This is a genomic window from Oryzobacter faecalis, assembly GCF_046764005.1.
Lineage (GTDB): Bacteria > Actinomycetota > Actinomycetes > Actinomycetales > Dermatophilaceae > Oryzobacter > Oryzobacter faecalis.
Genome location: NZ_JBKOFW010000001.1, coordinates 505985 through 834255, shown reverse-complemented (window position 1 = coordinate 834255; position 328271 = coordinate 505985). Strand labels below are relative to the sequence as shown.

At 73.6% G+C, this 328271-nt stretch carries 282 protein-coding genes, 4 tRNA genes, 1 pseudogene and 2 riboswitches (1 of these 289 cut by a window edge); of the genes and pseudogenes, 106 read left to right on the top strand and 181 right to left on the bottom strand.

The genetic code is table 11. The features are described from left to right. Positions 1-365: 365 nt before the first annotated feature. The 12 genes from ACK8HX_RS03870 to ACK8HX_RS03815 form a co-directional block, all read right to left on the bottom strand. Positions 366-2696 carry a RelA/SpoT family protein gene (locus ACK8HX_RS03870; RefSeq protein ID WP_411939323.1) on the bottom strand — a complete coding sequence of 777 codons (2331 nt, stop codon included), beginning with the start codon at positions 2694-2696 and terminating at the stop codon, positions 366-368. A 20-nt stretch (positions 2697-2716) separates the two neighbouring features. Then, the gene (locus ACK8HX_RS03865; protein WP_411939322.1) at positions 2717-3292 is read right to left on the bottom strand and encodes an adenine phosphoribosyltransferase; all 576 of its coding nucleotides are present in this window, start codon (positions 3290-3292) and stop codon (positions 2717-2719) included. 4 nt (positions 3293-3296) lie between these two features. Then, positions 3297-4469: a protein translocase subunit SecF gene (gene secF / locus ACK8HX_RS03860; protein WP_411939321.1), complete on the bottom strand. Its 1173-nt coding sequence runs from the start codon at positions 4467-4469 to the stop codon at positions 3297-3299. Further along, complete coding sequence (gene secD / locus ACK8HX_RS03855) at positions 4466-6298, bottom strand: protein translocase subunit SecD (RefSeq protein ID WP_411939320.1); 1833 nt, start codon at positions 6296-6298, stop codon at positions 4466-4468. The genes secF and secD overlap by 4 nt, the downstream gene beginning before the upstream one ends. Positions 6299-6300: 2 nt before the next feature. Then, the gene (gene yajC / locus ACK8HX_RS03850) at positions 6301-6579 is read right to left on the bottom strand and encodes a preprotein translocase subunit YajC (RefSeq protein ID WP_411939319.1); all 279 of its coding nucleotides are present in this window, start codon (positions 6577-6579) and stop codon (positions 6301-6303) included. 160 nt (positions 6580-6739) lie between these two features. After that, the gene (gene ruvB / locus ACK8HX_RS03845) at positions 6740-7888 is read right to left on the bottom strand and encodes a Holliday junction branch migration DNA helicase RuvB (protein WP_411939318.1); all 1149 of its coding nucleotides are present in this window, start codon (positions 7886-7888) and stop codon (positions 6740-6742) included. Continuing rightward, positions 7885-8493: a Holliday junction branch migration protein RuvA gene (gene ruvA / locus ACK8HX_RS03840; protein ID WP_411939317.1), complete on the bottom strand. Its 609-nt coding sequence runs from the start codon at positions 8491-8493 to the stop codon at positions 7885-7887. Before ruvA ends, ruvB begins: the two co-directional genes overlap by 4 nt. After that, positions 8490-9002 carry a crossover junction endodeoxyribonuclease RuvC gene (ruvC, locus tag ACK8HX_RS03835; protein WP_411939316.1) on the bottom strand — a complete coding sequence of 171 codons (513 nt, stop codon included), beginning with the start codon at positions 9000-9002 and terminating at the stop codon, positions 8490-8492. Before ruvC ends, ruvA begins: the two co-directional genes overlap by 4 nt. A gap of 117 nt (positions 9003-9119) precedes the next feature. Continuing rightward, positions 9120-9707, bottom strand: coding sequence for a class I SAM-dependent methyltransferase (locus tag ACK8HX_RS03830; RefSeq protein WP_411939315.1), 588 nt, complete (start codon positions 9705-9707; stop codon positions 9120-9122). Next, positions 9704-10459: a YebC/PmpR family DNA-binding transcriptional regulator gene (locus ACK8HX_RS03825; RefSeq protein WP_411939314.1), complete on the bottom strand. Its 756-nt coding sequence runs from the start codon at positions 10457-10459 to the stop codon at positions 9704-9706. The genes ACK8HX_RS03830 and ACK8HX_RS03825 overlap by 4 nt, the downstream gene beginning before the upstream one ends. After that, positions 10456-11076 carry a pyridoxal 5'-phosphate synthase glutaminase subunit PdxT gene (pdxT, locus tag ACK8HX_RS03820; protein WP_411939313.1) on the bottom strand — a complete coding sequence of 207 codons (621 nt, stop codon included), beginning with the start codon at positions 11074-11076 and terminating at the stop codon, positions 10456-10458. Before pdxT ends, ACK8HX_RS03825 begins: the two co-directional genes overlap by 4 nt. 132 nt (positions 11077-11208) lie before the next feature. Then, a complete protein-coding gene (locus ACK8HX_RS03815) occupies positions 11209-15045 on the bottom strand; it encodes a CARDB domain-containing protein (RefSeq protein ID WP_411939312.1) in 3837 nt (1278 codons plus the stop codon). 125 nt (positions 15046-15170) lie between these two features. Here ACK8HX_RS03815 and ACK8HX_RS03810 point away from each other — a divergent pair, with 125 nt between their 5' ends. Beyond that, positions 15171-16925, top strand: a complete 1755-nt coding sequence (locus ACK8HX_RS03810) for a helix-turn-helix transcriptional regulator (protein WP_411939311.1) — start codon at positions 15171-15173, stop codon at positions 16923-16925. Positions 16926-16943: 18 nt separating this feature from the next. Here the strand turns inward: ACK8HX_RS03810 and ACK8HX_RS03805 are convergent, their stop codons facing one another. Together ACK8HX_RS03805 and ACK8HX_RS03800 are read right to left on the bottom strand one after the other, a co-directional pair. Continuing rightward, positions 16944-18053, bottom strand: a complete 1110-nt coding sequence (locus ACK8HX_RS03805) for a class I SAM-dependent methyltransferase (RefSeq protein ID WP_411939310.1) — start codon at positions 18051-18053, stop codon at positions 16944-16946. A gap of 105 nt (positions 18054-18158) precedes the next feature. Beyond that, positions 18159-19829 carry a LuxR C-terminal-related transcriptional regulator gene (locus tag ACK8HX_RS03800; protein ID WP_411939309.1) on the bottom strand — a complete coding sequence of 557 codons (1671 nt, stop codon included), beginning with the start codon at positions 19827-19829 and terminating at the stop codon, positions 18159-18161. 68 nt (positions 19830-19897) lie between these two features. Between ACK8HX_RS03800 and kynU the strand changes: the two genes are divergently transcribed. Continuing rightward, complete coding sequence (kynU, locus tag ACK8HX_RS03795) at positions 19898-21136, top strand: kynureninase (RefSeq protein ID WP_411939308.1); 1239 nt, start codon at positions 19898-19900, stop codon at positions 21134-21136. Between the two features lie 24 nt (positions 21137-21160). Here kynU and pdxS read toward each other — a convergent pair whose 3' ends face one another. From pdxS to pgsA, 5 genes are all read right to left on the bottom strand, one after another. After that, on the bottom strand, positions 21161-22063 hold the full coding sequence (pdxS, locus tag ACK8HX_RS03790; protein WP_411939307.1) for a pyridoxal 5'-phosphate synthase lyase subunit PdxS: 903 nt from the start codon (positions 22061-22063) through the stop codon (positions 21161-21163). Positions 22064-22138: 75 nt separating this feature from the next. After that, positions 22139-22726 (bottom strand): hypothetical protein, encoded by a 588-nt coding sequence (locus tag ACK8HX_RS03785; protein ID WP_411939306.1) that lies wholly within the window; start codon positions 22724-22726, stop codon positions 22139-22141. Then, positions 22723-23913, bottom strand: coding sequence for a glycosyltransferase family 4 protein (locus ACK8HX_RS03780; protein ID WP_411939305.1), 1191 nt, complete (start codon positions 23911-23913; stop codon positions 22723-22725). Before ACK8HX_RS03780 ends, ACK8HX_RS03785 begins: the two co-directional genes overlap by 4 nt. Further along, positions 23910-24851 (bottom strand): phosphatidylinositol mannoside acyltransferase, encoded by a 942-nt coding sequence (locus ACK8HX_RS03775; protein WP_411939304.1) that lies wholly within the window; start codon positions 24849-24851, stop codon positions 23910-23912. Before ACK8HX_RS03775 ends, ACK8HX_RS03780 begins: the two co-directional genes overlap by 4 nt. Continuing rightward, positions 24848-25462, bottom strand: coding sequence for a phosphatidylinositol phosphate synthase (pgsA, locus tag ACK8HX_RS03770; protein ID WP_411939303.1), 615 nt, complete (start codon positions 25460-25462; stop codon positions 24848-24850). Before pgsA ends, ACK8HX_RS03775 begins: the two co-directional genes overlap by 4 nt. Positions 25463-25603: 141 nt before the next feature. Here pgsA and ACK8HX_RS03765 point away from each other — a divergent pair, with 141 nt between their 5' ends. Next, positions 25604-27175, top strand: a complete 1572-nt coding sequence (locus tag ACK8HX_RS03765; protein WP_411939302.1) for an HNH endonuclease — start codon at positions 25604-25606, stop codon at positions 27173-27175. 150 nt (positions 27176-27325) lie between these two features. Beyond that, complete coding sequence (locus ACK8HX_RS03760; protein WP_411939301.1) at positions 27326-29422, top strand: elongation factor G; 2097 nt, start codon at positions 27326-27328, stop codon at positions 29420-29422. Positions 29423-29437: 15 nt separating this feature from the next. On the opposite strand, the gene ppk2 is transcribed toward ACK8HX_RS03760, so the two are convergent. The 3 genes from ppk2 to ACK8HX_RS03745 all read right to left on the bottom strand — a co-directional run bounded on the left by ppk2 (position 29438) and on the right by ACK8HX_RS03745 (position 32780). After that, the gene (gene ppk2 / locus ACK8HX_RS03755) at positions 29438-30256 is read right to left on the bottom strand and encodes a polyphosphate kinase 2 (RefSeq protein ID WP_411939300.1); all 819 of its coding nucleotides are present in this window, start codon (positions 30254-30256) and stop codon (positions 29438-29440) included. Positions 30257-30306: 50 nt separating this feature from the next. Beyond that, positions 30307-30879, bottom strand: coding sequence for an HIT family protein (locus tag ACK8HX_RS03750; protein ID WP_411939299.1), 573 nt, complete (start codon positions 30877-30879; stop codon positions 30307-30309). Between the two features lie 92 nt (positions 30880-30971). Beyond that, entirely contained in the window at positions 30972-32780 is a 1809-nt protein-coding gene (locus ACK8HX_RS03745; RefSeq protein ID WP_411939298.1) for a hypothetical protein, read from the bottom strand. 163 nt (positions 32781-32943) lie between these two features. Between ACK8HX_RS03745 and ACK8HX_RS03740 the strand changes: the two genes are divergently transcribed. Further along, positions 32944-33609: a DUF305 domain-containing protein gene (locus ACK8HX_RS03740; RefSeq protein ID WP_411939297.1), complete on the top strand. Its 666-nt coding sequence runs from the start codon at positions 32944-32946 to the stop codon at positions 33607-33609. A 21-nt stretch (positions 33610-33630) separates the two neighbouring features. Here ACK8HX_RS03740 and ACK8HX_RS03735 read toward each other — a convergent pair whose 3' ends face one another. From ACK8HX_RS03735 to ACK8HX_RS03700, 8 genes are all read right to left on the bottom strand, one after another. Next, the gene (locus ACK8HX_RS03735; RefSeq protein ID WP_411939296.1) at positions 33631-34464 is read right to left on the bottom strand and encodes an SDR family NAD(P)-dependent oxidoreductase; all 834 of its coding nucleotides are present in this window, start codon (positions 34462-34464) and stop codon (positions 33631-33633) included. Positions 34465-34474: 10 nt separating this feature from the next. Further along, on the bottom strand, positions 34475-34942 hold the full coding sequence (locus ACK8HX_RS03730; RefSeq protein WP_411939295.1) for a GNAT family N-acetyltransferase: 468 nt from the start codon (positions 34940-34942) through the stop codon (positions 34475-34477). Between the two features lie 443 nt (positions 34943-35385). After that, complete coding sequence (thrS, locus tag ACK8HX_RS03725) at positions 35386-37416, bottom strand: threonine--tRNA ligase (RefSeq protein ID WP_411939346.1); 2031 nt, start codon at positions 37414-37416, stop codon at positions 35386-35388. 115 nt (positions 37417-37531) lie between these two features. Continuing rightward, positions 37532-38539 carry a phosphotransferase enzyme family protein gene (locus ACK8HX_RS03720; RefSeq protein ID WP_411939294.1) on the bottom strand — a complete coding sequence of 336 codons (1008 nt, stop codon included), beginning with the start codon at positions 38537-38539 and terminating at the stop codon, positions 37532-37534. A 58-nt stretch (positions 38540-38597) separates the two neighbouring features. Continuing rightward, entirely contained in the window at positions 38598-39854 is a 1257-nt protein-coding gene (locus tag ACK8HX_RS03715; protein ID WP_411939293.1) for an FUSC family protein, read from the bottom strand. A gap of 53 nt (positions 39855-39907) precedes the next feature. Further along, the gene (locus ACK8HX_RS03710) at positions 39908-40762 is read right to left on the bottom strand and encodes a MaoC family dehydratase (RefSeq protein WP_411939292.1); all 855 of its coding nucleotides are present in this window, start codon (positions 40760-40762) and stop codon (positions 39908-39910) included. Further along, on the bottom strand, positions 40763-42127 hold the full coding sequence (locus ACK8HX_RS03705) for a 3-oxoacyl-ACP reductase (RefSeq protein WP_411939291.1): 1365 nt from the start codon (positions 42125-42127) through the stop codon (positions 40763-40765). A 1-nt stretch (position 42128) separates the two neighbouring features. Next, complete coding sequence (locus tag ACK8HX_RS03700) at positions 42129-43412, bottom strand: acetyl-CoA C-acetyltransferase (protein WP_411939290.1); 1284 nt, start codon at positions 43410-43412, stop codon at positions 42129-42131. Positions 43413-43516: 104 nt separating this feature from the next. Here ACK8HX_RS03700 and ACK8HX_RS03695 point away from each other — a divergent pair, with 104 nt between their 5' ends. Then, positions 43517-44209 carry a TetR/AcrR family transcriptional regulator gene (locus ACK8HX_RS03695; RefSeq protein WP_411939289.1) on the top strand — a complete coding sequence of 231 codons (693 nt, stop codon included), beginning with the start codon at positions 43517-43519 and terminating at the stop codon, positions 44207-44209. Positions 44210-44217: 8 nt separating this feature from the next. Here the strand turns inward: ACK8HX_RS03695 and ACK8HX_RS03690 are convergent, their stop codons facing one another. Genes ACK8HX_RS03690 through ACK8HX_RS03680 form a run of 3 tightly spaced genes read right to left on the bottom strand, consistent with a single transcriptional unit; the run spans position 44218 to position 47232 of the window. After that, the gene (locus tag ACK8HX_RS03690; RefSeq protein WP_411939288.1) at positions 44218-45477 is read right to left on the bottom strand and encodes a class I SAM-dependent methyltransferase; all 1260 of its coding nucleotides are present in this window, start codon (positions 45475-45477) and stop codon (positions 44218-44220) included. Positions 45478-45523: 46 nt separating this feature from the next. Then, entirely contained in the window at positions 45524-46900 is a 1377-nt protein-coding gene (locus tag ACK8HX_RS03685; protein ID WP_411939287.1) for an FAD-binding oxidoreductase, read from the bottom strand. Next, a complete protein-coding gene (locus ACK8HX_RS03680; protein ID WP_411939286.1) occupies positions 46897-47232 on the bottom strand; it encodes a hypothetical protein in 336 nt (111 codons plus the stop codon). The genes ACK8HX_RS03685 and ACK8HX_RS03680 overlap by 4 nt, the downstream gene beginning before the upstream one ends. 266 nt (positions 47233-47498) lie before the next feature. Here ACK8HX_RS03680 and ACK8HX_RS03675 point away from each other — a divergent pair, with 266 nt between their 5' ends. The 6 genes from ACK8HX_RS03675 (at position 47499) to ACK8HX_RS03650 (ending at position 53172) form a co-directional block, all read left to right on the top strand. Next, complete coding sequence (locus ACK8HX_RS03675; protein ID WP_411939285.1) at positions 47499-48089, top strand: peptidoglycan-binding domain-containing protein; 591 nt, start codon at positions 47499-47501, stop codon at positions 48087-48089. Positions 48090-48149: 60 nt separating this feature from the next. After that, complete coding sequence (locus tag ACK8HX_RS03670) at positions 48150-48638, top strand: peptidoglycan-binding domain-containing protein (RefSeq protein ID WP_411939284.1); 489 nt, start codon at positions 48150-48152, stop codon at positions 48636-48638. Positions 48639-48680: 42 nt separating this feature from the next. Continuing rightward, the gene (locus ACK8HX_RS03665) at positions 48681-50531 is read left to right on the top strand and encodes a gluzincin family metallopeptidase (protein WP_411939283.1); all 1851 of its coding nucleotides are present in this window, start codon (positions 48681-48683) and stop codon (positions 50529-50531) included. Continuing rightward, the gene (locus ACK8HX_RS03660) at positions 50524-51762 is read left to right on the top strand and encodes a ComEC/Rec2 family competence protein (protein ID WP_411939282.1); all 1239 of its coding nucleotides are present in this window, start codon (positions 50524-50526) and stop codon (positions 51760-51762) included. The genes ACK8HX_RS03665 and ACK8HX_RS03660 overlap by 8 nt, the downstream gene beginning before the upstream one ends. Before the next feature lie 92 nt (positions 51763-51854). Then, positions 51855-52352, top strand: a complete 498-nt coding sequence (locus ACK8HX_RS03655; RefSeq protein WP_411939281.1) for an RNA polymerase sigma factor — start codon at positions 51855-51857, stop codon at positions 52350-52352. After that, entirely contained in the window at positions 52345-53172 is an 828-nt protein-coding gene (locus ACK8HX_RS03650; protein ID WP_411939280.1) for a hypothetical protein, read from the top strand. The genes ACK8HX_RS03655 and ACK8HX_RS03650 overlap by 8 nt, the downstream gene beginning before the upstream one ends. An 80-nt stretch (positions 53173-53252) precedes the next feature. Here ACK8HX_RS03650 and ACK8HX_RS03645 read toward each other — a convergent pair whose 3' ends face one another. The 4 genes from ACK8HX_RS03645 to ACK8HX_RS03630 all read right to left on the bottom strand — a co-directional run bounded on the left by ACK8HX_RS03645 (position 53253) and on the right by ACK8HX_RS03630 (position 57373). After that, complete coding sequence (locus tag ACK8HX_RS03645) at positions 53253-53927, bottom strand: ArsR/SmtB family transcription factor (protein WP_411939279.1); 675 nt, start codon at positions 53925-53927, stop codon at positions 53253-53255. After that, complete coding sequence (locus tag ACK8HX_RS03640) at positions 53924-55225, bottom strand: MFS transporter (RefSeq protein WP_411939278.1); 1302 nt, start codon at positions 55223-55225, stop codon at positions 53924-53926. Before ACK8HX_RS03640 ends, ACK8HX_RS03645 begins: the two co-directional genes overlap by 4 nt. Then, complete coding sequence (locus tag ACK8HX_RS03635) at positions 55222-56577, bottom strand: MBL fold metallo-hydrolase (protein WP_411939277.1); 1356 nt, start codon at positions 56575-56577, stop codon at positions 55222-55224. Before ACK8HX_RS03635 ends, ACK8HX_RS03640 begins: the two co-directional genes overlap by 4 nt. A gap of 109 nt (positions 56578-56686) precedes the next feature. Beyond that, positions 56687-57373: a hypothetical protein gene (locus ACK8HX_RS03630; protein WP_411939276.1), complete on the bottom strand. Its 687-nt coding sequence runs from the start codon at positions 57371-57373 to the stop codon at positions 56687-56689. A 125-nt stretch (positions 57374-57498) separates the two neighbouring features. Between ACK8HX_RS03630 and ACK8HX_RS03625 the strand changes: the two genes are divergently transcribed. After that, positions 57499-57933 carry a rhodanese-like domain-containing protein gene (locus ACK8HX_RS03625; protein WP_411939275.1) on the top strand — a complete coding sequence of 145 codons (435 nt, stop codon included), beginning with the start codon at positions 57499-57501 and terminating at the stop codon, positions 57931-57933. 53 nt (positions 57934-57986) lie between these two features. Here ACK8HX_RS03625 and ACK8HX_RS03620 read toward each other — a convergent pair. The 5 genes from ACK8HX_RS03620 to ACK8HX_RS03600 form a co-directional block, all read right to left on the bottom strand. After that, a tRNA-Val gene (locus tag ACK8HX_RS03620) sits at positions 57987-58060 on the bottom strand. 60 nt (positions 58061-58120) lie between these two features. Continuing rightward, positions 58121-58570 carry a TIGR02611 family protein gene (locus ACK8HX_RS03615; RefSeq protein ID WP_411939274.1) on the bottom strand — a complete coding sequence of 150 codons (450 nt, stop codon included), beginning with the start codon at positions 58568-58570 and terminating at the stop codon, positions 58121-58123. Then, on the bottom strand, positions 58567-59409 hold the full coding sequence (locus ACK8HX_RS03610; protein WP_411939273.1) for an aminotransferase class IV: 843 nt from the start codon (positions 59407-59409) through the stop codon (positions 58567-58569). Before ACK8HX_RS03610 ends, ACK8HX_RS03615 begins: the two co-directional genes overlap by 4 nt. A gap of 3 nt (positions 59410-59412) precedes the next feature. Beyond that, complete coding sequence (locus ACK8HX_RS03605) at positions 59413-60447, bottom strand: chorismate-binding protein (RefSeq protein WP_411939345.1); 1035 nt, start codon at positions 60445-60447, stop codon at positions 59413-59415. A 109-nt stretch (positions 60448-60556) separates the two neighbouring features. After that, entirely contained in the window at positions 60557-61069 is a 513-nt protein-coding gene (locus ACK8HX_RS03600) for a flavodoxin family protein (protein ID WP_411939272.1), read from the bottom strand. A 229-nt stretch (positions 61070-61298) separates the two neighbouring features. Here ACK8HX_RS03600 and ACK8HX_RS03595 point away from each other — a divergent pair, with 229 nt between their 5' ends. Continuing rightward, the gene (locus tag ACK8HX_RS03595) at positions 61299-61910 is read left to right on the top strand and encodes a hypothetical protein (RefSeq protein ID WP_411939271.1); all 612 of its coding nucleotides are present in this window, start codon (positions 61299-61301) and stop codon (positions 61908-61910) included. A 70-nt stretch (positions 61911-61980) separates the two neighbouring features. On the opposite strand, the gene ACK8HX_RS03590 is transcribed toward ACK8HX_RS03595, so the two are convergent. The 4 genes from ACK8HX_RS03590 to ACK8HX_RS03575 all read right to left on the bottom strand — a co-directional run bounded on the left by ACK8HX_RS03590 (position 61981) and on the right by ACK8HX_RS03575 (position 63487). Beyond that, a tRNA-Val gene (locus tag ACK8HX_RS03590) sits at positions 61981-62054 on the bottom strand. Positions 62055-62083: 29 nt separating this feature from the next. After that, positions 62084-62154 (bottom strand) — tRNA-Cys (locus ACK8HX_RS03585). Positions 62155-62175: 21 nt separating this feature from the next. Then, positions 62176-62248 (bottom strand) — tRNA-Gly (locus ACK8HX_RS03580). Positions 62249-62380: 132 nt separating this feature from the next. Further along, the gene (locus tag ACK8HX_RS03575; RefSeq protein WP_411939270.1) at positions 62381-63487 is read right to left on the bottom strand and encodes a YihY/virulence factor BrkB family protein; all 1107 of its coding nucleotides are present in this window, start codon (positions 63485-63487) and stop codon (positions 62381-62383) included. Between the two features lie 32 nt (positions 63488-63519). Here ACK8HX_RS03575 and ACK8HX_RS03570 point away from each other — a divergent pair, with 32 nt between their 5' ends. Beyond that, a complete protein-coding gene (locus ACK8HX_RS03570; RefSeq protein ID WP_411939269.1) occupies positions 63520-65175 on the top strand; it encodes an acyl-CoA dehydrogenase family protein in 1656 nt (551 codons plus the stop codon). Here the strand turns inward: ACK8HX_RS03570 and ACK8HX_RS03565 are convergent. After that, a complete protein-coding gene (locus ACK8HX_RS03565; RefSeq protein ID WP_411939268.1) occupies positions 65165-66193 on the bottom strand; it encodes a polyphosphate kinase 2 family protein in 1029 nt (342 codons plus the stop codon). The two genes, ACK8HX_RS03570 and ACK8HX_RS03565, sit on opposite strands and share 11 nt — an antisense overlap. Before the next feature lie 77 nt (positions 66194-66270). On the opposite strand from ACK8HX_RS03565, the gene ACK8HX_RS03560 reads away from it, so the two are divergent. Together ACK8HX_RS03560 and ACK8HX_RS03555 are read left to right on the top strand one after the other, a co-directional pair. Then, entirely contained in the window at positions 66271-67017 is a 747-nt protein-coding gene (locus ACK8HX_RS03560) for a dihydrofolate reductase family protein (RefSeq protein WP_411939267.1), read from the top strand. 23 nt (positions 67018-67040) lie between these two features. Next, complete coding sequence (locus tag ACK8HX_RS03555; protein ID WP_411939266.1) at positions 67041-67403, top strand: hypothetical protein; 363 nt, start codon at positions 67041-67043, stop codon at positions 67401-67403. A 42-nt stretch (positions 67404-67445) separates the two neighbouring features. Here the strand turns inward: ACK8HX_RS03555 and ACK8HX_RS03550 are convergent, their stop codons facing one another. Then, complete coding sequence (locus ACK8HX_RS03550) at positions 67446-68627, bottom strand: alpha/beta hydrolase family protein (RefSeq protein ID WP_411939265.1); 1182 nt, start codon at positions 68625-68627, stop codon at positions 67446-67448. After that, positions 68624-70792 carry an ATP-dependent DNA ligase gene (locus ACK8HX_RS03545; RefSeq protein ID WP_411939264.1) on the bottom strand — a complete coding sequence of 723 codons (2169 nt, stop codon included), beginning with the start codon at positions 70790-70792 and terminating at the stop codon, positions 68624-68626. The genes ACK8HX_RS03550 and ACK8HX_RS03545 overlap by 4 nt, the downstream gene beginning before the upstream one ends. Before the next feature lie 90 nt (positions 70793-70882). Here ACK8HX_RS03545 and msrB point away from each other — a divergent pair, with 90 nt between their 5' ends. Beyond that, the gene (msrB, locus tag ACK8HX_RS03540) at positions 70883-71317 is read left to right on the top strand and encodes a peptide-methionine (R)-S-oxide reductase MsrB (RefSeq protein ID WP_411939263.1); all 435 of its coding nucleotides are present in this window, start codon (positions 70883-70885) and stop codon (positions 71315-71317) included. Between the two features lie 4 nt (positions 71318-71321). Here the strand turns inward: msrB and ACK8HX_RS03535 are convergent, their stop codons facing one another. The 6 genes from ACK8HX_RS03535 to hemG are packed head-to-tail and all read right to left on the bottom strand — an operon-like array spanning position 71322 to position 76028. Next, positions 71322-71900, bottom strand: coding sequence for a TIGR03086 family metal-binding protein (locus tag ACK8HX_RS03535; protein ID WP_411939262.1), 579 nt, complete (start codon positions 71898-71900; stop codon positions 71322-71324). Next, on the bottom strand, positions 71897-72379 hold the full coding sequence (locus ACK8HX_RS03530) for an SRPBCC domain-containing protein (RefSeq protein ID WP_411939261.1): 483 nt from the start codon (positions 72377-72379) through the stop codon (positions 71897-71899). The genes ACK8HX_RS03535 and ACK8HX_RS03530 overlap by 4 nt, the downstream gene beginning before the upstream one ends. After that, positions 72376-72771 carry an ArsR/SmtB family transcription factor gene (locus ACK8HX_RS03525; protein ID WP_411939260.1) on the bottom strand — a complete coding sequence of 132 codons (396 nt, stop codon included), beginning with the start codon at positions 72769-72771 and terminating at the stop codon, positions 72376-72378. Before ACK8HX_RS03525 ends, ACK8HX_RS03530 begins: the two co-directional genes overlap by 4 nt. Before the next feature lie 15 nt (positions 72772-72786). Beyond that, positions 72787-73818, bottom strand: coding sequence for a phosphotransferase family protein (locus ACK8HX_RS03520; RefSeq protein WP_411939259.1), 1032 nt, complete (start codon positions 73816-73818; stop codon positions 72787-72789). A gap of 45 nt (positions 73819-73863) precedes the next feature. Further along, the gene (gene hemQ / locus ACK8HX_RS03515) at positions 73864-74589 is read right to left on the bottom strand and encodes a hydrogen peroxide-dependent heme synthase (protein ID WP_411939258.1); all 726 of its coding nucleotides are present in this window, start codon (positions 74587-74589) and stop codon (positions 73864-73866) included. Next, positions 74586-76028 (bottom strand): protoporphyrinogen oxidase, encoded by a 1443-nt coding sequence (gene hemG / locus ACK8HX_RS03510; RefSeq protein WP_411939257.1) that lies wholly within the window; start codon positions 76026-76028, stop codon positions 74586-74588. The genes hemQ and hemG overlap by 4 nt, the downstream gene beginning before the upstream one ends. 207 nt (positions 76029-76235) lie before the next feature. Here hemG and ACK8HX_RS03505 point away from each other — a divergent pair, with 207 nt between their 5' ends. Next, positions 76236-77237, top strand: a complete 1002-nt coding sequence (locus ACK8HX_RS03505) for a DUF4349 domain-containing protein (RefSeq protein WP_411939256.1) — start codon at positions 76236-76238, stop codon at positions 77235-77237. A gap of 2 nt (positions 77238-77239) precedes the next feature. Here ACK8HX_RS03505 and ACK8HX_RS03500 read toward each other — a convergent pair whose 3' ends face one another. The 3 genes from ACK8HX_RS03500 to ACK8HX_RS03490 are packed head-to-tail and all read right to left on the bottom strand — an operon-like array spanning position 77240 to position 79773. After that, positions 77240-77758, bottom strand: coding sequence for a DinB family protein (locus ACK8HX_RS03500; RefSeq protein ID WP_411939255.1), 519 nt, complete (start codon positions 77756-77758; stop codon positions 77240-77242). 50 nt (positions 77759-77808) lie between these two features. After that, complete coding sequence (gene hemE, locus ACK8HX_RS03495) at positions 77809-78894, bottom strand: uroporphyrinogen decarboxylase (protein ID WP_411939254.1); 1086 nt, start codon at positions 78892-78894, stop codon at positions 77809-77811. 54 nt (positions 78895-78948) lie between these two features. Then, on the bottom strand, positions 78949-79773 hold the full coding sequence (locus ACK8HX_RS03490; RefSeq protein WP_411939253.1) for a DMT family transporter: 825 nt from the start codon (positions 79771-79773) through the stop codon (positions 78949-78951). A gap of 112 nt (positions 79774-79885) precedes the next feature. Here ACK8HX_RS03490 and ACK8HX_RS03485 point away from each other — a divergent pair, with 112 nt between their 5' ends. The 7 genes from ACK8HX_RS03485 (at position 79886) to ACK8HX_RS03455 (ending at position 88152) form a co-directional block, all read left to right on the top strand. Next, positions 79886-80470: a DUF3000 domain-containing protein gene (locus ACK8HX_RS03485; protein WP_411939252.1), complete on the top strand. Its 585-nt coding sequence runs from the start codon at positions 79886-79888 to the stop codon at positions 80468-80470. Further along, on the top strand, positions 80471-81706 hold the full coding sequence (locus tag ACK8HX_RS03480; protein ID WP_411939251.1) for an HRDC domain-containing protein: 1236 nt from the start codon (positions 80471-80473) through the stop codon (positions 81704-81706). Between the two features lie 129 nt (positions 81707-81835). Further along, entirely contained in the window at positions 81836-83110 is a 1275-nt protein-coding gene (locus ACK8HX_RS03475) for a thiolase family protein (protein WP_411939250.1), read from the top strand. Positions 83111-83113: 3 nt separating this feature from the next. Beyond that, the gene (locus ACK8HX_RS03470) at positions 83114-85261 is read left to right on the top strand and encodes a 3-hydroxyacyl-CoA dehydrogenase NAD-binding domain-containing protein (RefSeq protein WP_411939249.1); all 2148 of its coding nucleotides are present in this window, start codon (positions 83114-83116) and stop codon (positions 85259-85261) included. Between the two features lie 197 nt (positions 85262-85458). Next, the gene (locus ACK8HX_RS03465) at positions 85459-87000 is read left to right on the top strand and encodes a helix-turn-helix domain-containing protein (protein WP_411939248.1); all 1542 of its coding nucleotides are present in this window, start codon (positions 85459-85461) and stop codon (positions 86998-87000) included. A 68-nt stretch (positions 87001-87068) separates the two neighbouring features. Continuing rightward, the gene (locus ACK8HX_RS03460; protein ID WP_411939247.1) at positions 87069-87332 is read left to right on the top strand and encodes a hypothetical protein; all 264 of its coding nucleotides are present in this window, start codon (positions 87069-87071) and stop codon (positions 87330-87332) included. Between the two features lie 49 nt (positions 87333-87381). Further along, positions 87382-88152 (top strand): DinB family protein, encoded by a 771-nt coding sequence (locus tag ACK8HX_RS03455; protein WP_411939246.1) that lies wholly within the window; start codon positions 87382-87384, stop codon positions 88150-88152. On the opposite strand, the gene ACK8HX_RS03450 is transcribed toward ACK8HX_RS03455, so the two are convergent. The 4 genes from ACK8HX_RS03450 to ACK8HX_RS03435 form a co-directional block, all read right to left on the bottom strand. After that, complete coding sequence (locus tag ACK8HX_RS03450; protein WP_411939245.1) at positions 88149-89138, bottom strand: NAD-dependent epimerase/dehydratase family protein; 990 nt, start codon at positions 89136-89138, stop codon at positions 88149-88151. The genes ACK8HX_RS03455 and ACK8HX_RS03450 overlap by 4 nt on opposite strands. Positions 89139-89217: 79 nt before the next feature. Then, complete coding sequence (locus tag ACK8HX_RS03445; RefSeq protein WP_411939244.1) at positions 89218-89868, bottom strand: class I SAM-dependent methyltransferase; 651 nt, start codon at positions 89866-89868, stop codon at positions 89218-89220. A 7-nt stretch (positions 89869-89875) separates the two neighbouring features. After that, complete coding sequence (gene dxs / locus ACK8HX_RS03440; protein ID WP_411939243.1) at positions 89876-91744, bottom strand: 1-deoxy-D-xylulose-5-phosphate synthase; 1869 nt, start codon at positions 91742-91744, stop codon at positions 89876-89878. A 204-nt stretch (positions 91745-91948) separates the two neighbouring features. Beyond that, the gene (locus ACK8HX_RS03435) at positions 91949-92404 is read right to left on the bottom strand and encodes a hypothetical protein (RefSeq protein WP_411939242.1); all 456 of its coding nucleotides are present in this window, start codon (positions 92402-92404) and stop codon (positions 91949-91951) included. A gap of 172 nt (positions 92405-92576) precedes the next feature. On the opposite strand from ACK8HX_RS03435, the gene ACK8HX_RS03430 reads away from it, so the two are divergent. The 6 genes from ACK8HX_RS03430 to ACK8HX_RS03405 all read left to right on the top strand — a co-directional run bounded on the left by ACK8HX_RS03430 (position 92577) and on the right by ACK8HX_RS03405 (position 100497). Further along, on the top strand, positions 92577-94295 hold the full coding sequence (locus tag ACK8HX_RS03430) for a nitrite/sulfite reductase (RefSeq protein ID WP_411939241.1): 1719 nt from the start codon (positions 92577-92579) through the stop codon (positions 94293-94295). Beyond that, positions 94292-95023 carry a phosphoadenylyl-sulfate reductase gene (locus tag ACK8HX_RS03425; protein ID WP_411939240.1) on the top strand — a complete coding sequence of 244 codons (732 nt, stop codon included), beginning with the start codon at positions 94292-94294 and terminating at the stop codon, positions 95021-95023. The genes ACK8HX_RS03430 and ACK8HX_RS03425 overlap by 4 nt, the downstream gene beginning before the upstream one ends. A 32-nt stretch (positions 95024-95055) precedes the next feature. Beyond that, positions 95056-95997, top strand: coding sequence for a sulfate adenylyltransferase subunit CysD (cysD, locus tag ACK8HX_RS03420; RefSeq protein ID WP_411939239.1), 942 nt, complete (start codon positions 95056-95058; stop codon positions 95995-95997). Then, positions 95997-97277 carry a sulfate adenylyltransferase subunit 1 gene (locus tag ACK8HX_RS03415; protein WP_411939238.1) on the top strand — a complete coding sequence of 427 codons (1281 nt, stop codon included), beginning with the start codon at positions 95997-95999 and terminating at the stop codon, positions 97275-97277. The genes cysD and ACK8HX_RS03415 overlap by 1 nt, the downstream gene beginning before the upstream one ends. A 124-nt stretch (positions 97278-97401) precedes the next feature. Continuing rightward, complete coding sequence (locus tag ACK8HX_RS03410; RefSeq protein ID WP_411939237.1) at positions 97402-99534, top strand: M14 family zinc carboxypeptidase; 2133 nt, start codon at positions 97402-97404, stop codon at positions 99532-99534. Positions 99535-99855: 321 nt separating this feature from the next. Then, positions 99856-100497, top strand: a complete 642-nt coding sequence (locus ACK8HX_RS03405) for a hypothetical protein (RefSeq protein ID WP_411939236.1) — start codon at positions 99856-99858, stop codon at positions 100495-100497. A gap of 53 nt (positions 100498-100550) precedes the next feature. Here the strand turns inward: ACK8HX_RS03405 and ACK8HX_RS03400 are convergent, their stop codons facing one another. Continuing rightward, on the bottom strand, positions 100551-102560 hold the full coding sequence (locus tag ACK8HX_RS03400; RefSeq protein ID WP_411939235.1) for a glycogen debranching N-terminal domain-containing protein: 2010 nt from the start codon (positions 102558-102560) through the stop codon (positions 100551-100553). A 214-nt stretch (positions 102561-102774) separates the two neighbouring features. On the opposite strand from ACK8HX_RS03400, the gene ACK8HX_RS03395 reads away from it, so the two are divergent. From ACK8HX_RS03395 to ACK8HX_RS03380, 4 genes are all read left to right on the top strand, one after another. After that, the gene (locus ACK8HX_RS03395) at positions 102775-103815 is read left to right on the top strand and encodes a LacI family DNA-binding transcriptional regulator (protein WP_411939234.1); all 1041 of its coding nucleotides are present in this window, start codon (positions 102775-102777) and stop codon (positions 103813-103815) included. An 89-nt stretch (positions 103816-103904) separates the two neighbouring features. Continuing rightward, positions 103905-105158: an extracellular solute-binding protein gene (locus tag ACK8HX_RS03390; protein ID WP_411939233.1), complete on the top strand. Its 1254-nt coding sequence runs from the start codon at positions 103905-103907 to the stop codon at positions 105156-105158. After that, the gene (locus ACK8HX_RS03385) at positions 105155-106291 is read left to right on the top strand and encodes a carbohydrate ABC transporter permease (protein ID WP_411939232.1); all 1137 of its coding nucleotides are present in this window, start codon (positions 105155-105157) and stop codon (positions 106289-106291) included. Before ACK8HX_RS03390 ends, ACK8HX_RS03385 begins: the two co-directional genes overlap by 4 nt. Then, positions 106288-107241: a carbohydrate ABC transporter permease gene (locus ACK8HX_RS03380; protein ID WP_411939231.1), complete on the top strand. Its 954-nt coding sequence runs from the start codon at positions 106288-106290 to the stop codon at positions 107239-107241. Before ACK8HX_RS03385 ends, ACK8HX_RS03380 begins: the two co-directional genes overlap by 4 nt. A 182-nt stretch (positions 107242-107423) precedes the next feature. Here the strand turns inward: ACK8HX_RS03380 and ACK8HX_RS03375 are convergent, their stop codons facing one another. From ACK8HX_RS03375 to ACK8HX_RS03350, 6 genes are all read right to left on the bottom strand, one after another. Beyond that, positions 107424-108941: a hypothetical protein gene (locus ACK8HX_RS03375; protein WP_411939230.1), complete on the bottom strand. Its 1518-nt coding sequence runs from the start codon at positions 108939-108941 to the stop codon at positions 107424-107426. A gap of 102 nt (positions 108942-109043) precedes the next feature. Next, on the bottom strand, positions 109044-109865 hold the full coding sequence (locus ACK8HX_RS03370; RefSeq protein ID WP_411939229.1) for a hypothetical protein: 822 nt from the start codon (positions 109863-109865) through the stop codon (positions 109044-109046). 288 nt (positions 109866-110153) lie between these two features. Next, positions 110154-112823 carry an aconitate hydratase AcnA gene (acnA, locus tag ACK8HX_RS03365; protein ID WP_411939228.1) on the bottom strand — a complete coding sequence of 890 codons (2670 nt, stop codon included), beginning with the start codon at positions 112821-112823 and terminating at the stop codon, positions 110154-110156. Between the two features lie 170 nt (positions 112824-112993). Continuing rightward, entirely contained in the window at positions 112994-113839 is an 846-nt protein-coding gene (locus ACK8HX_RS03360) for a hypothetical protein (protein ID WP_411939227.1), read from the bottom strand. Continuing rightward, entirely contained in the window at positions 113836-115152 is a 1317-nt protein-coding gene (locus tag ACK8HX_RS03355; RefSeq protein ID WP_411939226.1) for a class I SAM-dependent RNA methyltransferase, read from the bottom strand. The genes ACK8HX_RS03360 and ACK8HX_RS03355 overlap by 4 nt, the downstream gene beginning before the upstream one ends. Beyond that, positions 115152-117164: an APC family permease gene (locus ACK8HX_RS03350; protein WP_411939225.1), complete on the bottom strand. Its 2013-nt coding sequence runs from the start codon at positions 117162-117164 to the stop codon at positions 115152-115154. The genes ACK8HX_RS03355 and ACK8HX_RS03350 overlap by 1 nt, the downstream gene beginning before the upstream one ends. An 89-nt stretch (positions 117165-117253) precedes the next feature. Between ACK8HX_RS03350 and ACK8HX_RS03345 the strand changes: the two genes are divergently transcribed. After that, on the top strand, positions 117254-117919 hold the full coding sequence (locus ACK8HX_RS03345; RefSeq protein WP_411939224.1) for a potassium channel family protein: 666 nt from the start codon (positions 117254-117256) through the stop codon (positions 117917-117919). A gap of 19 nt (positions 117920-117938) precedes the next feature. Then, positions 117939-118646: a potassium channel family protein gene (locus ACK8HX_RS03340; protein ID WP_411939223.1), complete on the top strand. Its 708-nt coding sequence runs from the start codon at positions 117939-117941 to the stop codon at positions 118644-118646. A 21-nt stretch (positions 118647-118667) separates the two neighbouring features. Here ACK8HX_RS03340 and ACK8HX_RS03335 read toward each other — a convergent pair whose 3' ends face one another. From ACK8HX_RS03335 to ACK8HX_RS03305, 7 genes are all read right to left on the bottom strand, one after another. Continuing rightward, on the bottom strand, positions 118668-119405 hold the full coding sequence (locus ACK8HX_RS03335; RefSeq protein ID WP_411939222.1) for a DUF3159 domain-containing protein: 738 nt from the start codon (positions 119403-119405) through the stop codon (positions 118668-118670). Next, positions 119402-119761, bottom strand: coding sequence for an OB-fold nucleic acid binding domain-containing protein (locus tag ACK8HX_RS03330; protein WP_411939221.1), 360 nt, complete (start codon positions 119759-119761; stop codon positions 119402-119404). Before ACK8HX_RS03330 ends, ACK8HX_RS03335 begins: the two co-directional genes overlap by 4 nt. Beyond that, positions 119761-120516, bottom strand: coding sequence for a DUF3710 domain-containing protein (locus tag ACK8HX_RS03325; RefSeq protein WP_411939220.1), 756 nt, complete (start codon positions 120514-120516; stop codon positions 119761-119763). Before ACK8HX_RS03325 ends, ACK8HX_RS03330 begins: the two co-directional genes overlap by 1 nt. Before the next feature lie 43 nt (positions 120517-120559). Then, on the bottom strand, positions 120560-121030 hold the full coding sequence (gene dut / locus ACK8HX_RS03320; protein WP_411939219.1) for a dUTP diphosphatase: 471 nt from the start codon (positions 121028-121030) through the stop codon (positions 120560-120562). A gap of 20 nt (positions 121031-121050) precedes the next feature. After that, complete coding sequence (locus tag ACK8HX_RS03315) at positions 121051-121350, bottom strand: DUF4193 domain-containing protein (RefSeq protein WP_411939218.1); 300 nt, start codon at positions 121348-121350, stop codon at positions 121051-121053. Between the two features lie 160 nt (positions 121351-121510). Continuing rightward, complete coding sequence (locus ACK8HX_RS03310) at positions 121511-122392, bottom strand: inositol monophosphatase family protein (RefSeq protein ID WP_411939217.1); 882 nt, start codon at positions 122390-122392, stop codon at positions 121511-121513. Continuing rightward, entirely contained in the window at positions 122392-123504 is a 1113-nt protein-coding gene (locus ACK8HX_RS03305; RefSeq protein WP_411939216.1) for a ferrochelatase, read from the bottom strand. The genes ACK8HX_RS03310 and ACK8HX_RS03305 overlap by 1 nt, the downstream gene beginning before the upstream one ends. A gap of 120 nt (positions 123505-123624) precedes the next feature. On the opposite strand from ACK8HX_RS03305, the gene sepH reads away from it, so the two are divergent. Next, positions 123625-124785 (top strand): septation protein SepH, encoded by a 1161-nt coding sequence (gene sepH, locus ACK8HX_RS03300; RefSeq protein ID WP_411939215.1) that lies wholly within the window; start codon positions 123625-123627, stop codon positions 124783-124785. Positions 124786-124810: 25 nt separating this feature from the next. Here sepH and ACK8HX_RS03295 read toward each other — a convergent pair whose 3' ends face one another. The 4 genes from ACK8HX_RS03295 to ACK8HX_RS03280 form a co-directional block, all read right to left on the bottom strand. Beyond that, positions 124811-125488, bottom strand: coding sequence for a thymidine kinase (locus ACK8HX_RS03295; RefSeq protein WP_411939214.1), 678 nt, complete (start codon positions 125486-125488; stop codon positions 124811-124813). Positions 125489-125499: 11 nt separating this feature from the next. After that, a complete protein-coding gene (locus ACK8HX_RS03290; RefSeq protein ID WP_411939213.1) occupies positions 125500-126654 on the bottom strand; it encodes an alkaline phosphatase family protein in 1155 nt (384 codons plus the stop codon). Between the two features lie 2 nt (positions 126655-126656). After that, positions 126657-127247, bottom strand: a complete 591-nt coding sequence (locus ACK8HX_RS03285) for a DUF5998 family protein (RefSeq protein ID WP_411939212.1) — start codon at positions 127245-127247, stop codon at positions 126657-126659. Between the two features lie 97 nt (positions 127248-127344). After that, entirely contained in the window at positions 127345-130011 is a 2667-nt protein-coding gene (locus ACK8HX_RS03280; protein WP_411939211.1) for a bifunctional acetate--CoA ligase family protein/GNAT family N-acetyltransferase, read from the bottom strand. Positions 130012-130074: 63 nt separating this feature from the next. Between ACK8HX_RS03280 and ACK8HX_RS03275 the strand changes: the two genes are divergently transcribed. The 6 genes from ACK8HX_RS03275 (at position 130075) to ACK8HX_RS03250 (ending at position 137934) form a co-directional block, all read left to right on the top strand. Beyond that, entirely contained in the window at positions 130075-130692 is a 618-nt protein-coding gene (locus ACK8HX_RS03275) for a nitroreductase family protein (protein ID WP_411939210.1), read from the top strand. 83 nt (positions 130693-130775) lie between these two features. Next, a complete protein-coding gene (locus tag ACK8HX_RS03270) occupies positions 130776-133217 on the top strand; it encodes a DNA gyrase/topoisomerase IV subunit A (RefSeq protein ID WP_411939209.1) in 2442 nt (813 codons plus the stop codon). A 184-nt stretch (positions 133218-133401) separates the two neighbouring features. Continuing rightward, positions 133402-134778: an ABC transporter substrate-binding protein gene (locus ACK8HX_RS03265; RefSeq protein ID WP_411939208.1), complete on the top strand. Its 1377-nt coding sequence runs from the start codon at positions 133402-133404 to the stop codon at positions 134776-134778. Positions 134779-134907: 129 nt separating this feature from the next. Beyond that, entirely contained in the window at positions 134908-135927 is a 1020-nt protein-coding gene (locus tag ACK8HX_RS03260; protein WP_411939207.1) for a carbohydrate ABC transporter permease, read from the top strand. Positions 135928-135930: 3 nt separating this feature from the next. Next, the gene (locus ACK8HX_RS03255; RefSeq protein WP_411939206.1) at positions 135931-136890 is read left to right on the top strand and encodes a carbohydrate ABC transporter permease; all 960 of its coding nucleotides are present in this window, start codon (positions 135931-135933) and stop codon (positions 136888-136890) included. A 51-nt stretch (positions 136891-136941) separates the two neighbouring features. Next, a complete protein-coding gene (locus tag ACK8HX_RS03250; RefSeq protein ID WP_411939205.1) occupies positions 136942-137934 on the top strand; it encodes a LacI family DNA-binding transcriptional regulator in 993 nt (330 codons plus the stop codon). Between the two features lie 13 nt (positions 137935-137947). Here the strand turns inward: ACK8HX_RS03250 and ACK8HX_RS03245 are convergent, their stop codons facing one another. Together ACK8HX_RS03245 and ACK8HX_RS03240 are read right to left on the bottom strand one after the other, a co-directional pair. Continuing rightward, a complete protein-coding gene (locus tag ACK8HX_RS03245; RefSeq protein WP_411939204.1) occupies positions 137948-139396 on the bottom strand; it encodes an APC family permease in 1449 nt (482 codons plus the stop codon). A 110-nt stretch (positions 139397-139506) separates the two neighbouring features. Continuing rightward, a complete protein-coding gene (locus tag ACK8HX_RS03240; RefSeq protein ID WP_411939203.1) occupies positions 139507-141633 on the bottom strand; it encodes a DNA gyrase/topoisomerase IV subunit B in 2127 nt (708 codons plus the stop codon). A gap of 254 nt (positions 141634-141887) precedes the next feature. Here ACK8HX_RS03240 and ACK8HX_RS03235 point away from each other — a divergent pair, with 254 nt between their 5' ends. Continuing rightward, positions 141888-142106, top strand: a complete 219-nt coding sequence (locus ACK8HX_RS03235) for a DUF7455 domain-containing protein (RefSeq protein WP_411939202.1) — start codon at positions 141888-141890, stop codon at positions 142104-142106. 2 nt (positions 142107-142108) lie between these two features. Further along, the gene (locus ACK8HX_RS03230; protein ID WP_411939201.1) at positions 142109-142603 is read left to right on the top strand and encodes a DUF456 domain-containing protein; all 495 of its coding nucleotides are present in this window, start codon (positions 142109-142111) and stop codon (positions 142601-142603) included. A 30-nt stretch (positions 142604-142633) separates the two neighbouring features. Here ACK8HX_RS03230 and ACK8HX_RS03225 read toward each other — a convergent pair whose 3' ends face one another. The 7 genes from ACK8HX_RS03225 to ACK8HX_RS03195 form a co-directional block, all read right to left on the bottom strand. Then, entirely contained in the window at positions 142634-143029 is a 396-nt protein-coding gene (locus ACK8HX_RS03225) for a DUF3040 domain-containing protein (RefSeq protein WP_411939200.1), read from the bottom strand. 61 nt (positions 143030-143090) lie between these two features. Further along, on the bottom strand, positions 143091-144347 hold the full coding sequence (dinB, locus tag ACK8HX_RS03220) for a DNA polymerase IV (RefSeq protein WP_411939199.1): 1257 nt from the start codon (positions 144345-144347) through the stop codon (positions 143091-143093). 18 nt (positions 144348-144365) lie between these two features. Next, positions 144366-145154 carry a class I SAM-dependent methyltransferase gene (locus ACK8HX_RS03215; RefSeq protein WP_411939198.1) on the bottom strand — a complete coding sequence of 263 codons (789 nt, stop codon included), beginning with the start codon at positions 145152-145154 and terminating at the stop codon, positions 144366-144368. A 42-nt stretch (positions 145155-145196) separates the two neighbouring features. After that, positions 145197-149171 (bottom strand): DNA polymerase III subunit alpha, encoded by a 3975-nt coding sequence (locus tag ACK8HX_RS03210; protein ID WP_411939197.1) that lies wholly within the window; start codon positions 149169-149171, stop codon positions 145197-145199. Positions 149172-149191: 20 nt separating this feature from the next. Further along, positions 149192-149638 (bottom strand): SAV_6107 family HEPN domain-containing protein, encoded by a 447-nt coding sequence (locus ACK8HX_RS03205; RefSeq protein WP_411939196.1) that lies wholly within the window; start codon positions 149636-149638, stop codon positions 149192-149194. A gap of 16 nt (positions 149639-149654) precedes the next feature. After that, positions 149655-150080, bottom strand: coding sequence for a DUF6504 family protein (locus ACK8HX_RS03200; RefSeq protein ID WP_411939195.1), 426 nt, complete (start codon positions 150078-150080; stop codon positions 149655-149657). A 442-nt stretch (positions 150081-150522) separates the two neighbouring features. After that, a complete protein-coding gene (locus ACK8HX_RS03195) occupies positions 150523-151032 on the bottom strand; it encodes an SRPBCC family protein (protein ID WP_411939194.1) in 510 nt (169 codons plus the stop codon). 140 nt (positions 151033-151172) lie between these two features. Between ACK8HX_RS03195 and ACK8HX_RS03190 the strand changes: the two genes are divergently transcribed. Continuing rightward, a complete protein-coding gene (locus ACK8HX_RS03190; protein WP_411939193.1) occupies positions 151173-151697 on the top strand; it encodes a YbaK/EbsC family protein in 525 nt (174 codons plus the stop codon). A 9-nt stretch (positions 151698-151706) separates the two neighbouring features. Here the strand turns inward: ACK8HX_RS03190 and ACK8HX_RS03185 are convergent, their stop codons facing one another. Both ACK8HX_RS03185 and ACK8HX_RS03180 read right to left on the bottom strand, forming a co-directional pair. Continuing rightward, a complete protein-coding gene (locus tag ACK8HX_RS03185; RefSeq protein WP_411939192.1) occupies positions 151707-152999 on the bottom strand; it encodes an MbnB/TglH/ChrH family RiPP precursor modification enzyme in 1293 nt (430 codons plus the stop codon). 1 nt (position 153000) lies between these two features. Then, positions 153001-153246: a hypothetical protein gene (locus ACK8HX_RS03180; RefSeq protein WP_411939191.1), complete on the bottom strand. Its 246-nt coding sequence runs from the start codon at positions 153244-153246 to the stop codon at positions 153001-153003. A gap of 320 nt (positions 153247-153566) precedes the next feature. On the opposite strand from ACK8HX_RS03180, the gene ACK8HX_RS03175 reads away from it, so the two are divergent. Together ACK8HX_RS03175 and ACK8HX_RS03170 are read left to right on the top strand one after the other, a co-directional pair. Further along, positions 153567-154511: an ATP-binding cassette domain-containing protein gene (locus ACK8HX_RS03175; RefSeq protein ID WP_411939190.1), complete on the top strand. Its 945-nt coding sequence runs from the start codon at positions 153567-153569 to the stop codon at positions 154509-154511. Then, a complete protein-coding gene (locus ACK8HX_RS03170; protein WP_411939189.1) occupies positions 154508-155326 on the top strand; it encodes a hypothetical protein in 819 nt (272 codons plus the stop codon). Before ACK8HX_RS03175 ends, ACK8HX_RS03170 begins: the two co-directional genes overlap by 4 nt. Positions 155327-155346: 20 nt before the next feature. Here the strand turns inward: ACK8HX_RS03170 and metF are convergent, their stop codons facing one another. Then, positions 155347-156252 (bottom strand): methylenetetrahydrofolate reductase [NAD(P)H], encoded by a 906-nt coding sequence (gene metF, locus ACK8HX_RS03165; RefSeq protein ID WP_411939188.1) that lies wholly within the window; start codon positions 156250-156252, stop codon positions 155347-155349. A gap of 92 nt (positions 156253-156344) precedes the next feature. Here metF and ACK8HX_RS03160 point away from each other — a divergent pair, with 92 nt between their 5' ends. Further along, positions 156345-157430 (top strand): polyprenyl synthetase family protein, encoded by a 1086-nt coding sequence (locus tag ACK8HX_RS03160; protein WP_411939187.1) that lies wholly within the window; start codon positions 156345-156347, stop codon positions 157428-157430. Between the two features lie 332 nt (positions 157431-157762). Next, positions 157763-160423, top strand: a complete 2661-nt coding sequence (locus tag ACK8HX_RS03155) for a hypothetical protein (protein WP_411939186.1) — start codon at positions 157763-157765, stop codon at positions 160421-160423. On the opposite strand, the gene ACK8HX_RS03150 is transcribed toward ACK8HX_RS03155, so the two are convergent. Continuing rightward, positions 160420-160812 (bottom strand): Rv2175c family DNA-binding protein, encoded by a 393-nt coding sequence (locus tag ACK8HX_RS03150; RefSeq protein ID WP_411939185.1) that lies wholly within the window; start codon positions 160810-160812, stop codon positions 160420-160422. The genes ACK8HX_RS03155 and ACK8HX_RS03150 overlap by 4 nt on opposite strands. A gap of 213 nt (positions 160813-161025) precedes the next feature. Here ACK8HX_RS03150 and ACK8HX_RS03145 point away from each other — a divergent pair, with 213 nt between their 5' ends. The 3 genes from ACK8HX_RS03145 to ACK8HX_RS03135 are packed head-to-tail and all read left to right on the top strand — an operon-like array spanning position 161026 to position 165160. Beyond that, positions 161026-162135, top strand: a complete 1110-nt coding sequence (locus ACK8HX_RS03145; protein ID WP_411939184.1) for a LysM peptidoglycan-binding domain-containing protein — start codon at positions 161026-161028, stop codon at positions 162133-162135. Positions 162136-162186: 51 nt separating this feature from the next. Then, the gene (pknB, locus tag ACK8HX_RS03140; protein ID WP_411939183.1) at positions 162187-164223 is read left to right on the top strand and encodes a Stk1 family PASTA domain-containing Ser/Thr kinase; all 2037 of its coding nucleotides are present in this window, start codon (positions 162187-162189) and stop codon (positions 164221-164223) included. 7 nt (positions 164224-164230) lie between these two features. Next, a complete protein-coding gene (locus tag ACK8HX_RS03135) occupies positions 164231-165160 on the top strand; it encodes a DMT family transporter (RefSeq protein ID WP_411939182.1) in 930 nt (309 codons plus the stop codon). Between the two features lie 136 nt (positions 165161-165296). Here ACK8HX_RS03135 and ACK8HX_RS03130 read toward each other — a convergent pair whose 3' ends face one another. The 5 genes from ACK8HX_RS03130 to ACK8HX_RS03110 form a co-directional block, all read right to left on the bottom strand. Further along, positions 165297-166355: a threonine aldolase family protein gene (locus ACK8HX_RS03130; RefSeq protein WP_411939181.1), complete on the bottom strand. Its 1059-nt coding sequence runs from the start codon at positions 166353-166355 to the stop codon at positions 165297-165299. A gap of 7 nt (positions 166356-166362) precedes the next feature. After that, positions 166363-167715, bottom strand: a complete 1353-nt coding sequence (locus ACK8HX_RS03125) for a class II 3-deoxy-7-phosphoheptulonate synthase (RefSeq protein ID WP_411939180.1) — start codon at positions 167713-167715, stop codon at positions 166363-166365. Positions 167716-167802: 87 nt separating this feature from the next. After that, positions 167803-168540 (bottom strand): response regulator, encoded by a 738-nt coding sequence (locus ACK8HX_RS03120; protein ID WP_411939179.1) that lies wholly within the window; start codon positions 168538-168540, stop codon positions 167803-167805. Then, the gene (macS, locus tag ACK8HX_RS03115) at positions 168537-169721 is read right to left on the bottom strand and encodes a MacS family sensor histidine kinase (RefSeq protein WP_411939178.1); all 1185 of its coding nucleotides are present in this window, start codon (positions 169719-169721) and stop codon (positions 168537-168539) included. The genes ACK8HX_RS03120 and macS overlap by 4 nt, the downstream gene beginning before the upstream one ends. Before the next feature lie 11 nt (positions 169722-169732). Next, positions 169733-170530, bottom strand: a complete 798-nt coding sequence (locus ACK8HX_RS03110) for a lysophospholipid acyltransferase family protein (RefSeq protein WP_411939344.1) — start codon at positions 170528-170530, stop codon at positions 169733-169735. Positions 170531-170645: 115 nt separating this feature from the next. Between ACK8HX_RS03110 and ACK8HX_RS03105 the strand changes: the two genes are divergently transcribed. Next, a complete protein-coding gene (locus ACK8HX_RS03105) occupies positions 170646-171239 on the top strand; it encodes a hypothetical protein (RefSeq protein WP_411939177.1) in 594 nt (197 codons plus the stop codon). Between the two features lie 15 nt (positions 171240-171254). On the opposite strand, the gene ACK8HX_RS03100 is transcribed toward ACK8HX_RS03105, so the two are convergent. From ACK8HX_RS03100 to ACK8HX_RS03075, 6 genes are read right to left on the bottom strand one after another with little or no spacing between them, the layout of a single operon-like run. Then, on the bottom strand, positions 171255-171680 hold the full coding sequence (locus tag ACK8HX_RS03100; protein ID WP_411939176.1) for a nuclear transport factor 2 family protein: 426 nt from the start codon (positions 171678-171680) through the stop codon (positions 171255-171257). A gap of 54 nt (positions 171681-171734) precedes the next feature. Further along, positions 171735-172418 (bottom strand): endonuclease/exonuclease/phosphatase family protein, encoded by a 684-nt coding sequence (locus ACK8HX_RS03095; RefSeq protein ID WP_411939175.1) that lies wholly within the window; start codon positions 172416-172418, stop codon positions 171735-171737. A 14-nt stretch (positions 172419-172432) separates the two neighbouring features. Further along, entirely contained in the window at positions 172433-173413 is a 981-nt protein-coding gene (locus ACK8HX_RS03090; RefSeq protein ID WP_411939174.1) for an ROK family glucokinase, read from the bottom strand. After that, positions 173413-173838, bottom strand: a complete 426-nt coding sequence (locus tag ACK8HX_RS03085; RefSeq protein WP_411939173.1) for a hypothetical protein — start codon at positions 173836-173838, stop codon at positions 173413-173415. The genes ACK8HX_RS03090 and ACK8HX_RS03085 overlap by 1 nt, the downstream gene beginning before the upstream one ends. Continuing rightward, a complete protein-coding gene (locus tag ACK8HX_RS03080; RefSeq protein WP_411939172.1) occupies positions 173828-175042 on the bottom strand; it encodes an ArsA family ATPase in 1215 nt (404 codons plus the stop codon). Before ACK8HX_RS03080 ends, ACK8HX_RS03085 begins: the two co-directional genes overlap by 11 nt. A gap of 8 nt (positions 175043-175050) precedes the next feature. Next, positions 175051-175494 (bottom strand): SRPBCC family protein, encoded by a 444-nt coding sequence (locus tag ACK8HX_RS03075; protein ID WP_411939171.1) that lies wholly within the window; start codon positions 175492-175494, stop codon positions 175051-175053. An 81-nt stretch (positions 175495-175575) separates the two neighbouring features. Between ACK8HX_RS03075 and ACK8HX_RS03070 the strand changes: the two genes are divergently transcribed. Both ACK8HX_RS03070 and ACK8HX_RS03065 read left to right on the top strand, forming a co-directional pair. Continuing rightward, a complete protein-coding gene (locus ACK8HX_RS03070; protein ID WP_411939170.1) occupies positions 175576-177366 on the top strand; it encodes an AMP-dependent synthetase/ligase in 1791 nt (596 codons plus the stop codon). A gap of 88 nt (positions 177367-177454) precedes the next feature. Further along, positions 177455-178762 (top strand): hypothetical protein, encoded by a 1308-nt coding sequence (locus ACK8HX_RS03065; RefSeq protein ID WP_411939169.1) that lies wholly within the window; start codon positions 177455-177457, stop codon positions 178760-178762. Positions 178763-179096: 334 nt separating this feature from the next. On the opposite strand, the gene ACK8HX_RS03060 is transcribed toward ACK8HX_RS03065, so the two are convergent. The 3 genes from ACK8HX_RS03060 to ACK8HX_RS03050 all read right to left on the bottom strand — a co-directional run bounded on the left by ACK8HX_RS03060 (position 179097) and on the right by ACK8HX_RS03050 (position 187198). Continuing rightward, positions 179097-180401 carry a hypothetical protein gene (locus ACK8HX_RS03060; protein WP_411939168.1) on the bottom strand — a complete coding sequence of 435 codons (1305 nt, stop codon included), beginning with the start codon at positions 180399-180401 and terminating at the stop codon, positions 179097-179099. Between the two features lie 79 nt (positions 180402-180480). Further along, positions 180481-180756: a hypothetical protein gene (locus ACK8HX_RS03055; RefSeq protein WP_411939167.1), complete on the bottom strand. Its 276-nt coding sequence runs from the start codon at positions 180754-180756 to the stop codon at positions 180481-180483. Positions 180757-180910: 154 nt separating this feature from the next. Continuing rightward, a complete protein-coding gene (locus ACK8HX_RS03050) occupies positions 180911-187198 on the bottom strand; it encodes an Ig-like domain-containing protein (RefSeq protein WP_411939166.1) in 6288 nt (2095 codons plus the stop codon). 198 nt (positions 187199-187396) lie between these two features. Between ACK8HX_RS03050 and ACK8HX_RS03045 the strand changes: the two genes are divergently transcribed. Both ACK8HX_RS03045 and ACK8HX_RS03040 read left to right on the top strand, forming a co-directional pair. Next, entirely contained in the window at positions 187397-189115 is a 1719-nt protein-coding gene (locus ACK8HX_RS03045; RefSeq protein WP_411939165.1) for a DEDD exonuclease domain-containing protein, read from the top strand. 24 nt (positions 189116-189139) lie between these two features. Next, positions 189140-189421 (top strand): Lrp/AsnC family transcriptional regulator, encoded by a 282-nt coding sequence (locus ACK8HX_RS03040; RefSeq protein WP_411939164.1) that lies wholly within the window; start codon positions 189140-189142, stop codon positions 189419-189421. A 22-nt stretch (positions 189422-189443) separates the two neighbouring features. On the opposite strand, the gene trpD is transcribed toward ACK8HX_RS03040, so the two are convergent. Together trpD and ACK8HX_RS03030 are read right to left on the bottom strand one after the other, a co-directional pair. Continuing rightward, the gene (gene trpD / locus ACK8HX_RS03035; RefSeq protein ID WP_411939163.1) at positions 189444-190517 is read right to left on the bottom strand and encodes an anthranilate phosphoribosyltransferase; all 1074 of its coding nucleotides are present in this window, start codon (positions 190515-190517) and stop codon (positions 189444-189446) included. Positions 190518-190525: 8 nt separating this feature from the next. Then, positions 190526-190978 carry a response regulator transcription factor gene (locus tag ACK8HX_RS03030; RefSeq protein WP_411939162.1) on the bottom strand — a complete coding sequence of 151 codons (453 nt, stop codon included), beginning with the start codon at positions 190976-190978 and terminating at the stop codon, positions 190526-190528. Positions 190979-191131: 153 nt separating this feature from the next. On the opposite strand from ACK8HX_RS03030, the gene ctaE reads away from it, so the two are divergent. The 6 genes from ctaE to ACK8HX_RS03000 are packed head-to-tail and all read left to right on the top strand — an operon-like array spanning position 191132 to position 197374. Next, complete coding sequence (gene ctaE / locus ACK8HX_RS03025) at positions 191132-191809, top strand: aa3-type cytochrome oxidase subunit III (protein WP_411939161.1); 678 nt, start codon at positions 191132-191134, stop codon at positions 191807-191809. A 52-nt stretch (positions 191810-191861) separates the two neighbouring features. Next, on the top strand, positions 191862-192674 hold the full coding sequence (qcrC, locus tag ACK8HX_RS03020; RefSeq protein WP_411939160.1) for a cytochrome bc1 complex diheme cytochrome c subunit: 813 nt from the start codon (positions 191862-191864) through the stop codon (positions 192672-192674). A gap of 46 nt (positions 192675-192720) precedes the next feature. Beyond that, positions 192721-193845 carry a cytochrome bc1 complex Rieske iron-sulfur subunit gene (gene qcrA / locus ACK8HX_RS03015; RefSeq protein WP_411939159.1) on the top strand — a complete coding sequence of 375 codons (1125 nt, stop codon included), beginning with the start codon at positions 192721-192723 and terminating at the stop codon, positions 193843-193845. Beyond that, on the top strand, positions 193845-195593 hold the full coding sequence (gene qcrB / locus ACK8HX_RS03010) for a cytochrome bc1 complex cytochrome b subunit (RefSeq protein WP_411939158.1): 1749 nt from the start codon (positions 193845-193847) through the stop codon (positions 195591-195593). The genes qcrA and qcrB overlap by 1 nt, the downstream gene beginning before the upstream one ends. Before the next feature lie 43 nt (positions 195594-195636). Continuing rightward, positions 195637-197001 (top strand): serine hydrolase domain-containing protein, encoded by a 1365-nt coding sequence (locus ACK8HX_RS03005; RefSeq protein WP_411939157.1) that lies wholly within the window; start codon positions 195637-195639, stop codon positions 196999-197001. A gap of 19 nt (positions 197002-197020) precedes the next feature. Beyond that, positions 197021-197374 (top strand): metallopeptidase family protein, encoded by a 354-nt coding sequence (locus tag ACK8HX_RS03000; protein ID WP_411939156.1) that lies wholly within the window; start codon positions 197021-197023, stop codon positions 197372-197374. 31 nt (positions 197375-197405) lie between these two features. On the opposite strand, the gene ACK8HX_RS02995 is transcribed toward ACK8HX_RS03000, so the two are convergent. From ACK8HX_RS02995 to ctaC, 4 genes are all read right to left on the bottom strand, one after another. Continuing rightward, positions 197406-198065, bottom strand: coding sequence for a polysaccharide deacetylase family protein (locus ACK8HX_RS02995; protein WP_411939155.1), 660 nt, complete (start codon positions 198063-198065; stop codon positions 197406-197408). 100 nt (positions 198066-198165) lie between these two features. Continuing rightward, positions 198166-198579 (bottom strand): cytochrome c oxidase subunit 4, encoded by a 414-nt coding sequence (locus tag ACK8HX_RS02990; RefSeq protein WP_411939154.1) that lies wholly within the window; start codon positions 198577-198579, stop codon positions 198166-198168. A gap of 3 nt (positions 198580-198582) precedes the next feature. Continuing rightward, the gene (gene ctaD / locus ACK8HX_RS02985; protein ID WP_411939343.1) at positions 198583-200331 is read right to left on the bottom strand and encodes an aa3-type cytochrome oxidase subunit I; all 1749 of its coding nucleotides are present in this window, start codon (positions 200329-200331) and stop codon (positions 198583-198585) included. A gap of 26 nt (positions 200332-200357) precedes the next feature. Next, on the bottom strand, positions 200358-201260 hold the full coding sequence (ctaC, locus tag ACK8HX_RS02980) for an aa3-type cytochrome oxidase subunit II (RefSeq protein ID WP_411939153.1): 903 nt from the start codon (positions 201258-201260) through the stop codon (positions 200358-200360). Positions 201261-201355: 95 nt separating this feature from the next. On the opposite strand from ctaC, the gene ACK8HX_RS02975 reads away from it, so the two are divergent. Both ACK8HX_RS02975 and ACK8HX_RS02970 read left to right on the top strand, forming a co-directional pair. After that, positions 201356-202519: an aminotransferase class V-fold PLP-dependent enzyme gene (locus ACK8HX_RS02975; protein ID WP_411939152.1), complete on the top strand. Its 1164-nt coding sequence runs from the start codon at positions 201356-201358 to the stop codon at positions 202517-202519. After that, a complete protein-coding gene (locus ACK8HX_RS02970; protein ID WP_411939151.1) occupies positions 202516-202779 on the top strand; it encodes a sulfurtransferase TusA family protein in 264 nt (87 codons plus the stop codon). Before ACK8HX_RS02975 ends, ACK8HX_RS02970 begins: the two co-directional genes overlap by 4 nt. Here the strand turns inward: ACK8HX_RS02970 and aat are convergent. The 4 genes from aat to ACK8HX_RS02950 all read right to left on the bottom strand — a co-directional run bounded on the left by aat (position 202737) and on the right by ACK8HX_RS02950 (position 206353). After that, positions 202737-203441, bottom strand: a complete 705-nt coding sequence (gene aat, locus ACK8HX_RS02965) for a leucyl/phenylalanyl-tRNA--protein transferase (protein WP_411939150.1) — start codon at positions 203439-203441, stop codon at positions 202737-202739. The two genes, ACK8HX_RS02970 and aat, sit on opposite strands and share 43 nt — an antisense overlap. Before the next feature lie 16 nt (positions 203442-203457). After that, positions 203458-204441, bottom strand: coding sequence for a carbohydrate kinase family protein (locus ACK8HX_RS02960; protein WP_411939149.1), 984 nt, complete (start codon positions 204439-204441; stop codon positions 203458-203460). Positions 204442-204557: 116 nt separating this feature from the next. Then, positions 204558-204932: a HesB/IscA family protein gene (locus ACK8HX_RS02955; protein ID WP_411939148.1), complete on the bottom strand. Its 375-nt coding sequence runs from the start codon at positions 204930-204932 to the stop codon at positions 204558-204560. Positions 204933-205186: 254 nt separating this feature from the next. Continuing rightward, a complete protein-coding gene (locus tag ACK8HX_RS02950; protein WP_411939147.1) occupies positions 205187-206353 on the bottom strand; it encodes a glycerate kinase family protein in 1167 nt (388 codons plus the stop codon). 123 nt (positions 206354-206476) lie between these two features. Here ACK8HX_RS02950 and ACK8HX_RS02945 point away from each other — a divergent pair, with 123 nt between their 5' ends. Then, entirely contained in the window at positions 206477-207004 is a 528-nt protein-coding gene (locus ACK8HX_RS02945) for a DinB family protein (RefSeq protein WP_411939146.1), read from the top strand. Between the two features lie 17 nt (positions 207005-207021). Continuing rightward, positions 207022-208218: a quinolinate synthase NadA gene (nadA, locus tag ACK8HX_RS02940; RefSeq protein ID WP_411939145.1), complete on the top strand. Its 1197-nt coding sequence runs from the start codon at positions 207022-207024 to the stop codon at positions 208216-208218. A gap of 10 nt (positions 208219-208228) precedes the next feature. Here the strand turns inward: nadA and ACK8HX_RS02935 are convergent, their stop codons facing one another. Together ACK8HX_RS02935 and ACK8HX_RS02930 are read right to left on the bottom strand one after the other, a co-directional pair. Continuing rightward, on the bottom strand, positions 208229-209269 hold the full coding sequence (locus ACK8HX_RS02935; RefSeq protein ID WP_411939144.1) for a glutathione S-transferase family protein: 1041 nt from the start codon (positions 209267-209269) through the stop codon (positions 208229-208231). 11 nt (positions 209270-209280) lie between these two features. After that, positions 209281-210582 carry a dipeptidase gene (locus tag ACK8HX_RS02930; RefSeq protein ID WP_411939342.1) on the bottom strand — a complete coding sequence of 434 codons (1302 nt, stop codon included), beginning with the start codon at positions 210580-210582 and terminating at the stop codon, positions 209281-209283. A gap of 146 nt (positions 210583-210728) precedes the next feature. On the opposite strand from ACK8HX_RS02930, the gene ACK8HX_RS02925 reads away from it, so the two are divergent. Then, complete coding sequence (locus tag ACK8HX_RS02925) at positions 210729-211310, top strand: DUF3043 domain-containing protein (protein WP_411939143.1); 582 nt, start codon at positions 210729-210731, stop codon at positions 211308-211310. 13 nt (positions 211311-211323) lie between these two features. Here the strand turns inward: ACK8HX_RS02925 and ACK8HX_RS02920 are convergent, their stop codons facing one another. Both ACK8HX_RS02920 and gcvT read right to left on the bottom strand, forming a co-directional pair. Next, positions 211324-211539: a hypothetical protein gene (locus tag ACK8HX_RS02920; protein ID WP_411939142.1), complete on the bottom strand. Its 216-nt coding sequence runs from the start codon at positions 211537-211539 to the stop codon at positions 211324-211326. Further along, a complete protein-coding gene (gene gcvT / locus ACK8HX_RS02915; RefSeq protein WP_411939141.1) occupies positions 211536-212639 on the bottom strand; it encodes a glycine cleavage system aminomethyltransferase GcvT in 1104 nt (367 codons plus the stop codon). Before gcvT ends, ACK8HX_RS02920 begins: the two co-directional genes overlap by 4 nt. Before the next feature lie 55 nt (positions 212640-212694). Here gcvT and ACK8HX_RS02910 point away from each other — a divergent pair, with 55 nt between their 5' ends. Next, positions 212695-214227, top strand: coding sequence for a leucyl aminopeptidase (locus tag ACK8HX_RS02910; RefSeq protein ID WP_411939140.1), 1533 nt, complete (start codon positions 212695-212697; stop codon positions 214225-214227). Positions 214228-214278: 51 nt separating this feature from the next. Here ACK8HX_RS02910 and ACK8HX_RS02905 read toward each other — a convergent pair whose 3' ends face one another. After that, a complete protein-coding gene (locus ACK8HX_RS02905; protein ID WP_411939139.1) occupies positions 214279-214473 on the bottom strand; it encodes a DUF5302 domain-containing protein in 195 nt (64 codons plus the stop codon). 74 nt (positions 214474-214547) lie between these two features. Beyond that, positions 214548-214871 (bottom strand): hypothetical protein, encoded by a 324-nt coding sequence (locus ACK8HX_RS02900; protein WP_411939138.1) that lies wholly within the window; start codon positions 214869-214871, stop codon positions 214548-214550. Between the two features lie 161 nt (positions 214872-215032). On the opposite strand from ACK8HX_RS02900, the gene lpdA reads away from it, so the two are divergent. The 3 genes from lpdA to ACK8HX_RS02885 are packed head-to-tail and all read left to right on the top strand — an operon-like array spanning position 215033 to position 219291. Continuing rightward, positions 215033-216415: a dihydrolipoyl dehydrogenase gene (lpdA, locus tag ACK8HX_RS02895; protein WP_411939137.1), complete on the top strand. Its 1383-nt coding sequence runs from the start codon at positions 215033-215035 to the stop codon at positions 216413-216415. A gap of 42 nt (positions 216416-216457) precedes the next feature. Next, positions 216458-218380 carry a 2-oxoglutarate dehydrogenase, E2 component, dihydrolipoamide succinyltransferase gene (gene sucB, locus ACK8HX_RS02890; protein WP_411939136.1) on the top strand — a complete coding sequence of 641 codons (1923 nt, stop codon included), beginning with the start codon at positions 216458-216460 and terminating at the stop codon, positions 218378-218380. Between the two features lie 23 nt (positions 218381-218403). Then, positions 218404-219291 (top strand): TIGR01777 family oxidoreductase, encoded by an 888-nt coding sequence (locus ACK8HX_RS02885; RefSeq protein WP_411939135.1) that lies wholly within the window; start codon positions 218404-218406, stop codon positions 219289-219291. A 22-nt stretch (positions 219292-219313) separates the two neighbouring features. Here ACK8HX_RS02885 and ACK8HX_RS02880 read toward each other — a convergent pair whose 3' ends face one another. After that, positions 219314-220912, bottom strand: coding sequence for a serine/threonine protein kinase (locus ACK8HX_RS02880; protein WP_411939134.1), 1599 nt, complete (start codon positions 220910-220912; stop codon positions 219314-219316). A gap of 67 nt (positions 220913-220979) precedes the next feature. On the opposite strand from ACK8HX_RS02880, the gene ACK8HX_RS02875 reads away from it, so the two are divergent. Continuing rightward, positions 220980-221714: a Type 1 glutamine amidotransferase-like domain-containing protein gene (locus ACK8HX_RS02875; protein ID WP_411939133.1), complete on the top strand. Its 735-nt coding sequence runs from the start codon at positions 220980-220982 to the stop codon at positions 221712-221714. 7 nt (positions 221715-221721) lie between these two features. On the opposite strand, the gene ACK8HX_RS02870 is transcribed toward ACK8HX_RS02875, so the two are convergent. Next, positions 221722-222756, bottom strand: coding sequence for a Gfo/Idh/MocA family protein (locus tag ACK8HX_RS02870; RefSeq protein ID WP_411939132.1), 1035 nt, complete (start codon positions 222754-222756; stop codon positions 221722-221724). Between the two features lie 33 nt (positions 222757-222789). On the opposite strand from ACK8HX_RS02870, the gene lipB reads away from it, so the two are divergent. The 4 genes from lipB (at position 222790) to ACK8HX_RS02850 (ending at position 226773) form a co-directional block, all read left to right on the top strand. Further along, on the top strand, positions 222790-223422 hold the full coding sequence (gene lipB, locus ACK8HX_RS02865) for a lipoyl(octanoyl) transferase LipB (RefSeq protein WP_411939131.1): 633 nt from the start codon (positions 222790-222792) through the stop codon (positions 223420-223422). A 27-nt stretch (positions 223423-223449) separates the two neighbouring features. Then, positions 223450-224943 (top strand): hypothetical protein, encoded by a 1494-nt coding sequence (locus ACK8HX_RS02860; RefSeq protein WP_411939130.1) that lies wholly within the window; start codon positions 223450-223452, stop codon positions 224941-224943. Between the two features lie 10 nt (positions 224944-224953). Beyond that, positions 224954-225979, top strand: a complete 1026-nt coding sequence (gene lipA, locus ACK8HX_RS02855) for a lipoyl synthase (protein ID WP_411939129.1) — start codon at positions 224954-224956, stop codon at positions 225977-225979. Positions 225980-226047: 68 nt separating this feature from the next. Then, on the top strand, positions 226048-226773 hold the full coding sequence (locus tag ACK8HX_RS02850) for a DUF4191 domain-containing protein (RefSeq protein WP_411939128.1): 726 nt from the start codon (positions 226048-226050) through the stop codon (positions 226771-226773). Positions 226774-226850: 77 nt separating this feature from the next. Here ACK8HX_RS02850 and ACK8HX_RS02845 read toward each other — a convergent pair whose 3' ends face one another. Further along, positions 226851-227024: a hypothetical protein gene (locus ACK8HX_RS02845; protein WP_411939127.1), complete on the bottom strand. Its 174-nt coding sequence runs from the start codon at positions 227022-227024 to the stop codon at positions 226851-226853. 129 nt (positions 227025-227153) lie between these two features. Continuing rightward, positions 227154-227519: an RDD family protein gene (locus ACK8HX_RS02840; RefSeq protein ID WP_411939126.1), complete on the bottom strand. Its 366-nt coding sequence runs from the start codon at positions 227517-227519 to the stop codon at positions 227154-227156. A gap of 266 nt (positions 227520-227785) precedes the next feature. Between ACK8HX_RS02840 and glnA the strand changes: the two genes are divergently transcribed. Together glnA and ACK8HX_RS02830 are read left to right on the top strand one after the other, a co-directional pair. After that, a complete protein-coding gene (glnA, locus tag ACK8HX_RS02835; RefSeq protein ID WP_411939125.1) occupies positions 227786-229210 on the top strand; it encodes a type I glutamate--ammonia ligase in 1425 nt (474 codons plus the stop codon). Between the two features lie 120 nt (positions 229211-229330). Then, positions 229331-229780 (top strand): pyridoxamine 5'-phosphate oxidase family protein, encoded by a 450-nt coding sequence (locus ACK8HX_RS02830; RefSeq protein WP_411939124.1) that lies wholly within the window; start codon positions 229331-229333, stop codon positions 229778-229780. Positions 229781-229804: 24 nt separating this feature from the next. On the opposite strand, the gene ACK8HX_RS02825 is transcribed toward ACK8HX_RS02830, so the two are convergent. Continuing rightward, positions 229805-230182: a hypothetical protein gene (locus ACK8HX_RS02825; RefSeq protein WP_411939123.1), complete on the bottom strand. Its 378-nt coding sequence runs from the start codon at positions 230180-230182 to the stop codon at positions 229805-229807. A gap of 112 nt (positions 230183-230294) precedes the next feature. Here ACK8HX_RS02825 and ACK8HX_RS02820 point away from each other — a divergent pair. From ACK8HX_RS02820 to ACK8HX_RS02805, 4 genes and pseudogenes are all read left to right on the top strand, one after another. After that, positions 230295-230450 (top strand): annotated as a pseudogene (locus tag ACK8HX_RS02820) (response regulator transcription factor); the annotation flags it as partial. Between the two features lie 50 nt (positions 230451-230500). Then, the gene (locus ACK8HX_RS02815) at positions 230501-231358 is read left to right on the top strand and encodes a sensor histidine kinase (protein WP_411939122.1); all 858 of its coding nucleotides are present in this window, start codon (positions 230501-230503) and stop codon (positions 231356-231358) included. 131 nt (positions 231359-231489) lie between these two features. Beyond that, the gene (locus tag ACK8HX_RS02810) at positions 231490-232419 is read left to right on the top strand and encodes a universal stress protein (RefSeq protein WP_411939121.1); all 930 of its coding nucleotides are present in this window, start codon (positions 231490-231492) and stop codon (positions 232417-232419) included. Positions 232420-232508: 89 nt separating this feature from the next. Next, the gene (locus ACK8HX_RS02805) at positions 232509-234374 is read left to right on the top strand and encodes a phosphoenolpyruvate carboxykinase (GTP) (RefSeq protein WP_411939120.1); all 1866 of its coding nucleotides are present in this window, start codon (positions 232509-232511) and stop codon (positions 234372-234374) included. Positions 234375-234438: 64 nt separating this feature from the next. Here the strand turns inward: ACK8HX_RS02805 and ACK8HX_RS02800 are convergent, their stop codons facing one another. Then, complete coding sequence (locus ACK8HX_RS02800) at positions 234439-235206, bottom strand: helix-turn-helix transcriptional regulator (RefSeq protein WP_411939119.1); 768 nt, start codon at positions 235204-235206, stop codon at positions 234439-234441. 83 nt (positions 235207-235289) lie between these two features. Between ACK8HX_RS02800 and ACK8HX_RS02795 the strand changes: the two genes are divergently transcribed. Beyond that, positions 235290-236522 (top strand): APC family permease, encoded by a 1233-nt coding sequence (locus tag ACK8HX_RS02795; RefSeq protein WP_411939118.1) that lies wholly within the window; start codon positions 235290-235292, stop codon positions 236520-236522. 697 nt (positions 236523-237219) lie between these two features. Here the strand turns inward: ACK8HX_RS02795 and ACK8HX_RS02790 are convergent. Further along, positions 237220-237909, bottom strand: a complete 690-nt coding sequence (locus tag ACK8HX_RS02790) for a hypothetical protein (RefSeq protein WP_411939117.1) — start codon at positions 237907-237909, stop codon at positions 237220-237222. 246 nt (positions 237910-238155) lie between these two features. Between ACK8HX_RS02790 and ACK8HX_RS02785 the strand changes: the two genes are divergently transcribed. The 4 genes from ACK8HX_RS02785 to ACK8HX_RS02770 all read left to right on the top strand — a co-directional run bounded on the left by ACK8HX_RS02785 (position 238156) and on the right by ACK8HX_RS02770 (position 245855). Next, complete coding sequence (locus ACK8HX_RS02785; protein WP_411939116.1) at positions 238156-243522, top strand: CARDB domain-containing protein; 5367 nt, start codon at positions 238156-238158, stop codon at positions 243520-243522. Between the two features lie 86 nt (positions 243523-243608). Further along, a complete protein-coding gene (locus tag ACK8HX_RS02780) occupies positions 243609-244733 on the top strand; it encodes an SGNH/GDSL hydrolase family protein (protein WP_411939115.1) in 1125 nt (374 codons plus the stop codon). Between the two features lie 32 nt (positions 244734-244765). Further along, entirely contained in the window at positions 244766-245164 is a 399-nt protein-coding gene (locus ACK8HX_RS02775; protein ID WP_411939114.1) for a hypothetical protein, read from the top strand. Positions 245165-245228: 64 nt separating this feature from the next. Beyond that, on the top strand, positions 245229-245855 hold the full coding sequence (locus tag ACK8HX_RS02770) for a class II aldolase/adducin family protein (RefSeq protein WP_411939113.1): 627 nt from the start codon (positions 245229-245231) through the stop codon (positions 245853-245855). 31 nt (positions 245856-245886) lie between these two features. Here the strand turns inward: ACK8HX_RS02770 and ACK8HX_RS02765 are convergent, their stop codons facing one another. Genes ACK8HX_RS02765 through mtnA form a run of 3 tightly spaced genes read right to left on the bottom strand, consistent with a single transcriptional unit; the run spans position 245887 to position 248447 of the window. Then, positions 245887-246660, bottom strand: a complete 774-nt coding sequence (locus ACK8HX_RS02765; protein WP_411939112.1) for a hypothetical protein — start codon at positions 246658-246660, stop codon at positions 245887-245889. Next, on the bottom strand, positions 246657-247307 hold the full coding sequence (locus ACK8HX_RS02760) for a SatD family protein (protein WP_411939111.1): 651 nt from the start codon (positions 247305-247307) through the stop codon (positions 246657-246659). The genes ACK8HX_RS02765 and ACK8HX_RS02760 overlap by 4 nt, the downstream gene beginning before the upstream one ends. A 42-nt stretch (positions 247308-247349) precedes the next feature. After that, complete coding sequence (mtnA, locus tag ACK8HX_RS02755; RefSeq protein ID WP_411939110.1) at positions 247350-248447, bottom strand: S-methyl-5-thioribose-1-phosphate isomerase; 1098 nt, start codon at positions 248445-248447, stop codon at positions 247350-247352. Between the two features lie 60 nt (positions 248448-248507). Between mtnA and ACK8HX_RS02750 the strand changes: the two genes are divergently transcribed. Further along, positions 248508-249920, top strand: coding sequence for a metallophosphoesterase (locus ACK8HX_RS02750; RefSeq protein WP_411939109.1), 1413 nt, complete (start codon positions 248508-248510; stop codon positions 249918-249920). 175 nt (positions 249921-250095) lie between these two features. Beyond that, positions 250096-250956 (top strand): universal stress protein, encoded by an 861-nt coding sequence (locus ACK8HX_RS02745; protein WP_411939108.1) that lies wholly within the window; start codon positions 250096-250098, stop codon positions 250954-250956. A gap of 27 nt (positions 250957-250983) precedes the next feature. Here the strand turns inward: ACK8HX_RS02745 and ACK8HX_RS02740 are convergent, their stop codons facing one another. From ACK8HX_RS02740 to mraZ, 24 genes are all read right to left on the bottom strand, one after another. Further along, the gene (locus tag ACK8HX_RS02740; protein WP_411939107.1) at positions 250984-253104 is read right to left on the bottom strand and encodes a S9 family peptidase; all 2121 of its coding nucleotides are present in this window, start codon (positions 253102-253104) and stop codon (positions 250984-250986) included. Between the two features lie 89 nt (positions 253105-253193). Further along, positions 253194-254930, bottom strand: a complete 1737-nt coding sequence (locus tag ACK8HX_RS02735; RefSeq protein WP_411939106.1) for a bifunctional metallophosphatase/5'-nucleotidase — start codon at positions 254928-254930, stop codon at positions 253194-253196. 135 nt (positions 254931-255065) lie between these two features. After that, positions 255066-258689: a DNA polymerase III subunit alpha gene (gene dnaE, locus ACK8HX_RS02730; RefSeq protein ID WP_411939105.1), complete on the bottom strand. Its 3624-nt coding sequence runs from the start codon at positions 258687-258689 to the stop codon at positions 255066-255068. Between the two features lie 191 nt (positions 258690-258880). Next, positions 258881-259804, bottom strand: coding sequence for an RluA family pseudouridine synthase (locus tag ACK8HX_RS02725; protein ID WP_411939104.1), 924 nt, complete (start codon positions 259802-259804; stop codon positions 258881-258883). Beyond that, positions 259797-260315, bottom strand: coding sequence for a signal peptidase II (lspA, locus tag ACK8HX_RS02720; protein ID WP_411939103.1), 519 nt, complete (start codon positions 260313-260315; stop codon positions 259797-259799). Before lspA ends, ACK8HX_RS02725 begins: the two co-directional genes overlap by 8 nt. Positions 260316-260350: 35 nt before the next feature. Continuing rightward, positions 260351-261325, bottom strand: a complete 975-nt coding sequence (locus ACK8HX_RS02715) for a TraR/DksA family transcriptional regulator (protein ID WP_411939102.1) — start codon at positions 261323-261325, stop codon at positions 260351-260353. 169 nt (positions 261326-261494) lie between these two features. Next, positions 261495-262928 carry a DivIVA domain-containing protein gene (locus tag ACK8HX_RS02710; RefSeq protein ID WP_411939101.1) on the bottom strand — a complete coding sequence of 478 codons (1434 nt, stop codon included), beginning with the start codon at positions 262926-262928 and terminating at the stop codon, positions 261495-261497. Positions 262929-263105: 177 nt separating this feature from the next. Beyond that, positions 263106-263393 carry a YggT family protein gene (locus ACK8HX_RS02705; protein WP_411939100.1) on the bottom strand — a complete coding sequence of 96 codons (288 nt, stop codon included), beginning with the start codon at positions 263391-263393 and terminating at the stop codon, positions 263106-263108. A 47-nt stretch (positions 263394-263440) separates the two neighbouring features. Further along, positions 263441-263929: a cell division protein SepF gene (locus ACK8HX_RS02700; protein WP_411939099.1), complete on the bottom strand. Its 489-nt coding sequence runs from the start codon at positions 263927-263929 to the stop codon at positions 263441-263443. A gap of 57 nt (positions 263930-263986) precedes the next feature. After that, positions 263987-264706 (bottom strand): YggS family pyridoxal phosphate-dependent enzyme, encoded by a 720-nt coding sequence (locus ACK8HX_RS02695; protein ID WP_411939098.1) that lies wholly within the window; start codon positions 264704-264706, stop codon positions 263987-263989. After that, positions 264703-265407 (bottom strand): polyphenol oxidase family protein, encoded by a 705-nt coding sequence (locus ACK8HX_RS02690; RefSeq protein WP_411939097.1) that lies wholly within the window; start codon positions 265405-265407, stop codon positions 264703-264705. The genes ACK8HX_RS02695 and ACK8HX_RS02690 overlap by 4 nt, the downstream gene beginning before the upstream one ends. A 189-nt stretch (positions 265408-265596) precedes the next feature. Then, positions 265597-266859, bottom strand: a complete 1263-nt coding sequence (ftsZ, locus tag ACK8HX_RS02685) for a cell division protein FtsZ (RefSeq protein WP_411939096.1) — start codon at positions 266857-266859, stop codon at positions 265597-265599. Positions 266860-267159: 300 nt separating this feature from the next. Continuing rightward, positions 267160-267915, bottom strand: coding sequence for a cell division protein FtsQ/DivIB (locus tag ACK8HX_RS02680; RefSeq protein ID WP_411939095.1), 756 nt, complete (start codon positions 267913-267915; stop codon positions 267160-267162). Then, a complete protein-coding gene (murC, locus tag ACK8HX_RS02675; RefSeq protein ID WP_411939094.1) occupies positions 267912-269375 on the bottom strand; it encodes a UDP-N-acetylmuramate--L-alanine ligase in 1464 nt (487 codons plus the stop codon). The genes ACK8HX_RS02680 and murC overlap by 4 nt, the downstream gene beginning before the upstream one ends. Positions 269376-269378: 3 nt before the next feature. Continuing rightward, positions 269379-270473: an undecaprenyldiphospho-muramoylpentapeptide beta-N-acetylglucosaminyltransferase gene (gene murG, locus ACK8HX_RS02670; protein ID WP_411939093.1), complete on the bottom strand. Its 1095-nt coding sequence runs from the start codon at positions 270471-270473 to the stop codon at positions 269379-269381. Continuing rightward, positions 270470-271729, bottom strand: a complete 1260-nt coding sequence (ftsW, locus tag ACK8HX_RS02665; protein WP_411939092.1) for a putative lipid II flippase FtsW — start codon at positions 271727-271729, stop codon at positions 270470-270472. The genes murG and ftsW overlap by 4 nt, the downstream gene beginning before the upstream one ends. A 3-nt stretch (positions 271730-271732) precedes the next feature. Next, positions 271733-273217, bottom strand: a complete 1485-nt coding sequence (gene murD / locus ACK8HX_RS02660; protein WP_411939091.1) for a UDP-N-acetylmuramoyl-L-alanine--D-glutamate ligase — start codon at positions 273215-273217, stop codon at positions 271733-271735. Then, complete coding sequence (mraY, locus tag ACK8HX_RS02655; protein WP_411939090.1) at positions 273214-274296, bottom strand: phospho-N-acetylmuramoyl-pentapeptide-transferase; 1083 nt, start codon at positions 274294-274296, stop codon at positions 273214-273216. Before mraY ends, murD begins: the two co-directional genes overlap by 4 nt. Beyond that, entirely contained in the window at positions 274293-275702 is a 1410-nt protein-coding gene (locus tag ACK8HX_RS02650) for a UDP-N-acetylmuramoyl-tripeptide--D-alanyl-D-alanine ligase (protein ID WP_411939089.1), read from the bottom strand. Before ACK8HX_RS02650 ends, mraY begins: the two co-directional genes overlap by 4 nt. Continuing rightward, entirely contained in the window at positions 275699-277243 is a 1545-nt protein-coding gene (locus tag ACK8HX_RS02645) for a UDP-N-acetylmuramoyl-L-alanyl-D-glutamate--2,6-diaminopimelate ligase (protein ID WP_411939088.1), read from the bottom strand. The genes ACK8HX_RS02650 and ACK8HX_RS02645 overlap by 4 nt, the downstream gene beginning before the upstream one ends. An 11-nt stretch (positions 277244-277254) precedes the next feature. Next, positions 277255-279435: a peptidoglycan D,D-transpeptidase FtsI family protein gene (locus ACK8HX_RS02640; protein WP_411939087.1), complete on the bottom strand. Its 2181-nt coding sequence runs from the start codon at positions 279433-279435 to the stop codon at positions 277255-277257. 25 nt (positions 279436-279460) lie between these two features. Beyond that, positions 279461-280045: a hypothetical protein gene (locus ACK8HX_RS02635; RefSeq protein ID WP_411939086.1), complete on the bottom strand. Its 585-nt coding sequence runs from the start codon at positions 280043-280045 to the stop codon at positions 279461-279463. After that, the gene (gene rsmH, locus ACK8HX_RS02630) at positions 280042-281022 is read right to left on the bottom strand and encodes a 16S rRNA (cytosine(1402)-N(4))-methyltransferase RsmH (RefSeq protein WP_411939085.1); all 981 of its coding nucleotides are present in this window, start codon (positions 281020-281022) and stop codon (positions 280042-280044) included. Before rsmH ends, ACK8HX_RS02635 begins: the two co-directional genes overlap by 4 nt. 212 nt (positions 281023-281234) lie before the next feature. After that, on the bottom strand, positions 281235-281678 hold the full coding sequence (gene mraZ, locus ACK8HX_RS02625; protein WP_411939084.1) for a division/cell wall cluster transcriptional repressor MraZ: 444 nt from the start codon (positions 281676-281678) through the stop codon (positions 281235-281237). Between the two features lie 336 nt (positions 281679-282014). Here mraZ and ACK8HX_RS02620 point away from each other — a divergent pair, with 336 nt between their 5' ends. From ACK8HX_RS02620 to ACK8HX_RS02605, 4 genes are read left to right on the top strand one after another with little or no spacing between them, the layout of a single operon-like run. After that, positions 282015-283043, top strand: coding sequence for an AAA family ATPase (locus ACK8HX_RS02620; protein ID WP_411939083.1), 1029 nt, complete (start codon positions 282015-282017; stop codon positions 283041-283043). A 3-nt stretch (positions 283044-283046) separates the two neighbouring features. Continuing rightward, positions 283047-284309, top strand: coding sequence for a DUF58 domain-containing protein (locus tag ACK8HX_RS02615; RefSeq protein WP_411939082.1), 1263 nt, complete (start codon positions 283047-283049; stop codon positions 284307-284309). After that, complete coding sequence (locus tag ACK8HX_RS02610; RefSeq protein WP_411939081.1) at positions 284306-286636, top strand: transglutaminase family protein; 2331 nt, start codon at positions 284306-284308, stop codon at positions 286634-286636. Before ACK8HX_RS02615 ends, ACK8HX_RS02610 begins: the two co-directional genes overlap by 4 nt. Positions 286637-286688: 52 nt before the next feature. After that, on the top strand, positions 286689-287639 hold the full coding sequence (locus ACK8HX_RS02605) for a class I SAM-dependent methyltransferase (protein ID WP_411939080.1): 951 nt from the start codon (positions 286689-286691) through the stop codon (positions 287637-287639). Positions 287640-287681: 42 nt separating this feature from the next. On the opposite strand, the gene ACK8HX_RS02600 is transcribed toward ACK8HX_RS02605, so the two are convergent. From ACK8HX_RS02600 to ACK8HX_RS02560, 9 genes are all read right to left on the bottom strand, one after another. Then, a complete protein-coding gene (locus ACK8HX_RS02600) occupies positions 287682-289412 on the bottom strand; it encodes a glycosyltransferase family 61 protein (RefSeq protein WP_411939079.1) in 1731 nt (576 codons plus the stop codon). Further along, positions 289409-291559 carry a hypothetical protein gene (locus tag ACK8HX_RS02595; RefSeq protein ID WP_411939078.1) on the bottom strand — a complete coding sequence of 717 codons (2151 nt, stop codon included), beginning with the start codon at positions 291557-291559 and terminating at the stop codon, positions 289409-289411. The genes ACK8HX_RS02600 and ACK8HX_RS02595 overlap by 4 nt, the downstream gene beginning before the upstream one ends. 17 nt (positions 291560-291576) lie before the next feature. Continuing rightward, positions 291577-295227 carry a bifunctional glycosyltransferase/CDP-glycerol:glycerophosphate glycerophosphotransferase gene (locus ACK8HX_RS02590; RefSeq protein WP_411939077.1) on the bottom strand — a complete coding sequence of 1217 codons (3651 nt, stop codon included), beginning with the start codon at positions 295225-295227 and terminating at the stop codon, positions 291577-291579. Positions 295228-295260: 33 nt separating this feature from the next. Beyond that, a complete protein-coding gene (locus ACK8HX_RS02585) occupies positions 295261-296898 on the bottom strand; it encodes an RNA polymerase sigma factor (RefSeq protein ID WP_411939076.1) in 1638 nt (545 codons plus the stop codon). 260 nt (positions 296899-297158) lie between these two features. Next, positions 297159-297554, bottom strand: coding sequence for a universal stress protein (locus tag ACK8HX_RS02580; RefSeq protein ID WP_411939075.1), 396 nt, complete (start codon positions 297552-297554; stop codon positions 297159-297161). 59 nt (positions 297555-297613) lie between these two features. Then, on the bottom strand, positions 297614-298744 hold the full coding sequence (gene metX, locus ACK8HX_RS02575) for a homoserine O-acetyltransferase MetX (RefSeq protein ID WP_411939074.1): 1131 nt from the start codon (positions 298742-298744) through the stop codon (positions 297614-297616). A 16-nt stretch (positions 298745-298760) separates the two neighbouring features. Further along, positions 298761-298870: riboswitch (SAM riboswitch) on the bottom strand. Positions 298871-298932: 62 nt separating this feature from the next. Next, positions 298933-300000 carry a DUF4192 domain-containing protein gene (locus ACK8HX_RS02570; RefSeq protein ID WP_411939073.1) on the bottom strand — a complete coding sequence of 356 codons (1068 nt, stop codon included), beginning with the start codon at positions 299998-300000 and terminating at the stop codon, positions 298933-298935. A gap of 102 nt (positions 300001-300102) precedes the next feature. Next, complete coding sequence (locus ACK8HX_RS02565) at positions 300103-300489, bottom strand: YkvA family protein (protein ID WP_411939072.1); 387 nt, start codon at positions 300487-300489, stop codon at positions 300103-300105. 95 nt (positions 300490-300584) lie between these two features. Next, the gene (locus ACK8HX_RS02560) at positions 300585-301319 is read right to left on the bottom strand and encodes an EcsC family protein (RefSeq protein ID WP_411939071.1); all 735 of its coding nucleotides are present in this window, start codon (positions 301317-301319) and stop codon (positions 300585-300587) included. 128 nt (positions 301320-301447) lie between these two features. On the opposite strand from ACK8HX_RS02560, the gene ACK8HX_RS02555 reads away from it, so the two are divergent. Continuing rightward, positions 301448-303148 (top strand): DNA polymerase, encoded by a 1701-nt coding sequence (locus ACK8HX_RS02555; protein ID WP_411939070.1) that lies wholly within the window; start codon positions 301448-301450, stop codon positions 303146-303148. Positions 303149-303151: 3 nt separating this feature from the next. Here the strand turns inward: ACK8HX_RS02555 and ACK8HX_RS02550 are convergent, their stop codons facing one another. The 5 genes from ACK8HX_RS02550 to ACK8HX_RS02530 form a co-directional block, all read right to left on the bottom strand. Beyond that, the gene (locus ACK8HX_RS02550; protein WP_411939069.1) at positions 303152-304075 is read right to left on the bottom strand and encodes a proteasome assembly chaperone family protein; all 924 of its coding nucleotides are present in this window, start codon (positions 304073-304075) and stop codon (positions 303152-303154) included. A gap of 87 nt (positions 304076-304162) precedes the next feature. Continuing rightward, on the bottom strand, positions 304163-308008 hold the full coding sequence (gene hrpA / locus ACK8HX_RS02545) for an ATP-dependent RNA helicase HrpA (RefSeq protein ID WP_411939068.1): 3846 nt from the start codon (positions 308006-308008) through the stop codon (positions 304163-304165). Between the two features lie 124 nt (positions 308009-308132). After that, entirely contained in the window at positions 308133-309344 is a 1212-nt protein-coding gene (locus ACK8HX_RS02540) for a hypothetical protein (RefSeq protein ID WP_411939067.1), read from the bottom strand. Further along, entirely contained in the window at positions 309341-309628 is a 288-nt protein-coding gene (locus tag ACK8HX_RS02535) for a hypothetical protein (RefSeq protein WP_411939066.1), read from the bottom strand. Before ACK8HX_RS02535 ends, ACK8HX_RS02540 begins: the two co-directional genes overlap by 4 nt. Positions 309629-309808: 180 nt before the next feature. Next, entirely contained in the window at positions 309809-311191 is a 1383-nt protein-coding gene (locus ACK8HX_RS02530) for a bifunctional o-acetylhomoserine/o-acetylserine sulfhydrylase (protein ID WP_411939065.1), read from the bottom strand. Between the two features lie 80 nt (positions 311192-311271). Further along, a riboswitch (SAM riboswitch) is annotated at positions 311272-311385 on the bottom strand. 153 nt (positions 311386-311538) lie between these two features. Here ACK8HX_RS02530 and mgrA point away from each other — a divergent pair. Together mgrA and ACK8HX_RS02520 are read left to right on the top strand one after the other, a co-directional pair. Then, on the top strand, positions 311539-312585 hold the full coding sequence (gene mgrA, locus ACK8HX_RS02525; RefSeq protein WP_411939064.1) for an L-glyceraldehyde 3-phosphate reductase: 1047 nt from the start codon (positions 311539-311541) through the stop codon (positions 312583-312585). 13 nt (positions 312586-312598) lie between these two features. Continuing rightward, the gene (locus tag ACK8HX_RS02520; protein WP_411939063.1) at positions 312599-313042 is read left to right on the top strand and encodes a nitroreductase family deazaflavin-dependent oxidoreductase; all 444 of its coding nucleotides are present in this window, start codon (positions 312599-312601) and stop codon (positions 313040-313042) included. 110 nt (positions 313043-313152) lie between these two features. Here the strand turns inward: ACK8HX_RS02520 and ACK8HX_RS02515 are convergent, their stop codons facing one another. Next, the gene (locus ACK8HX_RS02515) at positions 313153-313554 is read right to left on the bottom strand and encodes a hypothetical protein (RefSeq protein WP_411939062.1); all 402 of its coding nucleotides are present in this window, start codon (positions 313552-313554) and stop codon (positions 313153-313155) included. Continuing rightward, positions 313547-313909, bottom strand: coding sequence for a hypothetical protein (locus ACK8HX_RS02510; protein ID WP_411939061.1), 363 nt, complete (start codon positions 313907-313909; stop codon positions 313547-313549). Before ACK8HX_RS02510 ends, ACK8HX_RS02515 begins: the two co-directional genes overlap by 8 nt. A gap of 68 nt (positions 313910-313977) precedes the next feature. On the opposite strand from ACK8HX_RS02510, the gene ACK8HX_RS02505 reads away from it, so the two are divergent. Then, entirely contained in the window at positions 313978-314889 is a 912-nt protein-coding gene (locus ACK8HX_RS02505; RefSeq protein ID WP_411939060.1) for an alpha/beta fold hydrolase, read from the top strand. Positions 314890-314912: 23 nt separating this feature from the next. Here the strand turns inward: ACK8HX_RS02505 and rocD are convergent, their stop codons facing one another. From rocD to ACK8HX_RS02470, 7 genes are all read right to left on the bottom strand, one after another. Next, complete coding sequence (rocD, locus tag ACK8HX_RS02500) at positions 314913-316154, bottom strand: ornithine--oxo-acid transaminase (RefSeq protein ID WP_411939059.1); 1242 nt, start codon at positions 316152-316154, stop codon at positions 314913-314915. A gap of 47 nt (positions 316155-316201) precedes the next feature. Next, positions 316202-316594: a hypothetical protein gene (locus tag ACK8HX_RS02495; protein WP_411939058.1), complete on the bottom strand. Its 393-nt coding sequence runs from the start codon at positions 316592-316594 to the stop codon at positions 316202-316204. A gap of 87 nt (positions 316595-316681) precedes the next feature. Further along, positions 316682-317758 carry a patatin-like phospholipase family protein gene (locus ACK8HX_RS02490; RefSeq protein ID WP_411939057.1) on the bottom strand — a complete coding sequence of 359 codons (1077 nt, stop codon included), beginning with the start codon at positions 317756-317758 and terminating at the stop codon, positions 316682-316684. 65 nt (positions 317759-317823) lie between these two features. Further along, a complete protein-coding gene (locus tag ACK8HX_RS02485; RefSeq protein WP_411939056.1) occupies positions 317824-318528 on the bottom strand; it encodes a SprT-like domain-containing protein in 705 nt (234 codons plus the stop codon). 197 nt (positions 318529-318725) lie between these two features. Beyond that, entirely contained in the window at positions 318726-319649 is a 924-nt protein-coding gene (locus ACK8HX_RS02480; protein WP_411939055.1) for a hypothetical protein, read from the bottom strand. A 1-nt stretch (position 319650) separates the two neighbouring features. Then, positions 319651-320256, bottom strand: a complete 606-nt coding sequence (locus ACK8HX_RS02475) for a DUF6318 family protein (protein WP_411939054.1) — start codon at positions 320254-320256, stop codon at positions 319651-319653. Between the two features lie 117 nt (positions 320257-320373). After that, complete coding sequence (locus ACK8HX_RS02470) at positions 320374-320700, bottom strand: winged helix-turn-helix transcriptional regulator (protein WP_411939341.1); 327 nt, start codon at positions 320698-320700, stop codon at positions 320374-320376. Positions 320701-320960: 260 nt separating this feature from the next. Between ACK8HX_RS02470 and ACK8HX_RS02465 the strand changes: the two genes are divergently transcribed. The 5 genes from ACK8HX_RS02465 (at position 320961) to ACK8HX_RS02445 (ending at position 326347) form a co-directional block, all read left to right on the top strand. Beyond that, a complete protein-coding gene (locus ACK8HX_RS02465; RefSeq protein ID WP_411939053.1) occupies positions 320961-321833 on the top strand; it encodes an NmrA family NAD(P)-binding protein in 873 nt (290 codons plus the stop codon). Positions 321834-321924: 91 nt separating this feature from the next. Next, entirely contained in the window at positions 321925-322770 is an 846-nt protein-coding gene (locus ACK8HX_RS02460) for an SDR family oxidoreductase (RefSeq protein ID WP_411939052.1), read from the top strand. 132 nt (positions 322771-322902) lie between these two features. Then, on the top strand, positions 322903-324606 hold the full coding sequence (locus ACK8HX_RS02455; RefSeq protein WP_411939051.1) for a family 14 glycosylhydrolase: 1704 nt from the start codon (positions 322903-322905) through the stop codon (positions 324604-324606). 153 nt (positions 324607-324759) lie between these two features. Then, the gene (locus tag ACK8HX_RS02450; protein ID WP_411939050.1) at positions 324760-325605 is read left to right on the top strand and encodes a hypothetical protein; all 846 of its coding nucleotides are present in this window, start codon (positions 324760-324762) and stop codon (positions 325603-325605) included. 154 nt (positions 325606-325759) lie between these two features. Beyond that, complete coding sequence (locus ACK8HX_RS02445) at positions 325760-326347, top strand: hypothetical protein (protein WP_411939049.1); 588 nt, start codon at positions 325760-325762, stop codon at positions 326345-326347. An 81-nt stretch (positions 326348-326428) separates the two neighbouring features. Here the strand turns inward: ACK8HX_RS02445 and ACK8HX_RS02440 are convergent, their stop codons facing one another. After that, positions 326429-328271: the 3' portion of a glycosyl hydrolase family 28-related protein gene (locus ACK8HX_RS02440; protein WP_411939048.1), read on the bottom strand. The gene runs 89 nt beyond the window's last position; the window shows 1843 of its 1932 coding nt (coding positions 90-1932); the start codon falls outside the window, past its right edge; the stop codon is at positions 326429-326431.

Here is a 328271-nt window from a genome sequence, read left to right as displayed (position 1 = left end):
TTGCCTCCCCACCCGAGGCAAAGCGCGAGACAGGCCCCCCTTGCCTCCCCACCCGAGGCAAAGCGCGAGACAGGCCCCCCTTGCCTCCCCACCCGAGGCAAAGCGCGAGACAGGCCCGCCTCACCTCGCCCCGACACCGAGCACGACGCCCTCCTGCTGTGCTTCCCCACAGGACGCAGCTGCCTCTGCATCCTGAGGGGGTGCAAAGCGTAGTCGTCGTCAGGCGTTCCCGGCGGACCTCCAACCGCCGCGCACGCCTCCCCGGTCAGCCCGTGCGGCCCGTGCGGCTCCTCCCAGTCAGCAGGTGCGCCTCCTCCGAGTCAGCCCGTGGGGCCCTCCGGGTCAGCAGGTGCGGCTCCTGCGGGTCAACCCGTGCGGCCCCCGGTGACGCGGTGCGCGTCGAAGACGCCGTCGACGCGCTGCACGGCTCGCACGACGTGACCGAGGTGCCCCGGGTCGCCCATCTCGAAGGTGAAGTGCAGCTTGGCGACGCGGTCGCGCGACGTCGTGACGGCGGCCGAGAGGATGTTGACGCCGTTGTCGGAGATGACCCGGGTCACGTCGGACAGCAGGCGTGAGCGGTCGAGCGCCTCGACCTGCAGCTGGACGAGGAACATGCTGCCCGAGGTGGGCGCCCACTCGACCTCGATGATCTTCTCGGGCTGCGACAGCAGCGAGGCGCCGTTGGTGCAGTCGCGCCGGTGCACGGACACCCCGTTGCCGCGGGTCACGAACCCGAGGATCTCGTCGCCCGGGACGGGGGTGCAGCAGCGGGCCAGCTTGACCCAGACGTCGGCCATCCCCTTGACGACGACGCCGGGGTCCCCCGACCGCCGCGAGGTGGGCCGTCGGTTCGTGACGGGCGTGGCGGCCTCGGCGATGTCCTCGCTCGCGCCCTCCTCGCCGCCGACGGACGCGACGAGCCGCGAGACGACGTGCTGCGCGGAGACGTGGCCCTCGCCGATCGCCGCGTACAGCGCCTCGATTCCGGGGATCCGCAGCTCCTCGGCGACACCGGTGAGCGACTCGAGCGAGGTGAGCCGCTGCAGCGGGAGCCCCTGCTTGCGCATGACCTTGGCGAGGGAGTCCTTGCCCGCCTCGATCATCTCCTCGCGGCGTTCCTTGGTGAACCAGTGCCGGATCTTGTTCTTCGCGCGGGCCGAGCGCACGAAGGACAGCCAGTCGCGCGAGGGCCCCGCGGAGTCGGCCTTGGAGGTCAGCACCTCGACGACGTCGCCGTTGTCGAGGCGGCTCTCGAGCGGCACGAGGCGGCCGTTGACGCGGGCGCCGATGCAGTGGTGCCCGACCTCGGTGTGCACCGCGTAGGCGAAGTCGACGGGGGTCGACCCGGCGGGCAGGCCGACGAGCTGGCCCTTCGGCGTGAAGACGTAGACCTCGCTGGCGGTGATCTCGAAGCGCAGCGACTCGAGGAACTCGCCGGGGTCGGCGGTCTCCTTCTGCCAGTCGAGGAGCTGGCGCAGCCACGCCATGTCGTTGACCGGCCCGGTCTGGCCGTCGCGCGCCTGCACACCCCCGGGCGGGCCGCCCTTGGCCCCAGGCTCCTCCTTGTACTTCCAGTGCGCGGCGACGCCGTACTCGGCGCGGCGGTGCATCGTGTGCGTGCGGATCTGGATCTCGACCGGCTTGCCGCTGGGCCCGATGACCGTCGTGTGCAGCGACTGGTACATGTTGAACTTCGGCATCGCGATGTAGTCCTTGAACCGCCCCGGCACCGGGTTCCACCGCGCGTGGAGCGCGCCCAGAGCGGCGTAGCAGTCGCGCACGGTCTCGACGAGGACGCGCACGGCGACGAGGTCGTAGATCTGCTCGAAGTCGCGGCCGCCCACGATCATCTTCTGGTACACCGAGTAGTAGTGCTTCGGGCGCCCCGTGACCGTGGCCTTGATCTTCGCGGCGCGCAGGTCGGAGTCGACCTCCTTGCGCACCTCGCCGAGGTACTCCTCACGCGCCGGGGCGCGCTCGGCGACGAGCCGGACGATCTCGTCGTAGACCTTGGGGTAGAGCGCCTGGAAGGAGAGGTCCTCGAGCTCCCACTTGATGGTGTTCATGCCGAGGCGGTGGGCCAGCGGCGCGTAGATCTCGAGGGTCTCCTTGGCCTTGCGCTGGGCGCTCTCCTGCGACACGTACCGCCACGTGCGGGCGTTGTGGAGCCGGTCGGCGAGCTTGATGACGAGGACGCGGATGTCGCGCGCCATCGCCACGACCATCTTGCGCACCGTCTCGGCCTGGGCGGCCTGCCCGTAGGTGACCTTGTCGAGCTTGGTGACGCCGTCGACGAGCATCGCGATCTCGTCACCGAAGTCGCGGCGCAGCGCCTCGAGGCTGTAGGCGGTGTCCTCGACGGTGTCGTGGAGGAGGGCCGCGGCGAGGGTGGTCGGCGTCATGCCGAGCTCGGCGAGGATCGTCGTGACCGCGAGGGGGTGGGTGATGTAGTCGTCGCCCGAGCGGCGCTTCTGCCCCTCGTGGGCCCGCTCGGCGACGGCGTACGCACGCTCGATGATGCCGACGTCGGCCTTCGGGTGGGTGCTGCGCACGACCTGGAGCAGCGGCTCGAGGACGGGGTTCTCCGGCACCCGGTTGCGCCCGACGAGGGCGAGGGCCGCCCGAGCGCGGGCCCGCGACGACACCCCGGCGCCGGTGGCACCGGAGGGCGCTGTCGTCGTGTCCTCCGCCATGGCCGGAGTCTAGTCGTGGGTCAGTCGACGACGTGGAGCGAGCCCACCGTGCGGCCCGCGAGGCGCTCGCGCCCGCCGAGGAAGGCGAGCTCGACGACGCACTCGAAGGCGACGACGTCACCGCCCACCCGCTCGAGGAGGTCCCACGCGGCGACGGCGGTGCCCCCGGTGGCGAGGACGTCGTCGACGAGGAGCACGCGCTCGCCGCCCACGAAGGCGTCGGCGTGGACCTCGATCTCCGCGGAGCCGTACTCGAGCTCGTAGGAGACCGACACGGTCTCGCCGGGCAGCTTGCCCGCCTTGCGGACCGGGACGAACCCGACACCCATCGCGTGGGCGAGGGCCGCCCCGACGACGAACCCGCGCGCCTCCACCCCGGCGACGAGGTCGACCGCGTCGCGGTGGCGCGCGGCCAGGGCCTCGACGACGGCACCGAAGGCCCGCGGGTCGGCGAGGAGCGGGGTGACGTCCTTGAAGACGACGCCCGGCGAGGGGAAGTCCGGCACGTCGCGCAGGCTCGCCGCGACGAGGTCGGAGAGGGTGTCGCGGGCGGGACCGGCGTCGGGTCCCGCGGCGCGGCCGGCGTCGGGCGTCATCAGGTCAGCGCTTGGACTTCGGCGTGCGACGCGGCTGGTTGCGCGGCCCGGACTGGGCGTACTTGTGGACCGCCCGGCCGGTGAGGGTCGAGGAGTCGCCCTCCGCGGCCGCCGGTGCACCGACGCCCACCGGCACGTCATCGCCCTCGGCACCGGCCCGCGGGCCCGCCGACTCGACGGCGGCGTCCTTGGCCCTGCGGGCCTGGTGCCGCTGCGCGCGCTTCTCGAGGTCGACGACGGCCGGCTCGTTGCGGCGCAGCGAGACGAGGATCGGGGTCGCGATGAAGATCGAGGAGTAGGCGCCGATGATGATGCCGACGAAGAGGACGAGGGAGAGGTCGAGGAGCACGCCCGGTCCGAGGAACAGCGCGCCGACGACGAGGACCGCCGCGATGGGCAGCACGCCGATGACGGTGGTGTTGATCGAGCGGACCATCGTCTGGTTGACGGCGAGGTTCGCTGCCTGGGCGAACGTCATCCGGCCGTTGGCGAACGCCTCCGTCGTGTTCTCGCGCACCTTGTCGAAGACGACGACGGTGTCGTAGAGCGAGTAGCCGAGCACGGTGAGGAAGCCGATCATCGTCGCCGGCGAGACCTCGAAGCCCGAGAGCGCGTAGATGCCGACGGTGATGACCATGTCGTGCACGGTCGCGATGAGGGCGGCGGCTGCCATCTTCCAGTTGCGGAAGTAGATGCTGAGGACGAGCGCCACCGCGAGGACGAAGATGACGAGGGCGCGCAGCGCCTGCGAGCTCACCGACTGCCCCCACGACGGGCCGATGAAGGTGCCGCTCACGTTCTGCTCCGGCACCCCGAAGGCGGTCGCGAGCGACTGGCGGACGTCCTGGCTGTCGGCCTCGGAGAGCCGCTCGGTCTGGACGCGGACGGTGTCGTTGCCGACGAGGGTGACGTTGACGCCGCGCTGGTCCTCGGCGGCGCCCACGGCGTCACGAGCGGTCTGCTCGTAGTCGGCGGGCGTGGAGGTGGTGGCGACGCGGAACTCCGAGCCCCCGCGGAACTCGAGACCGAGGTTGAGCCCGTTGAGGACGAGCCCGAGCGCCGCGACGACGATCAGCGCGGCGGAGGCGAGGTAGAAGCGGCGGCGCTTCGCGACGACCGGGACCGAGCGGGCCCCGGTGTAGAGGTCGTTGCCCAGGGCGGCGAAGGAGAAGCTCATGCCGCACCTCCCTTCCCGGCGGTCGCCGGTTCAGCCGTGGTGGTCGCCGCGCCCGGGGCCGTGCTGAACCGGCCGCGCCCGACGTACCGGGTCGCCTTCGCCACACCGAGCCGGCGCGGGTCGAGGCCGGACCAGGAGTGTCCGTCGCGGAAGAACCGCAGCCGCGCGAGCAGGGTGAGCATGGGGTGGGTGAACCAGAAGACGATGAGCAGGTCGATGAGCGTCGTGAGGCCGAGCGTGAACGCGAAGCCGCGGACGCTCGAGCTCGCGAGGACGTAGAGCACGATCGCCGCGAGGAAGTTGACGCCGTCGGCGATGAGGATGGTGCGCTTCGCGCGGTCCCACCCGGTCTGGACGGCGGCCTCCAGGGAGCGTCCGTCGCGCAGCTCGTCCCGGACTCGTTCGAAGTAGACGATGAACGAGTCGGCGGTGAAGCCGATCGCGACGATGAGGCCGGTGACGCCCGCCATGTCGAGGCGGTAGTTGTGCGACCAGCCGAGGATCGTGATCGTCAGGAACGTCAGCGCGGCGGCCGCGACGATCGAGGTCACGGTCACGACGGCCAGCACGCGGTACTGGACGACCGAGTACACGACGACGAGCCCGAGACCGACGAGGCCGGCGATGAGGCCGTAGCGCAGCTGCTCGCTGCCGAGGGTGGGGCTGATGTCGATGCTCGTCTGCTCGACGAAGGACAGCGGCAGCGCGCCGAACTTCAGCTGGTCGGACAGGGCCCGTGCGTCGGCGAGGGTGAAGCCACCGGTGATGCTGGCCCGCCCGTCGAGGATTGCCTCGTTGAACCGCGGTGCGACGATGACGCGCGAGTCGAGCGTGGCGGCGAGCTGGTTCTGCGGCTCCTGGAGGGCCACCATCTCGCGGCTGATGTCGGCGTACTGCCGGGCGCCCTCGGAGTTGAGGCTGAGCGCGATCTCGACCTCGCTCGTCAGGGCACCCTGCTGGTTGGTGCGGTAGCCGGCGGTGGCGTCGCTGATCTTGTCACCGGAGACGGCGACCGGCCCGAGGATGTACTTCGCCGAGCCGTCGTCCTGACAGGTGACGAGCGGCTTGGCGGGGTCGTCGACGATCGCGTCGAGGGCAGCGGTGTCCGAGCAGTCGAGCTCCTCGAACTGGGCCGAGAGCTCGGGCGTGACCCAGGCGAGGTCGGTGGGGCTGCGCGGGGCGGTTCCGTCACCGGAGGCCGAGGGGCTGGGGGACGGCGCGGGCGCGGAGGGGCTGGCGCTGGGTGACGGGCTGGCGGTGCCGGTGGGCGTCGGGGTCGTCGCGAGGGCCTGCGGCACGGCGCTGTTGCTCGTCGGGGAGGCCGAGGGCTGGGCGCTGCTCGCGGTCGTCGGCGTGGCCGAGGGGGACGCGCTGCCCGAGGGCGAGGGGCTCGCCGAGCCGGTCGGGCTGGGGCTGGCGGTCGGCTGGGGCGTCCCGGCCGCGATCGCGAGGACCGGGCGGAACTGGAGCTGGCTGCTGCGGGAGATCGCGTCGCGGACCTCCTGCGTCGGGATCTCCGGGATGCTCACGACGATGTTGCGGTCACCCTGCGTCGTGACCTCGGCGCCCGACACGCCGCCGGCGTCGACGCGCTGGACGATGATGTCGCGGGCCTGGTTGAGCTGCTCGGCGGAGACGGTCTGGCCGGCCGTCGTCTTCGGCTCGAGGATGATCTGGGTGCCGCCCTCGAGGTCGAGGCCGAGCTTGGGGGTCTTCTGCCCGTCGGACCAGATGTTGGCGCCGGCGAGGAGGCCGCCGAGGGCGACGGCCAGCGCGAGGATCGCGAGCAGGCCGCGCCGGGCGACGACCTTGGGTGCGGTGGGCGCCATGGTCAGGCCACCTCGGAGGCGCGCATGCCGATGGCGCGGCGGTCCCAGCGCAGCTGGACCCCGTTGCCGGCGTCGAGGGTCACCGACGAGTCGTCGAGCGCGACGATCGTGCCGTAGAGGCCGGACGTCGTGACCACCTCCTCCCCGACCGCGAGGGAGGCCTGCATGGCCTGGATCTGCTGGGCCCGCCGCCGCTGGGTGAACATCATGAACACCAGGAGCAGGAACGGGAGCGCCAGGATGAGCAGGTAGCCGAGGCCGGAGCCGCTGCCGGAGAACATGGGTGAGTCGGTCCTTCGGGTCTGGGGTGCCCGCGATCGGCAGGCAGTGGTTCGGCCCGGACGCGCCGGGCCGAGAGTGCAGTCTAGGCGAGTCGTTCCGGGGTGACCAACGAAGCGTGCGCGCGTGGCGTGCCCGGGGTGCCCGGTCGTGCGCGCGGCGTCAGCCGGAGAAGCGGCCCGGCCTCCCCGTGTCGTCGCCCTCGTCGGGCCCGAGGGGCAGTGCCTCCTGGAGCGGGGCCGTGCGCGGGGGCTCGATGCCGAGGTGGCGCCACGCCCGCGGGGCCGCCGCCCGCCCGCGCGGGGTGCGGACGATGAAGCCCTCGCGGACGAGGTAGGGCTCGGCCACGGTCTCGACGGTGTCGGACTCCTCCCCCACGGCGACGGCCAGCGTGGACAGACCCACCGGTCCCCCGCCGAAGCGGCGGCACAGGGCCTCGAGGACGGCGCGGTCGAGGCGGTCGAGGCCGGCGTCGTCGACGTCGAAGAGGGCGAGGGCCTCCATCGCCGCCCGGTGGTCGACGTGCCCGTCGCCGTGGACCTGCGCCCAGTCGCGGACCCGGCGCAGCAGGCGGTTCGCGATGCGGGGGGTGCCGCGGGAGCGGCCGGCGATCTCCACGATGCCCGGCTCGTCGGCCTCGACACCGAGCAGGCCGGCCGAGCGGTGCAGGATCGTCACGAGGTCGGCGGTGTCGTAGTAGTCGAGGTGCCCGGTGAACCCGAACCGGTCGCGCAGCGGCGCCGGCAGCAGCCCGGCCCGCGTCGTGGCACCCACGACGGTGAACGGCGGCAGCTCGAGCGGGATGGCGGTGGCGCCCGGCCCCTTGCCGACGACCACGTCGACCCGGAAGTCCTCCATGGCGAGGTAGAGCATCTCCTCGGCCGAGCGGGACATGCGGTGGATCTCGTCGAGGAAGAGCACCTCACCCTCGTCGAGGCTGGACAGGACGGCGGCGAGGTCCCCGGCGTGCTGGATGGCGGGTCCGCTCGTGACCCGGATGGGGCGCTCGAGCTCGGCGGCGACGATCATCGCCAGCGTCGTCTTGCCCAGGCCGGGCGGACCGGAGAGCAGGACGTGGTCGGGTGGGCTGCCGCGCCGGCGAGCGGCCTCGAGGACGAGGCCCAGCTGGTCGCGAACCCGCGGCTGACCGGGGAACTCGGCGAGCCGGCGGGGGCGCAGGGCGGCCTCGACGACCCGCTCGTCGTCGCTGCCCCCGGCGTCGACGACCCGGGCGGTCGCCTCGAACGACCCGTCGTCCTGGCGGTCGTCGGCCTCGTGGACCTCGCTCCCCCAGCCCCGGGCCGCGCTCACGGGCGCAGCTCCCGCAGGGCGAGGCGCAGCAGGGCGGCGATCTCGGCGTCGGCGGGCGCCTGCGCGGCGACCTTCTCGACCGCGTCGCCGGCCTGCTTCGCCGACCAGCCGAGGCCGACGAGGGCCTCCTGCACCTGCCCGCGCCACGGCTCGCTGCCGGGCGTGGGCGCGGGCTGGGTACCCCCGGGCGGGCCCGCACCGCGGACGGCGCCGACCTTGTCGCGCAGCTCGAGGACGAGGCGCTGGGCCGACTTGGCCCCGATACCGGGGATCGTCGTCAGCGCCTTGGCGTCCCCGCTGGAGAGGGCGGCCGCGAGCTGGTCGGGGCCCATGACCGACAGCATCGCCAGGGCGAGCCGCGGACCGACGCCCGACACGGTCTGGACCGTCTCGAACATGTCGCGGTCGGCGGCCGCGCCGAAGCCGTAGAGGGTGAGGGAGTCCTCGCGCACGACGAGGGTCGTGGCGAGCGAGGCCTCGCTCCCCCGGTGGCACGACGCCGCGGTGGCCGGGGTCGTGTGGACGAGCATCCCGACGCCCCCGACCTCGACGACGACGTGGTCGAGCCCGACGTGGGTGACGCGGCCGCGCAGCGAGGCGATCACGCGCGGGCCTGCTTCGCGAGGGCCTCGAGGCGCGCCGTCTGGGCGCCACGCCAGGCGTGGCAGATGGCGAGGGCGAGGGCGTCGGCGGCGTCGGCCGGACGGGGGGCGACCTCGAGCCCGAGGATGCGCGTGACCATCGCGGTCACCTGCGCCTTGTCGGCGCGGCCGGAGCCGGTGACCGCGGCCTTGACCTCGGTCGGCGTGTGGAACACGACGGGGATGCCCCGCTTGGTCGCCGTGAGGAGCGCGACGGCCGTGGCGTGCGCAGTGCTCATGACGTTGGTGACGTTGGAGTCGGCGAAGACCCGCTCGACCGCGACGACGTCGGGCGCGTACCGCGCGAGCCAGCCGTCGACCTCGCGCTCGAGGTACACGAGCCGCTCCCCCGCCTCCCCGTCGCTGGGGGTCCGCACGACGCCGACGGCGACCATCCGGGCCCGGCCCAACCGCCCGTCGACGACGCCGAGGCCGCAGCGGGTGAGGCCGGGGTCGACACCGAGCACGCGCACGAGCTGACCTTCCGTCGGGGCACGCCCGGCGGTGCGGGCGTTAGAACACCTGTTCGGCAGCAACGCTACACAGGTGGCGCGACCCCACCGCGCAGCAACACGCGGGCGCGGTCGTCCTCAGGGACGGGCGAGGAGGAGGTAGCGCTCGTCCTCGACCGAGCGCCCCCACAGCGCGGGGTCCGGCAGGGGCCGGACCTCGACCTCGGAACACACCTGCGAGACGATCTCGGCGCACCGCTGCGCCGTCAGACCCGCACCCGTGGCCCAGCTCCCCTCGACGAGGACGAGCCGCCCTCCCGGGCGCAGCGCGGACACCCAGCGGCGCAGGACCTCGACGGGCTGGGGCAGGGCCCACAGGACGTGGCGGCACAGGACGACGTCGACCGACGCCGTCGCCAGCCCCGGGTCGGCGGCGTCACCGAGGCGGACCGCGGCCGTCGAGCCGGCCAGCTTGGCCCGGGCGAGGTCGACCATCGCCGGGGAGAGGTCGACCGCGTCGACCTCGTACCCCTCGTCGGCGAGGAGGAGGGCGAGGGTCCCCGTCCCGCAGCCGAGGTCGGCGACGTCGGCGGGGGCGGGGGGAAGGACGCCGAGGAGGAGCGCCCGCCACGCGGCGCGGACGCCGGGGTCACGCAGGCCGTGGTCGGGCGCCTCGTCGAACGAGGGGGCCTCGGCGTCCCAGAGGGCGACGACGTCGGAGGTCACTCCGCGTCGAGCTCGGCGAGGACGTCGTCGGGGATGTCGCCGTTGGCGAAGACGTCCTGGACGTCGTCGCTGTCCTCGAGGGCCTCGATGACGCGGATCATCTTCTTGGCGCCGTCGAGGTCGAGGGGGACCTGGAGGTTCGGGACCCACGACGCCTCGGCCGAGTCGTAGTCGACCCCGGCGTCCTGGAGGGCGGTGCGGACGGCGACGAAGTCGGTGGCCTCGGAGACGATCTCCCAGGTGTCACCGTTGTCGTTGACCTCCTCGGCGCCGGCGTCGAGGACGATCTCCAGCAGGTCGTCCTCGGACTTCTCGCCCTTGGGCACGATGACGACGCCCTTGCGGTCGAAGACGTACGAGACCGAGCCGGGGTCGGCGAGCTGGCCACCGTTGCGCGAGAGGGCGGTGCGCACCTCGGCGGCCGCACGGTTGCGGTTGTCGGTGAGGCACTCGATGAGGACCGCCACGCCGCCGGGCGCGTAGCCCTCGTAGGTGATGGTCTCCCAGTCGGACCCGCCGGCGGTCGCGCCGGAGCCGCGCTTGACCGCGTTGTCGATGTTGTTGTTGGGGACCGAGGACTTCTTCGCCTTCTGGATGGCGTCGTAGAGCGTGGGGTTGCCCGCGGGGTCGCCGCCGCCCTGGCGCGCGGCCACCTCGATGTTCTTGATGAGCTTGGCGAACAGCTTGCCGCGCTTGGCGTCGATCGCCGCCTTCTTGTGCTTGGTGGTCGCCCACTTGGAGTGGCCGCTCATGAACGCTCCCTCTGGCTGTGCCTCACGATGTCGACGAACAGGCGGTGGAACCGGTGGTCACCCGTCACCTCCGGGTGGAAGGAGGTGACCAGCAGGTTCCCCTGTCGCGCGGCGACGATCCTACCGGCGGCCGGTCCGTGCTCGACACGCGCCAGCACCTGCACGGCCTCCCCCGCCTCCTCGACCCAGGGCGCCCGGATGAAGACCGCGCGCACCGGCTCGCCGCCGAGCTCGCGGATGTGGAGGTCCTCCTCGAAGGAGTCGACCTGCCGTCCGAAGGCGTTGCGCCGCACCGTCATGTCGACCCCGCCGAGGGTCTGCTGGTCGGGCCGGCCGTCGGCGATGCGGTCGGCGAGGAGGATCATCCCGGCGCACGAGCCGTAGACCGGCAGGCCGCCCGCGATGCGCTCGCGGATCGGCTCCTGGAGCCCGAAGGCGCGCAGCAGCTTGTCGATCGTCGTGGACTCCCCGCCGGGCAGGACGAGGCCGTCGACCGCGGCGACCTCGGCGGGGCGCCGGACCGTGATCGCGTGGGCCCCCGACGCCTCGAGCGCGACGACGTGCTCACGGACGTCGCCCTGGACGGCGAGGACTCCGACGACTGGCTGCTGGTCCACGACGCAGGATCGTACGGACGCCGCCCGCGGCACGCGACGACGCCCGTGCCGACAGAGGTGGTGGTCGTCGGCACGGGCGTCTCGCCCCGGCTCGTCAGGTGGGTCGGGTGACCGGCGTTCCCATGCGTCCGGTCACCACAGCCACACGTCGTCGAGCCACAGGGTGGCACCGGCTGGCAGGGTTGCCGGTGCCCGTGCCGTGAGCACGACGCGGGAGGCGCCGGCAGGGACGGTCACCGTCCCGCTGATCTTGCTCACGGCGCCGTCGATCTTGCTGACGGACTCGTCGATCTTGCTGACGGACTCGTCGATCTTGCTGACGACGAGGTCGACCGAGGCGATCTTCGACACGACCTTCCCGGTGCCGTCGAGGAAGGTGGCCGACAGCCCGGGGACCCCGTTCGCCGCCGACATCGCGACCGCGTACGTCTGGCCCGCCGCGACCTCGACCGGTCCGCTGGCCCAGCTCCCGGGCGTGAGGCCACCGGTGAGGCCGACCGCGTCGGTCCCGTCGGTCGCGTAGGCGCCCGACGTGTCGTACGTGGTCCCACCGGACGCGGTCCAGCCGTCCGGGGCGGTCCCGGCCGAAGAGACCTCGTACGAACCGTTCTCGACCCGGTTGCCCTTGACCGTGACCGTCCGGGTCAGCGTGTTGTCGGTCTCGCTCGACTCGGCGACGGTGTTGCCGGGGTCGACGACGGCCTTGAGGGTGCGGTCCCCCTTGACGGCCCTGGTGTCCCAGACCTTCGTCACCGTCGTCGTGGCGCCGGCGGCGAGGTTCACCGGAGCCGTCGTGCCGAGCGAGGTCGTGCCGTCGAAGAGCTCGACGGTGACCCCGGAGGCCGCCGCGGTGCCCGTGTTGGCGACCGCCACCGACACGGTGGTCTGCTTCCGCTCCGGCTGCGCGGCCGTGAGGGTCGTCGGCTTCAGGTTCGGCTTCGCGGCGGGGCGTCCGTCGCCCTGGGGGTTGACCGTGAAGTAGAAGACCTGGCCGGCCTCGACGAGCTTCGGCGCCGAGGTGTTGGCCGCGGTCTGCGGCACGCCCCGGGCGGCGAGCGCCGCGTTGCGGGCGGCGTACTCGGCGTGGAGGTAGTCACCCTTGCGGAACAGCTCGCCGGCCTGGGTGCGCCACTGCTTCATCCGTCCGAAGTCGGACGTCCAGCCCGAGGAGGGGGTGGTCCGGCCCTCGGCTGCCTCGTCGGCGAGCCGCTGGCGCAGCGCGTCCTGGGCACCGATGAGGTACTCCGCGGTGTGCCCGCGCTGGAGCTGGTCCTGGTCCTCCACCTCGTAGGGGCGGTACGACATCGCGTACGTCGTCGGCGCGGCCGACACGTCGTACATCCAGCCCAGGCCCTGCCAGTAGCACTCCCACTGACCGGCCTGCGGGTGCCCGGCGGGGCAGCGGTCGACACCGTAGGAGCCGTCGTGCGGGTGGCTGAGGCCCAGGTTGTGCGCGGCCTCGTGCTCGATGGTGTAGCTGAACCCGCCGCCGCTGTCCTGGGTCGGGAGCGAGGCGTCGGTCATCGAACGCTTCGAGCCGGGGGCGTCGCCGGGCTGGACGCCCGGGTAGTGCGAGTCGCTGGACTTGAAGCGGTCGTTGACGTTGTTCATGACGCCCCAGGCCTCGCCGTCGGAGGTGCCCACGGCGATGCCGCCGACGATGGCCGGGAGGGCCCAGGTGAGGGTCTTCTCGAAGACGACGTTGATCGCGGGGATCGTGTTGACGCCCTCGACGCGGTCGGCGATGCCGTCGGGGTTGGCGTCGATGAAGTCGCGGAACGACTCGTGCGACACCGCTCCGTCATAGCCGGGGCCGAGGCCGGAACCGGTGGCCTTCGCCTTCTCGAGGGCCTCCTGGACCGCCGTGAGGTCGACCGTCTTGTCGCCGTAGGTGACGTGCTCGTGGTCCCCGTCGTGCAGCGGCTCCGGGACGAGCTTGGTGTCGTCGGAGGTCTGCACGTGGTGCGAGGGCGAGGGCAGGTCCTCGTACTTCGGCGAGGTGTCGAGCACCTCTCCCGTCGGCTGGTTGTTCGTCGGGTCGTAGAGCGGGATCGTCTCGTTCTTGCGACCGACCCAGCGGGCGTACGGGGTCGCCGAGGACAGCCAGCGCAGGGTGTCGTCCTGCTGGGTGCCGCCGCTGACGTCGCCGATCTTGTAGAGCTTGTCCATGTCGGTCCACCAGGTGCCGTAGTAGGGGGCGTTGGTGAGCTGACCGTTGACCCACTGCGGTCGCGAGTAGAAGTCGGTCCAGTTCGACACGGCGAGCCAGTAGGTGTCGCCCCGCGGGATCGGCCGGTAGAGGAAGCCGGCGGTCGAGCGGAAGAAGAGCCCGTAGGCGACGTCGCGGGCGAGGCGCGGCATCATCCGGCAGGGGGTGTTGTTGTTGTACGGCAGGTCCATCCCGGCGACCGGCGTGCCGTCGGTCTTGCAGGTGTCACCGGACTGGCGCCACAGCGGGTCGGAGGCGTACTGCCACACCGGCGGGTCGCCGTGCGGGTAGTCGCTGGACATGCCCAGCCCGCGTCCGGCCCAGGTCGCGGACTCGAAGTCGTTGGGCGCGGCGCCGAGGTCGACGAAGTGGAACCGGTAGCGGCCACCCCAGGTGCGGGCGTAGTCGATGCCGTCCCAGTCCCCGGTGTCCGGGTCGGTGATCCGCCACGAGCCGCCGTCCTCGACGGCCTTCGGCACGATGGCGCCGTCGATGACCTTGTCGGTGCCGTACGTGTGGTACGCGTTCGGGCGGAAGTAGTCCTTGGCGTACTCGGGCGTGAAGGTGTCGAGGAAGAAGTACGACGAGCCCTGGTTCGGGCCCTGCGGCATCCGGTCGAGGTTCAACCCGTTCTTGTCGTAGTACGGGTCGTGGTAGGCGCCCTTGTCGGGGTTGACGACCGAGGGGTTGCTGCAGGCGCCGGTCTCGAGGTTCGTGAAGGCGCACTCCCACCGGGCGTCGTAGCGGGTCTGGAAGATCCAGTCCTCCACCGCGTAGGCGTCGACGAGGTCGGTCTTGGACGGGTCGGTGACCTTGTACGACGCGTCGCCGCCCTTGGCGAGGACCCGGTGCTGGCCGAACGCGGCGTCGTACTTCACCTGGTTGGCGGTCCGCGTGCTGCCCGCCCCGGCGTGGTAGGTCTGGCCCTGCGCCGTGGCGTCCTCCGCCACCTGGAAGAGGGCCTTGGCGTACTCGTCGGAGGCCGCCAGCACGTTGACCTTGTAGTTGTAGGTGATCCCCTGGAAGTACGGGTCGCCGTCGAAGTGGTCCTTGTTCCAGTTGAGCAGACCCGCCCCCACCTGCGTCGTCTCCCCGGACGCGGAGGTCTTCGTCGCGACGGTGGGGCGGTACTTGTCCGGCGTCCACTCCTTGAGCTCGGCCACCTCGGCGGGCGTCGGCTTGCGCCCGACGAAGACGACGTTGAGCGGGTAGTCGACGACGAGCTCGTCCTCGACGGCCTTGCGGCTCTCCGGGTACTTCATCCCCGTCGGGACGGCGGTGCCCTTCAGGGTCGCGGTGCCCGTGTAGGACGACCCGGCGGTGGTGTAGGGCACGACGCGCACGGTGTACCGCCCGGGCTCGAGGGTGCCGAGGTCGACCTTCTCGCTCGTCGTGGCACCCGCGGCGCTGGACCCGATCTGCCGACCCGACGCGTCGTCGACGTACAGGTCGTAGTCCTCGGAGGACGAGGCCCAGGCGATGGCGATCTCGACGCCACCGTCGTGCGAGTCCCAGTAGCCGTCGGGGATCTCGAGGGTGACGGCGTGGGTGTCGCACGTCGTCGCCGTGCAGCTCTCGGGCGTGAGGACGGCGCCGGTGTACGGCCCGCCCGTCCAGCGGACGGTGCTCGTGTCGCCCTCGCCGGGGCGCAGGGTGCTCGTCGCCGGGGTCGAGGCGACGGCCGAGCCGCCGACGGCGAAGGCGCCGAGGACGACGGCGAGCGAGGAGAGGGCGACGGCCCTCGTGGTGATGGAACGCATGGGGATTCCTCCACTCCAGGGCGCGCGGGGGTGTGCGCGTCAGGGATAAGGAAACGCTGAGGCAGGGGGCCAGCGGACCTGTAGGAACTGCCTGTATCCCCGTCACGCCGATCTAGGGTGCTCCCGTGACCGCGACCGTGCCCGCCCTCCGCCCGCCGGCCGCGCGCGCCGAGGGGCGCGCCGAGGGGCGCGCCGCGGGACGGGCCGCCGCGCGTCGCAGGGTCTCGTCGCGGTCCGCCCTGGCCTCCTTCGCCGAGGTGGTCTCCCCCACCCTCCGGCCGACGCTGCGCGACGCCGAGGCCCTCGGGCTGCGCGGTGAGACCCGGGCCGCGCTCGACCTCCTCGTCGCGACCGCGGCCGCCCTGCCCGTGTCGGCCCCGGACGGTGACCGCGTCGCCATCGGCGAGCTCGCGGTCGTCGTCTGCGCCTGGGGCAGCGAGCTCATCGACGCCCACCCGTTCCTCGAGGACCTCGCGGCGCGGGTGCGGTCGTCCGACGCTCGTGGGGCGCTGCTGTTCACCCGGGGTCGCGCCGGGACCGCCGCGGAGACGCCGGAGATCCTCACCCGGGCCCTCGCGGAGTTCCGGCTCGCGGGCGACCTCCGGGGCCAGGCGGTCACCCTCGGCGAGCTGTGCTGGCCGCGCGAGGACGGCCTGAGCGGTGACTACCGCGTCACCGTCGGGCGCGAGGGCCTCGCCCTCGCCCGTCGCACCGCCGACCCGTGGGCCGTGGCCTTCTGCGCCGGCCGCCTCGCCGGCTGCGAGACCTACCTGGACCGGCCGAGCGCCCTGGAGCACTGGCGCGAGGCCGCCGAGGTCCTGCCGTCCAGCCCTGATGCCGTCACCGCCGAGATCGCCAGCCTCAACCAGTTCAACTGGGCCCACACGGCCTACGGCCACGGCGACTACGGGCTCGCCACGCGGGTCGCGCGCGAGGGCAAGCTCCTCGCGCACGGTGCGACGTGGGCGCGCAAGTTCGCGGCCGTCGAGGCGCTCGTCCTCTGGCGCACCGGCGACCACGTCGGCGCGGTCGCCGCGGGACGCGCCGCCCGGTCGGGGCGCCCGCAGATGGCCACCGGCATGGGCGGCATCGTCCTCGGGGCCGTCTCCCTCGAGCGCGAGGGCCGCCCCGAGCCGGGCGTCCTCGACGAGGCCATCGGCCACATCGAGTTCGACGAGCAGATGCTGTGGCTCGCCCTCGCCGTGCGGGCGGAGGTGCGGGTGGCCCGGCGGGAGCCCTCCCCGCTGCGGGACCTGCGCTCGGCCCTCGACCAGGCGGCCCGGATGGGCGTGCACTTCGGGTGGGAGGACCTCGCCCTCGTCATCGCCCGGGAGGACCGCGCGCAGGGCGCCGAGGTGCTGGAGGGAATGGCCGACCTGTGGCCGACGAACCCACGCGGCGCGGCCCTGCGCCTCGCCGTCGAGGGCCTCGTCGCCGGTGGCCACGAGCGGGTCGTCGAGGCCGCCGAGCGGCTCGCCGCACTCCCCGAGCCCGTCACCGCCGGCCGCCTGCTGCACGACGCGGCCGGGCTCGCACCCGACGCCGCCTCGGGGAACGCGTTGCGGCGCCGGGCGATCGACCTGTTCCAGGCCCATGGCGCCGACCGGTCGCTCGCGGCCGTCCTGCGCGACCGCAGCCTGCACCGCGGGGCCGACCTGCCGGCCGTCCCCGCCAGCCAACGGCTCGTGTCGACCGCGGGACTGACGACCCGCGAGCGCGAGGTCGCCACCCTCGCAGCCCAGGGCCTCACGGCGCAGGAGATCGCCGACGAGCTGCACATCTCCATCGGGACCGCGCGGGGGCACGTCCTGCGGGTCAGGGAGAAGTTCGGCGGGGTGCCGAAGCGCAAGCTGGCGCAGCTGCTCGCCGACGGCGCGTGACCCCCGGGGGCCCGACGCTCAGGGCCGGGCCACGACGTAGACGTTGAACGGGTCGTCGGCGAGCTCGTTGACGGTGACGTCACCGAAGCCGGCCGCCCGCACCATCCGTTCGGCGAGCTGGGTGCCCCAGACCGTGCCGAGCCCCTCACCGCCCTGTCCGAGCGACACCGTCATGCAGTGGAAGGTCGAGATCCAGTAGAGGAAGGTGCCCCAGGGCAGCTCGAGGTTGTCCTCGAGCTCGCTCGAGGCCTTGATGTCGACCATGAGGAAGGTGCCGTCGTCGCGCAGCGACCTCCGCACGGCAGCGAGCACGGTGGCGGGGTGGGCCTGGTCGTGGACCGCGTCGAAGGCGGTCACGAGGTCGAAGGCGCCCTCCGGGAGGGTCGCGACGTCGTGGTCCTCGAAGGTGACGTTGGTCAGCCCCCAGGCCGCGGCCTCGGCACGGGCGGCGACGAGCGCGTCCGCGCTGAAGTCGTAGCCGGTGAAGCGGCTCCGCGGGAACGCCCGACCCAGGATGTTGACCGCGTGGCCCCGTCCGCACCCGACGTCGAGGACGTCGATGCCCGCGACCAACCGGTCGACGAGGCCGGTCAGAGGGATGATCGTGTCGACGAGCGAGGCGTCGTTGACGGCGGCGCTCTCCTCGGCCTGCAGCCGGTGGAAGTCGGGGTAGTCCGCGTAGCCGAGCCCTCCGCCGTGCCGGAAGCACTCCACGAGCCGGGGCGCCACCGCGCCGATGGCCCCGAGGTAGCGCATGACCCGGGCGAGGTTGTCGGGGCCGTTGCCCGTGACGAACGGCCGCACCTGCGGGCAGAGGGCGTAGGTGCCGGCGCCCGGGTCGTACTCGACGAGCTCGCCGCAGGCCGCCCCGCCCAGCCACTCGCGCACGTACCGCTCGTCGAGCCCGGCGGCGTCGGCGACCTGCCGGCTCGTCGCGGGGGGAAGGTCGGCGAGGGCCTCGAGGAGACCGGTCTCGTGGCCGAGGCCGATGAGGAGGGCGAGCGCGCCGTCGTCCATGACCTGGAGGAGACGGTCGAGGGTGGGGTTCTCGGCCGCGGCGTCGGCGGTGTCGTCGGGTGCGGGGTCTGTCGTGGTGCCCTGCTGTAGACGGGTCTCGGTGGTGGTCATCGGTGGCTCCTGTCGTCGGCCCGGGCGGTGTGCCCGGCTGCCGTCGACGCTAGGAGCGCGGCCGGGCACCCCTCATCGGGCGGATCGTGCAACCGCGGCGCGCCCTCATGGGGTGTTCGGTGCAGGCGCCAGCGGGGCGGCGTCGATGCCGTGCTCGCGCGCCCACGCGGCCGCGGCCGTGCGGCTCGAGACCCCCGCCTTGGCGTAGACGTTCGCGAGGTGGCGGCTCACGGTCTTCTCGCTGATGACGAGCTCGCGGGCGACGTCGCGGTTGCTCGCGCCCCGGGCGACCCGGCGCAGCACCTCGACCTCGCGCTCGGTCAGCCCACCCGGGGGTCGGTGTGGGGCGAGCCGCGCGACGTCGGGTGCGGCCCCGAGCCGGTCGTAGATCGCGGTGGCCGTGGCCCGTTCGGCCTCGGCGAGGGCGCGGTGGCCGAGGCCGTCGTGGGCCCGGGCGACGAGCTCGTGGACGCGCGCGGTCGCGTACCGGGACCGCTGCGCGCGGTAGACCGCCGCCGCCGTCTCGAGGGGAGCCAGCGCCTCCTGCCAGGCACCGCGGTGGAGCAGCAGCTCGGCGGCCGCGTGGTCGGCCCAGGCGCGCAGCCCGGGCGTGTCGTGCCGGCGGGCGGTCTCGGCGAGCTCGGTGGCGGCGGACTCGGCCAGGGGGACGTCGCCCGCGCGCAGGGCCACCTCGACCGTGGGCAGCAGCAACCGGGCCCGACCGATGTGGCCGCTCTCGCCGAGGGCGGCGCGCAGCAGGGCCAGGGCCTCAGCGGGGCGTCCCTCCGCCTCGGCGAGGAGCGCGGCCCCCGGCTCCGCGCTGACGGAGAGGTCGCGGGCCCGCTCGTAGGCGGCGCGGGCCCCGTCGCGGTCGCCGCTCAGCCGGCGGATGTCGCCGAGCTCGCGGTAGCCCTCCCCCGCGACCCAGCCGTGGGAGCCGACGAGCGCGCGGCTCAGGCCGGACACCTCGCGCTCGACCTCGTCCCACTCCCCCTCGGCCGAGAGCAGCTGGAGCTGGTGGACGCGGGTGACGGCGGCGTAGAGGAACGTGCTGGACAGCGGCGCCGCCCAGCGGTTCATCGTGTCGGTCCAGGCCCGCATCCTCGCGAGGTCGCCGAGCTCGTGGCACAGGTGGATGACGGTGCAGTGGACGTCGCCCGCCCACAACGGCGGCACCGCGCCGGAGAGCACGACGAGCATCGCCTCGTCGAGGTCGCCGAAACCGACCTCGGTGCGACCACCCCACAGCGCCGCGAGGCCCGACAGCGCGAGGGCCATGGCCCGCAGTGCGTCGTCGTCGAACCGCTCGGCGAGGGCGAGCACCTCGGAGGCGCTGCGGGCGGCGGAGTCCTGGTCCCCGGACAGCTCGAGGGCGAAGCTCCCCTCGAGGTAGCGCAGGTAGCCGTGGGTCGGGCCCTCCTCGAGGTCGCGCAGCACCCGGTGCGCCCGGTTGAGCCAGGCCTGCCCGATGACGACGTCACCCTCGAGCGCCCACGACAGCGCGAGCTCGAGCGCGACGGACGCCGCCGCTTCGCTCTCCCCGGCGGCCGCGCGGGCCCGGTAGGCGTCCTCGGCGACCTCGCGCGAGGCGGCCGTGTCGCCCAGCCACCATGTCGCGCGGGCGAGGAGCTCGAGGTCGGGCGCCGCGAGGTCGCCTGCCGCGGAGTGGCCGTCCGCGGCCGCCCCGTCGCGCACGCGCTCGAGCAGCGCGCGGGCCCGGCGCCAGTCACCGGCGGCGAACGCCTCGCGCGCCCGGCCGACCTCGTCGGACCCCATCGGCGCCTCCTGCTGGGAGGGTACGCCCGCACCGCGGACGACGGCAGGGGCACCGGTACGGTCGGGACATGTCGTCAGCGCTGACCGACCGCGCCCGTGAGCTCGACACCCGCCATGCGGGAACCGACCTGCGCGGCCGGTTCCGGCTGCCGCCCGGGGTCGTGTACCTCGACGGCAACTCGCTGGGCGCCCTGCCGGCCGGGGTGGCCGAGGCGGTCGCCGACGTCGTCCACCGGCAGTGGGGCAGCCGGCTCATCGCGAGCTGGAACGAGGCCGGGTGGTGGGACGCCCCGACCCGGGTCGGGGACCGGCTGGGGCGGCTCGTCGGCGCCGCGCCGGGCCAGGTCGTCGTCACCGACTCGACGTCGGTCAACCTCTACAAGGCGGTCGTCGGGGGCGTGCGGCTGCGGCCCGGGCGCCGGGTCGTCCTCACCGACCCCGGGTCGTTCCCGACCGACCTCTACGTCACCGAGGCCGCCGCCCGCGACGCCGGGGTCGTCGTCGAGCGGGTCGAGCCGTCGGCCGCCGTCGCCCGCATCGAGGAGCTCGGCCACGACCTCGCCCTCGCCTCGTACTCCTCGGTCGACTACCGCACGGGTGAGCTCTGGGACCTGCCGGCGCTCACCCGCGCCGCCCACGCGGTCGGGGCGCTCGTGTGCTGGGACCTGTGCCACTCGGCCGGGGTCCTCGAGGTCGGGCTCGACGAGCACGAGGTCGACCTCGCGGTGGGGTGCGGCTACAAGTACCTCAACGGCGGGCCCGGCGCCCCGGCCTACCTCTACGTGGCGCGGCGGCACCTCGACGCGTTCGACCAGCCCCTCGCCGGGTGGAACGGCCACGCGACCCCGTTCGCGATGGCGCCCGACTTCGTCCCCGCGCCCGGCATCGCCCGGGGGCGCGTGGGCACCCCGCCGGTCATCGGGGTCGCGGCGCTCGACGCCGCGCTCGGGGCGTACGACGGGGTGTCCGTCGCCGACGCGCGCGAGCGGTCGCTCTCGCTGACGGGGTTCTTCCTCGAGTGCCTCGACGCGCTCGCCCCGGAGCTGCCGGTGGCGACCCCGCGCGAGGGCCACCGGCGCGGCTCGCAGGTGAGCGTGCGCCACCGCGAGGCCTACGCCGTGGTGCAGGCGCTCATCGCGCGCGGCGTCGTCGGCGACTTCCGCGAACCGGACATCGTGCGGCTCGGGTTCGCGCCGCTGTACCTCACCCACGCCGACGTCCTGCGGGCCGCCGAGCACCTGCGCGCCGTCCTCGACGAGGGCGAGTTCGAGCGCGAGGAGTTCCGGGCGCGGTCCACCGTCACCTGAGGGCGCGGCGGACCGGCCCGTCGCTCACCAGCCGCGCTCGGCCAGGCGGTGCGGCTGCGGGATCTCGTCGACGTTGATGCCGACCATCGCCTCGCCGAGGCCGCGCGAGACCTTGGCGATGACGTCGGGGTCGTCGTGGAAGGTCGTCGCCTGGACGATCGCCTCGGCGCGCTGGGCCGGGTTGCCCGACTTGAAGATGCCGGAGCCGACGAACACGCCCTCGGCGCCGAGCTGCATCATCATCGCCGCGTCGGCCGGGGTGGCGATGCCGCCGGCGGTGAAGAGCACGACCGGCAGCTTCCCGAGCTGGGCGACCTCCTTGACGAGGTCGTACGGCGCCTGGAGCTCCTTGGCCGCGACGTACAGCTCGTCCTCGGGGAGGTTCTGGAGGCGGCGGATCTCCTGGCGGATCCGGCGCATGTGGGTCGTGGCGTTCGAGACGTCGCCGGTGCCGGCCTCGCCCTTGGAGCGGATCATCGCCGCACCCTCGGTGATCCGGCGCAGCGCCTCGCCGAGGTTGGTCGCGCCGCAGACGAAGGGCACGGTGAACTGCCACTTGTCGATGTGGTTCGCGTAGTCGGCCGGGGTGAGGACCTCGGACTCGTCGATGTAGTCGACGCCGAGGCTCTGCAGCACCTGAGCCTCGACGAAGTGGCCGATGCGGGCCTTGGCCATGACGGGGATCGAGACGGCCTCGATGATGCCGTCGATCATGTCGGGGTCGCTCATCCGCGACACGCCACCCTGGGCCCGGATGTCGGCCGGGACCCGCTCGAGGGCCATGACGGCGACGGCGCCGGCGTCCTCGGCGATCCTGGCCTGCTCGGCGGTGACGACGTCCATGATGACCCCGCCCTTGAGCATCTCGGCCATGCCGCGCTTGACGCGGGTCGTGCCGGTGCCCTGGGGGTTCTGCTGCTCGCTCATGGCGCCCAGTGTAGGTCCGCGGCGGGGGCCCTCCGACCCGGGTCCGGCCCGGCCCCGGCGCCCCGCCCAGCGCCCTCAGCGCGACAGCGCGGCGGGAAGCTCGTCGTCGAACTCGACCGGTTCGGGGAGGGCCGCGTGGCCGGCGAGGCGGAAGAGCCGGACGACGCCCTTGGCCCGGACCCGCCGCACCTCACGGGTCGCGTCGTGGTGGAAGCGCCGGGCCAGCTGCACCCGCAGCCCGCTGGCCGCGAGCCGGTCGAGGGCCTCGGCACCGAGGTCGTCGTCGCCGGCCCGGACGGACGCGACGACGTCCTCGGTGAGCGCGGCGCGAAGCGCCTGGCTGAGGTCGCTCTCGACGTGCTCGCGCCCGCCGAAGTGCTGCCCGTCGAGCAGGTCGTCGTCGACCGGCTGCTCCGTGGTCCGCTCGATCGACTCGGTCGCGGCGTCGGCGACGAGGAGCGCGCTCGCCGGCTCGAGGGACCCGCTGTTGGCGAGCTCGAGGGCGGCCTCGGCGCGCCGGACGAGCTGGGCGTCGAGCGCCCACATCGCCCCCTCCACCTTGGCGTGGAGCCGGTCGAGGCGGGCGGCCGAGTACGACAGGTACCAGGCCACCCCGATGAGGACGATGACGAGGAAGGTCGCCACCTGGAGCACGTCGATCACGAGGAACCTCCTCCCGGACCGCCGCGCACGAGGCGGCCCCACAGCCCACGGGGTGCGGTGTCGTCGGGTTCGGCACCGGCCCCCTCGATGACGGTCTCGTACACGGCCATGACCCGCCCAGCGACGACGGACCAGTCGAAGACCCGCGCCCGGTCGCGTCCTGCCGCCGTGAGCGCCTCCCGCCGTCCGGGGTCGTCGAGCAGCCCGGTGACGGCGGCGGCGAGGCCGGCGTGCGACCCGGTCTCGAACAGCACGCCGGTGCGCCCGCCGTCGAGGACGGCGGTGAAGGCCGACAGGTCGGACGCCACGACCGGGGCGCCGGCCGCCATCGCCTCGACGAGGACGATCCCGAAGCTCTCGCCGCCGAGGTGGGGCGCGACGTAGGCGTCGGCCGAGCGCAGCAGGGCGGCCTTGTCCGGCTCGGACACCGCGCCGAGCACCTCGACGGCCGCGGCCGCCCGGGAGTCGGCGACGCGCAGCAGGTCGGCGGCGTCGCCCGGGCCGGCGACGAGGAGGCGGGCCCCGGGGTACCGGTCGAGGACCTCGGGCAGGGCCCGCAGCGCGACGGCGAGGCCCTTGCGCGGCTCGTCGACCCGCCCGAGGAAGGCCAGCGTGGGTCGCTCCGGCGTCCCGGCGAAGCGCTCGTCGACCGACGCCGAGGCGAACCGGTCGACGTGCACCCCGTTGGGGATGACGAACGCCTCCCCCCGCAGGTGGCGGCGCACCGTGGCGCGGGCGTCCTCCGACACCGCGATCCGCCCGCGGATCTTCTCCAGCGACGGGCGCAGCAGCGGGTGGGCCGAGTGCATGGCGCGCGAGCGCGGGGTCGAGGTGTGGAAGGTCGCGACGACGGGTTCTGTGGAGGCCCACAGCGCCATGACCGACGCGGAGGGGGTCACCGGCTCGTGGAGGTGCAGGACGTCGAAGTCGCCGGCCTCGAGCCAGCGGGTGACGCGCGCCGAGGTGACCGGCCCGAACGTCAGCCGGGCGACCGAGCCGTTGTAGCGCACCGGCACCGGGCGGCCGCACGAGGTGAGGTAGGGCGGCAGCACCGCGTCGTCGTCGGCGGGCGCGAGCACCTGCACCTCGTGGCCCTGCGCGAGGAAGTGCTCGGCGAGGTCGCGGACGTGGAACTGCACCCCGCCGGGCACGTCCCAGGCGTAGGGGCAGACCATCCCGATCCTCACGGGCCCACCTCCGAGGTGGCCGGGCGGGCGGGGTCGAGGTCGGCGAGGAAGACCCGCTGGAGCATGTGCCAGTCGGCCGGGTGCTCCAGCACCGCGGCCCCGAGGACGTCGGCGCACTGCTGCGTCATCGCGGTCACCCGCTCGCGGGTCGGTCCCGGCGGGGGGACGTCGACCGCGGGGTGGAAGGTGATGACGATGCCCCACCCGGTGCCGCGCCGCTCGTGGCGGATGGACACGGGGTGCAGGGGGCGGTCCTCGGTGAGCGCGAGGAGCGCCGGGCCGGGAGCCATCCGGGCCGGGTGCCCGCAGAAGTCGACGACGACGCCCTTGGCGGTGAGGTCGCGGTCCGCGAGCAGCGGGATGATGCCGGGCCTCCGGGCCGCCTCGCGCAGCGCCGGGAACGGGTTGACCCCGCCGGTGAGCGGGATGATCGTCATGCCCAGGCCCTCCCGGAAGGCGAGGAACTCCTCGAAGACCTCCTCGGGCTCGAGCCGCTCGGCGACGGTCGTCACGGGCCCCAGGTGCAGCGTGCCCCAGGCGCCGGCGAGGTCCCAGTTGCCGAGGTGCCCGAGGAACGCGACGACCGACCCGCCGCCCTCGATGACCTCGCGGACCGGCCCGTCCCCCTCGGCCCGCACGCGCGCCAGGATGTCGTCGGGTCCGAGGTCTGGCAGGCGGAAGGCCTCGCAGTAGTAGCGCAGGTAGCGGCGCATGCCCTCGCGCACCAGGGCGTCCAGCGAGGGATCGTCGAGGTCGGGGCGGACCCGGGCGTAGTTCGAGCGCATCCGGGCCGCTCCCCCTCGGGCGACGGTGAGGTCGGCGGCCCGGTCGAACAGCGCGTAGGCGACCCGCTCCGGCAGGCGCCGGACGATCCCCCAGCCGGCGCGGTGCGCGGCGAGCGCCAGCGCCTCGGGGCCGGTGCGGCGGGCCGGGCTCACGCCGCGCCCAGCGCCTGCCGGCGCACGGCCAGCATCCGCTGGACGACGGTGACCAGGCTCGCGAGCGCGAGGAGTGCCAGGACGGCTCCGAGGAAGACCGTCGGCAGGTCGAGCAGGCCCGTGAAACCCGTGGCGACGAGGACGACGACGAGCCGGTCGGCGCGCTCGGCGATGCCGACGTCCGCCGTCATCCCGAGCCCCTCGGCCCGCGCCTTGGCGTACGAGACGACGCTGCCGAGGATGAGGCAGGCGAGGGCGAGCGCCGCCATCCAGGCCGCGTCGCCGTCGCCGGCGTACCACAGGACGAGGCCCCCGAAGATTGCGGCGTCGCCGACCCGGTCGAGGGTGGAGTCGAGGTAGGCGCCCCACCGGCCGGACCGGCCGGTCATCCGCGCCATGATCCCGTCGACGGTGTCCGAGAAGACGAACGCCGTGATGACGAGGGTGCCGACGAGGAACTCGCCGCGCGGGTAGAAGGCGAGGGCGCCGACGCAGACGCCGAGCGTGCCGATGACCGTGACGACGTCGGGGCTGATGCCGAGGCGGACGAGCACCCGGGCGACGGGGCTGAGCACCGTGGTGAAGAAGGCGCGCGCGTATCGGTTCAGCATGGTGGCGCCCAGCGTAGTGGGGCCGTTGCGCGCACCCGCGCCGCGACCCGTCGGCGGCGGTCCGGCGGGACGCGGACGAGTTGTCCACAGCGCCCGGAAGCGTCGTTGCTCCATCGTACCTTTGTTCGATATCATGTGGGCATGGTCACCGGGGGGTTGGGTCTGGCGGAGCGTCGCTCCCGGATTCGCGCTGCCCATGAGGCCCTGGACGCGCTGGGCGAGGTCCTGCACGAGGCCGCGGGACCTGAGCTGGCCGAGCTGCTCGGTCAGGTCGACGCGGTGGCCTCGTCGGCGGAGGCGGCCCGGGTGGCGGTCACGCTCGAGGCGCTGGTGCGCGGCGAGGTCCTCGGCGGAGCGACCGGCCGGGTGGGGACAGCCGCTGTGATCGAGTGGCTGCGCGAGCACGCACCCGCGACCCGGCAGGGAACCGCAGCAGCAGCCGCGAAGGTCGCGTTGCTGGCCGCGGGCGGAGACGGGGCTGGGTCCCTGGCCCCGGACGCACCGCTGGTCGACCCGGACACCGCCGAGGGGCGCATCGCCCACGCCGTGCTCGCTGGTGAGATGTCCCCTTCGGTGGGCGTGGCGGCCCTGGGCGAGGTGGAGCGGCTGCGGCCACGACTGCGGCCGGAGGCGCTGCCGAGCGTCGCGGACGGGCTGGTCGAGCTCGGTCGCGGCCACGGTGTCGGGGTGCTGCGCCGGCTGCGGCCGGCGCTGTTGGCGCGGTACGGGATGCCTGGCGAGCTCGACGCGGTGCAGCAGAGGCTCGCAGGGTCGGCGCGGCTGTCCGCGCCGCTGGTCGCGTCCACCGACCTCACCGAGTACCAGCTGCGGATGACACCCGAGCAGGCCGTCGCCCTCGAAGCGGCGATCGGGCCCCTGTCCGCGCCCGCCCCCAACGACGCCACCGGGGCACGCGACCTGCGCCCTGCCGGGCAGCGCCGCGTCGAGGCCCTCACCGAGGTCTGCCGCCGCTCCTCCGGCCTCGACGCCGACACCACCGGCCCCGACGGGACGGGTGGGGCCGCGGCCGCGGTCCACCTCACCATCGCGCTGGACGACCTGGTCGAGGGCACCGGGTGCGGTGAGGTCCTCGGCTCCACCGCCACCGGCACCGTGCTGTCCGTGGAGACCCTGCGCCGGATCTGCTGCGAGGCCGACCTCATCCCCCACGTCCTGGGCACGGCCGGCGAAGTCCTCGACCTCGGCCGCGTCGCCCGCCTGTTCTCCCGCGCCCAACGTCGCGCGCTGGCCCGTCGCGACCGGTGCTGCACCTACCCGGGGTGTGCCGCCCCGGCCGCGTGGACCCGCGCCCATCACGCCCTGCACTGGCTCGACGGCGGGGCCACCGACCTCGACAATGCCGCTCTGCTGTGCGAACGGCACCACCAGGTCGTCCACCGCAGACGCCTGTGGGCCACCGTGCGAGCCAGACCCGACACCCGCGGCCGGTACGTCGTGTGGGACCTCACCGAGGGCTCCTACGACCGACACCTCGAACAGATCGCCCGAGAACGCTCCGCCCACGACCCACCCCCGATCACCCCCACGCGCCTCGCCGAGCTCGCCGCCGCCCTCACCGGCGACGACGACCTCGAGAGCCGCGTCGCCGAGCACGACCTCGCCCTGTGGAACGAGTGGTTCACCGACGCAGCCGGCGAGCAGGACCTCGACGACGCCCGCGCCCCGTGGCGCAAGGAGACCCCCGCCGCCTGAACGGCGCCGCAGGCTGCCATGGCCTCGAGAGGTGCGGGCGTCCACGACGGAACACTCCTTCCGACGGGACGGGCCCCCGCGGCGCACACGACGGCGAGTGACTCCCGACCAGCGCTTGTGCGTGCGCGCCGACAGGGGAAAGGTGGGGGCATGAGCGGCACCGTGGCCCCCACCGTCAGCGACACCACCCGGATCCGCAACGTGGTCCTCGTCGGACCGAGCGGCGCGGGCAAGTCCCGGCTCTTCGACCACGTCGTCGACGCGTGCGTCGCGGGACGCTCGGCACGCGGTCGCACCGAGCCCACGACGGGCCTGCGGGCCGCGACGGTCCGGACCGGAGGGGTGGTGCTCACCCTCCTCGACGCGCCGGGTCACCCCGACTTCGTCGGGGAGGTGCGGGCAGGGCTGAGGGCGGCGGATGCCGCCCTTTTCGTCGTCTCGGCCGCGGACGGCGCCGACGCACAGAGCCGCGCGCTGTGGCACGAGTGCGCGCTCGTCGGGATGCCCCGGGCGGTCGTCATCACCCAGCTCGACGCCCGGGAGGCCGACTTCGAGGCGACGCTCGAGGACTGCCGGGCCCACTACGGCGCCGGGGTCCAGCCCCTCGGGGTCCCGGTCGCGGGGTCCGAGGGCGCGGTGACGTGCATCGCCGACCTCCTCCTCGGCGAGGTGCACGACTACGCGGGAGGAGCGCGCACGGTGCGCCCCGCAGGGCCGGAGCACGCCGAGGTCTTCGACACCCACCGGCCGGGCCTCATCGAGGGGATCATCGAGGAGTCCGAGGACGGCGCCCTCATGGACCGTTACCTCGAGGGCGAGGAGCTCGACTTCGAGACCCTCGAGCGCGACCTGCTCACCGCGGTCGCCCACGGCACGTTCCACCCCGTCCTGCCGGTCTCGGCCGAGAACGGCGCCGGTGTCGGGGTCCTGCTCCACCTCGTCGAGGCCGGCTTCCCGCACCCGGGGCTCCACGCCCTCCCGACGGTCACGGGAACCTCCGGTGGCGCGCCGGTCACGATCACGGCCGATCCCGACGGTCCGCTGGTGGCCGAGGTCGTCCACACCGAGTCCGACGCCTACGTCGGGCACCTCTCCCTCGTGCGGGTGTTCTCCGGGCGGCTGCGCACCGACCGCGCCGTGCACGTCTCCGGGCACCTCGAGCTGCTCGGCGTCCCCACGGGCGAGGGGCACGCGCCCCACGACGAGGACGTCCGCCCCGGAGCCATCGCGGCTCCCCTCGACGGCGAGCTGCAGCCGAAGAACGAGGCCGTGGCGGGCGAGGTCGTCGTCGTGACCAAGCTCGCGACGGCCCAGACCTCGGACACGCTCTCCTCCCCCGACCAGCCCCTGCTCGTCACGCCGTGGGCGCTGCCGGAGGCCCTGCTCCCCGCGGCGGTCGCGGCCGCGACCCGCGCGGACGAGGACCGGATGCCGGTGGCGTTCCGCGAGCTCGCCGCCGAGGACCCGTCACTGCGCATCGAGCACGACGCCGGCACCGGCCAGGTCGTGCTGTGGACCACCGGTCCGGCGCACCTCGACCTCGTCCTCGCGCGGCTGCGCTCGCGGTTCAACGTCGGGGTCGAGCAGGTGCCGGTCAAGGTGGCGATGCGCGAGACCGCGGTGTCGCGCTCGGAGGCCCAGGGCCGTCACGTCAAGCAGTCCGGGGGCCACGGCCAGTTCGCGGTGTGCCACCTCGTCCTCGAGCCGCTCCCCCGCGGCAGCGGCGTCGAGTTCGCCGAGAAGGTCGTCGGCGGCGCGGTGCCGCGCCAGTTCATCGGCAGCGTGGAGAAGGGGGTGCACACGCAGCTGGCCAAGGGCCTGCTCGCGGGGTGGCCCGTCGTCGACGTCAAGGTCACCCTCACCGACGGCAAGGCGCACTCGGTGGACTCCTCGGACATCGCCTTCCAGACCGCGGCGGGGCTCGCCCTGCGCGAGCTCGCGTCGCCCTCGACCCTCTGCCTCCTCGAGCCGGTCGACACGGTCACCGTGACGGTCGACGACGAGTACCTCGGGGCGGTCATGACCGACATCGGCACCCGTCGCGGCCAGATCATCGGCTCGGCCCCCGCCGACGGCGAGCCCGGCCGGTCGGTGCTCGAGGCCGCGGTGCCGCAGCTCGAGCTGCTCGACTACGCGGTCGCGCTGCGCTCGCTCGCGCACGGCACCGGGAGCTTCCACCGCGAGGAGCGCGGCTACGAGCAGCTCCCCGACCGGCTGGCCCGCGAGCACCTCACCGCCGACGCCTGAAGCCCGGGGCGCTGCTCAGTCCTCCGGGTCCCGCCGCCCGAGGGTGGCGGCGTGGTCGGGGACCTCGTGCTGGAGGGACCGGTCGGGCCGCACGTAGCCGCGAGAGGGGGGCCGCTGCGGCAGGGGCACGACCTCGGGCTCGACGTCGCGGTACGGAACCTGGGTGAGGAGGTGGGCGATCATGTTGATCCGCGAGCGCCGCTTGTCGTCGCTCTCGACGACGTTCCAGCGTGCCTCCGGGATGTCGGTGTGGACCATCATGTCGTCCTTGGCCCGGGAGTAGTCCTCCCACCGGGTGATCGACTCCACGTCCGTCGTCGACAGCTTCCACCGCCGCATCGGGTCGCCGAGCCGCGACTCGAACCGGCGCTGCTGCTCGGCGTCGCTCACCGAGAACCAGTACTTGACGAGCCGGATGCCGTCCTCGACGAGCATCCGCTCGAAGATCGGGCACTGCCGCAGGAAGCGCTGGTGCTCCTCCGGCGAGCAGTAGCCCAGCACGCGCTCGACGCCGGCCCGGTTGTACCAGCTGCGGTCGAAGATGACGATCTCGCCGGCGGCCGGCAGGTGCTCGACGTACCGCTGGAAGTACCACTGGGTGCGCTCGCGCTCGGTGGGCACCGGGAGGGCGACGATGCGCGCCTGCCGAGGGTTGAGGTACTCGGTGACCCGCTTGATCGCCGACCCCTTGCCGGCTGCGTCACGCCCCTCGAAGACGACGACGATGCGCTCGCCCTCCTGCCTGACCCAGGACTGCAGGGTCACGAGCTCGGCCTGGAGCCGCATCAGCTCGGCCTCGTACACCGCACGGTCGAGCCGCCGCCGCTTCGCCATCCCCGCATCGTGTCACGCCGGGGCGGGGCGGTCAGCGTGTTCCGAGGACGTCAGCCGGCCGTGGGCCAGTGCTCGACGAGACGGGCGCGGACGTCCTCGAGGAGCATCGGCAGCGCCTTGGTGCGGGCGATGATCGGGAGGAAGTTCGCGTCGCCACCCCAGCGGGGCACGACGTGCTGGTGCAGGTGGGCGGCGACACCGGCACCGGCGACGGCCCCCTGGTTCATGCCGATGTTGAAGCCCATCGGGGCCGAGGCCGACTCCAGCGCCCGGATCGCCGCCTTGGTGAGGGCGGTGAACTCGGCGGTCTCCTCGTCGGTGAGCTCGACGTAGAGCGAGACGTGCCGGTAGGGGCAGACGAGGACGTGCCCCGGGTTGTACGGGTAGAGGTTCATGACGACGTAGCCGTGCTCGCCCCGGTGCACGACGAGCCCCTCGGCGTCATCCTTGCCGGGCGCCGCGCAGAACGGGCAGCCGTCGCCGGGCTCGGGGTCGGGACGGTCGCCGGCGATGTAGACCATCCGGTGCGGGGTCCACAGCCGCTCGAAGCCGTCACCCTCCCCCGCGAAAGCGGCAGCGGCCTCGACGGCCGTCGCGCGCGCGGGGTCCTCGGTCGGCTCCATGGCCCGATCCTAGGGGCGGCGCCGTCGGGGCCCGGACGCCGGCCTGCCCGTCACCCCCGAGGGATGACGGGCAGGTCGGGGTCGCCCCGGGCTCAGCCGAGACTGTTCGCGAGGTCGGTGAGCGCCTGCCTCAGCTCGCCGCGGTCCCCGGTCGTGGGGAGGGCGGCGGCTGCGTCGAGCAGGATCGAACGGGCGGCGTCGACCCGGCCCGCGTCGACCTGCTTCTTCGCGGTCTCGAGCAGCTTGGCGGTGCTCGTGCGCTGCCCCTTGACCAGCTCGCCCGAGCGAACGGCCTGGTCGAAGTAGGCGCCGGCCACGGCGAAGCTCGGCGTCCAGACGACCTGCTCCTGGTGCTGGGCGTTGAACTGCGTCTGCGACACCTCGCGCGCCGCCGCGAGCTCGTTGGCGCTCAGCCAGTCGCTCGTCGCCAGCCCGAAGGTGTCGAGGCCGCGGGCGATCTCGCTGCCGTAGACCTGGCCGTTGTACCAGTAGGTCGACCACAGGCCGCCCAGGTTGATCCGGTTGGGGTTCGTCGGGTCGGGGATGGGGAACGGCTGGTTGATCGGACCGCGGTCGAAGTACGCGATCTCCACGGGGTTCGCGGTGTCGCTGAAGTCGACGACGGACAGGCCGCCCTGGTACCAGGCCTGGACGACGATGTCGCGCCCCGGCACGGGGACGATCGACATGTTGTGCGCGACGCAGTTCTCGTTGACGGTCTGGACGGCCGGCATCTTGTCGTAGCTGCGGAAGGTCAGCTCGTTCGACGCCGAGAGGTCGAACAGGGCGTTGGCGCCCCACTGCGGCTGGTCGGTGCTCCGGCAACGCGCGGACGTGCCGCCACCCCACTCGTCGGTGAAGATCACCTTGGTTCCGTCGTTGTTCCAGGTGGCCGAGTGCCAGTACGAGAAGTTCGGGTCGGACACCGCGTCGAGACGCACCGGGTTCACCGGGTCGCTCGTGTCGAGGATGATGCCGTTGCCCTGGCAGGCGCCGGCGACGAGCTGCTTCGCGGGGAAGGCCGTGACGTCGTGGCAGGTGTTCGTGTTGGGCAGCGGCGAGTACGCGGTCCCCGACGGGTGCAGCGCGCCGGGCAGCGTGTTCTGGAGCCCGTTGAAGGCGCCGGTGTCGGCGTCGGTGAAGATCCGCGGCTGGCTGACGACCGCCGCGGTCTGGGGCGCGGCCAGCGGGACCTTGATGACGTCGATGCGCCACTGCGTCGGGTTGCCGCTGGTGACCGGGCCGGCGGTCAGCGCGGCGTTCTCGCAGCCGGCGAGCTCGAGCGGCGAGCGGACGCCCGACGTCCCGGAGTTGTAGACGTAGACGTTCTCGGGGTCGTCGGGGTCGGTGACGATCGTGTGCGTGTGCGAGCCGCGGCAGGTCTGCACGCCCGGCAGCTGGACGGGGTTCTCGAGGTCGGAGATGTCGAAGATCCGCACGCCGCGGAAGCGGTCGGGGTTCACCGTGCCGGGCGCCCCCTGCGAGCCGCAGTCGATCCGCCCGCGGGTCTCCTCGACCGACATGAAGAGCAGGTCGCCGTACACCGACACGTCACCCTGGCCGCCGGGGCAGACGAAGGAGGACTCGAGGACGGGGTTCGTCGGCGTGCTGATGTCGTAGACCTGGAAGCCGTTGAAGCTGCCGACGACGGCGTGCTCACCGGTGAACGCGAGGTCGGAGTTGACGAACCCGAAGTTGCCCGGTGGCGCGTCGAACGGTGCAACCCGCGGGTCGTTGTCGACGAGCGAGATGTTCTTGGCCGCCGACGTGCCGGGCAGGTACCCGGGCGCCAGGCCGACCCTCGGGTCGTCGGAGGCCGAGGCCCCGGCGACGGGGAGGACGAGGCCCACGGCCACGGCGGCCGCCGCGGCGAGGGAACGGGACAGGCACCTGCGACTCACGATGGACCTCCTGGGCTCCGGGCCGGATGACCGTTCCGCCCCGGAGGACGCGGCGTGCTGGCGGAGGCAGGCGCGGTGGGTGCGCTCGGAGGGCGGTGATGGCACACTGCCGTGACCCGGGCCACACAGTCAAGACCCACGGAGGACCACGGTGCGCCACAGGATGCAGGGGTCGGTCGCCGGTGCCGTCGCCACCCTGCTCGCCGTCCTCCTCACCGGGTGCACCGGCGACGAGGAGCCCGCTCCGGGGCCCTCCGGCGGCGGGGCCCCGGTGGTCCAGCTGGGGGCCCCGGGACAGCCGAACCGCGAGCTGACCGACGACGAGGTCGCCGCGCTGGGGAACGCCGAGGACGAGGCCAGCGCCTCCGACATCGCCTTTGCCCGTGACATGGTCCCCCACCACGAGCAGGCGCTGCGGATGGCCGAGCTCGCCGCCGACCGCGGGGGTCGCGACGTCGCCCTCCTCGCCGAGCGGATGCGGGTGTCGCAGACCGACGAGGTCGCCCTGCTCCAGCGGTGGCTCGCCGAGCAGGGTCCGCTCCCGCCGGACGACCACGCCCGCCACGGCGGCGACGCGCACGCCCTCATGCCCGGCATGCTCACCGACGCCCAGCTGGCCGAGCTCGCGGCAGCCACCGGGGACCGGTTCGACGAGCTGTTCCTCACCGCGATGATCCGGCACCACGAGGGTGCGACGATGATGGTCGCCGACCTCTTCACGCGTGCGGACGGCGGCCAGCACCCGTGGCTGGCCCAGCTCGCCCGCGACATCGACATCGACCAGCGCGTCGAGATCGCCCGGATGCGTGCCCTGCTCGCCGGCGCGTGAGTGACCCGTCGCGGCGCCCGCTCAGCGCAGGTGGCTCGCCCCGTTGAAGTCCAGGACGGCCCCGGAGGCCCACTCGGCCCCGGGTGACGCCAAGGCGCAGACCGCCCCGGCGACCTCCTCGGGCGTCGCCACGCGCCCGAAGGGGCTCTGGGCCCGCACGGCGTCTCCGCCGGGCCCGTCCAGGGCGTAGCCGGCCATCTCGGTCGCGATGAAGCCCGGGGCGACGCTCGTCACGGCGATGCCGTGCCGGCCCAGCCGCTGGGCCATCGACTGGCCGAACGCGTGCAGCGCGGCCTTGCTGGCGCCGTACGCCGGGATGTCCGGCTCGCCGCGGTAGGCGCCCCGTGACCCGACGTTGACGATCCGCCCGACCGGGACGCCCTCGGCCGGAGGGGTGGCGAGCATGTGCCGCGCGACGCACCACGTGAGGTTGGCCGGACCGAGGAGGTTGGTCGCGAGCGTCCGCTCCCACACGCGCACCCAGTCCTCGTAGGACGTCTCCTCGAGGGCGTGGTCCCCACGACGGCTGGCCGAGCCGGTCTCGGGGGCGACGATCATCGCGGCGTTGTTCACGAGGACGTCGACCCGCCCGAGCGCGGCGACGGCCGCGTCGGCGAGCGCCCGGACGGCGTCCGGGTCGGACAGGTCCCCGGCGACGCGGGCGTGACCGGAGCCCTCGAGCCCGTCCAGGACCGTCTGCGCCCGCTCGCGGCTCGCCTCACCCCGGTGGTGGACGACGACGCGGTCGCCCATCGCCGCGAAGGCGCCGGCCACGGCCGCCCCCACTCCTCGCGAGGCCCCGGTGACGAGGACGCCCCGGGACGACGGCCTGCCCGACGGACGGTGCTCGCTCATGGCGCCCACCCTAGGCGTCGAGGCGCAGCTCCATGAGACGGTCGGACGGGGGGCCGAAGCCCATCCGCTCGTAGAGGGTGCGCGCCTCGTCGACGGCGTCGAGCTGGACCCGGGTGACGCCGTCGGTGCGCGCCCAGTCGAGGAGGGCGCGCAGCAGGAGCTCGCCGAGCCCGGCGCCGCGGGCGTCGGCGGTGACGTAGAGCAGGCTGACGTGGAACCAGGCGTCGGCCGGACGGTGGGGGCTGGGAAGCTTCTGCACCCGCGTCCCGTGGAGGGCACCGAGCGGTCGGCCGCGGGCGTCCTCGACGAGCCAGGTCCGCCGGGCGCGGTCGCGCAGCCAGGCGTCGGCGAACCGGTCGAGGAAGCCGGGCGGGACCACGCCGCCCCGCTCGCGCTCGTCCTGGATGTGCAGCGCACCGACCGAGAACGCGTCGGCGGGGACCGCCTCGCGGACCCGCACGCCCTCGCCGCCGTCCATGGCCCCAGCATGGCCCACGGCGGCGGACGCAGGGGGCTCGTATGCCCCTCCACCGCACCTGCGGCACCACCACACCTGTACGCACAAAGGTGTGGGGCCCCGGGGAGTATGAGTCTCCGGGGCCCCACGATGACTCGGCGTGATGCTCCGCGTCTCACGAGTTGAGCATTGATCACCTACCACCCTCATCACCGGGTGGCTCCGAGCGGTTGCCCGCTCGACGTGGTGCTCGGCTGTCCCTCGATCCCTCCGCCACCGAAGTGGTGGAGTGGGATATTTCTAGTCCGGGTCGGCAAGCGCCGCAAGGGGTTTGACGATGTTTTCCGGAACGAGTTTCGGCGATCGGCGTGTCGTCGGCGTGTCGCGGGGCGGCTGGGGCGTGGTCCGTGCACCGCCCGCCTGACGACCCGATCCGTCCCGGATGACGAGACGGCGCGAGACCGTCAGACCTGCCGGCGGCTCTGCACGGCCTCGACGACCTTCGCCACGGCGTCCTCGACGGGCACCCCGTTCTCCTGCGAGCCGTCGCGGTAGCGGAAGGACACGGCACCCGCCGAGCGGTCGTCCTCGCCCGCGATGAGGACGAACGGCACCTTCGCCTTGCTGGCGTTGCGGATCTTCTTGGGGAAGCGGTCGTCGGACTCGTCGAGCTCGAAGCGGATGCCCGCCGCGCCCAGCCGCTCCCCCACCTCGGCGAGGTAGGGGGCGAACTCCTCGGCCACCGGGATGCCGAGGACCTGCACCGGCGAGAGCCACGGAGGGAAGGCGCCGGCGTAGTGCTCGACGAGGACGCCGATGAACCGCTCGATCGACCCGAACTTCGCCGAGTGGATCATCACCGGCTCGCGGCGGGAGCCGTCGGACGCCTGGTACTCGAGCCCGAACCGGTGCGGCTGGTTGAAGTCGTACTGGATCGTCGACATCTGCCAGGTGCGCCCGATGGCGTCGCGCGCCTGAACCGAGATCTTCGGGCCGTAGAAGGCAGCGCCACCGGGGTCGTCGACGAGGGCGACGCCGAACTTCTCGGCGGTCTCGCGCAGCACCGAGGTCGCGACCTCCCACTGCTCCTCGCTGCCGATGAACTTGTCCTTCCTCTCCCCCTCGGTCGCGCGGGTCGACAGCTCGAAGTAGTAGTCGTCGAGGCCGAAGTCCTCGAGCAGCCCGACGACGAACCTCAGCAGGTGCTCGATCTCGCCCGGCGCCTGCTCGGGGGTGACGTAGGAGTGCGAGTCGTCCTGGGTCATCGCCCGCACGCGCGTGAGGCCGTGGACGACGCCGGACTTCTCGAACCGGTAGACCGAGCCGAACTCGAACAGGCGCAGCGGCAGCTCGCGGTAGGACCGCCCGCGCGACCGGAAGATGAGGTTGTGCATCGGGCAGTTCATGGCCTTGAGCCGGTACTCGGCGTGCTCGAGCTCCATCGGCGGGAACATCGTGTCGGCGTAGTACGGCAGGTGCCCCGAGGTGTGGAACAGCCCGTCCTTGGAGATGTGCGGGGTGCCGACGTAGGAGAAGCCCTCCTCGATGTGCCGGCGGCGGACGTAGTCCTCCATCTCGCGCTTGATGACCCCGCCCTTGGGGTGGAAGACGACCATCCCGGACCCGAGCTCGTCGGGGAACGAGAACAGGTCGAGCTCCGCGCCGAGCTTGCGGTGGTCGCGCTTCTCGGCCTCGGCGAGGCGGTCGAGGTAGGCCTTGAGGTCGTCCTTGGTCGGCCAGGCGGTGCCGTAGACGCGCTGGAGCTGCGGGTTCTTCTCGGACCCGCGCCAGTAGGCCGCGGCGCTGCGCATCAGCTTGAAGGCGTTGCCGAGGACCTTGGTCGAGGGCACGTGCGGGCCGCGGCACAGGTCGCCCCACGCGCGGGAGCCGTCACGGCGCAGGTTGTCGTAGATCGTCAGCTGCGCGCCGCCGACCTCCCTGTCGGCGCCCTCGACCTCGTCGATGTCGCCTCCATGGGCCCGCACCGAGGCTCCCTCGGCCGCGTCCTCGCTCGCCCCACCCTTGAGGCCGATGAGCTCGCACTTGTACGGCTCGTCGGCGAGCTCGGCGAGGGCGTCGTCGTCGCTCACCTCGCGGCGGTGGAAGGTCTGCCCCTCGTTGATGATGCGCTGCATCACCTTCTCGAGGGCCTTGAGGTCCTCGGGGGTGAACGGGACCTCGACGTCGAAGTCGTAGTAGAAGCCGTCGCGGATGGGCGGGCCGATGCCGAGGCGGGCCTTCGGGTCGAGCTCCTGCACCGCCTGGGCGAGGACGTGCGCGGCCGAGTGGCGCAGCACGTCGAGTCCGTCCTGCTCCGCCGCGGTCACCGGCTCGACGACGTCGCCGTCGGCGAGGACGTGCGCGAGGTCGCGCAGCTCGCCGCCGACCCGGGCGACGAGGACGTCGCGCTCGCCGTCGAAGAGCGCACCCGCCGTCGTCCCCTGCTCCACCGATCGCTCGCTCCCTGCGACGTGGACGGTGATCTGGGCGGACATGGTCATGCGCTCCTGGTGACGGGTGGGCGTGGCCGGGACCCCGGCCGCGCCGACCAGCGTAACGAGCCGCCTCGGGGCGCCGCGAACGAGATCCCTCCGGGCACGCCGCAGCCGCTCACAGGGGCGCCGGGTCCAGGGTGAAGCGGCCGGTCTCGAGCCAGTGCCGCAGCCGGGCCACGGCGGTGTGCGCGTACCCGTCGGCCAGCGCCCGCAGCTCGGCCGTCGAGGACTCCAGGAGCGAGTTGGCGAGGAGCATCTGGCGCGCGGCGACGACGGCCTCGGCGTCGGCGGGGTCGACGTCGGGCAGGGGGGCGACCTCGGCGTAGCCGGCGCGCAGCTCGGCCTCCGTCGAGTCGCGCCCGTCGCGCAGGTAGAAGGCGGAGATGCCGAGGTCCAGCACGGGCAGCCCCAGCCCGCAGTCGTCGAAGTCGAAGACCGAGAGCCGGCCGTCGTGCCACTTGAGGTTGCCGGCGTGGAGGTCGGCGTGGACCGGGAACAGCGTGGCCCCGTCGTGCAGCCGCGCGAAGGCGTCCTCGGTGACCTCGCGGGCCTGCTGGAGGACCGCGTGCTCGTCCGCGGTGATGCCCGGGGCGTCGTCGAGGACGTCGGCGTCACCGAGGAGCGGGGTGTCGAACCGGTCGAGCACCGTCCCCTCGGGCAGCCGCCACGAGCGGCCGTGCTCGTGGAGGACGGCGGTGACGCGGCCGAGCAGGCGGGCCCACGAGTCGTCGCCCTCCTTGGCGTCGGCCCCGTCGAGCCACGACGCGCCCGTGACGAGGACGTCGCGCCGGAGCGCCTCCGACGGGACGGCGACCCACCAGGAGCCGCTCGTCGTCCGCAGTGGGTCGGGCACGCTGACGTCCGTCTCGTGGCCGATCGCGTGGACCCACGCCTGCTGGGCGTCGATGTGCGCTGCAGTGCTCTTCGAGTTCGTGCCGACGCGCAGCGCGACCCGCCTCCCCGCCGCGTCGTCGACGGCGAACGTCGTGTTGTACGCGTGTCGGACGACCTCCATCCGGTGCACGTCGAGACCGAACGCCTCGGCGGCGGCGAGGGCGACCGGTCGCAGCGCCTCGACCTGCGCGTCCTCGGGGAGGTCGGCGTACGGCAGTGGCGTCGTCACGCGCCCACCCAACCACGCGCGAGGTTCCCCCACCGGGATCCCGCGCCCCCGCGTCCGCTCACGCGTCGGGCGGCGACTCCGGACGGACCGGTGCCGGCAGCGCCTCCCCCATCGGGGCCCGGAGCGGTCCGGTGTCCGTGGGCACCGACGCGTGCTCGTTGCGGGCGTGCAGGTCGCGGGCCAGCCGCTCGGCGTCGAGGACGAGCGCGCCGTACGCCGGCCAGGCAGCCGGGTCCTCGAGCGGGGTGCGGCGTACCCGCTCGCTCAGCTCGCGCAGCACCGCGAGCGCCTGGTCGACATGCGTGTCGACCTCTCCCCTGCCCTCGTCGGTCTGCACCCCGAACCAGTGGATGGCGGCGCCGATCTCGTCCAGGACCACCGCGTAGCGACCGAGCCACTCCGCCGAGGGCGGGGGGTTCCACGCCGCCCCGGCCGCGGCGTCGACGAGGGTGCGCGCGATGCCGGCGACCTGCCACTGGGCCCGGTCCACCGTCTCGACGGTGTGTCGGTAGCCGTCCCAGTCGACCCGCGCGGGACGCAGCCGGTGCCGCAGGTTCCAGCGGGTGCTCTCGCGCCCGGTCTCGACGACCTCGAGCACCTCGGGTGCGCGCCGTCCGATGAGGGTCACCTCGTCGTACCAGCCGTGGGCCCGCTCCTCGTCCCACCCGTCGCGCAGCCCGGACGCCATGTCGGTGAGGAGGAGTCGCAGTCGGTCGGTGAGGGCCCGCAGCTCGCGGCGGGGCCACGTCAGGTGCATCGGCGCGAGGACCACCGCGTTGACGACGAGCCCGACGACGCCGCCGAGCGCCGTCTCGACGATGGTGAGGAAGGTGAACTCGGTGTCGGTGCCCTGCACGGTCAGCAGGGACAGCAGCACCATCGTCGGGACCTGGATCGCGTGCTCCCCCAGCGCCTTCCACCGCCCGATGAGCGTGGCGACGAGCATGACCGGGACCATCGACCACCACGTCACGCCGACCTGCGAGCCGACGACCCACGCCACGCTCATCCCGAGGACCACCCCGGCGACGCGCTTCGCGCTCGCGAGGAAGGACCGCACGATCGTGCGGTCGACCACGAGGAGGGCCGACAGCGGTGCGTAGAAGGGGTTGTCGCTGTCGAGGACGTGGACCGCGAGCTGCCAGGCGAGGACGGTCGCGACGGCGGCCTTGAGCATGAGCAGGCCGCCGCCCGGTTCGGTGCCGGGGCCCTCGAGGGCCAGGCGGAGACGGTCGCGCCACCCGGCGACCCTCAGGTCGAGGCGCTGCACCCACGAGGGCCGGTCCTCACCGCGCTGCGGTGGCGACTGCTCCATCCTCGGACCCTAGCCGCGGCCCGGCGGGGTTCCCGCCCTCGCTCAGCGAGCCCTCAGGCGGCCAGCGTGAGGACGAGGTGGGTCCGGGTGGGGTCCTTCGCCGACCGCAGCGCCGCGGTCACCGGCCCGGGACCCGGCGGGGTGCGGACCAGCTCGACGGTGCTCGGGAGGAAGACCGGCGCGGTGAACCAGACCGCACTGCGCGACGGCCCGAGCGAGCCCCGCCCGAGGGCGGCCAGGGTGCGCGACCAGGTCCACATGCCGTGCGCGATGTGCCGCGGGAAGCCGAGCGCCTTCGCGCCGAGGGGGTGCAGGTGGATCGGGTTGACGTCGCCGGAGACGGCGGCGTACTCGCGGCCGAGGTCGTCGGGGAGCCGCCAGCGGGCGACGGCCGGCCCGGCGGGGGCCGCGGGGGGTGCGGCGCCGCGCGGGGCGTCGTCGGAGCCGCGCCCGCGGCTGAGGTAGGTGCTGTCGCACTCCCAGACGAGCTCGTCGCCGACGAGGGCCTCGATCCGCACGTCGAGCGTGCGCCCGCGGCGGTGCGGGCGCACCCCACCGGCCCGCACCGACAGGCTCAGCGGCTCGGCGGCGTCGAGCGCGCGGTGCGTCGTCACGGTGTTCGAGAGGTGGACCATCCCCGGCAGCGGCAGCGGGAAGTCCGCGCGCGCCATCAGGGCGGTCTGGACCGGGAACGCGAGGACCCACGGGTACGGCTGGGGCAGGGTGTCGCCGACCGCGTGGCCGGTGAGGCGCTGGTACGCGGCGAGCCGGGCACGGTCCACCCGCACGTCGTCGACCCGCAGCGTCCGCTCGGGGACGGTGTCGCCCCGGCGACCGCGCGAGGTGACCGCAGCCCGCACGAGCAGCGGGGCCGTGGCGGGGATGCCAGGGAGCGTCTCGGTGACCACTCAGGCCCCCAGCAGGCTCTGGCCGCACACGCGCACGACGTTGCCGCTGACCGCGCCCTGGGCGGGGGCGGCGAAGTACGCGATGGCCTCGGCGACGTCGACCGGCAGCCCGCCCTGGTTGAGGCTGTTCAGCCGCCGCCCGAGCTCGCGGGTCGCCAGCGGGACCTTCGCGGTCATCTCGGTCTCGATGAAGCCGGGGGCGACCGCGTTGACCGTGATGCCACGGTCCCGCAGGGCGTCGTCGGCGCCGTACGCGTCGACGAGCCCGATGACCCCCGCCTTGGACGCCGCGTAGTTCGTCTGCCCCCGGTTGCCGGCGATCCCGGCGATCGAGCTGACGAGGACGACCCGACCGCCCTCGCGCAGCCCGTCGTCGGCAAGCAGCGCCTCGTTCATCCGCAGGATCGAGCCGAGGTTGACGTCGAGGACGCCGGCCCACCGCTCGGCGTCCATGTTGACGAGGAGCTTGTCGCGGGTGATCCCGGCGTTGTGGACGACGACGTCGAGCCCGCCGTGCCGGCTTCGGGCGTGCTCGAGGATCCGCCGGCCGGCGTCGTCGGCCGTGACGTCGACCTGGAGCGCCGTCCCGCCCACCTCGTTGGCGACCGCGGCGAGGTGGGCCCCCGCCGCGGGGATGTCGACGCAGACGACCGTGGCGCCGTCGCGGCCCAGGGTGCGGGCGATGTCGGCCCCGATGCCGCGGGCGGCCCCGGTGACGACGGCGACCCTGCCGGCGAGCGGGCGCTCGGGGTCGGCGGGAGCCTCGGGGGCCCCGGACGTGCCGGGAGCCGCACCGACGCGCACGACCTGTCCGTCGACGTAGGCCGAGCGTGCCGACAGCAGGAAGGTCACGGTGCCCAAGGCGCCGGCCTCGGCCCCGTCGGCGACGAGGACGAGGTTGGCGGTCGCGCCGGCACGCAGTTCCTTGGCGACCGAGCGGGTGGCGCCCTCGAGGGCGCGGCGCGCGGCCCGCTGGGCCGGGCTGGTGGCGAGTGCCGGGTCGCGGCCCACGACGACGACCCGGGCACAGCGGCCGAGCCGCTTGAGGGCGGGGGCCAGGGTGGCCCGCAGCGACTCGAGGTCGGTCGGGCCGTCGGCGGCGGTGAGGTCGACGACGACCCCGCCGAGGCGCTGCTCGGCCGGCACCTCCTCGACGACGTCGGCCCCGGCCGCGGTGAGCCCGTCGCGCAGGGCAGTCAGCGCCGGGGTGTCGGCGTGGCCGCCGACGAGCACGGGCCCGTCGGCCAGCGGACGGCCGGCGACGTGGCGGCGCAGGGCGACCGGCTGCGGCAGCCCGAGGGTCGTCGCGATCTTGCGGCCCGCCGTCGAGGAGACGAAGGCGGTGTACCCGTCGGTGTGCGCCACCTCAGGCCGCCTCGAGGATCGCGGTGACGCCGATGCCGCCGGCGGCGCACACGGAGATGAGGCCGCGCGAGCCCGGCCCCTTGTCGCGGAGCAGGGAGGCGAGGGTGGCGACGATGCGCCCGCCGGTGGCGGCGAACGGGTGGCCTGCGGCGAGCGAGGAGCCGGCGACGTTGAGCTTCGAGCGGTCGATGGAGCCGAGCGGCGCCTCGCGGCCGAGGCGCTCGCGGCAGAACTCCTCGCTCTCCCACGCCGCGAGGGTGGTGAGCACGGTCGAGGCGAACGCCTCGTGGATCTCGTAGAGGTCGAAGTCCTGGAGGGAGAGGCCGTTGCGCTCGAGCAGGCGCGACACCGCGTAGGCCGGGGCCATGAGCAGGCCCTCGTCGCCGGAGACGAAGTCGACGGCGGCGGTCTCGGCGTCGACGAGCCAGGCCAGCGGCCTCAGCCCGTGGGCCGCGCCCCACTCCTCGGAGCCGAGGAGCACGGTGGAGGCGCCGTCGGTCAGGGGCGTGGAGTTTCCGGCCGTCATCGTCGCGCCGTCGCCGCTGCCGAAGACGGTGCGCAGCGACGCGAGCTTGTCGAGGGTGGTCTCGGCGCGCAGGTTCTGGTCGCGGGTGAGGCCGAGGTACGGGGTGAGGAGGTCGTCGAAGAACCCGCGGTCGTAGGCGGCCGCGAGGTTGTGGTGGCTCGCGAGGGCGAGCTCGTCCTGGGCCTCGCGGGTGATGCCCCAGCGCTCGGCGGTGAGGGCCATGTGCTCGCCCATCGACAGGCCGGTGCGGGGCTCGGAGTTGCCGGGGACCTGCACGCCGATGTCGGTGGGGCGCAGGCTCAGTGCCGCCTTCGCCTTGTCGCCGGTGGACCTGGCTCGGTTCAGGCGCAGCAGCTTGCGGCGCAGCTTCTCGGGGACGACGAGCGGGGCGTCGGACGAGGAGTCGACGCCGCCGGCGACGCCCGACTCGACCTGGCCGAGGCGGATCTTGTTCGCGACGAGGATCGTGGCCTCGAGGCCGGTGCCGCAAGCCTGCGTGACGTCGTAGGCCGGCGTGGCAGGGCTCAGGCTCGACCCGAGGACGGCCTCGCGGGTGAGGTTGAAGTCGCGGCTGTGCTTGACGACGGCGCCGGCGACGACCTCCCCGAGCCGCTCACCCGCGAGGCCGTGGCGGGCGACGAGGCCCTCGAGGGCGGCGGTGAGCATGTCCTGGTTCGACGCCTCGGCGTAGGCGCCGAACTGGCGGGCGAAGGGGATCCGGTTGCCGCCGAGGACGGCGGCGCGGCGGGTGGTGGTCACCGGTCTGGCTCCTTGGGTCGAGGCTCGGCCCCGCGCCCCGACGGGCGACGAGGTATCCGGTACGGACGGTAACAGGTACCGCGGGTTCCTGCTACCGTCCGGGCATGACCGAGACGAGGGCCACCCCCGACGGGCGCAGCTCGCGGTGGGACGAGCACCGCCAGGCCCGCCGGGCCGAGCTCGTCGAGGCGACCCTGGGCGCCATCCGCACCCACGGGGCCGCGGTCGGGATGGACGAGGTCGCCGCCGCGGCGGGGACCTCGAAGACCGTCTTCTACCGCCACTTCACCGACCGGGCCGGGCTCTGGACCGCCGTGGCGGACCGGGTCGACGGCACGATCGCGCGCGGTCTCACCCGGGCCGCCGACTCGCCCGTCGGCGCGGCCGGCGCCGGGTCGCCGCGGTCTCGTGTGCGCGCGGTCATCGCCGCCTACCTCCACCTCGTCGAGACCGACCCCGAGGTGTACCGCTTCATCGTCACCGCGCCGCTCCTGCCCCCGGGCGAGCGGCCGAACGGCGACGTCGCGGCCGGGCTGACCGACCGGATCGCCGGCCACGTCGCCGACCTCGTGGGGCACGGCCTCGGCGGCGCGGGCGGAGCCTCTCCCACCCCGAGGCTGTGGGGCGTGGCCGTCGTCGGCATGGTGCGCGCGACGGCCGACGCCTGGCTGGCGGCGGGTGGGGCCGCCGGCGGGCAGAGCAGCGACGAGCTCGCCGACGACCTCACGACGCTGGTCTGGGACGGGCTCGGCTCGCTGTCGCTCCCGTCGGCGTCCAGGGCCACCGACCGCGCCTGACACCGCGGTCAGGCCCGCCACCACGGCCGCAGCGGCAGCCCGGTCGACCCGTCGGCGAAGGGCTTGACCGCCAGCACCTGGTGCAGCTGGACCACGCCTCGCTCGAAGCCGAGGCGCGATCCCGCCATGTACAGGCCCCAGACCCTGGCGGTGCCCTCGCCCACCTCGGCCACGGCCTCGTCCCAGTGCTCGACGAGGTTGGCGCACCACCGGGCGAGCGTGAGGGCGTAGTGGTCACGGAGGTTCTCCTCGTGGAGGACCTCGAGCCCGGCGTCCTGGGCGGCCATGATGACCCGTCCCGACCCGGTGAGCTCGCCGTCGGGGAACACGTAGCGGTCGATGAACGGCCCGGTCTCCTGGCGGTGGTTGTGCGGGCGGGTGATGCAGTGGTTGAGGAGGAGCCCGCCCGGACGCAGCCGGTCGAGGACGAAGCGGAAGTAGGAGGGGTAGTTGCGCACGCCGACGTGCTCGGTGAGGCCGATCGACGAGACGGCGTCGAAGCCGGTGGCGGTGACGTCGCGGTAGTCGGCGTGCCGCACCTCCGCGAGGTCGGCGAGCCCCTCCTGCTCGATGGCCCGCTGCGCCCACTGCGCCTGCTGCCGCGAGAGCGTGACGCCCGTGACGCGCACCCCGCGCCGCGCCGCGTAGCGGACCATCCCGCCCCAGCCGCAGCCGAGGTCGAGCAGCCGCTGTCCCTCCTCGAGGCGCAGCTTGTCGAACACGAGGCGGTACTTGTTCTCCTGGGCCTCCTCGAGGGTGGCGTCCTCGCGCGGGTAGCAGGCGCAGGTGTAGGTCATCGACGGGCCGAGGACGAGCTCGTAGAAGCGGTTGGAGACGTCGTAGTGGTGCTGGATGGCCCCGGCGTCACGGACGAGGTTGTGCCGCAGCCCTTCTGCGACCCTGCGCCATCGCGGCAGGGCCTCCTGGGGTGGCGGCTGAGGTGGCGTCAGGCCACGCAGCCCCAGCTCGCGCGCGGCGTCGAGGGCCGCCGCGGCCGTGGGTCGGTGGAACCGCACGGAGGCGAGGTCGACGAGGACGTCGTAGGGGTCGCCGGGGTGGATGCCGTGGATGGCGAGGTCGCCGGTCACCCACGCGCGCGCCAGCCCGAGGTCGCCCGGCGCGGTCGCGAGGTAGGCCACGGCGCGCGGGGTGCGCAGCTCGAGGGTGCGGGCGGCGTCCGGGGGGCCGAGCGAGGACCCGTCGTAGGCGCGCAGGCCGACGGGCAGCGAGCCGTCGACGACCGACTCGACGATCGTGGCGATGGACATGGGTGGCGCTCCCTCCGGGTTGGCTCGACGGCGGTGGTGGGTGTGGTCAGGCTCCGCGCACCGCCTTGGCGTACAGGTCCGGGAACCGGCGCTGGGGGTCCCAGCGGTCCTTGAGGTCGGTGTAGGCAGCACCCCCGTAGAGCCGGGCGAACTCCTCGGCGTCGTAGAAGGACTCCGAGTACAGGGACTTGTGGCCCCCGAGCCGGCTGACCTCGCGCTCGATGCGCCGGTTCGTGGCGCCCGGGCGGGAGGGCTCGGCGGGCACCGACGACCAGAACCCGACGTTGACGTACACCTGCCCCGGGCGCAGTGGGTAGAGGGTCCAGGGCTCGTCGTCGAGCAGCCGCAGGGGGCAGAGCCAGACCGGCTCGATCGGCACCTCCCGCAGGAACCACCGCAGGAACTCGCCGGTGGTCGCCAGCGGCAGCTCGACGTCCTGGACGACCCGCTCTCGTGGCGGCCGGCCGTGCCGCGCCTCGAGGCGGTCGGCGACGCCCAGGCGACGGTCGAGGGCGACGAGCCGCCCGTAGACGCTGCTCCGCAGCCAGCGCCGCGGCCACAGCCGCCGGAGCCGGGGGTCCTGGGCGCCGAAGGCCCGCGAGCACCAGAACCAGTCGGTGTCCCAGCGCCACAGGTAGTCGAGGGTGGTCATGAGGTCGCGCTTCGGGGCGGGCCCGTCGTGCTGGATCGAGCGGTAGTAGACGGACGACTTCGTGTGCTCGCTCGTCGGGCCCGGGTCGTCGCTGCGGGTCCCGAGGACGAGGTAGGACTCCTCGGCCGAGAAGACGACACCGTCGAGGTAGTCGACCGGGGCGCCCTCGTGGGTCCCGGTGCCGACGACCTGCCCGAGCGTCGCGAGCAGCGCGTCGAGGTCGTGGAAGCGCAGGTGGCGCAGCGACACGGTGCTCCCGACCGGCTCGAGCGCGATCCGCAGGCGGGTGGCGTAGCCGAGGGTGCCGTAGCTGTTGGGGAAGCCGCGGTGGAGGTCGCGGTGCCGGTCGGGGCCGGCGGTGACCACCTCGCCGGATCCCGTGAGGACGTCGAGCTCGAGGACGGACTCGTGCGGCAGCCCGTTGCGCCACGAGGCCGACTCGATGCCCAGCCCGGTGACCGCGCCTCCCAGGGTGATGGTGCGCAGCTGGGGCACGACGAGGGGGGTGAGCCCGTGCGGGAGCGTGGCGTCGACGAGGTGCTCGTAGGTGCACATGCCCTGGACGTCGGCCGTGCGGGCGACGGGGTCGACCTCGAGCACCCCGGTCAGGCCCGAGGTGTCCAGTCCGGGGGCCGCCGTGGGGGCTCGTCCGCGGAACAGGTTCGAGGTGCGCTTCGCGAGCCGGGCGGGCTCCCCCGGCGGGACCGCACGGAAGCTGTCGACGAGCCGCTGGACGCCCGCCTCGTGGACCCGCGTGGCCACGGCGGTCACGTGCGCCGCACCGCGTCGCCGACGCGCACCCATCCCTCCTGGCCGACCGCCGCGTAGAGGCCGGCGCAGGCGTTGCCGGTGGGCTCGACGGCCAGGAGGACCTCACCGACGCGCAGCACCGACCCCTCGAGCCGCTCGACGTCGGCCGTCGGCACGTCGAGGACGAGGTTGGCGCGGGTGGCCGGCGAGTCGTGGCCGACGAGGGAGACCGCGGCCTTCTTCGGCCGGTCCCCCTCGAGCCCGGCCGCGCCGACGTGGACGGCATCGACCTCGACGCCGGGCTCGCCGCGCGCCGGGTAGGTGCGGATCGACCGGACCCGGATGACGTCCATGACTCCATGAATACACCCGAGCCCCGACATCTCAACCGCCCGCTCGGGCCGTCCGCAGCCTGCGGAACCACCCGAGGTGACTATGGACGGGGTCCGAGCGCGCTCGGGACAATCGGGACACACCGTAGGGGAGGACCTGCTCGCCCGGGTCCCGGTGGCGGCTCGCGGGGGACGCGGGCCGCGCCCGGTCCCGACGGTGCTCGACAGGGGAAAGGGGTGTCGTCGATGACGACCCGGACGAGCCGGCGACAGCCGGGGTGCACGCCGTGAGGACGCCGGCCGAGTCGGTGAGGGCCGCGCGCGGGACCCGGCGCTGCCGGCCGAAGAAGTGTTTGAACTTCGTCATGCGCTGGCTCGACGCCAGGCCGGCGGGGCTCCCGGACGCCAACGCCGCGCTGCAGGCCGCCCGCAACCTGCGCCACGACGCCCACCCGCCACCGGGGGTACCGGTCTACATCAAGGGCAGCCGCTTCGGCCACGTCGCGCTCTCCACCGGGAACGGCAGGATCTGGAGCACCGACTGGCCGGCGCCGGGGCTGTGCAGCGAGGTGTCCATCACGACGCTGTGCCGCACCTGGGGCCGTACCTACGCAGGCTGGTCCACCGACTACGCGGGCCAGCCGATCCCGGGGATCGGCCCTCCCCACCCGCCGTTCACCGGCACGGTCTCCAAGGGCATGAAGGGCGAGCGCGTCAAGGCGGTCCAGCGCCGGCTGCGCTCGCACGGCTTCACCATCGTGCTCGACGGCAGCTTCGGACCGGCCACCGAGGGCGTCGTCAAGGCCTTCCAGCGCAAGCGGGGCCTCGAGGTCGACGGTCGCGTCGGGCCCCGGACCTGGGCCGCGCTCTGGCGCTGACCCCACGAGGACCACCACCACCACCACCACGACCACGACCACGACCGACGGGAGCCCACCATGAGCAACGAGGGACAGCCGAACGTCGCCCTCGGCACGAGCGGTGAGCCGGTGCGCCGTCTCCAGAGGGCCCTGCGGCGGGTGCCGCGGCCCGAGGTCGTCGTCGACGGTCGCTTCGGGCCCGCCACCCAGGCGGCGGTCCGGGCGGTGCAGGAGGACGCGGGGCTCGCGGCCGACGGCATCGTCGGCCCCGCGACCTGGGCGGCCCTGCCGGACGGCACGGCGATGCCGCGGCTGCAGGCCGGTGAGTCGGGGACGGACGTCAGGGACCTGCAGCGGGTGCTGACCGACGAGGCGCCCGGGCGGTGGGAGGTCACCCCCCAGGGCGTCGACGCGAGGTTCGGGCCGCGGACGCGCGCCTCCGTGGAGGCCTTCCAGACCTGGGGTGGGGTGACCGCCGACGGGGTCGTCGCCGACCGGACCTGGACGGTGCCCCTGCCCGACGGGCGCGACCTCGAGGTGCACGTCGGCCTGCGGCCGGGCGGGTGAGGCGCCGTCGCGACGACCGACCGCGATGACGAGGAGGGTGACATGACGCTCCCCCAGCCAGGACCCGCCGGCGACCCGACCCGCAGCTACCTCCCCGAGGTCCAGCCGCCGGCACGCCGGCCGCTGAAGATCTTCGCCTTCGACCCCAGCCTGCGCCGGTCGGCGGGCAACCTCGCGATCACCGAGGTCGTCAACGAGCGGCTGTCTCCGGGGCCGATGGGGCGCCTCGTGCGCGTCGTCGACTACAACGGCACGAAGCGCGAGTTCTACGCCCCGGTCGACCTCGACGACGCCCCGATCCTCATGCAGCGCGGCCTCGACCCGTCCGACTCCGACCCCCGCTTCCACCAGCAGATGGTCTACGCGGTCGTCATGAAGGTCATCGAGAACTTCGAGCGGGCGCTGGGGAGGCCGTTCCGGTTCCGCCAGGGCCGCAAGCTGACCGTCCTCCCCCACTCCTTCGAGGGCACGAACGCCTTCTACGACTCGACGACCCTCTCGCTGCACTTCGGCTACTTCACCGCGACCGCGGAGGACCTCGGCCCCAACCTGCCCGGGCAGACGATCTTCACGTGCCTGTCGCACGACATCGTCGCCCACGAGACGACCCACGCGATCGTGGACCGGCTGCGCGACCACTTCAACGACCCGACGAACCGGGACGTCCTCGCCTTCCACGAGGGCCTCGCCGACATCGTCGCGATCTTCCAGCACTTCAGCTTCCCCGAGGTGCTCCAGGACCAGATCCGCGCCACGCGCTCGGACCTGTCGCAGCCGGGCCGCCTCCTCGAGCTCGCGCAGCAGTTCGGGTACGCCACCGGGCAGGGCCGCGCGCTGCGGGCGGCGCGGGGCACCGGGGCCGCCGCCCCGGACCCGTCGCTGTACGCCGAGGTCCTCGAACCGCACGAGCGGGGGTCCATCCTCGTCGCTGCCGTCTTCGACGCGTTCTTCCGGATCTACAGCAACCGCACCCGTGGGCTGGTCCGCGCGGTGACCGGCGGCTCGGGGATCCTGCCGGCCGGCGAGCTGCAGTCCGACCTCGTCGCGCTCGTCACCCGGGAGGCCGCCCAGGCCGCGCAGGACGTCCTGACGATGTGCCTGCGCGCGTTCGAGTACCTCCCGCCGGTCGACGTCACCTTCGGCGACTACCTCCGGGCCGTCGTCACCGCCGACTTCGAGCTCAACCCCCGCGACGAGCACGAGCGGCGGGCCTCCTTCATCGACGCCTTCCGCCTGCGGGGCATCTACGCGCCGGGGGTGTCCTCTCTGGCCGAGGAGGCGCTGCGGCTGGACCGCCCGCCTGCGATGCAGCACATGAAGATCCCCGTCGAGGTCGTCACGGAGGTGATGGCGAGCCAGTTCGTCGACCTCGGCCCGACCCTGCCCCCCGGCGAGCAGCCGTACCGCCGGCTGCGCGACTTCGCGCGCCAGCACGCCGTCGAGCTCCAGCTCGACCCCGCCCTCATGGACCGGCACACCGAGCTCGCCGGCTTCCACCCGAGCTTCCACGTCGACGAGAACGGCCAGCTCAAGGTCGAGCTCGTCGCCCAGTGGGTGCAGGCCCCGCCGCCGGGCCACCCCGACCGGGTCGAGGAGGGCGGGGTCGTCCTGCGCGCGGGGACCACCGCGGTGTTCGCGTCCGACGGGACGGTGCGCTACGTCATCGCCAAGCCCCTGCCGTGGCGGGCGAGCGGCATCCGGCGCCCGACGGGGCAGGAGGACCTCGCCGAGGCGCGCGAGCAGGGCTTCCGCGACTACGTCGCCGCCCTGGACCAGCAGGACCCGCTCCAGGTGTGGAGCGACGACCGGTACCGCGAGCGGCGGATGCGCCAGCGCGCGAAGCTCACGGGCGCGCACGTGGCCCAGCAGGGATGGAGGGGTGGTCGTGGCTGAGGTCCGGGTGCGGATGTACAACGTCGGGTTCGGCGACTGCTTCCTCCTCGAGTTCCCGAGGGAGGGTCGCGCCCCGTTCCGGGTGCTCGTCGACTGCGGTGCCCACAGCTCGGGCTTCCCCCGGAGGTGCTGGAGGATCCGCGAGACCGTCGAGACGATCGTCCGCGACGTCGGCGCGCCCGCCGCCATCGACGTCGTCGTCGCGACGCACCGCCACCAGGACCACGTCAGCGGCTTCGACGAGCCCGCCTGGGCCGACGTCACCGTCGGCGAGGTGTGGCTCCCGTGGACCGAGGACCCGGACGACCCCGAGGCCGTGCGCATCCGCACCCGGCAGAGCAGCCTCGCCCTCAACCTCACGACGGCGTTCGCCGACCTGGGCTTCGACCGGCGGTGGCAGAGCGAGGACGTCAAGGCGTCCCTGCGCGAGCTCGTCGCCAACTCCCTGACGAACGCCGCCGCGATGCGGACCCTGCACCAGGGGTTCAAGGGCAAGCCGGAGCGGCGCTTCCTCTCCACCCCGGAGACGGCGACCATCCGCCCCGCCGCGTGCCCCGCCCTCACCGTGCACGTCCTCGCCCCCTCGAGGGACGAGGCGACGATCCGCGACATGGACCCCCCGGCCGGGCAGTCCTACCTGCGGTTCGGCGCCGGCGCGGGCGGCCCCGGCAGCGAGCCCGGCTCGGCCGTGAGCCAGAAGGACCAGCCCTTCGCCCGCGGCTTCGTCCTCGACACCGACCTGCCCGACCTCGACGACGACGTGCGGGCCACGGCGGACGAGATGATGCGCGACACCGACCTCGCGACGGCCGTCAGCCTCGACAAGGCCGTCAACGGGACGAGCCTGATGTTCCTCTTCGAGTTCGGCTCGGCGTACCTGCTCTTCCCCGGCGACGCCCAGTGGGGCTCGTGGCGCGCGGTGATGGACCGCCCGGCCACTCGTGAGCTCGTGTCGCGGACGACGTTCTACAAGGTCGGGCACCACGGGAGCCACAACGCCACCCCGGTCGAGTTCCTCGAGGACGTCCTGAGGCCCGGGAAGCCGCTGTGGGCCGCGGCCGCGTCGGTGCGCCCGATCAGCTTCTGGCCCGAGATCCCGCGCCAGCCGCTCATGGACCAGCTCGTCGCGCGCTCGGGTCGGGTGCTGCGCAGCGACCGGCCCGGCCGCAACCGCTCCGGTGTCGGGGTCCGCCGCGGCGGGGTCGGCGTCGACTTCCACGTCCCCTGCTGACGCGAGATGCTGGCCCCGGACGTGAAACCTTTCGGGCCCCCCGGAGGTCGTGTGGTCATGACGTGCGTGTCAGCTCCGGCGCGGGACCGCGCATGACCGGCTCGGACCGGGTCCGCGAGGTCTTCGAGGCCTCGTACCGGCGGCTGGTCGGACAGCTGTACGGCGTGTGCGGTGACCTCACGGAGGCCGAGGAGGTCGTCGCCGAGGCCTTCGCGCGCGCCGTGCAGCACGAGCGCACCTTCGCCCGGCTGGACAACCCGGAGGCATGGCTGCGGACGGTCGCGGTCAACGTCAGCCGCAGCCGCTTCCGCCGGGCCCGGATGGCCGCCAGCCGCCAGCCCGCTCCGGTGCACCCGACCACCCTCGACGACGACCGCCTCGTCCTCATGACGGCGCTGCGCCGTCTCCCGGCCGCCCAGCGCGAGGCCATCGCGCTGCACTACCTCGCCGACCTCCCCGTCGCCCAGGTCGCCGAGGCCACGGGGGTCCCCGTCGGCACCGTGAAGACCCGGCTGTCCCGCGGGCGGGTCGCCCTCGCGGCCCTCCTCGACACCGTCCCGGACTCCGCCGAGGAGGCAGCACATGGCTGACCTGGACCACCTCCTGCACCCCGACGTCGCCGAGGCGGCGGCGGGCGCCGCCCAGCCGCCCGCGTTCGCCGACGTCGAGCGGCGGGGGGTCGGGCGCCGGCGCCGTCGCCGGGCCGTCGCCGTCGCCGCCACGGCGGCAGCGCTCGCCGTCGTCGTCCTCGTCGGCCGGCCGTGGCTGCCGGGGTGGCGGGACGCGGCACCGCTCGTCCCCGCCGGGCCGTCGGCCACTGCGGGAACCCCGGACCCCCAGCACTTCGTCGAGGCGGACGACGGCGGTGTGCCCGCGATCCGGTCCTGGCAGGATCCGGCCGACACGGCGGAGGGGTACGTCGACATCCGCCTCCTCGAGGCCGGCGGCTTCGGGGGCGGGGCCGGGCGGGACTGGAGGCTCACGCTCGCCGGCCCCTACCCGAGCGAGACGACGCTCGACGCGCAGGGCCGGGTCGTGGAGTACGGCATGGTCTTCGACGCGGATGCCGACCTCGTCCCCGACTGCGAGCTCGGGATCAGCAACGACAACGCCACGACGACCGAGCCCGGGGACTTCCGGGTCTGGGTGCGGAGCCTGCGGACGGGTCGCGTCGCCGAGCGGGTGGGTGGCCCCTACGGCCTCCCGTTCGACTTCGCCCACCCCGAGGAGTCCCGCGACGAGCCGGAGGAGGCCGACAACGCGGTGACGATGAGCTTCTTCTTCCTGGGGGGCGGCGAGCCGCCGTGCACCGGGGGCAACAACCTCTACGCCTGGGCGGAAGTCCGCGAGAACGGCCGGGTCATCGCCCGTGACGTCGCCCCCGACAGCGCCTGGCTGCGCGTCGGGTGACGCACCGGGCGACCGGGGCGGGCGCCTCTCCAGCGCCACGCAGGTCCGCAGCCCGTCGCCGTCGCCCATTGCACTGCGGCTCACGCGTCGCCGTCGGCGACCGGGAGCCCGGCCAGCCGCCACTCGAGCATTCCCTCCTGCAGCCGCCGGGCGGAGCGGCCGGCGGCGGTGAGCCGGTCGACCGCGTCGTAGGCCAGCACGCAGTAGGCGCCACGGCAGTAGGCGACGATCTCGACGCCGTCGGGCAGCTCGTCGAGGCGCTGTTCGAGCTCGTCCAGCGGCACGGAGACCGCGCCCGGAATGTGCCCGGCGATGTACTCCGTGGTGGGGCGGACGTCGAGGACGACCACGTCGCCGCGGCGAACCCGGCGCAGGAGCTCCTCGCGCGCCACGGCATCGGAGTGCTCGGTGGTCGGTGCGCCCAGGTAACCGGCGGCTGCCCGGTCGGCGTCGGCGAGGTGCGTGGTGGCCACGGCGCGCAGCAGGGCGAGCAGGGCAGCGACGTCGTCACCGGCGAGCCGGTAGTGCACGAAGGTTCCCTGGCGGCGGGAACGGACCAGTCCGGCGTCCTTGAGCGCCTGCAGGTGCATGGATGCCGTGGACAGGCCCAGACCGGCGGCTGCGGCCAGGGCCTCGACGGTGTACCCGCCCTGGGCGATCAGGTCGAGCAGCTCGAGCCGCTTGGGGCTGGACAGGCCCTTGCCGGCCCTGGCGAACTGCTCGTACAGGGCGGTCTTGGACTCGCGCCGGCTCATCGGGTCCCTCCCGCAGGCATCGGCTGTGCCGGTGCCTGCGCGTTCCGGGTCTCGTACATCCGCGCGGCGACGACCGCTCCGGAGACGGCCGTGAGGGCGGCGACGGCGCCGATGGCGACACGCACGCCGTACAGGTCCGCGAGGACGCCGGCCATGAGGGCACCGACGGCGAAGCCGCCGTCGCGCCAGAGCCGGTAGGTGCCCATCGCCCGGGCCCGCCACGCGGGGTGGGCCACGTCGCTGATGGCGGCGAGCAGGGCGGGGTACACCATCGCGGTCCCGGCCCCGAGGAGCACCGCTGCCACGGCCCACCACCCGAACCCGTCGGCGGTGGCCATGATGGCCAGGCCGATGGCCTGGACGCCCATGCCGCCGGCGATCAGCCACCTGCGTCCCCACCGGTCGGACAGGGGGCCGGTGACGAGCTGGCCCAGCCCCCAGACCATGGGGTAGATCGCCGCGAGCAGGCCGATCCGCTGCAGCGACAGCCCAGACGAGAGGAACAGCACGGGGAACAGGCCCCACGCCAACCCGTCGTTGAGGTTGTTGACCAGACCTGCCTGGCTCGCGGATGACAGGGCCGGCTCGCGGAAGGAGGTCTGGGTGAAGACCTGGCCGTTGGTCAGGTGGTCGCCGAGGTGGTCGTGCCGGCCGTCGGTACGGGCCACGTGGCTGCGGGCCTCGAGCCGGGCGTGCTCGCGGGTCTCCCGGACGAACAGGGTCGAGACCCCGAGGCCCAGGGCGGCGAAGGCGATGCCGAGGTAGAACGGCACCGGGCGCAGCCCGTGGGCGGCTGCGAGGTAGCCGGTGGCCAGCGCGGTCAGCGCGACCGCGGCGTACCCGGCGGCCTCGTTGAACCCCATCGCCAGGCCGCGGCGGGCCGGCCCGACGAGGTCGATCTTCATCACCACGGTCGTCGACCAGGTCAGACCCTGGCTGAGGCCGAGCAGCACGTTGGCGAAGACCACCCAGGCCCACGAGGGCGCCCAGATGAGCAGGACCGGTACGGGGATGGCGACCAGCCACCCGGCCACGAGCACCGGCTTGCGGCCGAACCGGTCGGACAGCGTCCCGGCGACGTAGTTGCTGGCCGCCTTGGCCAGGCCGAAGGCGACGATGAAGGTCAGGGCCGCGGTGTGGCCGGGCACGCCGAAGACCTCGGTGGCCAGCAGCGGCACGACCGTGCGCTCCTGCCCGAGCATCCCGCCCACGAGGGCGTTGACGCCGACGAGGAGGCCGAACTGGGCCAGGTTCTCCCGCAGGCCGAGTCGGACCGGACGACCAGGGAGGGTGGTCATGCGCCGACCGCGACCCTCTCGCCGGATGCCTGCGCCCACTCGTCCGGCCCGCACGCCATGATGCTCAGCCCGGTCCTGCCGGCGCGTTCCAGCACGCTGGCCGCGGTGGCCGCACGCTCACCGTGGCCGCACATCGTGACCAGCGGCACGTCCATGAGGGGGGCCGAGCCGACCGCTCCGAGCTCGACGTTCACGGCACCGGGAAGGTGGCCCGTGGCGTACTCCGAGCGTTGCCGGACGTCGACGACTCGCGCCGGGTCGACGGTGGCCGGGTCGGCCAGCGGGGTGCTCGTCGTCGGCTCGCCGGCTGCCGCCCACGCAGCGACCCCGCCGTCGAGCTCGCCCACGACACCGGCGTAGCCCACCTTGCGGGCCTGCCAGACGATCTCCTCCGGATCCTGGTCGGCGTTGCGCACGATGACGATGGGCGTGCCGGGGTCCGGGAGCAGCCAGCCCAGCCAGGTCGCGAACACCCCACGGAGCGGGATCGCGAGGGCACCGTGCAGGTGGGCGGCCGCGTAGTCGACCGTCGGTCTCACGTCGACGACCTGCGCACCCTGCCGGCGCAGGCCGCTCACCTCGGCCACGCCGAGCGCCGCCAGTCCCACCGGTCCGGGGTCGCCGGGGCCCAGCCGGTTGACCTCGGCCAGGCGCGAGAAGTAGGCCGGGTAGGTACCCAGGCCGGCGAGGAGCGACTCCACGAAGGCGTCCTCGTCATCCAGGCGCATCAGCGGGTTCGCCGCCTTCTCCCGACCGATGGTCGACGTGCGGCCCGCGCCCTGCGGGGCCGCGCAGAAGGAGCCCGCCCCATGGGTCGGGTACACCAGCGTGTCGTCGGGCAGCCCGGCGAGCCTGCGCAGCGACCTGAACTGGGCGCGGGTGAGGGCGTCCGTGCGTTCGGGCCCCATGAGGTCCGTCCGGGCAGCCGCACCGACGACGAGCGACCCACCGGTGAACACCGCCAGCGGCCGGCCGCCATCGGTGAGCAGGTAGGACATGTGCTCGTCGGTGTGCCCGGGAGTCGCCCAGCCCCGCAGGGTCAGCCTGCCGACGCCGACCTCCTCCTCGTCGGACAGCCCGACGTGGACGAAGCGCCGACCCCCCTGGGCCGAGGCGATCACCTGGGCCCCGTCCCGGCGCGCCAGCCGCGTCGCCCCGGACACGAAGTCCGCGTGCAGGTGGGTCTCGGCGGCGAACGCCACGGCCAGACCGTGGACGGCGGCGGCGGCGTCCAGCGAGCGCAGGTCGACCGTGGGGTCCACCGCTAGGGCCCGACCATCGCCCAGGTCGACGAGATAGGCCTGGTTGCCCAGTCCCGGGTCCAGGAGCGGTAGGGCGTTCAGGGGGCTCACGGACGGACGACCTGTCGGGTGGAGCTCACGCTCGCCACGCTACTCCATGGAAGTATGGAACAAGAGGACGACGCCGGCCTGAGGCCATCCGCCCGTCGGCCGGCTGGTCTCAGGCCCCGATGAAGACGCGCCCGATCGCGAAGATCCCCCGCTGGGGGATCCAGAAGTCGCCGAGGCGCGCCTGCTCCGGCAGCGGAGCCGGCTGCCCGGCGTCCTGGCCGTCGATCCGCGCGCTGGAGTGGACCACGCGCCAGATGCGCAGCGGGTTGGCGTCGAACGGCTGCCCGTTGGCCGTCAGCCCGGTCATCCCCACTGTCCCGACGCCCAACGTCGCCGACGCGACGGCTCCCATCGCCTTGAGCACGGCCGCTGACCGCCAGACGCGGTACGGCAGCACCGAACCCACGCCGCTCATGACGTGGGTCATCGGCGAGCTCCCCAGCGTCACGGTCCAGTCGACCAGCCCCGGGGACGTCACGCGCAGGACGTTCGGCGCCTCCCAGGCGAGGTCGATGTCGGCCACGGTCGACTCCTGCACTCCATGGCCGAACCAGCGTGAGCAGGCGAACCGTGGCTGGGCAGACTCGTAGAAGTGCCAGATGCCCGCCGGGTCGCGGTGCCAGATCGAGGTGAACTGCTCACCGACCGACGACGCGGTCCACCGACGCAGCCCGAGCACATGACCCGAGGAGAACGGCTGCCCCATCACCCCGTAGCCCGAGACCCGTTCGTCGGCGCCCGGCGGGAGCTGCGGATGCCGCTCCCGCTCGACCGCACGGTCGCGCGGAGACTTCACGATCGAGAACCTAGTCCCCTGATGACACCTGTGAGGCAGTTCGTCCGCCTCCGAGCAGATGCGATGGACCGTGAAGGGCCCATCGGGCTATGGACGCGTTCTGCGACTGCGAGGACGATTGGCGCGTGAGGGCGGCAGGGACGCGCCGGTCGGGGCCGGCGTCGGCGTCGGCGTCGGCGTCGGCGTCGGCGATCGAGGGCTACCTTGCCCAGGCGCGAGCGGACCTGGACCGGGTCGCTCCCGACGCCTTGGCCACCGAGGTCCGCGACGGCGCCGTGGTCATCGACATCCGCCCCTCGGAGCAGCGCGAGCGCGACGGTTCGCTCCCCGGCGCGGTCGTGGTGGACCGCAACGTTCTCGAGTGGCGCCTCGACCCCACCAGCCCGCACCGGCTTCCGCTCGCCTCGGGTGCCGACATCCGCTACGTCCTGGTGTGCAACGAGGGGTACAGCTCGAGCCTCGCCGCAGCGACACTGCGCCGGCTCGGCCTCGGGCGGGCCACTGACCTCGAGGGTGGCTACCGCGCCTGGGCCGCCATGGTCGCCCGGCAGGAACGGTGAGCGGCTCCGCCGAACGCGAAGCCCCGCACCGCCGGCGCGGTCGGGGCCTTCGGTGGATGTGGAGGGACTCGAACCCCCGACCTCTCGCGTGTGAAGCGAACGCTCTAACCAGCTGAGCTACACATCCGGGTGCCTCGCGGCCTGCCGAGGATATACGGACCGGTGGAGGGGGCGGAAATCGGCCCCGTCACCCGAGGCCGGCGTTGAGCCGCAGCCAGCCGGCGATGCCCTCGGGCACGAACGAGGGCACCCCCGTCATCCACAGCACGAGCCAGACCGCGCCGCCGACGACGAGGGCGCACCCGAGCGCGAGGAGGCCCTTGACCCACCACGCCTGCTCCTTGGCCCAGGCCTCCCACGCCCGCACCCTGTCCTTGACGAAGTCGAGCAGCCGCGAGGCCGGCTCGAACTCCGAGGCCCACACCGCGATGCCGAGGATGACGATGAGCCAGCCCGGCCCGGGCAGCGGCACGAGGGCGAGCCCGCCGAGGACGAGCACCAGCCCGGCCGTGAAGACGACCCCGCGGTAGATCCGCAGCGAGTGGGGGTTGGAGCGGATCCGGCGGCGCCACTCCCAGTCCTTCTCGTCATCGCTCGGGTCGCGGAAGATCCTGCTGTGCTTCACCTGCTCGGTCACGGGTCGAGCCCCTTCTCGGCGTGGCGGTCCCAGATCTCGCGCACCCGGGCGGTCACCGGCCCGGGCGCCGTGAGGGCGCGCCCGTCGACCGCCGACACCGCGAAGACGTCCTTGATCGAGGAGGTGAGGAAGACCTCCTCGGCCGACGCGAGGACGTCGAGCGGCAGCGCCTGCTCGACCACCTCGAGCCCCTCGTGGGCACACCACTCGAGGACGAGCTCACGGGTGATGCCGGCGAGGCAGCCGCTGTCGAGCGGCGGGGTGCGGACCACGCCGTCGAGGACGACGAAGACGTTGCTCCCGGTGGCCTCGCACAGCTCACCGCGGGTGTTGGCGAAGATCGCCTCGACGGCGCCGTGCTCCTTGGCCCTGGCGAGGGCGATGACGTTGTCGGCGTACGAGGTCGTCTTCAGCCCGGCCGTGGCGGCTCGCTCGTTGCGGACCCAGGGCACGGTCACGACGGCGCCGTGGGCGCCCGGCCGCTCGTGCGGCACGGCGGTGACGATGTGGGTGAGGGCGGAGTCGAGCCGGTCCGAGCCGAGCGGCCCGCGTCCCCCGGTGACCGTGACCCGCAGCCGCCCGAAGTCGATCGGGTCGGTGTCGAGGACGGCCGCGACGCCCTCGCGGATCCGGTCGTGGTCGGCGGGGGGCAGCCCGAGCCCGGCCACCGTGCGGTCGAGGCGACGCAGGTGGCGCGTCATCGCGAAGGGGGCGCCCCCGTCGATCTTCGCCGTCTCGAACGCCCCGTCGCCCACGGTCACGCCGTGGTCGACGGCGCTCACCGCGGGGTCGTCGGCGCCGACGAGGCGTCCGTCGACCCACACCCTGATCGCTGTCATGCACTACACCCTTCCAGACGCGACGGCGGCACCCGACGCGATGCCGACCAGACGCGCCGCCTTCAGCTCGGTCTCGTCCCACTCCTGAACGGCCACGCTCCCCCACGTGATCCCCGCGCCGGTGCCGAACCGCAGGACGCGACGCCCGTCGTCGGTGCGCGCCGACCAGAACGTGCGGATCCCCACGGCGAGCTCGGCCTCGTCCCGGTCGGCGTCGACCCAGCCCACGGCACCGCAGTACGGCCCCCGCGCGACGGGCTCGAGGTCGGCGATGGCGAGCAGCGCGGTGTGCTTCGGCGCCCCGCTGACCGAGCCCGGCGGGAAGGTGGCGCGCAGGATCTCGGGCCAGCCGACGCCCTCGCGCAGCCGTCCGCTGACGTCGCTGACGAGGTGGACCAGGCCCGGGTGCTCCTCGACGCGGCAGAGGTGGTCCACCTCGACGGTCCCGGGGCGGCTCACCGGGGCGAGGTCGTGGCGCACGAGGTCGACGATCATGACGTTCTCGGCGTGGTCCTTGGCGAGCAGGCCACCGGGCGTGCGGGCGGTCCCCTTGATCGGGCGGGTCGTCAGCCGGTCGCCGCGGCGGACGAGGAAGGCCTCGGGCGAGGCGCACGCGACCTCGAGCCCGGCCTCCGGCAGGTCGACGGTCGCGGCGTACGGCGCCGGGTTCCCGGCCGCGAGGTGGGCCCCGAGGGCGCCGACCGAGGCGTCCTCGGGGAGGTCGTGCTCGAGGACCCGGCAGAGGTTGACCTGGTAGACCGTGCCGGCGGCGATGCGGCGGCGGATCTCCTCGACGCCCTCGATGTAGGCGTCGCGGTCCAGGCTGCCGCTCCAGTGGCGGTCGAGCGGGGCCCACGGCGCCACCGGCGCGGGTCGGGGCGCGCGGTCGACCTCCGCCATCCGCACCGCGGTCAGCTCGCCCTCGAAGGTGACGACGACGACCCAGAAGCCCTCGACGAGGTCGGCGGCATCGTGGGTGACGGCCATGACCCCGCGGGCCACGACTGCCCCGAACCTCGCCTCCGCCACGCCGAGCATCGTAGGCGCCGTGCGCGGGTCGCCCTCCCCCGCGCCGACCCGGGCGGTGCCCCGCGCGCTCGCCGCCGCGCCGTCGTGGGACGCACGGCGGCTCGCCACCTGACCACGGTCAGACCGCGGCGCCGACGGCCGCGGCCACGTCGTGACCCCACGCCAGGGCTCGGTCGAGCTCGCCGTCCTCCAGCGGACCGCCCATGTCCCGGACCCAGAAGCTCTCCGGTGGCGCGATCTGCCGCAGGCCGTGGCGGCGCGCACTGCGGGCCGCGCCGCGTGCCGCCGACCCGGGCAGGTGCCGCACCGACCCCACCCGGGTGTCGAACGTGGCGACACGGACGTCCTCGACCCGGGGCAGCCCCTCCAGCCACTCGCGCAGGCCACGGTCGACCCCGCCGCGCGGTGCGCCCTTGTCACGGGCGTCGCGACGGGTCGACGGGCGCGTCATCGAGAAGGCGTGCGTCGGTCCTCCGGCGACGAGGAGGCCGACCCCGTCGAGGGACGCAGGCGCCGCCCCGACGTCGACGACCTCGACCGGCATCACCTCACCGACCCCGGCGGCGACCTCCCGGGCCACCTGCTCGGTGTTCCCCCAGAACGACTCGTAGACCACCAGTGCCCGTGCCATCTCGACCTCCGAGGGGCGGTCCCTCACGCGGGGACCCGGCCCCACCTCCACGCTAGGCCGGTGCGCCGTACCCGGCGGTGTCTCGTCGGTCACCCAGGCACCCGCAACGGCGCCGGCTCCCCCGGGGACCACTCGTCCGGGCTACAGACACCGGCGGACGCCGCGCGTAGCGTCGACCGGTGGGCCGGCTTCACGGGGAAGCGGCCCGCGGGAAGGACGGTGGATCGGCATGTTCATCCAGGTCATCCAGGGCAGGTGCTCCGACGAGGCCGCGCTGCGCGGGCACATGGACCGGTGGATGGAGGACCTCTCCCCCGGTGCCGACGGCTGGCTCGGCGGCACCTACGGCACGACCGACGACGGCACCTTCGTCGGGATCGTCCGCTTCGCCTCGCGCGAGGCCGCGGCCCGCAACTCGCTGCGTCCCGAGCAGGGGGCCTGGTGGGAGCAGGTGAGCCGCTGCTTCGAGGGCGAGGTCGCCTTCCACGACTGCGACGACGTCATCCTCATGCTCGACGGCGGGTCCGACGACGCCGGCTTCGTCCAGGTCATCCAGGGGCGGGTGGAGGACGCGCCGCGGTTCCGCGAGTTCATGTCCCAGCCGATGGACGGGCTGCGCGAGGCCCGGCCCGAGATCATCGGCGGGACGATCGCCATCGACGACGACGGGTTCTTCACCGAGACCGTCGCCTTCCGCAGCGAGGCCGAGGCCCGCGCGGGCGAGGCCAAGGAGATGCCGCCCGAGATCGCCGACGAGTTCGACCGGGAGATGGAGCAGGTCAAGGACCTGACCTACCTCGACCTGCACCACCCGTGGTTCGCGACGAGGGCGCCGGCCTGAGCCCAACGGTTCGGCCCCGCGCCCGGGCACGAGGAAGCCCGCCGGACCGAGGTCCGACGGGCTTCGTGCGTGGACGCGAGAGGACTCGAACCTCCGACCCCCACCGTGTCAAGGTGGTGCGCTAACCAGCTGCGCTACGCGTCCGGGGTGATGCGTGCTACGGGTACTTCTCGAGGTGGAGACGGGATTTGAACCCGTGTACGCGGCTTTGCAGGCCGCTGCCTCGCCTCTCGGCCACTCCACCGTGGGGGCGGCTAACCCTCCGAGCGGATGACCGGGTTCGAACCGGCGACCTCAACCTTGGCAAGGTTGCGCTCTACCAACTGAGCTACATCCGCACGCATCCCTCGCGATTCCCCTTCCGGAGCCCCGCTCGGCGTGCTCGGAGACAGTATCCGATCCGCGAGGCGAACTCCAAACCGGCACCTCGCGTCACCGGTGGGGGCGACGGGACCCGTGGGGCGGGCATCTCAGCGGTCGGCCTCGACGGGGTCGCGCTCGCGTCGGCGGCGCTCCTCGGCCATCGGCGTCAGGGGTGCCCTGGCCGCCTCGCGCAGGCTCGTCAGGCCGAGCGTCGTCTCCTCCTCGGGGGTGCCGTAGCCGTCGAACGGGTCACCCCAGCGGCTGCCGGTGGCCCGGCGCTCGCGGTGGTCGCGGACCCAGGCTCCGAGGCGCTCGTGGAGGCTGCGCTCCTCGGCGGCCGGCCACAGCTCGCGCACCGCGGCGTTGAGCGCGGCCCCGATGAGGACGGCGATCGCGAGGGCGTAGAGCCAGATGAGCAGGACGATCGGCGCGCTGAGCGGTCCGTAGATCGAGGTGCCACCGAGCGAGGCGGCGATCGTCCCGCGGACGAAGTACGACGCGAGGGCCCAGATGACGAGGGTCAGGACGGCGCCGGGCACGTCCCTCGTCCAGGGCGACCGGCGCGGCGTCGACACGTGGTAAAGGCTCGTCAGCCCGCCGACGGACAGCACCGTGACCAGGGGCCAGTACAGGCCCACGAGCGGGTCCCACGGCGCCGGGAGGAAGCCGCTGATGGTCGTGGGGCCGAGGAGGACGAGCGGGATGGTCACGACGCCGAGGACGAGGGCGAGGACGTAGAGGGAGAACGACAGGGCCCGGGTCCGGACGATCCCGCGGACGCCGGACTGCCCGTACATGATCGCGATGGTGTCGACGAAGACGTTGAGGGCGCGCGACCCCGACCACAGCGAGAGCAGGAAGCCGAGCGAGATGAGGTCGAAGCGGCCGTCGCGGAAGACGTCCTCGACCGTCGGGCCCAGGGTGTCGTCGATGACGTCGGCGGTGAGGAAGCGCGCCGCGTACTCGTTGATCGAGCCGCGCACCTGCTCGACGGCGGCCTCGCCGAGCCAGTCCCCGACGTAGCCCAGACCTCCGAAGAGCCCGAGGAGGAGGGGCGGGAGCGAGAGGAGCGCGAAGAAGCCGGCCTCCGAGGCGAGGCCGGTGACGCGGTAGCGCAGGCAGACGCGGACCGTCGCGATGACGAGGCGGGCCAGCGGGAGCAGCCCCGGGACGCGGGCGAGCGCCCGCCGGAGGCGCCGCTTGGCGTCGGTCATGGCGTCAACGGTAACCGCCCTAGGCTCGAGGGATGCGGACCCACGTCGTGAGCAACGTCGTCCCCCCACCTGCGGGGCTGCACGGGCTGCGGTCCGACGCGCCGCTCTCGGACGCCGTCCGGCGCTGGGTGGAGCCGGTCGACCCCGACGGCGCCGCCGCCCTCGACGACCTCGGCGCGCTCGCCGGCAGCGAGGAGGCGAGGGCGTGGGGCGAGGACGCCGAGCGGGTCACCCCGGTGCTGCGGACGCACTCCCCCACCGGCGAGCGGCTCGACGAGGTGGCCTACCACCCGAGCTACCACCGGCTCCTGACGGAAGCCGTCGGGGCAGGCCTCACCGGCGAGCCGTGGACGCGCCCCGACGGCTCCGGCGCCCACGCGCGGCGGGCGGCGGGCTTCCTCCTGTGGTCGCAGGTCGACGCGGGCCACCTGTGTCCGGTCTCGATGACGTACGCGGCCGTGCCGGCGCTGCGGGCCGAGCCGTCGGTGGCCGGGCGGTGGGTCCCCGGGCTGGCGTCGAGGACGTACGAGCCGCAGCTCGCACCCGCCTCCGCCAAGACCGGGCTGACCGTCGGCATGGGCATGACCGAGAAGCAGGGAGGCAGCGACGTCCGGGCGAACACGACGCGGGCCGTGGCGTCCCGGGGCGGGCCGCTCGCCGGCGGCGAGACCTACCGCCTCACCGGCCACAAGTGGTTCTGCTCCGCGCCGATGAGCGACGGCTTCCTCGTCCTCGCGCAGACCGGGGCGGGGGTGGGCTGCTTCCTCGTGCCCCGCGTCCTCGACGACGGCACCCGCAACGAGATCCGCCTCCAGCGACTCAAGGACAAGCTCGGGAACCGGTCGAACGCGTCCTCCGAGATCGAGCTCGACGGCACGTGGGCGCTGCGGGTCGGCGAGGAGGGGCGCGGCATCCGGACCATCATCGACATGGTCGCCTCCACGCGCCTCGACTGCGTCGTCGGGTCGGCGGCGACGATGCGGGCCGCGCTCGTGCGGGCCGTGCACCATGCCCGGCACCGCTCGGCGTTCGGGGCCCTCCTCGTCGACCAGCCGCTCATGCGCAACGTCCTCGCCGACCTGGCGCTGGAGTCCGAGGCCGCGACGCTGCTCGCGCTGCGTCTCGCGCACGCGGTCGACGCCGGGGAGGGCGAGCTGTCGCGGCTCGGGGTGGCACTCGGCAAGTTCTGGGTCTGCAAGCGGACCGCGCCGATGGTCGCCGAGGCACTGGAGTGCCTCGGCGGCAACGGGTACGTCGAGGAGAACGGGCTCGCCCGCCTCTACCGCGAGGCCCCGCTCAACTCCATCTGGGAGGGCTCGGGCAACGTCAACGCCCTCGACGTCGTGCGCGCCCTCACCCGGGAGCCGGCGTCCCTGGCCGCCCTCGGCAAGGAGCTCGCCCTCGCGAGGGGCCACTCGACCGCGCTCGACACGGCGATCGACGCCTGCGACGAGGCGGCGGCGGTCGCCCTGGGCGCCGACGGAGCGTGGCAGGCCCGGCGGGTCGTCGAGCGGCTGGCGGTGACCCTCCAGGCGGCGCTGCTCGTGCGGCACGCCCCGGGTCCGGTGGCCGACGCCTTCGTCGCGAGCCGGCTCGGCGGGTCGCACGGCGCGACCTTCGGGACCCTGGGGTCCGAGGTCGGCGCCGAGGCCGTGGCCGTGCTGTTGGAGCGGGCTCTCAGGGACTGAGGGCGAGGCGCTCCTTCTCCCTCTCGACGTCGAAGTCGGCGGCGGGCCACTGCGGGTCCATCGCCTCGAGGTGCTCGAGGAGGAGGTTGGTCACGGCGAGGCGGGCGTACCACTTGCGGTCCGCCGGGACGACGAACCAGGGAGCGGCGTCGGTCGAGCACTTCTCGAGGGCGGCCTGGTAGGCCTGCATGTAGTCGGCCCAGTGCGAGCGCTCGTCGAGGTCGCCGGGGTTGTACTTCCAGTGCTTGTCCTCGCGCTCGAGGCGCTCGGTCAGGCGGGCCTTCTGCTCCTCGCTGCTGATGTGCAGCATGACCTTGACGATCGTCGTGCCGTCGTCGACGACCCCCTGCTCGAAGGCGTTGATCTGTGCGTAGCGGCGCGACCACGTCGCCTTCGGGACGAGGTCGTGGACGCGGACGATGAGCACGTCCTCGTAGTGGCTGCGGTCGAAGACGCCGATGTCGCCGGGCGTGGGCAGGGCCCTGCGGACACGCCAGAGGAACGGGTGCCGCTTCTCCTCGGCGCTGGGCGCCTTGAACGAGGTGATGTCGACGCCCTGCGGGTCGACCGCCCCGACGACGTGGCGCATGATGCCGCCCTTGCCGGAGGTGTCCATGCCCTGGATGACGAGGAGGACCGAGCGCGCGCCACCCCCGCGCGACTCCGCGTAGAGCCGCTCCTGCAGGTCGGACAGCCGCTGCTGCAGGTCGCCCATGACGGCCTCGCCGTCCTCCTTCGCGCCGGTGAAGCCGGGCGTCGAGGCCGGGTCGAGCGCCACCAGGGAGAAGCCGGGGCCGACCCGCAGCACCTCGCTCCAGGTGACCGGCTCGACCTCCTTCTCGGCGCGAGCCTTCGCGGCCTTCTTCCGCTTCTTCTCGGCCTTGGCCGCCGCCTTGCCGGTGAGCGCCTCGTCGGGGGTGGCCTCGCCCGCCGCGGGCGCGCCCTTCTCGGCGACCTCGCTCGATGGGACGTCGCCGCCCTTGCCCTTCTTCTGCTTCTTCTTCCCGCCCTTGCCCATCGCCGCATCCTGTCAGAGGACGGGGGCGCGTGGCGGTGCCACGACCGGCCGGGTGCCCGACCTGCGAGGATCGGGCCGTGCGCGTCCTCCTCGACCACCGGCGTCCGGCGGCGCCCGGAGCCCGCGTCACGGCGAGCGAGCTCGCCGACCTCTACGCCTTCCCCCGCGGTCGCCGGTGGGTGCGCGCGAACTTCGTCACCTCCTTGGACGGGTCGGCCGTGGGGGCCGACGGACGCAGCGGGTCCATCAACACCCCGGCCGACAACCGGGTCTTCGCCCTCCAGCGCGACCTGTGCGACGCCGTCCTCGTCGGGGCGGGGACGGTGCGCGCGGAGGGCTACGAGCGCGTCGAGCCGTCGAGGCGCCGGCCGGAGCCACCGGCCCTCGTCGTCGTCAGCGCGTCGGGTCGGGTGCCCGAGGGGCTGCGGACGCCGGTGGAGGGTCGCGGTGCCGGCCTGTTCCTCACCTGCTCGGCCGCGGGCGCGCGCCGGCTCGGCCGGGCCCGGTCGGCCCTGGGCTCCGAGGCCGTCGTGGTGGCCGGTGACGAGGAGGTCGACCTCGGCGCCGCGCTCGACTCCCTCGCGGCGCGCGGGCTGCGGCACGTCCTCTGCGAGGGCGGTCCGTCGTTGTTCTCGGCCGCCCTCTCCGCCGGGGTCGTCGACGAGCTCGCCCTGACGCTGGCGCCGACCCTGGTGGGCGGCGACGGGCCGGGCATCACGGCGGCACCACGTCTCGGGGGCCCCGCGGGTCTCGCGGTGTGGCCCCGGCTGCTCGTCGAGGAGGCCGGCACCCTCCTGGGGCTCTGGCGGGTCTCCCGCTCCTGACCGCGGCGCGCGATACTCGGGCCGTGCGGACGACGTTCGTCCACGAGGCGAGAGTCGCCCTCGACGAGGGCGGCGACGACCGTGCGCCCGGCGGGGCGGTCACCCTCGAGCTGTGCGGCTCGTGGGACCACCCCGGCCCGTGCCCGGTCGCGCCGCACCACACGGCGGTGCGGTCCGACGGGGACGACGTCGTCGTCCGGGTCCTCTTCGCCTGCGAGCGCGCGGACGAGGACGAGGTGCGGGCCCGCGTCATCGAGGGGCTGCGCCGCCACGAGCTCGTCGGGCCCGACGGGGTCCGCACCCGGTGGAGCGTCGTCGACCACCACGCCGACTCCGTGCGCCCCGAGGAGGAGACCCAGTCCGCGGCCCTCGTCCTCGCCCCCTGACCCGCCCCGGTTCGCGCCGGTGGGCCCAGCCGTCGGCGGCCCTCAGCCGGCCGTGAAGTCGTGGACGAGCTGCTCCCAGCGGTCGGGCTCGGTGTTCCACTCCTTGCAGTGCCGCGCGACGTGCCACTCCTCGAACCGGACGAGGTCGGGGCGGGCGGCGGCCAGGGCGCGCGACGGGCCCGCTGGGACGAACTCGTCGTCGGCCGAGTGGATGAGCAGCACCGGGTGGTTCAGCTCGTCGGCCCGCCGCACCCAGTCGGTCTGCGCGAGGTCGACGCCCTCGTGGACGCCGACGAGCCGGTGCCCCCACCGCTGTCGCATCATCACCCGGGCGAGCGAGCCGACGTGCCGGGGCAGCCGGTGCTGGCGGGCGTGGTGGGCGAGGACGTCGCCCCAGTCGATGACCGGCCCGTCGAGAACGACGCGGGAGACGAGCCGCGAGAGCGAGGAGCGGTCGAGGAACTGCAGCACGATCGCCCCACCCATCGACCAGCCGGCGAGCAGCACCTCGGTGGCGCCGCGCGCCACGGCCTCGAGGACGGCGGCCTCGACGTCACGCCACTCGGACAGGCCGAGGGCGTAGCGCCCGTCGGCGCCCTGGGGGACCCCCTCGTCGTTGCGGTAGGTCGGCACGAGGCAGGTCCACCCCTGGGCGAGGAGCGGCGGCATCATCCGGACCGTCTCCTCGCGGCGGGCGCCGCGACCGTGGACGAGGACGGCCCACCGCCCACCCGGCCCATCCGGTGGTGGCACGAGCCACGCGGGCATCGACCCGAGCTCGCCGTCGTAGGTGATGTGCTCGGTCGGGACGCCGAGGCTGACGTCGGGTGGGCTGCCGTGGAAGTAGGCGTTCCACCGGGCCGTGCCGGGCGCGAGGTAGCCGCGGTCGACGGCGATGAGCTCGCGCTCGACCGTGCCACGGACGGTGTCGATGCCGACGACGTCGCCGACGCGGACGTGGCCCCAGCCGTCCTCGATCCACAGCCCGTACCGGCCGGGGACCACGGTCTCCGGCGTCACGCCGAGGGTGACCGTCCGCGACCCCGCCGCCCGCACGACGACGTCGTCCGGGCGCTGTCGGTCGGGGGTGAGGACGCGGCGCGCGAAGTAGGCGGCGGCCGCCAGGGAACCGGCGCCACTGGCGACGGCGGTCGTCGCGCTCACGGCCGCCCCGGCGGTGACGGCCCGCCGGGTCCGGGAGGACGAGGGCGCCTCGGGGCTCACGCACCGCCCCCGGACAGGACGGCGGACAGGTCGTACGACACCGGCTCGTCGAGCTGGTCGAAGGTGCAGTCCTCGGGGTCCTTGTCGGGGCGCCACCGCACGAACTGCGCCGTGTGCCGGAACCGCACGCCCTCCATGTGGTCGTAGCGCACCTCGACCACCCGCTCGGGGCGCAGCGGCGTGAACGAGAGGTCCTTGCCGGCGGCCCACCGGCTGCCGGCGGCGTTCTGCGGGGTGCGGTTGCCCTCCTCCTGCTTCGCCCACGCCCACGGGTGGTCGTCGAAATCGGTGACCAGCGGCTGCAGCTCCTCGAAGAGCTCGTGGCGCCGCGCCATCGGGAACGCCCCGATGACGCCGACCGACACGAGGGTGCCCTCGGGGTCGTGGATGCCGAGCAGCAGGGAGCCGACGGCGTCGGGCCCGGACTTGTGCGTGCGGTACCCCGCGACGACGCAGTCGGCGGTGCGCTCGTGCTTGATCTTGAGCATGGTGCGCTTGTCGGGCTCGTACGGCCCGTCCAGCGGCTTGGCGACGAGGCCGTCGAGCCCCGCTCCCTCGAACTCGGTGAACCACCGCTCGGCGACCTCGCGGTCGGCCGTCGCCGGGGTGAGGTGGATCGGCGCCCCGGCCTTCGCCAGGGCCTTCTCGAGGAGGGCGCGGCGCTCGGCGAACGGGCGCCCGGTGAGGTCGTCCTCCCCGAGCGCGAGCAGGTCGAAGGCGACGAACCGCGCCGGCGTCTCGACCGAGAGCTTCTTCACGCGGCTGGCCGCGGGGTGGATCCGCTGGCTGAGCAGGTCGAAGTCGAGGCGGTCCTCACCCGGGCGGACGACGATGATCTCGCCGTCGACGACGCACTTCTCGGGCAGGTTCGCGAGCGCCGCCTCGACGACCTCGGGGAAGTAGCGCGTCATCGGCTTCTCGTTGCGGCTGCCGATCTCGACCCGGTCGCCGGACCGGAAGATGATCGACCGGAAGCCGTCCCACTTCGGCTCGAACATCACCTCGGCCCCCGTGAGCGCCGCGGCGTCGAGCCCCTTGACGGGCTTGGCGAGCATCGGCGGGATCGGTGGGACGAGGGGCATCCCCCACTGATCGCGCAGCTCGGCGTCGCGCTCGGCCTTGGGCGCCATGTACTCGTCGTCGGCCTTGTCGGTGCGGCGCTTGCTCGGCTGCACGCGCGGCGGCTCGCCGGGCATCTTCGGGTAGTCGGGCGGGAAGTTGAGCTCGCCGAGCCCCCGCTCCTCGACGTCGCGGTCCCACAGCGCGATGGCCGCGGCGACGTCGCCGACCGACTCGTCGATGTCGGCCCACGCGTCGCCGCGGTCCTCGAGGACGTCGGGCACGGTGAGGACGGTGAAGTCGCCGGGACTGACGGTCGAGAGCTCGGTCCAGGTGACCGGCATCGACACCGGTGCACCCGGCAGCGGGCGCGGGCTGTAGGCGGAGGCGATGGTGCGGTCGCGGCACGCCTGGTTGAAGTCGACGAACACCCGCTCGCCGCGCTCCTCCTTCCACCACGACGTCGTGACGAGGTCGGGGAGGCGGCGCTCGAGCTCGCGGGCGATGCCGATGACACCGTGCCGCACGTCGAGGAACTCGTGGGTGGGCCGGACCCGCGAGTAGACGTGGACGCCGCGGTTGCCGCTCGTCTTCGCCCAGGCGGTGAGGCCGATGCCGGCCATCAGCTCGCGCAGGGCGTGCGCGGCCTCGACCGCGTCGGAGAAGGTGCGTGCCGGCTGCGGGTCGAGGTCGATGCGCAGCTCGTCGGGGTTGTCGTTGTCGGCGGTGCGCACGGGCCACGGGTGGAAGGTCACGGTGTTCATCTGGACGGCCCAGACCGCGGCCGCGACCTCGTCGAACACCAGCTGGGCGTGGCGGCGCCCGCTCGGGTAGCGGCAGGTGGTGGTGCGGATCCACTCGGGCACGCCCTTCGGCGGGTTCTTCTGGTAGAACTCCTCGCCCTCGATGCCGTCGGGGAAGCGCTGCAGGGTGACCGGCCGGTCGCCGATGTGGTGGACGAGCGGGTCGCCGACGGCGACGACGTAGGCCGCGAGGTCGCCCTTGGTGACCCCGGCGTCGGGCCACATGAGCCGATCGGGGCTGCTGAGCCGCACCTCGCGCGGCCCCTCGGGACCCTCGACCTCCATCACCTGGGCGTCCGCCATGCCGCGAGCCTACTGAGCAGGGCCGACGCGGCGCCGCGAACCGGCGCGGCCTCCGGGAACCAAGAGGGCGCCCGTACTGTTGGGACCACCATGACGATGAAGCCCAGCAACCGTGAGTACGCCGTCGACCGCAGCGAGGACGAGTGGCGGACGCAGCTCTCCCCCGACGAGTACCAGGTGCTCCGGCAGGCCGGCACCGAGCGCCCCTTCACCGGGGAGTACACCGACAGCAAGACCGTCGGCGTCTACGCGTGCCGGGCCTGCGGCGCCGAGCTGTTCTCCTCGGAGACGAAGTTCGACAGCCACTGCGGCTGGCCCTCCTTCTACTCCCCGCTCGCGGGCGACTCGGTCGAGTTCCTCGAGGACCGCTCGCTCCCCGGACGGCCGCGCGTCGAGGTCCGCTGCGCCACGTGCGGCAGCCACCTCGGGCACGTCTTCGAGGGCGAGGGCTACGACACCCCCACCGACCAGCGCTACTGCATCAACTCGATCAGCATGACGCTGCGGCCCGCCGACGGGTCCTGACCGGTCACCCTCGGGGTCGCCAGGCGGGGTCGCGGCCGACGAAGGCCATGAGCCGGTCCTGCGCCGGCAGGTCCTCGGGGACCTCGACCTTCGGGCCGTACTGGCCCGAGGCACGCAGCACGTCGTCGAGCGGCTGCATGCCCGCGAGCATCTCGGTGCACGTCTGCGGGTCGAGCCCGGGCTCCTGGCCGGACGCGCGGGCGAGGTCCCACGTGTGCATGAAGACGTCGGACGTGTAGAACCGGTCGATCGCACGGTCGAGCGGGTGCTCACCCGTGTGCCTGTTCATGAAGGACTGCCCGGCCGTGCCCGGGTCGTCGAGGACGGCCTGCACCGCGTCGGCGTGGTGCTGCCACGCCGCGACCGGGTCCTCGTCGGGCGAGGGCCCGGCCGGCAGCCGCACATCGCTCCCCGACGCGAGGAACCCGGGGAGCCACTCGACGAGGTGGCGTACGACGTCGCGGGCGACCCACTCCCGGACCGGGCTGGGCGCGTCCCAGTCGCTGGTGCCGCGGACGACCTCGGAGAAGTGTCCGGCGACGGCGCGGTGCCGTTCCGCCGGCTCGGCGGGCAGCACGCTCACAGCTCCCCCGCCTCGAGCATGCGGTCGATGGCCGCGTAGCCGTCGTCGACGCCCGTCTCCATGCCGCTGGCGAGCCAGCCGTCACGGGCCTCGAACGAGTCGCACAGGCTCGTGGCGTGGAGGCGGGTGCGGCCGTCGCCGAGGTCCTCGAAGGTCACGGTCTCCAGCGCCACGCCCTCGGGCATGCCCTCCCACGTGAAGGTCTGGACGATGCGCTCCTCGGTGACGGTGTGGAAGCAGCCGCGGAAGGCGGTGCCGACGCGGCCGGCGGTCGTGTACCGCCACGAGCCGCCGTCGCGGGCGTCCCAGTAGTCGATGACGGCGCCGACGTCGGCCGGACCGACCCAGCGGGCGAAGACCTCCGGGTCGGTGTGCGCGCGGAACAGCTGCGCCGGCGTGGCCCGGAAGTCGCGGTGGATGTGGATCATCGGGACCTTCTCGTCGGCCTCGATCCGCGCCTGCGCGTACGTCGTCGTCATGATGCCTGTCCTTCCCTGTCGTCCCGTTCGCCCTGCCCACCCTGCTCGGGGAGCGCGTTGCCGTCCTCGTCCATCGCGGCGAGCACGGCGTCGAGCCGCTCGAACCGCTCCTCGGCCCGGCGCTGGTAGCGCTCGATCCACTTCGTCATGAGGGAGAACACCTCCGCCTCGAGGTGGACCGGCCGGCGCTGCGCATCCCGGCTGCGGCTCACCAGCCCCGCCTCCTCGAGGACCTTGAGGTGCTTCGAGACGGCCTGGAGCGAGACGTCGTACGGCTCGGCGATGGCGTTGACCGTCGCGTCCCCGACCGAGAGCCGGGCGACGATGTCGCGCCGGGTCGGGTCGGCGAGGGCCGCGAAGACCCTCGACAGCTGCTCGGCCTCGTCCGCCACGACCGCCTCCTGATGTCAACCGGGTGGTTGAGAAGACGGTAGGTCGCCGCCGATGCTGTTGTCAACCCCGTGGTTGATGACGGCGGCGTGGAGGCCCTGCCAGGCGGTGCGGGCGTCCTCGTCGTCGTCGTGCGGGTGACGCAGGTCGCGGACGAACGTCGCGATGTCGGCGAGGTCCCACCCGAGGGCGTACGCCTTCAGCAGCCGGTCCTCCAGGACGGTGCCGGTGCGCTCCTCGTAGGTGCGGCGCACCGCGGGCTCCTCCCCCACGAGGCGCCAGAGGTCTCGCTCGGGCGGGCCGAGGAGGACGGTGTCCCAGTCGACGAGGACCACCCCGTCCGACTGCGTGACGACGGTGTTCGCCCGGTGCGGCTCGCCGTGCGTGAGGACGAAGCGAGCGGTGTCGGCGCCGGCCACCAACGCGTCGTGGCGGTCGAGGAGCGCCCGCACGCGGTCGGCGTGCGTCGTGACGAGCTCCCAGGCGTCGGACGCGAACGGGCCTGCGCCCCAGCGGCGGCCGGGGTCGTCGATGGTGCCGCGCAGCTCGTCCGCGAGCGGAACGAGGAGGTCGTCGGACCCGACCTCCTCGCGGCAGCCGGCGACACCGTGCAGCTCCAGGAGCCGGTCGACGACGGCGCGCCGGTGGGCGTCGTCCTCGAACGGTCCCCACGGGAACGTCTCGCCCTCGACCCGCGGGTGGAGCGCCAGCGCGTAGGACTCGTGGACGCGGAGCACGACCTCGCCGTCGTGCGCCCGCACCGGCGCGACCACCCAGCCCAGCCCCGCCTCCGACAGCGCGGCCGCCGTCGCGAGCGCCGCCCTCAGCCGCGCGAAGGGTGCGGCGAGCGGTTCGTCCTCGTGGCGGCGCTCCGTCCTCAGGTCGTCGGCGGTGGCGAACCAGGTCGTCCCGCCGGCATCGCGGACCCACCAGTGGTGGCTGCCGAAGCCGAGCGGTGCGTGCTCGACGTCCTCGACGTCGAGGTCCCAGCCCCAGATGAGGGCGGCCGCGACCTCGGCGTCGGCGAGGTCGTGCGGCCGCGTGAACACCCCGCCAACCTAGCCACCCCGGGCGGGGTGGGGGCGGGCGCCGGGTCAGCGCTGGCGCGCCACGAGGGTGCGGATGGGGACGCGGGGGCCGGTGTAGAACGGCACCTCCTCGCGCACGTGGCGTCGCGCACCGGAGGCGCGCAGCTCACGCATGAGGTCGACGATCCGGTACAGCTCGTCGGCCTCGAAGGCGAGGATCCACTCGTAGTCGCCCAGGGCGAACGAGGCGATGGTGTTCGCCCGGACGTCGGGGTACTCGCGCGCCATCTGCCCGTGCTCGACGAGGAGGTCGCGGCGCTCCTTGTCGTCGAGGAGGTACCAGCCGTAGGACCGCACGAACGGGTAGACGCACACGTAGTCGCGGGGCTCCTCGTCGGCCATGAACGCCGGGATGTGGCTCTTGTTGAACTCCGCCGGGCGGTGGATGGCCGCCACGGACCACACCGGGTCGAGGTGGTCACCGTAGGCCGTGCGCAGGAACGCGTGGTACGCCTCCTGGAGCGCCTCGATCGTCGGTGCGTGCCACCACACGAGGACGTCGGCGTCGGCGCGCAGGCCGGCGACGTCGTAGGTGCCGCGCACGACGACGTCCCGGTCGACGAGGTCGGTGAAGAGCTCCTCGACCTCGGTCGCCAGGGCGCCGCGGTCCTCGTCGGCGAGGGGTTCGGCGACGGCGAAGACCGACCACATGCAGTAGCGGATCGTGTCGTTGATCTCACGGATGCGGGCGGCGCCGGGCTTGGCGGGGGTGGGGCGGGACTGCTCGGTCATGCGGGCTGCTCTCCTGGACGTGGGGCGAGGGTGCTGAGGTGCGTGGTGACGCCGGCGGCGGCGCGGGCGGCGGAGGCGACGACGGCCGGGACGCCGACGCCGTCGTACGTGGCGCCGGCGACCTCCAGGCCGGGCAGGCGCGCGACGTCGGCCCGAACGGCGGCGACGGTGTCGACGTGGCCGACGGCGTACTGCGGCAGGCCCCCGCCCCAGCGCTGGACGTGGGCGTCGACGACGGGTGGGGGGGCGATGCCGAAGGCCTGGGAGAGCTCGGCGACCGCCACGGCGACGAGGTCGGCGTCGTCGCGCTGGAGGACGGCCTCCTCGCGGGCCCGCCCGAACGACGCGCGGAGGTGGACGACGTCCGCGTCGAGCGACCCGGTCCACGCCCACTTGCGGAAGCTGAGGGTCGCGGCCTTGACGGTGCGGCCCTCGACGGGCGGGACGAGGAACCCGGAACCCTCGACCCCGGCCACGGACGCGCGTGGCACCGCGAGCGTGACGACCGCGGTCGAGGCGGTCTCGACGTCGGCGAGGAGGGCGGCGGCCGCCGCGGCGTGGGGGGCGAGGAGGCGGGACGCCGGTGCCGGTGGGAGCGCGAGGACGACCGCGTCGGCCTCCAGCGCCTCGGGCGACGCGGCGGACCCGATGACGACCCGCCAGCCGGAGGACGTCCGTTCGAGCCCGCGGACCACGGCACCGAGGCGCAGGCGTGCCCCACGGGTGCGCAGGGACTCGGCGACGAGGTCGGGCAGCAGGCCGACGCCACCGACGATCCCGGCGAAGGGGGGTCGCTGGCGCCCGGCGACGGAGGCGGCTGCGGTCACCGGTTCGACGAGGCTGGCCCCACGGGTCGCGCGCTCCCAGAGGAGCGGCATCGTCGCGCGCAGCGACAGCCGGGAGGCGTGCCCGGCGTAGACCCCGCCGAGCAGCGGCTCGACGAGCCGGTCGACGACCGCGCCGCCCAGCCGTGCCCCGACGTACTCACCGACCGCGACGTCCTCGACGAGACCGCCCGTCGGCCAGGGCCGCTCGTCGCGCAGGCGCTCGACCTCGTCGTCCGTGAGGAGGCCGCGCGCACCCTCGGCGTCGGTGGGGACGCCCATGAGCGTGGCCCGCGGCAGCGGGTGGAGCGACCCGCGCGACCAGACGGACGCGGAGGTCGTGGCCGGCGCGGTGAGCAGGTCGCGCCCGCCCACGCGCTCGACGAGGGTGACGGCCTCGGGTCGTGCGGCGAGGAGGGACTCGGCACCGACGTCGACACGGTGACCGGCCACCGGCTCGCGGCGCAGCTTCCCCCCGAACCGGTCGGCCCCCTCGAGGACCGTGACCGTGGCCGACGGCAGGGCGTCGAGGACGTCGAGGGCGGCGGTGAGTCCGGCGACGCCTCCCCCGACGACGGCGACGTGGGGGCCGGTGGTGACGGCCGGGTGCGGCATGGGCCCAGTCTCTCAGGGGGTGCCGCCCCACCCGTCGCGACCCCCGCGTGGCCGGGGCGTGGGGCCCTCGAGCCGCGAGACCGGCACGTGACCCGGAGACCGACCCGCCGCGCAGTCGTGACCACATCGAGACCGGCGCACGGGAACCATTCCGCGACCCCGGGCGCCCGACGCGCAGCACCCGCCACGGACGACGAAGGAGTCACCATGAGCACGCCGGCCCGTCACACCCGACCCACCCCCCGACGTGCCGCGGCCGCAGCCGCCCTCGTCCTCGCCGCGGGCCTCGCGCTCGGCTCCTGCAGTGGCGGCGGCTCCTCCGGTGACTCCGGCGCCGGGGGCGGCGGCTCGACCGCGGTGGGTGACGGCGCCGTGGAGGGGTCGGCCCCGCAGCCCGGGTCCGACCCCGGCCGGGCGGGGGTCCCGGAGGGGGCGGCCGACCAGGGGAAGCCCGCCGTCGGCGCCGTCACCGTCGACCTCGCGGCAGCCACCCAGAAGCTCGCCCGCCGCGGCTCCATCGCCCTGACCGTCGAGGACGTCGACGTCGCCGCGGCCCGGGTCCGCTCGGTCGCCGCCGCCGAGAAGGGCGTCGTCCTCTCCGAGTCGATCGCGAGCGAACCCGACGACGTCGTGACGGGCGGGTTCAGCACGCTGACCATCTCGGTGCCGACGGCCCGCCTCGACGCCGTCCTCGACCAGCTCGCCGGGATCGGCGAGGTCCACTCCCGCACGACCGCCACCGACGACGTCACGAGCCAGTACGTCGACACCGCCTCCCGCGTGGAGACGATGAAGGCCAGCGTCGAGCGGGTCCGCGCCCTCATGGGCAAGGCCGAGCGGCTCGCCGACATCGTCAGCCTCGAGTCCGAGCTGTCCCGCCGGCAGGCCGACCTCGAGGCCGTGCAGAGCCAGCTCGCCGCGCTCGAGGGCCAGGTCGCCATGGCGCCGGTCGAGGTGCGGCTCAGCACCGACGAGAAGGTCCTCGAGGAGGCCGAGGACGACACCGGCTTCCTCGCCGGGCTCGCCGCCGGGTGGGACGCCTTCACCGGCTCGGTGACCGTGCTGCTCACCGTCCTCGGCGCCGTGCTCCCGTTCGCGGTCGCGTTCGCCGTGGTCCTCGTCCCGCTCGTCCTGTGGCTGCGCCGCCGCGGTCAGCGGCCGTCGACCGTGGCGACGCCGCCCGTCGCCCCGGCGCCGCCGGCCGTCTGAGGTCAGCCCGCCGCGGGGTCCTCACGGGAGTCCGCGGCGAGCACCTGCTCGCGGAGGATGTCGGCGTGCCCGCAGTGCTGGGCGAGCTCGCGGATGACGTGGACGAGCACCCAGCGCAGCGGCAGCGGACCCCGACGGTTTCCCGGCAGGAGGTCGTCGAGGGCGAGGCCCGCGACGACCTCGCGGGACGCCGCGCACGTCGCCTCGTGGTCGGCAAGCACGGACGCGACCGCGTCGTCCTCGGTGAGGACGAAGGACTCGTCGGGCGTCGCCGGGATGCCGATCTCCGCCCGGGAGCGCCCGGTGACCGCCTCGTCGAACCAGACCCGCTCGACGAACGTCGCGTGCTTGACGAGGCCGAGCAGCGTCGTCCGCGACGGCACGAGCGAACGACGGGACTGCTCCTCGGTGAGCCCGTCGAGGGCGGCCCGCAGCGCCTCGCGGTGTTCCTCGAGGAACGCCTCGAGGAGGGCGCGCTCCTCCCCGCGGAGGACGGCCGGGTCGAGGGTGCGGTGGCTCATGACCGGAACGCTAGCTGTACTGACCGGACACGTTGGTGGGGAACCGGGGGTCAGCGGGCCGAGACCTCGTGGACGAGCTCGACGACCCGGGTGAGGACGTCGGGGTCGGTGTCCGGCAGCACGCCGTGGCCGAGGTTGAACACGTGCCCCGGGGCCGCGCGGCCCTCCTCGACGATCTCGCGGACCCGTCGCTCCAGCGCCGGCCACGGGGCGAAGAGGAGAGCCGGGTCGAGGTTGCCCTGGAGCGGCCAGCGGCCGCCCGTGCGTTCGAGCGCGTCGGTGAGCGAGACGCGGTAGTCGACCCCGACGACGTCGGCGCCGGCCTCGCCCATGTCGGTGAGCAGCTCGCCCGTGCCGACCCCGAAGTGGATCCGCGGGACGTCGAGGTCGGCCACGGCGGCGAGGGCTGCCGCCGAGTGCTGCTGGACGAAGCGCGTGTAGTCGGCGCGGCTGAGGAAGCCCGCCCACGAGTCGAAGAGCTGGACCGCGGAGGCCCCGTTCTCGGCCTGGACCCGCAGGAACGCCCCGGAGATGCGGGCCAGGCGGGCGCACAGGTCGTGCCACAGGTCGGGGTCGCCGTGCATGAGCGCCTTGGTGTGCTCGTGGTTCCTCGACGGGCCGCCCTCCACGAGGTAGCTGGCCAGCGTGAACGGCGCTCCGGCGAACCCGATGAGCGGGGTCGTGCCGAGCTCGGCGACGAGCAGGCGCACCGACTCGGCGATGTCGGGGACGTCCTCCGGCACGAGCTCGCGCAGCCGCTCGAGGTCGGCGCGGGTGCGGACCGGCTCGGCGACGACCGGCCCCACGCCCGGGACGATGTCGAGGTCGACGCCGACCGCCGCGAGCGGCACGACGATGTCGGAGAAGAAGATCGCCGCGTCGACGCCGTGGCGGCGGACCGGCTGCAGGGTGATCTCGGTGACGAGGTCGGGGCGGCGGCACGACTCGAGCATGGCGACGCCCTCGCGGACGGCCCGGTACTCCGGCAGCGAGCGCCCGGCCTGGCGCATGAACCACACCGGCGTGTGCGGGACGTCGAGGCCGCGGGCGGCGCGCACGAGCGGGGAGTCGGCCGGCGAGGCGCTGGTCACGGGGGTGGCGGTCGAGGGGGTCGTCACGGTGACCCATCCTCCCATCCGCGTCCGGAGACCCGTGACGACCCCGGACGACCCTCGACAGCCCTCGACGCGCTACAGCGCGATGACGCAGGCCCCGCCGATGGCGAGGAGGACCCCGGCCTGCTGGACCGGCCGCAGCCGTTCGCCGATGACGACCCGCGCGAGGACGACCGTCATCACCGGGTACAGCGAGCCGAGGACCGAGGCGACGCTCACCTGGCCCTGCGAGGAGGCCAGTCCGAAGAGGAAGTTGGCACCGAGGTCGCCGCAGCCGATCGCGAGCAGCGCCGGGACCTCGCGGGCGGTGACCTCGCCGACCGTCCGGAGGACGATCGCGGCGGTCACGAGGATCGTCACGGACGTCATCCGCATGCCCCACAGGGTGAGGAGCGCCGACTCGCGCGCCCCGCGGTCCAGGCAGAACAGGGCCAGCCCGAACGCCACGGCGGCCACCGAGGCGAGCACGACGGGGCGCGCGCCCACCTCGCCGCTCAGCTCCGGTCCGCTGGCCAGGGTCACCCCGACGATCGCGATGACCATCCCCACCCAGGCCCACGGTGAGGGCTCCTCGCCCGTCGCGACGCCCAGGACGACAGGGACGACGACCCCGAGTGCGGCGATGGGCGCCACGACGCCCATCGTCCCGCGGGACAGCGCGGAGTAGAACGCGATGAGGCCGACCATGCCGCTGAGCCCGGCGGCGACCGACCACAGCGGCCAGGTCTCGAGGGTGAGGTGCTCCCAGCGGACCGCGACGATCGTCGAGACGACGACGAGGGCGAGCCCCTGCGTCCAGCCGACGACGACGACCGCGGGGTGGCGGCGCGAGGCGAGGCCGGCGAAGAAGTCGGAGGTGCCCCACACGACCGACGACGCGAGCGCGAGGAGGCTGACCACCGGCGCAGCCTAACGAGGGCGCCACCACCCGGGCCGCGAGGAGCCGCCGCGTGGACCCGGCGCTCCGGCGCGGCACCGTGCCGCCGGGGCCCGGACCGCTTACATTGCTGGGGTGTCCAGCCGCACCGTGACGGGCCGGGAGTCACCCGAGTTCGCCCGCGCCCTCGAGGAGCTCCACCGTGTCCGGCTCCGCCCGGAGATCCGGCTCACCGAGGTGCCCGCACCACAACGCATCGCGCCGTACGCCGTCGCGCTGACCGCCGACGTCGTCGACCCGCGGGACACCGACACCGACCTCGCGTCGGGCCGCTTCGTCCTCCTCCACGACCCCTCCGGTCCCGAGCCGTGGGGCGGGCAGTGGCGCGCCGTCACCTTCGCCCGCGCCGAGCTCGAGCCCGAGCTCGCCACCGACCCGCTCCTCGGCGAGGTCGGCTGGAGCTGGCTCGTCGACGCCCTCGAGTCGCGCGGCGTGCCGTACGTCGCCGAGGCCGGCACGGTCACCCGGGTCGTCTCGCAGAGCTTCGCCGGCCTCGCCGACCGGCCCGCCAGCGTCGAGATGGAGGTGCGCGCGTCCTGGACCCCGCTGGGCCCGGAGGCCGGTGAGCACCTGCTCGCGTGGTCGGACCTGCTCTGCACGATCGCCGGGCTCCCCCCGCTCCCCGAGGGCGTCGTCGCCCTGCCCGGACCCCGCCGCTGAATGAGCTCCGACACCACTGCCCCCGACGCCGACGAGCCGTCGGCACCGGCCCCCGTCCTCCTCGAGGAGCCCGCCGACGGGGTCCCCCACGTCGTCGAGGACGAGCGTGAGCTCGCGCGCGCGGCCGCGGCGATCGCCGCCGGGGAGGGCCCCGTCGCCATCGACGCCGAGCGCGCCTCGGGGTACCGGTACGGCCAGCGCGCCTACCTCGTCCAGGTCCGCCGCGAGGGCTCCGGCACCTGGCTCATCGACCCGATCGCCTGCCCCGACCTGTCCCCCCTCGACGACGCCATCGGCGCCGCCGAGTGGCTGCTCCACGCGGCGACCCAGGACCTCGCCTGCCTCGCCGAGGTCGGGTTGCGGCCGCGGCAGCTGTTCGACACCGAGCTGGGTGCGCGCATCCTCGGGCTCCCCCGGGTCGGCCTGGCCGCCGTCGTCGAGCACTACCTCGGGCTGAGCCTGGCCAAGGAGCACTCGGCCGTCGACTGGTCGACCCGGCCCCTGCCCGAACCGTGGCTGCGCTACGCGGCCCTCGACGTCGAGGTGCTCGGCGAGCTGCGCAACCTCATGGGGGTCGACCTCGCGCGCCAGGGCAAGGACGAGTGGGCCCGGCAGGAGTTCGCGGCCCTGCTCACCTGGGCGCCGGCCGAGCGGGTCGACCCGTGGCGACGGACCTCTGGCATCAACACCCTTCGCTCGCGCCGCGCCGTCGGGATCGTCCGCGAGCTCTGGTACGCCCGCGACGACATCGCCCGCGACCGCGACACCTCGGTGGGGCGCGTCCTGCCCGATGCCGCGCTCATCGACATCGCCCGTGCCGCGCCGACGTCCGTGGCCGACCTCCCGCGGGGGCACCGGGCCATCGCCCGGTACGGGCGCCAGTGGGTCGAGGCCGTCGCCCGCGCCCTGGCGATCCCCGAGGAGGACCTCCCGCCGCGCACGCTGCCGTCCGACGGCCCGCCGCCGCCGCGGGTGTGGGCGGAGAAGAACCCCGTCGCCGCCGACCGGCTCGGCGCGACCCGTGCAGCGCTCACCGCGTTCGCCGAGGAGCACGCCATCCCGGTCGAGAACGTCTGCTCCCCCGATCCGCTGCGGCGCGTGGTCTGGCAGCCGCCGAGCGAGCCCGACGAGGCCGCCTTCACCCGGGCGCTGCTCGACCTCGGGGTGCGCCCCTGGCAGGCCGAGGTCGTCGTCCCGATGCTCCTCGCCGCGTTCGCCGAGCACCCCGACGCCTGACCCTGGCCCTCCGCGGTGATGGTCGTCACCCCTGCGCCCGTTGGCGACTAAGCGCTTGCTCAGTAGGCTCGAGCCGCAGCGCCCGGGCCACCGGGCCGACCCCCACGCCCCGACCAGGGAGGCCCAACCGTGCCACGCGCCCTCCAGGAGGTCGTCTTCGTCGACGGCGTCCGCACCCCCTTCGGCAAGGCCGGCGAGAAGGGCGTGTACGCCCAGACCCGCGCCGACGACCTCGTCATCAAGTGCATCCGCGAGCTGCTCCGCCGCCACCCCGAGCTGCCGAAGGAGCGTGTCGAGGAGGTCGCCGTCGCCGCCACGACGCAGATCGGCGACCAGGGCCTGACCCTCGGCCGCCTCGCGGGCCTGCTGTCCGGCCTGCCGACGTCGACCCCCGGCTACAGCGTGGACCGGATGTGCGCGGGCGCGATGACGGCCGTCACGAACGTCGCGTCCTCGATCGGTGTCGGTGCCATCGACGTCGCCGTCGCCGGCGGGGTCGAGCACATGGGCCGCCACCCGATGGGCGAGGGCGTCGACCCGAACCCGCGGATCGTCGCCGAGCGCCTCGTCGACGAGTCGGCCCTCGTCATGGGCAAGACCGCCGAGAACCTCCACGACCGGTTCCCGCAGCTGACCAAGGAGCGCTGCGACGCGTTCGCGGTCGGCAGCCAGAGCAAGCTCGCCGCCGCGTACGCGGCCGGCAAGGTCCAGCCGGACCTGGTCCCCGTCGCCACCCGGCACGTCGAGAAGGGCTGGGGCCTCGCGACCGCCGACGAGCCGCCCCGCCCGGGCACCACCCTCGAGGAGCTCTCCGGCCTAAAGACCCCGTTCCGCCCGCACGGCAACGTCACGGCGGGCAACGCCGCCGGCCTCAACGACGGCGCCACCGCCTGCCTGCTCGCCTCCGAGGCAGCGGCCGCGGAGCTCGGCCTGCCGGTGCGGATGCGGCTCACCTCGTTCGCCTTCGTCGGCGTCGAGCCCGAGGTCATGGGCATCGGCCCGGTCCCCGCCACCGAGAAGGCCCTGCGCAAGGCCGGCCTCACGATCGACGACATCGGCCTGTTCGAGCTCAACGAGGCGTTCGCGGTGCAGGTCCTCGCCTTCCTCGACCACTTCGGGATCGCCGACGACGACCCCCGCGTCAACCCGTGGGGCGGCGCCATCGCCACGGGCCACCCGCTCGCGTCCTCCGGGGTGCGCCTGATGACGCAGCTGGCGCGCCACTTCGAGGAGCACCCGGAGGTGCGCTACGGCCTGACCGCGATGTGCATCGGCATCGGCATGGGGGGCGCCGTCATCTGGGAGAACCCCCACCACCCGGACTTCACGACCGACGCGACGGGCGTGACCGCCGCGACGGCCGCGACGGCCGCGACCCACTCCACCGACCGCACGGAGGCCTGAGCCGTGACCACGACCACCGAGACGCCGGCGACCGACACGCCGGTGGCCGCCGCGCCCGCGCTCCCCGCCGAGGTCGTCACCCGCACCCCGGTGCAGGACGTCGCCCTCCCCGGCGGCGCCGGGACCCTCGCCCTCGTCACGCTCGACAACGGCAAGGACCACACCCGGCCGAACACCTTCGGCCCCGAGGGCATCGCCGGGCTCCAGGCGACCCTCGACGGGCTGCGCACCCGCGCCGAGGCCGGTGAGATCGTCGCCGTCGCGGTCACCGGCAAGCCGTTCGTCTTCGCCGTCGGCGCCGACCTCTCGGGCATCCCGTTCGTGACGCGCCGCGAGCAGGCCGTCGAGATCGCGCAGGCCGGCCACCGCGCCTTCGCCACGCTCATGGACCTCCCCGTCCCGACCTTCGCCTTCGTCAACGGCGCCGCGATGGGCGGTGGCGTCGAGCTCGCGCTCAGCGCCGACTACCGCACCGTCTCGGCCGGGGTCCCCGCGTTCGCGCTCCCCGAGACCTTCCTCGGGCTCGTGCCCGGCTGGGGCGGCTGCTGGCTGCTCCCGAACCTCGTCGGCCCGGCCGGTGCCCTCAAGGTCATCATCGAGAACCCGTTGTCGCAGAACCGGATGCTCAAGGCGACAGAGGTCGTCGGCCTCGGCATCGGCGACGTCCTCCTCGAGCCGGCCGACTTCCTCGAGGACTCCCTGCGCTGGGCCGCGGGCGTCCTCACCGGCACGGTGACGGTGCAGCGCCAGGAGGTCGACCGCGACGAGGCCGCCTGGGAGGCCGCGTGCGACGCCGGTCGCAAGGCCGTCCTCGCGAAGACCGGTGGCCGCGCCCCCGGTGCCCTGCGGGCCGTCGAGCTCGTCCGCGCCGCCCGCACCGCGGACCGCGATGACGCCTTCGCCGCCGAGGACGAGGCGCTCGGCGACCTCATCATGGGCGACGAGCTGCGCGCCGGCCTCTACGCCTTCGACCTCGTGCAGAAGCGGGCCAGGCGGCCCGCGGGCGCCCCCGACAAGGCGCTCGCCCGCCCGGTCACCAAGGTGGGCATCGTCGGGGCCGGGCTGATGGCGAGCCAGCTCGCCCTCCTCTTCGCACAGCGCCTCGGCGTCCCCGTCGTCATGACCGACCTCGACGAGGAGCGCGTCGCCCAGGGCGTCGGCTCCGTCCACGAGCAGGTCGACGGGCTGCTGGCCAAGCGCCGCGTCTCCCCCGACCAGGCGTCCTTCCTCAAGCGCGCCGTCAGCGGCTCGACGAGCAAGGACGGCTTCGCCGACGCGGACGTCGTCATCGAGGCGGTCTTCGAGGAGATGTCGGTCAAGCAGCGGGTGTTCGCCGAGCTCGAGGCGGTCGTCTCCCCCGAGTGCGTCCTCATGACGAACACGTCGTCGCTGTCGGTCACCGAGATGGCGAGCGGGCTCGCGTACCCCGAGCGGGTCGTCGGCTTCCACTTCTTCAACCCGGTCGCCGTCATGCCGCTCGTCGAGGTCATCCCGGGCGCCGCGACCGACGAGGCGACGCTCGCCACCGCGTTCGCCACGGCGAAGACGTTGCGCAAGACCGCGATCCGCAGCAAGGACAGCGCCTCCTTCATCGTCAACCGCCTCCTCGGCCGTTTCATGGGCGAGTTCTCGCGGATCGTCGACGAGGGCACGCCGGTCGCCACGGCCGACGAGGCCGTCGCCGGCATCGCCCCGATGCCGCCCTTCGTCCTCCTCGGCCTCGTCGGACCGGCCATCGCCCTCCACAACAGCGAGACGCTGCACCGCGCCTTCGGCGACCGGTTCCACGTCTCCCCGGCCCTGCGCCGCCTCGTCGAGGCCGGCAAGCGCGGCTACTACCGGATGGAGGGCGGCCGCCCCGTCCCCGACCCGGATGTCGAGGCGCTCGCGGAGAAGCCCGAGCACCCCGTCGAGCTCACCGTCGAGCAGGCCCGGGAGCGGATCCTCGGTGTCCTCGCGGAGGAGGTCGGGCTCATGCTCTCGGAGGGGGTCGTCGAGGCGCCGATGGACATCGACCTCGCGATGATCACCGGCGCGGGCTTCCAGTTCTGGAACGGCGGGCTCGTCCCGCTCCTGGACCGCGAGGGTGTCACCGAGAAGGTCCTCGGTCGGCGCCTCCTCCCGGCCGGGGTGGCGAGCGTCCCCGTCTGACCCTCCCTCTGGCTCCACCTCGCAGGACACGCCGACAACCCATTCGGGCTGTCGGCGTGTCCTGCGACCCGGGCCGCTCGAGGCCCTACCGCGGGGACCTATTCGGGCTGCCGTCGCCGTGGGCTGGGGTTCTCGGGGCCTGAGATCCGGCTGCGCGGATCCGGGTCGATATCTCACAGGTGATATACGATGGCGCGGTGACGACCACCTCCGACACGTACCTGACCCGCATCGGCACGCTCATCCGTGACGCTCGCCGCCACCAGGGCCTGACGCAGAGTGAGCTCGCCGACCTCCTCGGCACGAGCCAGAGCGCCGTCGCCCGCATCGAACAGGGCAAGCAGAACCTGTCCCTGGAGATGCTGGCGCGCGTCGGCGAGAAGCTCGACAGCGAGTTCGTCTCCCTCGGCCACAGCGGCCCGCAGCACCTGCGGATCGTCGGCGGGCGCAAGCTCTCCGGCTCGATCCCCGTCAAGACGAGCAAGAACGCCGCCGTGGCCCTGCTCTGCGCGAGCCTGCTCAACAAGGGCCGCACGACGCTGCGCAGCCTGGCCCGCATCGAGGAGGTCAACCGGATCATCGAGGTCCTCACCTCGATCGGCGTCCGGGTCCGCTGGCTCCCCGACAGCAACGACCTCGAGATCATCCCGCCCGCCGAGCTCGACCTCGCGGCCATCGACGTCGAGGCCGCGCGCCGCACGCGCACCGTCATCATGTTCCTCGGCCCGCTGCTCCACGACCTCGAGCGCTTCCGCCTGCCCTACGCCGGCGGCTGCGACCTCGGCACCCGCACCGTCGAGCCGCACCTGTCGGCCCTGCGGGCCTTCGGGCTCGACGTCACCGCGACGCACGGCTTCTACGAGGCCGCGGTCGACACGACCCGCTCGCCGCAGCGCGCCATCGTCCTCACCGAGCGCGGCGACACCGTCACGGAGAACGCCCTGATGGCGGCCGCGCGCCACCCCGGCACCACCGTCATCCGCAACGCCTCGTCGAACTACATGGTCCAGGACCTCTGCTTCTTCCTGCAGGGCCTCGGGGTCACCATCGACGGCATCGGGACGACGACCCTCACCGTGACCGGCGTCCAGCACGTCGACGTCGACATCGAGTACTACCCCTCCGAGGACCCGATCGAGGCCATGAGCCTGATCGCCGCGGCCGTCGTCACCGAGTCGACGATCACCATCGAGCGCGTGCCGATCGAGTTCCTCGAGATCGAGCTCGCGACCCTCGCCGAGATGGGCCTGCGCTTCGACCTCACCGAGGAGTACCTCGCGAAGAACGGCTACACCCGCCTCGTCGACCTGACGATCCACCCGAGCGCGCTCAGGGCCCCGGTCGACAAGATCGCGCCGATGCCGTTCCCGGGCCTCAACATCGACAACCTGCCCTTCTTCGCCCTCATCGCCGCGTGCGCCGAGGGCACGACGATGATCCACGACTGGGTCTACGAGAACCGGGCCATCTACCTCACCGAGCTGACGAAGATCGGCGGGCAGGTCCAGCTCCTCGACCCCCACCGCGTCATGATCACCGGCCCGACCCCGAAGTGGCGGGCGGCCGAGGTCATGTGCCCGCCGGCGCTGCGCCCGGGGGTCGTCATCCTCCTCGCGATGCTCGCCGCGCCCGGGACCTCGGTGCTGCGCAACGTCTACGTCATCAACCGCGGGTACGAGGACCTCGCCGAGCGGCTCAACGCCCTCGGCGCGACGATCGAGACCTTCCGCGACATCTGAGCCGCGCGAAGGACAGACCACCCGCCTGAGGGGTGGTGCCGGGACGGTCGACGGCGCACACTCGCCTCATGGCCGAGCTCGTCCCGTTCCCGCGCACGGGTGTCGTCCGCGACGCCCGCGGCGAGGGTCGTGCGCTGCGGGTCACCTGGCACCACGAGGACGGTCTCGTCGTGCTGTCGACGTGGCGCGGCCCCACGTGCGTGGGCACCGTGCGGGTCGCGGCGCAGGACGTGCCCTTCCTCGTCGACGTCCTCGTCTCGGGGCTCGGGTCGCGGTACGCGGGCTCCGCGTCGACCGGCACGCCGCCCGAACCGGGTGCCGAGACCGGCTGACCTGCGCGACCCGGCGCCGGCTGTCGGTGCCGCCCGCCAGACTCGGGGCATGAGCGACGACGCGACCCCGCGCCTCTCCCTGGCAGGGGCCGACCTGTTCGAGGCCGACCTCTCCGGTGCGGTGCTGCGCGAGTCCGACCTGCGGGGCACCCGCATCGTCGGGTCGCTCGTCGACGGGCTCGAGATCACGGCCTTCTCCGGGATCCTGGGCTCGATCACGGTGGAGGGCGTCGACGTCGTGCCGTTCGTCGAGGCCGAGCTCGACCGCCGCTTCCCCTACCGCCCGTTGCTGCGCCGGGCGACGACGGCCGACGACCTGCGGGCCACGTTCGCCGTCGTCGACGCCCTGTGGGTCGACCTGCTCGAGCGGGCCGCCGACCTCCCCGACCCCGTGCGCCGGCGGCAGGTCGGTGGTGAGTGGTCACTGGCCCAGACGGTGCGCCACCTCGTCATGGCGACCGACATCTGGGTCGGCCGGATGCTGCGCGGTCAGGAGCACCCGTGGCACCCCATCGGCCAGCCGGTGGGCGACGAGCCGCGCGAGTCGGTGCTCGCCATGGGTGTCGACCCCGAGGCCGACCCGCCGTGGGAGCACGTCGTCGAGGTGTGGCGGACCCGCCGCGCGATGGCCGCCGAGGAGTTCGCCGCCGCCACCGACGACCGGCTCGACGACGACATCACCGGCTCCCCCACCCCGGCCATCGGCGAGGAGACGCGCAGCCGGCGCCGCTGCCTCCTCACCATCGTGCGCGAGATGGGAGAGCACCACCGATATGCGACCCGCGACCTCGCGCTCATCGAGGCCGGCGCCCCCTCCTAGCCCGCACGCCCTGACGTCGCGGCGAGGACGCGGCGCTCGTCGTCGTCCGAGAGGCCGGCACGTCGCTCCTCACCCGCGGGGCGCTGCTCCTCGAACGCGAGGGCATCGGCCAGGGTCTCGCGCAGGGGGCGGGTCACGAGCCCGGCCGCGCGGGCCCGCGTCGTGTCCATCGTCGCGAACCCGCGCCAGTCCGGGTCGCCGATCCACAGCGGGAGCGAGGCGGGCCCCATCCAGCCGTCGATGCCCAGCTCGGCGAGTCGCTCGCGGGAGACCGGCCGCGGCCGGGCGCCCGAGCCGGCGACCGCTGCCGCCGTGGCCAGGGCGTCCTCGAGGCGCGTCGTCGGGCCCGTGGCGTTGAACACACCCGGCGCGCGCTCCTCGACGAGGGTGACGATCCACGCCGAGAGGTCGCGGACGTCGATGAGCGCCGTCGGGAAGTCGGGGTCGTCGGGGACGACGACCTCCTCGGCCACCGGGTGGGCGAACCGCCACGGCCAGTAGCCGGTGCGTCCCGACCAGTCCCCCGGGCCGCCGATGAGCCCGGAGCGGATGACGGCGGCGGGAGCCGAGCCGCCGAGGACGGCCCGCTCGCACGCGACCTTCGCCTCGCCGTAGGTCTCCATGTCCGCCATGACCTCGCCCTCGAGCGGCGCCCGCAGCGCGGCGTCCTCGGACTGCTCGACCGTGTCGAAGGCGGCGTAGACGTTCCCGGTCGAGACGAACACGTGGTGCTCGCTCGAGAGGTCGCGGACCGCACGCCGGACCTGTCCCGGCTGGCGGGAGACGTCGACCACGGCGTCCCACCGCTCGCCGGCGACCGGCGCGAGGCCGTCGTCGTCGTCGCGGTCACCCCGGACGAGCTCGGCACCCTCCGCCACCGGTGCGGTCCCGCGGGCGAAGCAGGTGACCTCGTGCCCGCGGCGCAGCGCCTCCTCCGCAACCGTCCGCCCGAGCCACGCGGTCCCACCCAGCACGAGGAGCCTCATGACCTCAGCCAACCCCGCGGTCCCCCACCGGGTCCAGCCCGTTCGCCCACGGCGTCGCGGCGAATCGCTGCCCTCGACCTCAGGCAGGGCGGCGGGCGAGGAGGAACGCCTGCGGGTGCTGCTCGCGGCCGAGCGGCTGCCGCACCAGACGGGCCTCCTTGGCGAACCCGGCCGTGGCGAGGGCGTCGAGCATCGCCTTCGTGCCGCGCTGGTGCCGGACGAGCGCGAGGTCGTATCCGCGCTCGCGCAGGCCCCGGCCGACGTCCCACGGCCCGTCACCGACCTGGAACGCGGTCAGCACGTACCCGCCGGGCCGCACGACACGGAAGGCCTCCGCGAGCGCCGCCGGCAGCTCGTCGTCGGTGAGGTGGATGAGCGAGTACCAGAGGAGGACGCCGTCGACCGCCGCGTCGCCCACCGGCAGGGCCAGGAGCGAGGCCTCGCGGACGTCGAGGTCCGGGTGGTCGCGCCGCGCCATCGCGAGCATGCCCGGCGAGAGGTCGATGCCGGTGACGCGCAGCCCGCGGTCGGCGAGGTAGCGCGCCATCCGACCGGTTCCGCACCCTGCGTCGAGGACGGTGCTCCCGCCGGACTCGACGACGAGCCGTGCGAGGTGGTCGACCATCGCGAGGTCGACGGCCGCCTCGGGCTCGGTCGTCGGGTAGGTCGCGGCGTACTCCTCGGCGATCGCGTCGTACGCCGCGCGGACCTCCTCCGCTCCCCCGGCCACGACGTCGTCAGCCGAGGCGGGTGCGGAGCGTGGCGGCGACGGCGTCGGGGGTGAGCGACGCGGCATCGAGGACGAAGCCGCGCGAGCCGTGGTCGAGGAACCGCTTCGGGAGCCCGAAGGAGTCGACGGGGACGTCGGACCCCGACTCGCGCACGGCGAGCGCGACCTGCGAGCCGATGCCCCCGACGACGACGTTGTCCTCGACGACGGCGACGCGCCGTGCGCCGGACGACAGCCCCACGAGGTCGGCGCTCACCGGCAGCGCCCACACGGGGTCGACGACCCGGACCCGCACGCCCTCGGCGGCGAGCTTCTCGGCCGCCGTCAGCGCCGTGGCCGCCATCGACCCGATCCCCACGAGGAGGACGTCGACGTCACCGTCATCCGGCTCCGCGAGGACGTCGACGGTGCCGACGGTGCGCACGGCCTCGATCGGGTCGGCGACCGTGCCCTTGGGGAACCGGACGACCGACGGTGCGTCCGCGATGTCGACCGCCGCGTGCACGGCGCGCGCCACCTGCTGCCCGTCGCGCGGGGCGGCGAGGTGCAGCCCCGGGATGACGCCGCTGATCGACATGTCCCACATCCCGTGGTGCGAGGCCCCGTCGGGACCGGTGACGCCCGAGCGGTCGAGGACGACGGTGACGCCGGCCTTGTGGAGGGCGCAGTCCATGAGGAGCTGGTCGAAGGCCCGGTTGAGGAACGTGGCGTAGACGGCGACGACCGGGTGCAGGCCCGAGAAGGCCAGCCCCGCGGCCATCGTCAGCGCGTGCTGCTCGGCGATGCCGACGTCGAAGGTCCGTTCGGGGTAGGCGTCGCAGAAGTCCTGGAGGCCGACCGGGATCATCATCGCCGCGGTGATCGCGACGACGTCCTCCCGGGAGCGCCCGATCTCGACCATCGCGTCGCTGAACTCGTCGGTCCACGAGCGCCCGGCGATCTCCAGGGGCAGGCCGGTCTCGGGGTTGATCACCCCGACGGCGTGGAACTGGTCGCCCTCGTGGTTGACCGCGTGGTCGTACCCGCGGCCCTTCTGGGTGATGACGTGGACGAGGACGGGTCCGCGGTAGGCCTTGGCCTTGCGCAGCGCGGCCTCGATGCCCTGCTCGTCGTGGCCGTCGACGGGTCCGACGTACTTCAGGCCGAGGTCCTCGAACATCCCCTGCGGGGCGACGATGTCCTTGATGCCCTTCTTGACCCCGTGCAGCGTCTCGTAGACGGCGCCGCCGACGACCGGGGTGCGCGAGAGCGTGTGCTTGCCCCAGTCGAGGAAGCGCTCGTACCCGCGGGTGGTCCGCAGCGTGGCGAGGTGGTCGGCCAGACCACCCTTGGTGGGGGCGTAGGACCGTTCGTTGTCGTTGACGACGAGGACGAGCGGGAGGTCGTCCTCGGCCGCGATGTTGTTCAGCGCCTCCCAGGCCATGCCGCCGGTCAGCGCGCCGTCGCCGATGACGGCGACCGTGTGGCGGTCGCGCTCCCCGCGGACGACCCGCCCGGCGGCGATGCCGTGGGCCCACGACAGCGAGGTGGAGGCGTGGCTGTTCTCGACGACGTCGTGCGGCGACTCGGCGCGGCTGGGGTAGCCGGAGAGCCCACCCTGCTTGCGCAACCCGGCGAAGTCGTGGCGCCCGGTGAGGAGCTTGTGGACGTACGACTGGTGGCCGGTGTCGAACACGACCGCGTCCCTCGGGGAGTCGAAGACGCGGTGGATCGCCATCGTCAGCTCGACGACCCCGAGGTTGGGTCCGAGGTGGCCACCGACGCGCGACACCTCGTCGACGAGGAAGCGGCGGATCTCTTCGGCCAGGACGGGCAGCTGGTCGGGGCGGAGGGCCTTGAGGTCGTCAGGGCCGCCGATGCGCTCGAGCAGGCTCACCGGTGCCTACCTCCTGGGTCGTCGATGCTGTGGTGCCGCGCACGGCCTCGGCGAGTGCCGTCGGCGTGCGGGCGAACCCCACGAGTCTAGGCGCTGCCGCCGCGCGCTCCCGCACGCCGCGAGGTGGCCTCCACGACACCTCCACACGATCCACACCCGGTCCGCGCACCGCCGTGACGTCCTGCGCTGGTGGGGACCCGGGGGTCAGAGCCGGGGGACGAACTCGAGGCCGCGGAGGGCGTCGAGGAGGAGGCCTGCCGCCCGCCGCGCGGCGAGCAGCCGCACCCCCTCGACCTCGAGGTCGGCGAGGACCTGCGCCACGCCCTCGGGGCCGATGTCGTCGACGAGCTCGACGCGCACCTCGCGGTAGGCCGAGCGCATCGCCGCGAGCTGGGCGTCGAGGTGGCGCACAGTGAGCCAGCCGAGCGCGACCGGGTGCCGGCGCCAGGCCGGGTGGAGCCGGTAGTCGGGCGGGCAGTGGTCGAGCAGCCAGGCACAGGCCCGGTGGTCCCAGCCGCGCTCCCCCGGTGGCGGCACCCCCGGTGGCCACCCGGGTGGACCGCCCACGGCCGCGGCCCGCGAGGCCGAGCGCTGCCGGGCCGGTGACGCCGGGCTCCCGGCCCGCAGCGGCGGGGTCCCGGGAGCTGTGGCGTCGAACACGTGTTCGATGATACGCGCCCGCGACCGGGCCGGGGAGGGCCTCCCCGACCTCCCACCGAGCCGGTAGGAGTTCCTCCCGCATCGTGGACCACGCTCCCGCCGATAAGTCGTCGTTATACATTTCATCACTGACCCTTTGTGCACGGGCGCTCCCCGAGACCCGAGAAGGACCATGACGACGAACACCGCCGACACCGCCACCGGCCGGGCCCTGCGCCCGCCGCGGGCCGGGCGTTCCAACGGCCAGTGGGCCGTCGACGGGCGCGAGCCGCTCAACGCCAACGAGGTCTGGAAGCAGGAGGACGGCGGCCTCAACGTCCGCGAGCGGATCGAGCAGGTCTACTCGAAGGAGGGGTTCGCCTCGATCCCGCCGCAGGACCTGAGCGGGCGGTTCCGCTGGTGGGGCCTGTACACCCAGCGCAAGCCGGGGATCGACGGCGGAAGGACCGCCCAGCTCGACGACACCGAGCTCTCCGACGAGTACTTCATGCTCCGCGTCCGGCTCGACGGCGGCGCCCTCACCCTCGCCCAGCTCAAGGTCCTCGCCGACGTCTCCACCGAGTTCGCCCGCGGCACCGCCGACATCAGCGACCGGCAGAACATCCAGTACCACTGGATCCGCGTCGAGGACGTGCCCGAGATCTGGCGCCGCCTCGAGGCCGTGGGCCTGCAGACCACCGAGGCGTGCGGCGACACCCCGCGCGTCATCCTCGGCAGCCCGCTCGCGGGCATCGCGGCCGACGAGATCCTCGATCCCACGCCGGTCATCGACGAGATCACCCGCCTGCACATCGGCGACCCCGAGCTCGCCAACCTGCCCCGCAAGTTCAAGTCGGCGATCACCGGCCACCCGAGCCTCGACGTCGTCCACGAGATCAACGACGTCTCTCTCGTCGGCGTCGTCCACCCCGAGCTCGGCGCAGGGTACGACCTGTGGGTCGGGGGCGGCCTGTCCACCGCGCCGCGGCTCGCCGAGCGGGTCGGCGTCTTCGTCCGGGAGGAGGAGGCCGCCGAGGTCTGGCACGGCGTCATCCGGATCTTCCGCGACTACGGCTACCGGCGGCTGCGCACCAAGGCGCGCCTGAAGTTCCTCCTCGCCGAGTGGGGCCCCGAGAAGTTCCGCGAGGTGCTGCAGACCGAGTACCTCGGCCGCGCCCTCCCGGACGGCCCCCCGCCCGCGAAGGCCACCGGCCCGGGTGACCACGTCGGCGTCCACCTCCAGAAGGACGGCAACCACTACGTCGGCGCGGCCCCGGTCGTCGGGCGGGTCAGCGGCGACGTCCTCCACGGCCTCGCCGACCTCATGGAGGCCGCGGGCACCGACCGCGTCCGCCTCACCCCGCACCAGAAGCTCGTCGTCCTCGACGTCCCGCCCGCGGCGCTCGACACCCTGGTCTCCGGGCTCGAGGACCTCGGCCTCACCGTGGCGCCCAGCCCGTTCCGCCGGCACACGATGGCCTGCACCGGCATCGAGTACTGCAAGCTCGCCATCGTCGAGACCAAGGCCACCGCGGCGACGGCCATCGCCGAGCTCGAGCGGCGCCTCGCCGACGTCACCGCGCAGGTCGACACGCCGGTCACGCTCAACGTCAACGGCTGCCCCAACTCGTGCGCGCGCATCCAGGTGGCCGACATCGGCCTCAAGGGCATGGTCGTCACCGACGCCGACGGCGAGCAGGGCGCCGGCTTCCAGGTGCACCTCGGCGGAGGGCTCGCCTCCGCCGACCGCGACGAGGCTGGCCTGGGCCGCACCGTCCGCGGGCTCAAGGTGACCGCGGCCGACCTCCCCGACCTCGTCGAGCGGCTCGTCCGCCGCTGGCTCGACCAGCGCGAGGCCGGCGAGACGTTCTCCAGCTGGGCCCACCGCGTCGACGAGGAGGAGCTCCGATGACGACCGCCACCCCCGCGACCCCCACGGCGGCCCGCCGCAGCGCCGACGAGCTGCGTGCCCTCGCCGCGGAGGGCGCCCGAGAGCTCGGACCGGACGCCACGGCCTCGCAGGTCGCGGCCTGGGCCGCCCGCACCTTCCCCGGCACCCTCGCCGTGGCGTGCAGCATGCAGGACGCCGTGCTCCCGGCGATCGTCGCCGACCACGCCCCCGGCGTCGACGTGCTCTTCCTCGACACCGGGTACCACTTCGCCGAGACCTACGGCGCGCGCGACCAGGTCGCCCACGAGCTCGACGTCCGCATCGTCGACGTGAGACCGCGCCTCTCGGTCGCCGAGCAGGACGCCGAGTACGGCCCCCGCCTGCACGACCGCGACCCCGCCGCGTGCTGCCGGATGCGCAAGGTCGAGCCGCTCAGGGCGGCGCTCGGCGGCTACGAGGCCTGGGTCACCGGGGTCCGTCGCGACGAGGGTCCGACCCGCGCCGACACCCCCCTCGTGACGTTCGACGAGCAGTTCGGCCTCGTCAAGGTCAACCCGCTCGCCGCGTGGACCTTCGACGAGGTCATGGAGTACGCCGCCGACCACCGCGTGCCCGTGAACCTCCTGCTCTCCGACGGCTACCCGTCGATCGGGTGCGAGCCGTGCACCCAGCGCGTCGAGGCCGGCGCCGACCCCCGCTCGGGTCGCTGGTCCGGCTTCGCCAAGACCGAGTGCGGGTTGCACCAGTGACCGCCACCCACACCATCCCCGAGGTGCCTCCCGTGACCACCGACGTGACCCCCGCCGCGTCCACCGACCGTCCCGACCTGCCCGTCCTCAGCCAGCTCGACGTCCTCGAGAGCGAGGCGATGCTCGTCATCCGCGAGATCACCGCCGAGCTCGAGCGACCCGTGCTCCTCTTCAGCGGCGGCAAGGACTCGGTCGTCATGCTCCACCTCGCCGCGAAGGCGTTCTGGCCGGCCCCGATCCCCTTCCCCGTCCTCCACGTCGACACCGGCCACAACTTCCCCGAGGTCCTCGAGTACCGCGACGCCACCGTCGAGCGGCTCGGCCTGCGGCTCGAGGTCGCGAGCGTCCAGGACTGGATCGACGACGGCCGCCTGCGCGAGCGCGCCGACGGCACCCGCAACCCGCTGCAGACCCAGCCGCTGCTCGACGCCATCGCCCGGCACCGCTTCGACGGGGTCTTCGGCGGCGGCCGGCGCGACGAGGAGAAGGCGCGCGCGAAGGAGCGGGTCGTCTCGCTCCGCGACGACTTCGGGCAGTGGGACCCCAAGAACCAGCGCCCCGAGCTGTGGAACCTGTTCAACCCGCGCCACCGCCCCGGCGAGCACGTGCGGGTGTTCCCGCTGTCGAACTGGACCGAGCTCGACGTGTGGCGCTACATCGAGCGCGAGGGCATCGAGCTGCCCGGCCTCTACTACACGCACGAGCGCGAGGTCTTCGCCCGCGACGGGATGCTGCTCGCCGTCGGCCCGTGGTCGCAGCCGCGCTCGGGCGAGGTCGTCGAGCGCCGCCGGGTCCGCTACCGCACCGTCGGCGACATGTCGTGCACGGGCGCCGTCGTCAGCGAGGCGACCACCGTCGCGGACGTCGTCGCCGAGGTCGCGGCCTCCACCCTCACCGAGCGCGGCGCCACCCGCGCCGACGACCGGATCTCCGAGGCCGCCATGGAGGACCGCAAGAAGGAGGGCTACTTCTGATGTCGACGTTGCTGCGCCTCGCGACCGCCGGCTCCGTCGACGACGGCAAGTCCACCCTCGTCGGTCGCCTCCTCCACGACTCGAAGTCCGTCCTCGCGGACCAGCTCGACGCCGTCGAGCGGGTCAGCCGCGACCGCGGCCTCACCACCGCCGACCTCGCCCTCCTCACCGACGGGCTGCGCGCCGAGCGCGAGCAGGGCATCACCATCGACGTCGCCTACCGCTACTTCGCGACCGCGAACCGCTCCTTCGTCCTCGCCGACTGCCCCGGCCACGTCCAGTACACGCGCAACACGGTGACGGGGTCGTCCACGGCCGACGCGCTCGTCCTCCTCGTCGACGCGCGCAAGGGCGTCCTCGAGCAGACCCGCCGCCACCTCGCCGTGGCGGCCCTGATGCGGGTGCCGCACGTCGTCATCGCGGTCAACAAGATCGACCTCGTCGAGCACAGCGAGGACGTCTTCCACACGGTCGTGGCGGACGTGCGCCAGATCGCCGCCGAGCTCGGCATCCTCGACGCCCACGCCATCCCGGTGTCGGCCCTCAACGGCGACAACGTCGTCGACCGGTCGACGAACACGCCCTGGTACCAGGGTCCTTCGCTCCTCGAGCTGCTGGAGGCCCTGGCGCCGGCGGCCGACCCTGCCCACGAGGCGTTCCGGATGCCGGTGCAGCTCGTCATCCGTCCGCAGGGCGCGGCCCGCTCCCCCGAGCACGTCGAGTACCGGGGCTACGCCGGCCAGGTCGCGTCGGGCACCGTGCGCGTCGGCGACGAGGTCGTCGTCCTCCCCTCGGGCCGGCGGACCACCGTGTCCGGGATCGACCTCGGCGAGCAGTCGCTCGACGTCGCGGTCTCCCCGCAGTCGGTGACGCTGCGGCTCGCCGACGACGTCGACGTCAGCCGCGGTGACCTCATCGCGTCGGCGACCCAGCCCGTGGCGCTGCGGCAGGAGGTGCAGGCCCTCGCGTGCTGGCTCGGTGACCAGCCGCTGCGCCCCGGCGCACGGCTGCTCGTCAAGCACGGCTCGAAGTCGGTTCTCGCGATGGTCCGTTCGGTCGACGGCCGCCTCGACCTCGACTCGCTCCGCCTCACCCCCACCGACCAGCTCGCGCTCAACGACATCGGCCGCGTCACGGTGCGGCTGGCCACGCCGCTGCCCATCGAGCCGTACACGCGCTCGCGCACCGGCGGGGCCTTCCTCCTCGTCGACCCCGATGACGGCCGCACCCTCGCCGCCGTCATGGCCGACGCGCCGGCTCCGGGAGAGCACCCGGCCTGAGTGACCAGGACGGTGCGCCCAGGACGGTGCGCCCCGGGTGACTAGCCCGACCGGGTCATTGCCAGCGACCCCTGCGGGTGGAAGCGTGAACCGGTCACATCCACCGCACCAGGGGTTCCGGGTCATGGGACGCATCCTTCTTCCGACCACGCTGTTCACCTCCCTGGCCACGGCGGCCGTCCTGGCCCTGCCGGCCCAGCCCTCGCTCGCCCGGCCACCGGACACGGAGCACCTGGACGCGTACACGGCCCGGGTGACCTCGGCCCAGGTGGCCGACCTGGTCCGCGCGGGCTACGACGTGGGCGGCCGGAAGGTCGTCGGCGACACGCTCGAGGTCTCCCTCGTCCTCACGCCCGGCGAGAGCAGGAAGCTCGCTCGGCAGGGTGTCGACATCTCGCTCACCCGGGTCAAGGGTGGCAGGACGGTCCGGGAGATGGCGGCCGCCCAGGCGGCCGGCGGGTACACCGTGTGGCGGTCCTACGACGAGCCCGGCGGCATCCGCGACCAGATGGTCGCCGCCGCTGCCGCCAACCCGTCGGTGGCCAAGCTGGTGACGCTCGGGACGACCCACCAGGGCCGCGACATCCTGGCGGTCAAGCTGACCCAGGGGGCCAACGGGATCGCCGACGGCGCGCGCCCCGCTGTCCTGTTCAGCGCGACCCAGCACGCCCGTGAGTGGATCTCCACCGAGGTCGACCGCCGCCTGATGAGGTGGTACCTCGACCGCTGGCGGGCCAACGACCCCGCCGTGAAGTCGCTGCTGCAGACCACCGAGCTGTGGTTCGTCCTCGTCGCGAACCCGGACGGCTACCAGTACACGTTCGACCACGAGCGCCTGTGGCGGAAGAACCTGCGCGACAACGACGGCAACGGGGTCGTCAGCTTCGGGGACGGCGTCGACCCGAACCGGAACTTCCCCAACCACTGGGGCTACGACGAGGAGGGCTCGTCGTCGCTCCCCTCCAGCGAGACCTACCGCGGGCCGGCCCCGGTGTCCGAGCCCGAGACGAAGGCGCTCAAGTGGCTGCTCGACCGGGTGCGGTTCGAGTTCCAGGTCAACTACCACTCCAACGGCCAGTGGCTCCTCTACGCGGAGGGGTGGCAGGTCGCGACCCCCACGGCCGACGACCCCATCTACTCCGCGATGTCCGGCAACCTCGACAACCCGGCGATCGAGGGCTTCCACCCTGGCCTGAGCTCGGACGTCCTCTACGTCACGAACGGTGAGACCACCGACTACGCCCACGCCACCACCGGCGCCCTGGCCTGGACGCCGGAGCTGTCCGAGGGCTGCGACGGGTGCGGGTTCGTCTTCCCCGACGACGAGGCGCTCGTCCAGGAGGAGTTCCTGCGCAACCTGCCGTTCGCGCAGTCCGTGGCCCGGTCCGCCGTCGACCCGGCCAACCCGAAGACCGTGACCGGCCTGACGACGAAGCCCTTCTACCTCGACAGCGATGACCCGTACAAGCGCGGCCTCCCGGGCACCCAGCTGTCGTTCGGCCTCTCGTACGGCGACCCGCAGCCCGTGGCGGTCATCGCGAAGCGGAGCCTGGGCGCGGTGTCGGCGAAGTACCGGGTCAACGGCGGTCCGGTGCGCAGCACGACGACGACGGAGTGGGCCGGCGGGGAGACCACCCGGCCGGCCGCCGTCCACTACCACCAGGTGCGCGGCGTCGTCACCGGGACCAGGGCGGGTGACTCCGTCGAGGTCTGGTTCGAGGGCGGCGGTCAGCGCAGCCCCTCCTTCACCTACCGGGTCGTCTCCGACACGGGAGGACGCGTGCTGGTCGTGGCGGCCGAGGACTACACGGGTGCATCGCCCGTGCAGACCCCGGGTCCGCACTACGCGCGCTATCACCTCGACGCGCTCAGGGCGAACGGCATCACCGCCGACCTCTACGACATCGACGCCCGCGGTCGCGTCGCCCCTGACGCGCTCGGGGTGCTCAGCCACTACGACACGGTCGTCTGGTACGGCGGGGACGACGTGATCACCCGCCGCGCAGGCTGGGGCCCCGGCAACGCCGACCGGCTCGCCCTCGACGAGCTGCTCGAGTTCCGGGCGTACCTGGACGAGGGGGGCACGGTCGTCTACACCGGTGACTTCGCCGGCGAGCAGTACACCGGCAACGTCGGCACCCAGCTCTACGACCCCAAGGGGGAGATCGCGTGCAACCCGCTCCCCGCGGGCGTCGACCCGCGCCGCTGCCTGGTTCTCGCGGGCTCGGGCGACGGGACGAACGACGTCCTCCAGTAACACTTCGGCGGGTACCTCGCACTCCCGGACGACGGGCTGGACGCCCGGGGCAAGGCGCTCGACCTCGCAGGTGTCGGCGCCCCGTTCCTCGGCCTCACGTGGGGCCTGAACGGCGGCCAGAGCGCGAAGAACCAGAACGACACCTCCTCGTTCCTCGCGACGAGCGGGCTCCTGCCCCCGCAGGACTTCCCCCAGTTCGAGAGCCGGCCCTCGTCGCGGTGGGTCAAGCCCGGGGGTCCCTTCGAGCCGCACACCGGCACGCGGTACGTCTACTCGCAGATCGCCGACGTCTCCTACAAGCGCCTGACCCGCGAGATCCCGGTGCCGGCAGCCGGAGGCTCGTTGTCGTTCTGGACCTCGTACGACACCGAACCCGGCTGGGACCACGTCTTCGTCGAGGCGCGGACGCCGGGTGGTGACGACTGGACCACCCTTCCGGACGCCAACGGCCACACGGGGACCGGGGTCGGGGAGAGCTGTCCCGCAGGCTGGGTCGGGCTGCACCCACAGCTGGCGCACTACCAGACCTGGGACGGCACGGCCGCCTGCACGGCGGTGGGCACGACGGGGTCGTGGAACGCCGCCACCGGGAACTCCGCGGGCTGGCAGCAGTGGCGGGTCGACCTGTCGGCGTGGTCCGGCCGGACCGTCGAGGTCTCCATCGCGTCCGCGAGCGACTGGGCGGTCCAGGGCGTGGGCGCCTTCGTCGACGACGTCACCCTGCCCGACGGCACCGTCCAGTCGTTCGAGGACGACCTGGGCGGCTGGGTGGTCCCCGGGGCCCCGCCCGGCAGCGCCGCGAATGCCAACGACTGGCTGCGCGCCGCGGCGGGCGCCTTCCCGGTCGGCGCCTCGATCACGACCCGGGACACCGTGCTCATGGGCTTCGGCGTCGAGGGGATCACCATGAAGGACCAGCAGGCGACCGTCCTCGGCCGCGCGGTGGGGCACCTGCTCCCGTAGTGCCCAGCGGCGACGGCGCCGGTCCGGTGGCCACCGGACGGGCAGGGCCGTCGTCAGCCGATGACGACCTCGATGCCGTCGGGGGCGTCGACCGACACCACGTCACCCTGGGCGTCGACCGACACCGACAGCGTGCCGCCGCCCACGCGCAGGCCGGAGACCGTGAGGGCTCCGAAGGGCGCAGAGGGCAACGGGGACAGGTGGATCCGTCCCGCGGGGACGTCTGCGCGCAACCCGAGGAGGACGGACACGAGGGCTCCCGCGCTCGCTGCCGCCCACGCCTGCGGCCGGCAGCTCGCGGGGTACGGCGCCGGTCGCCCGAGGACGGGCTCGGCGCCGTAGAGCTCGGGCCACCGGTACCCGCTCGCGGCCGCGACGTCGACGAGGGCGCGCATCACCGCGGCCGCACCCTCGGGATGACCGGTGCGCGCCAGCCCGAGGGCGGCGATCGCGCTGTCGTGGGTCCACACCGAGCCGGTGTGGTACCCGATGGGGTTGAAGGCCGGGTTGGAGCGCGACAGCGTGCTGACGCCGAGCGGTCCGAGGAGGTCCGGCCCCGCCAGGGCGTGGGCGACCCTCCGGCTCTCGGCGTCGTCGAGCAGGCCGGTGCCGAGGACGTGGCCGATGTTGCTGCCGAGGCCGTCGACCGGTGCCCCCGACCCGTCGAGGGCCATCGCGAGCAGCGGGGCGCCCTCCCCCCGGACCCAGAACCGCTCGCGCACCCGGGTGGCCAGGGCGTCGCCCCACGACCTCCACACCGAGCCGTCCTCGCCCAGGACGTCCTCGAGGAGCGACGCCGCGGCGTGGGCCGCCTCGACGGCGTACGCCTGCGTCTCGACGAGGGCGATCGGCCCGTCGGCGATGCGGCCGAGGGCGTCGCGCATCGAGTCCCCGGAGTCCTTCCAGCCCTGGTTGGCCAGGCCGGTCCCGGACTCGTCGAGGTAGCGCAGGAAGCCGTCCGGGCTCTCGGCCGCCGCACGCTCCATCCAGTCGAGGGCGGCGCGCAGGGCCGGGGCGAGCTCGTGGACGACGTCGGGGTCGAGGCCCCACCGCCAGGCGTCGTGGAGGACGCACACCCACAGCGGCGTGGCGTCGACGGTGCCGTAGTACACGACCGGCAGGAGCGTGCCGTCACCGGCGGCGAAGGCGGTGCGGCGCACCTCGTGCAGGATCTTGCCGGGCGACTGCGCGGTCTCGACGTCGTCGACCCTCCCCTGGCGGCGGGCCAGCGCCCGCAGCGTCCCCCGGGCGAGGTCGGTCCCGAAGGGCAGGGCGAGGCGGGCCGACCAGAGCGAGTCGCGGCCGAACAGCGTGAGGTACCAAGGGGTTCCGGCACCGACGAAGACGTCGTCCGGGGCGAGCGGGTCGCGCAGGGCGAGGTGGCGCAGGTCGTCGAGGGCAGCACCGACGGTCCGGCCGAGGCGCGCGTCCTGGGCGGCGACGTCGATGCCCTCGAGGCCGACGAGGTCCACGCCGGCGTCGGCGTCGAAGGGCGTCGCCGCGACCCGGTCGGCGCGCACGTCGACGACGAGGTCGACCGAGCCTGCCGGCGCGACCTCGACGTCCCACCCGAGGAGGGCGCCGCGCGCGTCCACCACGATCGCGGCCCCGGCCGCACGGACGCGCACCGTGTGGCGCTCGTCGGACCACGAGGCTTCCTCGTCGCCGGCCGTCGCGGCGAGGAGGCCGGGCGCGGCCTCGCCCTGCTTGACGTCGTGGAGCTCGGCACCGTCGCCGGCGAGGCGGACCTCGACCCGGCTGGACACCGGCTCCTGCCACCGGTTGCGGATCGTCACCGTCTCGGTGAGCCCGCGGTCGTGGAGGACCCGGCGCCGGGTGACCTCGACCGTGGGGTCGGGGCCCGGGTCCCCGAGGTGGCGCGCGACGGCGAGGGTCTCGGTCGTGCCCCCGGTGGAGGCCGCGGCGACCGCCGTGAGGGCCAGCCCGTCGAGGGTGACGACGAGGGTGTGGGCGACGCGGCGGTCGTCGACGAAGAGCCCGGTCGCCTCGCCTCCGGGGCGTGCGGCGTCGACGTCCCCGTCGGCGAGCGAGAGGCACGTCACGGGCCCACGGACCGCGACCTCGAGCTCGTGGACCCACGGCTGCCACGTCCTCTCCGGTTGCGGGCGGGGGTCTTGACAGTCCACGTCGTCGCGATGCACAGTGACGACCCTAGCCATTTGATCGTTCAAATCAACCCCCTGTCCCTCGGGTTCGGCAGGTTTGAACGTTCTATGGGTCGGGTATCACGCCGATGTCACGGTCGAGGAGGACCAGGTGCCGCAGTCGGAGGGCTCACGCGTGACGATCCACGACGTCGCCCGGGCCGCCGGTGTGTCCCGCCAGACGGTGAGCAACACCGTGAACAACCCCGAGCGGGTCAGCCCCGACACCCTCGACCGGGTCCGCGCCGCCATCGCCGACCTCGGCTACCACCCGTCGAGCTCGGCGAAGTCCCTGCGCAGCCGCCGGGCCGGCGCCATCGGCCTCGAGCTGCACACCCTCGGCACGCACAACGCCACGACCGCCCCGGTCCTCACCGCCTTGAGCATCCGCGCGGCGTACCACGACGCCCACCTCGTCCCCTTCGGCTCCGCCGAGGGCACCCCGATGCTCGAGGGCTACAAGGCGATGTGGGCAGGACGCCTCGTCGACGCCTTCATCGTCGCCGAGACCCACCACGGGGACCCGCGCCCACCCTGGCTCGAGGCGCGCGGCATCCCCTATGCCTCGTTCGGCCGGGTCTGGGACGACCCCACGTTCACCCGCTGGGTCGACGTCGACGGTGCCGCAGGCACCCGGGTGGCCGTCGAGCACTGCATCGACGCCGGCTACCGCACCATCGCCTACCTCGGCTGGCCCCAGGGCTCGGTCGTCGGTGACGACCGCCGGTCCGGCTGGGTCGCGGCGTGCGACGCGGCCGGCACCGCGTCCTCGCCCGTGCACGGTCCCGAGGCCGTCGCCGAGCAGGACCTCGACGCCGCCATCGCCGCGGCCGGCCCCCTCGTCGACCTCCTCTCCCCCGGCGACGCCGTCGTCTGCGCCTCCGACGTCCTCGCCCTCGGTGTCCACCAGGTGCTCGTCCGGCGCGGCCTCGAGCCGGGCCGCGACATCGGCGTCGTCGGCTTCGACGGTTCCGAGACCGCCGCCATGCACCACCTCAGCTCCGTCGCGCAGCCGTTCGACGCCATCGCGGAGGAGTCGCTGCGGCTGGTCCGCGCGGCCCTGCGCGGCGAGCCCGCCCCCACCGCGGGCTCGCTCCTCCTGCCGGCCCTCACCAGGGCCCGCAGCACCCGGCTCCACCGGAAGGAGCCCTGACCGACCTCACCCCGCACCACCGAGCACGACCAGCACGACCCTCAGCACCATCCGTCCAGCACGCGCACCACCCGACGAAGGAGTCACCGATGTCGCGCACCACCCGATCGGCCGCCCTGGCCCTCGCCCTCACGGGCGCCCTGACCCTCACCGCCTGCGGCGGCGGTGGATTCGAGGAGGAGGGCGGCGGTTCCAGCGCACCGGCCTCCGCCAGCGGCCCCGTCGCGCTGAAGATGCTCATCGCGTCCTCGGGTGACGCCGAGACCAACGCGGTCAAGGCCGCCACCGACGCGTGGGCGAAGAAGACCGGCAACACCGTCGAGGTCACCGTCGCCAGCGACATGAACCAGCAGCTGGCCCAGGGCTTCGCCAGCGGCAGCCCCGCAGACGTCTTCTACATGGACGCCGGCCGGTTCGCCGACTACGCGAAGCAGGGCAGCCTCTACCCGTACGCCGACCAGCTCGAGGACAACAGCGACTTCTACGAGCCCCTGCGCAAGGCGTTCACGTACGAGGGCAAGCAGTACTGCGCCCCCAAGGACTTCTCGACCCTCGCCCTCGTCATCAACACCGACGCGTGGACCAAGGCCGGCCTCGGTGACGGCGACATCCCGAAGACGTGGGACGACCTCTCGGCCGTCTCCAAGAAGCTGACGACCGGTGGGCAGGTCGGCCTCGGGCTCGGCACCGGCATCGACCGTGTCGGCGCCTTCGTCGTGCAGAACGGCGGCTGGTGGCTGAGCGAGGACAACACCAAGGCGCAGGCCGCCACGCCGGAGGTCAAGGAGGCCCTCGCGTACGTCCAGGAGAACAACAAGGCCGGGAACTTCAAGTTCGCCAACGAGCTCGACTCCGGGTGGGGCGGTGAGGCGTTCGGCACGAAGAAGGCCGCGATGACGATCGAGGGCAACTGGATCAAGGGCGCGGTCAACAACGACTACAAGGGCCTGAAGTACACGGTCGCCGAGCTGCCCGAGGGCCCGAAGGGCAAGGGCACGCTCCAGTTCACGCAGTGCTGGGGCATCGCCGCCGACTCCAAGGCACAGGCCCAGGCGGTCGACCTCGTCAAGTCCCTGACGACCGTCGAGAGCCAGATGGCCGCCGCGGAGGCCTTCGGTGTCATGCCGAGCCGCCAGTCGGCCGCCGAGCAGTACAAGACCAAGTACCCCGAGGACGCCGCCTTCATCGCCGGTGGCGAGTACGGGCACGGCCCCATCAACGCCGCGGGCATGGAGCCGGTCGTCGCCGACCTCAACTCCAAGCTCGAGAGCCTCAAGGGGGCCAACCTCGACCAGGTCCTCAGCGGGTTCGACACCAACGCCGCGTCGGTCCTCGGCAAGTGAGCACCACCACGACCGCGGCGCCCGGCACCCGCCGGGCGCCGCGGCGCCGGAAGGCCGGCGAGGGCCAGCGGCAGACGGCGGCGGGCTGGCTGTTCGTCACGCCGGTCCTCGTCATCCTCGGGTTGTTCCTCGCCGTGCCGATCGTCATGGCCCTGTGGGTCTCGTTCACCGACTGGGGAGGGCGCGGCAGCCCCTTCTCGTCCCGGGTGGGCTTCGTGGGCACCGAGAACTACACGGCACTGCTCACCGAGCAGGGCCTGTCGCGGCAGGACTTCATGACCTCGCTGCGCAACACCTTCTACTACGTCCTCGGGGTCGTGCCGATCCAGACCGTGCTCGCGCTCTTCCTCGCCGTCATCGTCAACCAGAAGTTCCTCAAGGGGCGCACGTTCTTCCGCACCTCGTTCTACTTCCCGTCGGTCGTCTCGTCCGTGGCGATCTCGCTCGTCTTCCTCTACCTGTTCACCGGGACCGGTGCGGTCAACCAGTTCCTCGGGATCTTCGGCATCGACGGACCCACGTGGTTCTCCGACCCGCGCGGCCTCATCCACCTCACCGGTGACGCGCTGGGGCTGTGGAGCATCGACACCCCGCCGTCGGCGCTCGCCGAGACGTCGGTGATGAGCCTGTCCCTGTGGGAGTGGTTCAAGGGCCCGTCGGTGGCGCTGAGCGCGATCATGCTCCAGGTCATCTGGACCACCGCCGGCACGTTCATGCTCATGTTCATCGCCGCCCTCCAGGACCTCCCCACGGAGGTCGAGGAGGCCGCGATGGTCGACGGTGCGAACGCCTGGCAGCGGTTCCGCAACGTCACCGTGCCGCACCTGCGGCCGACGATCCTCCTCGTCGTGACGCTCGGCGTCATCGGGACGTGGCAGGTCTTCGACCAGATGTACGTCATGACGCAGGGCGGGCCCGCCAAGACGACCCTGACACCTGCGTTCCTGTCCTACCAGGCCGCCTTCCGGCAGCAGCAGTGGGGCCAGGGCGCCGCGATGGCGTTCCTCCTCTTCGTGCTCATCTTCCTCCTGACGAGCCTGCAGCGGTTCGTGCTGCGCGACAAGGACGAGGCGGCGACGAAGAAGGCCCAGCGGACCCAGCAGCGCAGGGCCCGGAAGGGGACGGCGGCATGAGCGGCACCGAGAGCCTGACCGGCAGCACCGGCACGGGCATCGCTCCCACCGCGGAGGTGGCGACCACCACGGGACGGGCGGCGCCGCCGAGGCGCGGCGGCGACGACGGCAGCCTCGTCAACCGGAACAGCCGGGCGAAGAAGGTGCTCGTCTACGTCGCGCTCGTGGCGTTCGCGCTGGTGTACATCTACCCGTTCTTCGTCCAGCTCTCGACGTCGTTCAAGACCGACACCGACGCCGTCAACAACCCGCTGGCGCTCATGCCCGACCCGATCACGACGGCGGCGTTCGAGCGGATCGCGCAGACCGACTTCCCCCGCTGGTTCACCAACTCGGTCGTCGTGACGCTGTTCGTCACGGCCGGGCGGGTGTTCTTCAACTCGCTCGCGGGCTACGCCCTCGCGCGCCTGAAGTTCCGCGGCCGCGACGCGGTGTTCACGGCGATCCTCGCCGTGCTCGCCGTCCCGGGCATCGTGCTGCTCATCCCGAAGTTCCTCGTCATCAACTACCTCGGGATCTACAACACCTACCCGGCGCTCATCGTCCCGCTGCTCGTCGACGCGGCGGGCGTGTTCATCATGAAGCAGTTCTTCGAGTCGATCCCGCCCTCGATGGAGGAGGCCGCCCGCATCGACGGCGCGGGCACCTTCCGCACGTTCTGGTCGGTCATCCTCCCGATGGCGCGGCCCGCGCTCATCACGCTGACGATCCTGTCCTTCCAGGGGTCGTGGAACGAGCTGGCCCACTTCATCGTCGCCACCGACGACCAGAGCCTCTACACGCTGACGCGTGGCGTGGCCGGGCTGACCTCCGGAGGGCTCGGATCGGGCTCGCAGTTCCCGATCACGATGGCGGCCGCCCTGCTCATGACGATCCCGACGGCGCTCGTCTTCATCGTCTTCCAGCGGTACTTCACGCAGGGAGCGAACGTGGGCGCCGACAAGGGCTGACGCCCCCGCCCCCCGGACCAGGACCCGGGTGTGCCGGGGTCGGCGACTGGTCGCGCCGACCCCGGCCGAGCGGGGCGACGAGAGCGCCCCGCTGCGGGCCGCCCGGGAGCAGGGGCCCGGACGACCCGGCGGGGCCAGGACGCTGAGCAGGGGCGCGCCCCGGCCACGGCGGGGTGACCCGGTCAGCGGACCGTGACACCCCGTCGTCGTGAGGCCGCGAGCAGGAGCGCCCCGGCCAGGAGGAGGGCGACGCCCGCCGCCAGGAGCGGACCGGCCGCTGCACCGGTCTGCGCCAAGGTGTCGGCCGTGACGACCCGCGTCACCGCGGCCCCCGCGGCAGCGCCGTTGACCGACGGCCGGGCCGAGGTCCCGCCCGGGCCGGCCGGCGACACGACGCCACCGGGGTCGGTCGGGTCCACGGGCTCGGTCGGGTCGACCGGGTCGACGGGCTCCACCGGGTCGCCACCGCCGGGGGCCGTCGTCGAGCCCCCGGTCCTCGAGTCACCGAGCACCGACACCGCGTTGCCGTCGGCGCTCACCGGAGCGGTCGCCGGCGAGGTCACCTGGGTGCCCCCGGCCGCCGAGCCCTCACCCGAGGTCGTGTCACCACCAGAGCCGGTGGTGCCACCCCCCGAGGACGCCCCCGACGTCGTCGAGCCCGAGCTGTCGGAGTCACCGAACACCGACACCGCGTTGCCGTCCGCGCTCACCGGAGCGGTCGCCGGCGAGGTCACCTGGGTGCCCCCGGCCGCCGAGCCCTCACCGGAGGTCGTGTCACCACCAGAGCCGGTGGTGCCACCCCCCGAGGACGCCCCCGACGTCGTCGAGCCCGAGCTGTCGGAGTCACCGAACACCGACACCGCGTTGCCGTCCGCGCTCACCGGAGCGGTCGCCGGCGAGGTCACCTGGGTGCCCCCGGCCGCCGAGCCCTCACCGGAGGTCGTGTCACCACCAGAGCCGGTGGTGCCACCCCCCGAGGACGCCCCCGACGTCGTCGAGCCCGAGCTGTCGGAGTCACCGAACACCGACACCGCGTTGCCGTCCGCGCTCACCGGAGCGGTCGCCGGCGAGGTCACCTGGGTGCCCCCGCCCGCGGAGTCCTCACCGGAGGTCGTGTCACCACCGGAACTGCCGGTAGCGCTACCGCCGGAGGTCTGCCCCGACGTCGAGCCCGAGCTGTCGGAGTCACCGAGCACCGACACCGCGTTGCCGTCCGCGCTCACCGGAGCGGTCGCCGGCGAGGTCACCTGGCTGCCCCCGGCCGCCGAGCCCTCACCCGAGGTCGAGTCACCACCGGAACTGCCGGTAGCGCTACCGCCGGAGGTCTGCCCCGACGTCGAGCCCGAGCTGTCGGAGTCACCGAGCACCGACACCGCGTTGCCGTCCGCGCTCACCGGAGCGGTCGCCGGCGAGGTCACCTGGGTGCCCCCGGCCGCCGAGCCCTCACCGGAGGTCGTGTCACCACCAGAGCCGGCGGTGCCACCGCCCGAGGACGCCCCCGACGTCGTCGAGCCCGAGCTGTCGGAGTCACCGAGCACCGACACGGCGTTGCCGTCCGCGCTCACCGGAGCCTCGGTCTGGACGATGGCCTGGCTGCCGCCGGCGACACTGTCGACCCCGGTCGTGTCATCGGCCTGGGCCTGCGCGGAGAAGAGGACTCCCCCACCGATCACGAGGGCGATCTGCAGCCCTCTGCGCATGGATGTTCGCATGGTCTTCCCTTTCCTGCTGATGCTGGACGCCCGCGGGTGCGGGCACGGCTCGGACGGCTCGCCCTCGGACGAGGGCGGGCCGGAGCGGCATCAGCCAGGGCGGGAACCGGGGTCCAGTGAAGGACCGACGGCAAGAGCCTGCCTCCCGAGTCGGGCTGCGGAACAGCGCCGCTCGGGACGGATCAGGAGCAGCGCCGTGCCGAGCACGGCGATGCTGAGGGTGAGGGGGAGGGTGGGCGCCGAGGTGGGCGTCATCGACCCCAGGTGCCACGAGGGCCAGGGGACGACCGGCTCGCGGTCGCTCGGCGCCACGGGAGGCTCGCGCTCAGCCTTCCGCTGGACGGCGCCGAACAGGGGGGCGACCTGCGAGCCGGCCGCCACGTCATGTGCTCCACCGAGGGAGCTCCGCTCCGACTCCTCGGCCCGTAGCGCCCCGAGGGCCGGCTCGACCGGGGCCGCCCCGAGCCCCGGTCCGTCCGCCGTCGGAGCCGGGACGGCGAGCGTGGGCACCGGAGCGACTGGCGCCGTCGGCGCCGGAACCTCGCCGACGGCCTGCTCCGTCGCGACGACGGCGTCGGCCACGGGAGCGAGGACCTGCTCGCTCGCCGTCGCCGCGACTGCGTCGACGGAAGACGTTGTGGCAGAGACGGGTTCATCGACCACGGGCGCGACGGGTGACGCGGCGGCGACGTCCTCGACGGTCGCCGTCACGGAGCTCGTCGTGGCAGGTACGGCCTCGACGACGTCCGTGACGACGACGGCGGCGGGCTCGGCGGGCGCCGGGAGCCCCGCGGCCGAGGTGACCGCGCCGAGGAGGCCACGGTCGTCGGCCTGGGCCACGGTGGAGGAGCTGAGGACCCAGCCGAGGAGCACGAAGGCAGCACCGATGAGAAGCCTGGAGAGGCTTCTCATGGACGGTGCAGCCCACATGGCGATCCCCCGATCGGGTGGCCCGGTTGCAGTCGGGTGTGTCCCCAGTGTGTGCCCCGTTCCTCGCTGTGTAAACCCTCAGGTTCCGCGGACGGCGCTGCCGCACACCGGGACCGGCATCCCGACATCGACGTCATGGCACCGCGCGTGACCTGCAGAGATGCCTGAAAACGCCTGTGGCGCAGCGCAACTGGCGCGAGGAGCCCTCGGTCCGACACAGCGGCGCGGCCGCGTCCCGGAGGATGCGGCCGCGCCGAAAAAGTTCGACGGTCAGGACACGAGGGACCGCAGGACGTACTGGAGGATGCCGCCGTTGCGGTAGTAGTCCGCCTCGCCCGGGGTGTCGATGCGCACCACCGCGTCGAACTCGGACGTCGACCCGTCCTCCCGGGTCACCCCGACCTTGACGGTGCGCGGCGTCGTCCCCGAGTTCAGCTCCTCGACCCCGGTGATGGAGAACGTCTCGGTGCCCGACAGCCCGAGCGACTCGGCGTTCTGGCCCTTCGGGTACTGCAGCGGCAGGACACCCATCCCGATGAGGTTCGAGCGGTGGATGCGCTCGTACGACTCGGCGATGACGGCCCTGACCCCGAGCAGGGCCGTCCCCTTCGCAGCCCAGTCGCGCGAGGACCCGGAGCCGTACTCCTTGCCGGCCAGCACGACGAGCGGGACGCCCGCGGCCTGGTAGGCGGCCGACGCGTCGTAGATGGTCGTCTGCTCGCCACCGTCGAGGAAGTTGCGGGTGAAGCCACCCTCGACGCCGTCGAGGAGCAGGTTCTTCAGCCGGATGTTGGCGAAGGTGCCGCGGATCATCACCTCGTGGTTGCCGCGCCGAGAGCCGTAGGAGTTGAAGTCCTTGCGCTCGACGCCGTGCTCGGCGAGGTAGGTGCCCGCCGGGCTGTCGGCCTTGATCGACCCCGCCGGGCTGATGTGGTCGGTGGTCACCGAGTCACCGAGCTTCGCGAGGACGCGGGCGCCGCTGATGTCGGAGACCGGCGCCGGCTCCATCGCCATCCCGTCGAAGTACGGGGGCTTGCGGACGTAGGTGGAGTCGGCGTCCCACTCGAAGGTGTTGCCCTCGGGCGTGGGCAGCGACTGCCACCGCTGGTCGCCCGCGAAGACGTCGGCGTAGTCGGTGGTGAACAGGTCCTGGCTCAGGGCCTGCTGGATCGTCGCCTCGACGTCGGCGGGAGCCGGCCAGATGTCCTTGAGGAAGACGTCGTTGCCGGCCTGGTCCTGGCCGAGCGGGTCGAGGTCGAAGTCGAACGCCATGGTCCCCGCAAGGGCGTAGGCGATGACGAGCGGCGGGCTCGCCAGGTAGTTCATCTTGACGTCGGGGTTGATCCGGCCCTCGAAGTTGCGGTTGCCCGAGAGCACCGAGACGACCGACAGGTCGTGCTCGTTGACCGCCGCCGAGATCTCCTCGGGCAGCGGACCCGAGTTGCCGATGCAGGTCGTGCACCCGTAGCCGACGAGGTGGAAGCCGAGCTTCTCGAGGTAGGGCCACATGCCGGCCTTCTCGTAGTAGCCCGTGACGACCTTCGAGCCCGGCGCCATCGACGTCTTGACCCACGGTGCGACCGTCAGCCCCTTGTCGACCGCGTTCTTCGCGAGCATCGCGGCGGCCATCATCACCGACGGGTTGGACGTGTTGGTGCACGACGTGATCGAGGCGATGACGACGGCGCCGTCCTTGAGGCCGAACGACTGGCCGTCGCGGGTGACCTCGGCCTCGCGCAGGTCGCCGTCGACGCCGTAGTTCTTGATGTCGAGCGCGAACTGGCCCTTGGCCTCGGCGAGGACGATGCGGTCCTGGGGACGCTTGGGGCCGGCGATCGAGGGCACGACGGTCGACAGGTCGAGCTCGAGGTACTCGCTGTAGCGCGCCTCGGGCTGACCGGGGCCGGCCTGCAGCCACATCCCCTGCTCCTTGGCGTACGCCTCGACGAGCGCGACCGACTCCTCGGAGCGGCCGGTGAGGCGCAGGTACTCGAGAGTGACGTCGTCGATGGGGAAGATCGCGCAGGTGGAGCCGAACTCGGGGCTCATGTTGCCGATCGTGGCGCGGTTGGCGAGCGGCACGGCCGAGACGCCCTCGCCGTAGAACTCGACGAACTTGCCGACGACGCCGTGCTTGCGCAGCATCTCCGTGATCGTCAGGACGACGTCGGTCGCGGTGGCGCCCGCGGGGATCGAGCCCGAGAGCTTGAAGCCGACGACGCGCGGGATGAGCATCGACACCGGCTGCCCGAGCATCGCGGCCTCGGCCTCGATGCCGCCCACGCCCCAGCCGAGGACGCCGAGGCCGTTGACCATCGTCGTGTGCGAGTCGGTGCCGACGCAGGTGTCGGGGTAGGCGACGCCGTCGCGGACCATGACGGTGCGGGCGAGGTGCTCGATGTTGACCTGGTGGACGATGCCGGTGCCCGGCGGGACGACCTTGAAGTCGTCGAACGCGGTCTGGCCCCAGCGCAGGAACTTGTAGCGCTCCTCGTTGCGCTGGTACTCGATCTCGACGTTGCGCTCGAAGGCGTCGGCCCGGCCGAAGACGTCGATGATGACGGAGTGGTCGATGACGAGCTCGGCCGGCGCGAGCGGGTTGATCTGCGCGGGGTCGCCGCCGAGCTCGGCGACGGCCTCGCGCATCGTCGCGAGGTCGACGACGCAGGGGACGCCGGTGAAGTCCTGCATGATGACGCGGGCCGGCGTGAACTGGATCTCGGTGTCGGGCTCGGCGTTCTCGTCCCAGCCGCCGAGGGCCCGGATGTGGTCGGCGGTGATGTTCGCGCCGTCCTCGGTGCGCAGCAGGTTCTCGAGGAGCACCTTGAGGCTGTAGGGCAGCGTCTCGCTGCCCTCGACGGAGGCGAGCCGGTAGATCTCGTAGGACTGGTCACCCACCTCGAGCGTGCCGTGGGCGTCGAAGCTGTTCGTGCTGGCCACCGGGGCTCCCTTCAGGTCGTGCGTCGTCGCGCGCACCCGATCGATTTATCTTGACGTCAAGATATCTTACGCACACGACACCGGTCCCGTCGAGCCTATGCCGGTGGGTGGCGCGTCGCGAGGCCCGGGCCGCCCGACGACGGTCGGTCCGGCCCCGCGCCGCGACCGGGTCAGCCCCGCGTCATCCGGTAGTGGAGACGGAGCGAGCGCAGTGGCCCGACCCGCAGGTGGTGGTCGGTGCGCAGGACGCCCTCGTCGTCGACGAACACGACGAACCGCTCGTGCACGGGGACCCGCGCGGCGTGGTGGGCGCCCTCGTCGTCGACCACGAGGACGTACGCGCCGGGGGCCCCGAACCGGCCGGGGCCGGAGTCGAGGACGAGCGCCCCGTCCTCGCGTGCGGTGGGGGCGAGGAAGACCTGGACGTTGCCGAGCTCGAGCGGGAACGCGACGTGGACGCAGGCGCCGTCGTGCCCCGGCACCCTCGTGCTGCGGTACGCCCCGCTGAACAGGACGTCGTCGGTGGCCCGAAGCCGGCGCAGCCACCCCGCCCACACCTGGTCCCCCGAGGCGTCGAGGACCGGCAGCACGCGGCTGTCGATCCCGCGCGAGACGTCGAGGGGGCGCACGGGGATCGCGAGCTGCTGGACGCGCCGCCCGAACGCCCAGGCGACGAGCGAGCCTCCGGGCGCGGCCAGCGGCGACCACTGGGACCACGCGTCCATCCGCCACGTCGCCGTGTGCTCGTAGAAGTCACGGACGAGCGGGTGCAGGTCCCGCGCCGTGAACCCCGGCCCGTCGAGCGCGGTGAGGTCCGGGAGGAGGCCGGCCGTCGGGTCGTCGCGCACGACCTCCCCGCCCGCGGCGCGCGCCGCGGCGTCCAGCCAGCCGTCGCCCACCGGCCCCGCCGTGTGCGTGGGGGCCTGCAGCCAGGGCTGGGTGTCGAGGTCGACCGGTCGCCCCAGCCGCCGCCACATCACCCGGGTCGCGTGGTCGACGCGCGCCCAGCCCGTCACCGGCCTCCCTCGGCCGGGCGGAAGGTGGCGACGCACTCGACGTGGTGCGTCATCGGGAAGGCGTCGAAGGCCCGCAGGCGGTCGAGCCGGTACCCCGCCTCCACGAGGGCGGCGGTGTCGCGGGCCAGCGCCGCGGGGTCGCACGCGACGTACACGATGACGCGGGCCCGCAGCCGGGCGACCTCCGCGCAGACACCCCGGCCCGCACCCGAGCGCGGGGGGTCGAGGACGACGACGTCGGCCGTGGGCGGGACGAGGGGCGACCTCGCGGCCGCGCGCGGTCGGCCCGTGCGCCGCGAGGGACCCCGGCGCACCGGGCGGGCCACCCCGAAGGCGTCGTCGACCCGGGCGGTGAGGACCGCCACCTGGGGGTGGTCGGCGAGGTTGGTGCGCGCGTGGTCGGTGGCGGCGGCGTCGGCCTCGACGGCGACGACCTGGCCGGACGGCCCCACCGCCTCGGCGAGCGCCGCGGTGAACAGGCCGACCCCGCAGTAGAGGTCGAGAACGCGCTCCCCCTCGCGGACGCCGAGCTCGCCCATGACGGCGGCCAGGAAGGTCGGCGCGGCGCCGGGGTGGACCTGCCAGAAGCCGCGGGCGTCGACGTCGAAGGTCCGGTCGAAGGTGACCGTCGCGCCGTCGGGACCGGTCCACGACGTCGCGACGCGCTCGCGGACGACAGGGCCCGCACCGTCCTCCGGCACCCGCACGACGACCGGCTCCCCGACCGACGGTGCGACGGCGTCGACGGCCTCCGCACCGTCCCACGACCCCTCGGTGACGCGCAGGCGGTCGACGCCCGGCGCCGCGATGCGGCAGTGGTCGACCGGGACGACGTCGTGCGAGCGGTACCGGCGCAGCCCTGCGCGGCCGGAGTCGTCGACGGCGAACTCGACGCGCGTCCTCCAGTCCAGGCCGGCGTCGTCGCCCGGGACCGCCTCGACCTCGACGTCGACCTCCAGCCGGGCGAGTCGGGAGAGCTGCTCGCGGACCACGCCGGCCTTGAGCGCCCGCTGGCCGGCGAGCGAGACGTGCTGGAGGTCGCACCCCCCGCACCCGCCCGGCACCGCCCAGGGGCACGGCGGCTCCACCCGGTCGGGTGAGGCCGAGAGCACCGAGACGGCGTCGGCGCGCAGGAACCGCTCCCCCGCACCGGCCGACGTCACGAGGGCGCGGACCCGCTCACCGGGCAGCGCGTGCCGGACGAAGAGCACCTGCCCCTCGTGGCGGGCGACGGCGTGGCCGCCGTGGGCGAACGCCGTCACGTCGACCTCGACCTCGGCACCGACCGGCAGGCCCTCGCCGGGTGAGGCCATCAGTGGTCGCCGCGGCGGACGTCACCGACGACGGGTACGTCGTCGAGACGGTCCTCGACCCCCGCGGAGGAGGCCAGCTGCCACGGCACGGACGAGACCATGACACCCGGGGTGAAGAGCAGCCGGCCCTTGAGCCGCAGGGCGCTCTGGTTGTGCAGGACCTGCTCCCACCAGTGCCCGAGGACGTACTCGGGGATGTAGACGACGACGATGTCGCGCGGGCTTCCGGACCGGATCGACTTGACGTAGTCGACGATCGGCCTGGTGATCTCGCGGTAGGGGCTGTCCAGCGCCTTGAGCGGGACCGGGATGTCGCGGCGGTCCCACTCGGCCTGCAGCGCCCGCGTCTCGTCGGGGTCGACGTCGACCGTGAGCGCCTCGAGGACCGAGGGGCGCGTCGCGCGTGCGTAGGCGATGGCGCGCAGCGTCGGCTTGTGGATCTTGGAGACGAGGACGATGGCGTGGACCCGCGAGGGCAGCATCTGCTGCCTGGTGTCGTCCTCGTCGACGCGCAGCTCGTCGCGGACCTTGGCGTAGTGCCTGGCGATGCCGGTCATGAGCACGAAGAGCACGACCATGGCCGCGATCGCGAAGCCCGCGCCCTGCAGGAACTTCGTCGCGAGCACGACGAGCAGCACCGTGCCCGACATCGCCGCGCCGATGCCGTTGATGACCCGGCTGCGCAGCATGCGACGGCGCTCGGCGGGGTCGCGTTCGAGGCGCAGGTGCCGGTTCCAGTGCCGCACCATCCCGATCTGGGACAGCGTGAAGGAGACGAAGACGCCGACGATGTACAGCTGGATGAGCCGGGTCACCTGGGCGTCGTAGATCCAGACGAGCGCGGCCGCCGCCCCGGCGAGGATGAGGATGCCGTTGGAGAACGCGAGCCGGTCCCCGCGGGTGTGCAGCTGGCGCGGCAGGAAGCCGTCGCGGGCGAGGATCGAGCCGAGCACCGGGAACCCGTTGAACGCGGTGTTGGCGGCGAGCACGAGGATCAGCCCGGTGACGACGGACACGAGGACGACACCCGGGGTGAAGCCCGCGAACACCGACTCCGCGACCTGGCCCATGACCGTGTCCTGCACGTAGCCCTCACCGACCGGGACGCCGTCGCGGGCCAGCTGCACCGCCGGGTCCTCGGCGTACTTGATGCCGGTCCACGTGGCGAGGGCGACCATGGACAGGAGCATCGTCACCGAGATGACGCCCATGAGCAGCAGCGTCGTGGCGGCGTTCGCACTCTTGGGCTTGCGGAAGGCCGGCACCCCGTTGCTGATGGCCTCGACGCCGGTCAGCGCGGCGCAGCCCGAGGAGAAGGCGCGCAGGAACAGGAAGGCGAGCGCCAGCCCGGTGATGCCCTCGTACCCGGGCTCCGAGAGCAGCTCGAGGTCGGCGCTCTCGGCCGGCGGCAGGGTGCCCGTGCTGTGCCGCCAGATGCCGACGGCCGCCATGCCGAGGATGGTCACCATGAACGTGTACGTGGGGATGGCGAAGGCCGTGCCGGACTCGCGCACGCCGCGCAGGTTCATCGCCGTCAGCGCCACGATGATGACGACGGCGACGACCGCCTCGTGGCCGCGCACGAAGGAGAAGGAGTTCGCCGCGTTCTGGACCCCCGCCGACACCGACACCGCGACGGTGAGCACGTAGTCGACGAGGAGCGCGCTGGCGACCGTGAGGCCGGCCTTCGGTCCGAGGTTGACGCTGGCCACCTCGTAGTCACCGCCACCGGAGGGGTAGGCCCGCACGTTCTGCCGGTAGCTCGCGATGACGACGGCCATGACGACGACGACCGCGAGGGCGATCTCCCACGAGTGGGTCAGCGCCAGCGCACCGCCGGCGAGACCCAGGGTCAGGAGGATCTCGTCGGGGGCGTAGGAGACCGAGGACAGCGCGTCGCTGGCGAACACGGGGAGCGCGACGCGCTTGGGGAGCAGGGTCTCGTGGAGCTTGTCGCTGCGCATGGCGCGGCCGAGGAGGACCCGCTTGACGAGACGTCCGGGAGAAGACACGACAGACACTGTAGGGCGATGCGGGTCCGGTGCCGCCCTCGTCCCGGACGGGCTCTCAGGGTGAGGTCCTCCCGTGTACCGTCGGGACCGTGCACTTCGTCATCATGGGCTGCGGCCGCGTGGGGGCCTCCCTCGCCCGCGCCATCGAGCGGGCCGGCCACGAGGTCGCCGTCATCGACCAGGAAGAGTCGGCCTTCCGTCGCCTCGGTACGAGCTTCGAGGGCCGGACGGTCACCGGGGTCGGGTTCGACCGGAACACGTTGCGCGCGGCCGGGATCGACCACGCCTACGCCTTCGCGGCCGTCTCGAGCGGCGACAACTCCAACATCCTCGCGGCCCGCGTCGCGCGCGAGAAGTACGGCGTCGAGAACGTCGTCGCGCGCATCTACGACCCCGGCCGCGCCGAGATCTACCAGCGCCTCGGCATCCCCACCGTCGCCACGGTGAAGTGGACGAGCGACCAGATGCTCCGCCGGCTGCTCCCCCAGGGACACGTGCCGGAGTTCACCGACCCGTCGGGGCGGGTCGTCATCGCCGAGATGCCCGTCGCGACGGCGTGGACCGGCCGGCGGCTGTCCGAGGTCGAGCACGCCACCGGCGGCCGCGTGGCCTACGTGACCAGGCTCGGTGACGGCCTGCTGCCGACGGCCGACACGGTCTACCAGGAGGGCGACCTCGTCCACCTCGCGCTGCGCCGCGAGGACCTCGCCGCCGCGGAGAAGGTCCTCGACAGCGCTCCCCCCTCGAGCTCCTGACCCGAAAGGCCCCACACCCATGCGCGTCGTCATCGCCGGAGCCGGAAGCGTCGGGCGCTCCATCGCCCGCGAGCTCCTGCGCAACGAGCACCACGTCCTCCTCATCGACCGCGACGCCGATGCCGAGCGTGTGGCGAAGGTCCCTGACGCCAGCTGGCTGCAGGCCGACGCCTGCGAGATCGACTCGCTGTCCGAGGCGGGCCTGGCCGACTGCGACGTCGTCGTCGCGGCCACCGGCGACGACAAGGTCAACCTCGTCCTGTCGCTGCTCGCCAAGACCGAGTTCGGCGTGCCCCGCACCGTCGCCCGCGTCAACAACCCCCGCAACGAGTGGATGTTCGACGAGGCCTGGGGCGTCGACGTCGCTGTCTCGACCCCGCGCCTGATGACGGCGCTCGTCGAGGAGGCCGTGAGCGTCGGTGACCTCGTGCGGATCTTCGAGTTCCAGCAGGGCAAGGCGATGATGGTCGAGATGACCCTCCCCGTCGGCAGCCCCTACGCCGGCTCCCGGGTCGGCGACGTACCGTTCCCGGGCAGCACCGTCCTCACCGGGATCATCCGCGAGGGCCTCCCCATCGCGCCGAGCCGCGACGACGCGCTCGAGCCCCTGGACGAGCTGCTCTTCATCACCACGCCCGACGTCGAGGCCGAGCTCGAGACGCTCCTCTCCCCCGGTCAGCGCCACAAGCGCGAGACCGAGGGTGGCGACGACGACGACGACCTCTGAGCACGGTCGCTGCTGCGGTCGTCAGTCCCGGACGGGGTCCTCGTCGCGGCGGGCGGGCGCGACGTCGTGCTCGGCACCCGGGCCACGCCCCGGTTCCAGCGGGGTGTGGCCCGCGACGAGGAGCCAGCCCATGACCGCCACGGCGGCCACCCACAGCGGCCACCCGAGGGCGATCTTCGCCGCACCCAGCCAGGCGACCTCGGCCGAGAGGTACAGCGGCACCATGACGGCGATGCGGATCGCGTAGGTCGCACAGAGCACCCAGGTCAGGCGCGAGCAGACGCGGACCATGCCACGGTCACGGCGCCAGGCGAACAGGTCCTCCGCGGCCCGGGGGTCCCCGGCGCCGACGAGGAAGCCGACCGCCGGCCAGCGGGTGAGGATCGAGACGAGCGTCGCCACGAGGAAACCGGCGTTGGTGAGGATGCCCGGCAGGAACGCGTCCTCGGCCCGGCCCGAACGCACCGCGAAGAACGCGGCGATGGCGGTGGCGAACACGGCGCCGAGGACGTGTTGGACCGAGGACCGCTGTGCCACACGGATCCCCGCGAGGACGAGGGCGATGACGACCGCCGCGCCGGCAGCGAGCGGAACGTCGCGGCGCCACGTGTACAGCGCGACGAAGGCGATGGTGGGAAGGGCCGTCTCGACCGACCCGCGCCAGCCGCCGAGGGCGGTGGACAGGCGGTGCCGGATGAGGGCCTCGACGGTCTCGGCCGTGGGCTGCCCGGTGGCGCCCTGCACGCCGGCCCCGGTCACGCGCCCGGCACGATCTCGTACGCCGGGTTGAAGATCGTGGGGACGCCGCGCACCTCGGCCACGCGCCCCCGGGCCCGGAGGAAGACCCCCGGCTCGATGCCGGCGATGGTGCGGCGGCCGATCCACACGAGGTTCACGGCGCCCTTGCCGTCCCAGACCTCGGCGACGAGCGCGGGGACGCTGCGCCGCGGCGGCAGCGTCACGGTGCGGACCGTGCCGCAGACGCAGGCCGGATGGCGCGGCGCGAGCGCGGTGAGGTCGTCGCCGCCCTCGGTGAGCGCCTGCTCCTGCAGGACGTCGGCCTGGTGCTCGGCCTGGGTCTTCGAGAAGTCGTGCAGCCGCTCCCGCAGGCCCATCACCGCACCTCGGTGATCTCGGGGCCGCGCTCGAACGGGTCGAGCGAGGGGCGGCGCTGCTCGCCGGCCTCCCCCTCGGCCTCGGCCGCGGCCGCTTCGGCGGCGGCGTCGCGCGGCAGGCTCAGGGGGAGCAGCTCGCGCGGCGCCATCGGCTCGGTGCCGCGGACGACGACCGCGGCCCGCAGGACGTCGAGGAGCGGCCCGGCCGCGACCTCGTCGATCGCCGCTCGCCCGGACAGCACGCCGCGGAGGAACCACCGGGGCCCGTCGACACCGACGAACGTCGCCGGTGCGAACACCGTTCGTCCGTCGGGGCCGGCGGAGGGCATCCGCGTGCGCAGCTCGGTGCCGAGACCACCCGCGTGCTCCTCGACCGTGCCGCCCTGGGACTCGACGGCCGAGGCGATCTCGCCGCGGATGTCGTCCCAGAGACCCTCGGTGCGCGGTGCGGCGAAGGCCTGGAGCTGGAGGGCGGAGTCGCCGATGACGGCGGTCGCGGCGTTGACCTGCTGGGTCTGCTGGTCGAGCTCGAGGCGCAGCTCCATCCCCTCGACCCCGCGCAGCCAGAGGGCACCGAGGTCGACGCGGCCGTCGCGGCCCTCGACCTCGGCGACGTCCCAGGGGCCGTCGACGCGGATGTCGGCGTCGGCGTCGGACGCCGTGGGTCCGCCGGCCTGCTCGACGGTGCCCGCCTCGTCGGAGCCCTCGGGGACCTCGACGGTCTCGGCGTCCTTCTTCCGCTTGAAGATGCTCACTGCGCTGTCGTCCTCGGGTCTGGGGTGGTCGTGCGGCGGGTCGTCACCGCGGGGCCGGCGCGCCGAAGCCGCCGGTGGACCCGTGTCCAGTCTCCCCCCGGGCGCTGTCCGGAAGCGAATCCGTGGCGGCGAAGTCGGCCTGGAGGTAGTGCTGGACGACGAGCTGGGCGATGCGGTCGCCGACCCGGACGGTGAACGGGTCGCGCGGGTCGAGGTTCACGAGGTTGACGAGGACCTCGCCCCGGTAGCCGGAGTCGACCGTACCCGGGGCGTTGACGATCGTGACCCCGTGGCGCGCCGCGAGCCCGGAGCGCGGATGGACCAGGCCGACGGTGCCGGGCGGCAGCGCGACGGCGATGCCGGTGGGGACGAGCGCACGTTCCCCGGGGGCGATGGTCACCTCGGTGACGCTGGTGAGGTCCGCCCCGGCGTCGCCGTCGGTGCTGTACCGCGGCAGCGAGGCCTGCGGGTGGAGCAGCCGGACGGCGACCGGGACGTGGTCGGGCGCGCTCACGGGATCGAGGTCGACGCCGGTCAGGCGGCGCACTCCCGGCACACGAGCACCCCGGACTTCTCGCTCGCGAGCTGGCTGCGGTGGTGCACGAGGAAGCACCGCGAGCAGGTGAACTCGTCCGCCTGTCGCGGGAGCACCCGCACGGAGAGCTCCTCACCGGACAGGTCGGCGCCGGGGAGCTCGAAGCCCTCCGCCTGCTCGGTCTCGTCGACGTCGACGCTGGAGGCGCGCTTGTCGACGCGGCGGTTCTTGAGCTCCTCGATGGAGTCCTCGGACAGCTCGTCGTCGGTCTTGCGCGGCGCGTCGTAGTCGGTCGCCATTGCTGATGTCCACCCTTCGTCGTCTGAACTCGGCCCTGACAACGCACGGATGGCCGAGTTTGTGCCCGCCGCCGCGATGCGTGGCGCGGCGATTGTGCACCATCGGGCCGGGCCGCGCCACGGCGGGTCCAACGCGTGGCCGTCGAGGCGGTGGCGGGCGTCAGCCGGGGGTCGTGACGTGGCGGGCCGTGAGCTCGCGGACGAGGTCGGCGAACGAGCCGACGAGGGCCGGTCCGCAGGCCCAGGTGAGGTCCCGGGTGGCCACCTCGTCGGCGGGGCCGCCGACGACCGCGCCGGCCTCGCGGGCGACCAGCTCGCCGGCCGCGCGGTCCCAGGCGTTGAGCGCCGTCTCGTAGTAGGCGTCGAGGCGCCCGGCGGCGAGGAAGCACAGGTCGAGGGCGGCGCTGCCCATCCGCCGGATGTCGCGGACCTGGGGCAGCAGCTCGGCGAGCAGGGCCGCCTGGCGACGGCGCAGGTCGGCGTCGTACCCGAACCCGGTGCCCACGAGGGCGACGGCGAGGTCGTCGGCCCCGGTGACCCGCAGCCCGCGGGTGGCACCGCCGGTGGTGAGGCGCGCCCCTCCGCCGAGGTGGGCGTGGAACAGCTCGCCGGTGGCGGCCGAGAGGACGGCCCCGGCCACGGGCTGCCACGCGCCGGGTGTCGTGGGGTCACCGACGACGGCGGCGAGGGAGACCGCGTAGGTGGGGATGTCGTACAGGTAGTTGACGGTGCCGTCGATGGGGTCGACGACCCAGGTGACGCCGCTCGTGCCGCGCCGGCCGCCCTCCTCCTCCCCGAGGACGCCGTCGTCGGGCCGCAGCCCGGCGAGGCGGCGCAGCACGAGCTCCTGGCTGCGCTGGTCCATGACGGTCACCGGATCCGTCGCGGACGACTTCGCGGCGACACCGAGCTCGGCGGGGCGCTCGTCGACGACGAGGCGCCCGGCCTCGAGGACGACGCGGCGGGCGACGTCCTCCAGCCCGGGAAGGTCGAGGGTGGTGGGGTCGAGGGCGGTGGGGTCGAGGAGGCCGGCGGGCGTCATCAGTCGCTGCCGCACAGGGCCGGGCGGGCGGCCCGCAGGTTGGGGCAGCAGCCGGGCGCACACACGGACGGGCGCACGTCGCCGGGCAGCCACGACTCGGGCACGACGAGCTCGCCGCGGGCCTCCGCGGCCCGCTCGAGGAGCAGGTCGACGAGCCCCTCGACGAAGTGGTCGTCGGTGTCGGGGGTCGCGACGCGGACGAACGGCAGGCCCACCCGCGCGGCGGTCTCGGCGGCCTCGGTGTCGAGGTCGTGGACGACCTCCATGTGGTCCGAGACGAAGCCGATCGGCGCGACGACGACCGTGGTCCCGGGGTCGGCCCCGGCGGCGAGCTCCTCGATCCGGTCGTTGACGTCGGGCTCGAGCCAGGGCTGGCTCGGCGGTCCGGAGCGCGAGCAGAAGACCAGCTCACCCGGGAGCTCCAGGGCGAGCTCGGCGTTGACCTCGTCGGTGAGCCGGCGGGCCAGGCGCACGTGCTGGTCGGCGTAGAGGTTCCCCTCGCCGTCGCCGGGCCCGCTCGTGTCGTCCATCGCCTCCGGGACCGAGTGGGTGACGAAGAGCAGGTGGGCACGGGACGGGTCGGGCAGGCTCCGCACGGCCTCGAGGAGTGCGCGCCGCCACGCCAGCCCGAGACCCGGGTGGACGACGTAGGGGCGCACCTTGTCGACGACGAGGCCGTCGGCCGCCGGACCGACCTCCTCCACGGCCGCGGCGAGGTCCTCGCGGTACTGGCGGCACGACGAGTACGACGAGTAGGCGCTGGTGAGCAGGGTGACGACGCGGGTGGCCCCGAGGTCGAGCACCTCCTGCACCGCGTCGGCGAAGAACGGCGCGCTGTTGCGGTTGCCCCAGACGACGGGGGTGGTGATGCCGCGGCGGTCGAGCTCGGCGCGCAGCCGGGCGAGGAGGGCCCGGTTGAGGTCGTTGATCGGGCTGCGCCCCCCGCGGTCGAGGTAGTGCTCGGCCACCTCGGCCAGCCGCTCGTCGGGGACCCCGCGGCCGGCGACGACCCGGCGGAGGAAGGGCATGACCTCCTGGGGCGCCTCGGGTCCGCCGAACGACCCGAGGAGGACGGCGTCGTAGGGCTCGAGCGCGGCGTGGGCATCGGTCATGCGACCAGCGTAGAAGGGGGCTCCACGCCGAATCCGGACGGGTTCGGCGTGGGCTCCGTGACCGGGGCGTGATCGAGTGGCATGGTCGGGACCGACGACGAGCAACTCCGGGAGCCCGACATGCAGGACCTTCGCCTCATCGGCGTCCACGAGGACGGCCACCACCTCCTGCTCGCCGACGCCGACGGCGGTCGCTACCGCCTCACCCTCGACGAGGCGCTGCGCGCCGCCGCCCGTCGCGACCGACCCCGGCTCGGTCAGCTCCAGATCGAGATCGAGGGCGGGCTGCGCCCGCGCGAGGTGCAGGCCCTCATCCGGCGGGGGCTGTCGACCGAGGAGGTCGCCGAGCGCGCGGGGTGGACCGTCGAGAAGGTGCGCCGGTTCGAGGGCCCGGTCCTCGCCGAGCGCGAGCACGTCGCCCGGGTGGCCCAGCAGTGCGCGGTGGGGTCCCGCGGCACCGGGCCGGAGACCCTCGCCGACCGCGTCGGCGAGCGGCTGCGAGACCGCGGGGTCGAGCGCGACGACGCCGAGTGGGACTCCTCGCGGGACGAGGAGGGCACGTGGACGCTGACGATGACCTTCCCCGCGGGCGGCCGCCAGCGCACCGCCACGTGGCGCTACGAGCCCCTCGGTGGTGCGGTCACGCCCTCGAACGACGAGGCCCGCTGGCTCAGCGAGGAGAGCGTGGGGTCGGCCGCCATCCCGACGCCGCACACCGCGCCGACCTCGGGTGACCACGACGTCTACGACGTCGACGCCGACGGCGGCGTGGGACGCTCGCCCCGCGCCCGCGGCGCGCACGAGCCGATCGACCTCATGGCGGCGATGCGCGAGCACAGCACCCGCGGGCGGCGCGGCCGCAGCCGCCGTCCCTCCCCCGCGACGACCCCGGGCGACGACGAGCCGCGCCCCGACGCCCTCCCGATCGAGGACCTCGCCGTCGACCCCGCCGACGCTCCCCCGCCGCCGGCGTCCCGGGGGCGCAACCCGCTGTCGGCGCACCTCGAGGCGCCGTCGTCGTCCGAGCAGCTGGTCGGCGGCTTCTCCGAGGACGACGCGGCCGCCGGCGCCGTCGAGTCCCCCGCGGCCCTGGAGGCGGTGCCCCCACGCGCCGACCCCGCCGACGACCACCCCGCCGAGGCGTCGTCTCCCGCAGGCTCCGACGACGCGGGCGCGGCCGACGTCGACGCCCCCGCGCGCCGCCCGACCCCGGGCCGGAAGGGACGCCCGAGCGTGCCCAGCTGGGACGACATCGTCTTCGGCACCCGCGGCGGCTCGTAGCCCCCGCGACGGGCGACCCCCGGGATCAGGAGGGGGGCGGCACCGGGCAGACGTCGAGGTCGAAGGGCAGGGTGTCGGGCGAGACGGCCGCGGCCCGGGCGGCGTGGCTGTTCATCCGCCGCATGTAGTGCCGCCGGCAGAGCACCTCGTACTCGACGAGCCCCGCGGATGCGGCCGAGGTGTCCCCGACGACGACCTGCTCACCCTCGACGACCATGACGCCGTCGACGATGCGCGCGTTGTGGGTGGCCTTGCGCCCGCACCAGCACAGCGCCTCGACCTGGAGCAGCTGCACCCGGTCGGCGAGCTCGATGAGGCGGCGCGACCCGGGGAACAGCTCGGTGCGGAAGTCGGCGGTGATGCCGAACGCCGTGACCCCGATGCCCATCTCGTCGACGATCCGGGCGAGCTGCTCGACCTGCGCGGGCGTGTAGAACTGCGCCTCGTCACAGATGAGGTAGTCGATCCGCGCGCCGGCGGTGAGCCGCTCGACGATCTCCTCCCAGAAGTCGAGGTCGTCGTGGACCTCGATCGCCGCCGTCGACAGGCCGAGCCGCGAGGACAGGACCGACTCGCCCATCCGGTCCAGCTTGGTGAAGATCAGGCCCTGCCGCCCCCGGGCGCTGTTGTTGTGGTCCATCTGGAGGGCAAGGGTCGACTTGCCGCAGTCCATCGTGCCCGAGAAGAAGACCAGGTCCGCCACGAGGGGACACCCTAGGCGACGTCGGCGGCGGTGACGTGCACGACCGGTACGGCCACCTCGTCGGCGCTCAGCGAGCCGTGCAGGCCGATGAGGGCGAGCAGCTCGGGGCGGGCCCGGCGCGAGTCGACGACGGCGAAGGACCCGTGGGTCGCCACGACGACGTCGCCGATCCGCGCGAGGTTCACGGGGTCGACGGCGCCGAACCAGCCGGCCGCCACGGCCTCCTCGCGCAGGAGGACGTCGGCCCGGGGACCGAGCACCTCGGCCCAGGCCGCCTGCACGTCGGGCGCCGCTCCCGGCTCGGTCCACACCTGCGGAGCCCGGAACTCGAGCGAGACGTGCCGCGCGCCCGCCGACAGCCGGGGGTCGTCGGCGACGTCGACCCGCTCGTGGAGCGGGACGTCGACCATCCCGTGGTCGGCGGTGACGGTCAGCGAGCTGTCGCGCGGGAGGGAGGCCGCGAGCCGCGCGAGCTCGCGGTCGACCGCCTCGAGCTCGTCACCCCACTGCCACGCGTCGCAGCCGAAGACGTGGCCGACCTTGTCGAGCTCGCCCCAGTAGAGGTGGACCAGCGCCCGCGGCGTCGCCCGGGCAGCGGTGAGCGTGGCGTCGACCCGGGCCTCGAGCGACTCGGCGGCGACGAACCGGCCACCGCGCAGCGCGGCGTTCGTGAGGCCCGAGCCGTCGAAGAACGCCGGCCCGACCCGGGTCACCGCCACCCCGGCCCGGTCCACCCGCTCGAAGACCGTCTCGTGCGGCTGCCAGCGCAGCGGGTCGGGCCCGTCCTCCCAGGACAGCTCGTTGAGGAGGCGGTCCTCCCCCGGGACGAGTGCCTCGTACCCGACGAGGCCGTGGGCCCCCGCGGCGAGCCCGGTTCCGAACGACCCCATCGAGGTGGCGGTCGTCGACGGGAAGCCGGAGGGCACCCGCACGGTCGAGGGCAGCAGCGAGCGCAGGAACGGCGCGTGCCCGGCGCGGCGGACGAGGAGGTCGTGGCCGAGCCCGTCGACGAGGACGGTGACCGCCCGGCGGGCCGGCGGGAAGGTCAGCCGCGGCGCCACTCCCTCCGGTGCGGGGACACCGAGCGACACCGCGACCGCGGGGAGGACGTCGGCGAGCGCCGGGCCGTCGGCCTCGAACGGGGCGCCGGCCTCCTCCGCCGCCACGCTCAGCCCTGGCCGATGGCGGCCGAGAGCTCGCGCGCGAAGGACAGGGCGCGCTCGAGCGCGTCGTCGCCGTCGGCCGCGGCCGAGATGCGCAGGGCGATGTCGTCGCCGGTGACCGTGCCCTCGTAGCCGTGGTCGGCGTCGCAGTCGGGGTCGGCGCACGAGGCGGGGACGAGGTCGAGCCGGGCCACCGTGCCCCACCCGAGAGTGAGGGTGACCTCGCGCCCGAGCGAGCCCGGCACGTACGTCGAGGGGCTCTCGACGACGTGGGTGAGCATGACCCCGCGGACCGCCGACAGTGGGATCGACTCGGTCGTGGCCGTCGCGACGTCCTGCGGCGCGGGCGGCTCGTCGGCGTGGTCGTCGGCGTGGGCGATGAGCAGCCGCGAGGGCGTGAGGACGAGGACGGTGATGTGCCGCCGGACCACGTCGCGGTCGAAGGTCGTCTCGAGGTGGACGAGGTGGTCGACGATGGGCTCCCGCACGAGCGCCGCCGCGACGATGTCGGCGACGAGCGCGGGGTAGTAGCCGGCCCGCACGATCGCGGCGGTCAGCTCGACCGGCAGGACGGGGGCGTCGGACGGACTGCTCATCCCCCCATTGTGCCCTTCCCGGCCGGACCGTCCTCCCGCCGTCCCCAGCACCCGCCGCCGGCTCGGGCCCGGTCAGGTCAGGTCGGGTCAGGTCGGGTCAGGTCAGGGAGCGGCGGCCCGGGTCGGTGCGACGCGGCGCGGGGGCGAGGACGATCTCGGCGCCGAGGACCTCCACGCCGCCGGGGTGGGCGTTGACCGGGTTGAGGACGAGGGAGGCGACCTCCGGCAGGTCGTCGGCGAGCACCGACACGCGGGCGATGAGGTCGGCGAGGGCGGCCCGGTGCACCGGCGCCGCGCCCCGGTGCCCGTGGAGCACGGGGGCGGCCTTGACCGACGAGATGAGCTCGGAGACCGTGACGTCGGTGAGCGGCGGGATGCGGTAGGCGATGTCGTCGAGCAGCTCGGTCGGCAGCCCCGCGACCGAGAAGCCGATGACGGGCCCGAAGAGGGCGTCCTCGTCGGAGGTGACGACCACCGGCACGCCGGGCGTCGCCATCCGTTGGACGACGAGCCGGTCGGCGTCGAGGGGGGCGAGCCGCTCGGTCAGGGACGCCCACGCCGAGCGCAGCGACACCTCGTCGCGCAGGTCGACCCGGAGCCCGCCGACCCCGCCCTGGTGGCGCAGCATCGGCGCGGTCGACTTGAGGACGACCGGGTACCCGACCTCCTCGGCGACCTCGACGGCCTCCTCGACCGTGCGGGCCTCGCGGCGGGTCCACACGTCGATGCCGTAGGCCGCGAGGAGGGCGTTCGCCTCGTCCTCACCGAGGCGGCGCCCCTTCGGGTCGACCGAGAGCACGGTCTCGACGACGTCCTCCGCGATGCGCCGGTTGATCCCCGCCGGCGCGACGGGCAGGCCACGGTCCTTGGCCCGCCACTGGCCGTAGCGGGTGGCCGACGCGAGGGCCCGCACCGCGTCCTCGGGCATGGCGTAGACGGGGATCGCGCGGGTCGAGCCTCCCGTGCCGCTCACGGTGCGGTGGCCGTCGTCGACCCCGCGCATCCCGAGGAAGGTCGCCACCACGGGCTTGTCGGACGCGGCGGCGGCGTCGCGGACGGCCGCGGCGACGTCGGCGTCACCGGTGACGAGCGGGGGGATGAAGCAGGCGACCACGGAGTCGACGCGCGGGTCGTCGAACGCGGCCTGCAGGGCGGTGCGGAACTCGGCGGCGGTCGCCTCGCTGCGCAGGTCGACCGGCCCGTGGGTGACGGTCAGGGCCCAGCTCGTGCAGGCGTCGGCGGTGAGGGTGCCCAGGGCCGAGGAGTTCGACACGATGGCGACCCGGTCCCCCGCCGGCAGCGGCTGCGAGGTGACGAGCTGGGCGACGTCGAAGAGCTGGTGGACGTTCTCGACCCGGATGACGCCCGCCTGCCGCAGCATCGCCGCGAAGACCTCGGGGCGGGCCCTGGTCGCCCGCACCCGGTGGCCGGGCGGGACCCCGAACCGGCTCACCCCGGACTTGACGACGATGACCGGCTTGATGGCCGCGAGGTTGCGGGCGATCCGCGAGAACTTGCGCGGGTTGCCCATCGACTCGAGGTAGAGCCCGACCGCGTCGGTGGAGTCGTCGTCGATCCAGTACTGCATGAAGTCGTTGCCGGAGACGTCGACCCGGTTGCCGGCCGACCCGAACGTCGAGATGCCGAGGTTGCGCCGGGCCGCCGACGCGAGGACCGCGATGCCGAGGGCGCCGGACTGCGCGAACAGCCCGAAGCGACCGCGCGGCGGCACCACCGGCGCGAGCGAGGCGTTGAGCCGCACCCCCTCGTCGTTGTTGATGATCCCGAACGAGTTCGGCCCGACGACCCGCATCCCGGCGCCGCGGGCGCGGCGGACCAGCTCGGCCTGCAGACGGGCGCCGTCGCGGCCCTCCTCGGCGAAGCCGGACGAGACGACGAGGAGGGCCTTGACCCCTGCCTCCGCGCACTCGTCGACGACCTCGAGGACGGCGTGGGCCGGCACGGCGATGACCGCGAGGTCGACCGGCTCGGGGATCGCGCCGACGGAGGGGTAGGCCTTGCGGCGACGCAGCGTGCGCACGTTGGGGTTGACCGGGTGCACCCTGCCGGTGAACCCGGCCTCGAGGATCCGCTCGAGCACCTGGCTGCCCATCGCGTCCTTGCGCCGGCTGGCCCCGACGACGGCGACGACCGAGGGGGTGAGCAGCGCCCGGAGGCTCTGCGCCTCGGCGCGGTGCTCGCGCGACATCTCGACGGCCCGCGACCGGTCGGTGGGCTCGATGTCGAACCCGACCTCGACGACCCCGTCCTCGACGCGACGCGACACCTCGTACCCGGCGTCGGCGAAGACCGCGAGCATCTTGCGGTTCTGCGGCAGCACCTCGGCCGTGAAGCGGCTGATCCCCATGTCCCGGGCGATCGCGGCGAGGTGCTCGAGGAGCACCGAGCCGATGCCCTTGCCCTGGTAGTGGTCGGAGATGTTGAACGCGACCTCGGCGCTGCGCGCGTCGATCCGGTCGTAGCGCCCGATGCCGATGATCTCGTCGCGCATCGTCACGACGAGGGCGACCCGGTCGACGTAGTCGACGTGCGTGAAGCGGTGGACGTCGGAGTCGCTGAGCCGGCGAAGCGGGGCGAAGAAGCGCAGGTAGATCGACTCGTCGGACTGCGCGGCGTGGAACCGGTGGATCCCGGCGGTGTCCGATGGGCGGATCGGGCGGATCCGCGCGACCGTCCCGTCGCGCAGGACGACGTCGGCCTCCCACTCGGCGCGGTAGCCCGGGGGGAGCTCCTCGTCGTCCATGGGCCCATCGTGCCACCCGGGGCGGCCGGCGCCCGGCCGTCGTCCGACCTGCACACTGGGCCCGTGGAGCTGCGCGACGCCGTCCGTCGCCGACGCATGGTGCGCCGGTTCGACCCCGACCGCCCCGTCCCGGAGGCGGTCGTCCGCGACCTCGTCCGGCTCGCCGTGCGCGCGCCCAGTGCGGGGTTCAGCCAGGGCTGGGACTTCCTCGCCCTCCTCGACGACGCCGACCGCGACGCCTTCTGGGCCGCCACCGACGACGGGCGGCCGCAGGACGCCTGGCGGCGAGGGGTCGCGGCGGCGCCCGCCCTCGTCCTCTGCCTGAGCCACCCCGACGCCTACCTGGACCGCTACGCCCTGCCGGACAAGGGCTGGACCGACCGCGACCCGGGCCGCTGGCCGGTCCCCTACTGGGACACCGACACGGCGATGGCCGCGATGGTGCTCCTCCTCGCCGCCGAGGACGCCGGCCTCGGCGCCCTGTTCTTCGGCGTGCCCGGCGAGCGCCACGACGCCGTCCGTATGGCCCTCGGCATCCCGTCGGACCGGCGGCTCGTCGGGGTCGTGGCCCTCGGTCACGAGGCGGAACGGGTCGGCGGGTCGGCCCGCACGCGGGTCCGCCGCCCCTTGCGCGACGTCCTCCACCTCGGCCGGTTCGGAGTGTCGTCGCCGCGCCCGTGAGCGGCGTTTGTGAGGATGGTGCGGAGCACCGTCGCGCGAGCGTCGGTGACCCGCCACGAGACCCCGGAGCCGAGCCCCACCCCATGGCCAAGCGCAGCAGCACCCCTCCCCCCGAGGACATCGTCGAGAACATCGTCGACATCGACGTCGAGGAGGAGATGCGCTCCGCGTTCCTCGAGTACTCGTACAGCGTCATCTACTCGCGGGCGCTGCCCGACGCCCGCGACGGCCTCAAGCCGGTGCAGCGCCGGATCCTCTACGGGATGAGCGAGCTGGGGCTGCGCCCGGACCGACCCCACGTGAAGTCCAGCCGCGTCGTCGGCGAGGTCATGGGCAAGTACCACCCGCACGGCGACCAGGCGATCTACGACGCCCTCGTCCGCCTGGCCCAGCCGTTCACGATGCGCCTGCCCCTCGTCGACGGCCACGGCAACTTCGGCTCCCTCGACGACGGCCCCGCCGCGTCCCGGTACACCGAGGCCCGGATGGCGCCCGCGGCCCTGCTCATGGTCAGCGGGCTCGACGAGGACACGGTCGACTTCGTCCCGAACTACGACGACTCGCTGACCCAGCCGGGCGTCATGCCCGCCGCCTACCCCAACCTCCTCGTCAACGGCGCGAGCGGGATCGCCGTCGGCATGGCCACGAACATGGCCCCGCACAACCTCGTCGAGGTCATCGGCGCGGCGCGCCACCTCATCACCCACCCCGACTGCTCGCTCGACGACCTCATGAAGTTCGTCCCCGGCCCGGACCTGCCCGGCGGCGGGCGGGTCATCGGCCTCGACGGCATCCGCGACGCCTACCTCACCGGGCGCGGCAGCTTCCGCACCCGCGCGACCTGCCGCGTCGAGAAGATCACCCCGCGCCGGATGGGCATCACCGTCACCGAGCTGCCCTACCTCGTCGGCCCCGAGAAGGTCATCGAGCGCGTCAAGACCCTCGTGCAGTCCAAGAAGCTGCAGGGGATCAGCGACGTCAAGGACCTCACCGACCGCAAGAACGGCCTGCGGCTGGTGTTCGAGGTCAAGAACGGGTTCAACCCCGACGCCGTCCTCGAGCAGCTCTACCGGTTGACCCCGATGGAGGACTCCTTCGGCATCAACGCCGTCGCCCTCGTCGACGGGCAGCCGCGGACCCTGGGCCTGAAGGAGCTGCTGCGGGTCTACGTCGACTTCCGCACCGACGTCGTCCGCCGCCGCACCGAGTACCGCCTCGGCAAGCGGCGCGACCGCCTCCACCTCGTCGAGGGCCTGCTCGTCGCGATCCTCGACATCGACGAGGTGATCCAGCTGATCCGCGGCTCCGACGACGCCGCGGCGGCCAAGGCCCGCCTCATCTCGGTCTTCGACCTCTCCGACCCCCAGGCCGAGTACATCCTCGAGCTCCAGCTGCGCCGCCTCACGAAGTTCTCGCGGATCGAGCTCGAGGCCGAGCGCGACGAGCTGCAGCGCCAGATCGAGGCCCTCGAGGCGATCCTCGCCAGCGAGCTGGTGCTGCGGACGCTCGTGTCCGACGAGCTCGCCGACGTCGCCAAGGCCCACGGCACCCCCCGGCGCACCGTCCTCCTCGAGTCCGCAGGCACGCCGGCGGCCTCCGCGACCCCGCTCGAGGTCGCCGACGACCCCTGCTGGGTCCTCCTCTCCTCCACCGGCCTGCTGGCCCGCACCTCGGACGCCGGGCCGATCCCGTCCGAGGGTGGCCGCGCCAAGCACGACGCGATCATCGGGGCCGTGAAGACCACGGCGAGAGGCGAGTTCGCGCTCGTCACCTCGTTCGGGCGGATGGTGCGGATGTCGGCGCTCGAGCTCCCGACCCTGCCCCCGCTCGGCGGCGCGCCCAGCCTGTCCGGCGGCGCGCCCCTCGCCGTCTACGTCGACCTCCCCGCGGGCGAGCAGCCGCTGACGATCGTCCCGCTCGCCTCCGACGGACCTGGTGTCGCCCTCGGCACGGCCCAGGGCGTCGTCAAGCGGGTCACCACCGACTACCCGTCGCGCCCGGACTGGGAGGCCGTCTCGCTCAGGGACGGTGACCGCGTCGTCGGCGCCGTCGCCCTGCGCGACGGCGAGGAGGACCTCGTCTTCGTCACGACCGACGCCCAGCTGCTCCGCTTCCCCGCCTCCGCCGTCCGCCCCCAGGGCCGCGCGGCCGGTGGGATGGCCGGCATCCGGCTCTCCCCCGGCGCCGAGGTCGCCTTCTTCGGTGCCGTCGACGCCGTCGCCGAGAACGTCGTCGTCACCTCCTCCGGGTCCTCCGACGCGCTGCCGGGCACCCAGCCCGGGTCGCTCAAGGTCACCCCGTACGGCGAGTACCCCGCGAAGGGCCGCGGCACGGGCGGCGTTCGCGCGCACCGGTTCCTGCGCGGTGAGGACACGCTCGTCCTCGCCTGGGTCGGTGCGCTGCCGGCCCGCGCGTCGGGCGCCAACGGCGTCGCCATCGACCTCCCCGAGGCCACCGGCCGACGCGACGGGTCCGGCACGGCCTTCGCGAGCGTCATCGCGGGGATCGGCGCCCCGGTGCGCTGAGGTGCCGACGAACGGCGGGATGCGGCAGCCCGGACCGACCGACCAGTTCCCGTGTTACGGAATCGTTACCGCTCCATGCTGAACAGTCCGTTGCGCGGATGTGTAAACGCTTTTACGTTTGGTCGCGGTTCCCCTCATCGCCGAGGCCCCCGCCTCGGCGCGACCAGTGAAATGGAGGCGGGCTATGGCCCTCAGCTCTAAGCGGCGCTTCGCGGCGCTGTCCGGCATCGTCGCGGTGGCGCTCACCGCGACCGCCTGTGGTGGCGGTGACGGCGGCGACGGCGGTGACACCGGCGGCGACACGTCGGCCGGCACCATCGACTGCGCTCCCTACAAGGCGTTCGGTGACATCAAGGGCAAGACGGTCTCCGTCTACACCTCGATCGTCGCTCCCGAGGACGCCTCGCACATCGAGTCGTACAAGCCGTTCGAGGAGTGCACCGGCGCCACCGTCAAGTACGAGGGCTCGAAGGAGTTCGAGGCCCAGCTGCCGGTCCGCGTCAAGGGTGGCAACGCCCCCGACATCGCGTACCTCCCCCAGCCGGGTCTGCTCAAGACCATGGTCGCCACGGGTCAGGTCAAGCCCGCCCCGGCCGAGACCGGCGCCAACGTCGACAAGTGGTTCGGCGAGGACTGGAAGGCCTACGGCACGGTCGACGGCACCTTCTACGCCGCCCCGCTCGGCGCCAACGTCAAGTCGTTCGTCTGGTATTCGCCCTCGGCCTTCGCCGACAAGGGCTACACGGTGCCGAAGACGTGGGACGAGCTCCTCTCCCTGAGCGACAAGATCGCCGCCGACAACCCCGACAGCAAGCCGTGGTGCGCGGGCATCGAGTCCGGTGACGCCACCGGCTGGCCGGCCACCGACTGGGTCGAGGACGTCATGCTCCGCACGGCGGGCCCCGAGACCTACGACAAGTGGGTCAACCACGAGATCCCGTTCAACGACCCCGCGGTCGCCACGGCCCTCGCCGAGGTCGGCAAGATCCTCAAGAACGACAAGTACGTCAACGGTGGCCAGGGCGACGTCAAGACGATCGCCTCCACGGCCTTCCAGGACGCCGGCCTGGCGATCCAGGACGGCTCGTGCTGGATGCACCGCCAGGCGTCGTTCTACGCCGCCAACTGGCCCGAGGGCACCAAGGTCGCCGAGGACGGCGACGTCTGGGCCTTCTACCTGCCGGCCAAGGACGAGAGCACCAAGCCGGTCCTCGGTGGTGGCGAGTTCGTCGCCGCCTTCGCCGACCGTCCCGAGGTCAAGGCCTTCCAGACCTACCTCGCCAGCGACGTCTGGGCGAACGCCAAGGCCAAGACGACCCCGGCTGCGGGTGGCTGGCTCTCGGCCAACACCGGTCTCGACATCAACCTCCTCAAGACGCCGATGGACAAGCTGTCCGCCGAGATCCTCCAGGACGACGCGGCGGTCTTCCGGTTCGACGGTTCCGACCTCATGCCGGGCGCCGTCGGTGCCGGTTCCTTCTGGAAGGGCATGACCGACTGGATCGTCGGCAAGGACGACAAGGCCACGCTCGACTTCATCGAGCAGTCCTGGCCGAAGTGACCGTGACCTGACCCCCTGGTCGGTCCCATCGGCCGACCACCAGGTCCACCCGAGCCGGGGTGGGGGCGGAGGCCCTCCGCCCCCACCCCGGCTCTCCTGATGTGCATGACTTGACCCGGAGGTGCGTCAATGGCGACCAACGTCCTCGGTGCGGTCGGGACGGGGATCATCCCCGAGCCCCTCCTGCGTGCGGAAAGCGTCGGCGGCAAGTTCTTCCTCATGTTCTTCGCGGTCGCGTTCTTCGCGGCCGTCTTCGGCCTCGTCCTCTTCCTCGCCTCCCTCTTCAAGGGGCGCCGGGGCGAGCAGGCCCAGGGCGCGATCTTCGTGGGACCGGCGGTCCTGCTCCTCGCGGTCGGGCTCATGTACCCGGCGGTCCTCACCATCATCCAGTCGCTGCGCGGCCGGTCCGGGACCGGCGACTTCTCGTTCGAGAACTACACGGCGATGTTCACCCAGCCCGAGCTGCTGATCGTCCTGCGCAACACCGCGCTCTGGGTCGTCCTCGTGCCGTTCCTCGCGACGGCGATCGGCCTGCTCTACGCCATCCTCATCGACCGTGCCCGGGGCGAGGCGTTCGCCAAGGCGCTGATCTTCCTCCCGATGGCGATCTCCATGGTCGGCGCCGGCATCATCTGGAAGTTCGTCTACCAGTACAAGCAGACCGAGCGTCCCCAGATCGGCCTGCTCAACGGCATCCTCAAGGCGCTCGGGCTCGAGACCCAGCAGTTCCTCCTCGAGGCACCGCTCAACACGCTCATGCTCATCATCGTCATGGTGTGGATCCAGGCCGGCTTCGCGATGACGGTGCTGTCGGCCGCCATCAAGGCCATCCCCGACGAGATCATCGAGGCCGCCAAGCTCGACGGCGTCCAGGGCCTGAAGATGTTCCGGTTCATCACCTTGCCGAGCATCCGTGCGGCGCTCGTCGTCGTCCTCACGACGATCGGCATCGGCACGCTCAAGGTCTTCGACATCGTCCGGACGATGACGGGTGGCCAGTTCGACACCTCCGTCGTCGCGAACGAGTTCTACACGCAGACCTTCCGGTCCGACGCCGGCGGGCTCGGGGCGGCGCTCGCCGTGCTCCTGTTCGTCCTCGTCGTGCCGATCGTCATCTACAACGTCGTCCAGATGCGAAAGGAGGCCTGAGCGATGAGCACCCTCCAGCCGGCCGCCACCCCCGAGAGCGTCTCCGAGAAGGCCACCGCCGACGTGGCAGGTGGCGGCAAGCAGAAGCGCCGCAAGAGCCAGGCGGGCGACGCCGCCCGCGCGGTCTCCTCACCGTGGGCCTCCGTCGTCGCCATCATCATCGCGGTGCTGTGGACGACCCCGACCCTCGGCCTGCTCGTCACCTCGTTCCGCACCCAGCGCGACATCAACACGAGCGGGTGGTGGACGTTCTGGCAGAACCCGGGAAACCTCACGCTCGAGAACTACCGCACGGCCCTCGAGCCGGGTGCGACGTCGAGCTTCTCGCAGTACTTCATCAACACGATCGTCATCACCATCCCCGCGGTGCTGCTGCCGATCTTCCTCGCCTCGCTGGCGGCGTACGCGTTCGCGTGGATGCCGTTCCCGGGGCGTGACGCGCTGTTCGTCGCCGTGTTCGCGCTGCAGATCGTCCCGCTGCAGATCGCCCTCATCCCGCTGCTCGACATCTACGTCAACAAGCTGGGCTTCGGGGCGTCGTACTGGTCGGTGTGGTTGTCGCACACGATCTTCGCGCTACCACTCGCGACGTTCCTCATCCACAACTTCATGCGCGAGCTCCCGGGCGAGCTCATGGAGGCCGCCCGTGTCGACGGAGCGGGGCACGTGACGATCTTCTTCAAGATCCTCCTGCCGCTGCTCACGCCGGCCCTCGCGGCGTTCGGCATCTTCCAGTTCCTCTGGGTGTGGAACGACCTGCTCGTCTCGCTGGTGTTCCTCGGCGGCACGCCCGACGTCGCGCCGATCACCGTGCGCGTCGCCGAGCTGTCTGGAACCCGCGGCAGTGCGTGGTACCTGCTGTCGGCCGGTGCGTTCATCTCGATGATCGTGCCCGTTGCGGTCTTCCTCGCCCTGCAGCGGTTCTTCGTCCGCGGGCTGCTCGCCGGCGGGCTCAAGGGCTGAGCCCGGCCCGCTGCTCGATGTCAGGAGGGACGCATCAGCACCATCACGGATGTGGCGCGGGTGGCCGGGGTGTCGGTCGCCACGGTCTCCCGCGCCCTCCGGGGTCTGGACCGGGTCTCGCCCGAGACCCGTGAACGGGTGCTGCGCGTCGCCCAGGACCTCGACTACGTCGCCTCCCCCACGGCGACCTCCCTCGCGTCCGGGCGCACCCGCGTCGTCGCGGTCGTCGCGCCGTTCCTCACCCGGTGGTTCTTCGCGACCCTCGTGAGCGCGATCGAGAAGGCGCTGCGCGCCCGCGAGCACCACGTCATCCTCTTCGACCTCGAGGACGACACGTACGACCAGCGCCTCCCGCTCTCGCAGAACATGCTGTGGAAGCGGGTCGACGGCGTCATCACCCTCAACGTGCCGATGGCGCCCGAGGAGGTCGAGCTCGTCGACCGTCTCGGGCTGCCACTCGTCGCCATCGGCTCACCCGTCCCGGGGCGCCCCTGCGTGCGGATCGACGACGGCGCGACGATGCGCATCGCCGTCGACCACCTGGCCTCGCTGGGGCACACCCGGATCGGCTACATCGGGGCGGTCCCCGAGAACGCGGCCCACATCCAGACCCCGCAGGACCGGCTGTCGGCGTTCCACGACGCCATCCGCGAGCACGGCCTCGTCTGCGAGGACGGCTGGGTGCTCGGGTCGGACTGGACCGCCGAAGCGTCGGCGCGCGACAGCCTCACCCTGCTCTCGGGCGACAACCGCCCCACCGCCATCGTCGCGGCCTCCGACGAGATGGCGATCGGCGTGCGCGAGAGCGCCCGCCGGCTGGGCCTGCGCGTCCCCGAGGACCTCTCGATCATCGGCGTCGACGACTACGTCCTCTCCGGCGTCCTCGGCCTGACCACGGTCCGCCAGGACGTCAGCGGCCAGGGTCGTCGGGCGGCCGAGCTGCTCCTCGCCGCCCTCCTCGAGGGCGAGGAGAGCGCCGACGAGGTGCTCATGGAGACCGAGCTCGTCGTCCGCGAGTCCACGGGCCCGGCGCCGACGACCTGAGGCCGCCGGCCCGTCAGTTGACCGGGCCGTCGCCGCCCAGCTCGTCGACGTCCCGCAGGTAGGTCTTCTTCGCCCGCAGGCTCCGGTTCGCGAACCAGGTGATCGCCCAGAGCACGACCCCGCCGAGGAGCAGCCAGCCCGCGATCCGGTACTGGATCGGGTCGCGACCGGTCCACGGGCCGACGAAGAACGCGCAGGCCGCCGCGCCGACGATCGGCAGCACGACGGGGGCGACGAAGTGGCGACGGTCGATGACGTCCTTGCGGAGCACGAGCACACAGATGTTGACGATGGTGAAGACCCCGAGGAGGAGCAGGGCCGTCGTGCCGCCGAGGGCCGGGATGACGTCGGTCTCGGCTGCCTGGGTCACCAGGACGATGAGGGCGAACGAGATCCCGGTGGTGAACAGGATCGCGGCCCACGGGGTCCGCCGGTTCGCACCGACCTTGCCGAGGAACGGCGGAAGGACCTCCTGGTGGGCCATGCCGTAGAGGAGCCGGCTGGCCATGAGCATGTTGATGAGGGCCGAGTTGGCCACCGCGAACATCGAGATGAACGGCAGCAGGGCGTCGATCGGGACGCCGGGAGCTGCCGTCTCGACGACGGTGACGAGCGGGGTCTCGCTCTCCCCGAGCTCACCCACCGGAACGATCGCCACGGCGAAGAGCGCGACGAGGATGTAGATCAGGCCGGTGATCGAGATGCCCGCGATCATCATCGTGGGGAAGTTGCGCACCGGGTCCTTGGTCTCCTCGGCCATGTTCACCGAGTCCTCGAAGCCGACCATGGCGAAGAACGCGAGCGAGGTGGCGGCGGTGACGGCGAGGAAGGCGCTCTTGTCGCTCGGGCTGTCGAAGACCACGGTGCGCGAGAAGTCGGTCTTGCCGGCGGTCAGGGCGTAGAAGCCGACCATGATGACGAGCAGGAGGCCGGAGAGCTCGACGAGCGTGAGGACGATGTTGGCCCGCACGCTCTCCGAGACACCGCGCAGGTTGACGACGGCGACGAGCGTCATGAACCCGAGCGCCACGAGCATCACGGTGTTCGTGCCCGGCTCCTCGACCCCGAAGCCGGTGAGCATGTTCGCCGCGAACGCCCGGGACGCCGTGGACGCCGAGGTGATGCCGGAGCACATGACGGTGAAGCACACCATGAAGGTGAGGAAGTGCAGCCCGAACGCCTTGTGCGTGTAGAGCGCCGCACCGGCCGCCCGGGGGTACTTCGTCACGAGCTCGAGGTAGGAGAAGGCCGTCACCATCGCGATTGCGAAGGCCACGAGGAACGGCACCCACGCCGCGCCCCCGACCTCGGCGGCCACCGACCCCGTCAGGGCGTAGACGCCCGTGCCGAGGATGTCCCCGACGATGAACAGGAGGAGGAGCTTGGGCCCCATGACCCGCTTGAGCTCGGTCTTCTCCTCCCCTGCGACGGAACCGTGCCCCTGGTCCACCGTCGTGCTCATCGTGCCCTCCTCGTCGACGCGACGGCGGCCCCGGTCGGACGCCCTCGTCCGCCTCACTGTGTCCGAGGTCGGGCCGGTCGGCAACCACAGAGCCCGGCGTGGCGGTGCGGTCAGGCGTCGATGCGCTCGCGGTCGAGGGCGTGGGCGGAGTCGATGATGAAGTCCTTGCGTGGGCCGACGTCGCCACCCATGAGCAGCTCGAACACGCCTGCGGCGGAGTCGAGGTCGGCCGCTGTGACCTTGCGCAGGGTGCGGTGGCGCGGGTCCATCGTCGTCTCGGCGAGCTGGTCGGCATCCATCTCGCCCAGGCCCTTGTAGCGCTGGAGCGGCTTGGTCTTCTTGCCGCGCTTGGTCAGGGCCGCCATGGTGCGGCGCATCTCGGCCTCGGAGTAGGTGTAGATGACCTCGTTGGCCTTCGAGCCGGGGTTGACGACCTCGATGCGGTGCAGCGGCGGCACGGCGGCGTAGACCCGGCCTGCCTCGACGAGCGGGCGCATGTAGCGGAAGAACAGGGTGAGCAGCAGCGTGCGGATGTGGGCGCCGTCGACGTCGGCGTCGGTCATGATGATGACCTTGCCGTAGCGGGCGGCGTCGAGGTCGAACGTGCGGCCCGACCCGGCCCCGATGACCTGGATGATCGCGGCGCACTCGGCGTTGCCGAGCATGTCGGTGACCGAGGCCTTCTGGACGTTGAGGATCTTGCCGCGGATCGGCAGCAGTGCCTGGTGGTCGCTGCTGCGGGCCAGCTTGGCCGTGCCGAGCGCGCTGTCACCCTCGACGATGAACAGCTCGGTGCGCTCGACGTCGGTGCTGCGGCAGTCGGCGAGCTTGGCCGGAAGCGACGAGGACTCCAGCGCTGTCTTGCGGCGCTGGGTCTCCTTGTGCAGCCGCGCGCTGATCCGCGACTTCATCTCGGCCGTGACCTTCTCGAGCAGGCTCGCGGCGTGCTGCTTCTCGGGGCGCTTCGCGGACGTCAGCCTCGCCGTGAGCTCCTGCTCGACGACCCGGGCGACGATCGCGCGCACCGCGGCGGTGCCGAGGACCTCCTTGGTCTGCCCCTCGAACTGCGGCTCGGCGAGCCGCACGGTGACCACGGCCGTGAGGCCGGCGAGGACGTCGTCCTTCTCCAGCTTGTCCGAGCCCACCTTGAGGCGGCGGGCGTTGACCTCCAGCTGCTTTCGCAGGACCTTGAGCAGGGCCTGCTCGAACCCCGCCATGTGGGTGCCGCCCTTGGGCGTGGCGATGATGTTGACGAACGACTGGACCCTGGTCTCGTAGCCGGTGCCCCAGCGCACCGCGATGTCGACCCCGCACTCGCGCTCGACCTCTGTGGGGGTCATGTGCCCCTTGCCGTCGAGCACCGGCACCGTCTCGGTGAAGGTGCCGCTGCCCTGGAGGCGCCACACGCCCGTGACCTCGGGGTCGGGAGCGAGGAACTCGGTGAACTCGGAGATGCCGCCGTCGTGGAGGAAGGTCTCGTCGACCACCTCCTCGCCGCGGGCGTCGCGGACGACGATGGTGAGGCCCGGCACGAGGAAGGAGGTCTGGCGCGCGCGGGCCAGCAGCCCCTCGACGTCGAAGGCGGCGTCCTTGAGGAAGATCTGGCGGTCGGCCCAGTAGCGCACCCGGGTGCCGGTGACGCCGCGCCGCACGCTCCCGATGACCTCGAGGTCGCTCTTGTCGACGTACGGCGTGAAGGCGTGCTCGGGGTCCTTGGTCCCCTTGGCACCGGCGACGTCGGAGAAGACGCCCGGCTCGCCGCGCCGGAAGCTCATCGCGTAGGTCTTCCCGCCCCGGTCGACCTCGACGTCGAGGCGCGAGGACAGCGCGTTGACGACCGACGCACCGACGCCGTGGAGGCCACCGGAGGCGGTGTAGGACCCGCCGCCGAACTTCCCGCCCGCGTGCAGGCGCGTGTAGACGAGCTCGACACCGGTGAGGCCCGTGCGCGGCTCGATGTCGACCGGGACCCCGCGTCCGTTGTCGTGGACCTCGACCGACCCGTCGCGGTGGAGGGTGACCTCGACCCGGTCGCAATGGCCCCCCAGCGCCTCGTCGACGGAGTTGTCGATGATCTCCCAGAGGCAGTGCATGAGGCCGCGGGAGTCGGTGGAGCCGATGTACATGCCGGGACGCTTGCGCACGGCCTCCAGGCCCTCGAGGACCTGCAGGTGGTGGGCGGTGTACTCGGACGCGGACTTGCTCGTCGCGGTCTTCTTCGCAGCGGTCACAGGCACGAGGGCAGGGTAGTCGCCGCCCCCGACACGCTCCCGCAGGCTCACCGGGGCCTCGGCCGACCGGCTCCGCGGCCTCCCCCGCGTGGCCCCCGGGGATCGGCCCAAAGGTCACGATCTCGACATGACGCGGGCCACATCGACCACCCTGCGCAGCCGGAACACACCGGCGTGATTGACTGTTGCAACGCTCGCCGATCCACCCGGACCGGCGTTCCGAACCACCAGCAGGACCCCAGCGAGCCGAGGAGGCCGACGTGAACGCCGCACTGGCACCCACCCTGAACGCCGCCGACCGCTGCGACCGCTGCGGCGCCCAGGCGTACGTGCGCGCCAGCCTCCACGCCGGTGGAGAGCTGCTCTTCTGCGCCCACCACGGCCGTGAGCACATCCCGGCCCTCGCCGGCGTCGCCGACATCCACGACGAGAGCGAGCGCCTCCTCGAGCCGACTCCGGTGGGCGAGACCACCGCCTGAGGGTGGACGGCCTCCTCGACGACGTCAGGCTCTTCGTCCCGCCGCTGCTCATCGTCGTCGGGCTGCTCGGCATCGTCGTCCCGGTGCTGCCCGGCCTGCTCCTCGTCCTCGGCGGGGTCCTGCTCTGGGCCGCCCTCACCGGGACCCCCCTCGCGTGGGGCCTGTTCGCCGCCTGCGTCCTCGTGGCCGCTGCGGGCTGGGCCCTGCAGTACCTCGTCCCCGGACGACGGATGAAGGAGCGCGGGGTCCCGACCTCGACCCTCTTCCTCGCCGTCGTCGCCGCCGTCGTCGGCTTCTTCGCGATCCCGGTCGTCGGTGCGCTGCTGTTCTTCGTCGGCGCGATCTTCCTCGTCGAGTCGGCTCGCACCCGTGACCGCGGCGTCGCGTGGACCCGCACGAAGCATGCCATCGTCGCCGTGGCGCAGAGCGTGGGCATCGAGCTGCTCGCCGCCCTCGTCATCGCGGGGATCTACGTCGGGGGCGTCGTCGCCCACTGACCCCCGCCGGTGGCACGTCCGGGGGTCCTCTCACCAGTTGTTCTGGCGACGCTCCCAGCGCTCGTCGAGCTTGTCCATGAACGACTTCTGGCCGCCCTTGCGGCGGGCTGCGCCCTTGGGCGCGGGTCCGGCCGTGCCGTCGGCCCGCACGACCCCGAGGCGGGCACGGCGCGGGGGCGTGGCGGCGAAGACGGCGGAGGCGACCATGACGGCGAACCCGATGGCGCCGACCCACATCGTCGTGTTGATGCCGACGAGGACGAGACCGAGTCCGGCGACCACCCCGATGCCCCCGAGCACCCAGCGTCGTCGCTGCAACGAGGCCAGTGAGCTGCCCTGCATCTGCGAGGCGAACTTGGGGTCCTCGGCAGCGAGCGCCTGCTCCATCTGCTCGAGCATCTTCTGCTCGTGGTCTGAGAGGGGCACGGAGATCCTCCCGTGGTCGGCCCGGGCCGCCCTTGGAACGGCCCATGTTGTCCCTGAACCCTCAGGATAGGTGCCCACGTCGTCGCACGGAAGCAGATGTGTCACGTTCGACCAGACTGGCGGGCCGCACGGCCCCGGAACCGAACCGGGAGCGCGCCCGGTCGACGGCGCGGTCCGCGTCGCGCCAGCCGTGCTCGGGCTCGCCGATGACCCCCTGGATGGGCGTCTCGGCCACGTCGACGAGGCCCGTCATCCGGACACCGACGAGGCGGATGCGGGCGCGCTGGAGCCCGAGGGCGTCGTAGAGCGCCACCGCCGCGGCATGGATGGCGCGGCCGCTGTCGGTGGGCTCGCGCAGGGTCTTCGCCCGGGTGATCGTCGTGAAGTCGCTGAACCTCACCTTGAGGGTGACGGTCTTGCCGGTCAGGCCGGCCGCGCGCATGCGGGCCGCGGTCCGTTCGCTGAGGCCGAGGAGGCGGCGGTGGATCTCGGCGGCGTCGTCGATGTCGGCCTCGAAGGTCTGGTCGCTGCCCACGCTCTTCTCGCGGACCTCGCGCTCGACCGAGCGGGGGTCGCGACCCCACGACAGCTCGTGCAGGTGCCGTCCCGTCGCCTCGCCGAGGCCGCGGACGAGGGTGTCGAGCGGGGTGTGGGCGATGTCGGCGACGGTGTGCAGCCCGAGCCGCAGCAGGGCCTCCTCGGTTCGGTCGCCGACCCCCCACAGGGCCCCGACGGGCAGCTGCTGGACGAACGGGACGACCTCCTCTCGCGGGACGACGACCATCCCGTCGGGCTTGGCCAGCCCCGAGGCGAGCTTGGCGACGAACTTCGTGGGGGCCACCCCGACCGAGCAGGTGATGCCCTGCTCGTCGTGGACGGTGTCGCGGATGCGCTGCCCGATCGTCGCGGGGCTGCCCAGGCGGCGGACCGCCCCGGAGACGTCGAGGAAGGCCTCGTCGAGCGAGAGCGGCTCGACGACGGGGGTCACCGACCGGAACACCTCCATGACCGCGGAGGAGATCGCCGCGTACAGCTCGTGGTCGGGGGGCAGGACGGTGGCCTGCGGGCACAGCCGCCGGGCGCGCTGCATCGGCATCGCGCTCGCGACCCCGAACCGGCGCGCCTCGTAGGTGGCCGAGAGGACGACGCCGCGGTTGCCGCCGCCGATGATGACGGGGGTGCCGACGAGCTCGGGGTGGCTCAGCAGGGTCGCCGAGGCGTAGAAGGCGTCCATGTCGACGTGCAGGACGGTGCAGCCGGTGTCGTCGGGCGGCTCGCTCGACGCCCGCTCGGGGAGGGCGAACTGGCGACGGCTCATCGGTGCGGACCCGCGGGGTCAGTCCCGGGTGGCGAGGACGTGCCGGACACTGCCGAGGGCGCCGAGGAGCGCGGCGTGGTCGGGGTGCCGGCTCGCGACGTCCTCGAGCTCGAGGAGGGCGGTGCGGTCGGCCTCGGAGTCGACGAGGGCCGAGGGGACGAGGTCGCTGAAGATCCGCACGCCGTGGCTGTCGACCGGGGTGAGCCCGTGGGCACGCAGGAGGTCCAGGACGCCCGCCTCGTCGAACCGGCGCGGCGCCGGGTCGTCGTCGCCCCAGCGCCCGTCGGGCCGCTCGAGGATGGCGCGGGCGCGGGCGAACTGGCCCGCGAGGGCGCGGGCCAGGGCCGCGGGGAGGCGCTGCGCGACGACGAGGCTGAGGGTGCCGCCGGGTGCGAGGACGGCGGCGAGGTTGGCGACGGCGGTGTCGGGGTCGTCGACGACCTCGAGGGTGCCGTGGAGGCAGACGAGGTCGTAGGTGGGGCGGGCGCCGTCGGGTCCGGGCTGGGCCACGGTGTCGGTGTCGCCCTGGACCGGGTGGACGCGCTCGGTCGTCCCGGTCTCGGCGGCACGGCGGCGCAGCGAGGCGAGTGCGTCGGGGCTGGGGTCGACGACGGTGACGTCGTGGCCGGCCACGGCGAGGGGCACGGCGGTGCCGCCGGTGCCGCCGCCGACGTCGAGGACCCGTAGCGGCCGCCCCAGCTCGCCCCGGCGGCGCTCGGCGAGGGCGTCGAGGGCGCCCTGGACGGCGACGGTGCGCAGCCCCGGCTGGGCGCCCGCCCGGCGGGGTCGGCCACGGTCGTCGGCCACGGGGAGGCTCCTCGGGAGGTCGGGTGGGGTGTCGAGCCCACCCTAGTGTCCGGAGCTGCCCGGGCTCGCGTGCCACAGCTTGCGCGAGGGCAGCGCGGGGGCGGAGGCCGCGGCGGGCACGACCTGGCCCGGCGGCACCCCCCCGATGCGCCGCGGCGTGCCACCCGGGTGGTCGAGCACCGGACCGGGCGGTGCGCCCCGACCCGACCGGAGGTCGGAGCCGGCGGGCTTGATGTCGGCGTACGGCGACTGCCTGAACCCCGAGGCGTGGACGAGGACCCGGCGGCCGGTGCGCTCGTCCTCGGCCCGGGCCGCCGCCTCGGCGGCCTCGGCCCGCGCGACGGCCTCGGACTCCCCCGCCGCGATCGCCGCGTGCACGGAGGGCAGCCCGCCGAGCTGCCAGGCGTCCCACAGCGCCGCGAGCTCCCAGGCGCCGGTGGCGCGGATGGAGACGCCGCGGTCGCCGGTGCGGCGCAGCACCCCGCGGACGAGGAGCAGCCACGAGTGGAAGACGACCCCGGCGTAGGGGCCCTGGACGTCCTCGAAGAAGGTGCAGTCGGAGGGCCCGGTGCCGTCGTCCAGGGTGAGGAAGACGACCCGGCGACCCGAGCGGACCGGCGGGGTCTGGGTCGCGACCTTGACCCCGGCGACCCACACCTCGCGGCGGCTGCGGGAGCCGACGAGGTCGCGGCTGCGGGTGACCGCCAGGGCGCGCAGGAGCGGCTCGTAGAACTCGACGACGTGGGCCGAGACGTCGAGGCCGAGGACGTCGAGCTCGGCGCGGACCCGCTCGGGGCCGGTCATCTCGGGCAGGCCGGCGCCCGCGACGAGACGGGGCCGGTCGCCGAGGTCGAGGGTCAGCTGGGTGGGCTGCCGGTCGGCGGGGACGACGGCACGGGCCGCCTGCGACTGGGCGGCGGCGCGGTCGCGGACGTCGAGGCCGGCGTCTTCGAGGTCGCGGGGCTTGCTGACCGGGATGGCGCGCCGGCGGCTCGTGCGCGGCGGCCCTCCCCCGGACCGCTCCCACCGCTCGAGCTCGGCGACGTGGAGCAGCAGGTCGCGGCGGGTGACCCGGCCGCGCCGCCCCAGGCTCCCGCCGGCCGTCCCGTGGAGGGCGTCGAAGGCGCCGGCAAGGACGAGCCGCTCGACGACCGGGCGGCTGACCCGCGCCCGTGACCAGAAGTCGCCGAGGTCGGTGTAGGGCTGCCCGGCCACGACCCGGGCGACCTCGGCCTCGCTGATCCCCTTGACGTCGGCGAGCGAGAGGCGGATGCCGAACGGCTGGGAGGTGCGCCGCCACGCGGGGGCACCGGCATCGGCCTCGAGGACGTCCGGGTCGTCCGGGAGCGGGTCGTCGACGCGCTCGACCCGGTAGGTGTCGTCGGAGGCGTTGACGTCGAGGCCGAGGACGGGGATGCCGAAGGTGCGGGCGTCGTCGAGGATGAGCCGCTTCGGGTACATCCCGGGGTCGTGGGTGAGCACCCCGGCGAGGAAGGCCGCCGGGTGGTGCGCCTTGAGCCACGCGGAGTGGAAGGTCGGCAGGGCGAAGGCCGCGGCGTGGGCCTTGCAGAACCCGAAGCTCGCGAAGGACCTCAGGACCTCCCAGATGCGGTCGCGCTCGTCGGCGGTGTACCCGCGGGCCTTCGCCGCGGGGCGCCACCACGCCTCGACCTCCTCCTGGCCCTTCGGGGTGCCCATGCTGCGCCGGACCTCGTCGGCCTGGGCGAGGGTGACACCGGTGGTCTCGGCGACGATGAGGAGCACCTGCTCGTGGAAGACGACGACGCCCTCGGTCTCGGCCAGCGCCGGGATGAGGCTCGGGTGGAGGAAGCGGCGCTCGCGCCAGCCGTGCCGGCTCTCGAGGAACGGGGTGATCATGTCGGACTTCACCGGCCCGGGACGGAAGAGGGAGATGTCGACGATGAGGTCGTCGAAGGCGCTCGGGCCGAGCTTGCCGACGAGCTCGCGCTGGCCGGGGCTCTCGATCTGGAACATCCCGAGGGTGCGCGTGGTGCGGATCAGCTCGTAGGTGGCCTCGTCGTCGTGGGGGACCTGCGCCTCGTCGTCGAGGTCGATCCGCTCCCCCGACACCCGCGCGACCTCGGCGACGGCGTGCGCCATCGCCGACTGCATCCGGATGCCGAGGACGTCGAGCTTGAGGAACCCGAGCGTCTCGACGTCGTCCTTGTCGAACTGGGTCATCGGGAAGCCGAGCCAGCTCGCCTCGACCGGGGTGCGGTCGAGCAGGCCGTCGTTGGACAGGACGACCCCGCACGGGTGGAGGGCGATGTGGCGGGGCAGGCCGTCGAGGGCCTCGACGAGGTCGAAGAAGGTCGACAGGCGCGGGCTGTCGAGACCGCGGCTGCGCAGCTCGGGGAGGTCGGCGATGGCGTGGCGGGCGTCGCGGGCGCGGATGTGCGGGAACGCCTTCGCGATCTCGTCGACCTCGCCGGGGGGCATCCCGAGCGCGGCACCGACGTCGCGGACGGCGTGGCGGACCTTGTAGGTGTCCATCATCGACACGCACGTGACGCGGTCGCCGCCGAAGCGCTCGAGGACGGCCTCGTAGATCTCGGTGCGACGGGCCGACTCGACGTCGACGTCGATGTCGGGGAGCTCGGCGCGCAGCGGTGAGCAGAACCGCTCCATGAGGAGGCGGTGCCGGATCGGGTCGACGCCGCTGATGCCGAGGAGGTGGTTGACGAGGCTGCCGGCGCCCGAGCCGCGGGCGGCCACCCGCACGCCGCGGGCGCGGATGAGGTCGGTGACCTCGGCGACGGTGAGGAAGTACGTGGGGTAGCCGAGCGCCCGGACGACCTCGAGCTCGTCGTCGAGGCGCTGTTCGACGACCCGCAGCTCGCTGTCGCCGATGCCGGGGTACTTCTGGGGGACGGCGGCGCGGCAGCGCTCGGTGAGGACCTGCATCGGGTCGGTGCCGTCGGGGATGCCGAGGACGGCGGCCTCGGGGAGGTGGACGGCGCCGATGCCGAGGTCGTGGCGGTGGTCGAGGGTGCACTCGTCGGCGACGAGGGTCGTCATCGCGAGGAGCCGGTCGGCGCGGGCGCGGTCGCCGGCGGTGACCTCGAGCGCGGCGGCGCGCATCGTCGCGGTGCTCGCGAGGTGGCCGGCGTCGGTGACGCGGTCGAGGTGGCGGGAGTCGAGGACGACGAGGCGGCGGGCGGCGTCGAGGACGTCGACGGTGCGGACCTGGCCGGCCTCGGCGTGCCGGGCCGCCGCCGTGAGGACCGCCGGGACCCCGGCCGTGTCGGCGAGGCCGAGCAGGTGCGCCGCGTGCGAGCGGCAGCCCGGGGTGCCCTCGGGCCCGCCGTGGAGGACGACCTCGACGGCGAGGCCGTCGCGCGGGAGGAGGGCGCGCCATCCCTCGAGGAGGTGCCGGGCGCGGGTCGGGCGCCCGGCGAGGAGGGCGCGGCCGACGTCGGAGTCGGGGCCGAGGAGGACGAGCAGCCGGCTCGGGCCGGACTCGCCCCGCGTCGTCCGGGCCGGCACGACGCCCTCGCCGGAGCCGGGGGCCCCGAGGCCGTGGGTGCTCGTGGGGTGGGCCCACTCGGCGAGGAGCTCGGGGGTGGTCACGGGGACCCCGCGCTCGCCGCGCAGGTGGGTGGCCGTGGTGAGGCGGCACAGGGCGGCCCAGCCGGTGCCGGGCGCGGCGGCGCCGCGGCGTCCTCGGGCGAGGACGGTGACCCGCGGGCGGCGGGGGTCGACGGCGGCGCCGCCGCGCACCGGGGTGCGGGCGCGGGACGGGGCGCTCGCGCGGACCGGGTCGCCCTCGGGGAGCCGGAGCGCCTCGACGGCGAGGTCGACCCCGAGGACCGGGGCGACCCCGGCCTGCCGGCAGGCCGTGGCGAACCGGACCGCGCCGTAGAGGCCGTCGCGGTCGGTGAGGGCGAGCGCGGGCTGGCCGAGCTCGGCGGCGCGGGCGACGAGGTCGCCCGGCATCGAGGCTCCGTAGCGCATCGAGAACCCCGAGGCGACGTGGAGGTGGGTGAAGCCGTCCACGAGTCGTGCTCCCCGCACCCTCAGGCCGAGCGGACGGGGACGAGCCGGTGCGGCCCCGACGCGCTGGGCACCCCGAGGCGGCGGGCGGCGAGGTCGAGGAAGGTCTCGGCGTCGCGCAGGAGGTCGTCGGCCTCGCGCGCCCCGACCCGCAGCGTCCCGGACTCGACGAGAGCCTGCCGCTCGGTGGCCGCGGCGAACCGCTGGGCCCACTCGACGAGCTCGGGGGCGACCCCGACGACGAGGCTCCACAGGTCGTGCGGCCCCTCACCGGGCAGGCGCGGCCCCCGACGGCCGGGACCCGTGGTGGAGCCGGTGGTGGGCCCGGCCGCGACGAGGGCGGCCCCGGCGCGCAGCGCGGCGAGCGAGGCGTCGGCGTGACGGGTGGCGGCGGCCGGCGCGGAGCAGGCGGCGGCGAGCGCCTCGCGGGAGCGGTCGAGGAGGTCGAGGGTGGTGCTGGCGTGGCTCATGGGGATCCGTCTCTCCTCAGTCGTGGGCTCGCAGGAGGAGCCAGTGGTCGTCGTCGCGGCCGAGGTCGAAGACCCCCGCGTCGCCGACGGGTGGGCGGGCCTCGACCCGCCAGACCCGGCGCTGCGGGCTGGGCGGGCCGGAGGGGTCGTCGCCGACCTCGCGCCACCAGGCCCGCCGCTCCTGCCACGAGGCGAGGACGGCGCACACGGTGTAGCGGCGTCCGCGCCACACGAAGTCGCGCGGGACGAGGTCGTGGGGGTCGTGGGCGTCGGGGTCGCGGGCCTCTGGGTCGTGGAGGTCGGGGCCGTGGAGGCCGCCGAGGACGGCCGCGGCGGAACCGGACCCCTCCCAGGCGACCTGCCGGTCATCGGTGCCCGGACCCGTGGCACGGTGGGGGCGGACCCCGCGGACGACGACGGGGTCGTGGTGGCGACGGGCCACGGCTCCACCTCCTTCGGGGCAGCACGGCATCGCCGGCCGGCCCCCGTGGTGGAGGTCGGCGGCTCGACGAGACCGCTGGTCTGGGTCGGACGGGTGGGGCGAACCACCTGCCGTTCGTCGAACACCTGTTCGACTTCCTCCACTGTAGACCGCTCCCCCGACACCGCGTCAAGCCGTTCGGGAGACTCGCCGGGGCGACACGCCGAACCACCCTCCCATCGCCCTCGATCGCCACCGCCGGCTCATCCCCGCCACGGTAGGCGCCGCCCCCGACACCCCGGCTTCCCCGGGCCGCGTCGGGAGGCTCCGGGACACTGCCGACGCGGCCCACCGACAGGACATGCCCGGTCGTCGACGTGCAGTCCGTGCTGAGCGCGGGCTCGAAGCGTCGACTCGCGACGCGCATCGCCTGTCGGCCTGCCGTGGGTGCCGGCCCACCCCGTCAACCGGCGGCGGGTGTCGAACCTTCGGCGAGCTCCTTGAAGGTCAGCAGCTGACGGCGGGCCATGACGAGGTCGCCCACCGAGACGAACGGCGCGAGCAGGCGCCCCCTCGCCATGACGACCTTGAGGACGAGCCGCGTCTCCCGCTCCCCCACCGGCGTCACGCGGTACGACAGCACCGCGCCCATGACCGTCGCGGTGAGCTCGCACCCGGGGTCGACGGCCAGGACGCGGCCGAGCGGGCGTCCTCCGCTGCGGGTGAACGGCTCGCCGACCACCGGCGGATCGAGAGCGAGATCCGTTCGGGGAGAACGGTGCCCGCGGTTGTCGACCCAGTCGTACGAGTAGGGCGCCACCCGGACCTGGCCGACCCAGCGCCACACCACCTCGGCCGGTGCCGCGACCGACACGCCCCGCCACGCGGCGAGCACCGGCATCGGCACGAGGTCGTCGCACCCGTAGCGCGCCGCGACCTCGGCGTCCTCGACGCCCCAGCGGTCCCCGATCACTCCCCCATGGTCGCAGCGCCACGACCGGGCCCCCGACGGCATCGCACGGGAACCTCGAGGGTCGCACCGGAACGCTTCCCGTGCGACCCTCGACCTTGCCGGATCAGGCGGGGAAGTCGAGGCGTCACTACGCTTCGGGCATGAGCCTGGAGCCGGGTCAGCCGGTCGCCGCCCGCGACCTCAGTGGTCACCCCGGGGTGCAGGCCGTCCTCGCGGCCCTCGCGCCGTGGCACGTCAACCCCGAGATCCGGCACCTGTCCGACGCCGTCCGCACGGCCCGCGCGGCCGCCGACGCCCTCGGCATCACCCCGGCCGAGATCGCCAACAGCCTCGTCTTCGTCGCCACCGACCACGACGGGTCGACCCGACCCTTCCTCGTCCTCGCCTCGGGCGGGCACCGCGTCGACACCGACAAGGTCGCCGACCTCGCGGGCCTGGCGAGCCTCGAGCAGGCCGACGCCGACTTCGTGCGCACGCACACCGGCTTCGCGATCGGCGGGGTCGCCCCCGTCGGCCATCCGCAGCACATCGACACCGTCGTCGACGTCACCCTCGGCCGCTACACCACCGTCTGGGCCGCGGCCGGGCACAGCCACTCGGTCTTCGCGACCCACTACGACGAGCTGATCCGGATCACCGGCGGCCACCCGATGGACGTCGCCTGACCCTGCCGGTCAACCCGCGGCCACGTCCTCGAGGTCGAGCCCGGCCCACCAGGCGTCGAACGCCGCGCCCTGCTCGCCGCGCCACGCGCTCGCCGGAGCCCACGCGAGGAAGCCGGCGAGGGCCGCACGGGCGCCCTGCGGGCCGAGGCGGGTGAGGAGCGTCGCGAGCTCGCGCCGGTGCGTCCCCACGAGGAGGGAGAGGCGGGCCTGGTCGGTGAGGTGGCGCAGCACGTCGGCGCCGGGGTCGTCCCCACCGGAGAGCCGAGCGGTCGCCCGCGTCGTGTAGTCGAGGAGGGCGGCCTCGCGTGCGGCGGTGCGCCCGTCGTCGGGTCGGAGGGCGACCCGGGTCGCCCGGGCCCGTGGACCGGGCGCGACGGCACGGTCGCCGGGAGCGCCGTCGCCGGGAGCGCCGTCGGCGCGGGCCCCGTCGGCGCGGGCCCCGTCGACGACCTCGTGGAGGTCGGTGAGGACGCCGCGCAGCCCTGCCGCGCCCATCGTCGCGACGGAGTGCGCGACGGCCTCGAAGAGCACCGCCCGCACGTTCGGCAGCCGCGGGAGGACGCGCCGGGCGAGGTCGAGCACCTCGGGCGCCACCGGCCCCACGTGCGAGTCGAGGTAGACCTCGCCGAGCGAGTCGCCGCCGGCGACGTGCACCTCGCGGACCCGCTCCAGCGGGATGGCATCGAGGAAGTCGGCGACGGACTGGCGCCCGTTGAGCTCGTTGGCCCAGACGTTGTGGAGGTCGAGGAGGATGCCGCAGTCGGCGCCCTCGGCGATCGTGGCGACGTACTCGCCGTCGGTGAGGTCGCCCGGGGTGGCCCGCACGTAGCTCGTCGGCGTCTCGACGAGGAAGGGCCGGTCGAGCCGGTCCTGGTAGCGGCCGACGTGGCCGATCGCCGCGTGGGCCGACTCGGGCGTGGGCACGGGGGGCAGGAGGTACCCGGCGAACCGGGTGTCGCCGTCGGACCCGACCCGGTTGAACGACAGGTGCTCGCTCCAGTGCACGGCCTCCACCTCTCGCGCGGAACGGGCCGCTGCCGCCACGCCCTCGGGGTCCGGGGCGCTCGTGCCACCCACGGGGTACCCGACGCCGTGGCTGAGCAGCGGCCGTCCGGTGGCGCGCAGCCACCGGAGCGCGTCGCGCGCGATCCGGCGGCCGTCGCCGTCGTTGCCGTCCCACAACGTCTGGGGCTCGACCTCCAGCACGTCGACGAGGTCCTCGACGTCGGGCCAGAGGAGGTCGACGCCCCCGGTGACGATGAGCCCGACGCCGGGCTCGACACGGGGCGGCGGTGTCGTCATCTCAACCGCCGAACCCGATCGAGCGCTGGTCGAGGACGGGACGGGCGTCGAGCTTGTCGTCGATGTAGAACTGCTCGAACTGGATCCAGTCGAGCTGGAGCCCGGAGGTGCAGTTGTTGTGGCCGGCGCGGTCGAGGATGCTCTTCAGCGCGCTCTGGAACTTGTCGAGGTCGTAGAGCACCTCGTGCGAGGCGTAGACCCTCGTCGCCCGGGGCGGCAACGGCTGGGGGTTGAGGTCGGCGTGCATGGCGGTTCTCCTTCGGTGACGGACGGCACCCGGGACGGGTGTCACCTCAGAAGAACCACCCGCGCGGGCCCTGATACGGAACCGCCGCCGCCTCGCGCACATCTGGGTACGCGTACGGATGTGGCACCCCCACCGACTCCGGGAGGCTCGGGGGGCCGCGCCGGTCGCGGGAGTGGGCGCTGAGGGGGGCCCGTGCCCGAGACCGGCGCGGTACCACGCCCACGACCTGCACACGATCTCCACATCCTCGCCACCAGCCGCCCTCGCGCCCGCTTGTAGCGTCCGGGAACCCGCACCACCCGCTGCCCTGGAGGGGACCCGTGATCAGCGTCCGCGCACTGACCAAGGAGCACGGCCGCACCCGTGCCGTCGACGACCTCACCTTCGACGCCCGGCCCGGCGCCGTCACCGGTTTCCTCGGCCCCAACGGCGCCGGCAAGTCGACGACGATGCGCGTCGTCATGGGCCTGGACCGCCCGACGCGGGGCAGCGCCCTCGTCGGCGGCCGGTCCTACACCGGCCTCACCGCACCGCTGCGCGAGGTCGGCGCCCTCCTCGACGCCGGCGCGATGCACCCCGGCCGCACGGGGCGCGCACACCTGCGGATCGGCGCCCGCAGCAACGGGATCCCGCCCTCCCGGGTCGAGGAGGTCATCGAGCAGGTCGGCCTCGCCGGCGCCGACCGTCGCCGGATCAGGACGTACTCCCTCGGGATGAGGCAGCGCCTCGGCATCGCCGCGGCCCTCCTCGGCGACCCCGGCATCCTCCTGTTCGACGAGCCCGTCAACGGCCTCGACCTCGACGGCGTGCGGTGGATCCGCTCCCTGTTCCGCGGGTTCGCCGACGAGGGCCGCACGGTGCTCGTCTCGAGCCACCTCATGAGCGAGATGCAGCTCATCGCCGACCGCGTCGTCATCATCGGCCAGGGCCGGCTCATCGCCGACGCCACGGTCGGCGAGGTGCTCCGCGGGCTGGGTGGGCGGCGGGTACGCGTGCGCACCCCGGAGGCCGCACGGCTCGCCGACGCGCTCGAGAGCCGCGCCGTGGCGGTCGAGCGGACCGCCCCCGACGAGCTCGAGGTCGGCGGGCTCCCCGCGGCCGAGGTCGGGGCCGCCGCCCGCGAGGTCGGCGCGACCCTGCACCACCTCGCCGAGGTGGAGCAGTCGCTCGAGCAGGCCTACCTCGACCTCACCGAGACGAGCGTCGAGCACCACGGGCGGGCCCCGGAACCGGTGGGCGCCGCGGCGGAAGGAACCCGGAGATGACGACCGCGACCACTCCCTCGGCGCACCGGGCGGGCCCGGCCCCCCAGGTCGGGGCCGGCACGGCCTTGGTGCGCACGGCACGGGCGGAGTGGGGCCGGCTGTGGTCGGTGCGCTCGACCTGGTGGTTCTCACTCGCCACCGCGGCCGCCGGCGTCGGCATCGGGCTGATCCTCGGCATCGACACCGCCGACGACCCCCCGGGCGGCGAGATCCCCCCTGACGGCGCCTGGACGGGAGGGCAGCTCGCCGGGCTGTTCATCCTCTTCGGGCTGCTCGCCACCGCCGTCGTCACGACGACCGGCGACCACACGACCGGGGGCATCGTCCCCTCGCTCCAGTGGACCCCGCGCCGTGGGGTCCTCCTGACGGCCCGCACGGTCGTCGTCACGGCGACGCTGACGCTCTACGGCCTACTCCTCGCCACCCTCGCGAGCGTCGTCGTGTGGCGGTTCGTCCCGTCCTTCGGGCTGCCGCTCGACGGTGCGGTGTCGGTCGTCGGGAGCCTGTCGACCGTCTTCGTCACCGGACTGCTCCTCGCCGTGGGGCTGGGCCTGCTGACCCGCAGTGCGGCGGGCTGCCTGGTCAGCGTCATCGCGCTCGTCCTCGTCATCCCGCTGCTCTTCGGCAACATGCCCCTCGAGCTCGCCCAGCAGGTCGCCGCCCACGTGCCCGGCAGCGGCGTCATCTTCCTCGTCTTCGGGGAGGGGCCCGAGGGGATGACGGAGACGAGGGCGCGCACCATCGTCGCCGTCTGGGCCGCGGGGGCGATGGTGCTCGGCGGGCTGCGGCTGCTGCGCACGGACGCCGGTCGGTAGGGGCCGGGAGGCGCCGGCGCTCAGAGGCCGAGGTTGTCGAAGACCTCGAGCGTCGCCGTCGACCGGTTCATCGTGATGAAGTGGATGCCGGGGGCGCCCTCGTCGAGCATCCGGCGCCCGAGCTCGGTCGCGATCTGCACCCCGACCGCCCGGACCGCGACGGGGTCGTCCTTGACCTCCTCGAGCCGCCCGACGACGGCCGCCGGCAGCGGGGTGCCCATGAGCTCGGACATCCGCTGGATCTGGCGGACGTTGGTCACGGGCATGAGGCCGGGGGTGATCGGCAGGTCGCGGCGCGCGGCGACGCGGTCGCGCAGCCGCAGGTAGGAGTCGGCGTCGAAGACCATCTGGGTGATGGCGAAGCTCGCGCCCGCGTCGGCCTTGCGGACGAGGACCTCGACGTCGTGGTCGAGGTCGGGGCTGTCCGGGTGCACGTCCGGGAACGCCGCGACGCCGATCGTGAAGTCGCCGAGGCCGGAGATGAGGGCGACGAGCTGGTCGGCGTGGTCGAGCCCCTCGGGGTGCGCGGTCCACTGCCCGCGCACGTTGCCCGGCGGGTCGCCGCGCAGGGCGAGGATGTTGCGCACCCCGGAGGACGCGTACTGGCCCACGACCTGCCGCACCTGGCGCACCGAGGCACCCACGCAGGTGAGGTGGGCGAGCGGGGTCAGCGAGGTCTCGTCGGCGATCCGGCCGGTGACCCGCACCGTGCGGTCCTGGGTCGTCCCCCCGGCCCCGTAGGTCACCGAGACGAACGCGGGCCGGACCCGCTCGAGCTGGCGGATGGCGGTCCACAGCTGGGCCTCGGCGTCGTCGTCCTTCGGCGGGAAGAACTCGAAGCTGATCGAGGGACGCGCCTCGCGCAGGCGCCCCGGGATGGACGCCACGAGGTGCTCGGGACGTCCCCCTCCTCCGTGGTGGGCCATGGCGGTGAGGGTACGCGAGCGCCGACGCCGTAGGCTCGTGGCACCAGCATCCGACCGCTGTGCGCCGTGCCCCGCGGCCGAGGAGGACCCCCGTGCCGAACCCGCTCGACACCGCCGACCTGCGGCGCCGGGTGCAGGAGTGCCTCGACCACGAGCTGGCCCACCAGTCCACGGTGCTCGCCGAGCTCGGCCCCGACGTCGACGACCTCGTCCGCGCCGTCGCCGACCTCCTGCGGGGCGGGAAGCGGTTGCGGGCGGCCTTCCTCTACTGGGGGCACCGCGCGGCCGGTCGTCCCGACTCCGGCGCCCTCGTGCGCCTCGCCAGCGCCATGGAGCTGTTCCAGGCCGCGGCCCTCATCCACGACGACGTCATGGACGACTCCGACACCCGCCGGGGCCGCCCCGCCGCGCACCGGGCCCTCGCCTCGGCCCACACCGGGCGCGGCTGGTCCGGGGACGCCGACCGCTTCGGCCTCGCCGGCGCCGTCCTCGCGGGCAACCTGTGCCTCACCTGGACCGACGAGGTCTACGCGACGTGTGGGCTACCCGCCGAGGACGTCGCCCGCGGCCGCCCGGTCTTCGACCGGATGCGCAGCCAGCTCATGGCCGGCCAGTTCCTCGACGTCGTCGAGTCGATGCGTCCGTGGGAGGGCCTCGCCGACACCGAGCGCGTCGACCGTGCGGGCCACGTCATCCGGTACAAGAGCGCCAAGTACACGGTCGAGCACCCCCTCCTCATCGGGGCGGCGACCGGCGGTCTCGACGAGGCCTCGACCGCCGCGCTCTCCCGCTACGGCCTCGACGTCGGTCGCGCCTTCCAGCTGCGTGACGACCTCCTCGGCGTCTTCGGCGACCCCGCCGAGACCGGCAAGCCGGCCGGCGACGACCTGCGCGAGGGCAAGCGCACCGTCCTCCTCGCCCACGCGCTCGCGGGGACCGACGCGGCGGGACGTGCGCGCCTCGACGGGCTCGTCGGTCGCCCCGACCTCGGCGACGGCGAGGTCGAGGACCTCCGCGAGGTGATCACCGGCTCCGGCGCCGTCGCCGTCATCGAGGACGAGATCGCCCGGCTCGCCGACTCCGCGCGCGAGGCGCTCCGGTCGGCGCCCGCGGTCGACGAGGAGGCGCGCGACGTCCTCCTCGGGCTGGTCGAGACCTCGACCGCCCGCAACGCCTGACGCGGCTTTCCGCGTTCGGCTGACGCTCTGACCTGCGCAGGTCTACATTCCGGGCAGCGGCTACCAGGGGGTGGCCCGTGGTGGATAGGGGCGTCATGCGTCGTCGCATCACCATCGCGCTGGTCGCGATCTCAGCCCTGACTCTCGGTGGTACCGCTCAGGTCGTCCATGCGGATCCGATCTCTCCGACGTCCGGCCGCGCCGGTGTCTCGACCGCGGCGCCTCAGGCGAGCGCAGAGCCACTCGTGTCGTACGGCGGCGGCGACCTCCAACCGCTTGTCCCGAGCCGACTGCTCGACACCCGTTCGGGACTCGGGGCGCCGACGGGCCCTGTGGGTCACGGTGGAACGATCTCGCTCGACGTCGTCGGTCGGGGCGGCGTCCCCGCCGCCGGTGTGGGTGCCGTCGTCCTCAACGTCACCGCTGTGAGCGCGACGTCCACGACGTACGTGACGGTGTGGCCACACGGTGCCGTACGGCCGGTCGCGTCGTCCCTCAACCTCGTGCGCGGCGAGACCTCACCAAACCTCGTGTTCGCGAAGGTGGGCCGAGGCGGCGCCGTGGATCTGTACAACAGTTCCGGAACGGTCCACCTCCTGGCCGATGTGGTGGGGTGGTTCCCGGAGTCATCGAGCTTCCAGCCGCTGGTGCCGGCACGCATCCTCGACACCCGCAAGGGTATCGGCGCGCCCACGGCCCAGGTGGGAGCAGGGAAGACCGTGCCCGTGCAGGCGACCGGCCGTGGAGGCGTTCCGGCGACCGGCGTCGCGGCCGTCGTCGTCAACCTGACGGGTGTGTCACCGACGGCGACGACCTATGTGACGGCCTTCCCCTCCGGTCAACCCGTTCCACTGGCGTCGAACCTCAACCTGGTCAAGGGGGAGGTCCGCCCGAACCTCGCGATCGTCAAGCTCGGCACGGACGGGAGGTTCTCCCTCTTCAACAGAGCAGGAGCAGTGCACCTCCTCGCTGACGTCGTGGGGTGGTTCCCGACGACATCGGCCTACCAGCCGCTGACGCCGGCTCGGGTGCTGGACACCAGGTCCGGCCTGGGATCGCCGAAGGCACCGATGGGCCCCCGCTCGACGCTCGCACTGACGGTCGCGGGCCGCGGGGGCGTGCCCGCGACGGGGGTGGGCGCAGTCGTCCTCAACCTGACGGGGATCACCCCCACGACCGCGACGTGGGTCACGGCCTGGCCGAACGGACAGCCCCGACCGACCGCATCGATGCTCAACCTGCGGCCGGGACAGATCGCGCCCAACCTCGTGGTCGTGAAGGTGGGCACCGGTGGTGCCATCTCGCTCTACAACAGCGCCGGCGACGTGCATCTCGCCGCAGATGTCGTCGGATGGTTCCCGACCGGCACCGACGCTCAGACGTCCTTCGCGCTCACTCCCGGCACGACGATGCACGGACCCGGCGACCTGGTCTCCCTGACAGAGGACGGGTCATCGGGCGGAACCGTCGTCTTCGCGGCATCCTCCGACGCTCCGGCCGTCGGCGGCCATTTCGTGCGAAGCGGCGGACCAGTGTCCGGGCCCGGCGCGTCTGGCCGGGTGACCGCACGCTCGGTCTTTCCCGACGGGTCGGTCTCGGCGACGTTCGAGGAGGCGCCGCTTCAGGACCTCTTCACCGACCTGGAGATCCACACGTCCCAAGCCGCTCGCGACGTGAGCGGCACCCTTGGAGCCGGAACCGACGGCCGCGTGCTGGATGCAGCCGTGGAACCTCTGTGCTCCGCCGGCGGCGAGGGCGTCGCCGCCCCTTCCGTGTCCTTCGAGGGGATGAGGGGAAGCGCCGACTTCTCCCTCCGGCAGGCCAGTGCCCGCCTCGACCTCCGAGGGGAGGTCAGGCTCGCCTGGACCCTGGCCGTCAGCGGCGGGTTCACCTGCACCGTCACCTTGGCTGACGGGCTTCTGGGATGGCTCGGACCGGTCGAGTTCGGCTGGGCGGTCGAGCTGTCGGCGTCGGTCACGAACGAGGTCTCGATGACGACGACCGTCTCGATACCCGTCCGGGTCGGCTTCGAGTACGACGACGGGGACCTCACGGACCTCAACCAGGCCGACCTGACCGGGCAGGCGACCGACGAGGGGTCCTCCACCGCAACCATCTCTGCGGGCCTCACCGGGTCCCTGTCGGCGAAGCTGTTCGGCGTCGTGGGCGTCAAGGGCGGACTGGGACCGCAGGTGGACCTCACGTACGCACCGAACAGCGGGCTCACCTGCGTCCTCCTCGAGGCATCGATGCGGATCTCTCTCTCCGCGGTCGCGGAGAAGTGGGGGTACGGCTGGTCCTTCGCGACGGCGGAGCTCGTGGTGGGGCCGCGCGAGCTCTATCGCTCCGACGGGTGTGGCGGCCAGCGCTGGAGCGGGTCGATCGATGTCGACGCCCGCTGGGCCGAGACGCGCATCGGCGGCGGCGAGACGGCTGAGGCGACCCAGAACATCACCTACACGCTCAGACACCTCGTCGAACGCGTGGGCGAGCAGGGGCGGGGGCGCTACGCGACGACCGTCACGGGCACCGGGCACGAGGACCGTGCGTACACGTCGGGAGCGTGCCCGTCGCGCTACGACGCCGACGTCACCTTCTCCGGCGCCGAGCGCAGCTCCGGCATCGTCATGTTCGGCGATCCCACATCCGGCTGGTACGCCTACGTCGACGGGATGGACCCCCGACCACGGGAGGGCGAGTCCGGCACCGCCGCAGGAGGCGTGACGTCGACCTGGTGCGACGGCAGCACCTTCGAACCATGGGCGACCCACCCTGGCGGTTTCAGTCTGATCGGATGGCCGCAGGCCGGTCTGGGCTGGCCGGACGACGACATCCTGGTCGACACGTTCACTGACACCGACCCCGATCCGGCCCACCTCGTGGGGACCTCGACCTTCAGCCAGGCCACCAGTGATGGAACCTTCGACAGAACACGGTCGATCACGTTCACCTACGACCTGCGGCTGGTGTCGGTGACAGGCGGCCGGTCCTAGAAGGCCTCCTCCATCGCGCGCTTGCGGACCTCGGTCTTGAAGCCGGCACGGATGGCGTCGAGGGGGGTGCCGGGCACGGGGAGGGTCTCGTCGGGCGTGTGCAGCCAGCGGATGACCTCCTCGTCGCTCATCCCCCCGTCGGCGAGGACGGTGAAGGTGCCCTTGAGCGCGTGGAGCGGTCCGTCGTCGCCGAGGAATCCCTCGGGCACCGCGACGACCCGGCGCTCACCGACCCGGTGGGAGAGCAGCTCGCGGTCCTCGACGAGGCGGCGCACGTCGGCGAGCCGCAGGCCGAGGCGCTCGGCGACGTCCGGGACGGTGAGCCAGACCGGGACGAGGGTCTCGAGGTCGCTCGCGGGGTCGGTGGGGTCCGGGGGTGCGTCGGTCACGGTGACAGCGTGCCACAGCGCCGCCGGTGCCCTTCCCGGGTCGTCGCGGTCGCCCACGCGCCGGTCCGGAGGGCGTTCACGGGCGGGTCCGCGGGCGTCCGACCTGCGCGGACCCCGGCGGAGAACGGGCGTCGGAGGCGCCCCTCGGGTACCCTGTGCCCCAAAGGTCACTCCTGCACCACTTGTCACCTCCGCCACAGGCAAGGACGCGTCATGGTCTTCATCGCCACCCCGGCCACCCCACCGCCGCTCGCCGTGCTGCCCGCCGCCGCGGTCGCGACGTCGAAACCCGCCCCCCACGGCTGGACCACCTACGTCGTCCGGGCGGGCGACACCCTCGAGGGCATCGCCGCCCGCCACCGCACGACGGTCGGCCTCCTCGTGACGAAGAACCACGTCCGCGACCGGCACCTCATCATGGCCGGGACCCGCCTGCAGGTGCCCCGCACCGCAGCGGCCGCGAAGACCGCGCGGCCCTCCACGGTCGTCCACACCGTCCGCTCCGGCGACACCCTCATCGGCATCGCCGCGCGCTACAAGGTGCCCCTGGCGTCGGTCCTCAAGGCCAACCACCTCCGGGCCAGCACCCTCATCCACCCCGGCCAGAAGGTCACGGTGCGCGGCGCGGCGGCCGCCGCGGCCTCGGCCCGCGCCGGCGCCTCGTCCTCGGGCAAGTCGGGCACCTACACGGTGCGCGACGGCGACACCCTGAGCGCCATCGCGGTTCGCCACCGCACGACGGTCGGGGCGATCGCCAGGGCCAGCGGCATCTCGGCCCGCTCCCTCATCCACCCGGGCCAGCGGCTGCGGCTCCCGGCGAGCGCCTCGAGGTCCGCGACCTCGGTGCCCGACACGTTCAACGGCGTGAGGTACCCCCGCGAGATCGCCGAGGCCGCGGCGCGCAACCGGGCCATCCTCGCCAAGCGGAAGGTCCCCAGCCGCAGCGAGACCAAGGCGATGATCGTGCGCACCGCCCGCAGCCACGGCGTCGACCCGCGGCTGGCCCTCGCCATCGCCTACCAGGAGTCGGGCTGGAACCAGCGCGCGGTGTCGGTGGCCAACGCCGTCGGCGTCATGCAGGTGATCCCGTCCGGCGGCCAGTGGGCCTCCGACCTCGTCGGACGCCGCCTGAACCTGCTCAACACCCAGGACAACATCACCGCCGGCGTGGTGATGCTGCGCGCCCTCGGGCGCGCCACAGGGAAGACGGAGCACCAGGTCGCGGCCTACTACCAGGGCCTCGGCGCACTCCAGCGGAACGGGATGTACAGCGACACCAGGCTGTACGTGAAGAACGTCCTGCGGCTGCGCAGCAGCATGTGACGGCGGCGAGCGGTGACGTCGCCGGTGTCCGGGAGCACCTACACTCGTGCGGTGTCATCCACCGCCGACTCGTTGATCGGGCGCACCCTCGACGGACGCTACCGCGTCCTCCGTCGGGTCGCCGACGGCGGGATGGCGACCGTCTACCTGGCGCTCGACGAGCGGCTCGACCGCGAGGTCGCCCTCAAGGTCATGCGGCACAGCCTCGTCCACGACGAGAGCTTCGTCTCCCGGTTCCGCCGCGAGGCCCGCTCGGCCGCGTCGCTGTCGCACCCCAACGTCGTGGCGGTGTTCGACCAGGGCACCGATGGCGACCACATCTTCCTCGCGATGGAGTTCGTCCCCGGCAAGACCCTGCGTGACGTCCTCAAGGACGAGGGTCCGCTGAGCCCACGGGCCGCCCTCGACGTCCTCGAACCGGTCCTCCTCGCGCTCGCCGAGGCGCACGGCAAGGGCCTGATCCACCGCGACGTCAAGCCCGAGAACGTCATCATCAGCGACACCGGTGCGGTCAAGGTCGCCGACTTCGGCCTCGCCCGCGCCGTGACGAGCCAGACCGTGACGACGAGCACCGGGATGCTGCTCGGCACGGTGGCCTACCTCTCCCCCGAGCAGGTCGAGCGCGGGGTGGCCGACGCCCGGTCCGACGTCTACGCCGCGGGGCTGGTCCTGTTCGAGATGCTCACCGGTGGCAAGGCGTTCACCGGCGAGACCCCGATCCACGTCGCCTACCAGCACGTCCACGGGGGCGTGCCCGCGCCCTCGAGCCGGGTCGAGGGCATCCCCGCCGCCCTCGACGAGCTCGTCGACGAGGCCACCTCCCGCGACCCCGACGACCGGCCCGCGGACGCGGCCGAGCTGCTCGGCCTGCTCCGGCGGGTCCGGTCCGGCCTGTCACCCGCCGCCCTCGACGCCCGCCCCGCCGGGGTGGCCGCCGAGGCCGCGGCCTCGATGCCGACCGCCACCGCGCCGCTGACCCACCACGGGGCTGCGTCGGCCGGCGCCGCGGGTGCCGGTGTCGCCGCAGCTGCCGGTGCCTCTGGTGCTACCGGTGGCGCGTCGGGTGGTCGCGACGGCGGTGCCGGCCGCGGTTCGGCCCTGGCGACCCGCGAGGGTCCGTCCGACGAGCCCCGCGGCACCGGTGACGAGCGCACCACGGCCCTGACCCTCGGCCCCCCGCTCGAGGGCGTCGTCGTCGACGAGGACCGCCGCTCCCGTCGCTGGTGGCCCGCCATCGCCGCGTCGGCGCTCGTCGCGGCGCTCACCGCGTGGTTCTTCCTCCTCGGGCCCGGTGCCGTCGTCCGGGTCCCCTCGGTCGAGGCGCGCCCGCAGGCGCAAGCCGTCCAGGCCCTCGAGGCCGCCTCCCTCGACGCCCGGGTCGTCGAGGGCTTCAGCGAGAGCGTGCCCAAGGGCCAGGTCATCTCCGCGGACCCCGCGCCCGGGGCCGAGGTCCGCAAGGGCACCGACGTGCGGCTCGTCGTCTCCAAGGGGCCCGAGCGCTACCTCGTGCCGAAGGTCGTCGGGATGTCGCAGGCCGAGGCCGAGCGCCAGATCACCGGGGCCAACCTCTCCGTCGGCAAGGTGACCCAGGCCTTCTCCGACAAGGTCCCCGAGGGCCAGGTCGTCGCGGCCAAGCCCGGGCCGGGCGCCAGCCTCAAGCGCGGCACCGCGGTCGCCCTGACGATCAGCAAGGGCCGCCAGCCCGTCTCCGTCCCCGACTTCACCGGCAAGGCGGCCAAGCCCGCCACCGAGAAGCTCACGGACCTCGGGCTCGAGGTGGACGCCACGAAGCAGGCGAACAGCGACACCGTGCCCAAGGGCTCGGTCATCAGCCAGGACCCGCGCGGCGGCACCCTGTACCGCGGCGACACGGTGACCCTCGTCGTGTCCAAGGGACCGGTCCTGGTCACCGTCCCCAACGTCGTCGGCCAGCAGGTCCAGCAGGCCCGCGCGACCCTCGAGGCCGCAGGGTTCAAGGTCGACGTGCGCCGCGCCCTCGGCGGGTACTTCGGCACCGTCCGCCTCCAGGACCCCGCCGCCGGCACCAAGGCCCCCAAGGGCAGCGTCGTCACCCTGACGATCGTCTGACCCCTCGATGACGACCGCCACCGGCGGGCTGCGCCACGTGCGGCTCGCGACGCTCCTCCTCGTCGCTGTCACGGCGGTGTGGGGCTCGACCTTCTTCCTCATCCGCGACCTGGTCGAGCACGTCCCCCCCTCGGACTTCCTCGCGGTGCGGTTCGGGATCGCGGCGGGCGTGATGTTCCTCGTGTTCCGCCGCCAGACCCTCGCCCTGTCCCGGCACGAGCTGCGCGTCGGGGCGGTGCTCGGCGTCCTCTACGGGCTGGCCCAGGTGCTCCAGACGATGGGCCTGCAGCACACCGACGCGTCGGTGTCGGGCTTCATCACGGGCACCTACGTCGTCCTGACCCCCGTGCTCGGCGCCGTCGTCCTCCGCGACCGGATCGGGCCCGTCACGTGGTTCGCGGTGGCCCTGGCCACCGTCGGGCTGGCGGTGCTCTCCCTGCGCGGGCTCGCGGTGGGCACCGGCGAGGGGCTGACGCTGGCGTCGGCGGTGCTCTACGCCGCCCACATCGTGGCCCTGGGGCGGTGGTCGACCCCGTCGGCCGCCGTCGGGCTGGCCACGGTGCAGGCGGGCGTCATCGCCCTCGTGTGCGGTGTGGCGGCGGTCCCGGGCGGCCTGACCCTGCCCGAGGGGACCGGCCAGTGGGCCTCGCTGCTCTACATGGCGCTCGTCGCGGGTGCGCTGGCCCTCTGGGCGCAGACCTGGGCGCAGGCGCACCTCACGGCGACCCGCGCCGCCATCGTCATGGCGCTCGAGCCGGTGTTCGCGGCGTTCTTCGCGGTCCTGTTCGGCGGTGAGTCGCTGACCCGCCGGATGCTCGTCGGCGGGGCGCTCGTCGTGGCGGCGATGTACCTCGTCGAGCTGCGCTCGACCCCGCGGGACCCCGACGCGACGGCGGCCGAGGACCCGCCGGCGCCCGCCCTCCACCACGACGTCTGAGCTCTCCCCGGACGGCACCCGTGCACACTTCGCCCAATAGGGCGATGTTGTCCCACCCCGGGCGTGCGCGGATCGCCCTATTGGTCGATCTTGTCCCACCCCGGGCCGGCGCCGGCGGACGCGGGAACGTTGGGACTCAGGGGGTGGGTGGGGTGCTGCGGAGGACCGTCGTCGCCGCCGTGACGGCCGCGTCGGTGCCGGCGTCGTCGACGTCGAGGTGCCAGACGAGGCGCACCGTGCGCGGACTCGTCGCGTACGCCCGCACCCCGTGCTCGAGGAGGGTGGCCACGAACGCGGCCGCGCTCCAGCCGGCGGCCGCGACGTCGAGGACGACGATGTTCGTCTCGACGGCCGAGGGCTCGATGACGCCCGGAGCAGCCTCGGCGCAGGCCGCGGCGAAGCGGGCGGCCCGCGCGTGGTCGTCGGCCAGGCGCTCGACGTGGTGGTCGAGGGCGTGCAGCCCGGCCGCAGCGAGGATGCCGACCTGCCGCATCCCGCCGCCGTAGCGCTTGCGCCACACCCGGGCCGCCGCCATCAGCTCGGCCGACCCGACGAGGACCGACCCGACGGGCGCGCCGAGGCCCTTCGACAGGCACACCGACACGGTGTCGAACTCACGCCCGTAGTCGGCCAGCGCCACCCCCGAGGCGACGTGCGCGTTCCAGAGCCGGGCCCCGTCGAGGTGCAGCGCCACCCCCACCGCGGAGGTCGCGGCACGGACCTCCTTGATGGCGCCCAGCGGCTGGACCGTGCCGCCGCCGAAGTTGTGCGTGTTCTCGACGACGACGAGGGCGGTCTCGACCTGGTACGGGCCCACCCCGGTGGTGACGAGCGACATCGGACCGGACACGTCGAGCAGACCCCGGTCCGAGGGCCAGGTGCGCGAGGTGATCCCGGAGAACACGGCGGCCGCCCCGAGCTCGGCGCGCACGACGTGCGCGGCCTGGTCGGCGACGACCTCCTGGCCGGGCGCGACGTGCAGCCGCATCCCCAGCTGGTTGGCGAGCGAGCCGGTGGGGGTGAACAGCCCGGCCTCGTGACCGAGCAGCCCGGCGACGCGCTCCTCGAGGGCCCGGACCGTGGGGTCCTCGCCGAACACGTCGTCCCCGACCTTGGCACTCGCCATCGCGTGGCGCATCGCCCTGGTGGGGCGGGTGAGGGTGTCGGACAGCAGGTCGGCGACGATCGCGGTCACGAGGTCGTCAGTCCTGGTTGAGCATCTCGGCGACGAGGAACGCCAGCTCGAGGCTCTGCTGGTGGTTCAGGCGCGGGTCGCAGACCGACTCGTAGCGCTTGGCGAGGTCGGCGTCGAGGATGCGCTCGGCTCCCCCGAGGCACTCGGTGACGTCGTTGCCCGTGAGCTCGACGTGGATGCCACCCGGCACCGTGCCGAGGCCGCGGTGCACCTCGAAGAACCCCTCGACCTCCTCGACGACGTCGTCGAAGTCGCGCGTCTTGTAGCCCGAGGCCGACTCGAAGGTGTTGCCGTGCATCGGGTCGCAGACCCACGTGACCGAGGCGCCGGAGGCGGTGACCTTCTCGACGATGTTGGGCAGCGCCTCGCGGATCCGGCCGGCGCCCATCCGCGTGATGAAGGTCAGCCGGCCCGGCTCGCGGCGCGGGTCGATGACGTCGATCATCCGCAGCAGGTCGTCGGTGTCGGCGTTGGCGGACACCTTGACCCCCACCGGGTTGCGGACCCTCGAGACGAAGTCGATGTGGGCGCCGTCGAGGTCGCGGGTGCGCTCGCCGACCCAGATGAAGTGGCCCGAGGTGTCGTAGAGCTCGCCGGTGCGGGAGTCGACGCGGGTCAGCGGGCGCTCGTAGTCGAGGAGCAGAGCCTCGTGCGCGGAGAAGAACTCGGTGGTCCGCATCGCCTCGAAGTTCGCGCCGCAGGCGTCCATGAACTTCATCGCCTTGTCGATGTCCTTGGCGAGGCGCTCGTAGCGGGCGTTCGCGGCGTTGGCGACGAAGCCCTTGTTCCAGTCGTGGACGTGGCGCAGGTCGGCGAAGCCGCCCATCGTGAAGGCGCGCACGAGGTTCAAGGTGGCGCTGCTCGCGTGGTAGGCCCGCACGAGGCGCTGCGGGTCGGGGGTGCGCGCCTCGGGGGTGAACTCGAAGTCGTTGACCATGTCGCCCCGGTAGGCGGGCAGGGTGACACCCTCGCGGGTCTCGTCGTTGCTCGAGCGGGGCTTGGCGTACTGCCCCGCCATCCGGCCGACCTTGACGACGGGGACCGACGCGCCGTAGGTGAGGACGGCCGCCATCTGCAGGATCGTCTTGATCCGGTCGCGGATGTTGTCGGCCGTCGCCGAGACGAAGGTCTCGGCGCAGTCGCCGCCCTGGAGGACGAACGCGTCGCCGCGGGCGACCGCCGCCATCCGCTCGCGCAGGACGTCGCACTCGCCGGCGAAGACGAGCGGGGGGTAGCTGGCGAGCGTGCTCACGGCCTCGTCGAGGGCGGCGCGGTCGGGCCAGACCGGCTGCTGGGCGGCAGGGCGGTCAGCACCGGCGGCGAGCCGCTGGCGGGGGTCGGGGGCGGTGGTCGTGCTCACGAGCACCAAGGATAGGTCCCGCCCCTCACCCGCCTGCGCGTGCCCGCATGGCGGTACCCGGGGCGGTCCCCACGACGGGACCCGCGCTCAGGGCCGGCCGGTGGCCTCCGGCTCGTCCTCGAGGCCGCGGGCGAGCGCGAACCGGACGAGCTCGACCCGGTTGTGCAGGTGCAGCTTCCCCAGGGTGTTCTGCACGTGGTTCTGCACGGTGCGGTGCGATAGGAACAGCTCGGCGGCGATCTCCTTGTACGACATCCCGGTGGCGACGAGCCGCAGCACCTGGGTCTCGCGCTCGGTGAGCTCGGGGATGGGGCGGCGGTCGGCCCTGGTGGGCTCCGGCTCGGGGTCGGGCTCGCTCGCCATCCGCCGGAACTCGCCGAGCACGAGGCCGGCCAGCCCGGGTGTGAAGACGGCCTCGCCGCGCGCGGTCGCCCGCACGGCGTCGACGATCTCCTCGGCCGAGGCCGACTTCACGAGGTAGCCCGTGGCCCCCGCCTTGATCGCGGCGAGGACGTCGTGCTGCTCCCCGCTCGCCGAGAGGATGAGGACGCGGGTCGGCAGGTCGCCGAGGGCCCGGCAGACCTCGTCGCCGCGCATGCCGGGGAGGTTGAGGTCGAGGACGAGCACGTCGGGGGTGGTCGCCCGGGCCCGGCGCACGGTGGACGGGCCGTCGGCGGCGGTCGCCACGACCCGGATGCCGCTCCCGGTGAGGTCGCGCTCGAGCGCGCTCAGCCAGAGCGGGTGGTCGTCGGCGACGAGGACGGTCGGCCCGGCGGGCGCCCCGTCGGCACCGCCGGGGTCCTCGGTGGGGGCCTGGTCGCTCATCGGCGCTCCTTCGTGCTGCGGGGGACGGTCATCCGGACGACGCAGCCGCCCCCGGGGCGCGTCGTCCAGGACACGCTCCCACCGAGGTCCTCGATCCGTCCGCGGATCGAGCGACTCACACCCATCCGGCCGACCTCGGCCGCGCCGAGCAGGTCGGCGAGATCGGCCCCGGCCCCGTTGTCGCGGACGGTCACCTCGATCCCGCCGGGGTCGCCCTCGAGGAGGACCCACGCACGCGCGCCCGGGCCGGCGTGCCGCGCGACGTTGTCGAGCGAGGCCCCGACGGCGGCGTCGACCTCGGCGGCGACGAGCGCGTCGACGACGACCGGGTCGGCGGGGACGGACACCGAGACGTCGGGGCGCTCGCGGGCCGTGAGCAGCAGCCGCAGGTCGCTCTCGGCGCCGGGGACGCCCCGGAGGTCCGCGGGGTCGCCGGGGACGTCCGGGGCGCCCGTGCCGGAGACGAACCGGCGCAGGGATCGCTCCTGCTCGGCGGCGAGCGCGGACAGCTCGGCCGTCTCTCCCCCGATCTCCACACCGCGCCGGTTGATGTACGCGAGCGACTGGAGGACGCCGTCGTGCACGACGCGCGCGATCCGCTCGCGCTCGTGGAGCCGCTCGCGTTCGAGGAGGACCTGCTCCTCACGCTCGAGGCCGCGGCGCGCGAGGTCGACGGCGAGGCCGATGAGCCCGCCGAGGAGGAAGAGCAGCACGATGTTGTGGATGGTCGTCTGCGTGGGCCGGCCGACCTCGATGAGGTCGGCGACCGCGATGACGGTGGCGGTGACGAGCCCGCCCCTCGCCCCGAACGCGACGGCTCCGCCGGCGACCGAGCCCGCGGCCCAGATCGTCGGGATCGTGAACTGCCCCTGGGCGATCGCCTGTGGGGTCTCGGCCAGGAGGGTCGCGAAGATGCCGAGCACGGCGATCGCGACCTCGGCGACGACGACCCGGCTGGTCCGGCGCCGGTACACCAGCAGCCCGAGCGACCACGCGCCCATGACTCCGAGGACGAGTGCCGCGACCCACGGGCGGACCATCGACTCGTGCCGCTGCCACGCCAGCCAGGCCGCGTACAGCGTGGCGACCGGGCGGAAGACGTCGAGCCCGCGGTGGAAGGACTCGACGACGACCGGCTCGCGCCGGCCCGTCCGCGGCGAGCGCGGTCCCAGGACCCCCATGACCCGGCCGCTCAGCTGGCCCGGCGCTCCGGACCGGGCTCGTCGATGTCGCCGAGGGCCTCCTCGAGCTCGGAGGCGGCCCGGCCGGGCTTGGCGGCCTCGGCGGCCTCCTTCGCCTTGTTCTTCTTGTCGCGGGCGATGCGCTCCTTCATCGCCGTCGCGTACATGTCGACGTACTCCTGGCCGGAGAGCTCCATGAGGGCGTACATGATCTCGTCGGTGACCGAGCGCAGGACGAAGCGGTCGCCCTCCATCCCCTCGTAGCGGGAGAAGTCGAGCGGCTCACCGATCTTGACGCCGACGCGGATCAGCTTGGGGATCCTCTTGCCGGTGGGCTGGGCCTTGTCGGTGTCGATCATCGCGACGGGGATGACGGGCACCCCGGCCTCGAGCGCCATCCGGGCCACGCCGGTCTTGCCCTTGTAGAGGCGCCCGTCCGGGCTGCGGGTGCCCTCGGGGTAGAGGCCGAGGAGCTCGCCCCTGCCGAGGACCTTCAGGCCCGAGCGGAGGGCGGCGTCGCTGGCCCGGCCACCGGAGCGGTCGACGGGGAGCTGGCCGACGCCCTTGAAGAAGGCGGCCGTGAGGCGGCCCTTGAGCCCGACGCCGGTGAAGTAGTCGGACTTCGCGAGGAACGTCATCCGCCGCGGCACGACGAGCGGCAGGAAGATCGAGTCGGAGAACGAGAGGTGGTTGCTCGCGAAGATCGCGGCGCCGGTCTCGGGGATGTGCTCGGCGCCCTGGACCCACGGCCGGAACAGCAGCTTCAGGACCGGTCCCAGGATGACCGTCTTGAGCACCCAGTAGAACACCCGGCCCACCCTTCCTCGTCGACGCCCGAAGCCTAGTGCACCCCGTCACACTGCCGAGCGGGCACGCGGGCGTGCGAAGATCGTCCCCCAGCAGGTTTCTCCCTCGGAGGTGCCCGTGGCCGAGCGGCCCGGTGAGATGGACGAGCGCGACGTCGACGAGCGTTTCGCGTCCATCGTCGCGCGCTGGGAGGGGTCGGTGCCCGACGCCGCCGCCGGCCCCGACGCCCCGGTCGCCCCCACCGACGGTGGGGCAGCGACCGGTGGGGCCCCCGCGGTCGGTGGCGACGCAGCCCCCGACACCGCCGAGACCGCTGCCGAGCCCCCCGCGCCGCGCCCGGCCCGCCCGCCGTGGGTCAACCCCTCCCCGCTCGAGGTCGTCGTCCCCGCGTCCGCGTGGCGCTCCGAGCCGCCCGCCGACGACGAGACCCGCGCCGCGGCCGCGGCCGCCGAGGCCGACCTCGACGACGAGCACTACGAGCCCCCGCCGGTCGTCCTCCCGCCACAGGAGGACCTCCACTTCTGGGGCGCCGTGGTCGGGCTCGTCGCCGGGCCGCTCATGCTGCTCTACGTCGTGTTCGCCCGCCCGTTCCACAGCACCCGCTGGTTCATCGCGTCGGTGCTCGTCTCGCTCGTCGGGTTCGGGCTGCTCGTCCTGCGCCAGCCCCGCAGCCGCGACGAGCTCGACGGCGACGACGGCGCCCGCGTCTGAGGCAGCGACCCGGCGTCAGGGCTGCGCGTCCGGGCGTGCCCCGCGGTCGGGCGCTTCGTCCCCGTGGCGGTGCACCACCTTCCACTCCCCGTCCTCGCGCCGGTACACCTGGGTGACGCGGAGCACGTACGCCCGAGGACGGCCGTCGACCGTGGTCGACGTCAGCTCGCGATGGACGGTGTAGGCGAGGTCGCCGACCACCTCCGCCGCGACCAGGTCGACCTCGCACCGTGGGTCCCCGGAGAACGACCGTGCGAGGCGTTCGAAGACCTCCCGGGCCCCGTCGGGGTCCGTGGCCTCGATCCAGGCACCGAACAAGGTCACCGGTGGCTGTGCCGACCAGGTCTGGAACCGCGGCGCCGGGTCGCCCTGGTGCAGCGCGACCTCCGCCGCGCGCCACGTCGTGTCGAACCAGTCGAGGAAGGCCTCACGCTCGCCCATGGACCCATTGAACTGCGAAGGGACGGACGCGCGGAAGGGACTGTGGACGACGGGTCAGCCGGGCGGGACCTCGAGGTCGACCCACGTGGGGCGGTGGTCACTCGCCCGGGCCCACGCCTCCTCCGGGACCGACACGGGGCGGTGGGGCAGGACGCGCAGCCCGGGCGAGGCGAAGACGACGTCCAGCCGCCGGCGGGGCGCCCGCGCGGGAAAGGTCGGCACGGCCGGGGAGACGAGCCGCAGCCGGTCGGGGACGTCGATGAGCCGCCACGCCGCGCCCGTGGCCTCCTCGTTGAGGTCGCCGGCGAGGACGAGCGGGCCCCTGCGGGCGATGGCGGCGAGGATCCGCTCGGTGTGCGCCACCCGCTCCCCCGGCCTGAGGCCGAGGTGCACCGAGACGGCCGTCAGCTCGCCCCCGCCCTCCACGCCGACCCGGACGACCGCGTAGCCGCGGGTGCGGTCCGGCCAGTGCACCGGCAGCCGGGTGTGCCCGGCCTCCAGCACCCGCACCCGCGAGGACGTGAAGACGGTCGTGCCGCCGCTCCCCCGGTGCCGCCCGCTCCACGCCATCCCGCACGCCCGGGCGAAGCGCGCGGTGCGCCACCCCCCGAACAGCCGGCGCGGCACCTCCTGGAGGCACAGGACGTCGGGGTCGACGGCCCGGACGATCCGCGCGGCGAGCCGGTGGTCGTCGAGGAAGTCGCGCGTGTTGTACGACGCGACGCGGACGACGCCCATGGTGCGCGCCGCCCTCAGGAGGCCAGGGCGGCGGTGCGGGCCAGGTCGGCGGCACCGACGAGGCCGGCCTCGTTGCCGAGCTCGGCGGCGACGATGCGCGCCTCGGGGCGGTAGCCGCGCCCGGTGAGCTGGCGGCGGAACGCCTCCCGGGCCGGCGCGAGGAGGAGCTCGCCGGCGGCGCTGACCCCGCCCCCGACGACGAACGTCCCGGGGTCGAGCGCCGCGGCGAGGTTCGCCATCCCCACGCCGAGCCAGCGGCCGATCTCGCCGAGCAGCTCGACGGCGAGGGCATCGCCCTCGCGGGCGGCCTCGGTGACGAGCGGCCCGGTGAGGTCCTCCGGGCGCCCCCCGACGCGGTCGAACAGGTCGGAGACGACCGGGCTGCCGGCCGACATCAGCGACCGGGCCTCGCGCACGAGCGCGTTGCCCGAGGCGTACTGCTCCCAGCACCCCCGGTTGCCGCACTCGCAACGGATGCCGTCCGGCACGACCTGCATGTGGCCGAACTCGCCGGCGATGCCGAACCGGCCCCGGATGACGTGGCCGTCGATGACGATGCCGCCACCGATCCCCGTGCCGAGGTTGACCATGACGAGGTGGCTCTCGCCGCGCCCGGCCCCGAACCGGTGCTCGGCCCAGATCCCGGCGTTGGCGTCGTTGTCGACGAAGATCGGCAGGTCCACCCGCTGCCCGAGCGCGTCGCGCAGCGGCTCGTTGCGCCAGGAGAGGTGGGGGGCGAAGACGACGGTCGAGCGGTCGGCCGCCACGAAGCCCGCCGCCCCGATGCCGACCGCCACGACGTCCTCGGCGCCGGGCGCGCCGAGCAGCTCGTCGACGACGGAGACGATCGTGTCCTCGACGACCCGTGGGCTCGTCGACCGGTGCGGGGTGTCGCGGCGCGCGGTCCGCAGCACCGAGCCGTCGGCGTCGACGACCCCGCCGGCGACCTTCGTCCCGCCGATGTCGAGGCCGATCGCCAGGGGGGCGTCGACCATCAGTCCTCCTGCGGCGCGGCGTCGTCGACGGGGATGGGCCGGGTGCGCGGCCGGGCCGGCTCGGCGGGGGCCTCGGCCGGATCCGGTGTCGAGGTCCGACCCCGTGCGGCGGCGAGGTCGGCGAGGACGGCGGCGGCCACGCCGGCCAGGTCGGCGAGGCGCGCGAGCGTCTCCGGGCTCAGCGAGCGGACGACCGCCGAGGTGCGGCACAGCGGGCACCACTGGCAGAACGGGTCCTCACAGCCGGGACGCGCGTCTGCCTCCTCGGCGCCCGGCCGGCTCCCGTCGTCGTCCTCGTGGACCTTCGGGCCGCCGCCGTCGGGCGGGTCCGCGGCGTCCGCGGCGGTGCGCCGGAGGCTCTCGAGGAGGCGCGCGGCCTCGTCGGCGACCGACCCGACCTGCTCGTCCCAGCGCTCAGCGCCCACTGGCCCACTGCTCCTCGTCCCGCTCGAACCGCACGCGCAGCTCGCCGCTGCCCACGACGGCATTCTGGACGACGCAGCGCCGCAGCACCGACGGGAGGGTGACGACGCGGCGCTGGTCACCCACCTCGATGACGAGGTCGTCCTCGCGCCGGGCGAGGTGCACCTGCCCCGCCGTGACGAGCGGCAGCGGGAGGGTGAGGACGAAGTCCTCGCCCTCGGCCTCGACCCGCGTGCGCGGCGTGGAGACGTCGTCGAGGAGGTCGGGCGCGTCGTCCTCCGGTGTCGTCGCGGCGGCGAGCTCGGCGAGGGCATCGGGGCCGATCGGCTCCCCCGCGAGGTAGGGCGCCGTCATCAGGGGGATGCCGAGGAAGGACTCGCGGACCTGCTCGAGCCCGCCGGCCTGGGCGCTCGCCCACGCGGTGCGCCACGGGTCGTCGCCGACCGGCGGCGGCAGCAGCCGGTTGACGACGACGGCGTCGACCGCGTAGCCGTGCAGCGACAAGGAGGTGAGGACGCGCCGGCTCTCGGCGATGACGACCCGTTCGGGCGTCGTGACGAGCCGCACGCTCGCGCGCGGCGAGGTGAGGAGCGAACGGACCCCGGTCATGAGGTCGCGCCAGGCCCGCAGGACGCCGATGACCTCCGGCCCGGGGGTCGGGAACCCGGCCGCGGCACTCGCGGCGGGCCGCAGCACGGTCAGGAGGCGGCGCTGGGCCGGCAGCAGGCGGTCGAGGTGCCAGCCGAGGACCTCGGGGAGCGCGAGGAGCCGGAGAGTCTCGGCCGTGGGGGCGCAGTCGACGACGACGAGGTCCCAGCCGCCCTCGTCGGCCTGGTGGGCGAGGGCCGCGAGGGCCGCGACCTCCTCCGCGCCCGGGAGCGAGGTCAGCTCGTCGGCGACGACGGGGTCCACGCCCATCGCGTCGAGGACGCCGAGCAGGTAGCTCCGCACGACCTCCCAGTCGGCCTCGACCGCGGTGTGGACGCCGACGGCGAGGGCGTACAGGCCGGGCTCGACCTCATGGGTGTCGCGCCACGTCGAGGCCGTGCGCAGGTCGACGTCGAGCGCGTCGCCGAGGCTGTGGGCCGCGTCGGTGGAGACGACGAGGGTGCGCAGCCCGCGGCGGGCGGCGCCCACGGCCGTGGCGGCCGCGGTCGTCGTCTTGCCGACCCCGCCCTTGCCGGTGACGAGGACGACCCGGGGCATGGCGGTGCTCAGGCCTCGACGCGCTTCTTGAGCTCGGTGAGGGCCGTGTTGATGATGTGCTTCTCGGCCTTGCGCTTGAGCATGCCGATCATCGGCATCGTCAGGTCGACCTCGAGGTCGTAGGTGACCTTCGTCCCGGCCTTGGTCTTCGCGAGGGCGTAGCTGCCGGTGAGTCCCTTGAGCAAGGTCGCGCGCACGAGGCTCCAGCGCACCGTGCCCGTGCCGTCCTCGGCGACGTCCCAGTCGTACTCGAGGACGTACTGGTCCTTGATCGCCCCGGCGTTGAGGTCGAACTCGACCTGGTCGGCCCAGCCGTCGCCGTCCTCGCTGAGGACCGTGCACGCCTGCACCTGCTCCGCCCACTCCGGGTACCGCTCGAAGTCGGCGATGACGTCGAGGACGGCGCCGGGCTCGGCGGCGATCTCGACGGAGGACTGGGTGCGGTCGGCCATGGCACGGAGGGTACCCGTACCCGCGGGTCCTAGAGTTGGGGTGTCACCGCTGCCCTGCGTCGCGAGAGAGGGTCCAACCCCGTGCCCGAGAACTCCACCCCCCTGGTGCTGCCCGAGACGACGACGGGCGGTCTCGCCGACCTCCCCGACCGCTGGGCCGAGGCCGAGCCCGACCGGGTGACCTTCTCGGTCCGCTCGGGCAGCGGCTGGGCCGACGTCACCGCGCGGACCTTCGCGACGGACGTCGCCTCGCTCGCGAAGGGTTTCGTGGCGGCCGGGGTCCGGGATGGCGAGGTCGTGGCCATCATGAGCCGCACCCGCTACGAGTGGACCGTCGCCGACTTCGCCCTCTGGGCCGTCGGGGCCGTCCCCGTGCCGATCTACGAGACCTCCTCGGCCGAGCAGGTCGAGTGGATCCTCGCCGACTCTGGTGCCGTGGGCGTCGTCGTCGAGACCGCCGCGCACGCCGCGACCGTCGACTCGGTGCGCGCGCGGGTCCCCGGGCTGCGCGAGGTGTGGGGCATCGACGCCGGCGACCTCGACACGCTGCGCCTGGACGGTCGGGACGTCGACGACGCCGAGCTGACCGCGCGCCGCGAGGGACTCGACCGCGACACGCTCGCCACGATCATCTACACCTCGGGCACCACCGGCCGGCCCAAGGGCGCCGAGCTGACCCACGGCAACTTCCTCACCCTCGCCGAGAACGCCGCCGAGCGGCTGCCCGAGGTCGTCAAGGCCGCGGACGCCTCCACGCTGCTGTTCCTGCCGCTCGCGCACGTGTTCGCCCGCTTCGTCCAGGTGCTCGCCGTGACCGGCGGGGTGCGGATGGGGCACTCGTCGGACATCAAGACCCTCCTCGACGACTTCGCCACGTTCCGGCCCACCTTCATCCTCGCGGTGCCTCGCGTCTTCGAGAAGGTCTACAACTCCGCCGAGGCCAAGGCCGAGGCCGGCGGCAAGGGCAAGATCTTCGCCGGCGCCGCCGCCACCGCGATCGCGTGGTCCGAGGCCCTGGACGGCGGCACGGTCCCGCTCGGTCTCAAGGTCCGCCACGCGGTGTTCGACAAGCTCGTCTATGCCAAGCTCCGCGACGCCATGGGCGGCAGGGTGCAGTACGCCGTGTCCGGCGGCGCCCCGCTGGGAACCCGTCTCGGGCACTTCTTCCGCGGCATCGGGGTGACCATCCTCGAGGGCTACGGGCTCACCGAGACGACCGCTCCCGCGACGGTGAACCTGCCCTCCGCGCTGCGGATCGGCACGGTGGGCATCCCGCTGCCCGGGGTGTCGGTCAAGGTCGCCGACGACGGCGAGGTCCTCATCAAGGGCGTCAACGTCTTCCGCGGCTACCACGGCAACGAGGCCGCGAGCGCCGAGGCGATCCGCGACGGGTGGTTCCACACCGGGGACCTCGGCGACATCGACGCCGACGGGTTCCTCAAGATCACGGGCCGCAAGAAGGAGATCCTCGTCACCGCGGGCGGGAAGAACGTCGCGCCTGCCGTCCTCGAGGACCGGCTGCGCGCCCATCCCCTCGTGTCGCAGTGCATCGTCGTCGGCGACGCCAAGCCGTTCATCGCCGCGCTCATCACCCTCGACGAGGAGATGTACCCGGCGTGGGCGGCCAACCACGGGCTCGAGGGCGTCACCTTCGCGGCGGCGCGCAGTGACGAGCGCGTCCTCGCCGAGATCCAGAAGGCCGTCGACGACGCGAACACCGCTGTCTCCAAGGCCGAGTCGATCCGCAAGTTCGCCATCCTCGACACCGACTTCACCGAGGAGACCGGCCACCTGACGCCGTCCCTCAAGCTCAAGCGGAACGTCGTCATGCGCGACTTCAGCGACGAGGTCGACTCCCTCTACGGTGGCTGACCGGCCCCGTCCTGTCGCGGGTTCGCCTGCGCGACAGGAGGTCTCGTCGTCGCCAGTTGGGGTGCCGAACGCGGTCGGGCGACGTGGCGTGGTCGCCGCAGTGGTGCTCGGCATCGCGTGGCTGGCCTGGTTCGGTGTCCTGCAGTGGTCGGTCGTCCGGTTCCGCGTGCCGATCCTCGTGACCCTGACCGTCGGCACGGCCCTGCTGGCCTGGTGGGTGGCCCGGCGGGTCGAGGTGCCCCTCCCCCGGTGGCTCGCGCCCGCCGTCGTCACGGGTTCGGCGGTGCTCACCGTGACGGTGCCCCTGTTCTCGTACCTGCGCGGCGGGTGGCTGACGGCGGCCCTCGTCGTCCTCACCGTGGGCGCCGTCTCGTGTGCCGGACTGCTGGCGCTTCCCGGTCGGCGTCGTGCCGCAGCGGCCTTCGGCGCCGCGGTCGTCACGCATGTCGTCCTGGCGGTCGTGACGATCCTCGGGGACCGCGCCCCGCGGATCGACGTGTGGGTCATCCTCCAGCAGGGTGCCGATGCGCTGGCCCGCGGCGAGAGCTTCTACACGCAGGTGTGGACCGGCTCCCCGGGCGTCAAGGACATCTTCAGCTACCTGCCGTGGATGGGGGTACTCACCGCGCCCGGCCGGTGGGTCGCCGGTGACGTCCGGTGGGCGATCCTGGCGTGGTCGCTCGTCCTCTTCGCCGGGATCTGGGCCCTGACGCGGGGGAACACCGAGCGTGCCGCCGCCGTCGTGGCCGTGCTCGTCCTCGCGCCGGGGACCCTGACCCAGGTCGACCAGGCGTGGACCGAGCCGGTGCTGGTGGCACTCCTCGTGTGGTGGGCCGTGCTCGTCCGGCGCGGCCACGCCTGGTGGGCGGTGGTGCCCCTGGCCCTGGCGTGCGCCAGCAAGCAGCACCTCGTCCTGCTCGCGCCCGTGCTGCTCGTCTGGCGCCCGTTCGGGTGGCGGCGCACCCTGGCGGCAGGTGCGCTCGCGGGCGCCCTCATGGTGCCGTGGGTGGTCGCCGACGCGGCGGCGTTCGTCGAGGACACCGTCGTGACGCTGGTGGGCTTCCACCCGATCCGCTTCGCGAACACCTGGTACCTCTACGCCCTGAACGTCCACGGGGTCGAGCTTCCTTTCGCGGTGACGGGCGCCGCGATGGTCGGCGTCGTCGCCGTCGCCGCCTGGTTCGTGTGGCGACGGACGCCCGACGTCGGCGAGCTGCTGCGCTGGCTCGCCCTCGTCCTCGCGGTGGCTAACCTCGTCAACAAGCAGGCGTTCTACAACCAGTTCTGGCTCGTCGCGGCCCTGGTCGCGGCCTCCGTGGCCGCCGACGCCGCACGGCAGGGCGCGACGGCGCCCGGGGTGGACGCCCCGCGCCGCCCGGCGGACTCCCGACGCTGACGCGGGCACGGGGGCGGCGGCTCGTGGTCCTGGTTCCGCCCGGTCGGTCCGCCGGCTCCCTCACCCGGTGCCCTGCCGGTGACGACGCTTCGCTTCCCCACGCGAGGCAAAGACGCCTGCACCCCCACCGACGACGCACATGGCGCCGGCTCCCTCACCTGGTGCCCTGCCGCTGACGACGCTTCGCTTCCCCACGCGAGGCAAAGACGCCTGCACCCCCACCCGAAGCAGTGTCGCCTCCTCCCCCACAGGACGCAGCTGCCGTTGCGTCCTCAGGGGAAGCGAAGCGTAGCCCGCGACATCAAGTGCGTCGGGGCCACGCCTCGGCCGGGTGTCAGCCGGTGGCGAGGGCGTCGAGGTGGGCGCGCCACCGGCGCACGAGCGCGGCCCGGCTGGTCCCGAGGACGCTGCCGAGCGCCCGGTCGGTCGCCGCCTCGGTGTCGGCGTCGGTCCCGGTGGCAGACCCCTCGACGACGAGGCGCCGTACGGCCGCCTCGCCGTGCTCGGCGACGAGCACCTCGACCGCCTGCCACGCCGCGAGGTAGGGCACCTCGATGGACCCGGCCGCGGGGGCGAGGGCGTCGAGGCGCGGCAGGTCGCTCGGCCCGCGGCCGGCCCTGACCTCGGCGAGGAGCGGGGCGAGCAGCCGCTCGACCGGGACGTCGGCGCGCCGGTAGCCCACGTGGTCGGCATACCCCTCGGACAGCCACGCGGCCGTCCTCCCCGGCACCGTCGCCCGGACGGCGACGTGGACGAGCTCGTGGGTGAGGACCACCTCGCGCCCCGCAGGGGTCAACCGGTCGAACGCGGCGGGGTCGAGGACGACCCGGTCGCCGGTGGCCCGGCCGCGCTCGTCGGTGGGCCCCTCGGTCGTGGCCGCGACCTCGGGCGCCGCGCCGTCGCGCCCGAGGAGGACGCCGGCCTCGGCAGGCGTGCCGGGCGCGAGGACGAGGACGCGCGACGGGGTGCCCGACCAGTCGCGGTCCAGCTCCGGGACGGCCCGGTCGACGACGGCGGCGTACGCGGCCAGCCGCTGCGCGTCGACCGTCCCCGCCACGACGGCGTGCTCACCGCGTCGCACCGCCATCGCCGGGAGGGCGAGCCACGGCATCGTCGCGCCGGCGCCGGTGGGCGTCTCCGCGGCGACCTGCCAGCGGTCCCCGGTGCGCGTCATCCGCAGCGAGGACGACGCCGTGCGGTCGCCGCGGTCGAGGTCGTCGACGCGGTACCGGAAGGAGGCCGTCGCGAGGAGGACGGGCTCGCCGGGCAGGGCCGACGGGTCGCGGTCGAGCTGGACGTCGGAGACCACGAGGTGCGCCACGCGCAGGGCACGGGCTGCCTCGAGCGCGCCCAGCTGCCGGTCGTGGCCGGCGCCGGATGCCGCTGCGAGCGTCGCGGCGAAGGCTCCCTCGTCGCCGGAGAGGACGGCGGCGGCACGCGCCTCGAGGACCTCCCGCACGGCGGCGAGGTCCTCGGCGGTCGGGCCGGTGGGCGTGCTCGGCGTCGGGGCGGAGGTCGCGGCCGACCCGCCCCCGCCGTGGCCGGTGCACCCGGTGAGGGCCGCGGCGCCGGCGACCCCCACCGCACCGAGGAGGACGACCCGGCGTTCGGGGCGTCGCGGCTGCTCGGGTGGGGGCACCGGCCCATCGTAGGAACGCCCGAGCCCCGAGCCGGCGGCGAGCCCTGCGCCGCCTGCGCCGGGCGACCCCCGTGACGGCTCAGCCGACGGCGCGTCCTCCGGCTCCGCCACCGCGGGACGCCTCAGCGGTCGGGGCGAGGGAGACCCGCACCCGCGAGGCCTCCTCGGCGTCGACGAGACCCGCGCGGACCAGCCGCGTGACGGCCGAGCGCTCGTCGTGGTCCAGAGCGCTGCGGTCCACCCGCTCGGGGGCGGTGAGGCCGAGGAGGACGGGCACCATGCAGTCGCCGCAGTGCAGCTCGCGCACCGGACAGGTGCGGCACTCTACGGACAGCGTGCTGACGTGGCCGGGCATCGGGGTCACCCCTTCCTTGTGAGGTCTGCGGCCACCGGGTTCCCGGTGGTCTGCGACCACGCTAGGACCCGCCACCGACAGCCCACCTGCAGCGACGCCCGGAGCCCGCTCCGCGGCGCCGGAGCACGCCGACGGGAAACGCGGCCCGAGGTGGTCACCAGTTGACCCAGCCCGAGGTCGCCGACGTCGGGTTGAGGTCGAGCTTGATCCGGTTGGCGAGGTTGGGGTCGATCGAGCAGTAGCCACCGCTCGGGTTGCCGGCCCCGTTGATGTAGATGCTCGTCGTGTGCCACGGCGTCGTGCGTCCGTTGTAGTAGCAGAGCAGGGTGTAGTTGCCCGCTGGGACGTTGTAGGCCGTGAAGTCGACGATGCGGCAGTTGCCGCAGCTCGCGGAGTCGAGCCCGCCCTTGCGGACGTTGCCGAGGCTGGCCGGCGGGTTCGGGATCGACTGGCTGTCGGGACCCGCCCACGTCGACCACCCGGCGGCCGAGTACGCCCGCACCTCGAGACGGTAGGTCTGCCCGTCCTGGCCCGTGAAGCTCACCTGCTGGCGCGCGCTGCCGAACGTCTGGTCGACCGCCCCGCGCACCTGGACCTGGGTGATCGGGCGCCCGTTCGTCGGCAGGTTCCAGCTCCACGTGATCTGGTTCCCGCTCCGCGTGCTGCTGAGCCCGGTGGGCTGGAGGGTGTCCCGGTACGGCGTCGCGGTGTCGCTGCGCCGCTCGGACTCGTTGCCCCCGGAGTTGACCGTCCACACCGTGATCGTGCGGTCGTTCGTCGGGCTCGTGTCGAAGGCGTCGGTCTTGAACACCACCTGCGAGCCGGGGGCGCACCCGCACATGAAGGTGCCGCTCTTGCCACCGCCCTGCCAGCGCACGGCCGAGAACGACCCGGCCCGCGGCTGGCCGACCCCCACGGTGAGGCGGATCCGACCGTCGGCATCAGGGGTCGTCGCGTTGACCGTGGGCGTCGACGGCTGCCCGACCGAGGTGAACGAGGACGCGTTGGCCTGCGGCCCCTCGATGCCGGCGCCGTTGGTGAGCGTGACGGTGTAGCGGTAGGTGCGCCCGTCGTAGGGGATCACGACGTTCGCCGTGCGCACGTCGGGCGCGGTGTCGGTGACCTTCGTCCAGCCACCGCCGTCGACCGACTGGTACAGCGAGTAGCGGGTCGTGGGGGGCCCGTTGGGCGATCCCTGGTCCCACGACAGGGTCAGCGTGGCCGAGGACGCCGCCGGGCCGGGACCGCTCGCGGCGATCCGCGGGGCCGGCAGCGCGGGCGGGGTGCCCGCCGACTGCATGGTCACCGCCGGGCCGAACGGACCGGCCCCCAGCTCGTTCCACGCCTGGACCTGCACCGACTGCTCGGCCATGTTGTCCAGCCCGCCGACGGTCGTCTGCTGCGATGGCGCGGCGACGTCCTGGGTGCGTGTGGCGCCGGTCGACGACACGAGGCGGACCACGTACTTGCGCAGGGCGCTGCCCTCGTTCTCGGGGGCCTGCCAGTCGATGGTGAGCGAGCCGTCACCGCGCGAGACCATCCGCACGCCGGTGACCTGGCGCGGCAGGGTGTCCGGCCGCACGGCCGCGCTGGGAGCCGACGGCTCGCCCTCGCCGATGCCGTTCACCGCGGCGACGGTGAACGTGTAGTCGCGCCCGTTCGTCAGGCCCGTCACCGTGCAGGGCGAGGCCGTGCACGTGGTCTGCCCGGACGACCCTCCCGTGTGGCGCACGACGTAGCCGCTGACCACCGAGCCGCCGTCGTAGGTGGGCGGCAGCCACGAGACCCGCGCCTGCCCGCCGGCGTCCCGGTCGGCGACGGCGCCGACCTGGCGCGGCTGTCCCGGCCTGCCGAGCATCGTCACCGACACCCGTCCCGCAGCCGTGCGGCCGGGACCGTCGGAGACGGTGACGGCGACGGACCCGGTGGGCGTCGGCTGCGTCCCGGCGGTGAGGGTGAGGCGACAGCCCGACGTCGAGGTCGTCAGGCCGCTGCCCTGCTCGACGCGCGCCGCGGTGATCGTGCAGGCCGGCGCGGCGAGCGGGGAGTCCAGGTAGGCAGCGAGGTCGACGGTGCGCGACTCGCCCTCCCTGAGGCCGGTGACACTCACGGGCCGCAGGCGCGGCGGCGGCACCGGCGACGTCGCGCCCGGCCCGGCGGCGCCGGTCCCGATGAGGGCGAGGCCGGCGGCGTCGCGGCCGATGACCTGGACGCCGATCGCGGACGGCGCGGGCATCCCCTCCGAGGTGACGGTGAGCCGCCCTGCCGTGGTGCGAGCGCCCTCGTCGGCGTGGAGGGTGAGCCTGCGGTTTCCCGGGCCGTCGACGGTCAGCCGGGCGTCGGCCTCGGTCTCCCACCGCGTCTCGAAGGCGACGTCGTCGAGGGTGGACCCGACGGGCAGCCACGCGTGGCAGAAGGTCGGGATGTCGACGACGCGGTCCAGCCCTCCTGCGATGACGGTGACGTTGCCCTGCGGGCAGCGCAGCAGGGGCACCCTGGGGCCCACCTGGACCGGGATCGACACGTAGGCCGTCGCGAAGTCCGCCTGTCCGACGGCGTCCTGGTCGGTGACCTCGAGCATGACGGCGGCAGGACCCACGTAGCCGTTGGACGAGGTCAGCGTCAGGGTGCGGTTGTCGTCGAGGGCGACGGTGAGGTTCTCGGCCGGCGACGCGCTGACCGTGCGCTCGGTCGTCACCGAGACCACCCGGCCCCGGGGCGACCTCACGTGGTCGTTGACGGCGACGGTCGTCGTGGAGTCCTTGCCCATCTCGATGAGCGTCCCGGCCACCACGAAGGGTTGGCCGTCGGAGCCGGTCGGCACGTGGACCAAGGCCATCGCCCGGGCGCCGTCCTCGTCCTCGACGACGTAGGGCGCCGCGTACGCGTGGTCGAGGATGCGCACCCGGACGCGCCCGTTCTCGATCGTCGCGTGGGGGCTGAGGACCTCGACGAGCCTGAGCGTCGCGGGGTCGGAGTCGACGTCGGTGTCGTTGGCGAGCGCGTCGACGACGGTGCTCACCTCCCCCGGCCTGGGTCGCGCGACGTCGTCGTGGGCGACCGGGGGGTTGACGTACCCGACGACCGGTCGCACGAGCACCGAGGCGCGCGAGGGGTCGAAGAGGCCGTCGGTGATGCCGTAGACGAGCTGGTGGAGGTCGGCGCCGCCGGCGGGTGGCACCCTGGTCCGGACGACGTGGTCCTCGTCGAGGACCCACTTGCGCAGCTCGGCCGGCGGGTTCAGGGACTCGGTCTCGACCTCGACGACGTCGCCGCGGGCGATGAGGTCGTTCTGGAGGGGACTGACGGTGACGGTCTTGCCGGGTGCGGCGAAGACCTCGTCGGGGACGGCGACCGGCGGCTGCGGGTCCCCGGGCTGGACGACACCCACGCGCACGTAGGCCCGGCTCGTCGCACCGAACCGGTCGCGCACCTCGTACGTGACGACCTCGGTGCCGGCCGCGAGGGGGAAGGACTCGTACCGGATCGTCGACGGCCCGATCGCCACGACCCGGCCGTGGGTGAGGTCGACCGGCCCGCCGTCGGCCCCGACGATGCCGGTGACGGTGACGCTGTCGCCGTCGGGGTCGACGCCGAACGTCGGCACCGTCATCGTGATGGGGTCGCCTGCGGTCACCGTGGCGGTGAAGCTGCGGGCCACCGGTGCCTGGTTGATGCGCTGCGCTGTCGGCAGGGGGGTGACCTGCACCCGCACGCGGGCGGTCTGCGCCCGCTCCTTCATCCCGTCGGCATACGCGGCGTACTCGAGGGTCACGAACCTCTCGGCGCGCAGCCCGCGCGCCTCCGGGACGTAGCGGATGACGTTGCCGCTCGCGAACGCGCGCTGGGCGTCGCCCTTGCTGACGACCTTCACGCTCGCGGGGTCGAGGACGAGCGGGATGCCGTCGGCCATCGTGTCGTTGTCGAGCACCGGCACGGAGACGGTGTCGCCCTCGCGCACCGTGGCCGTGTCGTCCTGGACGAGCGGGACGGAGTCCTCGACGGCGGACTGCTGGAGGACGGCGACCTCACCGGTCGTGCGCTGCGTCCCGTCGCTCACGGTGTACCGGACCACGCCGCGCCGCCCGCTCCCGGCGTCGAGCGGCGAGGGCTCGAGGGCCTCGATGCGCACCCAGCGACCCTGGTAGATGGAGGGCTGGAGCCAGGCGTCCTCACCCGTCGCCTGCACCGCGGCGGTGACGAGGACGTCGCCGCGCGGGCTGTAGTCGTTGGCGAGGACGTCGACCATGACCGGCACCTGGTCGTGCAGCGTCGCGGTGTCCGGGACCGAGACGGGCGGCGCGCCCTCGGGCGGTGCCACGACGTCGACCCGCACCCGCCCGGGCGCGACGCCACCCCCGGTGACGGCGGAGTAGGACAGCTCGAAGGTGCCGGGCGCGCTGGCCGTGACCGTGACCTGGCCCGTGGACAGGTCGGTGTCGACCTGGAGGGGGCCGACCGGGCGCACCGCCGAGCGCAGCCGCAGGACGGCATCGGGCTCGCTCGGGTCGGCGCCGGCGACGTCGTTGCCGAGCGGTTCGATCTGGAGCGGCTTGCCGACGACACCGCGGACGGCATCGGGCTGGGTGCGCGGCGGGAGGAGCTTGCTGTCGCCGCCGACCGCGACGACCCGGGCCGTGACCGAACCCTTCGTCGTGCCGCCGCGCCCGTCGCTGACGACGTACGCGATCGGCTGGCGCCCCTCGGTGGTGGGGGCGAGGAGCGTGACGCGTCCCTGGCCGTCGACGACGCCGCCCTCGACGTCGGCTCGCGCCGCGAGGGTGTCGCTCTCGGGGTCGCGCCAGTCGGCGAGCACCGGCACTGACAGTCGCTTGCCCGCGATGACGGGGTACTCGGCCTTCGCCAGGACGGCGCCACCCTGGCGCAGGCGCGGCGGTCCGTTGACCTCGTCGGGGACGATCCGCACCGAGACCCGCGCGGCCTCCTTGGAGACGGCCTTGCCGTTGTTCACCTTGTACGTGAGGTCGAACGAGCGCCCCTCGGTGCCCTCCGGAACCGCGACGTCGATCGACTGCCCGTCGGCCGACACGGTGCCGACGACGCCCTCGAGGCTGGGCCGGGACACGTCGCCGGCGTCGATGGACAGGACCGAGCCCGCGACGTCGGTGTCGTTGTCGAGGACGTGGAGCTTGCTCGTCCGCCCCGGCCGCACGGCCAGCCGGTCGGGCTCGGCCTTCGGGGGCTGCTGCGCGCTCGCCTCGTTGAGGAGGTTCTCGTCCTTCTTGTCGTTGTCGTCGTCCTGCCTGGTGGGGGGCGTGAGGGCGTCCCAGTCGTCGATCTTCGTCGGCTTGTCGTCGAGGTCCCAGACACCGCCGTTGTCGAGGTCGTTGAGGACGACGAGCCCGCGGTTGACCCGCAGGGCGACGCCGTCGCGGGTCGGGGCGTCGCCCTGGGTGGGCAGCGTCGCCGTCGGCTCGTCGCCCGCCCGCCCGCAGTTGGCGCCGTAGAAGACCCGGCCCTCCTCGGCCCAGGCGGCGTGGACGCAGCCGTCGAGGACGACCGGCCGGCTCACGAGCACCGCTCCCGGCACGCGGTCGACCTGGTCGCCGACGCGCACCCCGCCCGGCGAGGCGCCGCCGTCGAGCGGGACGGGCACCGCTGCGTCGACGCCCTGGACGACGACGGTGTCCGCCTGCGGGCCGGGCTGCTGGAGCGCAGCGAGGCGTGAGCCGCCCGGCGCGGTGACCTGCGCGTCGGCGCCCTCGGGCCGGTCGGCCGCGAAGACGCGGTCGGTGGCCGCGTCGTAGGCGACCCAGCGGTCGCCGACGGCCGTGATGTCGGGTGTCTGGGTGCGCAGCGAGGTGCGCGTGGTGGTGGGCCGCGCGAAGCCGGTCGCCGTGGGGGCCACCGAGGTGACGGTGCCGTCGGCGCCCGACACGGCGTGGACGACGCCGTCGGTCCCGACGGCGAGGGCACCGTTCCTGCCGATGGTCGCCACGGGCCGGGCCCCGGACGCGACGCCTGGGGCGCTCTCGATGCCGCGGCGGGTGTCGACCCGCTGTGCCCAGACCTTGCCGCTGGCGGGGTCGAGGAGGGCGAGGGTGCCGCCGCGCAGGTCGACCGGCAGCGGTGTGAAGCGGCCGTCGACGGCGCGGGTGGCGGCGACGCTCGTCAGGGACGAGCCGGCCGAGGACGTCGCGACGTCGATGGGGACGAGCTCGCCGGTGCCGGGCGTGAACCCGAGGACGGCGGCCCCGTCCTGGAGGACGTCGAGCCCGTCGCCGGTGGCGCCTCCGCTCGCGACCCCGGTGTCGAGCTGGCCGATGGGCACGTTGGCCTTGGCGTACTTCGCCTGCGCGGCGGAGCTGACCCACACCCCGGCGTCGTTGAGGCGCGCCTCGTGGACGGTGCTGCCCTCGCTCGCGGCGGCGACGTACCCCAGGCCGGACGCCACGAGGACGACGGCCATGAGGCTCGCCACCCGGCGACGCCCCCGTCTCGACGATGCTGCGGCCACGCGCGGCTTCCCCTCGGTCTTCCCCCGGCGCCGGCCCCTCGCCGGATCGCCCGCCCACCCTAACCGCCCGCACCGTCGGCGCGGGCCGGGTCGCGATGGGGAGCGGTCCCCGCCCGGTGCGCCTCACGGGGGCTGTCGGTGCGGCCACCTACGGTCGCTCCCATGGCGATGGTCCAGGGCACGTTCGACGACCTGGGGACCGCCCTGTCCACCGTCACCTTCGTCGTCGTCGACCTCGAGACCACCGGCGGCAGCCCGGCCGAGTGCGGCATCACCGAGATCGGGGCCGTCAAGGTCCGCGGCGGCGAGGTCGTCGGCGAGTTCCAGACGCTCGTCAACCCCGGTGCCCCCATCCCGGCCTTCATCTCGGTCCTCACCGGCATCACCGACTCGATGGTGGCCGGCGCGCCGCGCGTCGAGGCCGCCTTCCCCGCGTTCCTCGAGTTCGCCCGCGGGTCCGTCCTCGTCGCGCACAACGCCGGCTTCGACATCTCCTTCCTCAAGGCGGCGGCCCGGCGCACCGAGACGGAGTGGCCCGGCTTCGCGGTCCTCGACACGGTCCACCTCGCCCGCCAGCTCGTCCGCCGCGACGAGGTGCCCAACCACCGGCTCGGGTCCCTCGCGCGGCTGTTCCGCTCCCCCACGACCCCCGACCACCGCGCCCTCCACGACGCGCGCGCCACCGTCGACGTCCTCCACGGGCTCCTCGAGCGCGTCGGGTCGCTCGGCGTGCACTCCCTCGAGGAGCTCCTCGACTACGGCTCGCGCGTCACCCCGGCCCGCCGCCGCAAGCGCCACCTCGCCGACGGCCTCCCCGACGCCCCCGGCGTCTACCTCTTCAAGGACGGCCAGGGACGCGTCCTGTACGTGGGCACCTCGGTCTCCATCCGCACCCGGGTCCGCTCCTACTTCACGGCGTCAGAGCACCGGCGGCGGATGGGCGAGATGGTCCGCATCGCCGAGTCGGTGAGCCCCGTCGTCTGCGCCACGACCCTCGAGGCCGAGGTGCGCGAGCTGCGCCTCATCGCCGAGCACAAGCCGCGCTACAACCGCCGCTCCCGCCACCCCGAGAAGGCGCTGTGGGTCAAGCTGACCGTCGAGCCCTTCCCACGGCTGTCGGTCGTGCGCGCCGTCGCCGACGACGGCGCCCGCTATGCCGGCCCGTTCGGCTCGCGGACGGCCGCCGAGGCCGCGGTCGCGGCCGTGCACGAGGTGCTCCCGCTGCGGCAGTGCGTCGAGCGGCTCTCCCCCACCAGGCCGCGCTCGGCCTGCGCGCTCGCCGAGATGGGCCGGTGCGGGGCGCCGTGCACCGGCGCGCAGTCCGTCGAGGAGTACGCCGGCGTCGTCGAGCGCGCCGCCCTGCTCCTCGCCGGCGACACCCGCGACCTCCTCGACTCCCTCCGGGCCCGGATGGCCGACCTCTCGGCCGCAGAGCGGTTCGAGGACGCCCGGGTCGTCCGCGAGCGGCTCGTGGCCCTCGTGCGCGGCACGACCCGGTCCCAGCGCCTCGACCCCCTCGCCCGCATCGGCGAGCTCGTCGCCGCGAGGCGCTCGCTGCTCGGCGGGTGGGAGGTCGTCTGCGTCCGGCACGGCCGCCTCGCCGGGTCCACCAGCTCACCGCGCGGCGCCGACCCGATGCCGTACATCGACGCCCTGCGGGCCTCGGCCGAGGTCGTCGCACCGCCGGTCGCCCCGATGCCCGCGGCCACCCCCGAGGAGAGCGAGAAGATCCTGCGCTGGCTCGAGTCGCCGGGCGTGCGCATCGTCGAGGTCGACGGCGCGTGGACCTGCCCCGTCGGCGGGGCGGCGGCGGTGCGGGCCGAGCTCGAGCCGCTCGAGGCGTCGCGGCGCGAGGTGGCCGGGTTCGCCGGCGTCCGCTGACCGGCCCGCCGCTAGTCTGGCCGCGTGATCACCGCCATCGTCCTCATCACCGCCGACGTCGACCGCATCCCCGAGGTCGCGCAGGAGATCGCCGACCTCGAGGGGGTCACCGAGGTCTACTCCGTCGCCGGTGACGCCGACCTCGTCGCGATGGTGCGCGTCCGCGAGCACGAGGCGCTCGCCGACGTCATCGCCGACCGGCTCAACAAGGTCCAGGGCGTCACGGGCACCAACACGCACATCGCCTTCCGCACCTACTCCTCGCACGACCTCGAGGCGGCCTTCAGCCTCGGCCTCGAGGGCTGAGGGCGCGGAACCTCGCGGACGGTCAGCCGGCGAGGGAGCGGGTGACCTCGACCCAGCGGTCCAGCAGCGCCGACGCGGCCCCGGAGTCGAGGGCGGCCTCGGCGCGGTCGATCCCGGACCGCACCGCGGTCGTGAGCGCCTCGCGCGAGACGACCGCGCCGTCCTCCCAGGCCGCCACGGCCAGCGCGATGCCGGCGTTGAGGACGACCGCGTCGCGCACGGGACCGGGTGCACCGGAGAAGACCGACCGCGCGACCCCCGCGTTGTGGGCGGCGTCGCCGCCGCGCAGCGCCTCGACCGGGCTGGTCGCCAGCCCGAGGTCGGTGGGGTCGAGGACGACCTCGGTCACGGCGCCGTCGCGGACCCACCACACGGTCGAGGTCGTGGCGAGGGTGAGCTCGTCGAGCCCGTCGTCGCCGCGGAACACCGCGGCCGGGCGGCCCCGGCCCGCGAACACCCCGGCGATGATCGGCGCCGTGCGCAGGTCGGCGACCCCGACCGCGGCGAACGTCGGCTGAGCCGGGTTCGTCAGCGGGCCGAGGAGGTTGAAGGCGGTGCCGACCCCGAGGTCGCGCCGGGTCACCGCGGCGTGGCGCATCGAGGGGTGGAAGGCCCCCGCGAAGCAGAAGGTGATGCCGGCGTCCTCCGCCGCCTGCGCGACCTGGGCGGGGGTGAGGGTCAGCGACACCCCCAGCGCCTCGAGGACGTCGGCCGACCCCGAGGACGAGGACGCTGCCCGGTTGCCGTGCTTGACGACCCGCAGCCCGCTCGCCGCGACGACGACCGAGGCCATGGTCGAGATGTTCACCGAGTGCATCCGGTCGCCGCCGGTGCCGACGATGTCGATGCTCGGGCCGGCGACCTCGATGCGGTGCGCGTGCTCGAGCATGACGTCGGCGAGCCCGCGGACCTCCTCGGAGGTCTCGCCCTTGGCCCGCAGCGCGACGAGGAACCCGGCGAGCTGGACGGGAGAGGCTTCGCCGGTCATGACCTCCGACATCGCCCAGCGGGCGTCCTCGGGCGCGAGGTCCTCACCGCGCAGGAGCGCGGCGAGCAGGTCCGGCCACGTCGGGGAGGCCGGCGCGGGCGTCGACACGGGCGGGCTCAGCCGGCCGCGGCGACCCGCGAGCGCGCCAGCGAGGCGATCGCGTCGGAGACGGCGATGGGGTCGAGGGGGTGCGGGACGACCTCGTCCGCGAGGGACCAGCCCGCGAGCCAGGCGTCCTGGGGGCGGCCGGTCAGCACGAGGATCGGGGGGCAGCGGAAGATCTCGTTCTTCAGCTGGCGGCACAGCCCCAGCCCCCCGACGGGCGTGGCCTCGCCGTCGAGGACGACGACGTCGTGGCCGCCGGCGTCCATGGCCTCGATGACGGCCTCGGCGGTCGCGCACTCGCGCCACGCCACGACCTCGACGTCGCGCGCGGGCCGGCGGCCCGCGGCCGCACGGACCGCGTCGCGGACCGTGATGTCGTCGCTGTAGAGGAGCACCGAGACGCGGTGGACGCCCTCCGGGCTCGAGGCCTGGGCCGGGGACCCGGCGGCGTGCGGTGAGGTCATGGACGAAGACTCTACCGGTGGGTCCCGGACCACCCGACGCGACGTTCGTCGTGCCTGTTCGCGGACCGTTCGCGCACCGTTGCGCGGCTCCGCGGACCCGTTGTGGAGGGTTTCGGGGGGTCGTCGCAGCGCGTCTTCGCGGATGGGGCAATAATGCATGTCGTGGCGACCTCGACTGCACCCCAGACCCGGCCCGCGGGGCCCGTCCCCTCGATCCCCGGTCAGGGGCCGGCGACCCGCCCCAACATGGTCGCCGTCGGCACGATGGTGTGGCTGTCCAGCGAGCTGATGTTCTTCGCAGCGCTGTTCGCGTTCTACTTCACGATCCGCGGCCACGAGCCGGGTCTGTGGGCCGAGCGCACCGCCCAGCTGAACATCCCGTTCGCCCTCGCGAACACGACGATCCTCGTCGTCTCGTCCGTGTGGTGCCAGCTCGGCGTCCTCCAGGCCGAGAAGGGCGTCGTCGCCCGGCCCGCGGGCTCCCCGCTCGCCAAGGTGTCCGCGTGGGGCATGCGCGAGTGGTACGTCCTCACGTACTTCTTCGGCGCGATCTTCATCGCCGGCCAGGTCTACGAGTACGCCCACCTCGTCGCCGAGGGCGTCACCCTCTCCTCCGACCCGTACGGCTCGGTGTTCTACCTCGCCACCGGCTTCCACGGCCTCCACGTGACCGGCGGGCTCATCGCCTTCCTCCTCATCCTCGGGCGCACCTTCACGACGAAGCACTACAGCCACGCCCAGGCCACCGGCGCGGTCGTGACGTCGTACTACTGGCACTTCGTCGACGTCGTGTGGATCGCCCTGTTCATCATGATCTACGTGCTCAAGTGACCCCCGGTTCCCCCGACTCCCACCGACCCGACGCCGACGACAGGACCGCACCGTGAACGCACTGGCCGCCCGCCGCCGACACCCGGCGGCGATCGCCATCCTCATCATGCTGGGCCTGTTCCTCATGGGCGCGGCCTACGCCGCCGTGGCCCCGAAGCCGGCCGACGCGACGACGAAGGCGCTCTCGGCCCAGACGGTCGAGGAGGGCAAGGCGATCTTCCGCGCCAACTGCGCGTCGTGCCACGGCCTCAACGCCGAGGGACGCCAGACCGGCAACGGCGACAAGGTCGCGGGCCCGGCGCTCGCGGGTGTCGGCGCGGCCGCCGTCGACTTCCAGATGGGCACGGGCCGGATGCCCATGGCCGCCCCGGGCGTCCAGGCCCCGCGCCAGGACGAGATCAAGTTCAGCGACGAGCAGATCGAGGCGGTCGGCGCCTACGTCGCCTCGCTCGCGCCCGGCCCCGAGGTCCCCAGCGAGGAGGCCGTCGACCCGACCAAGGGCGACCCCGCCCGCGGCGGTGAGCTCTTCCGCGTCAACTGCGCCATGTGCCACAACTTCGCCGGCGCCGGCGGGGCCCTGACCCGCGGCAAGTACGCCCCGGCCCTCACCGACGTCAGTGGCAAGCACATCTACGAGGCGATGGCCACGGGCCCGCAGAACATGCCGGTGTTCAACGACGCCAACGTCAAGCCCGAGGACAAGCGGGACATCATCGCCTTCCTCGACTCGATCAACGAGGCCGAGAGCCCCGGTGGCCTGACGCTCGGCTCGCTGGGCCCGGTCACCGAGGGCCTGTTCGCCTGGGTCTTCGGGCTCGGCATCCTCATCGGCTGCGCCGTCTGGCTCGGCGCGAAGTCGGCCTGACCGCCCCCGTCCCCATCCGACCATCGACGAGAAGACCGGTACCCCGATGAACGAGCAGGACCCCAGCACCGCCGGCACCGAGGTGGCCTCGCGGCACGGCCACGGCACCGCGGTGCGCCTCGACGAGGGCCACGTCGTGGGCGACGGCGGCGTCCCGGAGCGCTTCACGAACCCCGGCCTGCCCCACCACGTCCCGCGGATGTCCGACCTCAGCGAGGAGGCCGCCGCGCGGGCCGAGAAGCAGGTCGCCGCGCTCTTCACCGTCTCGATCGTCTCGACCCTGCTCTTCGTCGTCTTCTACTTCCTCATCCCCATCGAGAGCACGGTCTTCGTGCCGGGCATCGGGATGATGGGCGCCTCGCACGTCGCGCTCGGCACCACGCTCGCCTTCGGCCTCCTCGGCATCGGGTTCGGTGCGGTCCACTGGGCCAAGACACTGATGCCCGACGAGGAGTCCGTCGAGGAGCGCCACCCGATGCGCGGCAGCGACGAGTCGCGCGCTCGGGTCGTGAGCGTGCTCAAGGAGGGCGGCGAGTCCTCGCAGGTCCTGCGCCGCCCCCTCATCAAGTACACCCTCGGTGGGGCGCTCGGCCTCTTCGCGGTGCCGCTGCTCCTCCAGGTCGGTGGCAGCCTCGGCAAGCTCCCGCAGAAGAGCCTGTCCCTGACGTTCTGGAACGGCGGCCCGAGCGGCCCGGGCGAGGAGCCCACGTTCCGCCCGCTGCGCCTGATGAAGGACCCCGAGAACGAGCCGATCAAGGCCGAGGACCTCACGATCGGGTCGGTCGTCCACGTCCTGCCCGAGGGCCTGCTCGAGCTCGAGCACCACGTGCTCGAGGAGAAGGCGAAGGCCGCGGTCCTCCTCATCCGCCTCGAGGAGGAGAAGATCCAGTCGCAGAAGGAGAAGGACTGGGGCTACCAGGGCATCGTCGCCTACTCGAAGATCTGCACCCACGTCGGCTGCCCGGTCGGCCTCTACGAGCAGCAGACGCACCACCTGCTGTGCCCGTGCCACCAGTCGACCTTCGACGTCACCCAGGACTGCAAGGTCATCTTCGGCCCCGCGAAGCGCGCCCTGCCACAATTGAAGATCACCGTCGACGACGAGGGGTACCTCGTCTCCGCCCAGCCGTTCCGCGAGGCGGTCGGCCCGAGCTTCTGGGAGCGTGGCTGATGAGCACCACGACCGACCGCCCCGCCGACGCCCTGCGCGCCGGGGACGCCCCCGCCGAGGCTCCCCCGTCGGCCGCCGCCCGCAAGATCGGCGGCGTCGCAGGCTGGGTCGACGACCGCACCGGGGCGTCGAAGCCGGTCGGCTACCTCATGAAGAAGGTCTTCCCCGAGCACTGGTCGTTCATGCTCGGTGAGATCGCCATGTACTCGATGATCATCTGCCTGCTCACCGGGGCCTTCCTCACGTTCTGGTTCATCCCGAGCGCGGGACACACCGTGTACGACGGCTCGTACGTGCCGCTGCGCGGCGTCGAGATGTCCCAGGCCTACGCCTCGACCCTCGACATCAGCTTCGACATCAAGGGCGGGCTGATCATCCGCCAGATCCACCACTGGGCCGCGCTGATCTTCATCGTGGCGCTGACCGTGCACATGTTCCGCGTCTTCTTCACCGGCGCGTTCCGCAAGCCGCGCGAGATCAACTGGGTCATCGGCACCGTCCTCGCCCTCCTCGCGATCATCGAGGGCTTCGCCGGCTACTCCCTCCCCGACGACCTGCTCTCCGGCACGGGGATCCGAGCCATGGCGGGCTTCGTCCAGACCTCCCCGGTCATCGGGTCCTACCTCGTCTACGGCATCTTCGGTGGCCCGTTCCCCGGCGAGATGATCATCCCGCGGCTGTACAGCGCCCACATCCTGCTCATCCCGGCGATCCTCGTCGGCCTCTTCACCGCGCACATCGGTCTGGTGTTCCTCCACAAGCACACCCAGTACCCGGGTCCGGGACGCACCAACGAGAACGTCGTGGGCTTCCCCGTGATGCCGGTGTACGCGGCGAAGGCCGGCGGCTTCTTCTTCATCGTCTTCGGCGTCATCGCGCTCATCTCGGCGCTGGTCCAGATCAACCCGATCTGGGGCTACGGGCCCTACGACCCGTCGCCGGTCACCGCGGGGTCGCAGCCCGACTGGTACATGGGCTTCGCCGACGGTGCGCTGCGCCTGCTGCCGGGGTGGCTCGAGATCACGGCCTTCGGGTTCACGTTCTCGCCGAACATCGCGCTGGGCGCGCTCGTCCTCCTGCCGCTCGTGTACACGGTCCTGGGCGTCTACCCGTTCCTCGAGCGCTTCGTCACCAAGGACGACCGCGAGCACCACCTCCTCGAGCGCCCGCGCAACGCCCCGGTCCGCACGGGCATCGGCATGGCCGGCATCACCGCCTACACGGTGTTCATGTTCGCGGCCGGCAACGACATCATCGCGATCAAGCTCGGGATGTCGATCAACGACATCACGTGGTTCTTCCGCATCGCGCTGTTCGTCCTGCCGCCCATCGTGTTCTGGGTGACCAAGCGGGTCTGCCTCAGCCTGCAGCGCCGTGACCGCGACACCGTCCTGCACGGCCGCGAGACCGGGACGATCATCCGCACGCCCGACGGCCGGTTCTTCGAGCGGCACGACACCGAGCTCACGCCCGAGCACTGGGTGCTCGTCCAGCACGACCCGGTGTCGGTCCACGAGCTCGAGGCCGACGTCGACGAGCACGGTGTCGCGCGCCGGGCGGGCCGTTCCGACCGCATCCGCGCGGCCCTGTCGCGGTTCTACTTCGCCGACGCCGTCAACCCGGTCACGCCGGCCGAGCTCGCCGCCGCCCACCACGACGGCCACGCCGACGAGTCGATCGAGGCCTCGGCCTCCGGCGGCGCGCGCGGCATCGAGGCCCAGGAGGAGCAGGGCGTCGCTCGTCACTGACGGCGTCCCGCGCCTCCCCCGGTCGCGGCCGGAGGACGTGGGCGTGCCCCCGGCGGCCCTCACGGCCCTCCTCGAGCGCTGGGACGCCTCCGCGGTGGAGGCGCACGGCGTGCTCGTCCTGCGGCACGGCCGGGTCGTCGCCGAGGGGACGTGGGCGCCGTACCGCCCCGACGTCGTGCAGCTCGTGTACTCGGTGAGCAAGACGTTCACCTCGTGCGCCGTGGGCCTGGCCGAGGCCGAGGGGCTGCTCTCCCTCGACGAACGGCTCGTCGACGTCTTCCCGGAGGCCGCGGCGGTCGCCGGTCCGAGGGCGGCCCGGCTGGCCCTCCACCACGTCCTGTCGATGTCCACCGGCCACGAGGCCGACACCTACGTCTGGCGCGACGGCGACCTGCGGACCTTCCCCGCCGAGTTCCTCGCGAAGGAGCCTGAGTGCGAGCCGGGCTCGTGGTTCGTCTACCACAACGGCGCGACGCTGATGGCCGCCCTGGCGGTGCAGCGGCGCAGTGGGCGACGCCTCCTCGACTACCTCCGCCCGCGGCTCCTGGACCCCCTCGGCGTCGGCCCCGCGGCATGGAGCGGGCACGACGGGCTCGACGCGGGCTTCTCCGGACTGCACGTGACGACCGAGGCCCTGGCCCGCCTCGGTGAGCTGCTGCGCCTGGACGGCGTGTGGGGCGGACGCCACCTCCTCCCCGAGGGGTGGGTCGCCCGCGCGAGTGCCGCGCAGGTGGACACCACACCGCACCCCGAGACCGTGGACTGGCAGCAGGGGTACGGCTACCAGCTGTGGCGGTGCCGCCACGACGCCTTCCGGGCCGACGGCGCCTGGGGCCAGTTCGCCGTCGTGGTCCCGGCGGCCGGGCTCGTCGTCGGTGTCACCTCCTGCAGCACCGACACCCAGGCGCTCCTCGACGGCATCTGGGAGGTCCTGCTGCCCGGGCTCGCGCCCGGCGCCCTCGCGCGCGACGACGGCGCCCACGGGGTGCTGTCGGCGCGCCTGGCGGCGGCCCGGCTCGGCGCACCGCGCTCGTCGGCCGCGCCGGTGGGCGACGGGCCGTGGGAGCACACCCACGAGCCCTGCGAGGACCACCCCGCCCTCACGCGGGTCACGGTCCGGCGCGGCGACGGCGACGGCGCCGACTGGGTGCTCGACATCGACGACGGCGGGTCGGTGACGGTCCGGTGCGGCGACGGTGGCTGGCCGGACCCCGACGGCTTCCCGTGGGTCGCGTCGGGCGGCTGGACCGCACCGGACGTCTTCGAGGCGCGCGTCGCCGCCCTGGAGACTCCTCACGTCCTGGCCCTGCGCTGCGCCGACGGGGCGGCCACCGCCTCGTGGAACGGCCGCCCGCTCGGCCGGCCAGCCCTGACCGCCCTGCAGGCCCCACCCCGGGACCGCGACTGACGGGTGGCAGGCTGGTGCCGTGGAGCCGCTGACCGCCGAGGAGTTCGACGCCATCGTCGAGGAGGCCCTCGACGAGGTCCCGGCCGAGCTGATGGCCATGCTCGACAACGTCGCCTTCTTCGTCGAGGAGGAGCCGCCGGCCGACGACCCCGACCTCCTCGGCGTCTACGAGGGGACCCCGCTGACCGAGCGCGGCACCTGGTGGGAGTCCGGCTCGCTCCCCGACCGCATCCTGCTCTTCCGCGGACCCCTGACCCGGATGTGCGACGACGAGGACGACCTGCGCGAGGAGATCGCCGTCACCGTCGTCCACGAGATCGCGCACCACTTCGGCATCGACGACGACGCCCTGCACGAGCTCGGCTGGGACTGAACCGGGCGGGCGGCCCGCCCCGGGGCCGGCCTCAGCGCGATGTGGACGCGCCGAGCAGCCGGGACAGGGGGACGCACGCGTAGCCCCGTGCTGCGAGCTCGGGCAGCAGCCGGGCCACGAGGTCGACGACGCGCTCACGGGCCGCGCCGCCCTCGTGGAGCACGATGACCGACCCCGGCCGGACGCGGGCGAGGAGGAAGCGCAGCTCGCGGTCGACGTCGGCGACGGTGAGGTCCAGGACTGCGACGGAGCCGAGGACCACCCGGTACCCCAGGGCCGTGAGGTCCCGCAGCTGCCCGGGCGTCAGCCATCCCGAGCCGGGGCGGAAGAGGACCGGTGTGCGTCCCGTGACACGCCGCACCGCCTCCCCGGTACGCGTGATGTCGGCGCGGAGGGCGGTGCGCGACAGCCGGATCGTCGGGCGGTCGAGCCAACCGTGGTTGCCGACCTCGTGGCCGGCAGCGACCGCGGCCCGGACCACCTCCGGGTGGGCCTCGACCGCGGACCCGAGGTAGAAGAACGTCGCAGGCACCCCGTGGGAGGCGAGGACGTCGAGCAGGCGGGAGGAGAGGGGTTCGTGCGGCCCGTCGTCGAACGTCAGGGCGACCTCGGCCGACGACGTCCGCGTGGCGACCGCGACGACCCCCTGCCGAGCCAGGAGCCGAGCGAGCCAGGGGGGCTGGAGCCGCACGCTGAGCACCATCAGCGCTCCGGCCAGGCCGGCCACGCCCGCTGCACCGGCCGCGCGGGTTGTCAGCAGGGTTCGGACGGGCCCCCGGCGACGGGAGGGGTCAGAGGGCGTGCTCGCCCTTGAAGTACTCGAAGGTCCAGCCGACGAGCGCGGGCACCGCGAAGAAGGCCCCGATGATGAAGATCCACCAGCCGACCGCGAGGCCGAGGAAGCACAGCGCCGCGGAGCCGCCGAGGAACAGCGGCCACCAGCTGTGCGGGCTGAAGAACCCGAAGTCGCCCTGGAACTCGTCGATCTCGCCGATCGGGTCGTCGGACGGGTCCGGCTCGAGCCGGCGCCGCGTCATCCAGAGGTACCAGGCGATCATGAAGCCGAGCAGTCCGGCGAGGATCAGGCCGATGACACCGACCCACTCGACGCCGATCTCGGTGCTGTTCGTCCACGGCCCGTAGATCGCCGCCATGACGAAGGCGAACACCCCGATGAGGAGGCCGAGCTTCTCCATCGCACGCATCGGTCAGTGCTCCTTCTTCTCGTCGGGCTCGACGAAGGCGTTGTCCCCGAGGTCGGCCGGGCCGAGCGCGTCGACGAGGACGCTCTCCTTGGCCATCCGCTGGTCGTGGTACCCGCCCGGGGCCGCCTGCGGGTGACGGAGGTCGAACGCTGGCCGCTCGGAACGGATCCGGGGGATCTCGGTGAAGTTGTGCCGCGGGGGCGGGCAGGAGGTCGCCCACTCCAGCGACCCGCCGTAGCCCCACGGGTCGTCGACCTCGACGAGCGGCGCCGAGCGCCACGTCTTCCACACGTTGTAGAGGAACGGCAGCGTCGACAGCCCGAGCAGGAAGGCGCCGGTCGTCGAGATCTGGTTGCCGAGCTGGAAGCCGTCCTCGGGCATGTAGTCGGCGTACCGGCGGGGCATGCCCTGCATCCCGAGGATGTGCTGGACGAGGAAGGTGAGGTGGAAGCCGATGAACAGCATCCAGAAGTGGACCTTGCCGAGCGTCTCGTCGAGCATCCGGCCGGTGAGCTTGGGCCACCAGAAGTAGAAGCCCGAGAACATCGCGAAGACGACGGTGCCGAAGACGACGTAGTGGAAGTGCGCCACGACGAAGTAGCTGTCGGACAGCTGGAAGTCCAGGGTCGGCGTCGCGAGGATGATGCCGGTGAGGCCGCCGAGGAGGAAGGTCACGAGGAAGCCGTTGGCCCAGAGCATCGGCGTGTCGTAGCTGACCTTGCCGCCCCACATCGTGCCGATCCAGTTGAAGAACTTCACCCCGGTGGGCACGGCGATGAGCATCGTCATGATCGCGAAGAACGGCAGCAGCACCTGTCCGGTGACGTACATGTGGTGCGCCCACACGCTGACCGAGAGGGCCGCGATGGCGATCGTCGCGTACACGAGGGTCTTGTAGCCGAAGATCGGCTTGCGCGAGAAGACCGGCAGGACCTCGGAGATGATGCCGAAGAAGGGCAGCGCGATGATGTAGACCTCGGGGTGCCCGAAGAACCAGAAGATGTGCTGCCACAGCATCGCCCCGCCGTTCTCGGGGTCGAAGACGTGGGCCCCGAAGCGCCGGTCGGCGCCGAGCGCGAAGAGCGCGGCGGCCAGGGCCGGGAAGGCGATGAGCACGAGGATCGAGGTGATGAGCACGGTCCACGTGAAGATCGGCATCCGGAACATCGTCATGCCGGGCGCGCGCATGCACAGGATCGTCGTGATGAAGTTGACGGCACCGAGGATCGTGCCGAAGCCACCGAGCGCGAGGCCGAAGACCCACAGGTCCCCGCCGAGGCCCGGGCTGTAGCTGTTGTCCGAGAGCGGGGCGTAGGCGAACCAGCCGAACGAGGCGGCCCCACCGGGAGTGAGGAAGCCGGCGCCGGCGATGATGCCGCCGAACAGGTAGAGCCAGTACGCGAACATGTTCAGCCGCGGGAAGGCGACGTCGGGGGCGCCGATCTGCAGCGGCATCAGCGCGTTCGCGAAGCCGGCGAACAGCGGCGTCGCGAAGAGCAGCAGCATGATCGTGCCGTGCATCGTGAACAGCTGGTTGTACTGGTCGGGGTTGTCGACCAGCTGCAGCCCCGGCTCGGCGAGCTCGGCGCGGATGACGAGCGCCATGAGCCCGGCGATGAGGAACCAGATGAACGAGGTGATGAAGTACAGGTGCCCGATGACCTTGTGGTCGGTCGTGGTGACCCACTTGATGACGACCGAGCCGGGGGCGATCCGCCGGCTGCGGGCCCGCGTGGTCGTCTCCCGCAGCATCGTGCTGTCGGTGGCGGCGCTCATCGTCACTGACTCCCGTCGATGTTCTCGTTGTCGATCTGGTCGTCCATGAGCTGCTCCCGGTTGAGCTCGTTGTTGAGCAGGCCGGTCTGCCCCTTCGCCCGCAGCTCGGCGACGTGGGCGTCGTACTCGGCGCGGGAGACCACCTTGACGTTGAACAGCATCTGCGAGTGGTAGGCCCCGCAGAGCTCGGCGCACTTGCCCTTGAAGGTGCCCTCCTGCGTGGGCGTGACCTGGAAGCGGTTGACCCGTCCCGGGATCATGTCCATCTTCTGGAGGAAGGCCGGCACCCAGAACGAGTGGATGACGTCGCGCGCGGTGAGGACGAACTCGATGCGCTCGCCGACCGGCAGGTACATCGTCGGGACGGTGTCGACCGCGCCGGGCTCCCCCGTGAGGATCGCCTGCGTGCCGACCTCGTGGACGTCCTCCTCGACGTAGTTGAAGTCCCAGCTCCACTGCTTGCCGACGACGTTGACCGTGACGTCCGGGTCCGGTCGGCGCTCGAGCAGGGCCGCCTCGTCGCGCGCGGTGTAGGCGAAGAGGACGACGACCATGAAGATCGGCACGACGGTGTAGAGGATCTCGATCGGGATGTTGTAGCGCAGCTGGACCGGCAGCTCGTTGTCGTCCTGCTTGCGGCGGTAGGCCGCGGCGCACCAGACGATGAGGCCGATGACGAGGGCGCCCACGGCGAGCGCCGCGATCCACGCGCCGATCCACAGCGTCGTGACCGTCTCGCCACCCTCGGTGACGGCGTTTGGCAGCCAGCCGGTCGAGGCGTCGCCGCGGAGGTCCTCGGCGCTCGAGCACCCCGTGAGGGCGGCGGCCGGGAGCGACCCGATGAGGGCCCACGCGCCGAGGCGGCGGCGGGCCCGACGGGGCGTGGGGAGGTCGTGCTGGCGCACCGCTGCACCCTTCGTCAGGAGGAGGTCGACGGACGCTGCAAACCCTACTGCACCCCCCACGGACCGGTCAGGCAGGGGGGACTAGCGTCGAACCTGTGGCGGACACCTCTGACCTGCGCCTCGACGGGGGCCTCCTCGACGCCGTGAGGGGTCCGCTGCACCCCCTCGCGGCCCGCACCCTCGAGGCCGCGCTGGGGCCCGGGTCGGCCGACCCGACCCGCCTCCACGGCCCCGGCCGGGAGGCCCGCGCCCTCCTCGACACCGCCCGTTCCGTCCTCGCCGAGGCCCTGGGCGCCCGTCCCGGGGAGGTGTCGGTCCACGTCGGCGCCGAGGCCGCCCTCGAGCTCGCGGTCACCGGGCTGCGCCACGCCCGGCGGCGGGTCGGCGAACGGGTCGTCGCCGCGGCGACCGAGCGGTCGGTCGTCCTCGTCCAGCCGGGCGTCGGCGAGCCGGTGCCCGTCGGGCGGGACGGGCGCGCCGACGTCGCGGCCTACGCAGACGCGCTCGCGGCGGGCGACGTGGGCGCGGCGGTGGTCCAGACCGCCAACGGCGAGGTCGGCACCCGCCAGCCGGTCGCGGAGGTCGCCGCCGCGGCACGCGCGGCCGGTGTGCCCCTCCTCCTCGACGCGACGTCCTCCCTAGGGCGGGACGCGACCTCCGACGCCCTGCTCCGCGACGCCGACGTCGTCGTCGCCGACGCGGCCTCGTTCGGTGGACCTCCGCTGGGCCTGCTCGCGGTGCGGGCCGGTACCCGGTGGGGGCTGCCCGGCCCGCGGCGCGAGGCCGAGCAGGGGCGCGAGCACGCGGCCCCCTGGGTGCCGCTCGTCCTCGCCGCCGCCGAGGCCTGGCGCCAGGGCGCGGCCGGTCGGGCGGCCGAGGAGGCCGAGGCCCGCGCCCTCGTCGACCGCGTCCGGGCGGCGGCGGCCGCGGTCCCCGACGTCGAGGTCGTCGGCGACCCCGCCGACCGCCTCCCCCACGTCGTCACCTTCAGCGTCCTGTACGCCGACGGCGAGGTGCTCGTCGAGGAGCTGGCCCGCCGCGGCCTGCACGTCGCCTCCGGCTCGGCGTGCACGTCCAGCGCGCTCCGCCCCAGCCACGTCCTCGCGGCCATGGGCGTCCTCACGCACGGCAACGTCCGCGTCACCCTCCCCCTCGCCGGCGTCTCCCCCACCCGCGCCGACGACGTCGAACGGCTGTGCCGCGAGCTGCCGGACGCCGTCGCCGCCGTCCGGCGCCGGCTCGGGACGGACGACCTGTGAGCGAGCCGGAGGGCGACGCCCTCGTCGTCGACGCCCGCGGCACCCGCTGCCCCGTGCCCGTGATCCGGGTGGCGCGGGCCGCTCGCACCCTGCCGCCGGGGTCGCGCCTCACCCTCCTTGCCGACGACGTCGCGGCCCGCTCGGACGTGCCGGCGTGGGGCCGGATGCGCGGGCACGAGGTCGAGGTGGGCGCGGCCGACCCCGACGGGGTGACGACCTACCGGGTCGTGGTGGGCGGGGCGGCCGAGAGGTCGACCTGAGGGGCCTTGAGCGCCTCCCGGAGCGCGGCGACGTACCGCTCCCGCGGCCACTCCTGCGCCCCGAGCCGCTGGAGGTGCTCGGTGGCCCACTGGACGTCGACGAGCCGGCGCGGGTCGCCGTCGGCGAAGAACCGCTCGACGAGCCCGACGAGGGCCACCTTCGACGCGTCGCGCACCGAGTGGAACATCGACTCCCCGGCGAACAGGCCCCCGACCGACAGCCCGTAGAGCCCACCGACGAGCTCGCCGTCCTGCCAGGCCTCCACGCTGTGCGCCCAGCCCAGGTCGTGGAGGCGCCCGTAGGCCGCGGCGATGTCGTCGGTGATCCACCGCCCGTCGCGGTCGGGGTCGGCGCAGCGCCTGACGACCTCGTCGAAGGCGGTGTCGACCCGCACCTCGAACCGGTCCAGCGCCCGGCGCAGGGAGCGCCGCACCCGCAGGGCCCCGACGGGGATGACGCCCCGCGGGTCGGGCGACCACCAGCCGATGGTGCCCGAGCCGTGGACCCCCAGGCCCATCGGGAACAGTCCGGCCCGGTAGGCCGCGAGGATGGTGCCGGGCTCGAGGTCGGCGCCGGCGGCGACGAGGTCCTCGCCCGGGTCGGCGCGCGTGCCGTCGAGGAGCCAGTGGCTCGGCTCCGGGTCGACGGGCGGGAACGGCATCGTGGGCCGGTCCCGGTCAGCCGTTGGCGGTGCGCACGAGGGGTGCGATCTCCTCGGCCGCCTCGGCGCCGTAGGCGGTCTCGATGCGCTCGAGGAAGGCGTCTCGCCGCACGACGTACTCCTGGGTGCCGACCGTCTCGAGGACGTACGTCGCGAGGGTCGAGCCGATCTGCGCGCACCGCTCGTGGCCGAGCCCACCGGCGAGGCCGACGAGGAAGCCGGCGCGGAAGGCGTCACCGACGCCGGTGGGGTCGACGCGCTTGACCTCGCCGGCGACGGGGACGTGGATCGGCTCCTCGCCCTTGGTGCGGATGTCGGCACCGTCCTTGCCACGGGTGATGACGCGGGTCGTCACGCGCGCGTCGATCTCCTCCTGCGTCCACCCGGTCTTGGTCTCGGTGAGGTGCGACTCGTACTCGTTCGTGAACAGGTAGTCCGCACCGTCGATGAGCGAGCGGATGACGGGCCCGTCGGCGAACGCGAGCTGCTGGGAGGGGTCGGCGACGAAGGGGATCCCGCGGCTGCGGCACTCCTTGGTGTGGCGCAGCATCGCCTCGGGGTCGTCGGCGCCGATGAGGACGAGGTCCAGCCCCCACTGCTCGTGGATCGGGCCGAGCTCGATCATCCGCGCCTCGGCCATCGCGCCCTGGTAGAAGGTGGCGATCTGGGCCATCGTGTCGTCGGTCGTGCAGACGAAGCGGGCGGTGTGCCGCGAGTCGGAGATGTGCACGTGGTCGGTGACGACGCCGTGCCGTGTCAGCCAGCTGCGGTAGTCGGCGAAGTCCTCCCCTGCGGCCCCGACGAGGATCGGGCGCGAGCCGAGCACCGCCATCCCGAAGCAGATGTTCCCGGCGACACCGCCGCGGCGGATCTCCAGGGAGTCGGCGAGGAAGCTGACCGAGATCTTGTCCAGCTGCTCGACGACGAGGGAGTCGGCGAAGCTCCCCCGGAAGGTCATGAGGTGGTCGGTGGCGATGGACCCGGCGACGGCGATCTGCACGGGGAGAACCTACCGTCCGCGGCGGGGCGGACGGACCCCCGGGGACGCCGAGAGGGCCCGCACCGTGGTGGTGCGGGCCCTCTCGGGTGGGCCGGCGGCGAGGCCGGCCGGGCGCGTCAGCTGAAGCTGTCGCCGCAGGCGCACGAGCTCCCCGCGTTGGGGTTGTCGATGGTGAAGCCCTGCTTCTCGATCGTGTCGGCGAAGTCGATGGTGGCGCCCTCGAGGTAGGGGGCGCTCATCCGGTCGACGACGACCTCGACACCGCCGAAGTCGCGGACGAGGTCACCGTCGAGGGTGCGCTCGTCGAAGTAGAGCTGGTAGATCAGGCCCGAGCAGCCACCCGGCTGCACGCCGACCCGCAGGCGGAGGTCGTCGCGACCCTCCTGCGCGAGCAGGGACTGGACCTTCGTGGCCGCGACGTCGGTGAGGACGACGCCGTGGGCGGCCTCCTCGGTCGTGGGGGCCTCGGTGGTCTGGAGCTGGTCGCTCATGGATGGCACTCCTGTAGCTGGCGGTGGCCGGTTGCCGGCCGGGTCGCGGGGGTCAACCTCGTGGGGTCGCTCCGTGTTCCCGGCGCCCTCCCATGGTACGTCGGTCCCGGGCGCGGTCCGCCCGGGTGTCCACCGGCGCGTCGTCACCATCGCCGATCCGAGGCGCGTGCTACCGCCCCGTAGGTGTCGCGATCGCGACACCGACGGGGCGGTAGCCCGTGCCCTGGCGGGGGTCGGAGGGCGTGTGGTCGGCGTCAGCGCGCGGGTGACCAGGTGCGGGCGACCCGGGCCGTGCGGGCGGCGAGGGTCTCGACGGGGTCCGCGACCATCGCCTCGACCTCCCGGGGGGTCTCGGCCACGGCGTAGGTCGCGGCGAGCCCGAGCGCCATCGTCTCCCGCCGCCCGACGAGGCACTCCCCCGCGACGAGGACGGTGGGCCGGGCCGTCTCCAGGGTGGCGGCGGCGACCCCGGCCACGACCGAGCCGCGCATCGTGCTCCAGTCGACCCGGCCGGCGCCGGTGACCACGAGGTCGGCCCGCGCGGCGGCGATGCCGAACCCGACCTCGCGCAGCACCGTCTCGACGGCTCCCACCCGGCGCGCGCCGAGGGCGAGCAGGGCGAAGCCGAGGCCGCCGGCCGCGCCCGCGCCGGGCTCGCGGTCGAGGCGGCGCGGCATCCCGGAGAGCAGGTCGAGGGGCGGGGCGGGGACGGATCGGCGCACGACGTCGGTGAAGTGCCCCAGCGCGCCCTCGAGGGCCTGTGCCTGCGTCGCGGAGGCCCCCTTGCGCGGCGCCTCGACGGCGCTCGTGCCCTGCAGGCCGAGGAGCGGGGTGTCCTCGTCCGTCGCGAGGACGAGGTCGACGCCGGCCAGCCGGTCCAGGACGGCGGGCAGCCCGACGAGGGCGTCGTCGGGGGCGTCGGCGAGCGCGAGGCCGCCGCGCGCGAGCACCGAGGCCGGCCCTGCCCCGAGCGCGGCGAGCAGGCCGGCGCCGGCGTCGTTCGTGGCACCGCCGCCCACGCCGAGGACGACCGTCGCGGCGCCCTCGGCGAGCGCGGTCTCGACGAGGCGCCCGACACCCCAGGTGCTCGTGAGGCCGGGGTCTCGCTCGTCCGCGCCGAGGAGGTGGATGCCGGTCGCCTGGGAGGCCTCGATGTACGCCGTCCTGCGCCCGCCGCGCTCGACGAGGAGGACGGCGGCGGGGACCTCACGGCCCAGCGGGTCGCTGACGGTCGTCATCACCGTGGTCCCGCCCAGGGCGCGGCCGAGGACGTCGAGGAAGCCCGGCCCTCCGTCGCTGAGCGGGAGGAGGTCGACCTCGTCGTGCGGGGCGCCGCGGTTCCAGCCCTCCGCCATGGCCGTCGCCGCCTGCACCGGGCCGAGCGTTGACCCGAAGGAGTCCGGGGCGATGAGGACGCGCACGGCGAGAGGGTATCGGTGGGCGGGGCGGTGGGCACGGCGCCGGGGCGCAGGTGTCGGTGGCGCTCGCTAGCGTCGGGTCGGACGGGGTGCGCGAGCACCGCCACCGACCGGGGAGGACCAGCGATGACCGCGACACCGCAGGGCACGACCGACACCACCCTCGACCCCGAGCGGGTCTCGCTCCTCGAGGCGCTCGCCCAGCAGAGGTACTTCTTCCTCCACACCGTGGAGGGCCTCACCGACGACCAGGCGCGGCTCACGCCCACGGCGAGCGAGCTGTGCCTCGGCGGCCTCGTCAAGCACGTCGCCCTCACCGAGCGCGGGTGGACCGACTTCGTCGAGAGCGGGGCGATGGCCGGGGGCGAGGACGCCGACCTCGAGGCCCGGGCGAACGAGTTCCGGCTGCTCCCCGACGAGACGCTCGAGGGCGTCGTCGCGCTCTACCGGGAGGTCGCCGCCCACACCGACGAGCTGGTCCGCACCTGCGACCTCGGCGCCGACCACGCCCTGCCCCCGGCGCCCTGGTTCACCCCGGGCGAGCGGCGCAGCGCGCGGCGCGTCTTCGTGCACATCCTCTCCGAGCTGGCCCACCACACCGGGCACGCCGACATCATCCGCGAGTCGATCGACGGTCAGAGGTCCATGGGCTGAGCACCTACGATCGAGGGGTGACGACGACGACCGACACACCCCGCAACGCGCCACTGCCCCTGCTCGTCCTCGGGCACGGTCGCGACCTCGCGAGCGAGCGCGGCGTCGAGTGCCCCGGCGACCTGCCGGCGCCCTCGGACCCCGGGCTGGTCGAGCGCGCCCGCGCGGCCAAGGAGGCCCTCGGCGACCGCGTCTTCGTCCTCGGGCACCACTACCAGCGCGACGAGGTCATCCAGTTCGCCGACGTCACGGGCGACTCGTTCAAGCTCGCGAAGGAGGCCGCCGCGCGCCCGGACGCCGAGTACGTCGTCTTCTGCGGGGTGCACTTCATGGCCGAGTCGGCCGACATCCTCACCGCCGACAGCCAGACCGTCGTCCTGCCCGACCTCGCGGCCGGCTGCTCGATGGCCGACATGGCCGCCATCGACCAGGTGGAGGAGTGCTGGGACGAGCTCGTCGAGGCCGGGGTCGCCGACGTCACGGTGCCCGTGACGTACATGAACTCCTCGGCCGCCATCAAGGCGTTCACCGGGCGCCACGGCGGGACCATCTGCACGTCCTCCAACGCCAGGACCGCGCTGACGTGGGCCCTCGAGCAGGCAGGGTCCGGCGGCAAGGTCCTCTTCCTCCCCGACCAGCACCTCGGTCGCAACACCTACGCCCGCGACCTCGGCCGCCCGCTCGAGGACTGCGTGGTCTGGGACCCGCACCGGGCGATGGGCGGCCTCACCCCCGAGCAGCTGCGCGACGCGACGATGATCCTGTGGCGCGGGCACTGCTCGGTCCACGGCCGCTTCTCGGTCGAGGCCGTCGAGGCGGCCCGCCGCGAGATCCCCGACGTCAAGGTCATCGTCCACCCCGAGTGCCGCCACGAGGTCGTCGAGCTCGCCGACGAGGTCGGCTCCACCGAGAAGATCATCAGGACGATCGCGGCCGCCCCGCCGGGGACCGCGTGGGCGGTGGGAACCGAGCTCAACCTCGTGCGCCGCCTGGCCGCCGAGTTCCCCGAGCAGCGGATCGTCTTCCTCGAGAAGAACGTCTGCTACTGCTCGACGATGAACCGGATCGACCTCCCGCACCTCGTGTGGGCGCTGGAGTCGCTCGCCGAGGGGCGGGTCGTCAACCCGATCCGGGTCGACCCCGACGTCGCCCACCACGCGCGCGTCGCCCTCGACCGGATGCTCGCCCTCCCCGGCGAGACCGCCAAGGACTGACCCCGCGCGCTCAGACGTGCACGAGGCCGTCGGGGCCGACGTGGGGGTTGTGGGCGGTCGGCACGCGCTCGCCCTCCGGGGGCGGTCCGGGCGGCGTGCCGTCACCGAAGGGGTTGTCGCCCAAGGACTCCCGGCCGTGCGGCTCGGCCCAGCCGGAGAGGTCGGGACCGGCGGGGACCACGCCGGTCGGGTTGATGTCGCGGTGGACCTCGTAGTAGTGGCTCTTGACGTGCACGAAGTCCGTCGTGTCGCCGAACCCGGGCGTCTGGAACAGGTCGCGCGCGTAGGCCCAGAGGACCGGCAGCTCGGACAGCTTGTGCCGGTTGCACTTGAAGTGACCGTGGTAGACGGCGTCGAAGCGCGCGAGGGTCGTGAACAACCGCACGTCGGCCTCGGTGATCGTCTCGCCCATGAGGAAGCGCCGGGTCGACAGCCGCTCGGTGAGCCGGTCGAGGGCGGCGAACAGGCGGGCGTATGCCTTCTCGTACGCCGCCTGGGTGCCGGCGAAGCCGCAGCGGTACACGCCGTTGTTGACCTCGGTGTAGACCTCCTCCATCACCGCGTCCATCTCGGGGCGCAGCGCCTCGGGGTAGAGGTCGGGTGCACCCTCGCGATGGAAGGCGGACCACTGCGTCGACAGGTCGAGGGTCAGCTGGGCGAAGGCGTTCGTCACGACCGCGCCGCTCGGGACGTCGACGACCGCCGGAACCGTGATGCCCCGCGGGTAGCCCGGGAAGCGCTTCTCGTAGGCGTCCTTCAGGCGCGGGATGCCGAGCACCGGGTCGACGCCACCGGGGTCGAGGTCGAAGGTCCAGCTGTCGGCGTCGTGGGTCGGTCCGCACACCCCCATCGAGAGCACCGGCTCGAGGCCGAGGAGACGGCGGACGATGATCGCCCGGTTGGCCCACGGGCAGGCGCGCGCGACGACGAGGCGGTACCGGCCGGCCTCGACGGGCCACTCGTGCTCCCCGGTGCCGTCACGGGCGATGCGGTCCTCGATGTACGACGTGTCGCGGCGGAACTCGTCCTCGACGTAGCTGCCCTGGGCCATCGGAACCTCCCTCAGCGCGGCAGCGCGCCGAGACGGGCGAGCAGGACGGCCTCGGCGACGCAGACCTTCTCGAACTCGCCGAGGTGCAGCGACTCGTTGGCGCCGTGGGCGCGGGCGTCGGGGTCCTCGACACCCGTGACGAGGATGGCGGCCTCGGGGAACCTCTCGGCGAACGCCGCGACGAACGGGATGGACCCGCCGACCCCGATGTCGACGGGCTCGACCCCCCACGCGTCGCGGAAGGCCGCCCGGGCCTCGTCGTAGACCGGTCCGTGCGCGTCCGCCGCGAACCCCAGACCACGGTCGTCGAGGTGGACCTCGACCTTCGCGCCCCACGGGGTGTTCGCGAGCAGGTGCCCCTTGACGAGCTCGAACGCCTCCAGGTCGTCCTCGTCAGGAGCCAGGCGGATGGAGACCTTCGCCGAGGCGCTCGGCACGAGCGTGTTCGACGACGTCGCGACCGAGGGGGCGTCGATGCCGATCGTCGTGGCGGACGGCTTGGTCCAGATCCGGCTGAGGAGCGACCCGGACCCGATCGTCGAGACGCCGTCGAGCAGGCCCGACTCCTCGCGCAGCCGCTCCTCGGAGAACTCGAGGTCGGCCGCGACGCCCTCCTTCAGGCCGGCGACGGCGACGTTGCCGGCGTCGTCGTGGAGCGAGGCGAGGACGCGCACGAGCGTGGTGAGGGCGTCGGGGACCGCGCCGCCGAACATCCCCGAGTGCACGCCGTGGTCGAGGGTCGACACGGTGACGACGACGCGGATCATCCCGCGCAGCGTCGTTGTGAGGGCCGGCTCGCCGATCGCCCAGTTCGTGGAGTCGGCGAGGACGATGGCGTCGGCGCGCAGCTTCTCGCCGTGCCGCTCGAGGATCGTCGGCAGCGAGTCGGAGCCGATCTCCTCCTCGCCCTCGACGAAGACGGTGACGCCGACCGGCAGCGCCCCGGCGTGCGCGCGCAGGGCGGCGACGTGCGCCAAGATCCCGGCCTTGTCGTCGGCCGCGCCGCGCCCGTAGAGCCGCCCGTCGCGCTCGGTGGGCTCGAACGGCCGGCTGTCCCAGAGCGCCTCGTCGCCGGGGGGCTGGACGTCGTGGTGCGCGTAGAGCATCACCGTGGGCGACCCGGGCGGGCCGTCGACGTGCCCGATGACGGCCGGCCGCCCGCCCTCGCGGACGATCTCGACCTCGAGGCCCTCGGCGCGCAGCAGCGCGGCCGTCGCCTCGGCGCTCGCCTCGACGTGGGCCTGGTCGAACGCGTCGAGGCTGACGCTCGGGATGCGGGTGAGGGCCTCGAGGTCGGCGCGCACGCCCGGCATCAGGTCGGACACGCGGTCGCGGAGGGCGGAGAGCTGGTCGGTGGGGAGGACGTCGGTCACCCGCCCGACCCTACCTGCGGCCGGGGACGCGGCCGGGCCGGGGAGCAGGCGTCCGAGCAGTCCCGCGGAGCGCCTAGAGTTGGGGGGTGTTCGGACGCAGCAAGACCACCAACGACCAGCTCGCCGAGGACGCCCTCGCCCACCGCGAGGGCGCCAAGAACCGGCCGACCCCCCGGCGCCGCGACCAGGAGGCCGCCCGCAAGCGCCCCCTCGTCGTCACCGACCGCAAGCAGGCGCGGGCGCAGGACCGCGAGAAGCGCCGTGAGGCGATGTCGAAGGCGCGCCAGGCCATGATCACCGGCGACGAGTCACACCTCCCCCCGCGCGACAAGGGTCCGGTGCGCCGCTACATCCGCGACCACGTCGACGCCCGGCGCAACCTCGCCGAGTTCATGCTGCCGTTCATGCTCATCGTCCTCGCGCTCAGCTTCGTGCGCACCAGCGAGATCCTCCTCATGGTCACGGTGCTGACCTACGGCATCCTCCTCACCGCGATCGCCGACACCTTCCTCATGTGGCGCAGGCTGCGGGCGCGCCTCGTCGAGAAGTTCGGCGAGGAGGCCGCGAGGACCCGCGGCAACGGGATGTACGCGGCGATGCGCGCCTTCCAGCTGCGCCGGTCGCGGATGCCGCGTCCCCAGGTGGACCGCGGGCAGTTCCCCGCCTGACCCGCGTCCTCCCTCAGGGAGCGGCGTCCAGGCTCATCGGGCCGTAGACCTTCTCACCGTCGCGGTACAGGGTCACGGCGGCGACGCCGGCGTCCGACAGGTCGTGCCACACCTCGCCGAACCAGCTCTCGGCGTCGGACTGGGTCGGGAAGGCGGTCTCGGTGAGGGCCTCCCCGGTCAGCGCGGCGCCCGAGGCGTCCTCGTAGCCCCAGGTCCACTGCTCGCTCATGCTTCCCGCACCCCCACCTCGACGAACGGCGGCTTGGAGACCGTGGCGGGGACGTCGCGCCCGCGCACGTCGACGACGACCTCGTCGCCGAGGGTCACCGACCGGTCGAGCAGCGCGAGGGCGATGCCCTGCTTGCGCGTGGGCGAGAACGTCCCCGACGTCACCTCGCCGACCACGGCACCCGACTCGTCCTTGACGTCGCAGTGCGGGCGCGGGATGCCCCGCCCGGTGACGACGAGGCCGCGCATGAGGCGGGTCTGCTTCGCCGCACGCTCGGCGGTGAGCGCCTCCTTGCCCCAGAACCGCGGCTTGTCCCAGCCGACCGCCCAGGCGGCGCCGGCCATGACGGGCGTGATGTCGGCGGACAGGTCGTTGCCGTGGAGCGGGTACCCCATCTCGGTGCGCAGCGTGTCGCGGGCACCGAGCCCGGCGGGCAGACCGCCCTCGGCGCGCACGGCCTCGACGAGGGCGTCCCACACCGAGGCGGTGACGTCCCACGCGGGGACGATCTCGTAGCCGCGCTCGCCGGTGTACCCCGTGCGGCAGACGATGACGGGCAGCCCCTCCCACTCGACCTCGACGAAGCTCATGTAGTCGTGGTCGACGGGCAGGCCGAGGGCGCGGAGCACCTCGTCGGAGCGCGGGCCCTGCACCGCGACGACGCCGTACGCGTCGTGGAGGTTCTCGACGGTGACGCCCTCGGGCGCGGCGGTCGCAAGGAGCTCGACGACCCGGGCGGTGTTCGCGGCGTTGGGGATGAGGAAGACGTCGTCGTCACTGCGCAGGTACTGGATGAGGTCGTCGACGACCCCACCGTTCTCGGTGCAGCACATCGTGTACTGCGCCTGTCCCGGACCGATCCGGAGCAGGTCGTTGGTGAGGCAGCTGTTGACGAAGTCGGCCGCGCCGGTGCCCGAGACGCGGGCCTTGCCCAGGTGCGACACGTCGAAGATTCCGACCCGCTCGCGCACCGCCGTGTGCTCGGCGACGACCCCGCCACCGGGGTACTCGATGGGCATCGACCAGCCCCCGAAGTCGGCCATCTTGGCGCCGAGCGCGACGTGCCGGTCGTGGAGCGGGGAGCGCAGGAGGTCGGTCATGCCGGGCACGTTACCGCCTGCCGTGGGGCCCGCGGCTGCTCGGTAGGGTGCGCGCATGACCACCCTCTCCGTGACGACCCGCACGCCCGCCGAGCTGCCCGCCGACACCCTCGTCGTCGGCTCGGTGAGCACCCCCGACGGCCCCGACCTCGCGACGGGCCACGGCCTCCCCCGCAAGGCCGTCGTCCACCTCCAGGCGGTCCTCGCCGACGTCGAGGCGACCGGGAGGCCGGACGAGGTGGTCCGCGTCGTCGCCGTGCCCGGGGTCAAGGCGACCTCGGTCGTCCTCACCGGGCTCGGGGAGGGGACGACGCGGCGCACGGCGTACCCGCACGAGGTGCTGCGCGGGGCCGCCGGTGCCGCCCTGCGCACGGTGCGCGGCAAGAAGTCGGTCGCCCTCGCCCTCCCGACGCCCGATGTCGAGAGCCTGTCCGCCGTCGCCGACGGGGCGTTCGCCGGCTGCTACACGTACGACCGGTCCGGCCCGCTCCCGGCGCGCCGCACCGGCGCCACGAAGGGCGCCGCCCGGGCGGCCTCCGCCGGGCCGCGGATCACCGTGGTGTCGGGTGCGGGCCAGGGGAAGGCGGCCAAGGACGCCGTGGCGCGCGCCGCCGTCCTCGGGGCAGCGCGCGACTGGGCCCGCGACCTCGTCAACACCCCCCCGAACTACCTGTTCCCCGCCTCGTTCGCCGACGCGGTGAAGAAGCGCGCCTCGGCCTCGACCGCGAAGATCTCGGTGTCCGTCCTCGACGAGAAGGCGCTCGTCAAGGGCGGCTTCGGTGGCATCACCGGAGTCGGCCAGGGCTCGGCCAACCCGCCGCGGATCGTCACGATGTCGTGGGCACCGAGCGCGCCGAAGGCCTCGGTCGCCCTCGTCGGCAAGGGCATCACCTTCGACTCCGGCGGCCTCAACATCAAGCCGGCCACCGGGATGGTGACGATGAAGTGCGACATGGCCGGCGCCGCCGCCGTCGCCGCCGCGGTGCTCGCCGCCGCCGAGCTCGACCTCCCGGTCGCGGTCACCGGCTACCTCTGCCTCGCCGAGAACATGCCGAGCGGCACGGCCCAGCGCCCGAGCGACGTCGTCGTCATGCGCGACGGCACGAGCGTCGAGATCCTCGACACCGACGCCGAGGGGCGCATGGTCCTCGGCGACGGCCTCTGCCTCGCGAGCGAGAAGCACCCCGACTGGATCGTCGACGTCGCCACCCTCACCGGCGCCCAGGTGGTCGCCCTCGGCACCGACATCGCCGGCGTCATGGGCAACGACGACACCTTCCGCTCCCGCGTCGTCGACGCCGCCGGGTCGGCCGGTGAGGGCGCGTGGCCGATGCCGCTGCCCGTCGAGCTGCGCAAGAAGCTCGAGACCCCCACCGCCGACATCGCCCACAAGGGCGACCGCGACGGCGGCATGCTCACCGCCGGCCTCTTCCTCCAGGAGTTCGTCGGCGAGGGCATCCCGTGGGCCCACATCGACATCGCCGGACCCGCGTTCAACGAGAAGGGCCCGAAGGGCGCGACCCCCAAGGGCGGCACCGGCTTCGGCGTCGGCACCCTCCTCACCCTCGTCGAGGGCTCGGCCGGCTGACGCGGCCCCACGGCACCCGCGCGGGCGCACGGTCCCGCGGGTGGCGGGCGGTCAGCCGCCGCTCTTGCGCCGGAACATCTGCTGCCGGGCGCTCGTCTCGGGGCCGTGGGCGCCGCCGACCTTGCCGTGCTCGGAGGTGTCGGAGACGTCGGTGCCGCCGTGGGCCTGCTTCTTCTCGAGCGCGGCCTTGAACCGGGCCTTGACGTCGTCGGGCACGGCGGCGCGGGGTCGGTCCTTGGATGACATCGGGGTCGTCCTTCCGTCGGGGATCGGACCCCCACGCTCGCACGGACGGGTCCCCGGGGCCAGCGGATTGGTGCTCAGCGCTCCTTGGAGCGGCGCTGGCGGGCGGTCCACTCGCGCATCCGCGCGGGGTAGCCGGTGAGGTTGACGTCGTAGACCGGGACGTCGAGGCCGCGCGCCACCTCGAAGGCGACGGGGCGCGAGGGCAGCGCGCGCCGGGTCCACTCGCCGTCGTGGGCGATGAGGACGACGGTCGTGGCCGTGATGTTCGTGGCCGGCTCGACGTAGGCCTCGACCCCGCGGCGCGACGCCACGAAGTCGGCGAGGTGGGCGCGCGCGCTCGACAGGTCCGCCCCTCCCCTGGGCGACGCCGGGCCGCGCCGCCTCCTCCACCACGCCATGCGCCCACGATAGGGCGTGCCTCCCGCACCCCGGTGGGAGCACGCTGGGAAAGGGATGTGTGCACCCTCGACGGGAGTGCAAGGATGCTCGTCAGCGTCGTGCCGGCACCACCCGCGCCGCGGACGCCCCGCCCGTCGCCACCACGAAGGAGCTGCCCGGGATGCCGGCCACCGCCGAGACCACCCATGACGTCGTCGTCCTCGGAGGGGGGAGCGGCGGGTACGCCTGCGCGCTGCGCGCGGCCGAGCTGGGCCTGACCGTCGCGCTCGTCGAGAAGGACCTTCTCGGGGGGACCTGCCTGCACCGTGGCTGCATCCCGACCAAGGCGCTCCTCCACGCCGCCGAGGTCGCCGATGCGGCGCGCGAGGCGTCGCGGTTCGGCGTGCGGGCCACGCTCGACGGCATCGACCTCCCGGGCGTCACCGCCTACCGCGAGGGCGTCGTCTCGCGGCTGCACAAGGGCCTGCAGGGGCTCGTGAAGTCCCGGAAGGTCGAGTACGTCGAGGGCGAGGGCCGCCTCGAGGACGGCCGCACCGTCGTCGTCGGCGACCGCCGGCTCGTCGGGCGGCACGTCGTCCTCGCCACCGGGTCCTTCGCCCGCACCCTGCCCGGCCTGGAGATCGGCGGCCGGGTCATGACGAGCGACCAGGCGCTCGGGCTGGACGAGGTACCGGGGCGCGTCGTCGTCCTCGGCGGCGGGGTCATCGGCGTCGAGTTCGCCTCCGTCATGCGCTCGTTCGGCTCGGAGGTCACCGTCGTCGAGGCTCTCCCCCGGCTCGTCGCGGCCGAGGACCCGTCGTGCTCGACGGCGCTCGAACGGGCGTTCAGGAAGCGCGGGATCACGGTGCGCACCGGCGCGCGGTTCGAGTCGGCCTCGCAGGCCGGCGGCGTCGTCACCGTGACGCTCGAGGGCGGCGAGTCCCTCGAGGCCGACCTCCTGCTCGTCGCGGTGGGCCGCGGCCCCTCGACGTCCGGGCTCGGGTTCGAGGAGGCCGGCGTCACGCTCGAGCGCGGTTTCGTCGTCACCGACGAGCGGTGCCGCACCTCCGTCGAGGGCGTGTGGGCCGTGGGCGACATCGTGCCCGGCCTGCAGCTCGCGCACCGCGGCTTCGCCCAGGGCATCTTCGTCGCCGAGTCGATCGCCGGGCTCTCGCCGGTGCCGGTCGTCGACGCCGAGATCCCGCGCGTCACCTACTGCGAGCCGGAGGTCGCCTCGGTCGGCCTCACCGAGGAGCAGGCGCGGTCCGCCCACGGCGACGCGGTCGAGACCTACGAGTACAACCTCGGCGGCAACGGCAAGAGCCAGATCCTGCAGACCCAGGGCTTCGTCAAGCTCGTGCGCGTCAAGGAGGGCCCGGTCGTCGGCGTCCACATGGTCGGCTCGCGCATCGGCGAGCAGGTCGGTGAGGCCCAGCTCGTCGTCGGCTGGGAGGCCCACCCCGAGGACGTCGCCTCCCTCGTGCACGCCCACCCCACCCAGAACGAGGCCCTCGGCGAAGCCCACATGGCGCTCGCCGGCAAGCCGCTCCACGCACACAACTAGAGTGATGAACGCCACCGCCGCCCACGAAGGAGAGCACCCCTGATGTCCGAACGTGTACAGATGCCCGCACTCGGCGAGTCCGTCACCGAGGGGACCGTGACGCGGTGGCTGAAGAACGTCGGTGACACGGTCGAGGTCGACGAGCCGCTCCTCGAGGTCTCGACCGACAAGGTCGACACCGAGATCCCCTCCCCGGTGGCGGGGACGCTCGAGGAGATCCTCGTCCAGGAGGACGACACCGTCCCGGTCGGTGCCGACCTCGCGGTCATCGGGGACGGGTCCGGTGGCGGATCGTCCGACGGTGGGTCCCAGTCCTCCGGCGAGGAGGCGGCGGCCGAGGAGGCCCCCGCCGCGCAGGAGGGCGCGGACTCCGGCCCGGCCGACGAGATCTCGGACCAGTCCGACGGCGATGCCGTCGCCGAGGCGGGCGACGAGGGCGGCCAGGAGCCGGCCGAGCCGCAGGCCTCCGACGGTGGGTCCGACGCCGGCGAGCAGGCGGCCTCCTCCGACGCGGGCTCGGGCGGGTCCGGAGACGGCGGCTCCGGCACGACGGTGCCGATGCCGGCCCTCGGCGAGTCGGTCACCGAGGGCACGGTGACCCGCTGGCTCAAGGCCGAGGGCGACGAGGTCGCCGTCGACGAGCCGCTGCTCGAGGTCTCCACCGACAAGGTCGACACCGAGATCCCCTCGCCGGTCGCGGGCACCCTGACCAAGATCCTCGTCCAGGAGGACGAGACGGTGCCGGTCGGTGCCGACCTCGCGATCGTCGGCGGTGGTGGCGGTGGCGCCACGGCCGCCCCGGCGCAGGAGCAGTCCGCGCAGGCCCCGGCAGCCGCGCAGGCCCCGGCAGCCGCGCAGGCCCCGGCAGCCGAGGAGCCCCCGGCCGAGCAGGCCTCCGCGGAGCCCGAGCCCGAGCCCGCCCCCGCGCAGGAGGCCGAGAAGGCCGAGGAGGCCCCGGCGCAGCAGGCCCCTGCCGCTCCCGCGGCGCAGGCGCCCGCACCGGCCGCGCCCTCCGACGGCGACCGTGACGCCGCGGCCTACGTGACCCCCCTTGTCCGCAAGCTCGCCGCCGACCACGGCATCGACCTCTCGAGCCTCGAGGGCACCGGCATCGGCGGACGCATCCGCAAGCAGGACGTCCTCGACGCCGCCGAGGCCAAGAAGGCGCCCGAGCCCGCAGCCGCACCGGCAGCCCAGGCACCCGCCGCGGCCACCACCACCACCGCGGTCGCGCCGGAGGCGTCGTCGAAGCGCGGCAGCACCGAGACGATGAGCCGGCTGCGCAAGACGATCGCCCGTCGCATGGTCGAGTCGCTCCAGGTGTCGGCGCAGCTGACGACGGTCGTGGAGGTCGACGTCACCCGCATCTCGCGGTTGCGCGACCGCGCGAAGGGCGAGTTCGCCCAGCGCGAGGGGACCAAGCTGTCGTTCCTCCCGTTCTTCGCGCTCGCGGCCGTCGAGGCGCTCAAGGCGCACCCGACGGTCAACGCGAGCATCGAGGGCGACGACGTCACCTACCACGGCGCCGAGCACCTCGGCATCGCCGTCGACACCGAGAAGGGCCTGCTCGTCCCCGTGCTGAAGAACGCCGGCGACCTCAACATCGCGGGTCTCGCGCGCGGGATCGCGGACGTCGCCGACCGCACGCGGAGCAACAAGATCATGCCCGACGACCTCGCCGGCGGGACCTTCACGATCACCAACACCGGGTCGCGTGGCGCGCTCTTCGACACCCCGATCATCAACCAGCCGCAGGTGGCGATCCTCGGGACGGGCTCGGTGGTCCGGCGGCCGGTCGTCGTCGTGACCGACGACGGTGGCGAGACGATCGCGATCCGCTCGATGGTCTACCTCGCCCTGTCCTACGACCACCGGATCGTCGACGGCGCCGACGCCGCGCGCTTCCTCACGACGATCAAGCAGCGCCTCGAGGAAGGTGCCTTCGAGGCCGACCTGGGTCTTTGACCGAGGCACTCGGAGGGGACACCGTGGGCCGCGTCGCCGTCACCGGCTCGTCGGGACTCATCGGGACCGCCCTCGTCACCGCGCTGCGTGAGCGCGGTGACGAGGTCGTCCGGCTCGTGCGCCGCGCCCCCCGCGCGGCCGACGAGGTCGAGTGGGACCCCTCGACCCGCGAACTCGACCCGGGCGCCCTCGACGGCGTGACCGGAGTGGTCAACCTCGCCGGCGCCGGGGTCGGCGACAGGCGGTGGTCGCCCTCGCGCAAGAAGGAGATCCTCGGGTCGAGGGTCGACGCGACGACGGCGGTGGCGACCGCCATCGCCTCGCTGCCGGTGCCGCCGCGGCTCGTGTCGGGGTCGGCGGTCGGCTACTACGGGGACCGAGGCGACGAGGAGCTCACCGAGGCGAGCGCGCCCGGCACCGGCTTCCTCTCCGACGTCGTCCTCGCCTGGGAGGCCGCCGCCGCGCCCGCCGTCGACGCCGGTGCGCCGGTCGCCTTCATCCGCTCCGGGATCGTCCTGTCCCCCGATGGCGGTGCTGCCGCGCCGTTGGTCCGGATGACGCGCCTCGGCCTCGGCGGACCGCTCGGCAACGGCCGCCAGTTCTGGCCGTGGCTGACCCTCGCCGACGAGGTCGGCGCGATCCTCCACCTGCTCGACCACCCGGAGGTCACGGGACCGGTCAACCTGTTCACCCGCCCCGACCGGCAGCGCGACCTCGCCGCCGCCATCGCCCGCGCCCTCGGCCGCCCCTCCCTGCTCCCGGCGCCCTCGCTCGCGCTGCGGCTCGTGGTCGGCGAGTTCGCGGGCGAGATCCTCGGCGGCCAGCGCATCGTCGGGGAGGCGCTGCACGCCAGCGGCTACGTCCCACAGCATCCCGACCTCGACAGCGCGGCCCGCTGGCTCGTCGCCTGACCCGGCCCGGGCACCTGCTTGCTCACGGCGCCGGCACGACGTCGCTGACCCGCCAGCCGACGTCGGTCAGGACGAGGGTGAGCACCACCTCCTCCCCCGCCGAGGCGGGTCGCGGCGTGGAGGCCGTCGTCCCCACGACGCCGTACGCGCCGGTGTCGATGCGGGCACGCACCCGCGCGGTCGCGTCGGCGGCCGTCAGCGTCACCGCGTCCCGGACCGTGTACCGCAGGCCCACGTAGCGCAGGCCGCTGCGCGACAGCTCGGTGACGGCCGCCCGGTCGCGTGCCTCCGCGGCCGAGCCCGGCGCGTCGGCCCCGTGCAGGTGTGCGGGGCTCGCCTCGCGCCAGGCCAGCGCCCGCGCCTCGGCCAGCACGGCCACCAGCTCGGCCGGGCGGTCACGCGGGGCCGTCGGGTCGAGCCGCACGTCGCCCGCCGGGGCAGGGCCTGCTGGGCGGACGACCTCCGGGCGGGCACTCGGGGCGTCGGCGCGCGCGGCACCGTCGAGCCGCCAGCCCGCGGTGCCCGCGACCGCGCCCCCGGCGACGAGCAGCAGGAGCACCGCGGCCGCCGTGACGAGGGCCCGTCGCCGGATGGTCGGCGGGGCGGGCCGGGCGTGGCGACCTCGCGTGAGCCGAACCGACGCGGCCCCCACCCAGCGGCGGACGAACCGGTCGGACCACGCCATCCGCTCGTCGACCTCCGGGGGGTGGGCGGCGGCCGCCCGCAGCCGGTAGGTGACGGCGCTCGTCTCGTCCTCACCGTGGACGAGGTGGAGCGGCTCGGGGCGGGCGGCGTGGAAGAGCTGCCACGCGAGCTCGTGGGCCGTGGGCCGGTCGGCGACCTGCGGCGACACCGCGGCCTCGAGGGCCGTGACGACCGCTCCACTGCCCTCCCCCGCCAGCGACAGCTCCGCCAGCGTCGGACGCAGGCCCGGCGGCCCGGGCACCTGGCCGCTCAGGCAGAGCCAGCCCAGGGCTCCGAGTGCGTAGACGTCGGCGGCGGGTCCGGGGTCGGCCCCCATGAGCACCTCGGGTGCGACGTAGCCGTCGGTGCCCCACACTCCGGGCGTGACCTCGCCGACGACGTGGCCGAGCCCGAGGTCGGCGAGCACCGGCCGGCCGTCGAGCTCGAGGAGGACGTTGCCCGGGGAGACGTCGCCGTGGACGACCCCGAGGTCGTGGAGGCGCCCGAGCGCCGAGGCGAGCGGCGCGAGGACGGTGACGACCTCACCCGCGGCGAGGTGACCCCGGGCGCGCACGAGCGCGTCGAGGGGACCCCCACCCACATGGGGCATCACGAGCGCCACACGGCCATCGGGCAGCGGCACGCACGCGTCGACCGCGACGACGTGCGCGGAGGACGCCCGGGCCGACAGCGAGGCCTCGCGCGCCGCCGCGTCGAGCGCCCCGAGGTCGGCCCCGACGACCTTGACCGCGACCCGGCGCCCACTGCCGACCTCGACGCCGGCCCACACCTCGCTCGTCGCCCCGCGCGCGACCAGCTCGCCCAGCTCCAGCCCCGGGACGTCGGGCCTGGCCGGGTCGCCCACGGAGCCCCCTGCGGCCCCGCCGGCGTGCCCGTGACCGTGCCGCGCCCGGTGCCCGTGCTCCCCCTCGCCCATGACCCCACCCTGCCGCGGACCGACCCGAGGACCGCGGAGTTTTCCACAGGCGCCTAGGGTGGCGGCCATGCCGACCGACGCCCGCACCGTCCTCGCGACCTCCGGCGGCTACCGCTGGGGCGCGCGCACCCGCCTCGAGCTCAACGGCCTGGTCCACCACGCCGTCGAGCTGTCCGGAGCCCATGGCCGGCGCCCGCGGGTCGCCGTCCTCGGCACCGCCTCCGGCGACCCGAAGGACTTCGGCTACCACGCCCTCGAGGCCGGCCGCGTCGCCGGCTTCGACATCACCGTCGTCGACCTGTTCCCGATGCCGAACCACGACGACGTGCCGGGCGTCCTGCTCGACCAGGACGTCGTCTGGGTCAACGGCGGGTCGGTCGCCAACCTCCTCGCGGTCTGGGACGTCCACGACCTCCGGCCCGCGATGCGTGCGGCCTGGGAGGCGGGTGTCGTGCTCTCCGGCGTCTCCGCCGGGTCGATCTGCTGGTACCTCGGCGGGACGACCGACTCCTTCGGCCCCGAGCTGCGGGCGGTGACGAACGGCCTGGGCCTGCTCCCCTTCGCCAACGGCGTCCACTACGACTCCGAGGCCGCCCGCCGCCCCACGGTGCGCCGCCTCGTCGCCGACGGCACGCTCCCCGAGACCCACTGCACCGACGACGGCGTCGGCCTCGTCTACCGCGGCACCGAGCTGGTGGAGGCCGTTGCGGAGGTCGACGGCAAGGGCGCCTACGTCGTGACGAGGGAGGACGAGGGCGTGCGCGAGGAGCGGCTCGAGCCGCGCCGCCTCCCCACGCCCTGAACCTCGGTCAGCGAGAGGGCGTCTCGACGGTGACGACGCGCTCCTCGGCGGCCGCCACGCGTGCGGCGTCGATCACCGCGAGGGTGTGCACGGCGTCCCACGGGTCGACCGGCATCGCGGCCTGCGGGTCGGAGGAGGCCAGTGCCGCAGCCACCGCCCGGTAGAAGTCGGCCTGGGAACCGGCCTCCCGCGCAACGGCTTCGGGCTCGTCGTCGCCACGGTAGATCCACCCGGCATGTTCGTCGTCGGCGTTCACCTGACCCGACCACGGGTGGTGCTCGCCCTCGAAGTCGACGAGGACGTAGGCCGCCTCGGTGCCGAGCAGGCGCACCCGCGGTCCCGGCGCCCCCGCGACGGACGTCGCCGACAGGTGCGACACCGCTCCTGACCCGTGACGGCACAGGAGGAAGGCGTCGTCCTCGGCGGGTGTCGTCCTCGCGGCCACCGTGGCCGCCACGGTGACCACGGGCCCGAACAGCTGGACCGCGGCGTCGACGAGGTGGCTGTGGAGGTCGAGGAGGAGGCCGCCGCCCTCGGCTGCCGGCGCGTTCTCGCGCCAGCGGTCCTTGGGGACCGGTCGCCATCTCTCCCACCGCATCTCGAAGCGGAAGGGGTCGCCGACGAGCCGGTCGTGGACGACCCTGGCGACCGTGGCCTGCTCGGCGTCGAACCGCCGGTTCTGGAACACCGTCAGGGGCGTGCCACGCCCGGCGGCGTGGCGCACGACGTCGGCGGCGGTCGGCGCGTCGACCGCGAGGGGCTTGTCGACGACGCACGCGAGCCCGGCGTCCGCGACGGCCCTCGCCTGAGCCGCGTGCGCCCCGCTCGGCGACGCGAGCACGACGACGTCCAGCCCCGGGACGGCGAGCAGCTCCTCGAGCCCCGGGACGACCTCGACGCCCGGGTGGTCGGCCCGGGCCGCCTCCGCCCGCTCGGCGTTCGAGGTCGACACCGCGGCGACGGTGACCCCGGCCTCCCGCAGCACCGGGGTGTGGATGGTCTGCCCGGCAGACCCGTACCCGACGAGACCCACGCGCGTCATGGGCCCACCCTAGGGGCGGCGTACCGTGGACCCATGCGCGTCGTGCACCTCGGCTTCTCCCCCGACACCGTCGACTACGAGCAGGCGTGGGCCACGCAGCGCGAGGTCCACGACCAGGTCGTCGCGGGGACGCTCCCCGACACCACGCTCCTGCTCGAGCACACGGCCGTCTACACCGCCGGCAAGCGCACCGAGCCGCACGAGCGCCCCACCGACGGCACCCCCGTCATCGACGTCGACCGCGGCGGCAAGATCACCTGGCACGGCCCGGGCCAGCTCGTCGGCTACCCGATCGTGCGGCTCCCCGAGGTCCCCATCGACGTCGTCGCCCACGTGCGCCGCCTCGAGGAGGTGATGATGCGGGTCTGCCGCGAGTTCGGCGTGGAGACCGTCCGGGTCGAGGGCCGCAGCGGCGTGTGGGTCACGAAGGACTGGCGCGGGCCCGACCGCAAGCTCGGCGCCATCGGGGTGCGGGTCAGCCGTCGGGTCACGATGCACGGCTTCGCCCTGAACGCGGACTGCGACCTCGGCTGGGCCGACCCGATCGTCCCGTGCGGGATCGCCGACGCCGGGGTCTCGTCGCTGACCCGCGAGGCCGGCCGCGTCATCACGGTGCAGGACGTCCTCCCCTACGCGGAGAAGCACCTCCACGACGTCCTCGGCTGAGCCGCCTGCATGCCCTAGGGTCGCCGCGTGATCGAGGCCCGGGACTTCCTCCTGCCGATCGCGTTCGTCGTCGTCGGTGGAGCGGCGGGGCTGGCCCTGGCATGGTGGCGCGACGTCCGCGCCGCGGGGGCGGAGGCGAGGGCGCGTCGCGGCAGCGGCCCCACGGCGCCGTTCCTCGTCTCGACCCACGGCACGACGCGCCGGGCACATGCCGTCGTCGACGACGGCAACCTGCGAATCCTCGGCCCGCGGACCCACCTGTTGCTCGAGGGGCGGGGATACACCAGTGCCGCCGTCCGGCGCCACGCCCTCGACGAGGAGCTGCTCGAGTTCTCCACGCAACGGGGCTACGTCGACGCCGCCGGGACCCGCTACCTCGTCGGGGCCTTCGAGGACTGGGAGCCGGCGCTCGTCGCAGCTCTCGAGCGGCCGCCCCGCCGCGCCCCCACGTGGCGACGAATCGGTGCCGCCGCCCCGCGCGCCCTCCTCGGCGCCACGCTAATCGCCTCGGTGGCCTTCCTCGCGGTCGTGGCCGTCTGGGCCTCCGGTCGCGACGTCTCCGCCCGCATGGAACGGCTCCTCGGCGAGGAAGGTCTCGAGTCGTGCGCGGTCCGCTGGTCCGACGGCCGGCAGTCGCGCTACGCCGAGGTCGACTGCTACGAGCCCTTTCCCGAGGTCGGCGCGCCGGTACGCATCCGCGCCCTGTCGTTCCCCTTCGACGGTCGCGCCATGGACCACGAGGGCAGCTGGGAGGGGCTCACGACCGTCACCGGGGGGCCGGCGCTGATCTCCCTCGGGCTCGTGGCCGGTGCGGTCATCGTCCGGCTGCGCCGCCCGGCCGTCCGCCTCGTGGCGCAGGTCGCACCGACGGTCGCCGTTGACACCGGCGACCCCCTGACCGTCTCCACCGGCGCGCCGCTCGGCGAGCTGCTCGACGCCCTCGCCCGCATCGAACAATGGTCGGAGGGCGTGACGTCAGCGCCCGAGCAGTCGCGGTGGCAGCCCCACCTCATCGCCCTGGGCGCCGGGCGGTGGTGGCCGGCGGCCGTCCTGGGTGGTCTCGCCCTCCTCGTCGACGACGTCCCGCACTGGCTGCGCACGGTGCTTGTCGTGGCGGCCACCGGTGCGGTCGCGTTGGCCGCGGCTCGCGCCGTCACGGCCTGGCGCGCCATCCGACCGGCGTACACCGGTGCGGTGACCAGCGAGTGGGACTACCGCCTCGTCCGGCTCGTCGACGACGAGTGGCTCGTGCTCCTCCTGCTCGGGGACCGCCCGCACTGGGTGGTGGCCCTCCTCGGCGAGGGGCACCCCCCGGTGCGGGGGCGATGCGGCGTGCGCGGGGAGCTGCGCGAAGGTGGCGCGGTCCAGCTCCGCATCGACGGCGAGTTCTGGATGGGGGCCGGCCCGGTCGAGCGGGTCGACGAGGTGGCGCTGCGGGACCTCCGGGACGAGGTCGGAGATCGGCTCGTGGACCTGGGGCAGGCACGTCCCGGTTCGGGGGGTGACGGACCCGCACAGTAGGCTGGCGCACGTGACTGTCGCACCCGAGGGACGCCGGATGCTGCGGGTCGAGGCGCGCAACGCCGAGACCCCGATCGAGCGCAAGCCCGAGTGGATCCGCACCACCGCGAGGATGGGTCCCGAGTACACCGAGATCCACTCGATGGTGAAGGGCCAGGGCCTGCACACGGTGTGCCAGGAGGCCGGCTGCCCCAACATCTTCGAGTGCTGGGAGGACCGCGAGGCCACCTTCCTCATCGGCGGAGACACCTGCACGCGGCGGTGCGACTTCTGCGACATCGCCACCGGGCGCCCCCAGCCGCTCGACCTCGACGAGCCCCGCCGGGTCGCCGAGTCGGTGCGCACGATGGGCCTGCGGTACTCCACCGTGACCGGCGTCGCGCGCGACGACCAGCCCGACGGCGCCGCCGGGCTCTACGCCGAGACGATCCGCCAGATCCACGCCCTCAACCCCAACACCGGCGTCGAGATCCTCCCGCCCGACTTCGGCGCCAGGCCCGAGCTCGTCGGCCAGGTCTTCGACGCCCGCCCCGAGGTGTTCGCCCACAACCTCGAGACCGTGCCGCGGATCTTCAAGCGGATCCGTCCCGCGTTCACGTACGACAAGTCCCTCACGGTCCTGTCGATGGCGCGCGAGGCCGGGCTCGTCACGAAGTCCAACCTCATCCTCGGGATGGGCGAGGAGGACCACGAGGTCGAGGAGGCCATCCGCGACCTCCACGAGGCGGGCACCGACATCCTCACCATCACCCAGTACCTGCGGCCCTCGCCGATGCACCACCCGATCGACCGGTGGGTCAAGCCCGAGGAGTTCGTGCACTGGTCCGACGTCGCCACCGACCTCGGCTTCAAGGGCGTCATGGCCGGACCCCTGGTCCGCTCCTCCTACCGGGCCGGCCGCCTCTGGGCCACCGCCATGCGCCACTGGGGCCGCCCCATCCCCGAGCACCTGGCCCACCTCGGCGAGGCGGCGTCCGACCCCGCCCGGCAGGAGGCGGCGTCGTTGGTGGCCCGGGCCGCGCGCACCGTATCCTGACGGTCGAACCCCCCCGGCACCCCGCGGCTGACCGCGGCGCCACGTCCCGACCAGGAGCACACCCCGACGTGTCCGAGCAGTCCGAGAAGAAGCCCGGTCGCATCGGCCAGGTCCGTCAGGCCTACCGCGCGATCAAGTCCCTCGACCCCAACCTCGGGTGGTGGATGCTCCTCGCCGGGGTCGGTGTGGCGGCCGTCCTCGTCGTCGGCGGCTTCCTCCTCGGCGGCTGGTGGCGCTGGTACGGCATCCTCATCGCCATCCCGTCGGCTCTGCTCGCCGCCGTCATCGTCATGAACCGGCGGGGCAACACCGCGATGTACGGCGCCCTCGACGGCCAGCCCGGCGCAGCCGGCGCGGCCCTCACCGGCATGGGCCGCCGCGGCTGGTACGCCGACCAGGAGCCGGTCGCCCTCGACGGCGCCCGCGGCACGCGCCCGCAGGACATGGCCGGAGCGGCGATGGTGTTCCGCGCCCTCGGCCGGCCCGGCATCGTCCTCATCGGCGAGGGTCCCCCGGCGCGCGTCACGAAGCTGCTCAAGCAGGAGGAGAAGAAGGTCGCCCGGGTGGCCCCCGGCGTGCCGGTGCACCTCTGGGTCGTCGGTGACGGCGAGGGTCAGGTCCCGGTGCGGAAGATCTCGGGGAAGCTGACCCGCATGAGACCGGTGCTGACCAAGGCCGAGACCTCGGTCGTCAACAAGCGGCTGAAGTCCCTCGGCGGGATGCGTCCGCCGCTGCCGAAGGGCATCGACCCCACCCGCGCCCGTGTGGACCGCAAGGCGATGCGCGGCAAGTGACCTCGGCGTCCCCGGACGCAGCAGTCGGCCCCGGTTCGGTACCGAACCGGGGCCGCTGCCTCAGCGGGCCGAAGGGGTCAGGCCCGCTGCTCCGCGACCTTGCGCATCGACAGGCCGAGGAGGATCTGGACCACCCCGAGCCCCATCGCCATGGCGCTGACGCCGAAGGCGAGGACGGAGGTGAACAGGGAGGCCCGCAGGAACGAGCCGTTATCGACCGTCGTGCCCGGCCGGGTGGTGGTCTCGCTCATGGTTCCGCTCCTGCTGTGGGGGTGTGCCGGTGGTGCTCCTCCGACACCTCCGTTGTACTCCTACGATACGTAGTACTACAACTCGCGGGGGTGTCTGGTGGCTCACACCCGGACCGGGCCGAGGGTCGGTCAGATCCGGACGATGCGGGTGCCGGCCGCGACGTCGTGGAGCCCGCGACCGTCGCTCGCGGTGAGCACCGCGGGGACGAAGAGGCACAGCAGGACGGTCCGCACGACCACCTGGAGCGGGAAGGAGCCGGGCCGCACCTGCCAGACCTGCATCCCGAACAGGCGGTGGCCGACGGTCGACCCGGTCACCGACACGAGGAGGATGTTGAGGGCCGCGAAGATCCCGAGCGGGAGGAAGGCCGCGACGGCGCCGCCGGGTCCGGTGCCGGTGAAGAGCAGCGCGATGCCCTGGCAGATCAGCCAGTCGACGAGGACCGCGGCGAGGCGGCGGAGGAAACCGGCGGGCTCGGGGGCGGCGGGGGGCACGGCGCCAACTCTAGGCGGGCTCCCGGACACTTCCGGAGGGTGCCCCGCCCCGGACCCACAGCGGGCCGCGCCGCTGCGACCCACCCGTCTCATCCGTTCCGCCAGTCGAGCGAGCGGTCTCACCGGTTGATACGTTGGCTCCCGTTACACCGGCGAAACACCCGGGTCACGGTCGGGAAACCCCGCCTCCCTAGTGTGCCTCGCAACGCCCCGAGGGCTGGCGGCCCCGAAGCCCTGCGCCGAGAGAACCACCAGGAGGTTCACCCGTGTTCAGCTCTGCTGACGAGGTCCTCGACTTCATCAAGTCCGAGGACGTCAAGTTCGTCGACATCCGCTTCTGCGACCTGCCGGGCGTGATGCAGCACTTCAACGTCCCGGCCCAGACGGTGGACAAGGACTTCTTCACGAACGGCCAGATGTTCGACGGGTCCTCGATCCGCGGCTTCCAGGCCATCCACGAGTCGGACATGAAGCTCGTCCCGGACCCCACGACGGCCTACGTCGACCCCTTCCGGGCCGAGAAGACCCTCATCATGAACTTCTCGATCGTCGACCCGTTCACCGGTGAGCCCTACAGCCGCGACCCGCGCAACATCGCCGCGAAGGCCGAGGCCTACCTGAAGTCGACGGGCATCGCCGACACCGCGTACTTCGGTGCCGAGGCCGAGTTCTACGTCTTCGACGACGTCCGCTTCGAGACCAAGGCGAACGCCGGCTACTACTACATCGACTCGGTCGAGGCGGCGTGGAACACCGGCCGCGCGGAGGACGGCGGCAACCGCGGCTACAAGACGCGCTACAAGGGCGGCTACTTCCCCGTCCCGCCGGTCGACCACTTCGCCGACGTGCGCGACAAGATCTGCCTCAACCTCGCCGAGGTCGGCATCGCCGTCGAGCGCAGCCACCACGAGGTCGGCACCGCGGGCCAGCAGGAGATCAACTACCGCTTCAACACCCTGCTCCAGTCCGGCGACGACATGATGAAGTTCAAGTACGTCGTCAAGAACACGGTCTGGGAGGGCGGCAAGACCGCCACCTTCATGCCGAAGCCGATCTTCGGTGACAACGGCTCGGGCATGCACACCCACCAGTCCCTCTGGAAGGACGGCGAGCCGCTCTTCTACGACGAGCGCGGCTACGGCGGTCTCTCCGACCTCGCCCGCTGGTACATCGGCGGCCTGCTCAAGCACGCCCCGGCGCTGCTGGCCTTCACCAACCCGACCGTCAACAGCTACCACCGCCTCGTCCCCGGCTACGAGGCCCCGGTCAACCTCGTGTACTCGGCCCGCAACCGGTCCGCCTGCGTGCGTATCCCGATCGCCGGCGACAGCCCCAAGGCCAAGCGCATCGAGTTCCGCATCCCCGACCCCTCGTCGAACCCGTACCTCTGCTTCGCCGCCCAGCTCATGGCCGGCCTCGACGGCATCAAGAACCGCATCGAGCCCCCGGAGCCGGTCGACAAGGACCTCTACGAGCTCCCCCCGGAGGAGCACGAGGCCATCGCCCAGGTGCCCGGCTCCCTCCCCGAGGTGCTCAACGCCCTCGAGGCCGACCACGAGTTCCTGCTCCAGGGCGACGTGTTCACCGAGGACCTCATCGAGACCTGGATCGAGTGGAAGCGCAAGAACGAGGTCGACCCGATCCGCTTCCGCCCGCACCCGCACGAGTTCGAGATGTACTTCGACATCTGACCGGGCCCGCGCAGCACGACGGCGTCGCACCCCACCGGGTGCGGCGCCGTCGTCGTGGTGTGACCGACGGACCACGCGCCCGCCCTTGCCTTCCGGGGCGTGGAGGCCTCGAATGGAGGCATGACGGACGGTCAGGACCCGCAGGTGGGCGAGGTGCACGACATCGCGAGCCACGAGGCCTGGGACCTGCTGCGCCGCTCCCCCGTCGGCCGGCTCGCGGTCGTCGTCGACGGCGTGCCGGACATCTTCCCCGTGAACCACGTCGTGGACCGCGGGACGGTGGTCTTCCGCAGCGCCTACGGGACCAAGGTCGTCGCGGCGTACGCGTCACCGGTCGCCTTCGAGGTCGACGGGTACGACGCCGAACGCCGTGAGGCGTGGAGCGTCGTCGTCCACGGGCGGGCCCGCACCATCACCGACCCCGACGAGGCCGCCGAGGCGCTGCAGCTGCCGATCGTCCCGTGGCAGCAGGGGCGCAAGCCCGTCGTGGTCCGCGTGGTGCCGGACGAGGTCACCGGACGTCGGTTCGTCGTGCAGGACGCCGCAGGGACCACCCCGACCGGGCCCTGACCCGGGCGCGGCCCCCGGGGCCGCTCAGATGCGGTCGAGGGCGAGCGAGGCGAGCCCGACGAGCCAGAGGCAGACGTTGAGGACGAGGAAGCCGCCGCCGAGCGCCGTCGCGACGATCGCCGCGAGCCTGGCGTCGGGGTCGTCCGTGCGTCCGGCGGCCCGCCATGCCATGGCGAGCGGCGCGAGGACGAGCACCGCGACGACGGCGAGGACGACCGCGCCCTTCGCGGGGGTGGCGATCCCGCCCTCTGGGACACCGAGGGCCGACGCGACGCCCTCCCCGACCACCATGCTGAGGAAGACCCCCAGCCCGGTGGCGACGGCCCAGGCGCGAGCGGCCCGGGTCTGCTCGGGAGCGGGCGCGCCCTGCTGGGGGACGAACTGTGCGGGAAGCCGTGCCATGACCCACCTCCTCGGGTGGAGCGGCCCTCCGGCCGCGCTTCCATCCTCCCGCCGCGCAGCGGCCCTGCGGTGCCGATGACTCGCATCTCACACGACTCCCCGCGCGACGTGCTTGCGGACCCCGCAGGAGGTCCGCATCCTCGGCCACGTCGGCGAGGGCCTGACGAACCGGCAGATCGCCGAGCGGATGGGGCTGGCCGAGAAGACGGTGAAGAACTACGTCTCGGCACTGCTCCACAAGCTGGGTCTCGAGCGCCGCACCCAGGCAGCCGTCCTCGCGACCCGGGCGTCGAGGGTCGCCGGCTCGAACCGCCGCCCGTGGCGCGCACCGCCGCCGAGGGCGACGCCCGGACGGTCGGTGCCCTCACCCTCTTCCCGGGTGCGGACGTCCCCGCCGACGGCGGTCCGGCGCTCGTCCTGCCCCTCCTCGGGGACCGCGACTCGGTCGTCGTGGCCCTGCGGCCTCCGGGCGCCCCGCCGTTCAGCGGGCCCGAGCTCGAGATGGGGTCGACCTTCGCCCGGCAGGTCTCCATGGCCCTCGAGCTGGCGCGGGCGCGCGAGGACCAGCAGCGGGTGGCCCTCCTCGAGGACCGCACGCGCATCGCCCGGGACCTGCACGACCACGTCATCCAGCAGATGTTCGCCGCGGGCCTGGCCGTGCAGGGAGACGCCTCTACCCTCGGCGACGAGGGGAGGGCAGCGGCCCTGGCCGGCGTCGTCGACACGCTCGACGACGCGGTGCGCCAGGTCCGCGACTCGATCTTCCGGCTCAGGGTCACCCCGCGCGAGCAGGCCGGGCTGCGGGCCCGCGTCGCCGGGGTCGCCGACGAGCTCCGGGACGCCCTGGGCTACGAGCCCCGCGTCACGTTCTCCGGCCCCGTCGACGCGGCGGTCGGGGACGGGCTGGCGGAGGACGTCGTCGCCGTCGTGCGCGAAGGGCTCGCGAACGTGGCCCGGCACGCCGCGTCGGGCAGCGCCCTCGTGCGCGTCGAGGTCGACGGCGCCCGTGTGGTCGTCGAGGTGGTCGACGACGGTCGCGGCCCTTCGGCGACGGGGCGGTCCAGCGGTCTGGCCAACCTGGCGGAACGGGCTGTGCGACAGGGCGGTTCCGCGGTACTCGACGCAGGTCCGGAGGGTCGCGGGAGCGTGCTGCGCTGGTCCGCACCGCTGCGCTGACCCCGTCACGCGACGGCACGCGAGCTCCATGACGAGCAGGGTCCAAAGACCCTGTCGGAGGACGCCGGCCCGCCGCAGCCTTGGGGTGCAACCGACGGACGGGCCGTCGGGCCTGGACGAAGGACCCCGTGATGAGCAGGACCACCATCCCCCACTCCGCCCCTGCGGCCCATGCCGGCCTCGACACCGCGCCGATCGTCGTCGGCGTCGACGGCGGCCCGGAGAGCACCGCCGCCCTCGACTGGGCCGCCGGCGAGGCGCGCCTCCTCGGCCGCCCGCTGCACCTCGTGCACGTCCACGCCCTCGAGGTGACGTGGCCCGAGGTCGACGTCGCCCCCGCCGCGCCGCCCGCCGCCGAGGACGCCGTGCTCGGTCAGGCCCTCGCCCGGGTCACCTCACGGTTCGGCGAGGAGGGCACCGTCGCACGGAGCGTGGGCGGCAACGCCGCCGAGCACCTCGTCCTCGCGTCCGCGTCGGCCACCGAGGTCGTCGTCGGCGCACCCCACCTCGGCCTCGTCGGCCGAGCCCTCGTCGGCTCGACCGCGATCCGCGTCGCGGCCGCGGCGCACTGCCCGGTCGTCGTCGTCCGCGACGGGCTCCCGGCCACCGGGGCGGGAACCTCGGTCGTCGTCGGCTGCGACGGCTCGCCCACGGACGCCGCGGCGCTCCGGGTGGCCTTCGCCCGCGCCGAGCGCCTCGGCCTGCCCCTCGCGGTCGTCCACGCCTGGCACCTCGACTACGTCGCCCCCGCGCTCCTCGTCCCCGACGTCGAGCTCGACCGGCGGCTCACCGGTGAGCGGGCCAGGCTCCTCACCGAGGAGGTCGTCGCCCGCTGGGCCGCCGACCACCCGGGCGTCGAGGTGCAGCAGCAGGTGGTCCACGGCGACCCCGTCCATGTCCTCGCCAACGCCTCGATCGGTGCGGAGTCCGTCGTCGTCGGCAGCCACGGGCACACCGTCCTCGGCGGCCTGCTCCTCGGCTCGGTCAGCCAGGGCCTGCTGCGGCGGGCTGCCTGCCCCGTCGTCGTCGTCCGTCCCGACGCCGCCGGGGCCCCGGCATGACGCCCACGGCCTCCCCCGGCACCCACCACCCCCTCCCCAGCCACCACGACCACGACCACGACCACGACCACGAACCGAAGGGCCCCGCCATGACCACCACGACCGCGACACCGACGACCACGACACCGACGACCACGACCGTCGCCACCGAGGCCGGGCCGGGCACCACCCATCCCGGGCTGGCCGCGTGGGTCCGCGAGACCGCCGCCCTGACCCGTCCCGACGCCGTCGTCTGGTGCGACGGCTCCGCGCAGGAGTGGACCCGCCTCACGGACGCCCTCGTCCCGAGCGGCACCTTCGTCCGGCTCGACGAGCGGAAGCGGCCGAACTCCTTCCGCGCCGTGTCGGACCCGGACGACGTCGCGCGCGTCGAGGACCGCACCTTCATCTGCTCCGAGGTGCCGGAGGACGCCGGCTTCACCAACCACTGGGTGGCGCCGGAGGAGATGAAGGCGACGATGCGTGACCTGTACGCGGGCTCCATGCGCGGACGGACGATGTACGTCATCCCGTTCGTCATGGGCCACCTCGACGCGACGACACCGAAGTTCGGCGTCGAGATCACCGACTCCCCCTACGTCGTCGTCTCGATGCACGTCATGGCGAGGGTCGGCGCCGAGGTGCTGCACGCCCTCGAGTCCTCGGGAGCCCCGTTCGTGCGCTGCCTGCACTCGGTGGGGATGCCGCTCGTCGACGGCGCCCCTGACGTGCCGTGGCCGTGCTCGGGCACGAAGTACATCTCGCACTTCCCCGAGACCCGCGAGATCTGGTCGTACGGGTCCGGCTACGGCGGCAACGCCCTGCTCGGGAAGAAGTGCTACGCCCTGCGGATCGCGTCGGTCATGGCGCGCGACGAGGGCTGGCTCGCCGAGCACATGCTCATCCTCAAGCTCACCTCGCCGCAGGGCCGGGTGCACCACGTCCTCGGGGCCTTCCCCAGCCAGTGCGGCAAGACCAACCTCGCGATGATCGAGCCGGTCCTGCCGGGGTGGCGGGCCGAGCTCATCGGCGACGACATCGCCTGGCTGCGGCCGGGCCCCGACGGGCGCCTCTACGCGGTCAACCCCGAGTACGGCCTGTTCGGTGTCGCGCCCGGGACCGGGGAGCGCACGAACCCGACGGCGATGCGCACCCTCGAGCGGGGCAACACCATCTTCACCAACGTCGCCCTCACCGACGACGGTGACGTGTGGTGGGAGGGAATGACCGACACCCCGCCCGCCCACCTCGTCGACTGGCGCGGCCGGGACTGGACGCCCGAGAGCGGACGACCCTCGAGCCACCCCAACAGCCGTTTCTGCACCCCCGTCGCCCAGTGCCCCTCCATCGCAGCGGAGTACGAGCTGCCCGACGGCGTCCCGGTCGACGCGATCCTGTTCGGAGGGCGCCGGCCGACGACCCTCCCGCTCGTCGTGGAGGCCCGCGGATGGACCCACGGCGTGTTCATGGGCGCGACGCTCTCGTCGGAGACGACCGCGGCCGCGACCGGTGCCGTCGGGGTCGTCCGCCGCGACCCGATGGCGATGCTCCCCTTCATCGGCTACAACGCCGGCGACTACCTCCAGCACTGGCTCGACATCCGCTGGAGCCTCGACGAGGCGCACCTGCCCCGGATCTACCAGGTCAACTGGTTCCGCAAGGACGAGGACGGCACCGACCTCTGGCCGGGGTTCGGCGACAACATCCGGGTCCTCAAGTGGGTCGTGGAGCGGCTGGAGGGCACGGCCGACGCCGTCGACACCCTCGTGGGCCGCGTTCCCGCCCCGGGTGCGCTCGACCTCACCGGGCTCGACCGCACCCCGGAGCAGGTCGCCGCGGCCACCAGGGTCGACACGGCGGAGTGGCGCCGCGAGCTGCTCGACATCGAGGACTGGTTCGCCCGCTTCGGTCGCGACCTGCCCCGCGAGCTCGCCGTCAAGCTCGACCTGCTCTGGACCCGCCTGCAGACGCCGTGAGGCCGTGAGGCGTGAGGCCGTCAGGCCGTCAGGTCCTCGCTTCGGCGCCCCGGGCCGCGCCCCGTCACCCCCGGGTGATGGTGGCGCGGCAGCCGTGCGGCGCGGCGAAGGGCACGACCGCGACCTGCGCCGCGCTCCCCCGGGCGGACAGGAAGCCCTCGACGAGGCCCTCGTGGACGGTGCACACGACATCGGGGCTCTCGCGGGCGGCGTCGAGGAGCGGGCAGGTCCGCAGGACGACACCGACGGGGTCGCCCTGCGCGTCCCCGGCCCCGTCCGACTCCTCGACCGCGGGCGAGAAGCCGAGCGACCCGAGGAGGTCGAGCACCTCCGAGAGCGCGTCGGCGTCGGGCACCTCCCCCCGGCCGGCACCGCCGGGCCCGTCGAGACCGCCGGCCCCGGCAACACCGCCGGTGGCGTCGTGGGTTTCCGCGAGACGGCGTCCCCACGCCTCGCCGACCCGGCGCGCCGCCGCGACGGGGTCGTCGGTGGAGGCGAGGAGGTGGTCGGACAGCGTGGCGACGAGGGCCACGTGCTCGGGAGAGGCCGACCGCCCCGCGAGGTGGGTCAGCCCGGACGACGAGAGCGAGTAGGCGACGGACGGCCGGCCCATCCGGCCCCGGTTCTGCGCGCCGCGGACGTAGCCGTCGCGGTGGAGGGCATCCAGGTGCTGGCGGGTGGTGTTCTCGTGGCCGCCCAGCACGCGGGTCAGCTCGGACGTCGTCACCGGCTCGTGCCGCCCGATGGCCCGCAGCACCCGGAGGCGCGCCTGGGGAAGCGGCTCCGCCGGTGGGTGCGCCCGCAGCGGTCCGGGACGTCGTGGCTCGGTCACAAGGGGCAACAGTACGAAACGACACCGTGACCTGCCAGCCCTTCGCCGCGGGTCCGGCCGAACGGCCCCGTAGCGTGGGGCCGGTGAGCCGGCCGACCCTCGCGCGACGCCTCGACCTCGGCGACGCAGTCGTCATCGGGCTCGGGTCGATGCTCGGCGCAGGCGTGTTCGTCGCGTTCGGTCCCGCGATCCGGGCGGCCGGCCCCCTCGTCCTCGTCTCCCTGCTGCTCGCCGCCGCGGTCGCGAGCGCCAACGCGACGTCCTCGGCACGGCTCGCCGCGCGCCACCCGGAGTCGGGCGGCACCTACGTGTACGGGCGCGAACGGCTCGGCCCCTTCTGGGGTCACCTCGCGGGCTGGGGGTTCGTCGTCGGCAAGACCGCCAGCTGCGCGGCGATGGCGCTCACCGTGGGCGCCCACCTCTGGCCGGACCGGGCCCACCTCGTCGCCAGTGCGGTCGTCGTGCTCGTCACCGGCATCGGTGCCGCCGGTGTGCAGCGCAGCGCGGCGGTCACGCGGGTCGTCGTCGTGCTCGTCCTCGTGGTCCTCCTCGGTGCCGTCGTCGTCCTCCAGGTCGGCGTCCGGCGGGGGACGGAGGTGCAGCCGGTCCTCGCCCCGACCCCCGGAGGCGTCCTCCAGGGGGCCGGGTTCCTCTTCTTCGCCTTCGCCGGCTACGCCCGCGTGGCGACCCTCGGTGAGGAGGTCGTCGACCCGGCCCGCACGATCCCCCGCGCGGTCGCGCTCTCGCTCGGCGCCACCCTCGTGGTCTACGTCGCGATCGCGGTGTCGCTCACGGGGTTCGACCAGGACGCCGCCGCCCGCTCCGACGCGCCCCTGGCCGACGCCGTCGCCGCGGCAGGGGTGCCGTGGCTCGGCACGGTCGTCCGGGCGACGGCCGTCCTCGCCGCCGGCGGAGCCCTGCTCGCGCTCACCCTCGGTGTCTCGAGGACGACCCTCGCCATGGCCCGCGACGGACACCTTCCGCGCGCGCTCGCCACCGTCCACCCCCGCACCCGGGTGCCGTACCGCGCCGAGCTCGCGGTGGGTGCCGTCGTGCTCGTCGTCGTCCTCGTCGCCGATGTCCGCGACGCGATCGGGTTCTCCTCGCTCGCGGTCCTCGTCTACTACGCGATCGCCAACGCCGCCGCCCTCACGCTCGACGGCAGCCGGGTGCTGCGCCTCGTCGCGCTCGCCGGGCTCGTCGGCTGCCTCGTCGTCGCGCTCAGCCTGCCGACCGCGTCGGTCCTCGCCGGGCTCGCCGTGCTCACCGTGGGCGCCGGGACCTACCTCGTACGAACCAGGCTGCGGCAGAGCTGATCCCGCCACTCAGGTGGGCCCGCGGTCATCGTCAGCAGGTCGGCTGACGGACACGGAACACGTTGGCGCCCGCGGGCGGTCGCTGCGAGGGTGTCGGCATGAGCCCGACACGCGAGGTGGTCGTCCTCGTCGAGGGGCGCAGCGACCTCGCCGCCCTCGCCGTCCTCCTCGACCGCTCCGGCCTGGCCCCCGGGGTCCGCGTCGTCCCCATGGGCGGCGCCACCAACATCCGGGCCGAGCTCGCCCGCGCGGTCGCCGCCGACCCTGCGCCGCGGGTCCTCGGGCTGTGCGACGAGGGGGAGGTCGGCTACCTGGTCCGCGCCCTCGCGGATGCCGGCGCCCCGGTCACCTCGTCGGCGGGACTTGCTGCCGTCGGCTTCCACACGTGCCGCCGCGACCTCGAGGACGAGCTGGTCCGCGCCCTCGGCCCGACGGCCGTCGTCGACCTCCTCGACGGGCTCGGCCTCGGCCCGTCGTTCGAGCGGTTCCGCGCCCAGCCGGCCTGGCGCGGACGCGACCTCGCGGACAGCCTCGTCCGGTTCGCCGGGGCCGGCTCCGGTCGCAAGGAGATGCTGGCCCGGGCGGTGGCGGGCGCCCTGCCGCTGGACGGGTTGCCCGCTCCCCTCGTCGGCCTGCTCGCGGACGTCGAGGTGGCCCGGACCGACGGGTCCGGGCCACCGGTGGGGACGGTCGGGGGTCAGAAGCCGCCGAAGTCGCCCCCACCGCCGAAGTCGCCGCCGCCACCACCCCAGTCGCCGCCACCGCCGCCCCAGTCGCCACCGGCCCAGCCGGCGTCGGACCCTCCGACGTCACCCCCGACGTCGCTCCCCGGGTCGCCGCCGTCACCGCCGGTCTCGGGCCCCTCGGGGCCCACGTCGCCGCCGGTGTCGCCGGCCTCCTCGGCCTCCGGACTCTGGTCGTAACCGTCGAAGAGGGCGTTGGCGATCGCCGAGCCGACGACGACGCCGGCGATGGTGCCCATCATCGAGCCCATGACCGCGCCGCCCATGCCCATCCCGCCGCCGAACGAGCCGCGCGAGAACGTGTTCTGGAGCGTCCCCGGGCTGCGCATCTCGGCGCGCGTCGCGGCGCGGGCGAGGTCGGCCGGCTCACTCGAGGTGCCGGCCTCCTGCGGTGCCGCCGTGGCGAGCTCGCGCAGCAGCTGTTCGCGCTGCTCCGGGGTCAGCTTCTCGAAGGCCTCGCGGTGGATCGCCTCGAGCTGCTCGGGCGGTGCGGTGCGCAGGAGGTAGCGGTAGCGGGCCACCGCGCGCTCGTCCTCGGACGCACCGGGCCCCGCCGCGGATGACGTCCCCGCCCCCGGCCTGCCGGTCGGGGTGCCCTGCTGGTGCTGCGGCGGTCGGCCCAACAGCCGGTCGAGAAATCCCATGGGTGCTCCCCTGTGTCGCGACCCCTCGGTGGGAGGCCGTCACCTTCTCCAACGGTGCCACGCGGGCCGGTGGTTCCGGCCCGTGCGGACCGCCGGATGATGCCCGATACCACCCCCGTCAATGGCCCGGAATGACCATGGGGGGACCACCCGATGGAGTCATTGCCGTGGGGATGCCCACAGGAGTTCCATGGGTCCTCGTACGCGTGCGCCAGGGGTGACGCACGCAGACGAAGGGTTTGCGCCATGCGTGCAGTGACGGGTCGCCAGGTCATCGGGTCGAGCGCTCCTCGACGGGTTCGATGGGTCGGGGCGGTGACCGCCGTCGTCCTCGCACTGCTCGGCACTCCCTTCCTCGTTCCGGCCGCGGTGGCGGACCCGGCGAGTCCCCTCACCGTCACCAACGCCGCGTCCCCGAGCCCGGTCGCGTCCGGTGCCGAGATCACCTACACGATCACCATCGTCAACACGGGCGGGGCGAAGGTCACGAACGCCGTCCTCACCGACCAGCTGAACGGGGTCGGCACGCTCCAGTCGCCCCCTGCCACACCGCAGTACGCCCTCACGTCCACCCAGGGCACGTGTACGCAGTCGGGCCAGCTCGTCACCTGCAACGGCGGGACGATCAACGGCGGGGCCAGCTGGACCGTGACCATCCGCGGCGTCGTCACGGCGCCGAGCGGGACGACCCTCAACAACACCGCCACGGTCACCGGCACGAAGTCGGCGCAGAACTTCACGACGAACGGGAGCGTGCAGACGCTCGTCCAGGGCGGCTCGGGCTCGCTCCTGCCCGACCTCACGCTCAACAAGACCGGTCCCTCGACGGTGGTCGCCGACGCGGCGTTCGACTACGTCCTCACCGTGAACAACATCGGCACCGCCCTCGCCAACGACATCGTGGTGCGCGACACGCTGCCCGCCGACGTGACGCTCCAGGCGAGCCCGTTCGAGGTGACGAGCCTGTTCACGTGCTCGTCGAACGCACCGACCAACCCGATCACCGTGACCTGCACCGGAGGACGCGTCAACGCCGGTCAGAACGGCAGCATCCGCCTGCACGTCGTCGCGCCCGCGACCGGTCCGCTGACCAACACCGCGGTCGTCGACCCCGAGAACACCATCGCCGAGGGCAACGAGCTCAACAACAGCTCAGCCGTCGTCAACACCTCCGTGACCTCGACCCCGGCCCCCAACGGGCTCTCGATCGTCAAGACCGACGACCCCGCGGTCATCGCCGGCGCCGGGCCCGACCCCGTCTCCCCAGGACAGGCCCTCACCTACAAGGTACGGGTCACGAACACCGCGACGACCCGCGCCGACGACGTCGTCGTCGTCGACGGCACGCAGGGGCTCGAGGCCGCGAGCATCGTCGCGACCCAGGTGGTCGTCAACGGCCAGGTCGGGACCGGCAACGGATGCGTGGTGGCCGCCCCCGAGGTGCGCTGTCGCATCAAGAGCCTCAACGCGGGTGGCACCCTCACCGTGACGGTGACCGGCACCGTCGTCGCCCCCTCCGGCACCGTTCTCGTCAACACCGCCACGGCCACGGCCAACATCCGCAACACCGGCGTCCGCGTCACCGCCACCGAGCGCACCACCGTCAAGCCGCAGTTCGACCTCACGCTGACCAAGGCCGGCCAGCCCGACCCGGTCTGTGCACGCTCCTGGCCCTCGGGTACCCCGGACGTGTGCGTCGGCGGCCTGCTGTACACCTTCGTCGTCGGCAACAGCGGCATCGCGGACGCCACCGGCGTCGTCGTCCGCGACGTCCTGCCCGCGGGCGTCGTCTTCGACAGCCTCGTGCCCGGCAGCGCGTTCACCTGCGACCCCGTGACCCCCGGCAACGTGCTCACCTGTCGCGCCGACATCTCGGCCGAGTCGACCGAGACCTTCTCGATCATCGTCGTGCCGCCCCCGGCGACCGGCCCCCTCACCAACGCCGTGGTCGTCGACCCCTCGAACGCCGTCTTCGAGTCCGACGAGACGAACAACGACGCCACGACGACGGTCCAGGTGTCGACCGGTATCGACCTCACGGTCTTCAAGCAGGACGAGGCGGGCGACACTCCCATCGACCCGCCCGGCACCCTCATCCCGGACTACCCGTCGCCGTCGGAGGGGTTCGACCCGATCGCGACCAACGGCACGCAGACCTACACGGTCCGCGTCGACAACCTCGGCACCCAGGACGCCGCGAACGTGCGCGTGGAGGACACCCTCCCTGCCGGCACCCGCTTCCTGTCCGCGACGAGCACCGAGGGCTTCACGTGCAGCCACGACGGCGCCGCGCTCGGCGGCAAGGTCACCTGCGTCGGTGGCTCCCTCAAGGGCACCGCCCGTGAGTTCTACCCGCTGTTCCCCGGGGGGCCGCAGGGAAACCAGTTCGCGACGATCGTCATCAAGGTCTTCGCGACGGGCTTCGTCCAGCCGGTCATGCACAACGAGGTCCGCGTCGACCCCCTCGGCGCCATCGCCGAGGCTGACGAGGACAACAACGTCGCGGTCCAGGACACGGTCGTCGCCACCGGCGGCGCGGGCTCCGGCGCGTTCAACCAGCTGACGGTCCAGAAGGCCCAGACCAGCCCGCCCGCGGGCAGCGCGGTCGCGACCAACGGCATCCTGCGCTACACGATCACCGCGGGCAACGACGGCAGCGACCCGGTGAGCAACGTCGTGCTCCAGGACTTCCTGCCCTCCGGATCGCGGTTCGTCTCCGCGTTCGACACCGACGCGGGGCCCGGGACGACGGACGCCTTCTTCTGCACGCACGACGGCGCGGCGACGGGTGGCGTCGTCACGTGCACCGGCGGCGACTTCTCGGGCACCGTGAACACCATCCCCGACACCGGGGCTCCCCCGCCGGCCACGATCCCCCTGACCCGCCAGGTGCAGGTCACGGTCTTCGCGCCGAACACCCCGGGGTCCTACCAGAACACCGTGAAGATCGACCCGAACGACGTCGTGCCCGAGGGCAACGAGTTCGACAACACCGCCCAGGTCACCACCTCGGTGCGCACCGCCGGTGACGGGGGCCAGAACTCCTTCCACCAGCTGCGGATCGACAAGACCGCCACGGCGAGCGTCTCGACGAGCAGCGTCATCACCTACACGCTCGAGGTCCGCAACGCGGGCACGAACCCGGCCTTCGGCGTCAGCGTCCGCGACGTGCTGCCCGCCGGCACGGTGTTCATCTCGGCCACCGACGACGCCCCCGGCAGCAACCAGTTCACCTGCTCGCAGGCCGGCGGAACCGTCACCTGCACCGGGGCGACCCTGAGCGGCACCGACGTCTCGGCCTCCGGGGCACCGCAGGTCCGCACGATCACCATCCGGGCGTTCGCGCCGACCCAGCCGGGCACCATCACGAACACCGCGTTCGTGGACCCGGACAACACGATCCCCGAGGGCGACGAGACCGACAACCACGACAGCGCGAACACCACCGTGACCGTCGGGGCCGGCTACATCGACCTCCAGGTGACCAAGTGCGACCAGGCCGTCACCGACGGCTGCACCACGGACGTCAACACCTACCCGAGCGGCTCGACCATCGCCTACCGGCTCGAGGTCCGCAACGCGGGGACCGACCCGGCCTTCCAGGTCGTCGTGCGCGACGCCCTGCCCGCCGGCCTGGAGTTCATCTCCGCTCAGGACGTCCTCGGCGGCGACGGCGCGTTCCTCTGCGGCGAGAGCGGCGGGGTCGTGACGTGCACCGGCGGCACCCTCGACGGTTCGTCGGACCTCATCCCGCCGCTGCCGACGACGCGGACCGTCGAGATCATCGTCCGCGCCCCCCAGGTGCAGTCGCAGAGCTACACCAACCAGGCCGCGGTCGACCCGTCCAACGCCATCCCGGAGTCGAACGAGACGAACAACACCAGCCGCGACACGCTGACCGTCACCTCGCCGTACAACCTCACGATCGAGAAGGACGGCCCGACGAACGCGCAGCAGAACAGCACGCAGGACTACGTCCTCACCGTGACCAACGCGCTGGCGGCCGTCGACGACGTCGTCGTCGTCGACTACCTGCCGGTCGGGCTCTTCCCGCTCGGTGTCGAGGCGGACGGCAACTTCGCCTGCACGACGACCGAGAACCCGGTCAACCTCGTGCGCTGCGTCGGCGACATGGCCGCCGGGGCGACGGCGACCATCACGGTCCACGTGTTCGTCACCCAGGACGGTGGCACGCTCGACAACGAGGCCTGCGTCGACCCCGACGACGACATCGTCGAGACGAACGAGGCCGACAACTGCAGGACGAAGTCGACGGCGGTCACGACGCTGCGGCCGAACATCTCGGTCCTGAAGTCGGCGAGCACCGGGTCGGTGAGCATCGGCGCCACGCTGACCTACACGCTCAACGTGACGAACACCGGCGACGCCCCGTCCGCGGCCTTCGACGTCACCGACGACCTGCCGGGCGAGGTGTCGATCGTCGGGAACCCGACGGCCACCGACGGGCTGGCGACCTGCTCGCACGACGGGTCGGCCACGGGCGGCCTCGTCACGTGCTCGCTGGCGAACGGCCTGCTGCCCGGGCAGTCGACGCAGGTCACCATCACGACGAGCGTCAACGACTCGGCGACGACGGCGTTCACGAACACCGCCGAGGCCAACGGCGGCGGGGCGGTGGGCGAGAGCACCACCGAGGAGCCGTGCGCGTCCAACCCGGCGGGTTGCGGGCCCGAGCTCACGGTCACGAACAACACCGACTCGGTGACGACGAGCGTCGGCGGCGCGTCCATCGACCTCGCGGTCGGTGACATCACCGACGTGCCGGACCCGGTGGCCGAGGGCAACGAGGTCACGTACACGACCGTCGTCGTCAACGGCGGGACGCAGGACGCGAGAGCCGCCGACGGCAACGAGGTCGTCGTCCGGGTCGACCTGCCGACGACGGGGATGACGCTGAACTCGGTGCTCGCGTCGCAGGGTCTCGCCTGCGCCGTCTCCAACGGAGGCGCCCTCGCGACGTGCACCGGTGACCTCCTCGCGGGTCAGTCGACGACGATCACGGTCGAGATGACGGTCGGTGCCGCGGCACCGAACCGGCTGACGGTCACGGTCACCGCCGACGCGCTCGACCTCATCACCGAGACGGACGAGACGAACAACACCCAGACCGAGGTGACCACGGTGACGCACACCCAGTGCCAGTCGTGCATCGACCTCCAGGTGGGCCAGGTCATCGCGGCGCCCAACCCGGTGGCCAACGGCGGCGACGTCACGTACAAGTTCACGGTGACGAACATCGGCGACCTGCCGGCCGTCCCGGTGGCCCCCGACCAGCTCGTCGTCAGCGTCGACCTCGACACCGCCTTCAACGAGCTCGACCTCGTGAGCGTCGAGGCAACCGGCGGCTTCACCTGCGCCGCGAACCCCGACTGGCCGCTCGACCAGACCCTCCCCGAGGTGCTGTGCACCGGACCGGTCGGCGGGCTCCTCCCCGGGGCCGGCACGACGGTGACCCTCGTCGGCACGGCCGACACGGCGGTCGAACCCTCGTTCGTCGCGTTCGACGTCGTCGCCGACCCGGGTGACGTGTTCCCGGAGCCGGTCGAGGCGAACAACACCGGCGGCCTCATCGTCGACGTGGTCGCGCCGTGAGCCCCGGGACCCTTCGCGGGGGCCGCGCGGCCGGGGGCCGGGGGCCCGGTGCCGCGACGGCGGCGACCCGGAGGAGGAGGACGGCCGTGCGCCTCCTCCTCGCGGCCGCGCTCGCCTCCGTCCTCGCGGGCGCCGGCCTCGTCGCGGACGGGCCCGCCGCGACCGAGCACGCCGAGGCGGCGGCCGGGTGCCGCAGCTACGTCGCGTCGGGCGACGACGTCGTGGCCGGGAGGGAGCTCGACGACAACGGCAAGAGGTTCCCCGAGCAGCTCGTCGAGGACCACCTGAAGACCCCCGGGTGGTGCCTGTTCAACCAGGGGAAGAACGGGGTGACGACAGCGACCTACATCAGCAGCGGTCCCATGTCGTCGGCCTACACCATGCGCCCCGACCTCCACACCATCACGCTCGGCGAGCAGAACAAGCCGGCCGTCGACCTCATCGACTCGTGCCTCACCAAGGTCAAGGACCACGACTTCGCCGGCGGAACGGCCTGTGCGACAGCGGTGGTCGCCAACGCGTCGCTGTGGTCGGGGATGAAGGGCAACTACACGACGATCCTCAACACCGACAAGATCATGGCGGCGCAGCGCCCCGGGCTGGTCGTCGCCGTCACCGGCTACGCCAACCCGTACCCGCGGGCGGAGGACGTCGCCGACGAGATCGTCCAGCTGTGCGTCCCGCTCATCGACACCATCGCGACCTGCACGGCGCGCTGGGCCCAGCTGCCCGCGGCGCTCCTCGCCATCGACCAGGCCTTCGACAAGCTCAACACGACGATCAAGGACTCGCTCGTCCCGTTCCAGTCGGGGCCCAACGGATGGCGGTACGTGTTCGTCGACGTCGACCCGAAGTTCGAGGACCACTGCATGACGATGAAGGTGCAGATCAAGACCAAGGTGACGCACCCGGAGCTGAGCGGGCAGGTGCACCAGCACGACTCGCCGACGGTGGACTTCGGCTGCAGCGAGGAGTGGTGGGTCGAGGGCTCGACCGGTCGGGCGCTGCCGAGCTATCTCATCCCGGCGTCGCCCGGCGTCCTCACCGAGTGGAGCCAGACCACCGAGGGCATGGGCGTCATGCCGAACGCCGACGGCCACCAGTGCATCGCCGACGCGATCTGGGAGGCCGACACGATCGAGCCCGGCACGACGCCGCTGAAGTGGAAGCTCGGCTACGGCGAGCTCTCGACGACGGACTACTGCCAGTGACGCCGCGGCGCCCGGGCGGGGAGGAGAAGACCATGCGCAAGGTCCTGGTGGTGCTGGGCGCGGTGCTCGCGCTCCTCGTGGGGGCCGTGCCGGCGGCTGCGGGACCGGCCGGCGGCAGCACGACCCTGCTCGGGCCGGCCGTCGGCGGGCAGGAGGTCGAGGTCGGCGTCGCCATCACCGGGGTGTACCCCGTCGTCGCCTACGAGTTCGTCCTCGAGAACCGCTGCTGGTTCGGGGGGCGGTTCAGCGGCCCCGTCGACTCCGTCGAGCGCTACCCGCTGCTCGGGCCGTGGTTCGACGCGTCCGGCGGCTCGTACAGCGAGGAGACCGTCAGCCTCACCGACGTCCCCTCGGGCGCGGTGTGCAAGGTCGCGGTCTCCCGCGGCAGCTCCCCGGTCAAGGGCACGACGACGCCGTACGCCGTCGGGTGAGACCGTCACGAGTGCCGGCCGGTCGGACCCTGCCGCGACGCCGGCATCCGCGACAATCGGGCGCGTGACGACGCGCGCGCAGCTCATCGAGGAACTCATCGACACCGGCCGACAGCTCGTCGAGCGCGGCCTGGTCCAGGCGAGCGGGGGCAACCTGTCGGCCCGTCTCGACGACGGCGACCGTTTCGTCGTCACCGCCTCGGGCACCTGGCTGGGCCGCCTGGGCCCCGACGACTTCTGCGACCTCACCGCGGACGGCGAGCAGGTCGGCGGGTCACGGCGCCCGTCGGTGGAGTGGAAGCTGCACCAGCGCACCTACGCGGTGCGCGACGACGTCCGGGCGGTGGTGCACCTGCACCCCCAGCACGTGCTGCTCGTCGACATGCTCGGCGCACCGATCCGCTTCACGACGCTCGACCACCAGTTCTACGTCGGGTCGGTGGGGTGGGTCCCCTTCCACCCTGCCGGGTCCCAGGCCCTCGCCGACGCAGCCGCCGAGGCGGCCCGCGACCACGACGCCGTCGTCCTCGCGCACCACGGCTGCTCGGCCCTCGGGGACAGCGTGCCGATGGCGCTGCGCCGCGCGTTCAACCTCGAGGAGGCCGCGACGATGACCTACCGGCTCCTCCTCCTGGGGAACACGACCTCGGACTTCCCGCGCGAGTGGCTCGGCCGCATCATCGAGATCTGAGCGGTCCGGCCGTGGGGCCGCAGCGCTGCGCTCAGCGGGTGAGGGCGAGCGAGACGAGCGCGACGAGCCAGGAGACGAACGAGCCGACGAGGAAGTACTCGGTGACGTGGTCGATGCCGACCCCGTCGACGCCGCTGCCGTCCTTGCGGGTGGCCTGCAGCTCGGGGAAGCGGATGAGGCCCTTGGCGCCGATGACCAACCCGGCCGCCGTGAGCTGGCCGGCGAGGCCGAGACCGAGGATGAGGACGCGCTCCATCGGGCCGAGCAGGCGCCCGCCGCGCAGCTGGTCGGAGGGCTGGGGGTCATCGGACGTCGCGAGGTCGCCTCGGAGGCCGGGACGCATGGCGCCGACGGCGACGAGGACGAGCCGCACGAGGACGTTGGCCGTGGAGAGGTTGACGAGGACGAGCCCGACGACGAGGAGGACCCGGCCGGGGTCGGCGCCGGGGCCGAGGAGGGGCAGGTCGGCCCAGCCGAGCCAGCGCCCGACGGGGCCGCCGGCCGGCGAGGCCCACCCGGACAGCGCGAGGAGCCACAGCACGCCACCGCCGAGGGACGCGAGGGCGCCGACGTGACCGGTACCCGTGGCGACCGCCTGCGCCGACAGCCGCTGCCACAGGCCGAGCGCGAGGAGGGAGGCGAGCAGGACGACGAGGTCGACCGGGGCGGTGAGCCCGGTGAGCAGCGCGAGCCCGAGCACCGTGACGGCCCCCGCCGGAAGCGACCAGCGCAGCGACCCCCCGGTGCCGGCGCGGACGAGGTCGGCCAGGCCCAGAGCGACGAGCCAGACCGCCAGCCAGCTCACGGCAGCGCCCGGAGCAGCTCGTGCGCGGCGAGGACGGCGCCGATGCCGTCGGCGCGCACGCGCTGGGAGACCGCCGAGGCGCTGATGCCCTCGAGGGTCGCGAGCTCGCTCTGGGTGGTGTGGGGGTCCATGAGTCCTCTCAGGAGTCGCAGTGACCGGTCGGACAACGAGCCAACCAGATGGTCCCGACACAGCAGGGCCGCGTTGACGGCGGCGACCGTCGGGTCGTCGTCGGCGGCGCGGACGGCGGTGCGGGTGGTCCGGGTCGCGGCCGAGCCGGCGGACTGCGCGGCGGCCTCGATGGCCTCTCGGGCGGCCCACCAGCCGGGACCGTCCTCGATGCCGCGCCGGGCGTCGAGGGTCGTCACCGCGCCGCGGCCGAGGCCGAAGCGGGTGTCGACGCCCGGGAGCAGCTCGAGGTGCACCCGCAGCGCGGCCTCGATCGCGCCGCCGAGCGTGGCGTAGGCGCCCTGGAACTCGTCGCCCACCGTGACCCGCAGCTCACCGAGCGACGGCACGACCGCGTTGACGTCGACGAGCGCCTTCTCGACGGCACGGTGCAGGGCCCGCCGGTTCGCGGCTCCCCGCGAGTCGACGACGTCGCCGATGAGGACCACCCGTGAAGCCTGGCTCTTCATCTGTCCCATGTGAAGATCATACCTTCATTTCAGGCAGATGAAGCCACGGACTTATTTCAGGCCGATCGCCGTGCGGTCGCGCGAGTGGTGACCCGGGTCGGCCGAGCGGTCGGCGAAGGCGGTGAGGTCGGTGCCGGCCTTGGGCTCGGCCACCCCTCGCTCGGTCGCCACCGCACCGACGAGGCGCGCCGGGGTGACGTCGAAGGCGGGGTTGAAGCCCCGGGTGCCCTCGGGGGCGAGCCGGGTGCCCCCGAGGGCCGTGACCTCCTCCCCCGACCGCTCCTCGATCTCGATCCCCGACCCGTCGGCCATCGCCAGGTCGACCGTCGACCACGGTGCCGCGACCATGAACGGGATCCCCGCGTCGGCGCACGCGAGCGCGACCCCGAGCGTGCCGATCTTGTTCGCCGCGTCCCCGTTCGCCGCGATCCGGTCGGCGCCGACGACGGCGAGGTCGACCAGGCCGCGCAGGATCGTCGAGGCCGCGGCCCCGTCGGCCTGCACGACGTGTGCGATGCCGTCGGACGCGAGCTCGAACGCCGTGAGGCGGGACCCCTGCAGGAGCGGGCGGGTCTCGTCCACGTACACGAGCTCGAGCCGGTCGCGAGCGTGGAGCTCGCGGACGACCCCGAGCGCCGTGCCCCACGCGGACGTCGCGAGCGCGCCGGTGTTGCAGTGCGTCAGGACGCGCAGCCGCGGGCGGTCGATGCGGGCGAGGAGCCAGTCGGCGCCCAACCGCGACAGCTCACGGTTGGCGGCCTCGTCCTCGCGGGCGACCGTCCGGGCGGCCTCGAGCACGGCGTCGCGCCCCTCGGCCATGAGCGGACGCACCCGGTCCACGCCCCACGCGAGGTTCACCGCCGTCGGACGGGCGTGGCGCACCCGGTCCACGGCCTGCTCGACCTGCGCCGCCGACCACGCCTCCCGCTCGCCCTCGTCCATCGCGAGGACCACGCCCATCGCCCCGGCCACCCCGAGGGCGGGTGCCCCCCGGACGGCGAGCTCGGCGATGGCGGTGACGAGGTCGTCGGTGTGCCGGATCTCGCGATGGGTCGTGGTGCCGGGGAGCAGCGTCTGGTCGAGGAGGCGGACCCCGCCGCGGCCGTCGTCCCCGACGGTGTCGTCCCACTCGATGGCGATGAGCGTCATGGCGCCAGCCTAGGCGGCCATCGGACCCGGGCCACGACCCGGCAGGGGCATGATCGGTCCATGCCCACGCCCGGCGTCCACCGCGAGCCCTTCGTCCACCTCGTGGACCTGACGCACGAGCGCGCCCTCATCGCCTGGGGCGCCTTCTTCTTCGAGCAGCAGCAGCCCGGCGGACGGTGGGAGATCGTCGACGACGAGCGCCTCCCCCGGGTCGCCGGCCGCCACACGTGCATCGGCGCCGGCGCGGAGCCGTGGGGACGCGCCGAGGTGCTGGTCCTCGGCGCCGACGGCGACCTCGTGGCCCGGGCGACGACCGAGGCATCCTCCTGGGCGTGGGTCGACGGGCTCGAACCGGACACCGAGTACCGGTACCGCGTCGTCGTCGACGGGGCCGACTGGGCCGACGGGGAGCTCTGGGACTGGGTCCCGTCCGGGCGTGGGGGCAACGACCTCGCTCCCTCCGGCCGCCGGTACGACCTGCGCTTCCGCACGTGGCCGCACCCGGAGGACCCGACGCCCCCGGTCCGGTTCGTGGCGATCGGCGACTACGGCGTCGGCATCCGCGCCGACGCGGAGTCCAGCCGCCGACAGCGACGGATCGCGGACGTCCTCGAGACGCTCGTGGCGCACGACGACGTGCGCTTCGTCGTCTCGCTCGGCGACAGCGTCTACCGCGGCGAGGAGGGCCGCGTCGACCAGGAGGGAGGCGGTGAGGACGACGACTGGTACTCCAGCTACTTCCAGCCCTACCGGCTCGCGCTCGCCCGCGTCCCCGTCCTCCCCGCGATCGGCAACCACGACAGCGCCGACACCGAGGGCAGCGACGACCGCGCCCAGGTGGAGGACAACCTGCACCTGCGCGAGCGCTTCCACCACGGCCTCGAGACCGCCTCCGTCGAACCCGGCCTGTTCTACCGCGTGCCGTACGGCCGCGACCTCGAGCTGGTCTGCCTCGACACCTCGGTCGACACCGAGGACCCGGACGTGCACCGGTGGTTCCAGCACCCTCGGCACCGTGAGTGGCTCGAGCGGACCTTCCGTGACGCCGCCGCCCGGTGGGTCATCCCCTTCGCGCACCACGCGCTCCTCACGGCCGGGCCCGACCACGGGAGCGACGAGGAGCTGCGGGCGGCGGTGCTGCCGCTCTTCGACCGCGCAGGGGTCCGCCTCGTGCTCGCGGCCCACGAGCACAACTTCCAGGTGAACCAGCTCGAGGGGCGCCTCCACGTCGTCTCCGGGGCGGGGGGACAGCTCGACGAGCGGGTCCCGGAGGGGTTCGAGGAGGCCGGCACCCTCGCGTGGGCCGCGCAGGCGCACCTTCTGCTCGTGGAGGTCGACGGGGACCGGGCCCGGGTCACTCCCGTGGCCGGGCTCCTCGACGGGCGGCCCCACGCGATGACGGCCCTGTCGCCGCACAACGAGATCCTCGAGCCGCCCTTCGTCGTGCACCTCGACGGCTCGCCGCCGCGCTGAGCCGGACCGGCGACCCGTCGTCCTCGGGCCGCCACGCGGATGCCCTTGCGCCGCAGGACCGGTCGTGCCACGGTCGAGGGGTGGGGCCTCCCGGCCCCACGACGACGGAGACGTCAACCGCCACACCGCCCTTGGCGTGCCCGCCGCCGCGACCCTCGCGATCGGAGGAACTCCCATGGCCGGATCTCGTGTCGTCGTCGGGGTCGACGGCTCGGCGCTCGGCGCCGCTGCCGTCTCGCACGCCGCGCGGGTCGCGAGCGCGCGAGGGCTCGACCTCGTCGTCCTCCACGCCTTCGCGGCCGACCTCCCGATCCTCGGGTTCGGCGGCGGGGCCGACCGGGCCGAGGTCGACCGCCTCGCGAAGCGCCTCCTCGACGACGGCGTCGCGAGGGCGCACGCCGTCGACCCCTCCCTCACGGTGACGACCCTCGTCCGCGACGGCTTCGCCAGCCAGGCCCTCGTCGACGCCTCGCGCACCGCCGCGCTCGTCGTCGTCGGCGCGATGGGTCACGGCGTCCTCAGCCGCGCGAGCGTCGGCGCGGTGGCGATGCAGGTCGTCACGCACGCCCGCTGCCCGGTGCTCGTCGTCGGCCACGAGTCGGCCCCGGCCGCGCAGGAGGGCGGGCGCGTCGTCGTCGGCGTCGACGGCTCCAAGCCCTCCCTCAAGGCCCTCGCGGCCGCGTTCGACGAGGCCGCGCTGCGCCGGGCGTCCCTCGAGATCGTCCACGTGTGGCAGCCACGCGGGGCCGCGGATCCCACCCTGTCCGCGGAGTCGAGCTGGTCGAAGTACGAGGCCGACCTCGAGGCCTCGGTCGAGCGAGCCCTGGCCTCGCGGCGCGCCGAGCGACCGGGGGTCAAGGTCGGCCTCGAGGTCGTGCGCGGCGAGCCGGGCAAGGCGCTCGTCGACCACAGCGAGGGCGCCGAGCTGCTCGTCGTCGGAAGTCGCGGCTCGGGCGGCTTCGAGGGCCTGCACGTCGGCTCGACGGCGCTGCAGCTCATGGGCCGCAGCCACGCCCCCATCCTCGTGGTGCGCTGAGCGGGGGTCGGCCTGGCGCGCGGCTCGTCAGCCGTCGATGCGCTCGGTCGCGCCGAGCTGGTCGAGGACGAACGCCCACTCCCACGCGATCTGCTCCCACGCCGCGTACCGGCCGCTGCGACCACCGTGCCCGGCGGACATCTCGGTGCGCAGCAACACCGGTCGGGTGTCCGGGTCGCTCGTGACGACCTCGCGCAGCCTCGTCACCCACTTCGCCGGCTCGGTGACGTAGACCCGCGTGTCGTGCAGGCTCGAGGTCGCGAGCACCGCGGGGTAGTCGGCCGCCCGGACGTTCTCGTAGGGGGCGTAGGCGCGCATCGCCTCGTAGGCCTCGGGGTCGGCGAGGGGGTTGCCCCACTCCTCCCACTCCCCCACGGTCAGCGGCAGGTCGGGCTGGAGCATCGTCGTCAGGGCGTCGACGAAGGGCACGGCCGCGTGCGCCACGCGGAACCGCTCGGGGGCGAGGTTCAGCACCGCCCCGACGAGCAGCCCACCGGCGGAACCGCCTTCGAGCCCGACGCGGTCGTGCGCGATCCAGCCGGCCTCGACGAGGTGGTCGACCGCCGCGAGGGTGTCGCTGAACGTGTTGGGCTTCGCGCCGAGCTTGCCGTCGTCGTACCAGCCGCGCCCCATCTCCCCGCCGCCGCGGACGTGGGCGACCGCGAAGACGACCCCGCGGTCGAGCAGGCTGAGCCGGGCGACGGAGAAGTAGGGGTCGGAGGAGATCTCGTAGGAGCCGTAGGCCGTGACGACCCCGGGGGCGCTCCCGTCCGGCTCGACGCCGACCCGGCGCACGACCGAGACGGGCACCTGCGTCCCGTCCGCGGAGGTGGCCCACTCGCGGTGCTCGACGTAGTTCGCGGCGTCGAAGTCGCCGAGGACGGGCTGCTGCTTCAGCAGGGTCCGCTCCCCGGTCGCGAGGTCGACGTCGAGGACCGACCGGGGGGTCGTCCACGACTCAAGGACGACCTGGATGGCGTCCTGGTCGGGCTCGGGGTTGTCGCCGAGCCCGATGCTGTGCACCGGCTGGTCGACCTCGACGTCCCACGCGGTGCCGTGCCCGGACTCGGCGGAGGGGTCGCGGGGCAGGACCCGCAGGGCGGTGAGGCCACCTGCGCGCAGGGACAGGACGGTCGCACGGTCGAAGGCGTCGACCGAGACGAAGCGCTCGCCCTCGCCGGAGCGGAGCATCGGGACCCACTGCTCGTGGCTCGTGGCGTCCAGGGGTGTCCACGCGAGGTCGGCGTCCGGGGTGTCGGTGTTGTGGACGACCAGCAGCCGGTCACCGGCCGGCTCGACGTCGTACTCGATGCCCTCGCGGCGCGGTGCCACGACGCGCCAGTCCCCCTCCGGGTCCGACAGGTCGAGCAGGTGCACCTCGCTCGTCGTCTTCGACCCGAGCCCGAGGACGAGGTAGCGCTCGTCGCGGCTGGAGGAGACGCCCATCCAGAACCGCTCGTCGTCCTCCTGGTGGAGCAGGACGTCCTCGGCGGCGTCCGTTCCGACCCGGTGGCGCCACAGCTGGTAGGGGCGCCACGCCTCGTCGACGCGGGTGTAGAACACGAACGCCCCCTCGCGGCTCAGCTCGGCGCCGTACCCGATGCCGGTGAGCGCGGTGTCGAGGACCTCGCCGGTCTCGACGACCCGGACGGTGAGGTCGAAGCGCTCGTCGCCCTCGGTGTCGACGGAGAACGCGACGACGCGGTGGTCGTGGCTGACGGTGAGGGCGCCCATCGAGAAGAACTCGCTGTCGCCGGCCTCGACGTTGCCGTCGACGACGACCTGCTCGCCCGGCACCGCATCGGCGTCGGGATCGGGGCGGGTCGCGTCGGTGCGGGGCGCGCGCACCTGCGCGGCGTACTGCTTCCCCTCCTCGGTGCGCGAGTAGTACCACCACGGGCCGCTGGCCACCGGCACCGACAGGTCGGTCTCCTTGACCCGGCTGCGGATCTCCTCGAAGAGCCGCCGGCGCAGCGGCGCGAGGTGCTCGGTGCGGGCCTCGGCGTAGGCGTTCTCGGCCTCGAGATGGGCGAGCAGACCCGGGTCCTCGAGGTCCTTCATCCACGCGTACGGGTCCTCGAACCGGTGGCCGTGGTGCTCGCGGACGTGGGGGCGGCGCTCGGGGCTCGGGGCGGTGGGGCTCGGCACACGGTCACCCTATGTCGGGCCCCCATGTGACGCGGCGAGGGCCGCACCCCGGCTGGGGTGCGGCCCTCGCTGGTGTCGGCCGGAGACGGTCAGAGACCGGCGACGCGGCTGGGCGGAGCGGTGAGCGCGGGGTGGGTCTGGAAGTACTTGACCAGGCCCTCGAGGTCACCGCTGCCACCGACGCGGTTCGTCCCGGCCGAGAAGGCGGTGAAGCTGTCGCCGCCGTCGGCGAGGAAGTTCAGCGTGCCGACCCGGACGACGTCGGTGGGCGCGATCGGGTTGCCGTCGAGCATGAGCGTGGACGCGACGACCTTCGACCCCTCGGGCTGGGACGGGTCCCAGGTGTACGAGAAGCCGTCGGAGACACCCAGGGCCAGCATCTGGCGCGATCGGGTCGAGACGAACTGCTGCTCGAGGACCGCCTTGAGCTGGGCGCCGGTGAGGTCGAGCGCCACGTACACGTTGCCGAACGGCGCGATGTCGAACGCCTCCGCGTAGGTGATCTCGCCCTCCTGCTCGCCGTACTTGATGGCGTTGAGGCTGGCCCGGACGCCACCGACGTTCATCAGCCCGATCTGGGCGCCGATTCCCTCGGTGTTGTCGAGGATCGCGTCGGCCACGAGGTCGGCCATCGGGGTCTCGATGCCGCGGTTGCCGTTGGAGTCGCCGGTGATGGGCTCGGTGTGCGTGCCGACGACCTGCGACTTGAGCGGGCCCGCCAGGGTGTTCCACTTGGCGATGATCTCGGTCTGCACCGGGTCGTTGGCCAGCGACTGCGGGACGAGGTGGTTCGTCGCCCGGGTGCGCGAGCGGTCGACCTCTCCGCTCTTCTTGTTGATGACGAGCGAGGTCTCGGTGACGACCATGCCCTGGGCCGCGGTGCTCGTGACGAGGCGCGGCTGGCCGGCCGGGTCCGGGATCGAGCACACGTAGGGGTCGTGGGTGTGACCGGTGATGATCTGGTCGATCTCCGGGCTGAACTGGGTCGCCATCGTCGCGATGGGGTCCGAGATGCCCGTGCACGAGTTGTAGGTGCCCGGGTTCATCCCGCCCTCGTGGAGCAGGACGACGATCGCCTTGACGCCCTGCTGCTTGAGCAGGGCCGCCTGCGCGTTGGCCGTCTGGACCTCGTCCTTGAACTCCACGCTGGACACGCCCGACGGGTTGACGAGGGTCGGGGTCTCCTCGAGGGTCATCCCGATGAAGCCGACCTTCTGCCCGGCGATGGTCTTCACCGACGTCGCGGGCAGGAGCGGCTGGCCGTTGGCCTTGCGGACGACGTTGGCGGCGAGCCACTGGAAGTCGGCGCCGAGGTAGGGCTCGTCGGGGAAGTAGCAGCCGTCGACCGGGTGGCAGCCGCCGTTCTGCATGCGCAGCAGCTCGGCCGTACCCTCGTCGAACTCGTGGTTGCCGACGCCGCTGACGTCCAGGCCCATGGCGTTGAGCGACTCGACGGACGGCTCGTCGTGGAACATGCCCGAGATGAAGGCCGAGCCACCGATGAGGTCGCCGGCGGTGACGGTGAGGCTGTTCGCGTCGCCGACCTTGGCCCGCAGCTCGGAGAGCTTGGTCGACAGGTTCTCGGCGCCGCCGGCCACCGTGCGGGCGGGGTCGACATCGGCGGCGAGCTGCATCGAGGGCAGGGCCTCGAGGTTGCCGTGGTAGTCGTTGAACGACAGCAGCTGGACCGTCGTGAGGTTCTGGTTCCCCCGCTGGGTCACGGCGTTCTTCCAGTCGGCCGCCGTCGCGGGCGACCCCGCGGCGAGCACCCCGAGGGTGGTGGCCGCGATACCGGCGACGAGGACGCGCCGATGCGTTGTGGTCATGGTCTCTCCTTGGTGGGTCAGGCAGGCACACCATAGGCGCACATCTCCCCGGGAGGAAGGGTGCGAAACGCCGGAAATCCACTGGTCACGCGGGCGTGACCTGCCATCCGCGGCGTGTCCACCACGGGTCCTGGCTCAGGTGAGGCAGCGGGGACCGAGGAGGACCTTGAGGTCGCCGAAGAGCGCCTCGGTGGCGTTGACCCGGTAGGCCGGGTCGAGGCGGACCTCGACCGTGCGGCCGGGCTTGACGAGGCGCAGGTGCACCTCCGTCGTGCCCGGGTGGTTGGTGAGGACGCCCTTGAGCTCCTCGATCCGCTGGGTCGTGGCGCGCACGGTGTCCATCGTCACGACGACGGGCCCGCGCGGACCCTCGCTGACGTCGGGCAGGGTGAGCTCTTGGGCGTAGATCGACACCGAGTCGTCGCGCCGGTTGACCTTGCCCCGCACGACGGCCACGGTGTCCTGCTGGAGCATCGGGCCGACCGCCATGTACGAGCTCGGGAAGAACAGGCACTCGATGGAGCCGGCGAGGTCCTCGACCGTCGCGATGGCCCAGAGGTCGCCCTTCTTCGTGCGCTTGACCTGCAGGCCGGTGATGAGGCCGGCGATGGTCACCATCGACCCCTCCGGGCGTCCGCCCTCGTCGGCGGTGAGGGCGGCGATCTGGGTGTCGGCGTGCGCCGTGAGGACGTGCTCGACGCCGAACAGGGGGTGGTCGGAGACGTAGAGGCCGAGCATCTCGCGCTCGAAGGACAGCAGCGTCGACTTGTCCCACTCGACGCCGGGGACGGGCGCGAGCCCCATGAGGTCGCCGCCACCGCCCGAGCCACCGTCGTCGCCGAACGAGCCGAAGAGGCTGTCCTGGCCGATGGCCTCCTGTCGCTTGACCGCGACGAACGCGTCGACGTACTCCTCGTGGACGCGCAGCAGGCCCATGCGCGTCTCGGCCAGCCCGTCGAACGCGCCGCCCTTGATGAGCGACTCGATGGTGCGCTTGTTGCAGACCACCGCGGGCACCTTCGACATGAAGTCGCGGAACGAGGTGAAGCGGCCCTTCTCCTCGCGGGCGGCGATGATCTCGTCGACGACGTTCTGGCCCACGTTGCGAATCGCGTTGAGCCCGAACCGGATGTCGGTACCGACGGCCGCGAACGGACCGATCGAGTCGTTGACGTCCGGGGGCAGCACCTTGATGCCCATGCGCCGGCACTCACCGAGGTAGAGCGCCGACTTGTCCTTGTCGTCGCCGACGCTGGTGAGCAGGGCCGCCATGTACTCGGCCGGGTAGTTGGCCTTGAGGTAGCCGGTCCAGTACGAGACGAGCCCGTAGGCGGCGGTGTGGGCCTTGTTGAACGCGTAGTCGGAGAAGGGGACGAGGACGCCCCACAGCGCCGCGATCGAGGCCTCGGTGTAGCCGTTGGCCTTCATGCCCTCGGAGAACGGCACGTACTCCTTGTCGAGGACCTCCTTCTTCTTCTTGCCCATCGCGCGCCGGAGGAGGTCGGCGTTGCCGAGGGTGTAGCCCGCGAGCTTCTGGGCGATCTCCATGACCTGCTCCTGGTAGATCACCAGGCCGTAGGTCATCCCGAGGATGGGGTCGAGGGCCTCGACCATCTCCGGCTGGAGCTTGCCCTTCAGCTGCGGGTCGAGCGGGATGAGCTCCTGCTTGCCGTTCTTGCGCAGGGCGAAGTTCGTGTGCGCGTTGACGCCCATCGGACCCGGCCGGTAGAGCGCGAGGGCCGCCGAGATGTCCTCGAAGTTGTCCGGCTGCATCAGCTTGAGCAGCGTGCGCATGCCGCCGCCGTCGAGCTGGAACACCCCGAGGGTGTCCCCGCGCGAGAGCAGGTCGTAGGTGGCCTTGTCGGTCATGTCCTTCGACAGCGCGTCGAGGTCGATGTCCTCGCCCCGGTTGGCCTTCACGTTGGCGATGGCGTCGTCGAGGATCGTGAGGTTGCGCAGCCCGAGGAAGTCCATCTTCACCAGGCCGAGCGACTCGCAGCTCGGGTAGTCGAACTGGGTGATGACCTGGCCGTCCTGCAGGCGGCGCATGATCGGGATGACGTCGATGAGCGGCTCGCTGCTCATGATGACGCCGGCGGCGTGGACGCCCCACTGGCGCTTGAGGCCCTCGAGGCCCTTGGCGGTCTCGACGACCTCCTGCAGGTGCGCCTCGGACGCGACGAGCTCGCGGAACTCCTTGCCCTCGCCGTGGCGCGGGTGCTGGGGGTCGTAGATGCCCGAGAGCGGGACGCCCTTGCCCATGACGTCCGGGGGCATCGCCTTGGTCAGCTGCTCGCCGACGGCGAAGGGGTGGCCCATGACACGGGCGGCGTCCTTGACGGCCTGCTTGGCCTTGATGGTGCCGTAGGTGACGATCTGGGCGACCCGGTCGCTGCCGTACTTCTCGGTGACGTAGCGGATGACCTCGCCGCGCCGACGCTCGTCGAAGTCGACGTCGAAGTCGGGCATCGACATCCGCTCGGGGTTGAGGAACCGCTCGAAGATCAGGCCGTGGGGAACGGGGTCGAGGTCGGTGATCTTCATCGCGTAGGCACACATCGACCCCGCGCCCGAGCCACGGCCGGGCCCGACGCGGATGCCGTTGTCCTTGGCCCAGGTGATGAAGTCGGCGACGACGAGGAAGTACGACGCGTACCCCTTCGAGACGATGACCTCGGTCTCGAACTCGGCCTGCCTCTGGGCGTAGTCGGGGACGCCTTCGGGGAAGCGCTCGTGGAGGCCCTTCTGGACCTCCTTGACGAACCAGCTCTCGGGGTTCTCGCCGGGCGGGCAGGGGAACACCGGCATGTACCGGCCCTCGCCCTCGGTGAACGAGATGTCGCACATCTCGGCGATGAGCAGGGTGTTGTCGCAGGCCTCGGGCAGCTCGCGCCAGGTGTGGCGCATCTCGGCCGGGCTCTTGAGGTAGAAGTCGTCGGCGTCGAACTTGAAGCGGCCCGGGTCCATCATCGTCGAGCCGGACTGGACGCACAGCAGGGCGGAGTGGGCCTTGGCGTCCTCGGGGCTGGTGTAGTGCAGGTCGTTGGTCGCGACGAGCGGCAGGCCGAGCTCGCGGGCGAGGCGCAGGAGGTCCTTCTGGACCCGGCGCTCGATGTCGAGCCCGTGGTCCATCAGCTCGCAGAAGAAGTTCTCGGCACCGAAGATGTCGCGCAGGTCGGAGGCCGCCTGCTTCGCGAGGTCGTACTGCCCCAGCCGGATCCGCGTCTGGACCTCGCCGGACGGGCAGCCGGTGGTGGCGATGAGGCCCTTGCCGTACTGGTCGAGGAGCTCGCGGTCGACGCGCGGCCACTTCGCGTAGACCTGGTCGAGGGAGGCCTGGCTGTCCATCCGGAACAGGTTGTGCAGCCCGGTGTTGTCGCGCGCCAGGAGCGTCATGTGGGTGTAGGCGCCCGAGCCCGAGACGTCGTCGCCGGGGCTGGTGCGCTCGTCCCCCCACTTCACCCGCGTCTTGTCGGTGCGGTGCGTGCCGGGGGTGACGTAGGCCTCGACGCCGATGATCGGCTTGACCCCCGTGCCCTGCGCCTTCTTCCAGAACTCGTACGCCCCGAAGACGTACCCGTGGTCGGTCGTGGCGAGGGCCGGCATCCCCATCTCGGCCGCGCGGGTGAACAGGTCACCGATGCGGGCCGCACCGTCGAGCATCGAGTACTCGGTGTGGACGTGGAGGTGGACGAAGCTGTCCGAGCCCTTCGGCGTGCTGGTCGTCGGGGCGGGGCTCGGGGCGTTCGGGGAGGACATCGCCGACCATCCTAGGTCGGGCCGGGGACACTCCTCGGCGTGTCGGGGTCGTGTCGCGCCACCCATCGAGCCCCACCCGTCACAGCCAGTGGCCGACGGTCACCGAACCTCGCGGATGGCGCCCGACATCGGGGGCCACTCGCGAGGTTCGGTGACACTCGGCGACGGGGGCGGCATCGAGCCGGGCGGGCTCAGAGGCGGTCGAGGGCGTCCCGGAGGTCCTGCGGGTAGCTGCTCTCGAAGGTCGCCCACTCCCCGCTCCCGGGGTGGACGAAGCCGAGGCCGACCGCGTGCAGCCACTGTCGCTCCAGCCCCAGCCGCTTCGCGAGCGTCGGGTCGGCGCCGTACAGCGGGTCGCCGACGCAGGGGTGGCGGACCGCAGCCATGTGCACACGGATCTGGTGGGTGCGCCCGGTCTCGAGGCGGATCTCGAGCAGGCTCGCGTGCCGGAACGCCTCGAGGAGCTCGTAGTGCGTCACGGCGTGCTTGCCGGAGTCCATGACCGCGAACTTGTAGTCGTGGCCCGGGTGGCGGCCGATCGGGGCGTCGATCGTGCCCACGAGCGGGTCGGGGAGGCCCTGGACGAGCGTGTGGTACGTCTTGTCGACCGTGCGCTCCTTGAACGCGCGCTTGAGGACGGTGTAGGCGCGCTCGCTCTTGCACACGACCATCAGGCCCGACGTGCCGACGTCGAGGCGCGAGACGATGCCCTGGCGCTCGCTCGCCCCGCTCGTCGAGATGCGGTAGCCGGCGGCCTTGAGCCCGGAGAGGACGTTGGGGCCGGACCAGCCCACACTGGGGTGCGCCGCGACGCCGACCGGCTTGTCGACGACGACGATGTCGTCGTCGTCGTGCACGACCGTCATCCCGGGGACCGGCTCGGCGACGACCTCGAGGGCCGGGCTCGCGGGCCCGCTCGGGAGGAGGACCTCGAGCATGTCACCGGCGCTGACCCGGTGGCTCTTGCCCACGTTGGCGGCGTTGACGCTGACCCCGCCGTCGGCCGCGAGGTCGGCGGCGCGGGTGCGCGACAGACCGAAGAGGCGGGCGATGGCGGCGTCGACGCGCTCGCCCTCGAGGCCGTCCGGGACGAGGACGGTGCGGGCGTCAGCCATCGGCGTGCTCCGGGTGGTGGACGGGACCGGAGATCGACGTGCCGCGGTAGGTGAGGACCATGATGAGCCCGGCCGCGACGACGATCGCGATGTCGGCGACGTTGCCGACGAACCAGTCGGCGTAGGCGATGAAGTCGACGACGTGCCCGCGGCCCGGCCCGGGCGACCGGAAGAAGCGGTCGCCGAGGTTTCCGAGCGCCCCGCCGAGGAGGAGCCCGAGGGCGACCGCCCACGGCAGGTTGCCGACCTTGCGGGAGGCGACGAGGACCCAGCCGAGGATGGCGAGGGAGACGACCGTGAGGATCCACGTGGCGCCGTCGCCGATGGAGAAGGCCGCGCCGGGGTTGCGCAGCAGGGTCAGGCGGATCCACGACCCGACGACCTCGACCGACTCCCCCGGCCTCAGGGCCGCGAGGGCCCAGGCCTTGGTGCCCTGGTCGGCGACGAGGGTGAGGGCGGCGAGGGAGGCGAGGACGGCGTACAGCCGCCGCCGGCCTCCGGGAGTGGACACCGGGGCCGGCGTGGACGGACTGGGGTGGACGGGCGTCAGCGACGCTCCTGCTTCATCTTGCATGGCAAGCATAGGGTCGCACGAGGAGCGGCCTGGAGCCTAAGCTTGCCGATCGGGTTGCCGCAGGACTCGCAGATGCCGTAGCTGCCGTCCTCGAGCCGCTCGAGGGCGTGCTCGGTCTGCTCGAGCATCTCGCGGGCGTTGTTGGCCAGCGAGATCTCCTGTTCGCGCTCGTAGGTCTTGGCACCGGCGTCGGCCTGGTCGTCGCCCGCACCGTCACCGCTGTCGCGCATGAGGCCGACGAGGTCGCTCTCGGCGACCGAGATCTCGCGCCGGAGCTGCTCGATGTCGTGCTCGAGCTCGGCCCGGACCTCGGCGAGCTCCTTGGCGGTCCACGGCGACTCGTCCTCGCGGACGCGCAGGGCGGACGGCTTGGCCGCGGCCTTCTTCGCAGGTGCGGCCTTCGTCGCCGCGGCCTTCTTCACGGGGGCGGCCTTCGTGGCCGCGGCCTTCTTCGCAGGAGCGGCCTTCGTCGCCGCGGCCTTCTTCACGGGGGCGGCCTTGGTGGCGGGTGCGGCCTTCTTCACAGGAGCGGCCTTGCTCGCGGACGCCTTCGTGGCCGGGGCCGTCCTGGCGGGTGCGGCCTTGCTCGCGGACGCCTTCGTGGCCGGGGCCTTCCTCGCGGGGGCCGCCTTCTTCGCCTGCGCCTTGCTCGCGGCAGGCTTCGCGGGCGCAGCCTTCTTGGCGGGTGCGGCCTTCTTCGCCTGCGCCTTGCTCGCGGCAGGCTTGGCGGGCGCAGCCTTCTTGGCGGGCGCAGCCTCCTTGGCGGGCGCAGCCTTCTTCGCTGGGGCCTTCTTCCCATCCGGGGCGTGGGACCCGGCCGGCGTCCTCGCGGTCGAGGTGGTGCTCGCCGAGGCGGCGCCCCCACGCCCGCCACCGACGGCGCGGCGCGCGGTCTGCGCGGCCCGTGCCCCCACCTGCTTCGCCGCGGACAGTGCCGCCTTGACCATGTGTGACCCCAATCCCGGGTGTGCGCCGGGACCCCGTCGGCCCCGTCGGTGCGCCGAGGATATGCCCCGTACCGGTGCTTCTCAATCGTGAAACACCGCTGTGACGAGGAGTTCCCGCGACGCGAGAAGGGGCCCGGCGTCAGGCCGGGCCCCTTCTCGGTGTCGGGCGTCAGCCCTGGCGCTCGTGCTGCGGCTCGGCCGCGGCCTCCGCCTCGTCCTCGGCGGCCTCGTCGACGCCGTCGAGCCCGGTGTTCTTCAGCTCGGCGAGCTGGCCCTGGATGTAGCTGTGCAGGCGCTGGCGGTAGTCGCGCTCGAACCCGCTCAGCTCCTCGATCTTGCGCTCGAGGAGGCCGCGCTCGCGTCCGAGCTCCTCGAGGATCGAGGCCTTCTTCTGCTGGGCCTCGGCGACCATGCCCGTCGAGCGCTCGCGCGCCTCGGTGAGCATCTCGTCGCGCTTCGCCGTCGCGGCGCCGATCATCTCGTCGCGCTGCGCGGTGGCCGTGGCCAGCATCTCGTCGCGCTGGGACGTGCCGCTGGTGACGAGCTCCTCGTGCTGGGCCGTGCCGGTGCTGACGAGCTCGTCGTACTTGGCCTGGCCGGTGGAGATCAGCTCGTCGTGGCGCGCCTGCGCGGTGGAGATCAGCTCGTCGTGACGGGCCTGACCCTCGGCGACGAGCTCGTCGCGACGGGCCTCACCGGCGGAGACGTGCTCGTCGTGGAGGCGCTGGGCGAGGGCGATGACTCCCGCGGCGCTGGCGCCGCCGCCGGCGCCGGCGAGTGCGGCAGCCCCGAGGGCGCCACCGTCGGCCTCGGACTGCTGGGCCTTCTGGGCCGCCTCGCGCTCGGCCTGCTCGGCGCGCTGCTGGGCCTGCGCGATGCGCTGCTGCGCGTCGCGCTCGACCTCCTGGAGACGGGCCTGGAGGCTCGCGACCTGCTCGTCGACGGCCGCTCCGGCCTGGCTCTGGGCGGCGGTGAGGGCGGCCTGGTGCTGCTGACCGGCCTCCTCGGCCGCGGCCAGCTGCGAGCGGGTCTCGCCGAGGTGGTCCTCGAGCTCGCGGACGCGGCCCTCGAGCTCGCCCGCGCGCGCCTCGAGCTGCCCGGAGCGCTGCTCGAGCTCCTGGGCCCTCGCCTGCGCCTCGCTGGCCTGGGCCTCGAGCTCGGCGTTGCGGTGCTCGAGCTGGCTGACCTTGCCCTGCAGCTCGGCGTTGCGGCCCTCGACGTCACCGGCCTTGCCCTCGAACTCGCCGAGGCGGGCGGTGAGCTCGCTGCGCGTCCCCTCGAGCTCGGAGATCTTGGTCGTGAGGTCGCTGCGCGTGCCCTCGAGGTCGGCGACCCGGGCCGCCAGCGTGGCGTTCTTCGAGCGGAGCTCCTCGAGCTCCTTCGCCGCGGCGTCGGACTCGGCGCGGCCCGCCACCGGGGCCAGCCCGCGACCCTCGCGCACCGAGTTCAGCTCGCCGCGGAGGTCGTCGCCCTCCTTGGTGATGCGACGCATCTCGGCGACGATGTCGTCGAGGAAGTCGTCGACCTCGCGCTCGTCGTACCCTCGACGGAACTGGGTCTGGGTGAACGTCTTGTTGAGGACGTCCTCGGGCGTGAGGGCCATGGGTCATCTCCTGTGGGTGGCAGGCGGGCAATCCGGGCGCAGGCCCTGCGAGGGGGTCCCCGCGGGGCGGTGGGTTCGGGTCGTCAGCCTACGCGATGCCGGGGCGGGCGTGACAGGTGTTGCGTCACGTGGGAAGCCGCGCGCGTGGGCCGACGGTCCCGAGGACCCTCTCGAGGGCTACGACAAGAGGATGTAGAGCAGGTACACGGCGAAGAACAGCACCATGAACGACAGGTCGATCGACGCCCCGCCGAGGCGGAGCGGGGGGATGACCTTGCGCAGCGCGCGCAGCGGGGGCTCGGTCATCGTGTAGATCGGCTCGGCGACGACGAGCGCGGCGCCTCGCGGGCGCCACTCCCTCGCGAAGATCCGGATCCAGTCGAAGACGAGCCGTCCCACCATGACGAGGAGGTAGAGGAAGACGACGAAGCGCATCAGCGCGACGACGAGGGAGACGGCGTCCATGGACGACAGTCTGTCCGACGAGGCCGGGGAGTGGCTGGACCGGGGTGTCAGCTCTGGTTGAACACGCCGCGGCCGCCGGCCACGATCGGGTCCTCCGCGTTGACCTCGACGGTCTCGGGTGACAGCAGGAAGACCTTCGAGGTCACCCGCTCGATGCTGCCGCGCAGGCCGAACACGAGACCGGCGGCGAAGTCGACGAGCCGCTTCGCGTCGGCGTCGCTCATGTCGGTGAGGTTCATGATGACCGGGACACCGTCGCGGAAGTTCTCCCCGATCGTCTTGGCCTCGTTGTAGGTGCGCGGGTGGATCGTCGTGATCCGCGAGATGCCGACGGCCTCGGCCGAGCGCACGACGTGCGCGACGGGCTGGCGGGTGTGGAGCGGGGTGACCTCGGCGCCGCGGTGGTGCGGCTCGGGGCCGTCGTGCGCGCCGTCGTCGAGGTGGTCGTCGTAGGCCTCGTCGTACTCGTCGTCGTAGCGACCCTGGTCCTCGGCGAGGCCCAGGTAGACCATCGTCTTGCGCAGCGCGCCTGCCATTGGTTGCTCCTCGGTCGTCGGCCGCGTCTCCTCGACGCCACCTGCTCGTGACCGAAGTTACCGGTGTGGTGGACGTGAACCGAGGATTGCCGAGCCGACACGCAGGTGTGTCGCCCCCTCCGCGAGGGCCGCCTCGAGGTCCCCGCTCATCCCGGCCGACATCCACGTGGCACCCGGGTGCGCGGCGCGGACCTCGTCGGCGACCGCGCGGAGGCGGGCGAACGCGGGCCGCGGGTCGGCGCCCAGCGGGGCCACCGCCATGACCCCGCGGAGCCGGAGGGCGTCCTGTCCGGCGACGAGGTCCGCGAGGTCGAGCGCCTCCCCCACCGCGACCCCTCCCCTGCCCCCGACCGCGTCGAGTGAGACCTGGACCGTGACGTCGAGGACGCGCCCCGCCGCCTGCGCGCCCCGGGCGAGGGCGTGCACGACCTTGGGCCGGTCGAGCGACTGGACGACGTCGGCGTACCGCGCGACGGAGCCGGCCTTGTTGCTCTGCAGCTGGCCGATGAAGTGCAGGCGCATGCGGTCGCGGACGGTGATCTCGAGCGCCTTGGCCGAGGCCTCCTGGTCGCGGTTCTCCCCGACGTCGGTGACGCCGAGGTCGGCGAGCAGGTCGACGTCGCTCGCGGGGAAGTACTTGGTCACGACGACGAGGGTCGGCTCGTCCTCGCGCCCTGCGGCCCTGAGGGCGCCGGCGATGCGGGACCGCACGACGGCGAGGGAGGCCGCCAGCTCCTCGCGGCGCCCGGGCGCGACGCCGCCCGCGGGCTCGGTCACCGGACCCCGCGCGCGACGACGCCGGCGAACCGCCCCGTCGTCCCGTCACGGCGGTAGGAGTAGAGGTCGTCCCGCTCGCGCGAGCAGCCCGGCACCCAGCGCACCGAGGCCCCGCCGTCGCGCAGCTGGGCGACGACGCCGGCGGCGACGTCGATGGCGGGGGTGCCCGTCCACGACACGGTCGCGCTCACCGGCTGGACGGCGGCGGCATCGTCGCGCATCGCCGCGGGGACCTCGTAGCAGCGGCCGCACACCGACGGGCCCACGACCGCGTCGACGTCTCCGGCGCCGAGCCCGGCCATCACCTCGAGGGTCCGCGGCACCACGCCCGCAACCATCCCCGGACGCCCGGCGTGCACGGCGGCGACGACTCCGTTGCCGCGCAACAGGATCGGCACGCAGTCGGCGACGAGGACGGCGAGGGCGACGTCCTCGGAGGTCGTGACCACAGCGTCGCACGAAGGGGCCGTGGCGGGTTCGCCGTCGATGACCGCGACCTCCGCGCCGTGGCACTGGTCCATGTAGACGACGGGGCGACCGACCCGCTCCTGGAGGCGGCGGCGGTTCTCGCGCACGGCCGCCTCGTCGTCGTCGACGTGCAACCCGAGGTTGAGCCCGGACCAGCGACCGGTGCTCACGCCCTCCGAGCGGTCGGTGACGGCGCGGAGCACTCCGGACTCGGTCTCCTGCCAGGCGAACACGGGTCCCACCGTACGTCCGGGTGCCTCCACCCGCGCAGCCACCCCGCCGCGCCGAACTCTTCGCGAACGTGGGTGGAGATCGTCGCCCCACCGACGGTCTTCACCCACGTTCGCGGTCCGGGCCCGCCTCGGGCGACATGCGCGAGGGGCGGGCCGGATGCACCGGCCCGCCCCTCGTGACGAGGACGCCTACTTGAGGAAGTCGGGGACGTCGAGATCGTCGTTCTCGTCGAAGGTGACGGTCCGCGGCGGGGGTGCCGCCGGGCGGGCCGGCTCGACGGGGGCCTCGGCGCGCTCGGTGCGGACCGCGGACTCCTCACCGTTGTGGGCATGGCCCTGGTGCGAGTGGGCCGGCACGGTGACCGGCTCGCGCGGTGCCGGGGCGGGCTCCGCGACCGGCGGGGGGGCCGGGGTCGCCGGACGGGCCTGCTGGGTCTGGACCGGAGCCTGCACCGGACGACCCTGGATGGTGCCGAGGGCCCGGTCGTCGGCCCGCCGGACCGGGGCACCGCCGTCGAAGCCCGCCGCGATGACGGTGACGCGCACCTCGTCGCCCAGGGCGTCGTCGATGACCGCACCGAAGATGATGTTGGCCTCGGGGTGCGCGGCCTCCTGGACGAGGCGGGCGGCCTCGTTGATCTCGAAGAGCCCGAGGTCGCTGCCGCCCTGGATGGAGAGCAGGACGCCGTGCGCGCCGTCGATGCTCGCCTCGAGGAGCGGGCTGGAGATCGCGAGCTCGGCGGCCTGGACGGCACGGTCGTCGCCGCGGGCCGAGCCGATGCCCATGAGCGCCGAGCCGGCCCCCTGCATCACCGACTTGACGTCGGCGAAGTCGAGGTTGATCAGGCCGGGTGTCGTGATGAGGTCGGTGATGCCCTGGACGCCGGAGAGGAGGACCTGGTCGGCCGAGCGGAACGCGTCGAGCATCGACACTCCGCGGTCGCTGATCGAGAGCAGCCGGTCGTTGGGGATGACGATGAGGGTGTCGACCTCCTCGCGCAGCGCCGTGATGCCGGTCTCGGCCTGGTTCGCGCGCCGGCGCCCCTCGAAGGTGAACGGGCGGGTGACGACGCCGATCGTCAGGGCGCCGAGGCCCTTGGCGATCCGGGCGACGACCGGGGCGCCGCCGGTGCCGGTGCCGCCGCCCTCGCCCGCCGTGACGAAGACCATGTCGGCCCCTTTGAGGACCTCCTCGATCTCCTCGGCGTGGTCCTCGGCGGCCTTCTTGCCGACCTCGGGGTCGGCGCCGGCGCCCAGCCCCCGCGTCAGCTCGCGGCCGACGTCGAGCTTGACGTCGGCGTCGCTCATGAGGAGGGCCTGTGCGTCGGTGTTGACGGCGATGAACTCGACGCCCTTGAGCCCGACCTCGATCATCCGGTTGATGGCGTTGACACCGCCGCCGCCGATGCCGACGACCTTGATGACGGCCAGGTAGTTCTGGGGTGCTGCCACGGTGATGGCCTTCCATTGCGGTCTTGCGGGCGTTCGGTCGTGTGTCGCGCTCCGGAACTGCTGCTCCGAAACCCTCAACATGTAGTTGACAGTGACGGTTGGGTCACGGTTCGATGGGTCGAAGTTAGGTCGGGTGAGGACCCCCTGCAACGACGCCGTGGGCGTGTCGCGACATCCTCACGGGAAATCCTGCCATGCGGCCTCCCACCGGCCCCGGGCGCCCCTTCCGTCCCACCGGCCCCACCTGTCCCACGGTGACCCCCTCGCGCGCCGCGCCGGCGCGAGGGTGCGACGGCGCGGTCAGCGGGTGACCGGGGTGTCGGGCGCGCTGACGTCGATGACCTTCGCCTTCGTCGTCAGCAGGGCCCGCAGGATGGCGACCTTGCGCGGCGACTCCTCGCCGCTCCCCCACACCACCGTGCGGCTGCCGAGGGTGAAGGTCACGAGGTCCGCGGAGCTGATCGTCATCGCCCGCACGTCCCGCGAGAGGTCCTCGGGGAGGGCGTCGAGCAGGGCCAGCGCCGAGCGCAGCGCCTCGCGCGTGGTGCCCTTCTCCCCGGTCGCCGTCACGAGCGGCACCCCGGCCGGGGCCTTGGCGACCTCGCGGAAGGCGACGGCCTCGGCATCCACGACCTCGAGTCGACCCTGAGGGTTCTTGACGACGAGGGCGGCCGTGCGCGGCACGACCTCGACGGCGAGGGTGGAGGGCCAGGACCGGTGCACCGACACCTCGGCGACGGTGACCCGCTCGCGGACCCGGGCGGCGACGACCCCGGTGTCGACCCGGGCCAGGGGGGTGCCGTCCGGGACGGCGACGAGGTCGGCGACGGCCGTGGCCTCGGCGCCGGCGACACCGGACACCTCGACGTGGCGGACGCCGAGCAGCTGGCTCCAGCCGACGACCCAGGCCAGGCCCGCGACGGCCACGAGGGTCGTCACCCACGTGAGGGCGCGGCGCAGTGGGCGGCGCCGGTTCGACAGCGCCCGCTCGCGGAACCGGTTCGCGGAGGACGCGGCACCGGCCGGTCCGCGCGTACGGGTGCTCGAGGTGCTCATCGGCGCGCTCCCCCGGCCCGGGCGGCCAGCCCGTCGAGGAGGAGCGGCCCGAGGCGCGTGACGTCGCCGGCGCCGACGGTGAGGACGAGGTCGCCGGGGCCGGCCGCGGCCACGACGTGGGCGACGGCCGCCTCCGGCGCCAGGCCCACCTCGACGACCCGTTCGCCGGGCAGGGCGCGCAGCGGCGCGCCGACGAGCTCGGAGGTGATGCCGTGCATCGGGGCCTCCCTCGCGCCGTAGACGTCGAGGAGGACGACGTCGTCGGCCGGGGCGAGGGCGGCCGCGAACTCGGCGGCGAAGTCGCGGGTGCGCGAGTACAGGTGGGGCTGGAAGACGACGTGCAGCCGGCCCCGGCCGGCGCGCCGGACGATCTCGGCGGCCGTCCCCACGAGAGCCGCGACCTTCGGGGCGTTGTGCGCGTAGTCGTCGACGACGGTGACGCCGTCGACCTCGCCGCGCACCTCGAACCGCCGTCTGGCACCGGTGAACCCGGCCAGCCCCTCGAGGACCGCGGTGACGTCGGCGCCGCACCCGTCGACGGCGGCGAGGAGGGCGGCGCACGCGTCGAGGACGTTGTGCCGGCCGGGGACGAGGAGGTCGAGCGCCGCCTCCGTACCGTCGCGCTCGAGGGTCGAGGACGTGCCGAGGCCCTCGGACCGGGTGTGCGTGACGCGCAGGTCGGCTCCCCCGTCGTACCCGAACGTCACGACCCGCCGGCCGCCGGCGCGGGCGCGGGCGGCGAGGGCGCGTGCGCCGGGGTCGTCGTGGCACGCGACGAGCAGGCCGTCGGCGGGGACGGAGTCGGCGAAGGCCTCGTACGCCTCGACGACCCTGGCCGCGGTGCCGTAGAAGTCGAGGTGGTCGGGCTGGACGTTGGTGACGACCGCGACGTGCGGGCGGTAGACGAGGAAGGAGCCGTCGCTCTCGTCGGCCTCGACGACGAAGGACCGGCCCGAGCCGACGGCTGCGTTGGTGCCGAGCTGGGCGATCTCGGCGCCGGCGGCGTACGACGGGTCGGCCCCGGCGGCGACGAGCCCCACGACGAGCATCGCGGTCGTGGTCGTCTTGCCGTTGGCGCCGGCGACGGCCACGCGGTGGTCGTCCGCCATGAGCGACGCGAGGGCCTGGGAGCGGTGCAGGACAGGCATTCCCGCGGCGCGGGCCGCAGCGACCTCGACGTTGTCCTCACCGATCGCGGACGAGATGACGACGGTGTCGGCACCGCTGACGTGGGAGGCGTCGTGGCCGACGTCGATGCGCTCGGCGCCGGCCGCACGCAGCGCGTCCAGCGCCGGCCCGTCGGCGACGTCGGACCCCGTGACGGCCACGCCGCGGGCGAGGAGCAGGCGTGCCACGGCCGACATCCCCGCGCCGCCGATCGCGACGAGGTGGACCCTCCCGAGCTCGGCCAGGGGGGGCACGGGACCGGTGACGTCGAAGCGCGGGTTGACGCCGTCCACGGGTCAGCGCCCTCCGGCGGCGGCGACGACGAGGTCGGCGAGCAGCTCGTCGCCGCCGCGCTCCCCCACGGACGCCGACGCGGCCGCCATCGACGCGAGGCGGTCGGGGTCGGTGGCGAGCCGGACGACGGTCGAGCGGACCCATGCGGCGTCGACCGCTGCGTCCTCGACGAGGAGCCCACCGCCCGCGCCGACCACCGTCGTGGCGTTGAGCCGCTGCTCGCCGTTGCCGATGGGTAGCGGGACGTAGAGGGCGGGCAGGCCGACCGCGGTGAGCTCGCAGACGGTGTTGGCCCCGGACCGGGCCACGACGAGGTCGGCCGCGGCGTACGCGAGGTCCATGCGGTCGCAGTACTCGACGACGACGTACGGGGCGCCGCTGGCACCGACGGCCTCGAAGGCCTTCCCGGTTCCCGTGACGTGGAGGACCTGCACCCCGGCGGCCGAGAGGTCGGCGACCGACTCGGCGAACGCGTCGTTGAGGCGCTGCGCGCCGAGCGACCCGCCCGTGACGAGGACGGTGGGAGCGTCGGTGAGGCCGAACCGTTCGCGCGCCTCGGCCCGGCGGGCGGCGCGGTCGAGGGTCGCGATCTCGCGGCGCAGGGGCATCCCGGTGACGGTCGCGTTCGGCAACGGGGTGCCCGGGAAGGTCACTCCGACGCCGTGGGCGAAGCGCGCCCCCAGCCGGTTGGCCAGGCCGGGGCGCGCGTTCTGCTCGTGGACGACGACGGGGACGCCGCGGCGGCGGGCCGCGAGGTAGGCGGGGGTCGACACGTAGCCGCCGAACCCGACGACGACCTCGGCACCCGTGGCCACCACGGCGTCCTCGGCCGCCGCGATGGCGCGCAGCAGGTTCGCGGGCAGCCGGAGGAGGTCACCCGACGGGCGCCGCGGGAACGGGACCTTGGGCACCTCGAGCAGGGGGTAGCCCCGCTGCGGGACGAGCCGGGCCTCGAGGCCCCTGGCCGTGCCCAGGGCGGTGACGGTGACCGAGGGGTCGCGGCGGCGCAGGCAGTCGGCGAGGGCGAGGAGCGGCGAGACGTGCCCCGCGGTGCCGCCACCGGCGAGGAGCACGGACCGGGGACCGGCCGACGTCACCGTCCTGCCCTCCGCGACCGCGCGGCGACCGAGGGGATGACCGCGAGGGATCGCTTCAGCGCCGACGGGCGCGCCGACAGGGCGTCGGCACACCCCGGTTCGGCCCTCGCGAACGACATGAGGACGCCCAGCGCCATCATCGTCGTGATGAGGGAGGACCCCCCCGACGAGACGAGCGGCAGCGGGACGCCGATGACGGGCAGGAGGTTGATGACGGCTCCGATGTTGATGAGCGCCTGGACGACGACCCACGTCATGATGCCCGCGGTCGCGATGCGGATGAAGAAGTCGTCGGTGCGCGTGACGAGGCGGTAGCAGGCGAGGGCGAGGCCCGCGAAGAGGAGGAGGACCGCGAGGGTGCCGGGCAGCCCGAGCTCCTCGCCGATGATCGCGAAGATGAAGTCGTTGTGCGGCTCGGAGAGCAGGCCCCACTTCTCGCGGCTCGCGCCCAGGCCGAGGCCGAACCAGCCGCCGTCGGCGAGGGCGTAGCGCCCGTGGATCGGCTGCCGTGCCGCGCCGAACTCGTTGGTGTCGCGACCCAGCCAGACGTCGAAGCGGCCGAGCCGGTTGGGGCTGGTGACGACGTAGCCGGCGGCCATGACGAGGAAGGGCAGGCCGGCGAAGGCGAACCAGCGCGCCGGGATCCCCGCGGCGAAGAGCACCCCCGCCACCACGGCGCCGAGGACGAGGACGGTGCCGAGGTCGTGGCCGAGGATGACGAGTACGACGCCGAGCGACGCGAGCGGGAACAGGTACGGGATCAGCACGTGCGAGAACCGGTGCAGCGAGCGACGTTTCGCCGAGAGGATGAGCGCACCCGTGAGGACGAGGCCGAGCTTCATCATCTCGGACGGCTGGACGGTGATCGGCCCCACCCGCAGCCAGTTCTGGTTGCCGTTGACCGTGTCCCCGACGAGGAGGACGAGCACCTGCAGGACGAGGGCGACGGCGAGGACGGGGACCGCGAGCCGCCGCCACGCCCCTACGGGGAGGCGCGAGGCGACGACGAGGGCGAGGCACCCCACGAGCGCGAACCCGGCCTGCTTGAGGAAGATCGAGTAGGCCGAGGACCCGCTGCCGATCGAGACGACCGACGAGGCCGAGAGCACCATGATCAGCCCGAAGACGACGAGGGCCGCGGTGACGCACACGAGCAGGTAGTAGGTGGTGACGGGCGAGTCGAAGCGGGCGAGCCACGACCCGAGCCGGCCGCCGTGCCGGGACCCGCTGCGCGCCGGTGCGGTGGCGCTGCTCACGGGCTACCCCGCGTCGGCGAGGCGGTGGACCGCAGAAGCGAAGGCGTCACCGCGCGCGCCGTAGTCGGCGAACATGTCCATGGACGCCGCGGCGGGGGCGAGCAGCACGACGTCACCCTCGCGGGCGAGCGCGAGGGCCTCCCTCACCACCTGGTCCATGGCTCCAGTGTCGGTACGCGCGACGTCGACGACCGGGACATCCGGCGCGTGTCGGGCGAGTGCGTCGGAAATGGCCGAACGGTCCCGGCCGAGAAGGACGACGCCGCGCAGCCGGGCCACGGCCCCCCGGACGAGCTCGTCGACGTCGGCGCCCTTGAGCAGGCCGCCGGCCACCCACACGACGTGCTCGTAGGCCGCCAGGCTGGCCCTGGCCGCGTGGGGGTTGGTGGCCTTCGAGTCGTCGACCCAGCGGATCCCTCGCACGGTGCCGACCTCGGCGATGCGGTGCGGCTCGGGCACGAACGCGCGCAGCCCGGCCCGGACGGCACCGGCCGGGACGCCGTGGGCGCGGGCGAGGGCCGCGGCGGCGAGGGCGTTGGCGACGAGGTGCGGCGCGGGCTCGGGCGCCTCGCCGCGCAGGTCGTCGAACGTGGCGAGCTCGGCGGCGGAGGTGCGTCGCTCCTCGACGAACGCGCGGTCGGCGAGGACGTCGTCGACGACCCCGACCTCGGACAGGCCGGGAACCCCGAGGGTGAAGCCGACGGCGCGGCACCCCTCCTGCACCTCGGCGTCCTCGACGAGCCGGCGGGTGCGCTCGTCCTCGACGTTGTAGACGCAGGCGACCTCGGTGCCGGCGTAGACCTTGCCCTTGGCGAGGGCGTACTCGTCGAGCGAGCCGTGCCAGTCGACGTGGTCGGGGGCAATGTTGAGGCACACCGAGGCCCGCGGCGCCAGCGAGTGCGACCAGTGGAGCTGGAAGCTCGACAGCTCGACGGCGATGACGTCGAAGGGCTCGGGGTGCAGCACCGCCTCGAGGATGGGCGTGCCGACGTTGCCGGCGCTCGTGGCCCGCAGCCCGGCGGCCCGGAGCATCGACGCGAGCATCTGCACGGTCGTCGTCTTGCCGTTCGTGCCGGTGACCGTGAGCCAGGGGGCGGCGCCCTCCCGCGCGCGCATCCGCCAGGCGAGCTCGACCTCGCCCCAGACCGGGACGCCGGAGCCGGCAGCGGCCACGAGGAGGGGCTGGTCGGGGCGCCAGCCGGGCGAGGTGACGACGAGGTCGACCGCGGAGTCCGGCAGGGCCGAGACGGCGTCGTCGCCGTACGCGAGGCGCGCGCCGAGGATGTCGAGGATGCGGGCCCGCTCGGCCATGACCGAGCCGTCCTCGGGCGTGCGGCCGTCGACGACGAGGACGTCGGCACCGCGCTCGAGGAGGGCGTCCGCCGCGGCGAACCCGCTGACCCCGAGGCCCGCCACGACGACGCGAAGGCCGGACCAGTCGGCACCAGCGTGGGTCAGCCCCCCGAGCCGGTCGGGCACCTCGCTCATGCCGCGCCCACGACCCACTCGGCGTAGAAGAGCCCGAGGCCCAGGGCGACGAACAGCCCTGCCACGATCCAGAACCGGATGACGATCGTCACCTCCTGCCACCCCAGCAGCTCGAAGTGGTGCTGGAGCGGCGCCATCCGGAACACCCGTCTCCCGGTGGTCTTGAACGACGCGACCTGGATGATGACCGACAAGGTGATGGTGACGAAGAGCCCGCCGAGGATGACGACGAGCAGCTCGGTGCGGGTGAGGATCGCCAGGCCGGCGAGCGCACCGCCGAGCGCGAGGGACCCGGTGTCGCCCATGAAGATCTTGGCGGGCGAGGCGTTCCACCACAGGAACCCGAAGCAGGCGCCCATCCCGGCCGCCGCGACGATCGCGAGGTCGTGCGGGTCGCGGACCTCGTAGCACTTCGTCCCCGGGTTCCACTGGCAGTTCTGGTTGAACTGCCAGATGCCGATGAGGACGTAGGCCGCGAAGACCATGACCGACGAGCCGGTGGCGAGGCCGTCGAGGCCGTCGGTGAGGTTCACCCCGTTCGAGGTGCCCGCGACGATGACGTTGGCCCAGATGACGAAGAGGACGACGCCGACGAGCGCCCCGAGGAACGCGAGGTCGAGCGGTGTGTCGCGGACGAACGAGATCGCCGTGGACGCCGGGGTGCGGAAGCTCTCGTTGGGGAACTGGAGGGCGAGGATCGCGAAGACGACGGCGACGAGCGTCTGCCCGGCGAGCTTCTCGCCCGACCGGAGCCCGAGGCTGCGCTGCTTGCTGATCTTGATGAAGTCGTCGAGGAAGCCGACGAACCCGAGCCCCGTCATGAGGAACAGGACGAGCAGCCCACTGACGCTCGGCCCCTGACCCGTGACGACGTGGGCGATGGCGTAGGCCGCGACCGAGCTGCCGACGATGACGGCGCCGCCCATGGTCGGGGTGCCGCGCTTCGTGTGGTGCGAGGTCGGGCCGTCGTCGCGGATGAACTGGCCGTAGCCCTGCTTGACGAGGAAGCGGATGAACATCGGCGTCCCGAACAGCGCGATGACGAGCGACACGACGGCCGCGATGAGGACAGCCTTCACGCCTGCTCCTCCTTCGCCGTCGCCAGCCGGTCTCCGAGCAACCGTAGCCCGGCGTCGCGGCTGGACTTGAACAGGACCACGTCACCCGGGGCGAGCTCGGCGCGCAGCAGCGCCTCGGCGGCGTCGGCGTCGGCGACGACCCGGGTGCGCGGCCCGGTGGTCGCTCCCGCCTCCTCGGCGCCGGCGGCGAGCGGACGCGCGGCCTCACCGACGACGAGGAGCTCGTCGACGCCGCGCGCGACCACCTCGGCGCCGACCTCGCGGTGGAGCGCGTCGGACTCGTCGCCGAGCTCGAGCATGGTGCCGAGGACGGCCCAGGTGCGCCTCCCCTCCCCCATCCGCTCGAGGGCGGAGAGGGCCGCGCGCATCGAGTCGGGGTTGGCGTTGTAGGCGTCGTTGACGAGGGTGACGCCGTCGGGGCGCTCGACGACCTCCATCCGCCACCGGCTCGCGGGCCGGGCGGACTCCAGTGCGGCACAGGCGTCCTCGAACGGCAGGCCGAGCTCGGTGGCCGCGGCGAGGACGGCGAGGGCGTTGCTGACGTGGTGCCGGCCCACGAGGCCGAGGGTGAGGGTGCGACGACCTGCGGCGGTGACGACGGTGAAGGTCGGACGGCCGCCGGCGTCGAGCGAGACGTCGACGGCGCGGACGTCGGCGTCCTCGGCCTCGCCGACGAGGACGACCCGGGCACCGGTGACGGAGGCCATCGCGCGCACGACGTCGTCGTCGGCGTTGAGGACGGCGAGTCCGGTGGCCGGCAGCGACCGGACGAGCTCGCTCTTCGCGACGCCGATCGCCTCGCGCGAGCCGAACTCCCCGACGTGGGCGGTCCCGACGTTGAGGACGACGCCGACGCGAGGGGGCGCGATGCGCGTGAGGTACTCGACGTGCCCGATGCCGCGGGCGCCCATCTCGACGACGAGGAACCGGGTGCCGGGCTCGACGCGGCACACGGTGAGCGGCACCCCGACCTCGGAGTTGTAGGAGCCGACGGGGGCGACGGTGGGTCCGGCCGTCGCCAGCACCGCCCCGAGGAGGTCCTTCGTGCTCGTCTTGCCGGAGGAGCCGGTGATCCCCACGACGCCCAGGCCCGGGAGGGCGTCGACGACGGCGCGGGCGAGGGCCGCGAAGGCCTCCTGGGTGTCGTCGACGACGACGCACGCGACGCCGTCGACCGGACGCGTCGTGAGGGCCGCGACGGCGCCGCGCTCGACGGCACCTCCGACGAAGTCGTGGCCGTCGGCGTGCTCGCCGACCCGGGCCACGTAGAGCCCGCCGGGACCGGCCTCGCGGGAGTCGGTGACGACGGGACCGTCGACGACGAGCGCGGCGGCGTCCACGCCGTCGGGGACGGCCAGGCGACCGCCCGTCACCTCGGCGATCCGGCTGAGCGGGAAGGGGATCACGCGCCGGCTCCTGCCTCGGCCGCGACGAGGCGCAGGGCCTCGGCGACCTCGTCGCGGTCGTCGAACGGGTGGACGGTCCCCGCGACGTCCTGGCCGGTCTCGTGGCCCTTGCCCACGACGGCCACGGTCGCCCGGGGTCCCTCGGACCACACCGCCCGCAGGGCCTCGCGGATGGCGTCCCGGCGGTCGCCGACCTCGAGGACGGCGACGTCGCGGCCGGCGGCGCGGGCCTCCTCGACGCCCTCGAGGACGGCCGCGCGGATCGCCGCGGGGTCCTCCGAGCGCGGGTTGTCGTCGGTGACGACGACGAGGTCGGCGACCTCCGCGGCCGCCGCACCCATCGCGTGCCGCTTGTCGCGGTCGCGGTCGCCCCCGGCCCCGGTGAGGCAGACGAGCGAGCCGGGGGTGCTCGGGCGCAGCGCGAGCAGGGCGGCGCGGATCGCGTCCGGGGTGTGGGCGTAGTCGACGAGGGTGCGCGGGGCGTCGACGCCGTCCGGCGCCGCCACCGCCTCCATCCGGCCGGGGACGTGCGGGTCGGCGAGGACCGCCCGGCCCACGGCGTCCGCGTCCTCGCCGAGGAGGACGAGGGCGGCCGCCGCCATCGCCGTGTTCGTGACGTTGAAGTCCCCCGGCAGGCTCGACCTCAGGTGGAGGTCGACCCCCTCTGCGGTGAGGCGGAACGCGGCCGGGTCGGCGCTGTCGACGCCGACGTGCCAGTCGGCGTCCGCTGCCGTCCCGATGGTCTGCACCGGCACGCCGGAGCGTTCGACGAGGCGGGTGCCCCAGTCGTCGTCGGTGCACACCAGCCCGCGGCGGGCCCGCTCCGGGGTGAAGAGGGAGGCCTTGGCGGCGAAGTAGTCGTCCATGTCCGCGTGGAAGTCGAGGTGGTCCTGCGAGAGGTTGGTGAAGAGGGCGACGTCGTAGACGACCCCGTCGACCCGGTGCTGCGCGAGGGCGTGGCTCGAGACCTCCATGACGCAGGTGTCGAGGCCGCGCTCGGCCATGACCGCGAGGAGGGCGTGGAGGTCGGGCGCCTCCGGGGTGGTGCGGACGCTCCCGACCCGCTCCTCGCCCAGACGTGTCTCGACGGTCCCGATGAGCCCGGCCCTGCGGCCGAGGGCCGTGAGGGCGGAGTGGACGAGGTACGCGGTCGTCGTCTTGCCGTTGGTCCCGGTGATGCCGACGAGGCGCAGGTCGAGGTCCTCGGTGCCGTACACCCGGGCGGCCACGGCGCCGAGCACCGAACGCGGGCGCTCGACGACGAGGACGGGCAGGTCGACCCCCGCGCCGGCCATCCGGTCGGCCCCGTCGGCGTCGGTGAGGACGGCGGCGGCGCCGGCCGCGGCGACGTCGGCGGCGTAGTCGGCACCGTGCGCGCGGGCTCCCGGCAGCGCGGCGTAGAGGTCGCCGGGGAGGACGCCCCGCGAGTCGAGGGTCACCCCGGTGACGACGGCCCCCGGTGCCGGGGCCGTGACGGCCAGGAGGGCCGCGAGGTCTCCGACCGAGGTGCGTCGGGGCTGCGACGGTCTGGGGGCGGGCACGTCGAACGACCCTACCGTGGGGTCGGCTTCTTGCCGTTGCGCAGGAGGGTGGGGTCGGCCAGCGCCTCGGCCGGGTCGACCTTGAGGGTGACCGGGGTCGCCTTGGCGCCGGTCGGCGGGATCTTCAGCTCCTGGAGGGCGTACGTCGTCACGTCCTTGAAGACCGGGCCGGCGACGTAGCCGCCGAAGAAGGGGTAGGTCGGCTTCTGGACGATGACGGCCACGACGATCTCGGGGTCGTCGGCCGGGGCGTACCCGATGAAGCTCGCGGTGCGGCCGCTGTAGCCGCCCACGCGGGAGTCGTAGTAGTCGGCGGTGCCCGTCTTGCCGGCCACGCGGTAGCCCGGGATCTGGGCCTCCTCCGCGGTGCCCTCGGGGCTGACGACGCCCTCGAGCATCCGGCTGACGTCCTTGGCCGTCCCGGGCGAGACGACCCGGGTCTGGGTCGCGGGCGGCATCGGGGTGACCGTGCCGTCGGCCTCGGTGACGCTGTCGACGAGCCGGGGGGAGACCCGCACGCCGTCGTTGGCGATCGTCTGGAAGACGGACGCGGCCTGGATGGCGGTGACCGAGACGCCCTGGCCGAAGGCGACCGTGGCGCGCTGCGAGCCGCTCCAGTCCTCGCTCCTGGCGAGCAGGCCGCGCGACTCCCCGGGGAAGCCGGTCCCCGACAGCGACCCGAGGCCGAACCTGCGGAAGTAGGTCTCGAGCGTCTTGGGCTTGAGGGTCTCGCTGACGAGGATGGTCCCGATGTTGCTCGACTCGGCGAGCGTGCCGGCGACGGTCCGGTAGAGCGTCGCGTGCTCGTGGCTGTCCTTGAAGCTGTAGTCCCAGCGCGGGAGGCGGTTGGGGATGACGACCGGCGTCGACGGCGTCACCGTCTTCTCCTCGAGGGCTGCGGCGATCGTCATGACCTTCGAGGTCGAGCCCGGCTCGAAGACGTCGGAGAACGCGTAGTTGCCCAGCTTGGCGCCCTTCTTGCCGACGTCGGTGTCGGGGTCGAAGGTCGGGTAGGAGGCGACGCTGAGCAGGTCGCCGGTCTTCGCGCTCATGATGACGACCGTGCCCGACTGGGCCTTGGTCTCCTTGATCCGCTGGGCGAGGGAGTTCTGGGCGTACCACTGGAGGCTGGAGTTGATCGTCAGCCGCACGTCGTTGCCGTCGACGGCGGGGGTGGTCGAGCGCGCCGCGGTCGGGATGATCGTGCCGTCGCGGCCCTGCTCGAAGGTCTGCCGGCCGGGCGTGCCCTGGAGGCGCTCGTCGGCCATGAGCTCGACGCCGCCGCCCGGCTTGCCGTCGCCGGTGACGTAGCCGACGAGCGCGGCGGCCGTCGTGCCCTGGGGGTAGGTGCGCTCGGAGCGGGTCTCGCGGCGGTCGCGGTAGATGCCCGGGATCCCCAGGTCGGAGATCTTGTTCCACGTCAGCGGGGTGACGTCGCGGCTGAGGACGCGGTAGCGGCTCGTGCCCGTCAGCGCGGCGACGAGCTCGGAGACGGTGGTGTCGAGCAGCGGCGCCAGCCTGGTCGCGGCCTGCTGGATCGACGTGGCCGAGGTCTCGGGGTCGCAGGCAGGCTTGCGGGTGCCGTACGTGCACACGGCCTGCTGGTCGGCGACGACGACCTCCCGGACGACGCTCGACGCGAGCACGGTGCCGTCGGAGGCGAGGATCTGCCCGCGCATGGCCGGGATGATCTGGGCGGCCTCGCGCTTGAGCTGGGCCTCCTCGGCGACGGCCGTGGCGTCGAAGCCCTGGATGCGCACGAGCTGGGCGCCGAAGACGCTGAGGACGAACAGCGTCGCGACGGTGAGGAACCGCATCCGGCGGCGCGGGTTGCCCGGTGGCATCCCTCCGGTCGTGACCGCTCGTCGGCGGCCACCGCCGCCGCCACCCGAGCGGTCGCGGCGGGCGGGCTGGGCGGGGCGGCGCGCGGCGGGCGCGGTGCGCCGCGTCCCGGAGGCCGGGCGCGCTCCGGTGCGCGGTGGCGTGCGGGGCACGCCGGCCCGCGCCGCGGCGGGGCGCGCCGTGGCGCCGCGCGCCGAGGCCTTGCGCTCCCCCGAGGCCTTGGCCTGGGCCGGTGTGCGCGCGCCGGACCCCGTGGCCGGGCGCGCGGCGGGGCGGCCCGCTCCCCCGGTGCGCCCGGACGCGGACGCGCGGGGACGTCCTGCGGGCGGCTGGGTCCTGCGCTGGGTCACGGGCTCGGTCTCCGGGTCGGCGGGCTCAGTTGCCGGGGGTCGCGGGGGTCGCGCGGGTGGAGGGGGTCGCCGGGGTCGTCGGCTTCCTCGTCGCCCCCGGAGCGGTGGACGGCACCGAGGACGGGGGCGTGCGGGTGGTCGACGGCGTCGTCGGCACGGCGGTGCTCCTCGTCGGTGCCTTGGTCTCGGTCACCACGCTAAAGCGGTCGTTGGCCTTGGCCTTCGTCGCCACGCCGAGCACCTTGCCGTCGGAGAGCCGGAGGAAGGCCGGGGTCTCGGCGGGCACCATGCCGAGACCACGCGCCCGCTGGGCGAGCGGACCCGGGCCGGACACCGCGTCGATCTGGTGGCGCAGCGCGTCCTGGGTGTCGGCGAGCTCGTCGGAGCGGTGCTGGAGGTCGCGCATCGTGTACGACCCCTGCGCCATCGCCGTGTTGAGGACGAGGACGCCGACGAACCCGCCGAGGAGCAGGGCGACGCACAGCGCGAGGAAGAGGCCGTTGCCGGCGGTCTCGGGCGGGGTGACGACCTTGAGCTGGCGGGGGGTGGGGGTCGTGGCGCGGCGGGCGCCCGGGCGCGGGGCGGACCGGACCGGGGCGAGCTGGCTCATCGGGGGGCTCCGTTCGGTGGCGAGAGGCGTTCGGCGGCGCGCAGCCGCGCCGAGGCGGACCGGGGGTTGTCGACCTGCTCCTGCGGGTCGGGGACCTCGGCGCCGCGGGTGAGCAGGCGCAGCCAGGCCGCGTGCTCGGGGAGCTCGACGGGCATCCCCGCGGGCGTGCGGCTGCGGCTGCCCGCGGCGAACGCCTGCTTGGTGATGCGGTCCTCGAGCGAGTGGTAGGACAGGACGGCGATCCGGCCACCGGGCCGCAGGCACGCCAGGGCCGCCTCGACGGCGCGCTCCCAGACGTCGAGCTCGGCGTTGACCTCGATGCGCAGCGCCTGGAAGGTCCGCTTCGCCGGGTGCCCGCCGGTGCGCTGCGACGCCGCGGGGATGGCGGCCCGCAGGACCTCGACGAGGCGCGCCGACGTCGTGAAGGGCTCCTTCTCCCGCTCGCGCAGGATCGCCGAGGCGATCCGCCCGGCGAACCGCTCCTCGCCGTACGTCCGCAGGATGCGCGCGAGGTCGCCATGGCCGTAGGTGTTGAGGACGTCGGCCGCGGTCATCCCCGTCGACTGGTCCATGCGCATGTCGAGCGGTGCGTCGTGGCGGTACGCGAACCCGCGGTCGGGCTCGTCGAGCTGGAGCGAGGAGACACCGAGGTCGAACAGGATCGCCGCCGCGGTCCCGTCGGCGTGGGCGGCGAGGACCTCGGCGACCTCGTCGTACACCGCGTGGACGCCGACGAACCGCTCGCCGAAGCGCGCGAGCCGCTCACCCGCGAGGGCGAGGGCCTGCTCGTCGCGGTCCAGGCCGATGACGCGGGCCGCCGGGCACCGCTCGAGGAGGGCCTCGGCGTGGCCGCCCATCCCGAGGGTGGCGTCGACGGCGACGGCACCCTCGTCCTCGAGCGCCGGGGCGAGGAGGTCGACGATGCGGTCGCGCAGCACGGGGACGTGCCGTCCGGCGGCGTCTCCTCGGGTGCTCATCGTCGTCCTCCTCTCGGTGTCGTGGCGGGGTGGTGGCGTCGGGTGGGGCGGGATGGGGCGGATCCGGGTGCGGGTCGACCCGGCGGCTGGTCCCCATCCGATCCGTGCCCGGCGCGGGGGAAGTCGCGTCGGGATCGGGTCGGCTGGAGGCCGGCGGTCGGGTCGTGGGTGGCGGTGGGGTCCGGGGCGGTGGAGCGGGGTGGAGGACGGGCCTACAGGCCCGGGACCACCTCCTCGGTGTCGACCGAGTACGCCGAGTAGGCGGGCATGACCTCGGCGAGGTAGGAGCCCCAGGCGGCGCTGTCCCAGACCTCGATCCGGTTGCCGTTGCCGATGACGGTGCACTCGGTCTCGAGGCGGGCGTAGGCGCGCAGCGCGGCGGGGATCGTGACCCGGCCCTGCTTGTCCGGGGTGTCGGGGTGCGCACTCGCCCGGAACACGCGCACGAAGTCGCGGACCTGCTTCGAGCTGCCCGGGGCCGCCTGCATGAGGCCGGAGATCCGGTGGAACTCCGCGGTCGGGAAGACGTAGAGGCAGCCCTCCTGCCCGGTGGTGACGACGAGGCCGTCGGCGAGGGCGCCGCGGAAGCGCGCGGGGAGGAAGAGGCGTCCCTTGTCGTCGAGCCGAGGCGTGTGCGTGCCCAGGAACGCGTCCACGGGCGCCACCTCCTCGACCCTTCTCGACCCACCCGGCTGCCCCGGTTTCCTCCACTTTACTCCACCAAGACCGTCACTGTCGCCGTCTCGGGGGTCGTTCGTTCGGTTGATCCTGATGTCCACGCAGGTCAGCAGCGGTGGTGCGAAGTGGAGGAAGCTCACGCTCCGGGCCTCGCGTCACGGGCATCGTCCACCCGTCCGGCCTCGTGACCGACTCGTCAGCGGAGCGAGCGCGTGCATTCCCTTCCTCGCGGGCCCATCGGTGACGCAGGATCGGAGGGCACCCCCCGCACCGCCCACCCGTTGGTCGGGGGACGACGACGAAGGGACCCAGAAGTGAGCGAGCACGAGCACGACCGCCGGACCGTCACCGACACCGCCGGCCGCCCTCCCCTCGACCCCACCTCCCGTGGCGCGGCGCTGGACCAGGTGCTCCAGGTGTCGAGCTCGCTCATGGCGGCGATGAACTCGGTCATCGAGGGCAAGGAGAAGGTCGTCCGCACCGCCGTGACCGTGCTCCTCGCCGAGGGCCACCTGCTCGTCGAGGACGTCCCCGGCGTCGGCAAGACCCTCCTCGCGAAGGCGCTGGCCCGCTCGATCGACTGCTCGGTGCGCCGCGTGCAGTTCACCCCCGACCTGCTCCCCAGCGACATCACCGGCGTCTCCGTGTTCAACCAGGACGTCCGCGACTTCGAGTTCCGCCCCGGCGCGATCTTCGCCAACGTCGTCGTCGGCGACGAGATCAACCGCGCCTCGCCGAAGACCCAGTCGGCGCTGCTGGAGTCGATGGAGGAGGCCCAGGTCACGGTCGACGGGACGACCTACACCCTCCCGAAGCCGTTCATCGTCATGGCGACCCAGAACCCCATCGAGATGGAGGGCACCTATCCCCTCCCGGAGGCGCAGCGGGACCGCTTCATGGCGCGGATCTCGATGGGCTACCCGTCGGCCCGCTCCGAGCTCGAGATGCTCGAGGTGCACGGTGGGGCGTCCCCGCTCGAGGACCTCGAGCCCGTCACCGACGCCGGTGCCGTCTCCCAGATGGTGGCCTCGGTCCGCGAGGTCCACGCCTCCCCCGCCGTCCGCCAGTACATCGTCGACCTCACCACGGCCACCCGCTCGAGCACCGCCCTGCGGCTCGGCGCCTCGCCGCGCGCGAGCCTGCACCTGCTGCGCGCCTCACGGGCCCACGCCGCCCTCGCCGGCCGCGACCACGTCCTCCCGGACGACGTGCAGCAGGTCGCGGTCCCCGTCCTCGCCCACCGCCTCATCCCCACGGGCGAGACGCAGATGGCGCGGCGCACCACCACCGACGTCGTCACCGACCTGCTCCAGCGCGTGCGGGTCCCTGCCCCCACCCGCTGAGCCGTGCGCACGATCCGTCGCTCCCTCACGACCCGCGGCGCGGCCTTCGCCGGCTGCGGGCTCGTCCTCGTCGCGTCCGGCGTCCTCCTCGGGCAGCGCGACGTGACGCGGGTCGGGGTGCTCCTCCTCGCCCTCGTCGCCATCGCGCTCGTCCTCGTGCGACGCCACGGCCTCCGGCTCGAGGTCCGTCGCACGGCGGTACCCGCGCGCGTCGCCATCGACGAGCGCGCGGTCGTCTCGGTCGCGGTCCGCAACGCCGAGGGCACCACGTCGCCGGTGGTCATGGCCGAGGAGTCGATCGACTACGCCCTCGGCGACCGGCCGCGCTTCGTCATCCCCGCGCTGCGGCCCGGGACGACCCAGGAGGTCCAGTACACCGTCCGCTCCCACACCCGCGGTGTCCACCGCATCGGCCCGCTCGGCATCCGCGTCCGCGACCCGTTCGGCCTCACCCTGAGGTCGGCCGCCGTCGGTGGCCAGGCCGAGGTCGTCGTGCTCCCGCGCGTGGTGACGCTCCCCACGGGTCGCTCGCTCGGCAGCGGGATCGGGTCCGAGGGGACGGTGCCGCACATGGTCGCCCTCCACGGCGAGGACGACCAGACGATCCGCGAGTACCGCGACGGCGACGACCTGCGCCGCATCCACTGGCCGGCCTCGGCGCGCACCGGCGAGCTCATGGTCCGCCAGGAGGACCGCCCTGCCAAGCGGCGGGCCGTCATCCTCCTCGACAGCCGGGCGGGTGGGCACGCGGGCTCCGGGCGGAGCAGCTCGCTGGAGTGGTGCGTCACGACCGCGGCCTCGGTGACGGCGCACGTGCAGGCCGCCGGCTACGCCACGCACCTCCTGACGAGCGACGCCGGGCACGACACCGGCGCCCACCACGACGAGGGGCTCGAGACCGGGCTCGACACCCTGGCCCGGATCACCACCGGGCCCGACGACGGGCTGCGCGCCGTGCTCCACGCCGCGAGCGCCGTGACGTCGCAGGGCGGGCTCGTCGTCTACGTCGGCGGACCCCTCAGCGACGACGACGCCCGCGCGCTGGCCGCGCTGCGGCAGCCCGGGTCGGCCGGTGTCGCGATGGTCGTCGACCCCGTGTCGTTCGGCGGCCGCGCCCGCCGCTCCGCCGACGGCGAGACCGCTGCCGCGACGACCACCGAGGTCCTGCGTGCGTCCGGGTGGACGACGACCGTCGTCGACAGCCGCACCTCGCCCGCCACCGCCTGGTCGGCCGTCGTCGGCGCCCGGCTCGTGGGGGTCCGGTGAACCGCGCCCGGCCGGTCGAGGCCCTCCTCGCGGCCGTCGCGACGCTCACGGTGGCCCTGCCGCTCACGACGCTCTTCACCCCGACCGCCGAGTGGTTCCGCCCGAGCCTGCTGCTCGTCGCGCTCGTCATGCTCGTCGGGATGGGCGCCCGGCTCGTCACGACCTCGCGCGTCCTCGTCGTCGCCACCCAGGCGGTCCTGCTGACCCACGGCGCCGCCCTGCTCCACGGACAGGGCCACCTCTGGAAGGACGTGGTCCCGGTCCCCGACACCGGTGCCGCGTTCGGCGTCCTGCTCACCCAGGCCTACGAGACGGTGACGAGCTACACGGCGCCCGCCCCGGCGAACCGCGGCACCGTCCTCGCCGTCAGCCTGCTCCTCGGCCTCACCGCCGTCGCCGTCGACGCGTGCGCGGTGACCTTCCGCAGCCCGGCCGTCGCCGGCATCCCCCTCCTCACGGCCTTCCTGTCGTCGGCGACGAACTCCGGCGAGGGGCTCGGCGCGTGGTGGGCCGTCCCCCCGGCCCTGGCGTGGCTCGCCCTCGTCGGGCGGCAGGGCGTGCGCGCGATGCGCTCGTGGGGCACCGCCGCGACCCGCGATTCCCGCGGCCCGTTCTCCGACCCGACGACGGTGTTCTCCACGACGGGGCGCGTCGTCGGAGTCGCCGCCCTCGCGACCGCCGTCGTCCTGCCCGGTCTCGTGCCCCACCTGCCGACGACGTTCCTCGCCGACGGCCTCGGGTCGAGCGCCAACGCCCGCGGCGGGGGCGGCGGCTCGCTGCGCCTGTCGACGAGCATCGACATCGCGCGCGACCTCGCCGAGCAGTCGACGAACACGGTCATCCGCTACTCCACGACCGACGACTCCCCGCCGCCGCTGAGGGTCGGCATCCTCGACACCTACCGGGGCGGGTCGTGGGAGGCCGACAACGGCTTCGCCTACGTCCCCCAGGACGGCCGACTCCCCGACCCCCTCGCCGGCCCTGCGGTCCCCCGCAAGGTCGAGCGGTTCTCCGTGAGCGAGAACTACGTCGGCGTGCCGCAGGTCGCGCTCCCCGAGAACGCGACCGGTACCCCGTTCCCCGACGGCTCGTGGAACGTCGACGCCGACAGCCAGCTCGTGCAGCTGACCCGCCCCGTCTCCGAGTACAGCGCCGAGTACGTCCTCCTCGACCCCGAGGCCTCCCAGTTCGCCGGGACCGCCGACCCGTCGGTCCACCAGCGCGACCTCGAGGTCGACCCCCGGGCCGACCAGGTCGTCCGCGCGCTGCTCGACGAGATCACCGACGACGGCGACTCGAACCTCGAGATCGCCCGGGCGATCCAGGCGCACCTGCGCTCCTCGCAGTACCAGTACTCGGTCGACCTCGCCGCCGACACCGCCGAGGGCTCGCTCCCCGAGGAGCCGCTGGTCCGCTTCCTCGAGACCAAGCGCGGCTACTGCGTCCAGTTCGCCACCGCGATGATCATGCTCGCGCGCAGCGCCGGCATCCCCGCGCGGATGGCCGTGGGCTTCCTCCCGGGCGTCACCGAGGACGACCAGCGGGTCGTCCGCGCCTCCGACGCGCACGCCTGGCCCGAGCTGAACTTCCCGCAGCTGGGCTGGGTCCGCTTCGAGCCGACGCCGGGAGACCGCAGCGGGGTCCCGCCGCAGTACACCCAGATCCCCACCGAGTCGAGCGGGTCCACCTCCCCGTCCGCGTCCGCGTCGTCCTCGACCTCGACGTCCGCACCCTCGGCGGGCCCGAGCCGCGACCTCGCCGGCGACCCCCTCGACCCGACGACCGGGTCGGCGGCCGGTGCGGGCGGTGTCACCCGCTTCGTCTCCGACCACGCCACGAGCATCGGGATCGCGCTGCTCGTCCTCCTCTCCGCCACCGTCGTGCCCCTCGGTGCCTGGCTGTCCCGCCGACGGGCGCACCGGGAGGCCACCGGCGACGCCGAACGCGTCGAGGCCGAGTGGCAGTCGCTGCTCCTGCGCCTGCAGGACATCGGGTTCGTCCCCGACGACGGCGCGACGCCGCGCCAGGCGTCGCGCCAGCTCGGGAGGTCGGCGTACCTGACCCAGGACGAGACCGACGCCCTCGGTCGCGTCGTCACCACGCTCGAGCAGGCGCGCTACGCCCGACCGGGCAGCAGCCTCGACGACGTCGGCGGCGACGCCCGCACCGTGTGGCGCGGGGCCTTCTCCCGGCGCCGGCGGCTGGACCGCGCCCGCGCCCTCCTCCTCCCAGAGGAGGGGCGCCGGCACTGGCGCCGGGCGGCGTCACGGCTGACCCGCCTCGTCCCCCGGCCGGGCCGGCGCCCCGACCCGACCGACGGCGACTGACGACTAGGCTCGGCGCACCCGGGACCACCGGTCCCTCGACGTCAGGAGCGCGATGACGATCCGCCAGTGGGCCGGTGAGCGCCTCGACCGCGCCGTCGGCGCCGACCGTGTCAACCGGGTGCGCCGCCTGGAGCGGCGGGTCCGTGACGGCGCCGCCCGCCGCATCGAGCTCACACCGCGCCAGGCCGCCCCCCGGCCGAAGCCGGCGACGGCGACCACGCGGACGTGGACCCCGCCCGACCCGTTCACCCCGCACCCGACGCCCACGGTGAGCCGGCACGAGCTGCTGACCCGGCTGCACGAGCTGCTCCAGCCGCGCACCTACCTCGAGGTCGGCGTCAACGACGGCGCGAGCCTGGCGCTGTCGCGCACCCGGACCGTGGCCGTGGACCCGTTCTACTCGGTCGTCAAGGAGGTCCGCTGCGACCTCCACCTCGTCCGCGCGACGAGTGACGACTTCTTCGCGCGCCCGGACGCCGTGGCCCACTTCGAGGGGGTCCCCGTCGACCTCGCCTTCATCGACGGCATGCACCTGTCCGACTTCGTCGTGCGCGACGTCATGAACACCGAACCGCTCATGGCGCGCACGGGCGTCGTCGTCCTCGACGACGTGCTGCCCCGCAACGCCCTCGAGGCCTCCCGCACGCGGCTCACGCACGCCTGGACCGGGGACGTCTACAAGGCCGTCGACGTCCTCCTCCGGCACCGCCCCGACCTCGTCGTCCTCCTCGTCAACACCGCCCCCACGGGGACCGCCGTGGTCGTCTCGCTCGACGCGGCGTCGACGGTCCTGCGCGAGGTCTACGACGGCGAGCTCGACGGGCTGCTCTCCCCCGACCCCCAGTCGCCACCGCTGTCGTTCATGGACCGCTCGACGAGCGTCGACCCGGACGTCCTGCTCGCCTCCCCGGTGTGGGCGCGGCTGCGCGAGCTGCGCGAGGACGACGACGCCGACCTCGCGCCGGCGTGGGACGAGCTGCGGGCCCTCCCCCGCCTCGGCTGACCCAGCGCCCGGGTCGTGCCGGGACCGGGGTGAGGGCCCCGGTCAGAGGTCGCCGAGGAGCTTCTCGAGCGCCTCGCGGTTGCGGTCGAGGTCGAGCTCCCAGCCGGAGTAGTACGCCTCCTCGCTCCACCCGCCCTCGGGGTGCGCGATGTCCGGGGTGCTCCAGAAGTAGTGCTCGGCGCACCCGAGGACGGCGGCGTAGAGGTGCTCGTTGCGGGCGGTGTACGCCTCGTGGTTGAGGACCACCAGGTGTTCGAGGTTGCGGCTGTTGAAGACGTTGAACAGCCCCGAACCGCCGAAGCCGGCGACGACCCGGGCCTCGCGGAACAGGTGGGCCTGCTGGGCGAGGTCGAGCTCCTCGGGGTGGACCACGGTGAAGCCGTGGCGCGAGAAGAGCTCCTCGACCACGGGGGCGTTGCGGCACGAGCGGTTCGCCGTGGTCGCGCGACGGGAGACGAAGAGGCGCTCGCTCGCGTCGACGGAACGGTCCACCCCGCGCACCAGCCCGTCGCTCACCCGCCGCCACGTCTCGCCGATGTCGGGGTGCACGTAGTGGGGAACGGCGTTGTGCCACATGGGTGTCGCCGCGTACACCGACTCGAGCCAGGTCGGCTCCGAGATCCAGGTGACCGCCGACTCGGGGATGCCGTAGGCGGCGAAGAGGCGCCGTTCGAGGCCGGGATCGCGCTCGTTGGGGAACCGGACACGGAAGACCGCCTGCACGTCGGGGTCGTCGGCGCGGGCGTGCTCCCAGCCCCACAGCCGTGACATCACCTCGGTGACGAGGTGGCCGTAGTGCCCGGAGTTCTCGCTGTCGAGGTGGAAGAAGCTGCCCGGGCGCTCGGTGCGCGGTCGCAACCGGTCCGGGACGAGGGCGAAGTGCCGGTTGACGTTGGTCAGCGCGGGGTTGTGCAGCCCCGGGGTGCGGTGGTGGCGGAAGGAGTCCGGGAGGATCACCTCCTCCGACCACAGCAGGGCGTTGGACACCATGGCGATCCGCCCGGTGTAGTGGCGCACCTTGAGCGGGGGGACGTCGAAGGTCGTGTCGAGGTCCGCCACGGGGACCGACGACTCGAAGGACTCCACACTCCCGCGGTGCCGGAAGGTGGAACCCGGCAGGGTGACGAGGTCCCGCACGGTGAGGTCGCGGCCACGCACGGCCAGCATCCGGCTGCCGTCGGCGTCGCGGACCTTGACGAAGTGCTGGTTGCCCTTGCCGATGACGATGGTCCGCGGGTCGATCCGCACCCCGCTCACCGCGCTGCGGAAGGACCGCACCCCCGGGGCGAGCGACCCGAGGGCGTCCTGGGGGGCCGACTGCGACTCGAGGACGGCCGCCAGCCGCTGGAAGATCCCGGGGGCGTCGTCGCGGGTGATCCGCTCGCGTGGGACGACGTACTCCCCGCCCTTGCGCAGGTTGAAGAACAGCCGCTCCCAGTCCTCCTGGTGGCCCGCCGAGGTGCGGGTGCGCACGTTGACGAGGCGGTCGACCGGACCGACCATCTTCAGCACCCAGTTGACCTCGTCGAGGGTCGACGCGGCGTGGAAGGTCACGTCGTGGGCCGGCAGGTCCCACTCGGCACGTGACTCGGACGCGATGACGTGGACCGGTCCGTCCTCGGCGTCGAGGAGGTCCTGGAGCTCGGGCCCGACGTCGAGGTCGGCGACGACGGCGACGACGCGGGGGGTCGTCCGTGCGGCTGCGCGGGCGCGGAGGACACCGGGAACCGCACGGGACACGACCCGTGCGGCGAGGGACCGTGGCGACGTCATGGCCGTGATTGTGTCCCATCGGGGTCGTCCGTGGGCGAGGTCGCCGGCTCGTGCCGACGCCGCGAGCCCACCGCGGCCGCGAGCACCCAGAGCAGGCCGCCGGCGAGGGCCGTCACGAGCGCGGCCACCTCGATCGCCCACCCCGGAGGGGACCACGCGAGGGTGACGGTGCGCCCAGCCGCGCCGGGCGGGACCTCGACCCGGACGAGGACGTCGTCGAGCGGTGCGGCGAGCGTGCCGCCCTCGACCCGGTAGCCCGGCCACGCGAGGCGGCTGAAGGTCACGGTGCCGCCCTGCGCCCCGACCCGGTCGACGCGCAGGCGGACGCGTCGGTCATCGACGCCGACCTCCGAGACCGCCAGGCCCCCGGAGGTCGCGACGACCCCTCCGGCCGTGGGCAGCTGCTCGGCGCGGTTCCACACGACGGTGAAGTCGGTCGTGTCCGTGATGCTCCAGCCGGGCGGGGGACGGCGCTCGACGTCGTCGGGGAAGTACGGGCGGTAGAGCACGACCGTGCTCACGGAGAGCAGGTCCACCCACGGCTTCCCGGTCGTCGGCTCGACCTCGAGCAGCTCGGCGAGCGCCCTGGTGCAGGTGCCCCCGTTGAAGACGCGGCAGAACCGCTCGCGGAAGGGGCGGTGGCTGATCGTCGTGTAGCCGTTCTGCACCGACTTCTCCGACAGGTACCAGGACGCCGCGATGAGCACGTCGTCGGCGATGGCCGCGTTGCGGACCATCTGGCTCTTCTCGTAGTAGTCGGGATTGCCGAGGACGATGACGTCGCCGCGGGCCGTGGGGATCCGCTCGCGGTACTCCGCCGCCTCGGCCGGCATGTGGCGGTCGACCGAGGGCGGCTGCGGGTGCGCCGCGTACTGGACCCCGAACACGGCGAGCGTCGTGCCGAGCACCACGGCGGTCGCCGCGTTCGCCCTGCGGCGCCGCAGCAGCCACGCGGTCGCCTCGAGGGCCATGGCGACGATGGCCGCGCCGACGAGCACCGGCAGGTACCGGTACGGCTCGCGGCTGAGGACGACGTAGGCCGCACCGGCGACCCACGCGAGCGCGAGGACGCGCCGCGCCGCCGGCACCCGCCACGGCAGCGACCGGGAGACCGCGACCGCGACGAGCGTCACGAGGGCGACCATGAGGGCGGGCACGACGCGGATCGGCCACCGCAGCGGGCCGATCTCGGCCGGGCCGACGGCCCAGAGGAGGAGGACGACGGTGGCCACCGCGGCACCGGCGAGGTCGCGCCACGAGCGCCGCAGCCGCCGGAGGTCGATCCACGCGAGGACCGGCAGGAGCCACACGAGGTAGGTGGCGCGCGGTTCGGGCAGCATCCCGGTGAGGACGTCCTGCAGGTCGACCGTGAGGCGCCCGGCGCCGGTGAGGCCCCACGCGTCGCGCACGGTCACCGGCGAGGTGAGCACTCCCGGCAGGTAGACCGCGACGGTGACGAGGCCGCTGAACACCCCCGCGCCCAGGGCCACGAGCAGCCGGCGCCGCGAGCGCGAGAGCGCACCGTCGACCAGGCAGCCGAGGAGGACGACGGCGAGGTAGATCGCGCAGTAGACGTAGCCGACCGAGACGACGAGGTAGCACAGGGCGAGCGCGAGGGCGGGGCTGCGCCCGGCCATCGCGCGGCGCACGGCCCACCACGCCCAGGGCAGCAGCGCGACGCCGATCTGGCCGGTGACCCACGAGGGCCAGTCGAGGACGACCGCCTGCCCCGACAGCCCGACGACGGCACCCGCGACGAGCGCCACCGGGCGTGAGGCACCGTAGTCGCGGACGAGCACGGCGGCGCCGAGCCCCCCGACGACGACGAGGACCACCTTGAGGACGGTGACGAACACGACGACGTCGCCGACGAGCGTGGCGAGGACGCCGATGAGGATCGTCAGCGGGCTGAACAGGCCCCACTGGCCCTCGGCGACGTAGTTGCCCGCCTCCCACGCGAGCGGCTCCATGAGGGGAAGGTCACCGGCGAGCACCCGCTCCCCGAGGTGGTACCACCAGCCGAGGTAGGCGATCTGGGTGTCCCCGCGGAAGTAGTACCGCGGGACGCGCACGAGCGGCACGACGGCGACGACGAGGAGGAAGCCCACGAGGACGAGGGGCCAGCCGGCCGTCCTCCACCGGCTCATCGCTCGCCCCGCACGCGTCAGCGACCCCACACGGCGTCGACGACGCGCTCGGCGGCGTGGCCGTCGTCGAGGGGGGCGAACCGGGCCCGGAAGGCCGCCTCACGCTCGACGAGGTCGAGCGTCACCGAGGTCCCGAGGCCCCGGAGGGCCGCGATGACGCCCTCGGTGGAGGCGAGGAGGGGCCCCGGCGCGATCTCGGCGAGGTCGAGGTAGAAGCCGCGGGTCGTGCCGGCGTACTCCTCGAGGTCGGGGACGAGGAAGAGCATCGGCCGCCCCGTGACCGCGAAGTCGAACATGACGCTGGAGTAGTCGGTGACGAGGACGTCGGCGACGAGCATCAGCTCGCCGATGTCCGGGTAGTCCGAGACGTCGAGGACGCCGGCATGGTCCTCGGCCGCGGCGAGGCCGGGCGTGTTGCTGTGACCGCGGACCAGGACGGTCCACTCGTCGCTCAGCGCCTTGCTCACCTGGCCCAGCTCGAGGTGGTTGACGAGCGCGTACCCGCGGCTGGTGGTGCGCCGGTTGTCGCGCCAGGTGGGCGCGTAGAGGGCGAGCCGGGCGTGGGGGGCCACGCCGAGGGCCGCCCGGACCGCCGCGACGCGCTCGGGGTCGGGCGGCCCGGCGAGCAGGTCGTTGCGCGGGTACCCGAGCTCGAGGGTGCGGCCCTCGTACCCGAACGCCCTCGGCAGCGTCTCGGCGGCGAAGGGGTTCTGTGCGAGGAGGACGTCCCAGGCCCGGACCTCGCGCTCCATGAGGGCACGGTAGGACAGCGACAGGCTCGTCGACGGGACGTCGTTGCCGATGCGCTTCAGGGGCGTGCCGTGCCAGGTCTGCAGGTAGGTCTGGTCGGGGCGCTTGCGGAACACCGGCGGGAAGTTGGCGTTGCTGACCAGCCACCGCGAGGTGTGCAGGGCCTCGAGGTGGTCGGCGGTGCCGAGGACGACGGTGCGGGCGTCCTGCGGCGCCGCGCACGCGTGGTCGGCGACCGCCCACACGAGGTCGCCGTCGTACCCGCGCCGGCGGAGCTCGTGGTGGATCGCGAGCGGCGAGTCGGCGGCGTGCCGTCCGGCGAAGCAGGAGAGGAGCACCGCCTCACGCAGCGGACGGGCCAGCAGCGACGGGACCGTGCGCTGGAGGGCGAGCTGCGCCCGGCGGCCGTCCTCGTCGGGACCCAGTGGTGGGCGCACCGTGACCCAGAGAGCCCGTGCGCGCGAGGTCACGGTGAGGCGTAGGTCGCACGAGGGCGCGCGGTGCCACTGCAGGAAGCCGTGCGTGACGGCCGCCAGCGCCCCCGGCGCGACGGGGAGCCACACCGAGTCCCGGGTCGACCCCGGGTGGAGGAGCAGGCGGAGGGAGCGGCCACGGCTGGTCCGCGCGAGGCCGGGGCGGCCCCACCGCTCGGACGTCACCGCGAACCGCGCCTCGAAGGCTCCGGTCACGGGGTCGATGACGGCGTCCGTCGGCTCCCACACGTCGGTGTCGGAGGCGAGTGCGGGGCGGAACGGCGTCCCCGGGGGGAGGACGGCGAGGCCGCGGACGACGAAGGTGTCGGGCCAGCCGTCGAGGACGACCTCCCGCACGACCGCGTGGATCCGGCGGTCGACGAGCACGAGCTCACCCGTGGGGGCGAGCGCCACCCGCAGGCCGGCGCTCCGGGCCGTCTCGACGGGCAGGTCGGCCGTGCCGCCGGCGAGGTCGAGGGCGACGGTGCCCTCGGCCGTGACCGCACGGACCTCCCACTCGTACTCCTTGCGCGGTGGGGCGCCCGGCGGGAGCGGGGGGATCGTCAGCGAGGCCCGCTGCTCGCCCTCGAGCACCGTGACGTCGGCGCGCTCGGTGCGGCCGAGGACGGTGCAGAGCGCCTCGACGGCCGTGACGCGAGGTCCGTCCTCGGGTAGGACGAGGTCGACGCGGCGGCCGTCGAGGGTCGCGGACACCGCCGCCACCTGCGCGGGCCGCAGGAGCAGCTCGAGGCCGCGGTCCTCGGTGAAGCGCGGGAGCAGACGGTGGCCGTCGACGAGCGGGCCGTGGTCGAGCACGTTGGCCGTCCAGCGCCGCTCCCAGACGCGGAAGCGGCCGGTCCACGCCTTGTCGGCGACACCGAGGGTGAGCTCGACGTGCCAGCCCGGCTCCTTCCCCGCCACCGGCTGCCGGGCGACGAGGGCGGCGACGTCGACGGTGGCGACGAAGCCGGCGGGCGCCTGGCTCACGCTCGCGCTGTTGACCACGTCGTCGAGCGCACGAAGGCGAGTGCGCCGCACCGGCAGCTCGTGGACGGGGCCGCCGGCCGCGGACCCGTCGGCGTCGGGCTCGGGTACCAGCCGCACCGACAGGGTCGAGGGGTGCTCGTCGAGGTCGACACCGTCGACGTAGGCGAGTCCGGAGACCTCGATCGTGGCCCCGTCGACGCGGTACCCGGTCAGGCCCGCGGTGAGGCGGTCCTCGAGCGGGCTGAGGACCAGGTCGGCGGGGTCGAACCGGGTGCGCAGCTGGTCGAGGTAGACCGGGGCGCCGGTGGGACGCGGCCGGGTGGGGTCGACGACCATCCCGTCGCCGTGCTCCTCGCGGACCCGCAGCGCCGTGCACACGTCGTCGCGCTCGTCGCGCTCGACGAGGCGGGCGAGGATGCGGTCGTGGAGCTCGACCAGTCCCCACGACGTCTCGGACATCGAGCGCGAGACGTCGCGCACGCCGCTGCGCAGCAGCTCCCAGAAGTCGGGGCCGGTCCGGGGCACCTCGGCGTAGAAGGCCCGCAGGTCAAGGCCCACCGACTTCGCGTGCCAGTGCTCGACGACGCGCTGGGACGCGTGCTCGGTGAGGACGCCGGAGACCGCCCGCATGACCGTGAGCCGGTCGTCGAGGTCGCGGATGTTCGACTTCTGCTGGGTGATCGAGGAGCCGTCACCGCGGATGTACCACTGGTAGACCACCGTCGCGAGGATGTCGAAGGAGCGCGCCAGCGCGTACGCCCTGGCCGTCGGCTCCTGGTCCTCGTAGCGGATGCCCTCGGGGAAGCGCCCGACCGCCCGGGTGAAGAAGTCGCGGCGGAACAGCTTGTTCCAGCTGAAGACGTCGGCGAGGACCTCGGGGGCCTCGTCGAGGGTGACCCCGGGGCGGTCGGCGCGGTGGACGTCCTGGGCCCACCGGGGCACCCACGAGCTGGCCCCGTCGCGGCGCACGAGGTTGCCGACGGCGAAGTCGGATCCGGTGCGTGCCAGGCTCTCGACCATCGTCGCGTAGGCCGTCAGGGGCACCGTGTCGTCGGAGTCGGCGAAGACGATGAAGTCACCCGACGCGTGCGCGATCCCGGTGTTGCGGGCGTTGCCCAGGCCGCCGTTCGGCTGCTCGACGACCCGGATGCGGCGGTCCCAGCGCGCGAAGCCCCTGGCGATCTCGGCGGAGCGGTCGGGGCTGCCGTCGATGACGACGATGATCTCCAGGTGCGGGTACGTCTGGGAGATGACGCTCGTCAGGCAGTCGGCGAGGTACTCCTCGACGCGGTAGCACGGGACGACGACCGAGATCGTGCCGAGGTCGGGGACGGCGGACAGCCGGCGCCGCATGGACCGGACGAGCGCCGGGTGCAGCCGCCGCTTGGCGGCCTCCCAGCGCTCGTGCGGGATGGTGCTGCGCAGCCCGCGGTACCCACGCTCGAGCTGACGACGCACCGTGCCTCCCTCCGGGTCTCCGGAGCGGGTGCGTCAGTCGAGGTAGTCCCGCAGGGCCTGGCTGCGGCTCGGGTGGCGCAGCTTGCTCATGGTCTTGGACTCGATCTGGCGGATCCGCTCGCGGGTCACACCGTAGACCTTGCCGATCTCGTCGAGCGTCTTCGGCTGGCCGTCGGTGAGTCCGAACCGCATCGACACCACACCGGCCTCCCGCTCGGAGAGGGTGTCGAGCACCGAGTGCAGCTGCTCCTGGAGGAGCGTGAAGCTCACGGCGTCGGCCGGGACGACCGCCTCGGAGTCCTCGATGAGGTCGCCGAACTCGCTGTCGCCGTCCTCGCCGAGGGGCGTGTGGAGCGAGATCGGCTCGCGGCCGTACTTCTGGACCTCGACGACCTTCTCGGGGGTCATGTCGAGCTCCTTGGCGAGCTCCTCCGGGGTGGGCTCGCGCCCGAGGTCCTGGAGCATCTGGCGCTGCACGCGGGCCAGCTTGTTGATGACCTCGACCATGTGCACCGGGATGCGGATGGTGCGGGCCTGGTCGGCCATGGCGCGGGTGATCGCCTGGCGGATCCACCACGTCGCGTACGTCGAGAACTTGTAGCCCTTGGTGTAGTCGAACTTCTCGACCGCGCGGATCAGGCCGAGGTTGCCCTCCTGGATGAGGTCGAGGAAGAGCATGCCGCGGCCGGTGTAGCGCTTCGCGAGGCTGACGACGAGTCGCAGGTTGGCCTCGAGGAGATGGTTCTTGGCCTTCTTCCCGTCCTGGGCGATCCACCACAGCTCACGCTTGAGCTTCATGTCGATCTTCTCGCCGGCGTTGAGCTTCTCCTCGGCGAACAGACCGGCCTCGATGCGCTTGGCGAGCTCGACCTCCTGCTCGGCGTTGAGGAGGGCGACCTTGCCGATCTGCTTGAGGTAGTCCTTGACCGGGTCGGCGGTCGCGCCGGCGGTGACGACCTGCTGGACCGGTGCGTCGTCCTCGTCGTCGTCGCGGATGACGAAGCCGGCGTCCTCGGACTCGGGCTCGCCCTCGGCGGCGGGCTTCTTCTCCTCGTCGGAGTCGTCGTCGCCCTCGGTCGCGCCCTCGGCGGCGGCGCCCTCGAGCTCGGTGTCAGCGGGCTCGTCGACGACCTCGTCGACCACGACGTCCTCGAGGTCCTCGGGGGCGTCCTCGTCGCCGTCGGCGTCCTTGGCCGCGGCGGCCGAGGTGGCCTTGCTCGCGGCCTTCTTCGTCGCGGCCTTCTTCGCCGGCGCCTTCGCGGCGGGCGCGTCCGCCCCGGCCGCGGCGGAGGCGGCCTTCTTCGTCGTCGTCGCCTTCGCGGCGGCGGTCTTGGTCGTCGCCGTCTTCGCGGCGGCCGCCTTGGTGGCGGTCGCGGCCTTCTTGGCGGGGGCCGCCTTCTTGGCCGTGGACGCCGACGCCGTCTTCTTGGCGGTCGAGGTCGCCGCGGCCACGGCGGTGCTCAGGTCCATGGCGACGGTGATGCCCTGCTCGCCGAGCGCGCGGAGGACCACCCGTCCACGCGAGGGCGTGACCTCGGCGGCCCGCATCGCGTCGGCGACCTGCTCACCCGTGACCGAGCCCGTCGTCCTCCCCTGGCGCACGAGGGACTGCAGAGCCTGGTGGGAGAACTCCGGCGGGAGTGCGCTGGGCTGGGAGGGCTTCGTGGACACAGGCGACACCGACTACCTTTCGTCGCGGGAAGCCGGCTCCGGGGCACACGGGGGGTGGGCTCCGGAGGCGGCGGGGAAGGTCCTGGTGCGGCACCCCGTCATCCGTGCCGGCGTCGTGCTCGGCGGGTCAGAACCAGGTGCGCAGTGACATTATAAATCGGCGGGCCGGGTGGAGGCACATCGCCGGGGGAACGGGCGCGGTGTGACAACGCCTCGAGGGCTTTCCGGATTCCCCGGGGGACGGTGCCGGACGGGCGGTGTCAGGCCTTGACGGCCAGCACCGCGCAGGGGGCGTCGAGCAGGATGCGCTGGGCGTTCGAGCCGAGGATCAGCTTGCCGACGGGCGTACGGCGCCGCAGGCCGATGACGATGAGGTCGGCGTCGGTCTCGGTGGCGACGGCGATGAGGTCCTCGGCGGGCTCGTTGCCCCGGACCAGCTGGCGGACCTCGACGGTGAGCCCGTCGCTCGTCAGCTCGTCCTGGGCCCGCTGGAGCTCGGCCTCGGCGGCCTTCGTGGTGTCGTCGTCGAAGTCACGGCCACCGCGGTTGGAGTTGATGACGACGAGCGTCGTCTGGCGGGTCCTCGCCTCCTCGACCGCTCGCGCGAGGGCCGCGCGCCCCTCCTTGGTGGGAACGAACCCGACGACGATGGTCACGATGTCCTCCTGGGGCGAACGAACGGTGTCCGACGCCCCGACCGTACCGCAGCGGCTGCTCAGCGGCTTCCCAGCACCTCGTGGATCAGCGCGCCCACCTGCTCGGTCTCGACGAGGAAGCCGTCGTGGCCGTGTCGCGAGGTGACGACGGACAGCCCGGTCCCCGGGCGTGCCGCGGCCATCTCCTGCGACAGCCGCATGGGGTAGAGCCGGTCGGTCGTGACCCCGGCGACGTGGAGCAGGCCGTCGAACCGGTTGAGCGCCGCCGCGACTCCCCCACGGCCGCGCCCGACGTCGTGGCTGTTCATCGCCTCGGTGAGGACGACGTAGCTGTTGGGGTCGAACCTCCGGGACAGCTTGGCCGCGTGGTGGTCGAGGTAGCTCTCGACGTCGTAGCGCCCACCGCCCCCGAGCGGGTCCTCGCCCTTGCGCGGCCGGCGCCCGAAACGCTCGTCGAGCTCGGCCTCGTGGCGGTACGTCGTGTGGGCGATGCGACGGGCGATGCCCATGCCGGTCGTCGGGCCCTCGCCGGTGCCGTAGTAGTCGCCGCCGCGGTACGCCGGGTCGGTGCGGATGGCGAGGAGCTGCGGCTGGCACCAGGCGACCTGGTCGGCGGTCGCGTACGGCGTCGAGGCGACGACGAGGCAGCGCTCGACCCGGTCGGGGTGGCCGGTCGCCCACTCGAGCGCCCGCATGCCGCCCATCGACCCGCCGAGGACGCCGCGCCAGCGCCGGATGCCGAGCACGTCGGCGAGCGCCGCCTCGGCCGCGACCTGGTCGCGGATCGTGATGAACGGGAACCGCCCGCCCCACGCCCGTCCGTCGGGGTCGGCGGACGCCGGGCCGGTCGTGCCCTGGCACCCGCCGAGGACGTTGCTCGCGACGACGAAGAGCCGGTCGGTGTCGAGCGGCGCTCCGGGGCCGATGAGGCCGGGCCACCACCCGGGCGAGACGTGCCCGGGGCCGGTCTCGCCGACGACGTGGCTGTCGCCGGTGAGGGCGTGCTCGACGAGGACGGCGTTGTCGCCGCTCGGCGAGAGGGTCCCCCACGTCTCGTACGCGACGGTGACGGCCGGCAGCACGCCGCCGCGCTCGAGGGCGAGGTCCCCGATGACGGCGAACTTCCGGTCGCCGACGGGGTCGCCGGGGCGCCAGACCGCTGCGGTGGTCCGCGTCGGGGTGGCCGTCATCAGGAATGCTCCTCGGTGCTCGCGCTTGCCGCACCGGGCGGTGCGACCAGGTCGTCACCCGGGGCACCCCACCGCGAGGAGGGTTGCCGCCCAGCAAACCGGGGTTTGACGCTGGGACTCAGGACCGGCGTCCATGGTACCGAGCACCCCCTCGCGCCGTCCGCCACGTCCGGAACGCGGTCACCGGCTCAGCCGACCGGGCGCAGCTCGGTGCCCCCGCGCGGGCGCCCCCGGCCGCGGGGGATCCGCACGCCGGCGTCGACCAGCCGGCGCAGGAGGTGGGCGAGTCGGTAGCCGGGGTCGAGCCGCTCCGCCCGGTCGAGGGCCGCGCGGGCGAGCGCGCCGTCGCCCTCGGCCCAGGCGACGTGCGCCGTGACCGTGCACACCGCGACCGCCTCCGCGGAACAGGAGTCCGGGACCGCGCGGCACACCTCGACCAGGCGGGTCGCGAGGTCGGGTCGCTCCGTGGTGCGGACCGCCGGGCGGCCACCGACGGGGAACCACCTGGGCACCGAGGACCGCAGGTGCCGCAGCACCTCGTCGTCGACCTCGCTGAACGGCAGGACACCGGGCGAGAGCCACGCGACCACGCCGTCGCGCCACGGGACGTCCGCGAGCGAGAGCACCGCGTCGGCCACCGCCTCGGGGCGCGGCGGGCCGGACCGCGAGACGGCGAGGACCTCGGCCCAGGCCCGGGCCCACCGTCGGCGGCCGGGCCGTCGGGTGGCGCGGTGCGCGACGACCCGGCCGACCTCCTGTGCCCCCGGCCCGGGGTCGACCAGCCGTGCGACGGCGTCGCGGCCCTCGAGCGGCGCGCGTCCGAGCGCGACGAGGTCGGCGACCGCGGGGACCGTCGTGGGGTCGCGCAGCGGTTCACCGTCGGCCGGGCAGCACGGCGGCGAGCACCCCGGCGAGTAGCGGCGGCCGTCGCGCACGACCGCCACGTCGAGGACCTCGACCCCCGCCCGCTCGAGCGCCTCGACGAGGGCGAGGGTGACCGGCGCGGACGCGTCGGCCACGTCCTCCCACGCGACGACGACCACCGCCGACGCCCCGTCGCGCAGGAGCGGGCCGACGAGCGAGCCCGCGACGTCCTCGGCGAGCTCGTCGGGTGGGAGGTCGGCTCGCGCGACCATTCCCATCGTGCGACCGCGCAGGGCGACCGCGACGACGCAGTCGTGCAGGTGGTAGCCGAGCTGGTAGGGCAGGACCGCGATGACCTCGTCGGGCCCCCGGAGCGTGATGTCTGCTGTCATGCCGACCACGCTCGTCGCCGCAGGGGCGCGGCGCGAGGGTCGGTTCGAACCTGTGGACAGCGCCCTCACCGACGAGGGCCTGTGGACGACGGGGCGGACGACTCAGCGCACGACGTCGCCGGGGACGGTGCGGCCGGACGCCGACGGGCCCTGGCCGCGCCCCCGCTCCCAGGCGAGGAACGCCTCGGTCTCCTCGACGAGCTGGGTCGCGAGCCAGCCGAGGACCATCGCGTCGTCGGCCATCCCGAGCACCCCGAGGACGCCCTCGGGCATGAGGTCGACCGGTGAGACGACGTAGCCCGCGGCGGCGAGCAGGAGGAGGAGGCGGCCCTTCGAGACGCCGACGTAGTCGCCGGCGACGACGGCCCTGACCAGCCGCGGCACGGCGGTCGCCCGCTCGCCGAGCGACGGGCCGCCCGGGCGCATCGCCGTGCGGACGGCCTTGACGACGGCGCCGACGGCGACGAGACGGTTGGCGGTCTTGGCCATGGGTCCTCCTGGCTCCTTCCGGGGACCCTGCGGTCCCCGTGCTGCGAGACGATCGACGTCCGGCGGGTGGCCGGCGTTCCCGACGGTCGGTCCGGCTACGGTCCCGCGGTGATCTCGCCCGCCGCCGCCGGGGGGAACTCGCGCCGGGCGTTGGCGGCGATCCGGCTCAGCATCCAGGCGTCGACCCCGGCCCCGATGACGCCCCCGATGACGGGGACGAGCTTCCCGACCTTGGTCAGGGCGCCCTTGCCCGCGGTGGCGAGGAGGCGGAAGCCGATGCCCTTGTTCACGACCATGAGCGCCGGGCCGGGAAGCCGCTGGGCCGCGAGGTTGACCATCCGCCCGCTGGGCGCGACGGCACCCGCCTTGCGGAGCAGGTCGTCGGCGTCGGCGCCGACGAGCGTGAGGAGCACGGCGGTGCGGATCTGCTCGGTGCCGATGTCGTGGCCGCGCAGGCGGGCGACGGCGGCCGTCATCCGGGTCGCGAGGAGGTAGAACCCGAGGACGTTGGCCGGCAGCGCGACCGGCCAGGTGATGAAGCCGCCGAGGCTCGTGACGAACCCGGCGGCACCGGCGAGGCGCAGGTGCTTGCTGATGACGGCCTCGACGGCCTTCTCGGCGTCACCACCGCTCGCGCGACGGGCCGCGTCGGCGACCTCCGCGGCGGAGTCGAACCAGCCCTTGCCGTCGATGCCGAGGTCGAGGACGGTCTGGACCAGCCGGGTCGCCTGGTCGCCCTTCGCCCCGCCCTCCCGCGCGGAGTCGAGTGCGCTCTTGACCTCGCCGACGGCGGTGCTCGTGCGGTCCTTGCCGAATCCCGGGATGCCCACGTGGTCCTCCTGGTCGGTGGTGCGGCGCGGCCGGTGCGCCGACGCCTCGTCCGGTCGATCCTGCCACGTCGCACCCGGTCGACCGGGCGCGCGGGTCGGCGTCGGTGGGGCGGCCTACGCTCGTGCGCATGATCCCGGGAGACGTCGCCGCGGTGGCGCTCACGCCTCCCGGCGCCGGCCCGCGCCACGGGGTCCTCGTCACCGCCGACCAGGTCCTGCTGGGCCCCCTCGACGACCTCGTCGAGGGCGTCCGCCGGGTCGAGGCGGCGTCCTCGCCGCGGTGGGTCTGGTGGTCCGCCGACGAGGCGGCCACCCCGCTCGTCGCGGCCGGGGTCGCGCCCGCGCGCGCCTGGGACGTCGCCGAGGCGCACCGCCTCCTCCACGGCGGCTGGCACGTGACGCCTGGTCTGGCCTGGGCGGCGGCGCACGGGCTGGCGGCCCACGACGTCGCCGCCCCGCCCACCGGCGACCTCTTCGAGCTGGTCTCCGACCGTGCGGTCGCGGACCCCGCGTCGGCCGTCCTCCCGGACGGGCACCTGCGCGGCGACCACGCCGAGTGGCTGCGCGACCCCGGTCACCTCGAGGCGTGGGCCCGCGCGGCAGTGGAGACCGCCCACCTCCAGCACGACGCGGCCGGGCGCACGAGCACCCGGCTCGTCGGCACGGTCCACGCCGAGTCCGCGGCGGCGCTGCTGTGCGTCGAGCTGCTGCGCGACGGCCTCCCCCTGGACCGGGCCCGCACCGAGGAGCTCGTCGCCGACGCAGCAGGCCCGCGCCCCACGACCGACGCCGAGGAGGTCGCGGCCCGGCGCGGGCGCGACGCCCTCGTCCTGCGTCACGCGCCGGGGCGCGAGGCCACCGACCTGCGCAACCCCGCCCAGGTCAAGGAGCTGCTCGCCTCGGTCGGGGTCGACGTCCCGAACACGCGCAAGTGGGTCCTCGAGCCCTACCGCGACGTCAACCCCCTCGTCGCGGCGCTCCTCGACTGGCGGCGCGACGAGCGGATCGCCACGACCTACGGCTACCGCTGGCTCGACGCGCACGTGGGCGCCGACGACCGGCTGCGGGGGCGCTGGACCGCCTGTGACGGTGCGGCCGGACGGATGACCGCCGAGAACGGCCTCCACAACCTCCCGGCGGCCCTGCGGCCAGGCGTCGCCGCGCACCCGGGGTTCGCCCTCGTGCGCGCCGACCTCGGCCAGATCGAGCCGCGCGTGCTCGCCGTCGTCTCGGCCGACGCCTCGTTCGCCGCGGCGACCCGCGCCGACGACCTCTACGCCCCGGTGGCCCAGCGGCTCGGGGTCGAGCGGCCCGTCGCCAAGGTCGCCGTCCTCGCGGCGATGTACGGGCAGCGCAGCGGTGCCGCCGGTGAGGCGCTCAAGGGACTGGAGCGGGCCTACCCCGTGGCGATGGCCTTCCTCGACCGGGCCTACGACGCCGGGCGCCGCGGCGAGCCGATCCGCACCTGGGGCGGGCGGCTGGTCCCCACGGGGCGCTTCCTCGCGGCGAGCCCGCCGGGAACCGACCCGCAGCTCGATGCCGCCCGCGGCAGGTTCGCGCGCAACGCCATCATCCAGGGAGCCGCCGCCGAGCTGTTCAAGGCGTGGGCGGCCACGGTCCGGGCGACGACGCGCGACCTCGGGGCGCAGGTCGTCCTCTGCCTCCACGACGAGCTGCTCCTCCACGCGCCGCTCGAGCACGCCGAGGAGGTGGCGGCCCGCGTCGACCGCGCCCTCGACGACGCCGCGCGGCGGTGGGCGCAGGGCGCGCCGGTGCGCTTCGTGTCGGACACCTCGGTCATCGCGCGGTGGTCCGACGCGAAGGACTGAGGCTCAGGAGCGGTCGGTGTCGTCGTCGGCGACGGTGCGCAGGAAGTTCTCGAAGTCGGCGCCGAGCTCGTCGGCCGAGGGGATCTGCGAGGCCTCCGTGGCCAGCAGGCTGGGCCGCTGCTGGCCCTCGACGAACGCGTCGTACTGCTGCTCGAGGGCGCGCACGACCTGGCCGGCCTCGTCGTTCTGGTCGACCTCGGCGGCGATGGCCTGCTGGTTGGCGCGCGCGAGGGTGACGAGGTGGTCGTTGGGGAGGTTGAGGCCGGTGACGTCCACGATCGCGTTGAGCGAGGCCAGCGCCCCCTCGGCCCACTCGGAGCCGGCGAGGTAGTGCGGGACGTGGATGGCGAACCCGACCGCCTGGTGGCCGGCCTCGCCGAGGCGCAGCTCGAGCAGCGCCCCGATCGACCCGGGGACCTGGACGCGGCCGAACGGGGAGGCGGCGTCACCGATGAGGGAGGCGTCCGTGGCGTGCGCCGTCATCCCGACCGGGCGGGTGTGCGGCACCGCCATGGGGATGCCGTGCGTGTGGACGACGAGGGTGATGCCGAGGCGCACGACGAGCTCGCGGACGGCCTCGACGACGCGCTCCCACTGGTAGTCCGGCTCCGGCCCGCTGAGCAGGTAGTACGTCTGGCCGTCACGGTCGGTGAGGCGGTGCAGGAGCATCGCGGGGTCCTCGTACTCGACCCAGCGGTTCGTGTCGAAGACCATCGCCGGGCGGCGGCCGCGGTAGTCGAGCAGCTGGTCGACGTCGAAGGACGCGACGACCTCCGGGTCACCGGTCTCGAGGAGGTGTCCACCCAGGACCTGCTGGATGTGCCCGGCGTCGATGAACGCGCCGAGGGCGACGACGAGCACGCCGGGGCGCGGCACGTCGAGGTCGGCGTCGGTCTCGAAGCGGTAGAGCGCGGAGGGGTTCTGCACGGCACAAGCCTTTCACGGAGGTGACCTCGTGCCCGGTCAACGTCCGTGGGGTCCGCGAGGATTCCCGGTCGTGCGCGCCCTCCGCCGTCAGCGGACGGAGCCCGCGACGGCGGCGATGGCGGCGCGGACCCGCTTCTCGCTCACCGGGCCGCTCGTCCCCAGCGACTGCGCGAAGAGCGAGACGCGCAGCTCCTCGACCATCCAGCCGATGTCCGTGACGTCGGCCGCGCCCCGCCGGGCGGCGGGGAGGGACTCGATGAGGTCGGCGTACGCGGCCTCGACACCGTCGACCTGCTCCTGCAGGAGGGGCTCGCGGGGGTTGGTCGCGGCCCGCTCGAGCCGGTGCTCCATGGCGCGCAGGTAGCGCTCCACGTCGCGGAGGCGGGCCACGCCCGTCGCGGCGACGAAGCCGGGGCGGACGAGGCTGTCGAGCTGGGCGCGGACGTCGGCACGGGTCGCGCGCGTCCGGTCGGCGGCTGCGCCTCTCGCCAGGGCCTCGAGCGTGCGGCGCACGGCGGCGGCCCTGGCGAGGACCGGCTCGACGGCCTCGACGACGGTGAGGACGCGGGTCGCCGCGTGGGTCCGGACGGCGGTGAGGGCCGCGGCGAAGTCGGCCTCGGTGCGCACCTCCCCCGGGACGTGCTCGGCGACGACGGCGTCGACGGCGGCGTCGAGGCAGTCCTGGAGGAGGGCCGGCACCGAACCGTGCGGGTTGTCGGCGAGGGCGAGCTTCTGGGCGTTGGAGAGCCGGGCGAGGACCCGCTTCCACGGGGCGGTCGTGTTGAGCAGCAGGAGCCGGCGGACACCACGTCGGTGGGCGGCCTGCGCCGCCCCCTCGTCGGGGAGGACGCGCAGGCCGACGGTGTCGCCCTCGTCGACCAGCGCCGGGAACCCGAGCACGGTCTGGCGGCCGCTGCGTCCCTCGAAGGTCGTCGGCACGGTGCCGACCGACCAGCCGGTGAGGCCGCCGCGCTCGATGGAGGCCGCCGCGTGCGCCACCCCCTGGCGGACGGCACCCCCGGCCTGCTCCCGCAGCGCCTCGAGGTCCTTGCCGCTCGCGACGACCTGCCGCCGCGGGCCCTCGACGCTGAAGGTGATGCGGAGGTGGTCGGGGACGCGGGCGAGGTCCCACTCCCCCGGCTGGATGCGCACGCCGGTGCGGGAGAACAGGACCCGGGCCAGCTCGTCGGTGAGCGGACCGTTCGCGGGGTCGGCCTCGGCGAGGGCGGCCATCGCGTGGTCGGGGGTGGGGACGAAGTGGCGACGGGTGGCCTTCGGCAGCGACCTGAGGAGGGCGACGGCGAGGTCGTCGCGCAGGCCGGGGACCTGCCAGTCGAAGCCATCGGGGCGCAGGCGGTTGAGGACGGCGACGGGGACGTGCACGGTGACGCCGTCGGCGGCCTGGCCGGGCGAGAACTGGTACGTGACGTCGAGCTCGAGGTCGCCCTGGCGCCAGGTCCGCGGGTAGTCCGCGGCCGACACCTCCTCCCCCGCCTCGCTCGTGAGGACCGTCTCGGTGAGGGTCAGCAGGTCGGGTCGGCGGCGGCGCTCACCCCGCCACCAGCGGTCGAAGCGCCGTTCGTCGGTGACGTCGGGCGGGATGCGGGAGTCGTAGAACTCGAAGACGACCTCGTCGTCGACGACGATGTCGCGCCGGCGGGCCCGCTCCTCGAGCTCCTCGACGCGCCTGAGGGTGCGCTGGTTCTGCTTCCAGAAGTCGTGGACCGGCTCCCAGTCGCCCTCGACGAGCGCGCTGCGGACGAAGATCTCGCGCGCGGCCTCGGGGTCGACGCGCGCGTACTGGATCGTGCGGTCGGTGACGAGCGGGACGCCGTAGAGGGTGACCCGCTCGGTCGCGACGGCGGCACCGGCCCTCCTCGACCAGCGGGGCTCGCTGACGGTGCGAGTGACGACGTGAGCCCCGGCCTCCTCGGCCCACTCGGGCTCGATGCGGGCGTTGACGCGTGCCCACAGGCGCGTGGTCTCGACGAGCTCGGCGCTCATGACGTAGTCCGGCTGCCGGCGGAACAGCGAGCTCCCGGGGCTGATGCCGAAGCGTGCACCCCGGGCGCCCTGGTACTCGCGCTTGACCTCGTCCCTCACCCCCACGTGGGACAGCAGGCCGGTGAGGATCGCGCGGTGCACGGTGTCCCAGTCGGGTTCGGCGTCGCGGGCCGCCGTCGCGCGGTCGGGGTCGATCCGCACGCTGCGGCAGGCCTGGCGAAGCTGCGCGTGCAGGTCCTGCCACTCGCGGATGCGGAGGTAGTGCAGGTACTCGTTCTTGCACATCCGGCGGAAGGCGCTGTGCGACAGCGCCTTCTGCTGGTCCTTGACGTGGCGCCACAGGGCGAGGAGCGAGGCGAAGTCGGAGCGCTCGTCCTTGAAGCGGGCGTGGGACTGGTCGGCCTGCGCCTCCTTGTCGGCGGGTCGCTCGCGCGGGTCCTGGATCGACAGGGCCGCCACCATGACGAGCACCTCGCGGGTGCAGCCGAGCCGGCCGGCCTCGACGACCATCCGGGCGAGACGGGGGTCGAGGGGCAGGCGGGCGAGGGTGCGGCCGGTGCTGGTGAGGCGGCGCGCTCGGCCGCGGTGGCGCCCTCCGCCCTTCTCGTCGGTCGAGAACGCGCCGAGCTCCTCGAGGAGGCGCACGCCGTCGGCGACCTGCCGCGCGTCCGGGGCGTCGACGAACGGGAAGCGCGTGACGTCGCCGAGGCCGAGGCTCGTCATCTGCAGGATGACGGCGGCCAGGGAGGTCCGCTGGATCTCGGGCTCGGTGAACTCGTCGCGGGCCTCGAAGTCCTCCTCCGAGTACAGCCGGATGCACACGCCGGGCGCGACACGTCCGCAGCGGCCGGTGCGCTGCTGGGCGCTGGCCCGGCTCACCGGCTCGATCGGCAGGCGCTGGACCTTGGTGCGCTGGCTGTACCGGGAGATGCGCGCGGTCCCGGTGTCGACGACGTAGCCGATGCCCGGGACGGTGAGCGAGGTCTCGGCGACGTTGGTCGCGAGGACGATGCGGCGCCCCGCCCCGCGGTGGAAGACCCGGTGCTGCTCGGCGGCGGACAGGCGGGCGTACAGGGGCAGCACCTCGGTGTTCGGCAGCCTCAGCGCCGTGAGGGCGTCGGCGGCGTCGCGGATCTCGCGCTCCCCCGAGAAGAACACGAGGATGTCGGTGGCCTCCGGGCCCGGGGGCGCCTCGGTCCAGAGCTCCTCAACGGCCTCGACGACGCCGGTGACCTGGTCGCGCTCGGCCACGACGTGGCGCCCGTCGGGGTGGAGCTCGACGAGGGGGCGGTAGCGCACCTCGACCGGGTACGTGCGCCCGGAGACCTCGATGACGGGGACCTCGCGAACCTCGCGGCCCTGCTCGTCGGTGGCGAAGTGGCGGGCGAACCGGTCGGGGTCGATCGTCGCCGAGGTGACGACCACCTTGAGGTCGGGGCGCCGCGGCAGGAGCTGCTTGAGGTAGCCGAGGATGAAGTCGATGTTGAGGGACCGCTCGTGGGCCTCGTCGATGATGATCGTGTCGTACCGGCGCAGGTCGCGGTCGCGCTGCATCTCGCTCAGCAGGATGCCGTCGGTCATCACCTTGACCCGGGTCGCGTCGCTGCTGTGGTCGGTGAAGCGCACCTGGTAGCCCACGAGGTCACCGAGCTCGACCTGCATCTCCTCGGCGATCCGCTCGGCCACCGAGCGCGCGGCGATGCGGCGCGGCTGAGTGTGCCCGACCTGACCGGTGACACCCCCGCGCCCGAGCTCGAGGCACATCTTCGGCAGCTGGGTCGTCTTGCCCGAGCCGGTCTCGCCGGCGATGACGACGACCTGGTGGTCGCGGATCGCCGCGAGGATCTCCTCGCGCGCCTCGACGACGGGCAGGTGCTCCGGGTACCGCAGCCGGGCAGGGTCGACGGTGTCGACGGGCTGGGTGGGCACGGGTCACAGGATAGGTCGGGTGGTCGGTGGCCCCCGAGGGGGTTTCCCGACGTCCGCGCGGCCGCCGCCGCCCCGCAGCGCGACGCGCCGGCGCGTCATCGTGGGTCGCGGTCGCTTCAGCGCGTCATCGTGGGTCGCGGTCGCGCTCGGCGGGCGGGTCGCCCGCGACGGACGGGGTGACGGCTCGCGACGCTCCCTCGAGCGTCATCCCCGCGACGTACATGCGCCGCGCACCGGGGCCGTTCGCGCTGGCCAGCCGCCAGTCGTCGAGGACCTTCCGCCGCACCGCGTCCTCGGCAGACGCGCGCGCCCGGTGCGCCGCGTCCCGCGCGGAGGCAGCCGCCCTGTCACGCACCGACGCCCCGGGCGGGTGGACGAGCCGCGGCACCGGTGGGCCGCCGAGCAGGGCGCTCGGCGTCCCGCGCTCGGGCACCCCCGCGAGGGCCGTGCGCACGGCCTCGCGCCTGGCCCGGACGGAGGCGGTGACCCCCGCGGCCACGCGCTGGCCGGACGTGAGGCCGCCGGAGGTGCGGACGCCCGCGGCGGTGAGCTCGGCGCCCGCGGTGGCCCCCCGCTTGAGGACCCGCCCCACGCCCCCGGTCGAGGCCAGGGCAGCCCGGGTGGCGAGTGCGCGGGCGTCGCCCTCGCCGTAGGCCAGGAGGAGGAGCGCGTCGGCTCCGGTGCCCACCCAGTCGCCGGCGACGGCGACGGGCGCCAGCTCAGGCGCCGCGAGGGCGACGGGGGCCAGCTCCGCGACGTGGGCCCCGCCCGTGCTGAGCCGGGCGAGCAGGCGGTAGGGCCCCGGGTCCCTGAGCGCGTCCTCGGCGAGCGCGCGCACGACGCGGGCGACCCGGGCGTCGACCGCGCGGAACCGTTCGAGCGCCGCGGCGTGCCGGTCGCGGGCCCGCTGCTGCGCGCCGACCTGCTCGCGCTGCAGGTGCCGGACGACGAGGAGCGCGGGGTCGTCCTCGGTGGCGCCGGCCGCCACGAGCGCGGCGGCACGGTCCTCGAGCAGGACGTAGGCGCCGGCGGCGGTGTCGTCGTCGCGCACGGCCGGACCGATGACGGCCTGCGCCGCCCCCATCGCCTCCGCGAGCTCGTCGAGGGCGGCGACCGCTCCGACGAACCGCTCGGCGACCGCGCGGAGCACCACCGGGACCTCCCCGACCCGGGCCCCGAACGCGTCCCCGGCGCACCCCTGCCACGCCGCGTCGTCGCGGAGGCGCACGAGGGTTTCGGCCATCGCGAGCAGCCGACCACCGGTGCCAGCCAGCGCACGGGCGAGCAGGTGCACGGCAGCCGGGTTCCCGGGCAGCGGGTGCAGCGGCGGGCTCACCATGAGCCTCCGCGGAGCGCCCGCTCGGTGGCGTCCTCGACGTCGAGGTAGGCGTCCCCCGCCGCGAGCGCCGCCTCGCCCAGCGCGACGAGCGACTCGGCGAGCGCGAGCCGGGACCGCCGCCACCCGCCGAGCAGCTCCTCGACCGCGGGACCCGTCTCCCCCGGCCCGAGCGCCCAGCGCTCGGCGGAGACGTCACCGACCTGCGCGAGGTGGAGCCCGGCCTCGTGCAGCGCCACCCCGAGCGCGGCGACCTCCTCGGCGTCGACCCGGTACCTCGTCATCACCCCACGCTAGGTGGCCGGTCCGACCCGGCCGACCGGTTGTCCACAGCCCCGAAGGGCGACGGTGAGGGCCGATGGGCCCGCGGTCCCCCACGCCGAGCGAACGTGGGTGGAGATCGTCGGCCGGCCGACGATCTCCACCCACGTTGCGGGATGCGGCCGGGGGCCGCCCGCGTGCCGTCAGACGGACTGGCCCGCGAGGTCGGCGGGCTGCTCGGCACCGAGGTCACCGCTCGACGACCCGTCGCCGGCGGCAGCCGCGAAGCCGGCATCGAGGTCGGCGATGATGTCGGGCAGCGACTCGATGCCGACCGCCAGCCGGACCAGGCCCGGCGTCACCCCGGCGGCGAGGCGGTCCTCGTCACCGCCCTGGCTGTGGGTGGTGGACGCCGGGTGGATCGCCAGCGAGCGGACGTCGCCGATGTTGGCGACGTGGCTGTGCAGCGAGAGCCCCTCGACGAAGCGCTGCCCGGCCTCGAGGCCACCCGCGATCTCGAACGCGAGCACCGCACCGGCGCCCTTGGGCGCGTACTTGTCAGCGAGCACCTTGCCCGGCTGGTCGTCGAGCGAGGCCCACCGCACGGCCTCCACCTGCGGGTGCGCCTGGAGGTACGCGGCGACGTGGTGGGCGTTCTCGACGTGACGCTCGACCCGAAGGCTCAGGGTCTCCAGACCCTGCGCGATGAGGAAGGCGTTGAACGGCGAGATGGCCGACCCGAGGTCGCGGAGGAGCTGGACCCGCGCCTTGAGGATGTAGGCGAGGTTCGCGCCGAGGATGCCGCCCACGCCGAGGTCGCGCGCGAACACCAGCCCGTGGTAGCTCTCCTCGGGGGTGTTGTAGTTCGGGAACCGCTCGGGGTCCTTGCCGTAGTCGAAGGTGCCGGCGTCGACGATGACGCCCGCGATCGACGTGCCGTGGCCACCGAGGTACTTCGTCGCGGAGTGGATGACGACGTCGGCGCCCCACTCGATCGGGCGGATGAGGTACGGCGTCGCGATCGTGTTGTCGACGACGAGCGGGACCCCGACCTCGTGCGCGACCCCGGCCACGCCCTCGATGTCGAGGAGCTCGGCCTTGGGGTTGGCGATCGTCTCGCCGAAGAAGGCCTTCGTGTTGGGGCGCACCGCCGCTCGCCACGCGTCGAGGTTCGTGTGGTCCTCGACGAACGTGACGTCGATCCCGAGCTTCCGGAAGGTGAACTTCAGCAGGTTGACGGTGCCGCCGTAGAGGGCGGCGCTGGAGACGATGTGGTCCCCGGCCTCCGCGACGTTGAGCAGCCCGATCGTCGTGGCCGCCTGCCCCGACGACACCAGGAGGGCGGCCACGCCACCCTCCAGCGCCGCGATCCGCTGCTCGACGGCGTCCTGCGTCGGGTTCATGATCCGCGTGTAGATGTTGCCGAACTCCTTGAGCGCGAACAGGTTCGCGGCATGCGTCGTGTCGTTGAAGACGTACGACGTCGTCTGGTAGATCGGCAGGGCGCGGGCGCCCGTGGCGCTGTCGGGGATCTGCCCCGCGTGCACCTGCCTGGTCTCGAAGCCCCACTGCGAGGGGTCGGTCATGGTTCTCTCCCAAGTCTCGGGTGGCCGGGCCGCGGCCCGACGCACGCACTGTCGTGTCGGTGCGGGCCTCCCGGGGCGGAGTCCCGCGCTTGCGCGCGACGGGTGTCGCGCGCCAGGTCCTCACCCGGGGCACCCCACCGCGGGAGGAGGGTTGCCGGCCAGCGAGCCGGGGCTTGGCGCTGGCGCTCATGACCTGCACCGAGGATACGTCGGCCGCCGAGGGCGGTCACCGGGGTCCGGTCGGACGTCTCACGCTGCGGGCGTCCTCCGCCGGCCCGGGTCCCGGGACGACGCCCCACGAGCACCTGGGCACCCGACACCGGCGTCCGGGGTGTTGGATGGAGGGCATGACGTTCCACGCTGACGAGTACAAGGCGGCCGCGGGCCGCTACCGCGCCGGGATGCCGTACCGCCGGGTCGGCCGCTCCGGGCTCGACCTGCCCGCGGTGTCGCTGGGCCTGTGGCACAACTTCGGCGACGACGTCCCCCTCGAGCGGCAGCAGGCGACGCTGCGGCGGGCCTTCGACCGCGGTGTCACGCACTTCGACCTCGCGAACAACTACGGCCCGCCCTACGGGTCCGCCGAACGCAACTTCGGCACGATCTTCGCCCGCGACTTCCGCCCCTACCGCGATGAGCTCGTCATCTCCTCCAAGGCCGGGTACGACATGTGGCCCGGCCCGTACGGCCAGGGCGGCGGCTCACGGAAATACGTCATCGCCTCGGCCGACCAGTCCCTGAAGCGGATGGGCCTGGACTACGTCGACATCTTCTACTCGCACCGCTTCGACGAGACGACCCCCCTCGAGGAGACGATGGGCGCGCTCGACTCCCTCGTCCGCGCGGGCAAGGCCCTCTACGTCGGGATCTCGTCGTACTCGGGCGCCCGCACCCGCGAGGCCGTCGCCATCCTCCGTGAGATGGGCACGCCGCTGCTCATCCACCAGCCGTCCTACTCGATGCTCAACCGCTGGATCGAGGAGGACCTGCTCGACGTCGTCGGCGCCGAGGGCGTCGGCCTCATCGCGTTCTCGCCGCTCGCGCAGGGGATGCTCACCAACAAGTACCTCAAGGGCATCCCCGAGGGTTCCCGTGCGGCACAGGGGAAGTCGCTCGACCCGAAGCTGCTCACCGACGAGTCGCTCAAGCACGTCCGCGCCCTCGACCGGATGGCGAAGGCCCGCGGCCAGTCCCTCGCGCAGATGGCGCTGGCCTGGGCGCTGCGCGACGAGCGCGTCACGTCCGTGCTCATCGGGGCCAGCTCGGTCGCCCAGCTCGACGACTCCCTCGACGCGGTGAAGAACCTCAGGTTCTCGGCCGAGGAGCTCGCGAAGATCGACAAGCACGCGGTCGAGGCCGGCATCAACCTGTGGAAGACCTCGAGCAGCAGGTGAGTTGCACCCCGACATGAGCGAGAACGACACCGACTACCGTCCGAGCCCCACCGGCTGGGTCCGCCGGCAGGTCGAGGCCATCGAGGCCGCCGGCGACACCGGCGTGGTTAACGTCATGGACCGTCCGGTCGTCATGCTGACGATGCGCGGCGTGAAGACCGGCGCCGTGCGCAAGGTCCCCCTGATGCGCGTCGAGCACGACGGGGTCTACGCGGCCGTCGCCAGCAAGGGCGGGGCCGCGGAGCACCCGCTCTGGTACGGCAACCTGCGCGCCGACCCGCGGATCACCCTCCAGGACGGGACCCGCTCGTGGCGGGCCGTCGCCCGCGAGATCAGCGGCGAGGAGCGCGCCGCGTGGTGGGAGCGGTGCGTGGCGGCCTACCCGCCCTACGCCGACTACCAGGAGAAGACCGACCGCCTCATCCCGGTCCTCCTGCTCGAGCCGACCGACGCCTGACCCCATCTGCACCAGCTTTCCCGCCTGATGCCGGAACCTTCGGTGGGGCACCCCGAACGTCGGGGTGTCCCACCGAAGGTTCACGTGTCGAGGGCGGGCCGGACCTGCCCTCAGGCGCCGCGGTCGACCCTCCGGAGCCACAGCAGCCCCAGGACGGGGAGGACGAGGGGCACGAAGCCGTACCCCTGCCCGAAGTGCGACCACACCGTCTTGTCCGGGAACGCCTCGGGGACCACGAACGACGCCGCCCCCACGGCGAGGACGCCGACGAGCTCCACGGTGCACGCGGCGATGCCGACCCGCACCCACCCCCCGCCCCTCGCGAGGCACCAGGTGGCGAGCAGGTAGACGACGGCCGCGAGCGCGGAGAGCAGGTACGCGAGCGGCGCGCGCTCGAAGTAGCTGAGCAGCTGGAGCACCGACCGGCCGGTCGCCGCGAGCGCGAGCACGCCGTAGGCGACGACGAGCACGACACCCGGACCGCCGAGGGCCCGGCGCGAGGCCTCAGGCATGCAGGGTCCAGATCTGGAGGCAGCGGGCCGTCATGACGGCGACGGCGAAGGCGCCGACCGCGAGCGATCCCATGGCCCAGCGCGTCTTCTCCTTGATCGCGAGCAGGCCCGTCCCGACCGGGATGAGCGGCAGGCTGACCAGGTAGGCCGCGAACGTCGCCTGCTCGGTGTCCTCGTCGACCTGGCCGAGGCCGAAGAGGCCGACGACGAGCTGGACGACGAGCCCGAGCTCGATGAGGGCGAGCAGGAGGAGGAGCCGGTCGTCGATGAGGCGGTCGCGCCAGGCGTAGACGACGGCGACGACGAACAGCAGTGCCGACAGGCCCACCACGGTCCACGTCACGGGCTCGATCACGCCGACCACCCTAACGGGGCGCGGCGGGCCCGTCCCGGCGGGCCCGGCGCGGGTGCGAGACTGCGCCCATGACCAGTGCCGAGCTCGCCGACCTCACCATCGAGTACGAGGTCGACGGACCGGAGGACGGCGCGCCGATGCTCCTCGTCATGGGGCTGGGCACCCAGCTGGTGGCGTGGCCCGAGGACCTCGTCTCCGCCCTCGTCGACCACGGGTTCCGCGTCATCCGCCTCGACAACCGCGACATCGGGCTCTCGACGAAGACCGAGGGGCCGGCACCCACGCGCGGCGCGCTGGTGCGCGCGTTCGCGCACCGGCGGTACGCCCGCTCCGACTACCTCATCGCCGACATGGCCGCCGACGCGGTCGCCCTCCTCGACCACCTCGGCATCGAGCAGGCGCACGTCGTCGGGGTGTCGATGGGCGGGATGATCGTCCAGCAGCTGACGATCGACCACCCGGAGCGCGTCCTCAGCCTCTGCTCGATCATGTCGAACACGGGCAACCGTCGGCACGGTGCGGTGTCGCCGCGCCTGCTGCCGACGATGGCCCGGGCGCTGTCCACCCCGCGCCCGGACGACCCCGAGGAGGCTGCGCGGCTGGGGCTCGAGGGGTTCCGCCTCATCGCGGGCCCGCACTTCGACGCGGACGAGGTCGGGGCGGCGGTCCGGCTCGCCGTCTCGCGCAACATCAACCCGTTCGGCACCCTGCGGCAGCTGCTCGCCATCCAGGCCAGCCCTGACCGCACCCCGGGGCTGCGCCGGGTGACCGTGCCGACCCTCGTCGTCCACGGGCTGCTCGACCAGCTGGTCCTCCCGGGCGGGGGCATCGCCACGGCGCGAGCCGTCCCGGGGTCGAAGCTCGTCATGTTCCCCGACATGGCCCACGACCTGCCCAAGCCGCACCGGGCCGAGATCGCCCACGAGATCGCGCGCAACGCGGCCCGGGCGCGCTCGGGCCGGGCGGCGGACGTCGGCTGAAGCCCCCCTTCGGCGGGCGGGGCTCAGTCCTCGGCGGCGAGGGCGTCCTCGAGGGTGTCGACGAGGAGGTCGATGTCGTCGCGGGTCGCGACCAGCGGCGGCGCGAGCCGGACCGTCGAGCCGTGGGTGTCCTTGGCGAGGACGCCCCGCGCCATGAGCCGTTCGCACAGCTCGCGCCCGCTCGGCCCGGCGGCGACGACGTCGAGGCCGGCCCACAGCCCCCGCACGCGCACCGCACGCAGGCCGCGGTCGGCCTCCGGGTCGGTGACGAGGGGGCGCAGCCGCTCCGCGAGGTGGTCGCCGAGGCTCGCCGCGTGCCGCTGGACCTCGCCCTCCTCGAGCATCGTCACGACCTCGTGCCCGATGGCGGCGGCGAGGGGGTTGCCGCCGAACGTCGAGCCGTGCGACCCGGGGGTGATGACGCCGAGGACGGCGGCGTCCGCGGCGATCGCCGACACGGGGTAGAGGCCCCCGCCCAGCGCCTTGCCGAGGACGTAGACGTCGGGGGCCACGTCCTCGTGGTCGCAGGCGAAGGTCCGGCCGGTCCGGCCGAGCCCGCTCTGGATCTCGTCGGCGACCATGAGCGCCCCGGCGTCGTCGCAGATGCCTCGCACGTCGCGCAGGAAGCCCTCCGGGGGGATGACGACCCCGCCCTCCCCCTGGATGGGCTCGAGGAGGACGGCGACCGTGGTGTCGTCGACGGCGGCGCGGAGGGCGTCGGCGTCACCGTACGGGACCGAGCGGAATCCCGGTGTGTAGGGGCCGTAGTCGTCGCGTGCGACCTTGTCGTCGGAGAAGCTGACGATCGTCGTCGTGCGCCCGTGGAAGTTGCCCTCCATGACGACGACGGTGGCGGCGTCCTCCGGGACCCCCTTGACGCGGTACCCCCACTTGCGGCTCACCTTGATGGCCGTCTCGACCGCCTCGGCACCGGTGTTCATCGGGAGCACCATCTCGGTGCGGGTGAGCCCGGCGAGCGCCTCGGCGAAGGGGCCGAGCTGGTCGTTGTGGAACGCGCGGCTCGTCAGCGTCAGCCGGTGCAGCTGCTCCTGGGCGCGGGCGACGAGCCGGGGGTGGCCGTGGCCGAAGTTGAGGGCTGAGTAGCCGGCGAGGCAGTCGAGGTAGCGGCGCCCCTCGACGTCGGTGACCCACGCCCCCTCGCCGTGGCTGAGGACGACGGGCAGCGGGTGGTAGTTGTGCGCGGCGTAGCGCTCGACCTGCTCGATGAACGCGGTCGTGCGTGACGGCGGCGTCGGGTTCGTCATCGGACCTCCTCCGCGCCGAGCGTAGCGAGCGGAGGGCGCGGCCCGGCTCAGGCGGTGGTCGTGGCGGCCGGCGCGAGGAGGAGGTAGCCCTGCGCAGCGAGGATGACGACGATCGCGGCCATCTTGTCGGCGGGCAGGGTCGCGCCGAACCACAGCCGGTCGATGAGGACGATCCCCACCTGCAGCAGGACGATCCAGCCCATCGTCACGACGGCGAGCTCGGCGTACTGGAGCGAGGACGCGTAGACCCAGAACAGGACGAGGAAGGCGAGGGCACCCACGCCGAGCGCCACGGTGTTGCGCTGCTCGGCCCACTCCTTGGCCGCGTAGGCGCCGAGCAGGTCCAGCCCTGCGAGCGCGGCCATCGCGAGGGTCGCGACGAGCGGCAGCGGCCACGACTCGGGCAGCCGGATGAGCGGCAGCGACTCGAGCATCGCCATCGGTGCGTCCTCCCTCGGGCCACCGGGCGGTGGCCGTGTGGGTGAGGAGCGCGGCGAGGCGCGCGCTGATACCCGGGCGGCGGTGGGTCAGCCGTGCCAGACGTCGCCGACGCGCTCGGCGATCCGTCGCCCGTGCTCGCGGGCCGCGTCGAAGGTCCTCTCGCCGCGGCGCATGTCGAGCGGGTTGGTCCCCATGGCGCGCAGGTCCCTGGCGTCGGGGACGACGAGGGCGGTACGGGCCCGCGGCTTGAGGCGCCGCAGCTGGACGGGCGGGAGGTCGCGGACGTGCGAGCCGACGGGGTAGGGCGCGAGCGCGACGACGCGTCGGTGGCCCGCGGCGAGGTCGATGTTGGCGATGGTCCGCAGTCCACCGTCGACGTAGCGTCTGCCGCCGACCTCGACCGCGGGGAAGACGCCGGGGACGGCGCAGCTCGCGGCGACGGCGCGCTCGAGCGGGACGCCGCTGTCGCGGTCGAAGACGACGGCCGTGCCGGTGCGGGCGTCGACGGCGGTGACGAGGAGGCGGGCCTGCGGCCACGGCTGGCCCACGAGGCCCAGGCCGATCGTGTCGAGCCACTCCTGCTCGGTGGCGGTGCGCGCACCGAGGGCGGCGCGGCCGACGAGGGCACGGCCACGGCGCGCGTCGAGGTGCAGCTGGGCGCGCAGGTAGCGGGTGGCGTCGGCGGCCCCGAGCCGGCCGTAGGAGGCCAGGGGTGCGCCCTCGCGGATCCGTTCGAAGGCGACGGTCTCCTCGGTGCCGAGCCGGACGTGGGCGGCGACCATCGACCCTGCGGAGGTGCCGATCATCGTGTCGGCCTCGCGGACGTCGACCCCGCCGTCGCGCAGGCCGATGATGACGCCGGCCTCCCACGCGATGCCGGTGGCCCCGCCGCCCGCGAGGACGAAGGCGCGCTCGGTGCCCTCGGTCGGGGTGCGCCAGGGGGTGAAGCCGTCGTCGCCGGTGTCGGCGTGCTCGACGGGGCGCGTGGGGTCAGCGGTCTGGGCGCTGCGCGGGGTGTTCGCGGTGGCCGAAGGCTGCGTTGTCGCGGTCGCGAGTGCCGTCGTGGGTGCCGGGCCACCCGGGGTGGTCCGGCCCGGGGCGTCGACGTCCGGCGCCGCGACGAGGTCGTCGGCTGCGGCGTGTTCGGTGCGCTGGTCGGTCACGTCCTCCATTCTCCCCGCAACGTACCGGCGAGTAGCAATCCTGCGGGCGTGAGGGTGCTCACCCCTCAGGCAGGCTGTCGCCGTGCTGCGCTGGGTGCCGCGCGGCGGACGGCGTCGAGCGGGAGGCTGACCAGCTCGTCGTCGACCCGGACCTGGCAGCGGACCGCCCCGACGAGCTCGACCTCGCCGACGAGCCCCCGCCAGGGCCCGGGCGCGACCACCTCCACCTCCTGTCCAACCTCGAGGACGGCGCCTTGGGTCGGTCGCTCGATGACGCGCAGCGCCGCGAGCTGGGCGGCGTAACTGGGCGGGAGGGAGGCGGGCCGCCCCCGGTAGGACCAGGTGAAGAGGTAACGGGCGTCGAAGCGCCGCGAGCACTGGCCGCACGACATCAGCCGCGTGGGCGCGCGGTGGCGGCTCTTCTCGTGACCTGCGGGGCAACGCCCCACCCAGTCGCCGGGGACGCGGGGCGAGTCGGTGGACACGCACCGCTCCCCCGAGCAGCCGATCTCGAGCGCCTTGGCCCGCCACACGCCGTCGTGGCCGTGCTCGGGGCCGACGAGGGCGTGCGCGATCTCGTGGAGGATCGTGTCGAGCACCTCGGACTCGTCGTGGAGGGTGGTGATCGGCGCGCTGATGCCGATCTGCCGCCGGCCGAACCGACACACCCCGGCACGGGTCTTGGCGCGGTCCGCGACGATGGTCCAGTCGTCGAGCCCGTGCTCGCGCAGCAGCCGCCGACCGAGCGTGAGCGCCCTCGTCACCTCCACCGGCCACCTCCTCGCGACGAGCCGGGCCCCGCCGCCCGGAGCGCCACCGTGTCGAATCTAGGTGTCCGTGTACTCATCGTCGTGCTCCCCCTGTCCCCCGCGCGCGCCGCAGCCTCCGCGCTGCGACCGCTCGTTGCTGCCATGAACCGAACGTACATTCGACCTCTGACAGAGGGTCCGGAGCTCGTTCTGAAGGATCAGCCGGGCGTGTAGAGCCGTGACCTCGCCTCGCGCACGGTGAGCGTGACCGGCGCGCCGGTGAGGTCGACCTCGCCGGGGATGTCGATCCAGCCGCTGCCACCGACGCGGAACTGTCCGGTGTAGACGACGTCCACGCGTACCTGGCGGGTGCCGGGACGGGTGTAGGTCGCCGTGATGTCGCCCGTCGGGTGCGGCCCGCCGAGCGAGGTCGTGGGACCGACGGTCTGCTCCCCCAGGTGGTACGTGACCGACTTCAACCGTGGACGGATCTCGACGGTGTGCCCGAGCAGGAGGCTCGGATCGGGCGTGTCCACCTCGTCCGGCCCGAAGCCCGCCTCGGGGAAGCGGACCTCGAAGTACGTGGGCAGGTTGACCAGCGTGACGTCGCCCTCCGGCTGAATGTTCACCGTGGGACGCGTGAAGTCCGTCTCACGAAATGCATGGCGAATCATGGCCATGCTCAAGACCCGGCCCGCGCCAGGGACGGCTTCAGGAAAGCAAGTGAGGTGAACGGGAGTCCAAGAACCGGGTGCTCCCGTCAACGGCGAACCGGAACTAGACACCTCGCGGCGGAAGATGCGCACGGCGGGTCCATCGCCTCCACCAGAAGCAACGCGGCAGATCCCCCAGGACAAGGGGCAAACGTTGTCGGCATTCTCGTCACCCGGTTCGGGGTCGCCGCACACGGAGACGCCTGCATAGTCATAGAACGGAGGTTCTGCGAGAGCACTCTTGTAGTACGAGTTGGTGAGCGCCTTCACCGACTCCAACCCGAGAGTGTTAATGACGGTCCCCTCGTCGACCACGGAGCCGGACACTGTGTGCCCAGGCTTGTGGTGCATCGGCATCGCCCACCCCGACTCGAGTTGAACAAGTCCGACGATCAATGCGGCAAGGGCCGCGACGATGATGCGCTGCATGTCAAGGTGCCTTTTCCACTTCCTTGAGGGACCACCCCTTGCCTCCCCACTGCAGAACTGCGAAGTAGCGATCCTCTTTCTCCGGATCCGTGGCGATGGCCGCCCCTGAAGCGTCGAGAATGTCGACCTTGCGTTGCAGAAGCGTGATCTCAACGAACTGCTGACCTGATGGGGCACCCATGAAGGCCTGAGTTGCCTTTAGCTCCGTCGGATCAGCTGCGTAGCGCTGCTTGTTCTTCGCCAGGTAGCTCGCCGTCTCTTCGGTGCTCCGGCAGAAATCGCAATCGGGCGCGCTCAACCGGGCGATGACGCCGGCCTCAGGCTTGGTCCATGCGAAGTTAAAGCGCTGAAAGAAGTGCTTGACAAACGCTTCGGCGCCTTCTTCTGATTGGACTCTGGCGGCGGGGGGGATCTCGCCTTCGGTGGGTGACGGGCTCGGGCTGGGGCTCGCCGTGGGCGAGGCGCTGCTCGACGAGACCGACGGCGACGGGCTGGGCGACTGTGCGCCCTCCGACTGGCAGCCGGCCACGACCAGCGCACCCGCCAACGCGCCGACCAGTGCCAGCGTCGGCGCGAGCGAGCGCCGCCGCGCAGTGCGTCCTGTCATGCGTCCCTTCCCCGGCCGTCCCACGTCGGCCCCGCACAGCCACCGTAGCCAACTCGCCGGATCCCGCCACTCGAGTTGTCCACAGCCCGCCCCCACGGCCCGGGCCCCCGCGCACCCCTACCGGGCGCGGCCCACGATCTCGTCGGCGTGGTCGACGACCCAGCCGAACAGCGGCAGCAGGTGCGCGACGAGCTCCTCCCCACGAGGGGTCAGGGAGTAGTCGACCCGCGGTGGGATGACGGGCTGCGCCTCGCGGTGGACGAGGCCGTCGCCCTCGAGCGTGCGCAGGGTCTGCGCCAGCATCTTCTCGCTGATGCCCTCGGCCCGACGTCGCAGGTCGCTCCACCGCTGGGTCCCGTCGGCGAGGGCCACGAGGACGAGCACGCCCCATTTGCTCGTCACGTGGTCGAGGACGACCCGGCTCGGGCACGCCGCCGCGAACACCTCGCCCGGGCCCGCCCGCCGGGCACCGTCCGACCGTCCACCATCGCGTCCGACACCGTCGCCACGCGGCCCGTCCAGAGCCGTCGCCAGCGCCGCCGAACCGTTGACCTCGTGACTTACCTCCACGTGCGTACCTTACTCCAAAGTGCGTACCAACCATCCGGAAGGGTTCAGGGACGCGGCCGGTTGGCGGGGACACCACCACCTCCCGGGCTCCGTCCAGCAAGCCCGGGACCCACCACCCGAAGGGACGCACCACCATGACCATCGTCGTCACCGGAGCCACCGGCCAGCTCGGCCGCCTCGCCGTCGAGGCCCTCCTCCGCCGCGGGGCCGACCCGCGCGACGTCCTCGCCACCGGTCGCGACACCGCCAGGCTGGCGGACCTCGCGTCGCTCGGCGTCCGGACCGCTGTCGTCGACTACGACGACCGCGCCACCCTCGACACCGCCTTCGAGGGCGCCGACCGCGTCCTCTTCGTCTCCGGGAGCGAGGTCGGCAGGCGGATTGCCCAGCACACCACCGTCGTCGCCGCGGCGAAGGCGGCGGGCGTCTCCCTCCTCGTGTACACGAGCATCCCGAAGGCCGACACCAGCGGCCTCGTCCTCGCGGCCGACCACCTCGCCACGGAGCGCCTCATCCGCGAGTCCGGCGTGCCGTTCTCCCTCCTGCGCAACAGCTGGTACCTCGAGAACTACCTCCCCCAGATCCCGACCTACCTCGAGCACGGGGTGGTGGGTTCGGCGGGCGAGGGTCGGGTCAGCGCGGCCACCCGTGCCGACTACGCCGACGCCGCGGCGGTCGTCCTCCTCGCCGACGACTCCGCCGGCACGGTCCACGAGCTCGGTGGCGAGTCCTTCACCCTGGCCGAGCTCGCCGCAGCCGTGGCCGACGCGTCCGGACGCGAGGTCACCTACACCGACGTCCCCGCCGAGCAGCTGACCGAGATCCTCGTCGGCGCCGGGCTCCCCCGGGGATACGCCGAGGTCCTCGCGGATGCCGACACCGGGCTCGCGCGCGGCGACCTCGAGGTGACCTCCGGGGACCTCGAGCGCCTCATCGGCCGGCGCCCGACCTCCTACCGCGAGGCCGTCGCCGAGGCCGTCCGCGACCTGGCGCCGTCGGCCCGCTGATGCACGCACACCACAGGTCACCCGCCCCGGGGCGCGGCCGCTGCGCCACCGAGCCTGTCCGAAACCGCACGCCCACGGCATCCTGAGGGGCATGGCGATGCTCCCCAGCCTTGCGGTCACCGGGTCCACCGGGGGGCTCGGCGGTCTCGTCGCACGCGACCTGGCGAACCGCGGGCACGCGCAGCGCCTCGTCGTCCGTTCCGCCGACCGCGCCCCAGGGCTCGAGGGTGCCTCGGTCGTCGTGGCCGAGTACGGGGACCGCGCCGCCATGGCCCGGGCCCTCGACGGCGTCGAGACCCTGTTCCTCGTCTCGGCCTCGGAGTCCGCGGACCGGATGGAGCGGCACCGGACGGCGGTGGCGGCTGCAGCGGAGGCGGGGGTGCGGCACGTCGTCTACACCTCCTTCCTCGGTGCCGCCCCGGACTGCACCTTCACCCTCGGGCGCGACCACTGGGCGACCGAGCAGCTGGTCCGCGAGGCCGGGCTCGGGTTCACGTTCCTCCGGGACAGCCTCTACCTCGACTTCCTGCCCCACCTCCCCGGTGAGGACGGCGTCATCCGCGGGCCGGCCGGCGACGGTCGCCTCGCCGGGGTGGCGCGCGCGGACATCGCGCGGGTCGCGGTCGAGGTGCTGCTCGACCCGGCCGCGCACGCGGGGGCGACGTACGACCTCACCGGTCCCGAGGCCTTCACTCTCGAGGAGGCGGCCGCCGTCCTCAGCGAGGTGACGGGGCGCGACATCACCTTCCACGACGAGACGGTCGAGGAGGCCTACGCGTCACGGGCGCCGTACGACGCCCCGCCGTGGCAGCTCGACGCATGGGTCTCGACGTACACCGCGATCAGGACCGGAGAGCTCGAACGGGTCACCGACGACGTCCGCCGCCTCACGGGACGGGAGCCGCTCTCCCTGCGAGAGGTGCTCTCCCGCGGCTGACCCGTGCGCCGGCACTTGCCAGTGCGTAAACGCTTTCTCTACGCTGCTCCGCAACCTGCTCGCACCGTCGCGAGGGCTGCCGGTGCCCGGCGCGACCCCCCCGACGGCCGTCACCACCGTTGGAGGCCCCCGGTGACCGTCCGCGCCCGCTCCGCCCTCGTCGGCCTGCTCGCCCTCGTCCTGGCGGTGGCCGTGCCCTCGGCCACCCCGGCCGGGGCGGCGACCGCCACGAACAACCCGGCGTTCACCGCCAACGTCATGGCCCCGCTGTGGGTCGACAGCTCCCAGATGGCGACCTTCGAGGCGCAGATCCAGAGCGCCAAGGAGTACGGCGCCGACGCCGTGAGCGTCGACGTGTGGTGGGGCAAGGTCGAGACCTCGGACCAGGTCTTCGACTGGAGCTACTACGACACCCTCTTCTCCAGGATCAAAGCGCGCGGCCTGAAGATCGTCCCGATCCTGTCGTTCCACCAGTGCGGCGGGAACGTCGGCGACACGTGCAACTTCCCTCTCCCGGGCTGGATCTGGGGCAAGTACCAGGACCAGACGCTGAACGGCGTTACCCTCGACGCGAACGGCCTCAAGCACAGGAGCGAGCAGGGCAACCACAGCGTCGAGACGATCCAGGGCTGGGCCGACGGCCTCGTCTCCGGCGAGTACGGCGCCTTCGCCACGGCCTTCAAGAACCGCTACGGCACGACCTACGCGAACGACCTGCAGGAGATCAACGTCTCCCTCGGCCCCGCCGGCGAGCTGCGCTACCCCTCGTACAACAGCCACGACAGCGGCACGGGTTACCCGACTCGCGGTGCGCTGCAGGCGTACTCGCCCCTGGCGGTCAAGTCCTGGCAGACGGCCGCCGTCGCGAAGTACGGCAGCCTCGCCGGGGTCAACAGCGCCTGGGGCACGAGCCTGACGAGCACCACCCAGATCCAGCCGCCCTCGAACGCGGGCTTCTTCTTCACCTCCGGCGACTACCGGAACATCACCTACGGCAAGGACTTCATCGACTGGTACAACCAGTCGCTCGTCACCCACGGCAGGACGATGCTCGATGCCGTCGCCGGGGCCCTCGGGACCTCGTTCGCCGGTGTGCCCCTCGGCTACAAGATCCCCGGCGTCCACTGGGCGATGACGAACCCGTCGTACCCGCGCGCCGCCGAGGTCGCCGCCGGCCTCGTCCAGACGAGCATCGACATGAACGCCGGCGCCACCGGGCACGGCTACACCAAGGTCGTCTCGCTGGCGACGCAGGTGAACACGACGCGTCAGGTCATCCTCCACTTCACCTGCCTCGAGATGTCGAACGAGTACTCCTCCCCGGCGTACTCGGGAGCGCAGGACCTCGTGTTCTGGGTGGCGCAGCACGCGCAGTCCAAGGGGGTCGCCATCAAGGGTGAGAACGCCCTTGCCGGTGGCGTCGCGACCAGCGCCGGCTGGGACAACATCGTCAACGCCTTCGACTACGCCCCCTACGTCGGTCTCACCGTCCTGCGCGTCGGCGACGTGGCGTCCGGTCTCGGGATGTCGCGGTTCGCCTCGTTCATCGCGCGGTACCGGCAGCAGGTGACGGTCCACTACGCCGAGCCCGCGTCGGCCTCCGGCTACACGCTGCACCCGTGGAACGGCCTCACCGGCGACCGCCCGATGACCTACGAGGGCTACCTCAACGGTCGCCACTGGTGGACGGTGACGATCACCCCCAACCCGACCTTCAGCTTCTGCTTCGTCAGCAGCGGCGGGGTCTGGGACGGCGCCAACCGCTGGTACCCGGCCAGCTCGACGCACGTCTACGTGCTGCCGTCCTCGACGAACGTCGCGATCACCCGGCCCTGACCTGCGGGGCCGCCGCTGGGCGCGGCCCGGTCCGCGATGCCCGCGGTCGGGGTCGTTCCCGGTGTTACGGTGAAGGTCCACCCACCCACAGGTATCTTGCCGCCCCGGGACTCCGAGCCGTCACGACATCACACCCCTCGAAGGGATCGCGACATGGCTCTCATCTCGTGCTCTGCGTGCTCGTCCGACAACGACATCCACCTCGACGGCGCGACGCCCGACGGGGCACGCAGGCTGCGCTGCGGCGACTGCGGGCACCAGTGGTCCTTGTCGCTCGTCGCGAGCCGGCCGGCCTCGACGCGAAGCCCGTTCGCCATGGCCAAGGGTCGCTTCGCGACCTCCGAGATGGTCTCCGCCGACCGGCGGCAGCGCGTCGCCCGCCTGAAGAAGCAGTACCTCAAGGCGGACACCGTCCCGGCCCCGTCACCGACGCGCCCGTGGAGCGACTTCCGGCCGATCCTCAGTCGTGAGGGCCTGCCCGTCTCGGCGCCCGAGGAGCTGCGCGAGCTCGCCACAGGAACGGGGGTCCGCGGGGGCTCGATGATGGTCTTCAACCGCGCGTGGCGCCACCTCGGCGACGACGAGGCCGCCGCGCGCACCCGCACCTCGCTCGCGTACCTCCTCCACGGTCCCGAGGACGTCCCGCTCGAGGACCGCCTCACCGTCCTCCTCGACGGCGAGCTCGCGGGCGGCATGACCGGGCTGTCCGAGGTCTTCTACACCAAGGTGCTGCACATCGCGCACCCGGAACGCTTCCTCCCGATCCTCAGCTACGGCGCCGAGGGGGTCGGCAAGCGCGACCTCGCGCTCACCGTCTTCGGCCTGCACCTGCCCAAGGCCGACCTCACCGCCATGCGGATCGGCCGGCTCGCGACGTGGTCCAACGACCTCCTCCTCGAGCTCGCCGGTCCCGGGTTCCGCGACACGCACCACGTGGCGACCTTCCTCGGCTGGGCCAAGGACCGGGTCGCGCGCACGCGCGTCGCGGCCGTTCGGTAGCCGCGCCCGCGCCCTCGCCCTCCCCCTTCCCCGTGTGACGCACCGAACAGCCCTACCGCCTGACTACTAAGTTGCGTAGTACTACAGTGGGTCGTGCCAGAGAAGAACACGAAGGGGCACCTCCCCCGGGCCCCGTGGGAAGGACACGAGAACCATGCGCAGCGCATTCGACAAGCTCATCTCCTGGACCGGCGTCATCCTCGCCGCCGTCCTCCTCGTCGCCGGTGGCCTGCTGACGTGGGCCTCGTCGTTCGCGTCGACCAACGTGCACGACCAGCTCGCGGCGCAGCAGATCACGATGCCGGCCGCCGCGGCCCTCACGACGCCGGACATGAAGGAGCACCTGGCCCAGTACGCCGGCCAGCCGCTCACCACCGGCGCCCAGGCCAAGGCCTACGCCGACTACTACATCCAGGCCCACATGGACGAGTCGTCCGGCGGCCGCACCTACGCCCAGGTCTCCACCGAGTACCGCAAGGCTCTCGAGGCGGCCCCTGAGGCCGAGGCCACCGCCGAGCTCGGGCAGCTGCGCCAGTCGCTCTTCATGGGCACGACGCTGCGCGGGATGCTCCTCAACGCCTACGCGTTCGGGACCATCGCCACCATCGCGATGTGGGCAGCGGTCGCCGCCTTCGTCGGCGCAGCGGTCCTCCTCGTCCTCGGGGCCCTCGGCCTGCGGCACGGCCGCCAGGCAGCCCTGGTCAACGCACCGGCGATCGAGCGGATCCCCGCCACCGCCTGACCACACGAGGCGCGGTCACACCGCACGAGCTCCGCTCCGAGGCCCCGGTCGAGAGACCGGGGCCTCACCTCGTGCGCGGCCTCACGGGTACTCGGCGACGTACTGCGGAACCCCGACGGCGTCGGTGTCGACCTGGCCGCCGGTGTCGTTGACGACGTGGCGGATCGTGCCGGCCCCGAGGTTGACGGTGAGCACGTGGTGCAGCCGCACCCCCTCTGTCGTCGGGACCTGGAAGCCGTGCTGGGTGACGATCGTGGGGTCGTTGCGGTTGTAGACGTACGACCCGCCGCCCCACAGCTCGTGGGTGCGGACGTGCGGCGCGACGACGTAGCCCGCGTAGCCGAGCGTCCCGTCGGGCCGGGTCCACTCGGCCTGCGAGGGCGGGTCGTAGGGCAGCTCGTTCTGGTAGAGCACCGTGCGGCCGCGCTCACCGTTCCAGATCGTGTTGTGCTCCTGGAAGTGCTCGACGAACAGGCCTGTCGCGGTGACGTCGTCGCCGTTGACGATGACGCCGTGGGTGCCCGTGTTGGTCGCCCAGCGCTCGTCGTCGCCGAGGACGCCGCCGGTGAAGTCCTCGACGCCGTGGTCGGCTCGCCACACCCAGGTGTGGTCGACGAGGACGTGGTCGGCGTCGACCTGCAGCGAGACGCTCGCCTTGCCGACGTGCGGCCCGCCGACGCGGAAGTACACGTCACTGAGCGTCAGGGGGTCAGCGGCGCTCGACCCGCGACCGGAGGCCGCCCCACCCTGTCCCACCGATGGGCCGCCGACGCTCATGAGGAGGGGCGAGAGCCGCTCCCCCGCGTCGACCGTGACCCCGGCGACGACCGTCCCGGCGCCGTCGGCGACCTTGAGCGGCGTCGACCCTCGTCGCGCCGTCAGCGTCGCGTGGCCGAGCCCGAGGACGACCGTGCCGGGCCGCCGGACCTGGATGCTGCTTGCGACGTCGTACAGACCCGGGGTGAGGAGCAGGTGCTTGCCGCGCGCCAGCTGCGCGTTGATCGCCGTGACCGAGTCACCGGGGCGGGCGATGTGGAAGTCGGACAGCGGCACGGTACGTCCGGGCGTCATCGCGTCGGCCCAGCTCGTGCCGCGGGTGTCGGTGTGGGCGGAGGGCACCCGCACGGCCCACTGACCGCCGTCGAGGAACAGGTACGGCTTCTCCCGGCTCACCGGCGTCGTGTCGAGCGTGGTGTAGGGCGGGTTCGGGAAGGTGCTGTCGTCGGGGGCGCCTTCGACGCCGGCGAACACCTGGTTCCACACGGCGTTGCTCCAGCCGCCGACGGTGCTGTTGCGGGTGAGCCACTGCTGCTGCGAGCCGTTGATGACGAAGCCGGCCCGCGAGTCGGCGATGAAGCCACCGCTGGCGAACTGCGGCCCGGCGGTGCAGTAGTCCATGAGCGAGAGGTTCCCGCCGGTGACCTCGACCCGGCGCATCGAGACGGCCTGGCTGACCGCCCAGAAGTTCGCCGAGGCGCGGCAGCCGTCCTGCCCGGCGCCGTTGACCTGGATCGTCAGGTTGCTGAGCGTGCGCCAGAAGTTGTTGAGGGCGATGCAGTTGCTCGTGCCGCCGTTGTCGAGGCAGCGGTTGTAGACCTCGACCTTGCCGTTGATCCGGACGTCGCCCGGGTCGGCCCCGAGCCCGGCGACCTCGGTGTAGTAGCCGACCTTGATCTGCAGCGGGTCCTCGGAGGTGCCGTACGTGCCGGGCTTGAACAGGATGCTCCAGCGCTCGGTGCCCATCTCGTCGTCGGTTTGCGCAGCGGCGATGCCGTTGACGGCGGTCTCGATCTGCTCGGTCCCCATGCTCGGGTCGAGGACGAGGACGCGCGGGCCCAGGACCGTGTCGGTGCCGGGAAGGGCCGCGAGTGCGGCGGCCGGCACGGCTGCTGTGGGCGCCGACGCCACGGCCGCCGACGAGGCC

What these genes read in the sequence shown, in the direction of transcription:
- ACK8HX_RS03870 (WP_411939323.1), bottom strand. Translation starts at nt 2,696, where the DNA reads ATGGCGGAGGACACGACGACAGCGCCCTCCGGTGCCACCGGCGCCGGG.
- ACK8HX_RS03865 (WP_411939322.1), bottom strand. Translation starts at nt 3,292, where the DNA reads ATGACGCCCGACGCCGGCCGCGCCGCGGGACCCGACGCCGGTCCCGCC.
- secF (WP_411939321.1), bottom strand. Translation starts at nt 4,469, where the DNA reads ATGAGCTTCTCCTTCGCCGCCCTGGGCAACGACCTCTACACCGGGGCC.
- secD (WP_411939320.1), bottom strand. Translation starts at nt 6,298, where the DNA reads ATGGCGCCCACCGCACCCAAGGTCGTCGCCCGGCGCGGCCTGCTCGCG.
- yajC (WP_411939319.1), bottom strand. Translation starts at nt 6,579, where the DNA reads ATGTTCTCCGGCAGCGGCTCCGGCCTCGGCTACCTGCTCATCCTGGCG.
- ACK8HX_RS03825 (WP_411939314.1), bottom strand. Translation starts at nt 10,459, where the DNA reads ATGAGCGGCCACTCCAAGTGGGCGACCACCAAGCACAAGAAGGCGGCG.
- ACK8HX_RS03815 (WP_411939312.1), bottom strand. Translation starts at nt 15,045, where the DNA reads ATGCGTTCCATCACCACGAGGGCCGTCGCCCTCTCCTCGCTCGCCGTC.
- ACK8HX_RS03805 (WP_411939310.1), bottom strand. Translation starts at nt 18,053, where the DNA reads ATGACCACCACCGAGACCCGTCTACAGCAGGGCACCACGACAGACCCC.
- ACK8HX_RS03800 (WP_411939309.1), bottom strand. Translation starts at nt 19,829, where the DNA reads ATGGGGTCCGACGAGGTCGGCCGGGCGCGCGAGGCGTTCGCCGCCGGT.
- kynU (WP_411939308.1), top strand. Translation starts at nt 19,898, where the DNA reads ATGTCGTCAGCGCTGACCGACCGCGCCCGTGAGCTCGACACCCGCCAT.
- pdxS (WP_411939307.1), bottom strand. Translation starts at nt 22,063, where the DNA reads ATGAGCGAGCAGCAGAACCCCCAGGGCACCGGCACGACCCGCGTCAAG.
- pgsA (WP_411939303.1), bottom strand. Translation starts at nt 25,462, where the DNA reads ATGCTGAACCGATACGCGCGCGCCTTCTTCACCACGGTGCTCAGCCCC.
- ACK8HX_RS03765 (WP_411939302.1), top strand. Translation starts at nt 25,604, where the DNA reads ATGGTCACCGGGGGGTTGGGTCTGGCGGAGCGTCGCTCCCGGATTCGC.
- ACK8HX_RS03760 (WP_411939301.1), top strand. Translation starts at nt 27,326, where the DNA reads ATGAGCGGCACCGTGGCCCCCACCGTCAGCGACACCACCCGGATCCGC.
- ppk2 (WP_411939300.1), bottom strand. Translation starts at nt 30,256, where the DNA reads ATGGCGAAGCGGCGGCGGCTCGACCGTGCGGTGTACGAGGCCGAGCTG.
- ACK8HX_RS03750 (WP_411939299.1), bottom strand. Translation starts at nt 30,879, where the DNA reads ATGGAGCCGACCGAGGACCCCGCGCGCGCGACGGCCGTCGAGGCCGCT.
- ACK8HX_RS03740 (WP_411939297.1), top strand. Translation starts at nt 32,944, where the DNA reads ATGCAGGGGTCGGTCGCCGGTGCCGTCGCCACCCTGCTCGCCGTCCTC.
- ACK8HX_RS03735 (WP_411939296.1), bottom strand. Translation starts at nt 34,464, where the DNA reads ATGAGCGAGCACCGTCCGTCGGGCAGGCCGTCGTCCCGGGGCGTCCTC.
- ACK8HX_RS03730 (WP_411939295.1), bottom strand. Translation starts at nt 34,942, where the DNA reads ATGGACGGCGGCGAGGGCGTGCGGGTCCGCGAGGCGGTCCCCGCCGAC.
- thrS (WP_411939346.1), bottom strand. Translation starts at nt 37,416, where the DNA reads ATGTCCGCCCAGATCACCGTCCACGTCGCAGGGAGCGAGCGATCGGTG.
- ACK8HX_RS03715 (WP_411939293.1), bottom strand. Translation starts at nt 39,854, where the DNA reads ATGGAGCAGTCGCCACCGCAGCGCGGTGAGGACCGGCCCTCGTGGGTG.
- ACK8HX_RS03695 (WP_411939289.1), top strand. Translation starts at nt 43,517, where the DNA reads ATGACCGAGACGAGGGCCACCCCCGACGGGCGCAGCTCGCGGTGGGAC.
- ACK8HX_RS03690 (WP_411939288.1), bottom strand. Translation starts at nt 45,477, where the DNA reads ATGTCCATCGCCACGATCGTCGAGTCGGTCGTCGACGGCTCGCTGCCC.
- ACK8HX_RS03680 (WP_411939286.1), bottom strand. Translation starts at nt 47,232, where the DNA reads ATGGACGTCATCCGGGTCCGGTCGATCCGCACCTACCCGGCGCGCGGC.
- ACK8HX_RS03670 (WP_411939284.1), top strand. Translation starts at nt 48,150, where the DNA reads ATGAGCAACGAGGGACAGCCGAACGTCGCCCTCGGCACGAGCGGTGAG.
- ACK8HX_RS03665 (WP_411939283.1), top strand. Translation starts at nt 48,681, where the DNA reads ATGACGCTCCCCCAGCCAGGACCCGCCGGCGACCCGACCCGCAGCTAC.
- ACK8HX_RS03655 (WP_411939281.1), top strand. Translation starts at nt 51,855, where the DNA reads ATGACCGGCTCGGACCGGGTCCGCGAGGTCTTCGAGGCCTCGTACCGG.
- ACK8HX_RS03650 (WP_411939280.1), top strand. Translation starts at nt 52,345, where the DNA reads ATGGCTGACCTGGACCACCTCCTGCACCCCGACGTCGCCGAGGCGGCG.
- ACK8HX_RS03645 (WP_411939279.1), bottom strand. Translation starts at nt 53,927, where the DNA reads ATGAGCCGGCGCGAGTCCAAGACCGCCCTGTACGAGCAGTTCGCCAGG.
- ACK8HX_RS03640 (WP_411939278.1), bottom strand. Translation starts at nt 55,225, where the DNA reads ATGACCACCCTCCCTGGTCGTCCGGTCCGACTCGGCCTGCGGGAGAAC.
- ACK8HX_RS03610 (WP_411939273.1), bottom strand. Translation starts at nt 59,409, where the DNA reads ATGACAGCGATCAGGGTGTGGGTCGACGGACGCCTCGTCGGCGCCGAC.
- ACK8HX_RS03605 (WP_411939345.1), bottom strand. Translation starts at nt 60,447, where the DNA reads ATGCTCGGCGTGGCGGAGGCGAGGTTCGGGGCAGTCGTGGCCCGCGGG.
- ACK8HX_RS03600 (WP_411939272.1), bottom strand. Translation starts at nt 61,069, where the DNA reads ATGGCACGGGCACTGGTGGTCTACGAGTCGTTCTGGGGGAACACCGAG.
- ACK8HX_RS03595 (WP_411939271.1), top strand. Translation starts at nt 61,299, where the DNA reads ATGTTCATCCAGGTCATCCAGGGCAGGTGCTCCGACGAGGCCGCGCTG.
- ACK8HX_RS03575 (WP_411939270.1), bottom strand. Translation starts at nt 63,487, where the DNA reads ATGACCGACGCCAAGCGGCGCCTCCGGCGGGCGCTCGCCCGCGTCCCG.
- ACK8HX_RS03570 (WP_411939269.1), top strand. Translation starts at nt 63,520, where the DNA reads ATGCGGACCCACGTCGTGAGCAACGTCGTCCCCCCACCTGCGGGGCTG.
- ACK8HX_RS03565 (WP_411939268.1), bottom strand. Translation starts at nt 66,193, where the DNA reads ATGGGCAAGGGCGGGAAGAAGAAGCAGAAGAAGGGCAAGGGCGGCGAC.
- ACK8HX_RS03545 (WP_411939264.1), bottom strand. Translation starts at nt 70,792, where the DNA reads ATGGCGGACGCCCAGGTGATGGAGGTCGAGGGTCCCGAGGGGCCGCGC.
- msrB (WP_411939263.1), top strand. Translation starts at nt 70,883, where the DNA reads ATGACGATGAAGCCCAGCAACCGTGAGTACGCCGTCGACCGCAGCGAG.
- ACK8HX_RS03530 (WP_411939261.1), bottom strand. Translation starts at nt 72,379, where the DNA reads ATGACGACGACGTACGCGCAGGCGCGGATCGAGGCCGACGAGAAGGTC.
- hemQ (WP_411939258.1), bottom strand. Translation starts at nt 74,589, where the DNA reads ATGACCGAGCAGTCCCGCCCCACCCCCGCCAAGCCCGGCGCCGCCCGC.
- hemG (WP_411939257.1), bottom strand. Translation starts at nt 76,028, where the DNA reads ATGCCGCACCCGGCCGTCACCACCGGCCCCCACGTCGCCGTCGTCGGG.
- ACK8HX_RS03505 (WP_411939256.1), top strand. Translation starts at nt 76,236, where the DNA reads ATGAGCACGCCGGCCCGTCACACCCGACCCACCCCCCGACGTGCCGCG.
- ACK8HX_RS03500 (WP_411939255.1), bottom strand. Translation starts at nt 77,758, where the DNA reads ATGAGCCACCGCACCCTCGACCCGGCCGTCCTCCGCGGGGAGGAGCGC.
- hemE (WP_411939254.1), bottom strand. Translation starts at nt 78,894, where the DNA reads ATGGGAGGATGGGTCACCGTGACGACCCCCTCGACCGCCACCCCCGTG.
- ACK8HX_RS03480 (WP_411939251.1), top strand. Translation starts at nt 80,471, where the DNA reads ATGAGCTCCGACACCACTGCCCCCGACGCCGACGAGCCGTCGGCACCG.
- ACK8HX_RS03460 (WP_411939247.1), top strand. Translation starts at nt 87,069, where the DNA reads ATGGCCGAGCTCGTCCCGTTCCCGCGCACGGGTGTCGTCCGCGACGCC.
- ACK8HX_RS03455 (WP_411939246.1), top strand. Translation starts at nt 87,382, where the DNA reads ATGAGCGACGACGCGACCCCGCGCCTCTCCCTGGCAGGGGCCGACCTG.
- ACK8HX_RS03450 (WP_411939245.1), bottom strand. Translation starts at nt 89,138, where the DNA reads ATGAGGCTCCTCGTGCTGGGTGGGACCGCGTGGCTCGGGCGGACGGTT.
- ACK8HX_RS03430 (WP_411939241.1), top strand. Translation starts at nt 92,577, where the DNA reads ATGACGACGAACACCGCCGACACCGCCACCGGCCGGGCCCTGCGCCCG.
- ACK8HX_RS03425 (WP_411939240.1), top strand. Translation starts at nt 94,292, where the DNA reads ATGACGACCGCCACCCCCGCGACCCCCACGGCGGCCCGCCGCAGCGCC.
- ACK8HX_RS03415 (WP_411939238.1), top strand. Translation starts at nt 95,997, where the DNA reads ATGTCGACGTTGCTGCGCCTCGCGACCGCCGGCTCCGTCGACGACGGC.
- ACK8HX_RS03410 (WP_411939237.1), top strand. Translation starts at nt 97,402, where the DNA reads ATGGGACGCATCCTTCTTCCGACCACGCTGTTCACCTCCCTGGCCACG.
- ACK8HX_RS03390 (WP_411939233.1), top strand. Translation starts at nt 103,905, where the DNA reads ATGTCGCGCACCACCCGATCGGCCGCCCTGGCCCTCGCCCTCACGGGC.
- ACK8HX_RS03380 (WP_411939231.1), top strand. Translation starts at nt 106,288, where the DNA reads ATGAGCGGCACCGAGAGCCTGACCGGCAGCACCGGCACGGGCATCGCT.
- ACK8HX_RS03375 (WP_411939230.1), bottom strand. Translation starts at nt 108,941, where the DNA reads ATGCGCAGAGGGCTGCAGATCGCCCTCGTGATCGGTGGGGGAGTCCTC.
- ACK8HX_RS03370 (WP_411939229.1), bottom strand. Translation starts at nt 109,865, where the DNA reads ATGAGAAGCCTCTCCAGGCTTCTCATCGGTGCTGCCTTCGTGCTCCTC.
- ACK8HX_RS03355 (WP_411939226.1), bottom strand. Translation starts at nt 115,152, where the DNA reads ATGGCCTCACCCGGCGAGGGCCTGCCGGTCGGTGCCGAGGTCGAGGTC.
- ACK8HX_RS03340 (WP_411939223.1), top strand. Translation starts at nt 117,939, where the DNA reads ATGCGCGTCGTCATCGCCGGAGCCGGAAGCGTCGGGCGCTCCATCGCC.
- ACK8HX_RS03330 (WP_411939221.1), bottom strand. Translation starts at nt 119,761, where the DNA reads ATGGGCCTGCGGGAGCGGCTGCACGACTTCTCGAAGACCCAGGCCGAG.
- ACK8HX_RS03315 (WP_411939218.1), bottom strand. Translation starts at nt 121,350, where the DNA reads ATGGCGACCGACTACGACGCGCCGCGCAAGACCGACGACGAGCTGTCC.
- ACK8HX_RS03310 (WP_411939217.1), bottom strand. Translation starts at nt 122,392, where the DNA reads ATGACGCCCGCCGGCCTCCTCGACCCCACCGCCCTCGACCCCACCACC.
- ACK8HX_RS03305 (WP_411939216.1), bottom strand. Translation starts at nt 123,504, where the DNA reads ATGACCGATGCCCACGCCGCGCTCGAGCCCTACGACGCCGTCCTCCTC.
- sepH (WP_411939215.1), top strand. Translation starts at nt 123,625, where the DNA reads ATGCAGGACCTTCGCCTCATCGGCGTCCACGAGGACGGCCACCACCTC.
- ACK8HX_RS03285 (WP_411939212.1), bottom strand. Translation starts at nt 127,247, where the DNA reads ATGAGCAGTCCGTCCGACGCCCCCGTCCTGCCGGTCGAGCTGACCGCC.
- ACK8HX_RS03280 (WP_411939211.1), bottom strand. Translation starts at nt 130,011, where the DNA reads ATGGACGACGAGGAGCTCCCCCCGGGCTACCGCGCCGAGTGGGAGGCC.
- ACK8HX_RS03270 (WP_411939209.1), top strand. Translation starts at nt 130,776, where the DNA reads ATGGCCAAGCGCAGCAGCACCCCTCCCCCCGAGGACATCGTCGAGAAC.
- ACK8HX_RS03265 (WP_411939208.1), top strand. Translation starts at nt 133,402, where the DNA reads ATGGCCCTCAGCTCTAAGCGGCGCTTCGCGGCGCTGTCCGGCATCGTC.
- ACK8HX_RS03260 (WP_411939207.1), top strand. Translation starts at nt 134,908, where the DNA reads ATGGCGACCAACGTCCTCGGTGCGGTCGGGACGGGGATCATCCCCGAG.
- ACK8HX_RS03255 (WP_411939206.1), top strand. Translation starts at nt 135,931, where the DNA reads ATGAGCACCCTCCAGCCGGCCGCCACCCCCGAGAGCGTCTCCGAGAAG.
- ACK8HX_RS03245 (WP_411939204.1), bottom strand. Translation starts at nt 139,396, where the DNA reads ATGAGCACGACGGTGGACCAGGGGCACGGTTCCGTCGCAGGGGAGGAG.
- dinB (WP_411939199.1), bottom strand. Translation starts at nt 144,347, where the DNA reads ATGAGCCGTCGCCAGTTCGCCCTCCCCGAGCGGGCGTCGAGCGAGCCG.
- ACK8HX_RS03205 (WP_411939196.1), bottom strand. Translation starts at nt 149,638, where the DNA reads ATGAGCCACGCCAGCACCACCCTCGACCTCCTCGACCGCTCCCGCGAG.
- ACK8HX_RS03190 (WP_411939193.1), top strand. Translation starts at nt 151,173, where the DNA reads ATGAGCCTGGAGCCGGGTCAGCCGGTCGCCGCCCGCGACCTCAGTGGT.
- ACK8HX_RS03185 (WP_411939192.1), bottom strand. Translation starts at nt 152,999, where the DNA reads ATGACGACACCGCCGCCCCGTGTCGAGCCCGGCGTCGGGCTCATCGTC.
- ACK8HX_RS03180 (WP_411939191.1), bottom strand. Translation starts at nt 153,246, where the DNA reads ATGCACGCCGACCTCAACCCCCAGCCGTTGCCGCCCCGGGCGACGAGG.
- ACK8HX_RS03170 (WP_411939189.1), top strand. Translation starts at nt 154,508, where the DNA reads ATGACGACCGCGACCACTCCCTCGGCGCACCGGGCGGGCCCGGCCCCC.
- metF (WP_411939188.1), bottom strand. Translation starts at nt 156,252, where the DNA reads ATGGCCCACCACGGAGGAGGGGGACGTCCCGAGCACCTCGTGGCGTCC.
- ACK8HX_RS03145 (WP_411939184.1), top strand. Translation starts at nt 161,026, where the DNA reads ATGGTCTTCATCGCCACCCCGGCCACCCCACCGCCGCTCGCCGTGCTG.
- ACK8HX_RS03135 (WP_411939182.1), top strand. Translation starts at nt 164,231, where the DNA reads ATGACGACCGCCACCGGCGGGCTGCGCCACGTGCGGCTCGCGACGCTC.
- ACK8HX_RS03120 (WP_411939179.1), bottom strand. Translation starts at nt 168,540, where the DNA reads ATGAGCGACCAGGCCCCCACCGAGGACCCCGGCGGTGCCGACGGGGCG.
- macS (WP_411939178.1), bottom strand. Translation starts at nt 169,721, where the DNA reads ATGGGGGTCCTGGGACCGCGCTCGCCGCGGACGGGCCGGCGCGAGCCG.
- ACK8HX_RS03100 (WP_411939176.1), bottom strand. Translation starts at nt 171,680, where the DNA reads ATGGGCGAGCGTGAGGCCTTCCTCGACTGGTTCGACACGACGTGGCGC.
- ACK8HX_RS03095 (WP_411939175.1), bottom strand. Translation starts at nt 172,418, where the DNA reads ATGGGCGTCGTCCGCGTCGCGTCGTACAACACGCGCGACTTCCTCGAC.
- ACK8HX_RS03090 (WP_411939174.1), bottom strand. Translation starts at nt 173,413, where the DNA reads ATGGTCGACGCCCCCCTGGCGATCGGCCTCGACATCGGCGGGACGAAG.
- ACK8HX_RS03080 (WP_411939172.1), bottom strand. Translation starts at nt 175,042, where the DNA reads ATGCCCCGGGTCGTCCTCGTCACCGGCAAGGGCGGGGTCGGCAAGACG.
- ACK8HX_RS03075 (WP_411939171.1), bottom strand. Translation starts at nt 175,494, where the DNA reads ATGGCCGACCGCACCCAGTCCTCCGTCGAGATCGCCGCCGAGCCCGGC.
- ACK8HX_RS03055 (WP_411939167.1), bottom strand. Translation starts at nt 180,756, where the DNA reads ATGCCCGGCCACGTCAGCACGCTGTCCGTAGAGTGCCGCACCTGTCCG.
- ACK8HX_RS03045 (WP_411939165.1), top strand. Translation starts at nt 187,397, where the DNA reads ATGGCGATGGTCCAGGGCACGTTCGACGACCTGGGGACCGCCCTGTCC.
- ACK8HX_RS03030 (WP_411939162.1), bottom strand. Translation starts at nt 190,978, where the DNA reads ATGACCTCACCGCACGCCGCCGGGTCCCCGGCCCAGGCCTCGAGCCCG.
- ctaE (WP_411939161.1), top strand. Translation starts at nt 191,132, where the DNA reads ATGCATGTCGTGGCGACCTCGACTGCACCCCAGACCCGGCCCGCGGGG.
- qcrA (WP_411939159.1), top strand. Translation starts at nt 192,721, where the DNA reads ATGAACGAGCAGGACCCCAGCACCGCCGGCACCGAGGTGGCCTCGCGG.
- qcrB (WP_411939158.1), top strand. Translation starts at nt 193,845, where the DNA reads ATGAGCACCACGACCGACCGCCCCGCCGACGCCCTGCGCGCCGGGGAC.
- ACK8HX_RS02990 (WP_411939154.1), bottom strand. Translation starts at nt 198,579, where the DNA reads ATGCGTGCGATGGAGAAGCTCGGCCTCCTCATCGGGGTGTTCGCCTTC.
- ctaD (WP_411939343.1), bottom strand. Translation starts at nt 200,331, where the DNA reads ATGCTGCGGGAGACGACCACGCGGGCCCGCAGCCGGCGGATCGCCCCC.
- aat (WP_411939150.1), bottom strand. Translation starts at nt 203,441, where the DNA reads ATGCCGTTCCCGCCCGTCGACCCGGAGCCGAGCCACTGGCTCCTCGAC.
- ACK8HX_RS02955 (WP_411939148.1), bottom strand. Translation starts at nt 204,932, where the DNA reads ATGAGCGACCAGCTCCAGACCACCGAGGCCCCCACGACCGAGGAGGCC.
- ACK8HX_RS02945 (WP_411939146.1), top strand. Translation starts at nt 206,477, where the DNA reads ATGACCGCGACACCGCAGGGCACGACCGACACCACCCTCGACCCCGAG.
- ACK8HX_RS02935 (WP_411939144.1), bottom strand. Translation starts at nt 209,269, where the DNA reads ATGGCCCAGGGCAGCTACGTCGAGGACGAGTTCCGCCGCGACACGTCG.
- ACK8HX_RS02930 (WP_411939342.1), bottom strand. Translation starts at nt 210,582, where the DNA reads ATGCCGGGCGTGCGCGCCGACCTCGAGGCCCTCACCCGCATCCCGAGC.
- ACK8HX_RS02920 (WP_411939142.1), bottom strand. Translation starts at nt 211,539, where the DNA reads ATGAGCGAGCAGTGGACCTGGGGCTACGAGGACGCCTCGGGCGCCGCG.
- gcvT (WP_411939141.1), bottom strand. Translation starts at nt 212,639, where the DNA reads ATGACCGACCTCCTGCGCTCCCCGCTCCACGACCGGCACGTCGCGCTC.
- ACK8HX_RS02910 (WP_411939140.1), top strand. Translation starts at nt 212,695, where the DNA reads ATGACCACCCTCTCCGTGACGACCCGCACGCCCGCCGAGCTGCCCGCC.
- ACK8HX_RS02905 (WP_411939139.1), bottom strand. Translation starts at nt 214,473, where the DNA reads ATGTCATCCAAGGACCGACCCCGCGCCGCCGTGCCCGACGACGTCAAG.
- ACK8HX_RS02900 (WP_411939138.1), bottom strand. Translation starts at nt 214,871, where the DNA reads ATGGCGTGGTGGAGGAGGCGGCGCGGCCCGGCGTCGCCCAGGGGAGGG.
- lpdA (WP_411939137.1), top strand. Translation starts at nt 215,033, where the DNA reads ATGCCGGCCACCGCCGAGACCACCCATGACGTCGTCGTCCTCGGAGGG.
- sucB (WP_411939136.1), top strand. Translation starts at nt 216,458, where the DNA reads ATGTCCGAACGTGTACAGATGCCCGCACTCGGCGAGTCCGTCACCGAG.
- ACK8HX_RS02880 (WP_411939134.1), bottom strand. Translation starts at nt 220,912, where the DNA reads ATGGGCGAGGGGGAGCACGGGCACCGGGCGCGGCACGGTCACGGGCAC.
- ACK8HX_RS02875 (WP_411939133.1), top strand. Translation starts at nt 220,980, where the DNA reads ATGCCGACCGACGCCCGCACCGTCCTCGCGACCTCCGGCGGCTACCGC.
- ACK8HX_RS02870 (WP_411939132.1), bottom strand. Translation starts at nt 222,756, where the DNA reads ATGACGCGCGTGGGTCTCGTCGGGTACGGGTCTGCCGGGCAGACCATC.
- lipB (WP_411939131.1), top strand. Translation starts at nt 222,790, where the DNA reads ATGCGCGTCGTGCACCTCGGCTTCTCCCCCGACACCGTCGACTACGAG.
- ACK8HX_RS02845 (WP_411939127.1), bottom strand. Translation starts at nt 227,024, where the DNA reads ATGAGCGAGACCACCACCCGGCCGGGCACGACGGTCGATAACGGCTCG.
- ACK8HX_RS02830 (WP_411939124.1), top strand. Translation starts at nt 229,331, where the DNA reads ATGACGGACGGTCAGGACCCGCAGGTGGGCGAGGTGCACGACATCGCG.
- ACK8HX_RS02825 (WP_411939123.1), bottom strand. Translation starts at nt 230,182, where the DNA reads ATGGCACGGCTTCCCGCACAGTTCGTCCCCCAGCAGGGCGCGCCCGCT.
- ACK8HX_RS02810 (WP_411939121.1), top strand. Translation starts at nt 231,490, where the DNA reads ATGAGCAGGACCACCATCCCCCACTCCGCCCCTGCGGCCCATGCCGGC.
- ACK8HX_RS02805 (WP_411939120.1), top strand. Translation starts at nt 232,509, where the DNA reads ATGACCACCACGACCGCGACACCGACGACCACGACACCGACGACCACG.
- ACK8HX_RS02790 (WP_411939117.1), bottom strand. Translation starts at nt 237,909, where the DNA reads ATGGGATTTCTCGACCGGCTGTTGGGCCGACCGCCGCAGCACCAGCAG.
- ACK8HX_RS02785 (WP_411939116.1), top strand. Translation starts at nt 238,156, where the DNA reads ATGCGTGCAGTGACGGGTCGCCAGGTCATCGGGTCGAGCGCTCCTCGA.
- ACK8HX_RS02775 (WP_411939114.1), top strand. Translation starts at nt 244,766, where the DNA reads ATGCGCAAGGTCCTGGTGGTGCTGGGCGCGGTGCTCGCGCTCCTCGTG.
- ACK8HX_RS02760 (WP_411939111.1), bottom strand. Translation starts at nt 247,307, where the DNA reads ATGGGACAGATGAAGAGCCAGGCTTCACGGGTGGTCCTCATCGGCGAC.
- mtnA (WP_411939110.1), bottom strand. Translation starts at nt 248,447, where the DNA reads ATGACGCTCATCGCCATCGAGTGGGACGACACCGTCGGGGACGACGGC.
- ACK8HX_RS02750 (WP_411939109.1), top strand. Translation starts at nt 248,508, where the DNA reads ATGCCCACGCCCGGCGTCCACCGCGAGCCCTTCGTCCACCTCGTGGAC.
- ACK8HX_RS02745 (WP_411939108.1), top strand. Translation starts at nt 250,096, where the DNA reads ATGGCCGGATCTCGTGTCGTCGTCGGGGTCGACGGCTCGGCGCTCGGC.
- ACK8HX_RS02735 (WP_411939106.1), bottom strand. Translation starts at nt 254,930, where the DNA reads ATGACCACAACGCATCGGCGCGTCCTCGTCGCCGGTATCGCGGCCACC.
- dnaE (WP_411939105.1), bottom strand. Translation starts at nt 258,689, where the DNA reads ATGTCCTCCCCGAACGCCCCGAGCCCCGCCCCGACGACCAGCACGCCG.
- ACK8HX_RS02725 (WP_411939104.1), bottom strand. Translation starts at nt 259,804, where the DNA reads ATGGCTGACGCCCGCACCGTCCTCGTCCCGGACGGCCTCGAGGGCGAG.
- ACK8HX_RS02715 (WP_411939102.1), bottom strand. Translation starts at nt 261,325, where the DNA reads ATGGTCAAGGCGGCACTGTCCGCGGCGAAGCAGGTGGGGGCACGGGCC.
- ACK8HX_RS02710 (WP_411939101.1), bottom strand. Translation starts at nt 262,928, where the DNA reads ATGGCCCTCACGCCCGAGGACGTCCTCAACAAGACGTTCACCCAGACC.
- ACK8HX_RS02705 (WP_411939100.1), bottom strand. Translation starts at nt 263,393, where the DNA reads ATGGACGCCGTCTCCCTCGTCGTCGCGCTGATGCGCTTCGTCGTCTTC.
- ACK8HX_RS02700 (WP_411939099.1), bottom strand. Translation starts at nt 263,929, where the DNA reads ATGGCAGGCGCGCTGCGCAAGACGATGGTCTACCTGGGCCTCGCCGAG.
- ACK8HX_RS02680 (WP_411939095.1), bottom strand. Translation starts at nt 267,915, where the DNA reads ATGAGCACCTCGAGCACCCGTACGCGCGGACCGGCCGGTGCCGCGTCC.
- murD (WP_411939091.1), bottom strand. Translation starts at nt 273,217, where the DNA reads ATGAGCGAGGTGCCCGACCGGCTCGGGGGGCTGACCCACGCTGGTGCC.
- ACK8HX_RS02635 (WP_411939086.1), bottom strand. Translation starts at nt 280,045, where the DNA reads ATGAGCCAGCTCGCCCCGGTCCGGTCCGCCCCGCGCCCGGGCGCCCGC.
- rsmH (WP_411939085.1), bottom strand. Translation starts at nt 281,022, where the DNA reads ATGAGCACCCGAGGAGACGCCGCCGGACGGCACGTCCCCGTGCTGCGC.
- ACK8HX_RS02605 (WP_411939080.1), top strand. Translation starts at nt 286,689, where the DNA reads ATGACGATCCGCCAGTGGGCCGGTGAGCGCCTCGACCGCGCCGTCGGC.
- ACK8HX_RS02600 (WP_411939079.1), bottom strand. Translation starts at nt 289,412, where the DNA reads ATGACGTCGCCACGGTCCCTCGCCGCACGGGTCGTGTCCCGTGCGGTT.
- ACK8HX_RS02595 (WP_411939078.1), bottom strand. Translation starts at nt 291,559, where the DNA reads ATGAGCCGGTGGAGGACGGCCGGCTGGCCCCTCGTCCTCGTGGGCTTC.
- metX (WP_411939074.1), bottom strand. Translation starts at nt 298,744, where the DNA reads ATGACGGCCACCCCGACGCGGACCACCGCAGCGGTCTGGCGCCCCGGC.
- ACK8HX_RS02570 (WP_411939073.1), bottom strand. Translation starts at nt 300,000, where the DNA reads ATGACAGCAGACATCACGCTCCGGGGGCCCGACGAGGTCATCGCGGTC.
- ACK8HX_RS02565 (WP_411939072.1), bottom strand. Translation starts at nt 300,489, where the DNA reads ATGGCCAAGACCGCCAACCGTCTCGTCGCCGTCGGCGCCGTCGTCAAG.
- ACK8HX_RS02555 (WP_411939070.1), top strand. Translation starts at nt 301,448, where the DNA reads ATGATCCCGGGAGACGTCGCCGCGGTGGCGCTCACGCCTCCCGGCGCC.
- ACK8HX_RS02535 (WP_411939066.1), bottom strand. Translation starts at nt 309,628, where the DNA reads ATGACGAGGTACCGGGTCGACGCCGAGGAGGTCGCCGCGCTCGGGGTG.
- ACK8HX_RS02530 (WP_411939065.1), bottom strand. Translation starts at nt 311,191, where the DNA reads ATGACCGACCCCTCGCAGTGGGGCTTCGAGACCAGGCAGGTGCACGCG.
- mgrA (WP_411939064.1), top strand. Translation starts at nt 311,539, where the DNA reads ATGACGTTCCACGCTGACGAGTACAAGGCGGCCGCGGGCCGCTACCGC.
- ACK8HX_RS02520 (WP_411939063.1), top strand. Translation starts at nt 312,599, where the DNA reads ATGAGCGAGAACGACACCGACTACCGTCCGAGCCCCACCGGCTGGGTC.
- ACK8HX_RS02515 (WP_411939062.1), bottom strand. Translation starts at nt 313,554, where the DNA reads ATGCCTGAGGCCTCGCGCCGGGCCCTCGGCGGTCCGGGTGTCGTGCTC.
- ACK8HX_RS02505 (WP_411939060.1), top strand. Translation starts at nt 313,978, where the DNA reads ATGACCAGTGCCGAGCTCGCCGACCTCACCATCGAGTACGAGGTCGAC.
- rocD (WP_411939059.1), bottom strand. Translation starts at nt 316,154, where the DNA reads ATGACGAACCCGACGCCGCCGTCACGCACGACCGCGTTCATCGAGCAG.
- ACK8HX_RS02495 (WP_411939058.1), bottom strand. Translation starts at nt 316,594, where the DNA reads ATGGCGATGCTCGAGTCGCTGCCGCTCATCCGGCTGCCCGAGTCGTGG.
- ACK8HX_RS02480 (WP_411939055.1), bottom strand. Translation starts at nt 319,649, where the DNA reads ATGCAGCGCATCATCGTCGCGGCCCTTGCCGCATTGATCGTCGGACTT.
- ACK8HX_RS02475 (WP_411939054.1), bottom strand. Translation starts at nt 320,256, where the DNA reads ATGACAGGACGCACTGCGCGGCGGCGCTCGCTCGCGCCGACGCTGGCA.
- ACK8HX_RS02465 (WP_411939053.1), top strand. Translation starts at nt 320,961, where the DNA reads ATGACCATCGTCGTCACCGGAGCCACCGGCCAGCTCGGCCGCCTCGCC.
- ACK8HX_RS02460 (WP_411939052.1), top strand. Translation starts at nt 321,925, where the DNA reads ATGGCGATGCTCCCCAGCCTTGCGGTCACCGGGTCCACCGGGGGGCTC.
- ACK8HX_RS02450 (WP_411939050.1), top strand. Translation starts at nt 324,760, where the DNA reads ATGGCTCTCATCTCGTGCTCTGCGTGCTCGTCCGACAACGACATCCAC.
- ACK8HX_RS02445 (WP_411939049.1), top strand. Translation starts at nt 325,760, where the DNA reads ATGCGCAGCGCATTCGACAAGCTCATCTCCTGGACCGGCGTCATCCTC.